The following is a 461,373-nucleotide window of genomic DNA, read 5'->3' as shown; positions in this document are numbered from 1 at the left end:
TGTATCCATTTGTGGGATCGGCATGACCACCCGTTGTGGCAATAGATTTACCCGCCGTGTAAACCCTGGGTCCTTTGATCCATTTTTTATCGATCGCATTACGCAATGAGATATTCACGCCGCTGCCACCCAGGTCACGCACGGTGGTAAATCCAGCCATCAAAGTACGTTCGGCAAACAGGACCGATTGAAATGCATAATCAGCCGGGTTGTAGGTAAACGTTTCCTGGTACCTGGTGGGGCTGGTCTCGTGCTCCACATGCACATGGCAGTCAATTAAGCCGGGCAATACGGTTCTATTCTTCAGATCAATCACTTTATCAGCACCCGAAGCTTTGGCATAACCAGCTACTACGTCTGTGATCTTGTTTCCTTCTACTATAATCGAATATTCATTCACCACCTGCCCCTTCGTAACATCTATCAATTTACCACAGTGCAGGATGGTGCGCTGCGCAGGCAGGATCAGGGGATTAAAAAGCAGTAGTAAAAGCAGTAGTTTGTTCATGTGACCGAAATTTTAATGGAAGATAAATCATTTAAAATGCAGGTGCGCCACATTTTATTATGGCGTTTGCAGAAACGGTACACCTTTAAACATTAAATAATCAGCGATAGCTTAATGATCATAGTTAGCTGCGTGAATCGGCTGCCGCAACTTCGTTTCTTGGGATCAGCAACTGCGTTTTGCCCGGGCAAACTGATATATGTAACTTTAAGTATATAAATTACCGGTTGTCCTATGTTCGGCCTATTTTCAAAGAAACCACCAGCATGCCCCATTGATACCAATACACGGCTTTGGATGGAGCAGGCTTTTGTTTGGTTGGTGCAGGAATTCGGGCAAAGTAATCTGCTTACAAAGCCGATGCTTTTTCCAACATCCGAACATTTTCCCATCGCATACGACGGCTCCAACGCTTCATTGGAACAAACCGCCCGGATCATTGCCCGCCAAATGGAAATAGATATGAAAAACATAAACCTGGAAATATACAATGAAAGCATCCAGGAAATACAGGGCAATTATGGTTTCAGCATGTGGACGATACCTGATGAAACCAGCACAGAGCAGCTGACCGCCGGATTGTATTTCGGCAAAAATGAAGCGGGTACTTTCGATGTATTTATAGAAAGGAATAATTTAAGAGATCCTGAAAAGCTGGTGGCTACTATTGCGCATGAATTTGCTCATATTAAATTACTGGGCGAAAAGCGGGTTCCTTTCAACGACGAATCCCTTACCGACCTCACTACCGTTTTATTTGGGATTGGGGTGTTCAATGCCAACTGTGCATTCCGGGAGATAAAGAACTTCATTGTGCGCGGGCACAATACACTTGGCTATCTAAAACAAAGGGAATGGGGGTACGCCCTGGCTTTATATGCTTATGTCAGGCAGGAGAAGGACCCCGACTGGATCAATTATCTCACACCTAATATCAGATCCGATTTCAAAAAAAGCACTGCCTTTATCAACGCCAATAACGATAGAATATTTAAAGAGAAATATAACCCCGGCAAACAGCCATAAAGCAAGATCCCGTCCTGGTTAAACCGGAACGGGATCACGCATGTATACAATGATTCTTTTATCAATCTTATTGATTGGGCTGAGGTGTATAACGCAGGTAAGGCTTGATAACTTTCACGCCTTTAGGGAACTTCTTGATAGCGTCATCAGTAGAAACGGCCGGAACCACGATCACATCTTCACCATGTTTCCAGTCGGCCGGAGTAGCCACACTGTAGTTGGCGGTCAGTTGCAGTGAATCAACCACGCGCAATACTTCGTAGAAGTTTCTTCCTGTAGAAGCGGGATAGGTGATCATCAGTTTTACCTTTTTGTCGGGCCCTATCACGAACAGTGAACGAACGGTAAAAGTTTCAGAAGCATTGGGATGGATCATATCGTACAACGTAGCCACGTTTCTGTCTTCATCGGCAATGATGGGGAAACCTACATTGCAATTCTGGGTCTCATTGATATCATTTACCCAGCCAATGTGTTTATCGAGCGGATCAACACTAACTGCCAGTACTTTTACATTACGTTTGGCAAATTCTTCCTGCAATAAAGCAGTTTTACCTAATTCAGTTGTACAAACGGGGGTATAATCTGCAGGATGCGAGAACAGGATGCCCCAGCCATCACCAAGGTATTCATAGAAGTCAATATCGCCGGCGGTAGTCTTAGCCTGGAAGTTAGGGGCGATGTCGCCTAATCTTAAACTCATATACTAAGTATTTTAAGGTTGATAAAATGATTGTTACCCTGCATTGCGGGGGTACGAAGATACAAATCCCTACTCATAAAGTAGACTGATACCTGATTTTTTGTTTTCCGGGTTGCAAAAAGCGGGCTGGTTGCGTATACAGCGCTAAAAATCACACTGGTTCCTTACTGGTTGCATTATTTTTTACCGGTTGCCTTGGTCAGCGATTTACTGCCAAACCGGTTCTTCACATCATCGATAGCCTTATAAAGCTCGGTCTTTTTTTCAACATTACTGAACAAATTCGTTTGCACGGCTTCATCGGTAAGTTCACTTAGCCGAACGCCCAGGAGCCTGACCGGCTGTCCCTGGCGGTACAGCTTGTGAAACAGGTCTTTAGCCTTGGGAATGAGCTCATCATCGTAAAAGGTGTAGGCAATGGTGGTTTGGCGGGAAGTAGTTTCAAAATCGGGATAGCGTATTTTTACCGCAATACAACCGGCCATTTTATTGTCCTGCCTCAGCTCATAGGCCACTTTTTCAGTCATATGAACCAGTTCGTTGAGCAGCCGGTCGGTATCCAGGATATTTTCTTCAAACGTATTTTCTGTAGATATTGATTTTGCCTCGTGATAGGGCACTACTGCACCGTGATGAATGCCATGTGCTTTATTCCAGAGATCAGCGCCATATTTTCCAAACCGGTTCTCGAGCAGCTCAATAGGCTGTGCCGCCAGGTGATCGATGGTTTCGATGCCCAGGTTGCGCAGGGCCTGGTACATATGTTCGCCCACGCCTGGTATTTTATTCACTTTTAAAGGCGCCAGGAATTCTTTTTCGCGGCCGAAAGCGATGTGCAGATAACCATTCGGCTTGGCTTCGTCGGTAGCGATCTTGGCAACCATTTTATTGCCTGCCAGCCCGAATGAAATAGGTAAACCGGTCTTGTCAATGATCTCCTGCCGCAGATCGATCGTCCATTGATAAGGGTTGAAATACTTATCCATTCCGGTTAGGTCGAGATAAAATTCATCGATGGAAGCTTTTTCGAAGAGGGGCGCTTTGGCGGCAATGATCTCGGTGACCCAGCGCGAATAACGGCTGTATTCGCCCCGGCTGCCCCCCACTACGGTGGCATGCGGGCATAACCGCATGGCTGTTTTCATGGGCATGGCGGAATGGATGCCGAATTTGCGCGCCTCATAACTGCACGCTGCCACCACACCCCGCTCGCGTCCGCCCACGATCAGTGGTTTACCCTTCAAAGAAGGATTGTTGATACATTCTACCGAAACGAAGAATGCATCCAGGTCGAAATGCGCTATGATGCGTTGGGCACTGTTCATGGTGAATGGGCAATGGTGAATGGTCAATGGGCAATGGTCAATGGGCAATCAGAAGCGAATTTACGTTAATTATCAGCAAGTGGCTAATGGCTAGTGGCCGGTAGCTGGTAGCTAATAGGGCTTCTACCCCTAACTCATAACTTTTTTATGCTTGCTGTATTTCCCCATGCCGACGCCTGCGGGCGGCATCTCTGACGGAGTCTGACACTCGTCAGAGTCGTCAGACCCGACATGCGAAGCTTCGTCGGGACTGCCGCTTTACTACTTCCTACTTCCCTTACTTTCAACCTTAACCCACAAACTGTAACTTTACAAAAACGCCGCTTGGAAGAAGGACTACAGCAACTAAAGAAACATTTATTCAGTATGCATCCGCTCAGCGAAACAGAATGGGAGGAGATGTCGGGCATCTGGCAATTACACCAGTACAAAAGAAAAACCATTCTTACTGCTGCCGGTGAAACCGAACGCCATGTGTACTTTGTTTTAAATGGCGTTCAGCGCATTTTTTATATCGATGCCACCCATGAAGCAACGCTTGTATTCACTTATCCCTACTCTTTTTCCGGCATTGCCGATTCCTTTCTTACCCAAACGCCTTCCCGGTATTTCCTGGAGACATTGACCAGCAGCACCCTGTTGCGCACAACACATACTCAGATCCAACAATTGATGAACAAATACCGGAATATCGAGAAGCTGCTCGCAAATTTTACGGCCTTTGCCCTCATGGGCGTGCTGGAACGACAGGTGGAATTACAAACATTCAGCGCCGAAGAAAAGTTTAAAACATTACTCAAACGGAGTCCACACGTGTTGCAGTTAATACCTCATAAATACCTGGCCTCTTATTTAGGCATGGATGCCACCACCTTCAGCAAACTGATGGCAAGTGTTCGCATTGAATAGGTCAATGGTGAATGGTCAATGGTGAATGGTCAATGGTGAATGGTCAATGGTGAATGGTCAATGGTGAATAGCTCGCGAAATGTAAACCTGATAACCGATCTTGCACTGCCCGAATTTATGCTTTACTTCGTTCGCCAAAGCTTAAGGAAGGCGGGTCTTCTGCCCCGGCAAACCGGTAACTGGTAACCGGTAGCGGAAAATGTTGGCGCCCACCAAGATTTTTATGTGCACGGCCTGATAGTTTTGTATTCGCAAACAAACATCTCAATGAAAAAAGTACAGGCTTCTTTCCTGCTTGAAACATTACAGGCCGACACGCGCCAGATCATGCTCAGATTGGCTTACTTAAAACAATTGCCGGTTAGCCAGCTTACACAGCAACCTGCACCCGGCCGCTGGAGTGTGGCGCAGGTACTGGAGCACCTCAATACGTATGGCCGCTACTACCTGCCGAAACTGGAACAGGCCATAACTCATTCCAAAACCAGTGCAGCTGATTTTTTTACCCATGGTTGGCTGGGCGGCTATTTTACAAAAAGCATGCTGCCAAAACCGGATGGAAGCATTCCCAATAAAATGAAAACGTTTAAGAATCATGATCCCCTGCCTACCGTAGACGCGGTTAAGGCGTTGCAGGAATTTGAACAACAGGAAGTATGGTTACTGGAATTATTGAATAAAGCCCAACGGGTAGATATAAACCGTATACGCATTCCCGTTTCCATTGCGCCATTCATTAAATTAAAAATGGGCGATGTGTTCGGGTTTATCATTGCGCATCATCAAAGGCACTTTGTGCAGATAGAAGACATAATTCGATAATTTGATAATGTGATAATTTGATAATTGAAAACCTTTTCGTTCGGTTTCGCATGGGGTTCGAAATTCTAAGAACTGCTCGATTTTTGAGCATTATCACATTATCGAATTATCACATTATCACATTAACTGTATATATCAAGCAGCCCCTCAGGCAGCTCTACATGCACCTGTTTTTTCTTTTTATCGATCTTCAGCAGGAAATCTTCATGTACCGGAATAAGCGCTTCCTTGCCCTTTAAATCGATGCGGCATAGCAGCTGGTGCGGTTGCTCAATGATCTCGAGTATTTCGCCCAGGTCGGTGCCCTGATTGATGATATGAAAACCAAGCAACATAATAGGGGCCGACTGGGAAACATATTTTTCAAACTCCTCCTGGGGCAGCCACACGCGTTTCTGCATCAGGCGGTGCGCCGCTTCCCTGGTATTGATTCCTTCAAATTTGAGGAACAATTCCTCGTCATTTTTTATGCGGGTGCCTTCCAGGAAATAAGGCAGCATTTCTTCTTTCTTTTCCTCGATAAAAATGGTTTCAAGCCCTTTTAACGAGGTTTTCTTACCCAGTGAGTGGTGCAGCACCACTTCGCCCTTTACACCAAAAGTGGCCACTATTTTTCCAATGCTGTGATAGTTCGTCATATATGCCCGGCAAAGGTAGTTGATCAATGGGCAAATTAGCAAATGTGCAAATTAGCAAATGGGCAAATGGGCAAATGAAATTCACCATAACAGCTGATTCCCGGTCGCCAGGAAGAAGTGTATAAACGAAAAAAATCCTCCCGGAGTACCGGGAGGATTTAACAAGTTGACAGCTAGCTATACTGCGTTAGGATTATTCTCCTCTGCCTTTACGCACTGGAGGTGCACCAGCTCCACCTGGTCTGCGAGGTCTTCTATCCTTGGCATTTGATTCCTGGCGTTTTTTAACCTGAACCTCGTGCTCAGCATGCCACTTCTGGAATTTCTCCATAGCGGTAGCTTCGTCGAACAGACCCAGTTTTACACCACGCAACAAATGTTTCAGGTACAATACGCCTTTGTAAGACAGAATTCTGCGCACAGTGTCAGTAGGTTGAGCGCCTTTGTGCAGCCAATCCAAGGCTTTCTGGCGATCTAACTGAATGGTTGCAGGAACTGTAAGAGGGTTGTAAGTACCTAACTTCTGGATAAACTTACCATCACGCGGAGAGCGTGCATCGGCCACTACGATGAAATAAAAAGGTCTTTTTTTAGACCCATGGCGTTGCAGTCTGATTTTAACTGGCATCTTAAATAGAAATTTAAATGCGTGAACAAATAGGGTTACTTTCCATTATAACGATTGCAAAAATAACAATCGAACTGATTTTTCCAAATTTAATAATTCAAGTGGACAATTTTTCTGTAACTGAGCGATTTATCTGCGAAAACCACTTTTTGAGACAGTAAAAACCGAAGCGCTTTTCCACCCATTTTATGCGTTGCCGGCGCGGTGATAACACTGATTATTTCCTCATTCCCATTCTTCCCATCGGCATTTTATTCATCATTTTCATCATCTGCTTCATCTGGTCGAACTGCTTCAGGAATGCATTCACTTCGTTTATGTCTTTACCGGCGCCTTTCGCAATACGCTGCTTGCGGCTCATGTTTATGAGATCCGGATCATTGCGCTCTGCGGGTGTCATGGAGTTGATCATTGCTTCAATGCCTTTGAACGCATCGTCGCTGATGTCGATGTCCTTGATGGCTTTTCCAACCCCGGGTATCATTCCCAGCAGGTCTTTGATATTACCCATCTTTTTTATCTGTTCCAGCTGCTGTTTGAAATCTTCAAAATTGAACTGGTTCTTGCGGATCTTCTTTTCGAGCTTGCGGGCCTGTTCTTCATCGAACTGTTGTTGCGCCTTTTCAACGAGGGTTGTGATATCACCCATACCCAGGATACGCTGGGCCATACGCTCGGGGTAGAACACATCGAGCGTATCCAGTTTTTCGCCACTGCTTACAAACTTGATGGGTTTTTGAACTGTGTATTTGATTGAAAGGGCAGCACCACCGCGGGTATCACCGTCTAACTTCGTTAACACCACGCCGGTGAAGTCAAGCCGATCGTTAAACGCTTTTGCAGTATTCACTGCATCCTGACCGGTCATGGAGTCAACCACAAACAGGATCTCCTGCGGATTAACAGCTGATTTTACATTCGCTACTTCGGTCATCATAGCTTCATCGATGGCCAGGCGGCCGGCGGTGTCAATGATGACCACATTCTTATTTTTGCTGCGGGCTTCCCTGATGGCGTTGGACGCGATCTGTACCGCATTCTTATTTTCCGGTTCGCTGTACACATCTATCTGGATCTGCTCGCCCAGCACTTTCAGCTGATCGATGGCCGCAGGGCGGTAAATATCGGCCGCCACCAGCATGGGCGACAGCCTGCTTCTTGTTTTCAGGAAGTTAGCCAGTTTGGCGCTGAAAGTAGTTTTACCGGAACCCTGTAACCCAGCGATGAGGATAACAGCGGGATTGCCTTTGGCGTTGAAATCGCTTTCGCTGCCGCCCATGAGGTCAACCAGCTCATCTTTCACGATCTTCACCATCAACTGGCCCGGGCTTACCGCGGTTAACACTTTTTCTCCCAGGGCTTTATCCTTTACCCGGTCGGTAAATTCCTTGGCAATTTTATAGTTTACATCGGCATCCACCAGGGCGCGGCGAATGTCTTTTACGGTAGCAGCAATATTGAGTTCGGTGATGCGGCCTTCGCCTTTTATCTGTTTTAAGGCCGACTCCAACCGGTCGGTAAGATTTTCAAACATAACTTCCTGTTTTTTGCATTCAGAATCCTGACAAGGTGTGCCACGCCTGGCCTGCCGTTGCAGACGAAACGTGGCACACCTACCAAATGCTAATAAAAGCAAAAAAGTGAATATACCGTCAAGTTATATTCACTTAATGGACTGCAAATTTACAGGAAGTAAATTTTGTTGTGTAAAGTTTCTTTTGCCGGCTATCAGTTTTTAAGGTTATACGCCCAAAAATCCCCGCAGGGCCTTGGAACGTGAATTGGTGCGCAGTTTGGTGATTGCTTTGTCCTTGATCTGGCGAACCCGTTCGCGGGTGAGATTGAATTTTTCGCCGATATCCTCCAGGCTCATGGGATGATCGACACCTAGACCAAAGAAATAGCAGATCACTTCTTTTTGCCGCTCGGTAAGCATTTTCATCGAGCGCTCAATTTCCTGCTTAAGCGACTCTTTGTGCTCGATATTGGTTTCTGCCCGTTCAGCATTGTGATTTTCCAACACATCTATCAGGGTATTGTCTTCCCCTTCAGACAGTGGTGTATCCATGCTTACGTGCCGGGCAGCAATGCCCAAAGTTGCAGATACCTCTTCCGTTTCGAGCTCCAGCAGTTCAGCCAGTTCTTCGGGCGAGGGTTCACGTTCAAACTCCTGTTCCAGTTGCGAAAAGGCTTTCTGGATCTTGTTTGTTAACCCTACTTTGTTCAATGGAAGCCTTACAATACGGGATTGTTCTGCTAATGCCTGAAGAATACTTTGGCGGATCCACCATACGGCGTAAGAAATGAATTTAAAACCACGGGTTTCATCAAAACGCTGCGCTGCTTTAATGAGACCCAAATTGCCCTCATTGATGAGGTCTGGTAATGAGAGACCTTGATTTTGATACTGCTTGGCTACGGATACAACGAACCTTAAGTTCGCTTTTGTTAGTTTGTCAAGGGCTGCCTGGTTTCCTTGCTTGATCAAACCCGCAAGCTTAACTTCTTCTTCGGGACTGATCAATTCAACTTTTCCGATCTCCTGCAAGTATTTTTCAAGGCTCTGAGATTCACGGTTCGTAATTGACTTCGTGATCTTGAGCTGCCGCATACTCATAGGTAGGTCATTTTAAAGGGTTTTTTAGGTTAAGAAACGGTCAATGGTCTAGAAAAAACGAAATACCTGTCGAATTTGTTATATGAACAAGCGTTTTGTTATTAAAAATGTGAAAAAAATCTGTTCACCTAATATAACCAATTCCCCTATTCTCCTCAAAATTATTCATAACCAACTGGTTGTCAGATATATGAAAATTTTTTGCTTATTTATTCATTTTTAGCACTTTTTACCTGATTTTGCCAAAAAAAAATTTTGGGGGTAGCATTAATTTTCTATACTTGCACCATTGGTATTTTCAAAATGATCAATAACAGGGTTAGATGAGTAAGAAACAAATATTTACGTTAGAGTATCCGGTAAGATGTTCTCCTTCCATTTTATACGAATTCCTAAGCACTCCTGCTGGTTTGCAGGAATGGTTCGCTGATAAAGTAGACGAAAGGGATAATGTTTTCAGTTTTTCCTGGAACGGTACTACAGATAAGGCAGAAGTAATGGAAAGCGAAGAAGAGAAATTTATCAGGTTTCATTGGTTGCATGCACCCAAAGATGAATATTTTGAATTCCGAATTGAGAAATCAGAAGTAACGAATCAGACCATCCTTGTGATCAAAGATTTTGCAGATAAAGGTGAAGTTAAAGACCAGAGCCAGTTGTGGGGTTACCAGGTAAAAGACCTGTTTCACCGGCTCGGTAATTAATGCCCAATGGTTGTAACTATTGTTTCGTAAAGGCCAAGAATTAATGCTTTTGATTGATTCCATTGAGGAAGTGAAATTTTAGCGGATAGCTTACAGAAATCATTAGCCAGCAGAATTTTTTCTATTCCAGAAGGATTCAACTGGGTGAGAGGCTTGTAATTGTCTTCTTCAAATTCATATCTCCATTCATCTTCACTAACACACAGGTAAAACTGCTGCGCCGTCAATACTGATAAATTAGCGATCAGCGCTTGCTGGAACTGTTGTTTATACCGTCCTTTTAAATGCAGGGTGACACTGAAAAAATGCCCCCACCAGAACATGGTGCGGATGGCAAATGTGTCCTGGCGGTTAAATAAACGCGGAAAATCCAATACCACCCAGGGTAATCCCTTATAATTCTCCCCTTTCGAGATCTTGGGCGAAGGAACCAACACATCTCCTAAACCCAAAGCCGGCAAACCTGTAAAATTACCCCGCACCTCATGGGCAATTTCCCCGAATAAAGCATAAACTTTCTCTATAATTGTATTCTTTGTTAAAAGCCATCCGGCATTTTGCACCAACGATAATTCCTCTGCTGAAAGCTGTATTTTTGCGGCACCCATAATATAAAATTACAAGAACCAGATCTCAAGAACCAAAAAAGCAGCAAATTAGAAAATCAGGAAATTGAAGTTTGAGATTTTGAATTATTATTTGGTTCTTGTGATCTGGGATCTTTTAGGCAAGCAATGATAAAAAAATTAGACATACTGGTTCTGCGATCATTTATCGGCCCTTTCATCGCAACCTTTTTCCTTACCCTGTTCGTATTGATATTACAGTTCTTCTGGCTGTGGATCGATGATTTTGTGGGTAAGGGCATCGACGCGTTCACCATGCTGCGCCTGGTCGTGTACCTGAGCGCTACCCTGGTTCCCCTGGCTCTGCCACTGGCTATCCTGTTATCCTCTATCATGACCTTTGGCAACCTGGGCGAAACCTTTGAACTGGTGGCCATTAAATCGGCCGGCATTGGCCTTTTGCGTTTTATGCTGCCCCTGGCGGTCGTGGCAGCATTCCTGTCGGGACTGGCGTTCCTTTTTAACAACTATGTTATACCGGTAGCCAACCTGCGCATGAAGACCCTTCACTACGATATTGTTAATAAGAAACCGGCCTTCGACCTGAAAGAAGGCGTATTCTATACCACCATTCCCGACTATGCCATCAAAGTTTCAAAAAAAGAGAATGATTCTATTTTACACAATGTGATCATTTATGAAGCCAGCACCGGCCCGCAGGAAAATATAATAGCGGCTGAAAAAGGCATCATGCGCCTTTCTTCTGACAAACGCTTTCTGGAATTCATCCTTTTCAATGGCTGGCGTTATGAAGAACGAGGTAACCGTTATGCCAACAACACCGATTTCATAAGACTGGGTTTTCAGGAATATAAAAAAGTACTTGACCTGAGTTCGCTAACTTTCATTCAAACGCCTGACAGCACCTACAAGGACCGCTATGAAATGTTAAGCACCCGGCAGTTAAGCAAAAATGTTGATTCCATTTCAAAAAGCCTGGCAAGGTTCAGGGATCGCGATATCCGCGACTTACAGGGCTACTTCACTTTTTCGAAATACCTCGATACCGGCTGGATCGATGTAAAAGCACCGCCTGTTAAAAAAGGCGCCCGCTTTATTGACCTGTTGCCCGACAGTTTAAAAATGTCGAAGAACGACCAGGTACTTTCAGCCGTAAAACAAACGGTAGTAGACCAGAGTATATCCTACGCCAACTCCATAAAATCAACCATTGAAGGACCGTCATGGGATTATGATGGCAAGCGCAAGGAACTGCGCATGACCATGATGACCTACCACGAAAAGATCACCATGTCAATTGCCGTGCTGGTACTGTTCCTGATTGGTGCGCCGTTAGGCTCTATTGTACGCAAAGGGGGTATTGGTACGCCGGTGGTATTTGCCGTTATCTTCTTTGTGATCTTCTTCCTGCTGAACAACTTTGGTAAAAAGTTTGTGAAAGAGGATGTGTTACAGCCCGCCGCCGGTATGTGGCTGGCCACGGCTGTACTGCTGCCGATTGGGTTTTTCCTTATTTACAAAGCCCTGCACGATTCGCAATTGTTCAATAAAGAATTTTACTTCCGTCTTTACCGGGGCATTAAGCGGCTGATAGGAAAGAAAAACAGCCTGAAGCCCCAGCCCGCGCAGCCGAGCTAGGGATTTCCTACCTTCACGCCCAAATAACGTGCATGAACGCGGGCAGGGAAAATTTAAGTGTACAAAAATGGGTAGTAACGGTAGCCGTACTGCTGTTCATCATCAAAATGGTGGCATATTGGCTAACCCGTTCCGTGGCCATTTTAACCGATGCGCTGGAAAGCACCGTAAACGTAATTGCCGGCTTTATTGGTTTGTACAGTTTGTGGGTAGCAGCCAAACCCCGCGACGAGAACCATCCGTACGGACATGGCAAGGCTGAATTCCTGAGCGCCGCCGTGGAAGGCACGCTCATTATTGTAGCTGCGCTGGTGATCATATATGAATCCATTCATCATTTTATTTATCCGCGTGCGCTGCAACAACTGGATCGCGGGATCATCCTGGTAGCCGTCACTGCCCTCATCAATTTTGTAGTAGGCTTTATCAGCATCCGTAAAGGAAAGAAAAACAATTCGCTCGCCCTGGTGGCCAGTGGTAAACACCTGCAGTCAGACACTTACTCTACCCTCGGCATCATACTTGGCCTGGTACTCATACGGCTCACCAACCTCATGTGGCTCGACGGCCTGATCGCGATCATCCTGGCATTTATTATCATGTATACCGGCTATAAGATCTTACGCCATTCCCTGGCCGGCATTATGGATGAAGCCGATAAAGAACTGCTGCAGAAAATGCTGGCCGTTTTGAATGCCAACCGCCGCAAGAACTGGATCGACCTGCACAACCTGCGTGTGATCAAATATGGCGGACAGCTACATATTGACTGTCACCTTACGGTACCCTGGTACCTGAACGTGGTGGAAGCCCATAAAGAAGTAGAAGAGCTGGGCCTGCTTATCAAGCGGGAATTCGGAACCGTATTTGAACTGTTCGTACATACCGATCCCTGCCTTGATTTTTCCTGCAGCATTTGCACCCGCGACGAATGCTCCGTTCGCAAACGCCCTTTTGAAAAGCAGATAGCATGGACCCTGGAGAATGTGTTGCAGGATAAAAAGCATAGTTTGTAGCCTGAGCGGTTGCAGGGAAAAGTTACCGGTTACCGGGCGCCAGGAGCCAGGACTTTAATGCGGATTGCCCGCCTGTACTCAACCAGCCATTAATTTGAGGCCCGGTAACTGGTACCTGGCAACTGGTAACCTGCCTTCAGCCTTTTAGCAATTGCCCACTGGTTTTCATATATTCGCTCTCTGTTCGCTATTAAACTTTTTACTCAAATAAACTCATGATTATGCAAGCCTGGAAAGATTACCAGGAAAAGAACAAGGATCGCTTCCTGGATGAATTACTGGAATTGTTACGTATTCCCTCTGTGAGCGCCAATAGCGCCCATAAGGACGATATGAGAAAATGTGCAGAAAAAGTACAGCAGCGGTTGCTGGAAGCCGGCGCCGATAAAGCCCTGTTATTAGAAACAGCCGGACACCCGGCGGTATTTGCCGAAAAGATCGTTGATCCTTCGAAGCCTACCGTACTGGTATATGGGCATTATGATGTGCAACCACCCGATCCGCTGGAACTCTGGCACAGCGGTCCGTTTGAGCCGGTGATCAAAGATGGCCGCATTTATGCCCGTGGCTCTGCCGATGATAAAGGGCAGTTCTATATGCATGTGAAAGCGTTGGAAATCTTACAAAAGACGAATACGCTTGAAAACAATATCAAGTTCCTGATAGAAGGTGAAGAAGAAGTAGGCTCGCCCAACCTGGCCGATTTTGTGGCAGCCCATAAAGACCTGCTGAAATGCGATGTGATCCTCATCAGCGACAGTTCTATGATCAGCATGGATACACCGTCCATAGATATTGGTGTGCGTGGACTGGCCTATATCCAGGTTGAGGTAACCGGCGCTAACCGCGACCTGCACAGCGGGGTGTATGGTGGTGCCGTGGCTAATCCCATTACCATGCTGGCAAAAATGATCGCCTCCTGCCACGATGAGAACAATCATATCACCATTCCGGGTTTTTATGACGATGTAGTAGCATCAACAACCGAGGAAAGACAATTAATGGCAGCAGCGCCTTTTGATGAAGCGGAATATAAAAAGGATCTGGGCGTGAAAGAACTGTGGGGCGAAAAAGGATATACCACCAATGAACGTACCGGCATTCGGCCTACGCTTGAATTGAACGGTATCTGGGGCGGTTATACCGGCGAAGGCGCCAAAACCGTATTACCTTCCAAAGCCTATGCGAAGATCTCTGCACGGCTGGTTCCCAACCAGTCATCTGAGAAAATAACAGAGATGTTATTGCAGTATTTCAGAAAAATAGCACCTGCCGGCGTTACCGTAGAAGCGGTTAACCTGCACGGCGGTGAGCCTTATATGACACCCATCGATTCTAAAGCGTACAAGGCAGCAGCACAGGCCATAGAAACAACGTTTGGAAAAAAGCCCATACCGGTACGAGGTGGAGGCAGTATCCCTATCTGTTCTATCCTGGAAAAAGAGCTGGGTGTAAAAATAGTGTTCATGGGTTTTGGGCTGGATAGCGATAACCTGCATTCGCCCAATGAAAAATTTGATCTCGTGAATTTCTATAAGGGCATTGAAACGATCCCTTATTTTCATAAGTATTTTGCTTCCTAACGGAATGGTGAATGGTCAATGGTGAATGATGAGCAGCTCGGTAGATTTGGAATTAATAATCGACTATTCGCCGGTGGAAATCATTGCTGACTGCCTGCCTTCCTTGACTGGCAATTTGTTCGCCAAACCATTGGCGGTAACGGAGTGCCGATTGACCATTGACCATTCACCATTGACCATTCACCATTGACCATTGACCTTTGCCCATTAGCCACCAATTTTTTATCTTTGAAAGGAGTGAATTAGTGAACTATGAATAGCACTGAAAAAACAGAAAAGCTCCGGCTGGATAAATACTTGTGGTCGATTCGTTTGTTTAAAACCCGCACGATGGCTGCTGCCGCCTGCGATACCGGGAAAGTTAAATGGGATGGCGTTCAGGCGAAAGCCGCCAAACAGGTGCATGTAGGCGACGAATACGAAGTAAAAACGGAAGCACGCCGCTGGCGGATAAAAGTTACCGGCCTGCTGCACAACCGGGTTGCCTATTCCGAAGCGATCAAATATTACATTGATATTACCCCCGCTGAAGAACTGGAACGCCTGCAATACCAGGCTTCGAGTTTTCATACCGGTAAACGCCTCAGTAAAATTGGCCGGCCTACCAAAAAAGACCGCCGAGACCTTGATGAATTTATGGATTAAGCCCCCGGCCTGCTAAAGGGGAAGTTCCTGATTGCGATGCGGCATACAGTAGCTTGCGGTTTGAGCTGTATTTCGCTAGCTTATCAGCAAAGTATCGCATTATCACATTGCTCTTCTATCTTTGCACCATGCGTATCGATATTATCACCGTTCTGCCCGAATTGCTCGAAAGTCCCTTTTCACATTCAATAATGAAAAGAGCCCGCGATAAAGGGTTGTTGCAGATAGAAGTACACCACTTGCGGCAATGGGCAGTAAACGAATATGGACAGGTTGATGACTACCAGTATGGCGGTGGCGCCGGCATGGTAATGATGTGTGAACCCCTGGCCAATGCAATTGAAACGTTGTCGAAAGACCGGAAATACGATGAGATCATTTTTATGACACCCGATGGCGAGCGGTTCAATCAGCCAATAGCCAATCAATTGTCGCTGAAAGAAAATATCATCATTATCTGTGGACATTACAAAGGTATCGATGAGCGCATTCGCGAGCATTTCGTTACGCGTGAAATTTCCATCGGTGATTTTGTATTAAGTGGTGGTGAACTGGCAGCAGCCATTGTCGTGGATGCCATTGGCCGGTTATTGCCCGGTGTATTGAATGATGAAACCTCTGCGCTGATGGATTCCTTCCAGGATAACCTGCTGGCACCTCCTGTTTATACGCGCCCTGCCGATTTCAGAGGCTGGAAAGTGCCTGATATTTTGTTGAGCGGCGATCCCAAGAAAGTAGATGACTGGCGCTATGAACAATCGCTGCAACGCACTAAAGACAGACGACCCGACCTGCTTGATAAACATTAAACCGCTGCCCAAAAAATGCTTTCATTGCGCACTTATGCCTTACCTGCGCCATTTGCATCGTGTTTGCATGTTGCCTTCCGCTTTGCGCCTTAACCTTGTGCCTTCAGCCTTCTGCCTTCAGCTTTACGCCTTTGCCATAAACGAAAGCGGTCTGGTCAAAAGACCAAACCGCTGCAAGTAACAGGATAGTAAACTATGCTATCAAAAAAATAAGCAGGTAAATTACCAACTGCATAATAAGAGCAAAGACGATCGTCTTTTTCATAAGGGTGGATTTACCCCTGTACAAAAGCATGCCGCGTGCCAAAGTGAATTTATTTGTATAGGAGATTTACGTACCGTAATTAACTCAACCATCACCTGCTCTGACTATCAAGCTGTTTAGAAAAACTTATTTATTAACATGTCAGCAAACCCCGACGTATCAGGACAAACTGGGAAACATGAAACGGCAAACGCAAGGTTGCAACGGGTTAGTGGCAAGTCCCGACGAAGCTTCGTCGGGACTTGCCACACCCGCCACTAGCTTCTGGCTTTATCAACTGGTCAGCCTTATTTCCCAAGCGTGATTTCGACCTTCACAGGTTTTCCGGTAAACTCCACCGTTACGTATTCATTTGTGATCTGCTGGAAGGGATCCTGTTGTTTTGCCGCTGCGCCTACGGGTTTACCATTAACCGTTGCTGGTTGACCGGCTGCGAGCGCCACCGGTAATTCAATATTGAATTTACGTTTGAACTTCTTGCCATATTGATTCGGGTTATTGGTAGTAATGTCAATGGTCACTTTATTGCCGGCAGTTACTCCTTTGAAAGTCACGAGCTCGTAGTCAGCTTTCTCCAGGGTCCGGGTGCTGACGCCATCATCATCATACCAGACATAAGTACTTGAGTTTGCAGAGGGATAATAGCGCACAGTGATGTCTTTACTGTTGTATGCTTCCGTTGATTTAATCGTATCCTTCGTAATCCACATCGGCACAAAGCTGCCTTCCTTTACAAACACCGGGATCTGTTTAATATCAGCAGGCTGCGTGATCCATTTACCACCATCTGTAACCGAATTGTTCAGCAGGCTGTACCATTTACCGGCCGGTAAGTACAACATACGGGATGTTGCTCCCTGGCTGGTAACCGGAGCAACCAGGATATTATCACCCCAGAAATACTCATCCTCTGCTCTTAAAGCACTGCTGTCGGCAAAGCTATAATAGTACAACGGACGCATCAGCGGTTTACCCAGAACGGCCTGATCATAACTCAGGGAATAGTTATAAGGCAGCAACTGGTAACGAAGTTTGATATAGTTGCGCACAATGCTCTTATGCGGTTCGTCCCAAAAGCAGGGTTCTGATGGAATACTTTTAATGCTTTTATCCAGGTCTTCGAGGGCCGTGCCATGGGGACGGAACACCGGCGTGAATGCAGCAAACTGCAGCCAGCGGGTGTATAATTCCGGATCAGCCTGTTCAGTGGCTGCCAAACCTCCGGCATCAGAATGTGTGTAGGGCAATCCGCTCAGACTCATGCCTAACAATAAAAGTGGTTGCGCTTTCAGGCCCGACCAGCTGCGCGCCACATCACCCGTTGATGGTAATACGCCGTAGCGCTGGCTGCCGGCGAAACCTGACCGGTTCAACAACACAAGGCGCTGATCACTTACATCTGATGAATATTTCTCAAAGAACATTTTACTGAAGTAGTGTGCATATACGTTATGCACTTCATCACCACCCATGGGCCGGGCAACACCATAATCTTTCAGGTTGTGCACCATTCCGGCCGGATGTTTTTCCGGTTCAGCAAGGTCGAGCCACCAGCCACTCACTCCATTGCCGATCTGTTTTTTATAATATTTCCAGATCCAATCCTGCGATTGCTTACGGAAAATGTCCACGAGACCACCGGTTCCAAAATAAAGATCCGGGATCATCATGGCGCTGCCATTGGCGCCGGTAGCCAGAAAAGGCGTTGCTTCTGCATATGTTTTAGTGTTCTGTAAAATATAAGGTTCAGTAACCAGTATCGATTTTAAATGATCCTTTGTTTTGAAGTCGGTAAGCATTTGTTTGGGATTAGGCCATTTTTGTGTGTTTACCCAATCGAGATTACCCATAGTGCCTTTAACGGCATCTCCAAACCAGAACAGGTCGAACACCAGTCCGTCCATAGGAAAATGGTCCTGCTTCATTTTGCCAACTACCTGCTTTACCTGTTCTTCACTGCGATAGCCGAACCGCGATACAAAATTACCAAACACCCAACGGGGCGGTAAAGGCTGACGGCCGGTGATGGAAGTGTAATTGGTCATGATCTCATCGAGATTTCTGCCAAATACGACATAATAAGTTAATTCGCCGCTGGTAAAACCGGCTTCCAGGGTATTCTTATCCGTTAATCCGATATCAACATATCCTTTGGAGGGATTATCAAAAAACAAGGCATAACCGGCTGAAGAAATGAAGAATGGAACAGAGAAGTTGAGGTTCTCAGCACCCAGTCCATAACCATATACCGGTGCATTGTATAAATTCACCCGGTGTCCCCGGCGGTTCATCGGCAAAGCGCGTTCACCGCCACCGAATATCTGTTCGTTCTCAAAAAGCTGAAAGCGGAAGCCCCGCGTATCACCCTGGGTGAAATATGCTGCAGATTTTACCTTCACTTCCTTACCTGTTTTATAATAAAACTTTTCGCGTTGCACTACGACGCTGGTCAGGTTCTCAAATTCTACTGTTTGGGATACTGCATTTGTTATTTTAGTAGTTACGGCAGGCGGCTTTGCTATAACGGCATCTGATACCTGTTCGTTCTTGTTGTAATCAGCCGGCTTGTAGGTTGTCCTGATAACGGTATTGTTAAATCCCTGGAAGGTCCAGGTGCCTTCTTTCGCTTTATAGATCACTTCTGTGGTCTTACCTACAAAAGGATCTTTTCCAACCGTATTGATGATGGCCTGCTGGGCCTGCAACAAACCGGTTATCAACAACAAATTAATTCCGCAGAAACTTCTTTTTAGCATTTCCATATAACTGATTAAAGCATCAAATTATAAAAACAACCGTTACTTACAAACTTATTGTTATCTGATTGCCGGTTTCCCAATACAAAAAGAATTGCCACAAACACCGGCGTTGCAGCGCAACGATGGCATTTGTGGCAACCTTATGAAGTGCTAATAAAAAGTTAAAGCTATTGTTTCGGCATCTCGAATACTTTCATATCGATTTCCTTGTTGATCTCAACCTTCTTGCTGACAACATTCAGCGTAAAACCCTGCGGCATTGACATCTCCATATTGTAAGGCGTTACAAAACCATAATCGGTTTTCTTGTAATTAGAAAAGGTAAGACTGGTCTCCATTTCGGTACCATTTAAATTACTTTTCGAAGTGCTTTTTACCAGATACCAGGTAGAAGGATCGATCCAGAATGTGCTTACAGTTGCGGTATCCTTACCCTTTGCCGTAAGTTTATAAGCTTCCTTACCATTTAAGGTTTCTTTGCCCAGCAGTTGAACCGTATAACCTTTAGCGGCATAGTTAAATAAAGGACCACCGGGATCCAGATTTGCCTGGCTCATTTTCACCTGCTCGGCAGGCATTGCTACCGGAGTAGCCTGACCCATCATCGGATTTTGGGCCCAGCCGTCTTTATCGGTCACTACCTGTATGATCTTCTGACCGCCAAAATCGACTTCATTTTTGAAGGCTTTTCCGTTTACGAGCCAGGTGATGCCGGGAGCCTGCTGCCCCATTACTTCCATATCATATTCGGTGTACATTGTTTTAATGGCTGCCACCTTGTCTTTACCACCCAGCGCCTCAATATGTTTATTGATTATTTCGTCGGCAGTTTGCGCTTTCACAGATGCTATAGACAGCAAACCGGCTGCCATTAATGCTACTCGGAGGAATCTCATTTTTCTATTTTTTATTTGGTAAAATGGTTATTAATTATCGGGCCTGTTAAATGTAAGGCTTCCTGGCCAGGGAAACTTTAAAATTAGTAGAATAACACCTTAAATTATTACAAACGGTGACATATCTTTTTTAGAATAATATTGCATCAGTATTCTCCTTAAAAAACTAATATATGAACCATACGATAACAGGGCAGTTAGTTGACATATGGCAGAAAAAAATATACCCGGCTACAATAGCTGTAGTCAATGGAAAAATAGGGTCGATCACGCCCCTGGAAAACGCATCACCCTCTTTGCCGTTTATTCTTCCAGGCTTTATCGACAGCCATGTACATATTGAAAGTTCCATGCTGGTACCACGCCAGTTTGCGCGGCTGGCGGTAGTGCATGGCACCGTGGCCACCGTCAGCGACCCGCACGAAATTGCCAATGTGTGTGGCATGAAAGGGGTTGAATATATGATCGAAAACGGCAAAAGCGTTCCCTTCAAATTCTTTTTTGGCGCCCCCAGCTGCGTACCGGCCACTGTTTTTGAAACAGCAGGCGCCACCCTCGATACAGATGATGTTGCAGCTTTATTGCAGAAGGAAGAAATACCTTATTTAAGTGAAATGATGAACTTTCCCGGCGTGTTATTCAAAGATCCGGTGGTAATGAAAAAAATACAGGCTGCACGTGCGGCCGGCAAACCCATTGACGGACATGCACCGGGATTAAGGGGTGAACAGGCCCGTGCGTATATTGAAGCCGGTGAGCCGGGGCAGGTGATCATCAGCACTGACCACGAATGTTTTACCAGTGAAGAAGCGTTGGACAAATTAAAATACGGCATGAAGATCATTATCCGGGAAGGAAGCGCTGCCCGCAATTTTGACGCCCTTATCGGTTTACTGAACGATCACCCGCAACAAATAATGTTCGGCAGTGACGATAAACACCCTGATAGCCTGGTAGCCGGCCATATCAACCAGTTATGCGCCCGGGCCGTGGAAAAAGGCATCGATGTTTTCAGCGTGCTGCAGGCTGCCTGTGTGAACCCGGTGTTGCATTACCAATTGCCCGTGGGCCTGCTGCGCACCGGCGATGCCGCTGATTTGATTCTCACCAGTGATCTGCAGCAGTTCCAGGTCTTGAAAACCTATATCAACGGCGAGCTGGTAGCAGAGAACGGAACATCACTCATAGCTTCACAAACATCTGCACTCATCAATAATTTCAACTGCCGGAAAAAAAACGTTTCCGATTTTCAACGGCCCTGGAATGGCGAAACAAACATTCCTGTTATTGAAGCGCTGGACGGGCAACTGATCACCAACAAACTGATGCTGCCACCCAAAACCATCAATGGTTATCTCGTAAGTGATCCGGACAGGGATGTATTAAAAATAGCCGTCGTGAACAGGTACACCGATGCAACGGTTGCACTGTCGTTTATTAAGAACACCGGCTTGCAACAAGGAGCAATTGCCTCTTCGGTGGCGCATGATAGTCATAATATCGTGGCTGTGGGTGTTGACGATGAAAGCCTTTGCCAGGCAGTAAACCTGGTCATAGAACAACAGGGCGGTGTAAGCTGCGTGGGTCCACAGGGCGCACAGGTGCTACCATTACCCGTTGCCGGATTGATGAGCGCTGAGGACGGTTATGTGGTAGCCCAATCTTATACCGCTATTGATACTATGGCCAAAGCGCTGGGCGCTACCCTTTCCGCTCCTTTTATGACGCTTTCCTTTATGGCCCTGCTGGTGATACCGCATTTAAAACTGAGCGACCTGGGGCTGTTCGATGGAGATGCATTCAAGCTGCTGGAGCCTGCGCCCTGAAAACAGGTTTAAACTTTTCATAGAAGAAAAGATTGAACAACAGCAACTCCAATGCATACACAAAATCCTCAACCGGAATGGTGAGCACCCTGATGCTTACATTCTCGGCATTATTGTACCACACCACCGGCTGTTCAAGGCCGGTACCGGTAAGTAAACCGTTTACAATTAAAAATGGAATCAGCAATAAAGGATAAATAGTCAAAAAACCCGGCAGCCACTTTACTTTGAATACAAACGTCAAAGCCAGCAATAAAACGGCCGTGCTGATAAAAGCTACGGCTGTATAAGCCCTGGCTATACACGCAAATCCGGCTATCAGCAACAGGCATGATAAAGCAATAACCACTATCCGCTCTATTTTAGCCGGCCAGGTGATCGTATAAAATGTATTCAAACAATGGTAAGTGAATACACAGGCAAAGGGAATGCAAATAAAGAACAGTACTTCTTCACCCGGCAGGTTAAACAGTTCATAGCCCAACGTATATTGTTCATTGAACCCCCAAACTTTCCATGAAGTGAACAACATATCCCAGGCAATAAAACATACAGAAGCAATCAGATTGCCTGTAAAAAACGCCTTGAACTGTTTATCGAACCTGATGGCGGGATAGAAAGAGAATAGGAACGGAACAATGGCGGAAAAAAGATTTATCAACAGGTAAGTAGCTTGCATATTATTGTGCCTGTACGGTCTTTTTAAAATATTTAAATGGCACCCATAACATTCCGAAACATTCTCCTTCTTCTTTATCCAGATGTTTATGGTGCACTTTATGTGCCCGGCGTATAGCCCTGAAGTAGGCATTATTGGTATTCCGGAAAAGCCTGAATCGCTGGTGGATAAAAACATCATGCACCAGGAAATAGGCAAGGCCATATAGCGTAATGCCCAGTCCAACCCAGAAAGCCCAGTTATAATTATTCTGCATACCCCAGTATAAACCGGCGATGCCCGGTAAGGCGAATACTAAAAAAAAGAAATCGTTATGCTCAAAAAAGCCCGCTGATTCCTTACGATGATGGTCTTTATGCAGGAACCAGCACAACCCATGCATAATATATTTATGGGTGAACCAGGCAACTGCTTCCATACCAACAAATGCGAGCAAAACGATGAGGATATTTACAATTACCATACTCAATTATTATTATTATGATCTTAAAAAATGTTCAACTGGTACTTCACATTCGATTTTAGCATTAACACCAGTTTCTGATAATTGGGGATACGGATGCGTTCGTGTAGGATCTTTTCAGCGGGTAACCGTTTTATTTTTTTGAAGAGCACCCAATAGTAGTAATATGCAAGGTACACGCCTTTCTTGGAACTTGCCGGCAACATCTTAATACCTTTCAATGCTTCTAAAAAATCCTCTTCAATTTCCCGCTCGATCTTTTCTTTATCTGCTTTTGAAAAATTACGCAGATTAACCGAGGGAAAATAAGTGCGGCCCAACTCGAGGTTATCAGCCTGCACATCGCGCAAAAAATTAACCTTCTGAAAAGCCGCCCCCAATCTCATAGCGTAGGGACTTAGCCTTTCGTAAGACCTGGTATCGCCGTTGGTAAAAACATATAGACACATTAAACCTACGGCTTCTGCAGAACCGAGTATATATTTTTGATAGCTGTCTTCCGTATACGTTTGATAGTAGAGGTCCATTTCCATACTGTCGAGAAAGGTATCTATCCATTTCTGATGGATACCGTACCGGTGAACCACGGCCTGGAACGCATTCAGGATAGGGTTGAGCGAAATACCATCGCGTAAGGCGGTATTCGTATCGTTTCTGAAAGCAGCCAGCAGCTCTTTCTTATTATAGCCGTGAAAGCTGTCGACAATTTCGTCGGCAAACCGCACGAAGCCATAAATGGCATAGATGGGATTCCGGATATGCCTGGCCAGAAAAAGGATACCCAGTGAAAAACTGGTGCTATACGTTTTGGTTGTATGCTTGCTGCATGCAATAGAAACCCGGTCAAACAAATATTTCATGCGTCTTTTTTGTTAGGTATTTATCTAATAATCCGGCTGCTATCCTGCCTGAAATAATGGAAGGTGGCACACCTGGTCCTGGCACGGTTAACTGACCTGCATAGAAAAGATTCTTTAGCTGCCTGTTCCGGATCTTTGGCTTCAGGATAGCCGTTTGCGATAAAGTATTGGCTAATCCGTATGCATTGCCCTTGTATGCATTGTAATCGCTTATAAAATTCTTTATACAGTAGCTTCGCTTGTACACTATATGATTGTGAATGGATTCGCCGGCAAAATCCTCGAGCCTGTTCATCATGATGGAATAATATTTTGCACGTGTGTCTTCATTGTCGGTCAGGCCGGCGGCGACGGGCATCAACAGGAAAAGATTTTCATGGCCGGGCGGTGCTACGGTGTCATCTGTTTTAGAAGGGCAACAAACGTAGAACAGAGGCCTGTCGGGCCATTGAGGGTCCCCGTAGATCTGATGGGCATGTTCATCGAGGCGCTCATCAAAGAACAAGGTATGATGTTTCAGGCGGGCCAGCCTTTTATCAATGCCCAGGTAAAAGATGAGGCAGGAAGGCGCCATCACTTTTTTATTCCAGTATTTGCCATTGTAATTCCTTTCATCGGCAGCCAGCAGCTTTTCTTCCACATGATTATAATCAGCCGCAGCAACCAGTCCGTGAAAAGGGATTGCTTTACCATTTACCTTTAACCCGGTTACCTTGTTTGAGGATGAGATGATCTTTTCAACGTTCGCATTGAAATGGAACACCACGCCATTCTTTGCTGCAACCTGTTGCATAGCGTCTATTACTTTTCCAAATCCGCCCTGCGGGTACCACGTGCCCAGTTGTAAGCCCGCGTAGTTCATCAGGCTGTACAAGGCAGGGGTTTCGGCAGGTTTGGCGCCCAGGAACAAAACGGGGAATTCCATCAATGCGATCAACCGGGGATCGGAAAAGAATTTTCTGACGTGTTTGCTAAATGGAAGGAATACATCTACCTGCATACTTTTCCAGATAAGTTTGGCCGAGAGGTATTCGGTTACAGAGAGCGCCGGTTTATATACAAGCTGCTCCATACCAAAGCGGTATTTCTGCTCTCCTTCTGCCAGGAACCTGGATAAGGCCCGGGCGCTGCCGGGTTCTATGGATTCAAAAAGATTGTGCAAATCGTTAACATTACCGGGAACTACCAGGGTCTCTTTCTTTTCGAATACGATCTCGAATGCAGGATCCAGTAACCGGAGCTGGTACAGATCGTTGACCTGGTAACCGAGGTCATTAAAAAATTTTTCGAATACAGCAGGCATCCAGTACCAGCTGGGTCCCATATCGAATATGAAACCGTTGGCTGTGTGCAACTGCCTCGCCCGGCCGCCGGCAACGGTATTTTTTTCGAAAACATGAACCTCGTGCCCGGCAGCAGATAAATAACAGGCAGCGCTCAGTCCGGCAAAGCCTGCGCCTATGATGCCAATTGTCATCAGGTATTGTTTAAACTTTAAACGACTTATTTAAACACTACTTTTCCAGCACAGCCAAAAGATCGTCCACTGCATGCAACAGGGCACAGTTCTTTGGCTTTTTCAGATCGATAGTGCGCGCTACATCACAGGCCATGTAAATGTTAAGGTGGTGGAACTGCTGACTGATCTGCGTCAGTAATTCCTGGTCGTTTTCCAGATCATTTTTTCTAACCAGGAAGAATAAAAGATTGGCTGGTTTAACCGCTTTCACGGCAGCTACAAGAGAGTTGTACGGAAGGTTAGGGCCAAGATAGTAAACTTTTTTTCCGGCTTGTCGTAACAGGTAATTGGCCAGCAGCAGGCCCAGTTCATGCAATTCATCTTCAGGCAGGAACAGCAACCAGGCGTCTTTACCGGCAGCGGCAGCGGTTGGAACGGGCAGGGCATCGGCAGCCACGAGGAACTTTTGCCTGAACAATCCGGTGATAAAATGTTCCTGGGCCGGCGCCAGCGTACTGGTAGACCACATCAGGCTGAGCCGGTTGAGCGAAGGATAAACAATATATATGTAAGCATCCTTCAGCCCATACCGCAGTAAAGCATTGGAAAACACTTTATCAAAACGGATCTCATTATATTCAAGAGCGGCCGCAACGATCTGCGATATATAGAATTCATATTCCGGATCAGTGGGCTGCACGGCGGCCTGCTTTTCGATCAACCGGTTCAGCTTTTCGTTAGACAGGGCGCAGAGCTCCGAGATCTTCATATCTGTATTTAACAGACTTACAATATTCAACAGGCGCCTTAACTGCTCTCCGCTGTAATACCGGGTGTTCCCTTCGCTGCGGCCTGGTTTCAGGGCGTTGTACCGTTGCTCCCAGATACGGATCGTGTGCGCCTTGATACCAGAGAACTGTTGCAGCTGCGAAATAGAGAACGAATCCAACTGTTTAAATTTATTACAATTTATTTAAACAAAAGCAAATGCCCAAATATAATTTCGCTGTTCACTTCCAGTTTATACTGAATGTGCTGCCCAAAGTCACATATTATAATTCCCGATAAACTAAAAATCTTTATTATCTTTAGTAGCACGTCCATTTACTTATACCTGCGCCTTACCTCTGAAGCCAAGAAGGTTTTACCGTACAGCCAATTCAGAACCAAAAAACCTTACATGATGACAACATCAACAGTAAACCCGACGCATGGCGTGGAACAATGGTTAACCAAAGCTGCAATTCCCGATTCACCCTTTACGAATTTTGTTACATCTATATACCCTCTTAGTCCGGAAGCCCAGGCATTCATAAACGAAAAAGCCTATCCCTGCCAGTTAACCAAAGGCGGATTGCTTGTTGCCGCCGGCAGCACCTGCTCCAGCATCTACCTGATCAGAAAGGGAATTCTGCGCAGTTATGTAAAAGAAGGCCTGAAAGAGATCACTACCTGGATCTCGAGAGAACAGGAACTCGTAACGAGCATCACCAGCTTTGGCTTACAGCAACCAGCCCGCGAAAATATCCAGGCTCTGGAAGATTGCGAGCTCTCGGCCCTGAACCTGGAGGACCTGCAATACCTCTATGATCATTTTCCGGAAGCGAATATCGTAGGGCGGAAAATACTGGAGACCTATTATCGCGATGCAGAAGAAAGAGCTTTCATTGCCCGCTTGATGGAAGCCACCACCAAATACAAACATTTTATAGCCACTAAAAGCGATCTGCTGAACCGGGTGCCGCTAAAATTTATAGCTTCTTACCTTGGAATGACCCTGGAAACGCTCAGCCGCATCAGAAGTAAGTTATCCCGGAATATTAACGAGATAATGTGATGATGTCATAATTTGATAATGTGATAATCGAATACCGCCATACCGGTAAATGCCGGCCCTGCGATTTTCACCGGTAAAAAATCCGGTTTTACCGACTTATACATTCTGTCTGGCGGTGGGCGCTTGTCTTACTACGCGCGCTGGGATAGCTTTGTGTAAAATTATTAATCGATGCGCGACAATACACTCAGGGAACAGCGGAAAGCCTTTAGAAAAGCTCACCGGAAAGAGTTTTTTAAAAGGCCTAATAGAAGCGGCAGCGTGCTGGCCGGACTGCTGTTACTGTGCATTGGTACCCTGCTGCTGTTAAGAGCTTTTGGGGTTCCCCTTCCCACCTGGCTATTTACCTGGCCTATGATCATCGTTGCTTTCGGTTTACTGGCCGGCGCCGGCAATGCGTTTCGCGACCCGGGTTGGGTGGTGATCTGTGGCGTAGGCACGGTGTTCTTACTGCAGATCATCTGGCCCGATACTAATATACACCTGTTCATTTGGCCGGTCGTTATCATAGCCCTGGGCCTGATCATCATCCTGGCCCCGCGCCGTCACCGCCGGTGGCATGAACACTGGAATAAATACAGGGAAATGCATGACAAGGGGCACTGGCAGCAGGACCAGGCCGGTCAGCACGAGCAACAGGCACCTCTTACAGAGCATATTCCAACCGTTGAACAGCCTGAATCAATGGTAGTACCTGCACGTCAAACGGAAAGAAAAAACGGCGATAACTGGCTCGATGTAGTAACCGTCTTTGGCAGTGTTAAAAAACTGGTGTATTCAAAAAAATTCAAAGGCGGCGACATTGTGTCCATCTTTGGCGGCGCAGAGATCAATTTATCGCAGGCAGATTTCAACGGATCGATAGTTATTGAAATGGTGCAGATATTCGGCGGCGCCAAGCTGATTGTTCCCCCACACTGGCAGATACGCTCAGATACAGTGGTTGCCGTTTTTGGCGGCATTGAAGACAAACGCCCTCCCCAAACCAATTATGATGAAGACAAAGTGGTCATCCTGAATGGCACTACTTTCTTCGGTGGCATTGAAATAAAAAGCTATTAATAATACTAGTTACACCCAACCATTAAAAAATTAGTCTATGAACTGGTTTCTGGCAAAAATAGTGTATAGGATCGTTTGTGGTGAAGGCGACCACACGGCACAGTTTGATGAGCAGTTACGACTGGTACAGGCCGCTGACGAAAACGAGGCATTCGATAAAGCAAAAGCCATTGGGGAGCAGGAACAGGAAATGTTCCTGAACCAACAACAAAAACTGGTCAGCTGGCAATTTGTGAATGTTTGTGAGCTGTATAAAATATCAGCCCTGATCGATGGCGCCGAACTGTATTCGCGCATACAGGAGACTGATGATGCCGGCGTGTATATGGACCTGGTGCATAAAAAAGCCGCTCATATTAAAGCAAGCAATACACACAAATATTTGCAGTTATTTTAACGCTGAACGCGGAACGCTGAACGCTGAACGCAAAACGCTGAACGCTGAACGCTGAATGCGGAACGCAAAACGCGGAACGCAGAACGCAGAACGCGGAACGCGGAACGCAAAACGCAGAACGCGGAACGCGGAACGCAGAACGCGGAACGCGGAACGCTAACCTTGACGCAGGTGAATTGACGATACCAATCAGAGACAAAAAAATTTTAGCGAGTGGCAGCATCTCCATTAGGTACCTTAAAAAATAAGCTTCTGTTTGCAGCAGCCTGGCTGGCCTGGTCGCTGATGCAGATCAAAATATTACATGACTGGGGATTTGCCTGGTATGTATCGGCCATGGACAGCCTGGTGAGCAATGTTTTGCTGGCATCAACTGCCATCATCGTTATCAACAACCTCCGGTATTACCGGCCCAAAAAGGGAAAGTATATTTATATTATCATTGTTTGCGCAGCCAAAGCGGGGATTTGGGGCGCTATAGTGAAATATGCCATGATCAACATTTATCCTAATGAAACCGAATACCTGCAATTCCTTGACAAATTCATGCCCATCCGGTTCGATATCGCTTTATTGATCATCCTGTGCATGGCCCTCATCAGCGAACTGTACTATACGCTAGATGAACAGAAAGACAGCGAACACCGCAAAACCGATGCAGAAAAACTGGCGCGGGAAGCAGAGCTGTACAAATTGCGGCAGCAACTGCAACCGCATTTTCTGTTTAACAGCCTCAACTCCATCAGCGCCCTGATAACCATTCAACCGGCACAGGCCCGCAAAATGATTCAGCAACTCTCTGAGTTTTTGCGGGGAACGTTAAAGAAAGAAGATAACCAGTGGATAAGCCTGGACGATGAATTACAACATTTACAGTTATACCTCGACATAGAAAAAGTGCGGTTCGGACACCGGTTGAATACGGTGATAAAAAGTGATGCAACAACAGGCAAACTGCAATTACCCAGCATGTTGTTGCAACCCCTTGTAGAAAATGCCATCAAGTTTGGCTTGTATGATACCACTGAACCCGTAACCATACAACTGGCCGCCAGACGCGAAAACAATTACCTGGTGGTTTCCATAGAAAATCCCTTCGACCCCGAGACCTCATCACCCAAACAGGGAACCGGATTTGGATTGAGTTCGGTACAGCGGCGTTTATACCTGTTGTTTGCGCGCAATGATCTGTTGGCCACGAGCCATACCAATAACCAGTTTACCACTGTTATAAAAATCCCTCAGCCTGCATAGCTGATCGCGAACTTTGTACCACATAACTGATTACATCTTATTTAAATACACCCAGATGAAAAAAGCCATTATTATAGATGATGAACCCCTTGCCCGGATGGTTGTAAAAGAATACCTGCAACAACATACTTCCATAACGGTAGTACAGGAATGCAACGATGGCTTTGAAGGCATTAAGGCAATTATGCAGCACCAGCCCGACGTGATCTTTTTGGATATTCAAATGCCCAAGATCAACGGGTTCGAAATGCTGGAGCTGGTTGAGCAACCGCCGGCCGTGATCTTTACCACCGCCTTTGATGAATATGCTATCAAAGCATTTGAAAGCCACGCAGTAGATTACCTGTTGAAACCCTTCAGCCAGGAGCGTTTTGATAAAGCCATTGAACGGCTACATGAACGTGATGCATCAATCACCGGCAGCAATACCCGCGAACTGCTGGAAACAGCCGCGCAGGGTCCGCAGCAAAATCAACGGATCGTTGTAAAGACCGGCAACAAGATCAAGATCATTCCCATCGATGATGTGCATTACCTGGAAGCGGCAGATGATTATGTAAAGATCCACACGAAAGAAGGCGCCTTTCTGAAAAACAAGACCATGGGTCATTTTGAAAAAGTGTTGAACACCCAGCAATTTGTAAGAACCCATCGCTCTTATATCGTAAATGTTCAGTTGGTTACCCGCATTGACCCATACGAAAAAGAAAATTTTCTGGCACAACTGAAGACCGGCGCGCAGGTACCTGTAAGCAAGACAGGTTACGCCAAATTAAAGACGGTATTAGGCATTTAAAGGCAAATCCCTTATAAAATGTACTTTATAGTTGAATAAGCACTAACACTTATAAACAATAACATATATCACTTAATACGTATACTTTTTTCAACGGCTACTGATTCATCTTTATCTGTTTGGGGTTTTTATAGTTCCGTGTGTCACAGGTTTAAAGAGAGAAAGAGGAACTCATTTATCATTAACCCTATTAATCATGTATCCAGTAACCGTACCTCACGGCAATAAGATTGCCATGCCATTACTTTGCGCTCTTTTCATCACTTCATTTACCAGGGCACAATGTGTTGCTTCAGGTCCCAACAGTCCGGGCGCTTCAACAAGTACTTCATTTCCGGGTAGCGACTTTTCGTTCAGTAATCCATCGAATGTTCTTGCCAATGACAACAGCCGTTCCAGCGCTTCGTCAGTTTTGAGCTTGTTTAGCGGCCAAACAGAACATTTACAAGCCACTGATTTTGGCTTCTCCATTCCCACCGCTGCTACCATCTGCGGAATAGAAGTACATGTTGCCAAAAGCGCCACCGACGTGGTGCTCAATCTTACTTCTGTAACCGACTACAATGTACAGATCATTAAGAACGGCGTGCTTACGGGCACCAACCAGGCAGACCAAAGTACATCATGGCCCGGCTCAGACACCTACACCTCTTACGGCAATACAAATGACCTTTGGGGCACCAGCTGGACGCCAAACGACATTAACAGCAGCAACTTCGGCATTTCCTTTTCGGCAGCCATCAATGGGTTATTAGGTATATTCCCTTCTGCGCGGATTGATCACATGAGCGTGACCGTTTATTATATGGATCCTACCGTATTGCCCGCGCACGCTATTCAATTTCGCGTGGCCAATGGTTCAAACCAATCGGCCTTATTGTCCTGGAAATCGAACGTAAATGACGACAACGTTACAGCCATCATTGAACGATCTGCAAATGGCAAAACATGGGAGGCCTTACCTGGTACGGCAATAAAGAACAATATTACGTCTCTGTTAACTTTCAGGGATGCCCATCCTTTACCCGGCAAATCATTGTACAGGCTGAAGATGACAACCGCATCAGGAGATATCCGTTATACAACAGTTCAACCCTTCCAACAAAGGGGTTATACAAGTGTACAATGTTATCCGAATCCGTTTAATTCCTTTATCCAGGTAGCCGGCATTACGGCCGGTGAAGAGTTAACGCTTACAGATTTGTACGGAAAGCGTTTATACCGGTCATTACCAGCTGTAAATAACACGCTCCGAATTGATGTATCTCATTTACAGCCTGGTATGTATGTTATAGGTGGGGGAAACCGTAAGATCAAGATGCTGAAAAAATAAAGATTCAACACGTGAATAACGGTTGGACATCATGACCGAATTGCCATGAAACCCGCTACCACAGCGGGTTTTAACTTTTCAATGGGCCCTTAACCATCCTAAAAAAGGCCTTTAGTTGATTTTCGGAAACCCAAAAGCCGATGTATGTTTGCATCATGAAACGCAACAAACACCAACAAACGGTGTAACTCTCGTAAAATTACGTTGCCAGCTCTTGAAATTCTACGCTTTGCCTGCCCCGCGATTGTCTCCATACAACGAATACCTAACAAAGAAGTACATATATAAACATTACAACTATGAAAGCAGTTAATTATGCTATCTCTCTTATCACATTAATCACTTTAACCGTAGGTTTTTCAACCGTAACACTGGCTAACGACGGAGGCAAAAAACAACATACGACAGAATTGAAGTTCATCGGAAACATGGAAAACCAACCTGTATTCGAACTGAACCTTACCAATACAGAAGATGATGAGTTCATTGTAACTTTCCGCGATGAAGCCGGCAATGTGCTGTACACCGATAAATTCAAAGGCGCCAATATTACCAAACGGTTTATGCTGAAAAGCGAAGATTTCGGAGATACTGCCCTGAACGTTTCAGTTAGATCTAAAAAGAACAATACTACTGAAGTATACACAATCAACAGAAGTCATACTTATGTTGAAGAAACTGTGGTAAACAAGCTGAAATAATCAACCGCGTCCAGTCATTCAACTATCAAATAGTAAGTTAGCAAAGAGCATTCCGGTTATCGGGATGCTTTTTTTGGTGTTCATCAGTAATCAACTTTATTGCCTATTAACTTTCAATTGTAAACTTTAACTGGTCTACTGTATGACTACAGCCCCGACATATAAGAAGCCGCCTGCTCCTGAACCAGTTTCTGTCCGTCCACAATAGCCTGCCGAACCCGCTGGCCGGGCTTCCTGGCAGGAATATCCATAGCCGTTGCCAATGCCTTTACATACCAATCGCTCCACACTTGCAGGATATATTGTTCTTTTGCTTTGTCACCTCCTGTTTGCACGGCTTTCTGGCTAAGTTCAAATTCTGTTCGCAGCCGTTGTAAAGCATTCCGGGTAATATCTTTGATCAGTGCTGCTGCGGTTTTGTCGTTTGCAGTAGCAAGCAGGTAAGCGGTCACCAGCGCGCTTTTGGCAACATGTTTCATTTCTGCAGGTGATACCATCTCGAGCCGGTCGGCATCGGTATGATAAAAAACATCTGTAAAATGCCACATCAGCAAACCGGGAATATTGGCGGCCAGAAAAGGCGTATGGTCACTGCCACCCTCAAACGGATTGGTACGAACTATCCAACCGGTATTGCTTGCTTCAAACAAACACCGGTTCAACAGCAGATCGTTAAAATAATGCGGGAACATTTCTGATTCCTTCAACACACTTCCACCCCATTCACTGTGTTTTTCATTACCACGGGTCCAGATAGCCGAAGGATCGGGCATTTTTTCTATAAGGAAGGTGCCGCCGGTCTTTTGAATGTCCTCGCCCACCATATCGAGGCTCAGTCCCCATTTTATGCCCCTGGCCCTGATGGAATCATCCTGGATATAACGGCGGGTAGAAACGATCTCATCGCCCCATAAAAACGTAAGCGTGCGTCGCGGCCTTATTTTTCGCTTTTTCACCAATGCGGCTGTTGTTCGGGCCATTTCGGCCAGCGCCCCTACCCCTGAAGCATTGTCATTGGCGCCCGGCTCCTGCACGTGTGCACTGAATACAAACCGTTCCGCTGGACGCGTTTTGCCGCGCACATTGGCCACCAGTGTTAATTCTTCCGAAGCATATATCCTGGTATTTACCACCACTTTTACGAAAACAGGACCTTTTGCCAGCGCCGCTTTCAGTTTTTCTTTTGCTGCATACGATAACAGGATACCCCATTTCTGATTGATTGAATCTGTATAACCGATTCCCTGGAATTGTATGGAGTTGATATACTTTGCGGGTTGATTATAAGCCGGCATTGAATAAGCCATTGCTCCTAGCGCGCCCTTCTTCATTGCATTGTTGTATACACCGCCAATGCTGCTTTCCGCCATTACAATTTTGCCTGTCAGGTCTTTCCCTTCCAGCTCTTCGGCAGACCCCCTGCCTGCATACACCAGTTCCGCCGTTACACCGGCTGCAGGTGTAGAAGCCGAATACATGGCGATCATATTGCGGTTGGTTTTGAATTGCAGCAGCGGTTCCTTTTCGCCAAGGATATACACACGGGCATCAACAGGCTCCCAGGTCAAACGCTTCATGGGTCTTTTCTCAATGCGATAGGTAAGCGTTCCCGTTGCTTCGCCATTGGTTTCTTTTTTATATCCTGCCTGTTGCAGTATTTTTTCCACATGGTAAATGCTTTCATTGAAGCCACTGTTACCGGCCAGGCGCCAGCGTTGTTCCACAAACCATACCGTGTTGTAGGCCTGTTGCTCATCGAAGGTCTTCTGCAGTTGATTAAAGTATTTTTTTTCGCGGGCAGCGGCTTGCGCCCGGGCCGGGCAATTGGCCCATAACAGCAGGAGAATAGTTAAGGATAAAGTAAGGACTCTGGTCATGATAAGGCTTTTGCATCGATAGAACCATCGATAAGCTAAATATACTTATTTCCCGCCGGAAACGGCAGACGATAATAATGGCTAACTCGCTCCCACCCTTTAGGGGTCGGGGTTATGCTTCCTGCCCTATCCACACGGCGCCGCCGATGCTGCTGCGCGAAGCGCCGGTAACCGAAGCGAGCACATTGTTCTCTTCGCGCCAGCGCAGAACGCCTATCAGCGCCATAATAAGCGCTTCTTTAAAATCAATGAGGATCTTGTCAGTCTGCTCCACTTCTACGCCGGCCGGCGTTAACACGGCCTGCAAACGTTCCATCAAAAAATGATTATGGGCACCTCCGCCGGTTGCCAGCAGTTTGACCGGTGCACCGGCATCTGCAGGCTGTGGCAGCTCCTGCAGCATATTTAAGATAGCTTGGCTGATCTGCCGGGCAATGTGTTCTACCATCGTGCGCATGGCATCGCGTGTAGAAACGCCACTGCTCTTGATCAATGGATACAAAACATCAGTGCCAAAATCATTGGCCAGCGACTTGGGGTAAGGCATGCTGTAATATTCCTGGTCATTCAGCATTGTCAATAGCCCTTCCTGCAGCTTTCCGGAAGCTGCAATTTGTCCGCCTTCGTCGAAAGGTTTGCCCGCATCGTGCGCCAGCATATTCATGACCCGGTTGGCCGGACAAACATCGAATGCGATGTATTTTTCGGGATGGTTATAAGAAATATTGGCAATTCCGCCCAGATTGAGAAAAAACGCATAGTTACCCAATAAAAATTTCTCGCCAATGGGCACAATAGGAGCGCCCTGGCCGCCGAGGGCAATATCCATGGCCCGCAGATCACTGACCACATTTATACCGGTAACGGCGGCTATAGCGGCGCCATCGCCCAACTGGCCGGTCATTTTTTTCGCCGGCACATGAAAAGTAGTATGGCCATGACAGGCGATCAGCTGCACCTGGTATTGCAGGTGGTGACGGGCAATGAAGGCGTTCACCTGTTCCCCGATATAATGGCCGTATTCGGTGTGCAAAAGATGATAATCCAATGCGTTAAGGTGAATGGCGTTCTTGAGCTTCTTCACCCATTCTTCGGAATACGGGTAGCAATCTGCCGCCTTGATTTCGTATTGCCATTTACCTGCACTTTCGTGGAATTCAACGAAAGCGATGTCCAATCCGTCGAGAGAACTTCCGCTCATTATGCCAATTGCCCGATATATCATAGCGTTTGGTAGATTTCTGGTATTAAAAAAGAATATTTAGAATAGATTTGCCCGTCAAATTTCAGCTATCGCCACCCAAAATCCAAAACTCTTATAAATGGTTATTAACCTAAGCAACGAATGTTCACTGGTTTGCGAGTGGATCAGTGAGATCCGGGACGTTCAGATCCAGCAGGACCGCATGCGTTTCAGGCGTAATCTGGAGCGGATCGGTGAAATAGCCGCTTATGAGATCAGCCGCCATTTGCCGTATGAGGAGAAAGAAGTACAAACGCCGCTGGGTATCTCACAATGTAAGGTGCTGAGGGAACAACCGGTACTGGCCACTATTCTGCGGGCGGGATTACCCTTGCACCAGGGCTTACTGAATTTTTTTGACAAGGCCGACAATGCATTCATTTCGGCGTACCGCAAGCACCAGCTCGATGGCAGCTTCGAGATCAGCCTTGATTATATTTCCTGCCCCGAGCTTGAAAACCGGGTGATGATCATCTCAGACCCCATGTTGGCAACAGGGTCATCCCTGGTAAAGACCATTCAATATTTGCGCGACGAAGGACATCCGCGCGAAATTCATGTGGTGGTCGCCATCGCCTGTACAGTAGGTATCGAATATGTGCAGCGAAGCGAACCGAATGTAAGGATCTGGTGCGGCGCCATCGATGAGGAACTGACCGCTAAAGGCTATATTGTTCCCGGATTGGGAGATGCAGGCGACCTCGCATTCGGTACCAAAGTGCAGATGTAGTCAGTGGTTTTGCACCATTTTCCCGGATTCTTTTCCTGTGATCAACGAGTTCAGTAAAAACAATCTACACTTAAGATAAATCTTTTTTTTCAGGGCAACGCTGTGCGAAAATTTAATGTCTGATTGTACCGTTTTAAATTCAGACATGTCGTTTTTTTTCGTATTTTGTTATAAGACTCGAAACCTATGCGGATGAGGAAATTTTATATTGCAATAGTCGCTTGCACCCTGTTGAAGACAGCTGCAGCGCAAGACCCCAATTTCTCACAGTTCTTCGTTTCCCCCCTTACACTTAATCCTGCTTTGACCGGTAAATTCAATGGCGATTTCCGCATAGCTGGCAATTACCGGGATCAATGGCCCGCAATCAGTAAGGCATTTGTTACCTCAACAGTATCTTTTGACGCACCCATTCTACGCAGCCGGATCTCCGAGCTGGATACGTGGGGAGTAGGGGTGCTGGCAATGACAGATAAAACAGCTAACGGTATCCTATCCACTAACTTACTATCTGTTTCCACCTCTTATCATAAAGGCATCGATGAGGACGGACTGAACTCGATAGGTGTTGGTTTCCAGGGAACCTATAATACCAAACGGCTGGATGGCACCAAACTGCATTTTGAAGATGAGCTGGATCAGTTTGGTGGCTGGACCAACCCCAGCGGCGAATCGGTAAATGATCGCCAGATCAACCTCAGCTATTTTGATCTTTCAGTAGGTGCCCTCTTTAATGGTTCTACTGACGGCTATAACAACTACTACCTCGGTGTTGCCGGTTATCACCTGAATAAACCCAAGGAATCATTTACCGGCGATATCTTTTATACCTTGAATCCCCGTTTAACCGTACACGCTGGCGGCGCCATTCCATTGGCAAACAATACCCGCACCGTGTATATAAGTTCATTATTCAGCCGGCAGGCTGGCGCTACCAATATTGTAGCAGGCGGTGCTGTTGGTTTCAACATGAACGAGGATGAAGAAAATCCTACTAATTTTTATGCAGGTGTATGGACGCGTTTCAATAACGTTAACGATGCCCTCATTCCCTACCTGGGTCTTGAGTTTGGCGGGTTCAGGCTGGGCGCTTCGTATGATGTAAATATTTCCAGCCTGAAAGCGGCTTCACAAAGCCGTGGCGGCATCGAGATATCGCTCATCTTTATCAAACGCCCGCCAGGCAATAAAGGCATCCCCTGTCCGCATTTTTAAACGCACATTTTGCGGGCCGGTTTCCACTATACTGAGGAGCCTGACCCGGTAATGCTTTATAATCCCATCAATACAGGAACGAGGTACCAGCAAAACAAGGTGATCACGATAACCGCGATCACATTCATCACAAATCCTGCTTTTACCATCTGGTTGAATTTGATATGACCACTGGCAAACACAATGGCATTGGGAGGCGTGCCCATGGGCATCATACTGGCGCAACTGGCACCCAGGCACATGGGCAATCCTAACAGGATGGGATTTATATGCATGGCGTCGGCAATACCGCCGATCACCGGGGAGAATACAATTACCTGGGCAATATTGCTCATTACTTCACTGATGAATAATGACACCAATGCAATTATAAACACCAGCATCAGGCCGCCACTACCCGAGAATCCGGCGATCCACTGCCCCAATTGTTTTATCAATCCGGCTTTTTCAAGGGCACCTGCCAGTGCAATACCACCGCCAAACAATAACAAGATACCCCATGCCATTTTAGATGTATCGGCCCAGTCGAGGATCTTCCGCCTGCCTCCTTCCTTATTGTTTTCGCCTGCCGGGCACATAAATAAAGCGAGGGCGCCTGCCATGGCGATCATGGTATCATCGAGTTTTACTATTTTGAGCTCATTGATCAGGTCTTTGGTGATCCATAACAGCGCTGTAGAAACGAAAACGATCAGCACTCTTTTTTCTGAGGTCGTGAGCGGACCCAGTTGCTGCAGTTCATGTTTGATGAGATCCCTCGTGGCACCATCACCTCCCAGCCGGGAGGGATATAACCATTTGGTCATTACAAAGTACAGGGAGAATAACAGTAAGAGGGAAAGCGGCGCACAGATCAGCATCCAGTCGGCAAACTGTACGGTATAATTGTACTTTTCTTTAATAAAACTTACAAATGCTACGTTGGGCGGCGTGCCTACGATGGTAGCGATTCCGCCGAAATTACTGGAATAAGCAATGGCCAGCATGATACAGATGGCCAGGTTATCGAGGCGGGCATTGCCTTTATGGTTGTCTTTTATTACAGATATTACGGAAGCGGCGATGGGATACATCATCATGGTAGTAGCCGTATTGCTCAGCCACATACTCAATAACCCGGTGGCCAGAATAAAACCCAGCACAATACGGTTGCCGCTGGTGCCGGTTATATTCACAATAGTAAGCGCAATGCGTTTGTGCAGGTTCCATTTTTCAATGGCCAAACCAATCATAAAGCCGCCCATAAACAAAAAGATATTTGAGTCGGCATAACCGGCTGATACTTCCTTAATGGGCATGATATTCATTAGCGGGAACAACACCAGGGGAATCAGCGCCACTACGGGCATCGGCAGGGCCTCCGATACCCACCAGGTGATCATTAAAACAGCAACAGCCAGTACCCTGGCCGCTTTATCGTCGAAGTGAAACGGATTTGCAAGAAAAAATACCAGGGACAGGATCAGGCCGGCCCCGAGGGCCAATTGATTACGAACGTTTTTACTGATGGGTTTCAATTGATCGATATTTATGGAATATTATAAAAGCTCAAGGCTAAAGGCTAAAGGCTGAAGGCTCAAGGCTAAAGGCTGAAGGCTGAAAGCTAAAGGCGCAGGGCAGCCAAAAGCTAAAGGCTGAAGCTTACACCCAGCGGTTCAAAACAAAGGTTGCGTGTCTGTTAACGGCCATCTCAACATGCGAAAACAGCCTTAAGCGTTCGATTTTAAGCGTTCCGCCTTTTTTCCGCTCACATATGGATTGTCCTTCAAAATAAAACGGTAGGGTAACCTGGCGTCTTCGCCGGCATAATCAACCCCTATACGCGGGGTGGCTATGATATCTTTTTTTGCAGGCGCAAACTCATCCGAAGCAATGTATATTTCATCTTCCAGCAAATTCCAGCCGGTGTGACCTGTATGAATACCCAACGCTTTCGATACATTGCCAGGCCCTTTGGTTAACGTATAATCGGCTTTTTTCTTGCCGGTCCTTTCCAGCATGACATTGATGCCCTGCAGCGGGTCTATTGCCCTGATCAAAACCGCGTGCGGAATGTCTTTCTGATTGGTTACCACGTTAAATAAATGATGAATGCCATAACAAAGGTATACGTACGCCATTCCGCCCGGCTGGTACATTACTTCTGTTCTGTTGGTCCTTCTGCCGCCAAAAGCATGCGAAGCCCTGTCTATGGCGCCGGCATATGCTTCGGTTTCTACGATACGGCCCGACGTTATAACCTGCCCAAATTGCGTTACCAACACTTTGCCGATCAATTCTTTTGCTATTTTCACTACATCGGCACGATTATAGAAATCCTTATCCAGTTTCTTCATCTACCCCTTTATTGACATTTTAACAACAAATAAGCATGTATTATACTCAAAATTTTGTGATTACAGATTCACTTTCCACGCCCTAATTAAAATATTTACTAAGTTTGAGCCCGCCCAACAATAGTTAGCAAAAAAATCAAATTTATAAAACTTGCTGAAAGAAATCGTTACAGCCATTCAGTCATACGCCCGGGCACACCGCTTTATAAGAGAGCACCGGCTTTGGAAATGGATCATTGTGCCGGGGATCATTTATACCTTGTTATTTCTGGCAGGCATGTATTTTTTCTGGACCTCCTCGAGCCAGGTAGTTTCCGCTTTCAATCATTGGCTGGGCATCGATCGCTGGCTGCATCAGCAACGCAGTCCCATCCTGAGTTTCCTGTTCCTGATGGGCGAAATTATGGTGCGGCTGATCATGATGTTGTTCTATTTCTCCCTGTTCAAGTATCTTTTCCTCATTATAGGTTCGCCGGTTTTTGCGTACCTGAGCGAAAAGACCGAATCCATTATGGAAGGCAAAGATTTTCCTTTTAGTTTAAAACAGCTGCTGGCCGATATTTTCCGCGGCATCAGGCTGGCTTTGCGAAACACATTGTGGCAAACGGTTTATACCGTCTCCCTGTTGATACTATCTTTTATTCCCATCGTGGGCTGGGTAGTACCGGTAACCACCCTGCTGGTGGAATGCTATTATTATGGTTTTTCAATGCTCGATTACAGCTGCGAACGCCATAAGCTGTCGCCTTCTGAAAGCATTGCGTTTATTGGTAAACATAAGGGCCTGGCCATTGGCAATGGTATGGTCTTTTATCTCATGCACCTGATCCCGTTCCTGGGCTGGGTGCTGGCGCCTGCATATGCCGTGGTAGCTGCTACTATCAGCTTGTATCATAGAGATGACAAGATTGGCATTTAATACCGGTTACTTAGTTATTAAGTCATTAGCTAGCCAGGAACTTAACAAAGGAATAAGTGAGAATAAATAATGAACTAAAAATTGACTTCCCAAAGCACGATATACTTAATTCCGGCTGTGTTGCATGAGACAGCCACGGCAACCATTCCGGCATATGTTAAGGAAGCAGTAAGCCAGTGCCAGGTATTTTTTGTGGAGAATGAACGCAGTGCCCGCCGGTATTTGAAAAGCATCTGGAAAGAAATGGTTATCGATAACTATACCTGGGTGCTGATTGATAAGACCAACAACCTTGCTACGCTTTCGGCCTTCAATAAACATTTACAGGAAAACAAGACCATTGGCATTATCAGTGAAGCCGGTTGCCCGGGCGTAGCTGATCCCGGTCAGTTATTGACAGAAGCAGCGCATGCGGCCGGCGCCACCATAAAACCACTGGTTGGTCCCAGCAGTATCTTACTGGCATTAATGGCCAGCGGTATGAACGGACAACAATTTCAGTTTGTAGGTTATTTGCCCATCGATACGACGCAGCGCACTAAAACCATCAAAGAGCTGGAAGCAGAGTCGGCCAAAAAGAATTGTACGCAGTTATTTATAGAAACGCCCTACCGTAATAACCAGTTACTGGAAACACTCATTAAAACTGGAAAGCCCACTACCCGCTTGTGCATAGCCGCAGATATTACTGGCCCCACCGAATTTATTCAAACAAAAACGCTGGCGCAGTGGAAGAACAAATTGCCCGACCTGCATAAGCGGCCTACGATATTTTGTATGCTCGCAGTTTAACCGTTCATAGTTTAAAGTTTACAGTTCAAAGTTAATCGGGAACACCGCCATTTTTCAGTAGTTCCGAATAAAAGAACTTAAAACTTTAAGATTATCTCGCATCACGCATCGTAAGAATGCTGTCAACGATATAAGTGGTATTACCCCGCCAGGGAACTACATTGTGAAATTCGCGATAGTGCAGATCGAACCATTTACCGCTGTTGGCCATCAGCTTTTCGGCAATAGCTTTGTTCACTACCGAAAACTCGAACTCATACGATTGTATGCTGCCGGCTGTGCGCGACCGGATGCCTTCCTGGATCAGTTTCCCTTCATACGTCTTGAACACATCTCCTTTCAGTACCACATAATTTAAATGGCCCGACTTCACGCCTTCGCCGAACACATAGAAATATTTCCAGTAAATCAGTATTCCTGCTCCGGTTAAAAGTAATGCAACTACTATAAAAAGTATCTTTCTCATAAAATGAAAATGCTGAAGGCTGAAGGCCTAACGCCGAAGGCTTGCCCGCACGTTGAGCCAACTGAGTATACACGGGCTGCGCGAATTTCGGAGAAATGCGTTAAGCCTTTAGCGTTAAGCTTTAGGCGTTTTAAAGTCCGTATTTATCCACAAGATAGATCAATGCGGCCATAGAAATAGCGCCCAGTTCCAGCTCCCGTTTATTTACGGCCTCAAATACATCGCTGCGGGCATGATGAATATCAAAATACCGTTGTGAGTCGGGCTGTAAGCCCGCCAGCGGTGTGCCCAACTCGCGGTTCAACGGACCAATATCCGATCCCCCACCCCCATTAGTGATCTCGGTAATACCATAAGGCACCAGTAAGGGCAGCCAACGCTGCATTTTATTCAGCAAATCGGCCGGCATTGTAACGCCAAAACCACGTGGCGTAAAACCACCGGCATCGCTTTCGAGCGCAAAAATGTGTTTCTCTTTTTTCAAACGGGCTTCTTCCGCATACTTGCTGCCACCGCGCAAGCCGTTTTCCTCGTTCGCAAATAACACGGCCCTGATGGTGCGCTTGGGTTTGTAGCCAATGGCTTTCAACACCCGTATCACCTCAATCGACTGCACACAGCCACTACCATCATCATGCGCACCTTCTGCAGGGTCCCAGGAGTCGAGGTGACCGCCAACGGTAATGATCTGTTCAGGAAATTCACTGCCCGTGATCTCACCGATGATATTATGCGCTACGGTATCGGGCAGCATTTTACCGTTCGTTCTTAAAAAAACAGTGGCCGGTTCTTTTTCGAGCAAAGCCGCCAGCCGGTCGGCATCCTGAACACCGAGGGCGGCAGCAGGAATTTTAGGGAATGAATCGTTATAACGGGTAGAACCTGTGTGCGGGTGGTTATCTGCCGCATGGGTCATGGAACGGATCAATACAGCTACTGCACCATATTTAGCTGCCTGGCTGGGACCCTGGCCGCGGTATCCGACCGCATCGCGATAGGCTTCAAAAGTTTTTATGTAGGTATCGTTAAATTTATAATTATAGAATACGATCTTTCCTTTAACCGCAGCTTTCTGCTGCTCCAGTTCTTCGAACGAATTCACGAGCACCACCGGCGCCTGAATGCCTTTGGCACCGGTTCCCAGGGAATTGCCCAGGGCCAGAACATCGAGCGGTTGATTCTTCTTGCCGGCAATCCATGCTTCATCTTTACCGCCGCGCACCCAGTGCGGCACGAGGCACGACTGGCTGATCACCCGGTCGGCGCCTGCCTGCTGCAGGGCTTTCTGTGCCCAGGCTTCCGCTTTGTACGTTTGCGGTGAACCCGTAAGCCGTGCTCCAATCTGTTTGGTAAGAACACGTAAATTTTCATAGGCCCTGCCATGCAGGAGTATTTCATTGGCTATAGCCCGGATTTTTAGTGAATCTTCGTTTCGGGCATAAGCTGAAGCGGAAATAATTGTTAACAATAGCGTAAACAATTTAATTCTCATGTGCGTTATTTTACGCTAAAATAGTCAAAATGCTTCCTTGGGGCATAATTGGCCGTTTTAAATTACCTTCACACACTTAATATATATCGCTATATGCGCATTGGAATTGTATGCTATCCTACATTTGGTGGAAGTGGCGTTCTAGCAACAGAATTGGGAAAGGCCCTGGCTGATAAAGGACATCAGGTTCATTTTATTACGTACCAGCAACCGGTAAGACTGAGTGAATTTAATGCCAACATCTTTTACCATGAGGTACGGGTGCCCACCTATCCGTTGTTCGACTATCCCCCATATGAAACGGCTTTATCGAGCACGATGGTAGATGTTATTGTCAATAATAATATCGATCTGTTACATGTACATTATGCCATTCCTCATGCGTCGGCTGCGTATATGGCTAAAAAGATCCTTGAGAAACAAGGTAAGATCATTCCGGTGATCACTACCCTGCACGGCACTGATATAACCCTGGTTGGCAAGGATAAGACCTTTGCGCCGGTGGTCACTTTTTCGATCAATGAAAGCGATGCCATTACGGCCGTTTCGCAAAATCTGCGCGACGAAACGTATCGCAATTTCAAGATCGAAAAAGAGATCAAGGTCATTCAGAACTTTGTAGATGTAAAACGCTTTCGCAAAAAGCCCATCGATGCATTTCGCCGCGTTATAGCTCCTCATAATGAAAAAGTGCTGCTGCATGCTTCCAATTTCCGTAAGCTGAAAAGGGTAAATGACGTGGTACGCGTGTTTGCAGCGCTTAACAAAAAAGTACCCAGTAAATTGTTGTTCGTAGGTGACGGACCTGAACGTCCGGCCGCAGAAAGTTTAGCGCGTGAACTGGGCATTTATGATGAAACCCGTTTTGTTGGCCGGCAGGAACAAATTGAAGAGGTACTGGCCATTTCAGACCTGTTCATGCTGCCTTCCGATTATGAAAGTTTTGGTTTGGCCGCGCTGGAAGCCATGGCTGCGGGTGTACCGGTAATTTCGAGTAATGCCGGGGGTTTGCCCGAGATCAATATTGACGGAGAAACCGGCTACCTCGCCGATGTGGGCGATGTAGACACTATGAGCCAGCGGGCTATAGAGTTATTATCTGATGAAAATAAATTACATAAATTTAAAACGAAAGCTGCTGCGCATGCCCGTTTGTACGATATAGAAACCATTGTACCGAGGTATGAAGCATTGTACAATCGTTTTCTGCAGAATATTTCAAACCGGGTGTAAGCTGAAGGCTTAAGGCTGAACGCTTGCTTTTGATAGGCGCTATGCGCCTTCAACTTTGCGATTTACTTACAGCGCTAAAAGCTTGCCCCTGGCGCGTATAGGCGCTGCGCATCCCGGGCCTTTGTATTTGCATTTGTGCCTGGTGTGTGCCTTGAGCCGTACGCCTTGTGCCTTCAGCCTGTTATTTTTTGATCAACCATTTGGCAGGGTCGATATTCTTTCTTTCCTGCATAAGAATAAATTCAAGCTCTCCATACCCATCGTCATTGGCTGCTGCCGTACCCAACACCTGGCCGCCACTCACTTTATGATTCCTGGATACATTCACCGTGGCCAGACTGCCATACACCGTGAAATATTTTCCATGCCGGACCATCACCGTCCAGGTGCCTTCCACCGGGAATACAGCCGTTACGTCACCTTCAAATATCGCTTTTACCGAAGCACCTTTTTCGGTTTCAAGGGTTATGCCCGGGTTATAAGTAATAACCTGGCCATTCGGGATGCGATTAGGCCCAAAATGTAATTTCACGAGCGCTTTTTCAACAGGCCAGGGCAATTTGCCTTTGTTCTTCTCGAAACTGCCGCTGATGCGAATGCCTTCCGGCGTATTGGCCAATACACTGTGGGTGGCTTTTTTGGTTATGGGCCTTTTGCTTCCTGCTGTTCCAGCGATTGTACCATTGGCTTTATTGTCTTCATCGCGGATTTCCCGCAGGATGAACCGCTGTATTTCGTTCCTTAATTTGATATCCGCCTTCTTTTTGGCGGCCAGTTCGCGGGTGATTTCCTTCTCGCGGCTTTTAAGGGTCTTAACCACCGCATTCTTCTCGCGTTTCTCTTCCTCCAGTTCTTCCATCTGCTTTTCCTGCTTTTGCATCACTGCATCTTTTTCCCGGCGGGCTATTTCAAGTCCGTTGATCTTTCCGCTCAGGATCTGCCGGGTCTTCTTTATGGCCTCCACCTGTTCTTCACAGTATTTATGATATGACCGGAAATAATTAACCCGCCGCAAGGCATCATTGAAATTGGGAGCAGAGAAAATAAAACTCAGGAATTCGTAATTGTTGCGCAGCTTATAGGCATATACAATATTACGTGCATATTGCGACTTCATGGTATCGAGCCGGTTCTTCAGGCTGTCAATGTCTTTTTTGGATCTGCCGATATTGCCCTCGAGGATGTCGACCTGCCTGTTGATATTTTTGATTGCCTTTTCACGCAACCGCAGTTTTTCTTTTACAAGCTCCAATTGTCTTATGCTTGCACGCGACTGCTTCTTTGAATCGCTGAGTGTAGTCTTTAATTCTTCGATCTCGCGCTGAAGCTCAAGTTGCTGCTGCTTTAGTGATTCGCTGTCTGTTTGGGCACATACGGCAATAGCCATTAACAGCGCTACAAAACACGAGATCATCAATTTTGGCATAGGGGCAGATTTTACTATTAAAAGGCAATAAACAATTGGCAATAGGCAAAGTAGGAAACGCAGCTTGCCAATTGCATATTGCCAATAGCCAATTGATTATTTTACCTTTTGCGTATCCAGGTTTCCGGATTCAGGTTCCGGTTTTCCTGCATCAGCAGAAATTCAATTTCGCCATTGCCTTCATCATTGGCGGCAGCGCGGCCCAGTACGGTACCACCGGCGATCTTCTGATCTTTCGATACGCTTACAGAGGAGAGGTTACTATATACGGTAAAGTATTTTCCATGACGAACCAGCACGCTCCAGTTGCCGTCGATATCAAATATGCGCGACACCTCGCCTTCAAATACGGCTCTTACCACTGCTCCCGGGTCTGTGGCCAGGGTTATACCGGGGTTGTTTCCACGCAATTTGGTGCCTTCAATAGAATAGGTACCAAAATGGATCTTCACATTGCCTTTTTCAACTGGCCAGGGTAATTTGCCTTTATTACTTTCGAAGCTGCCGCTGATTCGGAAACCTTCAGGTGTTGCTTCAAGTACGCTCTCGGCAGCCGGTTTTTTGGGGGCTTCTTTTTTAGGCTCCGCTTTGGCCACAGGCGCCGTAGCGGCGGGTGTGGGGGCGGGTGAAGTACCGGCAGTTGCTTTTTCTCTTTCGGCCTTTTCTGCAGCAGCTTTCCTGGCGGCTTCTGCCGCGGCGGCTTTGCGTGCATTTTCTGCCGCTTCTGCTGCTTCGCGGGCTCTTGCTTCTGCCAAGGCTTTTTCGCGTGCGATCCGGATCTCCCGGTCAATGGCAGACTTAATGGCTGACTTCAGTTTTTTATCCGCTCTTTGTTTGGCGGTCAGCTCTTTGGAGATCTCTTTTTCCCTGGCCTTGAGCTTGCTCAGGATCTCATTCTTTTCTTTTTTCTCTTCTACCAGCTCAACCTTCTGTTTTTCCTGCTTCTGCAGTACGGCATCCTTTTCTTTACGCGTATTTTCCAGGCTTGCAATTTTTTCATGCAGCACCACCTGGGTGTTCTTGATGGTAGCTGCCTGCTCTTCGCGGTAGAGGCGATAAGCGCGCAGGTACTGCACCCGGCGCAAGGCGTCGTTAAAACTCGATGCTGAGAATATGAAGTTCAGGAAATCGTAGTTACTTCGATTTTTATAAGCATATACAATGCTCTTGGCATATTGCTGCTTCAGCGTGTCCAGTTCCTGCTTATACCGTTCGATCTCATTTTTAGATTTAGAGATAGTGCCCTCGATGATATTTATCTGCTGATTGATGTTATTGATAGCCTGTTCCCGCAGGCGCAGTTTTTTCTGCACCATCGACAACTGCAATAAACCCGCTTTGGTGTTCTTTTTGGTTGTCTTCAGCGTATTGCGCAGGTCATCAATTTCCCGCTGTATTTCAGCCTGCTTTTTTTTCAGCTCCTCACTGCTGCCTGGTTGTTGTTGCGCAAAGAGGGCAACGGAAACTGCCATGGCCATAAAACAGGTAAACATCCTTTTCAGCATACTGAAAGATTTTTAAGTGTTAACAGGTTTGGGCAGGGTAATTGGGTCTGTTTTGCCGGTTTCTCCAGGGTTGAATGTACTTTTTATAACGCTTATTTACGCTTATAATTTTTCGGGATCGTGAACGGAAAACTTAAATCGACGTTAAAGTCAAATTGTTTGAATTCCATCACTATATCCAGCTTCGACTTCTCCGACACCGTAATTTTACGATAGGTTGAGAACCGAATCCCGTTTTTACTCTGATAATTGCCATACGTCAGGTAGGCGGTCCGGGCCCTGATGGCGTCCACATCGTCGAGCTTGCTGTTCTGCAGGGTGTAATCGTCTCTATTTACCGTAAGCAGGTGCTTGAACAGCACGCCTAAACTGATGAGTGAAATGGTTCGCTCATCTTTCTTATACGAATTTATATTACTATCGAGAAAAATAGGATTACCGATGATCAGATTTTGCAGGTCGGTGAAATTCATAGGCATTTTTGTTACTTCCTGCAGAGATCCTACTGACCGCATTTGTACCGTTTTGTTAAGCTTGTTGATCACTTTCACGCTATCAGGCGTAACCAGCACCCTGAATGCATCGAAGCCCAGTGCAGCATTGATGTTGATCCACATAATGCTGTCTTTCTTAATTCGTACAAAGGCGTTAAAGTCGTTCTTCTTGCCATCACTGCCTTCAAAATCTACTTTGATCTTGGCCGAGAATGTTTGAAAATCTATATGGTTCTTACCAATGTTATCCCAAACCTGTTTAATATAAAGCATGGAATCGGCACGATGATCAACTACCGGGATCACCTGAGCTGTATCTTTCTTGGCAATCGCTGTTTGAATTGTTTTTGTAGATCTGCAACTGCTGGTTGCAGCCATTACCAGGGCAATAATTCCAATGCCTGCGAAATATTTCATGTATTACGATTTACCGGTATGACCAAATCCGCCATCGTGGCGTTTGGTTACCGAAATTGATTTAACGGGTTTCCATTTTACACGTTCTACCTCGTGTACCACCATTTGAGCAATACGATCGCCTGGGTGAATGGTTTGGGGCTCCTGGGATAAATTTATCAGAATAATTTTAACCTCGCCGCGATAATCGGCATCTATGGTGCCGGGGCTGTTCAAACAGGTAAGTCCCTGTTTGATGGCCAATCCGCTGCGCGGGCGGATCTGCGCTTCGTAACCAGCAGGCAGTTCAATGAACAAACCGGTAGGCACTAAAAACCGTTCCAGGGGATTTAATACAATGGGCGCCTCCAGGAAAGCGCGTATATCCATACCGGCAGCCATTTCCGTAGCATATTCGGGCAACGGATTATTTGACTCGTTAATGATCCTGACTTTTACTTTCGACATGGCGCAAAAATAATGTGATAATGTGATAATTCGATAATGTGATAATTCCTCCATGTTCGGCTTTCCTGCTACTCTTAATCTCACGCGCCAGCACTCACAAAACCCTGTATTCCATTGTCACATTATCAAATTATCGAATTATCAAATTACTTAAGTGGGGCTAACAGAACAGTTGCGTAGGCTACAAGCCCCTCCTCTCTTCCCACAAACCCCATGGTTTCAGTGGTAGTGGCTTTTACGGATACATCCTGCCCGGTAATCTCCAGGATACCGGCAATAATAGTGCGCATCTGCTCTGAGTATTTCTTGATCTTGGGCGCTTCGAGGCAAATGGATGAATCTACATTTATTACCCGGTAGTTGCGGGCTTTGATCAATTCATAACATTTCTGTAACAGTATCTTGCTGTCAATGTCTTTGTAAGCCGGATCGGTATTGGGGAAATGCATACCGATATCGCCCAGGGCAAGAGCACCCAGCAATGCATCGCAAATTGCGTGTAACAATACATCGGCATCGCTGTGGCCCAGCGCGCCTTTATGATGGGGAATTTTAACACCGCCTATCCAAAGATCCCTGCCTTCTGTTAACTGATGAAAATCTATTCCGAAACCAATCCTCATAATTTAATAATGTGATAATATGATAATTCGATAATAAAAAAGCGCCCTGCTGTGCAGGACGCTTCAAATATATTCATTTCTACTTTTATGTGGTCTGTTTCAAATGCGCGAACGTCATTATCACATTATCACATTAGCAAATTATCAAATTATTCAACAGTTCCAATATCGTCGAGGTCGAAGATGAGGCCGAAACGCAGGGTGTTCGACAATGGGTTGCGGTTAACCCCTGAACCCGAAGGCACGAGGTAAGAGAAATTCAAACCAAACACATTGTATTTAACACCTAAACCAACGGTGAAATATTTACGGTTGCCTTTGTTCTTATCCTCATAAAAATAACCGGCGCGCACAAAGAACTGATCGTTATAAGCATATTCGGCACCCAGTGACAGCTGGAACTCTTTCATTTCTTCTTTGAAACCACCGGGCGCATCGCCAAATGAGCTGAACCAGCTGTTCACTACCGATTTGTTGCGGTAATCAGCTACCAGGCCAGAATCCACGCTTGGATCGTTTGTCCATTTTGGAGGCGTAGGCACCAGCAGTTTGTGCAGGTCGAGGCCAAATGTGATCTTATTAGCTTCATCAAAAGCTTTAGTGTAGGTAGTACCTAAGCTTAAGTTAGCAGGAATATAATCTTTCTGTGTTGCATCGTTCGTATAACCGATCTTCATACCGAGGTTGGTGAGGGTAGCGCCAAAATTCCAGCCACTGCCATCTTCGCCCACGCCTGTATAGAAGAAAGACAGGTCACCGGCTACTGCATTACCTGGTTTATAAGTAGTACCGGTTTGCGCCAGGTTACCGGCCAGGTTAGAGTGAATATAACGCAGTGCAACGCCCAGACCTATTTTATCTGATAATTTACGGGTATAACCGAAGTCGATACCGAATTCGCGCGGACGCCCGGAACCATAATCATTACCGCTTCCGTCGGTAAACTGGATATTACCCAGGCTGAAATAGCGAACAGAACCCGCGAGTGCCGCTTCCTCATCCAGTTTATAATAACCACTTAATGCCAGCAGATACACATCATTTAAGCCCAGGTCTTTTAACCAGGGCGTATATGTTAACCCTACGCTGAAGTTCTTTTGTGCAAAAGGTACTTTTGCGAGGTTCCAGAACGGAGAATTCGCATCGGCCGATGTAGCCACTCCCAAATCACCCATACCACCGGCACGGGCATCCGGAGAAATCCGTAAAAAAGGTACGGCGGTAGTTACCACATTTATGGTATCAGTTTGTGCTTTTACGGAAATTCCACCCAACAGCAGGAAGGCACCTACAGTTAGTTTTAAGATGTTTCGTTTCATTTTTTGAATTGTCTTTAAGGATCAGACCGCTCCAACGTTTTTCTCAATAGCAGTTTGGTATAATGAACTTACCCTTGCTTTTATATCAAAGCCTGTTGATGCGGAACAATAATGGTTTTGGGTAAAATTTCCTGTCGATAGATTGGCTAATATATGTTCAAAAATTGGGACTATAATATAAACAACTTTTCCAGCTTTTCCGCTGCTTTTCCGTCAGCTGTTTGTACCCTTAAGCGGTAAAGATACACACCGCGACCGATTTTATCACCATATTCATCTCTACCATTCCATTCCACGTCACTCGAACGGTTTCCGGGCGAAAATATTGTTTTTCGCAATGTTTTTACCAGCTTTCCTGTAATCGTATATACCTGAATATGTATAACTAATTCTTCCCCAGGCCTGTTATGCTCAAACCAGAAGGTCGTACGGGTGGTAAAGGGGTTAGGGTAGTTCAGTACATGATCCAGGGCAAAATGCTGGTCATTAACTACCCTGAAATCGAGTGTAGCCTCGCCCGAGTTATTGGCTACATCCCAGGCTTTTATGCTTAGGGTATGCATCCCAGGTGCCAATGCCGGCAGCTGAAAACGCACCGTTCCCTGGCGATAATTATTCAGGTCGCTTTCATAGAACTCATTCAACACATATTCATTTTTTTGATCATTGTCAAGTGTGGCTACCAGGTTGTGCCCAATGCCCGTACCGAGGATATTTATACCCGATGAATCGGCCAGTTTCAGCAGCAGTACAGGCCGTTCGTTTGTTATGCTGCCATTTACAAACTTTTCATCATTCAAATAAGCTTTTATAGCCGGCCCCTGCAAGTCGTTTACACCGTTTCCTGAACCACCAATGATCACGTTGGTCAATACCCCATTGCCATCTTTACTGCCATTGTCGGTATAGTAACTGATCTTGCCATTCCCATACTGGTAGCTGATGTCTTTCGGTACAATAAAACTGAAAGAAAAGCGGCCATTGTTCACTGTGGCCTTGCCTTTAAACAGGATATTCTTCTGTACCTGAACGGGCACCGGCAAACTGGCGGCATCATTGCCGAGGGTATTTACCGATTGCACTTTGTCAAAAATGGTGGGATATATAGTACCATTAAAATCGTTCAGGATGTTGCCGGCATTGTCCTGCACCGTTCCGCTGATGGTGTATTCCGACAAGGCTTTCAGGGTATCGGGCGTACTGCCGGTTGCCTGTCCGTTTATGGCTGTGGTCTTTACCTGGTAAGCGGGAAAGGCAAGGGTCATGGCCGGGTCGCCCAACAGTGTAAATTTACGGTTGTTGACCACATCGGTTAAAAAGTTATAAGTCACATTTTTGGCGTGGCGAACCGCTTCTCCCAGCGTACGGTAACTGCTATCGGACTTTTTTTGAAAAGCCGTTTTCAGGTAATTTTCATTCATTACCCGGTTACTGAAAGCAAATACCAGCCGGGTGGTAGTCATAAGCGCAATGGCGCCGGTCTTTTCGCGCAGCAACAGGTTTTCGCCAATGGAGCTTACCAGCGGATTGTCGTATGGCGCTACATCACAGGTGGCGGTAACAAACAAAGGCAGTTTGGCGGCATTGTTAAAACTGTTGATAATGTCCTGGTCAAGCACTACTTCTTCAGCCAGCCGGCGATAGCCGCCATGGCCGGTATAGTTCCATACCAGGGTGCCGTTATAAATTTTATTGTTGATGGCCTGGTTCACCGCCGGGTAACGGCTGCCTGCTGAATGGCTTTCCTGCGGAAATGCATCGAGGTAAATCTTATCGAGATTCTGCTGCGGTGCTGCGGCATTTACTGCCTGTGCCATGAGTTCCGCATCCTGCAGGTGCAAATTGTTATCCTCATCATCGGCCACGAACGTGCATTCATTGCGCCAGGGGCCAAGGCTTTTAACATCGTTGTAGGCGATGATCTTGTCTACTATTGCCTGGGCTTCGCGTTCGTTTTTAGCCGGAATGCGGCCAATACCGATATCCAGTAAATAGGTACCGGTTCCATTGATATCGTCATCATCGTTCAGCAGGCCAAAAAAGTCGTCGGAGGTATAGGTTGCCAGCGGATCGAGCGATACTGGGCTTTCCCAGGCCGGAACCAGGTTGGTATTGTTGCTGATGCGGGCCCTGTAATCGAAAGAAGCATCGCCAAAAAGCAACAGGTATTTGGGCGCTTTTGCAGAATCGCCTCCTGCCCGGTCGTAAAACATTTTAACGAGGTCACGCAGGGCGGCCGGATCGGGTGAACCGCCCGAAAATTCGTTGTACACCTGGTTTACGGTTACCACCAGGGTGTTCAACTTATCGCGCTGCTGGTGAAACCCGGCCAGCCGGTTTGCCTCTGCCAGCAGGCTGGGATGGGTGATGATGATGTATTGGGGTATGCTGCTTCCGTGCAAATTCTGATTGGGCACGGCACCAACTGCCCCTGGTATCAAAAAGCCGGCGGTACCGAAAGCAATGTATTCATGCAGGCGGCTGCACTCGTTGATGAACCGCCATTCGCTGCCATTCATAGAGCCCTGCATCCGAACCGGTTCCAGCGCATTGGTGACATCCCATACCTGCATACCGGCAGGCGCATTTTTAATGACGAACTGGCCTACATTGCCCGCGCCTACGCTGTTCCAGTCGCGAAAGGCCAGTTGGTTAATGCCGGTCATACTCAGATCAATGCGGGCTACTATTTCGAACCAATCGAGCCACCCCTGGCTGCCAGCGCTTCCGGGCGTATAATCGAACCGGACAGATAGCGGCGACTGACTGGTGCTGAAACCAGCCGATGACTGCGCTGCCATGGCAAATGCATCGTAAGATCCGGTCCCGGTGGCAGGCACTGCAAACTGAATAGCCTGCTGGTTGTTAACACTTACCGTAAACCTGCTGGCAGTACCGAAAGAGCGGGCCACACACGCTGCTGTGATCGTGGCCGGTTCTGCCAGCACATTGGGCATGTTCACTGTGTAGGTGCGGGTCAGCGTTTTACCGGCATTGCCGGAGAATTCTTCCCCATACCATTGCCGGCCGCTGCTAAGGAAATTCACGGTGTCCAGTTCATAGAACCAGTGTTGCGTGGCCCGGGTAATGGTGGTATTGGGCGAAGCGGTTATCCCGGCAGTGGCTAATCTTTTGCCATTTGGCCTGATGGTAAGATAGTAGTAAGCTGTGTCGCTATATATATTCCTTTGATGCCGAAAGGTTTTATTGGCTGAATCCTTCATCCAGGCATGGGCGCCCGGTGCATAGAACAACAGGTAATCCGATCCGTTCAAGCGGCCATCGCCGCCGTCTTCTACCCAAATGGCATTTTGAACCAGGTCGTCGGGTACGGTGTTGACCGGTTTTTCGGGGAGCATTTGTCCGCCGTTGCCATACAATTGTATGTTCGAAGAAGGCAGGTCTGCTGTATTTATGCCCAGGGAACTGAGAAAAGGGAGGTCAATTTTGTAGATGCCGGAAGCAGTTGTACTTATTTTATACCAATTACCCATCGCCAATACCGAATTGGCCGTATATGTACGTTGAGACAGGACCGGCATACAGGTTATGGCCAGTATGCCTGCCATCATAAGGCGGATAACAGGTTCGCTACGCATCCGTTCAAAAATAATTCATTTTAAACCATGTTAGCGGAAGGAAACTGGTACCCGGTAAAAAAATAATCCACTTCCCTGCGTGCCCGGCTCAATTATTGAATGTGGGAATACACGGTCAAAAAGCCCGGCGCGGTTTGACAATTTAACTAAGCCGAAACAGCCTGTAATACAGGTTCTTTTACTAAAAACAGGTATATTCGCCGTCCCCACGATCTTTGTGGAAAAGCAATATCAAAGCCGTACAATATTTGCATGTTAATAGCGTTTAACCAAATTGAACTAAAGGCAAAAGTCATCAAAATGAATTTGAAAAACCTATTTATCGTATTATCCTGCGCAGCCGCAGTTACTGCGTGTAAGTCCAACAAGAAGGAGAAATCTGACGTTACTGGTTGGAATTACAATGATAAAAACATGGGTGGATACCAGGTATCCCGGGAGAAAGAACAACGTACCGGTCCCGGACTGGTGTTTGTTCAGGGTGGTACCTTCACCATGGGCGCCACTGAAGAGGATGTTATGGGCGACTGGAATAACATTCCTACCCGCAAAACTGTAAACTCGTTCTACATCGACCGTACTGAGGTTGCCAATATTCACTACCGTGAATATTTGTACTGGGTAAATACGGTTTTTGATGGTGATGAATATAAAGATGTAAGATTAGGTGCATTGCCCGATACCCTGGTATGGCGCAGTGAGCTGGCTTACAACGAGCCTTTGGTTGAATACTACTTCCGCCACCCTTCCTATAATTATTACCCGGTTGTGGGTGTAACCTGGAGACAGGCACATGACTTTTGTTTATGGCGCAGTGACCGCGTAAACGAGAAAGCTTTATACGACAAAGGCTTCATCAATAAAACCGCTCTTAAAAACCTGCAGGGTCAGGGTCAGGAGTCGTTCAATACCAAAGCTTACCTGCTTGGTTTAACTACGCCTACGCCTGGCAACCAGGTTCGTTCTAAAAAGAACCCTTTAAAGAACCCGAACGGTACGCCAAGAACTACGGTAACTTTCGAAGACGGTATTTTGTTACCGAACTACCGCCTCCCGACAGAAGCTGAGTGGGAATATGCAGCGATGGGTTTGGTTGGTCAAAACCCCAACCCCAGCCGCAAAGAAGGCAAACGTGGTGAGGAGTTGATCACGAACAAACAAGTATACGCCTGGACACAGAACGTAAACGGTTTACGCGACAGCCGCCGCGGCGCATGGCAAGGTACTTTCCTGGCTAACTTCAAACGTGGTAACGGTGACAACATGGGTGTGGCCGGTGGTTTGAACGACCGCGCTGTATACACTGCACCGGTAACTTCATTCTATCCTAACTCATTCGGTTTATATAATATGTCAGGTAACGTGAGCGAGTGGACCGGCGATATTTATCGTCCGCTGACACCCACCGATGCTGATGATGTATCACCCTATCGTGGTAACCGCTATCAAAATGTTTACCGTAACAAAGACGGTGAATTTGAAAAAGACAGCCTGGGCCGCGTTAAAACAGTTAATGTAACTGACGAGGAAAGCAAAAACCGCCGTAACTATCAAAAAGGTAATGTGATCAACTACCTTGATGGTGACTCAATGATCACGGGTGTTGCCTACGGTACTACAGATGTTGCTGAAAACCTGAAAACCGGCCGTGGTTATGGTGTTAGCACCCTCATCAGCGATAAATCAAGAGTGATCAAAGGTGGTAGCTGGAATGACCGTCCTTACTGGTTGAGCCCCGGTACCCGTCGTTACCTGGAAGAAGATCAGGGAAGCTCTACTGTAGGTTTCCGTTGTGCAATGGATCGCCTGGGTAGCCCTGAAGGTAATGGCCGCAAGACCGGTATCAATTACCCCTCAAGACGCCAGAATACCAGAAAACGATAATTGGTTCTTCAAATTCTATATAAACCCCGATGGTTTCCATCGGGGTTTTTGTTTATGTTTTTTGTTTGTGGTTGCGAACCATAAACCACAAACCATAAACTCCCTGTTTGTGGGGCAAGCGTTGTCACTTAAATTTGCTATATGACGATCCAACAACTCTACGATATATATCTAAAGTATCCTTCGGTACAAACCGATACCCGGAAACTACAGGCGGGAGACATTTTTTTTGCGTTAAAAGGTCCCAACTTCAACGGCAATCAATTTGCTGCCGCTGCTCTGGCCGCAGGATCGGCTTATGCTGTTGTTGACGAGCCACCGGCCAGTGCCGACAGCCGGATCATTGTTGTAGACGATGTACTTACCACCCTGCAGCAGCTGGCAAAATATCATCGCCAGCAATTCAATATTCCCTTCATTGCCATTACCGGCAGCAATGGTAAAACCACCACCAAAGAACTGGTGCACGCCGTTCTTTCGACCAGCTACAAGACCTATACAACACAGGGTAACCTGAATAATCATATCGGCATTCCCCTTACTATTTTATCGGTTAAAAACGACGCTGAAATGGCCGTGATCGAAATGGGTGCCAATCACCTGCGTGAAATAGCCAGTTATTGCGAATACACCCTGCCTACCCATGGCATTATTACCAACTGCGGCAAAGCACACCTGGAAGGTTTTGGCAGTATTGAAGGGGTACGCAAAGGCAAAGGTGAATTATACGATTACCTGCGCGCCCATGAGGGCACCGCATTCGTAATGTGGGATTATGATTACCTGCAAACCATGAGCAAGGGCATAGCTACCATTGTTAAATATGGTACTGCAGCAGCGGCAGACATAACCGGTACCGTTCAACAAAGCGAACCGTTCCTGGCTGTGGCCATCAATAAAGGCGCAGATCTGCCGGTCATCAAAACGCAACTGGTAGGCGCTTATAATCTGCCGAATGTACTGGTAGCAGTAACTGCCGGTAAATTCTTCAAAGTGCCCGATGAAAAGATAAAAGCGGCCATTGAGCATTACACGCCGTCGAACAGCCGCTCGCAGCTGATAGAAAAGAATGGCAATAAATTCATTTTGGATGCTTACAACGCGAACCCCACCAGTATGAAAGCCGCCATTGAGAATTTTGCCGGCATTCATGCGAGCAACAAAGTACTGATGCTGGGCGGCATGGCCGAACTGGGCCAGGAAAGCCTGCAGGAGCACCAGGCCATCATCGACCTCATTAAACAACATTCATGGAAAGCGGTTGTACTGGTGGGTGGTGATTTTTTAAAACTCGAACATCCTTTCATCAAAATGGCCAATTCCGCCGAAGCTGCTGCGTGGTTCAACAGTCAACAATTCAATGATACCTATTTTTTGATCAAGGGATCCCGCAGCATGCAGATGGAAAAGGTATTAGCCCAGTAAGCAGTTGGCAATTTACATTGGCAATTTGCAGTTTGCAGTTGGCAACGCCACTCCAGTATCAATCGTCATCGGCCGTTTCACAGCTTCCCCCAATAAAATCGGCGTTAGCCCATTCACCATTCACCATTGACCATTCACCATTCAAAACGTATGTTCTAATTTCAACAGCTGCACCTGCTGCAACAATTGCTGCTGGCGGGATTCTTTTTCCTGTTGCCACGAGTTATGTAATTCCTGTAGGGCTAACTTTTCTTCTTCGTGACAATTGGCGCTATAACCCGACTGCAACAACGAAATGGCGATGCATTGATCATTAAAATCGCCCAGGCGGGAAGCCATATCGCTCAAAGCTTTTTCACTCTGCCAACCACTTACCGGGAATGGAATACCCCAATCGTTCTCGAAAATGCGAATGTTATAGATAAGGTCCTTTATTTCCTTGCGCATAGTATGCAGATCATCTTCCTGCTCTGCAGCCAGTAGTATAATATGAATGGCTGCTACTTTCTGATGGACGAATTGTATAATGGTTTCATTGCGCAGTTGACGCGGCAACTCTTTCAAAAGATTGTTCACCATTTTTTTGAAGCGCATTTCTTCAATGGCCCTAACCGTTTCCTCTTTATAAGTAAACAATTGCTGTTTCCAGCGGCTGATACAAACAGGTAATTCGGCTGCAACCGGCAAGGCATGCAGTTCTACCAAAAATAGTTGCAGGTCTCTAACTTTACCACAATGGTGATACAGGGATCGTAGTTTAGAGGGCACCTGGAGGTTGCCGGCATCTTTTTCCAATTGCAGCAGGCGTAAAAAGGCCCTAAGTCTTTTGTAGTCGACACGCAGGTCATGAATATCTTCCTGGTCAAAAGAGCCGGGCAGGCGATCACTATGCCATTCGATACGATCGGTGTGCCTGACGATCACTTCTTCCAGCGCCTGCCGTTTCATATTCTTTTTCACTAAAAGTTACAATTTTCCTGCCTGTTCTTAAAATACAAACGGGTTGGAGAACCAACCCGTTTACCAGCTCAATTTTTAAAACTTTTTATTATGAAAAAGAATCAGTAATAAAGTTACTTTTCTAAAATAAAATATGCTATGATGACAGGCATTCAAAAGAATGATTATCGTCACTGCGACAAACGAGGTGTGCCACACTTTGAAGTGTGGTACACATAACTAACAATTTTCGAGTGCCTGGCGAATATCGTTAATGATATCTTCCGCATGCTCGAGGCCAACCGAAATACGTATTAAACCAGGCGTAATGTTAACTGCCAGCCGTTCTTCCTCGGTGAGTTTGGCATGTGTGGTGCTGGCCGGGTGTGAGGCAATACTTTTGGTATCGCCCAGGTTGGCGGTGAGTGATAACATTTTTAAATTATCAAGGAACTTGCGGCCGCTCTGTAAACCGCCCGCGAGCTCAAAACAAACGATTCCACCGCCATTCTTCATTTGCTTCAACGCAATCCGGTGCTGGGGATGGCTGGCGAGGAAAGGATACTTCAGCCATTTGATCTTTGGATGTCCTTCCAGTGCTTTGGCGAGCAGTAAAGCATTATTGCCATGACGTTCCATACGCACATCCAGGGTTTCGAGGCTCTTGCTCAGCACCCAGGCGTTAAAGGCCGATAAAGCCGGACCTGTACTGCGGCAGAATAAATAAATATCGTGGATGAGGGACTTCTTACCTACAATAACGCCGCCGAGTACACGTCCCTGCCCATCGATCCATTTGGTGGCGGAATGCACTACCAGATCGGCGCCAAAATCAATGGGACGCTGATTTACCGGGGTAGCAAAACAATTGTCGACATTCAAAATAAGGTTGTGTTTTTTAGCAATGGCCGACACGGCTTCCAGGTCTACGATCTCCAGACCGGGATTGGTAGGCGTTTCAACGTAGATCATTTTGGTGTTGGGCCGAATCGCTTTTTCCCATTCCTCCGGTTTGTCGGCCGGCACGTAGGTGTATTCAATACCAAATTTGGGCAGGTATTTGGTGATCACGGTATGGGTGCTGCCAAAAATGGCATTACATGACAGCAGGTGATCACCTTTTTTCAGCAGTGCCATGAACGAAGCAAAGATGGCGCTCATGCCCGATGCGGTGGCATAACCAGCCTCAGCGCCTTCCAGGGCACACATTCTGTCGATAAACTCCTGTACGGTAGGATTGCTGAAACGGCTGTAAATATTATCATCGGTTTCATCGGCAAAAGCCGCCCGCATTTCTTCGGCATTATCGAAGCAGAAACTGCTGGTGAGGAACATGGGTGAAGAATGTTCCATTTCGTTGGTACGATCGGTATGAATGCGTATTGCTTTGGTTATGGGATGCATGAAAATGTTTATGGTTTGTTGTTTATAGTTGTAGTTACCGTACACCGGAAGCCCTTTCAGGTTACAAGTTGCAGGTTACCGGTTACTGGTTTCCAGGGGCCGGTTTTTGCCGGGGCAGCGTTCTGAACGGCGATATACGCCGTCGCTCAAGGCTGTGGCGTACAAGTGTGCGACGCAACAGGCGCCGATAGTAGCACTTAAGCCGGCTCCAAAATAATCGTTCTTTCCGACCTCTGGCTTCCGACTTCCGACCTCCGACGTCTTACTGCTGACTTCCGACTTCCGATTTCTGATTCACCCTTACTTCCCATTTCAGGTCGCCACCGGCGCGACGCAGGGTTTCGGCCACGGAGCAGTATTTATCCATCGACAGCTCGCAGGCGCGCCTGGCTTTATCGGGATCAATATTGCCGGTAAGCTCAAAAACAATGGTCACATCCTTCCAGAGCGACGGCTCTTTGCCGGCTTCCCGCTCTCCTTCTATTTTCATGCTGAAACCTTCTACGGTCTGACGTTGCTTTTTTAGTATACTTACGATATCTATACCGCTGCACCCTCCCAGTCCCATCAACAGCATTTGCATGGGGCGAACGCCGAAATTGGTTCCTCCGCCCTCCAGGCTGGTATCTATACGTACCGTATGGCCATTAGCATCTTTCGCTTCAAATCCATAGTCACCTTCGACCCTTTCCAATTCAATTTTTATCATGGTAAAGATTTTTGCAAATGTAATTCATGCAGGCATTTACTTTGCACCCTTAATTATAGCCAGGGGCCAATGAAGCAATTTGAATATAATCAACCTTTCAAACTCGAAAACGGGCAACAACTGCCTTCATTAACCATTGCATATCATACTTATGGAACGTTAAATGCCGAAAAAAACAATGTGATCTGGGTATGTCATGCACTTACTGCCAACTCCGATGCCGCCGACTGGTGGAAGGGAGTGGTGGGTACCGGCTGTGTAATTAACCCCGAAAACTACTTTATTGTTTGCGCCAACATTCTGGGTTCATGTTACGGCACCACAGGGCCATTGAGTATCAATCCCAAAACGGGAAAAGTTTGGGGGCACCAATTTCCGCTGATCACCATTCGCGATATGGTAAATGCACATATTCTGCTGCGCCGGCATTTGGGCATTCAATCCATTCACCTGTTGATGGGCGGCAGCATGGGCGGTTACCAGGCGATGGAATGGAGCCTGATGGAGCCTGCGGTGATCAAGAATCTGTTTTTGCTGGCCACTTCTCCCACCGAAAGCGCCTGGGGTATTGCGGTGCATGCCACCCAACGGCTGGCCATTGAGGCCGATTGCACCTGGCAGCAGGATACGCCCGAAGCGGGACAAAGAGGGTTGAAAGCCGCCCGGGCCATCGGCATGCTTACCTACCGCAACTACGGCATTATGGTGCAGAAACAAACTGATGCCGACGCCGAAAAACTGAACGATTACAAAGCAGCTTCCTACATCAATTACCAGGGTGATAAACTGGTGAAGCGTTTTAATGCATACAGCTACTGGCTGCTTACAAAAGCGCTGGATACCCATCATATTGGCCGCGGCCGCGGCGGTAATGCAGAAGCGGTGCTGAAAAGTATTAAACAAAGGACTTTACTGATCGGTATTTCCAGCGACATACTTTGTCCGCTCGAAGAACAACGCCATATGCAGCAACACCTGCCCGACTGCACGCTGGTAGAAATTGATTCAGCGTATGGGCATGACGGTTTTATGGTGGAGGTGACGAAGATCGGCGAGGTGCTTAAAGCATGGCTAGCCGGTTAGATGGCTGCCCGTTAAGGGCCAACCCAATTGGCGCTTGCAAGCACAACCGAAGTATCGATCTGCCGGAGGGGAATGTTCCAGTATTTGCGGAGCAAAAGCTCTTTTTCATCATGCGAAACCAGCCGGAAACCATGTTTTTTATAAAAGCTGATAGCCCAGTCCGCATCAGCCCAGGTACCTATCAAAATGGGTGTTGATACCAATGTTGACAGGTGTTGAAGCAGCTTTCCCCCGATACCATTTTTCCTTGCAGCCGTGCGAACATAGGCGTGTCGAATTAAATTAACGTCCCCCTTATCCTGGATGCCCATTACAGCAATCATTTTTCCGCCCTCGACGTAACACCAAAATTTAACACCATCGTTAACCTGAGCCTGCAATTCGTCAAGAGACATATAAGGCTCATGCCATCTATCTGCCGGAATAACTCCCTTATATGCGGACGCACCGTCATTAATGATCTCCTGAACAATCAAAAGGTCGCTGTTATTTACAGGGATTATCATTGCTTCACTCGTATTTTTTTAAAAATACAAATAAATAAGCAATCGGATCCAGCAGATACAGTTTATAAATGATCTATCGGAAGATGTGTAATAACATTCCCCTTTTCGTCTAGCGGTATGAATGTATTCCAGGATATCTCCCAAATATTTCCTTCAAGATCCTGCATTAAAAAACAATATCCACCGAATGGCGGCGCTTCGGGCTCCTTTAAAATTTTGACTCCTCTACTCTTAAACAACGCATATAACTCTTCCACCTTTTCTTTTGAATCTACCATATACGCCAAAACGAAGGACCGAAAGCCATTTCCAGCTGCCGGCACTTTTGCAAATTCTGCGAGCTCTTTGCGCCCGTACAGGCTTAATAAAAACCCATTTAATTTAAAGAAGATAATGTCTTTGTTTTCGGCAACCGGTTTCCAACCGAATTTTTCGATATAAAAATTACGCATTGCCTGCAGATCTTGTGCGCCTAGCGTAATTACACTGAGTCTTTGTTCCATCGTATGTAAATTTTTATATTTTTCCGAATGTTTACACGAACACAATCCGATCAGGGATACAAATAAAATTGTTCTGCAGATCATTTTTGCCTGCAAATTAACCCCTGTTAACAGGCCAAGCTTTGGAAAAATGCGACAACTTTATAATTGCGATGGAACAAGGCCAGCGTATTTTTTTATGTCATTGCATAAATGGGCGTGATCATAATAGCCACATTCGTAGGCTATTTCAAGCAAACTTTTTTGGAAATGGTATTTCTTTATACTTTGCAACGCAAACTCGTACCGGACAAAATTGATGAATGCCTTGGGAGTTAAACCCACCTGTTGTTTGAAATTCCGTTCCAACTGCCTTTTACTGATATAGTGGCTCCTGGCCAATGAATCAACGGTGACCAGTCCCTTCCTGTTTTTGATGCTTGTGACAATGGGCATTATAGTTTGCCGCGGTGCGCTCATTCGCAGTAGATAGAACCGGTTGAGATAATTTACAAGATCTTTTCTTATGCAGCTGATATCGGGAACCAGTTGTTTCTGGAATTCAATAGTGGTGTTTGTGAGCTCATGCAAGGAATCATAATTATAAAAATAGGCAAAGGCACCCGCTTTAAATCGAATACCTATTATACTGGTATTGCATGGATGCTTAATTTTTTTGAACCGGGTCATTGTGCCAACCAAACCGGCCGTACCGCTTTTGATCACGAGATCGCTTTCTGTATGAAGATCTTCACCCAGGTTGATGAGAATATCTACACAACCATCGGGCATTATTCTGGCAGCGGGTGTTTCAGATAGGCTCGTCACCTGCCAGTAGGCCTCGATAAAAGGAGCCAGTTGGGGATGTGGTTGAAATTGCGCGTAGTGCATTTTTCTTCTGCTAAAGTAAACTTTTTTACACTCGTTCCTTTACCATAAAATTAATGTGCCAATCACGCCAAAAAGAACCCATCTGCTCCCCTGCCCGTTACAACCAATAAATACTATCTTTGGGCAGTGAAAAAGCTGCTGACCTTTTTATTACTCATCGTTACCATAGCGGGGGCCATCATTCCCTGTTGTATGGCCGATGAATGCGATAATAAAACCAGCGCCTCGCATCAGCCGCATCCAACGGATAACGAAGAAAAAGGCAACTGCTCGCCTTTTTTTGCCTGCGGCACCTGCGCCCATGCCGTTGAGATCATTTCACGGGTAAGTATAACGCTGCCAGAATATGCGGTACGAACAACTTATTATCATTTCTATGTAGAGAAATTATCCAGTTATCATCCTTCTCTCTTCCAGCCTCCCCGCGTCGGTTAACATCGACCTATCCACACCTTTATTAATCACATACTACAGGAAGATGAAGTACCTATTGACAGGCATTATCCTGTGCTGCCTTATTGTTGCGGCACAGGCTCAATATACATTTAAGGCAACGATCAGGGGCGGTGAAGAAAAAATGCCACTCCCCGGCGCTACTATTCTTTGGAAAGAACAAAACAGATCCGTTCTGGCCGACAGCAATGGCGTGGCCCTTATTACCGGGATTACTGCCGGACGTCAAACTTTTCTTATTACGTATATCGGCTTTGAAGAAAGAACGGTTAGCTACACATTTCCGTTATCAGATACGGCTACCATTGACATTGAGCTGGAGCAACACGAAGAAGAACATGAGGAGGAAGTGGTGGTAACAGCCACGCGGATCAGCAGGACCATTGCCAACATCCCCACCCGGGTAGAAGTTATTTCAGGGGAAGAACTGGCTGAAAAAGCCAACATGAAACCCGGTGATATCAGAATGCTGTTAACGGAAAGCACCGGCATTCAAACACAGCAGACATCAGCCACATCTTTCAATGCCGGCATCCGCATCCAGGGACTTGACGGCCGGTATACACAAATGCTGCGTGATGGTTACCCGTTGTATGCAGGCTTTTCCGGCGGCCTTTCTATTTTGCAAATAGCGCCGCTCGATCTGAAACAGGTGGAAGTTATCAAAGGATCGGCCTCTACCTTATATGGTGGCGGCGCCATTGCGGGATTGGTAAACCTGGTATCAAAAACGCCCGGTGAAAAACGAGCGCTTAATTTCCTGGCTAACGGTACAAACGCCGGCGGCCTTGATGTAAGCGGCTTTTACAGTGAACGGTACGGTAAGGTTGGCCTGACATTTTTTGCATCGCGTAACAGCAATAAAGCGTATGACCCTGCAGACATTGGCCTCACTGCTATTCCCAAATATGAACGATACACGGTAAATCCTCGGTTATTCCTCTATGGAAAAAAAACAACTGCTGATGCAGGCATCACCTATATCACCGAAGACCGTACCGGGGGCAGCATGAATTATATCAGGAACGGTGAAAGCGGATTTTTTGAGAAGAACAATACAGACCGCATCATTACTCAATTCGGCGTTGCGCACAGATTGAATAACAATACCACGCTTCAATTCAAGAACAGCTACAGTCGTTTCGACCGGGTGATCACTATACCTGGTTACCAGTTCGACGCCCTGCAACAATCTTCTTTTTCTGAACTCACCTGGAACAGAAAAGGAGAAAAAGCCGACTGGGTAATTGGCGCCAATGTATTGACCGATGGCTTAAATGAAGTGGAACATAACTCTGGCCCTTCCCGGGATTATCACTACAATACATTTGGCATTTTTATACAGAATGCCTGGACTGTTTCTGATAAACTTGTCCTGGAAAGCGGTTTAAGGGGTGATTACGTAAATGAATATGGGTTTGAGTTGCTGCCAAGGGTTTCGGCTATGATCAAAGTATTGCCGAACCTTACCACCCGCATTGGCGGCGGCTTTGGCTATAAAACACCCACCATCTTTACAGAAGAAGCAGAGCGAATGCATTTTAAAGCCTTGTTACCAATTGACATCAATAGATCAAAAAATGAACGCTCCATCGGCGGTAACTGGGACATTAATTACCGTACTCACATCGGGGACCTGGGCGTTAGCTTCAATCATCTGTTCTTTTATACCCGGTTGAATAATCCACTGGTGATCACTGTGGGTGCGGGCGGCGCTTCCACTTTTGTAAACTCAACGGGCCATCTCGATACCAGGGGAATGGAAACCAACCTGCGGTTGTTATATGGCGATTTCAAATTATTCCTCGGGTATACGTATACGGATGCGAATACGCATTTTAACAACAAACTGGAATGGATGCCGTTAACTGCCCGGCACCGGCTGAACAATGTGCTGATGTACGAAAAAGATGAAAAATGGAAATTGGGACTGGAAGCGTATTATTTCAGCAGGCAACGATTGAATGATGGCAGTTTGGGTAAATCCTATTGGATAACCGGATTTATGGCGGAAAGGGTTTGGGAGAAATTTTCCATTTACATCAATTTTGAAAACTTCACAGACACGCGCCAGTCAAGGTTTGATGCTATTTATACCGGCAGTATTGATAATCCCCTCTTCAGGGATATCTATGCGCCGGTGGAGGGATTTATTATGAATGGTGGGATGAAGATCAGGTTGTAAGAAAAATAACCCCGCTGAAAGGCGGGGTTCACTATTAAGATATGTATAGATCGATTACGGTATCGGTCTAGAAATAACCGACTACTTCAACAAGCCATCAACCGTAAACGCCACATAATATAAGCCACCGATGGTTGGCCCGCCCGCATATTGAATGTAACGGTTGTTCAACAGGTTGGCGCCGCCTGCTTTGATGCTTGCATTTACTTTTGGAATGCGATAGGTTACCTGGGCATCGAGCGTATTGTATGAAGAAATAGTACCTGTTACCAGCGGGCTTTCCCACAGGAAGGCATCCTGCCATCTCCACACGATATTGAACCCAACATTTTTAAATACTTCGCGGTTACCAAATGAAAGATTGGTGGTCCATTTTGGCGTATTGAATCCTGTTACGAAAATATCGTCGGTCTTATTCGATCTCATCTGGTTGAAATTCACATTCCCCGCAATGGTATATTTTTTATAAATATTATAGGTGATGCCCAACGCAGCGCCGTAGTTGTAATAAATATTCTTTGCATTCGTATACACGCGGTAACGTTCCTGCCCCTGGCTGGCCGCATTAGCTCCACTGGCCGTAGTAGCATCGCGGTTGCGGTCGAGCATGGCGATCACTGCCGCATCGGAACCTACGGTTTCTCCCCTGGGAACATATACCTGCACCTGACCCAGGAAACCGTCGTATTGGTTGGTATAAGCGTCCACATCAATGATCACTTTATTATTCAGGAGAATACTTTTATAACCGATCTCAAATGAAGTGATCCTTTCCGGACGCGCCCTGGGCAGGTTGGCCACTACCAGCAGGTCCCGATTAGCCAACGCGGCTGCGTCGGTATTGCCTGCAGCACTTACCGCTGCATTGAAATTAATTACCGAGCTCTGGGTATAACTATTTTCAAGATAGCCCAATCCCTCATTGATATAGGATAAACTACCAACGCGTTTTACCCGCCCATTATTTACATATGATAATGCTTCAAACAGCGCGGGAAAACGGAATCCCTGCTGATAGGTAAAGCGGAAATTATGCCGTTGACTGGCCGTATATACAGCCGCCAGGCGTGGCGTAAACTTGGGATCAAACTCCGGATTGTAATCGTAGCGCAGGGAGCCAAATAATTTCAACTTCTCGTTGAAGAAGGTTTTGGTAACCTGTGCAAAGGCGCCGAACTTTTTATAATATACATTGCTGCCAAAATCATTGCTATCCGGCACTTTACCATCTACCATCACCGGCTTATTCCTTTCCTCGATCGGCCGGCCGAAATCAACGAAATTGTTGCCATCGGGAATGACCTCGTAGATACGTGCATCACCACCTACCAGCAGATCGATCACCTTCACATATTTCGACAGGTCCCATTGCCCTTCGGTATGGTACATGCGACTCTTTTGGATCAGGGCAGAACCACCAGTGGCTGGTGCATCAGGAATAGTGCCTGATCTTATATCCCAGTTGTTGATCCCGATGATGGTATTTTTCAATTGATCAAACTCAGGTGTGCCGGGCTCAACACGGCCAGCATCGGCTTTATCCCGTGCAAATTGATTGGCAGCGGCCAGGTTAGCAGAGGTTAGGCCGCCATTGAGGTTGGCATATTCTGTAAGCGCATTTTTATATTTTGTAGCCCAGGCATTGCTGGAACCGCCACTCGCGAGGTCGAGATTGTCGGCCAACGGTTTAACATTGTAGGAATTGCCGGTGTTCTCAATGGATACATAACTGCGCACTACATAATTGGTACCTTTCAATTCCAAATGATGATTCTGCACTTTTACATCATCGAGGCGGATCTTATTTCCCCGCTGAAATACGCCATCCATTTGCCCGAAACGATAGGAATACGAGAGCTCGGCATTTTCAGTAATGCGGTAATGCGCAGCAGCATCTACTTTTAAATTGCTCACTTTTGGACTTACCAGGTCAGTCTCCCAATAGCCCGTGCGCACTACCCGTAAAGTTTGATTAGGTTTGCCATCAATGGTAAGACCACTAATGGATGATGTGTTACTTCCAGCCAGCGCATCGTCGCCATACCTGTTCCAGCCGTCAAATGCTATATTATTAGCGCCATCGAGTGAAGGGAAGTTAGGGTTTGCGCTTTTGAGGTTGTTAGGGTTTTGATCGAGCCGGGTATTGGAACGCCAGTCGACGCCCTGCATATAACCCACATTCACTTTGAAAGCAAACTTATTATTAAAGGCTTTTGCATACCGGATGGCCGACTCCGTTAAAACAGCTGCGCTATGATCCCTATTATCCACATGATTTACCCCTGTTTTGTGATAAATGCTCAATCCCTGGGAATTAAACGGATTTTTAGTAAGCAGGTTAGCCATGCCGTTAATGGCATTCATACCATATAAAGCGGAGGCGGCGCCGGGTGTGATTTCAACGCTTTGGATATCCAGTTCCGTGGGACCGATCGCATTGCCCAACGGCACACCCAGGGTAGCAGCCTGCATATCTACCCCATCAACCAACTGCATAAAACGGAAATTATTAGGAATATTGAAGCCGCGGGTATTCGGCACTTTGAACGTTAAACTGGAAGTTGTCATTTGTACGCCTTTTACATTTTCGAGCGCATCGTAAAAATTAGGTGCAGGCGTTTCGCGAATGGCGCGGATATCGAGTTTTTCAATAGCCACCGGTGATTTAAGAATGTTTTCCGGAACCCGGGAAGCTGTTACCACCACTTCGTTCCCCAGTACCGTTTGGGTAACCATGGCCACCTGTAATTTGGAGCCCAGGCTTTTTACTTCCAATTCCTGTGGTTTAAATCCAACGGAAGAAAAGACCAGCGTAAATGGTAATTTTTGTTTGGTGCGTAAGATAAAGCTGCCAGCGTTGTCGGTGATCGTGCCGGTTACCGATCCTTTGATCTGCACACTTACATCGGGCAAAGGCTCGTTCTTCTCCTGGTTTATAACGGTTCCTGAGATCTCAATGAGGGCTACTGCCTGGGAAAAGGATAGCGAGCGTATCAAAAGAGCGGCGGCTACCAATACGCCGTATTTCATGCTCCTGCTCTTACTTAGCTGACTGAATAGGCCAATGTATAGCGGTACACCTGCCCAACGTGAAGGATTTGCAGTCTTCATATTCGTTCATTTAATTTTGGAATAGCCTATCGTTTTAATAGACTATATGCTTATAATAAATCCCGGCACTGTTCTTTGTCCGGGTGTTGAAAACATTTAATCTATTGTTTTAATAGACTAATAAGACATTTAAAAACCCGGCCAAGAACTACCGGGATCCAAACAAACGCAAATGTAGTCGATTAAATTAATAGACTAATTAAATATTTAAAATCCCGGTCAAATTTTTGCCGGGATATATTAAATATATTTATCAAAAGATCTTTACAATGATCCTCAGGCTCCAGAATATTACCAATAACCCCAATAAGATCAGCGATGTCTTACGGGGTAATTTTCCAGCCAGTTTTGCAGCTAATGGCGCAGCCAGCAAACCGCCTATTACTAACGCCACGATCACCTGCCAATGCTCCAGCCCCATCAATGTAAAAAATGTAAATGCGCTGGCCAATGTAACAAAGAACTCGGTAAGGCTTACGGACCCTATTACAAAGCGCGGGCTGCGGCCTTTGGTTATTAATGTAGTGGTTACTATGGGTCCCCAGCCACCGCCGCCAAATGAATCGAGGAAACCGCCTATACCGGCCAGCCAGCCGTAGTGTTTGAATTTCTTCTTTATCTTCTCGTTCTTGAATGCATTCCAAAGTATACGTAAACCCAGCAGCATGGTATAGCAGGCTACCACAGGTCTTACATAATCTGCATTCAATCCGACCTTTGTTAACTTATACAATAAATAAGCCCCCAGCACCGCACCGAGCACGCCGGGAATCACCAATGCCTTGAAGAGCTTCTTGTTTACGTTCCCAAATTTGTAGTGACTGTAACCTGAAGCGCCGCTGGCGAACATTTCTGCCGTGTGAATACTACCACTCATGGCAGCCGGGCTTACCCCTGCTGATAAGAGAATGGTAGCGCTGGTTACCCCATAACCCATTCCCAATGCACCGTCTACTACCTGCGCCAGGAAACCGGCCAGCAGCATCCAGTGGAAATTCTTATCCAGCTGTTGATACCATTTTACCGTATCGTCGGCTATGCGTTGAAAGGGCAAATAGGAGAATATAAAATGGCCTATAAGCATCAGGCCGAAGGCAACCAGAGAGTAGGTAGCAATTTTGCGCCAGCGTCTTTCCCTTTCTACATTATCTTTTTCAACAAGTATGCGGGTGAGCTCATTCAGGCGTTTTACCTTGTATTCAAAATTTCCATTGAGTTTGTTCCTTACTGCATGCAGGTTATTGATCATGTCGTCCAGTTCATTCGGTAACGCATGGTTCAATACCTCTTTGATCCGTTTGGCAGCAGTAGGCGATTTGCCATTGGTTGAAATAGCGATCTTCAGATTTCCTTTTTGCACAATTGAGCTCAGGTAAAAATCACATTGCTCGGGCGTGTCAGCTACATTTACAAGGATCTTTCTTTCCTTGGCAGCGGCACGAATGGCCTGACTTGATTCTTTTTCGTTAACCGCAATTACAACCAGGTCTTTATTTTCCAGATCGGCTTCCTGGAAAGCGCGTTCATGGAGGGTAACGTTGGGATGATGTTTCGCCAACCTGCGTACTTCATCGGAAATGCTTTTAGCAACAACAGTGACCGGAGCTGCAGGTGAATTCCCCAGCAGCGCAGATAATTTTTCCAGGCCTACTTTACCTCCGCCTACCAGTAATACTTTCAATTCTTCCAGTTTTAAAAAAACGGGAAATAAAAGATTGCCCTGGTCGGCGGAAGCGACAGCTGTTTGTTTTACCGGTATCTTTTGTTCTGTTGACATGCCCGTCAGCATTAATTTAAATCGTTACCAACTTTTCCCGAACTGCAAAATCTCCAAAGGTTTCACCCGACTGCCTGTTCCTGCTGTATTTTTCGAACAGTTCATCCAGCTCCTTTAAAATGGCAGGTTCGTCAATATTCTCTTTATACTTTTTATTTAAACGGAAACCTTCCCGATCGCCCCCCAAATGTAAGTTATAACGGCCATACGCAGTGCCAACAAAGCCGATCTCTGCTGCATACGGTCTTCCGCACCCGTTCGGGCAACCGGTCATCCGCATCGAGATCTCATCATTTTCCAAACCATGTTTTGCCAGTATAGGTTCAATTTTCGTGATGAGCGATGGCAGGTAACGTTGTGCTTCCGCCAACGCCAATGAACAGGTGTTGAAGGCTACGCAGGCAATGGCGCTTTTACGTACCGCACCTGCATTATCAGTATGTGCAATAATGCCGAAATCCTCTAATATTTTTTCTATTTCCTTCTTGTCTTTCTGGGCAATGTCACTCAGGATCAGGTTCTGGTTACAGGTGAACCGGAAATTCACTTTCCCTGTTTTTGCGACTTCCAGCATAGCCGTTTTTAATGCTACTTTTTCATCATCGGTTATGCGGCCACTTTCAACAAATACCGTGTAATACCATTTACCTTCATGGTTCTTATGCCAGCCGTAATCATCAGCCCGGCGGGTAAAGGTAAAGGGCTTAGGCTCTTCCAGCTTGAACCCACAACGTTTTTCCAGTTCTTCCCTGAAAGCCTCGATCCCCATTTTGTCGAGGGTATACTTCAACCTCGACAGCTTACGATCACTGCGGTTTCCGTAATCACGCTGAATCGTGATCACTTCCAATACCGCTTTCAATGTATTTTGTTCTCCACGCACAAAACCAAGCATTGACCCCAGCCGTGGATACGTTTGTGCGTTTCCATGGGTAGCACCCAGACCACCGCCGGCCGCCAGGTTAAAACCGATCAATTTGTCATTCTCAACAATGGCGATCAGGCCCAGATCATTGGCAAATACATCCACATCGTTGTTCGGCGGAATGGCAATGGCCACTTTGAATTTGCGGGGCAGGTACCGGTTTTGGTACAATGGATCTTTCTCTACTTCTTCTTTTTCCTTGGTATCTAGCAATGGCTTTTCATCGAGCCATATTTCATAATAGCCTTTTGATTTCGGCAAACCCATCTGGCTTATCTTATCTGCATAAGCAAAGATCTCTTCGTGGATAGGCGAAAACTTGGGGTGAGCCGCACAAATTACGTTACGGTTCACATCACCGCAAGCGGAAATAGAATCGAGGTGAATGGTATTGAAAGCCTTGATGGTTGGTTTTACATGTGATTTTAAAATACCATGCAGCTGAATCGTCTGGCGGGTAGTGATCTTTATCACCCCGGTTGAATGTTCGCCGGCAATATTATGCAAACCAACGTATTGCTCACCGGTCATAAAACCACCCGGCAACCGCAACCGGAGCATGTATGAATACAGCCACTCGAGCTTTTTGGCGCTGCGCTCTTCGCGGCGATCGCGGTCGTCCTGCTGATACATGCCATGGAATTTGATCAGCGCCTGATCGTCTTCACGCACTGCACCGGTTAACTCGTCGTGCAGGCTCTCTTTTAATGTACCGCGCAAGCCATCGCTGGCCATTTTTATTCTTTCAGTAGAAGATAGATTCTTATTATCGTTTGTACTCATCTCTAAAAGTTACAGGTTTCAAGTTGCAGGTTACAGGGCTTTAACGCTTAGCTCTCTAACCAATTTTTTTATTTTGCCAATTACAAATGCTCATTGCATCAATAAACATCTTTCAGGTAGCGGCCCTCTTCTTTCAGTTGGTTCAGATACTCAACTGCCTGGGCGCTTGTTTTGCTTCCGAAGCGTTCAATGATCTGTAACAGGGTATTTTCAACATCCACACTCATGGGTTCTTTCGCTCCGCAGATGTACACATATGCACCATTTTGTAACCACTCATAAAATGCTTTGGCGTTTTCGAGCATTTTATGCTGTACATATATTTTTGATTTCTGGTCTCTTGAGAAGGCTACGTTCACTTTGGTTAACACGCCGGTTTGCATCCAGTTCTGAATTTCTGTTTGATACAGAAAGTCGGTAGTAAAATGCTGATCGCCAAAGAACAGCCAGTTACGACCGGTAGCACCAACTGCATCGCGTTCAGCAATAAACGATCTGAAGGGAGCAATACCTGTACCGGGTCCGATCATGATCACATCTTTCTCGGGCGCCGGCAACCGGAATTGATTGTTCTTATGCACATAAAATTCCAGCGGGCTGTCAACAGGCAGATCCGCCAGGAAGTTAGAGCACAGGCCATGTTTTACTTCGCCGTTCACTTTAAAATTATCCCTTGCTACAGTTACATGCACTTCACCGCTATGCGCCTCAGGCGATGACGATATTGAATACAGCCGCGGCGTGATCGGTTCAAGAATGCCAATCACTTCTTCAAACTGCGCAGCATTATTTACCGGATATATTTTCAACAAATCCAGCAGGCTGATCTTTGTTTCAGGAATATCCTGTTTTACAATGGCAGCATACTGCTTCACCACGCGCTCGGGTAAATAAGCAATGTTCACTTTCTTCTTCAGTAACTCAAGAACGGTATGCGACTCATTGCGGTAAGACAATGTTTTCCTCGCGTCCACACCGGTTAATGCAATAATAGCATCTACAGCAGCCGGTGCATTTTCCGGAACAATTCCGATTGAATCACCGGGTTGGTATTCCAGCTCGTCTGCTACGATCTCGATATGATGAGTTGCTTTGTTAGAACCTCTGTCGTTCAGGTTTATATTGGTAATGATGTTACCAGTGTATACTTTTTTACCGGTTGGCTTTTTGGCCACTACGGCGCCAACACTGGCAGTACCATTGCTGCTGGTGGTCGTAGTTAATGAATGCAACACCTGCGAGAACCAGCCTTCGGCATCGCCCTGGTAATCTGTATCGCATTTGATCAATGGAGCAATGCGTTGCCCGCCGAGTTTTTGCAATTGCTGGTCTACATCCTCGCCGGCTTTGCAGAACAGGGGATAGGAAGTATCGCCCAGTGCAAGCACACCGAACTTAATTTGCGGCAACTTGAATCCATTCTGATGTATGTGGTCGTAAAATTTCTTGGCAGTAGCAGGTGGCTCCCCTTCGCCCTGGGTGCTGATAATGGTAAAGAAGTATTCTTCCTTGGCCAGATCATTCAGGCGATATTGATCAAGGCTAACCACTTTCGCCTGGATACCGCTTTTCTTTGCTTTGGCAGCCAGGTCGGTAGCCAGCTTTTTAGAGTTACCGGTTTCAGTACCATAAGCTATGGTAATCTTGGATACAGCAGGTTTACTTTCAGCAGGCGCAGCTACCGGTGCAGTCGCTGTTGCGGGCGCTGCAGCAGTCGCTGTTGTTGATGCCAATGACGGCTGGTCGTGGCAATTCATTAACACGCCGGCCAGGAATCCATTCATCCAAACCAGTTCTTCTTTGGTAGAAGACCTTACTAAATCCTGTAACAATTTCAGTTTATGCTCTGCTAACATGTTTATTTACTTTTTCCGCATTTTCAGTATCGGATGTTGTTGTAATCAGTTTTGCGAGGGGTTTGAAATAATGGGCTGCACTATTGCTGTTCTCGATCCATTTGAACGACTCATGCAAAGCCACTACTTTACCTATGATCACCAGCGAAGGGGAAACAAATGTTTTTCCCCGAAGCTGATCATCGTATTTATATAGATTGGTTACGTGCACGTTCTGCAATGGCGTGGTTGCCTGCTCAACTACTGCAAGCAATTTATCACTGCCAATATTATTCTTAACCAGGTTATCCACTACATGGTCAAGTGTTTCAGATGACATGTAGAACACCAGGGTATCATTTGTTTCAGCCAGTTCTTTCCAGTAATTATCTGTTACTATATCGAGCTTGTAGCTGGTTAAAAACCTAACTGACGTAGTGAACCCTCTGGCCGTTAACGGAATGCCTGCATAGGCAGCAGCACCAAGGGCCGCCGTTACGCCAGGAATAATTTCATAAGGGATGTTATGCTGAACCAGGGTTTGCAATTCGTCGAGGATGTTCGAGAACATCGTTGCGTCGCCACCCTTTAGCCGTACCACCAGCTTACCCTTCGAAGCATAGTGCACCATCAGTTCATTAATAGTGTATTGTGGCGTGCTCGAACCGCGGCTGCATTGTTTTCCTACGAAAACAATCTCGGCCGCGCTGTTCACATATTGTTGTAATATGAGGTCGCTTACCAGGCGGTCGGCCAAAACCACTTCGGCCTGCTGCAGGTAGCGCACCGTTTTAACCGTTACCAGTTCCGGATCACCGGGCCCGGCAGCAGCCAGTATTACTTTACCATATGTTGGGTTCGTTTGCATGTAACTGTTCACTATTTATATAAACCATCAATTGATAAATACCGCTCACCGGTATCATAATTGAATGTTAACACGCGGGCGCCTTTAGGGATCTCGGTTAATTTTTTCGCTACTGCCGCCAACGCTGCACCGGTTGAAATACCGGCCAGGATCCCCTCTTCTTTCGCAAGTCTTTGTGCGTATACGAAAGACTCGTCTTTACCCACCTGTACCGTTCCATCCAGCAATTTAGTATTCAGGATACTGGGAATGAAACCAGCACCCAGTCCCTGCAAAGGATGCGGACCGGGAGCCCCACCGCTGATCACGGCTGATAATTCAGGCTCCACAGCGTATACTTTCAGGTTAGGGAACTTTTCTTTCAGCACTTCTGCAACACCTGTGATATGGCCACCGGTTCCTACGCCGGTGATCAGGTAATCGATGCCATCGGGAAAACTTTCCAGAATCTCTTTGGCGGTAGTTTCGCGGTGCACTTTTACATTCGCTTCATTATCGAACTGTTGGGGCATCCAGCTATTGGGCGTTTTTTCAACCAGCTCTTTTGCTTTTTCAATGGCACCCTTCATGCCTTTCTCGCGCGGCGTTAATTCGAATGTGGCGCCGTACAACTCCATCAGCTGTCTTCTTTCCACGCTCATCGATTCTGGCATAACCAGGATGAGTTTGTAACCTTTCACAGCCGCCACCATGGCCAACCCTATACCGGTGTTACCCGATGTAGGTTCAATGATCACACTGTTTCTATTCAAAATGCCTTTTTGCTCTGCATCTTCGATCATTGATAATGCAATACGATCTTTGATGCTGTTGCCCGGATTGTTGCGCTCGAGCTTGATCCAGACCTCATGGCTATCGCCATACAGCCTGTTGATCTTTACATGCGGCGTTTGGCCGATCGTTTCAAGAATATTACCGGCTCTCATTCGCTGGTTGTTTTGGTTGGGTTTTATATTGTTTACCTGTTTTTCTTCCGTAATCATATTAATCTGTTTTGTGTTGCCAGGCGTGCGACACTTTAAAAGTGTGGTGTGGCACACCTTGTTTTAAATAACAAAATTCAGGGGTTCAGGAAACGGATTCTTGTCCCGGACCTTCACTTCACTTTTATGATACACGACCGAGAACGAGGGCACACTGTTCGTTAGCCAAACGTTACCGCCAATGATACTGTCCTTTCCAATAACCGTAGTACCACCTAAAATGGTAGCCCCCGAATAAATGGTCACATTATCTTCAATAGTCGGGTGGCGTTTTGCCACGTTATCTTTAGATACGCTTAATGCGCCCAGGGTTACCCCCTGGTATATTTTTACATTATTACCAATATCTGTGGTCTCACCTATCACTATGCCTGTGCCATGATCAATGCAAAAGGCTTCGCCAATGCGTGCGCCGGGATGAATATCAACCCCCGTTTTGCTATGCGCATATTCGGTAAACAATCTTGGCAGGATCTCAACGCCCTGCTCCCATAACTGGTGCGATAAGCGATATACGGCCGTGGCATAAAACCCGGGATAAGCTACCAGCACCTCTTCTACCGAACGGGCGGCAGGGTCAAACTGCAACAGCGCCTCTGCATCTTTTATCAATTTTGCATACAGGGCAGGAATGGCCGCAAAGAACGTTTCCGTAATGTGCACTGCTTTCTCTTCCTTATGCACCACATCGTACGCCAGGCTCGATAGATGGCTCTTCAATAAATTAAGCTCTCTTTCCAGGTCGCTTACCTGCTGGTGCTTTTTATTGGGCAAAAACAAGAAGTTAAATGCCTGATCAATGAACTGCTCTGCCAATTCCTTATCAGGAAATGACCTATCCACTTTTTTATGCTGTGTAAATAAATGCTGTATAAATTCACTCGTACTCATGCTATTCATTGTTCAAGGTTAAACAATCTTGTTACTGCTCAACTATTGAATCATACAGGCGCCTACAGTTACATGGCTTGTTTCGTCTATCAGGATCGCACCACCGTTCTCGCGCAGTTCGCTGTACGAATCGTAAGGAACCGGCGAAGCTGTTTTTATTTTTACTTTTATTACGTCGTTCAATGCTGCGGATGTAGCTTCTGTCTTTTGCAGCGTATTTACATCCAGCCTGTATTCAATTTCTTTCACCACGCTTCTTACTACCCGGCTGTTGATCTGCAGTAGATACTTGTTGCCGGTTACCAGTGGTTTATTATCCATCCAGCATAATACCACATCCAGCTCCTGGGTTGTTTTAGGCAGGTCATCGCTTTTTGCAATAACATCGCCGCGGCTGATATCAATATCATCTTCAAGGTGAAGGATGGCGCTTTGCGGTGCAAACACTTCGTCCACTTCCTTTCCGTTGTGCTCAATGGCCTTGATCGTGCTGGTTTGTCCCGAAGGCAGCACTGTGATGGCATCGCCTTTACGATAAATTCCACTGATCACCTTACCTGCATAACCACGATAGTCGTGCAGATCGTCTGTTTGCGGACGAATAACATACTGCACAGGGAAACGCGGGTTGGTGAGGTTAATATCTTTGTCTACTTCTACTGATTCCAGGAAGTGCAGTAAAGAAGCGCCTTCAAACCAGCTCATTTTTGGTGACTTTTCAACGATGTTATCACCAAACACGGCGCTGATCGGAATATAGGTAACATCTTTCAGGCCCAGCGATTTTGCCACTTCGGCATAATCGATCACAATGTTGTTATAAACATCCTGTGAGTAATCAACCAGGTCCATTTTATTAATGGCCACCACTACGTGGGGAATGTTCAATAAAGAAGTGATGATGGAGTGGCGGCGGGTTTGCTCCACTACTCCGTTACGGGCATCGATCAGGATAATGGCCAGATCGGCTGTAGAAGCACCTGTGACCATGTTGCGGGTATATTGAATATGACCAGGCGCGTCGGCAATGATGAATTTGCGTTTGGGCGTAGAAAAGTATTTGTATGCCACGTCGATCGTAATGCCCTGCTCCCTTTCGGCACGCAAGCCATCTGTTAACAAGGCCAGATCGATCTCTCCCTGCTCTTTGTTCTTACTTTGTTTCTCAATAGCAGCCAGCTGGTCGATCATAATGCTTTTGCTATCGTATAATAAACGGCCTATCAGGGTACTCTTACCATCATCTACACTGCCTGCTGTTATAAATCTTAATAAATCCATCTTAATAATTTTGAGATTTTGGGATCTTGCGATTTTGGGATTCAATTAAATCTCTAAATCCCGAAATCAGTAAATCAAAAATCAGAAATCAGAAGTATCCGTTTTTCTTTCTGTCTTCCATCGCTGCTTCCGAAACCTTGTCATCGATTCGGGTTTCACCACGTTCGCTTGTCTTGGTAGCAGTGATCTCGCTGATGATATCGTCGATGTTCGAAGCATGTGATTCCACAGCTGCGGTACAGGTCATATCGCCTACCGTACGGTAACGCACTTTTTTGCGCAACACTTTATCGGTAGGATCGAGTTTTATAAAATCGCTTACAGCTACCAGTTGTCCTTCGTGATCGATCACATCGCGTTCGTGCGAGAAATAAATGGAAGGCAGTTCTATCTTTTCACGGCGGATATAATTCCATACATCCAGTTCCGTCCAGTTACTGATCGGGAATACCCGAACGTTCTCACCTTTGGAAATTCTGCCGTTGTAGGTATTCCACAATTCGGGACGTTGCAGCTTCGGATCCCATTGACCGAATTCATCCCGTACAGAAAATATGCGTTCTTTGGCTCTTGCTTTCTCTTCATCACGGCGGGCGCCACCAATGCAGGCATCAAACTTGAACTCTTCGATGGTATCGAGCAGGGTGTACGTTTGCAAAGCATTACGGCTGGCGAACTTTCCCTTGGGTTCAGTAAGGTGTTTTGCTTTTATGGTATCTTCTACATTACGCACGATCAATTTTTCGCCAATGGTCTTTGCCAGTTCGTCGCGGTATGCCAGCGCTTCTGGGAAGTTGTGGCCGGTATCGATGTGCACCAACGGGAAGGGAAATTTACCGGGACGAAATGCTTTCAGTGCCAATTGCACGAGGGTAATGGAGTCTTTTCCACCGGAAAATAACAAAGCCGGTCTTTCGAATTGCCCTGCTACTTCGCGGAAGATATGAATAGCTTCCGATTCCAAATGATCCAAATAATCTAAACTATACTTACTCATATTTCTGTTTTCAGGAATTCAGTTAATAATTATTTATGAATATGCAGGCCACATTCCTTTTTAGCCGCATCTTCCCACCACCAGCGGCCGGCCCTGAAATCTTCGCCAGGCCGAACGGCACGTGTACAGGGTGCGCATCCAATACTTACAAAACCACGGTCGTGCAGTGGATTGTAAGGTACATTATTGTCATCGATGTATTTCTTAACCTGCTCAGTGGTCCAGTGCAGGATCGGATTGTATTTAATGATCTGATTGGTTTCGTCCCACTCAATCACGCTCAGGTCTTTTCTGTCGGGTGAATGTTCAGCGCGCAAACCGGTGATCCAGACCGCATTTCCGGCCAATGCTCTTTTCAGCGGTTCTACTTTTCGAATAAAACAGCATTGTTTGCGGTTCTCCACCGATTCATAAAATGCATTCGGTCCTTTATCGGTCACATACTCTTCCAGTAAACGATAATCGGGGTAGTACGCTGTTATATGGGTGTTATACTTTTCGTTCGTGTTGTTCCAGACAGAATAGGTTTCTGCAAATAACCGCCCCGTATCGAGAGTAAAAATATTTACAGGGAGCTGGTGGTTCAGGATCTCATGGGCAATTACCTGGTCTTCATAACTGAAGCTGGTTGAAAAAGTGACCTGGCCGGGAAATTGCTCTGTGAGCAATTTTATAAATTCGTGAATATTTAGTCTATCTGATTGGTGGGTTAAATCTGTCAAGTGTGCCTGTAATGTTGAGCTCATATGGATTATCATTCAAATTTCATTCATTCATTAATCTGGAACCTGGAAAGCAATGATGGTCAAGCGAGTAGTGCAGGTGGTTAACAACAACAGTACTTGTTGCAACAGGAGATGTACATTATTTGTATGGCGTGGGAACGAAACATAATAAGTCTACTCAATTTGTAGATCAAAGATAATACAGAAAGACGGTTCTCAAAAAATTTTTTCTACCAATCGAGTGGACTAAACGGCTATTTAACAAAAAGCCCTACAAACAATTGTTTGTTTGTGACGTTTGAACAGGCGCCATTTTTAATTGTTGATTCAGCACTTATTATTCATGCAAAATAAAGCTAATGACTGTTTGGTTAACCATTGCACCGTGCTGGGTATCAAATTCATCTGCCGGGCCGGCACCAGGCTGACAGCCCTTTTTTGTCTACCAGTACCGGTTAGGCCGCCAGGACCCCTGAAGGGCCTTTTTTGCCAGCCGGTCTGCCTGTATTGCAGGTTAAAAAGGATTGTTTATGAAGATATTAGGCCAAATTGGCTGTTTTTTTATGTAGCACGGTATTTGGTTTGTCACAAAGACTTAAATTGCCAACTCAAATAACAGAAAAGTACTATGAATCTTGGAAAAGAATTTGAAAAATACGCGGTACACCACAGAGGTATTTCAAGCAATACCCTGCACAGTTACCAACAGCACCAGGTTACCAACCTAACTCCCAATATTATTGAAGAACGTCCCATGAATATTGCAGTCATGGACGTTTACAGCCGGTTAATGATGGACCGTATTATTTTCCTGGGCTATCCGATCAATGACGAAGTGGCTAATATCGTAACTGCACAAATGTTGTTTCTCGAAAGCACCGATCGTACGCGCGACATCCAGATGTACATCAATTCTCCCGGTGGCAGCGTGTATTCCGGTTTAGGTGTGTATGATACCATGAATTACATTACGCCCGACGTTTCTACCATTTGCATAGGTATGGCTGCTTCTATGGCTGCTGTATTACTGTGTGCAGGAACAAAAGGCAAACGTACTGCCTTAAAGCACAGCCGGGTAATGATGCACCAGCCCAGTGGCGCTATTGGCGGTCAGGCCAGCGATATCGAGATCACTGTAGCCGAGATCAAAAAGATCAAAAAGAACCTGTACGACGCTATCTCTTTCCATACCGGCAAATCGGTGAAGCAGGTTGAAAAAGACTGCGACCGCGACTACTGGTTAACTTCTGAAGAAGCCAAAGAATATGGCCTCGTTGATGAAGTGTTACTGATCAATCCGCGTAAAGAGAAAAAAGACTAAGCGAACGTTTCGACTATCCGCAAAGGCCTTGTTTCGTGCTCCGTGCTAAAGCTTTGGCGCAAGCGACGGAAGCCCCAAAGGCGCAGCGGACAACAGGGATCGCTCAATATCTTTGAACAATATTGTGATTTACATTCAAATCAAATAAATTATCATGCAGATATATTCTAATCACTTGTTTCAGCCATTTCGCATGGATGATGAAGATGAACCAAAGGAAAACGGAGAAAAAGAAAAAAATCAGGAATTCGGTGTACTGGCCAAGAAAATGGAAAAGTTCTTTTTTGAAAAAAGAGCTGTGTATCTGTGGGGGGTTGTTGAAGACAAATCGGCCAGAGACATTGTAACCCGTTTGTTACTGCTCGATAACGATAAACCTGGCGAAGAGATCAAATTCTTTATCAACAGCCCGGGTGGTGTAGTTACCAGTGGTATGGTCATTTACGATACCATGCGGATGTTAAAAAGCCCCGTTAGTACCATTTGTATGGGGCTGGCTGCATCGATGGGCTCCATCTTACTGAGCGCCGGCGCAAAAGGCAAACGTTATATCTTCCCGCACGGTGAAGTGATGATACACCAACCCAGTTTGGGAGGCTATATGCAGGGGGTAAGTGCCGACCTGGAGATTCAAGCCAAACAAACCAAAAGGACCAAGGAAATGGGTGCACGCATTCTTGCAGAAAATTGCGGTAAGAAATTTGAGCAGATCATGAAAGATTTCGATCGCGATTACTGGATGGATGCTAAAGAAGCCATTGAATATGGCATTGTAGATCAGCAAGTTGAAAAGTTATAAATACAGGTTAACCTTTAAAAGTCCCAAATTCCCTGTACTAATATTCTGGAAAAGGAGTTTGGGATTTTTTATTGGGATTTGGACTTGCATTTAGATACCTTTGTAAGCGATTTTATACTAAACATGGCTAAAACAACACTACACTGTTCTTTTTGCGGACGCAGCCGCGATGAAGTAAAGATTCTTATTGCCGGGCAGGAAGGACATATTTGTGAAAATTGCGTTGAGCATGCACGCGAGATCATTGAACAGGAACTGATGATCCGCCATGAAAGTACACCGCCTTCCACTTCGTTCAAACTGAACGTTAAGAAGCCGGTGGAAGTAAAAAGATTCCTGGATGAATATGTGATCGGTCAGGATGAAGCTAAAAAAGTATTAGCAGTGGCCGTTTACAATCACTATAAACGCCTTCAGCAAAAACCGTCGGACAACGAGGTAGATATTGAAAAAAGCAATATTGTGATGGTAGGTGAAACGGGTACCGGTAAAACGCTGCTGGCGAAAACCATTGCCCGGTTACTGAATGTGCCATTCGCCATCGTAGATGCTACCGTATTTACTGAAGCCGGTTATGTGGGTGAAGACGTGGAAAGCATTTTAACACGCCTTTTACAGGTATGTAATTATGATGTAGCCGCGGCTGAAAGAGGCATCGTGTACATAGATGAAATTGATAAGATTGCCCGTAAAGGCGATAATCCATCCATCACCCGCGATGTTAGCGGTGAAGGCGTTCAACAGGGATTACTGAAGTTGCTGGAAGGTACCGATGTACTGGTTCCACCCCAGGGCGGCCGTAAACACCCTGAACAAAAGCTGATAAAGATCAATACACAAAATATTCTCTTTATTTGCGGCGGCGCTTTTGACGGTATTGATAAAGTGATTGCCCGCCGGGTAAACACCAATGCCATTGGTTTCAATGTGAACAAAGAGCTGCAGGAACACATGAAAAAGAACCTGCTGCAATACATTAATGCTACCGATCTGAAATCGTTCGGCCTCATCCCTGAGTTACTGGGCCGTTTGCCGGTGGTAACACATCTGAATCCGCTCGATAAATCGACCCTCCGTTCTATTTTAACAGAGCCCAAGAACGCATTGGTGAAACAATACCGCAAGTTGTTCGAACTGGAAGGTATTCAGCTGACCATTGACGATGATGTATTGAACTTCATGGTTGATAAGGCCGTTGAATTCAAGCTGGGCGCCCGTGGCTTACGCAGCATTTGCGAAAGCATTTTAACCGACGCCATGTTTGAATTGCCATCCAGCAAACAAACCGTTTTCCATTTAAACCTGGAATATGCGCAGAAGAATTTCGACAAGAGCAAGATGAGCCTGTTGAAGGTTGCGTAAAAAGGCGGAACACCTAACGCTTAACGCGGAACGCCTAAAGCTAAATAAAAACGGTTATGTTTCTGATTTGCATAAATAGTGAGTAATATTGAAAAACGTCAGCCACCAAACTGACGTTTTTTATTACCGTAATTGTCTTCTCAAAATATTTTGTTATGCAGGAACTAGTAAACAAATTAATGGCTGAAGGATTAACTGAGCAACAAGCTTATAAAGCCATTGAGATCATCAAGAATTTTGCAAAGGACAAATTCCCCATTTTCGGCGGCGCCATAGACAAGCTGTTCGATAAATACGGCCCGAAAGATGAAGATGATATTATGCCGTAATTCTATTATGAGTTGTCGGTCAATGCAGGCAACCTGAGTTTGTGCTTTCCTTGAGCTGCAATAAAAAACCCCGACTTACGGTCGGGGCTGTCATGACAAGCAACCTTGAGCAGTATTCAACTATTACGCTCTTAACACTTCCCTGGCAATGACAATCTTCTGAATTTCTGATGTGCCTTCGCCAATGGTGCATAATTTACTATCGCGATAATATTTTTCTACAGGAAAATCTTTTGTGTAACCATAACCGCCGAAGATCTGTACAGCTTCGGTAGCCACTTTCACTGCCACCTCGCTGGCATAATACTTCGCCATTGCAGCTTCCTTACTCATCGTTTCACCGCGCATCTTAAGATCACATGCTTGCAGGGTCAGCAGTTCCGCAGCGGCAATTTCAGTGGCCATATCGGCCAACTTAAATGAAATACCCTGAAAGCCGGCAATAGGTTGATCGAACTGGTGACGCTCTTTCGCGTATTGAATAGAGGCTTCATACGCCCCTTTGGCAATACCCAACGCCAGTGCGGCTATGGATATTCGCCCCCCATCGAGCACTTTCAGTGATTGTTTAAAGCCATCACCAAAACTACCCAGCCGGTTGGCATCGGGGATGCGGCAATTATCAAAGATCATTTCAGCAGTTTCACTGGCACGCATACCCAGTTTATTCTCCTTCTTACCTGCTTTAAAACCGGGAGTGCTTCGTTCTACTACAAATGCGGTTGCATTATTCTTTGCACGCGGTTCACCCGTGCGGGCAATGACGACGGCCACATCGGCGCTTTTGCCATGGGTGATCCAGCATTTGGTCCCATTCAGGATCCAGTGATCGCCATCTTTCACGGCTGTCGTTTTCATATTGGCAGCATCGCTTCCCGTATTCGGTTCCGTTAAGCCCCATGCTCCCAACCATTCGCCGGAAGCGAGCTTCGGCAAATACGTTTTCTTCTGCTGCTCATTGCCAAAACTTAACAAATGACCGGTACAAAGAGAATTGTGCGCCGCCAGGCTTAACCCGATGGAACCACATACCTTGGCAATTTCCTGTATAATGGCTACATACTCATAATAGGATAAGCCGGCGCCGCCGTACGTTTCAGGAACAAGTACGCCCATTAAGCCCAATTTTCCCATCTCTTTGAACACATGGATGGGGAATTCCTGTGATTCGTCCCATTCCATCACATATGGCTTTATGTGCTGCAGCGCAAAATCGCGGGTTGACTGTGCAACCTGATCAGTAAGCTCAGAGGTTTGAAAATTCATACTTAAATATACCTGAATTAACTGGCAAGATTCGTTAAAGGCTTATGCAATATAGGAGCTTTTTTTCACAATACTAACATTTGTTAGTATTTTTTTGAAAAGATTATTATTTAACAACCATACACTTATGCTGCAGTTTTTTCCTTACTCACAAAAAATCAGACCACGTTAATCCACAGCTACATAGGCTGCAATTTTCTGATACAGCTCGGGCGTAATGAGCACAATTTGTTGCAGTTCCTCAGGAGAATGAAAAGCACCATGTTGCTGACGGTATTGCACAATGGCATTGGCAATGTTCCACCGGATGTAAGGATGTTGTTTCAGGGCATGCACGTCGGCCGTGTTGATATTGATCTTTTGCAACGCTACCCGCGAACATTGTAAACGAGGTCTTATTAATTGAAAAGTAGAATCAGGCAGTCCAAACGTCTCCCCTACCTGCTGAATGGAATAAAAGCCGCCCAGCTTTTCCCTGAAATGAACAATGCGGCTGGCCAGTTTACTGCCGATACCCGGTAGGGAAATAAAAGCCATCGTGTCGGCTTCATTGATATCAATGATGGGTGCAGCTGCTTTGACATAGTTTGCCCGTGGTTCTTCTTTACCGGAATTTTCTACTGGCGGCGCGATTTGAACATAGGGCATCAATCGTTCAACGTCTGCTTTTTTTAACCCATATACCTTTTGCAGGTCAGCCGCATGTTTGAAATGGCCGCCTTTGGCTCTATACCGGAGTATCGTGTTGATGGTTCGGTCACGAATGCCCAGCTTTTTCCAGCCGGCAGCATCCAGTGTATTGGGATCAAACGGAAAAAGCGTTGCAACCACCTGGTCGTTCACCGGTTCATCATACATACGCTGATCTTTTGAAGAAAGCCGGGCCAGCTCTTTCTGCATGGTTGAACGATGTGTTCTGTGCAATGCAAGCGCTTCGGCGGTTACTTCGGTGTTTATAGACGGCGAATTAAAGAATCGCGGGAGGATGCTGCAAATGCCAATTCCGGTGAGTAGCAAATAAATGCCAATGCGTTCTTTCTTTGTGAAAGTGAAATAATCTTTCCAGTTGGTATCCATAATCAATGTTGTGCTTTGACAATGATCGATCCTGCTGCTGCTAATTATTGCCTTTCACGAAGCGGTTCTTTTATCTTTTCTACAATTTTTCACCATGTAGATAAAAAAACGCTTGGTTTTTAATACCTAAATATAAGTATTTGAATCCATAAACGTTACACATATAGTCGTAGCTGGCTCCCTTAAGCCCTTTCACCCTTATGAAGTATCATCATTTACTTGAAAAACAGGTTGAAATCCTGTCAGCCCAACACCGGTATGACCCGTCTATACAGCAATTCCTGCAACTGATCGATCAATCGTATAAAAATCTTGAAAGCGAACAAAAGCATGCAGAGCATGCTTTTCAGGCCTGTGAAAAAGAATACCAGGATATATTGCATAACCTGCAGCTTCAGAATAATATTTTCAGCCAGTCGGTGCAGCAATTGAAAGCTGCCATCTTAAAGCACGAACCGCAGGCAGCGGCCATTATTGAAAGAGAAGACAATGTGCTGATCAACATCATTTCCTATCTGGAAAAACAGATTCAGAAAACAAAAGAAACGGAAGCTGAACTCATCAGGGCGAAAGAACAGGCGGAAGATGGCGCCCGCGCCAAAAGCGATTTTCTCTCGGTGATGAGTCATGAGATCCGCACACCGTTAAACGCCATAATTGGCATTGCTCATCTCCTGTTGCAGGAACAGTTGCTTCCCAATCAGCTGGAAAATCTGAAGGCACTGAATATTTCGGCCGAAAACCTGCTTCGCCTGATCAATGACATTCTTGACTTTGCTAAAATAGAAGAAGGGAAGATCGTGCTGGCCGAAAAAAATATCAACCTGCAGGAACTTGCCATGAACATTAAAACAGCTCACCAGATACGGGCAGCCGAACGCGGCAATACGATCAATATGGTGATCGATAACGCCCTTCCGCCTTATGTGCTTGGCGATGAAGTGCGGCTTGGACAGATCTTGCATAACCTCGTTTCCAATGCCGTGAAATTTACCCGCAATGGCGTTATCACGCTACAGATCACCCTGCAGCAAATGCAGCACGATGAAGCAACTATTTTGTTCTCTGTAACCGATACCGGCGTTGGTATTGACAAAGAAAAGCAAACGCTCATCTTCGACCGGTTCACCCAGGCCAATGTTGATATTGCGCGGGAATTTGGCGGATCGGGCCTGGGACTGGCCATTGTTAAGCGGCTGGCCGCATTGCATAACAGTGATATCCACCTGAACAGCGAAGTAGGCCGTGGATCTACTTTCTTTTTTACCATAAATTTCAAAGCCGGTAAACCGGAAGCACAAGCCAGACAGGCAATCAGTGGAAAGAGTGACCTGTCGGGCATAAAAGTATTATTGGTAGAAGATGTGGAGTTCAACATCATGGTTGCGAAAAAAATGATCACCAACTGGAATGGCGCGGTAGACATTGCGGAAAATGGCGCTATTGCCGTGAATAAACTGCGGCAGGCCAGCTACGATATTGTGCTCATGGATCTGCAAATGCCGGTCATGGATGGGTATAATGCCACCCAGCACATCAGGAATTTCAATGAAGCTGTTCCCATTATTGCGTTAACTGCTTCCGCATCGGCTGACATCCTGCAGAGGACGCGCGAGTTTGGGATGACCGACTATCTTGCCAAACCATTCAAGCCGGGCGAGTTGTATGAGATGATCTCGAAGTATAGTCGTCAGCAGTTGACCAGTTAACTATTTAATAAGTTGATAGAGTTGATATAGTTCATAAAGTCAAGTGGCCAGTGCCGACGAAGCTTCGCTTGTCGGGTCTGACGACTCTGACGAGTGTCAGACTCCGTCAGATATGCCGACCGCAAGCGTCGGCATGGGGAAATACAGGGGTAGTAAATAGTCGGTGGGTTTCAATTGAAGCCCTACTAGCTACTAGCCACTTGCCGCTGGCTCGAAGATCAAACCTTAATGACTAAGCCATCATACGCCAGGTGAATCCCATCAGGCAGCTCTGCTTCCACTTCGGCATGCAGGCCCATTTGATGGCTGATATGAGTAAGGTAACATTGCTGTACCTGCAAGGCCTTGGCCACTTCAATACTTTCGCCCAGGGAGTAATGCGAAATGTGTTTTTCCTTTCGCAGGGCATTCAACACCAGCACTTCCGTGCCCTTTATTTTTTCCAGCTCATGCTCTTCAATGCGGTTGGCATCGGTAATATAGGTGAACCGGCCAAATCTGAAGCCCAGCACCGGCATTTTTAAGTGCCATACCAGGATGGGTGTTACAGGAATATCACCGGCCATAAAAGGTTCCAGTCCGATCGTGTTCAGTTGAATATCCGGAACGCCGGGGTATTTCGATTCATAAAATGCATAGGGAAATTCGCGAATGATCACTTCCTGCGTCATATCACTGGCGAACACCTGCATGGGTTGTTGCGAGAAGAAATTAAATGCCCGAACATCATCCAGCCCGGCTACATGATCTTTATGAGCATGGGTATAGATGATAGCGTCCAGATGTCTCACTTTCGACCGCAGCATCTGGTACCTGAAATCGGGACCGGAATCAACGACCAGGGTGGTGCTTTTCGATTGCACCATTATACTGGAACGAAGCCGGTTGTCTTTTTTATCGGTTGATGAACAAACAGGACATTCACAGGCGATCATGGGTACTCCGGCGCTGGTACCGGTCCCTAAAAAAGTAATGGTTAATGAAGGATAGCTCACGCGGTAAAAGTACTAAAGAAGAACGAAGTATGAAGTAGCAAGACGAAGGTTATGGTTGATTTCGGGTTATAAGGTATACAATTAATACGCTTCTTACGTATTATCTTGTACGTCCTACTTCTTGTTTTCCGCCTGCACCAATGCATGTCTTTCCAGCACCTCTTCATACGTTTTGCGTACCTCGGGCGAGAACAGGTCTGGATTCACATTGAGTTGCGGGATCAGATCGATCAGTGTACTGATACGGCCTTCGAGCTGGAGGAATTTGTTGAGTACAACTACTTTCTTTTGTTCCAAAATGCAATATCCGCTTTGAAAATTACCCCGCTCATAGCGCAGCACATATTCCGCCTCATCGAGAATCGCTTCAATCTTGTCTAATGTCGACTGTGTAAATTTCATAGTCTGGATGTAGATGACTTAAAATGTTTCGCAAAGTTACTATTCACAATTTTAGTGCTGGAAATCAAGCACACAACTTTTCCACACTAAAACGCTGAGAGTTATAGATTCCAGCCAAAAAAAGCGTTAAAAATGCCTTTTTTAGCACAAAACCCGTTTCTAATCCAATTCCAGCCTTGCCATTCCAATAACTGTTGCCCACTGGCTGCTGACACCGCTCCGCTAAAGCTTCGGGCGGGCAGGCATTGTCTTTATTTATTGGTCATTTTAATGATCGGCACTATCATCTCTTCTAAACTAACGCCGCCATGCTGAAAAGTGTTGCGATAATAGTTCACATAATAGTTGTAATTGTTGGGATAGCAGAGGTACATATCTTCCCGCGCAAAAATGTACGACGAATTCACCGTTGGCACCGGTAATCCTGCTTCTTTGGGATCACGGAAAGCCAGTACATCCTTGGGTTCATAATTGAGGTTGCGGCCATGTTTATACCGCAGGTTGGTAGTTGTTTGTTTGTCGCCAATGACCTTGGCCGGCGTTTTTACGCGTACCGTGCCGTGGTCAGTAGCCAGAATCAGATTGAGCTTTTTATCGGAAATTTTCTTCAGGGCCTGGTGCAGGGGGGAATGCTCGAACCAGCTCCTTGTCACACTGCGATAGCTGGTTTCATCACCGGCCAGCTCTTTCAGCACTTCCATTTCGGTACGGGCATGGCTGAGCATATCAACGAAGTTGTAAACAATAATGTTCAGGTCGTTCCCCAGCAGGTTATGCATATTGTTCACGAGGTCCTGCCCAGCCTGGTTGTTCAATATTTTTGTATAGGAGAATTTGATATCCTCGCGACGCAGCCGTTTCAACATAGCCCGGAAAAATTCCTCTTCATGTAAATTCTTTCCGCCCTCTTCATCATCATTTTTCCATTGTTGGGGAAAATGCTTCTCAATATCAACGGGCAGTAATCCGCTGAAGATGGCATTGCGAGCGTACTGGGTGGCGGTAGGCAGAATACTGTAAAAGCTGTCTTCTTCCAGTATGCGAAAACTTTCTGCAAAGATGGGTTGAATGGCCCGCCATTGGTCGAACCGCAGGTTATCAATCAAAATAAAAAAAGTTGGCGTTCCTTTCTCGATATGGGGCAGCACTTTAAATTTAATGAGGTTATGCGACATTACCGGTCCGTCATCGCTTTTGGGATTTACCCATCGTGCATAATTTTTTGAAACGAATTTAAAGAATTCGGTGTTGGCCTCGTTCTTTTGGGTTTGAAACACCTCCTGCATTTCGGGGCTGTCGCTTTTTTCCATTTCCAGTTCCCAATACACCAGCTTTTTGTAGATATCCATCCATTCATTGTAATCGGGATTGCTGTTCAGCGCCATGAACAAATTGCGAAACTGCTGCTGGTAAGCCGTAGTGGTCTTTTCTGCCACCAGCCGTTTGTTGTCGATGATCTTTTTAAGACTTAACAGCACCTGGTTAGGGTTCACCGGTTTTATGAGGTAATCGGTGATCTGGCTGCCAATGGCATCATCCATCAGGTTTTCCGTTTCGTTCTTGGTGATCATCACCACCGGAATCTGAGAATTGATCTCTTTTATTTTTGAAAGGGTTTCCAACCCGGTAATGCCCGGCATGGTTTCATCGAGCAATACCACATCCAGTGGGTTTTCCTTCACAAAATCCACTGCATCGAACCCATTGGTAAGTGCCGTAACTTCGTATCCCTTATTTTGTAAAAACAGTATCTGTGATTGTAAACTTTCTATTTCATCGTCGACCCAAAGTATTTTTCCTAATGGCATTTTTATGTTTTAAGTTCTAAGTTTTAAGTTCTAAGTTTTTCTCTGACCTCCGACTTCAGACTTCAGACTTCTGACTTCCGACTTCCGTCACCAAGCTAACCAAATTTAATTTATCCCGTTAGCCTTTGTACTTTTGCCCGCTGCTTTTGGCAGCAATTTTAACAAAAAAGCAGGCAGCGAATGACAAACCGCATCAGAAAGATCATCAATGACCCCGTTTACGGTTTTATTACCATTGACGATCCGCTTGTATTTCAGGTAATTTCCCATCCCTGGTACCAACGTTTGCGCCGGATTCATCAAATGGCCTTTGCGCAGCTGGTTTATCCGGGAGCAGTACATACCCGCCTGCATCACTCACTGGGTGCTTACCATCTGATGTATAATGCGCTGACTGAACTGAAAAATAAAGGAGTGGAAATTACTCCTGAAGAAGAAACGGCTGCTAAAATTGCGATCCTTTTACACGATATTGGTCACGGGCCATTCTCACATGCCCTTGAAAATGTGCTGATCAATAACACGCATCATGAAACGATCAGTATCCTGATCATGCGCGTACTCAATGAACAAATGAAGGGTCAACTGCACAAAGCCATTGACATTTTTACCAATAATTATACCAAGCCATTTCTGCACCAGCTCATCAGCGGCCAGCTCGATGTAGATCGTATGGATTACCTTACCCGCGATAGTTTTTATACCGGCGTTTCGGAAGGGGTTATCGGTTATGATCGCATTTTAAAAATGCTCACCGTGAACAACGGCGATCTGATGGTAGAGGAAAAAGGCATTTACAGCATAGAAAAATTCCTGGTAGCCCGCCGGCTGATGTACTGGCAGGTTTATTTGCATAAAACAGTATTGGGCGCCGAAAAAACTCTGGTGAAGATCATACAACGGGCCAAAGCGCTGATCGAACAGGGACAAGTAGTACAGGCGGCCTCACCCACCTTCGATTTCTTTCTGAAAAACGCTACCAGCGCTTCTTTCATCGAACAACACCTCTCGGGCTTTTGCCAGCTCGACGATTTCGATGTACTGGCCACAATTAAAAATTGGGTTTTTCATCCTGACACGGTATTGAGCACCCTCTGCCGCTGTCTGATAGAACGCCGTTTACTAAAAGTTAAATTGCAGGCGGAGCCCTTCGATCTGGATTGGATTAATTCACTGCGGAATAACATTTGCCAACAATTAAATATTGGGGAAGCCGATTGCGAGTACCTTATTTTTACCGGGGAAGCTGAAAACACTACTTATAACCCTACGGAAGAACGCATTCAAATTTTATTTAAGAATGGAACGGTAACAGATATATCAAAAGTTGACAATGCATTGATCCATCAGGCATTAGCAACCCCTGTGAAAAAATATTACATTTGTTACTACAATTGTAAACAGTTGAGTTGATCGATATGTTAACACCATTCTGTTGGCACACCCCGATCGAATTACAATAGTTTCAATATGGTGTAGCTTTGGCAAACTATTTTGATTTACATAAGAGTTTTTACATATTTGACTTTTGACCTAACGACTATTCTATGCAATTTACCGCAGCACAAATAGCTATGATTATCAATGGCAAAGTAGAGGGAAATCCTGACACTTTGGTGCATTCATTTGGAAAGATTGAGGAAGCGCAGGCCGGACAGCTCTCTTTTTTAGCCAATCCCAAATACGAAGAATACCTGTATCGTACAAAAGCTTCCCTGGTTATCGTAAATGCCTCTCAGGAATTGAAAGAACCTGTTGAAGCAACGCTCATCAGGGTAGCCGACGCTTATTCTGCTTTTGCAACCCTGCTTACAAAATACCAGGAGATGGCGACCCAGAAATTAACGGGCATTCAGGAACCTGCTTATATCAGCAAATCGGCCACAATCGGTCAACAGGTTTTTATCGGCGCTTTTGCTTATCTCGGTGAAAATGTCGTATTGGGGAACAACGTAAAGATCTTCCCGAATGTATTCCTGGGCGATAACGTTAAGATCAATGACAATACCATTGTACATCCCGGCGTAAAGATTTACCATGACTGCGTGATCGGCAGGAATGTAACCATACATGCAGGTACTGTAATAGGAAGCGATGGATTTGGTTTCGCTCCCCAGGCTGATGGCAGTTTCAAAAAAGTACCACAGATCGGGAATGTGGTGGTAGAAGATTTTGTTGAAATTGGTGCTAATGCAACCATCGACCGGGCAACCATCGGTTCTACCATTATAAAGTCAGGCGCCAAACTCGATAACCTCATTCAGGTAGCCCATAATGTTGAAGTGGGTAACAATACAGTGATCGCTGCCCAGGCTGGTGTAAGCGGCAGTACCAAGATCGGGAACAACGTTATGATCGGTGGACAGGCGGGCATTGTTGGTCATATCCAGATTGCCGATGGCAGCAAGATCAATGCGCAAAGCGGGGTAAGTAAATCGATAAAAACGCCCAATGCAGCAGTTACCGGCAGCCCGGCATTTGAATATACCAGTGCACTGCGCAGCCAGGCGGTTAGCCGCAAACTGCCCGATCTGGAGAAGAGAATTAAGGAACTGGAACAATTGGTGAAGCAATTACTTACCGAAAAAGTTTCCTAATAAAAACAATAAGTTACAGGTTACAGGATAACCTGCAACTGCCAACAACTTATAACGGGTTGACGGGGTAAACACCGTCAACCCTGTTTGTTTTAAATGCGCTCACCAATCAATGGAAACATAACCGAATTACCCGTATTGACATGAAGTAGGAAACCATTAGAAGTTGAAAAAAATAGGTTGTTCGAGTGGCACAACGCAGGAGGCCTGTCCGGCGATGATTAAAGTCATGATAATAAAGTGAATAGCCTTACGGTAATGAGCAGCGTTTGACCCTGTTTTCCGCAAAAAGCGGCAACCGTTCAGCGCAATTTCCCGCTGAATTGTAAGTACGTCATCTTCAGGGCCTTTTCGTCTTTGAGGAATCCCTATCTTTGCGCCACTCTTTATAAATAAAAGGAATGAACAATAATTTTAATCCCGATAAACAACATACCCTGCAGTCGGCTGTGAGTATTTCCGGAACCGGATTACATACTGGCGTTAATGTGGATATGACCCTGAAACCAGCCAATCCCGGTTTTGGATTTCAGTTTCAACGCATTGACCTTCCCGGACAACCGGTGATCAAAGCTGATTGTGACCTGGTTACCGATACTTCCCGTGGTACCACACTGCAGGAAGGCGACGCCAAGGTATGTACAGTGGAGCACATCCTGGCTGCGCTGGTTGGTATGGGAGTAGATAATTGCCTTATCGAACTGAACGGCCCTGAAATTCCGATTGCTGATGGTAGTTCCGCCCCATTTGTTGAGATCATTGAAGAGGCCGGGGTACTGGAACAGGATGCAGCCAAAGCCTGGTACAGCATCGATACCAATATCACCCATTACGATGAAAAGAAAAGGGTTGAAATGACAGCCCTTCCCGCTACCGATTATAAAGTAACTACCCTGATAGATTTTAACAGTCCGGTTTTGGGCACCCAACATGCAGGTCTAAAGACCATGCGTGACTTTAAAGAAGAGATTGCCCCTTGCCGCACTTTCTGCTTCCTGCACGAACTGGAGATGCTGCTCGAGCACAACCTTATCAAAGGCGGCGACATCAACAACGCCATTGTGGTGGTTGACAAACCGGTTACCCAGGAGGAAATGGACCGGCTGGCCAAAGTGTTCGGCCGCAAGAAAATTGAAGTGAAGAATGAAGGGTACCTGAACAACCTGGAACTGCGTTTTCCGAATGAACCGGCCCGTCATAAAACACTGGATGTGATAGGTGATCTGGCGCTGATCGGTTATCCCATAAAGGCGCATATCATTGCCAACCGGCCTGGCCACAGCACCAACGTTGATTTTGCCCGCAAGATCAAACAATACATAAAGAAAAATAAGCATGTAAAGGATGTTCCGGTATACGACCCTACGTTACCGCCGGTGTACAGCCTGCAGCAGATCGAAAAAACGCTGCCGCATCGCTTTCCTTTTCTGTTGGTTGATAAGATCATTGAACTTACCGATAGACATATTGTTGGTATTAAGAATGTGACGTATAACGAACCGTTCTTTGCGGGTCATTTTCCCGGCAATCCGGTAATGCCTGGCGTACTGCAGGTGGAGGCACTGGCCCAAACCGGTGGCATCCTTTGTATCAACGCTATGCCTCCCGGAGAGTACGATACCTACTTTTTGAAGATCGATAATTGTAAATTCAAGCAAAAAGTTGTTCCCGGAGATACTATGATACTGAAAATGGAGTTAATGGCTCCTATACGGCGCGGTATTTGCGAAATGCGGGGAACGGTATATGTTGGCAATAAGATTGCGACCGAAGCCGACCTCATGGCGCAGCTGGTAAAACGATAAATAATTGGTTATTATACCCAAAAAGGGTAATGAGCAATAAAATATATCAGTCCGTAGGGGTTTATTGAGCTAGTTTTGTCTATTTTAGCAGATTAATTAACATCAAACGTCAATCCATCCATAAACACAGTTTAGGTGATGATCACCAGCAAAATCCCACCGGGGATGGGATGTCTGTAACGCCTATGAATGAATATCCTGCTACAACCCTTAAGAATGTTAATAAAATGATTCATCCGCATACTTATATACATCCCAACGCCAAGCTGGCCACCAATGTAAAGGTTGATCCTTTTACGGTGATTCACCAGAACGTGGAAATCGGAGAAGGTACCTGGATTGGCAGTAATGTCACAATCATGGAAGGCGCCCGCATTGGCAAAAACTGCCGCATTTTCCCGGGAGCTGTTATTTCTGCCATGCCACAAGACCTGAAATTCGAAGGGGAAGATACGATCACTGAAATTGGTGATAATACAACCATTCGGGAGTTTGTAACCATTCACCGTGGAACCAAGGACAGGTGGAAGACCCAGGTTGGTAAAAATTGTATGATAATGGCTTACAGCCACGTTGCCCACGATTGTATCATTGGCAACAATGTGATCCTAAGTAATAACTCACAGGTAGCTGGCCACGTTATGCTGGGCGACTGGGTTATTCTGGGAGGCATGTGCGCTGTGCACCAGTTCACCAAAGTGGGGTCGCATGCCTTTGTAAGCGGTGGGTCTTTAGTTGGTAAAGATATTCCCCCTTATATTAAAGCCGGCCGTCAGCCATTGAGCTATGCCGGTGTGAATTCAGTTGGTTTGAAAAGACGCGGGTTCACCGTCGATAAGATCAACCATATTCTTGATATTTATCGGGTTATTTATAACAAAGGCTTGAACACCAGCCAGGCGCTCGAGCATCTGGAAGAAGAGTTCCCGGCAACCGACGAGCGGGATGAAATTGTAACCTTCATTCGCGAAAGCGGTCGCGGCATCATTAAACGCTATTCAAAAAATAGTGTGGATGAAGATATCGCTGATTAATGCCGGCAAACGCTTTAACCGCGACTGGATCTTCCGAAACATTTCTCAGGAGTTTATTTCAGGCACCGCCTACGCCATTACCGGTCCAAACGGCTCGGGTAAATCTACCTTGCTTCAGGTGATCGGTGGCGCTATGATGATGAGTGAGGGAAAGGTGAAGTATACGATCGACAGTCGACAATCTACTACCGGCAATCATCGGCAATTGGAGCCTCGCCATCAACAACCGGCTGCTTTTAATGAGCCGGCTAAAGAAATAGACGTAGACAAAGCTTATCAGTATATTTCTATTGCTGCTCCCTACCTTGAGCTTATTGAAGAAATGACCGCGCTTGAATTTCTGCAGTTCCATCAACAATTCAAGCCTTTTCTGCCCAATACCCGCATTAGCGATATCATCAGTACAATTGGGTTAACCGCCGCCGCCAACAAACAGATCCGCTTTTATTCAAGCGGTATGAAACAGCGGGTAAAGCTGGCACAGGCTATTTTCAGCGATGTGCCCTGTATCCTGCTCGATGAACCCTGCACCAATCTCGATACCGCCGGTATCGACCTCTATCACCAGCTAATACGTACCTACGCCAATAACCGCCTCATCATTGTAAGCTCAAACGACGAGCAGGAGTATTCTTTTTGCCAGGAGAAGCTTAGTATCACCGATTACAAGAAATGAGTGGATCGTGAATCGGCAGACGGCAGACGTGAAACGGAAACGACAGTCGACAATCGATAATCGTCAATCGTGAGTCGGCATTCCTGAATCGGGAGACGGCAGACGTCAATCGTCAAACGGCAGACGTGAAACGGCAAACGATAGTCAACAATCGATAATCGGCAATCGTGAGTCGGCAGAGGGCAGATGTGAAACGGCAATCGATAGTCAACAATCGATAATCGGCAATCGTGAGTCGGCAATCGTGAGTCGGCAGACGGCAATTGGCAATTGGCAATTCGCCTGCGCCAGGGCTACGGCGAACAAGGCGGCAATCGGGAATGAATCTCGGGCTGCACAAGGTCAGATATTGATCCCAGATTTAGCGAGCTACTCACCATTCACCATTCAGCACTCATCCTAAACTTTGAACTGAGAACTAAAAACTTTGAACTGTATTTGCGTTCAGCGTTTCTGCACATACACATGATTCCCTATGCCAAAATGGGCTTTATCTTTCGGGTAGAAATAAAAGGCCCGCCGCATGGTGGTGCCATTGTTAAACCGGAATTCAATAGAATATCCATTCAGGCTATATGAGCCGGCTTCATCTTTCTTTGAGTAGGCCGAGGTGGCAATACTGTAATCGGTATAATTGGTGCCTACGCCCACACTGGTTAAAGCAAAGCGGCCGAAAGTATTAAATAAAATATTTTTGCTGGAAACGGTTCTCACATTACCACCCATTACTGAACTACCCATGCTGGCAATATTGGTAAAGGCGCCCTCTATCTTTTCATTGCCTGCTGCCGGTCTTGCCCAGAACCAGTTCTTCTCCCATCTTTCCGATTTATTCCTGGCCGGCCAGTTAACGGAGATGGCATTGCCGCTTAATTTCCAGGTGCCCCATTTCTTGGGCTCCCGTTGTTTGGAAACGGCTACATTGAACTCATAAGGACTCGCCACCGGGTTGCTGTAAATGCTACCGTCATTCAATAATAGATAAGGCGTGTATTCGCTGATAACGGAACCGCCTACCCCATAGCTGTATTCCAGGTTAATGACAATACCTTTTATATCTGTGGCCTTCAATCCTTTTACCGGCCCCGTTACATGATCAGCACTGGCTATGGTATTCCGGGGCGCAGGCGTTTTCTCCGCAGGGGCTGGCACCACAGGCGGCACTACGGGCACGGCATTGCTTTTCGCTATATCGGTGAGGCCGTTGGATTCAAAAGCGCCTTCCTGTTTGGCCATTTTGCCAAAATGCATGGCGGCCGTTTTCATACAATTGGTATAATGTCTTATATCGGGTGAACTGAACAGTTTGGCCAGCCTGAACTGCTGGCTATTGGTGCGGTAGGCCATATATGCTACATACCATATTTTACCGTTTTTGTCACTTACCTTACCGGAATAAGAAGAGAGGGTGCTGTAACTGATATTCTTTTTGTCTTTACTTTTTGGGGCAGAAAATCCTGAGCCATGCATGTTCTTTTCAATGGAACCGGAAAACCACTCATCGAAACTCCGGCCATCAGCCCTTTCGAGCGGCATTATCTCGTAGGAGAACTCTTTATTTTCATCGCTGAAGACAGCCGTAGGTTTAAAGATGTAGCGTCCTTTATTTTCTTCCATTTTCCAACCTAACATAGGCTGAATGGAACTTTGTGCAAACGTAGCGGGAATACCCAAACCCATGATCAGGACAACAACCAGGAGCGTATTTTTCATAGTAGGCTATTTACAGGCACTGGTAAGTCAATTTTCGGGCCACAGAAACGAAAGGCGGTTGGTGTAGCCGAAAACTTTCTCACATGTTCAAAACTTTTCCATACCAAAGTTTTGAACATGTATAGGCGCCTGTAAATAATCCGGGATCTAACCTGTACCGCCCAGCGGTGGCGGATAACCCGCACTGACCGGTGCCAGAAAATGCGCTGCAGCCGTTAGAAGCGTTTAGTTGCTGGCAGAAGCAGGTGATTCAGCCGATGCTTTAGGTGCGTAGGCGGCATTGCCTATACCAAAGTGCGTGCTGCCCTGCAGGTAAAAATAGAAGATGCGGCGAATAACAGTTCCGTTATTAAAACGCAGCTCCATGGAATAATCATTGAGCGTATAAGTACCCGCTTCATTAAATTTCTTGAACTCTGAGGCAGGCACAGCTGCATTACCGTTATCACCGCCGGTTAAAGTGAACTGGCCATCTTTATTGAAGAATATATTTTTAGAGGCATAAGCATTCCCTGCACTTTTTACGCTGCCATTTTCGGTACCGGTTACGGTCATGAATGATCCTTCCAGCTTTTCTTCTCTTGCAGCGGGTGTTGCCCAGAACCAGTTCTTAAACCATTTCTCGGTTTCTTTAGTAGCCGTCCATTCAACCGTGAAAATGTTGTTCTTCAATTTCCAGGTACCCCATTTCTGCGGTTCTTTTTGTTTTGACTGTGCTACATCGAGGCTGTATGGACTCAGAACAGGATCGCCATAAATACTACCATCGTTCAAAACGAGGTAAGGCCTGTAATTGCGCACCATTTTGCCATCGGCATTGGTGGTATAATCCAGGTGAATAAGAATACCATTTATTTCCTGTGATCTAAGGCCATTTTCAACCATGTCGGCCTGCGCGGCTGAAGTCTTATTGTCCTGTTTGTTATGTGCATGCGATCCTTTTGTTTGCTTGCTTGCTACAGTTACAGAAGCATCATGCCTGGCCAGGTTGCCAATATGATCGGCAACAGGACGCATGTGGGATGCATAATATTTAACATCGGGAGAGCTGATCACGCGGGCCAGGCGGTTTTCGCCGCTGCCCAACTGATAAGCAACATATGTTACATACCAGGGTTTACCTTTTTTATCAGTAAGCTCCGTAGAAAATGAAATGATCGTTTGATTGGTGGTAATGTTTTTCTTGCCGCCTGCAGGTAAGTTAAAGCCCGACTCCTTTACATCTTTATCGATAGCGCTTTTGAACCATTCTTCAATTGTTTGCCCCTCCCCTTTTTCAACGGGCATTATTTCATACAGAAATTCCTTGGTATCACCGGATACTTTACCCGGTTTAAAGATATAACTGCCGCTCTTTTCATCCATGTCCCAGCCTGAAATAGGAGGAACCTGCGATTGGGCAATAGTAATTTTATTAACCAGGATACAGAGTACTATCAACAAATAGGGCCTTGTCTTCATAACAGGTATTTGAATCCAATTAGCAACTTTTAAGCCATAGAAAACGCGAAAAACGCTCATTTATTACGAAAATCCGCGTTTTCTTGTCAATCAAAGGCCTGCAATTGTTAATTGGGGGATATACAAAATTAATCGGAAACTCGTTAAAGTCAAATGTCTTGCGGATATATTAACGGAAATAATTAATATTTAGTGTAAAAGCGACACTTGAATATCATGATCCATTGAATGTCAACATAATGTTGCATTACAATTATAAATATTTTTAACCGCATGCAACCATCTCAGCGCTGGCTTGCAATGAGCAGATTAAGGTCGGTATATTTCAGATCGAAGCGTTGACTTAAATGAAAATTGGTGAGAGCGCCTTTAAATAAATAGATCCCACTTCTCAGGTGTACTTTATGCCATACGAGGTTCTCGAAACCACCTTCTTCACCCGCTTCCAGTAATAAAGGCATTAATACGTTACTGATAGCCTGCGAAGCAGTTCGCGCAAATCCCGACGGAATATTAGGCACGCAGTAATGAATTACCCCATATTTCATAAATATCGGTTGTTCATGACTGGTGATCTCTGACGTTTCAAAACAACCACCGCGGTCGATACTAACATCAATGATCACACTACCGGGGCGCATGTTGCTTATCATTTCCTCGGTAACGACTACCGGGGTGCGGCCGCTGGCAGAGCTCAGGGCGCCTACAGCCACTTCACAGGTCTTGAGTTGTTTGGCCAGAATGCGAGGCTCTATGACTGATGTCCACATACGCTGGCCGATATTATTCTGTAACCGCTTAAGCCGGTATACACTATTGTCAAATACTTTTACCGAAGCGCCCAATGCCAGGGCAGCACGGGCAGCAAACTCACCCACAATACCGGCGCCCAGGATAATTACCTTGGTTGGCGGAATACCCGATATACCACCCAATAGCACACCCTTCCCATGATTAGCCGAACTAAGGTATTGCGCAGCAATAAGCATAACGGCACTGCCGGCTATTTCACTCATGCTGCGTACAATGGGTAAACTATCGCTATCGTCCTTCAGGTTTTCGAATGAAATGGCGGTAATGCGCTTTTCCATCATCTTTTGAAGGAATTCCGCCTTCATGGCCGACAAATGGATGGGGGAGATAATAACCTGGTTAAACTGCAGATGAGGCAGGTCATCTTCGACCACAGGAGCGCTTTTTACCAGTATGGGGGCTTTATATACGGCCGCTTTATCATATACTATTTTAGCACCGGCCTCGCTGTAATCGCGGTCCCGAAAATGGGCAGCCTCGCCGGCATTGTGCTCGATTACTACATTATGTCCGTTGCTGACCAGTACCCCTACTGCATCGGGCGTGAGCGCAATGCGGTTTTCCTGAAAGGCGGTCTCCTTGGGAATTCCAATATGCAACTGTGCCCCTTTGGGTTTAATATCCAGAGTTTCCTGCAGTGTTTCGTAACTAAATGAAGTGCTGATAATCGGCTTTTGCTGGGACATGTAGCAAGTAAATGATTTTACCCCCATTATCGGGGCCACAATTTACAAATTAAATTGGAAGTCTGCCCTATAAGTGAGGCTTAAAGGCAGGAAGTGTGGCTTCTTAGCGAGCATGTGGTACAAGAATCAGGATGCAGAATGCAAAAAGAACCCTGAATTTTCCCTACACCCGATTTTAATCCCGATTTCCACCTCCTTACCTCTTACCTGTTTTCTCTGCCTTTAATCTACTAAAATCTTTATATTTCGGGTATCCTTGTCTACCACGTTTATCTCTACCCTGGCCGTATCGTCGGGTAAAATCGCTTCTGCACGGCCAGGCCATTCTACCAGGCAGATATCGCCTGAATATAGGCAATCCTCCACCCCTGCCCGCACCGCTTCTTCCTCATCTTTTAGCCGGTACAGGTCTATATGAAAAAGCCTGCCGCCCGGATACTGGTATTCATTAATTATAGAAAAAGTAGGACTTCCCACAGTGCTGGTAACCCCTTTCTCATCGCAAAGGGCGTGAATAAGGGTTGTTTTGCCGGCGCCCATATCGCCATAAAAGGCAATGACCTTACGCCCATCAACAAGTTCCCAAAACCGGCGCGCTGTTTGCCTGATCGTATCTAATGTAGATTGCAGTTGCATAAAGACGCAAAGATAATATCATAGGGCGGAACGACATATTTAAGTTAAAATTGCAACCCGGTGGACATATTATTCCTCTCAGGCCGGGTACATTAGCGCATTGAGCGGTAAATTTGCAAACACTCAACCCCATGGATGTACATGAAAAAAGTGAATTGGAAAGTAGACGGAATGACCTGTTCAAATTGCGCGCTGACCGTGCAGCAATACCTCACCAGCGAAGGCATGGAAAACGTAAAGGTAAACCTGATGGGGGGTGAAGTGAGTTTCGATATCAATAGCAAAAATGAACAACAGCTCCTCGAAGGCATAGAATCGCTCGGCTATACCGTCCAAACCGACGGATCACAGCCTGCCAAACAAGGCAAAAGGTTATTTACTTCGCACAAACAGCGCTTCCTGTTCTGCCTGGTATTTACGCTGCCCCTGATGCTGCATATGCTCGATAAATGGGTTCATATACATTGGCTCATGAATCCCTGGGTACAGCTGGGCCTTTGTTTACCTGTTTTTGTGGTGGGTATGGACTTTTTCGGCCGCAGTGCGATTAAAAGCATCCGCAACCGCATGCCCAACATGAATGTGCTGATAGCGATTGGCGCTACCGCCGCCTTCGTTTACAGCCTTACCGGCGCCCTGCTGAACCTGGGACCGCAATTCCTGTTTTTTGAGACCACGGCCTCCATCATAACCCTGGTATTCCTGGGTAATTTTCTCGAAGACGCTTCCATTCAATCAACGCAACGGGCATTGAACAGCCTGGCCAGATCGCAAAAAGTAATGGCCAATATGATTGCCTTTGACGAAAACCACCAGGAGATCATTTTCCCTATAGAAAACACCCATCTGCGCAGCGGTGACCTTATTTTGATTAAAAGCGGAGAACAGGTACCGGCTGATTGTAAAATATTGACCGGCGATGCAACTGTAAACGAATCCATCATTACCGGTGAAAGCCTGCCCATCACAAAAAAAGGAAAAGACAAACTTATAGGTGGGAGTATTATCATAGATGGAATCGTAAGAGCCCAGGTCACTTCCGAATCGAAAGATTCCGTACTGGCCAATATCATCAACCTCGTTAAACAGGCACAAAGCGAAAAGCCGCCCGTACAACAACTGGCCGATAAGATCAGTGCCATCTTTGTACCAGTAGTGCTGGCCATAGCCGTAATAGCCTTTATTGCGAACTATCTCCTGCTGCACGACTTTACCATGGCCTTTATGCGATGCATAGCTATCCTGGTGATTGCCTGCCCCTGCGCCATGGGATTGGCAACGCCTGCGGCTATTGCGGTTGGACTGGGCCGGGCGGCCAGGAACGGTGTTCTCTTTCGCAATGCCAAAAGCCTTGAATTATTCAGGACCATTAAACAGGTAGTGTTTGATAAAACAGGCACCCTCACGACCGGCCGGTTCGAACTGGCGAATTACGAAGTGGTTTCAGCAGTTGTGAATCCTGATGAATTCAAACATATTGCCTTCTCATTGGAAAAATATTCCAATCACCCCATCGCTCAATGTATAACAGCCAGCTGGAAACGAAAAGACGCTATCCGTTGGACAAAAGTAGAAGAGAAAAAAGGCATCGGGATGATAGCAACCACTGCTTCCGGCGACCGCTACGTTGCCGGTTCGTTTGAAACGGCGATGGCCTTAACCACCGACGATTCGCACAACGTTTATATTCTTAAGAACGATCAGTTACTGGGCTGGATAGACGTAAAAGATGAAGTACGGCCCGAAGCCATCTCCATTGTGCAATACCTGCGCCATCGCAATGTTCGCACTGTTCTCCTGAGCGGCGACCGCTTGAGCAAATGCCGCCAGTTGGCCAACTTGCTAGGCATTGATGAAGTAATAGCAGAAAAAAAGCCGGAAGAAAAACTGGCCGTTATTGAGGATCTCACCCTGCAGGGACCAACTGCCATGGTAGGGGATGGAATCAATGATGCACCGGCACTGGCAAAAGCCACCATTGGTATTTCATTGAGCGAAGCATCGCAAATCGCTGTGCAAACTGCTGATGTAGTATTGATGAACAGTGGCATCAGGAATCTGCCGCTTGCACTCGGTTTGGGCCGGCATACCTTTCTCACCATCAAACAGAATCTTTTCTGGGCGTTTATTTATAATATCGTTGCTATTCCTGTAGCTGCCTTCGGATTGTTAACACCCACCTTCGGTGCGTTGGTAATGGGGTTGAGTGATGTGGTGTTGGCGGTTAATTCTGTCCGGCTGTTTGTTAAGAAGGTAGCTTGACGTGTAAGGTGCTTAACCAACGACAACCGATTCACCAATTACAGAATGAATATCCACCACACACTGAAACAATACTGGGGCTACGATTCCTTCCGGCCACTGCAGGAAGAGATCGTAAAGTCTGTGCTGGCTGGCAAGGATACCCTCGCGCTCATGGCTACGGGTGGTGGAAAATCAATTTGCTTCCAGGTGCCGGCCATGGCGCAGGAAGGCTTATGCCTTGTGATCAGTCCCTTAATTGCTTTGATGAAAGACCAGGTAGACAACCTGCGTAAAAAAGGTATTACCGCATTTGCGATCTATTCGGGCATGGGTCGCAAAGAAGTGATCAATATTTTGAAACTTGCCACAAACAGTAATTGTAAATTTTTGTACGTTTCACCCGAACGGTTAGAAACAAAATTATTCCAGGAATTTCTGCCTGCTCTTGACATCAATCTCATTGCCGTTGATGAAGCACATTGTATCTCTCAATGGGGTTACGATTTCAGACCGCCTTACCTGCGCATTGCTGCCTTACGCGAGGAATTACCTCGCATTCCCATACTCGCGCTTACCGCCTCGGCCACACCGATCGTACAAAAGGACATTTGTGATAAACTGCAATTTAAAGATCATGCTGTATTCAGCCGCTCGTTTGAACGGCCCAACCTGTCATACAGTGTGTTCACGGTGGATTCAAAGATCAACAAGATCACAGAGATCTTACAAAAGGTGAATGGAAGCAGTCTCGTTTACTGTAAAACCCGCAAGCGCACCAAGGAGTTCAGCGATCTGCTCAACATGCATGGCATCAAGGCAGATTTTTATCATGCTGGTTTGCCACAGGAAGTCCGGATGCGCAAGCAGGCCGACTGGATCAATAATTCAGTGCGCACCATCGTTTGCACCAACGCTTTCGGCATGGGCATCGACAAACCCGATGTACGGGTAGTGATTCATGCCGACGTACCGGATTGCCTTGAAAACTATTACCAGGAAGCAGGACGCGCCGGCCGCGATGAAAAAAAATCATATGCAGTATTATTGTACGATAGTAAAGAACTGCACGAACTGCAATTGCTGCCTGATATCCGCTTTCCTTCGCTGGAAAGTATCAGGCAGGTATACGAAGCATTGATGAACTACCTGCAAATACCCGGCGGTTCAGGTGAAGGCAATTATTACAATTTCGATTTCACTGACTTTATAAAGAAGTTCCAACTGGATGTACATCTTGCCATTTATGCCATTAAAGCCCTTGAGCAGGAAGGCTGGGTGTCTTATGCAGAACAGATCTTTTTACCCGCCCGCATCCAGTTCATAACGGGTAAATCATGGCTGTACCAGTTTGAAAAAGATCACCCCAAACTGGAGCCGCTGATAAAAACACTGCTAAGAACCTACGAAGGTATTTTCGACATGCCGGTAAATATTCACGAAAAAAGCATTGCCCGGTTGCTGCGCCAGGAAGAAGCCGACATCATCCTCGATCTGAAAAGACTGCATGGCAATGGCATCATTGAATATATTCCCCGGAAGGACAGTCCCCAGTTATATGTAATGTTGAACCGGGTAAAAGCAGCTACCCTGCGTATCGATATGACCGGTTATGAAAAAAGAAAGCAACAGTTCATCGAGCGCATTCACCGGATGATAAAATATATTAGTGACGGCGCCACTTGCCGCAGTCAATATATTGCTGCTTATTTTGGTGACCAGCAAACAAATGCCTGTGGCATTTGCGATGTTTGTCTGCAACGGAAAAGCCATGGCCTTTCCAACACGGAATTCGAAAAGATTTCCCAATCAATTTTTACACTTATTAATCAGCAGCCGGTGGCCAGTGAGCTATTACCCCAACAATTGCCCGGGATAAAAAAAGAGAAGCTGTACAAGGTGCTCGACTTCTTACAAAGTGAGAACAGGATCTATGTAGATAAAGAGGGCTTGGTAAGACCTGCTTAGAATTACGACCTGCCAGGCGGGCCTTGACTTACTCAACGTTCAAGAAACCAACGTCCACCTAACAGGTCGTTCATTCCATTTGCTGATTGCAAATTGTCAATTGGTTTTCTTTGCAGGTTTAGCGCCAATCTGCGACATCATGGTATTGGGCGATTGAATATTGTGGTGTTCAATGATCTGACCTGCATCATTCAATTTGAATATGTCCACATCCTTCAATTTGTACGATTTGTTGGTAGCCTTCATTCCCATAAAATCATTTTTGAATGTGCCAGACCAATCACCCCAAACCATCACCCAGTCGCCATCAGCCACATAGGTAAGGTTTTCACCTTTGTTATCAGGAAAGGCATTCACCCATCCTTTCACCATGTTCATGATGCTGTCCTTTCCTCTGGTAGGGGGCATACTGCCATCACCATACTCCACAGCATCAGGCGCAACATCCTTAAAAGCCTGGTCTACATTTCTCGATATCATGGCTTCCATACTGGCCTGAACCACTTTTTTGTTGCGTTCTTCCTTGTTATCAGCGTTGGCAGCCATGGCAGTATCTGTACCTGCACCTTCTGCTCCTTCCCTGCCGGATTGTGTGGTATTGGTATCACAAGCGGTAAAAACAGCTGCTGTAACTGCAAGCAATAAAAACACCTTCTTCATACTTATTGTTTTAGGTTAAAAAATCAGGTTCCCGGGCATTCGAAGCGCCTGTGGTTGGGAACAGTTAACAATAGATGATAGGGTTTGATTGCTGCAAATCAGCCTTATTAAAACCAGCTGTTCGATTTTCTGCGAGACGAACTCTTGCCACCCAGGCCCAATGCTCCCAGCAAACTACGGGTTATAACATTGGCGGCAGTACGTCCTATTTGTTTGGTAACCGGGCTTTCCAACACCTTTTCCAGTGTTGACTTTTCTTCCTTCTGGGATGTTCTGGAAGCTTTGCTGGTTTTCTTTTCTTCTTCCTGTTGGGCGGAACGCTGGGCTGCTTCTTCCAGTTTGGCCGTTAATATTTCGCAAGCGCTTTCGCGATCGTCGGTTTCAGCATACTTTTTTACCAGCTTCGATTGATTCACCAGGTTATCTATTTCTGTTTCAGACAACACATCCATGCGCGAACGGGGCGGCACAAGCATGGTATGCACCAATGGAGTTGGAATACCTTTTTCGTTCAGGGCTGTAACGAGCGCCTCGCCTATCCCCAGCTGGGTCAGCAATTCATCTGTTTTATAATATTCCGTCTCGGGATAGTTCTCAGCAGCCTGTTTAATGGTCTTTCTATCAGCTGCCGTGAAAGCACGTAAGGCATGCTGTACTTTCAACCCCAACTGGCTTAATATAGCGGCCGGAACATCCTGCGGGTTCTGCGTACAAAAGAAAATACCTACGCCTTTTGACCGTATCAGTTTTATAACTGTTTCTATTTGTTGTAACAAAGCATCGGTTGCTTCCTGAAACACGAGGTGCGCTTCGTCGATGAACAGTACCAGTTTGGGTTTGTCAATATCACCGGCTTCAGGTAAGGTAGCATACAGTTCCGCCAGCATTTGCAACATGAAGGTTGAAAAGAGCTTGGGACGATTCTGCATATCTGTTACCCGCAGCACATTGATAATGCCACGGCCATCATCAGCAATACGCATGAGATCGTCAATCTCAAAAGAAGGTTCGCCAAAGAACTGATCGGCGCCCTGTTGCTGCAATTCAATTACCTTACGCAAAATAGTGCCGGTGCTGGTAGTAGCGATCTTTCCGTATGTCTGTTCTATTTCTTTCTTGCCTTCGTTGCTTATGTATTGTATTACTTTGGTAAAATCCTTCAGATCGAGCAGGGGCATTTTATGATCGTCGCAATATTTGAAGATCAATGAAACGATGCCCTCCTGGGTATTGTTGAGATCGAGGATCTTGGATAAAAGGATGGGACCGAACTCACTTACAGTAGCCCGCAGGCGAACGCCTTTTTCATTGCTCAACGTCATCAGCTCTACGGGAAAACCAGCGGGTTTATAGTCGCCGCCGATCTTCGACAGGCGTTCTTTGATATTACTATTTTCGGTGCCCGCAGCCGCTATGCCACTCAGGTCGCCTTTGATATCCATCAGTAACACCGGTACACTGGCATCGCTCAGTGCTTCTGAGATCAGTTGCAGGGTCTTGGTTTTACCGGTACCGGTTGCCCCGGCGATCAAACCATGCCGGTTCATGGTTCTCAAAGGAATGCTTATAACAGCTTCTGTTGCCACTTCTCTCGCCAATACTGCTGTACCTATGCGAAAAGATTCTCCTTTAAATGTATAATTATCGTTTATTAACTGAACAAATGCATCTTTATTAGGCATATTTGAATTTTATGGCAGAAAGATACAGGTTTACCCGGAATCGACAAGCCCTGGCCAGCCACAGATGATCTTTTTCCTGAAAGTGTGGCCCCATCGAAAATAGACGCATATAACCCTGAAAATAAAGGAATTAACAGGGACCGGTTATTTGTTTGCCGTTTACCGGGCGCCGGTTTTGTCCGGGTCTTGCTGCAGGCATGAAGAACGCTCATAAATTTTCTAACAAATAAAAAGAGCCGCCTGCCAGGCGGCAAACGACTCTTGATATTTTGTAAGTAGGTGACGCCATTTTCAGGGCCAGCTATTGAGCGTATACGGGGAAAGCATTATCTCTTTAGCATATTATCACAACTTGTCCCGCTTTGCAGGATTACCACATTGACCCTAGATGTCCTCTTCCCTTTCCAGCATCAAAATAGCACTTTGCGGAACGATGTAATACTTGTCATTTTCGTACAGCACTTCAGTAGCCCCGCTTAATAAAAAGATCGCCAGATCGCCTTCTTTAGCCTGTAACGGAACATATTTAACCTGTTCTTCGCTGCTTTTCCAGGATTCATCTTCTACCGGCAGCGGAATGGCGTAACCAGGGCCGGTTTTAATTACATAACCCTGTTGCACTTTTTCCCGTTCCCCTACGCCGGGCGGCAGGTACAAGCCGGTTTCTGTACGTTCATTTGGTTTAGCTGGGCGGATCAGTACTCTGTCACCAATGACAATAAGTTTCTTGAATTTGTTATCAGTTGTCAAACGCATATGACCATAATTAAAGATGTAAAATTAACCAATTAACTGTTCATACTGTTTATTTGCCTTTCAACCTGTTAACAGGGATTATTAACAAAAAATTACACGGTTATTGCCGGTTATAGCAAATGATTTAACTTTATTTACACTATCGAACTAAATCTACATCACAATGGAAGGAAAGAAACCCAAAATTTTATTATGCGAGGACGACCAGAACCTGGGAATGGTGTTGAAGAATTACCTGGAATTGAATGATTTTGATGTGACGCTGGAACGTGACGGTCGCCTTGGCCTCGCCGCTTTTCAACGCGAAAGATTTGATCTTTGCCTGCTGGATATAATGATGCCCCATATGGATGGGTTCACCCTGGCGGAAGAGATCCGTGATGTGGATCCCGATATCCCATTATTTTTCCTCAGCGCCAAAACCATGAAGGAAGATATCATTCAGGGTTATAAACTCGGCGCCGATGATTACATTACCAAGCCTTTTGACAGCGAGGTACTGTTGCTGAAAATAAAAGCTATTTTGAAAAGGAATGAAGAAGTGAATAAAGAACAGGAGAACAAGGAATACGACCTGGGCGATTATCACTTCAACCCCAAATTACGCGAACTGAGCCACAGCGGTAAAACACAAACATTATCGCCCAAGGAAAACGAGTTGTTGAAGATGCTCTGCGAGCATATGAACGACCTGTTACCCCGTGAGCAGGCCCTCAAAAAGATCTGGGGCAGCGATACGTATTTCAATGGCCGCAGTATGGATGTGTATATTGCCAAACTACGCAAATACCTGAAAGACGATGACAGCATTGAGATCGTGAACATTCACGGTAATGGCTTCCGCCTGGTAGTTCCGGTGGCGTAACCCTCAGAACCGTTTACAGTTTTACATCATACCGTTTTAATAAAAAAGCTGTGTATTTCAATACACAGCTTTTTCATTATCGTGAATCGTCAATCGACAATCGGCAATCAATCGACAATCGTGAATCGACAATCGTGAACAGCTCGCGAACTTTAAGATTAACAACCTATCTTGCAAACCCGAAATTTTTCAGCCTTCAGCCTTCAGCCTTCAGCCTTCAGCCTTCAGCCTTCAAACAACAAATTGGCTCCTCCGGCTCCGGGTGCTATTCTGCCCAAATGAGCATACGCTTTATGGGTTGCCTCACGGCCACGCGGTGTGCGTTTTAAAAAGCCCTCCTGAATCAAAAAAGGCTCATACACTTCTTCCAACGTGCCGGTTTCTTCACCTACGGCCGTAGCAATCGTGGTAATGCCAACGGGTCCGCCCTTGAACTTATCAACGATGGTAAGCAGGATGCGGTTATCCATTTCATCCAGTCCATGCTCATCAACATTCAATGCCTTTAAACCATGTTGCGTTATGCCCAGGTCAATAACGCCATTTCCCAATACCTGCGCAAAATCGCGCATGCGGCGCAAGAGGCCATTGGCAATACGTGGCGTGCCGCGGCTGCGCCGCGCAATTTCAGCGGCTGCATCAGACGTTATTTTTGTGCCCAGAATGCCGGCTGAACGCTGGATGATCTTCTGCAATGTATCGGCCGTATAGTATTCGAGGCGAGATTTAATTCCAAAGCGCGATAATAACGGAGCAGTCAGCAATCCGCTGCGGGTGGTAGCTCCAATTAAAGTAAAAGGGTTCAACGTTAGTTGTATGCTGCGGGCATTGGGACCGCTATCGATCATAATATCGATACGGTAATCTTCCATAGCCGCATACAGATATTCTTCTACCACCGTGCTCAGGCGGTGTATCTCATCAATAAACAACACATCCCGCGGCTCCAGGTTCGTAAGCAACCCTGCCAGGTCGCCGGGCTTTTCAATGACCGGTCCGCTCGTTTCCTTGATATTTACTCCCAGCTCATTGGCTACGATGCGGCTCAGGGTGGTTTTACCCAAGCCGGGCGGGCCATGGAACAGGATATGATCCAGGGCTTCATCACGCATTTTAGCCGCTTTGATGAATACGGTCAGGTTCTCGATGATCTGTCCCTGCCCCGAGAAATCGTTTATTTCCTGGGGCCGGATATTATTCTCAAACTCTTTATCCGCTGCACTCAGCGACTCTCTGTTGTTATTTAAATTCGGATTGGCCATCTGTTATACACCTATTTGTAAAACTACACAAATGTAAGCGAGTTAACCAGGCAAACACAAAATTCACTAACTTAATAGCAACCAACCAGCGGTTCCGAATAAAAATCATATATGATCACTTACACTTATACCATTAAAATGACCAGATTATGAAAATTGGCATTATTGGCTCCGGCGCTGTTGGCCAGAAACTGGGCACCGCCTTTTTAACGGAAGGACATGAAGTTATGCTGGGCACACGTAACCCTGGTAAAGAAGAGGTAAAGAAATGGAAGAAAGACAATCCCAAAGGGCTATGCAGTACGTTTGGCGTAACCGCCCAATTTGGCGAGATCCTGGTACTCGCTGTTGCCGGCTCGGTTGCAGAATCGGCCATCAAATTATCGGGCACTTCTCATTTCAATAACAAAGTACTTATCGATGCCACCAACCCCATAGCTGCTGCCCCACCCAAAGACGGAGTACTCTCCCTCTTTACCGACTCTAATGAATCCCTGATGGAAAAGCTGCAGCAGCTGCTGCCGGAAGCCAGAATGGTAAAAGCGTTTAACACTGTAGGTAATGCACAAATGTATAAGCCAACGGTGAAAGGCGGTCCACCAACCATGTTCATTTGCGGTAATGATGCAAATGCGAAGCGGACTGTAACGGAAATATTAACCGCTTTTGGCTGGGAAACAGCCGATATGGGCAAGGCCGTAGCAGCCCGCGCCATCGAGCCTTTATGCATCCTCTGGTGCATTCCGGGATTCAGGGAAAACCAATGGACACATGCATTTAAGCTGTTGAAAGTTTAAAGGCCAAAAGTTTATAGTTCACAGTTAAAAACATAGTGAATAAGGCTAACTTTGGGTATGAACTTCGAAATCTTTCAACAAAGCCTTACGACCAATACGCCGCCTGCCAACAGCAATGTATACCTTCAATCATTGTGGCATGATGCCAAAGGCGACTGGGAACATGCCCATACATTAATACAGGATGTGCCTGATAAATCAGCCGCCTGGATCCATGCATATCTGCACCGCAAGGAAGGTGATGTTTGGAATGCCAATTACTGGTACACAAAAGCCGGTAAACGCATGCCCGGTTATACCCTCGATCAGGAATGGGAAGAACTGGTGAAAGCTATGCTGTAGGCATACGCTTTATTCGTGAACTCTTTCAATTTTGCAGATGTAGCAACATGCCTGTGCATTGCGGGCATGAAGATAGGCTACTTCCGGTCGCTGAATAAATATACGGGTTATCAGTTCATCCACATCATCGTCGCCAACCAATTGCGTAAAGATCATCTGCTGATCATGACTGTACCCTATAAGTGATAATGGAAAACTTTTTTTATTAGCTTTTATCTCAGGCGGAAAACGATGAATGTCTGCATATGGTTCCACTTCTTCCTTATTGATAAAGACCGGACCCGGTTGGTTATAGGCATTATCAATCTCAAAGGGACTGTGGCTGATCAACAGCCTTCTGTCAATTCCTTTTTTAAATGGTTTAAGCGATACTCTGCAAGGCCCTGACCCTGTAGCCACCTGTTCAATAGCAGGATGATCAAATGCATCTTTGCCGGTTGATCTGATCTGGGCGGCATACTCCTTTGACAACGGCACAATTTTAAATTTCATATTGCTGTACATTTTGAAACACAAAATTGCCAGGATCAATTGTACACGTCAACCCGTTTATTGCTATAAATGCCGGCTTCAATGAATCATTTAAGATACCTGTTCAATTGCAGAATAAGATCGGGATCGGGACAATTGGCTAAGTATTTCTCTCTTTCTGAAAATTTACAAACGCCTGGATAATCACCTTCTTTCAATTCCATATCAAGAATGATCTGGCAGTGCAGATGCGGCGGCCAGTGTCCGTTTTCATGCAATTCCCCGAAATGGCCAATGGTTTGCCCAACAGAAATGTATTGACCCGCAGCTATTGATTGAATGTCGCGAAGACTTAAATGCCCGTACAATGTATAAAACGGGAAACCATCTAATTGATGCAGCAGAATTAACGTTGCACCATAATCGCCAAACGGCGCATTAAAAGCAAAGCTATGCACCATGCCGCCCATAAAAGCATATACAGGTGTACCGGCGAGGCCCCAGATATCGACGCCTAAATGCAGGCGGCGGGGTTCTTCACCCGCTTGTGCGCCATCAAATACGGGGCTTATGCTATAAATGGTTCTGTGTTCGGCATAACCGCCTATGCCATACCGGGAGTTGGTCGATCTCAGTTTCTGCCGGATATATTCACTGAAAACATGCTCATTGCCCAGCGTTTCAGGCGTCAGTTCTTTATTCTGCGCAGTGAAATCCATTGGTAATAAGCGATCTGTCTCCGGCACGAAATCAACTACGCGGTGAAAACTAAACTGATATTTTCGGATGATATTTTCAAAACTGGCTGGCTCCACGAAAAGGGGAATTATAATACACTAATAATCAGGCTTCTGATTCAATTAACTTTTTATCAGAAAATGCTGTATGCTAAGATACGATCATCTCCTTAATAATCAATCAGTAACAGGTGCTTTGATACAGACAAATACGTAGCAGCGCTGAACTTTTCAACACAAATTACAAAATGGCATAATTTCTGACTAAATAAATTAAAACAATGCAGGGTATGGATACGTGGATGATTATATTTTATTTAATACTGGCTGTCACGATTGTGTCCTATACCATTCTGATGAATTACAAAAAGGATCGGAATGAGTATATGGAAACCGGTGACCAGGATGATGTGAAAAAGTGACAAAAATCCATTATTCGAATACATGGGAAACCATCACTTCTTCAGTTGACATTATCTCACTGTAATTGATCTCAACATCACTGATCAATTTTTCTTCCAGCATATTCGCCATAGTTTCAAAGTACAGGATAACGTCTGCACGGAGATTTCGTTTCAGCCATCTGAAGCCGCCGGGTAAGCGGTTTAAAACTTCGCGGTCTTCGAGGTACTCAATGTTATGTATATCCGTAGGCGTAAGTCCCAGTTGCTGCAACTTCGTAAGCAATAAATTAATTGGCGCATTGGTAACTGGGCAATGTTCCTGTGCCAGCTCCGTCCACTCACCGATACCTGTATGTGCGTAGGTAACTATCTCTTCTTTCGTCAATTGAGTGGTTGCCTGTAATAAATGTCCGCAATTGCAGGCGCCATGATGTCCCCAGGCATAATAATTGCCCTTAACCAGGCCGGCGGCAGCTGTTCGCAGACCTTCGATCAACGCTGAATTTGGATGTGCCATATTGCTAATTTCCTAATAAAACAGCTAAGGAAAAAGATTAGTTCATATAAATCACAAGAACCAAATCACAAACACCAATCACAAGAACCAAATCACAAGAACCAAAAAACAAACTCGAATCCAAAAATCCCACGGGAAATGCTGGAGCAATTTGGACTTGATACCTGATATTTTTAATTTCTTTGCTTCCTAGGTCTTGTGATTTGGCATTTGGCCAGGAAATGGTTAAAAATCAGCGTGAAAGGAAATTCTAGTGGAATCGTTAAATGAAAATCGAGGCAAAATATTACCCTTTACCGGGCGTTGTACATTTTTAATAAGCTAAATTAATCGCCTTGGAGACACGTATCATCCTGCTAATGGGCCTGCTGTTTGGTGGCTTCTTTCAACTTTCAACGCAGGCTCAAACCATTACCGGTGCCTGGAAAGGCAAGATCGGTTCGGCCAATGCCGAGTTAAAACTCATTAAAAAAGGCGATAGCCTGCTGGGCACATCTTACTACTATACATCGCGTAGCAATTATATTCGTTATGCAGTTAAAGGCTATTTCGATCCCAACAACAACAGCGTAGTATGGTGGGATGACGCCATATTGGAAGACCGCCTGTCGGGTAAAATTTTTGGCGGAGATAAAGAAGCCTTATTATCAGTGGCTGATTTTAATTGCCCGGGTGAAAAGACCATGCGCCTCGATGGTGAGAGTACCAAACGCGATAACAAAAACAAAACCACCGGCACGGTGGCGCTGCAAAAAATTCCTTCCGCAGGCTTTCATGATGAATGGGATTTTGTATTAGAGAACTATATCTATGGAGCCAATGATCCTGACATCATCGACAGCATAGCCCGGCTGCATTTGGTAAGCAATGAGGTAACTGAAGAAAAAGAAACCACCCTGGAAAGCGCTATTGTAAAACCGGTTCAAAAGGACGACCGGTCCATAGCTGTTACTGCGCCTCCGATGGTTGAGAAGAAAAAACCAGCTCCGGTTCCGGCCACCACGGCAGAGCAAAAATATTCCAGCCGCGAAAAGAAACTGGCTACAGTAATTCCTATTGCCGGCGATAGCATTGAATTGCGGTTCTACGATAATGCAGTGGTAGATGGCGATTCCATTGCAGTTTTCCTGAACGACAAAATGGTATTTGAACATGTTCGGTTGAACAACAAACCCTATACGCTGAAACTATCGGTAAATGATCTGTTGGAAGATAATGAGATGGTGATGGTCGCCGAAAACCTGGGAACTATTCCGCCTAATACGTCCACGATGGTTTGTATGATCGATGGTAAACGTTTTGAAGTGCGTTTGGAAAGTACGGAGAACAGCAGTGCGCTGATCAGATTTATAAAACAAAGGAAGAAACGATAGGCTATAAATATAAGGAGCCTCCGGTATACCAGAGACTCCTAATATTTATTTTTGTGAATCATCGATCGTGACGTGCCAATTGATTAAACAACCACATTCACCATCTTGCCCTTCACATAAATGATTCTTTTGTGCGGCTTGCCTTCCATCCATTTCTTCACCACATCGTTCTCCAACACGATCTTCTCTACTTCTTCCTGCTGTGCATCCATTTGTATTTCAATGGTTGTACGTAATTTTCCATTTACCGAAACAGGATATTCCTTGCTGCTTTCTACAAGATAGATCTCATTCAGCTTTGGGAACTCAGCATCCAGGATGCAGCTGTCGTTACCCAGCAAATGCCATAACTCTTCACTGATATGGGGCGCATAAGGCGTAAGTAAGATCAGTAATTTTTCGAGTATCTCTTTTTTATGGCATTTCAATTCGATCAACTCATTTACACACACCATGAATCCGCTCACACTGGTATTAAACGAAAAACGTTCTGTATCTTCTTCAATCTTCTTGATGGTCTTGTGCAGCACTTTTAATTCAGCCGGAGTGGCTTTTCCTTCGGTCCATACTTTTCCTTTCACCTCGTCATAAAATAAACGCCACAACTTTTTCAGGAAGCGATGCACCCCTTCAATGCCTTTGGTTTCCCAGGGCTTGCTTTGCTCTACAGGGCCCAAGAACATTTCATACATGCGGAAAGTATCGGCTCCATATTTATTTACTACATCATCCGGGTTAACGGTATTATACAGGCGCTTACTCATTTTCTCTATTTCAGTTCCGCAAATGTATTTGCCATCTTCCAGAATGAATTCAGCCGTTTCATATTCAGTGCGCCACTTTTTGAACGCTGGTATATCCAGCTCTACACCATCAACAATATTAACATCTACGTGTATGGCATCGGTTGAATACTGATCTTTCAACCCGTAGGATACGAATTTATTAGCGCCATGGATCCTGTACACGAACCGGCTGCTGCCCTGGATCATTCCCTGGTTCACGAGTTTTTTATACGGCTCGTCATGGCCGATATGCCCCAGATCAAACAGGACTTTAGTCCACATACGGCTGTACAACAAATGGCCAACAGCATGTTCTGTTCCTCCAATGTACAGGTCAACCTGCCCCCAGTAATCGCTGGCTTTACGGCTGCAGAACTCGCCGTCATTTTTCGGATCCATATAGCGCAGAAAATACCAGCTGCTGCCGGCATAACCTGGCATCGTATTCGTTTCCAGGTCACGCGAGGTCCATTCGGCAATATTAGCCAGGGGTCCCTCCCCTTCCGGTCCCGGTTTATAACTATCCACATGGGGTAATTCCAGTGGCAATTCGTTTTCTGATAACGGGTAGGCAATGCCATTTTTCCAGGTTATGGGGAATGGTTCGCCCCAATAGCGTTGCCGGCTGAAAGCCGCATCCCGCATTTTATAATTCACCTTGCGAACGCCAATGCCCATTTCTTCCACTTTTTTAATTACCACTTCCATGGCATCGCGCATTACCATACCATTCAGAAAATCGGAATTCTCCAGTTTGGCATCCTTTGTTGCATTGGCTTCATTGCCGTCGTAATGGCTGCCAATGATATTGGTAATGGGAATATTGAAATGCTGTGCGAATTTATGATCCCGTTCATCGCCACAGGGAACAGCCATGATGGCGCCGGTTCCATAACCCGCCAGCACATACTCACTGATCCATACCGGGATCTCGCGGCCATTGAACGGATTCAATGCATAGGCCCCCGTAAAGACGCCGGTGATCTTTTTCTCCGCCATCCGCTCGCGCTCACTGCGGCTTTTTACGTAAGCGATATAATCTTCCACCGCCTGTTTTTGGTCAGGGGTGGTAATGGATGTTATCAGGTCATGTTCAGGGGCAATTACCATGAAGTCAACCCCGAAAATGGTATCCGGTCTTGTTGTATAAACTGTCAATTGCTCATCGCCGGGGCCTTTCAGTTTGAAACTGATCTCTGCGCCATAACTTTTTCCGATCCAATTGGTTTGCATTTCCTTCATCGACTCGCTGAAATCGATGCGGTCAAGGCCTTCCAGTAACCGGTCGGCGTATTCTGTAATGCGTAAGTACCATTGCCGTAATTTCTTTTTCACCACGGGGTAGCCGCCTCTTTCGCTTACGCCATTGATCACTTCGTCGTTCGCCAGCACCGTACCCAGTGCTTCGCACCAGTTCACTTCGCCATAACCGCAGTAGGCAAGTCGGTATTCCATCAAAATATCCTGCTGCTCTTTTTCTGAAAAAGAACCCCATTCTGCTGCAGTGAATACCCGTTTGCCGGTTTTGGCGATCTGGTATTTGTCATGCGGGATCTCATGCCCGGCATTCCCTTCCTTTTCAAAGATGCTGATCAGGCTATCGATGGGAACGGCCTTTTTTTCCTGGCGGTTGTACCAGCTATTGAACAATTGAAGGAAGATCCATTGGGTCCATTTATAGTAGGAGGGGTCGCTGGTCCGGATCTCGCGGTCCCAGTCGTAGCAGAATCCAATATTATCGAGCTGACGGCGGAACGTTTTTATGTTCTGGTCGGTGCTCACGGCCGGATGCACGCCATGATCGATGGCGTATTGTTCAGCCGGCAATCCAAAGGCATCGTACCCCATGGGGTGTAGTACGTTGAAGCCTTTCAAACGTTTGAACCGGCTGTAAATATCACTGGCGATATAGCCCAGCGGATGGCCCACGTGCAAGCCGGCTCCGCTTGGGTAAGGGAACATATCCAGTACGTAAAACTTGGGTTTCGGGGAATCATTGCTCACTTTATAGGAGCCTGACGCATTCCACTGTGCCTGCCATTTTTTTTCAATATCCCGGAAGTTGTATTCCATATCTTAATCCTTAGTTCTTAGTTTATAGTTTCAAGGTTCATGGTTCAAAGTTATCGGGCTGCCTCATTACGGATCCCTGGCCTCATCAGGGCCCTGTTGCCGCAAAACTTTTCTGCCTTTTTGCCGCTTTTTGGGGCTGCCTTCTTTTTGCCTCACTGTGCCGGTACTTTTAAACGCTGATTCCGTTCTTATTGAGAATCAAACGTTGAGGAAACGTTAAAAAGTAATTCACGCCTGAAATTTTTATGTCAATTCGATCGTTAAGAAGGATGTCAAAAATACGGATAATAACCGTTTTACCGGGATAAAACCGTTATTTTTGCCGCTCTTTTAGAGGCATTATTATCCCTTCAAAAAATAAAATTTCATGGCGCAATTCGGAAAAGCATCGGCCAAGCGTTCCAAACCATCTTACTTCATGGCCATTTTAGGGGTTACCATTGTACTCTTTTTTGTAGGTGTTTTCGGATGGCTGTTACTTAATGCCAGCCGGTATACCGAAGAGCTTAAAGAAGACATCAAGCTGCAGGTATACCTGCGCAGAAGCGCTACCCAGGCTGATGTGGATTCGCTGATGCAATACATCAAATCGCGTCCCTACACCAAAACCATTGAATTCATCGATAAAGAAACGGCCAAAAAACAGTGGATGGAAAAAGGGGAAACCGATTTCCAGGAACTGCTGGATGAAAACCCGTTGCCCGCATCCATCGACTTCAACCTGAAGAACAGTTATGTGCAGAAAGACACTATCGCCGCCATAACAGCCGACCTGGAACAACGGCAGCTGGTTGTAGAAAGTGTTAAATACCCCGCTTTCGTGGTGGAAAAAATGGGTTCGTCGGTTCGGGTCGGACTGATCGTTTTCGCAGCGCTGGCCGCCCTGTTCTGCATCTTATCGATCATACTTATCGATAATACCATCCGGTTGGCCATGTACAGCAACCGGTTTTTGATAAAAACCATGCAAATGGTGGGCGCTACCCGTGGTTTCATTGCCCGGCCGCTGAACATGCGGGCCGTATTGAACGGCGCCATTGCTGCCCTGGTAGCCATTTTTCTGATCTACGGATTGATGTTGCTGTCGGAGTATTTTCTGCCCTACCTGCGCGACCTGCGCGATAATAGCAAGGTGGCCATCCTGTTCATCTTCCTGATCGTACTGGGCATCAGCATTACCCTGTTCAGTACCTACCGCAGCGTGGTAAAATACCTGAAAATGAAACTCGACGACCTGTATTAAACGTCAAACGCTTGCCCGTCCCGAAAAACAGCTTTAAGCCTCACGCCTTTAGCTTTGAGCGTTAAAATTACCTATATTGCGCACCTAATAATTGGCCCAATGAAGGAAACAAAAAAACAAACCACTCCTGCTACCAGCCTGTTCACCAAAGACAACTATATCTGGATGATCGCAGGAATTATCCTTGTAGCCATCGGCATTATTCTGATGGCGGGTGGTAAAAGTGATGACCCCAACGTTTTCAAGGAAAATGAAGTATACAGCGTTCGTCGCATCACGATTGCCCCGATTCTGATTTTACTGGGCCTCGGCATTGAAGTGTATGCCATTTTCAAGAAGCCGAAGGCAAGTTGATAATTAATACGTTTTCAATTATAAGTTATACAAACTTATTAAAAGCGATGCCTAGTCAGTATCGCTTCTTTTATTTATATACTTTTTAATTACCGGTAAGTTACCAAGTCATTAACTTGCCCACTCGTTAACCTGCCGGCAGGCAGGCTTTTGAATTGATCAATAATCCAACTAATGAACACGTTACACGCAATTATTATAGCAATCATCGAAGGTCTTACCGAATTCCTGCCTATTTCATCAACCGGTCATATGGCTATTGCCTCCGCCATTATGGGCGCTCATGGCGATTTTGCCAAACTGTTTGAGATCGTGATCCAGTTCGGCGCCATTTTATCGGTCGTTGTACTTTACTGGCGAAAATTCTTCGACTTTAAAAAGATCTCATTTTATATAAAACTTGTCATTGCTATCATCCCTGCCCTGGTTTTTGGCGCCCTGTTCAAAAAACATATCGATGCCATGCTGGAAAAACCGATGATCATTGCTTTGATCATGCTACTGGGAGGTGTTGTGCTGCTGTTTGTTGACAAATGGTTTCAAAAGCCTGCGATCGATAAGGAAGAGCAGGTCTCCAATAAAACAGCTTTCATCATTGGCTGTTACCAGGTTTTGTCTATCCTGCTTCCAGGTTTAAGCCGGAGCGCCGCCACCATTATCGGCGGTATGCAACAAAAATTAAGCAGACGGCTGGCAGCTGAATTCTCGTTCTTTCTGGCCGTACCAACCATGATGGCGGCTACTGTCAAGAGCCTGTACGATATATATAGAGAACAGCCCGAATTGATGAACACTGATAACTTAAGCACGCTATTACTGGGCTGCGCTGTTGCTTTTGTTGTAGCCATACTGGCCATCCGCTTCTTCATTGGCTTTTTGCAGAAATATGGCTTCCGTTTATTCGGCTGGTACCGGATCATCGTTGGATTGGTATTATTGATCCTGTTCTATACCGGTGTAATTGGAAGTTAACCTTTCGTGCTTTACAGGTTTCAAATTGCAGCTTACAGGCATTCGTTGAACTTGTAACCCGTAACTTGTACCTTTATCCTATCTCCAAGACTCATAACCTTAACCAAAGCTTCTACAATGCAGATAGCTTCCAGAAAAGTAATTAACGCCTGGTGTATGTACGACTGGGCTAACTCAGCGTACAACCTGGTCATTACCTCCACCATATTTCCTGCTTATTATGAAGCCATCACTAAAAACAGGTTGCCGGATAATGAAGTGGAATTCCTGGGAAGAAAGTATGTAAATACCGCCTTATATAATTACGCCCTGGGATCGGCATTTATAATTGTTGCATTCATTTCCCCGATACTAACATCTATAGCTGATTATCGCGGCAACAAGCGCAATTTTATGCGTTTTTTCTGCACCCTCGGTGCCATCTTCTGTTCGCTGCTTTATTTCTTTGCACCACAGCCAAATGCTGACGGAACCACTACATTAAGCGCCAGAAGCCTTGACATTGGTATCTTCTGCATGGTCATTTCCTGTATTGGTTTCTGGGCCAGCCTGGTGTTCTATAATTCCTTCCTGCCCGACCTGGTGCCGCATCGCCTGCGTGACCGCATCAGTGCCCGCGGTTATACCTGGGGCTATATCGGCAGCGTTATTTTACAGATCCTATGCTTTATTGTGGTGTTCTTTCCAACATCCTTCGGGTTTAACACACTATATGAAAGAAATTATATGCCTGCCCGTGTTTCGTTTGTGCTGGTAGGTTTGTGGTGGTTCGGCTTTGCACAGATCCCTTTCCGCTACCTGCCCATCAGTACAGTTAAAGAACGGCATGAACGAAAAAATGTATTTACCAACGGTTTCCTCGAACTCAGGAAAGTGTGGAGCCAGTTGAAGCATATGCCTGTACTCAAACTGTTCCTTGTGTCGTTCTTTTGGTACAGCGCCGGCATACAAACTGTTTTCCTGGCAGCAACCCAGTTTGGGGCCAAGGAACTGCACCTGCCTACCGATAAACTCATCATCACTATTATGATCATTCAGCTGGTGGCTATTCCGGGTGCTATTTTCATCTCGAGAGCGTCTGAACGGTTTGGGAATATTCAAACCCTGATGGCTGTTGTACTCGTTTGGATAGGCGCCTGTATTGGTGCTTACTTCACTTATACGGATATACAATTTTATATTTTGGGCGCTATTGTCGGACTCGTGATGGGAGGCATACAATCGCTTAGCCGTTCCACTTACTCCAACCTGATGCCCGATACAAAAGACACAGCTTCGTTCTTTAGCTTTTATGATGTTACGGAGAAAATCGCCCTGGTGATGGGCATGTTCACATTTGCGTATATAGAAGAACGCACCATTAAGTTCGGTGGCATGCGTAATTCGGTATTGGCCCTGATGGTATTTTTTATGTTGGGCTTTGTGTGGCTCGGATTAACTATGAGGAAGGTAAAACGTTTAAACCTGAACGTGCCTCTCGGCAGGGACGCGCTTAACGCAGAACGCTAAAGGCTTAAAGCGGAAAACAAAATCCGCCAAGAACGGCATCCGGCCGAATGCTTTTTTGTACTTTACGCTTAGCTTAAGGATTAGCTCTTTAATGTATTCACGATTAATAAATCATTACATAATTATCACCATGCAATTATACTCGATAAATACAGGATACTTCCGGCTAGATGGCGGCGCCATGTTTGGCGTGGTACCCAAATCTATTTGGAATAAACTGAATCCTGCCGATGAAAACAACCTTTGCAACTGGGCTATGCGCAGTATGCTCATTCAGGAGGAGAACCGGCTGATATTGATTGATAATGGCATTGGTGATAAACAGGATGATAAATTCATGCGTCACTATTATTTGAATGGTGATGATTCGCTGAACAAGTCCCTCGCAAAATATGGCTTTCATGCTGATGATATAACTGATGTATTTCTAACCCATCTGCATTTTGATCATTGCGGTGGCAGCATCATCAGGTCGGGTGATAAGTTGGTCCCTGCCTTTAAAAATGCAACATACTGGAGCAACCTCAGGCATTGGGAGGCCGCCACGCAGCCTAATGACCGGGAAAAAGCTTCTTTCTTAAAAGAAAATATATTACCTATACAGGAAAGCGGTCAATTGAAATTTGTAGAGCCTACAGATGGCGTTGAATTTTCAGATTCCATGAAGGTACGTTTTGCTTATGGACACACGGAGGCCATGATGTTGCCGCAGATCAATTACAAAGGACATACCGTTGTATATGCAGCAGACCTGTTTCCTGCTGTAGCGCACCTGCCTATTCCGTATGTAATGGCGTACGACATGTTCCCACTCACTACACTGCAGGAGAAAAAACAATTTCTAACAGAAGCAGTGGCGAACAATTACATCTTATTTTTTGAACATGATCCTGTTAATGAATGTTGTTCGTTGCAACAAACCGATAGAGGTATCAGGCATAAAGAAGTGTTTAAGCTGGATGCGTTGTAATTAAGCTCGCCTGTATCAGGTGACTAACTGATTGATTGTTTACATCTAATATTAACTACCCTATAAATGGTTGTCAATCCTATATCATAAACATTCATGACCCGGCCTGTAAATTCAATCTATATTATTGCTGCATGTTAAATGCGTTGCTCAACGCAGTTAAAACCCAGTCTTTTACCTGCATCATTTGATTAAGAATTCATTACCTACAAATTATTTTAACACCGAAACAACCCCATCTCGCAAAAGATAACTTGGGCTGCTGTTCGGGCGGATGCATTTTTATATGAACTCATTCTAAATGTAATACCCAAACGTAGAAAAATCACTTATTGATCAGGGTTAACGTTAGTGTTTAAACAACGACAAAACAAGTCGATGTTCCCTTAAATTTCAATTTCGCTTTTGGCGCTTTTGACGCTATTGTCGTTTTGATCGAAAAACAGGTCTTACTTACACAAAACGAATATATTTTTATTTATATATTATTTTATTACAATTTTTTCAATTCTAAGATTCGTTTTGATCGGGTTTGATGAAAAAATGCATTTTTAAATTTTAAGTTTTTTTGAGATCGCTAATCATTAAAAACCGGTTTTTCTAAATTTCTACTTAGCCGATCATAGCAACCACGTATTTATTTTTTTCGGGATCATTCGAGATGCAGAAACAGACATTTTCTGATTTCGTCTTTTTACGATTGCAAAGGTTTTGAGTTTGCCCACTTAAACCGGTGCCACCAATTGAAAAGCGATCTCAGTTTCAGTACCCTTCGACTCTTTGTAATTGATTTATTGAATAAGCCCGGTGCACAGGACAGGCTTCGCCGGTTAATCAGTTTCCGGTGCAAACGGGCAAGTCCAATTTTTAATTGACTGGTTTGCAATATATTCGGGGGCCGGTCTTGGCGTAGCGGTTGAATCAGCTGCCCGGTGTAAGCGGTTATTCCGCATTTTTAAATCACTGGTTTGCAATTTAATGGCATTGAGTGGGCGGTTAGGCCGACGGGTGCAGTGTGTGGATGAGTTGCCGACAAGCCACAAAATGCGATTTTGCGCGCTAGCCAGTTGCCGAAAAATGAGGGAGCCATTATTTAAGTGATTCGGCCCGGTGTATGCCGGCGTGGATGAGTTGCCACGTCAAAGAATGTGGTTATACGGAATCGCCAATTACCAGACAAAAGGGGGTGATTCCAGTAGATTCTTAAAACGTTTTAACAAATTGCCACTTAATTACCGGATCGGTGAGACTTTGAGAATTTAAACCTGTAAATAACTAATCGAAAGGCGCATATATGCAAGCAACGGATAATGTTGATTGACTTTTAATTATTTACACGGCACCAAGGAACAACGCGAGGTTATTATCGGCTGCTTCCGGAGACTCGCAAATAGTGCAGGTAGCCCCGGTTGATCCTATCAATCTACAAGTTGCCAACCGGCAATTACCTTACAGGCTCACCAGGGAAGTGAGCGGATAGCGCAGATTGCGATAACTGATCATGTCTATCTTTACGCTGCCAACCGAAATCGGGCTTTCGATGCGCACCGGAATATGGTTTCTGTCATCACTCACCCAAACAGTCATTTTCTCACCCCCTTCAAAAATGGTCCCTTTGATCAGAAGCGGTTTGAATTTGATGGCTTTGAACTTTCCGTACTTGGTCTTGATGGTTTCCTTACCCAGGTACCGGATATACATCTCATACACCTCATTATCGAGGAACATGGAAAAATTGATCCTGTCGCCTACCTTGTATTTATTAAAATCAATATTCCGGGAATAGTAAACGGCACTCAATACATCCTGCACACATTCAGGAACTTTATATACTCCCTGGTTGGTCACGGCCGAGTTAGTGGTTTTATTGAACGTTACATTCTCATATTTTTTATAGCCACCCTCGTATACATTGCGAATAAACCGGTATGGCTGTAAGGTAGCCGTATCAATATAAGTTTCGTATTTATCCCGAACCTTGAAAAAGTTATCGTAAAAGCTATAGGTTTTACCGTCCCCTACAATATGATATACCGGTTTACCGGCCATCTTCTCCAGGGTAGTGTTAAAAGTGGCTTCGCCGGCCCCAAAATAGGCGCCCACGACCGTATAAAACACCTTCAGGGTGATCATTTCGCCATTCGAAAAAGCGGAATTACGGATATTGCAAAAGCCGTCCCCTGCTTTTAGCGGAAAATACATGATCAGAAACAGAAGGAAGACAAGTGGTCGGTTTAATTTCATGTAACGCTATCAATTAATCCATTTAATAAGGTTGACGTCCGGGCCAGTGTATTATTTTCTACTATTGAATAATTTAATGCCCAAAATTAGCAAACTCCCGATTAATGCGGGTATCACCAGGTTGATGATCCATATAGCCAGGGAGGTAGCCAGAATTCCAGTAATATTGTTATCAAAAATTTGTACCACTTCAATGCCCACCTTCCATCGAACCCCCAGATCTGTGATCACCGCAATACTCGGTACTATAGATAAAACAAGAAAAATAACACTTACAGCACCCACAACCTGGGCAGCAGTTACATGCACATCAAATACATCGAACAGCAGGTAATATTGCCCCATAAAAACGCTGTACCTCAACACAGATAAAGACAATATCCTGAATAAGATGGTTGCGTTAAGACTATCTAAAACCCGTACATAAGACACAGGCTTTCGTAATCGTGGGATCTTTTCCACCCATCTCACAAGGCCCGCCAAACGAAAATAAAACAGTGTTAAAATTACAGCGGCAACTATTGCAATATATAACACCAATTTCATCCAAAGCCCTGCAAACGTATGAAGCAATTCTGTATTCCCATAAGCCTGTAAATATAAAATTCCGCCAATTCCTGCCCACCAGGTTACCAGCAGCTGCCCCATACTGCATACAATAGTAAGTGAAATTGCCTGTATTCGCTTGCCTTCATCAAGATATAATATTCGGCCTACGTATTCGCCGATGCGGTTAGGTGTAAAAAATCCCAAGGTGGTTCCTGTAAATACCGCTTTGGCAGACTGCATAAATGAAAGGTCCTGAACCCGCCTGATCACCAGCTGCCACTTACGCGATTCCAACCCCCAGTTGACCAGCATAAGCGCCATTGCCAAAAAAACTTTCCACCATTCGGCACCTGATAATACCTGCCAGGCGTGCTGTAATGAGGTCTTCCAGTTGTTCTGCCGTAATAATTGCTGGTAAATTGACCAGGCGAGCAGGCAAAACACCAGCGGCCCAATCACGTAGTTGAGAAGAATTTTGATATTTTTGTTCGACGTCACCAAAATATGTTCACAAAGTAATCCAATCCCAACGCTCCTTGCAAACACCTTCAAAAATAATTCTTGGTATTGATCCCGGTACCTTATTCATGGGATACAGCATTATAGTGGTATCGCCGCAAAAACTAAAACTCATGGAGATGAGCACGCTAAAGCTAAGTGCACGTAAAGAACATTATGAACGGCTGCAGCTTATTCATCAAAAGGTGAGTGACCTTATTAAGCAATATAAACCCGCCAGCTTTGCCATCGAAGCACCTTTTTTTGGAAAGAACGTACAAAGTATGCTGAAACTGGGACGCGCGCAGGGCGTGGCCATTGCTGCTGCCATGAACGCCGGCGTGGAAGTTTTTGAATATTCTCCTAAAAAAATAAAGCAGTCTATTACGGGCAATGGTAATGCTGCTAAAGAACAGGTTTGGCAAATGCTGCAACGCATCCTTTCCATTCAGAATAACACAGATCTTAAATACCTCGATGCTTCAGATGCCCTGGCCGTAGCGGTTTGCCATCATTTTCAGGATAATTCGCTGCAGAAGATCACCAATAAAAAATTAAAAGGCTGGGAGGATTTTATTGCGAAAAATCCTGACAGAATAACCAACAGGCAATAGACAATTCAATACAATAATCAATACGCAATTGGTGCTTCGTAAAACCTGCTAACTTTTTAACTCAGCTACTATTTTCTCCTGCGCGGCTTTTAACTGCTCAGCGGAAAGCTTCAGTTTTCCGCGTGTAAAATTAAGATCATTTATTCCGTTAATGGGCACGAGGTGCAAATGTGCATGTGGCACTTCCAGGCCAACTACAGCCAGTCCGCACCGGTTGCACGGAAACACTTTTTCAATGGCCTTGGCTATTGGTTTCGCAAATACGAGCATGCGGGCCAGGTAGTCATCCGGCACATCAAAGAACTTATCTATCTCCAGTTTCGGTATCACCAGCACATGCCCTTCCACCAAAGGAAAAATATCAAGGAATGCAAAAAACTGTTCATCTTCTGCAATCTTATAGGCCGGTATTTCACCAGCAATGATCTTTGAAAATATTGTCATACGCCCGGTTATTTATATATAATATAAATGTAGGTAAATCGCAGCACCAGCCTTATGAAAATAGTAATGAAGTATCCGGGAATCGGGGAAACAGCACCGTTGTTAAACGGTGATCTCTTCAATTTTAAATTTGAGCAAACCGGCAGGAACCTGAACTTCCGCCACGTCGCCAACAACTTTACCAAGCAGACCCTGACCTATGGGCGAGGTCACCGAGATCTTTCCTTGTTTCAGATCAGCTTCTTTTTCAGAAACTATAGTGTAGGTAATCCTTTTCTTGTTGGCAAGATTGAGGATAGTAACTTTTGTAAGAATTGATACTTTACTGGTATCTACATTTTCTGTATCCAGTATACGAACGCTGGCAATATCGCTTTCCAGCTTCTTTATTTTAGCTTCAAGTATGCCCTGGGCTTCCTTGGCGGCATCGTACTCGGCATTTTCCTTCAAATCACCTTTTTCCCGTGCTTCTGCAATTGCCCTGGCCGCAGCCGGACGATCGACTGTGCGCATCCGAAGCAGTTCTTCTTTCATTTGCTCAAGCGTTTCCTTTGTAACGTAAAGAACACTACTCATAAAAACCTCCTTTTTTAACCAGATATAATTGGCTTCTACTATAAACAGAAAAAAAGAACAACGCCTCAGGGCTGAAGCGTTGCACTACTGTTATAAAACAAAAATAAAGTTTTTTTCAGAATCATTAAGTTCCCCGTTCGATTTTTTAACAGGAATCATGCTCTTTGTTGGCAACCATAGGCTGTTGATAATTATCAGTAGGTTGAAGCTGCCTGTAAATCTGTCTTAATCTGCCTTTAATGGGCTTACAATGGGTTTCCAATAAGCCGCTTTTAACAAACTTACACAAAGCCGGGAACTGCTCCCACGGGATTAGAATTTCATTAAAGCAAAGCATTATATGCCAAGTTTCTCTAATACAACGCTGGCCATTTTATGAAATGCTTCATGGCTGTAACCGGCGGTATGGGGTGTTATGAGCACGTTGGGCTGATGCAAAAGCCAATCGAGCTCCTTTTTTTCGGCTTCAGAATAGGTTTCCAGCTTTTCATTTTCCAATACATCCAGTCCGGCCCCCGCAATTTTGCCATTTTGCAGGGCTCTAATGATGGCGCCAGTCTCCTGTACCTTTCCGCGTGACGTATTCAGGAAAAATGGCTTACGTTCGAGAGCGTCGAAAAAGGCGTCATTGGCGTAATGAAATGTATCGTCAGTCAATGGCAGGTGCATACTTATCACGTCGGCATAGCGCGCAATCTGTTCGGGATTGGCCTCCCGTACATACCCCTTTGCAAAGTCATATTTAAATTTATCATGGGCCAGTACCGTAACATCAAAAGGCGCCAGCAACCGGGCAAAAGCGCTACCGGTATTGCCATAGCCAATGATACCTACCGTTTTACCGGTAAGCTCTATGCCGCGATTGGCATCGCGGATCCATTTGCCTTCCCTGATCTCCTGCATGCTGCTGCTCATCTTGTTCATGAGGTTCAACAACATGCCCAGGGCATGCTCGGCAACGGCATTGCGGTTGCCCTCAGGACTGCTTACACATTTAATTCCCTTGCTTTCCGCATATGCCACATCTATTAATTCCATACCACTGCCCAGCCGGCCAATCCATCTGAGCCGGGTCGCCTTGTCGAGTAACGTTTTATCGATCTTTATGCGGGTGGTAACAATCAAACCTTCTGCTTCATGAATAGTGTTTAAGAGCTCTTCATAGCTAACCGCGGGAACATATTCTACGATAAACTCTTTCTTTTGTAACTGTTCTATAAGCCAGTCGTGCACTTTGGCGGTAATAATGACTTTCTTCATCTTCCTTCTTTTCCAGTATCGGGGTAATTACAATTTATTTCATGGTAAAAGTAAGCCGGGCAAAATCATTCACCGTCAATTGTTCGGCCCTTTTGTCGAATATGGTATCTGTTAATGCTTCGGGTGTGTATAAACTTTTCACTGCATTACGTAGTGTCTTACGCCGCTGGTTAAAAGCCGTTTTCACCAATACAAAGAACTGCCGTTCACTTTTCATTTCCGGAACTGTTTGTTTGGGTGTTAACCGGATCACCGCGCTTTTAACTTTCGGGGGCGGATTGAACGCATTCTCATGCACTTCAAACAAATATTCCACCTCATAAAACGCCTGTACCAATACGCTCAGGATGCCATACACCTTATTGCCTTCCCTGGCCACCACCCGCTGTGCTACTTCCTTCTGGAACATACCGATCACGGTTTGTACACTGCCTTTCCACTCCAACACTTTAAATAGAATTTGGGAAGAAATGTTATAGGGAAAATTTCCGACGAGTGTAAAGGGCTCGCTGAATGGCTGATCAACGGTGAGAAAATCCTGGTGAATGATCTTTGATTGCAAAGCAGGGTACTGCTGCAGTAACCAGTTCACTTTCTCCTCGTCCACCTCAACGCATTTGAAGTCAATGCCAGAAAGGTCAAGTAAATATTTGGTGAGGGCACCGCCGCCCGGCCCCACTTCCAGCAGCCGCTCAAATGGATGCTCCTGTAACGCCTGTACTATTTTACGACATACATTCTCGTCCTTAAGAAAATGCTGTCCCAGCGATTTTTTTAGTGTGTACACATGGCAAAAATACGGAAATCAACAGGCAATAGACAATACTGGCAAACTGCCAGCGCTTCCCGCTCCTCTGAACCGCGCGAAATCGCTGCAGGCAGGCCCAAAAGGCCTGTTCTGCAACAGTCAATGCTTTTTGCCTGCCAGCAGGCAGGTTGCCAATTAAAAAAGAGGCAGGGTTGCATCATTCATGAATGAAAAACAACCGGACCTCTTTTGATCCGCATGAAACTTAAACCTTAGTTCAACCTTTATTCTTTTCAGCCGGTCCTCTTTGAATTAAAAGGCCGGGGCTTTTTTACTATTTTTATCGGGAATAACTGTTGTTGCACATAACGGGCATATGACCATTGTTCGCCCATAGTGCTATTCTTCATTAATGTGGTTGGCGCCGTTTGCCCCCTTTGGGGCAATGCAACGTCATCAGGTATTATTTGTGAATGGAGGATATCATCAGCCAGCTTGTTACTCGTAAGCACACCATCTACCAGCTTATTGGTTGTTAAAATATCACTCGCCAGCCTATCTGCTGAATTAGAGCCATCGGTTACCGTGCCGCGAGTAACAGTATTATCGATAACCTGCGGAGTTATACGTTGTGCATGCATGTGATCATAACACACTGTTGTGATCAACACAGCGAGTAGGGTGTTTTTCATAAATACGGATTCTTCGCAAGCTATAAACGATTGTTTGTAAAAATTATTGGTGGTGCTGCGCTAAAATAAACCCTTATCGTTTCACCTTACCTGCCTTGAATGGGATAACAACCTAATACATGCATAAATGCTCCGACTAACCGGTGGCTTGTAAAAATCCACAGCAACCTTAATAGTATCTTAATCAGCACCTTTTTTCAACAAAAGGATCATTGGGTATAAGTAATTACATATCAATCAAATAGGACATGCACAAACCGCGGCTGACTGCATCAGCCAACCGGTATATGGGCCAGCTCGTGGCGGCCGATATTGCCGGCAGCATAAAAATCACACCTTGAACATTATATCGTAAATTAGCCGCTTCAATAGTAAACTCACAATGAACGCACAACAACAAAAACCTATAATAGGCATCTCGATCGGCGATTTGAACGGTATCGGGGCTGAACTGATCATAAAGACCCTGAACGATCACCGCCTGCTCGAGCTTTGTACCCCCGTCATTTTCGCCTCCAATAAAGTGATCAATTTTTATCGCAAATCAGTACCTGATATCAATTTCAGCTATCAAAGCATTAAGGAACTGAACCGCGTTAACTTTAAACAGATCAATATTTTCAATTGCTGGGAAGAAGAAGTGGGTATAACCCCCGGACAGCTCTCTGATGTAGGTGGTAAGTATGCCATCAAATCATTGACCACTGCTGTACAGGCCTTGAAAGAAGGTAAAATTCATGGATTGGTTACAGCGCCGATCCATAAAAAGAACACCCACAGCAACGAATTCAACTACACTGGTCATACGCCTTACCTGAAACATGTTTTTGGTGTACAGGATGTTGCCATGCTGATGGTGGCGGGCAACTTCAGAGTGGGTGTATTGAGCGAACACGTTCCGGTAAGCGAAGCTGCTAAATATGTTACCCGCGACAACATTCTTTCAAAACTCAGCATCATCAACAATTCACTCATAAAAGATTTTGGCATTGATAAACCCAAAGTGGCTGTGCTGGGCCTCAATCCCCATGCCGGCGACGAAGGTTTGATTGGCCGGGAAGAAGAAGAGATCATTAAACCAGCCATTAAAGACGCACGTCATTTTATGCTGGCGATGGGACCCTATAGCGCCGATGGATTTTTTGCCCGCAGGCAATATGAAAAATTCGATGCCGTACTGGCCATGTATCACGACCAGGGATTGATACCCTTTAAATCGCTGGCTATTGGTGAAGGGGTGAACTATACTGCCGGCTTACCAGCAGTTCGCACATCGCCCGATCATGGTACCGCTTTTGATATTGCAGGAAAAAATAAAGCAGACCATTCCTCTTTTCTAACGGCTATATTCGAGTGCATCGATATCATTAACCGCCGCAGTGGTTATGTTGAAAGCCATCGCAATCCCGTGAAGAAAGTAACGCCGGCTATTCTGGCCAATGTAGAAGATGAAAAGATCGAGGAAGATAACACCAACGAATGAACTGAATTGAGCACATAAACAAAGATCCTCCTGTATGATCGGGAGGATCTTTTATTTAGATAGGACAAGTAGGCTAAGGTTTAAGAAATAGTTTGGCCTTGTAAGGCTGACCCCATGAGCCGGGGCACTATCCCACATAAGCTAAGGTTTAAGAAATAAGATGCCAGTCATTGCAACTATTTCAGCAAAAGCATAGGCCAAGGTTTATGAAATGTGTTAGCAGGCATAGCCTCCCCTTTGTAGGGGCACTCATTTCATGCGAAGCATAAGTTAAGGTTCAGCAAAAAGGTCACACATCAGAGCAAGACAACCGTAAGGTAAGGTGTAAAAAATATCGTTGTATAGCCATGCAGCTATATTATGTATATGCTGGTATGCCCGAATGCATGCCGCGATAGAAACAATATATTTAGCTAAGAATTAGTGTTGCGTTTGTCGTCTTTCCTCACCAGGTCGTTTCGTAATACAACAGCTATGGTTCCGGAAGAAAATAAATAACCGGCAGGTAAATTGGTTAATCGCAGGAATAAAGACATGTTTTCAGTTTTCGGGTGTAATCTTCACAATTAATGTGCGCATATATAACGCATGTATTGAATATATTATTTCTCTTACGGGTAATAAAGATTTGTATCTACCCATCAAAATATTGATTATCACCTAAGTGAAATTATAAAAAAGAAACCTGTCTAAATACAGCATCAATGAAATGCTGCAACATCCATGTTGTACACCATTACTAACTAACGTTACTTAAAGATCTCATTACCGATGCCTTTATTGATAATGTAGTTGGTGTAGGCTATCTGGATCTTACCCTTTTGATTGGCGGCTGCCGCATTTGTTTTTGGCTGCTGCTCGCCGGCATCGTAATCAAATGCAAGTCCTTTAGGCAGTTTATAATCTTTGGTAGCAAATAAAAAAGTAATGAAATCGGGCAGGCCGCGGCTGGTATACTTGCCGTATTGCATTTCCATTTCGTAGGTGCCGTTCTCCCGGGTAGTGATTATAGCTTTTTTCACCAGGGCATCTTTTTCATCTATATACAGGGTAGAAACTACCACGTCGCTTTTTTCATCCAATGGCAGCAACTTTACAATGGCAACCGGGGCGCCACTGGTAGTGCCTTTTCCGGCCGGAACAGCTGTATAGTTATCCCCTTCAAAAAGAGCTGCCAGATTAATATTACCACCACCCTTGGGTACAATAGAGATCCCGTCCTGCTTTTTGATCTTGAACTTATCAGGTTTCTTATAATAGATCGTCACCTTCGACTCAGGTACTTTCATGAAAGAGACGTCTGTTTTCATAACGCCTTCAGCCTGGTAGTCCTTCACGAGCGCCAGCCTATCCTTGACTTTTTTTATAAGCTCATGAGCATCCTGTGCCCGGCTTACCAATCCAGACAATAAAAACAGCATCAGTAAACAGCCGGGAACAACTGATTTCATCCTGAAGATATTCATGATGCAAATTTAACACTCGCTGTTCTGCCGGTTACATTTTTAACGAAGCCTTACAGAAAACTATCTGCCTCGCGGTAGGCTTTGATCAATGCCAGCTCGCCCTCCCGCCCTTTTTGAAAGTTTCCGTGCTCCATCCCTAAAATGCCTTTAAATCCTTTGCTATGAATATGTTTGAAAATATTCCTGTAGTTCATTTCACCGGTTCCGGGTTCTTTTCGGCCGGGATTATCGCCTATCTGCAGGTAACCTATCTCATCCCAGGATTTATTAAGGTTGTTAATGATATCGCCTTCATTGCGCTGCATATGGTACATATCGAACAACATCTTGCACGAAGGGCTGTTCACCGCTTTACAGATCATATAAGCCTGAGCGGAGTGACGCAGGAACAGGTCGGGATTGTCGCTCAACATTTCAAGCACCATTACCAGACCATGCGGTTCCAGAATGGCACTCGCTTTTCGTAAAGCGGTAATTACATTGGCTGTCTGGTAATCGTAAGGCAATGATCTGTCAAAATTCCCTGGTACCACCGTCATCCATTTGGCCCCGCAGCGTTTGGCCACTTCCACCGCTGTTTTGCAATCGTTGAGCATTTTATCGATCCATTCCTGCTTGCCGGTGGTGAGAGTGGTATTCCAGTGCCAGTTATCTGACGTTATCACGAATACGCCCATGTTCATGCCCAGCTTTTGTAATGTTTCTCCTATTTTCTTTTGTTGTTCCGCCGTACGCTTCATCATGCCATTGTCTTCAATAGACCGGAAGCCCTGATCGTAGCCAAATTTTATCTGGTCAATAATATCGTTGCCCGCATGGTTCCTGAACATACCGTCATGAAAAGCATAATTTAAATTGAAAGGCTTGTTGGCATCAGCTACTGCTGGCCGGTAGCCCGGGGTACCAGCACTTATGCGGGAAGCAGTAAATAAAGAAGCGCCGGCCAGGGCAGATTGCTGCAGAAAGGATCGTCTTTTCATATAGTGCCGTTTTTTTAAAATTATGGATAATAATAGTAAGCGATCAACTTCACCCGCTGTAAAACAAAAAATAAACAGGTGCATAATGGTTTAGGGTTCTGTCATCGCTGTACGACTTATAAGAGAGCATGGGTAAGAAACAAATAAAGGGTATTTCATATATGGAAGGTTATATCAAACTTGCATAAAGCTAAACTTATTAAGCATTTTTTCTTTGGCCGAATGAGCCAGGCAGTTGCAACCAAACGCAGGCTGATCGCGTCATTCGCAGGTGTGCGGTTTCAGTCCGGTAAAAACGTTTTCAGAACTTAATCCGGGTTTTGATGTAGTTCAAATGTTTTAATTTCTTAATTTCCACTTTCTCACCAAAAGAACAGCCTTGTGAAATCAGTATTCATAATTTCTTTTTTGTTTGCGATTGTCAGTGCCATGGCCCAATCCAGTACGTCAACCGAATTCATACCCTACGATCAAAACATACCAGGCAGCACCGTAAATTTTAATATGGTTCCTGTACAGGCTGGCAGTTTTACGATGGGTAGTCCGGCCGCTGAACCAGGCCGCAAGCCCGCAGAAGGACCTGCCAAAAAGGTCAAACTCGATGCTTTCTGGATGGGCGCCAAAGAAGTGACCTATGATGAATTTTTGTTGTTCTTCAACGATGAAAATACACCGCGTGATTCTGAAGTAGATGCAGTTACCCGCCCTACGCCGCAGTACATCGATCTCAGCTGGGGCATGGGCAAACAGGGCGGATTTCCGGTTAACAGTATGTCGCAATATACAGCTATGATGTATTGCCGCTGGTTGTATAAAAAGACCGGTATCTTTTACCGGCTGCCAACCGAAGCAGAATGGGAATACGCCTGCCGCGCCGGCAGCACCAGCGCTTATTATTTTGGCGATGATTTAAAGCAATTGAAAGAATATGCCTGGTTCGCCGATAACAGCAATAAGAAATACCAGAAAACAGGGCAGAAAAAAGCGAATGCCTGGGGCTTATATGATATGCTGGGCAACGTAAGTGAATGGACGCTGGATGAGTACCGGGAAGATTATTTTTCAGCGCTTACCGATACGGCCCATAACCCGATGGTAGCGCCTACTGTTACTTATCCCCGGGCTGTACGTGGGGGTGGGTACCTTGATAAACCTGATGCGCTGCGTTGTGCCAGCCGTGTGCCATCAGATCCTTCTTGGAATAAACGCGATCCCCAGATGCCCAAAAGCAAATGGTGGTTAACCGATGCCATGGCCGTTGGCTTCCGGGTGGTTCGTCCGCTGAAGGCGCCAACAGCTGAAGAAGCAGAGGCGTTTTATGCAAAATATTGCCATGAGTAACCTGCGTTACCGGGTCAATCTGATATAGGGTTCCTGATTTTGTTATACTAAAACTGATGCAAATGAGCACTGAACAATCTAACAACCTTGCCGCTTCGCGCCGCCGATTTGTAAAACAATCTACCTGGCTGGCCGGAGGAATACTCGCAGCCCCATTTATTACAAAAGCCAACTATTTTTCCGGAGCAGATGATACCATAAAAGTAGCACTGATCGGTTGCGGCGGCCGGGGAACCGGCGCTGCTTTGCAGGCTTTGCTGAGTAAACAAAACGTAAAGCTGGTGGCTATGGCCGATGCTTTTCGCGATAATCTCGACCGCAGCTATAAACGCTTAACCTCACCCGAAACTGCCAAAAACAACCCAGGCATAAATTTAACCGAGCGCATTGATGTTCCTGAAGAAAGAAAATTTACCGGTTTCGACGCCTACCAGAAAGCTATTCCTCTTGCAGATGTTGTGATTCTTGCAACACCGCCCGGCTTTCGTCCCATTCACTTCGAGGAGGCCATTAAACAAAACAAACACGTATTTATGGAAAAGCCGGTGGCCACCGACCCCGCCGGTGTAAAAAAGGTGCTGGATGCCGCCGAAACTGCGAAACAAAAAAAATTAAATGTAGTGGTAGGTTTGCAACGCCATTACCAGAACTCATACCGCGAATTATTCAAACGCAAAAAGCTGATTGGCGATATTACCTCGGCACAGGCCTGGTGGAATAACGATGGGGTTTGGGTACGTAAACGCCAGTATGCACAAACCGAAATGGAATACCAGATGCGCAACTGGTACTATTTTGTATGGTTATGCGGCGATCATATTTGCGAACAACATATTCATAATATTGATGTAGTGAACTGGTTCAAGGAAGGTTACCCAGTAAAAGCCCAGGGCATGGGTGGCCGCCAGGTTCGCAAGGGCAAAGACCATGGTGAAATATTCGATCATCATTATGTAGAATTCACCTATGCCGATGGTTCTGTGTTGAACAGCCAGTGCCGCCATATACCTGGAACCATGAGCAAGGTTGATGAACTGCTTATTGGCACCAAAGGAAAGATCCAGTGCGGTGAAGGCAGCATCACCGATTATAAAGGAAAAGTACTGTTCCAGTTTGATAAACAAAGTGAGAACAATCCATATCAAACCGAACATGATGAGTTGTTTGCGGCTATAGCCAAAGGTGAATTCAAATTCGCTGATGCAGAAATGGGCGCTAAAAGCACCATGACCTCCATTCTTGGCCGTATGGCCACCTACACCGGCCAGGTGGTAGAATGGGATAAAGCATTGAACTCGGGGCTGGACCTGCAACCCAAGGCATATGACTTCAATGCTATGCCGCCGGTATTACCAAATGACGAAGGGTACTACCCCGTTCCCATCCCGGGAGTAACCAAGTATGGTTTCTAAGCGGAAGGAAAAATTAATTGAGCCTGAAAGAACTACACCACCATGTATTCTTTCGGGCTTTATTTTTCTACGGCTGCTTACAATCGTTAAAAATTTTACTATCTTCCGCGTATTGGCAGCCAGCTTCGCTGCCTCCGGCCCGTTTAGTAGCAAAAATGTATTCCCAGGCTAACGTTCAACCAATCATAGTAGGCAGGCAATGGCTGCCTGTGAGATCATTCCAGCGCTGGAGCCCTTAAGATAACATATTGATTTTGCCAAAAACAGCGACCCACAGCCGGGCACCCGGGCGGGCATCCGGCCCAAAGAAAAATTAAATAATTTTAGATGAAAGGTGTTTCGCTTTTCAAGTGGTTTAAGAACGTATCCATTGCCAAAAAGTTATACTTCACGGTAGGCATCATGGCTACCCTGATAGCTATTGAATTAGGGGCGCTGGTGTTTTCCATTCATACCCTTTCCTCGGTACGGGCATATGTAAGCGGTGAAGGTCTTTGGTCAAAAGCACAGAAAGACGCCATGTACCAGTTACTGCGTTACAGCCGTACACACGACGAAGCCGATTATGAGAAATTTAAAGAATTTATGAAAGTGCCCAGGGGCGATCATAAGACCCTGGTTGAACTAAGCAAGAAGAATCCCAATATGGATACCGCCCGCCAGGGCTTTATTGAAGGCCGCAATCACAAAGATGATGTAGACGGCATGATCACCCTGTTCACCCGCTTCAATAGCATTTCATATATCAATAAAGCCATCAAGGCATGGACAGCAGCCGATCCGCTGGTGGCCGAGTTCATTCCAATTGGCGAGCAATTGCACAAAGAGATCAACTCTGGCAATCCTTCACAGGAAAATATCAACAGGATCATTCAGGCGGTAGACCCTTTAAATGCCCGCCTTACAAAACTGGAAGATGAATTTTCTTACGTGTTAGGTGAAGGATCGCGGTGGCTTGAAAACCTGGTGCTGAAATTATTATTTGCTATTGCCCTCACCGTTGAAGTAACCGGTTTAACACTGGCTATCGTGGTTAGCCGCAATATTCAAAAAGGCCTGAACGAAATTCTGCAATCGGCCAAAGCGGTTGCCAAAAATGATTTTACCCGCAAGGCACAGGCATTTTCAAAAGATGAGATCGGCATACTGGCCAATAATTTCAACACCATGGCCGAGGAACTTGCCCGCAGCATCAGCGTCATTGAGCAGGCACAACAGAAATTCAAAGGGTTGCTTGAATCGGCGCCCGATGCTATCGTGATCGTGAGTGAAAAAGGGATCATTCACCTGGTGAATAATCAATGTGAAAATATTTTCGGCTACCATAAAAATGAACTGATCGGCTGTAACGTGGAATTATTATTACCTGAACGGTTTCGTACAGGGCCGCTTGAGAACCAGAAACTGTTTTATGATAACCCCGGCGTTCGCTCCACAGGCGTAGGCCTTGAGTTGTTAGGCCGCCGGAAGAACGGCGAAGAGTTCCCGGTGGAATTAAGTATCAGTCCGCTGGAAACAGAAGAAGGCGTGCTGATAACGACCGCCATTCGCGACATTTCAGAAAAAAAGCGATTGGAGAAAGAGATCAGGGAAGCGAATATTACGCTGGAGAAAAAAGTACAACAACGTACGGCTGAATTGGAGATCAAGAACAAAGAACTGGAACAATTCGCTTATGTGGCTTCCCACGATCTGCAGGAACCCCTGCGCACCACTTCCAGCTTTGTAGAATTGCTTCGCAAACAATACCGTGGTAAGATCGATGAAAATGCCGACAAATACATCGACTATGTTATCCAGGCATCCGACAGAATGAAAACACTGATCAAAGACCTGCTTGATTATTCACGCATTGGCCGCGAAAAACAATTTGAACCGGTTGACTGTAGCGTAGCACTTGCCGAAGTACTGGCCGACCTGGCCGAAGTGATCAAAGAGAACAAGGCAGAGATCACCGCAGGTGACCTGCCGGTGGTGAACGCGTTTCGAACAGAATTAAAACTGCTGTTCCAAAACCTCATCAGTAATTCCATTAAATTTCAAAAACCGGGCATCGCCCCCCGTATTGAGATAGCTACCACCAAAGAAAACGGGCACTGGCATTTTCAATTCCGCGACAATGGCATAGGTATAGAAAAACAGTACCAGCAACGCATATTCATCATTTTTCAACGCCTGCACAACCGCTCGTTGTATGAAGGATCGGGCATTGGGCTGGCGCACTGCAAAAAAATTGTTGAGCTGCACGGCGGCACGATCTGGGTAGAGTCGGAAGCCGGCAAAGGCAGCACTTTCCATTTTACGTTGGCTGACTGAAACGAAGTCGGAAGTAGGAAGCATGAACACCTACCTCTACTTCTTACCTCGTTCACGATAGAACGTCCTTCCTTCTGAAGATCACAACGGCAGCAGTTACAAAACCAACAATATGAACCATTAGGATAACTGCCGAACGAAGTATGCCTGGCAGGTTTTGAATGCTGCCCGGCACGGCGCTATTGCCCGTGGTTGCCTGAATATCAAAAAAACCTTTCCACCCCAACATGTGTGAAGTGAACAAATAAGGTTTCATCGATAAGAACAGAGGCAGGTCCATGGTCGTGAGAATGGTACAAACGATCACAATGCTCATTGCCGCCACTATGGGACCAATTGAATTCTCGGCAAACAGCGAAAGAAAAAATGACAGGGCGGCTACCGTTGTCATGGCAATAGCGGCAAATGCAAACGCCGCCAGGTAACGCCAGAACACATCCGACTGCGGTATCTGAATGATCACCTGGCTTTGAAAGACCATGAGGTCGCCCGAGCCAAATACCAACAGGGAAAACATTAATGACAGGATGGCCATCCAGATCAATAACAACAAGGTGTAAATGGTAGCAGCCAAAAATTTACTGATCAATAAGGTGCTGCGGCTGATGGGTTTGCTGATCAACAAACGCAAGGTGCCCATATTGGCTTCACCAGCGATCATATCGCCGCCCACCAGCGCAATCAGCAAAGGCACATGAATAAGCAGGGTTTGCAGAATGAAATAACACACAAAGTAACCGTTCAGGATCTTACCTTCCACATTAAACCGTTCAATACTTTGTAACAGAAAACCAATATAGGTATAACCATCCAGGTACAGCGCAAGCTGAATCAAAATAACTATAGCAGCAATGGCAATAAATGCGATATAGGTACGGGGCCGTTTAAATATTTTGAACAGCTCAATTTGTAAAAGTGTCCACATGCCGGTTTTCGGTTGTTAATGACAGAAAATAAGATTCCAGGGAGTTTTGCGGTTGCAGCGCCATAATGTTAGCGCCGGCGCTTACCAGTTCAGCCGTTAATTCCGGAACCTGCGGTTTATTCACTTGCAGCTGTATGATATTATTATGCTGCTCCTGCAGGCAACTGCTCCAGCGGCTGTTTCGCAACCAGGTCACTACCTCCTGCGGATTGGTGACTTCCAAATGCACCATTGTGCGTGCGGGATCAACCAGTTCGGCAACAGTTCCTTCCATTATTTTTTTGCCCTTGTCAATAATGAGCATGCGGTTGGCTATCAATTCAATTTCATGCAACAGGTGCGATGATACCAGTATTGTCTTACCGAGGTGGCGGCTCAAATGTAAAATAAGATTACGGATGTCGGCTATACCCTGGGGATCCAGGCCATTCGTTGGCTCATCGAGTATAATGAGTTGCGGATCGTGTATGAGGGCAATGGCTATTCCCAGGCGTTGTTTCATCCCCTGCGAAAAGGTGCGCACTTTACTGTGCGCCCGCTCGGTAAGCCCTACCTGTTCCAACTGGTCCTTTAATTTCTTTTCGGTGACCGGCACACCGCTCATTTTTGCAAACAGGGAAAGATTTTCATAAGCCGTGAGGTATTTATACAGATCAGGCTTTTCAATAACAGCCCCGATTTGCTGCAACACCTCTTTACGATGAGCATATAAATTTTTCCCGAACAGTTCAATGGTTCCTGATGTGGGTGTTATGAGTGTGAGCAACATGCGGATGGTGGTTGATTTTCCTGCCCCGTTCTGGCCCAGGAAACCATAGATATCACCCCTGTTCACCGTGAATGAGATATCATTCACGGCTTTCACCTCGCGATATTCCTTGCTTAAATTATTAACCTGTATGATCGCAGACATATCCTATTAAAATGTACAAATTACAACCCGAAATGGTTCGGCACTGAAAATTATTCGCACAGAACGATTATTAAGATCGATTTAACCAAAATATATTTTTATGAACCGCTCCTTGCAAAAGACAAAACCGTTAGTTACATTTGTAAGGTTCCTCTACATCCTCTGATAATTCCGTAATACCGAAATTCCAAAAACCTACATAAGCCGCTGACTATTTGAATGATAGCAGAGTTCAGCATAAAAGTCGCCGGTTTAATATCTTCACGAAATCTGCCATTTTCGTATAAATACTTCCAATTCCTACGTAAGCTCCACATAATTCGTAAAACCCTCCCCAGATCGTTTTGTATCCTTTAAACAATGCTTTTGCCTTTGAATACCCTTGAGGGATCACCGCATCCATCATCGGCGTATTTATTTATTAATCGCTGAAACTTAAACAATGAAGCGCATATTTTGCCTATTGGTAGTAACCTGCCTGTTGGGCACCGCCAACCAGGCGCAGGTTACTGAAAACTTCAACTCCAGGAACGGGGTCGCCCTCTCGCAATTGAAAGGATACCTGCAAAATCATTGCTGGACATTGCCGGATCTGGACATAACCGGCGCCAACACTCAAACCAATGGCTGGCTGGTACCAAAATCAACCATTACAGCCAACCAACATACCGGTGTTTATACACCCGTCCTGGATGTGGCCGATAAGATCAAAATTTCTTTCACCTATCAATTCGACAAGGCCTTTGAAAAAGGCACCCGCAGATGGGTCAAAATTTATTTAACCGATCCCAATAACATTGTCGTAAAACAACTTGACAGCCTGAGCTGCACGCAGATCACTCCAGGTTCTTTATACAACTACGAAAGAACTTTCACGCTTTCACAACCCGGCATTTATAAAGTATATCTCAACTACCAGGGTACGGGCGGCACCAGTCGCATCGCCATAGATGAGTTTGCAGTTTCCGCACCATTACATTATGCAGATGGATGCAATACCTCACCCGTAGCTGTCAATGATCATATAACCGGACTACCCGATCATACAGCCACTGGTATGGTTACCGTGAATGACGCAGATGCCGACAGCGACCATATCAATGCATACCTGATAGCCACTTCACCGGATGGCAAGGTGGAACTTCGGGGTGACGGCAGCTTCACGTTTACGCCCAATGCTGATTTTACCGGAAATACCACCTCGTTCACTTATAAAGTGTGCGACAATGGCTATGGACGCCTATGTTCAGAAAACGCTACAGTTAAACTGATCTTCCCTGATGAACCGATAAGCCTGAATGATTTTGCGGGCCTGTACAACGACGGCGGACAGGTGCTGCTGAAATGGGCAACCGGTTATGAATTCAACAGCAACAGGTTCGAAATTGAAAGAAGCATCGATGGGCGCAAATGGCAAACTGCCGGAACAGTGAAAGCCCAGGGCAGATCAACGGAAAGAAACATCTACTCATTTTACGACGAAGTAGGCAAGAACACTGCACTTAAAAAAGACCTATATTATCGCCTGAAGCAGTATGATAACATGGGCAAAGTGGCCACGAGCAGGTTACTGGTAGTACGCGTGTTAAACACCCCTGCCGTGAAAATGGTGAGCGTTACGCCTAACCCCGCAAAAAACGATATTTCCGTTACCACCCAATTAAATGAAAGCAGCTATGTTGCATTGAAGATCTTAAACGCCAATGGGGCCATTGTGATGAACAAAACCTCAAAAGCAGATGCGGGCGCACATAACTTTATCATGGAAGGAAGCAGCAACCTGCAACCCGGCGCCTACACGCTCGACGTTACGGTAAACAGTAAAGAGCGAATGATGGTAAAGCTGATCAAGGAATAATATTGTAGTTTCACAGGTATAAACACCCCTGCCTTACAAAAGGTGGGGGTTATTTATTTTTTTACGCCCAGATAGGCCTGCAGATTCTTTACATATTCTTCAAAAGCAGCGATACCCGCTGATGTTATTTTACACATGGTTTGCGGGTAATTATCTTTGAACTGCTTTACAACTTCAATATAGCCGGCCTCTTTTAATTTATTGATCTGCACACTCAGATTGCCGGCGGTTGCATTCGTTTTTTCCCGGATAAAAGTAAACTCGGCCTCCTTCACACTAATAAGAAGTGAAACAACTGCCAACCGCAGCTGGGAATGTAATATGGGATCCAGATCTTTAAACTCCATTGCAATTGCTTTCAAACCTATTAATTAAAACAACCTGACACCTGCTAAAGGTTCGATCTTTTAAATTTCTACAGCCCCTGGGCTACCAGAAATAATGAAATTTTACCAGAAAAAAATTGTCCACGCATTTGCAAATAAACGCGTGGACGATCCCGCTTATTTGCAGGAAGCCAACGTTTTTTCAACCTGATCCCTGCCCCAGTTAGGTGCTATGGTTGATGCAGGTTTAAACGCTTCATATTTCTTCTTAGCTTCTTCGAGCAGGGGTTTCGCACTGTTGCAGCCGCCGCCAAACTGTTCAGGTGTATTGCGTAAATTCTGACCCTGCAGGTAATACGGCCTTGGATTGGTTGGATCCTGCTTTTTGGCATTGTCCAGTTCCTGCTGTATCGTTGCGCCATACTGCTGCCAGCGCTGTTGCGGATTTACCAGCATACGCAAAGTGGCGATCATCGATTTTACACAGCTTATTTCAGAGTTATTCGGCTGCAGGCCATCGGCTTTGTCCAGTAATTGTGCTGCTTTACCGGCTAAGGCGTCATTATTGCTCATATCGTTCTTCATGAACGCATAAATGACCTGGCTCAATGATGCATAGTAATACGGCAGCCATTGATTTTTTTCGGCGTCGCCAATACGTTCAAAGGCAGCCGATGCGGCCAGCATATCATCGGCGGTTTTGGCCGAATCCATTTGTGTAATGGTGGTGGTCATTGCTTTAGTGAACTTTTCGCTTTGTGCAATCCCCTGCGAAGCTATAGCAAGCGACAGCAGTACAAAGAACATTTTTGTCATGATGGTTAATTTTTATTTGTTAGCATTATAAATTACTGTTGATCACATCATCACTTCTGTCAACACCAAAGCTCAGGAAACACCCCAGGAAAAAGAATCGCCGGGCAGTGGGCAGAATAGGATCTTTTCTCAAACCATTGTAAGAATAATTATAACCAAATACCTGGTCGCTGCCTAATACATTATTGACGGAAAAGACCCATACTACAAATTTCCTGGCTTTTGTATTGCCAATGGTTGGCAGATAGTTTACGCTAATACTGAGGTTATTGTAGGCAATGGTTTTTCCCTGGTCGGCAATCTGGTACTTGCCGCTGCTGTTGTTGTACCGGATATTGTAATAAGGACGGCCAGTGGCGAATGTATAGGAACCGTTAAACTGCGTTTTCCATTTGGCGACAAACTTTTTCACTACCAGGTTGGCGGTATGGTTGGCAGCAAAATTTGGCTGAATGGCGTAAGGATAATTCAGGTAATCCCGTTTGGTATCCAGGTATGAATAAGAGATCCAGTAGTCAACTTCCTTAAAAGTTTTACGATCGCGCCAGAACAGCTCTATGCCTTTGGCATCGCCAAAGCCGCCATTACCGATGCTGTCAATCATACCGTTATTATTGTTTCCGTAGGTCTTTATCAGGTCATGGTATTTCTTGTAAAACGCTTCAATACGTAAGGTGTAATCTTTACTTATCTTTTGGTAGTTGGCAATATAATGCGTTGCTTTTGTGTATAACAGGTCGTTATAGGCATACCCACGCAGGAAATAATCCTTTTCCGGTTTTTGATAAAAAATGCCATAGGCCAGCGATGCCTGCGCTTTATTACCTACCTTATAGGCCAGTGACACGCGGGGCACCAAATTTGATTTTTCGAGTAGGGAGCTATGCTCAAAACGGCCACCGAGTTTAGCTGCCAGGTCGTTGGTCACATAAAGGTCTGCTTCAGCAAACGCAGCTTTGAAGTGATCGTCGGCGGTTGAAATATCGTTCGTTGCATATTCGTTTAAAAAAATATTTTTATCGGTAAAGTACATATACTCGCCGCCAAAGCGAATGGCGCTTAAACCATACAGTCGCCTTTCCAGCACGGTTTTAATTTGGGCAAGATCTCCATTCGTTTTCAGCTGAAAGCTTTTGGTGTCATATGGTTCAACTGATAGCATCACGGGCGCATTGTACTGGTCCTGCAGTTCGTTGCCGATCTTATCGGTATTGGTGCTATAGGAGGCGCCCATGTACAAATGCCATTTATTGGTCAGCTTTTCTTTCCACGACAAATTCCCATATATATTGAAGTTGGTAAGTCTAAAAGCATTTTTCAGATCAATGGAATCAATATCAGGCCTGCGCAAACCGAGCTTATTAAAGTTGAAGTACCCATAAAATTTCAGCATACCGGTTTTAGATGTCTTTATGCGGAAATTCACTTCGCCGTTGTGAAAGGCAGGGATCTTGAAATTGTCAGGACGTTGTTTAACAGCTGCGAAGTAGGCAATCAGGTTTACATAGCTGTAATTGACGCCCCAGCTCGCATTCTTTTTTTTCGACAACTGCTGAAAGCCGGCATTCAGTCCAACCGTTGAAATACCTACACTGGCTGAAGATTGCTCGGGCAGGTCAACCGATTCCAGAATCAGGGCCGAAGAAAGCGCCTGACCGTATAAGGCAGAATACCCGCCTGCGCTGAAAACGGTTCCTTTAAATATAAAAGGAGAAAAGCGGCCGCGTTGGGCGATGTCAGGCACACTGCTGAAAAAGAAATTGTTTACCAGGGTTCCGTCTATAAATACTTTTGTTTCCTGGGCTGTACCTCCGCGCACAAATAAACCTTCGCTCTCGCCTACCTGCTGGGCGCCTGGTAATGTTCGTATGGCGCCGGTAACATCGGCATTAGCGCTGGCAGTGGTTACAATATCAATGGGGTTTAAAACAGTGGCGCGTTTGGTATCACTTGCCTCAAAGGAACCGGCCGTGATGGTAACAGCGGTTAATTCATTGGGCTCCTGCTTTAACACGATGTCAAGCTGCATGGCAGCGCCTGAGATAGTTAGTTTTTGTTCCTGTATTTTGTAGCCGATGGAAGTCGTCAGGATTATCTGCTCGCCCTTTTCGGTTGTTTTAAAGTGATAGGCGCCTAAAGAGTCGGTAGTGGCGCCATCATAGGTATCTTTAATGGTAATACTGGCTCCCTGTATCGGGCGCCCTCTGTTGTCTTTCACTTTCCCTGAAACGACAGTTTGTGATGAACCGGCGAGGAAGGATAAGAGTAAAACCAGTAATGGCAAAAGCGGTAGCATGGTGTAGATTTGCACCCAAACGTAAACTGGTTTAATTTATAAACCAAATTACTTTTAAGAACTTTTCCACATTCGTCCAAAATCAGGAAAAACCAGCAATTTGTTTATAAGTGATTGACTGCCATACTTTTGAGTCGTTTTTCCATTTATATATAATTGGCAACAATTTATTGGGATTTGATTACTAGCCTATTTTGATAATTAATTGATACTAATATATTATCCGTAAACCACTTAAGTGGTTCCATGTAAAATATCGATGTGGCTTTTGCGTTGTACGATTGGCGAAAAAGCGCTAACTATCGCCTTTAAATGTTATATCCGTATTGAAAACTATGAAAAGGATCGGAACTCCTTTACAGGCATCTATTCTTTTAGATGCAATTAGCTGCCCGATTACCCTAGCAGGTAATTATGCACTGCAAGTACCATTACCCGCCATGGTGCAGGAAACACCTTCCTGTATAGCCAAACTGCTACCCTTTCTTACATTTTCCTTTTTCACTACTGTTTTATCGGATATGATCATCTGGTCAAAATCATTAGTGGCTGAAGTATTAGTGTTCACCTTTAAACCTTTGATAGAAAACAATAAACTGTAGACAGATCTTAAGACAATGGATACGATAACTATAGATATTAACTTAAAAACCTGTGGCCAATGCAATCAAAAGTAAAAACGTAAATACAATTTGATTATAAGGTTATAATTAAAGAAGCAGAGCGAGGCCTGTTTCATAATTAATGACTGAATTTAATTTTGAAAACTTTCATGTGTAAATCCGGAACCTATGAACTTAAAATTCTACCCAATGAGAGCGTTGCTCTTAGCCTTATTGCTATTGGGCTTTAAGGCGCGTACGCAGGCACAAGCAGTGCTGGATTTTGTTAAAACGATGGAGAATTTCTCTACGGGAGGCGATGGTACTACCGCCATGGTTGGTAACGTTTTGATATATACCATCACCGTAAGGAACCTTACTTCACAAAACTTTGTCGCATCCCGGCTATACGATAACGTACCCGCGGGTGTAAGGTATGTACCAGGCTCCACTACTTTAAATGGTGCAGCAATAGCTGACAATAGTGGTGTTATGCCTTTTGCAGGAAGCGGCCGGTACATTAATTCGCCCACGTACGGTTCGGGCATTCTGGCGCCTAATGCAACAGCCACGATCAGGTTTAGGGTGATCGTAACCGCCAATGGAGGAAGGATCTTCAACAATGCCACCATTGAAGCCACCCAGAACATGGTGGCTACCATTCAGGCTACGAATACGGTGTATACCGACATTACGGAAGACGATGCCTGTAATGTGGTTTATCAGGTGACCCCTGTTGATGGTGCCAGTAATAGTACCACGTACAGTTATTTGAGAATTGTAAATACCGATGATGGTACAGGTGGGCCTATCCTTGCCCAGGGGCCTGGTGGTTTTGGTGCTCCCCCGCAGGCTGACGCATTTACCAAAGCCAGAATTAAACGGCCTACAGATCCTCCAGGCGGAGAGAGAGTACAATTACTGAACGGTTCTGCCGCCATAGCCTATGACAGGGATAGCAACAGGATCTATTTTGTTAATAATAGCAGTGATCCCCAACCACCGCTTTGTTATTATGATCTGGACACTGATACCATTTACAGATATACAGGCTATCAATTGGAAACAAATACCAATGACGGCTGGAATATAAACCGTATGGGTAAGGGCTCTGATGGCTATTTCTACGCGCTGACCTCTAATGCCCGGGATCTTATCCGGTTCAGGATCCTACCCGGAAACATTCCGGAGATCGTGCGGCTGGGGCAATTGAACAATGCGTCGACAAACGGCAGCAGAAACGTAAGGGACGAAGCTGGTGGAGACCTCTTTGCCGATGGCTCTGGTAAATTGTACCTGATCGCCAACAGCAGTAACATGTACAAGATCAACCCCACTACCCGGGTTGCCACCTTTATGGGCCGGGTAAACCCATTCCCCGGTACTTCGCAGTCATTGGCGATAGATGCGAATGGTAATGTATACATCAATGGAGCATATCATGATGTATACAGGCTCGATCTGCAAACAATGGAGGCAACGAGGATCAATTCATCTAACACCGATGTGTATACCAGTGGTGATTACACCGCTTGTGGTTTCCCTGTACTGGCAAGCTCGATCATTGCCGACAAAACATACCGGAACATCAATGGCAGCAGCACAGTGGTTGGCGGCGACACGGTTGAATATATCATTACCGTAACCAACATCGGTAACATCAATGCGGCGGGCGTATACATGTATGATTATATTCCACCCAGCACAACCTATCTGGCCAATACCACCCGTTTAAATGGCACGTTTGTTCCTGATGTGAGTGGCACTATGCCGTTTGCAGTTTCGGGCGGAAGACTCGTTAATAGTGTGGGTGAAGACCCTGGCATTGTAAGACCAGGTGGTGTAAACGCCGCCGTGGTAACATTCCGGGTAGTTACCGAACCCAACAGACAGGTTTGTAACCAGTCAAGGATCACCCTGTATGATGCAGATGGCAACGTAATGTTTGTTAACTCAAGCGATCCCGGCAATATCGGTCAAACGCCTACCTGCTTCTATTCAGATGGTGTATTGCCTTTAACAAACCTGAAATTCAAAGGCAGTCTCAATGAGGACAAGTCTGTGTTGAACTGGACCATGAACGGCGATGAAAATGTTGCTTATTATGAAGTAGAATTCTCCAGTAATGGAACAGCGTTCGGTACTATCGGCAAAGTAGCAGGCAAGGGTAATAATCAATCGGCCAACGCCTACCAGTATACTGATGCAGAACATACTTTTGCTACCGTTAGGTACTATCGCCTGAAGGTTGTACAAAAAGGTGGCAGCTATAGCTATTCAGGTATTATCAGGTTAAATGCCAAGGAACTGGATGTTGAAGCGGTGCCGAATCCTTTCGACCGGAATATCAATGTGCAGGTGCGGTTAAAATCGGCTGAGACTGTTCGCATCCGCCTCGTAGATTTCTCCGGCAGAGAAGTGTACACAACAACCGAAAAGCTGAGTGTCGGCAGCCATTCGATCAGCATTAATCTGCCGGCTGGTCTTGTGAAAGGCATTTATGTGCTGGATGTGAAAGCTGGCAATGAACAGATCTTCCAGAAGAAAATGATCAAGAACTAATCGAGATTCCGGAAGATTGAATAATAAAAAGAGTCCGAAAGTGGCTTTCCCTGAAAGCCGCTTTCGGACTTCTTCTTTTAATACATTTTCATCTCCAACCCACCTCAGGTACGGGATACATACTAAAAAACCCTCCCGTAGAAACGGGAGGGCGTTGTTGATCGTACCCTTTAAATAAAATCTTTATATTGACCCCGGGGACGCAAGCGCACAAGCACAAGCTATCCTGGTTCGGGCAAAATGTTAATTATACAATGTAGCCTTAAAAAAGCCCTCCCGTAGAAACGGGACGGTGTTGTTGATCGTACCCTTTAAAATAAACTGTTTATCGAAGATGCAAGATCGAGGGTGCAGCCATAAGCCTTATTTTCAATTCCGCCTGCATTGGCTCAGCACCTTGATGCTTGCTACTTGTAATCCGTTTCTTGTGATTTTGACGCTAGCCCTGTTCGTCGCCAGTTATGACTTGCCTTAAGATGATTGAATTTCGGTTGAGGTATTCTGATAGGAATGGAGTGAATTTTAGAAAAAACCCTCCCGTAGAAACGGGACGGCGTTGTTGATCGTACCCTTTAAAATAAACACTTTAATCTCTTTCCTTAAGGGACAATTATCCATCAGGGTACTTTATACATACATAACACTTATTACACCATTTGAATGTGGATTGTTGCATCATGCACTACATTTCATCCCCGTTTTAAACTGCTTCAAATGCTATACTTTATTGATTTACAATCCCTCCTTATTACCCTATTTGTCAATGCCAACAACCTGCACACTACTTTAATACGTAACTCACTTACCCCTGGTTGGGTATGCGCAACCGGCTTTATAAAGCCATTAGTTGCATACCGGCAACTGCATTGTTGCATTTAGCTATATCAGAAAAAAATAAATTAGTGTTTACATTGCCGTTACTGGCAGTTATTACGGGCCCTTGCGTTACCGGTAGTTGATGAATGGCACCGGCGTTAGCAGTAAAAGAAGACAAACATGCAGATATTACAAGAATCAGCGCTACAATCAGTTCACATATAACCGAATTAACCCCACATATGTGTTTCAAAAGGTACATGCTTGGCACAGATACATTTTAAGGGACCGGAATACAGTAATTCACAGGAGAATTGGTAAAAGATCAGGTAGTTTTCACGGAACATTGGGGAAATAATAACATCAGGAGTAACAGGTACGGTTCTAAAAGGAGATTGGGTGAGATTGACCAGCTTCACTGATCAGGTACAAATATCTAAACTGAATTTTGATTGTGCAATAGTAATATTACTTTTTTGCAATTTTTTTTACACCGGGGAAAACGCGAACCTCAATGTGCTAATGTGATGATTTGCTAATGTGATAATGCCTTTTGAGCGAAGCGTTTGGCGCCTGCCTGCTGCGTCTTCGCGAAGCAAGCCGGCAGGCCGGTTTTGCGTTCGGCGTTTAGCGTTCGGCGTTTAGCGTTTTGCGTTCAGCGTTCCGCATAAAAAAAGCCACCCCGAAACCGGGATGGCTACCATATCGTTTAAGAAAGTATGTTATGCTTTGTATTGAGGTATCAGGGTGTTGGCCAGATTAACCATCTTCTTAATACCATCATCGGGTAAGTTACCTTTTTTGAATTCACCCAGTACTTCAGGCAGCTTGTTCTCCATTTCCATCAGGAAGTGCTCTTCAAACTCTTTCATTCTCTTAACAGGCACTTCACGCAGCAAACCTTGTGTACCCAGGTAAATGATCGCTACCTGTTTTTCAACAGGGAATGGTGTGTATTGAGTTTGTTTCAGGATCTCCACGTTACGGGCACCTTTATCAAGTACCAGTTTCGTAGCAGCATCCAGGTCACCACCGAATTTAGAGAAGGCTTCCATTTCACGGTACAGGGCCTGGTCGAGCTTCAGCGTACCGGCCACTTTCTTCATTGATTTGATCTGCGCATTACCACCCACGCGGCTTACGGAGATACCTACGTTGATGGCCGGGCGAATACCTGCGTTGAACAGGTTCGATTCCAGGAATATCTGGCCATCGGTGATCGAGATCACGTTTGTAGGAATGTAGGCAGATACGTCACCGGCCTGTGTTTCAATGATCGGCAAGGCAGTCAGTGAACCGCCGCCTTTAACCAGGTGCTTTATTGAGTCGGGCAAATCGTTCATGTTCTTTGCCACAGAATCATCGTTGATCACTTTCGCAGCACGCTCGAGCAAACGGCTGTGCAGGTAGAATACATCACCAGGGTAAGCCTCACGACCGGGCGGACGACGAAGCAACAATGACACTTCACGATAAGCTACGGCCTGTTTCGACAGGTCATCATAAATGATCAGGGCAGGACGTCCGGTATCACGGAAGTACTCACCAATGGCAGCTCCGGCGAATGGCGCATAGAACTGTAACGGAGCCGGATCAGAAGCCGACGCAGCTACGATGGTTGTATAAGCCATAGCGCCATTGTCTTCCAGGGTCTTCATCACACCGGCAATAGTTGATGCTTTCTGACCAATGGCAACATATATACAATAAACCGGTTTGCCGGCTGCATAAAATTCTTTCTGGTTGATGATGGTATCAACAGCGATGGCTGTTTTACCAGTCTGGCGGTCGCCGATGATCAGCTCACGTTGTCCGCGGCCGATGGGGATCATGGCGTCGATCGCTTTCAAACCTGTTTGCAGGGGTTCTTTTACCGGCTCACGATAAATAACACCAGGGGCTTTACGCTCCAGGGGCATTTCGAATCTATCGCCGGCGATGGGCCCTTTTCCATCTATGGGTTCACCCAATGTATTTACCACGCGGCCCAGCATGCCTTCGCCTACGTTAATAGAAGCGATCTTGCCGGTACGGCGTACTTTAGCGCCTTCTTTAATATCACCGCTTTCACCCATCAATACCACACCCACATTATCCTCTTCGAGGTTAAGGGCAATTGCACGTACACCATTCTCAAACTCAACCAGTTCACCAGAACGTACGTTATTCAAACCGTACACGCGGGCGATACCGTCACCCACCTGCAGTACAGTACCCACTTCCTCCAGGTCGGCAGCTGCGTTAAAGTTGCTCAATTGCTGACGCAATATCGCAGATATCTCATCGGGTTTAATCTCTACCATATATAACCGTTTATAGTTTTTTATTAGTTAGTGGCTAGTGGTGAGCAGCAGTAGGAACAGCCCTACTCGCTACCTGTTATTTACTACTAGCGAATTTTATAAATAAAGTCATTATTCATGAATTGCGATTTGATCTTGTTCAGATCATACGCAATGCTGGCATCTACCAGCTGATCGCCTATTTCCAGTACAAAACCACCAATGATATCTTCATCAACCGTTGCTTTCAGGTCGATATTATTCATGCTGGTCTGTTTTTGCACCTGACCAATGATCTGCTTTTTCACATCCTCGGTAATAGGAACAGCGGTGGTAAGCTTAACGGTATGAATACCTTTTTGCTGTTTATACTGATCGATAAAAGAAACAATGATCTCGGGCAGGTTCGATTCACGGCCTTTATTGATCAATAAGCGGTTAAAACCGGCAGTGAGTTCGCTGATCTTGCCTTTGGTAACCGCTTCAACAATAGCTCCTTTTTTATCGGCTTTTACAACCGGGCTCCGCAGCAGCACTAAAAAGTCGCGACTTTCCTTGCAAAGCGATTGCAAAAACAGCATATCGTTATACACTGATTCTACCTGGTTCTTTTCGTTTGCCAGGTCGATCAAACTTTTTGCATAGCGTGCCGCTAAACGTGGATTGGGCATAAACTTAATGTGATAATTTGCTAATGTGGCAATTTGATAATGACCCTAATATCTGGTCTCCTAACAATCAGCACATTTCGCTATTATTATAACTGTTTTTATACTCACCTGTGAAACTCGTAATGTGCCAAACGAAAGATGATTCATTATAACATTATCGAATTATCACATTATCTAATTGAGTTTTACTTCTTCAGCCAGTTGCTTGATGTACTTTTCCTGCTGAGATTTATCAGTCAGCTCACGACGCAACACTTTCTCTGCTACCTCAATTACCAGCGTACCAACCTGATTCTTAACATCAGTTAAAGCAGCCATCTTTTGCTGTTGAATAGCCGCATTGGCATCAGCAATGATCTTATTGGCTTCAACCTTTGCCTGCTCCTTGGCTTCTGCAATGATCCTGTCCTTTGTGTCACGAGCCTCTTTCAGCAATTGCGCTCTTTCTTCACGGGCTTTGGCAAGCAATGCTTCATTCTCACTTTTCAATTGCGCCATTTCAGCTTTTACCCTTTCAGCTGTAGCCAGTGAATCGGCAATACCGGTTTCACGCTCTTTCAGTGATTTCAAAATCGGCTTCCAGGCAAATTTTCTCAGGATGATCAGCAGGATCAAAAATGCGATAAAGTTCCACACCAATAAGCCTAAATCCGGGGTAAGTAATTCCATTTTAAATTAATATTTATGGTATTGTATTGCTTTTTCAGAGAAAAATACTGCATTCGCCGCCCTTTGCATTGAATGCAGTACTGTTTTTACGTGCGCACCTACTAGCGGAATACAGCCAGCAGACCGGCAACAGCAGCCAGAAGGGCAACACCTTCTACGAGGGCCGCAGCCAGGATCATGGTAGCACGAATGTCGTTGGTAGCTTCTGGTTGACGGGCAATAGATTCAACAGCGCCTTTACCAATTTGACCGATACCGATACCGGCACCAATCGCAGCAAGGCTAGCGCCAATTGCACCATAACCGGGCTGAACTTCCAACAGAATAGTCATCAAATTCATGATACTTGTGTTTATAATTAAAAAAGCCGTTAGTTTAAATTACTGCCGGTTCATCGTGACCATGTGCATCATGATGTTCATGTCCGCCCTCAAATGCCTGCCCGATAAATACCGCTGTTAAATTGGCGAAAATATACGCCTGTAAGAAAGCCACCAGGATCTCAATCACATAGATAAATACGGCCAGCAGAATGAAGAAAGGCGAAGTTCCCCAACCCAGCGCTGTGTTCATGGCGCCGAAAATGAATATCAAACAAATGAACGCTAATATGATTACGTGCCCCGAGATCATATTCGCAAAAAGACGAATGATCAGGGCAAAGGGTTTGGTGAAAATACCCAGAATTTCAACCGGGATCAAAATGGGCTTTACACCACCGGGTACAGGCGGATTAAAAATATGCGCCCAGAAATGTTTGTTCGTGCTGAAAAGGATCACCACAAAAGAGATCAAACCCAGCATGGCGGTAAAGGAAATATTACCGGTAACGTTCGCTGATCCCGGGATCAGACCGATCAGGTTATTAATAAGTATAAAGAAGAATACGGTCAGCAGCAAAGGCATGTACCTTTCGTACTTGTGACCGAGGTTAGCTTTACCTACATCGTCTCTTACAAAGGTGATGATGGGCTCAATCGCATTTTGAAAACCTTTGGGTGCACTCGTTTGCCCAATGCCTTTTTTGTATTTTTTCGCAATGCTGGTCATCAACAATACCAGTAATATAACTGATATCAGCATTTGTGTAGCATTACGCGTTAATGAGAAATCATACACTTTAGTAGTTAGGCTGGGTACACCATTCGCATCCAAAGCATAGATCTTATCATTTTTAAAAAGCGGCTTACCCTGTGCATCTTTCATCTCCGCCACCTCTTTGTGTTCCTTCAGATATTCTTCGGTGATCAACACATATCCTTCATGTGGTTTCTTGCCATGATGAAAAGCAGAAGACATAAAGGCAGAAAGACCTTTTTCCGGAGAATATAATATAACTGGTAAAGGAATAGAGACCGGATGATGGCCAATATTCATAAAATGATACTCGTGACCATCAGAAACGTGTTCTATAATGAGTTTGGCAGGATTTAAAGTTTCTTTTTCTTCTTTGCCACCATGAGCTTCATTTACGGGTTCATCCCCGTGATGTTGGGCAACCAGTAAAAGAGGAGAAATTACTAAACTCAGGCTGAAAACCGCTACCAATAAGGATTTGACGCTTCTGACCAGCATACCTGTTTTTAAATTTTGCGCAAAGATAAGCAGGCGCAAGTCAAAAACGAACGGATAATCAAAGTATTTATTCTATAGTATTCTGCACAGCCTTCAACGTCATATTAATATTTAACATATGTATTGATTTTGGCCATTTAACCGACTAAATCCAGGCAAAAAACAGTATTCTTTACTTATTTGCTTTTATTAAAAGTCATCTGCTCAGGCATTTCCATCGGCGCCAGCCGATTTGTTCAACCGACTTTCGCATGAAAATTAATTACATATATCATGTTAACCCAAAAGATTAGTGAGTTACGCCGTAAATAGTGGAAAAAATCAACTTTAGGGCACCGTGACGTGCTTTTCAAACTGCATCTGATGCAATTTGTAATAAAAACCCTGGTGGGCGATCAGTTCCTCATGGGTGCCCATTTCTTTTATTTCCCCTTTATCCAGCACAATGATCTTGCTGGCCTTGCGAATGGTAGATAAACGGTGAGCGATCACAATCGAAGTGCGGCCCGCAATGAGCTTATCGATGGCCTTTTGTATAAGCAGCTCACTTTCAGTATCTACTGAAGAAGTTGCTTCGTCTAGTATTAATATAGAAGGATTGTACAGCAGGGCCCGGATGAAAGACAACAGCTGGCGCTGCCCCAATGACAGGCTGCCCCCTCTTTCCATCACATTGTAATCGTAACCGCCCGGCAGCTGCATGATGAAATCATGCATATCGATCATTTTGGCAGCCGCAATTACCTGCTCTTTTGTTATAGCCGGGTTGCGTAACGTGATATTATCCATCACCGATCCTGAAAACAGGAACACATCCTGTAACACCACGCCTACACTTTTGCGCAGGGCGTCCAGCCTGTACTCTTCAATTTTTACATCATCTATTTTAATTGCGCCATGTTGTATATGATATAACCGGTTCAACAGACTGATAATAGAGGTTTTACCGCTACCTGTATGCCCTACTATGGCTATAGTATCGCCGGGATTTACAGTGAAAGTAAGATCTTTCAACACATAGCGATCGCCTACATAGGCAAAGGAAACATTTTCAAAAGTGATCTTCCCTTTTACGAGGTCTGGTGCATAACTGCCTTCCGTTTTTATTACATCCTCATTATCCAGCACCTTGAACACCCGGTCGCTGGCCACCATTCCCATTTGCAATACATTGAACTTATCGGCAATTACCCGCAGCGGCCTGAACAGCAGGTTCAAACACAGGAAAAACGAGAACATTTTACCGATCAGCGCACGGCCTTCTTCCTCGGGTAAATTCATGGCATGGGTGGCTGCCCACCATACCATTAAACCGGTGCCCACTGCCAGCACAATTTCCACTACCGGAAAAAATACCGAATAAGCGAAGATGGCATTGATATTGGCGTTCCGGTGCTCTTTATTAATGGTCCTGAACTTGTTGAACTCTTTATCCTCTGCAGCAAAGGCCTGCACAATGGCCATACCGGTAATATGCTCCTGCACAAACGCATTCAGATGCGCCACGGCATTTCGCACCCTGATGAAAGATTTATTTACGCTTTCCTTAAATAACCAGGTAGCTACCAATAAGATGGGAAATGAAGCCAGACTGATAAGCGTGAGCCGCCAGTCTACTGCAAACATAAAGACCAGCACAGCAATGATCGATAACAGATCGGCAATAATGGGGATCAATCCATCGGAAAAGATATCATTGATGGCTTCAATATCGTTGATGGTGCGCGTGGTTAACGTTCCTATGGGTGTGGTATCAAACTGCGATAGATTTAATCTGAGTATTTTGCGGTATACATTCACCCGCAGGTCCTTAACTACCGTCTGCCCTAACCAGGCCGTTAAATAGGAGAAATAAAACCGGAAGGCAGTTTCCAGCAATAAGAGCCCGATCTGAATGACGGTGATCCAGATGATCACTTCTTCCATGGAAATCTTTACAGCAGCATCACCGGTAACACCCTGGTGTACATAATCATTGATCGTAACCTGAATAAGCCAGGGACGTATGGGAGAAACAACGGCCAGCAGGATAGCCATTATAACCGAAAGGATGAATTTCGTTTTATAGGGCCTGGCGTACTGAAATACCCGCTTCAGTAAACTCAAATCAAATATGATCTTCCCCGTACTTTTTCCTGCCATAACGAGTTTGCAAAAATAGGCAATATTAGTTTGTGGTTTGCTGTTTGTGGTTTGTTGTTATCACAAACCACAAACTAATTATTCTCCCATCGCTTTACGATAAGCTTTAATAAAAATAGCGCCGAGGTTCTTATATGGAGGAATATAATCGTCGAACTTTTCCTTGGCATCACCGGTAGCAAACTTCTTTGTCTTTAATTCACGCCACATACTTATCCAGTCAATATTCTTACCCACTAATAACCGGTCATTGATCGCCTGAATGATCGGTTCATTAACGGTCTTCGTTCCTACCTGTTTTGAAGAAATGATATGTGCATCGGGACATGCCGTCAACACTTCGTTCAGGTTATTATAACCACCGCACGAACCCAGCACTACTATGCGCGCACTGGCCGGCAATTTACGCAGGGTGGTTTGCAGGTGATAGCTATGGCCGCGATGCACCACAACAGAGGGCGTTAAATTGCGCTCCTGCAGATATTCGATCAGTTTATTCTGCGCTTTATCATCTGGATCATCTTCACCATACAATGGCTTGTTGGCAAAGATCACCACCGGTTTGCCTTTGGTTGAAGTGATGGTCACCCATTCAGGCCTTCTTTCATCAATACGCCATCCGGGCCTGCCCCGGAACATGGCCATGAAATTGATATAGGAGTTTTGACCGTCTTTATCGTCATCGCCATAAAAGAAAACCTGCTGTACAACCCGGCCGCTATCGTCGGTCAGGTTATTGTAGTCTTTACCATAAATGGAAGGAATGCCCAGTAAGGCGCTGAGGTCAACTTTTTTCGTAGTATCCGCCGATTCAAACAAAATGCGCAACAGGTTATAAATGACCTGACCTCTTTTGTTATTCTCCTGTACATTTTTCGTATAGCTAACGTTCACTTCATTGAGGATAAAAGCAGCCAGCTCTTTGTTTTTATCCATGATGCTGCTGTAAGAATCGGCTACGTCTACCGCATCCTCCAGATCATTGGTCTTACGGGGTTTCTCCAATCCTATTACAAATGCTTTCATCATGGTCTCTGCATTCTGCTTGTCCATTCTGTTCAGAAAATCATCCAGCTCGTTATAACCGGCGGCCATTTTAATGAACTTCCTGAAATAATCGCCATGTACGCTCATGATCAGACTGTCGCTCCGCGGGTTGGCCATCCGTTGAAAAATACGCGGATATACACCATTTACATAACTGGATGTATAAATTTCGTCTTCACCCAATACTGCCAGATAATATAATTCCTGCGCTGTTAAACCATCGAGGCGGCGAAAACGAACGTTGGGATTGGCCACGCTGTGCAAGGCATTTATTTCGCGGATAAAATATTCTCTTGCCTTACGCGACATCATCTCCGTGAGGGCCTGCATCTGGTTGGCCGTATCATTGTAGGGAGGCAATGAACGCTGTACGTATTCTATCCTGGTCTTTACCAGCAGTTTGAAATAGCTGAGGTCGTTTCCCTTGACACTGTCAATAGCTTCCAGGGTTATTTTATTGCGCATCAGGTTGTCGAGGAAAGGAAAATACAACTGACCGCTTTTACTGGTGGCAATGCGCGCCACCAATTGCACCGCCGAATCACTGTGATGCCTGATGCGGCTTCCGAGCGCATTATTAGCCTGTGCGTAATCGTACACCCGCCCAACATCGTAGCTAAGGGCAACTTTTATCAAGCTATCGGCAAAATAGGCGTTGGGATTCTTGACAAGTTCAGGCATTATCTGATCCGGATGCATGGTCAGGTACTTACGCATCAGCATAATGCGCGCACCGGCCATACCCGGGTTATCATTTAAATACTTACTCAACGCATCAACGAGGATCTTTGCCACTCCATAATGATTGGCATCTATGACAGGAGCGAAACTTTTGCGCTGCTTGTCCAGCGACATGCACTCGTCAAATGCCTTGATGAGGGCCGGCGCCAGGGAAGCAGGAAAATCCCGGCGATTTACATTGGCCAGATAACCCTGCAGCAGAAAGTCAATGCTGCGCAGGTATTTGATCTTGCTATTACTGTTCAGGGTAGAATCCAGTTCAATCTGGTTCTGCAGTTCATCCACACCACGGGTCAGCGCATCCATTACATGGAGGCTGATGGTGGTATCGGCTGAGATCTTACCCTGGTTATTTAACTGATTGATCTTTTTTTGCTGCTTATCGATATTGCCGTGCCATAACTCACGTTCCATGGGCACTTTTATAGAATAAGAAGTCTGCGCAAGGCCCGTTTGCCAGGCCAGTAGACAGATAACAATGAAATGTATATGTATCCTCATAATATGCTGCACATCTGTATGGAATAGAGCAAAAATATGACCAAAGGGTTGTATAAGACAGTTTGAATTTCCCACCTTTAATGACCGCGATGAAATCCGCCATTTTGTCCTTACCCTGTACAAATGGGTTAGAATGGTCTGAAACTGCTGCCTGCCAGGTCCCCATAGCCGGCCGGGTTGACCCGGGACTCTATTATAAAACTTTAATTACAGGCGTAAGGTAGTCAGAAATCTGACATCTGAGGTCTGAAATCCGAAGTCGGAAGCCTGAAATCTGAAGTCGGAAGTCTGAAGTCCGATGTCTGAAGTCTGAAATCGGAAGATCGTCTGACCTCTGACCTCCGACCTCCAGTTCCCACCTCGAGCCTCCGACCTCCGAATTCTGACCTCCGACTTCCGACCTCGAGCCTTTGACCTCTGACCTCCGGCTTCCGAACTTCGGGCCTCCGACGCTCCGACTTCCGACCTCCGACGTCCGACCTCCCGGCCTCCGTTTTTTGGCTCAAACCTTGTTTCCTCCACCAATCTCCAAAACTGCAGTTGCAAACCGTTGTGCTCAGAGCTTTTAGCAAGCTTGCACCGGATGTTCTTTCCCCTTTTCAACCTTATCAAACTGTGAACATATTTCCCCGCCAACCTGTTAATCATTTAGTTAACAGGGTCGATATATTAAGAAATTGTGAACTCAATATTATCATTTACAGGAAAGCCCCAATTCAAGTAGGTTTGCCAAAATTTTTGTTAATGAATGCTAAAGGCAAGATCCTGATTGCAGACGACGAGCCTGATATAGTGGAAATTATCCGGTATAATCTTACTAAAGAGGGATACGAGATAGTAACAGCTAATAATGGGGATGATGCCATTCAAAAAGCGAAGTTGAGTCAGCCCGACCTGATCATCCTCGATATCATGATGCCCCGCAAAAACGGGGTTGAAGTATGCGAAATTTTACGCGCCCAGCCGGCCTTCAAAGATACGGTCATTGTTTTCCTCACCGCCCTCAGCGATGAAAGCTCCCATGTAAAGGGCCTTGAAACGGGCGCTGATGATTATATCAGCAAACCCGTTAGCCCCAAGATCCTTGTTAGCCGCATTCATGCCATCTTCCGCCGCATCAACAAAGAACCGGAAGAAAAGGTGATCAAGATCGACAACCTGGAAATTGACCCGGTTAAATTTGAAGCGAAGGTCGACAGCAAAGCGGTCGTATTAGCAAAAAAAGAATTCGAACTGCTTTACCTGCTGGCCTCAAAACCCGGACGTGTTTTCCTGCGCAATGAGATCCTCAATCAAATTTGGGGTAATGATGTAATTGTGGGCGACCGCACTATCGATGTACATATTAGAAAGATCCGTCAAAAGCTCGGTATCGATTGTATCACCACCGTTAAAGGAGTAGGCTACAAATTCACCATGTGACAATGTGATAATGGGATAATGTGATAACTAGCAAATTTGCTAATTTCACTTATATTGGTCTTTCATTATCGCATTAGCTGGTTAGCTAATTATCACATTGGTTTTTTATGTCTTCAGCAAAGAACCTTACACCCCGGCAGTTAGCTGCATTCACAGCAGGCATCTTAGCTATTCCCATAGCCATTGGCATTCTCATTCTCACCCTTAACTGGCAGATAGGCCTGGCCTCGCTCATTGTGATCTTTGCCGGTGGTTACTGGTTGATCCTGGTTACCATGGAAAGGTTTATCTATCGCAAGATCAAACTGATCTATAAGCTCATTTATCAAACCAAGGCCACCAAAAAAGAAGAGATGTATTTCAAGTACATCCTGCCGCAAAAAAGCATCGATGAAGTGCGGGCCGATGTGGAAGAATGGGGCGAGCGCCGCATGCGCGAAATTGAGTTGTTACGCCAGAATGAAGCCTACCGCAAAGAGTTCCTACAAAACCTGGCCCATGAGTTCAAGACCCCCATATTCGCCATCCAGGGTTATGTAGATACCCTGCTCGGGGGCGCCATGGAAGAAGAAGCCATTCGCAAAAGATTTCTGGAGAATACGGCGAAAAATGTGGACCGCCTGGTGAACCTCATGAACGACCTGGATGAAATTTCCCGGCTCGAAAGGGGCGAACAATTACTCGCAAAGCAAAACTTCATTATCCAGGACCTCATTCGGGAAATTTACGATTCGCTCTCCATTAAAACCCAGGCAAAGAACATTCGCACACTTATCAAAAAAGGCTGCGAAGCGCCGATCACCGTATTCGCCGACAAAGAAAAGATCAAACAGGTTTTGATCAACCTCGTTGAAAACGCCACCAAATATGGCAAACACAACGGCCATATTACAGCCAGCATATACGACACCGACGATCAGCATGTGCTGGTTGAGATCAGCGACGATGGCATTGGAATCGAAGAAGAACACCTCCCCCGCATATTTGAACGCTTCTACCGAACCGACACAGCCCGCAGCCGCGATAAGGGCGGAACCGGTCTGGGCCTCGCCATCTGCAAACACATTATTGAAGCACACGGTCAAAGCATTCATGTACGCAGTACCCCCGATGTAGGCACTACTATCGGGTTTACAGTGGAATCGAAGAGGGACTGATTTCCCTCTGACCACTCGCACTTCCTACTTGCCTTTATTAACACTCCCAACTGTCAACCTGTTAATTGTAAACTTACCCGTTAATAAATAGAATTCTTTAATTGCCGCGATTTCACCTTCGCCGGGGCGCTCATTCTCCCATTCCCGCCGTTTCTTTGTGCAAATCCTAATATCCCTGACTATGAAAAACCTGAAGAAGACGGTTACCCTATCCGTTTTTATATTCATGGCCTATTTCGGGCAGGCCCAATGCAGCAACGCTGTTACTACGCTATCCTATGATACTACGGTGAATGCCCTGGGCAACTCCCTTTATACATTCACCTTCCCCAAATTTAACCCTGCGCTGGGAACATTGACTGACGTGAAGATCAAAACCAAGGTTACCCTGGTGTATAATTTCAGTCTGGAAAACGGCGAATCTAATCCGGTGACCAACTACCGGGTGCGGGTTTTCCGGGATGATGAGGTCAGCAGTACGTCTTTGTTATCACCTTTAACAAATTCTTACCAGAAACAATACGGATATTACTCCCTCGCTGGCTCAGATGGTAATCCGGGTACCGGACCCGATTATACTTCACAGGGCCCTTTATACGTTATGAATCAACAAAACATAGCGTATACTGTTTATAATACGGCTGATTTTATGGGAACAGGCAATGTTATGTTCGATTATACAACATCCACCTATTCCGCAGCCCAGGGCAGTATCAACAATATACTGGATGGTTCTGCAGAAGATGCAGTGAATTTTGAGATCACATATACGTATTGCCCCCAGATAATTCTGGCAGCAGACATCATCTCATTTTCAGCAAACAGGCTGGGTGAGTCTGCAATTGACATTAAATGGATCACTAAAAACGAAAAAAACAACCACAATTATGAATTACAGAAAAGTAGTGATGGGAAATTTTTTGGAAGCGTTGCTCGGTTTACTACAACGACCGGTTCGCAAACCGGCTCCTATAGTTATTCGTACCAGGTTCAACCAACAGATCACAGCAAAACCCTTTTATTCAGGATCAAGCAAATAGAAGCTGACGGCACAACGAAATATTCACCCGTTCAGGCGGTGCGGCTAGCAGCTAATGCCAACGAACAGACCAGAATATATCCTAACCCTGCCAAAGGCGCCACCAGTGTTCTTTTTCACAATACAAAGCGAGGCAACTGGGAAGTGAGTGTTTATACGGTAAGCGGACAATTATTAAAGCGCTATCTTTTTAACAATGCCCTCACCGGTAAGATCAATACCGGTAATGAATTTGGAAAAGGTATCTATATGATAAGGGCAGTTAACAAGGGCTCGTCAGAGAAATTTGTTCAACAGCTCATCATTCAATAACGAATAGCAAATACTCAATAATGAATGTTGAGGTAGGTCAGGGTACAACCGGCTTACTTCAACATTTTTTTTAGCGATCATTCAATGGACCTTTCTCTTCAAATTTCCGGTTAAAATATACCAGCGAAAAAAGGGTAGTAACCGCACCGATCCCTGAAAATATCACCACAGCAGTTGGATAAAATTCCGTCCAGGTCAATTGTAGACCAGCCAGCTCCTTCGTTAACATCACCGACATACTGCCCAGGTATCCCCACGCATCGGCGATGTAAATAAGGAAACCTACATTGCCTGCTATTTTGAACGTCGCGATCAGTCTTTCGAAATAGATACAGTTAAAAGGGATATACCCCATATACAACCCAAGGCCGGCCAGTTGCATCCACAGGGCGCCGGGAATAGCGCCTGTTAAAAAAAGCGCTGATGAAATACCGGCGGTTAAAAAGCCGGCCACGATCACCCAGTGGATCAAACGGAACGCCTTAATATTCTTCCGGATGATGACCAGCAGGCTCATTACCACCAACACCACAACAGAAGTGATGGTCTCCGTTTTGGTAAAGATGGCCGGCCGTTGGCCATAGCCCAACTCGTTCCACATATTCGCCATAAAATTGTCGCGTATGTCGCGCATGATGCTCAGGAACAAATAAGTGATCACCACGGCCACCACTCCACCACCAAAAAGCCGTAAAAAGTTTTTCCGGTCGTGCCGGGTCATCGGAAGCCTAATGCTTCTTTCCTGGATATCGTCGGCATCTGGCTGCGGCACTCTTTCTAACAGGAACATAAAAACGATGAGCGGTAAGGCAAACACCAACCCGGTGGCAAAGCCAAGCCATTGTTCGGGCACCTGCCAGCTGTCGCGTAACCAAACGGCAACCGACCGGCTGAAACCACCGGCAAATACAAAGCTGATGGCCATGGCAGCTCCTATAAAATCCGTAGCCCGGCGGCCTTCGGCATAACTGAAAATGATTCCCCACATGAACCCCAGCATAAAGCCATTGCCGAATAAGAACAGCATACCCCAGGGGGCCGGCGACAGAGCAAAGAGCAGCAAACAAAGCCATGCAATGCCAATGAGCACAGCACTGGTTTTCCAACGGCCCAACCGTTTCAATTCAGCAATGAATTTGATCCCGTAGAATTTGCTGGCCATATAGCCCAGTCCCTGGCTGATGATCAATAGGGTTTGATACTTGATGCCCCAGAAGGATTGTCCGTCGAAAGTGGCTACGGTAAACGCTTTGCGATAGGCAAAAATGCACGCGTACGTTAAAAATGCTACGGTAGCTGCGTATAAAGCTACGGTTAGCTGCCTTGTTGAAAAGCGGGCGGCAACGGGCGTTTTTGTTGACAAAACGGAGCAGTTTTAAGTAAATGTGATGAACACGATTCTATTGTAAAATAAGTAAATAAAGGCAATGACGGCCAGGTTGCGGGAATATGCCGGTACAAAAAGCGCCCACTTTACGGTAGCGCTAAAAAAAAGGGCGAAACTTAAAAAAGCTCCGCCGGTCAACATTAAGAAACTGCTACGATTGTTATTTATGTATAACACACAGCAATAAAACGGCCTCTAAGATACAGCCGTTATATTACCGCATTCTTACGACAGTGTGAACAAATGGTTACGCCTGAACCTGACTCGTATTGCGTTCAGCGTTTTGCGTTCAGCGTTCAGCGTTCAGCGTTTTGCGTTCAGCGTTCAGCGTTCAGCGTTTTGCGTTTTGCGTTTTGCGTTTTGCGTTTTGCGTTTTGCGTTCAGCGTTTTGCGTTCAGCCTTCAGCGTTTTGCGTTCAGCGTTTTGCGTTTTTGCGTTTTGCGTTCAGCGTAACAATTCCTTTACATAAGCCTAACGGCGGCTTAATAATGCTATAACAATGCGGTCATATATATATGGGAATTTTGATAAACCCAAACTCAATGGAAAAACGAGCAGTAGATGTAGTTGTTATATCCGATGTACACCTGGGTACATACGGATGCCGTGCAAAGGAGCTGGTTGCATACCTCAAAAGTATTCTGCCCAATATTCTTATCCTTAACGGTGACATCATTGATGGGTGGCAATTCTCTAAACGTTATTTCCCATCTTCCCATATGGCGGTAATCAAAGAAGTGTTGAACCTGATCATGAAGGGTACACGCGTTTTTTATATTACCGGTAATCACGATGAATTACTCCGCCGCTACAGCGATTTCCAGCTTAGTCATTTAACCCTCACCGATAAGCTGGTGCTTGAAATAGACAATAAAATGCACTGGATATTCCATGGTGATGTATTTGACAATACCACGAGGGGTGGCGCCAGGATACTGGCCAAACTGGGCAGCAATGGTTATGGCGCCCTGATCCTCTTTAACCGGCTCGTAAACTTTGTACTGAAAGCTTTCGGCCGTGAAAAGCTGTCGATCTCGAAAAAGGTAATGGCCGGCGTAAACAAAATGGCCAAGATCGATGACTTTGAGCACATCGCAGCCGAACTGGCCATTGAAAAGAAATACGATTATGTGATCTGCGGACATATTCACCAGCCACAGAAAAGAGTGATAGAAACCGAAAAAGGTAAGGTCACCTACCTCAACTCAGGCGACTGGGTGGAACATTTAACCGCCCTGGAATACCGGCAGAATGAATGGAGAATATTTGAATATAACGAAAAGGATTTCCCACAAACGGCAATAGACATCCCGGCAAAGGTAAATGTGCTTACAGACGAGATCAGTTTTTATATTAATTCATTAGCAATATAAAATCTCCGGCCATCGATAGCGTACGCTGAAGTTTAACAGAAGTAGCAGCGCAGACCCGATGAGAAGGAACCATACAACATGAAGATATTTTACGCCATTCAGGCTACCGGCAATGGACATATAAGCCGTGCCATGGAATTGTTGCCTTATTTACAAAAATATGGCACCGTTGACATTTTTTTGAGCGGAGCCAACAGTACATTACCCCTGAATGCCCCCATCAAATACCGCAGCAAAGGGCTGAGCCTTTTTTATACCTGCGACGGCAGGCTCGATTACTGGAAGATCGTTCGCCGCGTTGCTCCTTTACGGGTAATGAAAGAAGTGCGCGACCTGCCGGTTGAGAAATATGACCTGGTGATCAACGATTTTGAATGCATTACCTCTTTAGCCTGCGCGCGTAAAAAAGTGCCTTCGGTAAACTTCGGCCACCAGGCCAGCTTTGTATCTGACAAAACACCGCGGCCCGACAAGCCCAGCAAAGCCGGCGAATGGATTCTGCAGAACTACGCCCGTGCCACCAATTACATCGGCCTGCATTTTGAAAGCTATGACAACTTTATCTTCTCCCCGGTTATTAAAGAAGAGATCTTAAAAGCCGAGGTGAGCAATAAAGGCCATATAACCGTTTACCTCCCCTCCTACTGCGATAAAGAATTAATAGCGCTTTTAAAGCCTTTTAAAGACCACCGCTTCGAGGTGTTCTCCCGCCAGGCCGTAAAACCGTATACCATCGATCATATGACCTTCTACCCGGTTGATGCAAAGGATTTCAACCGCAGCCTGATCAGCTGTTTTGGCATTGTATGCGGTGCCGGTTTCGAAACGCCTGCCGAGGCGCTGTACCTGAAAAAGAAAATGATCGCTATCCCCATTCAGGGCCAATACGAACAACAATGTAATGCGGCTGCGCTTAAAAAAATAGGCATCACCACCCTCGATAAACTGGATGATGATTTCACCGACACCTTCAATAACTGGGTGAATGATCCGCTAACGCCCACGGTGCAATACCGGTATTCCACAGAAGCCATCATAAACATATTGATGTATCGCTGCACCAATCTCAAATCACAACTGGACATACCGTATCCCGATCTGATCTTTAATTAGCCAACATTCGTTCTTCCGTTTCCCGTGCCACCGCTTCCAATAAGGGTGGCACTTTTTGTATTTATACAGGTTCGGCAACAAAAAAGCCGTCACGATAGAAATCGAACGGCGTCAGTCACATGAGAGAAAATAAAACTCTCACTTTATAGAGAATCTTAGTATTTTATAATGAGATTATTTTAAGCAGGATATTCTGGTAATCGCTTTCTTGGGAGGATAAGATGCTTAAAGATACTTCCGGCAACTTAAAGATTCATAATTTTTTATAGAATTTTACGTTTTTCTTACAATTTTCCAAAAAATACCCAATTACATTTAATTATTTCTATCATACGCACTAATCCATTTGCAAACATTCATTCACTATTTTTATAACATATCTTTTTTTGAAAAGCCGCCCGTTCCGAAACAGCGGAACGGAACGGCTGCAATAACTGCATCTGTTAAGTACATGAACGGTATTGAAAAATGGAATCACCGCAAGGTACAAGAACACTATTAGCGGGCCGTTACAGCAGTGTTACCAAAAGGTAAAACCCAAATCACAAATCGCAAAAGCCAGACAAGAACCAAATAACAAAGGTCAAATTACAAGCAGTCAACATTGCTTCAGGCTGGTGATTTAGTTGGATTTTTTGGGTCTTGAGATTCCGGTTCTTAAAATTTTGCTTCCTGTGATTTCGGTTCCTGAGATTTAATATGATGTAATTGTTAAGTTTTCGTATATTAATGGTGGAAAATGATACTGTGAAAAGGTACGCTACCATATTGATCCTGCTGATATCCTTAGTTGTTCGTCCAACAACCGGACTTGGCCAGGCCATTCAATTTGATTTTTGCGGCGAAATGATCAGTTTTGATTTTGAGAAGAACATCGTTCCCAATGCACCCGACCTGTCAACAGCAGCCGCCATTATCAGCTTCTACAAGCGACTCGATAGTGAAGATTACGATCCCATAATAAATGCCCTGCTGGCATATAAAAACAAATTCAAACCCGACGACTGGCTATATTACCAGCTCATCCGCAAATCGGCACAACAAATAAGTCCGAAGGAGAACGATTATCACCGGTATACTTTGTACAAATGGTATTTTTTATCGCGGTCCGGTTACGATGCCCTGCTGGCCACCTCAGGCAATTACCTGTTGTTCTATATCCGCTGTGATGAGAATATTTATAATATTCCCACCCGGGAGGTCAATGACAAACAATATGTTTGTTTGAATTACCACGACTACGGCAATAATATCGACTTTCTGAAGAACAGATTTGCAGTGATCGATCTGCCTGTTCGCGGGGCTCAAAACAATTTTTCTTACAGGATCACCCACCTGCCCGAATTCAGGGCGACTGACTATAAAGAAAAGGACCTCCGCTATAATTATAATGACTTTGAGTACTCTTTTAAAATCAAGCTCAATACACAAATTCAAACACTGTTCACGAATTACCCGGTGGTTGATTATGCCCTGTATCTGAATATTCCGCTGAGTAAGGAAACCTATTATAGCCTCATCCCTTTATTGAAGAAACAAGTAAAGCGGATGAATGTTAAAAACGGGGTTGATTACCTGTTGCGGTTTACCCGTTATGCGTTCCTGTTTGAACCTGATACTGAAATTTACGGCGGGGAAAAAAGATTGTCACCCGAACAAACGCTGTTATACGACCAAAGCGACTGTGAAGATCGCGTAGCCTTGTTCTATTGCCTGGTAAAAGAGATCTATGATCTGCCAATGATCGTGCTGTCGTACCCGAAGCATGTAACAATAGCGGTGCAGTTCGACAAACCGTACGGCAAACCGATCATCTATAACGGGCAAAAATATTCTATCTGCGAGCCTAGTCCGCAAAGAACTGATCTCCGGATCGGACAGCTGCTCCCTGAATTATCCCGCGAATCGTACCAGATCACTTACGTGTACAATCCCCGGCAAAAATAATGCTGCTGCTGGCCATTATGGCTTTACCTGCGCCTTTAACATTGCCCGGGCTGAATCATTCATATTGGTGAAAAATGTTTCCCCATTTATAACATAGGCAAAATACCGGCAGGTATCTGCAGTAGCCGCATAAATTGTTTTATACACCTCTCCATTCCTGAAGAAAAACAGTTTAAAGTCATTACCACAAACGCCATGCGTTACGGGCATTACTTCTACATTACGGCGGATCTGCTCAATAAAATGTGTATCGGTGATCAACGAACGCGAATAGATCTTTAGGTTGGCGGGGTCTGCAAAATGTAACAGTTCGATACTATCGGTTTTGGAAAGGTCAATACGCGGGGGTGGCGCAGTATGCGTAGTATCAGCAGCAGCTGGCTTTTTTTCGCCATCAGCGCCTGCATTACAGGCAACCAGGGCGATCAGGACAACAGAAAAAAATGTCAGGTATGCGCTTCGCATAGTAAATAATTAGGGTTGAAAAATACAAAAACCCGCTCTTTTGAACGGGTTTTTGTACAAACAAAAGAGTTCTTTATTAGTAATTATTTGTTTTGGGCGAGAAGCTTGTCCAGCCGGTTAACCAGTTGGTTGTACCAACAGCACCTCTGAATGTAACAGTTTCAAAGAATGAATCCATGTCGGTAAAGCTTGCGCCGGTAAGAGCAGGTGAACCTGTTTCAGGCGTTAGATCAGGATTGGCAATGGTGAACGGACTTTTCAGTTTGATATCAGCAGGGTTGGTATAAGTAACAGAACCTTCTGATTCAGCTTTGGCCTGCACGGCAGCACTTGTCATAACACCTGCTGAAGTGCTCAGGTAAGGATTTGCAACAGCGTGTACCAGGTTATTTTTAAATGCAGAAAGATTGTCTTTATAAGCGGTTACGGTTGCATCAGATTCTACTACAAAACCGCCCTGGTTATAACCCATGATGATGGAGTTACGCAAAGAAAAACGGGTAGCTCTTCTAAAGCGGTTGCCATATTTATGACGTACGTTGGTAGAAGCGTTGTTAGGTCCAACAAAAGTGAAATTCGACAGGTTCGGACGGGTGAAAGGCTCCAGCAGTCCGCTGTTACCGTCGTTATCGCACTCAATACCATTGTTGTCATCGCCGTTATCCACTGTATTAGGATCTTTGATCACTACACCGTACTGGATCTTTCCGGTAAAGCCGAAGTCAAAGTCAAAATCATCATCAGAGCAGGCGTAAGAGATCAGGCGTTTTCCGTTTACAGTACCGCCAAAGAACTCATAACCATCGTCGTTTCCATAAGAAACCTGGATGTTCTCCAGGGTAGTTCCGCTACCTACACCACCCAGCGTTAAGCCGTTGATCTCACTACCGGGGAAGGCAGCAATACCGGCAAATTCAATTCTAACATATTTTAAGGAACCGGAATTATCGGCATCATTAGAACCACCGTAAGGACGGTCGAGACCTCCTTCAATTACCGGTGTAGCAGTACGGTTGGTTTTTGCTTTACCCAACAGCACAATACCACCCCAGTCGCCAGGAGCGCGTTGGCCGGCAGGTTTTTCAGAAGTGAATACGATTGGTTTTTCGGCAGTACCATTCGCGATCAGTTTACCACCTCTTTCAACGCATAAAGCGGCTTTAACTGAATCATCACCTACAATTACAGTACCAGGCTCAATAGTGAGGGTAATACCGTCCGGTACATATACATATCCTTTTAATGTCCACTTTTTGTCAGCGGTCAACGTTCTGTTTTCGGTTAGGGTTCCCTGAAGCGTAGTGTTTGGAGGAGGTGTTCCACCGTCTTCATCATCATCGTCAGACTTTGAGCATCCTGTAGCAACCAGAAGAGCGGCTACTGCAAACATGGTCAGGAATTTTTTGTGCATCATAAAAATTATTTCGTGTTTAATTTGTGCAAAAGTCAGCCCCCTGCATTAAGGGAATATTAACTATCAGTTAAGCCAATATTATGTTTGGCAATTAAAAGTTATACGAAAAGCTCACACCAATGCTTGAACCAAAACGGCTGCTGGCCCATACACGGTCTTCGCTGGCTTTGTAAGAACGTTTTGAAATTTTATCGGTATCAATCCTGTAGTTCTGGTAAAAGATAGATTTCTGATTCAACAGGTCCGCTATATTCAGTTTGATCTCGCCCTTGTTGCGCAGCACCTTTTGGCTCAACTGAATATCGATAACCGTTCTGCCATTCTCATAAATATCGGGTAAGCCTTTGGGATCGTTACCTACCGCTTCAATACGATGACCAATTCTGTTCACCAACAAACTGGCAGAAGTACGTCCAGCACCGGCATATGTTAAACCGGCATTGATCACATAGGGTGATTGTCCCTGCATAGGCCTGTCCTTATCAGCAACGGCTACATCCAGACCATCAACGTTTACGTTTGATTTAATGATGGCAGCATTGGCAAACACAAACAGGTCTTCAAGCCATTCCTGTTTTCCTAAAAAGCTTAACCGCTTTTTGATCTCGGCTTCTATACCATAGTTCAACGCATACTTTGCATTGTAGTATTCAAACACCAGGTTCAGCGGATTGGAACCGGGGTCAACCCGTAACTCAATCGGTTTGTTGAAATGTTTAACAAACACTGAACCCGAGATCACTTCACCGTTCGAAGGATATGTTTCAAAGCGCAGATCTACATTGGTGTTCTGGCTTCTTTCGAGTTTGGTATTACCTCTCACCTGTACGTTGCGTACGAAATCATAGAATGAGAAGTTGGCAATTTCCCTGAACTCAGGACGGCTTACCGTACGGCTGGCCGAAAAACGCAGGTTCGTGCGGGGCGTTATTGAATAGGTAAGGTTCGCAGAAGGCAGGATGTCGAGGTAGTTCTTATCAGCCTTCACTTTCATGCCTGAGAAATCAGATGTATTTACTGTAAATCCAAAATTCTCAACACGAACACCCCATACCAGGCGGAACTTATCGTTCAGTCGGTTATCGAACATAACATAACCGGCATTCAACAATGAGTTCGCATCGTATTTATCAGTGGTATTGGTAATTTCCTCCAGGGCAAGTCCTTCAGTATTCATATTGGCATCCTGGAAAATATATTTAACCGGCATGGTTAAATAACCTTCGTTGAAGTTGGTTCCAGGTGCTCTGTTGTACCGGAAAATGCGGGCATTGAACTCGCGGAATTTGTATTGTGTCAACAAGCCGAATTTAACGGTGCTTGCATCGTCGCCAAACAAACGGAATGGTGTGGAATAGTTAACATTGGCGCCTGTTGCATGTTCTTCGAGGTTGGCAAAGAAACGATAGGTATCTCTCAACACCACTTCATAAGGAACATCTGCTTTATTGGCATTGGATGAATCTTTAATAAAAGGCGCGAATTTATAATCAGGATTGTCACGCAGGGTCAATGCATAGTTCAGGTTCCAGGTAAGCTTTGATTTGTTCTTCATCGAATGCTCACCTTCCAGCTGGGTGCTGTATAATGTTTTTACAACAGTTTCACCCCCCTGGGCATAGATCGATGCAAAACCACTGTAGTATTGAATACCGTTCCTGATCATATTTGAGTTTTCAAATAAACGGTTGAACAGGTTCTTGAAAGCGATCTTGGTGTTTCCTTTTTTATAGGAAAGGTTCAATAACGCGCCCAGGCTCGTAGAGAATTTATACGTAGAATCAGTGTAATTATAAGCAGCACCGCTCACTTGTGAGAACTGGTTGTCGAATTCCTGTCTGGAACCTTCTACCATCGATTGGCTATTGCGGTAAGTAAGCGAAAGAATTGAACCCAGTACGCCTGAGTTCTTCAGGTCGAACCGTTTGCCCCAGCTCAGTTGATAGCTTTGGTTGGGTAATGCATTGGCATTATAGCGGTCGCCGTACGTATTCTTCATTAATTTTGAATACTCAGCGCGTTGTTCAAAAGTAGAACCCTGAAATCTTCCTCTTGAAGGAAAATTATCGGGCAATTTGCGGCTGCCGTCATCAAAACCGAGATAATCGGTGGCGGCTACATAACCGGGGTTGAAATCTTTAAAAGTAGAGATCGTATTATAACTGGCGCCTGCACCCAGCGTTAGAAAATTGCGGCTGGGAACATCCTTTGTTGATACCTGTACAACACCACCTGCAAAATCACCTGGCAGATCGGGATTGGCAGTCTTATAGATCATGATATTATCTATCAGGTTCGAAGGAATGATATCGAACGAGAAGGCTCTTCTATCAGGCTCCGTGCTGGGCAGCATGGCATTATTAATAGTAGCCACATTGTATCTGTCGATCAAACCACGCACTATCACAAACTTATTGTCCTGGATAGATGTACCGCTTACCCTTTTTAATACTTCCCCGGTATTTTTATCGGGTGATCTTTTAATGGATTCGGCAGAAATACCATCAGAAATGCTGGCATTGTTCTTCTGCATGTTCAACAGGGCGAAATCGGATTCCCGCCTTGCCGATACGCTAACTACCACCGCTTTCAGCTCTTTACTGGCAGCCTGCATCACAATGTTCAGCTCCTGCAAACCATTTGCTTCAACCGCTACATCAGTAACCGTTTTATTATTATAACCAACAGAAGTTAATGTAAGGGTATATTTACCAGGATTCAGTTTTATTAAGAAACGCCCCTCCACATCGGTTGCAACACCACCGGTTGCATTGTTATCGATCTTAATGGATACTCCATTAAGCGGCTCATTCTTTTCATTCACAACTTTACCGGCAATCTTACCGGTTTGGGCATACGTAAATGTTACAGTGAGCAGACTAATAATTGTAAGAACAAGAATTTTACGCACAAATAGTGGGTTTATTTGCCGCAAAAGTATCCAGGAGGTGTTATCGCTATGTTACTCCTGTGTTAAGGAATTATTAACTGACCCGCATCAGGGGCCTTCTGAAGGCCTTAATGTTAAGCAAACGTTACGCGAATGTTTCGGCAACGTTACGCGAATATTAATTCGCTGAAATTCAACCAACTTTAAAAAAACTGGCACAATAATGATGGCAATGTGGTTGTAAGAGACTGGTTAAGTGGCTCTTAAAACTTGAATTGAAGCCTGGCCGTAAAAATATTATCCTTTTTATCGCCCGTATAACCGGCTAAGGAAGTGGATTCATTGGTGATAAAGTCATACCATAACATCAGGCGTACATTTTCATTCACTATATAATTGTAGCCGACAGTTACGGTAGAATATTTAATATCGGTTGCATTCAAATTATTGCCGCTCTCACCAATTTCCCGGCCTTTCACTTCAATGTTCGGATCGTACCAATCGTATTTAATACCAACCTGGTGTTGTTTGGTAAAATTCTGCAGGAAATAAATAAACGCGCCATCGAATTGACGAACATAATAAGGCTCATCCAACAAAGCAGTAGGTGTTTCACTGGTACCGGCGGAAGCAGTCTGGGTACCCCTCCAGTACTCAAGCCGCAGTTCGGTAGCAAGTCCGTCTTTAGGTTTCCACTTTAACTGCATATCGGCCCCATAATACTGGCGGGGAGCTTTGCGGCCAAGGTTGTCATCAGATGAATCTACAAGAAAGTGTTTACCATTGTGGCCATTGGCTATTTCATACGTATATTTTGTATTTTGAAACAGTCCACCATTTAAATAAGAAAGACCGCCAGAGATAAAGAAATCTTTGCTTAGCGGGTAAGGCCGCCAGGCGGCGCGGGCGATAAAATCTTTGTAAGAATCATATTCACTGGTGGCCGTTAAACCCTGGCCATTGAAAACGCCCGCGTCTACTTTCAGGTTGCGCAACGGATGATCCTTGCGGCGGGGCTCAAAGGAGATCATGGCACCCAGGTCGCGTTCATTTCTCATTAATATCTGTGACATCCGGCCACGTTCGGGCGTTTCGCGGTCGCCGGAGCTCAGGTTCACTTCGTAACCAAAGGGCCGGGCAAACATCCCGGTAGTAAGATTAAGCACATGCCACTTGTTTTCAAATACACGCCCCCAGAAATCACGGATAACCACGCCTCGTTCCGTACCATCAAACTGGAACGCAAAATAGAGTGAGATCTCTTCATTACTATTCATTCGCACATAATCCAACCGCACGCGGCCGCGCCGAAGCATGAACCGGCTGTTGGCTTTCGGCGCAAAGTCGCCCCCATTCCAGCTGTCGGCGCCTTTTTGTTGCGCAACCTGGAACTGGGGTTGCAGATAACCCGTAAAATATATTCTATCGAATTTCTTATACATCTGTAAAATACCTCTCCCCACATTGGTAGTGGTGTCGATCATTTGGGTTAAGAACTGAGCTTGCAACACACACGAACTTCCAAGGAAAAAAAGCAGAATGAAAAGCTTACGTAAACCAGAAAACAACTTTAAACGTGGAAGAGACATTATACCGGTTTTTTGGGGAGGCAATATTAAGCAATTATTATATTATGATTATTTCTTCAAAACCAGGGCCACCGGCATACGGTAAATCAGCAAATACTGGTATAATATTTTTATTAAGAAAAGCAGAAATAAAGCGCACTTACATCAGCGGCCATAGTCATTAGGGAATCAATTGATTATTTAGCATTTGGTAATCAACCCATTAAACAATTCGAGCAGCATTTCGCGCCCAATATTATCTTTGTGTTAAGTAATTATTACCGAGGCGCCCTTTTTTTTATCCTATAGTATTAGTTCTATTTTTGCGACAAATTTTTAGGTAAATGGGCTTAAACTCAATAATGAAGATTTTCATGCCGAAGGATAGGATATTCTACTCCTTATTTGAACAGGTTGCCCAAACTGTGGCTAAAATGGGTAAGGTGATGAAGGAAGTAGTTACAGAACCGGACTTCGACAAAAGGGCTGCTTTGATTGCCCAAATTGAGGACCTGGAGCATGTAAATGACGATTACACCCATAAGATCTTTACTGAGCTCGGCAGAAATTTCATTACACCCTTCGACCGTGAAGACATTCACTACCTGGCCAGCGCCCTGGATGATATTGCAGACTATATTTTCGCTTCTGCCAAAAAGATCAATTTCTACAAAGTAAATCCCAACGATCAGGGCATTCAAAAAATGGCCGATCTCATTGATCAGGGTTGCGAGCAAATTAAAAATGCCGTACTGCAGCTGCGCGATATGCGCGATATGCGCCAGATTACCGATGCCCTGGTAAAAGTAAACAGCATTGAGAACCAGGCAGATGATATTTTCGATCTAAGCATTGACCGGTTGTTCGAAACCGAACCCGATGCCAAAGAGGTTATCAAAAAGCGGGAAATTTATCAGGTAATGGAAATAGTAACCGATAAATGCGAAGATGCCGGTAATGTGATCGAATCTATCATTATTAAATACGCGTAACTGACAGGACCTGTTTATTACCTAACCGCGCTGCAATGTTTACATTAATAGTTATTATCATCATACTCGGACTGGCTTTCGATTTGATCAATGGTTTTCATGACGCTGCCAACTCCATAGCTACCGTTGTTTCCACCAAAGTGCTCACCCCTTTTCAGGCGGTTGTATGGGCAGCCGTTTTCAATTTTGCAGCCTTCTGGATCTTCGATCTTAAAGTAGCCAACACCGTTGCCAAAACCGTACACAGCGACTCCATTAATTTATATGTGATCTTTGCGGGCCTCATAGCCGCTATCGCCTGGAACCTGCTTACCTGGTGGTTTGGCATTCCTTCCAGCTCATCGCATACCCTCATTGGTGGTTTTGCAGGCGCTGCGGTGGCACACGCCGGCAGCTTCGATGTTATTAACCAGAAAGTAATTTTTGATACCGTCAAATTTATTGTCCTGGCGCCCTTTATTGGTATGTTCATCGCATTTTTGATCACGGTGCTCATCGTGAACCTCTGCCGGAAGGCCAATCCTTATCATGCAGATAAATGGTTCCGGCGGTTGCAGTTGGTATCCTCTGCCGCCTTCAGCCTCGGGCACGGGGGTAGCGATTCGCAAAAAGTGATCGGTATTATCACCGCATCCATGGTCGTATTTGGCGCCTGGTGTGTAAAAAATGGTGTACCAATACCTGACTGGGCACTGATAATAGAAAAAGTAGATGCGAACGGCAAAACCAGTTATGGACATGTGCCGCAATGGATCCCCATCACCTGCTATGTTTGTATTGCCCTTGGTACCATGATGGGTGGCTGGCGTATCGTAAAGACCATGGGTACCAAGATCACCAAGGTAACTCCGCTTGAAGGCGTAGCCGCAGAAACAGCCGGCGCTGTAACCTTATATGGCGTTTCACAGGGACTGGGTATTCCGGTAAGTACAACGCACACGATTGCAGGTTCCATTATGGGTGTGGGTATGACCAAACGCTTATCTGCAGTGCGCTGGGGCATCTCCATCAACCTGCTGTGGGCATGGATCCTTACCATTCCGGTTAGTGGCTTATTTGCCGCCCTGGTTTATTTTGTTCTGAAATTCATCAATCCTGCTGCGCATTAATATACCGAAATACGAAGCAGGAAGTATGAAATAGAAACAACCCGAATTCATACTTCCTGCTTCATATATCAACATTCCTCTTCCGCTGCCGTCGTTCCTCGTACTTCTTACCTCCTGTTTTCCCTGTTGCCAACTGAACAGGATTGCCATACGAAAACATCCGGTTCAAGCCCCTGCTTTCTACATTGGTTTTGATATTCCAACCGTTTCTTATTACTTTGGCATGATTTAACGCACCCATATAAACTTAGTAAATAATTGATGACATGAAAGGGATCATATTAGCCGGAGGTTCCGGAACTCGATTGCACCCAATAACTTACGCTATCAGTAAACAGATCATGCCTATCTATGACAAACCCATGATCTATTATCCGCTGTCTACATTAATGCTTGCCGGCATCCGGGATATTCTCATTATTTCCACTCCCCATGATCTTCCCCAGTTTAAAAGATTATTGAACGACGGTTCACAACTTGGTTTACGCTTTACCTATGCCGAGCAGGCGGTTCCCAATGGCCTGGCCCAGGCATTCGTAATTGGCGCCGATTTCATTGGAAATGACAGTGTGGCGCTTGTGCTTGGTGATAATATCTTCTATGGCGTAGGCCTGGGCGAACAACTTTCCAAAAACAATGATCCGGATGGTGGTATAGTATATGCTTATCATGTCAGCGATCCCGAACGATATGGTGTAGTTGAATTTGACAAGAACAACAAGGTTATTTCCATAGAAGAGAAACCCGCCGATCCAAAGAGCAGTTATGCTGTGCCCGGACTGTATTTTTATGATAATGACGTGGTAGCCATTGCCCGGGACCTGAAACCCAGCCCCCGCGGCGAATATGAAATTACAGACGTAAATAAAGAATATCTTCGCAGGGGAAAATTAAAAGTTTCCATTCTCGACCGGGGTACCGCCTGGTTAGATACGGGCACTTTCGATTCCCTGATGCAGGCCTCTCAATTCGTACAGGTAATTGAACAACGGCAAGGCATAAAAATAGCTTGTATAGAAGAGATCGCTTACCGGAAAGGCTTTATTACAAAAGAACAGCTGATCACCATAGCTCAACCCCTGTTGAAAAGCGGATACGGACAATATCTTATGAATGTGCTGAAAGACCAATAAACAACAGGCAATAGACAACAGGCAGTCAACAATCAATAGACAAAAAATTAATTGCCCATTGCCAATTGCCAATTGATTTTTACACGTTCACGATCTAAAATAAAACGATACAATGAGCAAAATTCTGGTTACAGGCGGATGTGGTTATATTGGATCCCATACCATAGTTGACCTGATAGAAAATGGCTTTGAAGTTGTTTCAGTAGATGATAATTCCCGGTCAACTCCTCGCATTTTAGAAGGTATTGAAAAAATTACCGGTAAAAAAGTAAAGAACTATAAGGTAGATCTATGCGATTTTGATGATACCTATGCGATCTTTCAGGAAAATACCGACATCACAGGTATTATCCATTTTGCAGCTTATAAAGCAGTAGGCGAATCGGTTGAACAGCCATTGATGTATTTTGAGAACAACATGTTTTCACTGATCAACCTGTTGAAATGTGTGGCAGAATTCAATATTCCGCATTTTGTTTTCTCTTCCTCCTGTACAGTGTATGGCAATCCCGATAAAATACCTGTAACAGAAGCCACACCGCCGAAACCGGCGGAATCGCCATATGGGTATACCAAACAAATGGGCGAACAGATCATCAATGAATTTTCGAAAGCCAATCCAACCAAATGTATCCTGTTGCGCTATTTTAATCCGGTAGGCGCCCATCCGTCCATCCTGATCGGTGAGCTGCCTATAGGCAAACCGGCCAACCTGGTACCTGTGATTACGCAAACAGCCATTGGCAAAATACCGGTAATGCAGGTGCATGGCAATGATTATCCCACACGCGACGGCTCCTGCATTCGCGATTATATCCACGTAAGCGATATTGCCCATGCCCATACGCTTGCCATCAAATATCTGCAGGAAGGAAAAAGCACCCAACGCTGCGAAGTGTTTAACCTCGGTAGCGGCAATGGTGTATCGGTGCTGGAAGCCATCAAGGCTTTTGAAAAAGTGAGCAATGTAAAACTCAACTATGTCATAGGCCCGCGCCGCCCCGGTGATGTTATTGCCATCTATGCCAATAATGACCATGCCCGCCAGGCCCTGGGGTGGGACTGCAAATATTCGCTGGAAGATATGATGACCACCGCCTGGAAATGGGAACAGCGACTGAAAGCAGATGCCAATTTTTACCAAAGCAAACCGGCTGATCTGAATTGATAAGGCTGGTGAATACAGGCTCAATGAACGATGGTGTGATTCATTGAGCCATTTGCGTTTTTTTACCTTACTTTGCACCACCAAATTTTTAACATGCTGAAAGAAATACAGGTAACCGGACAAAAAGATACCCGCAGTGGTTTTGGCGATGGTATTGTGGAAGCAGCCCGTAAGAATCCGAATGTAGTAGCCCTAACAGCCGACCTGGCTGGTTCTATGAAACTGAACCAGTTCATGAAGGAGTTTCCCGAGCGTTACGTTCAGGTAGGTATTGCCGAGGCCAATATGATGGGTATTGCAGCCGGTTTAACGATTGGAGGAAAAATTCCTTACACGACCACCTTTGCCAACTTCTCTACCGGCCGCGTATATGACCAGATCCGTCAGTCAATTGCCTACTCTGGCAAAAATGTGAAGATCTGTGCTTCCCACGCCGGTTTAACCCTGGGTGAAGATGGTGCTACCCACCAGATACTGGAAGATATTGGCTTAATGAAAATGCTGCCCGGAATGACAGTGATCGTACCATGCGATTACAACCAAACCAAAGCAGCTACCATTGCCGTAGCAGAATATGTAGGTCCCGTTTACCTGCGTTTTGGCCGCCCGTCCTGGCCTATTTTCACAGCAGCCGATCAAAAATTTGAAATAGGTAAAGCCCAGTTCTTCAGCGAAGGAAAAGACGTTTCTATTTTCGCCTGCGGCCACATGGTATGGAAGGCGATTGAAGCCGGTCGCATCCTGGAAGATAAAGGGCTGAGCGTTGAAGTGGTGAACATTCACACTATTAAACCACTCGATACCGAAGCGATCCTGAGATCCATCCGTAAGACGCGCTGTGCGGTTACTGTGGAAGAACATAATATCATCGGCGGATTAGGCGATGCCATTGCACAAACAGCTGCCAAAAGCTTCCCCATTCCCATTGAGTACATTGGCACCAATGATACGTTTGGTGAAAGCGGCACGCCTACCCAGTTGCTGAAAAAATATGGTCTCGATACACAGAACATCGTAGAAGCAGCACATAAAGTAATTGCCAGAAAAGGCTAGTCTGTTGTGAATGGTCAATGGTGAATGGTGAATATGGTTCATCATTCACCATTGTTTTTTTATGTTACCTTGCATTTTCCAAAATACACCCTTTCGCCTTTCGCGTTCAGCGTTCCACAAACAACCTGCTCTTCGATTTGATGAAACTCAATTCGTCATTATCAAAATATTTGATCACATATTGTGGCCTGTTTGTGTTTGCTTTTATTCCTTTCTTTCCCCTGATATATTGAGGGACCAGCACGATGGCTGCCAGTACCGGACCGGTTAAAGCAAAACAGAGTACCGGTTTATAACCCCAGATTGAAATAGCAAAAGTGGAAAGAAACGCAGCCACAAGCAGGTACAGCAATATACCCGGCACCCAGGAGATCAAAAAGAACATGAGGAGAACACGGATATTATTTACATAAATATTCACCCGTTTATTGGATCTCTGCACAAAGTCAGACGTTTTAATATGATTACAATAGCCCTGAATACGGTCGGCAGCCACCCCTTTTTCTTTTAAATAGGTTTCAAAAGAAAAGATCTTTCCATGCTCACTTTCGCTCTGTAAGCCGCCTCCTTTACTCAGGATCTGATTTACAAATTGCTGGTAAGCAGCTTCCGCTTCCTTGTTCAAAGAAGTGTTATTATCAAACACAGTTTGTACAGATCGAGGGGTTTCCATTATAAAAATTTTCAGGATGGGAAATTGGGCGACGAATACGGAATACCGGTTATTTTTTAAAGCCGGAGCTGATCATGCTTTTGACGAGGAAAAAGTAGATGCATGCTACAAAAGCAATACCTCCCCCTATGATAAAACGCAGTACATTTATCCAGCTCCATAACGAATAGCCAAACAATGAACATAGTGTGGCGGTAAGCACGAAAAGAATTACCGAGGCGCCTGCAAGCCCCAGGATCAGGATCCTCAACAGGGAAAAACTACTGTTTTTTTTCTCACTCATAAGGTTTGGATGTTTCAGGTACAGCCAGCTATAAATTCTTCATTGCAATGCTAGTAATTAAGGGCCGTATTTCAAATAGCCGGGGCGCTTTAACGCCCTTTTTGCAGTTTTCTGCCACATACATAATTCTGTTTTAATGTATCGCATAAAACAGTGATTTATACGTGATCACTAATATATTTGTTGGAAGTTTAAACTATAACCGTTGAACGGGTTCCAATATTTATTCACAGAAAAAGCTAACCTATGGCGGTGACCATGCAAGACAGCGAATTGCTGACGCAATTTCGCGATCCGGCCACTAAAGAAAAGGCCTATACGGCTATTATCCGAAAATACCAGGAAAGACTATACTGGCATATCCGCCGTATGGTAGTGGAACACGAAGATGCGAACGATGTATTACAGAATGTTTTTATAAGGGTCTGGAACGGACTGGAAAACTTCCGCGAAGACTCCCAGTTATACACCTGGCTGTACCGCATCGCTACCAACGAATGCCTCACGTACCTGGAACAACAGAAAAAAAAGAGCTCCGTTTCGCTCGGTGATGTGGAAAGCGGACTCGAAAACAAGATCAAGGCCGATAAACATTTTGATCCGAATAAACTCGAGTGGAAACTGCAATTGGCTATTCAACAATTGCCTGAAAAGCAGCGCGTTGTGTTTACCCTGCGGTACTATGACGAAATGCCCTACGAAGAAATGAGCCAGGTGCTGGAAACTTCTGAAGGAGCGCTGAAAGCCTCTTATCACCATGCGGTCAAAAAAATTGAGGATTACATCCTGAATCATTAAACTTTAATTAACAAATTAAGTCTCAGTTGGTGCAAAATGGAAAACAGGAACATCATATTGAAAGAATTGAGGGAGATCAGTCCGGCTGTTGCTGACATTACCCCCCAGGCGCCCTACGTTGTGCCTGCCGGGTATTTTGAAGGGCTGGCTGACAGGCTTTTGCAACTGGCCAAGGCTGCCAGTACCCCTGTTTTGCCACAAACAACCAATCCTTACCAGGTTCCGCAAGGATATTTTGAAGGGTTTGCAAACACTATGCTGCAGCTGGTAAAAGAAGAAGAAACAGCTCTTTCACCCGCTTTACAACAGGCTAACAGCAATCCCTACCGGGTTCCGCAAGGATATTTTGCAGGGTTTGCAAACACTATGTTGCAGCTGGTAAAAGAAGAAGCAGCAGCTCTTTCACCCGCTTTACAACAGGCTAACAGCAATCCCTACCAGGTTCCGCAAGGATATTTTGAAGGGTTTGCAAGCACTATGCTGCAGCGCGTAAGGGAAGCAGCTCTTCCCGTTGAAACAACCGATGCTGATAACGCAAGCGATGAACTGGAAGTATTATCGCCCCTGTTGAGTCAGATAGGTAAACAAATGCCTTTCAGCACCCCGGCCGGTTATTTCGACGAGCTGGGAGAAAATGCAGTAGCAGGTGCACAGGCCATTGAATTTGTGAACGGCGAATTGGAGAACCTGTCGCCCCTGATGAAAGGCTTAAACAGAATACAGGTATATGAAGCACCGGCAGGTTATTTTGAACAATTGCCTGGCCAGGTATTAAAAGCGGTTAAAGCACAGCAGCCAGCCAAAGTTGTTTCCATGCGCTTTACCCGCCGTGTATTACGGTATGCCGCAGCCGCAGTAATGGCTGGTTTGATCATTACTGCAGGTTGGTTGTACCTGGGCAATGGTAATAAAACAACAGATAAAGCAGCCCCCGCTGTGGCTGCCCAACTCGATAATATCAGCGATGAAATGCTGGAGAAGTACCTCGAGAACCAAACCCCTGCTCCGTCAGAAACAGTAATAGCGGCTACAACCGCTGCAGATGAAATTGATGCGAGTGATATGAAAGACATGCTGGCCGATGTAACAGACGAAGACCTGCAGCAGTATCTCGAAAAATACAGCACTGTAAAAGACATTCAAACGAACTAAACCATGAAAAAATTTTTACTCATAATAGGTATAGTGATAGGCGCATCTTTTTCATCCTTTGCACAGGATGAAAAAGAGAGAGGCAACGGGAGCCGAATCGAGGCGTTGAAGATCGCGTATCTCACTAAAAAATTAAACCTGAGCACGGATGAGGCGCAACGGTTCTGGCCCATCTATAACGAGTATATGAACGAGATCAGGAAAACAAGAATAGATGCTCGTGCGAACAAGGAAGCAGAAATTCCTACTGAAGAAAAACTCTTGAATATTCGTAAGAAGTACAATGGGGAATTCAATAAGGCCCTGTCTTCTGAAAAAGTAAATACATTTTTCAAGGCCGAAAAAGAATTCGGAACTGTGTTGCAAAAGGAGCTGATGGAACGCCGGATGCAACGCATCGAGAACCGGAAAGCTTTAAGGCCCTAAGGCATTAAACTAGGTGTTTTTCATAGGTTAGCAATGGCCGGCTCTTTCCAGGGCAGGCCTCTTTTTTTTAATTGGCAATAGACAATGGGCATTAAGCAAAGCGCCTTTGCCACTTGCTTATTGCTTATTTATTTAAAACTCCCACGTAGGATTTTGTACATCATGATAGAACAGGAACTTCCATTTTTCCTGCTCGCCTTTCTCCCACCATTCCTGCCGAAGCTCCATACATTTCTTGCCATCATAATCATATTTGGCAATAAAGCGGCTGCGCATTTGTTGTAACTGTGGCGCATCATCGCCGCCAAAGAAAACGGTTTCACCGCCGTCAACGATCCAGTACACCTGGTGAAATTTACTGTGCGCTCCCGTGACCTCATATTTAATGTACCCGTCAATGACCCCGTTGCCATCGAGCCATTCTACCTGTGGGGCATTCTTTAAGCAATCCAGTTCTTCGGGTATATAAGAGGGAAATCCTTTCTCATACACGTACTCCATTTCTTTTTTCTGGATGTAATACCGGGCCTGTGGAAAGCTGAGCGTTCGTTCTGGGCCTGATCCTATAGCCACTCCGCCGGCATGATCTTTATGCAAATGCGTCATCAATACTTTGGTGATCTCACCGGGATTGATGCCATTATCCATTAAATTCTGGTGTAATTGTAAGCGGCCATGTTCATTGGTAAATCCCAGTCCGGTATCGAGCAACAGAACATCTTCTGAAGTAACAACAACAAAGGGTTGAATTTCTACCAGCAGGCTGCCCACCGGCCGTTGCTGCAGATCATCGGTACCTGTATCGAAAGGAACAAATTGTTTCGTTTTATCTATCGTGAACGTGCCTTCACTCAGGGGAATAACTTTCATGTTCTTGCTTGTTTAAAAACATATATGGCTCGCTTCCATTTCAATTAGCACATTAGCTGATTAGCACATTAGCCAATTATCTTAACACCATTTGCCTGTCTGCATCCAGCCGGACCAGAATGAACAGCATCGTAGAGAATGAGATCAGCGAGGTACCGCCATAACTTATGAACGGCAACGGAATACCGATCACCGGGGCCAGACCAATGGTCATACAAATGTTGATAGCAATATGGAAAAAGAAAACAGAGGCTACGCCATATGCATAACACCTGCTGAACACACTTCGTTGCCTTTCCGCAATATTCACTATCCGCAGCAGTAAAAAGATATAGATACCCAGCACGGCCACGCAGCCTATAAAGCCAAAGCCTTCGCCGATGGTACAAAAAATAAAATCGGTACGCTGCTCTGGAACAAAATCAAAGCGGGTTTGTGTCCCCTTCAAAAAACCACGTCCGGCAAAGCCGCCACTACCAATAGCGATCTTGCTTTGCCGTACGTTATAGTCGGTATCTTTTTTCACAGTCACCGGCTCATCGCCTTCTACGGTATTCAGTTTGGCGTACGGGTTCTCGCGGCCTATCAGCGAGAAGACGCGTTCAACCTGGTGCTTCTGCAACACTTTTGTAAATATAAAGGGCACGGCAAACCGCTGTACGCCTACGCAGCATGCCCATACCACCGCAACGATGATCACCAGTTCACGGCGCTGCCTGGTGAACCTCCAGCCAAAATAAATGGTAAGAATAGCGATGGCAGTTAATATAACGGCCAGCACGTTCTTATCTAACAACAAAGTGGCTACCACCAATACGGCCAGTGAAAAACCAACGATCAGGTACCCGGCAGGTAACCCTTCGCGGAACATCACCAGGAAGAAAGCCAGGAACACCAGGGCCAACCCGGTTTCTTTCTGTGCAACGGTGATCAATGCCGGCAGCATGAGAATGCCAGCCGCCATAAGGTGCGAGCTGGTTTTGGTAAAATCCGTTTCTACCCGCGACAGGTATTTCGCCAGCGCCAGGCACACAAACAACTTCATCAGTTCGGCTGGTTGCAAATTGAAACCGCCTAACTTGATGATGGATTCTGTACCCTTTACATTGGTATGAAAAGGAAATACCAGCAGCAATAGCAGTATACCGAACGCATACCAGATATTGGCCGTGGCCGTAAAGAATTTACTATCGGTGAGCAGAATAAATAAACCAAGTAATAAGGATGCTGCAAAAAAGATCAACTGCTTGCTATAATCTGTTTTGAAGTTCAGAAAACTGCGCAGCACGTCATCTCCTTCGCGATAAGTTACAGAGAATATACTCAGCAACCCGATCGCAACCAGGAGCAAATACAGCCAGATCAGGGTTGTATCAACCCCTTTTGAGATGGTAGGATTACGCTGGTTGTTCATGGATTACTTTTATCGGTCGTTGATCGTTTTGCATATAAATTCTAATTGATCTTCTGTTCTTACCTATTTCAAAACGGAAGCAGCAGGTAACGGAGCCGTTCTTTTTACCCCATTATGAGTAGGTAAATACTTCCTGATATAAGCGCTGTCCTTGGTAAGGTTAAACCATTTCCACGCCCTGGTAGAATCTGTTATAAATTGTACCCGTGGCAGATAGTCAGGCATAACGTTGGCCTCTGAGATCCGTTTCACTTCTGCCATCCGTTCCGTTCTTATGGAATCGGTAAGGTATTTCTCCATTATCAGTGACGCAATTGGTGCTGCCCAGGTAGCACCATACCCTGCGTTCTCTACTACCACTGCCACGCAGATCTTGGGATCTTCGCGGGGTGCAAAGCACACGAACATAGAGTTATCTTTCAACTGGATCACTTTGCCGTCGAGCCCCCGTTTGTTTTCGGCGGTACCTGTTTTTGCGCAAATATTAATACCCGGTATCTTGGCCACACGGGCGGTACCATGGTCAACCACGTCCTGCATACCCTGTTGCACAATGTCATAAACATCGTCGGGAATATGCGTTAAGACCTCATGCTTTTGCCGGTATTTTCTCAGCACCGTATCCTTCTCTGTTTCGTTTTCGATATTCTTGACAAAATGCGGAATATAGTAATACCCTCTGTTGGCAACTATAGCCATGGCGTTTGCCATCTGCAAGGGAGTAACGGTTAACTTATCCTGGCCAATACCCAGGGTGACCATCGTACAGGAGTTCCAGGAGCGACGATATTCTTTATCGTATTGGGTTGTATCGGGCACGTTACCGCCATCCTCACTGGGCAGGTCGATACCAATTTTATGCCCCATACCAAACGCATGCATATATTGTGTCCACTTTACTAATCCCGTGCGGGCACTGTGGTATGCGGGGTTATCTACTGTTTTCCTGAAAATATCGGAAAAGAAAGAGTTACATGAATGGGCTATTGATAAGCGCAGGTTCGACGAGTGGCCCGACCAATGTTCAAGACAACCCACTTTACGGGCACAGCCGTAGTAAGCACCTGTACACCCGATACCGCTTGCCGGTGTGATCACCCCTTCATCCAATGCGATCAATGCACCTATTGGTTTATAGGTTGAACCCGGCGGATACTGTCCTTTAATGGCCCGGTTCAATAACGGCGCCGAAACATCCAGCACCATTTTGGTATAGTTCTTTTGCTTATCGGGACCCGTTAACGAGTTGGGATCGAAATTGGGGCCTGAAGCCATGGCAAGAATGCCCCCGGTCTTGGGGTCGAGCGCTACCACGGAGCCTACTTTACCACTGATCAGTTTTTCAGCCAGCTCCTGCAGTTCAATATCAATATAAGTATGCAGGTTACGGCCACGAACAGCAGGGGTATCGAAGCGGCCTTTTTCGTAATTACCCACCAGGCGGTTCTTGTTGTCTTTCAACAGGAACTCCACCCCGCGCTGGCCCATCAGCACTCTTTCATAATAAGCCTCCAGACCGTTACGGCCAACATAGTCGCCCATATGGTAAAAGCCCCCCGAGCGTTTGATGATGTTGGAATCAGCCTCGCCAATATAGCCCATAATATGGGCTGCCGAATTGTAAGGATAGATCCGTACCGGACGTTCCACCAGGGCGAAACCCGGGAACTTCCAGATGTTCTCATCCAGGCGGGCCTGTAATTGCGGTTCTAACAGGTCTTCGAATATGGAAGGCCGATAAGGCCCGTTCTTTATACGTGCCTCCAGAATACGTTTTTTGAATTCCGCAGTGTCGATACCGAGTATTTCACATAAACCGAATGTATCCGTTTTCCGCGCCTCGTTGGGTACTACCACCAGGTCATACATGATGGTATTATTTAATATGGGCCGGTTCTTACGGTCATAAATGATTCCGCGGTCAGGATATTTTACCTTGGCAAACACCGCGTTATCCATAGCCAGTTGTTTGTACTTGCCCTGAATGACCTGAAGGTTGAATAACTGAACTATAATAACGAGGAAGAGTCCAAGGAATATCAGGCGAATTATATTACTTCTTGACTGATTAAATACAGACATAGGACTTAAAGTACATTACAGCACTAATTACCAAAGAAAAAATGAATAATTTATTGTAGACGAAGTTAAATCTTTTTTGCGCCGCGGGGCGGCAGGCCTAGGCTGTATTCGTCCGGAATTTCTCTTTCCGGAAGAACAGCAGTTCGGTAATAAGTATTAACATCAAACTGATGCCAGATGTTGCCAGCACTTTTCCTAAAAAGAACAGGAATGATCCAAATTGCAGCCATTCAAGCAATACGAGATAGGTGTGATGCAGCAGGGTTAACACAAGCACATATACAGCATAAGGGGCCCATCCCATACTTACCGGGGATGGAGATCGATAGTTCTGCTCGGCGCCTTCCTGGGGTATAAGAATATTTACGACAAAGGCCCGCAGGTAAGCGATGAGGGTGCAGGCCGCAGCATGCAAACCGGGCGTTTGGGTGAAATAATCCAAGGTAAGGCCAAATAAAAAGCTTACGAGCATCAGGCTCATTCTACCCATGCTGAAGGGCAGCCAGAGTACATACAGGTAATAAATATACGGTACTACAAACTCGTGCAGGGGTCGAATCTGGAACAGTACATAATACTGTACCAGAATAAACAATACATACCGGATCATATTTCGTACCAGGTCACTCATTGGTTTATTTTATTGGTTTCTTCTTCCAGCTTGGCCTGCTCGTCTTTCATCAGATTTTCAACAACCATTACATACTGCACATTAAAGAAGTTGGTAGCCGGTTTTAACCGTAATGTATAAAAGCTGCTCGTTTTATCGTCAATTATATCCATTACAGTGCCAACAAGTATGCCCTGCGGAAAACGGTAAGAAGCATATTGACTGGTAACCACTGAATCGCCTTTTGCCACCTGGGCGCTTTTAGGAATGTTCTTGAGGGTTACATATAACGGACTGTTTCCATCCCAAAACACCTGCCCGGTCTCCCCGGTTTTTTTAAGACTGGCGTAAACTTTCGACTGGCGATGTAACAGACTCATTACCACGGCATAATTGCTGCTGGTATTGATCACTACACCTACTACCCCCGATGGGCTGATGACCCCCATATTCCGATGAATGCCCTGTTTTTCGCCCCTGTTGATGGTAAGGGTGTTATTGGGCAGGCTAACGGTGTTGTTAACCACCCGGGCGCTGCGGTACAGGTATTTGCGATAATGCCCCAGCGTATCATATGGGATGGTGTCCTGTACTAATTTTTGCGTTGTATCGGGGCGTTCAAAGTTGGTAAGCAGCCTGTTACGTAATTCCTCGTTTTCCTTGGCGAGGGCGTCGTTGGTCTTTTTCAGGTGAAAGTAATAGGTAATGTTGTTATATCTGCCACCTATGCTGCCCGTTAATTCATTGGCTACGCCTGAAAAAACAGCTTCATGGAACTTGTTATAGTGAAAAAGGATGTACAGGGCCGCAATCTGCAGCACCACGAAGAATACAAAATTGAAGTACCTCCTGATGAAGAGAAAAATATTACGCACCTGCAGAAAATTTTGAATTCAAAATCCGGTCTGGTTATCTATACAGGATTTTACAATATAGAAAGAAAATACAACCAACTACCGCATTACAAATGGATAGCGGTCATAGTTCTTCAGTGCCAGGCCGGTACCGCGTACAACACTTTTTAACGGATCGTCAGCCACGTGCACAGGTAATTTGATTTTTTGGCTTAAGCGTTTATCCAGTCCGCGCAGCAGGGCTCCGCCGCCGGTAAGGTATAAACCGCGCCTGTAAATATCAGCAGCCAACTCGGGCGGGGTCATTTCAAGCGCTTTCAGGATCGCTTCTTCGATCTTAAAGATGCTTTTATCGAGCGCTTCGGCTATTTCCTGGTAGCTAACCATGATCTGCTTGGGGATACCGGTTACCAGGTCACGACCGTTTACAGGGATATCATCGGGTGGGTTATCCAGGTCTTTCATGGCCGCACCAATGTTTATTTTTATCTGCTCGGCAGTACGTTCACCGATCAGCAAGCTATGATAGCGGCGCAGGGCTTCCATAATGTCGGCGGTAAATTCATCACCGGCGATACGGATACTCTGATCACAAACGATCCCGGCCAGGGCGATCACGGTGATTCCCGTTGTACCGCCACCGATGTCAATGATCATGTTACCAACCGGCTCTTCTACGTCGATGCCAATACCAAGGGCTGCTGCCATGGGCTCGTGCAACAGGTAAACCTCTTTGGCGCCGGCTTGCTCGGCACTATCGCGTACCGCTCTTTTTTCAACCTCTGTAATGCTGGAAGGGATACAGATCATCATCCGCCAGCTTGGGGGGAACAAAGGCTTCTTGGGATAGATCATTTTGATCATTTCCCGGATCATTAATTCAGCCGCGTTAAAATCGGCGATCACTCCGTCCTTCAGGGGGCGCACCGTGCGGATGCTCTCATGGGTCTTTTCATGCATCATCAAAGCCCGTTTCCCTACCGCCAGAACCGTTTTGGGGTTATTACGGTCCAGCGCAACAATACTCGGTTCATTCACCACTACTTCGTCATTATGTATGATTAGGGTATTGGCAGTGCCCAGATCGATGGCAATCTCCTGGGTGAAAAAGTTGAATAAGCCCATTTAGAAGGTCAGATTTTGGATTGAATATAATGCATGCAAAATTGAAGCAAATAATTCGAATTAACAAAGCACAACCTTTACAGGATCAAGTATTTTTTTTCTGGTACAAAATTCGCTTATCGTTGCTACTATTATCCGCTACAGTTCTGGCGCGGAAGGCTGTGTATTGCTATTCTGAATTATATCTTATCCTGCATTTTTGTACCTCGTTGTACCGCACAAACACGCGGGAAAAGTTATGAAACTAACGTTATACCGAAACGTTAATTGTTGGCTATACTTTAAATAGTTTACAACCTGCTTTTTCATACTGGTTGATCATATCATTTTCCCGGAAAACCACCTTAAGTTACCGACCACTTTTTTACTAACTTACTTATTTCCGCCGTATAATTTACATGCTGTCGCCATGCGTATTATTACCCGAACCGTGTGGATTTTGTCATTGGTAAGCTGCTTCGCAGATATTGCCAGTGAAATGCTGTATCCCGTGATACCACTGTATTTGCAGCAGATCGGCTTCAGCGTGGTATGGATCGGATTGCTGGAAGGTGTGGCCGGCTTTACTGCCGGCATCAGCAAAGGTTACTTCGGGAAACTTAGCGATGAAAAAGGCCTGCGCCTGCCGTTTGTGAAAACCGGTTATTTCTTCAGCGCCCTCTCCAAGCCAATGATGGCTGTGCCAATAACTATCGGCTCCATCAAATTGTGGATATTTTTCGCGCGCACCCTCGACCGCCTGGGCAAAGGCATACGTACAGCAGCCCGCGATGCGCTTTTATCAAAAGAAGCAACCCGCGAAACCAAGGCCAGGATCTTTGGCTTTCATCGTGGCCTTGATACGTTCGGCGCGGTACTGGGACCTGCTTTTGCCCTTGCCTGGCTGTATTATCATCCGGGCAGTTACACGAACATTTTTTACCTGGCTTTTATTCCCGGATCGATCTCGGTTTTACTCATCTTTTTATTGCGCGAAAAGAAACAGCCCGTCAGCACCATGGCCGCCGGCCATTTCTTTTCCTATTTCTCTTACTGGAAAATAGCCACGCAGGGATATAAGCGATTGGTGGCTGCGCTTACCCTGTTTGCGATCGCCAACAGCTCTGATGTTTTCCTGCTCTTAAAAGCCAGAGAGATCAGTAAAAACGACAACACCGCCATCTTTGCCTATATCCTCTACAACGTAGTGTATGCTGCCAGCGCCTACCCTATGGGTATACTGGCCGATAAACTGGGTAAGAAAAAAGTATTCCTGGCCGGAATCGCCCTGTTTGCCTTAGTGTATGGCGGGTTTGCATTTATTGATTCCACACCCATGGTGTATATGTTGTTTGTATTGTACGGCCTGTATGCAGCCGCCACTGAGGGTATTGCCAAAGCATGGATCTCAAATATAGCCCATGATCAAAATACCGCCACCGCCATCGGGTTTTACACTTCTATGGAAAGCGTGAGCAGCCTGCTCGCCAGCTTTATGGCTGGGGCCTTATGGAGTATTGTTGGAAGTGGGTTCGTGTTCTTCTTTTCGGCCTTCTTAACCCTTGTTGTTATATCATTTATGGGGAGGATTCGGGAGAAATGAGTTACAGGTTTCAAGTTACAGGTTACAAGGATCCCTGAAACTTGTAACCTGTAACCTGGAACGCGCTTCTATCCCACAAATCCCAGTCGCTTTTCCATTTCCGGACTAAGCACCGGCAATTTTTTTCTTTCGATCAGGAAACTGGTCAGGCGGGCTATTTCAGCGAAAATATAATGTTTGTCAAGGGCTCCTTTCAGATAATCGCGGCCGGTGCTGCCACCGGTGCCTATACGGGTGCCTATCATACGATGTACCATGTTCATGTGCCGGTATCGCCAGGTACTCAATTGTTCGTCTATTTCCAGCAAGGCATTCAGCAGCTGAAATGGCAACTGCAGAATAGGATATCCCCGGTATAACATAATAAACAGCGCTGCGCGGCTCGCCCGGGGCGATAGATGCCGCTCGGCCGCTCCCTGGCCGCCCTGGGGGGAGTGGGATTCATCTGAAAACACCAGATCAAAGTATTGCACATTGGTTTGCTCGGCTTCTGCAAGTCCGCCAGAGTAGATATTACGGTAATCGGTCCAGAAAGGTGACCGGCCGCCTTCCCACTCCTCCAACGCCGGAACGGTTGTAACCGCTTTGAAATTCCGCCAGTTATCTGTTTCCTCAAAGAAAGGCATCCGTTCAAGCCAGGCATTGAGCAGTTCGATGAATGACTTTTCGCTTTCCACTTTACGGATGACATCGATCTGTTCCTGCCGCAACTGGGATATATAATACTCCTGGCCATGGCGATGCTGGTATTTCAGGCCCAGCTTTGCTTCAACCAGTTTGAACTGCCAGCTCTGGAAACCCGATGCCGGGCGCAACATATCCCTGAAATCGAGGAAATCCATAGGCGTCATGGTTTCCATGATATCGATCTGATGCACCGCTACCTTCAAAATGGTTACCATGCGGTTTAACCGATGCACCACCGTTTGCAGTTCGGGCGAATTATCGTTGACGGGGTTTTGCATGATGCCCGCCACCGAGTCAATTTCATAAAGCAATTGCTTAAACCACAGTTCGTATGCCTGATGAATGATAATGAACAACATTTCATCATGGGCATGTTGCTGCAGCAGATCGCTTTCTAATGTTTGTGCATTGAGTATTTTCTCTAATTGCAGATAATCACTGTAGTGTACTTGTTTTTGCATCAAAACAATTTTTAGGCATTCCTACTGACGCTTAACGCTGAACGCTAAATACACCTTATTTCCGGGTCTTGCGTTCCGCGTTCGGCGTTGAGCGTTCTGCGTTTTATTCAAATTCAAACCCGATATCCTGGCGGAAATACATGCCCTCGAATGACAGCTGGTGCAGCACTTCCTTTGATTTAACCACGGCTGAGCTAACTGTGTTACCATAAGAAGTTACCGCCAGTACGCGGCCGCCACTGGTAACAACCTTGCCATCTTTTTCGGCAGTGCCTGCATGAAAGATCAGGCTGTCGGCTGGCAGTGGTTTATTCAAACCTTCAATAACAAATCCTTTTTCATAGTTGCCGGGATAACCGCCACTCACGGCCATTACGGTACAGGCATACCGTTTTTCCTGTTCGATCTTGCTATTTTTAAGTGTACCGTTGCCGGCGGCAGTGAACAGTTCCACCAGGTCGTTTTTCAGGCGGGGCATTACGACTTCGGTCTCCGGGTCGCCCATGCGGCAATTATATTCAATAACATACGGTTCTTCGCCCACCTTAATAAGGCCGAAGAATATGAACCCGGTGTAATCAATGCCTTCTTTCTCCAACCCGCGAACCGTAGGTTTTATTACCCGCTCTTCTACTTTTTGCATAAAGGCGGCATCGGCAAACGGAACGGGACTTACCGCGCCCATACCGCCGGTGTTCAGTCCGGTATCGCCCATGCCGATCCGTTTATAATCCTTAGCTTCGGGCAGTATCACATAATCGCTGCCATTGGTAAGCACAAACACACTGAGTTCGATCCCATTTAAAAACTCCTCTACCACCACTTTCCTGCTGGCTTCACCAAACTTGCTGTGTTGCAGCATCAGTTCGTATTCGGCAACCGCTTCAATATGCGACTGGCAAATGAGCACCCCTTTGCCGGCAGCCAAACCATCGGCCTTTAATACAATAGGTAATGCATGTTGCTGCAAATACGGTATACCTTCTTCATAGTTCCTTTCATCAAACTCGCGGTAGGCGGCGGTTGGAATGCCATGCCGCATCATGAATTTTTTAGCAAAGGCCTTGCTGCCTTCGAGTTGGGCGCCATATTGCGAAGGACCGATCACCAGCACTTTGCGGCCCAGCTGTTCGTCTTTCTTAAAGAAATCGGTTACGCCTTTCACCAGTGGTTCCTCGGGCCCTACCACCAATAAGGTAATTTCCTTGTCCAGTACAAATTGTTTGATAGCACCAAAATCGGTGATCGATAAATTTACATTGGTACCATACTGCGACGTTCCGGCGTTACCCGGCGCAATAAACAGCTGATCACATTGTTTGCTTTGTGCAAGCTTCCAGGCCAGAGCATGTTCACGGCCACCAGAACCTAAGAGTAAAATATTCATGATTAATAAGTGAAGTAGTTTTGCCGCGGCGAATTTCGGTATTCAGGGGGGATTAATGAATTTTAATTCTATACGTACAAAATAAACCGGATGTATCGGGCTGCTTTACCTCCTGGTTACCTCTTGTTTACCTCGCCATTTCACAATATATTGATTTGCAATAGCGCATAAATTATGGCTTTACCTCCTGGTTACCTTTTCTTTACCCCTGTCTTAGGTATTCTTCGGGTATTCTTTACCTCCTCTTCTCCTTTTCATTACCTCCGGGTTACTTTTTCATCTCCCCTGGTTCTGGTTGCCTGTTGGTTAGGGTAATATTGCCTTTACCTTTTCATCTCCTTTTGGTAACCTAAGGGGTAAAGGAAAGGTAAACCTAACCAAACCCTGACCAAACCACAACCAAACCACAACCTAACGGAAGTACAGCTGCGCAGATCCAAAGAAATTGGGCAATAAAAGCTCTTAAGAAAATGCTAAAATTGGCTAAACCACCGAACATTCTCTTTTTAGCCATATAAAATTAATCGCTATTTTGGGCCGTTAAATACTGCTCACGATTGCTTGATTAAAAACAAAAATTACATGTTTGTATGGCTCAGACTGCTACAATTAACCCCGATGTAATCGCTAACGAAGTAAATGTGCCTTCAAAAGGGCATCCCAAAGGCTTGGGCGTTTTATTTGCCACCGAAATGTGGGAACGGTTCAACTTCTACGGGATGCGAACCGTACTGGCGCTGTTTCTGTCCCAGGCCCTTTTGATGGGAGAGGAAAGCGCTTCCATTATTTATGGTGGCTATCTGGGCCTCTGTTACCTCACCCCTATGCTGGGCGGTTATATTTCCGACAAATACCTGGGCAACCGGAACTGTATCTTATTAGGTGGTGCTATTCTGGCTATCGGTCAGCTCGTGCTTTTTGCCAGCGCCAGTGTCTTTGGGTCGAACCTCGAAACAGCAAAGACCCTCATGTGGACCTCCCTGGGTTTACAGATCTTCGGGAACGGTTTCTTTAAACCGAACATCTCTTCCATGGTGGGTCAGCTGTACCCAAAACATGAAAAAAGCAAACTAGATTCAGCGTTCACTATCTTTTATATGGGTATCAACCTCGGCGCGATCCTCGGCCAGTTTATTTGTCCGCTGGTGGGCGACGTGGTGCATACCGTTAAACAATCTGATGGCACCGCAAAGGTGATCCGTGACCTTACTGCCTTCAAATGGGGATTCCTGGCGGCCAGTATTGCCATGATGCTGGGCACCATCATCTTCTTCTTTCTGAAAAATAAATACGTAGTTACGCCAACGGGTGAACCTATTGGCGCCAGACCCGACAAAAACGCTGTTCATGAAGGTGAAGCCTCCCAGGCCAAATTCAGCACTACGTCGGTAGTATTGCTTTTCGGCTTACTGGTGATCTTCTATTTTTCTATTCAATACTTATCATGGGATAGCATAAAGTATCCGCTGGTGAGCACGGAAGGTGGTTCAACCATCGGCGCTTATTTCAAGGCGCTCGGCCTGTCGCCTATTAAAACTTATGTATATCCTTTTATATACGCAGCCGGGTTAAGTCTGGCCATCTTTATCTTAACCGATAAATCGCTTACCAGGGTTGAAACCCAACGGATATTGGTACTATACGTGGTTGCATTCTTTGTGATCTTCTTTTGGTCGGCTTTTGAACAGAGCGGCTCCTCGCTTACCTTCATTGCCGACAAACAAACCGACACGCGTATTTTTGGCTGGGCAATGCCGCCAAGTATGGTACAAATCTTCAACGGCTTGTTTGTGGTGTTATTCGCCATCCCTTTCAGCATCATGTGGCTGAAACTACAGCGCAGAGGGCTGGAACCAATTTCTACGGTCAAACAGTCCATTGGTCTTTTACTGATCGGATTGGGTTATTTTATTATCGCCACCCAGGTGAAGGGACTACAAACTTCTGACAAGATCGGCATCATCTGGCTGATCATTTTATACCTGCTGCATACCTGGGGTGAATTGTGTTTATCACCCATTGGTTTATCGCTGGTTGCCAAACTGGCGCCCAAACGTTTTGGTTCTTTATTGATGGGTGTTTGGTTCCTGGGCAACGCGGCCGGTTATGCATTGACCGGAACGCTGGGCGCCCTGTTACCACCGACTGGCGACAAATACGAAACAGCTGCTGAAAAAGGCATCAATTTACAGGGCATTCTCGATAAAACCATTCAGCCTACCAGTGAACAACTGGCATTTTTGGCTGAGAAAAAGATCCCGGTTACTTACCCTACTTTTGCCGGGTTTACCATTCATAACCTGTATGAATTCTTCATGGTATTTGTAATTCTTTGCGGTGCGGCCGCCGCCCTGTTATATGCGTTAACGCCGTTGCTGAAGAAGATGATGCATGGGGTTAGGTAAAGTTGACTAGTTGATAAGTTGACTGGTTGATAAGGGAATCACAAGCTTAAAAGCCTGCGACTGTTCGCATACTTTAAAAAATTTAAATAGTTGATAAATACGAAAAGTCATCCGGATGATCCGGATGACTTTTCTATAAGTAAGTATTTCTAATTATCGGGACTTTGCCATTGTGCGTGAGTTTTGAAATTGCCAACTGGTTAACTCACCAACTGCGCATTGCGCCCTAGTTCATTTTAAACGGAACGATCATTTCGAATACCGGAATATTTACATCAAACGAAGTTTTATTCAGCAGGTTCTCCATCAGGTAGGTGCCATGCATTTTACCCATTTCGCTGCGCAGGTTGCAACCACTTACATATTGATAACGTTCGCCAGGTTGCAGCGTGGGTTGAACACCTACCACGCCTTCTCCTTCCACCTCGCGGTTGGTGCCATTGCTGTCGATGATATACCAGTGACGGCGATGCAGTTTAACCGGAAAGTTATTGTGGTTTTCAATAGTTATCCGATAGGCAAACATATATTCTCCCGATACAGGGTTGGAATAATCGGGCTGGTAAAACGTTTCGACACTTATTTCAATGCCTTCGGAAATCTTTGAAACCATTACGCTATCAGTTTGGAATTTAAAGATAGTCAAAAATAAAAGCCAGCCATAGCAATTATTCACGTTTTAATATGAATTGTGGGGTTTATAGCTAATTTTGCCCCGGATTTATTCACATCGGCCAGAAATTAATATCATAATATGGAACTTTTGCGATAACCAATTCATTATTAACATGTAATAATTTCATGGTTATTGCGACCAGTTAGCATGGCTTTAATTGTAAAAACAAAAACTAAATACACATGAAAATTGCAGTGGCTAAAGGCGACGGCATAGGACCCGAGATCATGAGTGCCGTTTTAAAAATTTTTGATGCCAATAAAGTGCCCCTTGAATACGAAATGGTAGATATGGGCAAATGGGTATTCGATAAAGGTTTTTCTAATGGTATGACGCCCGAAGCCCAGCAAACCATTGAGCGGCTCGGTATATTGTTCAAAGGCCCCATGGAAACGCCTAAAGGCAAGGGTGTTAAAAGCGTAAACGTTACTGCCCGCAAAACCTGGAATACCTACGCCAACAAACGCGTTTTTCAAACCCTGCACGGTGTTGATACGGTTTTCTCAAAAGCAGGCATTCCCATCGACATTACAGTAGTTCGTGAAAATATTGAAGATACATACGGTGGCATTGAACATATGCTTACACACGACGTGGCATTGAGCCGCCGCTTCATTACCCGCCCGGGTAGTTTACAGGTGATCAGGTATGCATTTGAAATGGCCCGCCAGAAGAATGCCCGCCGCATAACCTGTGGTCATAAGGCAAACATCATGAAAATTACCGATGGACTGTTCCTGGAATGTTTTTATGAAGTAGCGAAAGAATATCCTGAATTAAAAGCAGATGATATCATCGTTGATGACCTGTGTATGAAACTGGTTACCCGCCCCGATACCTTTGATGTGGTGGTGTTGACCAACCTGCAGGGCGACATCGTATCTGACCTCTGTGCGGGCCTGGTAGGCGGATTGGGATTTGCGCCCAGCGCCAACATCGGCGATCACATTTGTATTTTCGAAGCGGTGCATGGTACGGCGCCAGATATCGCCGGTAAAAACATTGCCAACCCGACCGCATTGTTATTAAGTGGCTTTGCTATGCTTCGTCACCTGGGCCTTACAGAAAATGCAGCTGTGATCGAAAATGCACTGCTGTATACGCTAGAGCAGGGCATACACACCGGTGATTTCGGCGATAAAACCAAGCCAAGCCTTAATACCACCCAGTTTGCCGATGCCATCATCAGCAACTTTGGTAAAACGCCTGAGCTGAACGCCAAGGAATTATTAGCCAATAAACCGGGCACGCCTACACCTTTGAAGCTTGAAAGGAATACCATGCTGGAGTCGAAAGAAATTGAGAATGAAAAGATCATCGGTGTTGATATGTTCATTGAAAGTAATGAGCAGCCAGACGCTATTGCTAAAAAATGCCAGCGTCATGCGGGCGTGAAATTCAACCTCATTAACATCAGCAACCGGGGTACCCAGGTATGGCCTACCGGATCTGTTTACACGAACCTGGTGAACCAATACAATGTGCGTTTCGAAAGCATTGATAATTATCCGCTGAACCAGCAGGATGTAATAGGCCTGTATGTTAGTTTAAGTGGTGACTTCAAGATCGCTTCTCTTGAATTACTGAACATGTGGGGTGATAAGAAATCGTATAGTTCTGCGGCCGGACAGTAATCAATAGGCAACAGGCAATAGACAATACACAACAGACAAAGGACAACAGGCAATTGACAATAAGCAAAAGGATCGCGACATTAGAAATGTGGCGATCCTTTTGCATTATATAAAGCCTATAAAAAAACTTAACTTAAAATATTATAATCATCCATAGAAAAAACAGGAGTACCATACCTGAGACAGAGAGCAATAATGATCTTTGTGCACTTTGCTTTTTATTTATATTATCTTCTTTATTACTGACTCTTAGCAATTTTAAGGAGATCACCATATACATTACCAAAAAGCCGAATAACACAAGCATGATCAGCGTGAAGATCACGCCTAAATAAAAAAGAAAAATCTCGAACATGTGTAGGGATTAGGGTTTACGATATTGTCAATTGTCCATTGCTTATTGCCTATTGACTCAGCCCGCTTTCTTACTATTCTTATATCCATTCTTCAACAACCACTGCATTACTTTCTCGCGCTGATCGCCCTGGATGATTATTTCCCCATCCTTGGCCGAACCGCCGGTGCCGCAATAATTCTTCAGCTTTTTGCCCAGGTCTTCCAGGTCATCAGTGGTACCAATAAAACCGGTGATCAATGTAACTGCTTTACCAGCGCGTTGTTTGGTATCTAACCATACCCGCAATTTCTGGTGCTCGGGCGCCAGGGTTTGCACAGCGTTCTGCTCTTCTTCAAATTTGAAATTCGGATCGGTACTGTATACGAAACCCCGGTTATCAGATTTATTCTTTTTGCTCATCGCTTCATTACTTTTTTGAGTTGGTCAGTGGTCAGTGGTCAATGGTCAATGGTCAATGGTGAATGGTGAATGGTCAATGGTGAATAGCTCAAAATTTGAAGTTAATAACTGAGGCGCTGCACAATTATCATATCGATCGCCTTCGCAATTGCCATTAAACAATCACAGCCTTAAGACTTAGATCCAAGCTCGCCGCCTGGTGAATAAGCGCCCCAACACTTACATAATCTACGCCGGTGGCGGCAAAATCGGTAATATTATCCAGCGTAATGCCGCCGCTGGCTTCTGTTTCAAACCGATTGTTTATTATTTTCAAAGCCTGTGAAAGCATCTCCGGCGTAAAGTTATCCAGCATAATGCGGTCTACCTTACCAAACGCTACTACTTTCTTTACATCATCGAGGCTGCGGGTTTCCACTTCAATTTTCAGCCCGGGCTTAACCTCCTTTACATAGGTATAAGCTCTTTCAATGGCCTTCTCCAACCCGCCGCAATAATCGATGTGGTTATCTTTCAGCATGATCATATCGTACAACCCCATGCGGTGGTTATGGCCGCCGCCGATGCGTACAGCTTCTTTTTCGAGTAAACGAAAACCGGGCGTTGTTTTACGGGTATCCAGCAAACGGGTGGCATATCCTTTTAGCCGGTCGGTATAAGAACGGGTAAGGGTGGCAATACCGCTCATCCGCTGCATACAGTTCAACACCAGCCGTTCGCATTGCAGTATGGTATGAATGGAAGCGATCACTTCAAAAGCGTTTTCACCTGCTTCCATATAATCGCCGTCTTTTTTAAAAGCGATAAAACGGGCGGAAGGCTCCTTGTATCTGAAAATAGCATCAGCCACCTGCATACCGGCTATGGTGCCTGACTGCTTGATCTTTAACACAGCTTTACCTTTTGCATCTGCAGGAATAACTGACAGGGTTGAATGATCGCCATCGCCGATATCTTCCTGCAAGGCAGATTCAATTAAATGATGGAGCTGTTCATTGAATGTAAGCATACCACAAAGGTAATCAATTGGCAATGCCCGACCGCCTGAAAGTCGTTCGGGCGCGGCAATACGCAATGGGCAAAAAATCACTTAGGCACCAGGTTTACCCGGTACCTCACACATAAGACGTTTTTCCCTGGCCTGTTGCTGATTGCCAATGGTCTGATGCCTGTTGATCCTACTCCATGATCTCAAATCCGAGCTCCTGAACAACCTGCTGGTCGCCCTTTTGCTTCATAAAGAATTTTGTGCGGAAGTTGCCATTTTTGGTTTGCAGTAAACCGATGCAGAACTGGGAACCATTTTGCTCCCCTTTATGTTTCACTACGAAGTTCTTTACAGTGTTGTTGGCAAAAAAGTCTTTTAAGATCATTTCAGCCTGGCTTTTGCTGTAATTGTCGCTTTTACCCGGCAGAGAAAGATCCACCCGGTTATCAAAATACTTAGATAATTGGGTGGCGTTGCCGGTTTTCATAGCAGCTACTACGTCGTCAATAGAATAAAGGGGTGAAAATGACACCAGGACCAGCGAAATGGCTGCTATCGCAAATCCCAGATACTTTTTCATAAATGTGCAATTTTTACTTTTCACCGCTAAATTCGCTAAAAATATGCCAAAGTAAGAATGCTGCCAAAAATTAGTACTACCGCAGCATTGCATTACCTTTGCAGCTTTCTGTAACAAACCAAACACAATCACTACGTTATATGCAAACTAATAAGACCATATTGGTCATCATGGACGGTTGGGGCCTCGGAAAGGTTAAATCTTCAGATGCTATTCAAAACGCCAATACTCCTTTTGTAAGCTCTCTTTACGCAAAATATCCTAACACAACCTTAACTACCTGCGGCGAATTGGTAGGGCTACCCGATGGCCAAATGGGCAACAGCGAAGTAGGCCACCTGAACCTGGGCGCAGGCCGCATTGTGTACCAGGAATTACAACGGATCAATGTAGCTGTACGCGATGGTTCTTTCTTCAAAAATGAAGTGTTGTTAAATGCCATCCGCTACAGCAAAGACAATAAAAAACCTTTGCACCTGATTGGACTGGTGAGCGATGGGGGCGTGCACTCACATACCAATCACCTGAAAGCACTGGTAACTTTATGCGCCAAAGAAGGCGTACAGGATGTGTTCATCCATGCTTTTACCGATGGCCGCGATACGGATCCCAAAAGCGGCCTGGGTTATGTGACCGACTTACAACGACACCTCAACGAAACCACCGGTAAAATTGCTTCTGTAAGCGGCCGCTATTATGCCATGGACCGCGATAAACGTTGGGAACGCGTAAAGCTTGCCTATGATGCATTGGTGAATGGGATCGGCGAAAAAGCTACCGATGCCCTGAAAGCTATTGAACAATCGTATGCGGCTAACGTTACCGATGAATTTATAAAGCCAACTATTATTTCTGGCGCCGATCAAAAACCGCTGGCTACCATCCAGGAGGGCGATGCAGTCATTTGCTTTAATTTCCGTACCGACCGCTGCCGCGAGATCACCCAGGTGCTTTCGCAAACCGATATGCCCGATTTCGGCATGAAAAAATTGTCGCTGAACTATACGACCATGACCGAATACGACAAGACGTTCAAAAACGTAGGAGTGGTTTTTGAGAACGACAACCTGAACAATACGCTTGGTGAGATCCTGGCCAATAATGGCAAGAAACAAATACGTATAGCCGAAACCGAGAAGTACCCCCACGTATCTTTCTTTTTCAGCGGGGGTCGCGAAACCCCGTTTGACGGGGAACGCCGCTTATTGATCCCTTCCCCGAAAGTAGCTACCTACGATCTGAAACCAGAGATGAGCGCCGTTGAAGTAACCGATGCTATTGTTCCGGAAATTGAAAAAGAAACCGCTGAATTCATTTGCCTGAACTTCGCCAATGCCGATATGGTGGGCCATACCGGTGTTTTCTCTGCTGCTATCAAAGCCGTTGAAACAGTTGACAAATGCGTTGAGCGGGTTGTTACTGCTGCGCTCGAACATGGCTATACGATCTTCCTGACTGCCGATCATGGTAACGCTGATTACCTCATCAATGAAGACGGTACACCCAATACAGCACATACCATGAACCTTGTGCCATTGTTCATCATAGATAAAAACTTTAAAGGAACCATAAAACCCGGCAAGCTGGGTGATATTGCACCAACCATCCTTTCCATGATGGGGCTGCCCATTCCTCCTGAAATGACGGGCGAAGTCTTGATTTAAAGACAGGCGCTGTTATCCGAGCCTGCTTTAATTTCAGGTTTATATGGTTATAACAAAGCAAAGTAAGAGGCAGGAAGCAAGAAGTATGATGTTTTGTAAAATGATTATAAACGTTTGATTTAAACAAGAAATGGGGAGAAGAAAGTCAGATCTTTTTACTCCCTATTTCTTACACCCGGGATTGTATTTCCTACTTCATACTTCCTTCGTACTTCCTACTTCATGTTTCACCCCCTCAGCATCCCCAACCGGCTCCGTCTGCGGTATAAAAGACCTTTCATCCTTATCATAATCATAGGCCCAGCGATGCACTTCCGGGATCTCCCCTTCCCAGTTGCCATGGGGTGGTAATATTGGTGTAGTCCATTCCAGGGTATTGGCCTGCCACGGGTTCATGGTGCCTACCCTTCTTCCCTTGAATATGGAATAAAAGAAGTTGAATACAAAAAGCAGCTGAATGGCAAAAACAATTATTGATGCAATGGTGATAAACTTATTTACGCCGTCAAAATGATTGAATGAATTCCATTGGCTATAGTCGAAGTAACGCCGTGGCACACCTGCAAGCCCTAAATAATGCATGGGCCAGAAGATGCAATAGGCGCCCACCAGTGTTATCCAAAAGTGAATATAAGATAATGTTGCGTTCATATGCCGGCCAAACATTTTCGGGAACCAGTGATAGATCCCGGCAAACATGCCGAACATGGCTGCCACACCCATTACCAGGTGAAAATGCGCAATAACGAAGTAGGTATCATGTACATGTATATCAATCGTTGAATTCCCAAGCCAGATGCCGGTAAGACCACCGGAAATAAACATGCTTACAAACCCGATGGCAAACAACATGGCCGGGGTAAAGCGAATATTTCCCCGCCATAATGTAGCCAGCCAGTTAAAGACCTTTATAGCAGATGGAATAGCGATAAGCAGGGTCAGCAGCACGAACACAGAACCCAGGAAAGGATTCATTCCCGACACGAACATGTGATGCGCCCATACCAGGAACGATAATATGGCAATGGCAAACAGGGAGCCTACCATTGCTGAATAGCCAAAGATCGGTTTCCGCGCATTGACGCTGATCACTTCCGATGCAATACCCATGGCTGGTAGTATCACAATATACACTTCCGGATGCCCCAGGAACCAGAACAGGTGCTGGTATAAGATGGCGTTGCCCCCTTCATTTGGTAAAGCCTGTCCGGTATTGGCTATAAAGATCTCATTCAGGTAAAAGCTGGTGCCCATATGCCGGTCGAAAAGTAAGAGGATAAAAGCCGATAATAGAACGGGGAATGCCAACAGGCCTAAAACAGCAGTAAAGAACAATGACCACACCGTTAATGGCAGGCGGATCATCGTCATGCCTTTGGTACGCAGGTTCAAAATAGTGGAAATATAATTAATGCCGCCAAGCAAAGTACTTACAACAAATAAGCCGAGCGAGATAAGCCAATAGTCCATTCCCTGGCGTGAACCGGGCTGTGCATCGCCGAGGGCGCTCAGGGGTGGATAGGCGGTCCAGCCACCGCTGGCCGGACCCGTTTGCAAAAACAGCGAGCTCAGCATCACTACGCTGGCTGCAAAAAAGAACCAGTAAGACAGCATGTTCAATAAAGGCGACGCCATATCGCGGGCGCCGCATTGCAGCGGAATAAGCAGGTTGGCAAAGGTGCCGCTCAGGCCGGCCGTCAATACAAAAAAGATCATGATGGTACCGTGCATGGTTACCAGGGCGTAATAGAACTCTGCACTGATCGTGCCACCGGCGGCCCAGTGGCCAAACAGCGTTTCTAATATAGGATATTGTTCGCCGGAAAATGCAAGCTGTATCCGGAACAGGACCGAAAAGGCGGCCCCGATAATAGCCCATATCATGCCAGTGATCAAAAATTGCCGTGCTATCATTTTATGGTCCTGGCTGAAAATGTATTTAGTCCAGAACGATTGTGCATGCTCAGCGTGCCCGTGTCCATTGTGAACGTCTATCAATGCGGCCTCGCCTGTATGCCGCTCTACCTCATGTGCCATAATTCAAGTTTATTTAGTAGAATATTTTTCTCGAAAAGAGCTACCGTGAAATCTTATATTCTTGAGGGAAAAACCAGTTTCCAGATGTATGTGGCACGATTAGTAAAACCGGTATCTGGTAAGCAGCAAAACTTACGCCACTGAACTATAACTCAAACAAACAACCGAATCAAACTAACGATGGTTTCAACTTTATTATCAAATACGGGAAGCACTCCTGTGTTCAAACCGAAGCTCCCGTATAGGCTGACTTAAGTTAAGTGTCGGGTTATGCCCTGTGGCCGGAAAAGGACCGGCAGACCCGCTTTATGTATAATCGAATGAAATTCATAACGAATCAGGCGGTAAACAATGTAAAAGTGCGTTCCGGCGGGCATTGGGGAGGTTAAAGTTCTTATCGAAAGGCAGTAATTTTTTATAAATAGCGCAGCAATTACATCAAAATTTTGTCTAAATTACAGGGCAACCAAACGGTTAATATGACCGACGACGCCATTTTACAAGGCTGTTTACGTAACGACACAACTGCCCAGCGGGAACTGTACCACCGGTATAGTCCCAAGATGTTGTCTGTTTGTTACAGGTTCGCCCACCACCGGGAAGATGCTGAAGATATGTTACAGGAAGGATTTATCAAGGTGTTTTCGCAGATACACACCTTCCAGAACAAAGGAGCATTTGAGGGTTGGATACGGCGGATCATAGTTCATACCTGTATCAACCATCTCAAAAAGAACAAGAAGTTCAACGAAAGCGTCGATATCATTCATGCAACCAGCATCCAGGTGCGCGAAGAATCAGTGCCGTCGATAGTGCAGGCAAAACAGGTGGTAGAATGCATTCGCATCCTGCCAATAGGGTACCGTACCGTACTTAACCTGTATGCTATCGAAGGTTATTCGCATAAGGAAATTGCCGAAATGCTGGATATCGAAGAAAGTACCAGCCGTTCGCAATATACCCGGGCCAAACAAATGCTTGAAGACATACTGGTGAAGAAGAAAATTATCATGCGGCCCAAAGAAAAGATCAATTGGTTAGGTGTAGCAGCAGGGAGATAAACCAAAACATCATACCGAACTGATACTATACAACCCTATGAAAAACATCCCGTACAAACACAAATGATATGGAGCGAGGTTTTTACAACGAGGATATTGAAGAACTGCTGAAAGAAAAAGCTGACCAGTATAAAATGTATCCTTCTGACAAGGTGTGGAAAGGTATACACCGTTCGCTGCACCCCAACAGAAAGTGGTATTGGTTTAGTTTAATTCTTTTCCTGTCTGCCGTTGGCTATTATACCTTCATTGAATTTATCACACCATCAACAGCCGACCGGGCTATTACTGGCAACAACGCTTCCACTCCTGCGAATGCAACAACTGAAACAGCTGAATCAACACCGAAAGCTGTTATCGTACCATTTGGCAATCCGAAACAGAGCGCTACAGACAACAACAATACGAATCAACGGAACTTTGTGCTCAACCCTGATCGCAGCGAGGCCGCAGTGATCAATATGGAACGGCCGGAGATCGCCGCTGTTACCGCTGCCCCGGATGTGGCCAGTCATCATCCCGTTGCCTACAATAACCAGGCAATGGTCTACAACCTGCATGACTGGCAGGCTAAAAAATTATCGGAACCCGAAGCCACTGCTGAACAATACGAAGGCAGCCAGGAGCCAACCGTTGCGCCGTCCGCTGCCCAGGTGCCTGCCCCTGCCTCTTTAGCGGGCGCCAGCGCTATTGATGCATCGAAGCTGGAAGCCAATACACAGGACGCCCGGGAAGATAACAAGCGCGTAAACTGGCTGGCACATAATGCCGTTTATGAACTGGCCGTACCTAAAACAAGGCGGCATAGCTGGCAGCTGACCTTTTCACCCACTATGAACTACCGTACATTAAAAGGACGTAACTATCCTTCTGATGTTAAAACGCTGCCACTCGCTCCCATCATAACCGGTGATCCCGAAAAACTGGTGAACCATAAACCAGCCCTTGGCTTTGAAGTGGGTTCAAACATACTGTATACCGTGAACAAGACCTTTACGCTGAAGGCAGGATTGCAGTTCAACTACATCCGTTACGATATTCAGGCGTATAGCTCTTATGCATATGAACCGGCTACGTTTGCCCTCAACTCTAATTATGGCATTGTTACCGGGCAACTGACGTCCTACACCCGCTACCGCAATTTTGGGGGAGATGCCGTGGAGAATTTGCACAACCAGTACTTCCAGTTGTCGGCTCCAATAGGGCTTGAAGTAAACCTGCTGGGGAATGATAAGATTCAGGTGGGCATTGGCGGAACCATTCAGCCTACTTATTTGCTGAACCGGAACACCTATCTCATAACCGCCGATTACAAATACGCCACCGAACCAAGCCTGGTAAGAAGATGGAACATAAATACCAGCACCGAAGCATTCATCTCTTATAAGACCGGCGACCTGAAATGGCAGGTAGGTCCGCAAGTACGATACCAATTATTATCGAGTTATATCAAGGAATACCCTATCCGCGAGCACCTGTTTGAATACGGTATCAAGATAGGCGTAACCAAAACTATCCGCTAGGCTTCGAAGTGTATTACTTCAACAAAGTGGGTCGCTGTCAAAGGTGACCCACTTTGCATTCTTCAACTTTAGGATCTCTCATTTTGCCATTTTGAGATCGCAAGATTTTGAGATTTCGAGATTTAAAAATTCAGACATTTGGCAATCTATTGGGCGGCTGAACATAAGAAAATCTCAAAATCTCAAAATCTCAAAATCTCAAAATCTCGAAATCAGAAATCAGAAATCGGGAATCGTACTTTTCGCTATCATTCGCCCACAATATCGGAATTCAATAATTTTACTTGATGAAGCTATATTTAATGTTTCCGGCCCTTTTTATGCTGGCCGTAGCCTGTAAACAAAGCCCCAAACCAGCCGAAGGCACCGAGCAATTGATGGAGGACACCCTGGCCAACAGCCAGTACTTACCGGTGGCCGATTTCATTCAGATGGATATTGCCCGGGTAGATTCTTTTTCAGGGGGTATTTTGCGTAAAGTGAGTATCGGGGGTAAAAAAGATTCAACCTATATCCGGTTACCGGAATTTCATAAGCTGGCCAGCCAGTTCCTGATCCCGGAACTGGATTCCGCTTCGTTCCAGGAACATTTCAAAGAACATTCCCTGATGGATGAAACCACCCAGATGCTGAATTTCATCTATTCGCCCAAACAGCCTGCCGGCAGTTTACAGAATGTAATGGTGTACCTGAAGCCCAGCCTGACCACCGACAAAGTGAACCGCATTTATATGGAAAGGGAATTTAACAGCGGCGATACGGCCATTTCTCAAAAACTGACCTGGAAAATGCAGGCATACTACTATATTGTGACCATCCGGCAACCAAAGGACGGGCCGGCTGTTACTTCTATGGAAAAAGTGATCTGGGATCCGCAGTACTTTGGGGAGTAGGCAGTGAGCAGTTGGCAATTGGCGGGTCGAACAGCTAACCGGAAACTGCTAACTTGAATGGTGGTATGTAACAGCTAATGAGGTTGCCAGAACAGTAGTAGACTTTATGACATCACAGGAATTTCAACTTATTGCACCTACTTTACCGGTTGAGCCCGGTATCTACAAATATTTCGATTCGGGGGACACGCTGCTGTACGTAGGCAAGGCGAAGAACCTCCGCAAGCGGGTGAGCTCGTACTTTACCAAAACGTTCACCTCTTACAAGACACATGAGCTGGTTCAGCGTATAAAGCGTATAGAGTTCACTATTGTGCCAAGTGAACAAGATGCCTTTTTGCTGGAGAATTCGCTTATAAAACAGTTTCAGCCGCGTTTTAACATCAATCTGAAAGATGATAAAACCTATCCCTATATTGTTATCAAGAAAGAGAATTTCCCCCGCGTATTCCTCACCCGCCGCAAGATCAACGACGGCTCCGAATACCTGGGCCCTTTTACCTCGGTAGCCAAAGTGCGTGAGCTGCTCGATTTTGTGAAGGCCAATATTCAGCTGCGTACCTGCAAGCTGAACCTTACGCCCGGCAATATTGCCAAAGGCAAATTCAAAGTGTGCCTTGAATATCACCTGGGCAATTGCAAAGGCCCCTGTGAAAGCCTGCAAACCGAAGAGAACTATGCCGAGGGATTGCAGCAATTGCGCAATATCCTGAAAGGCAACCTGGGTCCGGTTATACAACATTTTAAAAAAGAAATGCGCGAGGCCGCCGAGAACCTGGCTTTTGAAAAAGCGGAGATACTGCGCAAAAAGATCGAACACCTGGAACAATACCAGGCCCGGTCGGTGATCGTAAGCAGGCATCTTGGCAATGCCGATGTGTTTTCCATTCTGCGCGATGGCGATACCGCCTATGTCACTTACCTGATGATGCAGAATGGCACCATCGTTCAAACCCATACTTCACAATGGGAAACCCACCTGGATGAGCCCATTGAAGAAATATTGTCATTCGCGATTGCGCAATTGCGTACGACATTCAACAGCCTGTCGCCCGAGATCATTGTTCCTTTTGATATTGAATATGATGAACCGGAGATCATAGTCACCGTACCTAAGGCCGGTGATAAAAAGAAGCTGCTCGATATGGCAGCCATGAACGTGAATTATTTCAAGGAAGAGATCCGGCAACGGAAAATGCTGAAGCTCGATGGCAAGGATGATTCAATAAAACATAAAGTGCTGGAGCAATTGCAGCGCGATCTGCAGCTGCCGGCTGTTCCGCTGCATATTGAATGTTTCGATAACTCCAACTTCCAGGGCAGCTACCCGGTATCGGCCATGGTCTGCTTTAAGGAAGGTGTGCCCAGCAAAAAAGATTACCGGCACTTCAATGTAAAAACCGTGGAGGGCATCAATGATTTTGCTACCATGAAAGAAGTGGTTACCCGGCGTTATAAACGGTTGCAACTGGAGCAGCAGCCTTTTCCCCAACTGGTGATCATCGATGGTGGTAAAGGACAGCTCGGCGCCGCACTGGAAGGCATAAACGAACTTGGGTTACAGGGACAAATGACGGTTGTTGGTCTTGCAAAGAATGAAGAGGAAATCTTTTTCCCCGGCGACAAAGAATCGGTAAAGCTGCCGTACAACAGCGATAGCCTGAAACTGATCCGTTCTATTCGCGATGAGGTGCACCGGTTTGGTATTACTTTTCACCGCAAAAAACGCAGCCAGGGCACTTTTAAAAATGAGCTGGAACAGATCAAGGGCATCGGCAAGAATACCGCTGAACAACTGCTGAAGGAGTTCAAGTCGGTAAAACGGGTAAAGGAGCTAAGTCTCGAAGAATTATCGGCCGCTGTTGGCACCGCTAAAGCTACATTGATAAAGAATTACTTCAATACGCAGAACGCTTAACGCAAATACAGTTTAAAGTTTACAGTTCTCAGTTCACAGTTTAATGCTGAAGGCTTAACGCAAATACAGTTCAAAGTTTAAAGTTCTCAGTTCATAGTTTAATGCTGAAGGCTTAACGCAAATACAGTTCAAAGTTTAAAGTTTTCAGTTCATAGTTTAATGCTGAAGGCTTAACGCCGAACGCTTAACGCAAATACAGTTCAAAGTTTACAGTTCACAGCTCAAAGTTTATAATTCTCAGTTAACAGTTTAATGCTCTCGCAAAGCCCTGCGCCTTTGGCCTTTGGCCTTTAGCCTTGCGCCTTTAGCTGCGTTGGGGATGGTTCAACGGCTTGTGCAACCGTTTCTTACGAAAATATTACAGGTGAATGATCATGGTGAGTGGGTAGCTTCGGTTATACGCCCTGGCAAGCAGGTATAAAAAGAAAAAGGGGCCCGGATAGACATCCAGCCCCGTTTTTAAAATCCAATATCCTATGAAAAACCATTGTAAAAATAGTGAATCGTCGTCACAAAACAATACCTACATGTGGGTATTTTTAAAAAAATTATTGATATAATGTTTATACAGCGACTTCTTTTTAAAAGTGTATTACAGCCGTTTAAAACAAGAAACTAAAAAGGGTATCGTAAAAATACGATACCCTTTTCGTTATAGTTATATACTATTTTCTAGTATGACCAAAGGTCCTGCTCGTAGTTGAAGATCCGCTCTTTCATGTTTTCGCCTTCTAACAGGGCGAGGATAGGATCTTTCACGTACGATTTGATGAATTCATCGTTGGGGTTGTTAACCGTAGATTTGATAATACGGCTCGCAAACATGCGGCTTTCGAACAATTCTTCCCAACTCATACGGGCGCCAAAGTTTTTACCATTGTACACCTCGTGTTTAGCAAAGATCGGTCTCAGATCGGGATAGTATACCCAGAAGATAGGCGTTACATCGCGGAAAGAGCCATCACTTTCATTCATAATGGTCTTAAGCGGGGCGATTCCAAGAATACGCACCTGCATACGCGAAGATTCTTTATCGAATACCCAGTCTTCCTTGATCCAGAATCTTTCTATTTTATCAGGATTGAATTCATCCACGATGGTGGTATCACGCATCAAACCTTTAGAACCGTCGGGGTCGTTCCTTAAGTCAGGAACAGAGATCACTTTGGGAACACCTACCAGGCCTTTAACGATCTCGCTGAAAGGCAAAGGAGTGGTAAACCGGTCATCTTCAGGAGAGAAAGCAGTGATGCTATCGTTTTTAATAGCGTTCAGCAGAATGTAAATGAACCGTTGGTTACCCAGGTCGCCTTCAGCTTTATAAACGAAAGGCAGGTTCATTTTTTCATGTACATCTATTTCACGCCATACACGTTGCATATACACGGCATCATCTTCCCGTATGTGTTCGTATGCTAAAGGAATCCGGTCTTTCACCAGGTTACGCTCGATGGCGTTGTCATTACGCAGCGATTTTTTGATCGGCGGAATGTCCAACTTGGCCTCAACGGGCGTAGGTTTTACGGTATCTACCGGCGGAGGAGCAACTGCGGCAGTAGGTTGGTTCCTGCTGCGATTGGCAGTACTTTTCTTGGCGGTAGTCCGCTTTGTGGCTTTCCGGACAGGTTTCTTAGCCTGAGCATCCACTGCTTCTGCAGTAAAGGTCAGCGCAACCAGCAACAAACACAATTTTATGATACGGTTCTTCATTTGTTCCCTGTTTTTATAATGTTTTTACTTAAGGCTGAATTGCATGCCCGGGATCTCGCGTTTACGGCCATCAGGTCCTACAACCGTGAGGGCGTCGATGAAAATCCTTGTACCAGGACCAGACCTTTGAACCAGGCTGGCAGCCTGACCACTCCAGCGGTTGCCTTCGTTTACGGCTTCTGTGTACAATTGAACAGGACCACCTACAGCACCTAATCTGTAGCTTACTACTTTAAATGGTGCTTCGAAATCACTGTCTTCCAGTTTAGCAATTACAGCGCCAATTGCTTTAAATTCAGCTGAAGAAATACTTCCGCCTTTTTTAGAACCAACGAAACCAGTTGGCGGAGGCAGGTATTTTAAGCGCATGGGGAACTCGAAGTTCTTACCATTTGCATTTACTACAATTTTCGACATGCCGGGTCTGCTGGGCTTTGCAATGTAGCGGTCGCCACCAACTTTAGAGATAGAACCATCGGCAAAACTTACCCTTGTTTTTTCGGCACCTACGCTACCACCAGAGATGGTCAGCGGGTTATCAACACCAATATACAGTACGTTCATTTTCTCGAGGAACACAGAAGCTCCTGAAGGAACACCTACGGTATATTTAACTACTTTGTTTACTTTTTCAACGGTACCATCGGGTTTGTTGAACTCGATAGCAACATTTACTGAATGCTCACCGGTTCCGCTGGCAGTTGTCTTATACAAAGCAGTTCCTTCTGCCGTTAATGGCATTGACTGGCCATTGATAGAGATCCGTGGTTTAGCAGCTTCGCTGAAGGCGCCAACACCGGCAGTGATCTCGATGTTATCGCCAGGCATCGCGTATGATGTGTTAGCTTGGGCAATAGCCTGGAATTTGTTGTAAACTATTTTTACTTCACCGATTTTTGAGTGTAAATAGTCAACGATCTGGGCTTCAGAGTTCTTAACGTCGTTCTGGAACTTGCTCAGGATCGTTAAAGCGGCAATAGCAGGCGTCATGTGGAAATAGCTTTGCGTCCAGCCATTTACATCATTGCCGTATTTATTACCAGTCTTAGACTTGGGCACATTCAGATCGATCGGCAGTGACTTCTGATAGAAAGAAACCTTTTCATCATTACCTAACAGGCCGATCAGTTGTTTTTTGTAATCAGCCAGTTTGCCATATAATTCCTTGCCTTTACCTTTTTGGTCCATGAGGCGGGTAGCAGCGTCCAGGTTATCAGCATTGATCTCCTTTACGCCATGGCTTTCATGGGTACCGGCTTCTTTTTCCATTTCTGCTTTCAGCTGTTCAATATAATTGTACAGGTCGGCAGATAATTTTTTTGCTTCCTCGGCCTTAGGCGCCCAGGCTTCAGCCTGTGCAGCGGTTTGAGGATCTTTTAATTTAGCGGCAAACGACTCGTAAGTCAGTTTGTTCTTATCACTAATTAAATCGTTCGATTTTGCAATACTACTATTTACAGTTACGAAGGCGTTGAGGATCTCTGATGATACGTTCAGTGCCAGCAGGGCTGTCAGCACCAAGTACATCATATTGATCATCTTCTGCCTAGGCTCTTTAGGTAAAGCCATGGGTTAGGTTTTTCTAGTTTAAACAATTTGTTTCACTAATTCTGATTGTATTCACGGGTAACAGGATATGGACTACCGCCTGATTAACGACCCTGCATGGCAGTGAGCATGTTACCATAGATGGTATTCAGGTGGCTCAGGTTACCTGCCAGTTTAGAGATCTGTTCGTGCGCTTTCTTAGCATCGTCTACGCTACCTTGCATGGTTTGAGAAGCCTGCACCAGGTTGCCGTAGAAGCTGTTCATCGCTTTCAGGTGGTTGTTTGTATCCTGTAATTCCAGTTCGTAAATAGCGTTCAGAGAACCTAAGTTTTTGGTCAGAACCTGTACTTGCTCGTGGAACTGTTTAGTGCTGTCAGCAGCTGAATTAAAGCTGGAAACTGTAGAAGCAGCGCCCTGGTAAACGTTTTTCATTTGATCCAAAGCCTGTGTAACTTCTTTAGTTTTTGCAGTATAGTCGCTGGTAGTTTTAACTACATCAGAAACATCAGCTATATTATTAACAGTAGAACCTAATTTTTTGAATCCTTCGCTCAAACGGCTCAGGTTAGCAGGTGTAATGTCAGCTTCCTGGAACATTTCATCCATTTTAGCAACAGCGGGATTGCCTGAGGAGGAGGCGCCACCGGCTAATTTTGGTAATGCTTCAGCGATAGCATGCATTTCAGATCCGGGAGGGGGTAAGAATGCATATACAACGAAAATTACTGCTTCCGTAATAAGACCTGCCGTTAAGAAGAAATCAGCGAGGGGCTGGTGCGTAATTTTTTGCCAGGCACCGAAGATCACGACAGCAGCACCCATACATACGATTACGTTTACCAGTCTTTCAGTAGATTTAGAAACTCCAGCCATAACTTTAATTTTTAATTTTTAGAAAACGGGTTTTCAATAGGGTTGAGAGAATAAAATACCAGTTTGATTTTGTTGTCAAATCAATCTCCAATAAAACGGATTAGCCGTTAAAAAATTTTACGCTTAAATAATTTTTAACGTTTCTTCTGCATAGCCGGTAAATCAATTACACAGCGGAAGCCGATGTAAGACTTAGCCGTATCCATGTATTCATAACTACGGGTGCTCGTTTGAAGGAAGAAGCCTACATCTTTCCAGCTGCCACCACGGATCACCTTACGTTTCATACGGGGAGGTGCATCATCATGGGCATCGAAACGAATGTCAGGGTTCATATCGTGTTGGAAGTTGTAAGAACCTTCGTAGAACAGAGAAGAGGTCCACTCTGATACGTTACCCGACATGCAATACAAACCAAAATCGTTTGGCCAGTAAGCATCGGCGCGGGCAGTATAGAAAGCGCCATCTTCAGGGTAGTTACCACGGCCAGGTTTGAAGTTGGCCAGTAAACAACCTTTTCTGTTTCTCAGATAATAGTTACCCCAGGGGAACATTGATTGAGAACGGCCGCCACGGGCTGCATATTCCCACTCAGCTTCTGTTGGTAAACGGAAATCTGACTCGGTAGGTTTCTTTTTTGATTCCAGGAAAGAATTCAGGTAGTGAGTTCTCCATTCGCAGAAGGCACTGGCCTGTTTCCAGTTCACACCTACTACTGGGTAGTTGCCGAAGGCCGGGTGAACGAAATACCGTTTGGTCATGGGCTCGTTATAAGAATAACTGAAGTCACGGATCCAAACCAGGGTATCAGGATAAATAGGCACATTCTTCTTTACGATGAACTGAGAGCGGGGCCGGCCAGCATTTTCTCTTTTGGAAGCTTCTTTCAGCTCAAATATTTCTGAATGGTATATTAACTTGGAAGGATCGATCTCTTTTTTGCCGAAAACGCGGTTCTCAGGCGACAGGATCAACTGGTCGATCTTCTCGATAGTTGACTTATCGTCCCATTTAATGGTTTTGGCCTTTTTCCAGTCAATCTGGAAAGTGCCATCTACTTCTTTACCATATTGAAGCAGTGTGGCGCCGATAGAGTCGCGTACCCAATTCACAAACTGACGATACTCGTTGTTTGTGATCTCGGTAGCGTCCATCCAGAAGCCATTAATGGATATTTGCTTGTTACGGGCAGTATAAGCATAGTTTACATCCTCATCACTGGGCCCCATGTGGAAGGTGCCTGGTGGAACGTACACCATGCCCGGAGGCCTGGTCATGCTGTATTTAGCCGCCGCTGACACGCCATGTAACTGGCCATCATTGGGCACGCCTTTCGAGGATTTGCCTATTTTGCCACAACCGGTAGCGATCATGGCCACCAGTGCTGTTAAGGCGGATAGGTTCTTCATTTTCATAATATTAAAGGGTATTGGGCAAAAATAATGTTTTACCGACTTCATCACAAGAATAGAATTTATTTTTTAAAACTGCAATTACGTGATATAAGCTTTCATGTAAACGATACCGGAAATTGGATTATTGTATCGCCAAATTCTTAAATTTTTACACATTTCCCAGAAGACGGATCAGGTCATTCACATTATTTACAGGCGCGCTACACTGGTAGTTTTTACATAAGTAAATCTGCGTATCAGGGGATGCTGGTTTATTCGTTAGTAAGGGGAAATCATCATTTGCGGCCGGGGCAGACTGAACCACTCGGAACGGGATAAAATTCCGCAAAAGCGCGCGTCTTACGGCTTCTACTTCTTTTCCAACAATGGCTATTTCTGCAATTCCCCCTACATTAGAAAGTATCATGGTCGCCCATACGCCAAATGAACCCGGATAGCGGTGTACAGCCTGTTGCAGCCCTGCACACATTTTTATGGCCCTTTCTTTCCAAACGGTTATGTCAAATACAACGCCTATATACTGCAAATTAAAAGCCATTATTGCATTTCCGGAGGGAATTGCGCCATCGTACACTTCTTTTTTACGCACAATTACATCCTGCTGAGCCTTGTTTGTATAGAAGAAAAAGCCGGTATCATCCTCGCTGAACTGCTCTATTACCCATTCTGTTAGTGATTTTGCCTTATACAGATAGTCTGTGTTCCCCGTAATTTCCTGCAAATGGATCAGCGCCTGAATTAGGTACGCATAATCGTCTAAAAAGGCTGGGTATCTTGCAATTTCTTTTTTATATGTGTGAAAAAAATCCAGCCCATTCCGGGAAAACCTGTCCCATAAAAAATCCATATTCTCCCGCGCTACCTGTAGATATTGCGGGTCGCCAAAGGCGCTGTACGCTTTGCTGAAGGCGGTGTTCATGAGCGCATTCCATCCCAGCAGGATCTTATCATCCAGCAGGGGCCGCACGCGGCCCGCGCGGCGCTGCAACAGCTTTTCGCGGCAGCGCTGCAGCAACTCCTGCAGCTGCTCTTCGTCTATATTCTGATCCCTGGCGAACGCATCCAGCGGTTTACGGATGTTCAGAATATTCGTATGCTCCCAGTTGCCGTCCTCCGTTACATCGTAAAATGAACAGAAAAGCGCGGCATCCTGCTGCAAGACCTCTTCCACTTCGGCTTTTGACCAAACATAGAACCTGCCTTCTACCCCCTCACTGTCGGCATCGAGGGCTGAATAAAACCCGGCCTCCCCCCGCCCCTTTCCACCAGTGGGGACAGGCTCTCCGTTGAAGGCGGAGTTTTTAGCGTATAATTCCCTTTGTACAAAAGCCAGCGTTTGCTCCATCGCCTGTTTGTACAACGGCTTTTGGGTCAACTGCCATGCATCACAGAGCACAGAAACCAGGAGGGCATTATCATATAACATTTTTTCAAAGTGCGGCACCAGCCATTCCCGGTCGGTTGAATACCGGGCAAAGCCACCGCCCAGGTGATCGTATAACCCACCCTGTATCATTTTATCGAGGCTCAGGCAGGCCTGTTGTAACGCCTGCTCGTTTTTAGTGAGGTGATAGTAGCACAGCAGGTACCCAATTGTGAAAGTTTGTGGAAATTTAGGGGCATTACCGAATCCTCCCTCCTGTTTATCGGCCGTGCTCATGATGTTGTTGAACATGGTATCGGCTTTCTCCCTCGAAAACAGGCTGGCCGGATCAAGATCACCTTCCACCGCCTGCTGCCCGAACGCATTGCTCTGATTGATATAGCCGGTTAAATTGGTGGCCTGGGCATCGATCTCGTTCCGTTTCTCGGTCCAGGCGCCGGCAACGCCTAACAGCACATCTTTCCAGGAAGGCCGGTTGTAGATGGCCCGGGGTGGGAAATAAGTACCGCCGTAGAAGGGACGGCCGTCGGGCGTGAGAAAAATGTTCAGTGGCCAGCCGCCGCTGCCGGTCATGGCCTGTACGGCGTCCATATATATATGGTCAAGATCGGGCCGCTCTTCCCGGTCGATCTTGATATTCACAAAATGCTCGTTCATGAGGGCAGCTGTTTCCTCATCTTCAAAACTCTCTTTTTCCATGACATGGCACCAGTGGCAGGCTGCATAGCCAATGCTTACCAGCAAAGGTTTGTCCTCTGTTTTGGCTTTATTGATCGCTTCATCGCCCCAGGGGAACCAGTCGACCGGGTTATGCGCATGCTGTAACAGGTAGGGACTTGTTTCCTGCGCCAGCTTATTGGTATGTTTTGCCATGTTATAAAGGTAGAAGGTTTCACTTTACGCCGAACGCTTAATGCAAAACGCTTAACGCTTAATTCTGAACGCTTGCCGTCAGCTCAGTTGTAGGGCGGGGAATAAATGCAAATAATAAGCCGCGTGGAAAGGCAATGAGACAAAAAGGTAACAAGGCAAAGAGGCACAAAGGCAAAGATTTGCCGCGCATGGGCTTTGCCCCCTGCTGACTGCTGATTGCCGAACGCGGACTGCCGCCTCGTGGTCTGCCGATTGACGACTCACGATAGCTCGCTACGCGTAGCCGATTGCCGATTGACGATTGACGACTCACGATTGCTCACTGCCGCGTAGCGGTTTGCGGATTGCCGATTGCGGATTGCCGACTCACGACAAACCGGGCCATCCAAGAAAGCAAATCAGCCAAATCTGGTATAAACTTTACTTTTTCTTGGTATAAGCTGCCAGGTACTGTTCCAGGGCTGCCACCATAGATGGCGCCTGTGGTTGCGGCGCTTTAATGTCGAGGGTTAAACCAGCCTCCTCCACCGCGCGGGAAGTATTGCTTCCGAAAGCGCCGATGCGGGTGCCGTTCTGTTGATAAGAAGGAAGATTGTCGAACAGGCTTTTCACACCGCTGGGGGTGAAAAAGCAAATAATATCGTATTCGGTCTTTGTGAGCAGGTCCTTTACATCATTGCTGATGGTCCGGTACATAAAAGGAGTTGCAAATTCGCAATTATTGGCCTTGAGCCAGCTTACGATCTCATTATCCTGCTGGTTCTCAGAACATGGATACAGGAACTTTTCGTTCTCCTTGTGTTTGTTGATCACATCAAACATGCTCTTGTTGGTGCCATCGGCGCCATAAAAAACCTTGCGTTTGCGATACAGGATAAATTTTTGCAGGTACAGGGCAACGGCTTCCGTAATACAGAAGTACTTCGTGTCCTGCGAAATGCTGATCTTCATTTCCTCGCAAATGCGGAAGAAATGGTCAATAGCGTTGCGGCTGGTAAAAACAACGGCTGTGTAATTTGCTATTTCTATCTTTTGCTTGCGGAATTCTTTGGCGGGAATACCCTCCAGGCGTATGAATGGATGGAAATCCAATTCAACACTGTACTTTCTGGCAAGTTCAAAGTACGGTGATTTATCGGTTTCCGGCCTGGGTTGAGTAATCAGGATTTTTTTAATGGTTTGAGTAGCCATTGCTGCTACATTTTTAGCCCCGTTTTTAACCATAATAGCTACGTATGGATTTGCAAAGTTAATAACTTCTTTCCACAAAAATCAATAACACCTTGTAAATCAATAAAAGGGGTGCTATTTCGAAGGCGCAAAGGTAAATAAAAAAATGGAATCTTGAGAGTTTAATCTCATTTCTTACTGGCCTATACGCTATTATAAACCGATAAATAAATAATATCACGATAAAGCAGTAAGTTAAAGTAATTAGAACCGTTAAAAAAGCGCCCTTGGCGAAGGCCATAAACAGCAGCGCAGGCAATAAATAGATGCCCATCATCTTGTTTACAAGGAAAACAATAAAGATATACGTATCGGTGGCCAGCCTGATATTGAACATCCAGCCGATCATCTTCAGGATGATGAACTTGCCCATATAGATTGCCGTAAGCAGCAAACAGCAATAGAACAGCAATAACCACCGGTTCATACCGGGCACTATATTATAATAGTCCGCCACAAAACTCAGGAACAGCCCAGCAGAAATAATGAATAATATATTAAGTAAAAGTGATGGCAGCGGCGATTGAAGCACCTGGTCGCGGATCTGTTGCTGCCGCATGGTAACCCTGAAAAATAAGGTATTCAGGTTATCGAGGTACTTCATGAAGGCAATTCGAATAAAGCCAAAGTAGAACAACAAGGCGCACAGAAAGTAAAACATACTTTCGTCATGACTTTCTTTTTTCAACTGTTCCGTGATCTTTACCGCACGGCCGTAAAAATTGAAATAAGGATGGTTGCGTAAAGCGTTTTGAAATCCTTCCAGTGTGGGCTTCGGCTCGGGCAGCGGCGGTCCTTTCAAAACGGAAGCAACGGGTATAACCGAATCGGGTCGCGATTGAACGGGTTGTCTTACCGGCCTGGCGCTATCGATGGAATCGGGTTTCGGTGCAACCGCAATTGTCGTATCGGTTACGATTTTGGCGGCAGTATCTTTTTTAATGCCGGGCGTGTCGCGCTTTTTGATAACCGTATCACGATGTTCCCGAACATGAGGAATAGTATCCTTTCCGCCTTGCGCAAGCGATGACACTATCAGTAAGCAACAGCAAAAAAGGAGTAGTATCAGTTTCTTCACAGGGAACATTTGGGTTTGCAAAAATATTGTAGTGCCGGCATTGACTGAAAAGAATTTAATGGCTTAAAAATAATTAACGTACCCGATATGGATCTTTGATTGCCGCATATTGAATTTGGCATCATCCCGCTTTCCCACCGCATACGACAAATTAAAAATACCGGCCTTCGTCTCGAACGCCATTCCAAACCCCGTACCCCAGTAATAATTACTCGACCGCGCATAAACGGAAGCGTTTTTCGACCAGCCGCCATCGATAAAATAAGACAAATATGAATTACGCCCCACCAGGTAGCGGTACTCCAGCGTGCCTATTGCGTATTGAGATGCAAAAATGCTTTCTTCATCAAAACCACGCAATAATTTATATCCACCAATTTGAAATAATTCGTTCCGGAATATGGCCGGACTTTGAAACCAGCCTCCGTTGACGGCCGTTTTCAGGGTGGAAACCCGCGTTAATTTGAAATAATGTGCCAGCGAACCTTTCAGCCGGAACTGATAGCTGTTCAATTGCACCGTATCGTACAGGCTGTTGAAATCGAAATCAGGGTCCCTTTCGTCTTTTAATCCCACAATGACCGTATTCTTTTTGATCTTTTTAGAACCAGCGGTTATGGTCAGCTGCCATTCGTTGCCGGTACGCGGGTTGAAACGGTAATCGGTATTGAACCACTCATAATTCACACCCAGGTTCACCGAACGGATGTCTGCCTGTTCAGGCAGGGTGTGGGAACTCTTTATAAACAGGGTGTCTACCGTTAATACGTTGGTTTGAAAACTTTGAATGAACACACTGCCGCCCTGGCTCGATGAAATGGAATACTGCGCTCCCGCCATCATATTTATGTTAACGAACGACGAATCCTTTTTGAATAAGTTGAAACTGGCATTCACGCCAAAGGGCGAACCGAACAGATAAGGCTGCTGGAAGGACAGATCGAGCCGGGGTGATTTTACCTGGATCTGTTGCCAGTTAATACCAATGCTTTCTCCATTCCCAAGGGAGTTACGCAGATTGATATTCGCCTCCCCCGTTACCTGCAGTTTATTGTTTTCAGTCTGGGTGCTTTGCGGCAACAGGCCAACCAGTACATTGATCTGGCTGCTGCGTTTGGGCGCCAGGTAAACGTTCAGGATGGAGCCTGTTCCCAGCAGGGTTACATCCCAGGGCTGCAACTCCTGCACATAAGCCAGATCGTTGAGCTTTTTGCTCACGGTCTGCAATCGTTCCTTCTTATAAAAGCTGCCGTTCATGATGCCCAGGTAGCGTTGCAGAAAGCTGGTGGAGATCCTGGCCGTTCCCATATTACGGATGCTGTCTATCTTATACAGCGGGCCTTTGTCGATGCGAAGGCGGGCTTCCAGCTGCTGGTTAATCATGGTAATACTGTCGATGTTGATCCTGGCAAACGGATAACCATTGTTCTCCAGGTAATCGAGCAGTTTCTGCTGGGCGGACTGCACCTGGTCAAAACTTATGGCCTGGTTATTCTTTCCGCCCGGATGCCAGTTGATGGCATCGAGTAATTTTCTGCCGGCTGAATCGACCTGCAATTTCGCAAATTGAAACGGCTCGCCCACATATAAGTAACAGCTGGCGTTCACAGAATCATAATATACCGAGTCTACCGAAGCGGCCGGATACCCTTTTGTTTGCAGCAGGGAAGGCAGTTTGCTGACATACTCCTCCGCCAGCCCTTTATTCCTGAAATCGGCCTGTAAACGCAGCGTAGCATACAGGAAAATAGAATCTTTATCAATCCCGTTTATTTGCAGGCGATATTGCGCCTGCAGCAAAAAAGGGCAGATCAGCCATGTAAGGGTCAATAGGCCAGAGACGACAGGCAGGCTGCGCCGCATTTTCCGCCAGCGTCGAAGCCCGCACACCTCAATAAGCAATGCAAACCGGCTGCAACACGGAGAAGCGTCAAAATACTTGTAACATGACACTATCTTTGCCATACTGACCCCATACAATTAATTAAACTGTAATATTCGATAAAAAATACGGAATACGATGGCAGGCATTTATTTACATATCCCTTTTTGCAGGCAGGCCTGTCATTACTGTAATTTTCACTTCTCCACCTCATTGCGGTTAAAGAACGAATTTGTAGAGGCTTTATTGAAAGAGATCAGCCTGCAGCGCAATTATCTGCCCGCCGGCTCCGGGCCCGTGAACACCATCTATTTTGGCGGCGGAACCCCTTCCCTGCTTACGATTGAAGAACTTACGAGCATTCTGCAAAGCCTGCGGCAGCATTTTCAAATTGCCGCCGATGCCGAGATCACCCTGGAAGCCAATCCCGATGATCTTTCCGAACAAAAGCTTGTTGACTGGAAACAGACCGGCATTAACCGGTTAAGTATAGGCGTACAATCCTTCTTTGAAGAGGACCTGCAATGGATGAACCGGGCGCATACTGCGCAACAGGCAACAGACAATTTGCAATTGGCAAAGAAATACTTTGATAATATTACGATTGACCTCATTTACGGCACGCCCACCCTGCCCGATGACAAATGGCATAGCAATGTGCAACAGGCCATTGCCCTGGGCATTCCCCATATTTCCTGTTATGCGCTTACTGTAGAACCCGGAACCGCCCTGGACTCCATGATCACCAAACGTAAGATAGCAGATGTAAGTACCGAGGACCAGGCGCGGCAATTTCTGCTCCTGATGGATTGGATGCAGGCGGCCGGCTATGAACATTATGAGATCTCGAACTTTGCCCTGCCCGGCCAGCGCAGCCGTCATAACAGTTCCTACTGGCAGGGTGCTGCCTACCTGGGATTAGGCCCATCCGCCCATTCATTCAATGGCGAATCCCGGCAATGGAACATCGCCAACAATGCCTTGTATATCAAATCTATTAAAGAAGATAAAGTGCCATTTGAAGTGGAAATGCTTACCGATACCCAACGGTTAAACGAATATATTATGACCTCCCTGCGCACCGTGGAAGGGTTGAACCTTGAGTACGTCACCAACCGGTTTGGCGAAACAGCTGCCGGTAAATTAAAACAGGAAGCCAGGCAGTTCCTTGATTCGGGTAAAATGCAATTGAATAATAACTATTTCCAACTTACCAAAGAAGGGAAACTGTTTGCAGATGGCATTGCGGCCTGGCTGTTTAACGCCCCCTGATCCGCAATGACCGCCCAACGGTGACAGTCGTCAATGATTGCTCCGGGTCTTCTTTTTGCGAAGTCATAGGCATAAAAAATGCGCTCCAACGGAACGCATTAGTGATAATCAATGCTTTATAAAGATTTTTAAACCGAATGATGGTCTTTCTTCAGGTATTTGATCACCTCATTGATGGCCACAATGCCTCCTAATACCAACAGGGCAGTAACTCCATATATTCCTAATGAGAAAGGCATAAAAGCAAATGTGATGATTTGATAATGTAATGATTTGATAATGGAAAACAACCGTATTCCAATAACATGATCTTATTCGTCGTAAAAAACCGAAAATTATTACAACTGGCTCCAGTTATTTATTAGACCAATGTTTGCTCTACAAGATTAAAGCCTTTGCGGGGTTTAACATTTTCCCAAAGAATGCGGTAAATGGTTTCGGCTATCGGCATTTCTGCCCCGATTTGTTTATTAACCAGGTAAATACATTTACTGGCATTATAGCCCTCAGCCACCATGTTCATTTCCAACTGCGTAGCTTTTACCGAATAGCCTTTACCGATCATGTTTCCAAACGTACGGTTACGGCTATGCAATGAATAACAGGTTACCAGCAGATCGCCCAGGTAAACGGACGCAGCATAGTTTTGCGTTTGGCGGTGTGTTATGGGGTCTTCGCCTTCATGTACTCCCACTTCAATATGTTTAATGCCGATCTTTTTCAAAAAGCCGGCCATTTCATCGGCGCAATTGGCGATCAGCACACTGAGGAAATTATCACCGTATTCGAGGCCATGCGCTATACCCGCGCCCAACGCGTAAATGTTCTTCAACACAGCCGCATACTGCACGCCATACACATCACTGTTAACGATGGTATTGAGGTATTCGGTACTGAAGCAGGCAGCAATTTTCTCTGCCATTACTACATCTATGCCCGAAAATGTGAGGTAAGATAATTTTTCGGAAGCCACTTCCTCGGCGTGGCAGGGTCCCATTACAGTAAAATAATCGGATAAAGGCAGGCTGAATTTTTCTTTCAGGTAATCGTTCAGCAATAAGTTGTTGTCGGGCAAAATACCTTTTACAGCAGAGATCACTTTTTTGCCTTCAAATGCATTTGCAGGCAGGCCTTTCAGTGAAGCAGTTACATAGGCCGATGGAACCGCGATGAGGATGCAGTCACTCGCTGCAATGGTGGCAGCAATATCGGTAAACAGGTTCAACAGATTGGTATCAAAATAAACCGAACTTAAATAGCCGGGATTATGATGCCGGTGTTGCAGGTGATTTACAATTTCTTCAGATCGTACACACCAGTTTATGGTTCTTTTATTGTCTGTACAGATTTTTGCCAATGCCGTAGCCCAGCTGCCACTACCAATAATTCCCAGTTGCATGTAATTCTTTGTTTGCCCAAAAATAGGAATAAAGGCAAAGAGGCATAAAAAAAGTATGAAGCAGGAAAATGCCTGAATTACTTTTTAACTTCGAATAACTTATCCTTCGGCACTACTTTTACTTTTGTACCTTCTTTTAATGTTTTGCTGATAATATTATAGGGCGCTACTACAATTTCATCGCCTGCCTTCAGCCCTTCGGTAATTTCAATGTAGTTGATGTCCTGGATACCGGTTTTCACAACTGCTTTTTTTACGGTGCCGTCTGGTTTCAAAACGAATACTACTTCATCGAGATCAGTAGCAGTTGATTTGCTCTCATCCTCCGTATTGTTGCCGTTGTTTTTATCCTTGTCTTTATTTTCACCGACAACATTATCAGTTCCTTTTTCCCGGGTGCTAACAGCATTGATAGCCGCAGCCAGAACATTTGCTTTTGTTCTGGTTTGAATATCGGCACTGGCATTCATCCCGGGGCGGAAAGGGAAACGCCTGGGCCGTTCAGGATCGATGAGATCTTTATAAGAATCGCGCAGCAACCTGATATGCACTTTATAATTTGTTACATCGTTTGATGTGGAAGCAGCCGCTGCGCTGCTGGCCGTGGTATTACTGCTGGCGATCTGGGTAACAATGCCTTTAAATTTCCGGTTATTATAGGCATCTACTTCTACCAGGGCAGAATCGCCCATTTTTACTTTTGGAATATCATTCTCGCCCACTTCTACCTGTACTTCAATAATGCTCATATCGGCAATACGCATCATTTCGGTACCCGCCATCATGGAGTTACCCACTACCCTTTCACCGGCTTTAACATTCAATAAAGACACCACTCCACTCATAGGTGATAACACGGCCGTTCGGCTAAGGTCTTTGTTCGCTCTTTCGAGACTGGCCCTGGAACTGGCGATGCCGGCTTCGCCGCTTCGAATGCTCTGCAAAGCCGCGTTATAATTGGCCTGTGCCGTTTGTAAAGCGTTTTGCGCCTGTTCAAATTCTGCATCGGAAATTATCTTATCAGCCTTCAACTGCTTTTGCCGTTCAAAAGTTCTTTTTGCCAGTTGCAGCGCAGACTCAAGACTTTCCAGCTGTGCTTTGCTGTTATCAACCAACGCCTGCTGACGGCTTACTTCCGCCGCAGCCTGGTTACGCTGGGTAGAATAAATATCTGCATAGATCTTTGCCAGGACCTGTCCCCTGCGAACACTATCCCCTTCCTTTACCTGCAGGTCTACAATTTCACCTGAAATATCAGGACTGACCTTAACTTCTATTTCAGGATACACTTTGCCACTGGCATTTACGGTTTCGGTTATATTGCGGAGCTGCACCTTTTCTGTGGCCACTTTCAAACCTTCCTCCTTCCCTATTACACCGGCGCTCTTAAGGCCCACCAGCATGATCACCAATGCCCCAAGCCCAAGAATGACCCACAATAATTTTTTCTTCTTCATAATGAATGGTTGTCGCGGTTTAGAATCTCATGAACTATTATAAAGTGTGCCACACTTAGTTTACAATGCCAGCGATAAGTGCGGCACACCTTACCCTGACGAGAATGTTATAATTTAATGCCCTGCCCTTTATAAAACTCCAGCACCTTCATTTTGAAAACATAATCAAACTGGGCGGAAGCCATATCAAATTTAGCACGGGTTAAATTGGCCTGACTGATAATAAGATCAAATGTACTGAGTAAGCCCAGCTCGTTCCTTTTTTTTGCTACATCGTATGATCTTTGGGTAACATCCAGGGTCAGTTTGGTTGCATTGAATTTTTCCAGTGCAGCGGTCGCGCTATAATAGGCTTTATAAATATCGTTCTTTAAGGTTTGGTCGGCCAGTGACCTGGTGAGCTCTGCATTTTTAATATCGAGTTTCGACCGTTGATAATTAAAGCGGGCAGCTCCACCGCTTATGATGGGCACTGAAATACTAAGCCCCAGGCTTTGGCGGAAGTTGTTATTCATTTGAACGCCCCAGCCATCCCAGCGTTCACCAAATGTTTTTTTACCCTGGGTTACCTGAATATCGGGAGTAAGCACGGGATACTCTGCTCCTGATAAACGCACCACATCGCCATTGGGTGTAAAGCCTTTTAAGTTAAAGCCGGTTACTTTTCTATCAGCGCTAGAAAAGTTGGTACCGAGTGATCCGCCCACTGAAATAGTGGGGTACATGGCGGCACGGCTGGCCCGCAAGGCAGCTTCCAGCGATCGCAATCGTAATTGAATGGCCTTTTGCGCAGGCTGGTTCTGCATGGCGATCTGGAAAACCGTTTCAGGTTGCAATTGTAAAATAGGCTCTACGGGTATCTCTTCAACCGGAGGTGTAGCAATGTCGAATAATTTACCGGCATCTATATTCAGCACCTGTTTTAACTGCAGCAGGTTTTGATCGGCCGTAGCCCTTGCCGAGATATAATTGGCACTGTCGGTAGCATACTGTCCCTCAAGTGTAAGCGCATCGAGTTCCGGTGAAGCACCGGCAGCTACTCTTTTACGTGCTACCTCCAGTTGTTCCTTGGTTTGCTGCATTTGCACGCTGGAGATCTTAATTTGTTGCCGCGCCAGCAATACCTGTAAATAGTAAGTAGCAACGTTCAGGGCTACATCATTTTTGATCTTCTCCACATCCATTCTGGCTGCATCGGTATTCAAACTGGCAGAGATGATATTATTCTTGATGCGATGCCAGTTAAATACAGTGACACCTGCGCTTAAATTATATCCCTGGTATAATAACTGGTTACTGGTAAACTGGTTAGTGGTAGGGTCAATTGACCGGCCCCATTGCAAGCCGGTATTGGTGCTGAAATCGGCGCTGGGGTATTTCGACCAGCGGGATTGCTTTTCCCCTATTTCAGCCACTTCGGCCTGAACCATTGTTTGCTGAACCGAGATGTTGTTGGCCAGTGCATATTCAACACAACGCCGCAGATCCCAGTCATCCTGCGCCAATACACCCAATGAAAGGCAGCCTGTGAAAAGAGGAATTAATAATAAGACCTTACTATTTTTCATCTGAAAATATTATTTGTTCTTTAGCCAGATGCCGGCACCCGACACAGCCCGGATCAGACGGCACTACCATCCCGATCGCGGGACAGGTGTTTTATCTTCCAAAAGTAATTGTAATGACAGGCGAATAAGCTTGTTTTTGATAAACGGTCAGTTAAAATAATGAATAAACACATGTTACAAAAAGGGAAAAACAGCAATTACCGGATGCTGAGGAATTGATCGTCAGCATACGGTTTTAACGCCATATCTTTTTATAGATATGCGGGCTCCCATGTCATTATTCACTTTTATGCTACCGGCTTTTGGCAAAAGCCTGCTCAAAATCGGCGATCAGGTAATCCGGGTCTTCCAGTCCGACATAAAACCGGATCATCTTATGCACCCGGTTACCGGCATCGAAATGCTCCGGTTTTATGGAAGCGCATCGCGGAATGGCCAGGCTTTCATGACCACCCCAGCTTACAGCCATAAGTATGTGTCGCAAAGATTCGCAGAAGGTTACAATCTGTTGCATTTTTTCTGCCTTCATTACGATGGTGAACAGGCCACAGGCGCCGGCCATTTGTTCACGGGCCAGCTCATATTGGGGAAATGAGGGATCAAAAGGGAAGATCACTTCTTCTACCTGGGGGTGTTTTTTCAGGTAGTCAACCACTTTAGCCGTAGTGCCGGAAATGCGTTCGAGCCGAACGGGCAGCGTACGCAGACCGCGGATCAGCAGCCAGGCATTAAAAGGAGTAATGCCATTTCCCATATTTAACAGCTCATTGTCGAAGATCTTTTTCATCATCTGGCGGGTGCCGGTTAATACGCCTGCTACCACATCGCTATGCCCGCCTATATATTTGGTGGCCGATTGCAATACCATATCAATACCCATGACCACCGGCTTTTGGTACAGGGGTGTGCAATAGCTGTTATCACAAATTGTTATAATATCTTCAGCCCGGGCCAGGTCGGCAACAGCCCGCAGATCCTGCAAGGCGAAATCCCAGCTATTGGGCGATTCGAGGTAAATGATCCTGGTATTGGGAAGGATGGCCCTTTCGAAATTTTCAATGTGGGTACCATCTACATACGTAGTGGAAATGCCAAACCGGGGCAGGATATTATCGAACATTCTTTGTGCCCAGGTATATGGATTGCGCACCGATACAATATGGTCACCTGATTGCACATTCGAAAATACAGAAGCGAAAATAGCGGAGGCGCCGCTGTTGAATACCAAGCAGTCTTCGGCTTCATCCAAAGCAGCCAGCTTCTGGCGCAGGATATCAACGGTTGGATTTAAACCGCGGCTATACAGATAGGTACTGAACTCGTCCTCGAACACCTTACGCAGATCTTCCACCTTCTTAAAGGCAAAATTGCTGGTTTGCATAATGGGCGGAGAGATAGCGCGGAAATACTGCTCCCGGTCTTCACCTAATTCATTTAATATGTACGAAAGATCGTTCATTTGATCAGTTTGGTTGAGGAGATTTCTTGAATATGCGTAATACAAAATAGAGTACAAAGAATACAGCGAATACCAAAGCGCTTACCCACGCCGCCTTTGGTGTATTGATCGCAATACTGGTGCCTACAAACAGGTACGATGCTATAAAGATCAGAGGCAGCAACGGGTACAACTTCATGCGATAACTATCTTTTATATCCTCCCCGACGGCCCTTTTACGCAAAATAAAAATGGTGCCGGCTGAGGTGGCCATACCAATGGAATCTAAAAATATAGTGTGATCGAGGATCTCATCAAATGTTTTACCATAAAACAGGGTGATGAGGCACAACGTCGTAAATGCACTGAGTGACACGACAATGACATTTCTTCTTGCGCTCACTTTCTTAAAGATTGCCGGTAGTACGCCCTCATCGCTCATTGCATACATAACACGCGGGTTACTCATCAACAATACATTTACATAGGCCAGCACAGACAGGAACAACAGTACCGATAGAATGGTGAAACCTTTATCGCCAAACAATTTACCGGCAAGAATAGCAGCAATAGATTGTGCTTCTTTCAAATTCCCGAAGCCTATTACCTTATAATAGGTGTAATTAATTGTAATATACAGCAACATTATTATAGCAATGCCAAAAAATATCCCTTTTGGCAAAATTTTTGACGGATTTTGAACTTCTCCGCCAAAATTTATCGTTTGTTGGTAGCCGCCATACGTAAAACTCACGGCTACCAGGCAGGCGCCGAAGGCTTTCAGGGTGTTCATGAGGCCGGGCGCTTCCAAACTGGCTGGGGTAACCGCAGTTGCATAATCGCCGGTAAACAAGGCACTGATGAGAAAAACAACCACCCCGATCTTGATGACCGTAAGCACATTCTGGGTACGGGCGCTCATTTTAAGGCCCATCAGGTTCACGCTGTAAAAAAGGATCACTGCTATGGTGGAAATAAGGAGCTTGATGGAATTGATATTGGTACTTCCTTTAAACAATACATTGGCCAGGTACTCTGACCCTATCAAAGCCACCCCGGCCAGGGAAGCGGCATTCGATACAAGGATGATGCAATTAATGGCAAAAGCAATGGAAGGGTGATAGCAATAGGAAAAGATCTTGTAATAGCCCCCTGTGACCGGGTACCTGGAACCAATTTCAGCATAGGTCAATGCTCCGCATAAAGCTACCAGCCCGCCGGTGATCCAGGCAATAAAGAACATGTCTGCCGAGCCCGCCTGACGGGCTACATTTACCGGGGTACGAAATATGCCCATGCCTATTACCAGGCTGACGACGATCATGGTGAGATCGAATAAATTTAACCGGGACGACTTCATTAATGAAAGTTAATAATATTTGCATTTACCTTTAGGGTTAATTCACGCATAGAGAATGAAAACTTCGCTCCTTATCTTTTTAGCAGCTTTAGCAAGTGTATCGCTGCGAGCGCAGCATGATCAGCCACAAGACACCGTCCGCACCTTGCAGGAGGTGGTGGTGAAGGCCTATGAACAAAACCGCCAGTTAAAAGAAGTATCAGCCGCCGTTAATGTTATCAATACAGCCCAGCTGGGGCGATATAACAATACCAGTTTCTTACCTGCCCTCAATGCCACGCCAGGCGTGCATATGGAAGAAAGATCACCCGGAAGCTACCGGTTAAATATACGCGGCAGTACCCTGCGGTCGCCCTTTGGCGTTCGGAATGTAAAAGTATACTGGAACGGTATCCCCTTCACCGATCCGGGCGGCAACACCTACCTGAACCAGCTCAGTTATTTCAACGTAAATTCCATAGAAGTGCTCAAGGGACCGGCCAGTAGTTTATATGGTGCAGGTACCGGTGGAGCGGTGCTGATCAACAGCCAGGCAAACAACGAACCGGCTGGCATAAACCTGCATTATTCAACAGGCAGCTATAATTTACAAAACATCAATGCCCAGGTCACACTGGGTGACAGCGATCATACTAACACATTTGGTTATGCCCGCTTATCCAGTGATGGGTACCGCGATCAAACGCGCATGCGGCGCGATGTGGCTACCTGGGAAACGCGGTATAAGGTCAGCGCGAAACAAGAACTGGCAGCTTCCGTATTATATGGCGATCTGTATTACCAAACACCGGGCGGATTAACAGCCGCTCAATTCAGGGAGAATCCGAAATCAGCACGGCCTGCTGCAGGCGCTTTTCCAAGCGCCCGGGATGCCAACGCAGCCATTTACCAAAAAACATTTCTGGCGGGTTTTACCCACCAGTACCGGTTTACTGAGCACCTTCAGAACACATCAGTCGTTTATGGCGCTTTTTCCAACATAAAGAATCCTGCCATTCGCAACTATGAAAGAAGAAGTGAACCCCATTTTGGCGGCCGTACCATGTTTACATGGAACCGGCAGTGGCGACAGACCAGCCTACAGATCTCCTTTGGCGGTGAAGGACAACGAGGATTCTTTAACACCAAAACATTCGGTAATGTGGGCGGGCAACCCGATACCGTGCAAACCGATGATGATATAGACAACTATATTTATTCGGGCTTTGTACAGGGTGATCTGCAGTTACCCGGCGATTGGTCGGTGAGTGCGGGGGTCAGCATCAACAAAACATCCATCACCATTACCCGGCTGACCGGCCCTGAGACAGGTAAACTGACAGCCAGCTTCAATAGTGAATGGGCGCCGCGTTTCGCCGTTTCCAAAAAGATCATACCCGGTTTGAATATGTATGCCAGTGTATCGCGTGGTTTTTCTCCCCCGGGATCGGCTGAAATATTGCCTTCTACCAGCATCATCAATACGAGTCTGCAGGCTGAGCATGGTGTAAATTATGAAGCGGGTGTTAAAAGCAGCTGGTTACAACAACGCCTATACGTAGAAGTGAATGCATTTTATTACCAGTTACGAAATGCTATTGTACAGCGCCGCGATGCCAGCGGCGCCGATTATTTTGCCAATGCCGGCAGCACCCGGCAACGGGGTATTGAATCGCAGGCCAGCTACCAGCTGTTGCCCAACAGTAACCGGTTTGTTGGCACTGCGCGGCTTTGGGCCAGTCATACCTGGCATCATTTCCGGTATCAGGATTACAAGGTGATCACGAACGAATATTCCGGGAATAAACTGCCTGGGGTTCCTGTGCACTCAGTGGCTGCCGGTTTGGATATTGCTACCAGGCCGGGCTGGTATATTAACCTTACCTGGTTTTACAGCGATCCTATTGCCCTGAATGATGCCAATACCGATATGGCAACTTCTTATAACCTAGCCGGTGGCCGCACAGGCTGGCGCATGCCGTTAAGCAAAATGACCATGCTGGATCTTTTTGCGGGTGTCGACAACGTGTTTGACGTTACCTATAGCCTGGGAAATGATATCAATGCGGCCGGCGGCCGGTATTACAATGCGGCGCCGGGTGTTAATTACTTTGGCGGGCTTTCCTTTCAATACAGGTTTTAATGTATCAATAGATTGATTAACAGTTAACAGCCGGCACAAGCTTCTTTCCACACCGCTGCTGAAAAAATTATATTGACAGAACAGGAACAGCACCTATTTTTGCCGCGTAATTGGTTTCCCGATGGTACGTACCGTCGGGAATGAAAAGGGAAACCGGTGAGAATCCGGTGCTATCCCCGTAGCTGTAAGTTCTTTCGTAAATCGTCGATCATGGATCCCCGCTCTATCGGGGGCAGGCAGTCAATGAATTGTTTATTGTCGACTGTCGATTGCCGGCTTACGAATGCTGCGTACCCACGCCACTGTCCCGCATGAAGCGGATGGGAAGGCATCCAGCATAGAACGAGCCAGAAGACCTGCCAGTTGCCATTTTTACATCAACGAGCTTTCGGGTGAAAAGCCGGGATGAAATCAGTCTTTCCTCACAAGACCATTTCATTTCTGTTTGTATTTCATTATTCCGAAGGTTCATAGTTAATCAAAACAAAACTATGACCATGTTAAAAAGGTTACTCACGTTTTCCATTCTAGGCCTTGGTTACCAGGCGTTCGCCCAGGATTCAGTCAGCACAAAGCAACTGGGAGAAGTTATTGTCACAGCCAACAAACTGGCGCAAAAGCAATCTACAACCGGCAAGGTGATCACAGTTATCACTAAAGAGCAGCTTGAAAAAAGCAGCGGACGAACCGTAGGACAACTGTTAAATGAGCAGGCAGGTGTTTCGGTAAATGGTTCATTAAACAATATAGGCACGAATCAAAGTGTGTACGTACGGGGGGCGGCAACGGGCAGGATCCTCATACTGTTAGATGGGATTCCGGTATACGACCCATCCCTTTCAGGCAATGAATTTGACCTGAACCTGCTGTCGATACATGATGTTGAACGTATTGAAATAGCCCGCGGTGCACAATCTACCATGTATGGCAGCGATGCCGTCGCGGGCGTTATCAATATTATAACTGTTAAACAGGACGTAAGCAAGCCAATAAATGTAAAGGCAACACTCAGCGGCGGCAGTTATAATACTTTCAGGGGAAACATACAGTTATATGGAAAAGCCGGAAAGGTTTCCTATAGTGCGAAGTATAGCAAATTAACTTCCGACGGATTTTCAACAGCCTATGACAGTAGTCATAACAACGGGTTTGATAAAGATGGTTTTAATTCAGATGTTGCCAGCGCTTCCATGCAATTCCAGGCAACGGCCAATTTGTTGTTCAAAGGATATATTCAATACAGCCGCAACAAAACAGACATCGACGATGGAGCATTTGTTGATGAGAAAGATTATACACTTACGAATAAAAATGTGTTTACCGGTGCGGGATTCAATTATCGCAAGAACAATGTAAACATTACCGGCAACTATGCGTACAATGATTTTACGCGTAATCAATTAAATGATAGTACTGATGTGCCCGGGTTCACCACTTTTGCCAATTTTGATTTTTATGGCCGGTCACACTTTATTGAAGCCTATGCCAATATCAGCCTTGGCAGCGGCTTTACCTGGTTGCAGGGAGCAGATTACCGGTTCAGCAGCATGAACAGCCAATCGCTTTCCATCAGCCCGTACGGCGCATACCCCGAAAATTTCAATGATACATCGCACAGCCAGGCGTCGTTATACTCATCTTTATTTTATAACGGCCGCGATGAAAAACTGAATATTGAACTGGGCGGCCGCATGAATGTGCATTCAAAGTATGGCAGCAATTATACGTACACCTTCAATCCGTCCTACAATTTCACCAAACAGTTCAGGGTATTCGGAAGTTTTGCTACCGCCTTCAAAGCGCCTACGCTGTACCAGCTGTATTCATCTTATGGCTTGTCGACCCTGGAACCGGAACGTTCGACCACCTTCGAAGCAGGCGCTCAATTTTCCAGGAACAATAGCAGTGTTCGAATTGTATACTTTGACCGCCATATTAAAGATGGTATTGACTTCGATTATATCAATTATAAGTATTTTAATTCGGCGAAGCAAAATGTGCAGGGCATGGAGCTGGAAGCCAGCATCAAACCGGTAAATGCCTTGACCATAATGCTGAATTATACGTATCTCGATCCGAAAGAACAGATCCAGAGCCGGGAAACATTTAAAGATACAGCCTACCACTATTTGCTGAGAAGACCAAAACATAACCTGAATATAACCGCAGGTTACCAGTTCAATAATGGCTTGTACATAAGTGCCAATGGAAAATATGTAAGCAAACGTTATGATGTGGGTGGCTACCAAATGCCTGATCTTATATTGGATGGTTATTTTTTACTGGGCGCCTATGCAGAATACAAATTTCCTAAACACTTAAAAGTATTTGCAGACGCCCGCAATATCACCGATAAACAATTTTTCGACATAAGGGGATATAATTCCATGCCGTTCCTGTTAACGGCCGGTTTTATTTTCAATTGGTAAATAATGCCTGAGCGATCCGCAGCCGGCGGGTCGCTCAGGTTCCATAACAGGAATCAGCTTTAAAGCTCCGCATCCTTACGATTTAAACACAAACCATTGCACCAATCAACACTGGCGTATGTGTAAACATGAGCAAAAAACCTGTCCGCGCTGCCAGGCGCCCTTTGAATGTAAAGTGGGTGATGTAATGCATTGCCAGTGTTATGGCATTAATCTCACTTCAGAGGAAAGATCATTTACTGAAGAACGTTATACCGATTGCCTTTGCCGCAATTGCCTGCTCGAATTAAAACAACGGTATACATTATTTAAAGAGAAATATTTCACTAATGGTACAAGATGAAGGGCCTCAGGCCGCCTCCGCACAACGCGATGCGTTTAAGCCCGGTTTGATATTTATAACCGGCGGCGCCCGCAGTGGCAAGAGCCGCTATGCGCAGGAACTGGCGCTGCAGTTAAGCAATGATCCGGTTTACCTGGCTACTGCCCGGCATTGGGACGAAGATTTTAAAAAACGAATCCAACGACACCAGGCCGAAAGGGATGAACGGTGGACAAGCATTGAGGAAGAAAAAAACATCAGCAGGCTGTCATTATCAGGAAAGGTGGTGGTCATGGACTGCGTTACATTATGGATCACCAATTTTTTTACTGATACCAGGTATGATGTTGATGCCAGTTTAACATTATGCAAAGCGGAAATAGATCAGCTGGATACTGCCAACAATACCTTTATCATTATCAGCAATGAATTGGGCATGGGCATGCATGCAGATACTGCGACCGGCAGAAAATTTACCGATCTGCAAGGCTGGATGAATCAGTATATTGCACAGAAGGCCGATAAAGTTATTTTTATGGTGAGTGGGATACCTGTTACAATTAAAACGCCCAACCCGTAAGGGAGCAACAGGATCGTTGTTAAAAGACAATAAATAGTATGATGAAAAAAACACACGATCAGGCTGATACATTAAACGATCAATTCAACCGCTTTAGGGGGCCGGGGGGCGCGGCTGCGCGGGCATATATGAACTGGAGCGGAGGAAAAGATTCGTCGATTTGTTTACATTATATGCAGCAGGACAAACGCTACCAGGTCGATTGCCTGTTGACGAGTGTGAATGCAGCGCATGACCGCATATCCATGCACGGTGTCAGGCGTTCTTTGCTGGAAGCGCAGGCGGCATCTATCGGGTTGCCTTTACAAACCATTGAGCTGCCAGAGCAGCCAGGTATGCAGGAATACGAACAGGCAATGTTAAATAAAGTGACCGCTTTAAAAAAAGATGGCTACAGCCATGCGGTGTTCGGCGATATTTTTCTGGAAGACCTGAAACGGTACCGGGAGGAAAAACTGGCCGAGGTTAATATGCAGGCTGTGTTCCCATTATGGAAAATTTCTACTACCCGGCTGATGAATGAGTTTCTGCAGCTGGGTTTTAAAGCCATCATTGTTTGTGTGAACACAAAATTCCTGGATAAAAGTTTTTGTGGCCGCCTGATCGATGAATCATTGGTGCGTGATCTGCCGGCGCATATAGACGTATGTGGTGAAAACGGAGAATACCATTCTTTTGTGTTTGATGGTCCCATTTTTAAAACACCGATACCATTTACTAAAGGCGAAATGGTATATCGCACTTACCAGGCACCGCAAACCACATCCGATACCTGCAACCCGATGAATGAGGCATCATCCTATGGGTTCTATTTTTGTGACTTGTTACCTTAGATACAAATGTTCAAGTTCCAATCGTCAATCGAGAATCGTCAGTCGTCAATCGTGAATCTTTAACGCCAATTTTACCTACTTTCATTTACATCACATTTAATATGACAGCGACCAATACATTAACCTTACGACAAAAGATACAACATGCCATAGACAATAAAACCAAACCGCTGGGTGCGTTGGGCCGGCTGGAAGACATTGCCCTGCAGGTGGGTCTTATTCAGCGAACAACAAAACCGGTGATCCAACAGCCGCACATCGTTGTATTTGCGGGTGATCATGGCATTGCGAAAACCGGTTTGGTGAACGCATATCCACAGGAAGTGACTGCCCAGATGGTGTTGAACTTTGTGCATGGTGGGGCAGCGATCAACGTATTCTGCCGCCAACACCAATTGACGTTGAAAGTAGTGGATGCAGGCGTAAACTTTGATTTCACGGCCGTTGATCTTATTCAGGCCAAGATCGGCTATGGAACAAAGAATTACCTTGAAGAAGCAGCCATGACAATGACAGAAGCCAGGCAGGCGATTGAAAAAGGCAGAACCATTGTGCAGCAGGTGGCGGCAGCTGGTTGTAATTGCATAGGTTTCGGCGAGATGGGGATTGGCAATACTTCTTCAGCCACGCTGATCATGAGCGCCATTACCGGATTACCGGTTGTTGAATTCACGGGCCGGGGCGCCGGATTGAACAATGAGCAATTGCAAAATAAGATCGACACCTTGCAACAGGTATATGAAAAACATGCATTACATGCGTTAAATGAACAGCCCATGGAGTTGTTGTCGCGGGTAGGCGGATTTGAGATCGCCATGATGACGGGCGCTTACCTGGAAGCCGTTCAACAACGGATGATCGTAGTAGTGGATGGCTTTATCACCACGGCAGCGCTGCTGATTGCCAATGCCATCTTTTTGTCAGAAAAACAAGAAACTACTGTTCCCGGTTGGACTACATTAACGGATCATTGTATTTTTGCCCATACCAGTCACGAAGCAGGACATGAAAAGATCTTAAGACATCTGGGCGTTGTGCCCTTGTTGAACCTGTCGATGCGGCTCGGCGAAGGAACAGGCGCAGCATTGGCTATGCCGATGATACAATCTGCGGTCAACTTCCTGAATGAAATGGCAAGCTTCGAGAGTGCGGGAGTAAGTAACGCAGAACGCGAAACACAGAACGCATAACGCGGAACGCAGAAAGCTAAATGCAGAACGCATAACCTTTCGGCAGGCAGGCAGGCGCTGAACGCCGTGTTCGGCATTAAACAGCAACCATGAAAAAAGAGCTACGGATATTTTTTACCGCCATGATGTTCCTGACGCGGTTACCTGTACCGCGGTTTACCGATCATTCCCCTGATTACCTGGAACGTTCGGTAAAGTATTTTCCGTTGGTTGGCTGGATCGTCGCCGCCATCAGTGGCATCACTTTCCTGGTGTTCAATAAGTACATCGGGGAAGACATTGCGATCGCAGCATCTATCATTGCCGGCATCTTGACAACCGGTGCATTTCATGAAGATGGATTTGCAGATGTATGTGACGCATTCGGCGGGGGCTGGACAAAAGAAAAGATCCTGCTGATCATGAAAGACAGCCGGCTTGGTTCATATGGTGTCATTGGCATGATGGCTATCCTGTTCTGTAAATTCCTGTTATTAAAAGAGCTGCCCAAATTCACGCCTGATCTGCAGACGCCCTCCCTGAACCTATTTTACAATTACCGTTATTTTTTACTGACGCTGCTCGCTGCCCATTCTTTAAGCCGGTTCATGCCTGTACTGGTTATGCGCTTTTATGATTATGTGACTGATCCCGATGGCAGTAAATCGAAGCCCATAGCCACCCGTAAACCAGGTTTGCCGGCGATGGCGGTATCAGCTATTACAGCTTTGGCACCGTTTGTTTTTATGAGCTGGCATTTTTTGCTGGCGATTATACCAGTAGTATATGCGACGTTCAGTCTCGCCAAATACTTTAAAAAATGGATCGGTGGATATACGGGCGATTGCCTCGGGGCGATCCAGCAGGTGAGTGAGCTTTGTTTTTACTTAGGTATGATCATTATCTGGCGGTATATTATATAGGTTTCACTTTTCAGGTTCGAGGAATATGCAAAGGGAAATTCCCGGTACTCATTCGGTCTGTTAACTTCTAAACTATTAACTTGCCGCCATGTCAATTTACCTTATACGACATACCACACCACTGATTGAAAGGGGTCTTTGTTATGGGCAACTGGATATAGACGTAACAGCTTCTTTTAAAACGGAGGCTGAGCAGATACAGCAGGTGCTGCCGGCCGGGATCGAGCAGGTTTATAGCAGTCCGCTCATCCGTTGCCACAAGCTCGCCAGCTATTTATTTCCCAACAGCACGATTCAGTTAGAACCTGACCTGATGGAGCTGGCTTGTGGGGAATGGGAAGGGATACATTGGGATGCCATTCCGGCCGAGGTGATCGATCCGTGGATGAAGGATTTTGTAAATGTTTGTATCCCGGGCGGGGAAAGCTATTTACAGATGCATAGCAGAGTTACGCAATGTTTTTCCAGGATCATCGAAGGGCCCAAGCCGGTGGCGATCGTGACGCATGGCGGCGTAATCAGGAGTATTCTGGCGCATATTACGCAAACGCCGCTCGCAGATTCCTTTGGCGTTTTTAAGATCAGTTATGGTTGTGTTATGCAGCTGGAGGCCACGGCGACCGGGTTGAAATTTGAAACCTTACATCAGGTGACTACCGAAAAGGAGCAGCATAAGCCGAGTAACTTCAAAAAGTAGGTCATTTCGTAGGCAGATTTGGGCAAAAAGCGCTTTTCGGGCTTATTTTTTCGTTAATATCGCATTAATTATCAGGGCTGAGGAGATTTGGCAATTTTAATGTAAATTTGCCGCCCGCTTCCCCAAGCCGGAAGCCGGCCTGGTAAGTTCTTAGTAATATGGTCTCGTAGTACAATGGATAGTACGCAAGTCTCCGGAACTTGATATCCCAGTTCGATTCTGGGCGAGACCACTCTCACATGTTCATTTTGAAGTAACGAAAGTTTAGAAGCCCCGTGTAAAGAGATTTATTCGGGGTTTTTGTTTTTTGAGTGTGATGAACAGCTCTTGTAATCACCAGTCTTTTTCAATAATAAATAGTTAGTTCAACTTCAAGTTTTGCGGGTTCAAAAAAAAGAATTGTTCATGCAATTGGTAGTATGCTCAATTAACAGGACCAGATGGTTCATGCAATGGGGAACACCACCAGAAAAATATCAGAATTGTTTGGGCTTCTTTTTCTGGCTTGCCAGTGTTGCAATTTCGTCTATCCGCTTTTGCCGCGTCTCGGGGCGTTTCGCAAGCACAAGCCATTGCAGCATCCCTTTTCTTGCAGACTTGCTTAAACTTTGAAAATAGTCTTTTGAACCTTGCTTTTTTTTGAACGCCTGCTCCAGATCTTTGGGTATTTTCAGCTCTTCAACGATGTCTAAAATCGTCCATGAACCATTTTTCTTTGCCATTTCAATACTTTGGAGCCCTGCTTCAGTCATAAGTCCGTTATCAATCAGGCGTTGAACTTTTTCTTTATTGATCTTCGACCAGGTGCTTCTGGCTTTTCGCCTGCTGAAAAACTGGTGTGATGTTTCTTCATCTATCCTGATCTTCTTACTGTCTATCCAACCGAAGCAAAGGGCAACATCTACTGCATCGCTCCAGGTGATTGATTTCCTTTTTGAGCTTTTGGTATAAAAAACAAGCCATACAGATTGTTTTGAAAGATGGTTCTTCTCTAACCATTTTCGCCAGTCTGCAACGCTTTTAGGATAGAATACTTCTACTTCTTGCATCTCATTTTTATTTAATGCATAAAATTTATAAACGGCACAGCCAACTGTCCTGGTTACAAATTTAAAATCGGCTTATGACAGCCTTATGTCAGGAGCACGGAAATAATTAGTAGTAATAATCTACCGGGTGGTTAACCCGCTGGTTCTACGGTCAGGTTATGAATGAAGTTGGCGCTTTATTATATGTAACAGGTGTTAATTACGGTGAAGTAGCTGAATATTCAATTAAAAAAAATTGCAGGGTAAGATACCCTGCAATCTTAAAGCGCCATGTTAACTTTTATGCTGAAATAATATCTTTCAAGTACAGGTTAACTACAATCCGCTTTAATGTCTTAATTAAGTGCTTCCGGCGTTTCGGCTGCTTCTGCGGCACCTTCTTCAGCAAACAAATTTTCACCTGCTGATTCTTTCGCCGGCTTGGCAGCTTTCTTGCTCGATTTGTCGAGGATCTTTTCCAGGGCACTGATAGCTTCCTGAACAGGTTTCAATTTACCCATCAGTTCCGCTTCCTCTTCTTTCAATTTTTTTAATGCATCTGTAACCGGATTTTCCTTTGCAATGGTTTCTTTGGCCATAAGATTGATTTTGTTTTTTATTGAAAAGACGTTCTGAATTACCTGCCTGTAAATTTCTGGAAACGGGTCGCTAAAATACATTCTAATTTGATATCGTCATACACCAAAGCCCTACTATTTTGCCAATTTTTTTAGCATATTCCTTTTAAAAATCGAGATCATTTGTTTCTTATTCACATTTTGAATTGACCACAAATTCAAATTAATGGAAATTAATATGTTATAATAAACGACTTCCAGATGTTATCAAACAGCACAATAAAAAATAAAGCCCCGCCAATGGCGGGGCCTGATCTCCCATAATATCAACTGCGTTTTCTTACAATCTATCGGCGAAATACTTCATCGCCTGTTGCATAAATTGCGCAAACTCTGGCTGGGGTTTTCCCTCTATCATCGTATATCTTTCATCGGCTACATACAGGTCACCCAATCCTGCATACGCGGCGGCCTGGTTGTCGGTTATACCGGCCGTTCCCCAGAATTCCCGGATCAGCTCGTAATGCACCGCTATTTCTTTTTGAACCAGCTCACTGGTCGGATCTTCATGGCGAAGTGATAAAAGCGTCTGCCAATTGAGGCTTGCTGCCTGTTTAAGCGCTTTGTATTCCTGTTTGGTCTTTTTCAGCAAATGATCTCTTGCGCGATCCACCGCATCTCCCCAATGTTCTTTTGCCAGCTGGCGCCAGTTCTCAACGGTTTCAGGAGGAAGGCCTTCGTATAGTTCTTCGGGTCGTAGCATAACATTGCTTTTTAGTTGATCAATTGTTTTGTCGATCGTAATCAATAAGGTGGTTATGCGCTGTTGCTTTTGTTGTAAAGCGGCTTTATGGTTTTGCAAAGCTTTTACCGGATCAAATTCGGGATCATCGAGAATATCAGCAATTTCCTTGAGCGGCAGATCCAGCTCCTTGTAAAAAAGGATCTGCTGCAATCTCAATAATTCTGCCCGCCCGTATAACCGGTAATTCTTTTCTGTGCGCACAGATGGCTTTAACAAACCGATCTGGTCATAAAGGTGAAGTGTCCGGACACTCACCCCGGCCAGCGCTGCCAGCTTTTTAACCGAGTACTGTTCCACTGCTTATTGATTGTTGAAAACAAATGTAGGGTATGACGTAAGGTAAGGGTCAAATATATTTTCAACTTTTTTCTGCACCCTGAAAAAATTTCACCAGTTGAAATGTCCAACCCAACGATCGTGTTGCCTAACCGGCCGGTTTTATGTTGGCGCGGCATGCAGACAGGAATATCTTTACTGTCGATTTTCATGGCTGCTCAGTCACATGAGCAATTGGCCCCCCGGCTGTCGGGTGGGCCAACTTATATATATGATGTGTTTCAAAATTACCTAAAGTAAGTACCTGTCTCTTCAATCAATGACTCCATCAATTGTTTGGCTTTTCTATGCTTCAATACAGGCGCAATTTGTCCGCCCCAGAACAACACCATGTCCCATTTCTGCTGTTCGAGCGCTGCTATTCTCAATGATGACATGAATGTAGTTTGTAACGGGAATGGTAAGAACTGGTTTTCTTTACCAGTCAACTCTCTTGCAATTCTGCTGGTAATACCCCGGCCCAGTCTGCCCGTAAAAGCTCTTGACAGGGTCGTATATTTTGCTTCGGGAGAGAACAGCATCTGCCGGTGTATGGGCAATGCGTTTGATTCGTCTGTAGCGAGAAAAGCGGTTCCGATCTGTGCGGCATCAGCGCCCAGCGTTAATGCTGCTGCCACACCACGGCCGTTGGCAATACCGCCTGCTGCAATGATGGGCGTTTTTACTTTCTCTTTTATCAACTGCACCAACACAAAAGTTCCGGTAGTAGATGTTTCTGCCGATGTGAGAAATGATGGCCGGTGGCCACCAGCTTCAAAGCCGGAAGCTATGATCATATCAACACCGGTTTGCTCAAGGGCGATTGCTTCATCGAGGGTAGTTGCAGCACCTATCGTTTTGGTACCCACCTTACGGAACTGTTCCAGCACATCCGATGGCAGCGTACCAAACATAAAACTGAACACCCTGGGGCGTATATCCAGTATAACCTGCAACTGGTTTTGAAAGCGGGACGCAAATGGCGGCGGCTTCTCAGGCAATGGAATACCCGCCTCATCAAAATAAGGTTTGAATATGCGGCTTACCTGCGCATACTGCTCATCGGTTACAGTTCCACCCGGTGCATCTGTATCCGATACCCACAGGTTTAGATTGTAAGGCTTATTGGTAGCCGCTGCAATTTGTTTATTAAGCTCATAGATCTCCTGTGCACTTAGGGTATAAGCACCGTAACCGCCCAATCCACCTGCATTCGAGACCGTGGCCACCAATTCAACCGAGGAAAGCCCACCTCCAAAGGGGCCCTGTAATATCGGATATTCAATGCCTAACAGTTCTGTTGCTTTTGTGTTGTACCACATGGTGTTTGGTTTATTTGTTTACGTCGCTGATCAATTTATTTACGATGAGCCATCTACTATCGATCTTGTGAAAAGATAAAAACTCGTGGTAGTTGAACTCATACATTTGTACGGCCACCTCGGCCATGGCAATTGAATTCACCACTTTAATGTTCAGGATCTCTCCGTTGAATGGCTTTCCGGAATCCCTGGGGCTTTGCCGGTGTTGAACACCGTCCAGGTAAACGGCCAGTGTTTTCGCATAGGGTCGCCCTTTCACATCGCCAAAAAGCAAGGTACCTGAATGATATACCTGGAGTAACTTATTCAAATCGCCTTCATAGATACCTTTGAGGTAATGTTCTTTCAGCACATAGGCGATGGCTGCTGAATCAGTCTGTGGCATTTGCTGCGTTTGCATATTGTTTCCGTTTTGTGCTTTGTTGTCCTGCAGGGCGCAAGACAACAAAGCTATTAATAACATATTTATCATACCGGTTCAAATGATGACCGGGCGCCAATCCTCTTTTGCCCGATTTACGAAGGGGCTCTAATTATAATAATAGTTTGCTTTTTCATTATGTTATTTTTTGTTTGCCGTTATACCTTGCTCACGTAATACCGACACCTGTTCCCCTGCGTATCCCCAGTTATCGGTATCTACTTCCTCTATTGAAATATGGGTAAGATGTGGGTCCTTGTTCAGTACGTTGGTGAGCACATCGGTTACCTCTTTAATGATCTGTCGTTTTTGTTCACGGGTGACGCCTTCACGCGTCAATTCAATTTTTACGAATGGCATAAAATGTCTTTAAGATGAACTAAATTAAGCAGCTATAGCAGTGATGTTTACCTTCAGGTCAAAATCATTGTAAATGAGCGTATCGCCCAGATTGCTAAAGAAGTTGCCGGAGCGGAATCTGATGCCGTATTTGGTACGGTCTATCACTATTTTACCCGAAGCGGTCAAGGTATCCCCTTTAATTTCCACACGCGCATCGAAAGCGATAGGATGTGTAATGCCCTTAATGGTCAGGTTACCTTCAACCCGGTTATTGTTCACTGTGGTTATTTCGAAGCTGGCTTCGGGATACTGATCAATAGAAAAGAAGTCGTCTGAAGCCAGGTGGCCGGCAAACTGGGCATTGGTAGCCGGATCCGTTACATCCAGAATTTTAATGGAAGTAGTGTCAATTATGAATTGTCCAGCGGCTAATTTACCATCCTTCACAGAAAGTGTACCCTTTTTTAGGGCGATGGTTCCAAAGTGGGAGCCGGTAACTTTCCGGCCTGTCCAATCGATATTGCTTTGAGCAACGGCGATGTTGAAGTTTTGATCTTTCATTTCTTTGCGTTTAGTTTACAACACAAAGATGAGCTGGAATGCGCGGGTGATCGCGTGATGTACATCACTATTGGTAATTTGTGATGTAGATCACATTTCAGGAGTTATACAGGCGGCTGAGGGTTTCCCGGGAAACACCCAGGTAAGCAGCTATTAATTGTTTGGGAACAATATTATAAAGTTCCGGGTACTGGGCCATCAGTTCTTCATACCGGTGCTTAACATCGTTATTCATCATACTCAACAATCTTTTTTGCGACGCCACATATCCTTTATTTGTGCGCCACCGAAAGAAGTGTTCTACCTGGTGCACCTCGCGGCATATCTCTTCCCGATCGGCATTGCTAAGGCGAAGCACCTCGGCATCTGTTACACAATCGACGCCAACTGTAGCTTTTGCCCCACTGTACAATGCATTAAAATCAGAAGCCCACCAGGTTGGCATGGCAAACTGAAGGATGTACATTTTTATATCATCGTTTATATAAAAGGTTTTAAGGCAACCACTCACTACAAAATATTCATGATTCACCTTATCACCTGCAGTAATAATGGTTTGTCCTTTTTTAAAGGATTGTAATTCGAAACGGTCAAAAAAATTGTCAAACTCCTCATCAGTCAGTGCAGCAATCTTCGCTACATGTTCTTTCAGGATCTGTTTTGGGTCCATGACTGTTCTTTTCAGTGAATACAAAGAAAGTGATTTCTTCCAAATACTCCATTCAACGGTGTCATGGCTTTTCGCACACCTTCTTATTTGATCATTATATCTTTCTTAACAACATTCCCGCTTGTTACATTCGGTTCGTCCGGCTGGTTACCGCCCACCGCTATTTGTATTTTTCCATGCAAAGGTAAGCGCTGTCCATTGGCATCAACATACGTCAGGTCTTCAGGTGTTAAAGTAAAATTAACCAGTTTGCTCTCTGCAGGCTTCAATGTTATCCGGTTGAAACCTTTTAATGATTTCAGTGGTGTGACCAACGAAGTATTCCGGTTCACCAGGTACAATTGCACGACTTCGTCGCCCGCTTTCTTTCCGGTATTTGTAACGCGTACCGAAACTTTAATAGCTTTTCCACTTTCAGCAGCGGCTGGCGCTGTTAACTGATCATAACGGAATGTTGTATAACTCAGTCCATACCCAAAACCATACAATGGTTTGCCGGTAAAATACCGGTAGGTCCTGTTCTTCATCGAGTAATCTTCAAATGCCGGCAGGTCATTATCGCCTTTGTAAAAGGTAACCGGTAACCGGCCTGATGGATTATAATCTCCGAACAATACATCTGCCAGGGCCGTGCCCGCCGACTGGCCGCCATACCAGGCATTTACAATTGCAGGAATATTCTCCGATTCCCAGGGCGTAGCGATAGCACTGCCTGTCATCATAACAAAAACAACGGGTTTGCCGGTAGCCTGTAATGCCTTCATTAATTCCGTTTGCACAGCAGGCAGCAGAATGGTGGTTCTATCGCCACCGCGGAAACCCGGATCACTTACTTTCATTTCTTCGCCTTCTAATTGCGGTGAAATGCCGCCGGCAACAATGAATACATCTGCATCGCTCGTCCTTTTTACCAATACATTAAAATCTGTTACGGAAGGCTGGCCCGTATTCATTTTCATAGTTGCCTTGCCTTCTCCCTGCCAGTATTCCACTACCAGGCGATACACGGAATCTTTGCGAGTGGTAAGTGTGTATGAAGCAATATCCCGCGGCTTTCTTGTCCACGAGTTAAAGATCGTTTTGTCATTGATGATAAACCTGAATCCATCGTCGGCTTCAAATTCGAAGGTGATGGTACCATCAGCTGTTGCTTTATAATCGGTTATATAGCGGGCAGAAAAACTGTATGCTTTTAAATTTTCAACCACTGCTTCGCCTTCCTGCCAGTTATGGTCTATACGTTGTTCAAATAAGGTGGCAACCGGTTCTCCGCTCAGCTCCCTGTTGTTGTAATAGGTTGCTTTGAACCCCTGTTTCCCTTCTATGGAGCAAGCATTGCTTATATCTGTATATTCAAGAATGTTTTTGTTAGTATAATTGATCGCTTTTTCATACACCACCTGCGTGGTGGAGCCGGCTTTCTCTTTTATTCCCTGTAACAGGGTCACCAGCTTAGAAGGTGTTCCATTATAGTTACCCAGGGGGGAAATTACATTGTTGGCATTTGGTCCAAGCACAACAATTTTCTGCAGTCCCTTTTTCAGCGGCAGGGTATTGTTCTGATTCTTCAGCAAAACGATCGATTCATGCGCCATATCGAGGGCATGTTTTGCATGGGCGGCTGCTTCCAGGGTGCTTTCCGGCGTTTGTGCATATTTCACCATCGATACGGGATCGAACATACCGAGCCGGAACCGGATCATGAACAGCCGTTTTACTGAAACCTCAATTTGCTGTTCTGTTATCTTTTTGTCCTTTACGGCCTGCACGAGTGCTTTGTAGGCATCTGTGCCGCAATCGAGGTCAGTTCCATGCAATACTGCATCAGCAGAAGCGGAGGCGGCATCAGGATGCGTTTTATGGTTTTTAAAGAAATCGTCAATGGCCCAGCAGTCGGACGTCACATAACCGGAAAAGCTCCATTGATTGCGTAGAATATCGGTCATCAACAGATCGCTGGCGCAACAGGGCTGTTTGCGAAAGGCGTTATAGGCGCACATGACGCCGGCTACTTTGGAATCAACTACCAGTTTCTTAAAAGCCGGCAAATAGGTATCCCAGAGATCATAGGCACTCACATCTGCATTGAACACATGGCGTTCGGGTTCAGGACCGCTGTGCACGGCATAGTGTTTTGCGCAGGCTGCTGCTTTCAGGTATTTAGGATCATTGCCCTGCAGGCCACGCACGAATGCATCGCCCAGCATAGCGGTGAGGTAAGGATCTTCGCCATATGTCTCCTGTCCGCGGCCCCAGCGCGGATCACGGAAGATATTGATGTTCGGTGTCCAGTAGGTAAGCCCGAGGTAGCGGGCATTTGTTTTTCCGGCAGCTACTGCTTTATTAAAGATCACCCTGCCTTCCATAGCCGAAAAATCAGCCATTTTAAAAAGCGCCGCCGTATCGAATGTGGCCGCCATGGCAATGGCCTGTGGATACACTGTTACATTGTAGGGCGTTCTTGCAACGCCATGCAATGTTTCATTCCACCAGTCATAGGCAGGAATGCCTAACCGCGGAATAGCGGGTGACGCATTGAGCATTTGCGATACTTTTTCTTCGAGGGTCATTCTGCCCACCAGGTCATTGACCCGTTCTTCGAAGGAAAGATCAACGTTTTGGAAAGGGAATTTCCAGTTCTGTGCCTGCACACAGGGAGTGATCAGCAGGCAAACCAACACCAAAGGACAAAGAAGATATTGTCTGATTTTCATATGCAAGCGGCTTTATGGCAACCGCAAAATAACTTTTTATGCGCATAACTGCCTGCTCAAAAAAGGTATACAAATTGGGCAAAAAGGTGTAAAAATGTTCAACCCAAGCCAATTTTCCCAACAGGACGTTTATTTTATTAAGACAACTGTTCCCTTTTCAATTACCGGCTTCGCGCCTTCCAGCTCAAAGCTACAGGACCAAACATACACCCCGGCATTCGGCAGATTGGTATTTACCCTTCCATCCCATCCTTGTGCAGGATTTGAGGTATTAAAAACCATCTGACCATACCGGTTGAATACACGAAACTGGTACTTTTTTATTTTTCCGTAAATAACCGGTTTCAGGATATCATTTTTGCCATTGTTATCGGGCGTAAAAGCGTTGGGCATATAGATGCCCCTGGGCGGACAGGTTTTGGTAAGTAAATTCAATGAGTCGCGAACCGTACAACCGTTCATATCTTTTGCCTGCAACCAGTAAAGTCCTGGTTGATTAATTGTGATAGATGGATTTGTAGAGTGATCGCTCCATAAAAACGACAAACATTCTTTTATGGGTTTCAGTTGCAGATTTTCATAGGAGCAAATAATTGTATCAACGGGCAAAATATGATTATCGGGAGCAAAAAGCGAAACCAGGACAGTGTCGGAAAACGAACGTCCACATTTATCTTCCGCCGTAACATAATACTTTCCGGGAGCAGATACGGTCAATTGCGGCTGCGTGGATTTATCCTGCCATACATAATTATTATAGGTAGCCGTTGCCCTGAGGGTCGTATTTCCATCCGGACAAATAAAAACCTGTGGCTCCAGGTCGAGGGGAACAGGTGCAGTATATTCTATTCTAATGATATTACTCGCATTCCGATCGGGCAAATCGCATACACCCGTTGACATCATGATACATTGCACATGATCATTTTCCTGCAAAACAGCCGGCTGGTATGTATTCGAATTGGCGCTAACATCCACACCATTTAGTTTCCATTGGTATTTAGGGTTGAGCAGCTGATTGGGATTCGTTGCAGTAAATGTTACCTGTTCGCCGGGACATATGCTGGTAGCAGTGGCAGTTATCTCAATAGCTGCTTTTTTTCCCAACTCAACTGTAAAAGGAAGACTAACATCAGGACAACATTTGTAATGTGCAATTACGGTATAATTCCCAGGCACATTGGGCGTAAACACGGGACTTATTTTATAGGTAAATTTCTGCACACGGTGATTTTCGCTATCAGCTATATACATGATGTTATTTTCCGAAATAAAAATACCTATTGGGAAATACAACCGGTTAACTCCAAATCCATATCCCTCACGTCCAATCACAGGTATTTCATTAACACCCATATTTTTTATAACAACACCAAGGGCATAGTCAAGCGTATACACATCTCCCTTACAATCCACACTGACGTCCAAAGGAAATCCGCTTGTGAAAGATACTACTGCAACAGTGGTGCCTGTTGAAGCGCCAGGCCCCCATTTTTGTACACGTTTATTATTGGTATCACATATGTAAATATTACCTGCCGCATCTACATAGATTCCAGATGGCCCATCCAGGTTGGCAGGTCCTGTGCCTGCACTGAAATTACCAGCGACAACCACACCGTTTGGTGACCCAGGTGCATATTTTCTTATGACATTATTAAGTTGATCCGAAACGTAAAGACTACCACCAGCATCAATAAATAGATCGGTAGGAGCGCGCAATTCTCCATTAGCGCCTGCTACCGTGACTCCCTGAGTAGCCCCCGGCGCAAACTTTTGCACCCTGTTGTTGTTTTGATCTGCCACATAAATATTTCCCTGCGCGTCGAGACACACGCTGGTTGGCCTATCAAATTGATCAGGTGCATTTCCTGCGCCATTGCCGCCGGCAACAGTGGTGCCGGAAGAAGCGCCTGGCAACCATTTTTGTACCCGGTTATTATCAGTATCAGGAATATAAATAACGCCGGCCGCATCTACATAAATTCTGTCAGGATGACTCAACTGATCAGCTCGGGCGCCTTGCCTGTTGCCTCCGGCGACTGTAGTGCCCGTATCATTAAGGATCGCTTTCTGTCCGGCCACTTTATTCCCGGCATATATCCAGGTTATCGAATCAGGAACAATAGTACTATTTAACCGTAATTGACTACCGACACATGAACTTCCTGACAAGGAAATTTGATTGGTATTACATTGTGCGTGGGAAAATAATGAAATACATATACAGGTTGCCACGAGCAACAAGATTGAAAGGGGCTTTAGGAGCATTTTTGGTTCACCAATTAAAGTGAACAAATGTAATCAAACGCAATTGTGGATCAAAGCGATTGCAGTAACACCAAACACCATAGGCTATACGATTGCACGCTGATTGTCAAAATCAACACGAATATTGGGAAAATCAACTCACTTATCGACCAAAGTAATTTTTCAAAATTTTAATCGAATAGTTCAAATAGCTTACCCGGCGTCAATGCCGAAGCCTGATCATACGCTATTTGGCATTTCCCAAATTCAATTAAAGCCATTTCTAAATCATTGTGAACTGATTTTCAAAAGCCCGGAATTTTTAGTCAAAAATATTTGTCTGCCTAAAGTTTTAGGCATAATATTGCCTAAGACTTTAGGCAAAAACAAGATCATGAAAAAGTTAACCGCTGCTGAAGAGCAGATCATGCAAACACTCTGGAGCCTCGGTGAGGGTGGATTTATGAAAGATATCCTGGAACACCTCGCCGATACAAAGCCTCATTATAATACTGTGGGCACTTTATTAAAAATACTGGTGGAGAAAAAGTTTGTGGGTATTAAGAATCCCAATCGCAACAATTTCTATTTTCCGCTGATCTCAAAAGAAGAATATTCTGCCAGTGGTATCAAAGCCATTACCGAAAATTATTTCCAGGGCTCATATACTAAAGTTGTGTCGTTCCTGGTAGATAAAAAAGAAATGTCGATCGAAGACCTCGAATTCTTATTGAAACAACTTAAAAAGAAAGGCCATGAATAGCCAAACGATCTTGCTGTATGTATTGAAATCTTTTTTCATCTCGGGCATCTTCCTCGGCTATTACTGGATAGCCTTACGAAATAAAAGCTTCAATTATTATAACCGGTTTTACCTGTTGTTGAGCATCGCCTGTAGTATAGTCATGCCCTTCTTTAATTTCAACTGGTTTGCCATTGACCAACAAGACCTGCCCGTATCCATCGAATCGCTCAACTTTATTTCAATCCAGACGGCAGATACACATGCAAAAACCGTTTCCTGGCAGGACATTGCCTTTTATACAGCCGGCAGTATAAGCCTTTTCCTGCTTGTAATGTTCCTGTTTAATATCATAAAAGTATATCAGCTGAAAAGGCGATCAGTGATCGTTAAAATGAACAAGGTTGATTTCATTTATACCAATCTCGATCACGCGCCTTTCTCTTTTTTGAGTAATCTTTTCTGGAAGGAATCCATTTCGCTCGACGAAGAGTTCGGCCGGAAGATCTTCAAACATGAGATCACGCATATTGAGCAGAAGCATACCCTCGATATTCTTTTTTGCCAGCTCATCAATGCCATTTTCTGGATGAACCCATTCAACTGGCTCATTCAAAAAGAGCTGAAGGCCATTCATGAATTCATAGCCGATAAAGAAGCCGTTGGTAACAATGATGTAGAAGAGTTTGCGAAGCTGCTGTTACAGGCACATTACGGGAAACATTTCCTGAACCCAACTCATGCTTTCTATTATTCATCTATTAAACGCAGATTATTTATGTTAACAAGAACAAACAAAACGCGGTTCAGCCATGTGCGTAAATTGCTGGTATTTCCGGTTAGCCTGCTTGCAGTAGTTTCTTTGTCGGTTTCTACCATTGAAAGCAAAGCCACTACTATTCTTGCGCCGATCGTTCACGAAGCACCTATCACGCTTTTTACGCCAAAAACGATTACACTTATTCCCGCAACAGCAAAGAAGCAACCGGTAAAACGTGTACAAAAGAACGACACCACACCTGCGCCAAAAGCGAAAGATCAGGTCCCGGAATCAAACACCGGTTTAGCTATCAAAAGTAAACATCCGATTGCTGTTTTAGCAAACAGATTTTACATTGCCGTTGAACCAAAAGACAGTACAAAAGCTGCATTTCCAGAAAATATCCTGTATTATATCAACAATTTACCCGCCTCTGTGGAGCATGTAAAAAATCTGAAACCTGAAGAGATCAAATCAATTAGTGTTTGGAAAGATAAGGAGGCCGTTAAAAAATTCGGGGCAGCCGGCGAAAACGGTGTTATAGAAATATTTACCAAGGTAACTCCATAACGAAGTAATTTAAAAATGAAAATGGGTCCGGCGGCAACCGGCCCCATTTGTTTTTGTGTTCTTCCAGAATTAGCAATGTCCGGGGGTACGGATCAGGGTTAACTTATTTTATGTACATATAAGTTGTCATAATAAATGTAACCATCAGTGCTCGATTGCCAGTAGGTTTGGCTTCCTCCTCGGAATGTATGGAAGCTCACCTGCCTGATCAGGCGTTTTGAATCATTGGTAGTCCACCGGATAGCACGGTCAAGCACCACTGTTCCATCAATAACAATTTGCACATGGCCATCTGTATTACTTCCGGTATTGCTCTTGATGTACATATGCACATGATACGTTTGGCCCTTGTTCAGGCTACCGCTTGAAGGATAGGATTTTCCAAATGTATCGCCAAACTCTCCAGGCTGGTCTCTATAATAAACATAGGGTTGAAAGAAAACACGGCCGGCATCTGTCTGATACCACATTAACCGCAAGCTGCCACCATTACCATCCCAGCCCGGATCGCCACCCGTATTACCATCTCCTACCAGGAAGCCAAAGCCTATTTTGCCACCGCGGCTAAAATCGAACTGACTGTGGAATCTTACATCATAATCCAGTTCATAGGCGCTGCCATCGGAAACATCGATATTACCAATAACACCGCCGGCGCCTGATAAAGCATTCTTCAATAATTTAATACGGCAGGTTCCACCGGAGATCCAGGTACGGGTATCATTCCAGCCACTGATGTTGCCAAAATCCGCCGCAGCGGCTGAACTGGTGTATACACCATCGGCGTAGTTGTTCCAGTTCACCGAAAAAGTACTGAGGATCGCTTCGGTATTTACCGTTGAATTGGCTGATTGCTCTTGTTGGTCGTTGGCTTCAATGCCCGCTTTTTTACAACCGGTCACCAGCAACCCAGCTGTTAAGGCCAAAAGACCTGCTTTGAGTAGGTTTTGCATTTTTTTCAATTTTTAAATTTGACAAAAGCGTTTATATCATAAATAATGTTCTTATGATCAGCCGGCGTTAAACCGGTAGTTAATACCTTTTGTCCCTTGCGCATACACGCTTGGGTGAACACTTCCGTTATGGCGAAAGTTTTTTACCTATTTGCTGCGGCTGAAATAAAAAATAGCAATTGTGTTTACCGGCTACTGTGGTAACAGGTGGAGTTACACTGTCTGTTTGGGCTGATGAAAAAGGGAGTATATACAGGCATGACAGGTTAACCAAAGACAATCGTTTTTGACGCATATGGCAGCAGTTTGGTTAGTTATGCCAGCAAAAATGCGAAGAAAACGGAGTGTTGTCCAAAATACGGGGTACGTCAAAACTGCTACAACCGAAAATTTATTTAATGACTATCAGCCAGTTGCAACTAAACCGAAAAAAACAGCCACGCACAACCGGTTTTTCGGCTCGGCTCAGGACTCCTTCGCCGCTATCCGGTGATGGACATTAAATAATCATATAAACTGGTTTCGTTACTCGTTAATCCCAGTTTTTTGCGCAGGCGGTAACGCCCGGTTTCCACTCCTCGAATGGAAATGCTCATCAGGTGTGCGATCTCTTTAGTGGTTAAATTCAGTCGCAGGTAAGCCGCCAGTTTTAATTCTGTAGGCGTGAGGTCGGGCCATTGCTCTTTTAGTTTCTTTATAAAATTGGAGTGCACCTGGTCAAAATGCTCGGTGAATTGTTCCCATTCCCGGGTAACATCCAGTTCGCTGTCGATCAGGCGAATGATCTTTTGCAATTCTTTTGATCCGGCCTTTAATTCTTCATTGTTCTTAAAACCGTTCAGATCGTCTTTTATCTTTGAAAAGATCTCCATTTTTCGAACGAGGTTCATTGCCGTGGAAGCCAGTTGGGAATTTTTATATTCAATATCCGCCTGCAGCTTTTCATTCTTTAACTGGATGATCTCTTTTTCCCGTTTACCCATTTGCAGTTCGTGCAATATCTGCAATTGCTTTTGTTCTTCTGCATACCGTTGCTGTTGTTGCAACAGCTTCAACGCTTCCTGTTTCCGGTATTTCCATTGCTGCCGTTTGTAGAACAGGAACAGCAAGGCAAATAATATAATTCCGTATAAGATATAGGCCCACCAGCTGCGGTACCAGGGTGGTAGAATTGTGAACGAAAAGCTGGCTACCGGCGATTCATTATCAATATTGTTCCTGCTTTTAACGCGAAAGACATATTTCCCCGGTGGCAGGTTCGTGTATTCCTTTTCTGTTTTGCGGCTCCAATCACTCCACTCTGTGTCAAAGCCTTCCAGGAAATAACTATAGGCGGTGTTATGCTGCTGTCCATAAATCATTGCACTGCATTCAAAATGCAGGGAATTGGAAGCATAGGCAATGGGTGGTGTGGAAGGCTGGATTGCCGTACCGCGATAGCCGCCGAAGATGAGGTCTTCCTTTTTCGCAGCCACCTGTACCAGTCTGATAAGTGTGGTTAAAGGATGCCTGCTTTTTTTGTATTGTGCATAATTGAGGTGAAAGAATCCTTTCTCAGCAGCTATCAACACGTTATTGCTGTCGATTATATTGATGTGCTCAAAGCCATTGCTCGTGATCCTGTCTTCCAGCTCAGGGATATAAACGATGCGGTAACCATCGTTTATCTTTTCGGCCACTCCTACTCTTTTGCGGCTGCAAAACCAGATATTGCCTGCCTGGTCATCTTTAAGATAATCTATGGGTATATCGCCAAACAGCTTTTTAAAATAGACCGAAGGTTTAAAATCATTGATGGCATCATCAAATTCAAACACGCCATTATCGGTGGTCAACACCATCCGGCCGGCGATGCGATAAAGGTGGTTATGGTTTAAGGAGAGGATCTTCTTTTTGTCAATATAATTCGTTACAACCGGTTGGTTCATTTGGTTGAACGACACCATATATAATCCCTTATACGGATGGATGGCCCAGATAATATTCTTATTCTTTACCACAAAACGCGCCGATTCAAACCGCACCGCCACATTATGGTTGGTGATGCGGCTACCCGTGTAATTATAAAAATTGAGGCCGTCATACGTCCCCGCCATGATCACTGAACTGCGTACACTATCGTATAATGGAATAAAGATCCAGAAACCACTTTTGCTGTCGAAAACCGTCGCTTTATTATCACTGATGAGAAAAGCACCCAGGCTATGCCCCATGAATAAGTCGCCATTTACCTTCGATAAATTCCATACCTGCCCTTTTGAATTTTCAACCAGGGAAAAAGAGCTTTTTGCATAACTGATGTCGGCGCCGGTATTGGGCAGATCGGTTTTATACAACCCGGTGGCCAGCCCCAGGTATAATTTGTTATTGTGAATAATGGAAGTATAACCCGTACTGTGGTCGCCCTGTTCTGGAAAAATATTTTTGATCGCATTGTTATAGGTGATTAGGTCGATGCCATTATCCAGGCCCAGCCAAAGGTTCCGGTCCTTATCTATGAAAAGGCTGTGTACATTGTTATTTTGAATGCCCTCGTTTTTAGTAAGCCGCTGAATGAATTTTCCCTGCCGGTCAATGATGACAACACCGCCGAGGTTGGTATTCAATGCGATCTTGTCGGGCGATAAAAGGCAGGCGCCAAAAACGTTATTCGCAGCAATATCTTTTATATCAGGCGTTACAAAGGGCGAAATAACATCGCCTTTCAGGATAAATAATCCATGCGATATCGAGGTGAGCAACAGGCTGTCGTTACCAAGATCGGTCACTGATCTTATTTGAATACCTGCAGGAAGCGTTCCCGTTCTTATGCGTGGTAACCATTGTCCATTTTTATAATACACGAGGCCGTTATCATATTCATAGGCCAGCAGCTCTTTCCTGGCATACCCCAGGAACCGCCAGTGCATACTATTGTAAGCTTTTATAGTGCCATTAAAGTATTCGAATATCTTTCTGTAGGCGTGAAAGAATATGCGGTCCTGTACTATCTGGATCGTCCATACGTCAGCAAAATCATTATCTGCTTTTAACTGTTTGCTTAATGAAGTATAAACCAGCTCACCCTGTTGATCAGGATAGAAATAACCAAACTCCTGCTGACCGCCTACATATACTCTGTCATCTTTATCTATGGCCAGGGAGCGGACTATAGTGGCATTGGGCATCCGGTAGGTACGCCAGAAAGTGCCGTCAAAAGTTAACAGCCCATTATTATTAGCGAAATACATAATGCCGCGGCTGTCCTGTGCTATCTTCCAGTTCTGCTGGCCGGCATTGTAATCCTGCCTGAAATAATTTGTAATATTCGGAATACCGATCGTATTCTGGGCATATGCGATCTGCCCAAGGCACAGTATTGTCCATAACACCAGCAATTTTCTCATCTTGAAGGCAGGCCTTTTAGTAATAAAAATAATAAGTTTAATGCAACGGGCAATCTGGTTTAGCTGCCAGTAATAATTTAGGATCCGAAAAAACAATAATGCCCTATATTTCATTATTTATTTGAAATATAGTTCCATGCGCTTCCTAAAGATCATATTCAGAATTATAACTCTGGTGTTGTTGATGCTACTGGCTTTCGGCATCTGGTGGGTGTGGCGGGCGCTTCCCATAATCAGCGGTTTTGGCGCCAAGAACATGGCCTCGGCCGTTTACCTGCAACATCGTGATCCGGCCAGTGTATTACGCGAAGAACTGGCCTTTTTCCCGGTCTCATTAGGCAGATTTACGGTCAGCAAAGAAGACTCATCGGTTACAGGTTCTGTATGGGGGCTTGCCAAACGAAAAGCTATATACAGAGCTGGTGTCGGCTGCACCTTGGTGAATGATCTTACAGAAACAGCTATCAGGCAACAGCGATTTGATTTACCGGCTCTTCCCGCCCTTAACCGGGACACTATTTCCTGGCCTTATGGCGACAAGATCGCAGACAGCGTGCCAGCCGGTGTAGATACAGCCGCCCTGCGTCGGGCCATGGATCATGTTATGCAGGCAACCACCAAAAAAGGGAAACCGGGTTTAACGCGGGCTTTCCTGGTTGTATATGATGGAAAAATCATTGGCGAGCAGTATGCCCCGGGTTTTAACAAGAATTCCGTAATGATCGGCTGGTCAATGAGTAAGAGCTTAACCGCTGCCGTTATAGGCGTGCTTACCAAAGCAGGGAAGTTAGATCCTGAAGCACCAGCCCCGGTGCCTGAATGGAAGAATACCCCCAAGGAAAAGATCACCCTGAAACAATTGTTACAACAAACTTCCGGACTGGATTTTACGGAAGATTATGGGTCTCCGAGCGAGGCCACTGATATGTTGTTCAAACGGGGCGACATGGGCGCTTTTACCGCCATGCTGCCTTTGAAATTTCAACCAGGGACTATTTTCAATTATTCCAGCGGCAACGCCAATATTCTCAGTCGCATCATCCGCCACACAGTGGGCGACTCGGCGTATGCTGCATTCCCCTACCAGGCCTTGTTCCATAAAATAAATATGTATTCACTGTTGCTGGAACCCGATGCTTCCGGCACTTATATCGGGTCCTCCTACAGTTATGCCACCGCCCGGGATTTCGCCCGTTTTGGCTTACTATATTACAACCATGGAAAATGGAACGGGGAACAGCTGTTACCGGAAAACTGGGTAAAAGAAACGGTTACACCGGCGGCTGCCAATAAACAACAACGCTATGGCTATCAATTCTGGCTCAATGGCGCCCATGATAAAGATCCGGGTAAACGCTGGTTTCCGGATGCACCGGCCGATATGTTCTTTGCTGACGGTTTTGGCGGACAGAACATTTTCATCATCCCTTCGAAAAAACTGATCGTCGTTCGGCTGGGTGTAAATAATATTAATGAAAATCAGTATCTGAAGGAGGTGATCCGGGCCGTCCCATAATTGTTTGAATTTTGCAAGTTTTTGTTTGAATCGTATAAACAGCCGGCCGAAGCACCGTCGTAATTTTACAAGGAAAGGCTGTTCTTCCGCCTTTGTAATCATTACATTTATTTAAATTTACTATATGGCAAAGACTGAAACGCTGGAAGATTTTTACCGCCATAAAATGAACTGGCTGCCGGAAAATCTTAAAAAAGATATCGGCCATTTCAATGTATTTAAAGTAGAGGATTGTGTAGGCCCGGGTAAAACCCCGGTTGCCTATACGAGGCGCGATTATTATAAGATCTCCCTGATGCAGGGTTCTTACATATATCATTATGCCGACAAAAGCATTGAAGTATCGGGTTCAACGCTCATTTTTTTCAACCCCAATGTGCCTTATACTTTTGAGCCGTTAACAGATAATGCCAGGGGATATTTTTGCATTTTCAGGGAAGAGTTTTTTACGGAACGCATTCGCGGTGGTATTAAAGACCTGCCCATGTTCATTCCGGGAAACAAACCCAGTTATTCACTCAATAAAACGCAGGACGCTTTTGTTGGCCAGATCTTCGAAAAAATGGTTGATGAAATAAAGTCGGACTATGTATACAAGTACGATCTCATTCGCAACTATATTATGGAGATGATCCATTATGCATTGAAAATGCAGCCAACCGAAACCCTGTATCAGCATTCAGATGCCAATGCGCGCATTACCGCTGTATTTACTGAACTGCTCGAGCGGCAGTTTCCCATTGAATCACCCACGCAGCGTTTCACCCTGCGTTCGGCCCGTGATTTTGCAGAAAAACTGGCTGTACACGTGAATCATCTTAACCGTGCGATACGCATCACTACTGGTAAAACAACTACTGAACATATTTTTGACCGGCTCATCAGCGAGGCAAAAGTATTGTTGAAGCACACGAACTGGAATATTTCGGAGATCGGTTATTGCCTGGGCTTTGAAGAACCGGCCCACTTCAATCATTTTTTCAAGAAACAAACAAACATGACGCCTAGTGCTTTTAGAAATTAGATTTCTTTCTTTTGAGGAATAAATAATTTTGAAGCAGGTGACGTGGTAATAGGAACAGGAAGTAAGAAGAAGGAATTACGAGGTAAGAAAACTCCAATTTTCTTACCTCGTAATTTTTTTTTACACCTATTCTTCGTACCTCTTACCTGTCACCTGTCTCGCCTGCCTGTTTTCTTTCTTACTTTACACCCCAGAATTCATACTTCTTAGGTCTTACTTCACGCGTTTCTTACATACCCCTCCGTTACTGTAAAAAACAAACAATCTAACTATCACGCACATTGTTTGAATTATACAATTATCTGTTTGAAAGCCGTAACAATAGAGGCGCATAGCCGGTATATCTTTGTGTCATCAGTTCATGAACGATATAAAACCTTACAAAATCAAAACAATTAAAAAGAATCAAAATGAAAAATAAGATCTGGTTCATTACAGGCGCATCCAAAGGTTTGGGCCTCGCACTGGTAAAACAATTATTACAGCAAGGCTACCGCGTAGCTGCAACTTCACGCAACCTGCAAGACCTGACAAAAGCAGTAGGTAACAAGAGCGACGCATTCCTGCCTCTAGCTGTTGATCTCAAAAATGAAAAAAGTGTTGAGAAAGGCATTCACGAGACCATTGCACATTTTGGCGCGATTGACGTTGTAGTGAATAATGCCGGTTATGGTTTAACTGGCAGTCTCGAAGAATTATCTGATGAAGAAGTAAGGCAGAATTTCGACATCAATGTATTTGGTGTATTGAACGTAATACGTAAAGTGTTGCCTTATATGCGCAAACAGAAAAGCGGCCATTTCTTTAACATCGCTTCCATTGGCGGCTTCACCGGATCGTTCCCAGGCTTTGGCAGTTACATTTCCACCAAGTTTGCCATGCATGGATTCTCTGAATCACTGGCAGCTGAAGTAAAACCGTTTGGAATTACTGTTTCTATTGTATCTCCCGGCTACTTCAGAACAGATTTCCTGGACGCTTCTTCGCTTGCGGTTCCAAAAAATGAGATCGCTGATTACAAACTGGTTCGCGAAGCACAACATGCGCATCAAAACGATATCAATCATAACCAGCCCGGTGATCCGGTTAAGGCGGCGGCGGTAATGATTGAAGTTGCCGAACAAAAACAACCACCGTTACATGTTTTCCTGGGCAGGGATGCGTATCAACTTGCGGAAGCCAAGATCAAAGCCGTTCAGCACGATATGGCTGCGATAAAAGAACTGGCCACCTCCACTGATCATGATCAATAGTAATGTTATCACATAAGAAAAGGCAGTCTCTTAATTGAAGGCTGCCTTTTTCCGTTTAACTAAGCTTGCAATACAAAGTTTACTGTTCGGCAGGAACACAGCACTTATTACAACAGTTGATGTGTGTCTTTCAAAATGCCCATTACAAAAATGCTTTGCGTGTGGCTGATCCCTTTGATCATGCTTAATTTATGCAAGTAAAAATCATGGTAGCTCTCCATGTCTTTTGAAACAATTTTCAGCATAAAATCAAACTGGCCGGAAATATTATAACATTCCAGCACTTCCGGAAAATCGGTCACGGCATCAATAAAAACTTTTGCCACTTTACGGTTGTGCTCTTTCAAGGAGATATAACATATTACCATGATGCCCTTATGCACTTTACGGTGGTCGATCAGGGTGGCATATTGTTTAATTACCCCATTCGCCTCCATGCGTTTTATGCGTTCATGTACCGGTGTTGCGCTCAAGTGAATACTGGCCGCTATTTCCCGCACCGTAAGTTTTGCATTTTGTTGCAGCAGCCGGAGAATGGCAAAATCCTTTTCATCGAGCGTGATGGTGTTGGCCGCTTGTTCTTTTTTCGTTTGCATTGGCATAAGAAAATCATTTACTTGTTCTGTTGCACGTGGCGAAATTACTCATTTGTTCTAAATTAATAATTCTTAACCGTACAAGTAAACATATAAATAGTTTTGCATAGAACAAAGCAGGCTCCGATGCGAAGAAAACAGATCATACTTATTGTAGCCTCAACAGCTATATTTTTTGAAGCGCTGGATATTGCCATCCTCAACCTGGCCATCCCCTTAATGCAGCAGCAATTTCAGCTTGATGCAGAGACCATTCAGTGGGTGCAAACGGTTTATGTGCTTTTCTATGGTGGCTTCCTCGTCATTGGGGGAAAGTTATGCGATACCCTTGGCCGGAAAAATATATTTATGGCAGGCGCCTGTCTTTTCTTGTTTACTTCTTTAGGCGCCGGCCTGTCGGGAAATTTTGTTTTGCTCACTTCGTTCAGGGCGTTGCAGGGACTGGCTGCGGCAATGGTAATGCCCTCCGCATTGTCGATCATTACCAATACATTTACAGACCCGGCAGAACGTAACCGGTCAATCAGCATCTTCAGTTCATTTGCCGCCATTGGTTCGGGTTGCGGTCTGGCGCTGGGCGGCATTGTGGCTACTTATTTAGGCTGGCAATGGATCTTTTTTATTAATGTGCCTGTAATAGCAGTGGCGCTGGTGCTGGCTTACCGGTATATCGACAAAGATGTAACTGACAAACATCAACAGTTTCCCGATATCATCTCCAGCATGCTGCTTACGTTGATGATCGTACTAATCTCCTATGTTGTGCACAATTTGCCCGGCTTTTCAAAAAACTACAGTTCTTTATTTTTATGTACAGCAACGATCGCGGCAGCCTGGTATTTATTCATGCGCCGCGAACGTTCCCGTAAACAACCATTGATCGACTTTACTATTTTTAAAAGTACCGGCACGCTTACAGGTAACGTGATCACGATCTTACTAGGCGCTTTCTTTTTAAGTTACCTGTTCCTGCTGTCACTGGTGTTACAGCACAATATGCATTTTACCGCAGCGCGTGCCGGCTTGCTGTTGTTTCCTTTCAGTATATGTTCATTCCTCGTATCGCGTTATGTGGTGCCTGCTCTTTTTAAAAAAATGACGGTGCTGCAAACCGGCATCCTGGGCATGTGCCTGATGCTTTCCGGCGCGCTGTTGTTAATGGCAGCCCTTTTATTTGATCATAACTTACTCCTGATCCTATTATCAATTGCCTGTGTTACGGGCAGTGGCATGTCGGTTTGTTATCCCAGTTTAACGGCCCTGGCCATTCGCGACATTCCCGACGCTCAGCAAGGTGTAGCAGCAGGTATCTGCACCACTTCGTATTTTATTGGCGCCGGCCTTGGCCTCTCGCTGCTCGCATTGGGGATGCAGTTATTAACGGCATCAGATACCGTAGATCATATCCCTGTATTACTGGTGGGTTGTTTTGCGTTACCCGGTGTGATCTGGTTGTTATGGGTTAGAAAGAGAATACCATCAGGCGCCCTGAAGGCGGAGCACGGAAAATAATCGATTCAAAAGACAAATTCTAGCAAGGATTTTGCATATATGAGAGCGCCGTCCTGTCAGCGACAGGTTGCGCCCCTCAAAAATCACTAATATGAAAAAGATCTGTTTATCTGTTGCTTTCCTTTGCCTGGTTTCTGTGTCCATGGCACAGTTAAAAGGAAGCGTTTCGTGCCCCCCTTTTGAAGTAGACATCCTCGATGGAAAAGTGAATGGTTTTAAAGCGAATACGATTGCCGGCCAGATAAAAAGCAAATGGCCCTGTTTCACCAGCACCACTACCGATAGCGCCAAATGCGGCGAAGGCGTCTTTTACAAAGACAAAGGCATTTCGTTCTATACCGGTAGAGATTATGTGGAAATTACGGAAGGTTTTAAGGGAAAACTCAGCGTACCATTACTCGGAGCAGCCCGCGGTAGCTTATTTAAAACTTTGGGCAATCCGAAATTAAAAGATGCCTCGTGGGACGCTTACCAAACTTCCTATGGCGCGCTGGTTTTACATTTCAATAAAGCAAATAAAGTGCGGTTGATACAGTTCAGCACCAATGGAACGGAAACCCTCAGACTCTGCGAGTAAATCGATTCTTCAGTAACTACGTTTTATAAGAAAATAAAGTAAAATGTATGTATGAAATTTAGAGATTTTGAGATTCACCGGAAAATCAAACCTGAGCAAATCTCAAGATCTCTAAATCTCAAAACCAGAAATTGCTATTTCAAACACTCAGTACCCTCAGGAATTGCTGTTTATAATTCCGGCCAATAGGCAATGAAATAGTTTGCACATTCACTTCTTCGTTGTTATAGCTTACGATCTTATCGACCGATACGATATACGATTTATGGATACGCACGAATTTGTTCTCCGGTAATTTCTCTTCCATATAACCAATGCGTTGATACGTGATCACACTGCGGCCGGGCGTTACAATTTTTACATAGTCTTTAATGCTTTCAATATAGATGATCTCGTTCAGAAAGATCTTCACCAGTTCCTTATTCACTTTAAAGTACATATACGCCTTCTCAAACGCTTCTTCTTTATTTTCGACGGCCGCCGGTTGTTTTAGTACATTGTACTGATGATATTTTGAAATGGATTTGAGGAAGCGCTCAAACGATACCGGCTTCACCAGGTAATCCAGTACATCGAGCTCGAAGCCTTCTACCGCAAACTCTCGGTAAGCGGTTGTCAGAATGATCCGCGGCCGTTCCTGCAGGGATTTAATTAATTCCAACCCGTTCATTCGCGGCATCTGGATGTCGAGGAAAAGTATATTGACCGGATATTTCTGAATAAAAGCGAATGCCTCCAGGGCATTGCCACACTGGCCGGTGATCTCCAGGTCATCCATTTTTTCTATATAAGATGCCAACAGCTCCCTGGCAGGAGGTTCATCATCTACTATGAGACACTGTATTTTCACGTCAGCATTTTTTAATTTTAAGGATCGTCAGGAACGACTGGCCTTCACTCATACATTTGAATTCATGCCGGTCAGGATAAATTATTTCAAGTCGCTTTTTTACATTCTCCATACCTATGCCTTTGTAAACAGCATGTCCGTTCAATGCATCAGACACCCGGCTGTTCTCTATTTTTACGGTCAACCAGTTGTCTTTTACCGACAGATCCACCCTGATCCAGCTGTTGCCCACATCATTACTAACACCGTGTTTAAAACTGTTCTCAACCAAAGGCAAGATCAACAACGGCGGAATGGTGAACTGATCAACTGAATCGAAGCAGTTAACGGAAACATCCAGCCGCTCACCATACCTTATCTTTTCCAGCTCTATATAATTGTGAATGTATTCCAGTTCCTTACTCACGGGTATAAATTCCTGCCGGCTATCATATAACATATAACTTAACAAAGACGATAACCGGTATATGAGATCAGATGTTCGCGGACTGTTTTTCAGCGACAGCGAATAAATGTTATTCAGGGTATTAAAAATAAAATGTGGTTGTACCTGGTTCTTCAACAATTCCAGCTGCGCTACCGCTTTATCGCGCTGCAGTTCCTGGGCCAGCCGCTGCTGTTCGTACCAGGCCCGCAGAAAATAGAACATCGTATACAGCGCTACGATAAGATAAATATTAACTCCTTCAATAAGGAGCTTTGGCGGAAACAGGAAAGGCTGGTTCCAATGGCTATTGTAATAAGTAGGGTACGTATAATAATAATTGAAGGCGCGCCGTGCAACGGTAAAAAGTATGACACTTACAAGAAACCAGATGCGGAAACCGGTCAGTCTTTTCTTTAACAGGTATTTCTTAATAAGAACCTCGATGGTGAACCAGGTTGCCAGCGCGGCAATGGGAACTATTACGCAGGCATTTATAAAATAGCGGTAATATTCGTTAGAGATAGTAGCCTGCCCTATCCACTCGTACAAAAAGTAAAGCAGCCAAAACAAAACACTTAGCCTTACATTGCTCTTGTTGTAGTTCATACCCCCGGAATTCACTTCTAAATTACCTTATAATCAACAAACTACATTGAATTCTTAGACAAACGACCGATTGGCACCACAAACGGCGGCAGCACCCGGTTTCCGGTTGGCGGCCGGCAGTTGGCCAGCCGCTCACTACCCGTTCCTGTTTGCCGGGGAAAGCATTGCAGATAAACCATTTATACAGAGCAGAAAATAAAAAACCACCCTGTTGCGCAGGATGGTTTCAATATCAGTATTCAAATAGTTCTTTAAACAAGTGCGTCGAACAGCACTTCCACCGGATGCAATGCATGTCGGCCTGTACCATCCTTTACCTGGTGACGGCAACTGGTGCCGGGGGCAGCAATGATCACCTCTTCCGGCTGTTTACGAACGGCGGGGAACAAGACCAGCTCCCCAATCTTCATCGACAGGTCATAATGCTCTTTTTCAAAACCGAATGACCCGGCCATTCCGCAACAGCCAGACGGTATGGTTTCCACGGTATAATTCACCGGCAATGTCATCACCTTTGCCGAATAGCTGGTAGATGACAATGATTTTTGCTGGCAATGGCCATGTAACTGTATCACTTTTTTCTCCGTGGTGAACTGCTCCTTGCGAATGGCGCCTTTCTCTATTTCACGGGTTAAAAATTCTTCGATTGTAAATACATGTTTGCTCAATTCTCTTGCAGCATCGAGGTGCTCATCGGTAGCCAGGTCAATGTATTCATCGCGGAAAGTGAGAATTGCCGATGGTTCAATACCAATGAGCGGCGTTTCTTCCGATATAAGCGGATATAAAAGTCCAATATTCTTATTGACGATCTCTTTTGCTTTACGCAACAGTCCTTTCGATAACCAGGTCCTTCCGCTTTCCAAATGTTGCGGAATAACTACATCATAACCCAGCTTCTCTAATAATTGAATGGCTTTGATGCCAATCTCGGTGTCATTATAATTGGTAAACTCATCACAGAAGAGATACACTTTTCTGGCGCCTTTACCATTGGTCGATCTGGCGGCTTTGGCGTTCTTCTTATACCAGCTTAGCAAGGTTGATTTGTACATCGTGGGCATGGAACGGTCAACCGCAAAACCTGAAAACCTTTTTATCAGTTTGCCAATAACCGGATTGGTAACGGCAAAATTGTACAGGCCCGGAGCAATAGCGCCCAGCTTGGACGATCTGGCGAAGCCCGCAATTAATTTGGCGCGGAAAGGCACGCCATTGGCATCGTAATAATGTTGCAGGAACTCTGCTTTCAGCTTGGCCACATCCACATTCGACGGGCATTCTGATTTACAGCCTTTACAGCTCAGGCACAGGTCCATCACCTCATAGATCTCTTCATGATCGAACCGGTTCACTTTATCGGAACGGGTTAGGAATTCACGCAGCACATTGGCCCTTGCCCGCGTAGTATCCTTTTCATTGCGGGTAGCCATAAAGGAAGGACACATGGTACCACCCGACAAATGCGTTTTTCGGCAGTCACCCGAGCCGTTACATTGCTCGGCATGTTGCAATACATCCTGGTTATGATACCGGAATATCGTATTGAAGGTTGGCGTTTTTTGACCCGGCGTATACCGCAAAAAGCTGTTCATGGATGGGGTATCCACGATCTTGTTGGGATTGAAAATATTTTTCGGGTCCCACGTATATTTGATCTGCTTTAATAACTGGTAGTTCTTTTCACCCACCATTTGCGGAATGAATTCGCCGCGTAACCGGCCATCGCCGTGCTCACCGCTCAATGAACCGTTGTATTTTTTAACGAGGGTTGCAATTTCTTCTGCAATGGTGCGGAACAGTTTATTGCCTTCTTCCGTCTTGAGGTTAATGATCGGTCTTAAATGTATCTCACCCGATCCGGCATGCGCATAGTGCACTGAGTACAGGCCGTATTTCCTGAGGATCTCATTAAAATCGCGGATATAAGCCGGCAGGTCGTTTACGTCAACGGCGGTATCTTCAATAACCGGCACTGCTTTTTCATCGCCCGGCAAATTGCCCAGCAATCCCAAACCGGCTTTACGTAATGTCCATATTTTTTTAGTATCGGTGCCAAAGAGCAATGGGAAATGATAACCCAAACCGGCAGCCCGCATTTCGGCTTCCACCTTACCGGCGATCTCGATGACCTCTTCGCGGGTATTCCGGCCAAACTCCACTACGAGGATCGCGCCGGGGTCACCCTGCACAAAAAAGCGGTTCTTGCTTTGCTCGATATTATCCTTTGTGCATTCAAGAATATAGTGATCGATCAGTTCACTGGCGCTGGGGCTGTATTTCATTGCGATCAAATTAGCGCGCAACGATTCATCAATTGTGTTGAAATGCACGCACAACAAGCCCGTTTCTTTAGGCGGCAGCGGCACTACATTCAGTTTTATTTCTGTAATGAAGGCCAGGGTTCCTTCGGAACCGGCGATCAGACTGCAGAAATTGAAATCTGGGCCACCTGCAGTGAATGGCGCCATTTCCAGCAACATATCCACCGCATAGCCGGTGTTCCTTCTTTCAACACTTTGTTTGGGAAACTCTTTCCTGATCTCCACCTGGTTCTCATAGTTGCTCAACAGGCTGCGCACCGTTTTATAAATAGTTGCTTCCAGGGTATTGCCTTCACATTTTTTGTGAAATTCATCAATACTCATGGCAGAAAATACAGCTTCGGAACCATCGCTCAGCAATGCCTTCACTTCCAGCAAATGTTCGCGCGTGCTGCGGTACACAACCGAATTGGACCCGCAGGAGTTATTACCCACCATACCGCCGATCATCGCCCGGTTGGCAGTAGAGGTCTCCGGACCAAAATACAGTCCGTGCGGCTTCAGGAACATGTTCAACTCATCGCGGATAACGCCCGGTTGAACGCGCACCCATTTTTCAGCGGTATTTAGTTCCAGTATTTGCGTAAAATGTTTGGAAACGTCCACTACGATACCGTTACCAACTACCTGTCCGGCCAGCGAAGTGCCTGCTGTTCGCGGTATCAGTGACGTTTTATGCGTGTGCGCAAATGTGATGAGTTTCTTTATATCATCTACATTTTTGGGTATGGCTACAGCCAGGGGCATTTCGCGATAGGCTGAGGCATCAGTAGCATACAGAACCCGCATTGTTTTGTCGAAATACAAGTCTCCTTCCAGGTCCTTAGCCAACTGCTGTAAAGAATTGTTCATGAATCTTCTCCTTTGATTGGGGCCGCGCCAGCGGCGGGCAAATTTACTTGCTTTACGGGTGGTTTGGTGCAACCGGGCAAAATATTAGATATTTTTCAAAAATTATCTCCTTGGTGTTCAACAGATTAAGAAAAAATCCAAGCTGTGTCTGCTAAAATTTTTCATCAAAATGCAGGAAAAGCTGCTTTATGAAGCTGAACATCCGCAACGAGGCCAGGCTACGTAACCCTGTCTTCACCCGCACCACTCCCTCCATAAAAACGCCAACCAGGGCATTTTGGTTTGACGGATCTTCATGGCGGCGGCCTGCCTTCAAATGTCATGATGCAACAATCTGCTTTTTTTCCTTGTCAGCTGGAAACACAGCCATGTAACCTTATATAACAACCGAAACCGGCTATTAAGACCGCTTAATTTTTAAAAAACACTAATATGATGTTGGTAAAAATTAATTTTTTCTAAAACCCGGTCTTACATACACGACATTGCCTAACTTGTAAACCCAATAACCACAGGCGTCTACAAAGGGAAAAAAGGGAGCTGGGATTACAGAATGTTTCAGTCACAACCAAACTGCTAATGGTAAAACACACGATCCTTTTAGTATTCTTTGCGGCTTTGCTGATGTCGGTGAAGGCCCAAAATAACCTGACTGCTTCAGCGGCTTCACCTGTCATTGTAAATGCCGGCGATGTTTACAACCCGTTTATTGAAAGACAATCGCGCCTGTATAACGGCATAGAACACCTGGGTTATTCCATCAGAATAAAAGGCCATGCTTATTTTCTGCAAAAAGAGCTGGCAAGAGGTACCATTGTATACGATGAGCTTGTATTTACCAATGTGCCCATGTTATATGACCTTTTTAAAGGCCAGGTGGTTGTTAACCACTTCAATGGTTTTTCCAAGGTTGCACTGATCTCTGCCAAGGTAAAAGAATTCACCATCCACAACCATCACTTTATTCGGCTGGATAGTTCGACCGGATCTCCATTGATCACCGGGTTTTATGATGAAGTGTATACCGGCCGGTCGAAAGTACTGGTCAAAAGAGAAAAATTCATCGAAGAAACGATCAAAGATGAACTGGAGCGGGAATTCATCAGCCTGGATATGATCTTCATTCAGCAAGGCGACACGTACTATCACATTAGAAATAAAAAAGGGCTTTTAGCCGTCCTGAAAGATAAAGCCCCTGCAGTAAAACAGTACCTCCGCAAAAACAGGATCAAATACCGAAAAGGTCCTGAAAATGCAATTGTAAAAGCTACTGCTTATTATGATTCGTTAAACAAGTAACATGAGAAAACTGCCGCTGCTTATAGTATCTAACCTCATCTTATTACTGGTTTGTGTTTCCCTGCAGGCCCAGCCAGGCGCCAAAAGCGTACGCCTTGAACTGAAAGATGCACCCATCGATAGCCTGGTTGCCGAGCTGGAATCACAAACCGGCTATCATTTCTATTACGATCCCGTACAATTCGACAGCCTGCGCATCAGTGTCTCGGCTTCCAATGTATCGCTCAGGAAAGTGCTGGAACTGGTATTTGCCAATTCGGAGTATCATTTCGCCATACCCGAAAAACAGGCTTATGTATTGCTCACCAAAGGAGCTACTATAAAAACAACATTGCCCCCGGGCTTCTTTTCCGGTTCAACGGCCGATAGCACCCAGGGGCCACTGGCTGCCTATGGCGATAAAAAGAAAACCCGCATAGATGCTTCCATAGAAAATAAATTATTTGAGATCGGGCCGCGGAATAGTAATCCAGGTGCTGGTTCGGTAGCCCTGGCTGGTTATGTGCGGAATGTCAAGACCGGCGAACCGGTTGCAGGCGCCATCATTACCCTGGCCAATGCTGCAACGAGCGTGGCTACAGATCAATATGGTTATTACTCTATCACCCTGCCAAAAGGCAGGCACCTGCTTACCATCCAGGGCATCGGTATGAAAGATACCCGGCGCCAGGTAATGGTGTATGCAACCGGCAATTTTGATATCGACATGGATGAGCGCGTTACTTCCCTGAAAGAAGTGATCGTCTCTGCGCAAAAACTGGCCAATGTGCGCAACGTTCAACTGGGCACCAACCGCTTAACCATCAAAGCCATTAAACAGGTGCCTACTGCTTTTGGCGAAGCCGACATCCTCAAAGCCGTGCTTATGCTGCCAGGCGTGAAAACAGTTGGCGAAGCAAGCACCGGTTTTAATGTACGGGGCGGTTCTGCCGACCAAAACCTGATCCTCTTCAACGATGCTACCATTTACAACCCAACGCATTTTTTTGGTTTCTTCTCTGCCTTCAACCCCGAAGTGGTAAAAGAAGTGGAACTGTACAAAAGCAGTGTACCCGCCAAATATGGTGGACGGCTTTCCTCGGTGCTCGACATCAGCAGCCGAGAAGGCAACAAGAAAAATTTTGCAGGCGTAGCCGGTATTGGTTTGCTTACCAGCCGCATCACCCTGGAAGGACCGATCAAAAAAGATAAGACCTCTTTTATCTTCGGAGCACGAGGCACCTATGCCAATTGGTTGCTGCAATTCTTACCAGATGAATATGAGCACAGCCGGGCTGCTTTTTATGATCTGAACCTGAACATCAGCCACCAGTTCAATAAAAAGAACAACCTGTACATAACTGCTTACATGAGCAAAGACCGGTTCAATTTGAACAGCGATACTACTTATAGTTACAGCAACCGCAACCTCTCCGTTAAATGGAAACATACCTTCTCCAATAAACTCACGATGGTGCTGACAGGTGGTTATGATCATTATGATTATAGCATCGGCAGCGACAAGGACAGCCTGTTTGCGTACAAAATGAAATTCGACATCAACCAGTTCAATTTTAAATCAGATTTCAACTGGTACATCAATGCCAATCATACGGTTGATTTTGGTGTTAGCAGTATCCGCTATCTGTTGCATCCCGGCACTTACGAACCCAACGGTAAACAATCCCTGATTGTAAAGGACGATATGGAAGCAGAACATGCATTGGAAAGCGCTGCCTACATCAGTGAAAAATGGAATATCACCGATGCATTGTCGCTGCAGGCGGGCCTTCGCTATTCCATTTATAATGTCATGGGCCCCAAGATCGTAAACGAATATGCACCCGGCATGCCCATTACGGAAGATAACCTGCTGCAAACAAAAACCTATGACAGGAACAAGTTCATTCATACCTATCATGGACCTGAATACAGGCTGGCGGTCCGTTACAGCCTTAATCAAAGCCTGTCGTTAAAAGCCGGGTATAATTCATTGCGGCAATATATTCATATGTTATCGAACACCACGGCTATATCGCCCACTGACATCTGGAAACTCAGCGATCCCAACATAAAACCACAGACCGGTGACCAGCTTTCCTTTGGCATATACAAAAATTTCAAATCAAATACTATTGAAACTTCCGCCGAAGTATATTATAAGAAAATAAAGAATTACCTGGATTTCAAAAGCGGTGCCCAGCTGTTATTGAACCATCATATTGAAACCGATGTGATGAGCACGAGAGGAAAAGCCTATGGAGTTGAATTACTGGTAAGAAAACAAAACGGCAAATTAAACGGCTGGATCAGTTATACCTGGTCGAGGATCTTGCTACGGATGAATGATTCCACCGCCGGGGAGGTGATCAATAATGGCGATTATTATCCTGCCAGTTACGACAAACCGCATGACATTACGTTGGTGGGCAATTACCGGTTCAGCCACCGCTTTAGTGTTTCGATGAATGTTACCTATAGTACCGGCCGGCCTATTACATTGCCTATCGGGCGTATCTTTTATGCCAACTCCTGGCGCGCCCTGTATGCCGACCGAAATGCGTATCGCATTCCTGACTATTTCCGCACTGATCTGGCAATGAATATCGAGGGCAACCATAAAGTGCATCAAAAAACACATAACTCCTGGACGATCGGCATATACAATCTTACGGGCAGAAGAAACCCCTACTCTGTTTATTATGTGTCGGAAAACGGCGCTATCAACGGATACAAACTGTCGATCTTCGGAAATGCGATACCCTACGTAAACTTTAATATCAGGTTTTAAACCATAATACATGAGAAAGATTGTATACTGTTGTTTACTGCTCGTGCTGCTGTGCTGCAAAGACAGGTATGAACCTCCGGTAAAAGCGCCGGAAAGCGGCTACCTGGTCATTGAAGGCTATATAAGCGCAGATGGACCTGCTGAAATACGGCTTACCCGTTCCATTCCATTAGACGATACGGCCAGGCTCATCAATGAAACCCTGGCTAAAGTAGAGTTGCAGGGACGCGATAACAGTACTTTTAACCTTACTGAAAATGGCCAGGGAATATACAGATACAACCGGCAAACGCTTAACCCGGCCCAGCAATACCGGTTATACATTAAAACAAGGGCAGGAAAAGAATATGCATCGGAATATGTGAAGGTAAAGATCGCTCCGCTGATCGATAAAGTAGACTGGATTAGAGACAATGCAGGCGGCCTTCAGATCTCCATAGCCACCCACGACCCTAACAATAGTACCTGGTATTATCGCTGGACAACAGAAGAAACCTGGGAATATCATTCTTCCTATTATACCAGCCTTGATTTTAAAAGAGACTCTGTTACAAAAGAGATCATAGGTATTCAGTGGCGTTACCCCGATATGTCGACTGAAAGACGATGGTATATCTGCTGGTCGAACCAAAACGCTACTAACCTTATTCTGGGCTCCTCTGCCAAACTGAGCATTGACAGTATACATAAGCCATTAGTGTACATACCAGTAAATGATATAAAACTGAGTGTATTGTACAGTTTGAACGTAAAACAATATGCACTCAGCAAGGAAGAATATGAATTCCTGGAGAAGATGAGGAAAAATTCAGAAGAGACCGGCAATATTTTCGGTCGCCAGCCGGCCGACCTTAAAGGAAATATACGTTGTTTAAGTGATCCCAAAGAACCAGTGATCGGGTTTATCGGCATTGCCAACCGCCAGGAAAAAAGAATTTGGATACACCGCAGCGAAGTACCCGACTGGCGCTATATTCTCTCTTGCGAAACCCATATTGTACCTGTTGATTCCGCAGCATATTATTCCATGTACATGCCTGTTTCGCCCTACGAATACGATGCAACGGGTATAGTAAAATACCTGGCCGTTTCCCCCAACTGCGTGGATTGCAGACTACGCGGCGGCGTTATAGCTAAACCGTCCTTCTGGCCATAATAAAACCATTTGCCTGTTATAACAGCTTTGTTTACATGAAAAATGTCAAGTATTTAAATAGAGTAACTCAATTGATGCTGGCTATTTCTTTATTAGTTATAAAGCGATCCAGTGCCCAGGATGTTTTTGCTGCCATACCCGAACGGTTCAAGCAGTATAACAGCCGGTACCAGACCGAAAAACTGTATGTGCATACAGACAGGAATTTTTACCTGGCCGGCGAGTTGATGTGGTTCAAGGTCTATAACGTTGATGGTTCGCAACATAAACCCGCTGACCTAAGCAAGATCGCTTATGTTGAAATTCTTGACCGGGACAATAAACCGGTGATGCAAGCCAAAATTGGGCTCAGCAAAGGGAAAGGGAACGGTTCATTCTTTTTACCGGTGTCTATTAATTCAGGAAATTATAAAGTGCGTGCTTATACCAACTGGATGAAGAACTTTCCGGCCAGTCTGTATTTTGAAAAACCGGTCACTATTGTAAATACCTTAAAAACGTTAACTACGCCGGCTGCTGATACAACCATCGGTTATCATGCAGCTTTCTTTCCTGAAGGCGGTAACCTCGTAAAAGATATTACCAGTAAAGTCGCCTTTCAGCTGACTGACAGGTACGGGAAAGGCGTTGATTGTAAAGGCATCATTTTGTCGGCCAACAATGATACGCTGCTTTCCTTTCAATCGCTCAAATTCGGCATGGGGCATTTTATGTATACCCCCACCAGCAGCCGGGCCGACAGAGCTTTGATCACCCTGCCTGATGGCCGCACGATTAACGAATATTTACCGGCTGCTAACGATCAGGGGTATGTCATGCAGGTACATGAAGCAGGCGCCGATAACATTACAATAACCGTTACCAGCAAAAATATACCTGAGCAATCTGTATTTCTGTTTGTACATAGCAGACAGGTTATGCAGGTGGCTGAAAAAAGATCACCCGTTAACGGAGTAACCAGTTTCTCGATCGATAGATCAAAACTGGCGGAAGGCATTTCAACCTTTACTGTTTTTAATGGACAACAGCAGCCCGTATGTGAACGCCTGTACTTCAGGCAGCCGCGACAGGAGCTATTGATCACAGCCACCGGCAAAGGCGCTAAATATGGAACCCGCAAACGGGTAGGGCTTGACATTGGCACACAACTGTCCAAAACACAGGCCGGCACGCCCGCCAACCTGTCCCTGGCTGTTTACAGGGTCGATTCACTGCAAAGCATCAATCCTAACTCCATCTTCAGTTATTTGTGGCTCACCTCTGAATTAAAGGGACCCATCGAATCACCGGGCTATTATTTCACGACTGATGCACCTGAAGTAAAAGAAGCGGCCGACAATCTGATGCTTGTGCATGGCTGGAGAAAATTCAACTGGGAGCCTATACTCGCTGACAGCCGTGCGGCTTTTGAATATGCGCCGGAGTTTGATGGGCATATTATCAGTTGCCAGCTGAAGTATCCCGCAGGCGCTGATCCTACCGATTTGAGCGCCTGGTTATCTATACCGGGTGTTCCATTACAATTCTATAATGCCAAAATAGATAGTTCAGGTAAAACATACTTTGATGTAAGGGATTATTACGGGCAGAATGAGATCATTATACAAACGGATGCCGTTGACAGTTCTTACCGCGTTGATGTATTGAATCCTTTTTCGGAAAAATACAGTGACGTGCGGCTGCCGCCCTTCTCATTACCAGCTGCGAGGCAATATATGCTCAATGAACAAAGCATCGGCATGCAGGTGGTTAACACCTATGATGCTAATAAACTCAGTCACTTTGCCATGCCCGATATTGATACGATGCCTTTTTATGGCAAACCGTTCAAGGTATACAAACTCGATGATTATGTACGCTTTACTACTATGGAAGAAGTGTTACGGGAATATGTACCTGAAGTTGCTGTACGCCGCTATGGCGGACAGCTGCATTTGAAAGTATTTGATTTTGACGCCCATGATTTTTACCCAACCGATCCATTGATCTTACTGGATGGTGTTAAAGTTGACAATACGATCCTGATGGGTTACGATCCATTAAAAGTAAAAAGGCTGGAAGTGATCACGAACAAATACATTAAAGGAGAATTCATGTATCATGGCATTGTGAACTTCAACACCTATCATGGCGACATGCAGGAACTGAAGCTCGATGCCAAAGCGGTGATCCTGGACTATGAAGGGCTGCAGTTAAAACGTGAGTTCTATTCACCAGTATATAAAACCGATCAACAGGCTTCTAGTCGTTTACCCGATTTCAGAAATCTTTTATACTGGTCGCCCGATATACAAACAGGTGCTGATGGTAAGGCAGCTGTGGAATTTTATACCTCTGATATAAAAGGAACCTATGTGGCGGTTTTACAGGGCATAGATGATGCAGGTTATGCTGGCAGTTACTTTATGACATTTGATGTTGCCGATAAATAATCACCAGGCACATAAAGTATAGGGTACGGATCGGTACATAAGAGGCGAAGGAATCCCCCAAACCTAAACATACATCTAAAAGTTAGCCATATGAAACCGTCTTTAGTGTTATCGTTTTTTGAAACTAAAAACATAATAAAGCGCGCCAAAAAATCTTTTATATATCCGTTCTTTGATTGATGACAAAGGCAGCTTCTACAAGCGCTTCCATTTTTTCGTAAAAATAAATATGATCATTCCGTTGCTGGCCTTCCTGGGAAATACTGCGGCTGCTGCTTACAATTTCAACCATCCAGTTCCATAACGTTTGCCGTACTTCCTGTAAATGATAACTCTCAAAAAATGTTTCGATTGCCAGCCGGGGATTCTTTATTTCTTCTTCACTTAGCCGAAGTGGTTGATTATGCCAATCAGGGTGATGATTAAGAGACCGCATAACATTATGAGTTATAAAGGTGAAGGAAAATCATTTAATTGTGTAAGCTGGCATACAAACAGCCATACTCACTAAGGCAATCCCCTGATAATGCTTAAACGAAGATAAATAATTTTTTAATATGATGTACTATACCCCAGCCGAAAAATTAAAAAAAAATTTCATCTTAACCCTCTAATTCTACCACCATTGGCTGCTAACCACCAGATATTAAAAACCTTTGGCGCAAATTTGCGCCATTTCAGGAACGAAAAAGGCTTGAGTCAACGCGACTTGTATGCGCTTTGTAATATTGACAATGCCGAAATAAGCAGAATGGAGAACGGCGAGGTGAATGTTACACTTAATACGCTGGCTCAGTTGGCTGAAGCTTTGGATATTCCTGCTTTTATGCTCTTAAAACAGTAATAGCCTGCATGGCACGAGCAAATAAAAATCCCCCTGCTATGCAGGGGGACCAGGTAATTTAACACCTGTGAAGGATGTTTGCACTGGCTTTTCATAGATATTGACGTATGATAACCTTTTCTTTCAGGTCCTGTAACATTGCTGTTTCGTTCATAAGATACCGTTTTAAAAACGGGGCCCTGTTTCGAGGCTACTGGATCCTTCTGATCCAAAAATACCTTTCATATCAGCAGCAGCATAATGCGGCTATCAGTCAATTTAAAAAATGATTAATATGTTTACAGGCTATTAAGGGTTTCCTGTAATTGTAAGAGTAATAGCTTGTGCGGTTGTGGTATAAGGTTATACCGCTTTTTTCATCAGATTTTCAACAGCCCATTGCTGCACTTTTGGAAATGCAATATTGAACCAGGCTGTATATTTTTGGGGATGAGATAAGAGGGTAGCCTGTATTTCGTCGAGGCTTTTATAACAGTAGTCCTTTACTTCCATGGGGTCGGGCGACATTCGGCCTTCATACATACCTACAAACACATGATCAAATTCATGCTCTGTTAAGCCGTGCTCGAATTCGGCCAGGTACACAAAATCAAAAATCTTTTCCAGGATCGTAGAAAATCCCATTTCCTCGTATAACCGGCGTGTGGCTGCCTCCAGGGTATCTTCACCCGGCGTTGGATGGCTGCAGCAGGTATTGGTCCATAAGCCTGCGCTATGGTACTTGCCCATAGCCCGTTGCTGCAACAGCATTTCACCTTTACTGTTAAAGATAAAAACGCTGAAAGCACGGTGTAAAACGGCTTTACGATGTGCCTCCATTTTTTCCATTACTCCAACAGGCTCATCCTTTTCATTCACCAATATGACGTCAGTTACTTTGCTCATAGTACAAAGTTGCTAAATAATCATGGTGTTACCATGACTGCCATTCAAAATGTGTCATTAAACAGGCTAACCGAAAACAGCCAGCTATATCAAACCTATTGAATAAATGAATTCAAGGCTTAAAGGGAGGTATAAGGAAAATACAACTTAAGGCAACAATTCATTTCTGGTACAGAGTATTCCCTGTCTGCTTCCAACTAAAAAAGGGCGGTTTAATGCCGCTCGATCTGCGTCTTCAACAGCTTACGGGCAAAGTGAATACGGCTTTTTATGGTACCCAAAGGTTCCCCGAGCATATCGGCAATTTCATGGTATTTAAAACCGTCGAAATACAACAGGAAGGGGTTTCTGAAGATCTGCGGCAGATTATGAATGGCCTCCTGGATATCCTTCAACCGCAAATTTGATTCAGCATTATTAGCAACTACGCTCTGGGTCTGGTTAATCAGAAAATCATTAGGAGTACTATCGAAGATAGTATTCTGTTTAACTTTTCTCCGGTAATTGTTAATAAAGATATTGCGCATGATAGTATATAGCCACGCCTTGATATTTGTGCCTACACTATACTTGTCCTTGTTGGCCAATGCACGAAACAGCGTTTCCTGAAACAGGTCTTTCGCAGCCTCAGAGTCTCTCGTCAACGTTATTGCAAACGGCTTTAAAAACTCCGCATTGTTCACCAGCATTTGATTGAATTCCACCGTCGACATAAAAAAGTTGTTTAAATAATTACACTGCAAATTTAAACACAATTCACTTAAGGGAAAAATCCGGGCGCTTAATAATTCTATAAAATATTAAACCAGCCCGCCTCCGAAAAGGCTTTTAGCGCCTCTGCCGCCACCACCCGATTGGCGAAAACTGGCGTCAGACGCAGGGTAAGACACTACACCATCGATCGTCCCCTATTCGAATGACGATTAATAGGCAGAAATATTTGTTAAGAAAATCAAAATTTGGCCAGGAGGGATATATTAAAAAAAGTCTAAAGTGCTGCTATAAATTCCAGCACTTCAGCCAGAGACCGTTTCAGGAGAACACCAGCCGGCAGTTTTTTTGGGTTGCAGTTGGTTAACTGGCCCGAAACAATGATCTGCACCTTGGGCGCATGCTGCCTCATCTGGTTGAGGAATCTTTCGAAGTTAAAATTTCCGGCGATGCAGGTAAGGTGGGTATAAAGATAATCGGGTTGCTTACAGCCGGTTATAAAATTAAGGTCGTGAAATGGTACATTCGCGCCCAGGTAAATGACCTGTACGCCCCTGCTTTTCAGGAGGTAATAGGTGTACAGCAGGCCCAGTTCATGGTATTCGCCCTCAGGTAAGAAAAGGATCACTTTTTTATTGACCGTAACATGTGACACCACGCTTTCGATACCTACGATCAGCTTTTGCCTGATAATATTGGTAACCACATGTTCCTGACACGGATGAATATGGCTGGCCTGCCATAAAATGCCAATTTTATCGAGAAACGGAAAAATGAGGAAACTGATGGCTTTATCGATCCCTTTTGCCATAATGTAATTATCCAGCACATCTTCAAACTTCTCCAGGTCAAGGTCGATCATATATTGCAACAGGTCGTTCACCAGCCGTTCCTGCTGGGCCTGCGCATGAGAAAGCGACACAATTTTCTCCCGTACTTCCTGGGAGCTCATCTTGTCTATATGGGAAATTTTATACCCGTATTTATTGAGAAGGGCAATATTCAATACTATTTTCAACTCTTCATTCGTGTAATAGCGGATATTAGTTGAAGTACGTTGCGGGCGCAGAAAAGAATAGCGTTGTTCCCATATCCGAATCGTATGGGCTTTGATACCAGAAAGATTTTCCAGGTCCTTTATGGTAAACGCATTCATATACAGTTAACTACAAAGTGCAATGTCAAATTGTTTAAACATTCCCAAAGAATGCTTAAACCAAAGTACGACTTTTTTGGAGACGCAATTTAAGGAAAGGATTTACAGGCGATTACGTGAGATCAAGAGGTTGGTTACAGCGATTGAAAAACAGCTTCTTATAACATAGGATTCAACAGTAGTCCGCTATCGAGAAGGGATTGTACCGGCTCCATGATCTTGTTGCCGGCCGACTGAAGTGTATTGAGGTGGCGAAAATGATGACAATCTGTACCTAACAGATTTACATAACGTTTATTCATGAGGTAGTGGGCCAGTTGCAGGGAGGCTTTTCCATAATAGCCGGCGAGCGACAAAATGTTCAATTGAAAGTAGCAACCTGCATCTTTCAACTCATCATAATACCTTTTATCGCTCATAAAATACAAATACCGTTCAGGATGCGCCAGCACAGGCTGGTACCCTTTCATTTGCATCGTGAACAGCTTATCTTTAAAATTCAGTGGCGTAGTTACAAAGGAGAATTCAACCAATACCCAGTTCTCATGCAGGGTAAGTAAAGGTTTATCGTTTTCCAGTAATTCATCAAAATGTTCATCCAGGAAGTACTCGGCCGCTGGTTTTAGGGGAACAGCTGCATTGTTTTGCTGCATGGCCAGCTGCAATTCCTGATGCGCAGCACCAATTGTATTTGCGTCATTCTTATACATATCCCACAGAATATGTGGGGTGGTAATAAATTTCCGGTACCCCAGTTCCTGCAAACCGGCGATCAGCTGCAGCGACGTCTCTGCATCTGGCGATCCGTCATCGATGCCAGGTAATAAATGCGAATGCATATCGGTACCTAACGCACTCAGATCAACGGGAACCTTTTTCTTTTTCTTAAAAATGGAGAACATGTGGCTGCTGATTAATATGATACCGGAAATATAAACTATGCCCCAGCAACATACTGTTGCGAAAACTCTTCATATACTTTTTCTATTCCTTCACGTAAACCTATCCTTGCTTTCCAGCCAAGCTTATGCAATTTTTGAACATCCATCAATTTGCGTGGCGTTCCATCGGGTTTCGACAGGTCATGCTCAATATTGCCGGTATAACCTACCACTTCTTTAACTAATAAAGCAAGTTCTTTGATCATTATATCCTCCCCTGTTCCAACATTCACCAGCCCTGCTTCGTCATATTGTTGCATTAGAAAAAAGCAGGCATCGGCCAGGTCATCGGCATGCAGGAACTCACGCCGCGGCGTACCAGTACCCCACATCACAACCGCCGGTTCATTTTTCAGTTTTGCTTCATGGAACTTCCTGATAAGCGCCGGCAAAACATGGGAAGTTTCCAGGCTGTAATTGTCATTGGGACCATACAGGTTGGTAGGCATTACAGAAATGAAATTACAACCATACTGCGCACGATACGCATCGCACATCTTTATGCCGGCGATTTTAGCAATTGCATATGGTTCGTTCGTTGGCTCCAGTTCGCCGGTGAGCAGGTATTCCTCTTTCAGCGGTTGGGGCGCCAGTTTTGGGTAGATACAAGAGGAGCCGAGGAACATGAGCTTTTTAACACCATTCAACCAGGAGGTATGAACGATATTGGACTGCATCATTATGTTATCATATATAAATTCACCCCGGTATACATTATTAGCCAGAATGCCGCCTACTTTAGCAGCTGCCAAAAAAACATAGTCCGGCTTTTCCTGGCTCATGAATTCATTTACCGCCTGCTGATTGCGCAGGTCCAGCTCAGCCGATGTGCGCAACAATAAATTATTAAAACCTTCCCGTTGCAATTTGCGAACAAGGGCCGAGCCCACCATGCCCCGGTGGCCGGCTACGTATATTTTATCTGTTTTATTCACGCTGGCTCTGAATGTAGTTTATAATAACGTATAATAAGTTTCTTTGTTTGAACTATTCAAACTGGTTACGCACATAATAACCGGATTGCTGCAGTAATCGTTCTTTTTTAAACAGCTCCACATCATTGGCCACCATTTCCTTAACCAGTGCGGGCAGATCATATTTTGGTTTCCAGCCCAGTTGGTTTTGTGCCTTTGAAGGATCACCGATCAACAGATCTACTTCGGTAGGCCGGTAATATTTCTTATCTACAGCAATTACTTCCTTACCGATCTCGAGCCTGAAGTCTGCGTTTCTGCAGGCTTTCACTATGCCAACTTCATTGTCATTTTTTCCTTTGAATTCTATTTCAACGCCAACTTCGGCAAAGGCCATGCGTACAAAATCCCGAACTGGAGTGGTTACTCCAGTAGCAATAACATAATCTTCCGGTTTTTCCTGTTGTAATATCAACCACATGGCTTCCACATAATCTTTTGCATGACCCCAGTCACGTTGTGCATCGAGGTTACCCAGGTAAATTTTGTCTTGTAAGCCCAGGGCGATCTTAGCTACACCACGGGTGATCTTACGGGTTACAAACGTTTCACCGCGTAAAGGAGATTCGTGATTGAATAAGATGCCATTTACGGCATACATATTATAGGCTTCGCGGTAATTCACCGTGATCCAGTAAGCATATAACTTGGCAACTGCATACGGAGATCGGGGATAGAACGGTGTTCTTTCAGATTGTGGTACTTCCTGTACCAAACCATACAGTTCGGAGGTAGAAGCCTGGTATACTTTCGTTTTTTGAGTTAAGCCTAACAAACGAACAGCTTCCAGGATGCGCAGTGTACCTATTCCGTCGGCATTGGCTGTATACTCAGGTGTTTCGAAACTCACATGTACATGGCTCATAGCCGCGAGGTTATAAATTTCGTCGGGCTGTGTTTCCTGAATAATGCGGATAAGGTTGGTTGAATCGGTCAGGTCGCCATAATGTAATTTAAATTTTACATTATTCTCATGAGGATCCTGGTATAAATGGTCAATTCGTTCTGTATTAAATAGAGAACTTCTGCGTTTGATACCATGAACAATGTATCCTTTTTTTAGTAACAGGTCGGTTAAGTATGCGCCATCCTGTCCGGTTACACCTGTAACCAATGCTACTTTTGCCATATGCTAGTTGGGTTAAATTGTAAAACTTTTCTTATTGGCTTTAACCAAATAGTAAAAAAAAATGGTTTAAGATCGTTCAGCTTCCAGGCCATTAGATCTTCTTTATTGGCCCTTAGCCTGTTTTTTAAGGATGCGTTGCTCATACCCCCTGCGCGCATTTTAACCAGCACTTCGGGAATATACTGTACGCGGGCATTGTACTTCAGCAACACTCTCAACATTAACTCATAATCCGCTGCAGAACGTAAGGTTGTATTAAACAGTCCGCATTTTTCATAGATCTGCCGCCGCACAAAAAAGGTTGGATGGGGTGGCATCCAACCATAATACAAATATCTCTTCTTATAACTACCCGCTTTCCACGTTCGGGTAATTACGTCTAAATTATTAGATTTTACATACTGCAGGTCACCATATACAGCCTCCACGTAAGGATCTTCAAAAGCTGCCGCTACTTTTGCAAGGATAGTTGACCCCGTATAAAAATCGTCTGAATTTAAAATACCAATTATGTCACCAGTTGCCAGCTGCACCCCTTTATTCATGGCATCATAAATGCCATTATCTTTTTCTGAGATCACTTTGGAAACGTGCTTATACTCTCCCACAATTTTCAATGTGTCATCTTTCGAAGATCCATCTACTATGATGTGTTCAATAAATGGATATTGTTGCGCTGCAACACATGCCAAAGTATCCTTTATTGTATTCGCGCTATTATAAGTAGCCGTAATTATTGAGATCTTCATTCAGTTTCACTTATTACCCTCTGACGAACCGCTATAGCTGGGTTGCCCTGATATATTGTGTACGGCTCCAGATTTTTTGTAGCCACTGACAAAGCACTTAAAACAGCATGTGTTTTACAATGTATACCGGGACAAACCATCGACTGGGCCCCTATCCAAACTCCATCTTCCAATTCAATGCCCTTGACCATCAGATCAAAAGTTTTCTTCGAGTAGTTATGATTTCCGGTTAATAACATGGCGCCTTGTGAAATGCAAACATGTTTACCAATTTTGACGTCGGCAAGATTATCAATCCATACTTTCTCGCCAATCCAGGTATAATCACCGATCGATAACTTCCACGGATATTTAATGTTTATTGCCGGTTTCAAAACTACGCCTTTGCCAATTTTGGCGCCAAATAATTGCAACCAAAATTTTTTAATTCGTGAACCGGCAATGAGGGGATTAATAAAAAATACAATATTAATAAAATACCACAAGATCTGCTTTATTTTACCCGCCCCTATCTCGCGTTTATACCAATCGTTGTTATATAGTGAATGATCTACTGATGACATATTAATTTAAAATAATCATTTGATCACATTTACGCTATTTGCCATATTCAATTTCGAGAAAAGGGCGATCTGTGAATTCGTAATAGCCTCCAGGGAGAAACGTTCTTTAATAAATTGCCTGGCCCTGGAACCGGTTTCAGCAATTTTTTGCGCGTCCCACTGGCTGGTTGCTTCCAGTGCTGCCTGGATACTATTTAGATCGGTGTTGACCTTTACACCAAGCTGCTGTGAAAAAACCTCAGGTAAATTACACCCCTCCGTAATAATAGGCACAAGGCCGAAACTCATGGCTTCCAGTAATGAAGTAGGCAGGCCTTCACTGAAAGAAGGAAGCACATAAAAAGTAGATCGTTTAAATAGTTGATCTTTCTTTTCATCGTAAATACTGCCAATATACTTCATGTTAGAGGACTGAAGTAATAGGGTGTTCAGCTTGTCCAATTCGCCTTCGTCCGGACCTGCTATTACAAATTCAACCTCAGGTTTATTATTCAATCCGGATTGTAACCAGGCCGTAGCCAGCGCAACCAAATTCTTTTTATGGTGCAGGCGGGACAAAAAAAGGTACCGCAGCGGTTTGCGTCTTCCCTGAAAATCGGGAGGTGCATCATCATAGCGAACACCGTTGGGAATAAACTGGATCAATGAGGGCTTAAAGAATTGCCGTAAGTTAACACTTTCAGGCATTGACACCGCTTTAATACAATCGGCGTGGTTAGCCAGTCTTTTTTCGATCAAATGCAGATATAATGCTTTCTTTATTCTTTTTTGTTGTAAAGGCCAGGGCTCAAGCATTCCATGCGGCACATAGATCCATTTGAAACCTTGCTTTTTCAGGCCAGCTCCCCAGCGGGTGGCGTAACTCCATGCACCATGGGTCACAATAATATCCTCTTCCGGGTCCAATTTTCGATTGGCCATTTCCTGTTTCAACCCGGTTAAAGACAATGAAGTGAGCGGAACATTGACCACATCAGGTATTGCATTGAATGGCTTTTCAGGATACCACAATTCAGTAATTATGTTCTTATTCGCCAGCAAGCACGCATTGGCCGTTACAGCGTGCCAAATGCCATAGTTGATCTGCTCGACAGAATCGACAATGTTAATGACTCGCATGTTCTACCTTTCTTTTAGAAATGTAACGAAGTACCCAGATCGGTACAAGCATATAAACTGCCTGATCTACAATTTGTGGCAGATAACCTCTTGATATCCACTGAAATGTCAAAAGCGGAATTATAATATAAGCTGCAAGTGCCAATCTATCAGAGAACCGGATAGTATCGCCAAAACGACGTAACAATAATCCCCAGAAAAAGTGGCCAAAAATGATCCCAAGCCATCCAAACGCCATATAAAAGGCTGAAACACTTAAAGTAGCTTCTCCACTTTTTGATGCCCACCAGGCATCATAGGCCTTCACTGTAGTAACAAGTTGAGGCGGTGGATAGAACTTATCCTTATCTGGCATTATTGTACGGGGAATCATACGAATAAAAACATAACCGAACATGGTAAGCCCATAATCATGTTTTGCTTCCTTATATGGACTGTCGTACAATTTATATACTGCCATGTCGGGAAGCGCTCCACGAGTTTGATAAAAAAACAGCTCATAATTAAATTCAAATGGGTTGTACAATAAATCGTCATATGAGCGCAAGATCAGTCGATGCCTGTTTACGGTAGAAAACATAACACCATAGAAGAATATAACTGCTAAGCCAATACCTATTACTATTTTTTTTGCGTCTATTTTTGATTTATATAAGAAAACAAACAGAATACCAAACAGAGTTAACATGATCCGGTATCTGAATCCCAATAATGAAAAAAGAAAAAAAGATGCAAGAATCCAAAATATTAACCTTTTCCACGGTACATCGTATAAATAAGCCAGGATAATAATGCAGATCAATGAATCGGTAAAGTTCTGCAAATAATAGCTGGCCCCACCTGCTCCCATGCCCAATATTGCATCTCCCATAAACACCTGTCCAATATTAGCACCTCCAAGAGCGAGATTCACCAGAACTATACCATAACATACGTAAAACATTATGTTAATTACAAAAACGGGATTCTCAATCTCCCGCGTTGCAGGACTATTCCATTTTTTATTAGTGTTACTCCCTTTGATCCAATAACCAATTATGAATGAAAGGACCGCCACACTATTGAAGAAAAAGCCGAGACCGTAGTAATTAGAAATGTCAGTTCCAATAATTACAGTTTTGTTATTGCTATAAAAGAAAAAGGGGCTTATCAGAACATAAATAATATAAACGATAAGCGTCCAGATGTAAGGGAGATGCCGCCCCCAGCCTCCTCTGGCAAAGCCGATCCTGATACCTACGAAAAAAATAACTGCAAGTATAGCTGCCAGTTGCACTACGTTTTTATTCAGCAACTCAACAAATGTCATACTGTGTTCCGGCTATTGTAGTTAAAAGAGTTTTTTACTGTAAACGTCAACTGATTGCATATTGCATTAAAACGAAATGAGCAGTTGATGGACCCAAAAGGATATTGGAACTATAAAGTATAACAAAAGTCCCCTGGTGCAATCAATGCCGGCTCATATTCATAGCCTTTTTGATCAAGTTGTTGGTTGGCTCATCATTAAACCAGGCGCGAAACAACAAAATATTACCTTCATTTAGACAATTTATCAGGTTTCTTAAATCATCCTTTTCACTTCCCTTTAATCCGTCTGCAACATTTAATACCCAAAAAGCCTGCGGATAAATTGATTTAACATCTTCTTTGACTAAAACAGCACCTGATCGCATTTCCTCGTACGGTGCTGTATAGCCATAATATAATGCGCTTTCATGTTCGGGGATCAACAAAACATCAGGGAACTTTTCGCTCACTTTTTTAAAAACGGTATAATCCATTGGCAGTCCCGTTTGCGGATCTACGTTTGAATCAACATAAAATATCGTACAACCCCATCGTTTCCGCGCATAATTAATCTTCCTTATCAGGTTAGCAGCAGGATCTTTTACAATAACATGATCAATCCATCCGCCCTTAAAAATCACTGAGTCGGGTCGTAAACAGAGACCTGTTTTAAATCCTGCTTTCCTGAAAACTGCGAAATACTCATCAGCCAGCGACTCTATTTCAGGGGCCATTTTACCAACGAGGTCAGGCGAGCCAATATAGGATAAAGGATGTGGAAACTCCTGCCCTTCAATATCCCATGTAATCATTCCCTGGGCATCCATTTTTTTCAAATAACCCACACTCCTGTTGGCATATTCCATTAACCACTTCCTCAATTCCTTTATTCCCTCCCCTTTTGTTAAAGAGATGTTCTTTAAAGGGGTCACTGTCCAGTTGCGTGGATTCTGGCTGTTCTTATTACCGTTATAGGAGGCCAGGAATAATGAGCCTATAGGACGTCGGTCGGGCCATTTAATTTTAAAAGGATGTGCTTTCTGATAGCTACTGAAGGTTTTTGATGCAATGTTTTTCAGTTGCACACCTGGTTTACAAAATTTTAAAGCAATAGTAAAACTGTATGTTTTTCCAGGTGATAACCGTATTTCTGATTGTGGATCAAAATCCTGCATACCCACGTAAGGATGACTCCCTGTCCAAAGCCTGTAAAGGGTGCCGTTGGTATTATTCTCTTCCAGCAATCCTACATATACCTTTTTGGATACATCCTGGTTCTCAACAACTAGCTTATAGGTATCCATATCTGCGGTAATTACAGCAGGTGCTTTTATATTATTTGCATAATAGGGGTAGGATTGCAAAAAATTCTTAGGCCTTTGGCCAAAATTCAATGCAAGGGGACAAATACTTACACCACTAAACACATCGGCTGAAGAATTCGTTAACGAGATGTCCAGGTATAAAGTATCCTGAACCTGGCGATATCGTGTTGTTAAGCCCACGCCATTAAAATAGCAAGAAAACTGTTTCTTCTCATTATCCCATCGATTGCCACCTGCTATAGACCATTGGACTTTACTGGTGCCATTTTTTTGTATGAACTTCGAACTTTCAACATTCAATGGCCTTCCTATATTATTATCCAAATTAATTAACACGTTATTATTGTATCGTAATTGAACAACACCCCAGGGTTCTCTGTAAGAGACCTGTAATCCCTGACCAGTTGTTTTACAACATAAGAAAATCAACAATAGAAAATACCAATACTTCTTGAGATAGTTTAATGCCATTCGTTCCTTAATCATTTAAAAGCTGTTACTATGAGTTGAAATCTGCCACTGCCAAGTAAAATGGGTTATTGGGTACTCCTGTAAATGTCAAACACTTTTTTTGCGTTATAATCAGATGATAGTTCCTGCTTCAAACTCGCGCTATTGCTTATTATTCTTTCCCTGCTTTGTTTATCTTTTACCAGCTTTTGCATAGCTGCTGAAAAACCAGGAATATCATCTGCTTCTACTAAAATAGCAGAATACTGATCAATCAGTTTATCTGTTGCGGCGCCCACCGATTTACTGCAAATGATTGCAGTTTCCGAAGCCACCGCTTCGTTAATAACTAAACCCCAACCGTCGTACCGGCTTGCAAAAACAAATATATCTGCCAGGCTAAACCAATAAGGAATCATGTGTTTTTCCTGGAATCCTAAAAAATGTATTCTATGATCATTATTACACAATGCTTTAAGATCATCCTTTTGTTCACCATCACCCATGATCAGCAGGCATACATTTAATGAATCAGGCAACTGTAAAAAAGCCCTGATTATTGTATCCATACCTTTTCGATGAATTAAAGAACCCGAGGTTAGCAACACAGTTCCGCTCCCGGGTTTATATTGCTGTACCAGCTTTTCAAAAATAGCTTGTTGCAGGTTTTCTTTAGCAAACAACCGGCTGTTAATATTGTACGGAATATTATGGATATCTTTTTTATAGCCATATTTCCGGTAACCATCTACTGCCTGTTTACCAATAGCCAGTAAAAAATGCGTATACCGCATAACAGGAAACAGCATTATCTTTTTAATCAAAAACAAAAAAGGGCTTTTAACGGGAAACACCGGTTCTGACCAAAAAGATACTTTCTTCTTTTTCCTATAACTGATATATAAAGCCAGTATAACATTGGGCGACCAATACGTGCCATTCACCAGAACATAATCCGCATCATCTTTCCGCAAAAGGGAAATGATCTTACGGCTAAAATGAAAGGATGGAACTCTTTTTTGCATCCATATAGCAAACCGGCTGTTCTTTAAAACAACGACTGAGTATCCCTTTCCGGTAGTGGAAAGCTGCCATTGCCTATCTGCCTCCCTGACGGTAAAATAAATAACCCGAAGTTCAAAACATTCTTTCAACGCCTCGATAAAATCCAACTGATAAGGCGTTGGCATATTGGTATAAAAAGAAAGAACAGGTTTGCGTTCCAATAGTAATAATTTTAAACGGGCAACTATTAATGCCTGAATTCTTTAACGAATTCAGCTACTTTTTCTCTATGTACGTCCCAGGTATATTGCAACGCCGTTTGCCTGGCTTCATAGCGCATTTGCTGAAACGTAGCATTATCCATATTCCGAAAGCTGGTTATAGCCTGGGCAATAGCATCGCTGTTCCTGACAGGAATCAAATAACCATTAATTCCATCTTTAATCACCTCGGTGGCGTTTGTATGTGGCGTGGTGATCACTGGCAGGCCTGCACCCATTGCTTCAACAGTTACTAATCCAAAACCTTCCAGCACACTGGGAAAAACCAGCACATCGTAATTTCCATATAGTTTAAACAATTCATGCTGGCTAATTCCTGATTTATAATTGTAAAAACTTTTATATGACTGAAAGGCTTTACCGCTGCCGTGTATATTGCCAATAATATGCAATTCCACATCTTTTCTGTTGAATTGCTTCATAGCCTCCATCAGATATTTAATCCCTTTACGTTGGGTTATCCTTCCGGCATACAGTAACCGCAAAGGCCGGTTGGTAATAGATTCACTTTCTTTTGAAAAGTGAATGGATGTTGCGTCAAAACCGAGGGGAATTACAGTTATCTTTTCAGCTTCAACGCCTTCCTGCACTAAGGTTTTCTTTAAAAATGAAGAAATAGCAATTACTTTTTTTGCAATTAGCGGTTCTTCGATCAACCGCTCTTCATAGTATGCAGGAAAAGATACGAAGTCGATGCTGTCTGCCCACTCGGGGTGCAGGCGCGACTCTTCCTGCAGTAGTCGCTTTGCAAAAGGAACATGAGCGATAGTCATTTCGCATATGCTTTTCCGGTCTAACTGGTTAGCAACCTGCAGGCATTTATGGCAACTTCCCTGAAATCCCCAGAAAACATCAAAAGAATGCTTTGAAAGCTTACTCGCCAGGTCTCTGTCGAATGATATGTCGCGTTTATAAACTAATTCATTTACTCCCTGTGTGTTACCTTTTAGTTTTCTAAAGAATTGCTCTTTAATTTCATATTTCCATGCAGCTTTCACATGTTGTCCGCCCAGACCCTTTAAAAATCTACGCGACAAAAATGACCAGCCAAAATTCTGTATCAAATTCTGGAAACCGATATTGGTTATATAACTGCTTGTATAAAACTTTTTCAGGTATCCAAGGTCATAAAGCGCTTTAGCTACATAATAAGAATGCTGTTTACCTGAATGAGAAACAATGATCTGTTTTTGCTCCAAGTTGATTTTTTTAAGACAAACTGTTCTTTAACTTTTTTCCGATAGTCAGTCACCGTAAGAACAAGACCATTTAAGACACATTCATGTTAGCTGCTTTTAAAAAGGCAGTCACATTGCGCTCCCATCCTGCATACGAGGAATAACCTTTCCAGTCGGGATCTATTGTATTAGACATCAGGCTGTTCATACCCTTAATTATTGCATCTCTTGAATCAGGCGCAACAGCTTCACCAAGCCGGAATTTGCGTACAACCTGTAATAACGGACTTTCAGCAGAAGAAGCCAGAACAGGTTTTTTTGCTGCTGCAGCCAGATTAAGTACACCACTTTGTGAGAAAAAAGTAGAAGAGTAAGTTAATGAAACGAAATCGCAACCGTAAAAATAGTCCGGCACCTGTTCATCTGCTATAAAATCTGAAAAAAAATAACACCGATCTATGACGCCAAGCTCTTTTGCAAGGTTCTTATAAAATTCAACCGGACGATCAACCTGAGACTGTGTGCTGCCTGCAATAACAAGAAAAGCCTGCTTTACATACTTTAAAGATTGAATTAAAAGATCAATGTTTTTATTATCACGGATGAATCCAAAGCAAAGAAAAACGAACTGATCACTTGTAACGCCCCAATCTTTGCGAATGCGCTCGTATGAGCGTTTGGGTGGCAATAAATCGTATATACCTACCGGCACCTCAATTATTTGTATATGAGCGGGCAAGTTGGCTTCAGGTGGAGGAGGAGAATGCACCAGGCCAACATGAATAAACGAGTAACCACATTTTACAGACCACTGATGCCACCAGGCCGGGCCTACCTGGTAATTCCTTACCGGATCATGCAAATTGGCGACGCAAATTGAGTTACTGACACGCATAGCTTTTCGGATAGCCCAAGCCCATAGCGGAGCAAAATATTCACGATATGAATCCAGTAACACAACTTTCGGGCGGTTGCGCAGTATTTGTATAGATAGCGTTAAGTAATTCATTAAAAATGCCCACACAAATAAGAGCTTCCTGATAAACGAAGGCATCTGCGCTGAAGGCGAGCTCTCATATAAAATGCGTTTTACCGGAAAAGGTATTGGGCGATCGCCAAGAAACCGTGGCGGAACCAAACATACAACACTGTGACCTAACTGACAACAACTTTTTGCCTGATAATATACATGCTCCGCAAGACCTCCATTACTAACCGGACAAAAGATAATAATCAGTGGTTTTTTAACGGTATCCATAATAATTAAGCTATGCCAGAAGCAACTGCCGTAATGTTTACGCAGGCATCATCAGGTGAATAATTTCCATAAATCTTATAGTTATAAGCCTGCAAAAGGTCTATGATACTTTGCCCTCGTTCAGAAAAATAATGAATTTCCAGGCTAATCAAAAGAGGGCGGGAATCATTGGCAAGCACCACAGGAAGCACTTCATATTCCGCTCCTTCTATATCCAGTTTCAACCAGCATCCTGCTGGCACCTCAGGTTTGCAACATTCCATGGGATAAGGCGATGGCTCTCGACTTACCTTACCAGCATACGACAATGATGGATGATAATAAAGCGTTTCTTCTTCTGACCAGAGTGCCTTCCCTATTACTTTCGCTTTAATTCCATTAAACTGTAAATTTTTATTCAGCTGTACCAGATTTTCTTTATCTGGTTCATAACAGATAACTGGCAGTTCAGGAAAATAAGAATGACTTATTAAGGAGAACATGCCAATATTCGCGCCGCCATCGACAATAGCTGTTGGTCTTGAGGGAAGCGTTGTAGGCAGCTGATATTCGCCCTGTACCATTTCACCGGCAATCAGGTAATCAGCTATATTCCCTTTCCTCATATGAAACGTAACCACTTTCTTTTGGATTTTGATTCGCAGTGGAATTTGACCTCCTACTGCAAAACGTGAGATAGCTCTGATGCAAGCTGCTCTTAACCCACGCCGATAATCGCCCATGCGCATCAAAGCAGAGCAAAGAAAAGCCGTATAAATATTTTTCAGGCCAACGCCATGTCGAAAGGCATTGGATAATGATTGCATGGAAGATTTAATTGCACTCATGGGTATACTAATGGGTTTCCACTCCCTGTTTTAGATAGTAAAGAGATTAAATAAGAAAAGGATCAAAGTTAAGCTGATACTGAAGGTTCTTATTGCGCTCGCCTACCTTTCGGGCAGGCGAACCAGCTACAATGGAATATGGCTCAACATTCTTTGTTACTACTGCACCGGCCGCAATTACAGCTCCTTCGCCTATAGTAACGCCGGGCAGAATTATTGCCCGATAGGCGATCCATACATGGTCTCCTATTATTACCGTACCTCCCTGGTCAGCAAAACTGGTAGATTGTGGATCATGACCTAAAGTAAGAATGGAAGCTTCCGGACCTATAGATACGTCATTACCTATTCTGATTTCATAATGTCGCCCATCAAAAAGACATCCAAAATTGATAACATTACGATCCCCTAAAAAAACCTTGCGTCCATTAAGAAATCTGCAACCCAATTGTACAGAGGAGCCGCCTAACCTTCCAAGATAAAAGCTCAAAAAACGTTTTCTCAGAAACCGTGAAGGAAAACGCCCTATCCAATTGTTATATGCATAAGAAAGTACTGAGCCGGCAAAAAGACGAAGATTCATACGTTTTAAATAAGTTTTTAAATAGAATACTTCGTTATTCCCATACCCTTTTAAGGTAAAATATGGATGAGTTCTTTTCCATTGCAATATTTCGCCTTTGCAAGGCCTTAGTTTGCAATGCCAGCCTTTCCTGAATACATAACTTGATCTTATCAGCAAGATCCTTTGCATCGCCATCACGGACTGTAACACCAGCTCCGAATTCCTTCATAGCCCATTCCAGCCACGTATTTTCGGTTACTATCATGGGAATACCTGCACACGCAGCTTCAACTGCAACACCTGAAAGCCTGTTGAAGTAAACTTTTCGGCGATAAGGCAAAACAACAAAATGGGCGCTTTGCAAATATGACCGGTATTCCTCTTCATTTAGCACCCGTTCTATTAATGTTACCTGTGCTGCATTTCGCAATTCATCTTTTATTGGTACAGGCTGTCCATTATAGTCGATCGTTGGGGTTGCCCATTGAATGACAAATCGTGCTTCTAAATCAGGGTTATTCTTTAACAGCTGTATTATAGCTTCCTGTAAAAGATCAATGCCTTTATCTATAAAAGATACTCCGAGGATCACAAACGTAGGGATGTCTGATTTACTGGCAGAAGTGCTCAGCGGGTTGGCAGCTTGCAGTCCTGCAACCGGGCTTGGGAAAACCCGGAATGGTACACCGGAAAGCGTCTGATATTCATTACAGGTTATATGGCTATCCCCTGCAAGGATCACCTTACCGGCTGCCACTTGTTTTCTAAACCCGCGCAACACAAATTTTATCAGATTGGCTGTTCTTTTAAAATGAAAACGGGTATATGATTCATCATAGATCGCCTCACTTGTTAACTGAAAAAGTACAAGCCGCCCGAAGTCACGGCCAAGGCGCTCTCCGCAAAGTTTACGCCATGCCATCAAATTATGAATTCGCACGGCAGGGAGCAAAATGCAATCTACAGGGCCGGTTTTACGAAGCAATTTTCTCGTTTCACGCCACACCCTGAAGTTGTGAGCAAATACTGAAAAATATCGTCGCCACGCCTGCTTATGATCATAAATACCCGACCAGTTATTGCGGCTATAAGTTGGAATGGCATTGAACTCTGCCTGAATGTTCTTATCTACATGCAGGTTACTGGCTACCAATACTTCAGCACCAGCTTCCAGATGAATAGCGCGTATTGCTTTTATCCAGCTATAAAAATGACCCTTGTAATCTAAAAGCCCCTCCTCACAAATCAGCAACCGCTTCCCTTTTAAAGAAATGGAATCCTGTTGAGAGCTCTCCCGTAATGAGTCCGTCTCCATCGGCATCTGCTTTCCCTCCCTCCGGTTTAATTTTCAATAATGTGAACACGCGGATGCGGAACAATGAACTTTCCACCGGCTTTTAAATAGCTTGCATATTTCTGGCGGAAGAAATCCAAAAAGTTCCATGACAATAAAAGATAATAATCGGGTTGTACCATTACAGAACTTTCTTCCACTATTGGAATATGTGTGCCTGGAGTGAGTTTTCCGATTTTAAACTGGTTCACTTCCGTTGCCAATTCTACAAGGTCGGGACCAATGTTACAATAATTCAATAAAGTGCTTCCTTTCAAAGGAGCGCCCAATGCATATACTTTCTTGCGCTGCTTTTTAAGTACACGTAACAGGTTTACAAGATCATCGCGGTTTGCTTCTACCTGTTTTGTAAAGTTGATATAGGTGTCCATCCTGTTCAAGCCAAACTTTTCCTCTGCCTTAATGGCTTCCGCAACAGTGGGCGAAGTTGGATGTATACAGTTCTCCAAACCTACGCCCAAAACAAACGAACCGCCATGAACATCATAATAGTCTACATCCAATAAGCGCATGCCATGTTGTTCAAAAGCCCGCTTCAAAGGAGTAATAGCATGCATCATGGTGTGCTCGTGATAAAAATGATCGAACTCAAATTTCTCGAGCACATCTTTCATATAAACGCATTGTGTAAGGAACACCGTTTTTTCAGTCATTACGCTGCGCAAGCCTTTTATAAAATCATGCAGATCGGGCACATGATAGAATACCGCCGTAGCAGTAATAAGATCCGGTTGTATATTTAAATGCTTAATTGCTTCTGCTGTCTTACTGTTCCAGAAAGTTTCGCAAACTGTAATGCCGTTTGCCCGGCACAGCTTTCCGGTTTTACTGCCGGGGTCAACACCCAGCACACGCATCCCTTTTTCACGGAAGATACTTAGCAGAGTGCCATCATTGGCGCCAATGTCAATTACCAACGAATTTTTTTCAATGCCATACCTGAACACCGTGCGTTCAACCATGGTTTTAAAATGGGAAACCACAGGCATGTTCACACCTGTGATGTATGGATGGTTTGAAAACATAAACTCCATGGAGGGGAACTCCTCGAGTTGCACTTGCCAGCAATCAGTACATACCAGCATGGCAAAAGGAAATTTTAATTCTCGGTCTTTTTCAGATTCTGCGGGAAAATGATTACCGTTAGGTTGATCCCCCAAATCAATGAACCGTTTCAATGATGCAGAACCGCAGTTCATGCATTTGGTATTCTTCATATTTTCTTTATTTGCTTTTATTTATTTTCCACCATTCACAGGTTTCCTTTAATCTTTCCTGAAAGTTCTTTTCAGGATGCCAGTTACATTCTTTTTGTAATCTTGTTATATCAGCTATCACAACGTCGATTTTCTCATTTGCGGTATCAGGTCCATCAAAAGTCACAAGGTCACTGCAATCGTACTGATACGCTATCTGAGAGATCACATCTCGTATTGAAACAGGATTACCACTGGCAATATTGACCGGCCCAACGGCTTCGCTTAACAAAGCATGCACTAACGCAGATCCTACATCATCAACGAATAAAAAGTCACGTCGGGACAACCCGGCATCAAAACTAATGTGTTCGCCACGCAACAATCGCAAACATGTTTTAGGTATCAATCTGCGCGGATCCTCGCCGGGCCCGAATGGATTGAATAGGCGGGTCCAAATCCATGATATCGATTCCTGCTCAAAATAGCGCTTTAAAGCCCAATAGAGTCCTAATTTACTGCCGCCATATAATCCCAACGGGATCAGTGGCGTGGTAAATTCATTTAAAGGTTCTGAGCCTGCCCAGTCATATTCGGCGCTTGTACCAAGAACCAGGCAACGCTTTCCTCCATATTTAATAAAGTGTTGTGCAATATTGATACTGGCCGATAACCAGGTAAGGTTTGTATGATCTTTCCAATAAGTACCATGCTCGGCACACCAGGCAAGATGAAGTAGGTGGGACGGACAGATATTGGCAATTAACGTCTCTGCTTCTTCCTTGTTCAAAATGTCAGCCTTATGCCAGGTAACATTTCCAACAGCTTCCGGCTGACGCCTGTTATATACGGCGTGTATTTCAATGCCATCACGTTTTGATAAAGCGTTTACAGTCGCCTTACCAACAAACCCACTGGCCCCTGTTACAAGTATTCGCATCATAGCTTTAGATCAGGCGCGTTTCGGTCGCGGTCAGAAAGTATAGGTTCCTGAATGGGCCAATTAATTCCTACCGCCGGGTCGTTCCATCGCAGGGTGCCTGCAGCCTCAGGTTTATAAATACCTTCAATCAGATATCCAATGGTTGTATTGTCCTGCAATGTTACAAACCCATGTGCACAACCGGCAGGTATATAAATGGATTTGCCACAGCCTGCCGGTAATTCAACTGCCTCCCAGGAAAGGTAAGTAGGTGAACCAGGACGAAGATCAACCATAACATCATATACAGCGCCGCTGATACAGCTCACCAGTTTGGCCTGCCCGTGTGGTTGTATCTGATAGTGCATTCCGCGTAATGTGCCCCTTAAGGTATTATATGAATGGTGTGAACTGACGGGCTTAAAGGAAATGCCAGCTTTTTCAATCTCGTCAAGTTCCCAAAATACTTCAAATGCTCCACGCACATCTCGAAATACCCGGTCGATAAATAAACCGCTGCCTTCAATCTTTAATGGTAAAAAATCCATATTGAACGTTATATCTGCTTTCCATTTTAACGGCCCGAAACATATTGGTAGCCCATTTCAGTAACTAACTTTGTGTAAGCCTCGCCTGAAGTACGTGCACCAAATGCAACATGATTGTCCGGAGAACCCTTCATTTTACGACGTATCTTTTTATAAAGAATCCAGGCTTTGATCAAAGTCTTATTAGTTTGCGATAAAAGCTGAATATATGGATGGTTTGAAGGTAGTCCCTTCAAATTTCTTTTTGCGCAAAAATCAAGATGTTGTTGTACAGATGCTGCCAGCGCAATTCTTGTGGCAGACTTTATACCTTTCAGATGGTCCTGCAACTGATCGCCGGTAATTGTTAAAAAATTAGTCCAATCGTCGGCCCGATGCTTTTCACTGGTACCGGATGCAGTTATTTTATGCAGATCGTGCTCTCGATAAAAAACAATGCAGCCTGGCGTATGTACCGGTTGTGCACCCGCCAGCAGAATACGTACAAAATATTCACTGTCTTCTGATGGCATGAGGTCAGTGCGGTATATGCCGGCTTTATCAAGAATAGACCTTCTGAATAAACAGTTTTGAAAAACAAGTGACCATCCGGCTAAGAACCATTCCAGCATGGGCCTGGTTGCCGGTACGGGGTCTGCCTGTAAAACTGCGTCGGTAAACTGAATCGTTTTGTTTTTAATCAGGCAATGTACCCACGGACTGTAGGCAAAATCAGCTCCTGTCTTATTCAGCGCATTGAATTGAATTTCCAGCTTATTGCGACTTGCCAGATCATCACTATCCATAAATTGAATGAACTGCCCTTTCGCTGCTTTCAAACCTGCATTTCGTGCAGCGCCCGGTCCCTGGTTAGTCTGACGGATCAACTTCACTTTGTCGCCAAATGAAGCAACCACCTCTACAGAATTATCTGTAGAGCCATCGTCTACCACAATAATTTCATCCGGCGGTAACGATTGACTGAGCATATTCTCGATGGTTTCCCCTACGATCGTTGCCCGGTTATAAGAAGGAATGATAACAGATATTGCTGCCATGTACTGGTCTTAAATAATTAATCGGTTACGCTGTTTTGTGTTCAGCCATAACCTTTTTACCCTTGCGAATACCTCTTAGTATCACATATTTCGCCAAAGGCTTTGGTGCGTAAGCTATAATGAGCCAGAAAAGTACAGCTACATATTTTGTTTTGCCAGCCGCTTTTTGAATTTCCTTGGACCGCCACCAGTTGTTATGCAGTTCCTTTACGGAAAGGCGCCTGGCAGGCTTCTTATCAGAAAAACGGTCTGCAATCATTAACATTTCTATATTTCGTCGGCTATACGGATATTTAAATACCTTATCACCAGAATATTTAATAAATAGTTCTTCCGTCAGTTGTGCTGTTGTAAGAATATTATTTGCCTGATTGTATAGCCACGTCGAATCAAGTCGAAATCCATGAAAGCGATTGTTCGCATGTATCCTGTAAAAACCAAGCGGTTCTGTTACAGCTGTTACTTTTCCAGGCATGGCTGCATAACTACACAAATAAAGGTCAGCGCATAAGCGATATTCCTCCTCAGGCATCGGCATACATTGATCAAGCACCCATCTGGGGAATATGTTACCGCTGGTAGGAGGCCAGCTGTAACCGCCGTTTTCTGCTATTTCAGTTATTACATGTCCGTCAGACAGCGCATTTGAGGGCACTTTATAACCCAACATCTTTCCGGCTTCATCAACTGCATGCAATGAGCTATGAATTTTGGCAATTTTATCCCGCATGTGTAAAGAAGCCCTTTCAACTGCGTCTTCTTTAAGCCAGTCGTCTGCATCTACAAACCATATCCAATCGCCGGATGAAGCTTGAAAACCTGCATTGAATGCAGATGCCTGGCCTCCATTGGCCTTAGGAACTACAATAACCTGTTCTTTATACTGATTTATTACAGAAAGCGAATTGTCTGTTGAGCCATCATCCACAACAATTACTTCATGCACCGGAACAGTTTGCTGCAAAGCACTTTCAATGGCCTGTTTCACAAAACAACCGTAATTATAATTGTTGATTATAATACTAATCCTGTATTTAGGATGCATAATTGATTAATAAAATACAATCACATGAACCAGCGCCATATTACCGACTATACCAAATGAGCCGGAATAAACCAGTCATGTATCTAGTATTTTGCTTGTAAGATGGGGCCTTTAGTTAGCAGATGCGTTACCCGTTTTGGTAAGCTTCTTATTCCATAGTTATAGTAGAACCCTGAATAATCCCAATAATAAAACAGTCTTTTAGACAATGGCACCTGTTTAATATTCTTTAAAAAAACCTGGTGCCACTCTTTATGAAAATGCTTAAAATCCCCCTGCAGACCTGACTTCGAATTGCCATGAAAACGATAATAAGATAAAACTTCAGGGATGTATGTAAATGTATAGCCGGCACGCGCAATTCGTAACCACAAATCATAATCCATTGCCAGATTATACTGCTCATTTAGTGAACCTATAGTGTCAAAAACCTGCTTTTTGATAAATACAGAAGGTTGGGGTGGATTACAATCCCGGTCACAACTCCAGTACTTTAGTAATCTGTCTAATGTACAGTTGCCTCCGTAGTGATTCCGGTAATTGCGTTCTTCATTGCCCTCATAAAAAAAAACCGCATCGCCATGCAAAACGTCAAAGGGCTGCTTATTCCATGCTTTCGCTACTAATTCCAGTGTGCCAGCTTCATACCAGTCGTCGCTGTTTAACCAGGCGACGATATCCCCGGTTGCCCTTTTAAGTCCCTTATTTAAGGCATCACTTTGACCTTTATCTGACTCACTTACCCAATAAGCTAAATGTTTTTCGTATTTTTTTATAATTGCAGGACTATCATCCTTACTGCCCCCATCTATAATAATATATTCAAGATTCGGATAATTCTGCTGAATTACAGATAAAATAGTTTTTTCAAGATATTGGGCCTGGTTATAGGAAGGTGTGATAACGGTGATCCTGGGATACATAAATTCAATCAATTATTGATCAGGCTGACGGAAAGCCTGTTTTTTAATTTTTTCGGCAACATTTTTATTATAGTTAGTGGAATCTTCTTAAGCCATGACTTCCGGCTCCACTCCTCTTTTTTTATCTTCAAAATGTGTTCCTCTCGTTCAATGACATATGCACATGGAATCTTGGAAAAGAATTGATACCCTGCTTCTTCTAATTCTTTATCATATTCTTTGTACAAGGAATGAAGATCTGGCCTGTCTTTCAGTTGAAAACGATTGTAATAATGAAGAGGTAACTCATTTGAATGTAACCTGAAAGAACTGAAATGAAAAAACCTTAATTCATCTTTATCGTTTACAATATGCTTATTTCCTTTCTGTTGCAGATACCGTTCATGCAAATTCCATGGGGCCATATTATATCCCCGGTGCTGCAACACATAAACTTTATCAAAGAAAATCGGAACTAGATTTATATATAACTGATCCACAAATATGCCTTCGTCAACACGAGAATATCCCTGTTCATACGTACGTTCTTTCCACCAGTTCAAAAAACGTAGGGTTTCATCAGTTTTTACCACGGCAATAAAGCCAAGATTGTAAATGCCATAATTTAAAAAATTGTTCTCACCGGGTTGCTTTCCATCTAGCGGAATAGGTGTATAAATGTGTGGCGTAAGTACAATATTGTTACTCTCAAGCGCGATCTCCATTTCATTTAACCGGCCATACACTTTGATATCCGGATCAAAATATACTGCTTTGCAAAATCCGCGTTCCATGAACAGGTATTCGATAACCCGTGGTTTGACGCAGGTGTTCAATTCAATAATATTGTATTTATGAACAAGTGTATGTAAGCCAGGCTCCAATAAGTTCAGCGGCAATACTTCAAAGGGCATGGCATCATAATCTACCTTTTTATCTTTTACATCAACAAGAAAGATCAAAAATTGATGTTCGGGATAATGCGTCTTTAATGAATTTCCCAGTAGTAGTGCCTGGGCCAGGTAATTATTGGAACAAATAGTAAAAAAAACCATCCCCTTATCGTTCTTTTTGAAGTTTTAAAATGATCGAAAAAAATAAAAGTCTTATTCTGACTCCTAAACTTAATGGGACATTCTTCTGAAAGATCATCCTTCTAAAATAAGTCCTGAATTGTACAAACTCATTAAAGTAAAGTGTATTCTTAAAGTAGGCAGCAATATTGTAAATCCTGTCTTTTGAAAAAATCGTGTCTTCAGTTACACTGCTTTTTCCTCCGCCATAATAATGTGCAACAATTATGTTGAGATAAGCGAATTTATACCTGGAAAAGCAACGTAAATTAAAATCCCAGTCAGCACATATTTTATACCGATCGTTATAAAGTCCAATTTCCTTGAACACCTTCCGCTGATAAAAAATAGCCTGATGACATATGTTTTGTGAAAGTAGTTTTCTCAAATTAAATTCTCCTGCATAAATCTCGTTATGCCTGGCCCATCCAGTATCACCGTCGAGCTTTACATTACCGTAAATTACAGCACTATCGGTTTCTTTCGCTTTCTGAAATACCTGAGATAAAGTATCGTTTGAAAATAACGCATCATCGCTTCCAAGAAAGTATAACCAGTCGCCTTTAGACAACCTGATTCCTTTATTCATGGCATCATAAGTTCCTTTATCCTGCTCAGAGATAAATCGGATGCGGCTATCTTTTATCTGATATTCTTTAAGGATCTGTAGGGTGCCGTCATTCGAGATCCCATCAATTACCAATACTTCAAATTCAGCAAAGGTTTGCATCAAAACGCTATCGAGCGCTTCACGAACCGTAGCTGCTGAATTAAATGTTGGAATAATTATACTGAAAAAGGGCGTCTTAAGCACGTAGATTATGCGGTTAAAATCATTTTGTTATGGTCTAAGCTCAATCGACCTTTTGTCTTACAAAAACAGCGTCAGCCTGAAGTATTTTATTATCCGTTGGAGCTGTTAGCTGATCAATACTTCCGACATATTCATAGCCCCGCTGAATAAAGTAGTTATAAATTTCACCAAAAAGCGGTTGGCCGTTATATAATGGGTAAAAGCTGGTTTCAATTATACAAACATCCGCCTGTTCCATAATCTTCGGCCCCCCATTTAATACATGCATTTCATAACCCTGAACATCTACTTTAACTAAAAGCGGCCTGGCAAGATCACCTTTAAATACTTCATCAAAAATCCGAATAGAAACTTTTTCAGGCTCCGCTTTTACTGCGTATTGAAAATTAGATTTATGCAGTTCCAACATTTCCAGCAATGATGAAGAGGGTGAATACTCATTTCTATAAATATTCTTTTCTTCATTTGTATCTCCCAGCCCGAAATTGTAAATCTTTATTTTGGAACTGTCTTGAAAATTATACTTCAATTTATTGAAGTCTTCCTGCAACGGCTCAAAACAATGAATTTCAGCGTCGGGAAAAACTATTGATATTTTTCGTGTAAACTGGCCTTCGTTTGCACCAACATCAATAATTGTTTTAAAATTATACTTCTTTAACCATTCAAATTTTCTGGCTTCAGAAAAATAATCGATCTCATCATTTCCGTGTAACTTTTCAGGCTGCTTAGAATTTCTATTAAATCTAACTATGTCAACGCCAAAGAAATTAACAAATCCTTTTATGATCTTTTTCATACTATATAGTAGATCAAATTAATCTAAATGTTTTACGTACAGTTCCGTCAGGCTAATTGCGTTATCCGGCGTGCTAATGACTCTTTTGAAAAGATGATAATGCTCGCCAGCACAATTAATAACTTCAATTTGCGGGTTACTTTTATCAAATGCAACAAAAAACGAATTTTTTGTTTTTTTGTAAACCTGGGCATTCCACACAATTCGTTATAAACTCTCCAAATTCTTTGAAAAATTATCTCTTTATCTTTTATACTGTTTTCAGAATGGTTATAATGCTTTAATAGCATTTTACCATGCGACTGCCAAACCTTATGCATTTTTTCATCAGTCCAATTAGTTCTTCCAACAGAAGTGGCCAAAAACCGGTAGCTTGAAAAAATGCGATTTAACCCTAAAATATTAAACCTGCGCGCAAGTGCCAGTTGCCAATCCCAATCTTCAGAAATGATCTCCTTATCAAACGTATAATTAATTGCTTTGAAATGCTCTAATGAAATGGTAGCTGCCTGGATAAAAAAATAGAAATCACGCACTACCTCCTGAAAAATATTACCCGAAGGAGGTAAAAAATCAGCGCCACGATAATGCTTAAACATGGAAGGTATGAGCACATTACCATCTTTATCTATCATTTGGGTATCTCCATATACCATTGCATATGAGCTATCCAATTCCTCAAATGCCTGTACCTGCTTTAGCAATTTATCATCCGTCCAAAGATCATCTGATATCATTACCAGGTATTTGCCGGTAGCCGCTGCCATTATATCCATTAACCCCGCATGTACACCCTTATTAACCGGCCTTTTGATAAACAGGCATGGATAATTGTTCTGTTTGATCCAATCTTCAATTAACTGCGCCGAATTGTCGCTTGAACAATCGTCAATGATAATATGCTGTATGTTCGGGTATTGTTGGCGTTTAACACATTCTAAAGCTTCAACGACATATTTTCCCGTATTGTAAGAAAGGGTTCCAACTGTAACAAGAGGCCATGGTTTTAGATCCATACTACGAATCAATAACTATTAACGATCTCAATGACTTGTTCAACCTCCATGTTAGTTATCACTGGAGATATTGGCAATGAAATAATATTCCTATGTATTTTTTCCGATAAAGGAAATGATTTACCTATCCAATAATTTTGATATGCTTTTTGCTTGTGCGGCGGAATCGGATAATGTATTACAGTTTGTACATTATTTTTTGTAAGATAATCCTGAAAAGCATCCCGGTTTTCTGTTCGTACTGTAAATAAATGCCAGACATGTTGGTCCGGATCATTAACCGTGGGTAAAACCACTTTCGGATTCGTTATTTCTTTTAAATAACGGGCAGCAATTTGTTGGCGTACTTTGTTGTCATCATCAAGCATAGACAGTTTTTCCAGCAAAAAAGCAGCTTGCAGCTCATCAAGCCGGCTATTCACACCCTGAAATAAGTTTTCATACTTTTTATGTGAACCGTAATTGCGTAATGCTTTTATAGTATTGGCCAAGGCATCATCATTGGTAGTTATTGCACCACCATCGCCTAAAGCCCCCAGGTTTTTACCAGGATAAAAACTAAACCCGCTTGCATTCCCTAAACTACCAGATCGTTTGCCCTTATAGATTGCCCCATGAGATTGAGCCGAATCTTCAACTACCAATAAATTATGCTGTTGCGCAATGCTATTGATAGCATCCATCTCACACAGCTGCCCATACAGGTGCACTGGTAATATAGCTTTTGTTTTACTGGTAATGCTCTTTTCTATTAAAAGCGGATCGATAAGGCAGGTAGTTTCTTCAGGCTCCACAAGTACTGGTACTAGACCTGCCTTTGAGATTGCCAGTATCGAGGCAATATAAGTATTTGCCGGAACCAATATTTCATCCCCGGCTTTAATAAGGCCCAATTCCTTATAGGCTTCGAAAATAAGGATCAATGCGTCCAAACCATTAGCCACTCCAATGCAATGTCTGGTTCCGCAATATAAAGCAAACGCTTTTTCGAATTCTTCTACTTTGCTACCGAGAATAAACCAGCCTTTTTCCAATATATCACGAAGGTTTGACTCAAATGCCTGTTGATGCCTGAGATTAACTTTCTTTAAATCAAGAAAAGGTATCATTTTATTATTCATTTATCAATTCTGCAACACCAAAGCCTGTTTCCCCATTATTATTTCCGTTGTAAAACATATACGTTTTGCCTTGTGCGCTAATTACAGCAGGATAACAGATCATTTCGGCATCCCAACCGGAAGAAGATACATCTATCCCTATCTCGTTGTCTTTCCTGGTCCACAATCTTCCATCTTCCGATTCCGCAAATCCGATCCGATACGACCTCGAGCTTCTTCTTATTGAATAATATAACTGATATATGTTGTCCGCCTTTTTATAAATAAAGGGTCTTCCAAAACCGAATTCATCTTTTTCCAGTTTAAATACGGGTTCACTTTCAACATTCCACTTCTTTCCATCTTCCGACTCGCCGTATTTTAACTGATAAACGGGCATGAACTTATTTTTATGCACCTCTCCTTCCACATGCTTCCATCCCATGCCGGCAACATACCACATCTTAAATTTCCCGTCTTCATAAATGACAGTTGGTGCAGATCGCAAGTCCAACTCGGTGTCTGTTCTTTCAAGAACCGGTACTGATGAATAACGTTTAAAAAGATGGTGATCATCACCGATAGCTAAACCGCTGAGGATAGAATATGGAGTTCGGCTATGGCGTTGGTAGCCTGCGTAATAAAGATATATGTTGTCATTGTACTCAATTACTGACGATACATTAACACCACAATCATCAAAAGCACCGGGCTGACCGATGTCAATTATAAACTCGTGAGGATTATTAACGATTTCAGTGGGATTATTGGCATCTACATCCACATAAGTAATCCTTCCATACCTTTCTGCACATGTGGTAGCGAAATATACTCTGATTATTCCCTGGTCCTTAAGATAAAAAGGAGTTGGAAGGATTGCATAGAGCTGATTCCACCAAAGATTCTTTTCCGGGGCATAAACCAAGCCTAGTTTTTTCCACTTCATAATTTAGCAATTCCAAATCTTTCATAAGTAGATTTCTCGTCAGCATAATTTGGAGTGCCTTTCATAAGAGCTCCATCTTTTACAGGTCGCACTATATGAACCGCGGAACCAATAAGGCAATCATTTCCAATGGAAAGGTTATTGCCCATGGTCGAATTTACGCCCATAAAATTGGCATTGCCGATAGTGCAGAATCCAGAAACAACTACATGCGAGGAAATAAAATTATGAGAACCGATTACGGAATGATGACCAATATGGTTACCGCTCCAGAAAACATTATCATTTCCAATTTTCACAAACGGCTGTATGGTATTATCTTCAAAAATGAAACAATTATCACCTATTTCCACATTCCTCCATACAAAACTCCTGCTACTTATATAACTGGCAAGCGTATAACCTTTTTGCTTTGATTCATTATAAAACTGTATCCTGTTCCTGTTCATATTATTATAAACAAGGGCTATATGCATGGCATGCTCGGTAGGTGGATATTTGTGTTCTACCTCTTCGAAGGCAACTACCGGCAGATCAAACAATGTTTCTTTTTTCAAAAACTCTCTGCTCACTGTAAATGCCACTACTTCATATTCGGAATCATAGGTAAAATACTCATACGCTATTTCAGCAAACGCACTATCGCCAAACAAGATTAGTTTCTTTGTTTTATTCATATTTTTTAGATTTTTTGAATCAGCAGGTCTTCGCGCCGGTTATACATTGGCAAAGTGTCAGGTTGTGGCAATAAGTAAGCTTCAAATCCAAATCCCCTATAACGCTGAATAATACCCATTAGCACGCCATCATCGATATGAGTGGGTTCAGGTTGCAGATGTTTAACTTCCGGTAAAGTATCAGTGTTGGTAAACGCTTTGTGATAAGCTATCCCGGTTTCAGTTGAAAAGAAACGTTTCCGTTTTGATATGTTAGGAATATCTCCAATCAATAATTTGCCGCCAGGTTTTAACAAGGATACCGCTACATCAAGAAACTTAAAGATGCAGGTATTATAAAATACGTAATGAAAAATGCTGTATCCTATGATATATTTCACCTTATTCTGATACTCGTTTACCAAAGCCGGAACATCGTCTGGGAAATATCCCGGGTATTTTTCAATATATTTTTCAGAAGGAAGATGATCTAACATTTCCTGAGAGTCAACCAGTAAAGCCTTTAAATTCGCTTTCTGACAAAGATTCAATATCATAAATGGCAACTCACTGCAGCCTGGACCAATATCTAATAATATGCCTTGCTCATTATCCTTATCCGGTTCAATATTCAGCTTATGCACAATATCTAAAAATATAGCGTCTTCCTTGTCTTTTCTATAACTATCGGGAAAACCTATTTTTTGATATTTTGATAACGAATCTTCCGTGGCCAGCTTTTTAAAATCTTCAAACGATAAATTTTTAAACCGCTCAAAATCGGACTGTTGACTCATACATTTATTTTAAAATCAGGTGCATAGTTTCTCTTAACGTATTGCGCCCGCCGAACCCTTCTTTAAACCTGAAAAGGCCGCCATTAATCGTTCGCCCTCCATCCGTATTGGATGTTCCCAGATTTAAAAATGTATATCCGTGGTTACAACCCCATTGTATAATTTCATCTATAACGGCATTTAATGGCCTGAACTCCTGGTATAATTCATCAGATGCAATATATTGGGCGTGCAATACCATGTTATTGGTTACAAAAACAATAATACCAGCTATGAGATTCGAATCTTTAAAAGCTGCAAACAGTTTTATTTTGTCATGACCAACTTTATTGAGCAATACAACAAAGTCGTTATAAGAATGAGTAGGTTTTGTGTTATGCTTTTTTAAGAGATTTTGTTCCAGCACAGTCCAATAAGATTTAAAATCCTCACTTAATTGAACTGAAACATTCTGGCGGCTTTTTTTTACGCTGCGCTTTGTTGAATCGTCATACAAAGATTGAACCTGCTCATAACCACCCAAACGAACAGCCGTTTCGAGTTCTCGCGATTTAATAGTAAAACCATGATACCACAAAGCATAATCTATTTCGTCGCAAAGCTTCCGGTGAAAAATACGAAAGGGGTTACGAATAATGATTTCCTGCACTCCCTGTGCTCTTGCTTCTGTTACAAGCTTGTCTACCATTTCCACAGCCTCCTCCATCCCTATCTCTTCATTGATTACAAACCCTCCGTATGTCGAACGCATATGCGAATGCAATATCCGTTTACCTTCTCTTTCATAAAGAGAACAGGGAATTACCGCAGCTACTTTGTTTTTCTTGAAAAAAAGGAAGGAACAGTCATCCTGCTTATTCAAAGGATTATGATCAAAGAACTGTCTACTGTGTAAAAACGTTCCATTGATAGAATTTTCAACCAGTTCGTTCCAGGCTGGCGCATGCTCATCACTATATCGTGTTATTACAAGCTTCATTCTTAAAAATATTATACTCTCTAATGTAATCGGATTCTTCGAACCATTCAGATGCAAGACAAAGCAACACTGCATTATGTGAGAACTGTATTTCGCGCCAGGTATACGGCGGCAGGTACAATCCAACATGGGGTTGATCAAGAACAAACACATGTTTTTTTCCGTCCTGGCACTCTACCGTAAATCGAATATTGCCACTGACTGCAAATATGATCTGTCGCAACTTTTTATGCGCGTGATATCCCCTTTTTACATTTTGAGGTGTATAATAGGTCCAGTAGACTCGTTTAATTTCAAAAGGTATATCCTTTTGTATTTCAGATATGGTAATGTAGCCAATAGACGGATCCCCTATTGATTTTAAAGATACGAGGTGAGGCTCCTGTTCAAAACGCAGTTCATCCATGAAAGCAGGTTGTTAGTTAAATATTTGTTGTACAGACCATTCAAATTTTGGATGTATAATACCAGGATATTTATGAAAGCTGGCGCCCTGCCGGCTTAAACCATCCTCAATATCTAAACTTAAAATGTTATCATATTTAAATGCAACATACCGCTGATTTATGCCGAACGTAATGTTGAAATAATAACGCGTAGTATTTAACAGGTTTTTCGGTATTTGGAACTGTACTTTGAATGTGCCCTGGTTCACTTTGTCCCCATTTCCTACGAGCGTGCCCACATGGCATACATGAGCTGCTTCCGCATCAAAAATATCCCAGGTCACATCGAGGTCTACATTTTTCATTTTATTTTCGAATTGCAGCTCTACTATTATATCTTCATTAGATTTAATAGGATCTGTTGTCGTTTTTCCTTTAGCATAAGCTGCAATTTTTCTAATACTGATCTTGTCATTACCGGGAGCATCTTCGTTTGTCCAGGAAGATTCACGGATTGATGTGATACCGGAATTCAGATATTCTTCTACTATATTAGCCACATCGCCATTTAATTGCAACTGACCGTTTTTTAACAGTATGCCATGACTGCATAACTGTTTAATTGCAGCCATGTTATGACTTACAAACAAAACGGTACGTCCGTCTTTATTACTCACATCTTTCATTTTCCCAAGGCATTTTTTCTGAAATTCAGAATCTCCTACTGCCAGCACTTCGTCAACAATAAGAATTTCCGACTCCAGGTGGGCTGCTACACCAAATGCCAGCCGAACATACATTCCGGATGAATATCTTTTTACCGGGGTATCAATATACCTTTCAACACCGGCAAAATCAACAATCTCATCAAACTTTCTTTTTATTTCCTGCTTGCGCATACCCAATATCGCTCCATTCAGAAAAATGTTCTCTCTGCCTGTAAGCTCAGGATGAAAGCCGGTGCCTACTTCGAGCAAACTGGCAATACGGCCTTTTATTTTTACAACGCCTGTAGTGGGTGTAGTTACACGGCTCAGGATCTTTAACAAAGTGCTTTTGCCAGCACCATTTCGGCCAATGATACCCACGGCTGATCCCCGCTCTATCTCAAAATTGATGTCTTTCAGGCTCCAAACAATATTGCTGTTACCACCTTTGGTTCGCTCATTAACTTCTCCGATCTTCAAAAAAGGATCCTCCTTTCCCCGCAATAACGCCCACCACCGTTCAATGTCTCTTGATAAGGTTCCGGTTGAAAATTCGCCCAGTTGATATGCTTTGGATAGTTTCTCTATTTTGATTGCTTTTTCCATGCTTACATTGCTATCTAGACAGTATCGACAAAGTTTTTCTCTGTTTTATTGAAAATTATTAATCCTGCTAAAACCACTATTATAGAAAAGCAAACACTATAATAGAAATAACCCGGATAAAAATGACCGGTACCCAAAAAACCATAGCGAAAAGCCTCAATTAAACCACTTAACGGGTTCAAAGCTATAATTTCTTTAAATTGTTGTGGAGCAGCAGACAATGGGTAAATAACAGGAGTGGCGTACATGGCCAGCTGAATGCCAAAAGTTATTAGAAAAGCAAGATCCCGATATTTAGTCGTAAGGGCGGTAACTATCAAGCCAAACCCTAACCCTTGCAACGCCAGCAGCAATACAATTACCGGGAAAAGCAGTAAGTATTCATTGGGATGCACGTTTTCGCCTTTGATAATATACCATACCATTACGAGTATGAAAAGTAACAATTGTACGCCAAACTTAACGAGATTAGACATGACGATGCTCAACGGCATAATAAGCCTTGGGAAATATACTTTCCCAAAAATATTGGCATTATCCCTGAAAACAGTGCTTGTCTTTGTAAGACATTCCGCAAAATAATTCCATGCCACTGTGCCTGTGAGGTAAAACAAGGGGGCAGGAGCGTCCTCTGTACTTATACCCGCCAACCTCGAAAATATTAACGTATAAATGATCGTTGTGAAGATCGGTTGTATAAAAAACCATAAAGGCCCAAAAATCGTTTGCTTATAAAACGATATGAAATCGCGCCGAACCAACAATATTAAAAGATCCCTGTAATTCCATACATCTTTCAGGTGAAGATTAAAGATGTTGGTATGTGGCTTTATTTCCAGGTCCCAGTGCTGCTTCTCCTTATGCCCGTTCTCTTTAATATTAATCTGCTTTGTGGTCAATTCCATCTGTTTTGTAAAGCTTTAAAAAATGCGCTGCATCCTTTCCTAATAATTCAATTTACTACTCGATCTCCTTTATCCTTTTGAAGACCGAAACATTCTGTTAAAGAATTTTTTTACCTTACCCGACCCATTACTACTCTGTTCATAATACCCATTACTATGTCCGTAGCCATATCCATATCCATAACCTCCATAATTACCATAACTGTAATAGTGCGACGAGGTTTTGATATCATTTACCAATAAGCCAATCCTGGGCAGTTTGTTATTACGGTACAATTCGTCGATAAAATGCACCTGCTTTTTCAGTGTATAACCCATACGCACGATGTATAACGTACTGTCAGCATATTGGCTGAGCGTAAAGGCATCGCTCACAAGACCTACCGGAGCTGTATCAACAATGACTACATCAAACGTCTGTTTTACATATTTAAACAATTCCACTATCTTTTCATTCAAAAGAATTTCGGATGGATTAGGTGGAATTGGTCCACAAGGAATCACATACAAGTTATCAATTCCAGGCACAGGCTGAGGCAGCGATTCTACAGGAATGTCGGATACAAGAAAATTGCTGATACCTTTGCTGCGCGACAATTCCAGATTCTTGGTAATTTTCGGTTTCCGGATATCCATTTCAAGTACAACTGTTTTTTTACCCGCGAGCGCCATTACAGCACCTGTATTCACACTGATAAACGATTTGCCTTCGCCACTGAACGTACTAGTTACCAATATTACCGGATGGCTGTTATTACCTACCATGTACTGAATATTGGAACGTATCATCCGGAATTGTTCAGTTACAACATCCCTTTTATTATTACGAACCAATAAAGCAGCCTTATCATCCGAATGACCTATCTCGCCAAAAATGGGGGCATCCGTGATTTTTGTGATATCCGGGCGGCCGCTTATTTTATCATTCAATAACTCCCTGATGTAAATGAAGCCGACAGGGATCAGCAATCCCAGAAAAACAGCTAACATTTTTACATTCTTGGGATTTGGTAACACTGGCGTATTACTTCCTATTGCTGCATCTACTACCTGTGAATTGGAAACAGTAGCCGCCAGCGAAATAGCGGTTTCTTCCCGCTTCTGTAAAAGGTACAAATAAAGGTTCTGTTTAATTCCCTGTTGCCTGGTGATCTCCAATAATTCCTTTTCTTTAATTGGAACAGTGCCAATTCGGGAATTATATAGCTGATTTTTTTGCCTTAAGGCATTAATTTTTAATTCTCCTGTCGCTTTTAGATTTTTCAGATTTTCGGCTATATCGGCCCTGAGTTTTTCCAGCTGTCCTTCCGCCAATTTAACTGAAGGGTTTTGGGCTGTAGTGGTTTTTAGCAATGATTCCCGCTTCAGTTGTAACTCATTATACTGCTCAAGCGAGGTCTGCAAGGTCACATCCTCGATTCCCAGAGCAGGAACAACCACAAACTGGTTCTTTTGATTTGTCAGATACTCCTGCAGGTAACCGATGATATGCTGTTGAACTTCAAGTTCAGAAAGATCTTTTTCTGTTTCAGATTCTTTATTAAGATACAATTCAGATTGGGCGTCGAGGTTTACAACCTGGTTGCGTCGTTTATACTGTTGCAGATCCTTTTCAACATCTCCCAATTCGCGGGTGATGAGGTTCAACCGCTCATTTACAAATGAAACTGTGCGGGCGGCAGTTTGATTTTTATCCTCGATATTTTGCTTACTGTACTCTTCCATCAACTGGTTTAATATATCTTTTGCCAGTAGCGGATGACTGCTCAAATAAGTTAACGATAAAATATTGGATTGATCTTTAATAGCCGCAACGCCTAACCCGCCCAATACATCAAAGGCTGCACTTTCCAGCGGCTGCCAGCTAATAATGTGCTCTTTATATTGAAGGTCCTTAAAAAGACTATCATTTTTTACAATTATAAAAGTACCTGCCCCCTGTTGAAAAGGCTGGCCAAACCGGTACTTCTTTTCAGCTGCATTGGCGAAGTGGAATTCCTGATCGTTTAAGATATTAATATTGAAACTAACTGGTGTTAACGAATCTGCGAGGTGTACAATTTGAAGAGAAACAGGCCCCGCGGGATAATTCAATGTAGTTTTAATATTACCCTTTACATAATATTTTTTTTGCAGGCCAAGTGAAGCAGCAACTCTTTTTGCCAATGTTAGAGATTTAAGAATCTCTATCTCATTAGTTACATTACCACGGCCACCTGTAAAATAAACCTCATCAAAATCCTTATCGGACGCACCAGATGATTTATCTGTTTTTATAAGCATCGTTGCCCGTGCGCTATACAAGGGTGTTGAATAACGTATATACACATATGCCACTATGAGCGCAATGCCCACAGAAATAATCAATAATGGCAGGTAGCGCACATAGCGCATCAAAAAATCCTTTACCGATATTTTTACACTTTGGTTTTCCGGTGTGTTCATTGCAGGTGTTTAATAATGAAAGTTACCTTTGAACTTTTTTAAAATTCCGTACTTACTCCCTGAAGACATTATATACAAGAGCAGCGACAGACACAATGCTGGCTATTGCAGACAGGATAGTAAGGTTGCGAACTAGCTGCTGTTCTGTTCCTGTTTGTTTCCTTTTGTTTGCCTGAACCATAACCACATCATTCTGTTGCAGGTTAAAATAGGGCGACTGAAATATTTTGGGGTCTTTCAAATTAATATAACCAAACTCTCTTTTCCCTTCTTTTTCCCGTATCACAAGGATATTGTCTCTCCTTCCATACAAAGTAAGATCTCCTGCCAACCCAATCAGTTCAAGAATGGTAAGCTTTTCTTCGGGAATGGAATAGGGACCCGGTTTGTTCACTTCGCCCAGCACATTTACATGGAAATTCAGGAATCGTATATCCGTATATGGATTTGTGAGATACACTTTCAACTTTGCATCCATTGTATCCATAAGCTGCTTTTTGGTTAATCCTTCTACATGCAGCTCACCTAACGTTTGAAAGCGGATATTACCTTGCTGGTCAACCAGGTACCCGGGAACACCGCCGCCGGTTTTTGTAACCTGCTGGTTAAAGATGGCCGTTGCTTCCGGATTGTCACTATACACATAAATGCTTAACAGATCTCCTTTCTGAATGGCTATCTCTTTAGCGGGCACTTCCAGGTTAGGCGGAATATTAAGGTTTCCATCGAGGTACTTCAGCTCTTCCCTGGCTTTTTTAGTACTCGTGCATGAACCCATGAACAATACAACTACTATGAAAATACAAGCCTGTATGAAACGTGATACGGGCAGTTGCAACATATTGATAGAGTATTAATGACTGGTTATTAAAATTCCTTACGAGCAAGAACAGAAAACTTTACAAACGCCGAAGCAACCTCGCAGGGTTACCGGCATAAATACCTTTTTCTTGTATATCTTTTGTCACCACCGCTCCGGCCCCGATCACAACTCCATCACAAATCGAAACCGGTAACAGCGTAGCATTGGATCCTATTGAAACCCCATTCCCTATAATAGTCTTCTTCCACGCATTCCTGTCTCCCGCAGGTCCTCCACCCGAAAACACATCATTAATAAACATCACTCCATGACCAATAAAACAGTCTTCGCCAATGGTTACTCCGTCACAAATAAAACTGTGCGATTGCACCCGGGTACGGTTCCCGACAATTGCATTGGATTGTATTTCAACAAAAGGTCCAATAAAGCAATTGTCGCCTATGCTGCAGTCATACAGGTTAACCGGTTGCACCACTTTCACATCTTTCCCGAAAACAACATCCCTTATTTGCGATGTCAATAAAGTAGGTTGGTTCATATATGAACAGCAGTGCTGTAAATTTTTTCAATTATGGAAACCGTTTTTAGCCCATCCCATGCGCTGGTAGTCATGGATCCGTTGTTATGCAGCACATCCAGAAGATTATCATACACCTTATCGTGATTACTCATAGAACCCTGGTATGTACCATATTGATTGGCAATATTACCTACCGGTAAGTTTTCTATTTTATAATCCTGGATATGCTGATACTCCAGTTCATTTAAATATTGACCGCCAATCTTCACCGTGCCTTTCTCGCCGAAAATGGTCAGTGAGCCTTCCATATTTTTCCCGTAGCTGTTCACCGTATAATTGATCGTGCCCATGGCACCATTGGCAAATTGCAACAGCACGGCCCCGGTATCTTCAAACTCGATGATCCCCTGGTGCGCATAATTGTGCATCATCGACCGCACCTGAATTATATCGCCCAACATCCAATACAAGAGATCAATAAAATGACTGAATTGCGTGAAAAGCGTTCCGCCATCCATTTTCAAACTGCCTTTCCAGGAGTTGGCATAATAATCTGCACCACGATTCCAGAAACAATTCAGCTGTACACTATAAATCTTTCCAAGCCTTCCTTCATCCAAGACTCTTTTCACAGCTTCCACCGGTGGGTTATACCGGTTCTGTTTTATAATGAACAAACGTTTACCGGCTTTGTCTGCAGCTTTGATCATAGATTCACAATCCGCAACGCGTAAGGCCATTGGCTTTTCACATAACACATGCGATCCCGCCTCTAACGCCTTTATACTATGTTCTGCATGCAACCCGTTTGGCGAACAAACTGAGACTACATCTAATCCGGCCTCCCTTTTCAACAGTTCTTCTATCGTGTAATACGCAGTTGCATCATATTGCCGTGCCAGCTCATCGGCCCTTTCCTTTACTACGTCACAAACTGCCGCGAGTACCCCTCTGTTGGTAATATGTGCAGCATGTCGTTGAGCAATTCTTCCACAACCTATAATGGCAAACCGTATTTTCTTCATACAATTGAATTCCTAACGCATCGCTTATTTGTCAAGAACTACAATTTTTGATTTATCAATATAGGCTGAAAGAACAAATCCTATACTTTCTATAACGACTTCAACTTTTTTGTGCAGTACTTTTTTTATGGTGCCTTCCTTACCCATTAATATGCCGCCCTGCACCATTACTTTATTTCCGGCTTTGATGTCTAAAGAACGCACCTCTACATCATGATGGTCATTCAGAAATTTCTTGATCGTCAGGATTTCTTTTTCCTTAATGATTGCCGGTTTGCCCAACCAGTAAATGAAGTTCACCACCCCGTTCGTCATACGAACAGGCGTTTTTTCTTCTTCATTCACCTTCACAAATACATAGGATTTAAACAGGGGCTCATCAATCAGCTTAATGCGATCGCTCCATTTGCGATGCACTTTGTTGAGCGGGCAATAACTTTCAATTCCTTTTTCTTCCAATAGCTTATGCACCTTCTTTTCCCAGCGGGGCCGGGTATAAACAGCAAACCATTTTTTAGATGTTGCAGGCATAAAATATTAAAAGACCAGGTTTAACAAAACGACATTTCAACTGTAATATTCACAAGAACCCTGAAAAATTTCCGGTTAAAACCGGGCATAGCTTCGCCTCGTCAGTCCCAGCACTTTTTCTGTAACTGATTGACTAAAAACTACTTAAGCCAAGTTCGCTTACCAAAGGGCACAAAAATAAAAGGGCATAAGTGAGCCACTTCAATGAAGTACTCCTTATACCCTTCCACTATTGAATATATTTAGTGTAACAATTAGCTCGTCCACAGGAATTCTTTCCATGTTTTTATTCTAAAGCATGGAAGTTTTAACCATTCGGTACTTCCATTGGCAAAAGCCTGTAAATGCTACCTGAACGGGTGCAAATATAGGTGTTTTTTAATGTGTATAAACATGTGCATAAAATCTTAAACTCTTATTTTTCAATTAAAAATGCCCTTTTCTCAGTCCCAACCATTTATCAATAATCGAAAAAACACATTAAAGAGGGGAATCCTATATTTTTACCGTACTCGCCAGCAAATGCCGCAAGGTAAATAATCATTTCAATAAACAGCTTTTCGCACGCCGCAAAACCAGGTATTATTTATTAACCTAATAAATCGATTCTAGCCGCCCTGCATCCATCCAATCAGCCCGGTATGCAAAGGGACTTCTTCATTGGTATCAAAAGCTTGTTTACAGGCTTGTTTACCTGTATTTTGATGCCAAAAACGCCCGCGAATTATCAAATATTGTAATTGTGTAAAAGCTATCGCCTGTTCGTAAAAAGCCGCAAACCCGTTACAGCTACTGAATTGCCGGCTTTGCTTGCTGGCTGTTGTTTACTGTTTACAGGTTCCTTATCTTTCCTCTTAAATGTAATTCCTTGCAAAAACGCTTCTATTCCCTTGATGTTTTCCGGGGCGCTACGGTTGCTTTTATGATCCTGGTAAATAACCCCGGAAGCTGGTCGAACCTGTATGCACCGTTGGCCCATGCACCATGGCATGGCTGCACGCCTACCGACCTGGTTTTTCCTTTCTTCTTATTTGCTGTCGGCAATGCCCTGGCTTTCGTTATGCCCCGGCTCGAAGCGGCGGGAACGGCCGCCTTTCTTAAAAAAGTGATCACCCGCTCCCTGCTTATCTTCCTCATTGGTTTTTTTCTGAACTGGTCGCCTTTCGTGCGCTGGAACAATGAGCAGCTTGTTTTCAAAGCCTGGGAATATGCAGATGCAAACAATAATATTATCGGCATCCGTATCATGGGAGTGTTGCAACGTATTGCCCTGAGTTATTTATTCGCCTCGCTGATCATCTATTTCTTTAAAATAAGAGGCGCTTTTGTCGCTGCCTTTGTATTGTTACTCGCTTACTGGATGCTGTGTTTATTTTTAGGCAACCCCGCCGATCCTTACAGCCTGAACGGATACTTCGGCGTGCAGGTGGATAAAGACATCCTGGGTGCCCCCCACATGTATCATGGTGAAGGAGTAGCATTCGATCCTGAAGGAATCACCAGTACCATCACTTCCATTGTGCAGGTGATCTTTGGCTATTTCGTAGGCTATTATATTCAACAGAAGGGAAAGAATTTCGATATGCTTTCTCATTTATTCGTAGCCGGCTGCTTATTGATCTTTACCGGTTATGCCTGGGATATGGTTTTTCCGATCAACAAGAAAATATGGACAAGCTCCTACGTGTTGCATACGACCGGGCTGGCCATACTGGTCCTTTCATTATGTATCTTCCTGATCGAATTTAAAGAAGCGAAAGGTGCCTGGAGCCGCTTTTTTGATGTGTTTGGCAAAAATGCCCTGTTCATATTTTTCCTCAGCGGATTTTTACCCCGGGTCATTGCCCTGTTTCGCTGGGTTGATCATATTGATGAAGAAGGCAAAAAAGTATATACCAGTGCACTGCCCTGGTTCTACCAACATATTTGCAAACCCATTTCTCCCAACCTGAAAAACGGTTCCTTACTCTACGCCATTTGTATGATTGCCTTTTACTGGATGATCGTGTACTTTATGGACAAGAAGAAGATCTATATCAAAGTGTAGTATAACAATATTCTATAGAACTATTTTCCTTAGCAACCTGAACACCAGGCAAACCGCCATGAACAGCGCAGACAGGATCACTATGGAAAACTTTGTGGTGGCCATATCATAAGCCAGCAAGACCGACCAGCGCGTAGCTGTTCCCTGCAGACTTTTCAGCATGGCAATATTCTCAATAACATCACAAATACCAGCAACTATTAACAGATAGGTAAAGAATTTACCGGTACGCATCAATATTTCATGACCGCTTAACCGGCCGAAATAAACACAGGCAACCGATAAACCTGAAGTATATAAGAGTATAAACAGAAAATCAATATAAATGCCAATGATGGCATGCTTCAGTTTGCCGTGGGTTTCCCATTCCTGAATAACCCTTTCTGCAACGGAAAGCTCCTTGGCAAGCTCAAACCGAACGATTTCATCCGTCGCCAAAGGCTGCATATACCATTTAGAGGCGATTATAAAAAAGCAATTAATGGCCAACAATACCCAAAACCAGCGTTGTAAATTGGTGGGAGTTGCAAACGAAAGTTGTTTCATTGCTGCATGTGTTTTGTTCACAGGCAATACTGCATTTGGTAAGAACTGCCTGTTTGAAATAGCAGGGCAGGATTCAGGAGAGGACCAGGTTTACTTACGATTAAACCTGCGTAAACAATCAACCCGTTTGATCTTTAATTTACTGTGATTTGCTATCTTACTAAAGTAATACATTTCAGGGAATTGAAAAAAACCTGATTTTCGGCATGAAAAAGTTGTTGCAACGTTTGTTAAAGAGACCTGTTACCTGGCTGGCTGAACGGTTTTCAGCCTCGCCGCGAAAAGATAAGATCTTTGCCTCTTTAACAGCGCTTCTACAAAACATTAGGAATAAAAAAAGCTGTGGCATTATCATTCCGTTCGACCTTTCCAGCGGCAAATTCGTTATTCTTTCCGATGAACATAAAGGAGCCGGTGATCTGGCAGATGATTTCAAACTGGCGGAAAAGAATTACCTGAATGCCCTTGACTATTATTACAACAACGGATTCCATCTCATCAACCTTGGGGACTGTGAAGAGTTATGGGAGAACAAACCTGAGACTGTGATGGAAAAGAACAAAGCGGGCTTTCAGGCTGAGTTACGCTTTTTACAACAGCACCGTTATTACCGCATATTCGGCAACCACGACCTGCAATGGAAATTTGACATACCGCGCAACCGTTATCTGAAACCAGTATTTGGCGATCAGCTGGCGGTGTATGAGGGATTGTTACTTACAACTACCTATAATAACCGGACGTATTCAATTCTATGTACACATGGCCACCAGGGCGATCAGCGGAGCGATGGCAATGCTTTCAGCACCTGGTTCGTTGCTGCCATCTGGACGCCATTGCAACGCTTTCTTGAGATCAGCATTAATTCAACATCCGACTCTTTTGAGCTGGTTGATAAACACAACATCATGATGTATGAATGGAGCGCCACCCAAAAAGACCTGCTGTTCATTTCCGGCCACACGCATAAACCGGTTTTTGCTTCACTCGACCATATAGAAAGGCTGAACAAACAACTGGAAAAAGCCAGAAAGCTGGATGATAAAGCGGCAGTTGAAAGTATAACGGCGGAGCTGGAAAAAAGAAAGGTCGAATATGCCGGCAAGCAATTTCATAAAACGATGGTGATCCCTTCCTACTTCAATAGCGGATGCTGTTGTTTTGCCGACGGCGATATTACAGGAATAGAAATTGAGGGGGATAGTATCAGGCTGGTAAAATGGGAAGAAGAAAACGGGCAATCTCGCCGGATCATTTTGGAGCAAAGCCCGCTTTCCTATGTGTTCGAAAAAATATCAACTACTTAATGGTTATAAAATGACAATGCCGTCCCGTTTTAACAGGGACGGACATCTATCATTATTCACCGTCCAATTGGTTCTTTACTTTCCATTTCTTTGGTTCAGTTCCATCCATTTTTACAATTTTGGGCGAGAACTTACCTACGATATCAACCAGCGCCGACTGGCTTTTCATCACTACTTCAATATCCTTGTAAGCGTGCGGCGCTTCATCGAGGCCGCCACCCAGCAATTTTACGCCCGAACGCTGCAGCTGCTCTTTCAATTCTTTATGCGTAATCGAATTCAATGCTTTGGTTCGGCTCATTTTTCTTCCTGCGCCATGTGATGCGGAAGAAACAGAAGCTGGCTGTCCCTTTCCTTTTACAATAAAGCCAGGAGCGGTCATTGATCCGGGAATGATCCCCAATACATCTTTTCCGGCGGGCGTTGCGCCTTTACGATGAACGATCAGTTCCTTTACTTTTCCATCATTATCCACCATCATTTCCTTCCATGCAAAATTGTGGTGATTTTCAACCATAGTGATAGGACTTTCGCCTATCGCTTTTGCAATTTTATTATGAATAACATGATGGCAGGCAGATGCATAATCACCAGCCAGGTTCATGGCCATCCAGTATTCTATCCCTTCCGGTTCATCTAATTGCAGCCAGGCCAGGTTGGCGGCATCACCGGGTAACCGTCTTTTTTCTCTTGCGATCCTGGTATAGTGATTCGCGATATTCGCGCCCAATGCTCTTGACCCGGAATGCGTTAACAATCCGATGTACAACCCTGCATCGATACCCAGTATAACATCTTTCTCTGTTACTTCAACCAATCCGAATTCAGCGAAATGGTTTCCTGATCCGCTCGAACCTAATTGTTTCCAGGCTCTTGTTTGCAGTCCTTTCAGCAAAGGCAGCTCATCAAATTCTTTCCGTTCCATCACTTCATGATCGGCAGCGTCTTCAAAAACAGCGCCGCTTCCAAAAAGGGTTGCTTCATTGAGCTCGCGTGTAAAGAAATGTTCCCGCCGCACCAATTCTTTTGGATTGATGGGAAAAACACTCAAACACATCCGGCAACCAATATCTACGCCTACACCATAAGGTATTACCGCATTTTCTGTCGCCAGTACGCCCCCAATCGGTAATCCGTAGCCGGCATGTGCATCGGGCATTAATGCCCCCGCCACGCTAATAGGCAAACGGGCTGCCTGTTTCATTTGATGCATAGCCCCTTCTTCAATAAATTCACCTCCGAATATATTGAATGGGATCCCTGTATCATTCAAAGCAATTTCTTCTCCGGGTTCTGCTGATTTTTTAGGTATCAGTTGTTGGGCTATCAGGCCCAGCACTGCATCATTTTCATACTCCACAGGAGCACTTAAGATCTTTTTCAATAACTCCATCACATCCTCCTTTTTCTCATGCTTATAGTTCTTTTCCATTACGTTCATAGCAATGCTTATCACCGGTCCTTCGGGATAACCTATTGCCCGCAACTCTTTTCCTGTTATTTTTAATTTCGCCATAGTTTGTTTTATTAGCTCACGCCGAGATTAAACTCAATTTCAACACGCTCCATTTGTGTTATATGCCGTTTGGCGTGTTGAATTAAAAAGTAGATGAAATGATAAACGTCCATCTTACCCAAATTATTTACGCTCATCATAGTTTTATGCAACACGCCTTCACCTTGCTGTAATGTTAACAGTAACCCATAGCATTGCTTCAATTGTCGTTCCAGCTCGTGCCGGATCTCGGCAACCGGCATTCTGCCGCGGGGCTCCATGTGACCCCGCCGGCTCCATGCAAACGATCTCTGCTGGCCTATCACCTTTAATCTTTCCCAGTCAAGGTCATAGTCGATCAACATGCCTGAAAAATCTTCTTTCTTTGATCTTTCCAATGCTTTTCTGGTTCCCTTACTGATCAACATTAACAAATAATGGTTCGTTAACGAAATATGTTCCAGTATTTTATGAATGCTCCATCCCTTATTGTCCGGCGCATATTGTAATAGCTCATTATCGATGTTAAACCATTTGAATAATTCATCAAAGGTTTGGTTCAACTCTGTTTCAATTCTATTGATCACTTCTGTCATCATACGTTATAGCTTTACGGTTTCTTATTACAGCTTAAGCGAATGGAAATAAAAGCAGCCCCGCCAACCGGGGACTGCTTTACTTCTCAAGGCTATACAACTGATGATCCATCGTACACTTCTATGTACAGTTTATATTTCGGCGCTTATCAAAGCCTGGTCATTTCTGGGACACAAGGATCTGCTTCAGCTGATCAATCAGTACACCGTTGCCATTCACACTGATATTACTGATCTTGTCAGCGATCTTTTCAACATATTCCATTTCCTTCAATTTCCACAGCATCGCATTTTCTTCCATCAGCCTGGCAGTATTCAACAGGCTGCGGGTGCTGGCTGTTTCTTCACGCCGCATGATGATGTTGGCCTGGGCTTTCTTTTCGGCTATCAACACCTGGTTCATGATCTCCTTCACATCGCCGGGCAGAATAATATCACGAATACCAAAACCACTCACTTCCACACCCAGTGCTTCTGTGCTTGCCTTTACAGCTTCCAGAATAAAGGGCGTAATACTTTCTTTCTTCTCCAACAGTTCATCAAATGGCAGTGTACCCACATACTCCCGCAGGGCGAGCTGAAACACCATGTACAGCTGGTAACTGAAGTCCTTGTTCTGCAACATGGCCTTTTCAATATCGGTTACCCTGTACTGTGCCCAGGCATTGATCCGCAGCGCGGCCTTATCTTTGGTCAGGATTTCCTGACCGTTGATCTCCGCCTATAATTATTTTAAACGTATCCAAAGACCGGGATCCCCGGATAAGCATTTCATTGAACCACTTTATTGGCACAGGATGAGCTGGCAAAAGCATAGGGTTTCGCTTTGAACTCGAATCCCATTCCCATGATATAACCCATGGCTTCCTTCAACGCATCATTACTTTTAAAGTTGTGGTTGGTATTGATGTCGGCATGCACCTCCATGTCTACATTATAAATAGTAAACAGGCCACATAACGCGTACGCTATCTCAATACTTTTCGAAACCTCCATCAGCATACGTTGTTTAATGTTCATCTTTAGCTGGCTGGTTTCGTTGTGGATGTACATGAAACCACCTTTCCCTTTACGGATGAACACAATTACCGTTGCAAATTCTGTTTCTTTTCCCTTAACCTGGCTATCGGTACCAATACACACTTTCAGTGTATGCCCCATCTCTTTTTCACGAACCAGTACGGTCCTTACTTCATCTTCAATGGGTCTTTTGATCTTAGTACCATCCAGCCGCCTCCAACGATGCTGCTCCATGACTTACCTCCATTCTGTGTATTTTAGTTTTCAATCAAATTGCGTCTGAAACCAATCACTTCTACCCTGCCCCCCGGCTGTTCTTTTTCATGTGGGTTAGCTATGTCTGCAATGGTCATTGGTGTATTTACTTTGGTTTTAAATCCAAGATGTTCACTTAACCGTTGCGCTTTAGCCACACTTAATTTTCCAAACTCATATTTTGCTATCAACCTTCCTTTTCGCATCAGGGCGCTATCTACCAGCGTGAGCGAATTATTGAAGGTGCATATGAGTTGTACATTCAGAAAATCAGCCAGTAAACCGTCAGAGATATTCAGCAGGTTCGATACCGCTGAACCGGAATTATGTTTGCGATCCATGATTATATTCTCTGCATCTTCAATAATCACCACCGTATTGGGATTATCAATGAGCAATTCAATAAACTCAGGGTTCATCAGGTTGCCTGCTACTGTAGGCGAAAGGAACAAAACCCGTTTCTTTATCTTTCCTATCAGGTAGCGCAGATAGGTTGTTTTTCCGGTACCTGGCAACCCGTGCAGCAACACAATTCCTTTATCATTCTTCTTATTGAGCCGTTGCCTGATGATCTCATCCGTTTCTTTAAAGTCGTCTTCATAGAAAAGATCCAGGTCAAGTTTTGTCCGTTTGATCTCCATTGGCTTTAACTCAAGCCCGTCGCTGCTTTGTGCGATCAAATTGATCTCAAGCGGCTGACGTCTTTGCCGTTCTTTGTATTGGGCAGCTAATTCAGTTATAGCTGTCACCAACTCAGGGCATAAGCCATCATGCAGAATATCACAATAATTCGTTGTGATCTCAATCAGGCAATTCTCTTCAAAAACAATTACCGTTCTACCGAACTGATATTGCCGGTCTTTTCTTTTATACCAGCGAAACTTATGTATGTTCTTAATCCGCACTTCGTACTTTACCTTTAACGCGTTGAACAGTTTTTCGCCGTCGATCTGACCTATGTAACTCAAACTTGGCAACCGGTTATAATAGTACAGGTATAATATTTTCACATCCAGAAAGCGGTCATCAAATACATTATTGGCATTGATGGCCTTCTGCGTAAATAAATTGTCCATATTTTTCCTTAAATAGTTAATAAATGCATGATTCCTGTAACAAGAAAGATTCACTAACTATTTCATTACACGAGTACGCATAACCGTTTATTTAGTAGTCTGTATGAGGCTCGAACTCATCCACCTGGTTCGAAAGACCAATAGTCAGGTTTAATGGTCAATGAATGTTTTTTGGAAAAGCATCCGCTACGCCTTTGCGGCTCAGCGAAGCGAAGCCTGCCGGCGGACGCTTATTTCCCTCCTTTTTGAACTCGTATCTTTAATCACTTTTATCTGATCTGAAATGCTGCCGGGTGCCGTGCTTCTATTGGATCTTCCTGCTTTTGCCTGTTCTTTCTGTTCGCTTTCACTTTGTTGTCGAATAAAGCAGCAATGAACCTGATCACAAATACACTCATTAATAATTTCATCATCTACCTTCCTTTTTCTTCATTGTTGAAGTTTATGTTATTAAGCAGCCGGGCACTGCGATAGAATAAAAAAGCCCGGTCGTTTTTGTCGACCGGGCCATTTATTCGATGCCTGTTTATTACAGTTTCGTTTAAACACAACCTGGTCGTATTCGTATATGCTTCTCTTTTCTGCTGCCGTCAAAACACACAACTCCTTTCGCGTTCGCACACGTATTCCACTGTAGCCTTGAACTATCTAACTTCATTCGTCGTATGTTCTGCATCGGTATCGGCATCAATTCTTTTATACTTATTTAAATGTTGTTAGTAAAAATGGGCATGACACCACTGGTCTGTTAATTTTTTTAAACAGCGGCCAAATAAAAAACCCCGCAATTCCTTGCGGGGCCTGTGTTATATTGAATTCGTTTATTCAACTTATTCTTCAGCGTAACACGCCCCGCAAACAGTAAAGTCACCAATCGGACTCCAACCGTATTGTGCCTCTATGTTTAAATGTTTGCGATTCATGTTTGTTGATTTGTTTATGCAAAGGTGTTAATATTTTTTCAATTACACCAAATAATTTGGAAAGTTTTTTTAAAAATATTTTTTCACGCGCTGATTGCGTGCACCTGTTTTCGGTTATACATCAGGATTAATTGAAGACAATGATGCGGTAGTCAATGCGGCTTTTCTCTGGCAAAGGCTTATATGTTGCCCGGTTTATACAAATTGTTCTTTATGGCATAGATGATAATACCGGCGGTATTTTTCACTTCCATTTTCTCCATGATCTTTAACCGCAATCCTTCCACGGTACGTACACTCAGAAAGATCTTTTCGGCAATTTGTTTGCTGGTGAGCCCATTACATATATCGGCAATGATATCGATCTCCCGTTCATTGAACTCGGGCTTCTGTTTTTGCTTATAGGGGTTGAACTTACTTTTGGCTACCATCTGGGCCAGCTTGTTCGAAGTGTGTCGGCAATAATAGGGTTGTTGCTGGTATACCGACTTGATGGCTTCTATGATCTCATTCTTGTCTGCATTTTTCAACAGGTAGCCGCGGGCCCCGGCTTCCAGCATATCGATGATCAGATCTTCCTCATCGAACATGGTCAATGCGATTATACCTACGTGGGGGTAGTTTTCGGTAAGATGCCGGGTGGCGGCAGCCCCGTCCATAACAGGCATCTTTACGTCACTGATCACAATATCAGGCTCCTGTGATATTACCTGTTCTATCAATTCTTTTCCATTGGCTGCTTCAGCCACCAATAGAATATCCTGTTGCTTCTGCAACATTGCCCGTAATCCGTCGCGAAAAATCTCATGATCGTCGGCAATAGCAACCTTTATATTGCCCAATGTTTTCATATAAACACCTGGTTCTGGTCAAAGTGGAATTTCAATCGTATAGGTGGTGCCTTTTCCCGGCTCAGACTGACAGGTAAGCTCACCCCCCATTACCTCGGTCCTGCTCTGCAAGTTACGAAGTCCGAGGCCCGGATTGTCTTTTACTTTGGCAAAATAATCAAAACCTTTCCCATTATCGGCCGTCATCAGCAAAAGACGGTTGCCCTCTGTTACCATTTTAATAATCAACAGGGAGGCCTGGGCGTGTTTTATGGTATTGTGAAGAATTTCCTGTATGATGCGGTAAATGTTGATCTCCTTATGCTGGTTCAGGTGGATGTCCTGCTCACATATAAACCTTATTTCTAATCCATAGGTATCGCGGTTATTCTCAATAAATTCGGTAATGGCCTTTTGAAGCCCTTTGCGCACCAGCGTATTGGGCATGAGGTTATTCGAGATCTCGCGCAATTTCCGAATGATGCTATCGAGATGAGTGCTCGATTTGCGGATCATTTCCTCATCGTCAGGGTCGGTAGTATTGAGGCTGTTGATCTGAAGTTTAACGGCAGACAGGAGGGGACCCAGTTCATCATGCAGATCAGACGCTATACGCCGGCGCTCTTTCTCCAATGTATCAATTTCAGCCTGTATCTTTTCCTTGTGCAGTTTCAGGCTGCGGCGCTGATAGCGTATAATGGTTATAATAAAATAAAGTAAGGTTATACCCACTACACCTACTACTATCAAAAGAGACTGGTAAAGTTCTTTTTCCTGGGTATCCATATAACTGCTACTGCATACAAAAGATTAACCAATAAATTTGAATATACATTTATAGCCTGTAATCCGCGTCTGAATTCCCTGCTGGTATTGTGCATGAATAATGAGATGCCGGTCGATGACCATACTACAAAGAACGAATAAAAAATTATAACGCCTAAACAAATCCAGAATTTCGGGTTCTTATAAATACTGGAGCGCTCATGAACCACCATTTTGTTGAATGTACTTACACTGAAGAAGATCAGCGCAAATGAATATACGATGAAAAAATACAAATTATCCTTCACAAAGCCTGTAAATATCACATTGGTTACAACCCATATTATAAAGAATATACCGGCGATCGTAATGAAGGTCGACTTCTTCCTGTTAAACAGCCCCCAGTTGTGAAACAGCCATGTAAAGAAGAAGAAATCCAGATAGGAAAAAGTATTCAGCAAGACAGTGAACAACTTGGGGTGCCCGGTTTCCATCAGGATCCGGTGTATTATCTCAATAACCAAAGCTGCAATAGCATCAAAAATGAAGGGATAGTAAGACGGATCTATCCTTCGAAATCTTACTATCCCGATTATTACAGCAATACCGATGCTTAAACTTAAAATAAATCGTACGGTAGTAGCATCCATTGTTTGACAAAAAAATCTCAGTCATTTAATTTCGAAAACCATTCCACTATGGCTCCAGGCCATCACAGGGCGGGTTACACTGGCCATATTCCAAACCGCCATTCTCACCACCAGCCTGTGCTGCAAGGGCGCCTTTTTTATCTCTAATGTATACGTTATTACCTGCTGAATCAACACCTACTATCATTATTCGCAATGCTTTTTTCTTTTCAGGACCGGGTTTAATTCCATAATAGAACTTGAGCCCTACCACCTTCGGGTTTTGAAAGAATTCAACGATGGAAGCTTTGTTGAATGTTTCGCTATCCGGTATGAACAGGTCAGGAAACGATCTTTTAAGGCTGTCGCGGGTATTTCTGAAATCCTTCTCATAAATGTCGATGCTCATCACCGGAATAAAATGATTTTTTCTGCCCAGCGCAGACGTGTCTTCCGGAACGCTGATGCATACCAGGTCTTTTCCTGGTTCTTCATTTTTACAGGAACCGATGAACATGGCGCATGCAAAGAACAACAGTACATAAGGGTTAATGAATAGAGCGTTTTTAAGGTTGGTTGCCATAAATAAAATTTTGGTTAAACGGGTGGCTAAAGGTATTCGTTAATGCCTGTGCCAAAATCCGTAGAACTACTTAATTTAACTATGGCTACTACCTGTATATTTTGGTACTTTAACGCTTGCCTGTCAAGGCAATAAATAGCAACTTTGGCTCAACGATCACCCCTCCAGGTAACAGTAGAGAAACCAGTCACGATAGAGAAGCATTCGGCCCAATTGACCATTTATAACTTTTAATTCTAATGTCATGAGACAGCAACACTCCTTCAAAAGCAATTCTAATCATGCGTCCGATAAGGACATTGCCCCCGAATCTTTTCAAATGATAATGGCCGATTCAGTGGAAGTAATGGAATATTATTACAGAGGAAAAATTCAGGAACTGGAACAGTCCCTTGCTCAACTTAATCTACTGGAGAATGCGCGCGAAATTGCAAGCCTTTGCAAAAACATTGTGCGCACCAAAGAAGTACTGCAAAACATTATTACCAATAAAAGGACGCAGGCTTCTATTAATCCTTAATCAAATAACCTGCCCTGAACACCTGGACGTCTGAAGCTGGAGGTATCCACATCCAGCTCTTCCGTGTTCATGCCATATAGTTTACCGTATTTGCGATATTGCTGTGCTATGATCTCAGCAATATCGCCTTCGCCACGCATACGTACGCCCCATCGAGAATCATTCACCTGGCCATTATGGCTTTGCTCTATCATGTGCCATACTTTATCGGCCCGGTCGGGAAAATTTTTATAGAGCCAGTCGTGGAATAATAACTTAACAGAACCGTTCAGCCTGACGAAAGTATATGCAGTAGATCTGGCTCCGTGCTCTTTGGCCGCTTTCATGATCCTTTGCATCTCATGCTCATTGAGGCCGGGTATCATGGGACCCATCATCACACCCACGGGGATACCTTCCTGGCTCAATTCCTGGATCAGCTTCAATCGCTGCATTGCCGTAGTGGTTCGTGGCTCCATTACCCGTCGCAGATCTTCATTCAATGAGGTGATGGTGACCAGTACGGAAACCAGTTTCTTTCTGGCCATTTCTTTTAAAACGTCTAGATCCCGCACCATGCCGCCATTTTTACTGATAATACCTACCGGCTGGTTAAATTCCCTGCACACTTCCAGTAAAGACCTGGTCAACCGGTATTTTTGTTCGGCCGGCTGATAACAGTCGGTATTTCCGCTTAAACTGATAGGAACACATTCCCATTTGGGATTCATCAGGAATTTACGCAGCAACTGCGATGCATTGGTCTTTACAATGATCTTTCTTTCAAAATCAAGACCTGCACTATAACCCCAATACTCATGGGTATTGCGGGCATAACAATATATGCAGCCATGCTCACAGCCTGTATAGGGGTTCATGCTATACCACATGCCTACATCTGGACTGGTTACTTTATTCACCAAGGTTTTGGCTTCCTGTTCAATGTATTGAGTGGGTTCCTGCTTTTCCGACCAGTCATCGATACCCTCCACATGCTCCTGCACATGCTGGTCTTTCAAAAAACGATTCCTGGTATTCAGCTGGGCGCCGCGGCCTTTTTTGTATTGTTCATTTTCCTGCATCTTTCGCGGCGCAATCCGGTAGCTGTCCTGTTTTATCTCTTTCATTGCTGTATTTTAACTTTTACCCATATTCACACTCACTTCACGGGTGATGTTCGCTTCAAATGCCCGTACGACGCTCCTGCCCGCCAATGCGGGTCAGGAGGTGGTCATTTTTTTGAAAGACTGAAACAACACCACTTCAAGCATGGACTATACAAATAACTCCCCTTGTTTTGTCGTAACGGGTAAATTCATAAAATCAAAACGTTTTGCTATTTGCCATGATCTGTCGCCCAACCGGCGTTTCAGCAATAACATATTATCGGCGATAAAAGAACCGGTAAACTGGCGGTGTGAATATTCAAGCCAGCCTTTTTCATATTGCCAGGGTAATAGCTTGCGGCCGATCACTACATAAGGCTCATCAATAAAATGCGGCTTGTGCTCATTATCCAGTTTCATAAGCCGTTGATCGGCGCGGATTTCTCGAACCAGGTTATTAACAGGGACCTTGGTGGTAACATTAATGAAAAGGGTATGCGAAGGAAAACTTCCGTAATCTTTTAATGATACCTTAAATGGCTGAAATCCCATGCCTATCACGTTCAGCCGGTTTATGATCCGCTCTTCCATCATTTCAAGTTGCGTAAACCGTACCAGCGCAATATGCGGCTTACTGATCAGGGCAGCCGTATTTTTATACTTTTCACTAAATTCAGTTCTCACTTTAGCGATCTTGTTCCTCAATTCTTCATGCGGATTCAATATCAACATGTATTCGTTGATCCTGCAACCGGGTATAGACTGAATATTGATTTTCATAACTTAATTTTTGGATTGAATAATGATCAGGCCACTTCGCTGTAGGATTTATGGTTAGCTGGTAAAAAGCGGAACACAGTTATAGTTTTGCTGGTAGCATACGGATGGTCACGGCCTAATAACACCAGTTCAGTTGCCATGAAGCGGGCCCTGAATGTTTTGCGGGAATACACGGGCATTGCCTGCTGATAAACCGGCTCAGGCAGTTCATTGGCCAGGACTATATTCGGGATACGCTCAAAGCTATTCGCTGCCATGGCCTGTACATGACCGTCGAGCGTTTTCAATTGGGTGGCCAGTTGCTGTAACGCCTGCGGATGCTGAATACGCAGGTATATGCTGTGTTGCGGAAAGCCGCTATAATTATTAAGTGTTATGTCAAAACTGCTAAACTGACTGCAGATCCGCTGGATCCAGCGGATCAATGTTTCCTCCATACCTTCTCCTGCATAAAAACCCGCCACCTTTATATACGGAAAGGAGTTTGCCGTTTCTACACCATAATTCGTCAGGAACCGCTGTTTCTCCGCCATAATCTTTTCGTACACAGGAGCATCGGGATAAATGACCAACCGGTACTCGCGGTGACTGCTGCTATTCCAGTCAAAAGGCGTGTTTTTAGCTAACCTGGTATTCATAAAACATTTTTTATTGGATCATAAATTTAGTATAAATTTACTAAATAATTTAGTACATCAAAAATTAAATTATATGGAGGGGGAATATTTTAATGAAACATCGTACCGGGGAACCAAAAAGTTCTCGCAACAGGATGTTAAAACCGCCGATGCTACGGGCTTTGGCGCTGCGGCTGATGATTATATGGAACGGGGCATTGATCTGAATGAACAATTGATCCACAATAAACCGGCTACATTCTTCATGCGGATCCGCGGCGATGCCATGACGGGCGCGGGTATCTATGATGGTGATACCATAATAGTAGACCGCAGCTTGAAAGCTGAAAGCGGTAAGGTGGTAGTTGCATCACTCAATGGGGAAATGCTGATCCGGCGGCTCGAAAAAACTTTCAACAAAGTGAGACTACTCGCCGAATCGCCAAAACATGCAACCATTGAAGTAGATGCATCCTGTGATTCCCTGGGTATCTGGGGTGTTGTTACCTACAGCATTCATTCCTTGTAAAAACTTCGCTGTTATTCAAGCATAAACTGATTAAACCATTCCATTAAGCCATCCTATTGTTATTGAGCCCCGGCGTCCCGGGCAGGACAGTCGGGGCTCCAAATCCGAAACGCATTTCTATGGTACTTTAAGAATTGGAAAAAACACTTGTTATGAAAGCAATTGTTGATTGCAACAGTTTCTACTGCTCCTGTGAACGGCTGTTCAGGCCCGATCTGCAGCATAAACCAGTAGTGGTTTTAAGCAATAACGATGGTTGTATCGTTTCCAGAAGCGACGAGGCGAAAGCTGCCGGCGTGGGTATGGCCGTACCTTATTTTGAGGCCAAACCGCTGATCCAGCAACATAACATTTCCGCTTTTTCTTCCAACTACAATTTATATGGCGATATGAGCTGGCGGGTAATGGAAACCCTCCGGCATTTGCTGGGCGATGCCAGTAAAGTAGAAGTGTATTCTGTTGACGAAGCTTTTATAGACCTCGGCCATGTGCCTTTGGAAGCTCTTTATGATACAGCCATGAACATCCGTAAAACCGTTGAACAATGGACCGGCATATCCGTATCTATCGGCGTGGCGCCTACAAAAACACTGGCCAAACTGGCCAATTACCTGGCCAAGAAAAACAAAGAGGCCACCCGGTGTGTAAAAGTGCTGGCTACCCGGGAAGAACAGGTGATCGCCATGAAACAGACCAGGGTTAACAATGTATGGGGTGTTGGCTGGGCGTATGAAAAAAAACTGATCGATCTCGGCATTACCAGCGCATGGGAATTAAGCGCCATGCCCGAAGAATGGGCCTATACCAACCTGGGCGGAATTGTTGGCGCCCGGTTGATCAGGGAATTGAATGGCCTGCCATCGCGGGAAATGGAAAAGCCGCTCGTTAATAAAAAGATGATCGCCACCACCCGCATGTTCGGTCAACCGGTTACCGATCTCAATGATATTAAAGAAGCGATCGCCACCTATACTTCTAGGGCAGCCGAAAAGCTGCGCCGGCAACATAGCGCTGCTAAAGTGATCAGTGTATTCATTGTTCCGCGCGAACAGAACTATGAAGTAAGCTTCAGGCGGGGCGCTACTGTTAGCTCACATGTTACCCTGCCGGCGGCTACCAGCAGTACACCGGAGTTAATTAAACCGGCGGTGCAACTGGTTGAATCTTTATATGAACAGGGAAAAGTGTATAAAAAGGCGGGCGTTATGCTGGCCGGACTCGAGCCCGACGCTTCTATCCAGGGAAATCTGTTTACGCCCGGCCCGCAGAAATACCAACGCCTCCTGATGGATATGATGGATAATATCAATTTTAGTATGCGCGATGACGTGTTGAAGTTTGCGGCTTCCGGATTAGCCCGTAACTGGAAAATGCGCCAGGAGTTACGCAGCAAGCGATATACCACCCGTTGGGAAGAATTGTACGAAGTAAGCTGAATCAACAGACAACAGGCTCGAGGTGGCCGCACTTTGAAAGTTTGGCACACCTTAATCAAAAAAAGTTATCTGCGACCCGGCTGCCTGGCCTTCTGCCGCAATAAAATGCGGTTGCGGTAACTGTAAGCCACAAGCGGCATTCAGCTTATCGGTTAAGTAAGTGATCAGTTCCGGTGAATACAGCTCATCGTCCATATGCACAAAAAAATAGAGTTCCTGCAAACCCTGTTCTATCCAGGTTACGATGCGGGCTATCCATGCATCCAGCCGCGGATGGTCGGTGGGGTGCAGGCTGTTGGCCACAAAACGAACGAATGCTTTGGGAATGGTGAGGTGCATATGTGCACAATCCCTTCTGCCAGCCGTATCGGTTATAACAGCGCCTGTTTTGAGCAGATACAACGTATTGAATAACTCCTTGCGCACAGCGTCCTGTGCAAACCAGTCAGGATGACGCAGCTCCAGAAAAAAGGTTACCTCTTTCGGCAATGATCTTAAAAAACTGAACAGCTCTTCTTTACGGTTCGGTCCAAATGAATCACTCAACTGCATGAACACCGGCCCTAAATGTTCTTTGAACGCTTTTATTCCACGCAAAAATTCCGTGAGCATGCCTTCCTTACCCCGCAGGCCGCCCTGGTGGGTAACTCCCTGGAACAGCTTGGGACAGAATATAAAATCACGGCCATTGGCTTTATCAGCCCATTTGGCAATGGCGGATTCATCGTATATTTTATAATGCGTGGCATTCAACTCAATGCCATTGAAATGCTGTACATAATTGGCCAGAAAATCTTTTTCCCGGGCCTTCGCGGGATAAATTTTTCCGATCCACCCTGGTACCCCCCATAGCGGGCAGCCAATATGAATTTTTACCGGGTCTTTTTTAATCCCGCCTAATACCTTTTGATTGCCTGGAGGCTCGGGCGGCAAAGCAAAATCTACTGTATTTAGTTCACTTTCAGGCAGTTTTCCAAACTTCATATTCAGTTAAGTTAACGAGTTAACCAGTTTACAAGTTAACGAGTTGAGAGCATTTTTTGCCTGGTCAACCTGTGAACTAATCAACTTTTCAACTTTTTGCTTCATCTTTAAAATATAACTATCCGCTGGTCGTCTCACCCAGGTATAATACATGAAGGAGACGCTGACGATAGCACCCGGCATGACGGCAGACAGGAAACGCAATATTACGCAGGTCATTACCGACTATAGCAAACGCCTCATGGGCTTTATCCGCAAACGGGTAAATAATGAGGCCGATGCAGAAGACATCTTGCAGGATGTGTTTTACCAGTTTATTGGTAACACGCAGCCTATTGAGCAAATGACTGCCTGGCTGTTTACAGTAGCCAGGAATAAGATCATCGACCGGCAACGAAAAAAACGTCCCGAGGCGCTGGAAGACCTGTTTGGTGAAGAAGAAGGCGAGGAAAGCGGACTTAACTGGAGTGAATTTTTGTTCGATGCCAGCGACAACCCGGAAAAAGACTACCTGCGAAATCTTTTCTGGGAGGAATTGAACAATGCGCTGAATGAATTACCAGCAGAACAAAAGCAGGTTTTTATATTGAATGAACTGGAAGGAGTACCATTTAAGGAAATTGCCGAACAAACCGGCGAAACGGTGAATACGCTGCTGAGCCGCAAACGCTACGCAGTTTTACACCTGCGCAGCCGGCTGAGTGCGTTGAAAGAAGAATTATTAAATTATTAAACAACGTGTAACATGAAACGAAGATTCTGGTTTGGCAAAGCTGTTATGATCCTGGTATTCTGTACAGCTTTTGTCATGTTGTTCAGCTTTATAATAATGAGCATCTGGAATGCCATATTACCCGAAGTACTGGGTGTAAAAACCATTACCTTCTGGCAGGCATTGGGAATACTGGTATTATCAAAAATATTGTTCAGTGGTTTTGGTGGCTTTCACCATAAGAAAGAGCAGTTCAAAAACCGCTTCCGGCAAAATATGATGGAAAAATGGGAGCACATGACGCCTGAAGAAAAACAAAAGTTCAAAAACGAATGGAAGAGCCGTTGCGGCGGCTGGGGCCGGTTTTATGACAGAAGCTCAGCTACTGAACAACCGGATGAGAATAAGTAAACCTATACGTTATGGAAGTGCTTGTTTTTAAAACCAATCTTCGATTTAAAAAGCAGATCACCGCTGTAACACCACATATCAATAACCTGCGGGGAATTGCAAAGTGGAATGTTGACCTGGATGATAGAGACAGGATCCTCCGTATTGAATCCAATGAATTGAGTCCACGTTCCGTGGAAGCGACCCTGCAGCGGGCGGGTTATTTTTGTGAGGAACTGCAATAATTCCTTTTAAAATTCCCGGTTATAGCTTACAATCGTAGTAACTTCATAAGAATACGCTAAACGCTAAATGACGAACGCTTGACGCAAATAGTGTATTTGTGCGTTCCGCATTAGGGTGCGCGTTTGTTTAAATAGCTGCTTATGAAATTACTATCATTGATCTGCATGCTGTTGTCCTTTCATGGCTTCGCCCAGCGTCCCAATGTCTTATATATCATGAGCGATGATCATGATGCGCAGGCAATAAGCGCTTATGATAAAAGCCTGCTGCAAACGCCTTCACTGGATCGGATAGCGCAGGAAGGTATCCGGTTTACCCGCTGTTTTGTGGGTAACTCTATTTGCAGTCCGGCCCGGGCTACCTTACTAACCGGACAGCATTCCCATAAAAACGGGGTAAGAGATAATTATACGCGGTTCGACAGCAGCCAGTTGACCATGCCCAAGATCTTACAACAGGCCGGTTATGAAACGGCAGTGATCGGTAAATGGCATTTGCACTCTTACCCTGCTGGTTTCGATTACTGGAAAATATTACCTGGTCAGGGTCTTTATTTTGATCCACGCTTTATTAATATGCAGGGCGATACCATTACCCTGAATGGTTATGCGACGGATGTAACCACCAATGAGGCCATAACGTGGCTCAGGCAACGCAATAACAGCAAGCCATTTGTATTATTGTTACACTACAAAGCGCCTCACCGCAATTTCAACCCATCCTTGAAATTTTTGGAGCAATACCATAAGAAAACATTTCCCGAGCCTGCTACTTTGTATACTGATACCGCCGGTCGCGGCAGCGCCTGGCATATTCAAACCATGAGTATCCTGCGTAATATGAAATTATGCAGCGACCTCAAAGTTGATCCGGCTTATTTACAGGGCGATGCAGACAATCAGCCTGACGAGGGAGAAATTGCCTACTACCACGCTATGATGAACCGGATACCCGAACCCGACCGCAGCCGGATCAAGACCATCTATGCCGAACGGGGCAAACAATTACAACAGTTGCGCCCGCGGGGCAATGAGTTGTTAAAACTGAAATACCAATGGTATATGCAGGACTACCTCGCCTGTGTGGCTTCCATTGATGAGAATGTGGGCAGGCTGCTGAATTACCTCGATGGATCGGGCCTCACGAAGAACACCGCTGTTATATACACCAGTGACCAGGGATTTTACCTGGGCGAAAACGGTTGGTTCGACAAACGGTTCATGTACGATGTAAGTATGCAAACCCCACTCCTGATGCGCTGGCCCCAACAGATCAGGCCGGCCACTACCAGTACTATGCTGGCGCAGAATATTGATTTTGCACCTACCATCCTGCATATAACAGGAACGCCGATCCCGGCAGCGATGCAGGGCAAAAGCCTGGTACCGGTGATCACCGGTAAAAAACCCGATCTCAAACGCCCTTATCTATATTATCATTATTACGAATATCCGCAGGATCATACCGTATTACCGCACCTGGGCATAAGAGGCGACCGGTATAAACTGATCTATTTTTATACAGTAAACGAATGGGAATTGTACGACCTGCATACAGACCCCCGGGAACAAAAGAACCTGATCCGTTCTGCCAAACACCAGTCGCTGGTGAACCGGTTAAAAAAAGAATTGCAAAAATTACGGGATGAGTACGATGATCATGAACCGGCCGGTGAATTAAATTAATTATTGATACCTGCGCGACAGGTCATATAAGATCTTTCTATCATCGTTGGTTAAAGACCGTATCAGCAGCGTATCCTGCGGAACAAAATGCAATTTAAAGGAGCGGATGGCCGCCAGGGTATCGGTAACATTATAACCAATGATGCGCAATGCCTGGGTCGCATTAAAGTATTCCGGTACTACTACTGCTGTGGTATCGTACCATAACCCAAAACCACGTTGTGCCAGTGTATACCAGGGAAAATAAGCGCTCGGGTCTACTTTCCTGCCGGGTGCTATATCTGCATGACCAATAAAATTGGCCGTTGGAATGGAATAGCTTTTCTTCAATGTATCCAACAACTTTATCAAACTCGTGATCTGTGATTCGGGGAATGGTTCGCTTCCATTATTATCCAGTTCGATACCAATGCTGCTGCTGTTGATATCAGAAAAGTTGCCCCACCTGCTTACACCCGCCTGCCAGGCGCGCAGGTAATCGTTCAGCATATGATGTATGGTGCCATCTTTACATATAACATAATGTGCGCTTACCTTTGTACGTTGCAGTGTAAACGTTTTCAGCGTCTGCTCACAGGAGTTCTGGGCCGTATGGTGGATGATCACAAAATTCGGCCGGCGCAGATCGAAGTTGGTAGTAGCTGCCACATATGCCGGCATGATGGCTGAATCAAGATAGAGTCTGTTGGGAAAGGGCCGCAGGTTTTTGGCATATTGTTTTGCCTGCTTCTTATATAGCTTATTGGTTTTGGCGTAGGGATTATGCGCACAACTGAATACGAATGCTGAAATTGTTAGTGCAAATAACAATGAACCTGCAAATACACGCATAGTGAACGGTTTTATTTACAATGCCTGCAAAGTAGGGAAGAATTGATAAGCAAAAAAAATCCTCCCCGGTGTGGGAAGGATTTTCTTATTATTGAAGCTACACTTATTTCGGACTTCCACCGCCTATTCCACCACCCTGACCATCGGCTGCACGTTTGTTTTCTTCTTCCAGGCTGGTCTTGCGTTGACGGGCCGCTTTCACCTGACTGTTACCAAAGCGGTAAGTGAAGTTCAGTTTCAACTGGCGGCTTTCAAAATTACCGCTGGCCAATGTATGCTGACCGGCAAAATCGCTCGTTCCTCTCCATTTCAGGGTTCTGAAAAGATCGCTTACAGATGCTTTAACTGTTCCATTGCCCTTTAACACAGTTTTTGATATTCCACCATCTATACTCCAGATCTTACTGCTCTTGATCGTTCCCTGCCAGATGGAGGGAGAAGAATAAAAACCGCTCATTTCACCCGTCCAGCCTTTGCCCAAGCGGAAGGTTTGTTGTGCAAAGAAGGTAAAGGCATACACATCGAGGTCAACTTTACGGTCAACGCCCAGATCAGCCTTGTAATGTGAATAGTAAGCATTCAGGTTACCAAAGATGCTATACCATTTATACTGGAACGGATAGCTGATATTCAGGCTCACGATATCCTGCGTTGCCAGGTTTTTCTGGGTGACGAAAGATTTTGATTTTTCAGTCACATCAACCAGTTGCGAGAAGATATCTTTTACATGGCTATAGTTCAAGGTAGTATTCAAGCGGTATTTATAGGTATGGGTGATACCAAAGCTATTGGTGTACTGCGGCCTTAGTTCGGTATTTCCTTTTTGGTAAGTATACTCATCGAGCTTGAATTCAAAAGGATTCAGGTTTTGGTAGTTAGGCCTGTCGATACGCCGGCTGAACGTAAAGCTGAACTGGTTCATCGGGTTTTTATTGAACGTAATGGCTGCACTTGGAAACACATTCGTATAATCGCGGGTAAACGTTGAATCGTATTCAACATACTCAGTCCCATTCCAGGCAAACCCCTGGGAACGGCCGGTGGCATGCGTATGCTCAACCCGCACACCAGCCTGGATCATAAACCCTTTGAACTGCCTGTTGTAATTGATATACCCTGCATTGATGTTCTCCTTATAAAGGAAGTTATTACTACGCGAAGTATCCAGTGTTTCGTTCCTTAAAATAATATCATCTACATCGTACCGGTCAAAATCATTGCTGCTTTCAACAAAAGATATTTTACCGCCCAGGCCCAAACGTCCTTTTTTGAAATTCTGTTCATAATCCACTTTAGCGCTGTATATATCTATATCTGTTGGCGCATACATGTGATATATCCGGTTGTAGGTAGGGTTATCATTCGGATCAGAGTAGAAGTTAGGCTGAAACTGATCGCTTTTATTGCGGTAAGCGCCATAGTCTGCATCTATATTCAGCTCATGACCGGAAGAATCGGCATACCGGTAATTCAGGTTGCCATTAATGTTATTCTTAATATTCTTATTTGTATTATCGGCCACCAGGATCCTGTCGAGCTGTTTCGTTGGCATATAAGAGATATCGGTACGGCTATAGTTATTAAGGTCCATGTCAGAGAAAGAACCGTTGGCCATAATGCCTATTGTACTTCTCTTATTAATGAAATAATCCATACCTGCCTTGAAATTGTGGCTCCTGTTGTCGATATTCAACTTTGACCTTTGATCGAACAACGTATCCAGAACCTCACGGCGTAAATTGATATTGTTCTCATTGGTATTGTCACTATAGCTGTAATTACCAAACAGGTTAACATTCTTATTGCGGTGGTTCAATGAAATGCCGCCGTTGTATTTTGGTGTAATACCCTGGTTGTAACCCGCATTTACCGAGCCATTGGTTCCAAACGACTTATTCTTTTTCAGCCTGATATTGATGATCCCGGCATTACCGGCTGCTTCGTATTTGGCTGAAGGGTTGGTTATGATCTCGATGGCTTCAACGGATGAAGACTGCAGTGTTTTGAGATAATCCGACAGGTCTTTTCCGGTCAGCGGTGTCGGGCGCCCGTCTATATATACCTGAACTCCGCTTTTACCGCTTAACGTAAGGTTATCGTCTTTATCAACTACTACGCCGGGTGCTTTGCGCAACAGTTCCAGGGCATCCTGGCCTACTGAATTAATAGTTCCTTCTACATTTAAAATGGTTTTATCGGCCTTCACTTCAACCATGGGTTTGCGGGCGGCTACAACCACTTCTTTCAGCTGACCGGCAGCTTTGGTGAGCGCCACATCCGGTGCTGTAACATCAGCAGTGCCACTTACATCAAACGCTCTTGAATTTTTTGCAATATGACCAGTGTAGGATACAGCTACAAAATAAGTTCCCGCAGTAATTCCGGTAAATGAATATTGACCTGCTGTATTCGTAGCAGCCAGTTTCACCAATGCTGAGTCTTTTATTTTCTTAAGTGCTACAGTTGCTCCCGATAAGGCCTTTCCCTGATCATCTTTAACATTACCTGTAACCTGTTGTGCTTTGGTCATAGCTGCACAAAACAACATAGGCAATGCTAACAAAATCAACTTTTTCATGAATAAAATATTTGCAGTTTAGTCGGCAAAAGTATTTGTGTGTTACAGTATGTTGCTACCGTCTACACAAACGGTAAATAATTACTATTAACGGTTGCGTTATAACATAGCAACGTTATAATTTGTTGTTGTAATATTTTTCTATTTATCAGGTAGAATAATAAATGTTTCATCATTAAAGCAAAAAATCGTTTATCCCTCCCATTACTTACAATTGTTTGTTTGCATCACTGATCTTTACATGAGCATGTTTGTTGCAGAGTCTTCTTCATTATATGTTTATTTTATCTCCTGCATTTCACCACCCCGAAAGTTTGGTTTCACATGCATAAATCCGCAGTTCACACACATGGATGCATAACATAAAAGACTACCTGTTAGTTTTGAGTATCGTTAGTTCGAACACCACAGCTTGTTCATTAACAGAGCGCAGGAGATCAGGGATAACAGATCCCATTGCCAGGGAGCCCCGGTAGCATAATATCCTTGTTGGTTGCAGGCGATTGCCAGCAGGCCTTGTGATCGTCGTTGTAACCAGATGAAAACCCAAACCGGAAAAAAGATGAGGCCCCTCTGATCCACAGGCATAGAAAAATAAGTATGGCAAGGAGTGACCGGGCTGGTCACTCCCCTGCGCTTGTCCCCAAGCCCCTTTTTGCCTTTATGCCTTTTTATTTACTAACTTTGTTAGCATTATGAAACGCTCAGGCACTGCTGATCTCCCTTTGCACTATGGCGCCGTTCCGCCATGGCTGGCTGAACGTATGGCCAAACTCGGCCTGGCCATCACGGAGGTAGTGCTCATGGAATACGGAAAAGCCGACTGGATCAGGCGAATGAGCGACCCCTGGTGGTTCCAAAGCCTCGGCGCTGTAATGGGTATGGACTGGCATTCTTCAGGCATTACCACTTCAGTATTAGGTGCATTAAAGAAGGCCATCAATCCGCATGCAAAAGAACTGGGTATTTATATCTGTGGCGGAAAAGGCAAACATTCCCGCCAGGTGCCCAATGAGTTAATGGCCATTGGTGAACAGACCGGCCTCGATGCGCGGCAACTGGTTCACGCCAGCAAGCTGAGCGCCAAAGTCGATAACACCGCCATCCAGGATGGTTTTCAATTATACCTGCATAACTTTATTGTGAGTAATGAAGGACAATGGGCAGTGATACAACAGGGGATGAATGACAACACCGGCACGGCGCGGCGTTATCACTGGCACTCCCAGCAGTTGCAGTCATTCGTCAATGAACCGCACACGGCCATCTGTGGTTTGCAATCATCCAGTATTCTCAACCTGGTCGATAAAGAAGCAGCGCCTGCCCGTTCAGGCATATTGACCTTATCCAAAGAATCGCCCAACGAACTCTTATCAGAAATACAACAACTTGTACTACCAGCCCACCACGATGTGCGCGCGAAGGATGTTGACCTGAAAAGACTGGGCGCCATGTTGTGGTTAACGCATGAAAAAAGTCCGGCTGATTTTGAAGAATTATTATTGCTGGAAGGTATGGGGCCCCGCACGCTGCAATCACTGGCGCTGGTAAGCGAAGTCGTTCATGGAACGAATACCCGGTTCAAAGACCCGGCCCGGTTTGCGTTTGCACATGGTGGTAAGGACGGACATCCGTTCCCTGTTCCCACCAAAGTATACGATGAAACCATTCATACATTACACACTGCTGTACAGAAAGCGAAGATCGGCCAAAGCGATAAACTGCAGGCTATAAAGAAATTGACGGAACTGGCGCAAAAAGCAGAAGAGAATTTCATCCCCAACGATAATTTCGAGCAGCTCATTGAAAAGGAACGTAACGAGTCATGGCGTTATGGCGGCAGAACGGTAATGGGCAAAGCACAACCACCAACGAGAAAGGCGTCGAAGGGTGTGCAGTTGAGGTTGTTTTAAGAGCACTCTACCTTTACGCTTTATTCCCCCTTGGCCTTCCCTTATTTGAGTTGCCCTGCGGTTTACCATGATTATAATACCTTCTTTTTCCACCGCCATTATTTTTTTGGCGAAGCTGCGGTTTATACTCAGGTGTGCTGCCGAACTCCTCCGGCACCGCCGCCTTTTCTACTTCCTTGCCGATCAGTTTTTCAATGATGGCGAATTTATTCTGTTCCGCCTGGCTTACGAGGGTGAAGGCCATACCGTCTGCTTCGGCCCTGGCCGTACGGCCGATGCGGTGTACATAATCTTCTGCATCGCGTGGCACGTCGTAATTAATGACCAGGTCGATGGTATCGATGTCGATACCACGGCTCAAGATATCGGTTGCCACCAGTATGGGTATACGTCCGCTGGTAAATCCATTCAAAACGTCTTCCCGTTGCGCCTGTTCAAGGTCGCTGTGTATTTCGGCGATCTGAAAACGGGCCCGTTGCAATTCACGCACCAATGATTTTACACTTTGCTTGCGGCTGCAAAAGACAAGGGCGCTTTTGAACGGAACATTTTTGAGGATATCCTTTAACAGCGGTAGTTTTTGCGGTTCATACACTATAAAGGCTTTCTGCACGATCTTTTCCGGCGGCTTTGAAATGGCAATATTGATCTCAGCCGGATTGGTGAGGATCTTCCTTGCCAGTTGCCTGATCTTTTCGGGCATGGTAGCCGAAAACAACAAGGTTTGCCGTTTGGCAGGCAGGGCTGCTATGATCTTATTGATATCATCTGAAAAGCCCATATCGAGCATACGGTCGGCTTCATCCAGCACCAGGAACTGTAATTGTTTAAATTGTACATATCCCATGTTCAGGTGGGCGATCATGCGGCCGGGTGTGCAAATAACAATGTCGGTACCGGTTTGCAGCGCCTTTTTCTCGGCCACAAAATTACTTCCATCATTTCCGCCGTACACGGCAATTGAACTGAGATTGGTAAAGTACGCAAGTCCTTCCAGGTGTTGGGCAATTTGTATCGCCAACTCACGGGTAGGCACAATCACCAGCGCACCCACCTGCCCTTCAATGCGGTGGCTGAGCAGGCGATGGATAAGGGGCAGCAGAAAAGCGGCCGTTTTTCCGGTACCGGTTTGTGCAGAGGCTATAATATCTTTTCCAGCCAGGATGGGTGGTATTACCTGCTCCTGTACCGGAGTAGCATTCTCGTAATTGGAGGCTTCTATGCCTTCTAATAGATCAGGGTGAAAACCGAATTCTGTAAAGCGCAAGATGAAATGGTATTTAGGTGTTTGCGGAGCATGGTCCAGCAGATAAAATTATATAATGGCAAATATAATGGAATTTGGACATGTAAATCAATAATGTACACCCAGCCCTCCCGGGCACACCCTTTGCCATATTAACAATAAAACATTTATATGGAAAAAAGAGTCTTAGGGATGGTCCTTGCACTGCTTGGTATTGTGGGACTTATACTGGCGGGCGTTAACTTTATGAACGGTGGCGCCAATACACATAACATTAAGCAAATCATTCTATATGGTGTTTTAGGCGCTATTTTTTTCTTTGCCGGTATTGGTCTTATCCGCAATACCCGCGACAAGGCAACATAACAGATTGTGGAATTGGGTACACAGCTACCACTTCTTTTTCTACTGTTAAACATTCTGTAATAAATAGTCGATCAGTATGCCTGAAGGGCCCAGCATTGTCATTCTCAAAGAAGCCGTACAGTCTTTTGTAGGGAAAAAGATCCTGTCTGCAACCGGCAATAGTAAAATCGATAAAGAAGCCCTCGTAAACCAGAAAGTAACCGACTTCAAAAGCTGGGGCAAACATTTCCTGATCTGTTTGCCTAAGAAAACCCTGCGCGTGCACTTTCTCCTTTTTGGTTCTTACAGCATTAACGAAGAAACGAAAAAAGTACCCCGGCTTCACCTGCACTTTAGTAACGGCGACCTGTACCTGTATGCCTGTGCCATCAGGGAACTGGATGCAGACCCTGAGGAAGTATATGACTGGAGCGGTGACGTGCTCAATGAAAGCTGGGATGAAAAAAAAGCAAAAAAGAAATTAAAAGCCCAACCTGATCAACTGGTCGTAGATGCCTTACTCGATCAAAACATTTTTGCAGGCGTTGGCAACATTATTAAAAATGAAGTATTGTTCCGGATCCGCGTTCATCCTGAGAACGCCGTTGGCGCCCTTCCGCCGCGCAAGCTTACCGAACTGATCAGGGAAGCCTGTAATTACAGTTACGACTTCCTGGAATGGAAAAAAGCATTTGTGCTGAAAAAGCATTGGCTCATCCATACCAAAAAGACCTGTCCGCGATGTAATATTCCCGCCATTAAAAAGACCCTGGGCAAAACCAACCGGCGCACCTTCTATTGTGAGAATTGCCAGGTGCTTTATGGCAAACCAGTCAAACCTGCAAAGAAGAAAACCAGGAAGAAGTGCCAGAAAGTATAACCTCCTGAACGTTCTGCCTGGCTTTCTGCGCTGAACAATAACTAGATTATATTCCGATACTTACATGTTTCTGCGGTACTGTCCACCTACTTCAAACAAGGCATGGGTTATTTGCCCCAGGGAACAATACTTAACGGTTTCCATCAACTCCTCAAAAATATTTCCATTGTTGATGGCCACTTTCTTTAACCGGTTCAACATCTCCGCCGACCTGCTTTCATTCCGTTTCCAGAATGCGTGCAGGTTCTGGATCTGTTGTTCTTTTTCTTCCGTAGTACTGCGAATTACTTCGCCTGGCAAAACGGTGGGACTTCCTTTCTTATTCAGGAAAGCATTCACCCCTATGATGGGTAATTCACCACTGTGCTTGAGGCTTTCGTAATATAAACTTTCTTCCTGGATCTTGTTACGTTGATACATCCGCTCCATGGCGCCGAGCACTCCGCCGCGCTCTGTAATACGGTCGAACTCTGCCAGCACGGCTTCTTCCACCAGGTCGGTCAATTCTTCAATTAAAAATGAGCCCTGGATAAAATTTTCCGTTTTGGCGCTGCCCAGTTCACGGTTGATGATCAGCTGTATGGCCATAGCGCGACGAACACTTTCTTCTGTCGGTGTTGTTATGGCTTCATCGTAGGCATTTGTATGCAAACTGTTACAGTTGTCGTAAATAGCGTATAAGGCCTGCAGGGTGGTTCTGATGTCATTGAAATCAATTTCCTGTGCATGTAAGCTGCGCCCTGAAGTTTGAATATGATATTTCAGTTTCTGGCTGCGGTCATTGCCTTTGTATTTGTACTTCATGGCCTTTGACCAGATGCGCCGCGCCACGCGGCCAATCACGCTGTACTCTGCATCCATGCCATTGCTGAAGAAGAATGAAAGGTTCGGTGCAAACTCATCAATATGCATGCCCCTGCTCAGGTAATATTCCACATACGTAAAGCCATTCGCCAGCGTAAATGCCAGCTGGGTAATGGGGTTGGCGCCAGCTTCGGCAATATGATAGCCGCTGATGCTCACACTGTAAAAGTTGCGAACCTTCTGTTGTATAAAATATTCCTGCACATCGCCCATCAATTTGAGGGCGAATTCGGTGCTGAAGATACAGGTATTCTGCGCCTGGTCTTCTTTCAGGATATCTGCCTGCACCGTACCACGCACCTGGGACAGGGCTTCTGCCTTAATTTTCTCGTAGATCCCTGCCGGTAATACTTCTTCACCCGATACACCTAATAACTTCAAACCCAATCCATCATTGCCATCGGGCAGCCGCTCGGGTGCAGCCGGATTATAATAGGCAGGCCTGGGTAAATGTTTAAATTTGGCTGCTATTTTATCATTCACCATTGACCATACACCATTCGCTTCGATCCATTTTTCGCATTGCTGATCAATAGCTGCATTCATAAAGAACGCCAGTATAATGGGGGCCGGACCATTAATGGTCATGCTCACAGAAGTCTTGGGATCGCAGAGGTCAAAGCCGCTGTATAATTTTTTTGCATCATCCACCGTTGCAACGCTTACACCGCTGTTTCCCACCTTGCCATAAATATCAGGCCGGTGAGCGGGGTCTTCACCATACAGGGTTACACTGTCGAAGGCAGTAGACAATCGCCGCGCAGGCTGATCGAGCGATACATAGTGAAAGCGTTTATTGGTGCGTTCCGGACCGCCTTCACCGGCAAACATCCTTGTTGGGTCTTCGCCTTCGCGCTTTAACGGGAAAACGCCTGCCGTAAAGGGATATTCGCCGGGAAGGTTTTCCTGCAACTGCCATCTTAAAATATCGCCCCAGTCGTTGTATTTAGGCAATACCACCCTGGGTATCCGGGTGCCACTAAGTGATCGCGTGCTCATAGGTTGTTTGAACACCTTATCGCGCACCTGGTATTCAAAGAAGTCGGCTTTGTATTTAGCAGACAATGCAGGCCACTGTTCAATGAGTTTTCTGCATTCGGGATGTAATTTCTCCCGCAGGTTCTTTTCGATGGCGATCAATTCATCAAGGGCCGCTGCTGATAAAGAACATCCCGCCTTCACGGTACCGTGCACCTGGTACAGCTGCGAAGCTAGGGCGCATTGTTCCTGCACCCATGAATCATACACCCGGTTGTTCTCTGCGATCTCTGACAGGTAGCGCACGCGTTTGGGTGGAATGATCTGCGATTTGGTAGTGGTATCATTAAGATGGGCATGCACTTCCACCTTTCCGAATTCAACACCTGTTTTTGTTTTGATGGTGACCATCAGTTTTTCAAACAGCTCATTGATACCGGTGTCATTGAATTGGGCGGCAATGGTACCGATCACGGGCAGTTCATCATCTTTGGCCGTCCATAAGCCATGGCTGCGTTTAAACTGCTTCCTGACATCATGCAAGGCATCCAGCGCACCACTTTTATCGAATTTGTTTATAGCGATCACATCGGCATAGTCGAGCATGTTGATCTTTTCGAGCTGTGAGGCAGCGCCGTATTCTGGCGTCATCACATACAGGCTCACATCGCAATAGTCGAGGATGCTAACATCGCTTTGTCCGACCCCCGCCGATTCCAGGATGATCAGGTCGAATGCAGCTTCTTTACATACATCGATCGCGTCCTGCACATGTTCACTTAATGCCACATCGCTGTCACGGGTAGCCAGTGAGCGCATATATGCCCGGGGCGAGTGAATGCTGTTCATGCGAATGCGGTCGCCCAGCAAAGCGCCACCTGTTTTCTTTTTGGAAGGATCAACAGAGATAACAGCAATGGTCTTTTCGGGAAATGCATTGAGGTAGCGCCGTACGATCTCATCGGTAACAGATGATTTTCCGGCGCCGCCGGTGCCGGTAATGCCTAATACGGGAAGGCCGGCTTTGGAACTGGCAGCCGGTTTTGCGCCCTTGCCATTCACATTATTTTCCGCATTGGAAATAGCGCGGGAGATCTTTCTGATATCTTTCCACTCACCCAGTTTTAATCCATTTTTAAAATGGGTGGGGTCGCCATTGACAGAAAAATCACATTGCTGTATCACCTCCTCAATCATCCCTTCCAAACCCAGTCGCCGGCCATCGTCGGGACTATAAATACGGGTGATACCATAATTATGCAGCTCATTGATCTCCTGGGGCAGAATGGTGCCGCCGCCACCGCCGAATATCTTAATATGCCCACAACCGTTCTCATCCAGCAGGTCTTTCATGTATTTAAAGAATTCAACATGCCCTCCCTGGTAGCTGGTAACGGCAATGCCCTGGGCATCTTCTTCAATGGCACATTCAACGATCTCCGCTACTGACCGGTTATGACCCAAATGAATGATCTCGGCCCCTTTCGATTGTAGAATGCGCCGCATAATATTAATAGCTGCATCATGACCATCAAACAGGGAAGCAGCCGTAACTATCCTTACTTTATTAACTGGCGTATAACTCATATTTACAAGCATTTCAAAATCGGCCCTAAAGTTAGGTCAAAAAAGCTAATGCCCGTTAGCATTATGCTGTACTTCCCATCAACCAGCCTTTTCCTGCATAAAACAGATAACGAAATGCAAAAGTTCCGGGAACGATTCCGGAATTTTTCGTTTGGTTTGCAGTGAAAATGAAATAGTTTCGGCCAACAAAAAATTATACTGGTAAAATGAAGCTTATACGTTTTGGAAAATCAGGACAGGAAAAGCCTGGTATTGAATTACCCGATGGAAAAAGAATTGACACCAGCGCTTTTGGCGAAGACTATACCGAGCAATTTTTTACAAATGATGGTATAACCCGTTTAGCCGCGTGGTTGAAAACAAACCAGTCAACTTGTCCGGCAGTAGATCCTGGTGAACGTTTGGGTGCTCCTTTGGCCCGTCCTTCAAAGATCGTTTGCATTGGCTTAAACTATATTGACCACGCCAAAGAAAGTAACATGGCCGTGCCTACCGAGCCGGTGGTGTTCTTTAAGTCCACTACGGCGATATGCGGCCCCAACGATCAGCTGGTGATCCCTAAGAACAGTACCAAAACCGATTGGGAAGTGGAGCTGGCCGTGGTGATCGGTAAAAAAGCTTCTTATGTAGAAGAAAAAGATGCCAATGATTACATTGCTGGTTATATGCTGCACAACGATTACAGCGAACGTGCTTTTCAGTTGGAGCGTAATGGCCAGTGGGTGAAAGGTAAAAGCTGCGATACGTTTGCACCGCTGGGTCCGTGGCTGGTAACCAAAGATGAGATTGCCGATATCAACAACGTACGGCTGTGGCTGAATGTGAACGGTAAAAAGATGCAGGACGGCAATTCAGGCAACCTTATATATAAAATTCCTTTCCTCATATCGTACCTCAGCCAGTTCATGACCCTGCTCCCGGGCGATATTATCAGCACCGGTACACCTGCCGGCGTTGGATTGGGCCAAAAACCTGAACCTGTGTATTTAAAGCCAGGGGATATTGTTGAGTTGGGTATCGATGGTTTAGGCTCCAGCAAACAGGTAGCTGTAGCATATAAATAGTTTATTGTTTATAGTTTATGGTTTGTGGTTCTTTAAATTCTTAGTCCCTTACAAATTGCAGCAGACTGAATTCTTTCGAATCGTTTTACCAATTAATGAGGTCGAAAAACATACAGCCAGCCCGAAATGGAACAACCATAAACCATAAACCAAAAACCAGAAACATGAAAAGGTATTGTCTTGCCCTGGATCTCAAAGATGATCCAGCATTAATTGCAGAATACGAGCGCCATCATAATGAAGTCTGGCCCGAGATCGTAGAAAGCATTCGATCGTCTGGCATTCATGTGCTGGATATCTATCGCACGGGCAACCGGCTGTTCATGATCATTGAGGCCAATGACCAGTTCTCTTTTGCAGAAAAAGCAAAGGCCGATGCCGCCAATCCTAAAGTACAGGAATGGGAAACGCTGATGTGGAAATTCCAGCAGGCACTTCCCTGGGCCAAACCAGGTGAAAAATGGGTATTGATGGAAAAGATCTTTAGCCTCCCCCAAACCCCCTCCTCCGGAGGGGGAGCCTAGCCACACCCTAATTAATGGGGAGCTTCAAAAATTGATAACACTATATGCCTTGCGTATATGAAAATGATAAAAAATTATTTTGATGATGCCGACTCTTCCCCATCCGGGGGAGGCCGGGAGGGGGGCGCTGTGATCGACTCACACGTTCACTTCTGGAAATACGACAGGAAAACCTACGACTGGATAGATAAATCCATGAAGACCTTACAGCAGGATTATCTGCCCGAACACCTGTCGATGGTTGTTAAAAGAAATAATATTGACGGCGTAGTAGCAGTACAGGCTACGCAAACAGAAATGGAAACCCATTTCCTGGTTGAACTGGCCAAAACGCATCCGATTATCAAAGGCGTCGTTGGCTGGATCGACCTGCAGGCCGATAACATCCGGGAACGCCTGCAATATTTTTCACAGTATCCCATCATCAAAGGCTATCGCCATGTGGTACAGGGCGAGCCCCTCGATTTTCTGGCCAGGCCAAATTTCCGCCGGGGCGTTGCCGCTTTACAGGCATACAACTACCGGTACGATATTCTCATCTTCCATCACCAGCTGCAACCGGCCATTGATTTTGTGCGGGCATTCCCCGATCAACCATTTGTGATCGATCATTGCGCCAAACCCGACATCCGTCACAAGAACATCGATGAATGGAAAAGGCAGATGAATGAAATAGCCCGGTTCCCGAATGTGTGCTGCAAACTGTCGGGCCTGTTCACAGAAGCGAACTGGAAAGAATGGAGTGCGGCTGATTTTTATCCGTACCTCGATGTAGTGTTTGAAGCATTTGGCCCGAACCGGTTATTATTCGGCAGCGACTGGCCGGTAATGTTGCTCAGCGGCATTTATATACAATGGAAAAGTTTGCTGGAGAAATACATGGAGAACTTTTCACCGGAAGACAGGGAAAAAGTATTTGGCATCAATGCCGTTCAATTCTATAATTTATAACTAACATGGATTTACATCTTACCAACAAAGTATTTATTGTAACCGGAGGTGCCAAAGGGATTGGTGCTGCCATCAGCAGTGCCATCGCTGCTGAAGGTGGTATTGTAGTAATTGCAGGAAGAAAGGCCGAGGACAACCAGGCCAGGGTAGATGAAATTATAAAAGCAAAAGGAAAAGCTGCTCATATTGCAGTAGAGCTGGCAGAAGCCGCTGCCTGTAAAGAAGTAATCGATTTTACGATGAAAGAATTCGGTCGCATCGACGGCCTCATCAATAATGCAGGCGTGAATGACGGCGTTGGTTTGGAAAGCGGTTCACCAGAAAAATTCTTTCAGTCGCTGCAAAAGAACCTGAGCCATTTTTATAACCTGGCGCATTATGCATTGCCCCACCTGAAAGTAACAAAGGGCAATATTATCAATATTGGCTCCAAGGTAGCCGATACCGGCCAGGGCAACACATCGGGTTATGCCGCTTCAAAAGGCGCTATCAATGCATTGACCCGCGAATGGGCGGTTGAATTATTGCCTTACTCCATCCGGGTAAATACCGTGATCCCTGCCGAAGTATGGACGCCGCTGTACGAGAACTGGATCAATACGCTGCCTAACCCCAAAGAAAAGCTGGCGCAGATCGTTTCCAAAATACCGTTCGAAAAACGATTCACTACTTCTGAAGAGATCGCCGACATGACGGTATTCCTGCTCAGCGACCGCTCGAGCCATACTACCGGACAGATCATTTACGTTGATGGTGGCTACACGCACCTTGACCGGTCACTGACCTGATAGATCATCAGCCCCTGAACCTTCAGTTGGGGGCTCACCATATATTCTAAACCAAACAATCATAAATTTCCGATTGCATGGCCCTACCATCATCATCCAGTAGTTCCTCCCTGAAAACAGAACAGGTTAAGGGATATTTGTTCCCTTTTATTCTTGTCACCAGCCTGTTTTTCTTTTGGGGCTTCGTGCACAACCTCGACCCGGTACTGATACCGCATTTGAGAAAAGCATTTACCTTAAACTTTTTGCAATCATCCCTGGTTGACTTTTCCGTATTCATTGCTTATTTCGTTATGGCCCTGCCTGCAGGGTTCATTATGCGCAAGTATGGATATAAATCAGGAATAATATTGGGCCTGCTGTTGTTTGGACTTGGCTCCCTGTTATTTATACCGGCAGCCAATACACGGGCATATATCCTGTTCCTGGGCGCTTTGTTTATTATAGCCAGTGGATTGACTTTCCTGGAAACCGCTGCCAACCCATACGCAGCCTTGCTGGGACCCAAAGAATCATCTACCCAACGGTTAAACCTGGCGCAGTCATTCAACGGATTGGCAGTGGTGCTGGCGCCAATAATCGGCGGCAAATTCATTTTATCGGGTACCAACTTAACCGATGCACAAAAAGCGGCTATGACGCCAGAGGCGCTCGATGCCTATCTGGCCGGCGAAGCAGCTACCGTAAAAGGCCCTTATTTGATCTTAGGTCTCATCATACTGGCAGTGGCATTGATCTTTGCATTTACAAAGCTGCCCGAAATAAAAGAGGAAGCAGAAGGCGGTAAACAATCCAGTTTTGCCAATGCTTTCCGTCATAAACACCTTATATGGGCGGTGGTAGCGCAGTTCTTTTACGTAGGCGCACAGGTTTGTGTTACCAGTTTCTTTATCAATATAGCAGTAAAGGCTGCCCATATCGATGAAAAAATGGCTGCCAACTACCTGGGCCTCGGTTATGGCATCGCCTTCATGGTGGGCCGGTTTGCAGGCACTTTCTTTATGAAATACATCAGCCCAAATAAACTGCTGGCCATTTATTCCCTTATCAACATTGTATTATCTGCTATCGCTATTGTAAGCACTGGCATGATAACCGTATATGCATTGATCGGCGTCGGGTTCTTTATGTCGATCATGTTCCCAACGATCTTCTCACTGGGTATCCAGGGCCTGGGCGTCGACACCAAAATCGGTTCAAGCCTTATCATCATGTCTATCGTAGGCGGTGCATTAATACCACTTGCCATGGGCGGTATTGCCGATATGACCCATAACATTCAAAACGGGTATATCATTCCATTGATCTGTTTCATCGTTATATTCTACTTTGGCTGGAAGGGGTATAAAATAAAGCAGGCATAAAAAGGTACAAATAACATTAAAAACTATAAATCATAACGGCCACTCCCATAAGGTTTGGCCGTTAATATGTAACTTGCAACTTATGTTTCGACTCGATAACAAAACAGCCATCATCACCGGTGGCGGAAGCGGTATAGGAAAAGCCATTGCCACCGTATTTGCCAAACAAGGCGCTGCTGTAAATATCCTGGATATGGACGAACAGGGCGCTACCAACGTAGTAAAAGAAATTACAGCAGCAGGCGGTAAAGCGCAATTCTTCAAATGCGATGTATCAAAGCAGGCCGACGTGAAACAGATCGTTGACGGCATTGCAGCCAAAGGTTCCATTGACATCCTTATCAATAACGCCGGTATAGCACATATCGGCACGGCAGAAACAACAGCCGAAACCGACTTCGACCGGCTGGTGAATGTGAATGTAAAAGGTGTTTATAACTGTTTGCATGCAGTACTGCCGCACATGAAACAAAATGGCGGCTCTGTTATCAATATGGCTTCCATCGCCTCACTGGTGGGTATACCCGACAGGTTCGCATACTCTATGACAAAAGGCGCCGTAGTGGGCATGACATTGTCCGTTGCCAAGGATTACCTGAAATACAATATCCGCTGCAACTGTATTTCTCCGGCCCGGGTGCATACCCCGTTTGTGGACGGTTTCCTGGCAAAGAACTATCCGGGCAAAGAAGCCGAGATGTTCGATAAACTGTCCAAAACGCAGCCGATCGGCCGCATGGGCAAACCCGAAGAGATCGGCTACCTGGCTTTGTACCTCTGCTCGAACGAAGCCTCCTTTATTACCGGCTGCGATTATCCAATTGATGGCGGCTTTACCAGGCTGAACAACTAAGCAATAGTTTATCAATATTTTGTTATGCGTTCCGATCGGAGCGCATTTTTTTTATGATCAGGCCAGCCAGATTGTTTACCTCTTCTTTACCTCCTGGTTACCCCATTGCTTCACAAGGGGCTGATTTTCAACAGCAGTAAAATAATTTCTTTACCCCCTGGTTACCTCTTCTTTACCTCCTGCTCAGGTATTCTTTAGCTTTTCTTTACCTCCGCTTAACCCCCGGTTCTCCTTTTCATTACCCGCGGTTACCTGTTCTTTTGCTCTTCCTTTGGTTGTCTTTATGTTAGAATGATATTTCCTTTACCGATTCATTTCCTTTTTGTTACCTAAGGGGTAAAGAAAAGGTAAACCTAACCAAACCACAACCAAACGACAACCAAACCACAACCTGGCGGAAGTATAGTACGTAAAACCAAACTTCCAAAGGCCCTTTTATTTAATACCGGCTTTTTGATTACAAAGCCACTGTAAGCGTGCACTTCTTTTTACAGGCGCCAACGGCATTTATAACCAAAACCAGCTAATTTATTTTGATCAACAGCATTTTCATAGTCCGAATTGTCTTATTTTGTGGTAACTCAAAGCTATTGCACCACGGATGAAACGAGCTGCTGCCATATTGCTGCTTCTCATCTTTCTGTTTAACTGGTTTGGATATCGGTTGCTCTCCGATTATCTGCAACACCGGGCCGATACCCATCTGGAAGCCCAACTCGATCGGCAGCAATACAATGAAGCCAGTCTCCTGGAAATTCGCATTCCGCTCAACATGCCTTACCAGAACATTACTTCTGATTTCGAACGGTACGATGGCGAAATTGAATTCAACGGTATTCACTACAAATATGTAAAACGCAAAGTCGAAAAAGGTGAACTGGTACTGCTCTGTTTACCTAATGAGAACAGAATGCGGCTGCAGAGCGCCCGTGATGAATTCTTTAAGCTGGTGAACGACCTGCAACAACATGATCCTAATCAATCAACACCGTCAGTTGCTATCAAAAACCCGGTAACCGAATACTGGGAACAACAAAATAACTGGCAACTGGAAGCACTGGGACTGCAACAACACCCGTTTACCGGCTATGCCATGATTATGCCTTCATCTCCCCTCATAACTACGCCCGCACAGCCACCCGAGTGTTAATAAGTAGCTATTGGTTATTATGGAAGCGTTATAGCTAACCATCCATCAATTTGATTTCTTATTAATCGAAGCAATCTCATGCGTGTTTTATTGTTTGCCATTATAGTGGCAGGAGTTACCTCCTGTGCACAACGTGCTGCCGATTACGAGCAGGTACTTCATGATCCTGTTCTGTATAGCAAGATTACCGGTAAGCTCACCGACGTTATTACCTACGATATTTTTACGCCGCCTGTAGCCAGTCGCATTTATGCCTATGCCCACCTGGCCGCATTTGAAGTAATTGCCCATGGCGATAGCAGTTATACTTCACTGAACGGGCAGTTAAAAGGGTTTGACTATCCGCCGCCACCAACGGCCGGTAAAAAGATCGACTTCCCGTACGCCGCCCTCATGGCATTTATGGAAGTGGGTAGAACCCTCACCTTTTCAAAAGACCAGACCGATAAAATCGTGGACTCGCTTCAACTGATGGCAAAGCAGCATGGCATGCCTGCGGATAGAATGCAACACTCCGAAGATTATGGCGTGGCTGTTGCCAAAGCCGTACTGGCCTGGAGTAAAAAAGACAATTATGCTCAAACCCGTTCTGCCGCCAAATACACAGTGCCTAATGAAGATGGCAAATGGATCCCCACACCCCCGGGTTATTTCCAGGCGGTAGAACCACAGTGGCGCACCATCCGCACCATTGCACTCGACAGCTGCAACCAATATCCTCCGCCCCCACCCTGTGCTTTCGGCAAAGACGCCAGTTGCGAATTTTATAAAATGGCCAAACAGGTGCAGGACACGGTCATGAACTTAACCGAAGAACAAAAAGCGATCGCCAGTTTCTGGGATTGCAATGGTTTTAAGCTGAATGTGGTGGGCCATACCATGTATGCGACCAAAGCCATGACCCCCGGCGGTCACTGGATGGGCATTACAGGCATCATCAGCCAGAATAAGAAGGCCGATTTCAATAAAACAGTATACACGTATGCAACCGTATCCTTTGCCGTTATGGATGCTTTTATTGCGTGCTGGGATGCCAAGTATACATTTAACCTGGTTCGCCCTGAAACAGTGATCAACAATTACATCGATCCCAACTGGAAACCCTATTTACAAACGCCCCCTTTTCCTGAATATACCAGCGGCCACTCGATCATTTCTACCGCCGCAGCCACTGTTCTCGAGCACATTTATGGCAAACAAACCCCTTTCAGGGATAGTACTGAACGCGCCTGGGGTTTTACCGACCGGAATTTTGACTCGCCCAGGCATGCCGCCGATGAAGCGGGCATGAGCCGCTTTTATGGAGGCATTCACTATCGCCCTTCCATATTTGTAGCCCGTGACCAGGGGGAGAAAGTGGGCAATTGCATTCTGTCGAAGCTGCACATGCGCAAAGAACAACTGGCCAGTAAATAAGTATTGTTAACAACAGGTGTCACACATTCTCACACGCTGAAAGCAGGGTGACACAAGTAAGACCAAAACAACTCATTATGAAAAAGATCCTTTTCGCTTCTGCGCTATATCTGCTGTTCGCCAACCAGGCACAATCACAAGGTTGTGTGGCCATCAGAAGCACCGGTGGCTTCTGCACCCGCGACCAGGCTGCCAGCCACGACGCCTCCAAATGGATGTTGTCTGTAAGCAACCGCTACTTTAAATCGTTCCGTCATTTTGTAGGCACCGAAGAACAAAAGCACCGCACCGAACAAGGCACTGAAGTGATCAATTATTCCTACACATTAAACCTTACGCTTACCCGCAACCTGAACAAATACTGGTCGCTTGCGCTGGATGTACCCATTATTTCCAATGTCCGTTCATCCATGTATGAGCACGGCGGCAATAACGGCGGAGAAGGCGCCCGGCACTACACCCGTTCATTCGGCATCGGCGACATCCGCATTTCAGCCTATCGCTGGCTCCTCGATCCAACGCTTATGCCTAAAGGAAATATTCAGGTTGGCCTGGGACTAAAGCTGCCCACCGGTGATTACCGGTACCAGGATTTCTTCGTTAAAAATGATACTACAAGAGTGTTGGGACCCGTTGACCAGTCGATACAGCTGGGTGATGGCGGTACCGGCTTCACTACCGAAATAAATGCTTTCTACAATTTCACCCGGCAATTCGGCGTGTATGGTAACTTTTTTTATCTCTTCAACCCGCGTGAACAAAACGGGGTATCCACTGCCCGTGGGGGAACGCCTTCTGCCGATGCCATTAAATACGGCACCAGCGTCATGAGCGTGCCTGATCAGTTTATGATCCGCGCAGGCGCCAGTTTTACGGTTGACCAACTTACCATTTCTGCCGGGGTTCGCGAAGAATGCCAGCCATCAGAAGACCTGATCGGTGGCAGTAAAGGCTTCCGCCGGCCCGGTTATATCATTTCTATAGAACCAGGCCTTAATTACCAGTTTAAAAAAGCCACTCTCTATGCCTATGCTCCATTTGCGGTTAAACGCAACCGTACGCAAAGTGTTGCCGATAAATTAAGAACCAGGGCAACGGGGGTGTATGCCCAGGGCGATGCGGCTTTTGCCGATTACCTGGTGAATATTGGCTGCTCATTCAGATTTTAAATATTCATAAAGTGCGCAACACCTTCCGCGCTTCGTTTCTGATGTGTTGCACACTTAACTAATCAACTGTTTATGTCAAAATCCCGGAAGGCCTGTTTACAATACTGCCTGTCGCTGTTTGCGCTGCTGGCAGCGCTATTGCCTGCTTCGGCCCAAACAGAGATCGACGGCATTATGATGACGAAAAATAATTTCTGCGTAGGACCCATGTATGGCTATAGCAGCTGGAAAAACTATTGGGAAGGAACGCGTAAACGCGAAAACCTGAACCTTGGCAGGATCTCCACGCAAATGTTCAGTATAATGGGTAACTACGGCGTTAGTAATAAACTGAATATCCTCTTTGCTGTTCCATACGTGAAAACAAAAGCCTCGGCAGGTACATTGCATGGTGTTGAAGGCATTCAGGATGGTTCACTTTGGGTAAAATGGATGCCCATCGAAAGAAATATCGGCAAAGGCAATCTCACTGCATACGGTATTGCCGGTGTATCGGCGCCGCTCAGCAATTACGTGGCAGACTATCTGCCCCTGTCATTAGGACTTCGCAGTAAATCCCTGTCATTGCGGATCATGGGCGATTACCAGTGGGGAAAGGTCTTTGTCACGGCATCCGGCACCTACATTTTCAGAGACAATATCAAAATTGACCGGGATGCCTACTACACTACCGAAATGCATTATACCAATAAAGTGTCCATGCCCGACGCCTTATCGTTCAACCTGCGTACGGGATATCGATATAATAACCTGATCGCCGAGGCCGTGCTCGACAACTGGACCACCCTGGGCGGTTTCGACATCACCCGCAACAACATGCCCTTTCCCAGTAACAGGATGAACGCCACCAGGCTTGGTGTGAACATGAAATATGAACTACAGGCGCCACGCGGCCTCTCTGTCATCGCCGCCGGAAATTATGTGATAGCCGGCCGCAATGTAGGACAAGCCACTACCATAAACGGCGGACTGTTTTACATCATCAATTTTAATCGTAAGCAACAGGCAGCTGCATCGCCTGAAAAATCACAACCATGAAGAGGATATTATACATATTGATTCCGCTGCTGATTACTATTGCTGTTGTCATTCCTTTTGCCTGTTCAAAGAACGAAGCAGGCCGCACGGATGATCTGCCTGCGCTGCAACCAGACAAAAGCGATCTGGATGCCGGCAGCTGGAGACCTGTCTTGCTCACATCTGCCAATGAAATTCCCGTAGCAACACCCGTAGCCACTACTACACCGGAATACATTGCCCAGTTAAATGAGATCAAAAGCTGGCAGGCATCCCTGACCGATAATGAAAAGCATCTTGTAAAATACTGGAGCGCCGGCGCCATACTGCGCTGGAATGAAATATTACGCGAGCTGGTGGCCAAACACAATCTGCCGCCTTACCAGAACGACGACGGCAGTTATCCTGTCCCTAATGCCAATAACCCGCTCGCTTACCCGCAATTTCCGTTTGCCAATCCGCCCTATGCAGCACGTGCGTATGCCTATGTGAGCGCAGCGCAATACGATGCGCTGGTAGCTGCGCACTACTATAAAAAATTGTTCAACCGGCCGGCGCCTTATAAAGTAGATGCCGCCATCAATACATTAGTACCGCAAACAGACCTTCCATCCTATCCTTCAGAAGATGCAGTTGTCGTAGGCGCTGCTGTGGAAATGCTGAAGCTGTTATTCCCCGGCGACCAGGACTTCATTCAGCAAAAAGCCGAAGAACATAAACGGGCGCGGATCATTGGCGGTGCCAATGTGCGCAGCGATATAGAGGCCGGTGAAGCACTGGGTAAAGCCGTAGCGCAAAAGTTTGTTGCGCGTGCCCGCACCGACCGCGCAGGTGCGGCCGGCGGCACGCAGGTTGACTGGACGAAACTGGAAACCGATTGCATAGCCCGGGGCGAAATACCCTGGTACAGCCTGGAACTGCCCAGGCGCCCGCCCATGCTGCCCATGTACGGAAAAGTAAAGGCCTTTCTGTTTGATTCCTTAACGGCCATATCATTGCGCCCGGGTCCGCCACCGTTAACCGGCAGCGCTAAAATGAAAGAGGAAACCGATGAAATACTACAGCTGGTCAATGATGATTCCCGGGAAAATTACCGAATTGTGCACTTCTGGGCCGATGGCGTAGGTACTTCTACCCCTGCAGGCCACTGGAACGCCATCGCTGCAGAAGATTTTATTAAACAGCATTACAGCGAAGTGCGCTGGGCCCGCAATATGGCCTTGTTGAATATGGCGTTAATGGATGCAGCTATCATTTGCTGGGACGCCAAATTCCATTACTTCAACCCACGCCCATCGCAAATGAATCCTAAAATTAAAACACTGACCGGTGTGCCTAATTTCCCAGCCTACATTTCAGGTCACTCTACATTCAGCGGGGCCGCTGCCACGGTGCTGTCGCATCTTGTTCCGGAGCGGTCAGCAGCCTACGATGCCATGGCAAGGGAAGCTTCCCTGTCGAGGATGCTTGCTGGCATACATTACCGTTCAGATTGTGAAATGGGACTGGAGTGTGGCAGAAATGTTGGCAATTATGCCGTTCAACGGGCTAAGACCGATGGCGCCGGTAACTAATACACGAACGAAACAATAATACGACCAATCTTTTTTCGAGAACATAAATAGAAGTAGAACACCGTCCCGATTCTTCCGGACGGTTTTTTATTTATTACATTTGATTCTGGAATAACCCCTGGTAATTAAATGTAGTAAGGATGAAAAAAATGTTCCTGTGTTTGCTGGTTAGCTTTCAGCTCGTATATACGATTGCCCAACCGCCAGCAACACCTGATAAAATTTATGGCGATTTATTCCGAGATGTGCAGTTAAGTAAAGTGTTCCCTGATGGAAAGACCTTTGTTGACTGTGTACCCAAAAGGAATCCAAAGAACATTGTGGCCGATTATCATCAACAGAAGGGCACGGCCAAATTCGATCTGAAACAATTCGTACAGGAGAATTTCGAAATGCCGCCCCCGCCGCCCCAGTTCAATTATATTCAACAGGAAAAAGATGTTACCAAACACATCAAAAACCTGTGGAGCGTATTACGGCGTGAGCCCGATACCGTTGTAATAGGAAGCTCATTACTGGCATTGCCCAACCCTTATATTGTTCCCGGCGGCCGCTTCCGTGAAATATACTACTGGGATTCTTATTTCACCATGCTGGGCCTGATGGCCAGCGGCGAGGGAGAAATGATCGAGAACATGGTAAAGAACTTTGCCTGGATGATCGATATCTACGGGCACATTCCCAACGGTAACAGATCGTACTATGTCAGCCGGTCGCAACCGCCTTTCTTTGCTTTAATGGTTGAATTGCTGGCCGAAATAAAAAGCGATTCGGTGTATCTAACGTATATGCCCGCCCTCGAAAAGGAATATGAGTTCTGGATGAATGGCGCCGCTACCTTAAAAACGGGCCAGGCCACCAAACGGGTTGTTAAGGTCAATGACAGCACGGTGCTGAACCGCTACTGGGACGATTACCCGTTTCCCCGCCAGGAAAGTTATAAGGAAGACGTAGAAACGGCCCAACGGTCGGGCAGGAATAAACAGGTTATGTACATCAACCTGCGCGCAGCTGCAGAGAGTGGTATCGACTTCAGCAGCCGCTGGTTCAGGGATAAGAAAAAACTGGCCACTATCCAGGTTACCGATATGGTACCTGTTGACCTGAACAGCTTATTATATGCGCTGGAAAATATACTGGCAAAAGCCAAATTCATGGCGCATGATGCCAAGGCTGCTGCCGACTATACCCGCAAAGCTGAAAGAAGAAGAGCGGCTATTGATAAATACTGCTGGAACAAAAAGCTGAAATATTATACCGATTATAATTTCAGGAACCGCAATACGTCTGAAGTGGTTACACCGGCAGGCATGTATCCCTTTTGTTTATTTACCACCAACCTCGATTATATGAGCTTGCTGGCACGGCAGGCGGCCGAACAGGTAAGAACGAAGCTGCTGCAGCCAGGTGGCGTTACCGCATCGCCGTTCAACACCGGTGAGCAATGGGATGCGCCCAATGGTTGGGCGCCGCTGGAATGGATGACCATTTGGGGACTCGATCGCTGCGGCCAACGCGAGCTGGCCCGCGATATTGCTGAACGCTGGATAAAACTGAATGTGGATGTGTATAAAAGGACCGGCAAGCTCATGGAAAAATACAATGTAGTTGACCTGAACCTCGAAGCCGGTGGCGGCGAGTATCCCGGCCAGGATGGTTTCGGCTGGACGAACGGGGTGCTGCTGGCGCTCATTAATAAATACGGAGCACCAAAATAATCGGATGCCATTCCCTGTATTTCATTATCACATTATCACATTAGCTAATTATCACATTAGCTTATTACTTTTGTGCAAATTTTTAACATGGTTAAATGGATCTCCGGAAGTTTGCTGATCACCGTTGCCCTCGCTGCGTGCTCACCCAATAATGTTACCGTAGACAACAGTATTAAAAAATATTTCGACCAAAATAAAGTCACCGGCTGTTTTGGCCTGTTCGATAACGGCCAGGGAAGATTCACCATTTACAACCTGCCCCGGTTCAGCGACAGTGCCTACACCCCTGCTTCTACCTTTAAGATCGTAAACTCCCTGATCGGACTGGAAGAAGGTGTTGTAAACGATACCAATACCGTGATAAAATGGGACAGTGTCGTTCGCAGTCGCACTGAATGCAATCGCGACATGACCATGTGGGATGCCTTTCGCATTTCCTGTCCGCCATGGTACCAGCAACTGGCCCGGCGTATTGGTCAGCCCAAAATGCAACACTGGCTCGATACCCTTGGCTATGCCCGCAAACGCGACACCTTCAAAATAACAAACAACCTCGATACATTCTGGCTCGACAACAGCGCCAAAGTAACTGCCGATGAACAGCTAGGCCTGGTAAAGAAATTGTACTTCGATCAGCTGCCTTTTCAGAAAAGAACCCAACGTACCGTACGCAGCATGATGCTGTGGGAAAACAATTCCAACTACCGGCTCAGTTATAAAACCGGCTGGAACACGACCGACAAAGGCAATCAGCTCGGCTGGCTCATTGGCTGGATCGAAGAAAATAAACACCCTTACTTTTTTGTGCTGCAGGTAGAATCGCCCGACAAAAACGTCGATTTTGCATCCATCCGGATAAACATGCTGAAAGCGATCCTGAAGGATTATGGCTTTTTTGAGGGAAAAAAATAACCATCGATTAGCTAATGTGATAATTTGCTAATGTGCTAATGCACCTGTTTCGGGCAGGCCGATTAATGGCTTAATGCCTGAAATGTCATAATAAATAATCGGTCCAGGCCCGCCTGCTTACACTATGGCGGGCTTTGTCTTTTACGATACCTTGAATTTGTCATTAATACGATGTATTTTAACGAACAATTATGCGCGTTAATACTTAAATTTAGCCGGATACGATTTTGGTTTAAATTTTGCATTCATTGAAAACCTGATTGGCACATTAGCTAATTAGCAAATTATCACATTGAATTTTCGTTTTCAACACATAGAATACCTCATCGCCCTGGCCACTATTCCGCTGCTGGTTGTTTTGTATTTACAACTCATGCAATGGAAAAAGAATACCATTAAAAAGATCGGGGATCAGCGGCTGGTAGAAGCCCTGATCGCCAATTATTCGCCCACAAATTTTTTACTGAAATTCCTGTTCTTTGCCCTGGCGCTGGCGGCCATTATAGCAGCATCTGCGAACCTGCAAAAGCCCGGCGAAATGGATAATGTGCAACGCAAAGGCGTAGATGTAGTGATAGCCATGGATGTAAGTAAAAGTATGCTTGCCGAAGATATAACACCCAACCGCCTCGAAAGGGCCCGGCAGCTCGTGTACAAGTTAATGGACCAGCTACCGAACGACCGGGTAGGACTGGTATTATTCGCAGGAAGGGCTTATCTGCAAATGCCCCTTACAACAGACCATGGCGCTGCCCGCATGTATATTCAGCAGGCAGGTCCGGAGGTAGTACCCACCCAGGGCACCGTTATTTCAGAAGCATTACGCGCCGGTAATTCGGCATTCAATAGCAAGGAAAGAAAATTTAAATCAATAGTATTGATCACCGATGGTGAAGACCACGATCCGCAGGCTGTTCCCCTGGCAAAACAACTGGCCGAAGACGGTGTTATGATCAATACGATTGGTATTGGCTCGGCACAGGGCGCGCCTATTATGGACCCTGCCACCAATGAATACAAAAAAGATGAAACCGGCAATACGGTAATTTCAAAATTGAATGAACAGGTATTGCAACAACTGGCCGGCGCTACCAAAGGCGTGTATGTCAAGATGAATGATGTAGACGCTACTGTGAATGCCATTACCAAACAGCTGAGCACGATTGAATCAACATCACTGGATGATAACGCATTCAGGGATTACAAAAGCTATTTTCAATGGTTTCTGGCCATTGCCTTTGCACTCCTGCTGATAGAATTCTTTTTACCTGAACGGAAATTAAAAGCAGCTTGAAAAAATCAGTTCACATATCGCTGATGTCTTTGTTCTTCGTACTGCCTGTATTACTACAGGCACAGGAGGAGAACGGTGCTATCCGTGAAGGCAATAAACTGTATAAAGAAGGCAAATACGACAAGGCCCTGCCTGCCTACCAGAAAGCAGTAGCACAGAATCCCAAGAGCGCCACAGCCCGCTATAACCTCGCCAACGCGCGTTACCGTACCGGCAATTTGGCTGATGCTGAAAAGTCGTATGATGAATTGCTCGACAACACCACTGATAACAGCTATAAAGTAAAAGGCTATTATAACAAGGGCGTAACCTTCAGCAAGCAGAAAAAACTGCTGGAAAGCATCGAGGCCTACAAGACTGCTTTGAAGATCGATCCTACCGATGACGATACCCGGTTCAATCTGCAAAAAGCATTGTCAGAACTGAGGAAACAAAACCAGTCGCAGGATCAGAAACAACAGCAACAGCAAAAACAGCAACAAAAACAAAGGCCGCAGAACAAACTCGATAAGAGAAAGATCGAACAATACCTGAAATCGCTTGAACAAAAAGAACAGGAAGTTCAGCGAAAAATACAACAAAACCGCTCCCGCTCGGTATCGCAACCTGAAAAAGATTGGTAAAATACCCCCAGCCTGCTAAAGGGGGAGATGTTAAGGATCCACTGCAAGTGATCGGGCTTGCTTTAAGCAGCGGCGAAACATCGGGATTTCAGTTTAATTACCTGTCTACCACCCTTCTCTGCCTCCAGGCAGGCAGGTTAAGCCTTCAGCATTAAGCCTTCAGCCTTTAGCCTTCAGCATTAAGCTTTTCTAAACGAGCCGGTATTTATTTGCCGTTTTACGTTTGCCGTTTCACGATTTCGTAATTTTGCAAACCTTTCAGTTTGCATACATTATGCAGGCTAAAATCTAAAACCTGAATTAATAAAATGCAGCTTTACTGCGACTCATTAACTGAATATAAACGACTGGCAACCCGTGAAGTACGAATTGGGGATCTGCTGTTGGGAAACTTCAACCCTATCCGCGTACAAACGATGACCACGACCGATACTATGGATACCATCGGTACGGTTGAACAAAGTATCCGTTGTATTGAAGCCGGGGCCGAACTGGTTCGCATTACGGCGCCCAGTAAAAAAGAAGCTGAAAATTTACTGAATATAAAGAATGAGCTGCACCGCAGAGGTTATAAGACCCCGCTGATAGCAGATATTCATTTTACGCCCAATGCTGCCGAGATCGCAGCCCGCATCATTGAAAAAGTGCGCGTGAACCCGGGCAATTACGTTGATAAAAAGAAGTTTGAACAGATCGATTACACGGATGTGGAATATGCCGAAGAAATTGACCGCATCCGGGAACGTTTTACGCCTCTCGTGAAGATCTGTAAAGAATATGGTACCGCCATGCGCATAGGCACCAATCACGGTTCGCTCAGCGATCGCATCATGAGCCGCTATGGCGATACACCGATGGGCATGGTAGAAAGCGCCATGGAATTCCTGCGTATTGCACGTGATGAAAGTTATCACAATATCGTATTGAGCATGAAAGCCAGCAATCCGCAGGTAATGGTACAGGCATACCGCTTGCTGGTAAACGTAATGATGGATGAATTTGGCGAATGTTATCCCCTGCACCTGGGTGTAACAGAAGCCGGCGATGGCGAAGATGGTAGAATAAAATCAGCCATTGGTATCGGATCTTTACTGGAAGATGGCCTTGGCGATACCATTCGCGTATCGTTGACCGAAGACCCGGAATTTGAAATTCCGGTTTGCCGTGACCTGGTGAAGCGATATAAAAACCGGCAATCGGCCATTAACAATAAGCCATTGACTATACCTGCAATCACTAAAGTGCCCTACTCGCCTTTTGAATATACCAGGCGAAATACAAATACTGTATCAAACATCGGCGGCAAGCAGGTGCCGGTTGTAGTGGCCGACTTTATGAAAGCAGCTGCCATTCGTCATGAAGACCTGCAGGCCATTGGTTACACCTATAACACCGAAACAGATAAATTCACTATTGCCGACGCAGCCGCTGATTATTTATACACCGGCAAAAAGATACTCGACTTTGCGTTACCTGGCACCCTGAAGGTGATCTGCGATTATGCAAGCTGGTTAACTGCGCCGGATAAGGAAAAATATTATCCATTATTTCAATCTACTGAATACCTGCAACTGACCGATCATTCGGGCATGCTGAACTTCGTGGCAGCCGATGTAAACGAACCGGCATGCCAGGAATTGTTACAGAAGATTCGCACCGATAGCACCGTTGTGTTGTGTTTGTATTCTACAAACCCCCATGCGATGCCATCGGTACGGCGCTATATCATTGAACTGATGAACCAGGGTATACACTGCCCGGTAATACTGGCTGTGGAGAGCCATGATACGACCATCGATGAACAGCTGATCCATTTCTCCACCGATAGCGGCGCGCTGCTGCTCGATGGGATGGGCGATGGCATCTGGCTGATGAATGAACCCGAAAAGATCATGAACCAGAAAGTGAGTGGCCGTACCTACCTGGAAACAAAGAACAATCACCAGTTCATCAACAACACCTCTTTTTCTATTCTACAGGCTACCCGTACGCGTATTTCCAAAACAGAATATATTTCGTGCCCGTCGTGCGGACGAACCCTGTTCGACCTGCAGGAGACCACCGCGAAGATCCGTTCGGTGACCCATCACCTGAAAGGTGTGAAGATCGCCATCATGGGTTGTATTGTGAATGGACCGGGCGAAATGGCCGATGCCGATTTTGGCTATGTGGGCAGCGGTGTGGGCAAGATCACCTTGTATAAAGGAAAAGAAATTGTGAAACGCAATGTCGACAGCGCCATTGCTGTGGAAGAATTGATTAATTTGTTGAAGGAAAACAACGCCTGGGTAGAAAAGCCAATGTGATAATGGAAAACAGCCGATTGACGTTTGACGATTCACGATTGACGAAGGAAAATTCCTAATATAGCCAGGCATACAAAATAACATTAGTCTTGAACAGAATCGATAGACTGCACGCCATTCTTACCCATCTGCAAAGTAAAAAAAGAGTTACTGCGCAGGAGGTGGCCGATCGTTTTAACATCAGCTTACGTACGGTGTACCGCGATGTTAAAGCATTGGAAGAAAGCGGCGTGCCGGTCATCGGCGAAGCGGGCAGCGGTTATACCATAATGGAAGGTTACCGCCTGCCGCCAGTCATGTTCACCCAGGAAGAAGCCTCTGCCCTGCTGCTCGGCGCCAAACTCACCGAACACCTGTCAGACGAATCGATTAAAAAGCATTTTAATGCCGCACTGTATAAGATCAAAGCGGTGCTCCGCAGTTCCGATAAGGAACATATGGACCAGTTGAATGATAATATTGCGGTTATGTCGCGCCTGCCGGCAGATGATTCTGCAGGCCGCTACCTCATGGATCTGCAAAAAGCACTGGGTGATAAAAGAGAGATCCGCATCCGGTATCAGTCCGGCAAGGATGCAGTGACCGAGCGGAATATTGAACCCATTGGATTATGCCACTACGGACAGGCCTGGCACCTCATCGGCTGGTGCAAGCTGCGTAACAACTACCGCGACTTCAGGGTAAGCCGCATAAAACAACTGCAAATTCTCGATAATACATTTGAACCAGATACCCATCCTTCTTTAAAGGAATACATGGAAAGTATGATCAACAGTTCCGAGCTACAGGAAGTGGTCATACGGTTCGATAAAACCGCCGCCCGTTACCTGGGCAATCAGAAATATTATTATGGGTATGTACGGGAAGAAGTAACAGAAGAATATGTACGGATGTTCTTTTTAACAGCCCATATGGAATACCTGGGCCGCTGGCTGTTGATGTATACCCATTATGTCACTATTGAATCGCCCGAAGCGCTGTGCACTGTCATGAAAGACCTCACTGAGGAAGCCCGTCTGCATTATCTTCCTGTAAATGCCTAACGTTTAACGCCGGCTCGCGGCTTCCAAAAATTTTTTCACTTTTTTCTGCCTCCTGCTGACATACTGTTGTCACACCCTGCCTGTTACTTTGGTCTTATAATCTTCATTTTAAATTATAAGCAGATGATACGCACCATTCATGATTTTCTCGACCGTTGGAAAGAAGAGACCGAAGCCACGCTGAAAATATTCAGCAGCCTTACCGATGAATCCCTGCAGGTTGCCATTCCCGGTGGGCGTACGCTGGGCCGGCTCGCCAATCATATTACTGAAACGGTTACCGAACTGCCCAGCAAACTTGGTTTGCCGATCAGGGAAGTACATGCTGATTATAACACTGTAGAAGAGCTGGTAACACATTATAAAAAATACGCTGATCAACTGGTAGGTGTCATTATCAGCAATTGGGACGACAGCGATCTGAGCAATGAAAACAATCTTTACGGCGATCCCTGGAAGAACGGGTTTTCCCTTTGGGTATTACTGGTACATCAGTCCCACCACCGTGCCCAGATGACTGTTCTGATGCGTATGGCCGGCCTCAAAGTGCCCGGCATCTATGGGCCCACGAAAGAAGAATGGGAAGCATGGGGAGAGGTGCCATTACCGTGAGGGTTTCGGGATTTGGGGATTTCGGGATTTCGGGATTTATGGGAAAATTCAATATTTTAAAAATCTCAAATCCCAAAATCTCAAAATCAGAAATTGCCTTCATACTCCCTGCTTCTTACTTTATCCCCCTGGAATCCCGTTTCATAAATTTTCTGTCCTGAACATTCCGTGTCAATCGTTACTATTCAGGTACAGCGTGGTTATTCATTCACTTTAAAAGTAATTTGTATGCACATAAAAACTTTTCCGCCTTTAAGGGTTTTAAGCAGTGTACATCAAACTACCATTTCTCAACTTCATGAGTTTGGTCCGGTTATGGCAGAATTATATGCAGTGGCTGGCCGTAAAAGTTTTATCAATGGCCCGCTGCACTGGATCTATTATGGAATGGATGGAAATCCCGATACGGTATTCACCCTGGAGATCGCAATTCCTATCAGAAAGGTGATCCAATCAACAAGGTTCGAGGTGAGGGAACTCGGCTTTTTTAAAGCCATTACATTTCCGCATGAAGGCCCCTGGGAACAATTGCCCGGCAGTCATGCACAGATCATGGAACGGCTGAACGAACATAAGATCCCGGTATCCAATGAATGCCGGGAAGTATTTCTGAATATTAACTTTGCGGAGCCCGAAAAAAATATGACAGAAATTCAAATAGGAGTATTGCCAGGAAAAACACCCAACAGACCGGCACAAAAGAAGCGTTTGGTACCCGTTTACATCTAAAGCTTAACGCAAGACGCAGCATGCTCAACGCAAATAAAACTATTGCGTTGAACATGCTGCATTAAGTCATTTGTATTTTGTTTTCCATTACCACATTAGCTAATTATCACATTATTTTTACGCCATCCTCAACCTGCGTCACATACACTTCAGGCGTTTTTTTGAATAATCCATTAAAAGCCGATCGTATCTTGTTGGTAAATGTCTCTACCGCATCTGCCTGCACAATATTGATGGTACAACCGCCAAAACCGCCACCCATCATCCGGGCGCCGGCCACACCGGTAATATGCTGGGCACATTCCACCAGGAAATCGAGCTCGGTACAGCTAACCGAATATTTTTTGCTCAATCCCTCATGCGTTGCAAACATCATTTTACCAAAAGTGGCCAGGTCATTTTTTGAAAGCGCCTCACAACCGGTAAGCAATCTTTCTTTTTCATAAACCACATAAGAACAACGGTCAAACACCACGGGCGGTAATTCCTGCTGATGTTGCAGCAATTGCGCCGGTTCCACATCCCGCAGGGAATTGATGCCGGGGTAATGCTTTTTCAAAATGGCAATACCTTCTTCACATTGCCTGCGGCGCACATTGTATTCGCTGCCGGCCAGTGAGTGGCTTACCATGCTGTTGACCAACACGATCTTGTAGCCCGGAAAATCAAACGGAATATATTCATACTCCAGGCTGCGGCAATCGAGCTTCATTACATGACCCTTTTTGCCATGCAGGCTCGCGAACTGATCCATGATACCACATTGCAGACCAACAAACGTATGTTCGGTTTTCTGACCAATAAAAGCCAGGTCCATCCGGCTCAGTCCAAGCTGGAATAATTCATTCAGGGCAAAACCAAATCCTGAGCATAAGGCTGCGGAGGAGCTCATGCCGGCGCCAACAGGGATATCGCCATCGATCATCACATCAACGCCGCTGATCTTTTTTCCGCCCTGTTGAATATGATAAGTTACGCCCAGCAAATAATTCATCCAGCCCTTGTGCGGCTCAGTAACATCTATAGAAAATGAATATGATTCGTTGAACTGATTGGCGAAAACATTAATGGTGTTGGTATTGTTGGGAGCAATGGCCACATAGATCCTTTTATCTACGGCCCCTGGTAAAACAAAACCATTATTATAATCGGTATGCTCACCAATAAGATTGACCCTTCCCGGCGCACCAACGATTATGGGTTCTTTATTAAAACGTTCACGGAAAGCCTGTTGCAGTTTTTTGATCATGCTACTATCGTTAGATGAATTAATTTTAAAAAATTTTCTTTGTACCTAAATTGAAACTATGAGCTTTAGTGTTTCCCGCAGCACCCGGAACGGGTTATCATTTGTCAGGCTGCAAGATAATGCAACAAATACAATCATCACCATTCTCCCTGAATACGGGGCGCTATTACACGCATTTGAGATCCCGGTGAATGGGGAACACCTGAATATCATTGACAATTATGCTACCCGGGAACAACTGGAACAAGAGCTGGCTATTTCCTATAAAGGCAGCAAATTATCGCCATTCGTTTGCCGGCTGCACAATGGGAAATATACGTTCGACGAGGAGGATTTCGAATTTCCTGAAAAGTTTCACGATGGTCATTCCATTCACGGATTATTGTACAACAGACCTTTTAAGATCACCAATGAGTTTGCCGACGAAATGCAGGCGAACGTTACGCTGCGGTACCACTTCCGGCGCGAAAATCCGGGTTACCCCTATGAGTATATGTGCGAAGTGCGGTACACCCTGTTGCCCCGGCAGATCCTGCAGGTAGAAACCACCATCCTGAACATGGATATGTTATCCATTCCCCTGGCAGATGGATGGCATCCTTATTTTCAACTGGGCGGAAGTATTAACGATTACGAGTTCCAGATAAGCGCCGACACCATGGTAGAATTTGACGAAAAACTCATTCCTACCGGAAAACTGGTTCCTGATATTCGCTTTTTAGAAGGCGACCGCATCGGCGACCGGCTTATCGATAACTGTTTTGTGGTGAAGCCAATAGCGCAACGCCCTTGTGCGGTACTGCTCAACCCAGCCAATAACGCTTATATTGCCATATTTACGAACAATCATTATCCCTATTTACAGGTGTACACACCGCTGCACCGGAAAAGTATTGCCATCGAGAATCTCAGCGGCGCACCCGATTGCTTTAACAATGAAATCGGCCTGCTTATACTGGAGCCAAGCCGTTCACAAACTTTTACGGTTTGGTATCAGGCCGGAGTGGCTGAAAACGATTAACTTGCCTAAAATAACCCGTAATGAAGAAGTATTTTAAATATGTCCTGACTGTAGCGATCAGTATTTTTTTTATCAGCTGTTATGAAGTAAATGAAGAAATTGAGATCAAGGCCGATGGCAGTGGCACCTATGTTACCAAAATGGATATGGGCCAGCTGATTGAAATGATGCAAACCTTTGCCGGCGAAGAAGAATTGAAAAAAGACGGGCTTGACAGGGTCCTTGACACCACCATTCTTTTTAAATCGATACTCGATTCAGCCAAAGATGTTACTGCAGAACAAAAAGCATTGTTGAAAGATGCGAAAATGAAAATGCAAATGAATATCAAGGAAAAGATATTCAAAATGGACATGAATTTTCCCTATAAAGACCTGAACAGCCTGCAGCAGTTAATGGCAGGTAAAGCCGGCAGCGGTGCAGGCATGAGCAACGCGCTGAAAAACATGTTCGGCAAAAAAGAAGGGGAAGCAGATCAGGCTGCACCTAAAAGTCCTGACATGAGCGATATTGCCAGCATTTATGACGTTACCATCAAAAATGGCTTTATTGAAAAAAAGGTGAATGCAGAAAAATTCAAAGAGTTTAAAGAACGTCCCGAAATGGCGCAGTTGAAACAGGTGACCAGCTCAGGAATGGAGATCTTGTATACCACCACCATTAAATTACCACGTGCCGCAAAAAAGACCGATAACCCCATCATCAAATTATCGGATGATAAAAAGACAGTGACTATGAAGTACAACCTGCTCGAGTTACTGGAAACACCTGAGAAATTCGCTTACACAATACAATATTAGGAAGCGGCATAACACTGAATTAATAAGCATTTTTAACCAGGTTTGAGGTTTCGGAACCCAATAATATGCAAACTGATTTTCTCGTTATCGGCTCCGGTATTGCCGGATTAACTTTCGCACTCAAGGCTGCTCAACGTTTTCCAGATAAAAAAGTACTGGTCATCACCAAAACGCAGGCTGATGAAACCAATACAAAATATGCGCAGGGCGGAATTGCCGGTGTAATTGATTTTGAAAAAGACAGCTTCGATAAACATATTGAAGATACGCTGATCGCCGGCGACGGCCTGTGCAATAAACAGGTAGTTGAAATTGTGGTGAAAGAAGGCGTTGACCGCATCCAGGAATTGATTGAGTGGGGCGCCCGCTTCGACAAAGAATCTGATGGCGATTACAAGCTTGGTAAGGAAGGCGGCCACAGTGAATTCCGCATTTTACATCACAAGGATATTACCGGAAAGGAAATGGAAAGGGCCCTGCTGGAAGCAGCCCAAAGCTATGCGAATATCGAGATCGTAAAACACTGTTTTGTGGTTGACCTGTTAACGCAGCACCACCTCGGCTACCTGGTTACAAAATCAACACCGCACATCGAGTGCTATGGCGTGTATGTACTGAACCGGGAGAACAATAAGATAGAAAAGATCCTGTCGAAAATAACGGTGCTGGCCAGTGGCGGTAACGGTCAGGTATATCGATCCACCACCAACCCCAATATTGCTACCGGCGATGGCATTGCGATGGTATACCGTGCGAAAGGTCGTATCGAGAACATGGAATTCATCCAGTTTCACCCTACGGCCTTGTACGAACCGGGTGTACGCGGACAATCATTCCTTATCTCTGAAGCTGTACGCGGCGATGGCGGCATCCTGCGCAACAAGAACGGCGAAGCCTTTATGGAACGGTACGATCCGCGTAAGGACCTCGCGCCCCGTGATATTGTTGCCCGCGCTATAGACAGTGAAATGAAGATCACCGGTACCGAACATGTGTACCTCGACGTTACCCACATACCTACCGATAAATTCATTGAGCATTTTCCCAACATTTATGAGAAATGCCGGTCGATCGGAATTGACGTGGCCACCCAGTACATACCGGTGGCGCCAGCCGCACACTATAGCTGCGGCGGTATCAAGACCGATGAATGGGGACGCACTTCTATAAAACATTTATATGCTGCCGGTGAATGCGCCAGTACCGGTTTGCATGGCGCCAACCGCCTGGCGAGCAATTCCCTGCTGGAAGCGATGGTATTTGCACATCGATGCTTTATCGACGCAGCAGAAAAAATAAAATCCCCGTCTCCCATCGGGGGAGGCTCGGAGGGAGTTGCTGAACTCGTTCCCGACTGGAAAGCTACCGGCACTACGCAGCCGAAAGAAATGATCCTTATTACCCAAAGCCTGAAAGAACTGCAACAGGTGATGAGCGATTATGTTGGTATCGTGCGTACCAACATCCGGTTGGAAAGGGCGGCCAAACGCCTGGATCTGTTATGGGAAGAAACAGAAGCCCTGTATCAAACCACTGCCGTATCGCCTCAGCTCTGTGAGCTGCGCAATATGATCACCGTTGGCTACCTGATCGTCAAATGCGCCCAGTTCCGCAAAGAAAGCCGTGGACTGCATTTCAACACCGACTACCCATACAAGAGCACGCTGGTGCAGAACATAGTTTTATAAAAACGAGTGCGGGTAGTTGAGGCCATGTAAAATGAGTACCGTTAATGATGAACAATTCACAAAACAATATTACTAATATCTCCTCCCCCACTGGTGGAGGCAGGGAGGGCGCCCGGGAGATGCAGGGCATGATCTTCGCCGCCGGTTTAGGCACCCGCTTCAAACCCTGGACCGACAAACATCCCAAGGCCCTGGCCATGGTAAACGGCAAGAGTTTATTGCAACGCAATATTGAATTCCTGCAGCAATATGGTATTTCTGATATCGTGGTGAATGTGCATCATTTTGCCGACCAGATCATTGCCGCCCTCGAAAAGAACCAGGGCTGGGGCAGCAACATTACCATCAGTGATGAAACCGATATGCTGCTCGAAACAGGCGGCGGCATTAAAAAAGCAGAACCGCTTTTTACAGCAGATACCATTGTAGTGATCAATGTTGACATCCTGACCGACCTTGATCTGGGTAAGCTCATTGCCTTTCATCAGCAACAGCAGCCCTTATCAACCATTGCCATAACCGATCGCATCACCTCCCGGTATTTCCTGTTCGACGAAAACAATACCCTCTGCGGCTGGCGCAATACCAAAACAGGCGAAGAACGGATTGCCCGCTCCGCCACCACATACATTCCCAAAGCATTCAGTGGCATTCACCTCATCAGTAAGAAATTATTATCGCTCGTTCAACGCCAGGGCAAATTCTCCATCGTAGATACCTACCTGGAACTGGCCCCCAGCCATATCATTAAAGGCTTCGACCATAGCGGCTCCCGGTTTATCGATGTGGGCAAACCCGATTCGGTAGCTGAAGCCGAATTGTTGTTCAGCAAATAAACATAACAACGGTGGGCATTGCGAGTGCCTGACACCACGCTCGATTGGGGAAAATTTAACTGCGTTTTTTTGCATCCCGGCATGAGTTTATTACGTTATTTTTACTGACCTAATAACACTATGCAATCAATAATCGACGGTATCAACAAGCTCTATACGGAATGGAGCGGCTCAGCCTGTGAAAGAATAGAAATCCTGCCTCAATCCGGGTCAGACAGACGCTATTTTCGCATCCATGACAAAAAAGGAACCTGTATCGCCACCCATGGCCATAACGTTCCTGAGAACGAAACCTTTATTTATTTTTCCCAACACTTTTATAACCAGCAGCTTCCCGTTCCTGAGATCTATGCATTGGGCGATGATAAGACGATCTACCTGCAGGAGGACCTGGGCGATGTGTCGTTATTGAACCGCCTGGAAGCAGAAGGCTTTACCGATGGTATATATAACTTGTTTAAAAGCAGTCTGCACCAGCTGGCTTTATTGCAGATCAAAGGCCATGTAGGGCTCGATTATACCCGCTGCCTTACCAACCAGGAATTTGGCAAACAGGCTATCATGGCCGACCTCCTGTATTTCAAATATTATTTCCTCGATGCGTTGCGTAAACCTTACGACAAGCAAAAGCTGATCGACGATTTTGAGGCATTGAGCACCTATCTCACGCATACTGAGTATAAATACTTCATGTTCCGCGACTTCCAAAGCCGCAACATCCTCGTATCGCCCGATAACACGGTGCATTTTATCGATTACCAGGGCGGCATGCAGGGCGCGCCCCAATACGATGTGGCCAGTATGATCTGGCAGGCACGCGCCAACCTGCCCGACGACTGGAAGGAAAGACTGCTTGACGATTATATTGATTCTTTTGAACAGATCGTCACCGAACAGGTTAACCGCGACCTGTTTAAAAGCCAGTATAACGGCTATGTGCTCATACGGTTATTGCAGGTGTTGGGGGCTTACGGCTTCCGGGGACTGTTCGAGCGCAAGGCGCAGTTCCTCACCAGCATTCCGCAAGCGCTGAAGAACCTGCGCGCCTTTATCAGCGACCATAACCTGGGCATAGCTGTTCCTGAATTCAACAAGGTGTTACAGGTTTGTGTAAGTGATGAGATCATTGAACGCTTCACGCCATTGACCGCCGATGACGAAACGCCGTTGACCGTAAAAGTGCAAAGCTTTTCTTTTAAAAAAGGCATTCCTCCCGATCCTTCGGGCAACGGGGGCGGCTACGTATTCGACTGCCGGGGTATTTTAAATCCCGGGCGCCTGGATCATTTTAAATCCCAGACCGGCCGAGACAAAGGCGTAAAGGATTTCCTGGAGCAGCAGACCCGCATGACGGAATTTTTGAACAGCGTATTCGACATCGTAGATATCACCGTAGAAGATTATATCCGCCGTGGCTTCGAAAGCCTGAGCGTAAGCTTTGGCTGCACCGGCGGCCAGCACCGCAGCGTGTATGCAGCCGATGCCCTGGCCCGCCACCTGCGTAACAAATTCAAAGTGAAGGTAGAGCTCAAACATGTAGAGCAGGAATCAAAGAACTGGATAAATCAATAGACAATGGGCAATGGGCAAAAGCAAGAGGCAATAGACAAAAGGCAAAAAGCAATAGGCAATAAACAAAAGGCAAGGAAAGCAAAAGGCCCAAAAGGCAGAAAGGCAATAGCGCCGGGTGAAAATATCGGGTGGGGTAAGTTTTGTTATTAATTTCAAAATTCGCGAGCCACTCACGACTGACGATTCACGATTGCCGACTGATGATTGACGATTGACGACTGACGATTGCCGATTCACCATTCACCATTGACCATTGACTATTTGACTATTCACCATTGACCGTGCTAACTGGCAACTTAGCGCTATCTTTGCAGCCCATGTATTATATTGTTTACGGTTTATTGTACCTCGTTTCGTTACTGCCGCTACGTGTATTGTATATTTTATCCGATGGCTTTTATCTATTGGTTTACCGCCTGTTGGGCTATCGCCGTAAAGTGGTGCTCAATAACCTGCAGCTGGTATTCCCTGAAAAAAGCCTGGCCGAACGTAAAAAGATCGCCTCCAGGTTCTACCATAATTTTATCGACTCCATCATCGAAAGCCTGAAAATGGTTTCCGCCAGCGATACCTATATTCAAAAACGGGTAAGCGGCAATTGGGAAGTGTTAAATGATCTGTATAAAACCGGCCGCAGTTGCCAGATCCATTTAGGCCATACCTTTAACTGGGAATGGGCCAACCTCGCAGGCGCCAAAGAAATGCATTATACCTTCCTGGGGGTTTATATGCCTATTAAGAATAAAATATTCGACCGGTTATTCAGAAAACTTCGATCAAAATCAGGTTCGGTATTACTGCCCGCCACCGATATGCGTCATGCTATGATTCCCTGGCGCAACCGGCAATATTGCATCGGACTGGTAGCCGATCAGGCGCCTGCCAACCCCGAGAAAAGCTTCTGGCTGAACTTTTTCGGCAAACCAACGCCCTTTGTTACCGGTCCCGAGACCGGCGCCCGCGCGGGGAATATCCCCGTTGTATTTGCCAATATTGAAAAACCGCGCCGGGGATATTACAAGGTAGTATTTACGCTGGCGGAAATGGAACCCGGTTCACTTGAACGCGGCGAACTTACCCTGCGTTATGCACGTTACCTCGAAAATGTGATCAAACAACAACCCGATATGTGGTTGTGGAGCCACCGCCGCTGGAAACGGGAATGGAAAGAAGAATACAGAAAACATTGGGTAGGTGAACAGTAACGCGCCTACTTCCTCATTCCCATACACTCCTGAAGATTATACCTGCATCCGTTGCCCATTATTACGGCAACAGGCCTGTCAGGCATGGCAAATAGTGTTCTCACATTCATGTTTACAGCACAGCCTGCCGCCATTTGGCAGGAACCGAACGACCACGCTCTTAATCCTGATCAATTTCTTGCCTGGGGACATAGCAATAACCATAACGGACAAGGGTAAATGAACTATTTTAGATTGCAGGATATAATTGAAAATCCTAATTTTGAATAAGGGCCGGAAAAGCAGAACCGGACCCAATTAGTCGGTGCACAAATCAACCTTACCAGTATCCCCCGAATAGGAACTACAGTGTTTTCTACCCTACCCTTTTCCTCACCATAAACCCTTAACCATTATGCTAAAGACTAATGCCAGCGTGGCGATTGTAGATGACCACATTCTGCTACGCAACGGACTTGCAAATCTTCTCCGGGGGCTTGAAACCTATGCCATTCTATTTGAAGCCAGTAGTGGAAGAGATCTAATCAAACAATTACAACCCAGGTATTTGCCCGATGCTGTACTGAACGAGATCAAACGGCCTGAGCTCGATGGGTATGAAACAGCCCTTTGGTTGAAACGTACTTACCCCGGCATCAAGATCCTGGCTCTTTCCATGTATGACAACGAGAGCTCCATCATCCGGATGATGAAGAACGGCGCCAAGGGTTATGTGTTGAAAGACATTGACCCCACAGCATTTCGCCGCACACTTGATTACCTCATGCGCAAAGGATATTTTTATTCTGAACTTATCACTGGCAAGCTCATTCGTGCCGTTAGCCAGTTAGCTGAGCCAGGTGATCCCATGAAATGCCTCGTTCCGTTGAATGTACGGGAGATAGAATTCCTGAAACTGGTTTGCACTGAAATGACTTATAAGGAAATAGCGGAGAAAATGTTCCTCAGCGCCCGCACGATAGATGGCTACCGGGATGCCCTGTTTGAAAAATTGAATGTAAAAAGCCGCGTGGGCCTTGTTTTATTTGCTATCAAGAATAACATTGTGAACGTGTAATAAGCAGTAATAAGTGACTGGTAGCTGTGAAAGACAAAAACCTATAAGGTTTTAGTTAATGCTAAGCCTTATAGGTTTGTCCATTGTTTTGCTGCATTGAAGATGCGGAAGGCCGATCATATACAGGATAACTGCACTAAAGGACCCTACCCGCCACTAGCTACTTATCACCAGCTAGTTCAACACACTGCTATCTTTCACGACCTCAATACCCTGCTGCACCCTGATGGCATTAAAGCCACCCAATACATTGCGCAGGTTATGAATGCCCTGCCGTTTCATTAAGGAGGCTGCGATCACGCTTCGATAGCCGCTGCCGCAATACAGGTATAAATTCTGGTGCTCTTCGATATTGGCCATGGAACCGGGATCGGTCATTTCATTCAAAGGGATGTTCACAGCGCCGCGCACATGCCCATCGGCAAACTCTGCTTCACGCCGAACGTCAACCGCTACGAGGTGATCGTCATAAGGCAGATCCATCGCCAGTTCATCTACTTCAACGTCAATGATCAGGTCGATCTCTTCACCGGCCTGCTGCCAGGCTTCTACCCCGCCAGACAGGTAACCATGGATCTGGGAAAAACCTACCCGCGCCAACCGGATCACACTTTCTTTTTCTTCTCCTGCTTCCGTTACCAGGATGATGGGTTTATCAAACGGTAATAAACTACCGGCCCATTCAGCGAAACGTCCTTCCAGACCAATGCTTATAGAACCCGGCACAAACTGTTTGGTGAAATCGCCGGCTTTACGGGTATCGAGAATGATGGTATCATCCTGCTGCATCCATTGTTTGAAATCAGCTACACTCAACGGTGCGAGGGCAGTTTCCATTATCTTTTCGAGGCTGTCGTAGCCTTCTTTATTGATCCTTGCATTTATTGGAAAATAAGTAGGCGCTGCCGGCAGATCGGCTGTAACGGCCTTTATAAACTCCTCGCGGGTCTGTGGCTGCAGTGCATAGTTGTTTTGCTTTTCCTGGCCGATAGTGCTGCTGGTAGCCGGTCCGAGATTCTTACCGCAATTACTGCCAGGGCCATGGGCAGGGTATACAATAACGTCATCGGGCAGGCCAGCTATTTTATTGTTCAACGAATCGAACAACAGGCTGGCCAGTTCTTCCTTGCCCAGATCGCCGCTGCTGAGATCGGGCCTGCCTACTTCACCCACAAACAAGGTATCGCCGGTAAACACAGCATGTGGTTTACCTGTTTCATCGCGCAGCAGGTAGCAGGTGCTTTCAATCGTATGCCCAGGCGTATGTATTACTTCAATAGTGGCTTTGCCTAATGGAAAGCTTTCACCGTCTTTGGCCAGGTGAATGGGAAACCGGGTTTCGGTATTTGGTCCGTAAACGATGGGGGCGCCGGTAGCTTTTTGCAGGTCGAGGTGACCGCTTACAAAATCGGCGTGAAAATGGGTTTCGAAGATATATTTGATGGCTGCATTCCGTTCGCTCGCAAGCTGTAGGTATCCGTCAATATCCCTGAGGGGGTCCACGATAGCCGCAACTCCGTCACTTTCAATATAATAAGCTGCTTCGCTCAAGCAGCTGGTGTACAATTGCTTAATAAACATGTAGTCTGAATTTCAGGCAAAAGTACACCATAACAAGTTAACCCGTAGCTGGTATGGCTACAGGTTAACTGTTTAAACAAATTTGTGTCGTCTCCGTCTTATCAGATGTTGAGGTCGTCCACGCATTTCATAATATGAGCTACCCGTGAACTGTTGACAGAATAGTAAATAAATTTACCATCCCGGTCAGTTTTCACGATGCCTGCTCTACGTAAAATAGCGAGGTGTTGGGATGCAACGGACTGTTCCAACCGCAGACGTACATAGATCTCCGTCACGGTAAGACGCTTGTTCTCATCGATCAGTTTGACGATCTGTTGACGCAGCTTGTGGTTCAAGGCACGAAGTATCATCGCTGCCTTTTTCAGGTTCAGGAAGTCAACTTTTACCGATTCACCATCCCCACCATCTGCATTTAAGACCATGGAGTAATTGGTTGTTACGTTCATGTGCACATCAGAGCTTTTAAGATATTTAATAGGATAACGCTAAAGATCAAATTTACAAGAAAATTGATATGCTAGGGATGAAAGGAGGATAAAAGTTTCATTTGGTCATTTTTTGATATAAGTGTAAAATTCTTTTAGATAAACGGGCTCAGCATACGCCAAGTTGGCAAAATTCCGGCTTAAATGCAAGCTGGACGCCAATTTAGCAAGTGATTTAGCAATATCTGGATTTTCATCAATAAATAGAACGTTAGGATACCTGCTTACATTTTTCCATTTATTACTGCCATTTCCAAAGCATATCAACGAACGATCATTTAATTCATCGCCAAAGGATAATTCGTCAAGTATCATTGCTTTAGGCGCTATGATCTCCTGTAATGCCTCATCATAAACAGCAGTGAATACTTCCATACGACGCGCATCGATCATTGGGCAAAAACACAGTGGCCCGGGCATATGTGCAGCTTTACTACCCAGTTGAGTGATGGCGGCGTGTGCCATTACCTGTAATGTATTAATTGTTATGAGTGGTATTTGTAAAGCAAAGCACAAACCTTTGGCCGTTGCCATGCCTACGCGTAAACCGGTATACGAGCCCGGACCGGCCGTTACAGCAACGGCCTGCAGCTGCTGCATGGTAACGCCCTGCTTCAGTAATAAAGCGTTTATAGCCGTTTGTATCCAGCCTGCATGATCCTTCTGATTATCATTTACAAGCACATTTATAACTTCACCATCTTTCGATAAACATACACTGGCCTGATCAGTGGCTGTGTCAATACATAAAATCATGATTCTCGTCGCTATATTGTTTTGTTCCTGGTTTTGTGTTTTTGATCCTAATGGCGGCAAACGTAAAACGACAAACGCTGTAGTCTCATACCTCGCCATCGTTCTCATATCATTTACTATCTCGAGCCTTAACTGACCAACTTATCAACTTCCATAACTTGTCAATTGATCAACCTGCCACCTTCCTGCTGCCCGCTTCCTGAACAAGCAATGCCGCTGGTTTATAACGGTCATCAACACGGCTTAATTCAGTTAACAGTTCAGCAATGCGTGACAATCCTATTTTTTCGCTCCACTCAAACGGGCCATACGGATAACTGGTACCGAGTTTCATGGCAATATCGATCTCTTCGCGGGTGCTTACCTTACTTTCCAGTGTATAATATGCTTCATTGATAATGGCAGCCAGTACCCGTGCGGTGATCATACCCGGAATATCGGGCGCCAGGATATATTTCCATTGCAGCTGATCAAAAATTTCCTTTATGGTCGCTTCGGTCACTGTGGCTGGCATCGCTATCTCAGTTACCGGCCGCTGCAGCATACCCGGCCAGGCATTGATGCGAACCACATCAGCACCGATACTTTTTGTTGACCAGCTGACGGCATTCACGAGTACCGGTTTGGGCTGCAGCCTTTTCAAATGCTGCGTTCTTTCGGCATCCATTTCAAACAGCAGGTCCATATATACATCGGCTTCCACCACAGTCAGGGACCGCATGGAATCGACCCATACCACGTTTACTGACTCCGGCAATTTCCGGGTTAGTATTTCCTGTTTTAATACGTCATCGGCTAAAATGGCCACTGTCATGGGCTTCTGAATTTATCCGCAAAGAAAACCTATTATCGTGAATGGTGAATGGGCAAAGGGGAATAACCGTTGCCTTTTTGCCTTTCCTTGTCTATTGTCTATTGCTTATTGTCAATTGCCTATTGCCTATTGATTTATCTTTGGCGCATGCAAAAAACCATAATCACTACCAATCAGGCGCCAGCACCTATTGGCCCTTATAGCCAGGCAGTACAGGCCGGCAATCTGTTATTTATTTCCGGACAGGTTCCCATCAACCCTGCTACAGGCACGGTGGAGGCCACGGATGTTGCCGGTGAAACCGAGCAGGTTATGAAAAATCTGAACGCAGTATTGACCCAGGCCGGCTATGATTTCAGTCATGTAGTTAAAACCACCATTTTCCTAAGCGATATGTCGCTCTTCAACGCCGTTAACGAAGTGTATGGAAAATACTTTACGGGCAATTACCCGGCCCGCGAAACCGTTGCGGTAAAAGGACTGCCCCGAAATGTGAATGTTGAAATAAGTATGATCGCTGCGAAATAACCGTTTTGCCCCCAGATATACAAATGAGTCAAAGGGGGGAAGCAACCCGTTTGACTCATTTGATATGAGTTTATTTCAATCCATTTACAGGTACAACGATACGATCAGCTTAGGTAATCCAACGGCCACGCCAACGCCATATAACAGGTCGAGCCAGCAAAAATGACCCACTGCACCCAGGTGAATTAACCCCACTACCGGGAAGCCTATCAATTCACGAACAGATTGGTGTCGTTTTCTTTTAATGCCTGCCGGACCCGAGAGCCCCCCAAATAAAAAATCCGGGACGCTTTTTACCAGGCATCCCCGGACCTGTATTTTCACTCGTTACTTATTAACCGGTTAACTTGTAACCGGCTTTAGCACCCCCAGCTCCTTCCCTATCCTGGCAAAGGCAGCAATGGCTTTATCAAGATGGTGCTGTTCATGGGCAGCGCTCAATTGCACCCTGATGCGGGCCTGTCCCTTGGCTACCACAGGATAAAAGAAGCCGATAACATAAATGCCCTCATCCAGCAGGCGGGCAGCAAAGTTCTGGGCTACAACCGCATCATACAGCATGATGGGCACTATGGGGTGATCACCCGGCTTGATGTCAAAACCGGCTTCGGTCATTTTATTGCGGAAATAGCGGGTATTATATTCGAGCTTATCGCGCAGTTCGGTGGTTTCGCTCAACAGGTCGAGCACCGCAATAGAAGCGCCTACAATGCCGGGCGCCAGGGTATTTGAGAACAAATAGGGCCGCGACCGCTGGCGTAACATATCAATCACTTCTTTACGGCCGCTGGTAAAACCACCAGAAGCACCACCGAGGGCCTTGCCCAGGGTTCCGGTAATGATATCTATCTTACCCATTACCCCGCGGTATTCATGCGTTCCGCGCCCTGTCTTACCTAAAAAGCCGCTGGAATGGCTTTCATCGATCATGATAGCGGCATCGTATTTTTCAGCCAGCGCAACAATGGCATCCAGCTGGGCAATGGTGCCATCCATACTGAATGAACCGTCTGTAACGATAATGCGGCTGCGGGCCGATTGAGACTCTTTCAGTTTCTCCTCCAGGTCGGCCATATTATTATGCTTATAACGGAACCGCTGGGCCTTACATAAACGCACCCCATCGATAATGGAGGCATGGTTCAACTCATCGGAAATAATAGCATCCTGTTCATTATACAAAGGTTCAAACACCCCGCCATTGGCGTCAAAAGCAGCTACATACAGGATCGTGTCTTCAGTACCCAAAAAGGCAGAGATCTTTTCTTCCAGTTCTTTATGAATATCCTGGGTACCGCAAATGAAGCGTACACTGCTCATGCCGTAGCCCCGGAAGTCGACATATTTTTTGGCAGCTTCAATTACTTTAGGATGCGATGAAAGGCCCAGGTAATTATTGGCGCAGAAATTAAGTACCTTTTTGCCATTCACCGTGATCTCGGCGCCCTGCGGCGATTCGATGATCCGCTCTATTTTATATAAACCGGCAGCTTTGATCTCAGCCAGCTCAGTGGCCAGGCGTTTTACTAGTTTTTCGTTCATGGAGCATGTAGTTTTTTGTATTGGCACAAATGTAATAATAGTCAATGTGATGTGATAATGATAATGTTTTTAACCGCTTCATCCGGTGATTTTCCCCGCCCGTCCGTATTTTTTTCAGCCCATTACCACTCCCTGTTTAAACAGCAAGAGCATAACCTGTTCAGATCGTATTACTTAATTTTCGCATTTGCTAAAAATCAAATACGACCACCTGTCAATTCTAACTTTTTATTTAAAAAACTGTAACAAATTCCCAATAACTTCGTCTTATAATACAAAACGATACGTTATGTGGAAGAAAAACTTTATCCGTTCAACCCTAATACTATTGGTGGCTTTGGCTGGTATATTCGTTTTCGCCACAACCCATACTTCAAAGAAGCCGGTTAACCGCGACTGTTTGCCTTCAACCAAAGAATGCTGTAACAGTAACAACAATCAGTTCCAGAGCGATTTCATTATCTGGGAATCCCTCAGCCGGGCAATAGCGGCAAACGCCCAATTCTAACATTATGACAAACAAAATTTCTCTATAAAGAGGTCATTTCATGGCCTCTTTTTATTTTTATTGAAATTCATTGTAACATTTTTGCCCGTGGTTCGTACCACTACCGTACAAACAGTATAACAGACAGGTTCTGCTTATGACCGAAAAAGAATATAATCAATGCGTAGCTGAGTATGCGGACAACGTGTACCGGTTCATCCTTAAAAACCTTCGTCATGAAGAGGATGCCCGGGATGTTGTTCAGGCGGCATTTGAAAAAATGTGGCGGAACAGATCGGATGTAGAAAATGCCAAATGCAAAAGTTACCTGTTCACGGTTGCTTATAACCAAATGATAGACCATCTGCGTAAAGCCAAACGGGTTCATTTACGCGATGAATTCAAAGAGGAAGCACAGGTGTATGATAAACCGGTGTACAACACCCGTAAGGTCCTGGAAGAAGCATTGAGCCGGTTAAACGAAACGCAACGCGCGCTGGTCTTGCTGAAGGATTATGAAGGATATTCCTATGAAGAGATCGGACAAATTACCGGCCTCAATGAAAGCCAGGTAAAAGTGTATCTTCACCGGGCACGAATTCAATTAAAGAACTATCTGGTAAAACCTGAAAATGTCATTTAACTGTTATTATATCAGAACAGATGATTTTGCGGCCTATGGCGGCGGCCAGGGAGAAGTTATCACCCGTGATAACTATGAGAGCTGGTTTGTGATGTATGTAGATGATGAATTGAGTGCAGCTGATCGCCAGGCGGTAGATTACTTCGTGCAACAAAACCCCGATCTTGAAGAAGAGCTGGTCATGTTGCAACAGTCGGTCTTACGGTCAGATGAACATATCGTCTTCGACCAGAAAGAAATGCTGTTCAGGCATTCGGCCGCCCAGGGATTCGTGAATGAGGCGAATTGTGAAGAATTCTTTGTGCTGTATGGCGATGATGAGTTAACAAATGAAGAAAAAGACCTTGTAGAACAGTTCGTATACAAACATCCGCAGTACCAGGCAGAATTTGAATTGATACAACAGGTGAAGCTGGTGCCCGATAAAACGCTCAGTTTCCCCGATAAAACCTATTTATACCGGTCAGAAGAAGAGGATTCAAAAGTAGTGGCCATTCCCTGGTGGCGGATCTCCGCAGCAGCCATTGCCTTCCTGATCATTGGCAGCCTGGCCTGGTACATTTCTATCAAGAACAACGGCGTTGAAATTGCTGGCAGGGAAAAGGAAACAAAACCATCGGGGCATGTAACTACGCCGCTTAAAGGGAATCTACAACAGGATACAAATTCGGATGCAACGCCGAATGCTTTGAATAACAACCCCGTTGAAGTTGAAAAAGAAGTTGATCCTGCTGCCATGGCCAATAAGCGCCCGGAAGAACATATAGCCATACCAAAGCCGGTCGTAAAAAAAATTACGGAGCGCAGTAACATTCAGCAACCATCATACGTAAAACAGGAAAGCACACAGCAACCGGTGAAGGATCCTGAAAATATCGATATCGCCTTAAAGGCAAAACCGGTTGATGTAGCTGTTGACAACACGGATGAGCAGCCGGTAATCAAAAGCACAGTTATTAAAAGAACGATCAGTGAACCATTAGCAGTTAATTCCCTTTCTGAAAAAGCTGTTGAAGAAACTGATCAGTCACCAACGTATGTTTTGAATACGTCGATAAATAAAACACCGCTGCGCGGTTTCTTCCGAAAAGTATCACGGGTAGTTGACAAGGTTACCAACCCCGATGATGATGGCAGAGGCGGCATACGCATTGCCAACCTTGAAATAGCAGTAAAATAATACCAGTAAATAGTTAAAAAAACCAAGATGAAACAGGTAATTATACTCCTGATAGGGATTAGTATGTCCTTGACCGGCCTGGCCCAAACCGATTCCACGAAAACGGAAAGCGATACCATTCGCGTAGGCGGCATGATCATCATCAAAAAACGCGATCGCGATAAAAACAACGACAATGAAACGAAAACGAACCACCGCAAAAAACCTTCCCGTTTAAGCACCAACTGGTGGATCGTTGATATCGGTTTCGCCAATTATAATGATCAAACCGATTATAAAAGTGCCGAAATGCAAAACGCCGTTGATGGTTTTGCCCCGGGACTCGATAAAGATGATTTTAAATTACGAACCGGCAAATCAGTGAACGTGAACATCTGGGCATTCATGCAAAAGCTGAATGTAATAAAAGGGGTCGTGAACCTTAAATACGGATTGGGTATTGAGCTGAATAACTACCGCTTTCGCGAACCGATCCTTTTCTCGACCAATCCAACGCGGGTAACCTATGACCTTTCGCGCAGTTATGAGAAAAATAAACTGGCCGCCGATTATGTCACCGTTCCCCTGATGCTGAACTTTAATTTTACGCCACACCGCAAAAGAGGATTTGGCCTGAGTGTGGGCGCCAGTGGTGGTTACCTGTATTCGAGCCGCCAGAAAACCATTACCAACACAGATGGCAAGCATAAAGAACGTGATGACTTTGATCTACGTCCGTGGAAACTCTCCTACATTGGGGAACTGAACCTGGGCCCGGTAAAATTATACGGATCATACGCCGCCAAAAGTATGTTTGAAAGAGGCCCCGATCAACGACCTTATAATCTCGGATTACGCTTAAGCAACTGGTAGCAGTATTGAGTATACATAGCCATGAATGTAAACCGGTAGTAAAAGCTACCGGTTTATTTATTTTGTGATTGTTTAACGCTTATATACGATCAACTGATTTTCAATGGCATTTTTTTTGCGATCTCATCTGTGAGCAAAAAATTGTTAAAGCCAATTCCCCAAAAAAATAATTCAGGGCCGGCAACGTTTTCCTTTGTGGACTATTCCATTATCCACATTGGAAGATCAATACAATTTTTGTTCATAATTTTAAACCCATTAATCACTTGCTTGGTCTTTACGCTTAAAACCAGGTTTACTTATGAAATTGAAGTGGCTCTTTGCAGGCCTTATAATCTTTTCTGTAACAGGATTGGCGGCCTTTAAAACCATCGAACGTAGGGTAGTTAAGAAGAATTTATTCCGAACGAAGCCTGTAGGCGATGTGTATGTAGTTGTAGATAAATCTGATTATGAACTGCAGGTATTTGATGCAGAAGGATGGTATGCTACTTATCCCGTTGTATTTGGCAGCAAGGACCTCTCTGATAAACTTATGGAAGGGGATCGCCGCACCCCGGAAGGCAGCTTCAGGATCATCTACAAGAAACCTCACCACAAATGGCATAAAATGCTGATGCTCGACTTTCCCACCCAGGAAAGCTGGAGCAAATTCAAGGAACGTAAAGCAAAAGGTTTAATACCAAGAAACGCCAAAATCGGTGGCGGCATTGCTATCCACGGCACCTGGCCTAATGATAACCTGGTGGTTGATGATTATACCAACTGGACCAACGGCTGTGTATCAGTAAAAAATGAAGACCTCGATGAGCTGGATGAACTTTTACCGGTTGGTTCCCGGGTCATCATTAAACGTTGAACCACTTCACCGATATCTATTTCACATTTGCCGGTATAAGGTGACAATAAGTGAAACCGGCAAAGGAATTTTACGTATCCTAAGATAGTACTATTACTGACTTCTGCTGTATTTTTCAGACCGCAGCAACGTTCAGGCATCTTTAATTGTCTTGTTAATATTTATTAACAGGCATTCACCAACCTGTTTACAATTTGAAGCGTATATTGCATGAACATAAATCCCGCTTTTTGTGGGAGCTTCCCGCATGTCGGGATTCAAACTTGTGAGACAAAACAATCCATACAAGTACATTGGCTTCAGAAAACGGTCAATGTATCCGTCTCTATGAAGACCCCACAATCTCCAGCCAGTGGGGTTTTCTCTTTTAATCTCAAACATATTGCTACTATAAAAGAACAACCGTGCCACGGTCCCGAAACGCCTGTCTGCCTGTACAGACAATCTAAAGGAACATGGCACGGTTAACGCTTTTAAGTATAGCTTACCAGGTCTTGTTAATAGCCGGCGTTCTGATAAAGATTGAAATTCTTATCCATTATATACTGCGGCAACGGCAACCGGCTGTGATGCTCTCTGAATCCATTAGTGAACAAAACATCCATCGCTGCACTCCATTTCACCAGTTTGGCAAAACGTTGTCCTTCCCGGTACATTTCATTCTTCCATGTCAGGCGCACGGTATCCATGGCCTCGCTATTATTCGCAAACGTTACTGCCGACCCTCCGCGGCGGGTACGCAACAGGTTTATATTGGTAGCATCAGGCTGGCCCAGATATACCCGCGCCTCTGCATTTATCAGCAATACTTCCGCATAGCGGGCTACCGGGTTAAAATTCCTAACACCATCTTCAGTAAAAAAAGTATTGTAAACCGAGGCGATACCCGTTTTCATATTCCAGATGATCTCTGCATTATCAGCATTCACAAAAATTTCGTTTGCAGGCACCAGTGAATAAGTGGCGGCTGCGATCAGCTCATCAGTCAATTGTTTTGCCCTGCCAAAATCACCCTGCGCCATAGCAATACGCGCCAGTAACAGTTTGCAGGCATTGCCATTAATTCGGAAATGATCGGCGCCTGTGAACCTGTTCGGCAAAATACCCATCACTTCAGTAAGATCATTCTTAATGAACTGCCAGGTTTCGGTCAATGCCGTACGCGGCAGGTTCTGATCGGTAATGGTTGTTTGTAAAGGCAATGCTCCATAGTAGGTGGCCAACTCGAAATAAACAAAGGCGCGTAATCCTTTTGCCTGGGCAATCAGGTTATTCGCCTCAGCCGCAGGCAGGTTCAGCGCGGGTACATGTAAGATGAGTCTGTTCAGGTTACTGATATAACCATAACCAGATTGCCATAAGCTGGTTGTATAAGTGTTGGTGGGATAGATAAGAAAATTATCGAGGCTGCAAAAACTGCTCATTGTGCTGCACTCGGCATCATCACTCAACATGCCATCCATTAAAGTTTGCAGTTGATGCCAGTTACCTATCTGGGTATACAAATTGTCAAGGAATTGTTGGGCATTGGCCTTGTCGGTGAAAGGCGCTGCCAGGTGATTCAATGTATAACCTATCAAAGACGTAACCTGAACAGTGCTGTTGCTGGTGACCACCACTTCAAATGGAATAGCGGTTCTGTCATCTCCGCTGATGATGCCATCACCGTTGGTATCCTGGAAAATGAAATCGCCCGGGGCCGTATTAGGTATATGAGGCAGGCTGCTTACCTGAGCAGCGTTTTGAAAAATACCTAACGGTTTGAAAGCAACCGGCGATCCATTAATAAAAGCAGGTTCGCAATAGTTATACTTATCATCTTTTTTCACGATCAGGTAATAGGTACCGGCCGTTAACCCGTTAAAAGTTATTTTACCGCCCGCATTTGTTTTACCGGTAAAAACAGGTTGATCGTTGATGTAAGCATCGCGGCTAAAGTAGAGGGCAACATCGGCATCCGCCACTGTTTTGCCCAGGGTATCAGTAGCTGACCACAGGGTTCCATCCCTTACGGTGATCTCTGCAGCGCCAGGCTTTTTACAAAGCACATCAGAAATAGTATAAATGATGTGTTTACCGCTATCTACATTATTACTTGCTATTTCAATACCATTGATCATTACCTTATCGCCATCGATGGTAACCACCAGTTGTTTTCCGCTCAAAGTAGTGAGCTTTTTACCTTGCGTAAGATCAACCAGTTTAATAATGCCTTTAACTATATGATCTTTTATTTCGGTTTCTGTCAAACCATTAGCCGCAACGCGGGCATTGGGATCATATTTCGTTATCGCCCCATTGGTGGGCGCAAATACAGTCAGGCCGTTACTCACTTCAGCGTCGGTAAAGGGAACTTCCTTTAAAGAAGCACCAAATACATTGAGGCTGCCTGACTGAGATAAATAATCCTGTAATGCCTTCACCTCGGCATTAACCGGTGGAGCTTCGTCTCCGTTCTTATCTTTTTTTGAACAGGCCAACGCCAGCGTGAGTATAGCGCATAACGCAAGGAGCTGATTTCTTAGCATAGGTTCGAATTATTATGATTGGTTTTTGATTGTATGTGTATATGTGCTGATGGAATGCGGAAATAAGTGGAGGGTCTTGGTGTGTGGCAAAAGTATAACATGGGTTCAGCACCTGCAATACTGTAAAAGGGTATTTTATCCTGAATTAGTCACAGATCAGGATAAACAGAAAAAGATTTTGGCTGAAAAAATAATAAGCTCATCCCAACGCAGGCGGGATGAGCTTATTAAATATTATAAAATATTATAACCGGTTACAGTCTTCCTTTGGCAATTTCATCAACAACGCCCGGATCGAGCAAGGTAGTGGTATCACCCAGTTTATCGAGCTCACCTTCCGCGATCTTTCGTAAGATCCTGCGCATGATCTTGCCGCTTCGGGTTTTTGGCAGGCCACTGACGAATTGAATTTTATCGGGTTTGGCGATTGCGCCAATGATGCGTGAAACCGTTTGGGTGATATCCTGACGGGCCAGCGCTTCATCGCCATGCGCTCCCTGGTAGATCACAAATGCATAAATACCCTGCCCTTTGATGTCGTGCGGATATCCTACTACAGCACTTTCCACCACACCTGCATGCATATTGATGGCATTCTCCACTTCAGCTGTACCAATGCGGTGGCCGCTTACATTCAATACGTCATCAACCCGGCCGGTTATACGATAATCACCCACTTCGTCGCGCAGGCAACCATCACCGGTAAAGTATAAATTCTCGTACGTAGCAAAATAGTTCAGGCGGCAACGTTCATGATCGCCGTAAGTAGTGCGCAGCATGCCCGGCCAGGGAAATTTGATGCACAGGTTACCACTTACCGAATTACCGGTTATTTCTTTGCCATTCTCATCTACCAGGATCGGTTGAATGCCCGGTAGAGGCAGGGTGGCATGAGCCGGCTTGGCCGGCGTTACACCCGCTAAATTGGAAATGAGGATACCACCTGTTTCAGTTTGCCACCAGGTATCTACAATCGGACATTTTTTCTTTCCGATATGTTCATCGTACCAATGCCATGCTTCTTCATTGATGGGCTCTCCCACCGTTCCCAGTACTTTCAATGAGTCGAGGCTGTGACCTTTCACAGGATCGAGGCCAAAACCCATCAGCGACCGGATGGCTGTTGGCGCAGTATACAATACATTGACCTTGTATTTATCTACGATATCCCAGAACCGGCCTGCATTGGGCCAGGTAGGAATGCCTTCAAACATCAGGGAGGTGGCGCCGGCACTTAACGGACCATATACAATATAACTGTGACCGGTTATCCAGCCAATATCAGCTGTACAAAAATGCACATCGCCCGGCTGATACTGGAACACGTTCACAAAACTATAATTGGTATACACCATATAGCCGCCGCAGGTATGCACCACCCCTTTGGGTTTACCTGTTGAGCCGGAAGTGTATAAGATAAAGAGCATGTCCTCTGCATCCATTTCTTCTGCTGTACAATCAGGATTACCCTGGGTTTCAACGATCCTGATCTCATCTTCCCACCACACATCGCGGCCCTTGATCATAGATACCGGCGTGCGCGTTCTGGTCAATACGATCACCCGTTTTACAAACGGGCATTGTACAAGAGCATCATCGATCACAGATTTCAGCGGTATTTCTTTATTACCCCTGAAAGCGCCGTCGCAGGTAATTACAAACCCGGCTTTCGCATCCTGCAGCCGGTCAGCAATACTTTGCGCGCTAAAACCGCCAAAGACGACGGAATGTATAGCACCGATCCGGGCACAGGCGAGCACGGCAATAGCCAGTTCGGGTACCATACCCATATATATACAAACGCGGTCGCCTTTTTTTACGCCGTTGTTCTTAAGAACGTTGGCAAACTGGCAAACCTTGGCGTGCAGATCGCGATACGTTAAAACGCGGTGATGTTCTTCAGGATCGTTCGACTCCCATATAATGGCAGGCGTATTGCCTAATTTTTCCAGGTGACGATCGAGGCAGTTCTCAGTAATGTTCAGTTTGCCACCGGCAAACCATTTAATTGTTGGCGTTTTAAAATCCCACTCAAGTACTTTATCCCATTTTTTTCTCCAATGAAAGGTAGAGGCTACAGCGTCCCAGAACGCTTCCGGCTCATTAACGCTTTTTTCGTACGCGGCTTTGTATTGGTCTGCTGATTTTATCTGGTAAGGATATGACATAACAATCAGTTTAAATCCCTTTTAAATTTTGGGCCGTTAAAATACGAATAAAAAGGCACAAGGTGCAAGTACCAGGGCATAAGATGATAAACTTTGTGCACTAAACCTCATGTGCCTTATATCTTGTATTGTGAGCCTTGAGCCTTGTGCTTAATCACGCATTCGTTTGCGCAATCAATACCTGATCCTGAAACTTGTGTCTTGCGTCTTGAAAGTTGTGCCTTATATTTATAGCTTAAACAACGAGAAAACCGCTTCCCATATATGACGAAAGCTTCGAGCTCCAAAACTATCTGGCAGGTCATTGCTGCCTCTTCAGTAGGAACCTTAATTGAATGGTACGATTTTTACATTTTCGGTAGCCTGGCCACTGTTATCGCAAGCCAGTTCTTTCCAAAGACAAATCCCACAGCCGCACTGCTTTCAACATTGGCCACCTTCGCAGCAGGCTTTATTGTTCGCCCCTTTGGTGCATTGGTATTTGGCCGTTTAGGCGACCTGATCGGTAGGAAATATACTTTTCTGCTGACACTGATCCTCATGGGTGGTTCTACATTCGCCATTGGCCTTGTACCAGGGTATGCCACCATTGGCTTTGCGGCACCGCTGCTGGTATTGTTGCTTCGCCTGCTGCAGGGGCTTGCCCTCGGCGGCGAATATGGCGGTGCAGCTACTTATGTTGCAGAGCATGCACCGGCCAACAAACGCGGTTACTATACCAGCTGGATCCAAACCACCGCTACGCTGGGCTTATTTCTTTCGTTGGGTGTGATCCTGATCACCCGGCATTACCTGGCGGCAGACCTCAACACTTCCATTCAACGCTTTAACGACTGGGGATGGCGCATTCCTTTCTGGGTATCCATACTGCTGGTAGGCGTATCGATATACATTCGTTTACGGATGAACGAATCGCCGCTGTTCGCCAAATTAAAAACAGAAGGCAGGGTGTCGACCAACCCGCTTAAAGAAAGTTTTGGCAATAAAACGAATCTGAAAATGGTGCTGCTGGCGCTGTTCGGCGCGACCATGGGCCAGGGAGTAGTGTGGTACACCGGGCAGTTCTATGCGCAGTCTTTCCTCGAGAATGTTTGCAATATTGATTTCGATCAGTCGCGTACCATTCTTATCTGGGGCATTTTACTGGCTACTCCATTCTTTGTGGTCTTCGGCGGGTGGAGTGATAAAATAGGCCGTAAATGGATCATGCTGGTGGGTATGCTGCTGGCTATTTGTACCTATCAGCCCATTTTCAAACAATTCGTGGCATTAACCGAGCCAACCGGAAGAACCGAACTGGCGAGTCATAGAAAATTACTGGAAGAGAAAACGATCGTTAGCGAAAAGAACCCGGCCGATTCTATTCGCCTGGTAACTTCCGAAGTGCATTACAGCGACGGTGCTGTATTTAAAGAAATAAAAGCAGATACCCTTTTTGCCAATACGGCCCTGGCCGGGGCGGCCCATAGTTCCATCAAGTATAAGGACAAAAAACTGGATACCGGCAGTTACCGCAAACTGGTGGCGCTGATATTCGTATTGATACTATATGTGACGATGGTATATGGCCCCATCGCCGCCTTCCTGGTGGAGCTTTTCCCGACCCGCATCCGGTACACCTCCATGTCGCTTCCATACCATATCGGCAACGGTGTGTTCGGGGGATTGACCCCTTTTATCGCCACGCTGCTCACCACTATTTATGTGACTGACAAATTATCAGGATTGTGGTATACCATTATTGTGGCTGCCGTATGTTTATTTATCGGCGCTATTTACATTTCTAACCGCATCGATCCCGATGTTAACGATTAAATAATATTAAAAAGAACAACATGAATCAGTTAAAAAGATGGCTGGGAATTGTGTGGATCATCCTTGGCCCGGTTACTATATATTACCTCATAAAAACGGCTGCTGAAGAAATAGCTAAAAAACCTGTTTTAGATACTAAAATTCAATGGGCTGTATTTATCATCATATTTATCCCCATCGCCATTGGCCTGGTTATTTTCGGCTATTATGCGCTTAAGGGCGAATATGATCACCTGCCGGAAAACTCTAAAGAAATTTAAAGGAAATTAATAGTCAACAATATTTGATCCTGCTTGTAAAACATTTCGTCCGGGCGTTTTTTTATATAGTTTGCGTGTAGATATATAAGCGGTTTTGATTATTGGTTTTAATTGCCTAATTTTTGTGGCCTTTACTGGCAATTGTTAATAAAATTTAACGTTTGTCACCTGAAGCCTGAAACCTTATTTTTGCATCGTTACTCATAATCATGGATAAAGCAATACAAAAAGAATATACTGTATCTGTTGCGAAAAAGATCGTGGCCATTGCCATGATGCTTTTGCTGCTCTGGATCACCGGTATAAACTTTTTGTATATGTCGAAAGAGATGAGTAAAGTACCCATTACCTGTATTAATGGAGGTTGTGACGAAGAGACCGAGGGAGGGTGCAATACTAATCCTGCCGGTCCTGATGAAAAGTCGCCCGATGCGCCCTTAACTTTCTCAGAAGAATATTTGCATCCATATCACACTCCGGTAAATCCGGACTGGATCAACTGGCTATACGAACATAAAGTTCACGAAGCTGAAAAACTCTGCATTTATCATCCGGAATCCTTTTCACCTCCTCCGGAAGCCTGACATTTTCCCCATTCTGATCAGTCATTTTTATTCTTCCTGCCATGCGGGAATACGATTGCTTTGTTGATATGAAATGTACATCTGGCTAAAAAAGCATTTGTTTCCAGGTGCATCCTTGAATTCAACCGGGTATCTTATTGTCAAACCGGGCAAGCCATGTGCTTCTCATAAAAACGTTTTTAATATGGTTAAAAAAGTAAAACAATACGCAGGCGCGTTAGGAAAAGATTTGCCTTCGTCGATAGTAGTATTTCTGGTAGCGCTCCCCCTCTGTTTGGGTATAGCATTGGCATCGGGGGCTCCGTTGTTCTCTGGCATTATTGCCGGTATGGTGGGCGGTATTGTTATCGGTTCTCTAAGTGGATCGCAATTAAGTGTGAGCGGACCAGCAGCCGGTTTAACAGCTATTGTAATTGTAGCCATTGGTAAACTGCAGGTGTTCGAAGCATTCCTGCTGGCCGTTGTGCTGGGCGGCGTATTCCAGATCATTTTAGGTATAATTAAAGCCGGTATTCTCGGTGATTATATTCCTTCCAGTGTAATTAAAGGGATGCTGGCAGCCATTGGGTTGATCCTGATCCTGAAACAATTTCCCCACCTGGTGGGTTACGATGCTGATTACGTAGGTGATGAAAGCTTTCAGCAGGCCGATGGCGGCAACACCTTCAGCAGTTTGTTTGGCGCTTTTAGTCATTTGATACCAGCCGCTCTCATCATTGGCGTCGTTTCGCTGGTGATCATGGTTGTTTGGGAAAAATATGTTGCTCCCAAAGCCAGGATCCTGCAACTTATGCCCGCTCCGTTGATCGTGGTAGTGGTAGCAGTTATCATCAATGAAACCTTAAGGTCTTCAGCCCCCGATATGGTGATCAAAGACTCCCACCTGGTGAAAATTCCGGTGGCTGATTCTGTACAGGGATTCCTGTCGTTCTTTACATTCCCTGATTTCAGCCATATAACGAATCCGGTGGTGTGGACTACAGCATTAACCCTTGCCATTGTAGCCAGTCTGGAAACCTTATTGAATATTGAAGCGGCTGATGACCTGGATCCTTATCAACGCGTTACTCCTACCAACCGCGAATTAATGGCCCAGGGCGCTGGTAATATGGTGTCAGGTTTTATTGGCGGTTTACCACTTACCTCAGTGGTGGTGCGTACATCGGCCAATATCAATGCCGGGGCAAAAACCAAAATGTCTACCATTTTCCATGGTTTTTTCCTGCTGGGTTCTGTAGCCTTTATCCCATCCCTGCTCAACCTTATACCGTTGTCGGCACTGGCTGCCATCCTGATCTATACAGGTTTCAAGCTGGCTAAGCCTTCGCTGTTCATAAGCTTTTATAAAAAAGGCTGGGATGTGTTCTTACCCTTTGCCATTACCATAGCAGCTATCCTGCTCACCGACCTGCTGAAAGGTATTTTAGTAGGCTGCGTGGTAGGTATGTTCTTTGTTATTCGCAGTAACTTTAAATCGGCCGTTCTGGTGGTAAATGACGCCAACAGGTATTTGTTCCGTTTACGTAAGGATGTATCCTTTTTAAATAAACCCATCATTAAGAACAGGCTCGAAAAAGTACCTGAAAATTCCTCAGTGCTCATCGATGCAACCAGGGCCGATTTCATTGACAGGGACATCATCGAGGTTATTGAAGACTTCTTAAAACACGCCCCGTTGAAAGGCATTTCGGTAGAATTAAGAAAAAGTAATCACAAGGATCAGGGTTTTGCAGCCAACGGTACTAACATTGTAGCGCATGCGAAACCGGTGATTGCAGAAAAAGAAATGGCCGAAGTGTAATACAGACGCCGGTGCCATCGCGGGCCGATCGCGAAAACCGACCCCATTAAAAAAAGGTTGTTTAATTTTATTAAGTCTAAAAGATCGATCATGCAATCATACGAAAAGTTATTATTGGAGAATAAAGCCTGGGCATCAGAGAAGGTCAGCGAAGACCCTGAGTATTTCAAGCGGTTAGCCGACATTCAAACACCTGAGTTTTTATGGATCGGTTGTAGCGACAGCCGCGTACCGGCCAATGAAATTACAGGTACACAACCAGGCGAGATCTTTGTTCATCGCAATGTTGCCAATATGGTGGTGAACACCGATGTGAATTTGCTGAGCGTGCTCGACTATGCCGTAAATCACCTGAAAATAAAACACGTGATCGTTTGCGGCCATTACGGTTGTGGCGGCGTTAAAGCAGCTACCACCCAGAGCGATTTCAAACCAGTGCTGAACATGTGGCTGCGGAATATCAAGGATGTATACCGCCTGCACCGCGAAGAACTGGACTCCATTAAAGATACCGAAAAACGTACCGACAGACTTGTAGAACTGAATGTTCGGGAGCAGGTAAATAACCTGGCCAAAACATCCATCATTCAACGTGCCTGGAAACAAAATAACCAGCCAGACCTGCACGGTTGGGTGTACGGGTTAAAAGACGGCATTATTAAACCGGTATTTGAAATGAAGGCCGGCACTCATATTGATCCGTTGTATGAGTTCGACAATTTATTATGATCGTACTCATCTTTAATTACGATAACGCAGAAGTCCTTCCAACCCGGGAGGGCTTTTGTTTTATACGATCTTCTTCATTTGCTGACCTTGCAATGCGCCGGGCATAGCCACATCCTGGTGCACCGGCTTTTTTACCAACCGCAAAAGCACCATGAGCACAAAAATGCCGATCGCCGATAACACCGCCGGCATAAAACCCAACAACGGCACTGCTACTGCCGTATAGATCATCAATGCAATATGGTAGGGATTCCTGCTACCGATCACTTCCCTGATCTCCTTTCTTTTTATCATGCCATTCGCTACGTAAAACAGTATACCGCCTATACATGCCATGGGTACCTGCTCGAGGTAAGTGGCTAAAAACGCCGCCATTAATAATTTGAAAGCAAATTTGGCAATACCCGCCAAAGGCGACACCGCCCCCACTTTAATATTTACGGCCGTTCTTGCCAATGCACCTGTATGCGGAAATCCATTGAATAAGGGTGTTACAATATTTACCATGCCCTGGCCCCATAACTCTTTATTGGGGTTGAATGGTATGCCCTTGTTATTGGCCAGCCTGTCGGCCATGCGGGAACATAATAAACTCTCAATAGCTGCCACAATAAAGACGGCCAGCACATAATACACCAGGTCGAATATGACCTGTGCCGTTATAGCCGGCAGCTGCGGTGTGGTGAACACTAAAAAATCAGTAGGTATGGCCCCGTATTTATCTTTGATGAGGATAAGACCATTGTCCTTCCATAAAGTGCCGCCCATCAGCCAGCCAATGCCCAAAGCGATCAGCGGCGCCGGAACAAAAGCCGAGAACTTTATTAACGTTTTACATATTGCAAACGTAAACGCCGCCAGCGCAAAAGCATACCAGTTGGCAGTGGGCATATGGGCAATCGTTCTTTCGACCTGCTGCAACAGGCCATATCCCATTCTTTCTTTAAACCCGAATATTTCGCCCAGCTGTGAAAATGCAATTACAATGGAAATACCAATAGTAAAACCAACGACAATCGAATGCGGCACCAACGCCACTATACGGCCAAATTTTACAACGCCGCAGATCATCAGTAAAGCGCCTGCCAGAATGGATACCAGCACCAGGAAACTGTGATTATACGTAGCCATTAGCCCGCCAATAACCGGAATAAAAGCAGCTGTAGGACCATATACCTGGTATTTGGAGCCGCCAAACAAAGCCCCCAACAAACCGGCTACCGCTCCCCCAACGATACCCTGTTCGGGCCGAAGGCCTGAAGCCATGGCAAACCCCATAGCCAGCGGAATGGCAACCATGGCCACGATCAGTCCTGCCGTGAGGTCTTTAACGATGTTCAGTTTTTTGTTTCCTTTTACCAGGTCTTCATATCGACCGTCAAACGGGTTCAAATAAAAAGCGATCCGGCTGAATACACCAGCAGTATTTGGAGCTTCCTGTTTATATACATGGGATGTAAGGTTTGTGGATGGTGAAATGCCCGGGCGGCTGAAACTACGTAAGGGCGGAGATGGAAACGCTTTCTCAGACGTCATGGACTGGCGCCACTCCCAATTATAATGCTTCATAATAACAGTAATTTATTATTGCAGTGAAACAATTGATGAAGAAAAAACAGCGTATGTTCACTTACAATTCGGGAGGCTGGTCAATAAGCGCGCAATGTCCTTTGAGGCAAAGGCCCGATTTATGAAAGTATTTTATCTGGCTGGATATGAAATTTAACAGGAAAGGACAATCGTAGCTATGGGGATGTTTATCAAATTTGTTTTTCTTGAACTCTTTCTCCGATTTGTTGTCTTCTTCCGATTCAGGTTCTTCACACACCATAAAAGTGGCCACCTCAGTTAGATCAGATAACTGAATCAGATTACTGTAACCAGCAAAGAGCAGTAACGCAGCTATGACTAATAAATATCGCATTTGAGTAAGTATTACTCAATACGGATTCAATGAAGCCCTTTATCATGCTCTTTTTAAATATAAACAAGAAAGCTCAATGCGTAACCCATTGTGTAAGAAATAACCTGTAATTAGTTCAACAGCTTATACATGCGAAAAACGTAAATTACATACGGAAAGGACTTCAGCCCATCCGCATATAACAAATTATTCATGTCGACGCTGCCAGTAAAAAATACGATTGCATCCTGCCTGCATGCCTTGCTCTTCATTTACCTGCTGGCCTGCCAGCAACCAGCCGCTAAAAACACCCATGTAGTAGCCAACGCATCACCGGCTGACAGCAGCTGGATGATGCTGCCTTTTGTAAAGATCGATTCAGTAAATCCCGTCCTTGAACCCGGCACGGGAACATTTATTTGTCCTGTACGCAAACAGCCTGTCAGGTGGGAAGAAAAAGATGTGTTCAATCCGGCCGCCATTGTAAAAGACGGGAAAGTCTTCCTGCTGTACCGGGCAGAGGATCTTATTGGAAAACATGCCGGCACTTCACGTATCGGATTGGCCGAAAGCACCGACGGATTGCATTTCACGCGGTTTGCCCGGCCGGTTCTTTTTCCGGCCCCGGATGAACAGAAAAAATATGAATGGGAAGGTGGTTGTGAAGATCCACGGGTCGTGCAGGACAGCAGCGGTACATATATTATGACCTACACCGCGTACGATGGAAAAACAGCCCGTCTTATGGTTGCTTCTTCAAAAGATCTGAAGCAATGGACCAAACACGGACCTGCATTTGCGAAAGCGTTTAATGGCAAATACCTCAATATTTGGTCAAAGTCGGGCGCCATTGTTTCAAAATATGAAAACGGAAATATCATTGCATGCAAGATCAATGGTAAATACTGGATGTACTGGGGCGATGTAAATATTTGGGCGGCAACATCCGACGATCTCATTAACTGGGCGCCCGTATTATCTGCTCCGGGTGAAAAACCGGCCATTACCCTGCGCCATTATGCCAAAGACATACCCGAAATAAAAACCGTGTTCGGCCCAAGGCCCAAAAAATTTGATAGCGACCTGGTAGAACCCGGTCCGCCGGCGATGCTGACAGACAAAGGCATCCTGCTGTTATACAACAGCAGGAACATTCCAGCCATTGGCGACAGCAGCTTACCGGAAGGCACGTATACAGCATCACAGATCCTGATGAATAAAAATGATCCTACGCAGGTTTTACAACGAATGGATAACTGGTTCATTCAACCTGAGAAATCATACGAAGTAACAGGGCAGGTAAACAGGGTTTGTTTTATTGAAGGCCTGGTATTCTTCAAAAACAAATGGCTGTTGTATTATGGCACGGCCGACTCCAAAATAGCCGTTTGCCGATTAGCCAATTAGCTAATGTGCGTTATATTTGTATCCATCTGGTTCCAATACCGGGTTTAGCACATTAATTATGTCAATTGAAGTAAAAAATCTCACCAAAATATATGGTGAGCAAAAAGCGATCGATAACATAACCTTTACCGTAAACAAAGGCGAGATCGTTGGCTTTTTGGGCCCCAATGGCGCCGGTAAATCCACTACTATGAAGATCATCACTGGCTATCTGCAGCCAGATGAAGGCGAAGCCGTTGTATCGGGTATCCCGGTAAAACAACAACCGCTCAACGCCAAAGCCACCATAGGTTATTTGCCTGAAGCCAATCCCCTGTATTACGATCAGTACGTACGTGAATACCTCGATTTTGTGGCTGACGTGCACAAACTGCCCGCCAAAACTAAAAAAGAGCGTATTGAAGCCGTGATCCAGACCGTGGGGTTGAGCCTGGAAAGTAAAAAGAAGATCGGCCAGCTGTCGAAAGGTTACAAACAGCGTGTAGGACTGGCAGCTGCCCTCATACACGACCCCGGAGTTTTGATCCTGGATGAACCTACTACCGGTTTAGATCCCAACCAGATCATCGAGATACGGGAAGTGATAAAAACGCTGGGGCAGAATAAAACGGTGCTCTTTTCTTCGCACATCTTACAGGAAGTAGAAGCCATTTGCGACCGCGTGATCATTATTAACCGCGGCAGGCTGGTGGCCAATGATAAATTAAGCAACCTGCGCCAGCAGGTCGACAGCAATAACCTGCTGCGGGTAACTTTTAAAGAACCACTGGAGGCCGCCTGGCTCGAAAGATTGAGTAGCGTACAATCTGCCAACAAGATCAGCACACACGAATGGGAACTGGTTTGCCGTGACGCCACCGAAGCCAAACGGCAGTTGCTGGAGCTGGCTTTGCAGCACAATCTCAATATCGTTTCATTGCAATCGGGCGGACAAAGCCTGGAGGATGTATTCCGAAGTTTAACAGGTAAAAATTTTGATTAACAGGCATTTTATGTAACTGTTGTTACTGTTCGAACCGGTTTCGCCTACTCCACTAAAAATAAGGCTGCGATAAGAATATTCTAACGCAAACTTTGTTTCTTTGCACGTCCTTCGAGCCTTCGACCGCCAACAAGTGGAAACAGGTTCTGCTCAGGAACTTAACTGAAAAACCGAGCATTTAAATTCAAAAAACTAATACCAATCATGAGTTACATTGCAGACATTCATGCACGCCAGATCTTAGACAGTCGCGGCAATCCCACTGTGGAAGTAGATGTAGTTACCGATAACGGATTCTTGGGAAGAGCAGCCGTTCCCAGCGGCGCTTCTACCGGTAAACACGAAGCGGTTGAGCTGCGCGACGGTGATAAAAAGACCTACATGGGAAAAGGCGTTTTACAGGCAGTAAAAAATGTAAACGAAGTGATCGCCGACCAACTGATTGGTATTGAAGTAGTAAAACAAGCGTACATCGACGATCTGCTGATCAAGATCGACGGCACCGAAAACAAAGCCAAACTGGGCGCCAATGCTACCCTGGCTGTATCTATGGCCGTAGCCAAAGCCGCTGCTGAAGAAAGCAACCTGCCTTTGTACCGCTACCTGGGCGGCGTGAATGCCACGGTATTACCCATGCCCCTGATGAACATCCTGAACGGTGGCGTACATGCCGATAACAAAATTGATTTCCAGGAATTTATGATAGTTCCCATTGGTGCTCCTTCTTTCAGTGAAGGCTTGCGCTGGGGCGTTGAAATATTCCACCATCTGAAATCCATTCTGAAAAAGAAAGGCTACAGCACCAACGTAGGTGATGAAGGTGGTTATGCGCCTGATATCCAAAGCAATGAAGAAGCTATTGAAACCGTATTGCAGGCCATCGAAGCTGCCGGTTACAAAGCAGGCGAACAAATTGGCATTGCCATGGATGCCGCCAGCACCGAAATGTTCGACGAAGCGAAGAAAACATACAAATTCTATAAGAGCTCAGGCAAAACCATCAGCAGCGATGAAATGGTAGCCTATTGGGCAGACTGGGTGAAGAAATACCCCATCGTTTCTATCGAAGATGGGATGGCCGAAGACGATTGGGATGGCTGGAAAAAGCTGACCGAATCAGTTGGCAGCAAATGCCAGCTCGTAGGCGACGACCTGTTCGTAACCAACGTAAAACGCCTGCAGGATGGTATCAACAAAGGAATCGGGAACAGCATCCTTATTAAGGTGAACCAGATCGGAACCGTGACCGAGACCATCAATGCCGTTCAACTGGCCCAAACCAATGGCTACACCTCTATCATGAGCCACCGCAGCGGTGAAACCGAAGATACGACCATCGCTGACCTGGCGGTAGCCCTGAACTGCGGACAGATCAAGACCGGTTCTGCCAGCCGTACCGACCGTTTGGCAAAGTACAACCAGTTGATCCGTATCGAAGAAATGCTGGGCGCAAACGCTGTTTATCCTAAAGGAAGAATTAAATTTGGTAAATAAGATGTAGTTGCAGGTTGCAGGTTACAAGTTACAGGGGATCATAGCGTTCCTCTTAGCTTGTAACCTGAGGATCTGTAACCTGTAATGGGTGCCGGATCCTGAACCTTGTAACTTGAAACCTGTAACTTGAAACTCTTCAAAAACATACCCTCCTGGCTTAAGAACAAGTACTTCCTCACCCTGCTGGTGTTTTCAGTATGGTTGTTGTTCTTCGACGACCGTGATATAATCACTACCCACTTCAAGCACCGCCAGGAACTCAGGCAGTTGGAGCATAGCCGGGATTACTACCTGCAGCAGATCGATACCACCAAAAAAGAGCTGGACGATCTGAAGCAGAATGCCGAAATGCTCGAAAAATATGCCCGCGAAAAGTACTGGATGAAGAAGGACAATGAAGATTTGTTCATATTACCTGAATAAGTTGTTTTGGCGCCTGCTATTGTATCATTCACCGGCTTTTTTTATCTTTCCACCGAATTAGCTCTCTCCCATCCAATTTCCTGCACAATAAGAGAAACCTAATATCGTTTTATTACACGGACGGACTCCGAAATTGACTCTTTCGGAAATTTAAAGGACATAAATGGTTTGCCTATGACTATTCTCTTTACACCGGAGGACCTTTTACGCTATTTGTACAAAGAAACCTCGCCGGCAATGAATGCCGCTATTGAAGCCGCATTGGAGGAAGACTGGACGCTTCGCGAAAAATTAGAAGTATTAAAAGCCTCTGCCCGTAACCTGGATAAGATCGTAGAATCTCCCAGAACAGAAGTTATTATGAACGTTTTGCAATACGCCCGTGAATCGGCAATTGCAACTGCTTAAAGCTTCCGGCAGAGCCCGTGGCCGCAATAATGTAATAATCATTGGGCTACATTAATCCACTCCCTTAATTTCGCAGTCATTCTAAGTGAAAGAATGACCAGAAAACAACGTTACCAGTTTGTAATTGACTACTTTTTGCATCATGCACCCGATGCGGAAACCGAATTGCTGTACGATAATCCCTACCAGCTGTTGGTGGCAGTGATCCTTTCGGCTCAATGCACCGATAAGCGGGTAAATATGACTACACCGGCTATTTTTGAAAAATATCCGGACGCGGACAGTTTGTCAAAAGCCAGTTTTGACGAACTGTTCCCGTTAATAAAGAGCATCTCATACCCCAACAACAAAACAAAACACCTGATAGGGATGGCCAAAATGCTGCAGGAGCAGTTTAATGGCCAGGTTCCCCTCACGGTTGAAGAGCTTGTTACCCTGCCCGGCGTGGGCAGAAAAACAGCTAATGTCATTACCTCGGTAGTCGACCAGCAACCCAATATGGCCGTTGATACCCATGTCTTCCGCGTATCGGCCCGCATTGGTTTAACCATCGGCGCCAAAACCCCGCTGGCCACCGAAAAACAACTCATTCAACACATTCCGCGCGAATTGATCCATATTGCCCATCACTGGCTCATTCTGCATGGCCGCTATGTTTGTGTAGCCCGAAATCCTAAATGCGACATTTGCGGCATTAAACCAGCCTGTAAATACTTTGCTAAGCTTAAAGGTAAAGCGGGTTGAGTTGAGCAGTTAGCAGCCTATGATAATCGACAGGCGCTACTGTAGACGTTTTTCTACACTCTTCCAAGAAGCCTATTGATATGCAATTACCAGCCGCCCATGGCACCAGATTTTGACATATAAGCCATGAGCCATCGGATTTTTTATGCTTTACAGATACATAGTATGCATTATATGCTTGTTCATTATTGTTTTCCTATGCCGCTGCACATCGTCAGCCGATAACAGTCCTGCGTATAGAAGTCCTGATGGTTACAATCTGAACAAACCTTTCTTATTGAAATTACCTGTAGAGCTCGATGAAATTTCAGGCGTGGCCTTTTATTCAAAGGATACCAGCGTTTTTGCCATTGGCGACGAATTCGGCTGGTTGTATAAAATACCATTGACCGTTGGAAAACCGATACGTAAATGGAAGTTCTCGAGCGAAGGAGATTATGAAGACCTGGTAATGGTTGATAAAGTGTTTTATGTGTTGCAAAGCAATGGCAATATCACTGCCTTTACTTTCGATGACCATAACAAGATCCTTACCCAGCAACAGAACTTCCCTGCTTCGGGTAACGAATTTGAGATCCTGTACTACAACCCGAAAATATTTAAGCTCGTTATGCTTTGCAAGGACTGTGAAACAGATAAGAAGAAAGCCCTCACCGCCTTCTATTTTAACCTGCTTCATAAACAGTTCGACGACTCATCTTCCATTAACGTAACGGCCATCGCCAACATGATTGGAGAAGAAAAGATAAAGTTTAAACCCTCTGCCGCAGCTATACACCCGATCACCAATGAACTGTACATTGTATCGTCAGTAAACAAACTGCTGGTGATAACCGATCAAAAAGGAAATGTAAAACAAACCTTTGTCCTTGATCCCGCTTTATTCAAACAACCGGAAGGAATTACTTTTACCCCGGAAGGAGATATGATCATCTCCAATGAAGCGGCTGACCGCGGTGTAGCGAACCTCTTATTTTATAAATATAACAAGAAAGTGAAACCATGAAGTATTTGTTTGCCCTTTATATGGTATTTGCTGGTCATGCATTATTTGCTCAAACAGATGATTCAGTTACTGCACGGATTATTTTGATTGGAGATGGTGGCGCATTGGTCAACGGCAAACACCCGGTTGCTTCTGCCGTGAGAAACCACCTGCGACCCGATAAAAAGACCACCATTGTATACCTGGGCGACAATTTATACCGGCATGGACTGCCCGACGAAGGAGCTGTAGACTATGTATTGTCAAGAACAGTGCTCGATTCGCAAATGGCGGTAGCCGCCAATACCGATGCACAGGTATACATGATACCAGGCAACCACGACTGGTCGAATGGTGGAGCCGATGGCTGGGAAAGCCTGTTACGGCAGGAAGCCTATGTAAACCTAATGAAAGAGAACCGCGTTTCATTTGTTCCCAGTGAAGGTTGCCCTGGACCGGTAGAAGTGCCCATCACCAAAGATGTGGTCATGATCGTATTCGATAGCCAGTGGTTCTTACATCATCACGACAAACCCGGCATTGAGTGGGATTGTGAGTGTAAAACAGAAAGCGAATTCAAGATCCAGCTGTCGGAGCTACTCAGCAAGAACCGGAACAAACTCATCATCATGGCCTGCCATCATCCTTTTATGAGCAATGGTATCCATGGTGGCTACTTTGGCATTAAACAACATATCTTTCCCTTCACCGACCTGCGCAAGAAACTGTATATACCCCTGCCTGTAATAGGATCTATTTATCCCATCAGCAGAAGCGTATTCGGCAGTCCGCAGGATATCAGCTATCCCGCCTACACCAATATGGTGAATACCATCCGGGCAGAAACAAAACTATATCCCAATGTCATTTATGCGGCCGGCCATGATCATAGCCTGCAATTGCTCAGGGATAGCAGCCATTATTATATTGTCAGTGGATCAGGTTGCCAGACCAGCAGGGTAGAAAACAGCAAGAACTCCCTGTTCACAGCAGCAGAACTGGGTTTCGCCGTACTGGAAGTATCAACAAACAAAAATGTACGAGCCAAATTCTATACGGTGAATGTTGATTCGGCCATTGCCCGCGAAACCTTTTCAAAGAACATAATCGATTTCTCCAAAATTCCCGAACTGGCAAAAGACACGGCTAAGGTGAAGATCCCGCCGTATACAGACTATCATGCAGCGCCGGCCAGCGATCAGTACAAAGACGCCTCCAGCTTGAAGCGGTTGATCCTCGGCAACAATTACCGCAAAGTATGGTCAACACCGGTGAAACTGAAAGTTTTCCGCCTCAAAGAAGAACACGGCGGCTTCACCATAAAAAGCATGGGCGGCGGTAAACAAACCAAATCATTGACGCTCGAAGACAAGGACGGTAAGAACTGGACGTTACGAACCATCGATAAAGATCCGGAACTCGCCTTGCCCGAAAACCTGCGCAATACCATGGCTTCTGAAATTGTTCAGGACATGATCTCGGCTGCGCATCCGTATGCACCCTTATCCGTTGCATCACTGGCCAATTCACTTAAAATTGCGCATCCTACACCAACCTTCTACCTGGTGCCTGATGACCTCGACTTTGGCCCCTACCGCACCCTGTTTGCCAATAAAGTTTGTATGCTCGAGCAAAAAGACGCTTCCTGGGATGAAACCGATACCAAGAGCTCCATCACCGTATTCAATGAATTGATCGAAGACAACGACAAACGCGTATTACAAAAAGAAGTATTAAAAGCACGCCTGCTCGACATCCTTACTGCCGACTGGGACCGCCACATGGATCAATGGAAATGGGGCATCAGGGATACCGGCCGTGGCAAATTATATTATCCAATTCCCAAAGACCGCGACCAGGCCTTCTTTAAAGCAGATGGCCTGCTGATAACTTATATTTCGCGCAAACGCCTGCCATTCCTGAAAGGATTGAAATACAAAATTCCCGATGTGAACCATTTATCAGTGGTTGCAAAAGATTTTGACCGCCTGTTCCTGAACGATCTCGACAGAAAAGAATGGGATTCCATAACCACCGTTTTCCGGAGGCAACTGCCCGATACCGCCATTGTAAATGCGGTTAAACAAATGCCGCCGGAGATCTATGCCATCAATGGGCAGAAAACCATCGACAAGCTCATCAGCCGGCGCAACGTGCTGGAAAAAGCATCCTTGAAATATTATGACTTCCTGGCCAAGCAGGTAACCGTACTCGGTAGTAACAAGACCGAATTGTTTAAAGTGTACAACCAGGGCGATAGTGTTCGTGTACAGGTATTGACCCATGAAGGAAAGGATTCGGGATTTGTAATGTATGATCGCGTGTTCGATCCTGAACGAACAAAAGAGATCAGGTTATTTGGCTTCCGGGGCAACGACAAATTCGACATATCGGCCAACAGCCCCAACAAGTCATTCCTTCGAATCATTGGCGGCAAAGGCGATGACACCTTCCATATAAATGGCAATATCAAAAACTATGTGTACGACCTCAGCAAGGAAAAGAATTTCCTTACAAAAGGCAAAAATACGAAGCCGCGTTTCAGCACCGATACCAAGGTGAACGACTATGATTTTGATGAATATAAATTCAACATCTTCCACTTCCCCCGCATAAACATAGGCTGGAATGCCGACGACGGATTTATGTTCGGCTTTGGCCTGTGGTACCGGCGTTATGGGTGGCGTAAAAACCCGTATTCTTCTGAACAGCGGTTCTCAGCACTGTTCGCTGCCGCCCAACGCGCCTATCAATTCCGGTATCGCGGTTTGTTTGTTGACGTATTCCCTAAATATGACCTCGTGATCAATGCAGAAATGAAGGACCCTGCACTGAACAATTTCTTTGGCTTTGGGAATGAGACCAAGATCAACGAAGATTCAACCATCCGGTATTACCGCGCCCGGTTCAAAAATATAGAAGCAGATCTGCTGTTCAGAAAAAAGATCGCAGGTGTATTAAGTGTATTTGCCGGCCCCTCTTATTACCGCTACTGGAACAAACCGGTTAACAACAAAGACTATATCCTGGGTAAACCATCATTGATAGGCCTGGACTCCAATGCTGTTTACTCGGTTAAGTCTTACGCAGGCGGTAAAGCAGGCGTATGGATAAATAACCTGAACGATGAGTTGTTCCCAACGCGTGGTATCAGCTGGTTAACAACTTTCACCCATTTGCAGGGCCTCACCGATAACAGCCATCCGTTGACAAAACTGGAATCAGACATGCAGGTGTATGCCAGCATGAGCTTTCCGGCAAGATGGGTAACAGTATTACGGGTTGGCGCCGGTCGCATCTTCAGCGACAGCCTTGAATATTTTCAGGCTTTAACCCTGGGGGCGAATAATTATTTGCGGGGGTTCAGAAAGAATCGTTTTTCAGGACATGGCCTGGCATATGCCAGTCTTGAATTCAGAGTAAAACTTTTCGAAAGTAAATCATATGTTTTTCCGGGCCAGGTTGGGTTGGTTGCCTTTAATGATGTTGGCCGCGTTTGGTTAAAAGGGGAAAACAGCCGCAAATGGCATTATGCCTATGGCGGAGGCTTTTACTATGTACCTTATAATATGGTGCTCGTATCTGCCACCGTTGCCTTATCACGTGAAGAAAGCCTCGTGAATTTTACGATAGGCACAAAATTGAACTTAACATTTTAATTCTGTTGGTATGTCAACCTACAATGCCCTTATAATTGATGCAGAGAGTTATGTAAAAGAATTGTTTAAACAACACCATAATACGAACCTGGTCTTTCACAACCTCGACCATACGCAAAAAGTAGTGGAGCGGGTATACGAAATTTCGGCACATTATAAAATACCCGACAAAGAACTGCTTGAACTGTCATTGGCCGCCTGGTTCCATGATACCGGTCATTTGATGACCGACCCGGCAGATCATGAGGAAAAAAGCGTGGCCCTGATGGAAGCATTCATGCGTAATAAAACAGATGATGAAGAGCTGATCAACAAAATAGCCGCCCTGATCCGCATGACCCGCTTTCCGCCGGCACCGCAAACATTACAGGAAATGATCATCTGCGATGCAGACACCTATCATTTCGGCCTGCCGGATTTCAAGCAGACCAATAAAGCCATGAAGAAAGAACTGATCCTGCGGAATATGAACACCATGGTGCTCGACTGGGAAAAGAACAGCCTTGAGCTGCTTGAAAGGCATCAGTTCTACACCACTTACTGTATTGGCTTATTGCAAAAAGGGAAAGAAAAGAACATAAAAAAACTGAATAAAAAAATAAACAAGGTTGAAGGTTTGAATGTGAGTGAAACCCTGCTGATACCAGGCGAAGAAGAAGATGAAGCTGCCATAAAACGTAAGAACTCACTCGTATCAAGAGGTATACAAACCATGTTGCGGTTAACATCAGAAAATCATGTTGAGCTCAGTAATATGGCCGACGGGAAAGCCAGTATCCTCATCAGTGTTAACGCCATTATCATTTCGGTAATACTTTCCGTATTGATCCGCCGCATAGAAGTGGATACACATTTAACCTTGCCTACCTTCATTTTCCTGGCTTCTTCGCTGGCCACTATCATTATTGCCATCATGGCTACGCGCCCTAAAGTATCGCAGGGTAATTTCAGCCGCGAAGATATTCTTAACAAATCCACCAACCTGCTGTTCTTCGGCAACTTTTATAAAACCAAGGTGAACGAATACCAGTGGGCCATGAACACCATGATGCGCGATCCGGATTATTTGTACAGTTCATTAATAATGGACATTCATCAATTGGGCGTTGTGCTGGCCCGTAAATACAAACTCATCAGGCTTGCATACACCGTATTTATGATAGGCCTGTTTATTTCGGTCATCGCATTTATGATCGCTATCCTGGTACATCAACCGCAGCAACCCGTAATTAATTCGAACGTATCGCCGTACAGCTAAAGAATATGAGTGCATTGGCAAATATAAACGTCAGACAGGGCTTCATCAGCAAATACCGCACAAAGCAGGTATTGGTGATCGCCCTGTTATGGACACTCATTGATACGGGGGTATATTTGTTTAGATTCTTTGATGATTACATCGACAATGCAGAACTTCCCTACGCCATGCAGGCGTGGGTAGTAATGATACTAAGGTTCGTCCTGATCTTCTTTATCTGCCTGGCCATGGCCTGGCTGCTCATCTACCAGTTAAAGCACTTTATCAGGAACCTTCCCTTATGGCTAAGCCTGCTGTTAAAAAGTATTATCCTGGTCATAGCGGCCTTCCTGCTTAATTTTATCTTACACTTCACCTATATCTGGTTAATTGAGAAAAAGACGCTGACGCCCGAGCTTGGCATCTCCTACTACAGGATCTTTCAAACCTCGTTGTTCGTTAGTCAAATGTTCCGCTGGCTGATCGTTTTTCTGATCACCATTCTGCTGATTGAAGTCAATGAAAAATATTCACCAGGCGTCTTTTTCGACATCCTCGCCGGCCGGTACATAACGCCCAAAATAGAAAAGCGTACCGTTATGTTCATCGACCTGGTTGATTCAACAGCTATAGCAGAGCAGCTGGGTCATAAAAAATACTTCCGGTTCATTCGCGACTTCATATACTTCATCTCCGTCGCCTTACTGGAGAACGACGGTCAGATATACCAGTATGTAGGCGACGAAGTTGTGGTGTCGTGGATCGTAAAGAAGCCAAACGCCAACCGGAAATGTTTGCAGGCATTGCTGGATTGCAAAAGAATGTTACAACGGAACAAGAACTACTTCAGAAAACAATATGGCATAGTGCCCGAATTCAGGGCAGGTATTCATACCGGCGAAATAACCATTGGCGAAATAGGTGTTATAAAAAAAGACCTGGCTATGAGTGGCGATACCATGAATACCGCTGCCAGGCTGCGTTCCGCTACCAGTGAGCTGAACCAGACAGTGATCATATCGAAAGACTTTGCTGCACAAACCAATTTAAAGAATTGGGAACCTATCAGCCTGGGCCTGGTTGACCTTAAAGGCAAGGAATCAGCCATGGAATTATATGCATTGAAATTATAAAAAGCTCCCGCTAACGCCTGTTGCTGATTTTCCCCATCGTAAATCAGGACCTGCCATTTTTACATCGCATAAAAATTGCTTATAATATTATAAATACTATTATATGAACCAGATAAAATATTTACTAGCGATCGCTGGCAGTGTGGTTTTGGTTATTGCAGGTTGCCACGAGATCAATCATCAAAGCGTTATCGCGTTCAATAATGTGGCAGAAGAGGGGCCGGCCGTGGATACGGTGCCAAAAAAAGGCGATACCAGCTGGCGCAGATCTGACACATCCATGCGCAGGACAGATACCAGTTGGCGCAGATCTGATACCTCCATGCGCAGATCAGATACCAGCTGGCGCAGATCTGATACCTCCATGCGCAGGACAGATACCAGCTGGCGTAGAAGATCAGATACAGCCATGGGCAGATCGGATGCTGCTGCCTATAACAGGTACATTGACCTCAGAACAGGGCAGCCCGTTGAATTATATTATGATGCAAAGACAAGAAGGACCTATTCTGCCACAACCAATGAACCCATTGACTTCTATGTAAACTCAACTACAGGCGATACTGTATATGGACGTGGCAGGTATATAGTAAATAATTATATAATGAGAGGTGCAGATGGTATGTATAAGCTGGATGAAAGCAGGATCAGGATCAGCAAAGACGAAATAAAGATCAAGGACGGCACTAAGAAATTCAAGATGGAAGAGGGCAAAATGAAAATGAAGGATGATAAACAAAAGGCCAGGTCAGTAAGAGATACAACAACAAGGATGAGAACAAATGATACCATGAGAAATCAGTAACCGCGCTTCTCAAATAATTGAGACCTGAACGTTAAACGCAAATACACAAACGGTATTGCCAATTGAGACAGCAGCGCCAATCATGTTTTGTTTACATATAGCGATCCCTTCCAAATAACATGGAAGGGATCTTCATTTAATGAACAGTTAATCCCTTACGATAGGCTGTTGTCGTTTTTCCCCATTATTAATATGCGTACAGCCATTTTTCTGTGGCGCACAATTATTGCTTATAGTGTTGTAAATCCTAGTATGAAAAAGTTGAAACAATTATTGGCAATTACGGGCAGTGCGTTGATCATTGCAAGCTGCCAGGACGCCGACAATCAGAGTGATGTTACTGAAGATACATTGGCAACACAAGAATCAGTTGATACTACACACAAACCAAATACGCAATACGTTGACCTGAAAACAGGACAACCAGTTGATCTATATTACAATCCCCGGAAAAAGAGAACCTATTCAGAAAGCACCAACGAACCTGTTGACCTGTACGTGAACGTTGCAACCGGTGATACCATTTACGGTCAGGGCAGGTATGTTGTGAACGGTTACATTGTCAAAACAGAAGATGGCACATATAAACTGGACAACAAGAAGATCAAGATCGATGGAGATGAGATCAAAATCAAGGAAGGAGATAAGAAGTTTAAAATGGAAGATGGCGAAATGAAGATCAAGGATGGAGATGTAAAAGCGAAAGCAGATGAAGATGGAACTAAGCTGAAGACAGAGGATATGAAGATGAAAAAAGAATAACCACCCTATTCTTCCGCTATGCGGGCAGTGCCAATCTGGTTTTGTTTATATAAAACAGGAGTGCCACAATTTTTAAATGTGGCACTCTTTATTTTTTTATTAAGACATTTATATCAATTCACCCGGCCCAGCATTTCCTGCAACTTCATTACCAGTTCAGTTTTGGTAATGGGCACACCCATGATCTTGTTATACCCTTTCGCATCAACGAAATACTGATCGCGGATGATCTTTATCAGCTGGCCGTTATTGATCTCCGGTATCAACACCTGGTCAAAGTTCTTCAGTATAGTGCCCAGGTTCTTTGGGAAGGGACGCACATAACGTAAATGAGCATGGCTCACTGCATATCCCTGTTGCTGCAGTTCGGCCACCGCACTCTTAATAGCACCATAGGTACTACCCCAGCCAAGCACCAGGATCTTGCCGGTTTCAGGACCACTGTCCAACGTTTGCTCAGGAATATAATCAGCGATCTTGTCAACCTTTTCCTGTCTGATCTTCACCATCAGCTGGTGGTTCTCGGGATCATAACTTACGTTACCGGTATTGTTTTGTTTTTCCAAACCACCAATGCGGTGTTCAAGTCCTGGTATACCGGGAATAGCCCAGGGACGTACCAGTTTTTCATCGCGCAGGTATGGTTGGAATTTTTCTTCCCCATGGCCCAATTCAGTTTTGAACTTTACCACGATCGGCGGCAGGTCATCACTTTTTGGAAAACGCCACGGTTCGGCGCCATTGGCAATATAACCATCGCTCAGGAAGATAACCGGCGTCATATGCTGTACGGCAATACGCACGGCTTCATACACTGCACTGAAGCAATCACTGGGCGTACTGGCCGAAACGATCGGCATGGGACATTCGCCATTACGGCCATAGTAAGCCTGTAACAGATCGCTTTGTTCTGTTTTGGTAGGCAAACCCGTGGAAGGTCCGCCGCGTTGAATATCGCAGATCACCAGCGGTATTTCGAGCATCACGGCAAGCCCCATGGCTTCGCCCTTCAATGCCATGCCCGGACCGGAAGTAGTGGTAACACCCAGGGCGCCACCATAGGCAGCACCAATTGCCGAGGCTATACCGGCAATTTCATCTTCGGCCTGAAAGGTTTTTACGCCAAAGCCTTTATGCCTGCTCAGCTCATGCAGAATATCTGAAGCCGGTGTAATGGGATAAGAACCCAGGAATAAAGGCAATCCGCTTTTTTGCGAAGCCGCTATCAAACCGTAGGCTACTGCCTGGTTACCCATTATGGAACGGTATTCACCGGATTCCATGCGGGCTTTATCAACTTTATAGCGGGTGGTGAACGTTTCTGTAGTATCACCGAAATTGTAACCGGCCTGTAAGGCTTTCACATTGCTATCGAGGATCTCGGCTTTCTTTCCAAATTTGTCTTTCAGGAACTGGATGGTATTCTCCATATCGCGGTTATACATCCAGTACAGGAAGCCAAGCACGAACATATTCTTGGCGCGGTCTTTTTCCTTCGTGCCCATGGTGATATCTTTCAGGGCCTCGCGGGTCATTTTGGTTACATCCATTTTAATGACCTCATAGTTCTCGAGGCTGCCGTCTTCCAGCGGATTCACACCATCGGGGTAATTGGCCAACCGCAGGTTCTTGGCATCAAAACCATCGGTATTGGCTATTATTTTACCGCCCTTTTTCAGGGCTTTCAGGTTCGACTTTAAAGCGGCGGCGTTCATAGCTACCAACACATCACATTCATCACCCGGCGTAAATACCCGGTCGCTCGAAAAGCGCAATTGGTAACCACTTACACCAGGCAGGGTACCCTGGGGGGCACGTATTTCGGCCGGAAAATCAGGGAAAGTGGCAAGGTCAATGCCCAGCAATGCAGTATTGTTAGTAAACTGAGTGCCGGTTAACTGCATCCCGTCTCCGGAATCACCGGCAAATTTGATCACTACATCCTGCAGGACCTGTTCTTTACGAATCATTGGACTGTTGTTCTAGTTAATTTGCAAAATTAGTATAAGTTAAGACAGAATGTTGACTTAATTGCTCCTGCTGAACTGGGATACGAACATTGTGTACCTGCGAATGCCGGCCCGACGGAGGTTTGGCCGGCATTTACGATAAGCGGAAAATGATGTAGCTGTTTGATTTTCTGAGCTTTCCATGATTGACTGCGTTGGAAAGCATTGTCATTCCGGGGCTTTTCCACATTCATGTTTTACCAGGCGCATCTATAACATTAACTTTTCAAGTAACCAGCCTTCAGCCCTGTGCCTTCAGCTTTAAGCCTTCAGCCTTCAGCTTTTTTTTGCAGCACCACCCGTACTGTGACCACCAATTGCCCGGTATGCCGCATGGTGTGTTCTGCCGCATGAAAAAGCAAACCAAGCACCGTGGAAGGCAATTGCTGGCGGCCTACGCCTCGTGGTTCCGTTAAAGTAGATTCATCAATAGCTTTCAGTGCTTCTATGGAAGCGGTGATCTGCGCATCGAGGGTGTTCAGGAGAGCGGCTACGGTATTATCTGCTGAAGTTTCAGTTTCTGCTTTGAGGTACTGGAGTTGTTGGGCAGTCAATGCCCGGCCGCCGGCATAGGTAAACAACCGGTCAAGGACGCCCGCGATATGCTTTAAATGAAAACCGGGCGAAGCCACCCCTGCCGGACGTTGCCATAACAGCGCATCCGGAAAATCCTTCATCAATTCATGGATCTCTTCCTGCGCCTGCAATAATGCATGGGCTACCGGTTGTACCAATGCAGGGATTCCGGCCAATGGCCCGCGCAGCCATACTTCTGGTAACATAGTTTGAGATTTTAAAATTTTTGGATTTCGGGATTTTGGGATTTATCGAAATTTCAAAGCAGCACAAATCTCAAAACCTGCCTGCCCGCAGGCAGGTATCTAAATCTCGAAATCAGAAATTGTATTAGTAAGGTTTCAGCGCCTGGTATATCGCTTCATGAACCTTAGGCCGTATACTCATGCGCAGGAATTTGTTTACGTCCGGACTGTTCACCCGGTTACTCAGGAAAACAAATATCAGGTTATTCTTTGGGTCAACCCAGAAACAGGTTCCCGTAAAACCGGTATGACCAAAAGTTAACGGTGACGCAGAAGCGCAGGGATATGGTTCTGTCCGTTTCGCATTGTCCCTTTCAGGTTTATCAAAACCCAGTCCCCGGCGGCTGATGGCACTATGGTACTGATTAAAGTATTCTACAGTGGAACGGCTAAAGAAGTTTTGTCCGTTCAATACGCCGCCATTCAATAACATCTGCGCCAGCACCGCCACTTCATAGGCATTGCTGAACAACCCGGCATGACCGGCCACACCACCGAACATGGCAGCACCAGGATCGTGCACATAGCCATGGATCAGTTGATTCCGGAACTCTTTTTCTCTTTCCGTAGGCGCAATATACTCGAGCGGAAAACGGAAAGCCGGATTAAAACCGGTAGCAGCAAGATCCAGCTTATCGTAAAATGTTTTCTTTACATACTGATCCAGCGGCATATGGGTAACGGCTTCCACTATCTTACCCAGAAAAATATAATCGTTATCACTATAGATATATTTTCCATGCGGCCCCAGCTCACTTTTCAGGATGCGGGTCATCATTGTATCTTCCCAATTATTACGGATGTATAAATTCGCAGCTACGGGAACGGAGAAGTCTTCCTGCGGCGATGTCCTATACAACGTAGACAATGGCATATTGCCGTTCGTATTATCCAGCGTTTCGCGGTAAAAAGGAATGAACGCTTTCAACCCCGCCTGATGTAATAAAATATCCCATAACTTCAACCCCGCTTTATTAGTACCACGTACCACAGGCAGGTAATCACCCAGTGTTTTCTGCAGTTCCAGTTTGCCTTCATCGTATAATTTCATTACCGACAAAGTAGTGGCCATGATCTTGGTTACCGATGCCAGGTCGTACATCGTTTCAGGATAAACCGGCTCGGTACTGTCGTACGTTAGATAACCGAACGCTTTTTCATAAGCGATCTTTCCATCTTTGGCTACGAGCACCACGGCGCCCGGAATGGCCTTTTGCCTGATAGCATCATTTACGATGGAATCAATAGCAGTATTCAATTTGGCAGCATCAAAACCAAGCTGGGTGGGCGCTACAGCCGGCAGCAGTCTTTTGGCAATAATGCCGGCGCCATATTGATACGAAGGACAAACCGTTACCGGTAATTTACCACTTGCCAGAAAACGGCCATGCAGCAGATCTGAAGCGGTAGCCTGGGTAATGTCATCATCTTCATAAGCGGCTATCAGCACCGGTGAGTTGCAAAAATTCTTGATGGAATATGGATTGCCAAATACAAAGGTGATCGTTTTTTGCTGCGCCTGAATGCCGTTTATCAATGCTACCGCCGCATTGCTGATGCCGAAATTTTTGGCCGGATAACGCGACATCTTGTGAACACCAATGACCACAACGTCATATTTTTTTTTCAATTGTTCCAGCAGCGGCGCTACTTCAGTACTGTCTTTTTTATAATCAAAATAGAACACGCCCGCATTGTAATCCCTGCGCATCTGTTCAGCAAAAACATTATCCTGCGTTAAACCAACGCCCACATAGGCAATACTCCGTCCTTTGAAGAGCGGGAAAATAGCTGGTTCTTCATTGCGTAACAGGGTAAGCGCATTTTTGGCAATGGCACGGCGTATGGTGGCTACTTTGCTGTTGAGATCGGCCACCAGATTGGCCGTATCTACCGGCAGCCAGTTAGCCAGGCCATACTGGTATTTGGCATATAACACTTTTCTTACCCTTTCATTGATATCGCGCCAGCTGAGCTTTCCCTTTCTGATAGCCCGGCGTGTTTTCTTAATGCTGCCGGGAATATCGCCAGGCAAACACAACATGTCGTTACCTGCTATCAGCGCTTCGCGTGAAGCTTCGCCATCAGGGAAATATTTGGCCACGCCTTTCATTTCCAGGGCATCGGTAAACGTGAGACCGTTATAATTGAGCTCCTTGCGCAGCAGTTGCGTAACACTGTTATAGGAAATGGACGTGGGCTTATTCGCCGTATTATCAATAACAGGTACTGATAAATGGGCTACCATTACACTGCCCACACCGGCCCTGAACAGCTGGTTAAAAGGATACAGTTCCAGCGAATCGAGTTGGTTCCTCGTTTTGTTGATGACCGGCAGATCATGGTGTGAATCAACATCCACATCGCCATGACCGGGGAAATGTTTGGCACAGGCCATTACACCCACATCCTGCATACCTTTCATGTACGCAATTCCATATTCGGCCACCTTGTATTTATCTTCCCCGAATGACCGGTCGTTGATCACGGGGTTGTTCGGATTATTATTTACATCCACCACGGGTGCATAATTCACCTGAATGCCTATGCGTTTACATTGCTCACCAACAGCCCGGCCATATTCATAGATCAATGACTGATCCTGCACGGCGCCCATCATCATTTGCCGCGGAAGCCCCTGTACGCTGTCCATTCGCATACCAACGCCGTTCTCGGCATCGATGGTCACCAGCAAAGGGGTTTTGGCAATCGCCTGCAGATGGTTGAGGACGGTGGCCTGCCTGATGGGACCACCCTGAAAAAGACAAAGCCCGCCAATATTGTATTTGTGAATGGCTTCGGCTACCTCTTTTTCGTAAAATTTGATCTTACCGCCAGCTTCGATCGACGACACCCGTACGATCATCAACTGGGCTATTTTCTGGGCTTTCGATAAAGAATTGAAAACACTGTCGACCCAACGATCGGCGGCAGGGTTACCGGATGATCGCTGTGCTACAACCTGGACATTAACCAAACCGATCAATAAAACAAAACCAAAGGTTCTTAACGTATTCCTCATTTACAAGATGTGATTTTAATAAGGCAGAATGAACATCAAATTTACTGTTAATAAGGGGTTTGAACCATTAAAATTCTTCTAATGTTGCATGCGTTTTTGTGCTGGTGAAAGCCTCAAAACCGTCGTATTTACTGTACTTTATAGTAAATGTTCATTCACTCAAATAATCTTACATTTGCCAACTCAAAATCAGGAGTAGCTTTTGGCGGATATCATTCAATTATTACCCGACAACATTGCCAATCAGATCGCGGCCGGAGAAGTTATCCAGCGGCCCGCCAGCGCCGTAAAGGAGTTGCTGGAAAATGCGGTTGATGCCGGCGCCACTGAAATAAAATTGATCATCCAGGATGCTGGTAAGTCACTGGTACAGGTAATTGATAACGGTAAAGGCATGAGTGAAACGGATGCCCGCATGAGTTTTGAGCGCCATGCTACTTCCAAGATCCGCAACATCGACGACCTCTTCCACATTCGCACCATGGGTTTCAGGGGCGAAGCCCTGGCATCCATAGCCGCTGTTGCCCAGGTAGAATTAAAAACCAAACGCGCTGAAGACGAAACAGGCACCTGCATCGAAATAGAGAACAGCACGGTGAAAAAGCAGGAGCCCGTGGCCGCCGCCAATGGCACCAGCATAGCCATGAAGAACCTGTTCTTCAATGTGCCCGCCCGCCGTAATTTCTTAAAAAGCAATGCCGCAGAAATGCGGCATATTGTGGATGAGTTCATCCGTGTGGCCCTGTCGTTCCCCGGTATCTTTTTTTCGCTCACCAGCGGCGGTCAACAGGTCTTTCACCTCGAAAAAGGCAGCCTTAAACAACGCATAGTACAGGTACTGGGCCAGCATTATAATGCGCGGCTGGTAACCGTACAGGAAAAGACCGACTACCTGAACATTTACGGGTTCGTAGGCAAACCCGATACCGCCAAAAAAACCAGGGGTGACCAGTATTTTTTCGTGAACAACCGGTTCATTCGCAGCGCCTATCTGAATCATGCAGTAATGAGCGCCTTCAAGGAAATGATCCCGGCCGACAGCTTCCCGCTGTATGTCCTGTTCATTGACCTCGACCCCACGCAGGTTGATATCAATGTGCATCCTACCAAACAGGAGATCAAATTTGAAGATGAAAAGATCGTGTATGCCTTTGTTCAGGCGGCAGTAAAACATGCCCTGGCGCAATTCAGTATAACACCCACTTTGGAGTTTGATCTTGATCCGGATATCCAGAAACTGGATGCCGTAAATAAACCATTTACCGAAGACAAGCAGGAAGCCGCCCGCTCTTCAGACCTCTATAAAAACTTTTCGCAAAAAGGCCAGGCACATTTTATTCAACCCACCGATAAAACGGAACTGAAGCACTGGAAAGACTTTTTTGAACCAGGCAATGACCAATCGGCAGTCGGCAACCGGCAATCGGCAATGGAAAACTCGTCCCAGGGCTTTGCCGGTAACAATGGCCAGCGAGAAGAAAAGTTTGAGTCTCTGATCGATCAATTAAAAAAGAAAGCGGATGTATCTGAGGGCTTTTCCGCACTCGCCACCCGCCATTTACCACTCACCATAGACGACAATGCGCTTCTTTTCCAGCTGCATGGCACCTGGATAGTGGCGCCCACCTCAAAAGGTTTTATGCTCATTCATCAGCAACTGGCGCATGAGCGTATTTTATACGAACGTTTTGCCGCGGCAGCTAATGGTAAAAACATTGCTGCCCAGCGCAGTCTGTTCCCGGTTACATTGCAGTTGTCGGCTTCAGATGCGGTATTGCTGCAGGAATTGACCGCCGACCTGAACCAGTTGGGATATCTTATTGAACCATTTGGCGCCAATGCTTTTGTAATACAGGGCACCCCCGCCGATGTTTCGGCAGGTAATGAAAAACTGGCTATAGAAAGTATACTGGAACAGTTCAAACATTTCAGCAGCGACCTTAAATTCTCCCGCCGGGAGAAGCTGATCCGCTCGCTGGCCTGGCAACAGGCCATCAAGCCGAATACACTGCTGACCCTGGATGAAATGCGCGGCCTCACTACCGACCTCTTCAAATGCGCACAGCCCAATGTTACGGCAGGAGGCAATCCAACCTATATCGAATTCAAAAAAGATTACCTGGAGCAATTATTTAAGCGATAATGCAGATTGTCCTTTAGACAGTTTCCGCTTTTGATCTTCCCAGATGTTATACCGCAGGTAGAACTGAAGGCTTTTATTCTTATCGAAGGTATAGGGAGAAGAAGGCGTTACCTGAAAGCTCACATAATTATTGAAGGCCTGGCTATACTGCAAGCCTACTGTAAACCGGCTCCAGTAGTAGCTCATATCGAGTAATAACCGCACTTCATTGCCGTTCAACTTGCTGGAAAGCCAGTCATTCTTAAAACGGGCAAAATGATTTTCGATCACATATTCCTGTGGCGGTCCTATCGGGCTAAACCGCTTTTCAACCTTCTGATGATTGGCTACCCCGCTTAACAGCGATGAGAATTGTAACCCGGTTCCCATGTAAAAATTCCTGAGCGGACTATGATAAACTGTAAGCGGCAGATTAAAATAATACAGCTTACGCGCATGAATGGAGGTGGTCTGTTCTATGAGATTCGGTCCTGCCTGGATCATTTTCTGATCCTGGAACAAAAGCAGCGGTTTTATGAACTGAGGTGCCGAAAACTGGAATCCAGCCTGCACATATGTCTTTCTATTGAAATGATATTGAAAATGCGGTGATGGAATATAATCAGAAATCGTATTCACGCCGGCATTCCTGTTATATGCCAGCGCGGTTTGATCGCCTACCGGAAATCCCAACGGTAATGATAACCCTATGGCAAATGTCTTGTCCTCATGCACATGTGGCGACCGGCTCGATTTGCGGTGGCCCGATCTGTTTTTAGCCGCCAGTTCAGGGAACAGGTCAGCCCGGGTATAATAAGTGAATTCGCGGGTAAGTACGCCGGAAGGCGATAGTACGGTGGCACCCGTGTAATTAATGTCATAAGTGACCGGCGATTCCTGTAAGCCCGAACCGGTGGATGACCGGGAAGGAAAAGACAATTGCGGCGTATACGCATTCCGGTTGCCTCGCGCATCGCTGCCCGGCCTGTTTGAGCTGGATAGATCGCCGGTTCGCTTTTGTACGGGCGTTTTGCCTTTTTTATTGATAACCTTATTACTGCTTGTATTAGCTGCTACCGCATTATCTTCCGGTGCTGCCGGTTGATGGGCATCCCCCTTAAAATTTACGGTACTACGGTTATTGGTTCTACGATCATTAGCAGTTCTTCTATCGTTATTATTGCTTGTTTCAGGAGTGTAGATTTTATTTCGATCAGGGGCAATTTTGTTGTTATTATTCGTTGGTTTCTCTGCCAGGTCGGGGCCGTTATCATTCGCTGGTAACAACCGGCTGTTAATGTCATCAGTTCCGCTACTTCGGGCTTTTTCAGCCACGGTTGCCGGAACATTTTTACCGGTAGTATTGGTAACAGCCGCATCGTTTTGCGACGGAGTGGCCGATGGCATAGCGGGATTGTTACCGGCGCCGGCTGGTTCACGGCTGTTGTCAGCGGCAGCACCATTGCCGTCCCTATCGGTATTGGATGCATACGCTGCACCGGGCAGGTTTTTCGGGGTGGTTGAACCTGTTGAATTGTTAGCGGTTGCCGAACCATCGGGTTGGCCACTATTTTTTTCGGTTAACGCAACGGAAGGTGCTTTTTTGTTGTTAACGGTTTTAATAGTACCGGCAACCCCTTCGCTGCGTTGTTCCCTGGTAAGCAGTTGTTTGCCGCCAAAAAATGTTCCCACCACTACGGCCACAAACAGGGAGCCGGCGATCCACCAGCGGTATGACCCACCGGAACCGCCTCCACCTCGTGGCATATTTTTGTCGAGCAGCGCCTTCATTTGCTGCCAGTTTTTGTCGGGGTCGTCAGGTGGCGGAAGCTGCACCAGTTTCTCCGCTAAGTGTTTTTCGTATGGATGTTTAAAGTTCATCTCACTTACACTTGCAACGTTTGTAATAGTTTTTGCAATTGTTTACGGGCCTCGCTCAGGTGCCATTTGCTGGTACCTTCACTAATGCCCAATAGGTTAGCTATTTCCCGGTGATTATATCCTTCTACTACATACAGGTTGAACACCGTTTGCGTAGCCGGTGATAATTTCTGTACCAGTAATAAAACTTCATGGGAAGACATTCGTTGTATTGCATCAGCATCAATGGCTGGTTCATCTACTTTTTCCAGTTCAATATGCGTATGGAATTTGCTGCGCTGCCGAATGAAATCTATGGCTGAATTGATGATGATGGTTCTCACCCAGGTATACAATGACGCCTTGCCCGTGTCATAAGTATGGATGTTTTTGAAGACCTTCAAAAAGCCGTTATGCAATACTTCGATCGCATCTTCCTGGTTACGGGTGTATCGCAGGCAAATAGATGCCATAGGTCCATAAAACTTCTTATACAAGCGTTCCTGGGCCTTGCGGTTGTTATTGATACAACCGGTTATGAGTTCTATATCAGTAGCATTGGTGGACAATCAAGCCTGATATTTGGTGTTCTGAAGCCGTACTTTTTTAAACCTGGGTTGTTCTTTGAATGCTTATTTTCTCTTTAGTTTAATGGCCAATTGCCAGTTGCTAGTAATAATACGGGGTATGATAGCGCTACGGTTGGGGAAAGAAAAGAGAAAATTTAAAAACATTGTTAATACCGGTTCCGGATGCCGTTCAGGAATGCCTCAACCTGCCGGCGGATGGTTCCTGCGTTACCCGTGTGATTGTTGATCAGGACCGAGAAGATCAGCAGCTTGTTCTTTTTCGTATAGATATATCCGCTCAATGCAACAACGCCCGACAAGGTACCGGTCTTGGCAAATATATAATTACTATCTTGTTTGTACAAATTACTCAAAGTACCCTTGCCGCCGGTAGGCAGTATCGCCTGCAGCCTTTTCATGCCGAATTCCTGCTGCATTTTTTGTAACAGCACCACGAAGTCATTGGGCGTAAACAGGTTATAACGGCTTAACCCACTACCATCGGCCCAGCGGGGCGTTTGTGGCAGATCACTGAGATCGGTTTTCAGAAGGGTATCTATGATCTTCCGGTTATTCATTTCACCCAGCTTTACCTGGCTCACCATCAACAGCGATTGTTCTGCAAAGAAATTATCGCTGCGGTACATCATGGGTTGCAACAGGGAGTCGGTAGGATGCGAATTGATCTTATTCAATTGTGCAGGCAGGCTCTTCAGGTCAGGCAGATAGTTGATCTGTTTCCGGATCGTGTCGGGCAGCAGCTCGATGGCTGATTGTACACCATGCGTAACAAACGGTACATCCTGTTCTTTTTTCTTTTCCTTGCCTTCAGTGATCATAAACACGTTCTCGTCACGGTTACGCTGTACAAAAAAAGCTTTTCGGCTAACCCCCGCGTTGAAGCGAACCTTCCAGTTTATTTCAGGAAGGGAATAAATAAACGGCGTAGCGGGTTGATCGGGCAGTGCACCACCGGCCGCATCGTCACTCATCTCCTGCACCCAGTGAATGATATTCCCATACACTGGCAAAGGACTGCGCTCAACCATGTAATTATCGTTATAGTCGTTCCATGACCAGCCGGCCCCCAGGGCATTGTCTTTCCAGTTGACATCTGTTAAGTAAACCGATTTATTTGTCTTTTGCAGAAAATCGATGACCGGGTTCTTTTTGAAATCGGGATGCAGCAGCGTGGGATCGCCGGTGCCAACCAGGTATACCGCCGTATCGTTTTCCCAGTACTGAATGCCGGGTAAGCTGTCGCCCAGGTATTTCATGGCTGCATAACAGCTGAAGAGTTTCGTATTCGAAGCGGGTACAAAATACTTTTTCGCGTTATGGGTATACAGATATTTGTTGCTGGAAGGATCGAACAGGCTGATGCCTACATGTGCGTGTTGAATAGTGGAATCAAGGAACAGCCGGGTGTTGGCTGCTTTTCCGATCTGGCGCTGGGTTGAACAGGAAGCAAAAACAAGCAGCAGGCCGCCAACTGCCAACCGCAGGCCCTTTACAGGAATAGTATTTATAAGGGAACGGAAAGGGAATCTTTTGCTTTTGCTCATGCTGAAATATAAACATTTTAATTAGCAAATGGGCAAATTTGAAAATGTGTAAATTATCTCTTTACCATCGGAACTGTATTCCATTATCATGTTATCACATGGGTTTCTCCTTGCCCCGCACCCATAAATCTCCTTGATTATCGGAACTGTATTCCATTATCACATTATCAAATTATCATATTATCACATTAGTATTATTCCCGTTCCTGCGCCCGTAACCACCTTTCCGGAATTTCATTACTGCTGGCCAGCAGGTAATCTTTGTAAGAACAGGCAATGTATTTCTTGTCGGGCAATTGCATCCACCAGCGGCCGGTCTTTTTACTTTGTAAAAAAACCGTTTCTATTTCAGCAAATGCCATGTGAAATTCATTGAAGGCGTCTTTTTCTTCGAGGCGGGCTTCCCGCAGGCTGCGGTTATATCCATCAACCAGGTACCACAGCATATGGCTGATCTGTTTGGCCGTAAGATCGTCTTTATCCCGGTCGGGCGCATAGCCGTAAATGCCGACGGTATTGATGGTAGGGCTCAGTCCGGCATATTGCATCAGAACACAGGCTTCCTCACCGGTAAGCCCGTTAGGCGTAATCAGGTTGGAAGGCGCAAAGGCATGCGCGATCGCCGAAATATCGAAGCTGAAAAGTTGCGAATTGCGGATCACCGGTTCCATTTCCTCGATATTCTCTTTCACATGCCCTACCCTGAAACAGTCGAACCGCAATTTATCCATCGTTTCCAGCATGTGCGGATGTACATAATAGCTCTGGAAACCGATATGATTATAATGTTTAATAAAATTCGGTTCGCCGGTAAGCATTTCCATCAAAAAGTTCTCCGACCGGTTCCTCGATTCCATACTGAGGTCAATCAGCGAATCCACACAGGTAGCTTCAATGATCTGGTGTTTGCTTGTATAGGAATGATATTGCGCCAGCGTAAGGTCGTGGGAGCCACCCAGCACAACAACAGTTTTGCCGATAGCGGTCAGTTCGGCCAGCACCGTCTTCAGTGCCGCATAGGTGTCGTTCAAAGCTGCGCCGGGAATGATATTGCCGATATCAACCAGGTTAACATCCGAATGCCACTGGTATAAGGCATAGAACTGCCGGCGGATGGCATCGGGCGCCGAAATTCGGCCCGGCAGCAGCTGGTAATTTCCCCGCACTTCATTACATCCCACCAGTACAATGTCTGCCGACTGCAGGTCGGGCAATTCCTCATCTTCATAAACCACGATCCTTTTTCCGATCTGCCCGTCCTTGTAGCCCTCATCTTCGGCTAACATGTACCGGTTAACGGGCTGCAAAAAATCTGCGATATATAATGAGTCCGACATACGGTGCAAGATAAAAGAATAAGAAACAAGGTTGTAACAGAAAAACAGGAAAAGCTGAACAGATAGAGCGGTGACGAACAGTTGTTACAGGTTACAGGTCGCAGGTTACAAGGGAAAACGGCAAGTCGATAACCAGCAAACAGCCCCGGAACATGTAACCTGGAACCTGCAACCTCTAAAAGGGTAGAACTTTGACCTGTAGACTTTGAATGCAGAACTATTATCTTTGCGCCATGGATGAACTGTTACAACAAATAGCGGCCTATAAGCAGGAAATTGAGAATCAGCCGGCTAACGGCGCTGATGCGCTGGAGGCTTATCGTATAAAATTCCTGGGAACAAAGGGCATCGTCAAGAACCTGTTCACTGAAATGAGGAATGTGCCGGCCGATAAAAAGAAAGAATTCGGTTTGATCCTGAATGAATTCAAACAGCTTGCCGAAGCCAAATACGACAATTGGAAACAGCAGCTCGAAGGGTCGGGCGGCGCTGCAGCAGCTGCTATTGATGTAACCCTGCCCGGCGACCCCTTACCGCTGGGTACCCGCCATCCCATCAACCTGTTCCTGAACCATGTGATCAGCATTTTCAACCGCCTGGGCTTTTCGGTAGCGGAAGGTCCTGAAATTGAAGACGACTGGCACAACTTTACGGCATTGAACCTTCCTGAGCATCACCCCGCGCGTGATATGCAGGATACTTTTTATATTCAGCAGAATCCCGACTGGCTGTTGCGCACCCACACCAGCAACACCCAGATCAGGGCTATGGAGAAAGAGCAGTTACCGATCCGCATTATATGCCCTGGTCGTGTTTACCGGAACGAAACCATCAGCGCCCGCAGCCATTGCTTCTTTCACCAGATCGAAGGGTTGTATATCGATGAGAACGTATCTTTTGCCGACCTGAAGCAAACCCTGTATTTCTTTGTGCAGGAAATGTATGGCAAGGATGTAAAAGTACGCTTCCGCCCCTCCTATTTCCCGTTCACCGAACCCAGCGCCGAAATGGACATCAGTTGCCAGTTGTGCGGCGGCGAAGGTTGTGCCGTGTGCAAACGTACCGGCTGGCTCGAAATATTAGGTTGCGGCATGGTGCACCCGAAAGTGCTGGAGAACTGTAATATCGACCCTGAAAAATATTCCGGCTTTGCGTTCGGTATGGGTATTGAACGGCCCGCCCTGCTCAAATACGGCATCAATGACATCAGGTTGTTCAGTGAGAACGACGTGCGATTCCTGCGACAATTTACCAGCGCAATATAAACCAACAGGCAATAAGCAACAGGCGATAGACAAGTGTACCTGCCTACAGGTGAACCTGCAATGGTTCCTGTATTATTTGCCAATTGCACATTGCCATTGCCAATTAATCAATATGGTAGAAACTATTTGCATATGCGGTGCAGGCACTATGGGCAGCAGCATTGCCCAGGCAGCAGCCCAGCATCACTTTCACGTTATATTATACGATGTAAGTAAAGGCATGCTTGATAAAGCCAGAGTGGCTATTGATAGCAACGTGCAAACCCTGGTGCAGAAGAACAAGATCACTGCACAGGCAGGCACCGAGATCCTCGATCGCATTCAATTCGTTTCAGATATCAATGACTGCCTGGCCGACCTGGTTATTGAAGCCATTGTTGAAAAGCCCGAAGTAAAAGTGAGCCTGTTCAATCAGCTGGCCCAGGTAAACCACTCGGAAGCGGTTTTTGCAACCAATACCTCCTCTTTATCGGTCACCGCAATTGCCAAACAGGTAAGAAATCCTGAACGGGTGGCCGGCATGCACTTTTTTAACCCCGCTACCATCATGAAACTGGTTGAAGTGGTAGCCACGCCTATGACCAATCAGCAAACCATTGATACCATTGTTGAAACCGCCCGGCGAATGGACAAAACCACGGTCCACTGCCAGGACGCACCGGGCTTTATTGTAAATCATGTAGCACGGCCTTATTACCTCGAAGCGCTGCGGCTTGCAGAACAGGGAGTAACCGATTTTCAAACCATCGATACCCTCCTGGAAGCATCCGGTTTTAAGATGGGGCCCTTCCGCCTGATGGACCTTATTGGCAATGATATCAATTACGCCGTCAGCTGCCAGGTGTACGATGCCCTGGACAAACCCGCCCGCCTGCAGCCGTCCCCAATTCAGCACGAAAGAGTAGAAAAAGGGGAACTCGGCCGCAAAACCGGCAAAGGTTATTACGAATATTAATTCATAGTACATTTTAGCACAGGCAATACTTGTTTATACGCACCCGTTTTGTGAGAGAAAGGTTATCTTCGTGCCCTGTTAATTATAACACTTGTTACCCAAAATACTCGTTACAGGCGGTTCCGGCTTTATAGGCGCATACATCATAAAAGAACTGGTGGAAAAAGGCTATGCTGTGCGGGCAATCCGGCACAGTAAAGGAACTCCTTTTTTTATTCCTGCTCATATCAATGATAAAGTGGAATGGGTGCCCGGCGATATACTCGACGTAGTATCGCTGGATGAAGCCATGAAAGGCATAGATGCGGTTATACATGCCGCAGCCAAAGTTTCGTTTAACGACAGTGAAAGAAGGACGATCTACAAGCTGAATATAGAAGGCACTGCAAATGTGGTGAACATGGCGCTAGAAAATAATGTCCGGCGTTTTGTGCACATCAGCTCGGTGGCCGCCATCGGCCGTACCCTTACCGGCGAAACCATAACAGAAGAAAAGAAATGGCAGCCCGGAAAATGGCACACGACCTATGCCATCAGTAAACACCACGCCGAACTGGAAGTGTGGCGCGGTGCAGCAGAGGGGCTGGATATGGTGATTGTAAATCCTAGCACGGTACTCGGCTATGGCGATTGGAACATGTCGAGCTGTGCCATCTTCAAAAGTGTTTACAAAGAATTTCCCTGGTTCACCAAAGGCATCAATGGATTTGTTGCAGTGACCGATGTGGCCAGAGCCACTGTATTGCTGATGGAAAGCAACCATTCGCAGGAAAGGTTTATTGTTAACGGTGACAACTGGACGTTTCAACAACTATTCAACACCATTGCCGACGGCTTTGGCAAGCAGCATCCGCATAAAGAAGCAAGCCGGATGATGGGCAGCTTTGCCTGGCGTTGGGAAAAATTAAAATCCATGTTATCGGGTAAAAAACCATTACTTACCCGTGAAAGCGCCCGCGTAGCCCAAAGTATTACCTACTTCGATAACAGCAAGATCCTCAAAGCCCTCCCCGGATTCTCCTTCACTCCCCTCGAAAAAGCCATTCAGAAAGACTGCCAGCAATACCTGGCCAATCTGCAACCACTATAACTGGCAAAAAACTTGTTATACATGCCATGGGCAGTTAAGATGTTAAAGAAATTTAACCCGGAACAAAGTATTGAATGAAACCCTTTTAATACTTTCATTGCCGGCAAAACGTTTTAATGAGGGCTAACCGCTTGCATATAATGAATTATAGCTATTTATGCAGCCGGCTTAGCAAAAACAACATAAGGATCAACGTAAAAGTCCGGCTAAAAACAATATCGCATGTAATGAGCCATAGCAAATTCCATGCGATACAACAATATAAAATATCGCATGAAAAATTTAATCGTCCTGTTGTTAACCGTAACCTGTTATTCCCTTTCAATAGCACAGGAAAGATCATTTTCCGTATTCGGCAAAGTGATCGACGCCCAATCGAAACAACCATTGCCCGGCGCTTCCGCCTATTGTCAGAATACCACCCAGGGAACTGTTTCCAACAACCAGGGCTTGTTTTACATGCGCCTGCCTAACGGTGGGTACGACCTGATAGTAACCTATACCGGTTTTGAAAAGAAAGTGATCCGCATTTCAGATAACCAGGCAACTGCCGACACGCTGCTGATAGAACTGGCCAAGGCGGATCAGTCATTATCAGAAGTAGCCGTGGTGGCCAGCACCGCAGACCCGGACGGACTGGCGAAATACGGCAAGTTCTTCAACCAGAATTTTATTGGTAATACCGGTTTTGCCAGCCAGTGCTCGATCCAAAACCCCGAAGTATTACGTTTCTTCTATAGCAAAAAAAGAAATCGTTTAAAGATCACCGCCCGTGAAGACCTCATCATTAACAATTATTCCCTTGGCTATAAGATAAGGTACCAGCTCGATTCTTTCACCTACGACTACAGCACCAACATTACCCAATACACCGGCTCGCCGTTGTTTCAGGAAATGGACAGCACCGAAGAAGTAAAAGCACAATGGCAAAAGAACAGGGCGCGCACTTACCTGGGCTCCCGCCTGCATTTTATGCGAGCGTTTTACGACAGTACCCTTACCGACGAAGGATTTATTGTGGAAAAACTGAACCCCGATTCACAGAATGTAAAAGGTACGTTTATAACGGACCTGTATAACGAGCAGGAGTATCTGGCGGACAGTGGTAATGTGGAAATAGGCTGGACGGGGCAGTACCGGATCAGTTATGAAAGGGTTCGCCCCGACAAACAATTCCTGGAAGAATACAAACTACCACCCACCACCCGCTTTCAGATAACGGTACTGGACGTAGCCAATGGTTTTGTTATTGAAGAGAACGGTTATTTCTATGAACAATATGATGTCATCAATACCGGATACTGGGCCTGGAAAAAACTCGCCGAGCTGCTTCCTTACGATTACATATATGAGTAACCGGTACTTCACATACGCTCTTTAATAAAACCTTTGCATTTTAAAATACCCGCCTAATAGCTTTTTTTATACCTTCAACGGAATTCCGATAGCCGCTAACTGAATCCGGCTATCGGAAAACCATTCGCTTATGGGGACCCTTGCCATCATAGTAGTTATACTCGCTATGATCATCAAACGTTTTAACGCATGCCTGTTGCTTCTTACCGGTTTAATAACTGTTTGTACTTCTTTTGCCCAGGAAAATAATTTCATTCATTACGATGTAAAGGACGGGCTGGCGGGTTCGACCGTGTATGACCTTTGCCAGGACAAGGACGGATTCATCTGGTTTGCTACCGAAGCCGGTATCAGCCGCTTTGATGGTACCAATTTCAAAAACTTTACCACCAGCGATGGCTTGCCGGAAACAGAAATATTAAGACTGTTTGCCGACTCAAAGGGAAGGATTTGGATGGCGCCCTTTAAGAACAGTATCTGCTATTATTATAATGGCAGGATCCACAACCAGGAAAACGATACGGTGCTTAAAAAGATCCACCTCACATCTGTAGTTTTCGCATTTTATGAAAGCGCCGATCATTATATCGGATTCCTTTCAGATAAAGGAGTGACTATCCTTTCACCCGCCAATGACGTAAAAGTGTATAGGAACAGCGCGGATAAGAATCAAACCGTGTTCAGACCCAACCCCAAAGGCCGGGGTTTTCAATTGAATGTAGATGATGACTGTTTCATTATCAGCGATGGAAACATAACGAAAGTACCCTGTACGTCCGCCGCCAAAGATGTGGTATGGGCGCCCAACCTGCTGAAAGCCCGCAAATCGTTGAACCCAACCAGCGAAAACTATACCGCGGCAGTTGATAATTTGTTGTTTACAAATACCTGGAGCGGTACATGGATGGTAGACACCACCACCTTCGATCACTTTGAAGAACATTTCCTGAAAGGTAAAAAGATCAGCCATTCACTCATAGATGGTGAAAAGAATATCTGGTTCGCTACCCTGGGCGAAGGCGTTTATAAACTGGCCTCCCGGGAATTTAAAACCTATTGTTTTAGAGAGAATGGCAACTCGGAGATCTTTTCGCTCACCCAAATTAAGGATAAGTTGTATGCCGGCGCCGCTTTCGGCAGGGTATACACAAAACAGGGCGCCGTCATTGATACCCTGAATGTAAATGCTGAATTTGAACGATTGACCGTTAATGCCAATTCGATCAACCGGGTAACATGCCTGAAACCGATAGAAAACGGCAACCTGTTGATTGGCTCCGACGGACTTTTAATCAAAAAAACGCCGGCAAGGAATATCAGCTGCTTTCGCACCTATGCCTTAAAATCAATTGATGCGCTGGACAACGGTTTACTGTTGGTGGGCACAGCCAGAAGGACCGTGCTCGTTGATCCGGCTGAATTGCAGGTACGGGATACCATCTGGGATCAGCGTACCACCAGTGTTTGCTATCATGATAACGAATACTACGTGGGAACAATAAACGGATTATACACCATTAGCAAAGACAAACAGGTTCGTTACCTGGGCGATCAGTTTCCCGAACTACGGCAACGCATCAGTTATTTTGCCCCGTCGGCCGATGGGCGGCTCTGGATCGCTACGTATGGGGCCGGTATCGTTTGTATGAAAGACCGCCGGCTGATCAATCGAATAACTACCCGCGAAGGCCTTTCAAGTGATATCTGCAGGACCCTGTTCCTTAATAACCATTTTTTGTGGGCGGGTACCGATAAAGGACTTAATAAAATAAATATCAGTCAAACCCCCTATCCCGTAACCACCTACAGCACTTCCGACGGGTTGCCTACAGACATTATCAATGCGGTACATGTTGATGGCAATACCATTTATGTAGGCTCACCGGCAGGACTTACTTATTTTGACGAAACCAAAGTAGCCAATCATTCAAAATGTAACTTGCGGTTACTCAGTGTTACGGTAGGTAATAAACCACAGCCATTGCAGGATAGTTACAGCCTGCGTTATCTCGAGAACAGTTTAAAGATCTCGTATGCAGGCATTTCCTTTAAATCAGGCGGCGGTATCTGGTACCGCTACCGGCTGAAGGGTTTGACCGATACCTGGGATTCCACCGTTCAAACCGTGCTGGAATATCCATCCATTCCACCCGGTAATTACGAATTTGAACTGATTGCCATAAACAAGAAAGGCATCATCAGTAACCCGGTAAACATCGCTTTTGTTATAGAAGCGCCTTTCTGGCAAACGCTGCCCTTCCAGGTATTGATCATTGCACTGGCGATCTTCATTACCTGGATCCTGGTGTCCTGGCGCTTCCGCCTGCTTCATAAGGAAGAACAGGAAAGAACATCCCTGCAACAAAAACTGAATGAACTGGAACAAATGGCTTTGCGGGCGCAAATGAACCCGCATTTTATTTTTAACTGCCTCAACAGTATTCAAAATTTTATAATAACAAACGACCTTGAATCATCGAACTGGTACCTTACAGAATTTGCCCACCTGATCAGGCAAACGCTCGATAATTCGGAAAAGGGCACCATCTCCCTTACTAACGAAATAAAATACCTGAAAAGATACCTCGAGCTCGAAATGATGCGCTTTGGGCATTCATTCAGTTATACCATTGACATCGACGCGGAAATAGAACCCGATATGGCCCATATTCCCACCATGATCTTACAACCGTACATCGAGAACAGCATCCGGCACGGCATCCGGTATAAAGAGAACGGCGGTGGCCGTATAGATATAAAATTTCAGAAAAGCAATGAGGGATTCGTATGTATTATCGAGGATAATGGCATCGGACGTAAAAAAGCCCATGCGTATAAATCACAAATGCATGTTGAGTACCAATCGAAAGGCATGTCGCTGACCGCCGAAAGAATAAACATTTTAAATCGTCAGTTAATTGAACCCATAACCATTGAAATAAACGATTTGACCAATGAAAAAGACCAGGCCACAGGCACAAGAGTTACTATCCGGTTTCCCCATCCCATTACTTTAAAACCTGTGAAAAAATGATACGCACCATCATTATCGACGATGAGCCCAATAACATTGAAGCGCTCAAACAGCTTTTACAGAAATACTGTCCGCTTATAGAACTGGCCGGTGTAGCTGAAAATATCCGAACGGGGCAGGCGCTTATCCTGAATACACAACCCGACCTGGTATTCCTCGACATTGAAATGCCGTTCGGTAATGCTTTTGAATTGCTGAATAACCTGTCGCCGGTGAACTTTGAGATCATTTTTGTTACAGCGTTCGATAATTACGCCATCAATGCCATAAAATATTCCGCCCTGGACTACTTATTAAAACCGGTTAATATAAAAGAGCTGCAGGCGGCTGTACAAAAAGCAGTTGAGCGTATTAAGACCAAAAATATTACCAGTAAAATTGATGCGTTGTTATTTAACCTGTCGGTAAGTAAACCTGTTTTACAAAAAGTGGCGCTGCCAACCCTCGATGGGCTGGTTTTTGTAAACATCAATGAGCTGGTGTGGCTCGAGGCAAGAGGCAGTTATACGTTTGTGTATATGCAGGATCAGCAAAAAATAATGGTGTCACGTACATTAAAAGAATTTGAAGACATATTACCCTTTGAAAACTTTAGCCGGGTGCATCAATCTTATATCATCAACCACTCTTTCATCAAAAAATATAACCGAGGTCGCGGCGGAACCATTGAGATGGAAGATGGAACCACCATAGAAGTATCTATGCGTAAAAAGGATGAGTTTCTTTCCAAATTCAAATAGGAGTAAGCGATTTCTGATTTCGGGATTTCGGGATCTCGGGATTTCGGGATCTCGAGATTTTGGAATTTTGGATTTTGCGATCCGGGGATTTTGAGATTTATCGGAGTGTTCGAATTTGAACAATCGCAAATCTCAAAATCCTGAAATCAGAAATCATTATTTAATGGCTTTTATTTTTTCCCAGATCTCCGGTATTCGTTTCACCCAAACCAGTTCTCTTCTTTTAACGCTTGCATCTTCAGCCGGCGTTCCAAAATAAACTTTACCGCCTTCCAGGGAAGAAGGCACCCCGCTTTGGGCAAGTAGTACCGCATTATCGCCGATAGTAAGTGTTTTTGAAACCCCTACCTGTCCCCACAAAATAACTCCGTTACCAAGCGTTGTAGCGCCCGCTATGCCAACCTGTGCAGCCAGCAAACAGTTTGTACCTAAAACAGTATCATGGCCAATGTGAACCATATTATCGAGTTTGCTGCCACGGCCAATGCGTGTATCATGCGATACCCCGCGATCGATGGTGCAACCTGCCCCGATCTCCACATCATTTTCAATTACTACGCGGCCACAACTCTCCATTTTCTTATACCACACCTCGCGGTCCTTTTTGGAATTATAGTAGAAAGCGTCGGACCCGATCACTGTTCCGGATTGTATGATGACGTTATCGCCTATAATACAATAATCTAAAATGGTAACATTGGGGCCAATGAAACAGTTCTTGCCGATACTTACTTCATGGCCGATATAAACGTTAGGCGCTATATATGTTCCTTCGCCAATCACAGCCGAATCGCTCACCGGTTTATCGGCGGGCCTGAAAGGGCGGAAGTGACGCACAATGGTTTGATATGCATCGAACGGTTTATCAACGATCAGCAATGCTTTTCCTTCCGGACAATCTGTTTTTTGGTTAATGATGATAAAAGTGGCTGCCGATTGCAAACACTTGTCGTAATATTTGGGATGATCTGCAAATACGAGGTCACCGGGTTCTACTTTATGGATCTCATTTATACCTGTAGCTATTCCTTCTGTATTGCCTGTAAGCTCAGCGCCTATCAAATTGGCTATCCATTTTACCGAAACGGGAGCAGGAAATTTCATATCCTATGAATTTTCGCAAAAGTAACGCACGTTACGCACACCCGCCGGGTAATTATTGCCATCAGTTTCATGTTTTCTGATATATTAACTGGCCCAGGCAAGCATAAGCATCGTGATTTTTCTATGACCGATCCGTTTATTACTCATCCGGCATCAACTTACCTGCTTCAACAAGCCGTTATCTTATTGAATGAAAGCCATCACCGGCATTATTTATCCTTTTCACCGATCTTTTTGCCAAAAAATGAAAGACTGTTACCGGCTTAATGAATGGATTTTTTTACTGCGCTGTTTGAATAGTTCTGTTGTTTATAAAAGTTGCAAATAACAACGTGTTATATTATCTCTTACAGATCGTATAGCTTACAAGCCGCTGCCAGCGCATGTTTCAGCAAGTGAAAAAATAGTGAGCAGTCTTGTAGATAGCATGAAAGAGTTATAAATTTGTGTTCAGCATTGCACTTAACGATGAATTACGGCTTCGCTTTTCCCCATTACATAAAAAAAATGTGAATAAAATTTATTAGAAAATTTTTTTAGATAGAAAAAATTATTTTTAATATTGTGGAGGGAAATTTATTTCCCGGTACTTACTAACCCATCCACATAATGAATCTCCCGGCTCACCGGGAGATTTTCTTTTGTATGCATCACTATTTTATAATCTACAAACCATACCAGGTACTATCGCAGTTCACTTCTGAAGAAGGAAAACAAACATTGAAAGCATTCTTTAATGTACCAACTGATGTATATCCTGTTGGCAGGTTAGATCATGACAGTGAAGGATTACTCTTGCTCACCAATGATGCCTCACTCAATCACCGGCTGTTGAATCCAACTTTTGCCCATGAGCGGGAATACTGGGTACAGGTAGATGGTGAGATACATGAAAAATCATTGCAGCAATTGCGAACAGGGGTATCAATAACCATTAACGGTAAAAAATATCGCACCAGGCCATGTAAAGCAACGCGTTTTGCTAACACACCGGCCGTTCCGGATCGTCATCCACCCATTCGATTTCGTAAAGACATTCCAACCAGCTGGATAAAACTGGTATTAACGGAAGGAAAGAACCGGCAGGTAAGAAAAATGACTGCTCAAACCGGGTTCCCTACCCTGCGTTTGATCCGTTACCGCATTGGTAACATTACGTTGGAAGGTTTATTACCAGGCGATATGCGGGAAATGAATAAAAACGACATCTATACCCGCTTATTTGGGTAAAGCGAAAGCCGCGCCTTGAGCCTTCAGCCTTTAGCCTTTTGCCTTTTGCCTTCAGCTTTGCGCCTTCAGCCTTTAGCTTGAGCCTTTTGCCTTCAGCCCTTGCGCCTTGATTCTTGTGCCTTGTGCCTTTATTTCATTACCTTGCTAAAAAAAGGTACGTTATGTTGAAATCAATGACCGGCTTTGGAAGAAGTGAACAAACCGTGGGAGATAAGACCTTCCTGGTTGACATTAAATCACTGAATGGAAAACAGTTTGAACTATCATTAAAAATTCCGGCTTTTTTAAAGCCATTCGAATTCGATATACGAACGTTATTATCTAAAAAGTTGGGAAGGGGAACCATTGATTGTACCATCAGCCTTAAGGAAAGTGGCGCCGCAAAACCGGTAAGCATCAATACCGACCTGGCAAAAGCCTATTATCAGCCCATCGCCGAGTTATCGCAGGCCCTGAACCTCGATCCCTCACATATCTTAAGCACCCTCATTAAATTACCAGAGGTGATCACCCCTACCGGCGAAACCCTCAGTGATGAAGAATGGGAGATGTTCAAGAAAGTTATTGAAGCGGCTATCGATAACCTCACCACTCACCGGCTGGAAGAGGGAAAGATCATGGAAGGCGACCTCCTGTTGCGCATAAGCAATATTCAAAAACAACAGGAGATCATTGCTACCCTGGAACCGTTACGCAAGCAAAAGATCAGGGAAGGATTGACCAAGGTGCTGGAAGAAAATGTGGGAAAAGAAAACTACGATCCCAACCGACTCGAACAGGAATTGATTTACTACATCGAAAAAATTGACCTCAGCGAAGAACAGGTGCGGTTGAAGACCCACTGCGAATACTTCAAGAACATCCTGAACGAGCCTGAAGAAGGAAAAGGTAAAAAATTATCATTTGTGTTGCAGGAAATAGGCCGTGAGATCAATACCACCGGCGCCAAAGCCTACGACTCCTCCATCCAGAAATGTGTGGTACTAATGAAAGATGAGCTGGAAAAAGCAAAAGAACAAGTGCTGAATGTTTTGTAAATCACGGAACGATTAAGCGCAATTGATGCATTAAGCGATAAAACGGCAGGAAACCGGTTACCGGTTACCAGTTACCGGGTAACCGGCCACCGGTAACCGGTAACACCAGACAACAAACCATAAATTGTTTCGTTCCTATCTTTGTACAAAATAGCATTCCCTTGAACAGAAGTATCCTTAATTATATCTCCTGCTTCCTTATACTTATTTCGTACCTCGTTCTACCGGGTTGTGGTACTGTAGATGTTTTTGAAAAGAACGTCACCATTCCCGGACAATCCTGGAACAGTAGCTTTAAACCCGAAATAGCATTCAATATAGAACCCAAAGACACCACATCCCGGTTCAATATTTTTATTGTCATCCGGCATACCGATGCGTATCGTTACAAGAATATCTGGATCAATGTTCATACCGAAAGCCCCAAAGGAGTTATCAATAACCAGCCGCTTAACCTGCAACTGGCAACCGACGAAAAAGGCTGGCTGGCCAGTGGTATGGATGATATTTTTGAACACCGGATCCTTATTACCCCGCCAAATTCTCCCGAACGGCTAAGCGCAGGCATCTATCGCTTCAAGCTGGAAAACATCATGCGGGAAGACCCCTTGAAAAACGTCATGAATGTAGGCATCCGCCTGGAAAAAGCATTATAGGCATTCATTATGTTGGCTCATGGACATATTTACTAAAAAGCGACTCGCCATTGCCAGTGTTGTTTACTGGCTGTTGCTGGCTTACATAGTAGTAGCGCTGGTATGGTGGTTCATTGCCCTCGAAAATCAGAACCACCGCATGGCCGATTATAAATTCAGCGAGCTGAAACTCGACGACCCTGCCTTTCAGTCGAAATACCAGGCCATTGCCGATGAAATGCGCATCAAAGACGTTCAATACATCGGCGAAGGCGCTACCTTCCTGGTCGTAATATTAATTGCTTCCATATTTGTTTACCAGGCCGTACGGCGACAGATCCGATTGCAATCGCAGCAGGAAAACTTCATGATGGCCATAACGCACGAATTGAAAACACCCATCGCAGTGGCCAAGCTTAACCTCGAAACCCTTTTGAAATATTCCCTGTCAGACGATAAGAAACTGAAAATGCTGCAGGCCACCCTGCAGGAAACCAACCGGCTGAACACCCTGGTAAGCAACATCCTCGTTTCTTCACAACTTGAAGGCGGCCGTTACCGCATGGCAAAAGAAGAGCTCGAACTGAGCGATCTCGTAAAAACGACCGTCAGCGAATTCAGGAACCGGTTTCCCGAACGGCATTGGCAATGTGAGATAGATTCTGAAATAGATATTAACGGTGACCCCTTACTGTTACAGATACTGGTGAACAACCTGATAGAAAACGCCATTAAATACGCCCCTAAAGAAAGTCCCATCACCATAAAGCTGCTGCAAAAGGGCAAGACCATCAATTTTCAGGTGATCGATGAAGGGCCCGGCATACCCGACAATGAAAAGAGACAGATATTCGAAAAATTCTACCGCATAGGCAACGAAACTACGCGCACCGCCAAAGGCACCGGCCTGGGACTGTACCTTTGTAAAAAGATTGTAGAAGATCACGATGGACACATCAGGGTGACCGATAATTTACCAAGAGGCAGTAATTTTATGGTAAGTTTTACCGTAAAACATACCCATGAGCAATAAACCATCGATATTACTGGTTGAAGACGAAGAAAACCTGCACGAAGCACTCAAGCTGAACCTTGAACTGGAAGGGTATGAAATAACGTCCGCCTTTACCGGCAGTGAAGCCCTGCACAAAATACAAAGCGAATACTTTGATCTCATCATACTCGACGTGATGCTGCCCGATGTTGACGGCATCAGCATAACCGAAACCATCCGCGTTCAAAACAACCAGGTGCCCATTCTCATCCTCAGCGCCAAAAACACCAGCTCCGACAGGGTACTGGGTTTAAAAAAAGGTGCCGATGATTATCTTACCAAACCCTTCAATCTTGAAGAGTTGTTACTGCGGGTGCAGAAACTGATTGAAAAGAATAAAAAGATGCAGGACAAGGATACGGTGGGCGACACCTATCAGTTTGGCGGGCACACCATTGATTTCAATGCCCAGGAAGCAGTCACCAAAGAAGGCCAACGCATTCAGCTCAGTAAAAAAGAAGCTATGCTGCTGAAGCTGTTATTCGAGAACAAGAATGATGTAGTGCCCCGGGAAAAAATATTACAAACAGTATGGGGTTACAATGTGTATCCTACTACCCGCACCATCGACAACTTCATATTGAACTTTCGAAAATATTTCGAACACGACAGTCGTAATCCCCGTTATTTTCACTCGGTGCGTGGCGTAGGCTATAAATACACAGAATAACAGTTGTTTACAACTACCAATTCAGCTGCACTGACAGGTTTTAACAGTTTTTGGGTAGGTTTTTTTACAGGCGCCATTGCATTTGTGACATTTTACTGCCATATTTGAAACCGTCAATACGGCTATGCCATGAACAAACCCCTCATTAAAGACCTGCAGGAGCTGGTAGCTGCAAATATCATTACGTCAGATACTGCTTCCCGGATCACCGACTATTACCAGGCAAGAAGAGATTCCACCACCAACAAGTTCAACATTGTGCTGGGGATCCTGGGCGCCATACTGGTTGGCTCAGGTATTATCCTGTTGGTAGCGCATAACTGGGATCAACTGCACCGCATAACCAAAACAATGCTGGCCTTTTTGCCGCTGGCAATTGCCCACGCAATTTGTATATACGCCCTGATACGCAAAAAAGAAAGCAGGGTCTGGCAGGAAGGCAGCGCTTCTTTTTTATTTTGTACAATACCTGCTACCATTGCCATGGTGAGCCAGGTGTATAATATCGAGGGAAGCCTGAGCGGTTTTCTGCTCACCTGGCTATTACTAACCATCCCGCTGGTTTATCTCCATGCCTCTTCCATCGTTTCCCTACTCATCATCGCTATCTCAACCTGGTACGCCGCCGAAAGCGGATACAATCAATTGTTCTCATCCAGGATCACGCATTACCCGTATATGTATGGGATTATTCTATTGTGCCTGCTTCCCTGGTACTATAAACTGGCAGCCGCGAACAAAAACAGCAATTTCTATCATTTGCATAACTGGTTTCTAACACTGTCATTATGCATTACGCTGGGTGCTTATTCAGGGTCAAATGATGATATGAACTGGATATTTGCCGGCTATATGTCTTTGTTTGGACTCTATTATGTGCTGGGCAACACGCGCTATTTCCGTGACAATAAATTAATGGCCAATCCCTTTCGTACGCTGGGCATACTTGGTATACTGGTAATACTCATCACCTGGAGCTTTACGTATTTATGGGCTGATCTGTCGCGTAGCGGTTACAGCCGCTTCGCCGGTTCGCCATTATCCTTTGCCACTATTCTCATGCTTATAACAAGTGCATGGTTAATGATCCGCAACGCCCCGGAAACAGGCGAAAAGTTTGATCCCACTACCTACAGCGCCTGTTTTTTTTGCATCCTCGCCCTTTTATTACCCGAAAGCGCACAGACCGGTGCATTCCTGGTAAACGGCTGGATCATCCTTATATCGGTATTCTTTATACGAAAGGGCAGTTTGCAAAACCACCTGGGAATACTAAACTTCGGATTGGTCATACTTGCCCTGCTGGCCATATTCCGTTTCTTCGACACCAGCATACCTTTTATCTGGCGTGGAATATTTTTTGTGGCCGCAGGCGTTGGTTTCTTCGCCGCTAATTACCTGTTGCTCAAAAAAAGAAGAACACTCACCGAAAACACCCATGTATGAACTGGAGCCTGAAAATATTACTACCGGTTTTTATAATTGTTGCACTTGCCCAATGGCTGGTGCCTGCTCAAATGATCTGGGAGCGGGAAGTAATACTGAAAAAAGGAAAAATTTACCGGTTTCTGACGGCACCCGTAGACCCAAACAATCCATTTATCGGGAAGTACATTACCCTGAATATTAAAGAAGGGGCAGCCAGAGTAGATCGCACATTCCCGACAAAACACGACCAACCTGTTTATGTGCTGTTAACTGTAGATAACGCCGGTTTTGCCAAAATAAAAAGTGTTTCCTTAATAGAACCATCAAAAGAAGAAGCATATGTAAAAGCAAAGGTGAACTGGATCCTGAATACTGATCATGAAGAGCCGTTGGCAAACATCGATTATCCGTTCGATGAATATTATATGGAAGAGCATAAAGCGCCAAAAGCGGAGCTTGCCTACCAGCAGGCAACCAGGGATTCAACTTCAAGAACTTATGTGCAGGTAAAGATCTATAAAGGAAACGCGGTGATTGAAGATGTATTTATAAATGATAAACCCCTAACTTCTTATTTCAAGTAGTTGCAGTAATACGCCTTCCGTTTTACCCATCAGGCTTTCCATACTGCTCACCGACTGTCCCGGTGTATACAATGCCCATTCACATTCGTCGAGGATTGCCGAAAAGTGGCGGATGGTTTCAGCCGGCACCTGTTTCTCCCTCAGTAATTGCGTAATATGGTACTTGTTCAACCGCGATGGCAATACCTGCCAGTTAGTAGCCACCACCTTCCAGAGCGCGTCCTGCACTTCACGATAAAAGGCCTGTTGCTGATGGTTTTGCAAAGCCTGTCGGGCCCCGGTCAGTAATTCAGAAATTATCTTTTCAGGCGATGGTGCTTCCTCGACAGGAGCCGGCGGCGTTGCTTTGGCAATGGCTTTCTTCTTTGCCTTTCGCAAGGAAATAACCTGGTAGGTTATGCTCGCTATAATAACCAGCACAACGCCTGCAAACCAGAAGTAATGAGGCTTAATGGATGAAATTTGATGAGAGGGCGCCACCAGGCCGGTATCTGCTCTTTGCAGTCCCGGTAAAACATGCAGCGTAATCGAATCGCTGGTTGCGGTCTTATATTTATTGTCAGCCGGATCATAATACGGCAGGTGAACAGCAGGAATGATGTAATCGCCGGTGTCAGGCGCCGCAAATGAATATTCAAACGTTTTGGAACCGCTTAATGGGAAAACATATTTATTGACGTTTTCCTTTACGGCCGGTTCTGCAGTATCTACTCCTTTCGGCCATTTAATGGCAGGCGGCGTAAGCAACGACAGGTTACCACTACCGCTGATAACTACCTGTATTTTTACCAGGTCACCCTGGTGAATGGGAGCATCGGGAACATTCACTGTGAGGGTGAACTGTCCAACGGCGCCGCCAAAATCAGCCGGTTGATTGGCCGTAGGTAATGGTTTTACGGTTATGGTCTTCGGTTCTGTACGTAAAATAGTACGGTGATTGATGGCGGAAGGGAATAGCGGCCGGGTGTTGCGGTTAAACAGCGATCCGTCTCTTTTACCAGCCGGGTCATCTGTTTTTATAAAGTGAACAACACTTTCTATTTCAGCCGGGTCAAGGGTATACACACCTTCCTGCAAAGGGAACAACTGCACTTTACGCACCAGGTTGGTATAATAGGAACGGCCGTTCAGCCTTTCAATGTCTGGCCGGCCATCATAGGCATCAACCATTTCCATTACACTGAACCCGGTTAGTGAAGGCCGTTTCACTACCTGCGAATTGGCATTCAACCGCGAATATGCTTTATAAACCACCATTAATGGTTCACCAACATAACAGGTGGTTTTGCTGGTCTCAACCCGCAGGAACAGATTCTTTTCTATTTTATCTTTTATATCATCGCCCGGATACAAAACAGATTCTTCTTCCGTATCAATATCATCAGGATCGATATTATGCATACCGGGAACGCCCGGTTTAACGGCGATCTTCACAGCGTTGGAATGCATTGGCTTCCCATCGATTATAGCGGTAGCACCAGGAATAGTGAATTTTCCTTTGCGGGTCGACAACAACACAATTATTTTTGAATAAGTGTAGAGCCCCTGGCCATAACGCGCTGAATTGTAATCAAAAACGTCGGCCACTTCAAAATCCTTGAACCGCGGCACCTTGAACTGACGGATGTTGCTTGCTCCCTCGACAATATACTGCACCTGGAAGGTTTGGCGAACGGAAATGGTAGACTCGCTGAGTAGCGTATAAAATTTTACCTGCGCCTTTAATGGCCCGGTAACCAGGCAGCCAAACAGCCCCCATAAAATGATATGTAGAAATTTCCTGATGCTTGCGCTTTTTGGATCAGCAATGATTATGACAGTAACAAATATAAATTTTGCCGGTTTAGGGTGGTCAGCATCCGGACGTTAAAGGAGCGTTAAACCAACAGGCAATGGATAATAGGCAATACGCAAGGTTAAATGGCAACAGAAAGGAATAAACTCATTGCCTTAATATATAACAGGGAATGTCAATTACAAATCGCTAGTTGCCAATTGTCTGTATATTTTCCTCCTGTTACGGTTTGTCTATTGCCTTTTGTTTGTTGCCTTTGGTCTATTGCCCTTTGTCTACTGACTAAAGATCGCCCAGTTGCGGCCGCAATATGATCTCTTCCACACAGGCCTGGGGCGACAACTGTGCAGCCATATACACCATTTTCGCAATATCATTGGCTTCCATTATACGTTTTGCACTTACACCACTGCCTTCCCAGGAATCAGTGTAGGCAGCGCCGGGATAAACCGCCGTGACCTTAATACCAAACGGCTTCATTTCTTCCCGAAGATTGGTTGAAAAACCCGCCAGAGCATATTTGCTGATGCTGTAAGCACCACCATTTGGATAAGCCTTCAACGAAGCAATGGAGCACATGTTAAAGATGTGACCGCTTTTTTGTGCGATCATCCGATCGATCACCGAACGGGTTACATGATAGGCGCTGTAGAGGTTTACTGCCATCATGTGCTCCAGGGTACCATCGGGCTCATTGTATACACTTCCCGGGTCGAATAAACCAGCATTATTTACCAGCACGTCTACAGGCAGATCGAGGCTTAGTATCCATTTGCCAAAATCCTGCGCCTGCTCTTTTATGGAAAGATCAAATGCTTTCGCTTTGACCCTGATCGCAGGGTATTGGGTCATAAATTCCTGCACAGCATTATACAAAGCCACTTCGTTACGGGAAGTGAGCACCAGGTCATGGCCATTCTGTGCAAATAGATGAGCAATAGCTTTGCCTAATCCTCTTGATGCACCGGTGATTATAACATTCATAATTGCTAAATTAATTAAAAACAGGTCAGGGCAAAACACGATACTTAGTAACTTGCGTCATGAAGTACCAGCATATCTTTTTTGACCTCGATCATACCTTGTGGGATTTCGAAACCAATAGCCGCCAAACCCTGGAAGATCTGTATCTCTCCTATAATTTAGCATCGAAAGGCGTTCATAGTTTTGAATTGTTCTACCAGGGCTATTTTTTGCACAATGAAAAACTGTGGGACCGGTTCAGAAAAGGATTTATCAAAATAGACGACCTGCGCTGGAAGCGAATGTGGCTGACGCTGCTCGATTTTAAGATAGGCGATCAAAACCTTGCCATGGATATGGCCAAACGTTTCCTAGACCTTTTACCTACGCGTAAGACGCTGTTCCCGCATACGGTTGAAATACTAACCTACCTCACGAATAAAGGATACAAGCTGCACCTGATCACCAACGGTTTTGAACAAGTACAGCATTTCAAATTAAAAAATGCCGGTATCGACAGCTATTTCGGCGAAGTGATCACTTCGGAAGGAAGTACGTTCATAAAACCCAACAAGGAAATATTTCAATATGCATTTGAAAAAACAAATGCATTACCCGAAACAAGTATTATGATCGGTGATAATATAGAAGCAGACATCCAGGGAGCCATTAATGCGGGCATTGATCAGGTGTATATGAATCATTTGAACATTGCCCCTTCCATACAACCTACTTATACCGTGTATTCATTGAAAGAATTGCAGAATATATTTTAAAAACAAAGTGTGCCACGCTTAAAAACTGTGGCACACTTCACTTATTTTGAGTTTTGACAATTCGCTTCTTATAACGAGCCCAGTACGGTTACACCACCTTTCACCACCTCATTTAACTTTACATTGATCTTCGAATTGAGGGGTAATAACAGATCTACCCGGCTACCGAATTTAATAAAACCCAGTTCACCGCATTGCTCCACTTTTTGCCCCACGCTCAGGTAGTTTACAATACGTTTGGCCAATGCACCGGCAATTTGTTTTACTAAGATTTCTCCCTTTGGATGACGGATCACCACAGAGTGACGCTCATTTTCGGTTGATGATTTCGGATGCCAGGCTACCAGGTATTTACCTTTGTGATATTGATTATATACTACTTCACCGGTAATGGGGTTACGGTTTTGGTGCACGTTGGCCGGACTCATGAATATAGACACCTGCAATCTTTTATCCTTGAAATACTCTTCGTCATACACTTCTTCAATAACCACTACCTTGCCATCGGCCGGCGCAATGATCAGGTTGCTGCCCAGCATCAGCTTGCGGCGGGGAACCCGGAAAAAAGAGATCATAAACAACAATAAACCCAACGTAACGATAAAGATCAGCCAGCTAACCCAGCTCAGGTAAGGGCTGATGAAAGAAAATGATGCCAGGTTAATAACAGCAAACAATATCGCGCTGATCAATATACTCCTGTAGCCTTCTCTATGAATGGTCATTTAAAAATTTTAAGGGGTTAAAATTACAAAATAGTATCGCATCAAGGTATTTCTTTATTTGGCCGCAGCGGCAACGCCAAATTTATTCCACTGTTTATTGGCAAACTCCAGGAAGGCATCCGGCGCATCAGCAAACTTTTTTTCCACTTCTTTATCGCCGCCCAGTTTTTGCGATCCTTTCACTACAGTGGTAGTTCCCTGTATGAGGTACAGGTCCTTGCCTTCATAAAAAACCACCTTTTTTTCATCGGGACCCGGTTCGGACTTACAGCCTTTAGCCAGTGCAAAGCCTACCTCGGCAATATCATCGCTATCAAGATCGGTAATGGTTAAAGAATTACTAAAAAAATTGCACCGTACATCCCAGGCGCATTCATTCACCACTTCACTGATCTTCCATACTTCCTTAAACGAATCGCCTGTTTTAATAAAATGATACGCATACAATCGTGCGCCCCGGGTAGCATCGTACACACTCGACCAGTATACGCCCGTTTGGGTAAGGATGACAATATTCTCCCCCCGTTTATCTTTCCATCGTTTGCCCTCCTTGATATGGCCTTTGTATAATTTCTTGCTGATCATGCCGGCATGAAAATCCAGCAGGGGTACCGGTTTTTCATCGGGCGAGGCGGTACAGCTTAATAATGTAGTTAACAGGATAATGATCAGTAGTTGGTGTTTCATTTGAGTGCCAGTTGAATATATAACCAAACAAATGGGATTGCTAACAGTAATGAATCAAACCGGTCTAAAAATCCGCCATGCCCCGGCATGATATGCCCACTGTCCTTTACATTGGCCATCCGTTTCAATTTACTTTCAGCCAGATCACCTGCCGTACCCACCACAGCAGCAATAGCGGCAATGGCGATCCAGTGTATAACAAAATAGCCATTGGCCGGCGGAATAAAGTACCCCAGTAACGCAATCACTACAACGCATAGTATGGCACCACCAACAGTTCCTTCCCAGGTTTTCTTGGGAGAAATGGAAGAAAACGGCGTTTTTCCTATCAATGACCCTACAATATAGGCCATGGTATCGTTGATCCAGATAGAGAAAATAAGGCCACATGGGATCACTTTCCCCCAGTTGTCGAGCGACAACAAAATATTTTCTTTATCCGGCGGGATGAACGAGGTTCGCAGGTCCATCATTAAACCCCAGGATAAAGAGATATACAGCAGGCCTATGGCAGAATAACCAATGTTCTTCGGTTTTATTTCCCGCGCAAATAACAATTCAATGATGGGTAAAATGAAAATGAACAACAAACCCAGGAACCAGCCGATCTCATGCAAGGGTATTCCGAATAGTTGAAACCGGTCATTGGTGAAATACAACATGATGCACCAGCCTGCCAATTTCACGCCATATTTGTGAAAAGGCGTAATTGTCGTATAGTCAGGATCAATTAATCCCACCAGTTTCTGGAATTCTGTCCAGCAACCAAAATGAATAATGCTGAATAGTATAAAAAAGCTCCAGTGGTTCCATAGTAAGCCAACAAGCATCACTACAACAAATACCACCGCAGTAAGCGACCTGGTCTTTAATGTTTTTACATTGAGCGCCATAGGCGAAAGCAAATAGTTTTTAAGCCGTGAACTGATTGGTAGGCGTCAGCTCATCAGTATTGTACTCTTTGGAATAGGTAACCGTAGATTGTTTGTTAAAATACCAAAGGATGGCCCAAACGACAATGCCACTTGCAATAGCAGCCAGCACTGGTGTTTCCGGATTTTTATCAATATACTTCGGGGCATAGGAGGCCGCGATCACCTGTACGGCATTATTAACGAAATGGGCGATCATGCTTGTATAAATACTTCCGCTATACCAGTAAAAGGCGCCCAGCACTATACCCAGGAACATCCTTGGCAGGAATCCCATGAACTGCAGGTGAAGCGATGAAAATAATATGGCTGTTATAATAATTCCAACCCAGGCATTGCGGCTGGCATGGATAAGAATCCGCTGCAGCGCGCCCCTGAAACATAGTTCTTCCCCAATGGCCGGCAATAAGGCAATGATAAAAACATTCACTACGATATCAAGCGTATTATTAACCTTCAGAAAAGCAGCCATTTGCTGGGCAGCCTGCTGCTCCATTTTAGTCAGTGCTTCAGGTAAAGGGATCGCTTCATTCAGCTTGCCCAACCAGAATACAAATGGCATGGCCAGTAAAATGCCTACGACGGCCAATATGTACATATTCGCTTTCTCAGCCCGCCTGAAACCCAAAAAATAACCATAATTCCCTGTAAATGTAATTCTTGCGTATAAGTAAGCGGGTAGTATGAACAGCAGGATCGAAGAAAGTGCCTGCACCCACTTGGTAACGCTCATGATATGAGGGTCCTTCCAGTTAACCGTATCGAGCGAGGTGATGCTGATGCCATTGGTCGTGTATATGACCAGTGATAATACCCCGATCAAAAGATACGCCGAACAAAAAAGCCCCACGAATATCCCTAATTGTGACAGGGGTGATTTTATACGTAAATGACCTCTCATAGGCTGGTATAAACAAAGATTAGTGTGTAAATTTGCTGCCGCGCAAATCCTTGTAAAAGTTGCAAGATAAGGATAAATGATGCGCAACGCATTGGTTAAGATAGCGTATTATCAACGTTGTGTTTTAGTTTTAAATTATAAATCAGTCTGGTATAACAGACACCGAATTAACATAATTGATCATGGTTCAAATTGCTAACATATTGCTCCCTGATTTCCCACTGCTTCTGGCACCAATGGAGGATGTTAGCGACCCGCCATTCCGTTTCGTTTGTAAACAGAATGGGGCCGATCTGATGTACAGCGAATTCATTTCCAGCGAAGGATTGATCCGCGATGCTATCAAAAGCAAACAAAAGCTCGACTTTAACGAATTTGAACGTCCCTTTGGTATTCAGATCTTTGGTGGCGACGAAGAAGCTATGGCCCTGAGTGCCAGGATCGTAGATACCGTTCAACCCGATCTGGTGGATATTAATTTCGGCTGCCCCGTAAAAAAAGTGGTTAGCAAGGGCGCCGGTGCTGCCGTTCTCAAAGATGTTGATGCCATGGTGCGGTTAACGGCCGCTGTGGTGAAATCAACTTCGCTGCCGGTTACGGTAAAAACCCGCCTCGGCTGGGACGATAACAGCAAGAACATCCAGGAAGTGGCTGAGCGCCTGCAGGATGTAGGTATTAAAGCCCTCACGATTCATGGCCGCACCCGTGCGCAGTTGTACAAAGGAGAAGCCGATTGGACCCTCATTGCTGCGGTAAAGAACAATCCCCGCATTAAGATACCCATATTTGGGAATGGCGATATCGATTCCCCGCAAAAAGCGCTGGAATATAAGAACCGCTATGGTGTAGATGGTGTTATGATCGGTCGAGCCGCGATCGGTTATCCCTGGATCTTCCGGGAGATCAAACATTATTTACAAACGGGCACCATGTTGCCACTCCCTACTGTAGAAGAACGCGTGGAAGTTTGCCGTACCCATGCCCATAAATCGGTTGAATGGAAAGGTGAGGTGCTGGGCATTCTTGAAATGCGCCGCCATTATGCCAATTACCTGAAAGGACTATCCCACGTTAAAGAATACCGTACCCGGCTGGTAACTGTGAAAACCTTACAGGAAGTTGATGAGATCCTGAACGAGGTGAAAGAGAAATTTACCGGCATCACATTGGAAAGACAGGTTATACCATTGTCGGAAGACCAGTTACCTGCCTGCGCCTGTTAAGCAACGGTCTATTTAATTCAGCATATATGCTACACGTTTTCATGTCCTGTGTTAAAAAATTAACCATGGCAGCCATTATCTGTTTGGCAATAGTTGCGGGAACTATTGCATTGACCGGCTGCCCGGCCGAGGGGGAGAACAGGAAAAAGAAAACAGCTACTACCAACGCGCTTATCAATATTGACAGCAGCAGTCTCATCAATCACCTCGCTTATTTATCTTCTGCCGACATGGCCGGCCGGGAAACAGGAACACCCGGCAACCAGCTGGCGCGTGAATACATTGTAAAGATCTTTGACTCGCTTCAGCTAGGCAAGGCCGGTGATTCCTACCTGCAAACCTTTCCAATAGGTAATGACAGCAGTAACCAGGGAACCAATATTATAGGGGTTATAAAAGGAGATCAGTATAAAAACAATTATATAGTCATTACAGCGCATTATGATCACCTGGGTACCCGTAGTGGCGATATTTATTACGGCGCAGATGATAATGCATCGGGTACCGCTGCCCTGCTGGCCATGGCCCGCTATTTCAAAGAACATCCACCAAAACACTCGATACTTTTCGTGGCATTCGATGCAGAAGAAAAAGGATTACTTGGTTCAAAATATTTTGTTTCCCATGCGCCCATCCCGTTATCGGCTATAATTGCAAATGTGAATATGGATATGGTAAGCCGCAACGACAGCAACGAGATCTACGCTTCCGGCACCAAACATTATCCCTTTTTAAAAAAGTATGTTGATAGTGTTCAGGTATACACCCCTGTGCATATTCTATTTGGCCATGATGGTGAAAAAACCGGTATCCATGACTGGACGAACCAGTCGGACCATTTTCCGTTTCATCAAAATCAAATTCCCTACTTGTATTTTGGCGTGGAAGACCATGCCGATTACCATCGCCCGGGCGATACTTTCGACAAAGTGAATAAAAGCTTTTATTACCAGGTGTGCACGATGATCACCGCGGTGGCATCGTTGTTAGATCGTGCTGACATGTTGCAACAAACAGGTACAGGGCAATAGGCAGTGGAAAATATTATAATCACTGCCTACTGACCATTGCCTTACTTCTGCTGACTGCTATTGCCTATTGCTTATTGCCTTTATAACTTCCTCACTCAGCGGTGAAATGGACGGATCGAAATAATGCGTTAAGATCCCCTGTTCATTGACGAGGTATTTTGAAAAATTCCAGGTAGGCGGCTGTTCATTCCATCCATTCTTCGATTTAGTGGTAAGCCACCGGAAAATATTGTTCTGTTCATTCGATTGTACCACCACACTTTTTTTAGCCAATGGAAATGTAACACCAAAATTGACTTTGCAGAACTGAGCGATATCCGCATCGCTGCCTTTTTCCTGCTCTTTAAAATCATTGGCGGGAAAAGCAATCACTTCCAGCTGGTTTTTGTACTGTTGATACAATTTTTGCAGATCTTCATATTGATTCGTATAGCCGCAATCACTGGCCGTATTTACCAATAACAGTTTCTTGCCCTGATAGGTTTTTAGCGGGAGATTGCTGCCATTATTCAGTGAAACGCTGAGTTCATAAATTGACTCAGCAGGAGGCACATTTTTAATGTTGGTTACAATTTTCATATTCTTGCCCGTCAATTTTGTAAATGCTATCAATAATGGATACACAAGTTTTAATATTCTTTGTTTGCCAGTCATATACTTTTCATTGTTACTATATCGGAACGAGCCTGTAACACATTCGCAAAAATAGTGCGCCTATTTTATGATCCATTTAAATAGTTTCAATCGACCTTTAAATGGCGGATACTTGATAGCCGGATCGAACCAGGTAGGTGTTTTCATCACTGCCTTCACATTGCTGAACAGATCGAAACTGAATTTGCCATGATACTTTCCTATTCCGCTGTTGCCACGCCCGCCAAAAGGCAGATGATGATTGGTAAAATGCCAGCTTGAATTATTTACACACCCCCCGCCAAAAGCAATTGCCTGCAACCATTCCTGTTCCTTTTTTGCATTGGAAGTATAGATATAAAACGATAACGGATCACGATTGTTTTCAATAATGGCTTTTGCTTCTTCAAAAGAAGTAAAAGAGAGTACGGGTAATAACGGGCCAAAAATTTCCTCTTTCATTAGTGGAGTATCGGTTGGAACATTTTCAAGAATGGTAGGCTCGATGTATAACTGGCTGATATCATGACGCCCGCCAAACACAATGGTTCCCTGGCTTAAATAAGCCGTAAGCCGCCTGAACTGCCGCTCATTGATGATTTTTCCATAATTGTAGCAGCTAGCCGGGTCATTGGTATAAAAAGAACCGATCGCATCTTTCAATGCAGCAACCAGTTCATCTTTGCGGGAAGCATGCACCAGGATATAATCGGGGGCAATGCACATTTGGCCCGCATTGGAAAATTTAGTGACTGCAATCCGGCGGGCAGCCACCGGGATATTGGCATCGCTTTCTACCACGCAGGGACTTTTACCCCCCAGTTCCAGCGTCACCGGCGTCAATTGCGCCGCCGCCAGTTGATAAATGCTTCTGCCAACCTGGGTGCTGCCAGTATAAAACACATGATTGAACCGGAAGCTGTTCATCATTGCCGGCACTACCTGGGCGCCATCGCCTTCAACATATACAATGTATTCATCTGCATATGTTTCTTTGATAATGGTGGCCATTATTTCGGCAGTGGCAGGCGCCAGCTCAGATGGTTTCAATACTACACAGTTGCCCGCAGCTATGGCCCCTACCAATGGCGTAAAAAGCAACTGGAACGGATAATTCCAGGGACTGATTATCAATACAACCCCCAACGGCTCCCGCAACATATAACTGGATGAAGGCAGGTTAACGAGATTGGTGTTCACCTTCTCAGCCTGCATCCATTTGCCCAGCTTACGCAATGCCCTGTTCAACTCGGCCATTACCACCCCCAATTCGGTAACCCAGCTTTCTTCGGCACTCTTTTTCAGGTCGCTGTATAAAGCAGCATATAAAGCTTGTTCATACTTTATTATGGCTGCTTTCAGCAATTGCAATTGCTGTTTACGGAAGAGAAGCGTACGGGTAGCCCCGCTTTCATAAAAAGCCCGCAAGCCCTGCAATTTTTGGGGGAGCATCTCCAGGTTCATATATGTTAACAATTACAAATAATTATGAATGACAAATACCAAATTACAAATCATGAATAACTAATACATCTCAAACAATAAAACGCTTGCAACGAACAGAAACAACAAAACCCAATTGCTGCAGTGATTGAAAGCATTTAAAATGTACACCCAATTTCCCTGTTCCAATTTATAATGGTTTTAGGAAATGACCCAAATCACAAACTTCAAACCGCAGGGAATAAGTTACAAAAAAATAGCACACGCTGGCTGTTGTATCTTAGCCCCGGATCTAATGCCCATTAACATTTGAACCGGTGTTGAATTTTGTGATTTGAATGCCGATAGCTTTCGTGATTGTAACCGGTTCAGGGCCGGGGACCAGGGCTTATTTCGAGCGGCAATGGTTGCGCCTGCGGCCGCGCTTGTTGTAAGATCATATAACACGCTTCTATGAGCGTTTCCATCTTTTCATAAAAATACAAATGATTGCTTCGTTCAAGAGGCTCACTGGATATGCTGCCAGAGCTTGTTAACACCTCTACGGTCCAGTTCCATAACATTTCGCGGGTATCATTTAAATGATAACATTCAAAAAAATCTTTGAGCACCAATAACGGATCCTTCATTTCTTCTTCTGTTAAACGCAGCGGTTGATTACACCACTGCAATTGGTGGTTACAGGTTCGCATAAATAAAATTTAATACTGATAAATAAATTTTACACACATGCATAGTGAACGGATCTTAATGTAAAACATCGCAAATAGTTATTAGCATACACCCTTGCCGTTTTAGGAAAAAACGTATCATACAAGTAGAAAACTGATAACCGCCTGAAAAAATGAATTATACTCATTATGAGCAGCTTCAGTTAAACTACATGATGATGCGGTTGCAGGACTTGCGCAACCGGTG

The 461,373-nt window shown here is 45.0% G+C and carries 398 protein-coding genes, 1 tRNA gene and 1 riboswitch (1 of these 400 only partly in view); of the genes, 179 read left to right on the top strand and 220 right to left on the bottom strand.

Annotation, left to right across the window (positions count from 1 at the left end; all coding sequences use genetic code 11):
- On the bottom strand, positions 1-508 hold the start of the coding sequence (locus JUB15_RS08320) for a metal-dependent hydrolase family protein (RefSeq protein ID WP_207511992.1). 764 nt of this gene lie to the left of the window's left edge; only the first 508 of its 1,272 coding nucleotides appear in the window; its start codon is at positions 506-508; its stop codon lies off the left edge, out of view.
- A gap of 234 nt (positions 509-742) precedes the next feature.
- Here JUB15_RS08320 and JUB15_RS08315 point away from each other — a divergent pair, with 234 nt between their 5' ends.
- Positions 743-1,534: a hypothetical protein gene (locus JUB15_RS08315; RefSeq protein WP_207511991.1), complete on the top strand. Its 792-nt coding sequence runs from the start codon at positions 743-745 to the stop codon at positions 1,532-1,534.
- Between the two features lie 67 nt (positions 1,535-1,601).
- Here the strand turns inward: JUB15_RS08315 and JUB15_RS08310 are convergent, their stop codons facing one another.
- A complete protein-coding gene (locus JUB15_RS08310) occupies positions 1,602-2,237 on the bottom strand; it encodes a peroxiredoxin (protein WP_205508811.1) in 636 nt (211 codons plus the stop codon).
- Positions 2,238-2,413: 176 nt separating this feature from the next.
- Positions 2,414-3,610, bottom strand: coding sequence for a DNA polymerase IV (gene dinB / locus JUB15_RS08305; RefSeq protein ID WP_369411510.1), 1,197 nt, complete (start codon positions 3,608-3,610; stop codon positions 2,414-2,416).
- Positions 3,611-3,886: 276 nt separating this feature from the next.
- Between dinB and JUB15_RS08300 the strand changes: the two genes are divergently transcribed.
- Both JUB15_RS08300 and JUB15_RS08295 read left to right on the top strand, forming a co-directional pair.
- Positions 3,887-4,471, top strand: a complete 585-nt coding sequence (locus tag JUB15_RS08300; RefSeq protein WP_207511990.1) for a Crp/Fnr family transcriptional regulator — start codon at positions 3,887-3,889, stop codon at positions 4,469-4,471.
- A gap of 267 nt (positions 4,472-4,738) precedes the next feature.
- On the top strand, positions 4,739-5,293 hold the full coding sequence (locus tag JUB15_RS08295) for a DinB family protein (protein ID WP_207511989.1): 555 nt from the start codon (positions 4,739-4,741) through the stop codon (positions 5,291-5,293).
- A gap of 122 nt (positions 5,294-5,415) precedes the next feature.
- Here the strand turns inward: JUB15_RS08295 and rimM are convergent, their stop codons facing one another.
- From rimM to JUB15_RS08275, 4 genes are all read right to left on the bottom strand, one after another.
- Positions 5,416-5,931, bottom strand: a complete 516-nt coding sequence (rimM, locus tag JUB15_RS08290; protein WP_242696244.1) for a ribosome maturation factor RimM — start codon at positions 5,929-5,931, stop codon at positions 5,416-5,418.
- Positions 5,932-6,124: 193 nt separating this feature from the next.
- Positions 6,125-6,559 (bottom strand): 30S ribosomal protein S16, encoded by a 435-nt coding sequence (gene rpsP, locus JUB15_RS28705; RefSeq protein WP_205508806.1) that lies wholly within the window; start codon positions 6,557-6,559, stop codon positions 6,125-6,127.
- Between the two features lie 217 nt (positions 6,560-6,776).
- Positions 6,777-8,093 carry a signal recognition particle protein gene (gene ffh / locus JUB15_RS08280; protein WP_207511987.1) on the bottom strand — a complete coding sequence of 439 codons (1,317 nt, stop codon included), beginning with the start codon at positions 8,091-8,093 and terminating at the stop codon, positions 6,777-6,779.
- A gap of 207 nt (positions 8,094-8,300) precedes the next feature.
- The gene (locus JUB15_RS08275; protein ID WP_207511986.1) at positions 8,301-9,176 is read right to left on the bottom strand and encodes a sigma-70 family RNA polymerase sigma factor; all 876 of its coding nucleotides are present in this window, start codon (positions 9,174-9,176) and stop codon (positions 8,301-8,303) included.
- Between the two features lie 323 nt (positions 9,177-9,499).
- On the opposite strand from JUB15_RS08275, the gene JUB15_RS08270 reads away from it, so the two are divergent.
- Positions 9,500-9,880: an START-like domain-containing protein gene (locus tag JUB15_RS08270; RefSeq protein WP_205508804.1), complete on the top strand. Its 381-nt coding sequence runs from the start codon at positions 9,500-9,502 to the stop codon at positions 9,878-9,880.
- Here JUB15_RS08270 and JUB15_RS08265 read toward each other — a convergent pair.
- Entirely contained in the window at positions 9,877-10,488 is a 612-nt protein-coding gene (locus tag JUB15_RS08265) for a hypothetical protein (RefSeq protein WP_207511985.1), read from the bottom strand. The genes JUB15_RS08270 and JUB15_RS08265 overlap by 4 nt on opposite strands.
- A gap of 126 nt (positions 10,489-10,614) precedes the next feature.
- On the opposite strand from JUB15_RS08265, the gene JUB15_RS08260 reads away from it, so the two are divergent.
- From JUB15_RS08260 to trmD, 5 genes are all read left to right on the top strand, one after another.
- Positions 10,615-12,105, top strand: coding sequence for an LptF/LptG family permease (locus JUB15_RS08260; protein WP_207511984.1), 1,491 nt, complete (start codon positions 10,615-10,617; stop codon positions 12,103-12,105).
- 32 nt (positions 12,106-12,137) lie between these two features.
- A complete protein-coding gene (locus JUB15_RS08255) occupies positions 12,138-13,121 on the top strand; it encodes a cation diffusion facilitator family transporter (RefSeq protein ID WP_207511983.1) in 984 nt (327 codons plus the stop codon).
- Between the two features lie 221 nt (positions 13,122-13,342).
- Positions 13,343-14,704 carry a dipeptidase gene (locus JUB15_RS08250; RefSeq protein WP_207511982.1) on the top strand — a complete coding sequence of 454 codons (1,362 nt, stop codon included), beginning with the start codon at positions 13,343-13,345 and terminating at the stop codon, positions 14,702-14,704.
- A 252-nt stretch (positions 14,705-14,956) separates the two neighbouring features.
- On the top strand, positions 14,957-15,349 hold the full coding sequence (locus JUB15_RS08245) for an RNA-binding S4 domain-containing protein (protein WP_207511981.1): 393 nt from the start codon (positions 14,957-14,959) through the stop codon (positions 15,347-15,349).
- Positions 15,350-15,477: 128 nt separating this feature from the next.
- On the top strand, positions 15,478-16,158 hold the full coding sequence (gene trmD / locus JUB15_RS08240) for a tRNA (guanosine(37)-N1)-methyltransferase TrmD (protein WP_207511980.1): 681 nt from the start codon (positions 15,478-15,480) through the stop codon (positions 16,156-16,158).
- 552 nt (positions 16,159-16,710) lie between these two features.
- Here trmD and JUB15_RS08235 read toward each other — a convergent pair.
- Both JUB15_RS08235 and JUB15_RS08230 read right to left on the bottom strand, forming a co-directional pair.
- Positions 16,711-19,185 (bottom strand): TIM-barrel domain-containing protein, encoded by a 2,475-nt coding sequence (locus JUB15_RS08235; protein ID WP_207511979.1) that lies wholly within the window; start codon positions 19,183-19,185, stop codon positions 16,711-16,713.
- A gap of 164 nt (positions 19,186-19,349) precedes the next feature.
- Positions 19,350-20,078, bottom strand: a complete 729-nt coding sequence (locus JUB15_RS08230; protein WP_207511978.1) for an outer membrane lipoprotein-sorting protein — start codon at positions 20,076-20,078, stop codon at positions 19,350-19,352.
- A 173-nt stretch (positions 20,079-20,251) separates the two neighbouring features.
- On the opposite strand from JUB15_RS08230, the gene ade reads away from it, so the two are divergent.
- Positions 20,252-21,904: an adenine deaminase gene (ade, locus tag JUB15_RS08225; RefSeq protein WP_207511977.1), complete on the top strand. Its 1,653-nt coding sequence runs from the start codon at positions 20,252-20,254 to the stop codon at positions 21,902-21,904.
- Here ade and JUB15_RS08220 read toward each other — a convergent pair.
- The 5 genes from JUB15_RS08220 to JUB15_RS08200 are packed head-to-tail and all read right to left on the bottom strand — an operon-like array spanning position 21,879 to position 26,314.
- Positions 21,879-22,583 (bottom strand): lycopene cyclase domain-containing protein, encoded by a 705-nt coding sequence (locus tag JUB15_RS08220; RefSeq protein WP_207511976.1) that lies wholly within the window; start codon positions 22,581-22,583, stop codon positions 21,879-21,881. The two genes, ade and JUB15_RS08220, sit on opposite strands and share 26 nt — an antisense overlap.
- 1 nt (position 22,584) lies before the next feature.
- Complete coding sequence (locus JUB15_RS08215) at positions 22,585-23,046, bottom strand: sterol desaturase family protein (protein WP_207511975.1); 462 nt, start codon at positions 23,044-23,046, stop codon at positions 22,585-22,587.
- A gap of 23 nt (positions 23,047-23,069) precedes the next feature.
- Positions 23,070-23,906 carry a phytoene/squalene synthase family protein gene (locus JUB15_RS08210; RefSeq protein WP_207511974.1) on the bottom strand — a complete coding sequence of 279 codons (837 nt, stop codon included), beginning with the start codon at positions 23,904-23,906 and terminating at the stop codon, positions 23,070-23,072.
- Positions 23,890-25,383 (bottom strand): bifunctional phytoene desaturase/3,4-desaturase, encoded by a 1,494-nt coding sequence (gene crtID, locus JUB15_RS08205; RefSeq protein ID WP_242696243.1) that lies wholly within the window; start codon positions 25,381-25,383, stop codon positions 23,890-23,892. Before crtID ends, JUB15_RS08210 begins: the two co-directional genes overlap by 17 nt.
- Before the next feature lie 37 nt (positions 25,384-25,420).
- The gene (locus JUB15_RS08200) at positions 25,421-26,314 is read right to left on the bottom strand and encodes a MerR family transcriptional regulator (RefSeq protein ID WP_207511973.1); all 894 of its coding nucleotides are present in this window, start codon (positions 26,312-26,314) and stop codon (positions 25,421-25,423) included.
- Between the two features lie 231 nt (positions 26,315-26,545).
- Between JUB15_RS08200 and JUB15_RS08195 the strand changes: the two genes are divergently transcribed.
- From JUB15_RS08195 to JUB15_RS08165, 7 genes are all read left to right on the top strand, one after another.
- Entirely contained in the window at positions 26,546-27,202 is a 657-nt protein-coding gene (locus tag JUB15_RS08195) for a Crp/Fnr family transcriptional regulator (RefSeq protein WP_207511972.1), read from the top strand.
- A gap of 171 nt (positions 27,203-27,373) precedes the next feature.
- Positions 27,374-28,264, top strand: coding sequence for a LiaF transmembrane domain-containing protein (locus JUB15_RS08190; RefSeq protein WP_207511971.1), 891 nt, complete (start codon positions 27,374-27,376; stop codon positions 28,262-28,264).
- 37 nt (positions 28,265-28,301) lie between these two features.
- Positions 28,302-28,661, top strand: coding sequence for a DUF4288 domain-containing protein (locus tag JUB15_RS08185; RefSeq protein ID WP_207511970.1), 360 nt, complete (start codon positions 28,302-28,304; stop codon positions 28,659-28,661).
- A 213-nt stretch (positions 28,662-28,874) separates the two neighbouring features.
- Positions 28,875-29,915, top strand: coding sequence for a sensor histidine kinase (locus JUB15_RS08180; RefSeq protein ID WP_207511969.1), 1,041 nt, complete (start codon positions 28,875-28,877; stop codon positions 29,913-29,915).
- A 55-nt stretch (positions 29,916-29,970) separates the two neighbouring features.
- Entirely contained in the window at positions 29,971-30,711 is a 741-nt protein-coding gene (locus JUB15_RS08175; RefSeq protein WP_207511968.1) for a LytR/AlgR family response regulator transcription factor, read from the top strand.
- A gap of 196 nt (positions 30,712-30,907) precedes the next feature.
- Complete coding sequence (locus tag JUB15_RS08170) at positions 30,908-32,044, top strand: T9SS type A sorting domain-containing protein (protein WP_207511967.1); 1,137 nt, start codon at positions 30,908-30,910, stop codon at positions 32,042-32,044.
- A 299-nt stretch (positions 32,045-32,343) separates the two neighbouring features.
- Positions 32,344-32,745 carry a hypothetical protein gene (locus tag JUB15_RS08165; protein ID WP_207511966.1) on the top strand — a complete coding sequence of 134 codons (402 nt, stop codon included), beginning with the start codon at positions 32,344-32,346 and terminating at the stop codon, positions 32,743-32,745.
- A 146-nt stretch (positions 32,746-32,891) separates the two neighbouring features.
- Here JUB15_RS08165 and JUB15_RS08160 read toward each other — a convergent pair whose 3' ends face one another.
- Positions 32,892-34,622 (bottom strand): M28 family peptidase, encoded by a 1,731-nt coding sequence (locus tag JUB15_RS08160; protein ID WP_207511965.1) that lies wholly within the window; start codon positions 34,620-34,622, stop codon positions 32,892-32,894.
- A gap of 112 nt (positions 34,623-34,734) precedes the next feature.
- Positions 34,735-35,823: an anhydro-N-acetylmuramic acid kinase gene (locus tag JUB15_RS08155; protein ID WP_242696242.1), complete on the bottom strand. Its 1,089-nt coding sequence runs from the start codon at positions 35,821-35,823 to the stop codon at positions 34,735-34,737.
- 121 nt (positions 35,824-35,944) lie between these two features.
- Here JUB15_RS08155 and upp point away from each other — a divergent pair, with 121 nt between their 5' ends.
- Complete coding sequence (gene upp / locus JUB15_RS08150; RefSeq protein WP_207511963.1) at positions 35,945-36,595, top strand: uracil phosphoribosyltransferase; 651 nt, start codon at positions 35,945-35,947, stop codon at positions 36,593-36,595.
- 192 nt (positions 36,596-36,787) lie between these two features.
- A complete protein-coding gene (locus JUB15_RS08145; protein WP_242696241.1) occupies positions 36,788-37,810 on the top strand; it encodes a PorP/SprF family type IX secretion system membrane protein in 1,023 nt (340 codons plus the stop codon).
- Between the two features lie 56 nt (positions 37,811-37,866).
- Here JUB15_RS08145 and JUB15_RS08140 read toward each other — a convergent pair whose 3' ends face one another.
- Together JUB15_RS08140 and JUB15_RS08135 are read right to left on the bottom strand one after the other, a co-directional pair.
- Positions 37,867-39,327, bottom strand: a complete 1,461-nt coding sequence (locus JUB15_RS08140) for an SLC13 family permease (RefSeq protein WP_207511961.1) — start codon at positions 39,325-39,327, stop codon at positions 37,867-37,869.
- Positions 39,328-39,519: 192 nt separating this feature from the next.
- Complete coding sequence (locus tag JUB15_RS08135; RefSeq protein ID WP_207511960.1) at positions 39,520-40,146, bottom strand: DNA-3-methyladenine glycosylase; 627 nt, start codon at positions 40,144-40,146, stop codon at positions 39,520-39,522.
- A 151-nt stretch (positions 40,147-40,297) separates the two neighbouring features.
- On the opposite strand from JUB15_RS08135, the gene JUB15_RS08130 reads away from it, so the two are divergent.
- Both JUB15_RS08130 and JUB15_RS08125 read left to right on the top strand, forming a co-directional pair.
- Entirely contained in the window at positions 40,298-41,065 is a 768-nt protein-coding gene (locus JUB15_RS08130) for an EI24 domain-containing protein (RefSeq protein WP_207511959.1), read from the top strand.
- Between the two features lie 117 nt (positions 41,066-41,182).
- Positions 41,183-41,857, top strand: coding sequence for an SAM-dependent methyltransferase (locus tag JUB15_RS08125; protein ID WP_369411509.1), 675 nt, complete (start codon positions 41,183-41,185; stop codon positions 41,855-41,857).
- Positions 41,858-41,948: 91 nt separating this feature from the next.
- On the opposite strand, the gene JUB15_RS08120 is transcribed toward JUB15_RS08125, so the two are convergent.
- Positions 41,949-42,323: a hypothetical protein gene (locus JUB15_RS08120; RefSeq protein ID WP_207511957.1), complete on the bottom strand. Its 375-nt coding sequence runs from the start codon at positions 42,321-42,323 to the stop codon at positions 41,949-41,951.
- 130 nt (positions 42,324-42,453) lie between these two features.
- The gene (locus JUB15_RS08115; RefSeq protein WP_207511956.1) at positions 42,454-43,815 is read right to left on the bottom strand and encodes a M28 family peptidase; all 1,362 of its coding nucleotides are present in this window, start codon (positions 43,813-43,815) and stop codon (positions 42,454-42,456) included.
- A gap of 93 nt (positions 43,816-43,908) precedes the next feature.
- On the opposite strand from JUB15_RS08115, the gene bshA reads away from it, so the two are divergent.
- Positions 43,909-45,048 (top strand): N-acetyl-alpha-D-glucosaminyl L-malate synthase BshA, encoded by a 1,140-nt coding sequence (gene bshA / locus JUB15_RS08110; RefSeq protein ID WP_207511955.1) that lies wholly within the window; start codon positions 43,909-43,911, stop codon positions 45,046-45,048.
- A 181-nt stretch (positions 45,049-45,229) separates the two neighbouring features.
- Here the strand turns inward: bshA and JUB15_RS08105 are convergent, their stop codons facing one another.
- The 7 genes from JUB15_RS08105 to porU all read right to left on the bottom strand — a co-directional run bounded on the left by JUB15_RS08105 (position 45,230) and on the right by porU (position 54,878).
- The gene (locus JUB15_RS08105) at positions 45,230-46,474 is read right to left on the bottom strand and encodes a murein hydrolase activator EnvC family protein (RefSeq protein ID WP_207511954.1); all 1,245 of its coding nucleotides are present in this window, start codon (positions 46,472-46,474) and stop codon (positions 45,230-45,232) included.
- Positions 46,475-46,575: 101 nt separating this feature from the next.
- A complete protein-coding gene (locus JUB15_RS08100) occupies positions 46,576-47,979 on the bottom strand; it encodes a murein hydrolase activator EnvC family protein (protein WP_207511953.1) in 1,404 nt (467 codons plus the stop codon).
- A gap of 92 nt (positions 47,980-48,071) precedes the next feature.
- Complete coding sequence (lolB1, locus tag JUB15_RS08095) at positions 48,072-48,890, bottom strand: lipoprotein insertase outer membrane protein LolB1 (protein WP_207511952.1); 819 nt, start codon at positions 48,888-48,890, stop codon at positions 48,072-48,074.
- Positions 48,891-48,893: 3 nt separating this feature from the next.
- The gene (gene dut / locus JUB15_RS08090; RefSeq protein ID WP_207511951.1) at positions 48,894-49,337 is read right to left on the bottom strand and encodes a dUTP diphosphatase; all 444 of its coding nucleotides are present in this window, start codon (positions 49,335-49,337) and stop codon (positions 48,894-48,896) included.
- Positions 49,338-49,483: 146 nt separating this feature from the next.
- Entirely contained in the window at positions 49,484-49,960 is a 477-nt protein-coding gene (gene ispF / locus JUB15_RS08085) for a 2-C-methyl-D-erythritol 2,4-cyclodiphosphate synthase (protein ID WP_242696240.1), read from the bottom strand.
- Between the two features lie 149 nt (positions 49,961-50,109).
- Entirely contained in the window at positions 50,110-51,279 is a 1,170-nt protein-coding gene (porV, locus tag JUB15_RS08080; protein WP_207511950.1) for a type IX secretion system outer membrane channel protein PorV, read from the bottom strand.
- Between the two features lie 170 nt (positions 51,280-51,449).
- Entirely contained in the window at positions 51,450-54,878 is a 3,429-nt protein-coding gene (gene porU / locus JUB15_RS08075; protein ID WP_207511949.1) for a type IX secretion system sortase PorU, read from the bottom strand.
- Positions 54,879-55,178: 300 nt separating this feature from the next.
- On the opposite strand from porU, the gene JUB15_RS08070 reads away from it, so the two are divergent.
- The gene (locus JUB15_RS08070; protein WP_207511948.1) at positions 55,179-56,762 is read left to right on the top strand and encodes an SUMF1/EgtB/PvdO family nonheme iron enzyme; all 1,584 of its coding nucleotides are present in this window, start codon (positions 55,179-55,181) and stop codon (positions 56,760-56,762) included.
- A 141-nt stretch (positions 56,763-56,903) separates the two neighbouring features.
- Positions 56,904-58,187 carry a UDP-N-acetylmuramoyl-tripeptide--D-alanyl-D-alanine ligase gene (locus JUB15_RS08065; protein WP_207511947.1) on the top strand — a complete coding sequence of 428 codons (1,284 nt, stop codon included), beginning with the start codon at positions 56,904-56,906 and terminating at the stop codon, positions 58,185-58,187.
- A 141-nt stretch (positions 58,188-58,328) separates the two neighbouring features.
- Here JUB15_RS08065 and JUB15_RS08060 read toward each other — a convergent pair whose 3' ends face one another.
- From JUB15_RS08060 to JUB15_RS08050, 3 genes are all read right to left on the bottom strand, one after another.
- Positions 58,329-59,147, bottom strand: coding sequence for a CHAD domain-containing protein (locus JUB15_RS08060; protein ID WP_207511946.1), 819 nt, complete (start codon positions 59,145-59,147; stop codon positions 58,329-58,331).
- 219 nt (positions 59,148-59,366) lie between these two features.
- Positions 59,367-60,530: an O-succinylhomoserine sulfhydrylase gene (locus JUB15_RS08055; RefSeq protein WP_207511945.1), complete on the bottom strand. Its 1,164-nt coding sequence runs from the start codon at positions 60,528-60,530 to the stop codon at positions 59,367-59,369.
- Positions 60,531-60,792: 262 nt separating this feature from the next.
- The gene (locus JUB15_RS08050; RefSeq protein WP_207511944.1) at positions 60,793-61,239 is read right to left on the bottom strand and encodes an OsmC family protein; all 447 of its coding nucleotides are present in this window, start codon (positions 61,237-61,239) and stop codon (positions 60,793-60,795) included.
- A 69-nt stretch (positions 61,240-61,308) separates the two neighbouring features.
- Here JUB15_RS08050 and metX point away from each other — a divergent pair, with 69 nt between their 5' ends.
- Entirely contained in the window at positions 61,309-62,322 is a 1,014-nt protein-coding gene (gene metX, locus JUB15_RS08045; protein ID WP_207511943.1) for a homoserine O-acetyltransferase MetX, read from the top strand.
- Between the two features lie 11 nt (positions 62,323-62,333).
- On the opposite strand, the gene JUB15_RS08040 is transcribed toward metX, so the two are convergent.
- The 3 genes from JUB15_RS08040 to JUB15_RS08030 all read right to left on the bottom strand — a co-directional run bounded on the left by JUB15_RS08040 (position 62,334) and on the right by JUB15_RS08030 (position 64,201).
- Positions 62,334-62,798 (bottom strand): GNAT family N-acetyltransferase, encoded by a 465-nt coding sequence (locus tag JUB15_RS08040; RefSeq protein WP_242696239.1) that lies wholly within the window; start codon positions 62,796-62,798, stop codon positions 62,334-62,336.
- A 92-nt stretch (positions 62,799-62,890) separates the two neighbouring features.
- Complete coding sequence (locus tag JUB15_RS08035) at positions 62,891-63,331, bottom strand: VOC family protein (RefSeq protein ID WP_207511941.1); 441 nt, start codon at positions 63,329-63,331, stop codon at positions 62,891-62,893.
- Between the two features lie 141 nt (positions 63,332-63,472).
- The gene (locus JUB15_RS08030; protein ID WP_207511940.1) at positions 63,473-64,201 is read right to left on the bottom strand and encodes a helix-turn-helix transcriptional regulator; all 729 of its coding nucleotides are present in this window, start codon (positions 64,199-64,201) and stop codon (positions 63,473-63,475) included.
- 126 nt (positions 64,202-64,327) lie between these two features.
- On the opposite strand from JUB15_RS08030, the gene JUB15_RS08025 reads away from it, so the two are divergent.
- Entirely contained in the window at positions 64,328-64,636 is a 309-nt protein-coding gene (locus tag JUB15_RS08025; protein ID WP_207511939.1) for a hypothetical protein, read from the top strand.
- Between the two features lie 43 nt (positions 64,637-64,679).
- Positions 64,680-66,839, top strand: coding sequence for a TonB-dependent receptor (locus JUB15_RS08020; RefSeq protein WP_207511938.1), 2,160 nt, complete (start codon positions 64,680-64,682; stop codon positions 66,837-66,839).
- Positions 66,840-66,920: 81 nt separating this feature from the next.
- Here the strand turns inward: JUB15_RS08020 and JUB15_RS08015 are convergent, their stop codons facing one another.
- From JUB15_RS08015 to JUB15_RS07970, 10 genes are all read right to left on the bottom strand, one after another.
- A complete protein-coding gene (locus tag JUB15_RS08015; protein WP_242696238.1) occupies positions 66,921-69,950 on the bottom strand; it encodes a TonB-dependent receptor in 3,030 nt (1,009 codons plus the stop codon).
- A 253-nt stretch (positions 69,951-70,203) separates the two neighbouring features.
- Entirely contained in the window at positions 70,204-71,727 is a 1,524-nt protein-coding gene (locus JUB15_RS08010) for a TSUP family transporter (protein WP_207511937.1), read from the bottom strand.
- A 16-nt stretch (positions 71,728-71,743) separates the two neighbouring features.
- The gene (locus tag JUB15_RS08005; protein WP_207511936.1) at positions 71,744-73,435 is read right to left on the bottom strand and encodes an NADPH-dependent assimilatory sulfite reductase hemoprotein subunit; all 1,692 of its coding nucleotides are present in this window, start codon (positions 73,433-73,435) and stop codon (positions 71,744-71,746) included.
- Positions 73,436-73,533: 98 nt separating this feature from the next.
- A complete protein-coding gene (locus JUB15_RS08000) occupies positions 73,534-75,291 on the bottom strand; it encodes a diflavin oxidoreductase (RefSeq protein WP_207511935.1) in 1,758 nt (585 codons plus the stop codon).
- Positions 75,275-76,138 (bottom strand): uroporphyrinogen-III C-methyltransferase, encoded by an 864-nt coding sequence (gene cobA / locus JUB15_RS07995; RefSeq protein WP_207511934.1) that lies wholly within the window; start codon positions 76,136-76,138, stop codon positions 75,275-75,277. The genes JUB15_RS08000 and cobA overlap by 17 nt, the downstream gene beginning before the upstream one ends.
- Positions 76,139-76,149: 11 nt before the next feature.
- A complete protein-coding gene (gene cysK / locus JUB15_RS07990) occupies positions 76,150-77,121 on the bottom strand; it encodes a cysteine synthase A (protein ID WP_207511933.1) in 972 nt (323 codons plus the stop codon).
- A gap of 63 nt (positions 77,122-77,184) precedes the next feature.
- Positions 77,185-78,021, bottom strand: a complete 837-nt coding sequence (epsC, locus tag JUB15_RS07985) for a serine O-acetyltransferase EpsC (RefSeq protein WP_369411507.1) — start codon at positions 78,019-78,021, stop codon at positions 77,185-77,187.
- Between the two features lie 33 nt (positions 78,022-78,054).
- Positions 78,055-79,293 carry a sulfate adenylyltransferase subunit 1 gene (locus JUB15_RS07980; protein WP_207511932.1) on the bottom strand — a complete coding sequence of 413 codons (1,239 nt, stop codon included), beginning with the start codon at positions 79,291-79,293 and terminating at the stop codon, positions 78,055-78,057.
- 88 nt (positions 79,294-79,381) lie between these two features.
- Complete coding sequence (gene cysD, locus JUB15_RS07975) at positions 79,382-80,290, bottom strand: sulfate adenylyltransferase subunit CysD (RefSeq protein WP_207511931.1); 909 nt, start codon at positions 80,288-80,290, stop codon at positions 79,382-79,384.
- A 29-nt stretch (positions 80,291-80,319) separates the two neighbouring features.
- The gene (locus tag JUB15_RS07970; RefSeq protein ID WP_207511930.1) at positions 80,320-81,036 is read right to left on the bottom strand and encodes a phosphoadenylyl-sulfate reductase; all 717 of its coding nucleotides are present in this window, start codon (positions 81,034-81,036) and stop codon (positions 80,320-80,322) included.
- A gap of 607 nt (positions 81,037-81,643) precedes the next feature.
- Here JUB15_RS07970 and JUB15_RS07965 point away from each other — a divergent pair.
- The 4 genes from JUB15_RS07965 to JUB15_RS07950 all read left to right on the top strand — a co-directional run bounded on the left by JUB15_RS07965 (position 81,644) and on the right by JUB15_RS07950 (position 84,826).
- Complete coding sequence (locus JUB15_RS07965) at positions 81,644-82,336, top strand: ClpP family protease (protein ID WP_207511929.1); 693 nt, start codon at positions 81,644-81,646, stop codon at positions 82,334-82,336.
- Between the two features lie 154 nt (positions 82,337-82,490).
- Positions 82,491-83,135 carry a ClpP family protease gene (locus JUB15_RS07960; RefSeq protein ID WP_207511928.1) on the top strand — a complete coding sequence of 215 codons (645 nt, stop codon included), beginning with the start codon at positions 82,491-82,493 and terminating at the stop codon, positions 83,133-83,135.
- A 123-nt stretch (positions 83,136-83,258) separates the two neighbouring features.
- Positions 83,259-84,497 (top strand): ATP-dependent Clp protease ATP-binding subunit ClpX, encoded by a 1,239-nt coding sequence (gene clpX / locus JUB15_RS07955; protein ID WP_207511927.1) that lies wholly within the window; start codon positions 83,259-83,261, stop codon positions 84,495-84,497.
- A 155-nt stretch (positions 84,498-84,652) separates the two neighbouring features.
- On the top strand, positions 84,653-84,826 hold the full coding sequence (locus tag JUB15_RS07950; protein WP_207511926.1) for a hypothetical protein: 174 nt from the start codon (positions 84,653-84,655) through the stop codon (positions 84,824-84,826).
- A 123-nt stretch (positions 84,827-84,949) separates the two neighbouring features.
- Here JUB15_RS07950 and JUB15_RS07945 read toward each other — a convergent pair whose 3' ends face one another.
- Together JUB15_RS07945 and JUB15_RS07940 are read right to left on the bottom strand one after the other, a co-directional pair.
- Positions 84,950-86,092 carry an acyl-CoA dehydrogenase gene (locus tag JUB15_RS07945; RefSeq protein ID WP_207511925.1) on the bottom strand — a complete coding sequence of 381 codons (1,143 nt, stop codon included), beginning with the start codon at positions 86,090-86,092 and terminating at the stop codon, positions 84,950-84,952.
- 168 nt (positions 86,093-86,260) lie between these two features.
- The gene (locus JUB15_RS07940) at positions 86,261-87,169 is read right to left on the bottom strand and encodes a ComEA family DNA-binding protein (RefSeq protein ID WP_207511924.1); all 909 of its coding nucleotides are present in this window, start codon (positions 87,167-87,169) and stop codon (positions 86,261-86,263) included.
- 200 nt (positions 87,170-87,369) lie between these two features.
- Between JUB15_RS07940 and JUB15_RS07935 the strand changes: the two genes are divergently transcribed.
- Positions 87,370-88,878, top strand: coding sequence for an ATP-binding protein (locus JUB15_RS07935; protein WP_207511923.1), 1,509 nt, complete (start codon positions 87,370-87,372; stop codon positions 88,876-88,878).
- Between the two features lie 218 nt (positions 88,879-89,096).
- On the opposite strand, the gene JUB15_RS07930 is transcribed toward JUB15_RS07935, so the two are convergent.
- The 3 genes from JUB15_RS07930 to porX all read right to left on the bottom strand — a co-directional run bounded on the left by JUB15_RS07930 (position 89,097) and on the right by porX (position 92,083).
- A complete protein-coding gene (locus JUB15_RS07930; protein ID WP_207511922.1) occupies positions 89,097-89,873 on the bottom strand; it encodes an MBL fold metallo-hydrolase in 777 nt (258 codons plus the stop codon).
- A gap of 114 nt (positions 89,874-89,987) precedes the next feature.
- Complete coding sequence (locus JUB15_RS07925) at positions 89,988-90,275, bottom strand: hypothetical protein (RefSeq protein ID WP_207511921.1); 288 nt, start codon at positions 90,273-90,275, stop codon at positions 89,988-89,990.
- A gap of 251 nt (positions 90,276-90,526) precedes the next feature.
- A complete protein-coding gene (porX, locus tag JUB15_RS07920; RefSeq protein WP_207511920.1) occupies positions 90,527-92,083 on the bottom strand; it encodes a T9SS response regulator signal transducer PorX in 1,557 nt (518 codons plus the stop codon).
- Positions 92,084-92,263: 180 nt separating this feature from the next.
- Here porX and JUB15_RS07915 point away from each other — a divergent pair, with 180 nt between their 5' ends.
- The 5 genes from JUB15_RS07915 (at position 92,264) to JUB15_RS07895 (ending at position 98,195) form a co-directional block, all read left to right on the top strand.
- The gene (locus tag JUB15_RS07915; protein WP_207511919.1) at positions 92,264-93,496 is read left to right on the top strand and encodes an HD domain-containing protein; all 1,233 of its coding nucleotides are present in this window, start codon (positions 92,264-92,266) and stop codon (positions 93,494-93,496) included.
- A 134-nt stretch (positions 93,497-93,630) separates the two neighbouring features.
- Positions 93,631-94,680: a UDP-3-O-(3-hydroxymyristoyl)glucosamine N-acyltransferase gene (gene lpxD, locus JUB15_RS07910; RefSeq protein WP_207511918.1), complete on the top strand. Its 1,050-nt coding sequence runs from the start codon at positions 93,631-93,633 to the stop codon at positions 94,678-94,680.
- Positions 94,681-95,081: 401 nt separating this feature from the next.
- A complete protein-coding gene (locus tag JUB15_RS07905) occupies positions 95,082-96,485 on the top strand; it encodes a bifunctional UDP-3-O-[3-hydroxymyristoyl] N-acetylglucosamine deacetylase/3-hydroxyacyl-ACP dehydratase (RefSeq protein ID WP_207511917.1) in 1,404 nt (467 codons plus the stop codon).
- A gap of 170 nt (positions 96,486-96,655) precedes the next feature.
- On the top strand, positions 96,656-97,519 hold the full coding sequence (gene lpxA, locus JUB15_RS07900) for an acyl-ACP--UDP-N-acetylglucosamine O-acyltransferase (RefSeq protein WP_240347788.1): 864 nt from the start codon (positions 96,656-96,658) through the stop codon (positions 97,517-97,519).
- The gene (locus JUB15_RS07895) at positions 97,500-98,195 is read left to right on the top strand and encodes an ABC transporter ATP-binding protein (protein WP_207511916.1); all 696 of its coding nucleotides are present in this window, start codon (positions 97,500-97,502) and stop codon (positions 98,193-98,195) included. The genes lpxA and JUB15_RS07895 overlap by 20 nt, the downstream gene beginning before the upstream one ends.
- A gap of 444 nt (positions 98,196-98,639) precedes the next feature.
- Here JUB15_RS07895 and JUB15_RS07890 read toward each other — a convergent pair whose 3' ends face one another.
- The 4 genes from JUB15_RS07890 to tsaE form a co-directional block, all read right to left on the bottom strand.
- On the bottom strand, positions 98,640-99,908 hold the full coding sequence (locus tag JUB15_RS07890; protein ID WP_207511915.1) for a hypothetical protein: 1,269 nt from the start codon (positions 99,906-99,908) through the stop codon (positions 98,640-98,642).
- A 225-nt stretch (positions 99,909-100,133) separates the two neighbouring features.
- Positions 100,134-101,369: a hypothetical protein gene (locus JUB15_RS07885; protein WP_207511914.1), complete on the bottom strand. Its 1,236-nt coding sequence runs from the start codon at positions 101,367-101,369 to the stop codon at positions 100,134-100,136.
- Between the two features lie 284 nt (positions 101,370-101,653).
- Positions 101,654-102,868, bottom strand: coding sequence for an alanine dehydrogenase (locus tag JUB15_RS07880; protein WP_207511913.1), 1,215 nt, complete (start codon positions 102,866-102,868; stop codon positions 101,654-101,656).
- Positions 102,869-103,090: 222 nt separating this feature from the next.
- Entirely contained in the window at positions 103,091-103,504 is a 414-nt protein-coding gene (tsaE, locus tag JUB15_RS07875; RefSeq protein WP_207511912.1) for a tRNA (adenosine(37)-N6)-threonylcarbamoyltransferase complex ATPase subunit type 1 TsaE, read from the bottom strand.
- Between the two features lie 141 nt (positions 103,505-103,645).
- Here tsaE and JUB15_RS07870 point away from each other — a divergent pair, with 141 nt between their 5' ends.
- Together JUB15_RS07870 and JUB15_RS07865 are read left to right on the top strand one after the other, a co-directional pair.
- Entirely contained in the window at positions 103,646-105,766 is a 2,121-nt protein-coding gene (locus JUB15_RS07870; protein WP_207511911.1) for a heavy metal translocating P-type ATPase, read from the top strand.
- Positions 105,767-105,811: 45 nt separating this feature from the next.
- A complete protein-coding gene (locus JUB15_RS07865) occupies positions 105,812-107,713 on the top strand; it encodes a RecQ family ATP-dependent DNA helicase (RefSeq protein ID WP_207511910.1) in 1,902 nt (633 codons plus the stop codon).
- Between the two features lie 96 nt (positions 107,714-107,809).
- Here the strand turns inward: JUB15_RS07865 and JUB15_RS07860 are convergent, their stop codons facing one another.
- The 3 genes from JUB15_RS07860 to JUB15_RS07850 all read right to left on the bottom strand — a co-directional run bounded on the left by JUB15_RS07860 (position 107,810) and on the right by JUB15_RS07850 (position 110,811).
- Positions 107,810-108,373, bottom strand: coding sequence for an ester cyclase (locus tag JUB15_RS07860; protein WP_207511909.1), 564 nt, complete (start codon positions 108,371-108,373; stop codon positions 107,810-107,812).
- 107 nt (positions 108,374-108,480) lie between these two features.
- Complete coding sequence (locus tag JUB15_RS07855; protein ID WP_207511908.1) at positions 108,481-110,055, bottom strand: helicase HerA-like domain-containing protein; 1,575 nt, start codon at positions 110,053-110,055, stop codon at positions 108,481-108,483.
- Between the two features lie 384 nt (positions 110,056-110,439).
- The gene (locus JUB15_RS07850; RefSeq protein WP_207511907.1) at positions 110,440-110,811 is read right to left on the bottom strand and encodes a co-chaperone GroES; all 372 of its coding nucleotides are present in this window, start codon (positions 110,809-110,811) and stop codon (positions 110,440-110,442) included.
- A 163-nt stretch (positions 110,812-110,974) separates the two neighbouring features.
- Between JUB15_RS07850 and JUB15_RS07845 the strand changes: the two genes are divergently transcribed.
- On the top strand, positions 110,975-111,676 hold the full coding sequence (locus JUB15_RS07845; RefSeq protein ID WP_014223080.1) for a response regulator transcription factor: 702 nt from the start codon (positions 110,975-110,977) through the stop codon (positions 111,674-111,676).
- Between the two features lie 224 nt (positions 111,677-111,900).
- On the opposite strand, the gene ruvB is transcribed toward JUB15_RS07845, so the two are convergent.
- Positions 111,901-112,938, bottom strand: coding sequence for a Holliday junction branch migration DNA helicase RuvB (gene ruvB / locus JUB15_RS07840; RefSeq protein ID WP_207511906.1), 1,038 nt, complete (start codon positions 112,936-112,938; stop codon positions 111,901-111,903).
- A 149-nt stretch (positions 112,939-113,087) separates the two neighbouring features.
- Here ruvB and JUB15_RS07835 point away from each other — a divergent pair, with 149 nt between their 5' ends.
- Both JUB15_RS07835 and JUB15_RS07830 read left to right on the top strand, forming a co-directional pair.
- Positions 113,088-113,735 carry an NADPH-dependent F420 reductase gene (locus JUB15_RS07835; RefSeq protein WP_207511905.1) on the top strand — a complete coding sequence of 216 codons (648 nt, stop codon included), beginning with the start codon at positions 113,088-113,090 and terminating at the stop codon, positions 113,733-113,735.
- Positions 113,736-113,792: 57 nt separating this feature from the next.
- Positions 113,793-114,077: a hypothetical protein gene (locus tag JUB15_RS07830; RefSeq protein WP_207511904.1), complete on the top strand. Its 285-nt coding sequence runs from the start codon at positions 113,793-113,795 to the stop codon at positions 114,075-114,077.
- 9 nt (positions 114,078-114,086) lie between these two features.
- On the opposite strand, the gene JUB15_RS07825 is transcribed toward JUB15_RS07830, so the two are convergent.
- Positions 114,087-114,569, bottom strand: a complete 483-nt coding sequence (locus JUB15_RS07825) for a DUF1203 domain-containing protein (RefSeq protein WP_207511903.1) — start codon at positions 114,567-114,569, stop codon at positions 114,087-114,089.
- A gap of 86 nt (positions 114,570-114,655) precedes the next feature.
- Positions 114,656-115,363 carry a peptidoglycan DD-metalloendopeptidase family protein gene (locus JUB15_RS28590; RefSeq protein WP_207511902.1) on the bottom strand — a complete coding sequence of 236 codons (708 nt, stop codon included), beginning with the start codon at positions 115,361-115,363 and terminating at the stop codon, positions 114,656-114,658.
- Positions 115,364-115,575: 212 nt separating this feature from the next.
- Between JUB15_RS28590 and JUB15_RS28585 the strand changes: the two genes are divergently transcribed.
- Positions 115,576-115,707 (top strand): hypothetical protein, encoded by a 132-nt coding sequence (locus JUB15_RS28585; RefSeq protein WP_255539604.1) that lies wholly within the window; start codon positions 115,576-115,578, stop codon positions 115,705-115,707.
- 10 nt (positions 115,708-115,717) lie between these two features.
- Here the strand turns inward: JUB15_RS28585 and JUB15_RS07815 are convergent, their stop codons facing one another.
- Positions 115,718-116,206, bottom strand: a complete 489-nt coding sequence (locus JUB15_RS07815; protein ID WP_207511901.1) for a hypothetical protein — start codon at positions 116,204-116,206, stop codon at positions 115,718-115,720.
- Positions 116,207-116,541: 335 nt separating this feature from the next.
- Between JUB15_RS07815 and JUB15_RS07810 the strand changes: the two genes are divergently transcribed.
- Positions 116,542-117,579 carry a hypothetical protein gene (locus JUB15_RS07810; RefSeq protein WP_207511900.1) on the top strand — a complete coding sequence of 346 codons (1,038 nt, stop codon included), beginning with the start codon at positions 116,542-116,544 and terminating at the stop codon, positions 117,577-117,579.
- Between the two features lie 83 nt (positions 117,580-117,662).
- Here JUB15_RS07810 and leuS read toward each other — a convergent pair whose 3' ends face one another.
- A complete protein-coding gene (gene leuS / locus JUB15_RS07805; RefSeq protein ID WP_207511899.1) occupies positions 117,663-120,437 on the bottom strand; it encodes a leucine--tRNA ligase in 2,775 nt (924 codons plus the stop codon).
- Positions 120,438-120,804: 367 nt separating this feature from the next.
- Between leuS and JUB15_RS07800 the strand changes: the two genes are divergently transcribed.
- From JUB15_RS07800 to JUB15_RS07780, 5 genes are all read left to right on the top strand, one after another.
- Complete coding sequence (locus JUB15_RS07800) at positions 120,805-121,680, top strand: cell division protein FtsX (RefSeq protein ID WP_207511898.1); 876 nt, start codon at positions 120,805-120,807, stop codon at positions 121,678-121,680.
- Positions 121,681-121,779: 99 nt separating this feature from the next.
- Positions 121,780-122,034 carry a DUF3098 domain-containing protein gene (locus JUB15_RS07795; RefSeq protein ID WP_207511897.1) on the top strand — a complete coding sequence of 85 codons (255 nt, stop codon included), beginning with the start codon at positions 121,780-121,782 and terminating at the stop codon, positions 122,032-122,034.
- Between the two features lie 174 nt (positions 122,035-122,208).
- Positions 122,209-123,006 (top strand): undecaprenyl-diphosphate phosphatase, encoded by a 798-nt coding sequence (locus JUB15_RS07790; RefSeq protein ID WP_207511896.1) that lies wholly within the window; start codon positions 122,209-122,211, stop codon positions 123,004-123,006.
- A gap of 117 nt (positions 123,007-123,123) precedes the next feature.
- Positions 123,124-124,515, top strand: coding sequence for an MFS transporter (locus JUB15_RS07785; RefSeq protein ID WP_207511895.1), 1,392 nt, complete (start codon positions 123,124-123,126; stop codon positions 124,513-124,515).
- 130 nt (positions 124,516-124,645) lie between these two features.
- Positions 124,646-125,485 carry an MBL fold metallo-hydrolase gene (locus tag JUB15_RS07780; RefSeq protein WP_207511894.1) on the top strand — a complete coding sequence of 280 codons (840 nt, stop codon included), beginning with the start codon at positions 124,646-124,648 and terminating at the stop codon, positions 125,483-125,485.
- Positions 125,486-126,934: 1,449 nt separating this feature from the next.
- Here JUB15_RS07780 and JUB15_RS07775 read toward each other — a convergent pair.
- Together JUB15_RS07775 and JUB15_RS07770 are read right to left on the bottom strand one after the other, a co-directional pair.
- Entirely contained in the window at positions 126,935-127,729 is a 795-nt protein-coding gene (locus tag JUB15_RS07775; protein ID WP_207511893.1) for a DUF3108 domain-containing protein, read from the bottom strand.
- Positions 127,730-127,780: 51 nt separating this feature from the next.
- Positions 127,781-128,737 (bottom strand): lysylphosphatidylglycerol synthase domain-containing protein, encoded by a 957-nt coding sequence (locus JUB15_RS07770; protein WP_207511892.1) that lies wholly within the window; start codon positions 128,735-128,737, stop codon positions 127,781-127,783.
- Between the two features lie 77 nt (positions 128,738-128,814).
- Between JUB15_RS07770 and ruvC the strand changes: the two genes are divergently transcribed.
- Positions 128,815-129,390 (top strand): crossover junction endodeoxyribonuclease RuvC, encoded by a 576-nt coding sequence (ruvC, locus tag JUB15_RS07765; RefSeq protein ID WP_207511891.1) that lies wholly within the window; start codon positions 128,815-128,817, stop codon positions 129,388-129,390.
- 48 nt (positions 129,391-129,438) lie between these two features.
- On the opposite strand, the gene JUB15_RS07760 is transcribed toward ruvC, so the two are convergent.
- From JUB15_RS07760 to JUB15_RS07740, 5 genes are all read right to left on the bottom strand, one after another.
- The gene (locus JUB15_RS07760) at positions 129,439-129,834 is read right to left on the bottom strand and encodes an HIT family protein (protein WP_207511890.1); all 396 of its coding nucleotides are present in this window, start codon (positions 129,832-129,834) and stop codon (positions 129,439-129,441) included.
- A 102-nt stretch (positions 129,835-129,936) separates the two neighbouring features.
- A complete protein-coding gene (greA, locus tag JUB15_RS07755; RefSeq protein ID WP_207511889.1) occupies positions 129,937-130,410 on the bottom strand; it encodes a transcription elongation factor GreA in 474 nt (157 codons plus the stop codon).
- A gap of 336 nt (positions 130,411-130,746) precedes the next feature.
- Positions 130,747-131,670: an NAD(P)-dependent oxidoreductase gene (locus JUB15_RS07750; protein WP_207511888.1), complete on the bottom strand. Its 924-nt coding sequence runs from the start codon at positions 131,668-131,670 to the stop codon at positions 130,747-130,749.
- A gap of 34 nt (positions 131,671-131,704) precedes the next feature.
- Positions 131,705-132,457 (bottom strand): 16S rRNA (adenine(1518)-N(6)/adenine(1519)-N(6))-dimethyltransferase RsmA, encoded by a 753-nt coding sequence (rsmA, locus tag JUB15_RS07745; RefSeq protein WP_207511887.1) that lies wholly within the window; start codon positions 132,455-132,457, stop codon positions 131,705-131,707.
- 254 nt (positions 132,458-132,711) lie between these two features.
- The gene (locus tag JUB15_RS07740; protein ID WP_207511886.1) at positions 132,712-133,110 is read right to left on the bottom strand and encodes a hypothetical protein; all 399 of its coding nucleotides are present in this window, start codon (positions 133,108-133,110) and stop codon (positions 132,712-132,714) included.
- 382 nt (positions 133,111-133,492) lie between these two features.
- Here JUB15_RS07740 and pdxA point away from each other — a divergent pair, with 382 nt between their 5' ends.
- Entirely contained in the window at positions 133,493-134,593 is a 1,101-nt protein-coding gene (pdxA, locus tag JUB15_RS07735; protein WP_207511885.1) for a 4-hydroxythreonine-4-phosphate dehydrogenase PdxA, read from the top strand.
- Positions 134,594-135,006: 413 nt separating this feature from the next.
- Here pdxA and JUB15_RS28580 read toward each other — a convergent pair whose 3' ends face one another.
- The 3 genes from JUB15_RS28580 to JUB15_RS07725 form a co-directional block, all read right to left on the bottom strand.
- A complete protein-coding gene (locus tag JUB15_RS28580) occupies positions 135,007-135,129 on the bottom strand; it encodes a hypothetical protein (protein ID WP_255539603.1) in 123 nt (40 codons plus the stop codon).
- A gap of 213 nt (positions 135,130-135,342) precedes the next feature.
- Positions 135,343-136,059, bottom strand: coding sequence for a hypothetical protein (locus JUB15_RS07730; protein ID WP_207511884.1), 717 nt, complete (start codon positions 136,057-136,059; stop codon positions 135,343-135,345).
- 50 nt (positions 136,060-136,109) lie between these two features.
- The gene (locus tag JUB15_RS07725; RefSeq protein ID WP_207511883.1) at positions 136,110-137,039 is read right to left on the bottom strand and encodes a hydroxypyruvate isomerase family protein; all 930 of its coding nucleotides are present in this window, start codon (positions 137,037-137,039) and stop codon (positions 136,110-136,112) included.
- 408 nt (positions 137,040-137,447) lie between these two features.
- On the opposite strand from JUB15_RS07725, the gene JUB15_RS07720 reads away from it, so the two are divergent.
- From JUB15_RS07720 to JUB15_RS07710, 3 genes are all read left to right on the top strand, one after another.
- Positions 137,448-138,380, top strand: coding sequence for a formylglycine-generating enzyme family protein (locus tag JUB15_RS07720; RefSeq protein ID WP_242696235.1), 933 nt, complete (start codon positions 137,448-137,450; stop codon positions 138,378-138,380).
- Between the two features lie 62 nt (positions 138,381-138,442).
- Positions 138,443-139,792 carry a Gfo/Idh/MocA family protein gene (locus JUB15_RS07715; protein ID WP_207511881.1) on the top strand — a complete coding sequence of 450 codons (1,350 nt, stop codon included), beginning with the start codon at positions 138,443-138,445 and terminating at the stop codon, positions 139,790-139,792.
- Positions 139,793-140,119: 327 nt separating this feature from the next.
- The gene (locus JUB15_RS07710) at positions 140,120-142,108 is read left to right on the top strand and encodes an ATP-binding protein (RefSeq protein ID WP_207511880.1); all 1,989 of its coding nucleotides are present in this window, start codon (positions 140,120-140,122) and stop codon (positions 142,106-142,108) included.
- 52 nt (positions 142,109-142,160) lie between these two features.
- On the opposite strand, the gene JUB15_RS07705 is transcribed toward JUB15_RS07710, so the two are convergent.
- Together JUB15_RS07705 and JUB15_RS07700 are read right to left on the bottom strand one after the other, a co-directional pair.
- Positions 142,161-143,033, bottom strand: coding sequence for an ABC transporter permease (locus JUB15_RS07705; protein WP_207511879.1), 873 nt, complete (start codon positions 143,031-143,033; stop codon positions 142,161-142,163).
- Positions 143,011-143,946, bottom strand: coding sequence for an ABC transporter ATP-binding protein (locus JUB15_RS07700; protein WP_207511878.1), 936 nt, complete (start codon positions 143,944-143,946; stop codon positions 143,011-143,013). The genes JUB15_RS07705 and JUB15_RS07700 overlap by 23 nt, the downstream gene beginning before the upstream one ends.
- 442 nt (positions 143,947-144,388) lie before the next feature.
- On the opposite strand from JUB15_RS07700, the gene JUB15_RS07695 reads away from it, so the two are divergent.
- Complete coding sequence (locus JUB15_RS07695) at positions 144,389-145,804, top strand: Ig-like domain-containing protein (RefSeq protein ID WP_207511877.1); 1,416 nt, start codon at positions 144,389-144,391, stop codon at positions 145,802-145,804.
- Between the two features lie 53 nt (positions 145,805-145,857).
- Here JUB15_RS07695 and JUB15_RS07690 read toward each other — a convergent pair whose 3' ends face one another.
- The 3 genes from JUB15_RS07690 to JUB15_RS07680 all read right to left on the bottom strand — a co-directional run bounded on the left by JUB15_RS07690 (position 145,858) and on the right by JUB15_RS07680 (position 149,242).
- Complete coding sequence (locus JUB15_RS07690) at positions 145,858-146,166, bottom strand: winged helix-turn-helix domain-containing protein (protein WP_242696234.1); 309 nt, start codon at positions 146,164-146,166, stop codon at positions 145,858-145,860.
- A 141-nt stretch (positions 146,167-146,307) separates the two neighbouring features.
- A complete protein-coding gene (locus tag JUB15_RS07685) occupies positions 146,308-146,946 on the bottom strand; it encodes a hypothetical protein (protein WP_207511876.1) in 639 nt (212 codons plus the stop codon).
- A 25-nt stretch (positions 146,947-146,971) separates the two neighbouring features.
- Positions 146,972-149,242, bottom strand: a complete 2,271-nt coding sequence (locus tag JUB15_RS07680) for a TonB-dependent receptor (protein ID WP_207511875.1) — start codon at positions 149,240-149,242, stop codon at positions 146,972-146,974.
- A gap of 335 nt (positions 149,243-149,577) precedes the next feature.
- On the opposite strand from JUB15_RS07680, the gene JUB15_RS07675 reads away from it, so the two are divergent.
- Positions 149,578-149,844 (top strand): hypothetical protein, encoded by a 267-nt coding sequence (locus JUB15_RS07675; protein ID WP_207511874.1) that lies wholly within the window; start codon positions 149,578-149,580, stop codon positions 149,842-149,844.
- 210 nt (positions 149,845-150,054) lie between these two features.
- Positions 150,055-152,406, top strand: a complete 2,352-nt coding sequence (locus tag JUB15_RS07670; protein ID WP_207511873.1) for a T9SS type A sorting domain-containing protein — start codon at positions 150,055-150,057, stop codon at positions 152,404-152,406.
- Positions 152,407-153,944: 1,538 nt separating this feature from the next.
- On the opposite strand, the gene atpA is transcribed toward JUB15_RS07670, so the two are convergent.
- The 7 genes from atpA to JUB15_RS07635 all read right to left on the bottom strand — a co-directional run bounded on the left by atpA (position 153,945) and on the right by JUB15_RS07635 (position 162,850).
- Positions 153,945-155,525 (bottom strand): F0F1 ATP synthase subunit alpha, encoded by a 1,581-nt coding sequence (gene atpA, locus JUB15_RS07665; RefSeq protein ID WP_207511872.1) that lies wholly within the window; start codon positions 155,523-155,525, stop codon positions 153,945-153,947.
- 86 nt (positions 155,526-155,611) lie between these two features.
- Positions 155,612-156,175: an ATP synthase F1 subunit delta gene (gene atpH, locus JUB15_RS07660; RefSeq protein ID WP_207511871.1), complete on the bottom strand. Its 564-nt coding sequence runs from the start codon at positions 156,173-156,175 to the stop codon at positions 155,612-155,614.
- Between the two features lie 174 nt (positions 156,176-156,349).
- Positions 156,350-156,844, bottom strand: coding sequence for a F0F1 ATP synthase subunit B (gene atpF, locus JUB15_RS07655; RefSeq protein WP_207511870.1), 495 nt, complete (start codon positions 156,842-156,844; stop codon positions 156,350-156,352).
- 101 nt (positions 156,845-156,945) lie between these two features.
- Positions 156,946-157,185, bottom strand: a complete 240-nt coding sequence (gene atpE / locus JUB15_RS07650; RefSeq protein WP_014223036.1) for an ATP synthase F0 subunit C — start codon at positions 157,183-157,185, stop codon at positions 156,946-156,948.
- A gap of 34 nt (positions 157,186-157,219) precedes the next feature.
- Entirely contained in the window at positions 157,220-158,419 is a 1,200-nt protein-coding gene (gene atpB, locus JUB15_RS07645) for a F0F1 ATP synthase subunit A (RefSeq protein WP_207511869.1), read from the bottom strand.
- 327 nt (positions 158,420-158,746) lie between these two features.
- Positions 158,747-160,561 carry an ABC transporter ATP-binding protein gene (locus tag JUB15_RS07640; RefSeq protein ID WP_207511868.1) on the bottom strand — a complete coding sequence of 605 codons (1,815 nt, stop codon included), beginning with the start codon at positions 160,559-160,561 and terminating at the stop codon, positions 158,747-158,749.
- Between the two features lie 78 nt (positions 160,562-160,639).
- On the bottom strand, positions 160,640-162,850 hold the full coding sequence (locus JUB15_RS07635) for a hypothetical protein (protein ID WP_207511867.1): 2,211 nt from the start codon (positions 162,848-162,850) through the stop codon (positions 160,640-160,642).
- 744 nt (positions 162,851-163,594) lie between these two features.
- Between JUB15_RS07635 and JUB15_RS07630 the strand changes: the two genes are divergently transcribed.
- The 3 genes from JUB15_RS07630 (at position 163,595) to JUB15_RS07620 (ending at position 166,780) form a co-directional block, all read left to right on the top strand.
- Positions 163,595-164,272 carry a response regulator gene (locus JUB15_RS07630; RefSeq protein WP_136575902.1) on the top strand — a complete coding sequence of 226 codons (678 nt, stop codon included), beginning with the start codon at positions 163,595-163,597 and terminating at the stop codon, positions 164,270-164,272.
- A gap of 107 nt (positions 164,273-164,379) precedes the next feature.
- On the top strand, positions 164,380-165,429 hold the full coding sequence (locus JUB15_RS07625) for a sensor histidine kinase (protein WP_207511866.1): 1,050 nt from the start codon (positions 164,380-164,382) through the stop codon (positions 165,427-165,429).
- 181 nt (positions 165,430-165,610) lie between these two features.
- Positions 165,611-166,780, top strand: a complete 1,170-nt coding sequence (locus tag JUB15_RS07620; protein WP_207511865.1) for a choice-of-anchor E domain-containing protein — start codon at positions 165,611-165,613, stop codon at positions 166,778-166,780.
- A 70-nt stretch (positions 166,781-166,850) separates the two neighbouring features.
- Here JUB15_RS07620 and JUB15_RS07615 read toward each other — a convergent pair whose 3' ends face one another.
- Positions 166,851-168,143: a DUF5690 family protein gene (locus JUB15_RS07615; protein ID WP_207511864.1), complete on the bottom strand. Its 1,293-nt coding sequence runs from the start codon at positions 168,141-168,143 to the stop codon at positions 166,851-166,853.
- Positions 168,144-168,709: 566 nt separating this feature from the next.
- Between JUB15_RS07615 and JUB15_RS07610 the strand changes: the two genes are divergently transcribed.
- The 3 genes from JUB15_RS07610 to JUB15_RS07600 all read left to right on the top strand — a co-directional run bounded on the left by JUB15_RS07610 (position 168,710) and on the right by JUB15_RS07600 (position 172,600).
- Positions 168,710-169,540 carry a UDP-2,3-diacylglucosamine diphosphatase gene (locus tag JUB15_RS07610; RefSeq protein WP_207511863.1) on the top strand — a complete coding sequence of 277 codons (831 nt, stop codon included), beginning with the start codon at positions 168,710-168,712 and terminating at the stop codon, positions 169,538-169,540.
- 78 nt (positions 169,541-169,618) lie between these two features.
- A complete protein-coding gene (locus JUB15_RS07605; RefSeq protein ID WP_207511862.1) occupies positions 169,619-170,653 on the top strand; it encodes a glycosyltransferase family protein in 1,035 nt (344 codons plus the stop codon).
- 747 nt (positions 170,654-171,400) lie between these two features.
- Positions 171,401-172,600 (top strand): hypothetical protein, encoded by a 1,200-nt coding sequence (locus JUB15_RS07600; RefSeq protein ID WP_207511861.1) that lies wholly within the window; start codon positions 171,401-171,403, stop codon positions 172,598-172,600.
- A gap of 15 nt (positions 172,601-172,615) precedes the next feature.
- On the opposite strand, the gene JUB15_RS07595 is transcribed toward JUB15_RS07600, so the two are convergent.
- From JUB15_RS07595 to JUB15_RS07580, 4 genes are all read right to left on the bottom strand, one after another.
- Positions 172,616-173,065 carry a hypothetical protein gene (locus JUB15_RS07595; protein WP_207511860.1) on the bottom strand — a complete coding sequence of 150 codons (450 nt, stop codon included), beginning with the start codon at positions 173,063-173,065 and terminating at the stop codon, positions 172,616-172,618.
- 76 nt (positions 173,066-173,141) lie between these two features.
- Positions 173,142-174,479 carry a beta-helix domain-containing protein gene (locus tag JUB15_RS07590; RefSeq protein WP_207511859.1) on the bottom strand — a complete coding sequence of 446 codons (1,338 nt, stop codon included), beginning with the start codon at positions 174,477-174,479 and terminating at the stop codon, positions 173,142-173,144.
- 91 nt (positions 174,480-174,570) lie between these two features.
- Entirely contained in the window at positions 174,571-177,390 is a 2,820-nt protein-coding gene (locus JUB15_RS07585; protein WP_207511858.1) for a TonB-dependent receptor, read from the bottom strand.
- Between the two features lie 242 nt (positions 177,391-177,632).
- Positions 177,633-178,853, bottom strand: coding sequence for a putative porin (locus tag JUB15_RS07580; RefSeq protein ID WP_242696232.1), 1,221 nt, complete (start codon positions 178,851-178,853; stop codon positions 177,633-177,635).
- Between the two features lie 446 nt (positions 178,854-179,299).
- Between JUB15_RS07580 and JUB15_RS07575 the strand changes: the two genes are divergently transcribed.
- From JUB15_RS07575 to JUB15_RS07555, 5 genes are all read left to right on the top strand, one after another.
- Positions 179,300-179,929 (top strand): DUF47 domain-containing protein, encoded by a 630-nt coding sequence (locus JUB15_RS07575; RefSeq protein ID WP_240347787.1) that lies wholly within the window; start codon positions 179,300-179,302, stop codon positions 179,927-179,929.
- 35 nt (positions 179,930-179,964) lie between these two features.
- The gene (locus JUB15_RS07570) at positions 179,965-181,038 is read left to right on the top strand and encodes an inorganic phosphate transporter (RefSeq protein ID WP_207511856.1); all 1,074 of its coding nucleotides are present in this window, start codon (positions 179,965-179,967) and stop codon (positions 181,036-181,038) included.
- A gap of 266 nt (positions 181,039-181,304) precedes the next feature.
- Positions 181,305-182,171, top strand: a complete 867-nt coding sequence (gene rfbA, locus JUB15_RS07565; protein WP_207511855.1) for a glucose-1-phosphate thymidylyltransferase RfbA — start codon at positions 181,305-181,307, stop codon at positions 182,169-182,171.
- A gap of 112 nt (positions 182,172-182,283) precedes the next feature.
- On the top strand, positions 182,284-183,339 hold the full coding sequence (gene galE / locus JUB15_RS07560) for a UDP-glucose 4-epimerase GalE (RefSeq protein ID WP_207511854.1): 1,056 nt from the start codon (positions 182,284-182,286) through the stop codon (positions 183,337-183,339).
- Between the two features lie 93 nt (positions 183,340-183,432).
- A complete protein-coding gene (locus tag JUB15_RS07555; RefSeq protein WP_207511853.1) occupies positions 183,433-184,392 on the top strand; it encodes a transketolase family protein in 960 nt (319 codons plus the stop codon).
- A 106-nt stretch (positions 184,393-184,498) separates the two neighbouring features.
- On the opposite strand, the gene JUB15_RS07550 is transcribed toward JUB15_RS07555, so the two are convergent.
- Positions 184,499-185,065 carry a hypothetical protein gene (locus tag JUB15_RS07550; protein ID WP_207511852.1) on the bottom strand — a complete coding sequence of 189 codons (567 nt, stop codon included), beginning with the start codon at positions 185,063-185,065 and terminating at the stop codon, positions 184,499-184,501.
- A 49-nt stretch (positions 185,066-185,114) separates the two neighbouring features.
- Positions 185,115-185,348 (bottom strand): hypothetical protein, encoded by a 234-nt coding sequence (locus JUB15_RS07545; protein WP_207511851.1) that lies wholly within the window; start codon positions 185,346-185,348, stop codon positions 185,115-185,117.
- A 246-nt stretch (positions 185,349-185,594) separates the two neighbouring features.
- On the opposite strand from JUB15_RS07545, the gene JUB15_RS07540 reads away from it, so the two are divergent.
- From JUB15_RS07540 to JUB15_RS07530, 3 genes are read left to right on the top strand one after another with little or no spacing between them, the layout of a single operon-like run.
- A complete protein-coding gene (locus JUB15_RS07540; RefSeq protein ID WP_207511850.1) occupies positions 185,595-186,146 on the top strand; it encodes an RNA polymerase sigma factor in 552 nt (183 codons plus the stop codon).
- A 36-nt stretch (positions 186,147-186,182) separates the two neighbouring features.
- Positions 186,183-187,298 carry a hypothetical protein gene (locus tag JUB15_RS07535; RefSeq protein WP_207511849.1) on the top strand — a complete coding sequence of 372 codons (1,116 nt, stop codon included), beginning with the start codon at positions 186,183-186,185 and terminating at the stop codon, positions 187,296-187,298.
- Between the two features lie 3 nt (positions 187,299-187,301).
- The gene (locus tag JUB15_RS07530) at positions 187,302-187,724 is read left to right on the top strand and encodes a hypothetical protein (protein WP_207511848.1); all 423 of its coding nucleotides are present in this window, start codon (positions 187,302-187,304) and stop codon (positions 187,722-187,724) included.
- 132 nt (positions 187,725-187,856) lie between these two features.
- Here JUB15_RS07530 and JUB15_RS07525 read toward each other — a convergent pair whose 3' ends face one another.
- The 6 genes from JUB15_RS07525 to JUB15_RS07500 form a co-directional block, all read right to left on the bottom strand.
- A complete protein-coding gene (locus tag JUB15_RS07525) occupies positions 187,857-188,594 on the bottom strand; it encodes an MBL fold metallo-hydrolase (RefSeq protein WP_207511847.1) in 738 nt (245 codons plus the stop codon).
- 76 nt (positions 188,595-188,670) lie between these two features.
- Entirely contained in the window at positions 188,671-190,008 is a 1,338-nt protein-coding gene (rodA, locus tag JUB15_RS07520) for a rod shape-determining protein RodA (RefSeq protein ID WP_207511846.1), read from the bottom strand.
- A 63-nt stretch (positions 190,009-190,071) separates the two neighbouring features.
- Positions 190,072-192,090 carry a penicillin-binding protein 2 gene (gene mrdA / locus JUB15_RS07515; protein WP_207511845.1) on the bottom strand — a complete coding sequence of 673 codons (2,019 nt, stop codon included), beginning with the start codon at positions 192,088-192,090 and terminating at the stop codon, positions 190,072-190,074.
- A 97-nt stretch (positions 192,091-192,187) separates the two neighbouring features.
- Positions 192,188-192,721, bottom strand: coding sequence for a rod shape-determining protein MreD (locus tag JUB15_RS07510; RefSeq protein ID WP_207511844.1), 534 nt, complete (start codon positions 192,719-192,721; stop codon positions 192,188-192,190).
- Positions 192,718-193,575 (bottom strand): rod shape-determining protein MreC, encoded by an 858-nt coding sequence (gene mreC / locus JUB15_RS07505; protein ID WP_207511843.1) that lies wholly within the window; start codon positions 193,573-193,575, stop codon positions 192,718-192,720. The genes JUB15_RS07510 and mreC overlap by 4 nt, the downstream gene beginning before the upstream one ends.
- Positions 193,576-193,653: 78 nt before the next feature.
- Positions 193,654-194,679, bottom strand: a complete 1,026-nt coding sequence (locus JUB15_RS07500) for a rod shape-determining protein (RefSeq protein WP_014223005.1) — start codon at positions 194,677-194,679, stop codon at positions 193,654-193,656.
- A 409-nt stretch (positions 194,680-195,088) separates the two neighbouring features.
- Between JUB15_RS07500 and JUB15_RS07495 the strand changes: the two genes are divergently transcribed.
- A complete protein-coding gene (locus tag JUB15_RS07495; RefSeq protein WP_207511842.1) occupies positions 195,089-196,261 on the top strand; it encodes an MFS transporter in 1,173 nt (390 codons plus the stop codon).
- Positions 196,262-196,329: 68 nt separating this feature from the next.
- Here the strand turns inward: JUB15_RS07495 and JUB15_RS07490 are convergent, their stop codons facing one another.
- The gene (locus JUB15_RS07490) at positions 196,330-197,409 is read right to left on the bottom strand and encodes a tryptophan 2,3-dioxygenase family protein (RefSeq protein WP_207511841.1); all 1,080 of its coding nucleotides are present in this window, start codon (positions 197,407-197,409) and stop codon (positions 196,330-196,332) included.
- 103 nt (positions 197,410-197,512) lie between these two features.
- Positions 197,513-198,796 (bottom strand): phosphoribosylamine--glycine ligase, encoded by a 1,284-nt coding sequence (purD, locus tag JUB15_RS07485; protein WP_207511840.1) that lies wholly within the window; start codon positions 198,794-198,796, stop codon positions 197,513-197,515.
- A gap of 590 nt (positions 198,797-199,386) precedes the next feature.
- On the opposite strand from purD, the gene JUB15_RS07480 reads away from it, so the two are divergent.
- Positions 199,387-201,201: a peptide MFS transporter gene (locus JUB15_RS07480; RefSeq protein WP_207511839.1), complete on the top strand. Its 1,815-nt coding sequence runs from the start codon at positions 199,387-199,389 to the stop codon at positions 201,199-201,201.
- Positions 201,202-201,427: 226 nt separating this feature from the next.
- Here the strand turns inward: JUB15_RS07480 and apaG are convergent, their stop codons facing one another.
- Positions 201,428-201,814 (bottom strand): Co2+/Mg2+ efflux facilitator ApaG/CorD, encoded by a 387-nt coding sequence (gene apaG, locus JUB15_RS07475; RefSeq protein WP_081170573.1) that lies wholly within the window; start codon positions 201,812-201,814, stop codon positions 201,428-201,430.
- Positions 201,815-202,059: 245 nt separating this feature from the next.
- Between apaG and JUB15_RS07470 the strand changes: the two genes are divergently transcribed.
- The gene (locus JUB15_RS07470; protein ID WP_207511838.1) at positions 202,060-203,511 is read left to right on the top strand and encodes an NADP-dependent isocitrate dehydrogenase; all 1,452 of its coding nucleotides are present in this window, start codon (positions 202,060-202,062) and stop codon (positions 203,509-203,511) included.
- 412 nt (positions 203,512-203,923) lie between these two features.
- On the opposite strand, the gene JUB15_RS07465 is transcribed toward JUB15_RS07470, so the two are convergent.
- The 3 genes from JUB15_RS07465 to JUB15_RS07455 form a co-directional block, all read right to left on the bottom strand.
- Positions 203,924-204,268 (bottom strand): translation initiation factor, encoded by a 345-nt coding sequence (locus JUB15_RS07465; protein WP_207511837.1) that lies wholly within the window; start codon positions 204,266-204,268, stop codon positions 203,924-203,926.
- Positions 204,269-204,422: 154 nt separating this feature from the next.
- Positions 204,423-205,277, bottom strand: a complete 855-nt coding sequence (gene nadC / locus JUB15_RS07460) for a carboxylating nicotinate-nucleotide diphosphorylase (RefSeq protein WP_207511836.1) — start codon at positions 205,275-205,277, stop codon at positions 204,423-204,425.
- A 169-nt stretch (positions 205,278-205,446) separates the two neighbouring features.
- A complete protein-coding gene (locus tag JUB15_RS07455; RefSeq protein ID WP_207511835.1) occupies positions 205,447-205,836 on the bottom strand; it encodes a DUF4783 domain-containing protein in 390 nt (129 codons plus the stop codon).
- Positions 205,837-205,976: 140 nt separating this feature from the next.
- Between JUB15_RS07455 and gpmI the strand changes: the two genes are divergently transcribed.
- A complete protein-coding gene (gene gpmI / locus JUB15_RS07450) occupies positions 205,977-207,500 on the top strand; it encodes a 2,3-bisphosphoglycerate-independent phosphoglycerate mutase (RefSeq protein WP_207511834.1) in 1,524 nt (507 codons plus the stop codon).
- A 195-nt stretch (positions 207,501-207,695) separates the two neighbouring features.
- Here the strand turns inward: gpmI and JUB15_RS07445 are convergent, their stop codons facing one another.
- Positions 207,696-209,537 carry a cytochrome c oxidase subunit I gene (locus JUB15_RS07445; RefSeq protein ID WP_207511833.1) on the bottom strand — a complete coding sequence of 614 codons (1,842 nt, stop codon included), beginning with the start codon at positions 209,535-209,537 and terminating at the stop codon, positions 207,696-207,698.
- Positions 209,538-209,983: 446 nt separating this feature from the next.
- Here JUB15_RS07445 and JUB15_RS07440 point away from each other — a divergent pair, with 446 nt between their 5' ends.
- The 4 genes from JUB15_RS07440 (at position 209,984) to uvrC (ending at position 214,932) form a co-directional block, all read left to right on the top strand.
- Positions 209,984-210,598, top strand: a complete 615-nt coding sequence (locus JUB15_RS07440; protein ID WP_242696231.1) for an RNA polymerase sigma factor — start codon at positions 209,984-209,986, stop codon at positions 210,596-210,598.
- A 68-nt stretch (positions 210,599-210,666) separates the two neighbouring features.
- The gene (locus JUB15_RS07435) at positions 210,667-212,121 is read left to right on the top strand and encodes a hypothetical protein (RefSeq protein ID WP_207511832.1); all 1,455 of its coding nucleotides are present in this window, start codon (positions 210,667-210,669) and stop codon (positions 212,119-212,121) included.
- A gap of 287 nt (positions 212,122-212,408) precedes the next feature.
- On the top strand, positions 212,409-213,014 hold the full coding sequence (locus JUB15_RS07430) for a hypothetical protein (protein ID WP_207511831.1): 606 nt from the start codon (positions 212,409-212,411) through the stop codon (positions 213,012-213,014).
- 106 nt (positions 213,015-213,120) lie between these two features.
- Positions 213,121-214,932: an excinuclease ABC subunit UvrC gene (gene uvrC / locus JUB15_RS07425; RefSeq protein WP_207511830.1), complete on the top strand. Its 1,812-nt coding sequence runs from the start codon at positions 213,121-213,123 to the stop codon at positions 214,930-214,932.
- A 672-nt stretch (positions 214,933-215,604) separates the two neighbouring features.
- Here uvrC and porN read toward each other — a convergent pair.
- The 8 genes from porN to JUB15_RS07385 form a co-directional block, all read right to left on the bottom strand.
- On the bottom strand, positions 215,605-216,642 hold the full coding sequence (gene porN / locus JUB15_RS07420) for a type IX secretion system ring subunit PorN/GldN (protein ID WP_207511829.1): 1,038 nt from the start codon (positions 216,640-216,642) through the stop codon (positions 215,605-215,607).
- Between the two features lie 24 nt (positions 216,643-216,666).
- Complete coding sequence (gene porM / locus JUB15_RS07415) at positions 216,667-218,211, bottom strand: type IX secretion system motor protein PorM/GldM (RefSeq protein ID WP_207511828.1); 1,545 nt, start codon at positions 218,209-218,211, stop codon at positions 216,667-216,669.
- Between the two features lie 83 nt (positions 218,212-218,294).
- Positions 218,295-219,065, bottom strand: a complete 771-nt coding sequence (gene porL, locus JUB15_RS07410) for a type IX secretion system motor protein PorL/GldL (protein ID WP_207511827.1) — start codon at positions 219,063-219,065, stop codon at positions 218,295-218,297.
- A gap of 134 nt (positions 219,066-219,199) precedes the next feature.
- Entirely contained in the window at positions 219,200-220,474 is a 1,275-nt protein-coding gene (porK, locus tag JUB15_RS07405) for a T9SS ring complex lipoprotein PorK/GldK (RefSeq protein WP_242696230.1), read from the bottom strand.
- Between the two features lie 154 nt (positions 220,475-220,628).
- Positions 220,629-222,737: a thioredoxin domain-containing protein gene (locus JUB15_RS07400; protein WP_207511825.1), complete on the bottom strand. Its 2,109-nt coding sequence runs from the start codon at positions 222,735-222,737 to the stop codon at positions 220,629-220,631.
- A gap of 420 nt (positions 222,738-223,157) precedes the next feature.
- On the bottom strand, positions 223,158-223,961 hold the full coding sequence (locus JUB15_RS07395) for a uroporphyrinogen-III synthase (RefSeq protein ID WP_207511824.1): 804 nt from the start codon (positions 223,959-223,961) through the stop codon (positions 223,158-223,160).
- A 25-nt stretch (positions 223,962-223,986) separates the two neighbouring features.
- Positions 223,987-225,045 carry a DUF4271 domain-containing protein gene (locus JUB15_RS07390; protein ID WP_207511823.1) on the bottom strand — a complete coding sequence of 353 codons (1,059 nt, stop codon included), beginning with the start codon at positions 225,043-225,045 and terminating at the stop codon, positions 223,987-223,989.
- Positions 225,046-225,108: 63 nt separating this feature from the next.
- Positions 225,109-227,010 carry a BamA/TamA family outer membrane protein gene (locus tag JUB15_RS07385; RefSeq protein ID WP_207511822.1) on the bottom strand — a complete coding sequence of 634 codons (1,902 nt, stop codon included), beginning with the start codon at positions 227,008-227,010 and terminating at the stop codon, positions 225,109-225,111.
- Between the two features lie 55 nt (positions 227,011-227,065).
- Between JUB15_RS07385 and hemW the strand changes: the two genes are divergently transcribed.
- Positions 227,066-228,199 carry a radical SAM family heme chaperone HemW gene (gene hemW / locus JUB15_RS07380; RefSeq protein ID WP_207511821.1) on the top strand — a complete coding sequence of 378 codons (1,134 nt, stop codon included), beginning with the start codon at positions 227,066-227,068 and terminating at the stop codon, positions 228,197-228,199.
- Between the two features lie 361 nt (positions 228,200-228,560).
- Here hemW and JUB15_RS07375 read toward each other — a convergent pair whose 3' ends face one another.
- The 5 genes from JUB15_RS07375 to JUB15_RS07355 all read right to left on the bottom strand — a co-directional run bounded on the left by JUB15_RS07375 (position 228,561) and on the right by JUB15_RS07355 (position 235,421).
- Entirely contained in the window at positions 228,561-229,598 is a 1,038-nt protein-coding gene (locus tag JUB15_RS07375) for an NAD(P)H-dependent glycerol-3-phosphate dehydrogenase (RefSeq protein ID WP_207511820.1), read from the bottom strand.
- Between the two features lie 77 nt (positions 229,599-229,675).
- On the bottom strand, positions 229,676-231,055 hold the full coding sequence (locus JUB15_RS07370; protein ID WP_207511818.1) for an efflux RND transporter periplasmic adaptor subunit: 1,380 nt from the start codon (positions 231,053-231,055) through the stop codon (positions 229,676-229,678).
- Positions 231,056-231,162: 107 nt separating this feature from the next.
- Positions 231,163-232,623 carry a TolC family protein gene (locus tag JUB15_RS07365; RefSeq protein WP_207511816.1) on the bottom strand — a complete coding sequence of 487 codons (1,461 nt, stop codon included), beginning with the start codon at positions 232,621-232,623 and terminating at the stop codon, positions 231,163-231,165.
- A 292-nt stretch (positions 232,624-232,915) separates the two neighbouring features.
- Positions 232,916-234,082, bottom strand: a complete 1,167-nt coding sequence (locus JUB15_RS07360) for a trans-sulfuration enzyme family protein (protein ID WP_207511815.1) — start codon at positions 234,080-234,082, stop codon at positions 232,916-232,918.
- A 4-nt stretch (positions 234,083-234,086) separates the two neighbouring features.
- Positions 234,087-235,421 (bottom strand): APC family permease, encoded by a 1,335-nt coding sequence (locus tag JUB15_RS07355; RefSeq protein ID WP_207511813.1) that lies wholly within the window; start codon positions 235,419-235,421, stop codon positions 234,087-234,089.
- A gap of 55 nt (positions 235,422-235,476) precedes the next feature.
- Here JUB15_RS07355 and JUB15_RS07350 point away from each other — a divergent pair, with 55 nt between their 5' ends.
- The 9 genes from JUB15_RS07350 (at position 235,477) to JUB15_RS07310 (ending at position 244,728) form a co-directional block, all read left to right on the top strand.
- A complete protein-coding gene (locus JUB15_RS07350; protein ID WP_207511811.1) occupies positions 235,477-237,543 on the top strand; it encodes a TonB-dependent receptor family protein in 2,067 nt (688 codons plus the stop codon).
- A 94-nt stretch (positions 237,544-237,637) separates the two neighbouring features.
- A riboswitch (cobalamin riboswitch) is annotated at positions 237,638-237,921 on the top strand.
- A gap of 119 nt (positions 237,922-238,040) precedes the next feature.
- Complete coding sequence (locus JUB15_RS07345) at positions 238,041-239,972, top strand: TonB-dependent receptor plug domain-containing protein (protein WP_207511809.1); 1,932 nt, start codon at positions 238,041-238,043, stop codon at positions 239,970-239,972.
- Between the two features lie 118 nt (positions 239,973-240,090).
- Complete coding sequence (locus tag JUB15_RS07340) at positions 240,091-240,315, top strand: cysteine-rich CWC family protein (protein ID WP_207511807.1); 225 nt, start codon at positions 240,091-240,093, stop codon at positions 240,313-240,315.
- On the top strand, positions 240,302-240,874 hold the full coding sequence (locus JUB15_RS07335; RefSeq protein WP_207511805.1) for a bifunctional adenosylcobinamide kinase/adenosylcobinamide-phosphate guanylyltransferase: 573 nt from the start codon (positions 240,302-240,304) through the stop codon (positions 240,872-240,874). Before JUB15_RS07340 ends, JUB15_RS07335 begins: the two co-directional genes overlap by 14 nt.
- 38 nt (positions 240,875-240,912) lie before the next feature.
- Complete coding sequence (locus tag JUB15_RS07330) at positions 240,913-241,707, top strand: Dph6-related ATP pyrophosphatase (RefSeq protein WP_242696229.1); 795 nt, start codon at positions 240,913-240,915, stop codon at positions 241,705-241,707.
- Between the two features lie 101 nt (positions 241,708-241,808).
- Complete coding sequence (gene cobT, locus JUB15_RS07325; protein ID WP_207511804.1) at positions 241,809-242,897, top strand: nicotinate-nucleotide--dimethylbenzimidazole phosphoribosyltransferase; 1,089 nt, start codon at positions 241,809-241,811, stop codon at positions 242,895-242,897.
- 89 nt (positions 242,898-242,986) lie between these two features.
- Complete coding sequence (locus JUB15_RS07320; protein ID WP_207511802.1) at positions 242,987-243,799, top strand: adenosylcobinamide-GDP ribazoletransferase; 813 nt, start codon at positions 242,987-242,989, stop codon at positions 243,797-243,799.
- An 88-nt stretch (positions 243,800-243,887) separates the two neighbouring features.
- On the top strand, positions 243,888-244,496 hold the full coding sequence (gene cobC / locus JUB15_RS07315) for an alpha-ribazole phosphatase (protein WP_207511800.1): 609 nt from the start codon (positions 243,888-243,890) through the stop codon (positions 244,494-244,496).
- A gap of 160 nt (positions 244,497-244,656) precedes the next feature.
- Positions 244,657-244,728 (top strand) — tRNA-Arg (locus tag JUB15_RS07310).
- Between the two features lie 244 nt (positions 244,729-244,972).
- Here the strand turns inward: JUB15_RS07310 and JUB15_RS07305 are convergent.
- The 10 genes from JUB15_RS07305 to JUB15_RS07260 form a co-directional block, all read right to left on the bottom strand.
- Complete coding sequence (locus tag JUB15_RS07305) at positions 244,973-245,545, bottom strand: YdeI/OmpD-associated family protein (protein ID WP_207511798.1); 573 nt, start codon at positions 245,543-245,545, stop codon at positions 244,973-244,975.
- 335 nt (positions 245,546-245,880) lie between these two features.
- Positions 245,881-246,123 (bottom strand): hypothetical protein, encoded by a 243-nt coding sequence (locus JUB15_RS07300; protein ID WP_207511796.1) that lies wholly within the window; start codon positions 246,121-246,123, stop codon positions 245,881-245,883.
- Between the two features lie 319 nt (positions 246,124-246,442).
- A complete protein-coding gene (locus JUB15_RS28760; RefSeq protein ID WP_207511794.1) occupies positions 246,443-247,204 on the bottom strand; it encodes a MerR family transcriptional regulator in 762 nt (253 codons plus the stop codon).
- A gap of 266 nt (positions 247,205-247,470) precedes the next feature.
- Complete coding sequence (locus tag JUB15_RS07290; RefSeq protein ID WP_207511792.1) at positions 247,471-248,544, bottom strand: NAD(P)H-dependent flavin oxidoreductase; 1,074 nt, start codon at positions 248,542-248,544, stop codon at positions 247,471-247,473.
- A 10-nt stretch (positions 248,545-248,554) separates the two neighbouring features.
- Complete coding sequence (locus JUB15_RS07285) at positions 248,555-248,944, bottom strand: nuclear transport factor 2 family protein (RefSeq protein WP_242696228.1); 390 nt, start codon at positions 248,942-248,944, stop codon at positions 248,555-248,557.
- A 162-nt stretch (positions 248,945-249,106) separates the two neighbouring features.
- Positions 249,107-249,325: a tautomerase family protein gene (locus JUB15_RS07280; protein ID WP_207511789.1), complete on the bottom strand. Its 219-nt coding sequence runs from the start codon at positions 249,323-249,325 to the stop codon at positions 249,107-249,109.
- A gap of 24 nt (positions 249,326-249,349) precedes the next feature.
- The gene (locus JUB15_RS07275; RefSeq protein WP_207511787.1) at positions 249,350-249,868 is read right to left on the bottom strand and encodes a YceI family protein; all 519 of its coding nucleotides are present in this window, start codon (positions 249,866-249,868) and stop codon (positions 249,350-249,352) included.
- 97 nt (positions 249,869-249,965) lie between these two features.
- Positions 249,966-250,538 carry a Crp/Fnr family transcriptional regulator gene (locus JUB15_RS07270; protein WP_207511785.1) on the bottom strand — a complete coding sequence of 191 codons (573 nt, stop codon included), beginning with the start codon at positions 250,536-250,538 and terminating at the stop codon, positions 249,966-249,968.
- Positions 250,539-250,621: 83 nt separating this feature from the next.
- Positions 250,622-253,252, bottom strand: a complete 2,631-nt coding sequence (locus tag JUB15_RS07265; RefSeq protein ID WP_207511783.1) for a glycoside hydrolase family 3 C-terminal domain-containing protein — start codon at positions 253,250-253,252, stop codon at positions 250,622-250,624.
- Positions 253,253-253,381: 129 nt separating this feature from the next.
- Complete coding sequence (locus JUB15_RS07260) at positions 253,382-255,427, bottom strand: T9SS type B sorting domain-containing protein (RefSeq protein WP_207511781.1); 2,046 nt, start codon at positions 255,425-255,427, stop codon at positions 253,382-253,384.
- A gap of 469 nt (positions 255,428-255,896) precedes the next feature.
- On the opposite strand from JUB15_RS07260, the gene JUB15_RS07255 reads away from it, so the two are divergent.
- Both JUB15_RS07255 and JUB15_RS07250 read left to right on the top strand, forming a co-directional pair.
- Complete coding sequence (locus JUB15_RS07255) at positions 255,897-256,265, top strand: BlaI/MecI/CopY family transcriptional regulator (protein ID WP_207511779.1); 369 nt, start codon at positions 255,897-255,899, stop codon at positions 256,263-256,265.
- Positions 256,258-257,574 (top strand): M56 family metallopeptidase, encoded by a 1,317-nt coding sequence (locus JUB15_RS07250; RefSeq protein WP_207511777.1) that lies wholly within the window; start codon positions 256,258-256,260, stop codon positions 257,572-257,574. Before JUB15_RS07255 ends, JUB15_RS07250 begins: the two co-directional genes overlap by 8 nt.
- Before the next feature lie 98 nt (positions 257,575-257,672).
- On the opposite strand, the gene JUB15_RS07245 is transcribed toward JUB15_RS07250, so the two are convergent.
- Together JUB15_RS07245 and JUB15_RS07240 are read right to left on the bottom strand one after the other, a co-directional pair.
- Positions 257,673-258,527, bottom strand: coding sequence for a polysaccharide lyase (locus JUB15_RS07245; RefSeq protein ID WP_207511775.1), 855 nt, complete (start codon positions 258,525-258,527; stop codon positions 257,673-257,675).
- Positions 258,528-259,009: 482 nt separating this feature from the next.
- A complete protein-coding gene (locus JUB15_RS07240; RefSeq protein WP_207511773.1) occupies positions 259,010-261,913 on the bottom strand; it encodes a helix-turn-helix and ligand-binding sensor domain-containing protein in 2,904 nt (967 codons plus the stop codon).
- Between the two features lie 136 nt (positions 261,914-262,049).
- Between JUB15_RS07240 and JUB15_RS07235 the strand changes: the two genes are divergently transcribed.
- The 3 genes from JUB15_RS07235 to JUB15_RS07225 all read left to right on the top strand — a co-directional run bounded on the left by JUB15_RS07235 (position 262,050) and on the right by JUB15_RS07225 (position 265,706).
- Entirely contained in the window at positions 262,050-263,429 is a 1,380-nt protein-coding gene (locus JUB15_RS07235) for a serine hydrolase domain-containing protein (RefSeq protein WP_207511772.1), read from the top strand.
- A 124-nt stretch (positions 263,430-263,553) separates the two neighbouring features.
- Positions 263,554-264,453, top strand: coding sequence for a helix-turn-helix domain-containing protein (locus JUB15_RS07230; protein WP_207511770.1), 900 nt, complete (start codon positions 263,554-263,556; stop codon positions 264,451-264,453).
- A gap of 410 nt (positions 264,454-264,863) precedes the next feature.
- On the top strand, positions 264,864-265,706 hold the full coding sequence (locus JUB15_RS07225) for an oxidoreductase (RefSeq protein WP_207511768.1): 843 nt from the start codon (positions 264,864-264,866) through the stop codon (positions 265,704-265,706).
- 107 nt (positions 265,707-265,813) lie between these two features.
- Here JUB15_RS07225 and JUB15_RS07220 read toward each other — a convergent pair whose 3' ends face one another.
- Entirely contained in the window at positions 265,814-266,302 is a 489-nt protein-coding gene (locus tag JUB15_RS07220; protein WP_242696227.1) for an Lrp/AsnC family transcriptional regulator, read from the bottom strand.
- A gap of 126 nt (positions 266,303-266,428) precedes the next feature.
- Between JUB15_RS07220 and JUB15_RS07215 the strand changes: the two genes are divergently transcribed.
- The gene (locus JUB15_RS07215) at positions 266,429-267,814 is read left to right on the top strand and encodes an MFS transporter (protein WP_207511765.1); all 1,386 of its coding nucleotides are present in this window, start codon (positions 266,429-266,431) and stop codon (positions 267,812-267,814) included.
- Between the two features lie 91 nt (positions 267,815-267,905).
- Positions 267,906-268,391, top strand: a complete 486-nt coding sequence (locus JUB15_RS07210; protein WP_207511763.1) for a hypothetical protein — start codon at positions 267,906-267,908, stop codon at positions 268,389-268,391.
- Between the two features lie 139 nt (positions 268,392-268,530).
- On the opposite strand, the gene JUB15_RS28755 is transcribed toward JUB15_RS07210, so the two are convergent.
- From JUB15_RS28755 to JUB15_RS07195, 3 genes are all read right to left on the bottom strand, one after another.
- Positions 268,531-269,241, bottom strand: a complete 711-nt coding sequence (locus tag JUB15_RS28755) for a LytR/AlgR family response regulator transcription factor (RefSeq protein ID WP_207511761.1) — start codon at positions 269,239-269,241, stop codon at positions 268,531-268,533.
- A gap of 1 nt (position 269,242) precedes the next feature.
- Complete coding sequence (locus tag JUB15_RS07200) at positions 269,243-270,274, bottom strand: sensor histidine kinase (RefSeq protein WP_207511759.1); 1,032 nt, start codon at positions 270,272-270,274, stop codon at positions 269,243-269,245.
- Positions 270,275-270,525: 251 nt separating this feature from the next.
- Positions 270,526-273,450, bottom strand: a complete 2,925-nt coding sequence (locus tag JUB15_RS07195) for an FAD-binding and (Fe-S)-binding domain-containing protein (RefSeq protein ID WP_207511757.1) — start codon at positions 273,448-273,450, stop codon at positions 270,526-270,528.
- Between the two features lie 579 nt (positions 273,451-274,029).
- Here JUB15_RS07195 and JUB15_RS07190 point away from each other — a divergent pair.
- From JUB15_RS07190 to JUB15_RS07175, 4 genes are read left to right on the top strand one after another with little or no spacing between them, the layout of a single operon-like run.
- Complete coding sequence (locus JUB15_RS07190) at positions 274,030-274,749, top strand: hypothetical protein (protein ID WP_207511755.1); 720 nt, start codon at positions 274,030-274,032, stop codon at positions 274,747-274,749.
- 1 nt (position 274,750) lies between these two features.
- Positions 274,751-277,519 carry a TonB-dependent receptor gene (locus JUB15_RS07185; protein ID WP_207511753.1) on the top strand — a complete coding sequence of 923 codons (2,769 nt, stop codon included), beginning with the start codon at positions 274,751-274,753 and terminating at the stop codon, positions 277,517-277,519.
- 10 nt (positions 277,520-277,529) lie between these two features.
- Positions 277,530-278,675 (top strand): DUF4249 domain-containing protein, encoded by a 1,146-nt coding sequence (locus JUB15_RS07180; protein ID WP_207511751.1) that lies wholly within the window; start codon positions 277,530-277,532, stop codon positions 278,673-278,675.
- 35 nt (positions 278,676-278,710) lie between these two features.
- Positions 278,711-281,107 (top strand): hypothetical protein, encoded by a 2,397-nt coding sequence (locus JUB15_RS07175; RefSeq protein ID WP_207511749.1) that lies wholly within the window; start codon positions 278,711-278,713, stop codon positions 281,105-281,107.
- Positions 281,108-281,264: 157 nt separating this feature from the next.
- Here the strand turns inward: JUB15_RS07175 and JUB15_RS07170 are convergent, their stop codons facing one another.
- Complete coding sequence (locus JUB15_RS07170; protein ID WP_207511747.1) at positions 281,265-281,543, bottom strand: hypothetical protein; 279 nt, start codon at positions 281,541-281,543, stop codon at positions 281,265-281,267.
- 189 nt (positions 281,544-281,732) lie between these two features.
- Here JUB15_RS07170 and JUB15_RS07165 point away from each other — a divergent pair, with 189 nt between their 5' ends.
- Positions 281,733-281,951 carry a helix-turn-helix domain-containing protein gene (locus JUB15_RS07165; protein WP_207511745.1) on the top strand — a complete coding sequence of 73 codons (219 nt, stop codon included), beginning with the start codon at positions 281,733-281,735 and terminating at the stop codon, positions 281,949-281,951.
- A 342-nt stretch (positions 281,952-282,293) separates the two neighbouring features.
- Here the strand turns inward: JUB15_RS07165 and idi are convergent, their stop codons facing one another.
- From idi to JUB15_RS06965, 40 genes are all read right to left on the bottom strand, one after another.
- Entirely contained in the window at positions 282,294-282,836 is a 543-nt protein-coding gene (idi, locus tag JUB15_RS07160) for an isopentenyl-diphosphate Delta-isomerase (RefSeq protein ID WP_207511743.1), read from the bottom strand.
- A gap of 212 nt (positions 282,837-283,048) precedes the next feature.
- A complete protein-coding gene (locus tag JUB15_RS07155) occupies positions 283,049-283,549 on the bottom strand; it encodes an RNA polymerase sigma factor (RefSeq protein WP_081144569.1) in 501 nt (166 codons plus the stop codon).
- Between the two features lie 275 nt (positions 283,550-283,824).
- Positions 283,825-284,703: a MerR family transcriptional regulator gene (locus JUB15_RS07150; RefSeq protein WP_207511741.1), complete on the bottom strand. Its 879-nt coding sequence runs from the start codon at positions 284,701-284,703 to the stop codon at positions 283,825-283,827.
- A gap of 158 nt (positions 284,704-284,861) precedes the next feature.
- On the bottom strand, positions 284,862-285,605 hold the full coding sequence (locus JUB15_RS07145) for a tyrosine-protein phosphatase (protein ID WP_207511739.1): 744 nt from the start codon (positions 285,603-285,605) through the stop codon (positions 284,862-284,864).
- Between the two features lie 35 nt (positions 285,606-285,640).
- Positions 285,641-286,579, bottom strand: coding sequence for a GDP-L-fucose synthase (fcl, locus tag JUB15_RS07140; protein ID WP_207511737.1), 939 nt, complete (start codon positions 286,577-286,579; stop codon positions 285,641-285,643).
- Positions 286,580-286,631: 52 nt separating this feature from the next.
- Positions 286,632-287,747: a GDP-mannose 4,6-dehydratase gene (gmd, locus tag JUB15_RS07135; protein ID WP_207511735.1), complete on the bottom strand. Its 1,116-nt coding sequence runs from the start codon at positions 287,745-287,747 to the stop codon at positions 286,632-286,634.
- Positions 287,735-288,496, bottom strand: coding sequence for a glycosyltransferase family 2 protein (locus JUB15_RS07130; protein WP_207511734.1), 762 nt, complete (start codon positions 288,494-288,496; stop codon positions 287,735-287,737). The genes gmd and JUB15_RS07130 overlap by 13 nt, the downstream gene beginning before the upstream one ends.
- Positions 288,493-289,059, bottom strand: coding sequence for a WcaF family extracellular polysaccharide biosynthesis acetyltransferase (locus JUB15_RS07125; protein WP_207511732.1), 567 nt, complete (start codon positions 289,057-289,059; stop codon positions 288,493-288,495). Before JUB15_RS07125 ends, JUB15_RS07130 begins: the two co-directional genes overlap by 4 nt.
- Before the next feature lie 15 nt (positions 289,060-289,074).
- On the bottom strand, positions 289,075-290,178 hold the full coding sequence (locus tag JUB15_RS07120; protein ID WP_207511730.1) for a glycosyltransferase: 1,104 nt from the start codon (positions 290,176-290,178) through the stop codon (positions 289,075-289,077).
- Entirely contained in the window at positions 290,165-291,487 is a 1,323-nt protein-coding gene (locus tag JUB15_RS07115; RefSeq protein ID WP_207511728.1) for an O-antigen polymerase, read from the bottom strand. The genes JUB15_RS07120 and JUB15_RS07115 overlap by 14 nt, the downstream gene beginning before the upstream one ends.
- A 142-nt stretch (positions 291,488-291,629) precedes the next feature.
- The gene (locus JUB15_RS07110) at positions 291,630-293,279 is read right to left on the bottom strand and encodes a hypothetical protein (RefSeq protein ID WP_207511726.1); all 1,650 of its coding nucleotides are present in this window, start codon (positions 293,277-293,279) and stop codon (positions 291,630-291,632) included.
- A gap of 50 nt (positions 293,280-293,329) precedes the next feature.
- Positions 293,330-294,469: a glycosyltransferase family 4 protein gene (locus tag JUB15_RS07105; protein ID WP_207511724.1), complete on the bottom strand. Its 1,140-nt coding sequence runs from the start codon at positions 294,467-294,469 to the stop codon at positions 293,330-293,332.
- Positions 294,470-294,495: 26 nt separating this feature from the next.
- Positions 294,496-295,728 carry a glycosyltransferase gene (locus JUB15_RS07100; protein ID WP_207511723.1) on the bottom strand — a complete coding sequence of 411 codons (1,233 nt, stop codon included), beginning with the start codon at positions 295,726-295,728 and terminating at the stop codon, positions 294,496-294,498.
- A gap of 70 nt (positions 295,729-295,798) precedes the next feature.
- Positions 295,799-296,965 (bottom strand): glycosyltransferase family 4 protein, encoded by a 1,167-nt coding sequence (locus tag JUB15_RS07095; RefSeq protein WP_207511721.1) that lies wholly within the window; start codon positions 296,963-296,965, stop codon positions 295,799-295,801.
- Between the two features lie 5 nt (positions 296,966-296,970).
- Complete coding sequence (locus JUB15_RS07090; protein ID WP_207511719.1) at positions 296,971-297,792, bottom strand: FkbM family methyltransferase; 822 nt, start codon at positions 297,790-297,792, stop codon at positions 296,971-296,973.
- 46 nt (positions 297,793-297,838) lie between these two features.
- Positions 297,839-298,375, bottom strand: a complete 537-nt coding sequence (locus JUB15_RS28700; protein ID WP_207511717.1) for an acyltransferase — start codon at positions 298,373-298,375, stop codon at positions 297,839-297,841.
- Positions 298,376-298,409: 34 nt separating this feature from the next.
- On the bottom strand, positions 298,410-299,672 hold the full coding sequence (locus JUB15_RS07080) for a glycosyltransferase (protein WP_207511715.1): 1,263 nt from the start codon (positions 299,670-299,672) through the stop codon (positions 298,410-298,412).
- A gap of 26 nt (positions 299,673-299,698) precedes the next feature.
- Complete coding sequence (locus tag JUB15_RS07075) at positions 299,699-300,928, bottom strand: class I SAM-dependent methyltransferase (RefSeq protein ID WP_207511713.1); 1,230 nt, start codon at positions 300,926-300,928, stop codon at positions 299,699-299,701.
- A gap of 7 nt (positions 300,929-300,935) precedes the next feature.
- Positions 300,936-301,850 carry an NAD-dependent epimerase/dehydratase family protein gene (locus tag JUB15_RS07070; protein ID WP_207511711.1) on the bottom strand — a complete coding sequence of 305 codons (915 nt, stop codon included), beginning with the start codon at positions 301,848-301,850 and terminating at the stop codon, positions 300,936-300,938.
- Entirely contained in the window at positions 301,847-302,377 is a 531-nt protein-coding gene (rfbC, locus tag JUB15_RS07065; protein WP_207511709.1) for a dTDP-4-dehydrorhamnose 3,5-epimerase, read from the bottom strand. The genes JUB15_RS07070 and rfbC overlap by 4 nt, the downstream gene beginning before the upstream one ends.
- A 26-nt stretch (positions 302,378-302,403) precedes the next feature.
- Complete coding sequence (locus tag JUB15_RS07060; protein ID WP_207511707.1) at positions 302,404-303,414, bottom strand: glycosyltransferase family 2 protein; 1,011 nt, start codon at positions 303,412-303,414, stop codon at positions 302,404-302,406.
- A gap of 25 nt (positions 303,415-303,439) precedes the next feature.
- Positions 303,440-304,459, bottom strand: a complete 1,020-nt coding sequence (locus tag JUB15_RS07055; RefSeq protein WP_242696226.1) for a glycosyltransferase family 2 protein — start codon at positions 304,457-304,459, stop codon at positions 303,440-303,442.
- An 83-nt stretch (positions 304,460-304,542) separates the two neighbouring features.
- A complete protein-coding gene (locus tag JUB15_RS07050) occupies positions 304,543-305,382 on the bottom strand; it encodes a glycosyltransferase family 2 protein (protein ID WP_207511702.1) in 840 nt (279 codons plus the stop codon).
- A gap of 8 nt (positions 305,383-305,390) precedes the next feature.
- Positions 305,391-306,416: a hypothetical protein gene (locus JUB15_RS07045; protein WP_207511699.1), complete on the bottom strand. Its 1,026-nt coding sequence runs from the start codon at positions 306,414-306,416 to the stop codon at positions 305,391-305,393.
- Between the two features lie 4 nt (positions 306,417-306,420).
- Positions 306,421-307,248 (bottom strand): glycosyltransferase family 2 protein, encoded by an 828-nt coding sequence (locus JUB15_RS07040; RefSeq protein WP_207511696.1) that lies wholly within the window; start codon positions 307,246-307,248, stop codon positions 306,421-306,423.
- A 40-nt stretch (positions 307,249-307,288) separates the two neighbouring features.
- Positions 307,289-308,047, bottom strand: a complete 759-nt coding sequence (locus JUB15_RS07035) for an FkbM family methyltransferase (RefSeq protein ID WP_207511694.1) — start codon at positions 308,045-308,047, stop codon at positions 307,289-307,291.
- Between the two features lie 47 nt (positions 308,048-308,094).
- A complete protein-coding gene (locus JUB15_RS07030; RefSeq protein ID WP_207511691.1) occupies positions 308,095-309,063 on the bottom strand; it encodes a glycosyltransferase family 2 protein in 969 nt (322 codons plus the stop codon).
- A gap of 8 nt (positions 309,064-309,071) precedes the next feature.
- Positions 309,072-310,172, bottom strand: coding sequence for a DegT/DnrJ/EryC1/StrS family aminotransferase (locus JUB15_RS07025; RefSeq protein WP_207511689.1), 1,101 nt, complete (start codon positions 310,170-310,172; stop codon positions 309,072-309,074).
- A 4-nt stretch (positions 310,173-310,176) separates the two neighbouring features.
- On the bottom strand, positions 310,177-311,109 hold the full coding sequence (locus JUB15_RS07020; RefSeq protein ID WP_207511687.1) for a glycoside hydrolase family 32 protein: 933 nt from the start codon (positions 311,107-311,109) through the stop codon (positions 310,177-310,179).
- A complete protein-coding gene (locus JUB15_RS07015; RefSeq protein ID WP_207511685.1) occupies positions 311,106-311,786 on the bottom strand; it encodes an acetyltransferase in 681 nt (226 codons plus the stop codon). The genes JUB15_RS07020 and JUB15_RS07015 overlap by 4 nt, the downstream gene beginning before the upstream one ends.
- A gap of 5 nt (positions 311,787-311,791) precedes the next feature.
- Complete coding sequence (locus JUB15_RS07010) at positions 311,792-312,562, bottom strand: class I SAM-dependent methyltransferase (protein WP_207511684.1); 771 nt, start codon at positions 312,560-312,562, stop codon at positions 311,792-311,794.
- A gap of 4 nt (positions 312,563-312,566) precedes the next feature.
- Positions 312,567-313,541 carry a GNAT family N-acetyltransferase gene (locus tag JUB15_RS07005; RefSeq protein WP_207511682.1) on the bottom strand — a complete coding sequence of 325 codons (975 nt, stop codon included), beginning with the start codon at positions 313,539-313,541 and terminating at the stop codon, positions 312,567-312,569.
- Positions 313,516-313,947, bottom strand: a complete 432-nt coding sequence (locus JUB15_RS07000) for a sugar 3,4-ketoisomerase (RefSeq protein WP_207511679.1) — start codon at positions 313,945-313,947, stop codon at positions 313,516-313,518. The genes JUB15_RS07005 and JUB15_RS07000 overlap by 26 nt, the downstream gene beginning before the upstream one ends.
- Positions 313,948-313,959: 12 nt before the next feature.
- Positions 313,960-315,240, bottom strand: coding sequence for an ABC transporter ATP-binding protein (locus JUB15_RS06995; protein ID WP_207511677.1), 1,281 nt, complete (start codon positions 315,238-315,240; stop codon positions 313,960-313,962).
- 14 nt (positions 315,241-315,254) lie between these two features.
- Positions 315,255-316,145, bottom strand: a complete 891-nt coding sequence (locus JUB15_RS06990) for an ABC transporter permease (RefSeq protein WP_242696225.1) — start codon at positions 316,143-316,145, stop codon at positions 315,255-315,257.
- A 69-nt stretch (positions 316,146-316,214) separates the two neighbouring features.
- The gene (locus JUB15_RS06985) at positions 316,215-318,590 is read right to left on the bottom strand and encodes a GumC family protein (RefSeq protein ID WP_207511672.1); all 2,376 of its coding nucleotides are present in this window, start codon (positions 318,588-318,590) and stop codon (positions 316,215-316,217) included.
- A gap of 52 nt (positions 318,591-318,642) precedes the next feature.
- Positions 318,643-319,431, bottom strand: coding sequence for a polysaccharide biosynthesis/export family protein (locus JUB15_RS06980; RefSeq protein WP_207511670.1), 789 nt, complete (start codon positions 319,429-319,431; stop codon positions 318,643-318,645).
- A 58-nt stretch (positions 319,432-319,489) separates the two neighbouring features.
- A complete protein-coding gene (locus JUB15_RS28695) occupies positions 319,490-319,933 on the bottom strand; it encodes an acyltransferase (protein ID WP_305068185.1) in 444 nt (147 codons plus the stop codon).
- Positions 319,934-319,947: 14 nt separating this feature from the next.
- Positions 319,948-320,958 carry a Gfo/Idh/MocA family protein gene (locus tag JUB15_RS06970; RefSeq protein WP_207511666.1) on the bottom strand — a complete coding sequence of 337 codons (1,011 nt, stop codon included), beginning with the start codon at positions 320,956-320,958 and terminating at the stop codon, positions 319,948-319,950.
- Positions 320,959-320,982: 24 nt separating this feature from the next.
- Complete coding sequence (locus tag JUB15_RS06965) at positions 320,983-321,489, bottom strand: UpxY family transcription antiterminator (protein ID WP_207511664.1); 507 nt, start codon at positions 321,487-321,489, stop codon at positions 320,983-320,985.
- An 868-nt stretch (positions 321,490-322,357) separates the two neighbouring features.
- Between JUB15_RS06965 and JUB15_RS06960 the strand changes: the two genes are divergently transcribed.
- Positions 322,358-323,536, top strand: coding sequence for an acyltransferase family protein (locus JUB15_RS06960; RefSeq protein ID WP_207511662.1), 1,179 nt, complete (start codon positions 322,358-322,360; stop codon positions 323,534-323,536).
- Between the two features lie 12 nt (positions 323,537-323,548).
- Here the strand turns inward: JUB15_RS06960 and JUB15_RS06955 are convergent, their stop codons facing one another.
- Positions 323,549-324,082 (bottom strand): hypothetical protein, encoded by a 534-nt coding sequence (locus JUB15_RS06955; RefSeq protein WP_207511660.1) that lies wholly within the window; start codon positions 324,080-324,082, stop codon positions 323,549-323,551.
- Between the two features lie 206 nt (positions 324,083-324,288).
- Between JUB15_RS06955 and JUB15_RS06950 the strand changes: the two genes are divergently transcribed.
- Positions 324,289-325,389 carry a metallophosphoesterase gene (locus JUB15_RS06950; RefSeq protein WP_207511658.1) on the top strand — a complete coding sequence of 367 codons (1,101 nt, stop codon included), beginning with the start codon at positions 324,289-324,291 and terminating at the stop codon, positions 325,387-325,389.
- Positions 325,390-325,441: 52 nt separating this feature from the next.
- Here JUB15_RS06950 and JUB15_RS06945 read toward each other — a convergent pair whose 3' ends face one another.
- The 10 genes from JUB15_RS06945 to JUB15_RS06900 form a co-directional block, all read right to left on the bottom strand.
- The gene (locus tag JUB15_RS06945) at positions 325,442-326,905 is read right to left on the bottom strand and encodes an RtcB family protein (RefSeq protein WP_207511656.1); all 1,464 of its coding nucleotides are present in this window, start codon (positions 326,903-326,905) and stop codon (positions 325,442-325,444) included.
- Between the two features lie 11 nt (positions 326,906-326,916).
- Positions 326,917-327,483, bottom strand: coding sequence for a DinB family protein (locus tag JUB15_RS06940; protein WP_207511654.1), 567 nt, complete (start codon positions 327,481-327,483; stop codon positions 326,917-326,919).
- 157 nt (positions 327,484-327,640) lie between these two features.
- Positions 327,641-328,195, bottom strand: coding sequence for a slipin family protein (locus tag JUB15_RS06935; protein ID WP_369411516.1), 555 nt, complete (start codon positions 328,193-328,195; stop codon positions 327,641-327,643).
- A gap of 56 nt (positions 328,196-328,251) precedes the next feature.
- Complete coding sequence (locus tag JUB15_RS06930; protein WP_207511652.1) at positions 328,252-328,734, bottom strand: ribonuclease H-like YkuK family protein; 483 nt, start codon at positions 328,732-328,734, stop codon at positions 328,252-328,254.
- A 23-nt stretch (positions 328,735-328,757) separates the two neighbouring features.
- Positions 328,758-329,831, bottom strand: coding sequence for an AAA family ATPase (locus JUB15_RS06925; RefSeq protein WP_207511650.1), 1,074 nt, complete (start codon positions 329,829-329,831; stop codon positions 328,758-328,760).
- Positions 329,832-330,100: 269 nt separating this feature from the next.
- Positions 330,101-330,244: a hypothetical protein gene (locus tag JUB15_RS06920; RefSeq protein WP_207511648.1), complete on the bottom strand. Its 144-nt coding sequence runs from the start codon at positions 330,242-330,244 to the stop codon at positions 330,101-330,103.
- Positions 330,245-330,933: 689 nt separating this feature from the next.
- Positions 330,934-331,605, bottom strand: a complete 672-nt coding sequence (locus JUB15_RS06915; RefSeq protein WP_207511647.1) for a response regulator transcription factor — start codon at positions 331,603-331,605, stop codon at positions 330,934-330,936.
- An 18-nt stretch (positions 331,606-331,623) separates the two neighbouring features.
- Entirely contained in the window at positions 331,624-332,370 is a 747-nt protein-coding gene (locus JUB15_RS06910) for a sensor histidine kinase (protein ID WP_207511645.1), read from the bottom strand.
- Complete coding sequence (locus JUB15_RS06905) at positions 332,331-332,999, bottom strand: hypothetical protein (RefSeq protein ID WP_207511643.1); 669 nt, start codon at positions 332,997-332,999, stop codon at positions 332,331-332,333. The genes JUB15_RS06910 and JUB15_RS06905 overlap by 40 nt, the downstream gene beginning before the upstream one ends.
- A 46-nt stretch (positions 333,000-333,045) precedes the next feature.
- The gene (locus JUB15_RS06900; RefSeq protein WP_207511641.1) at positions 333,046-333,561 is read right to left on the bottom strand and encodes a hypothetical protein; all 516 of its coding nucleotides are present in this window, start codon (positions 333,559-333,561) and stop codon (positions 333,046-333,048) included.
- 244 nt (positions 333,562-333,805) lie between these two features.
- Between JUB15_RS06900 and JUB15_RS06895 the strand changes: the two genes are divergently transcribed.
- Positions 333,806-334,081 carry a hypothetical protein gene (locus JUB15_RS06895; RefSeq protein WP_207511639.1) on the top strand — a complete coding sequence of 92 codons (276 nt, stop codon included), beginning with the start codon at positions 333,806-333,808 and terminating at the stop codon, positions 334,079-334,081.
- On the opposite strand, the gene JUB15_RS06890 is transcribed toward JUB15_RS06895, so the two are convergent.
- From JUB15_RS06890 to JUB15_RS06880, 3 genes are all read right to left on the bottom strand, one after another.
- Positions 334,078-335,187 (bottom strand): PA0069 family radical SAM protein, encoded by a 1,110-nt coding sequence (locus JUB15_RS06890; RefSeq protein WP_242696224.1) that lies wholly within the window; start codon positions 335,185-335,187, stop codon positions 334,078-334,080. The two genes, JUB15_RS06895 and JUB15_RS06890, sit on opposite strands and share 4 nt — an antisense overlap.
- Positions 335,188-335,334: 147 nt before the next feature.
- Positions 335,335-335,946, bottom strand: coding sequence for a 2'-5' RNA ligase family protein (locus tag JUB15_RS06885; RefSeq protein WP_207511637.1), 612 nt, complete (start codon positions 335,944-335,946; stop codon positions 335,335-335,337).
- Between the two features lie 26 nt (positions 335,947-335,972).
- A complete protein-coding gene (locus tag JUB15_RS06880; protein ID WP_207511635.1) occupies positions 335,973-336,584 on the bottom strand; it encodes a 2'-5' RNA ligase family protein in 612 nt (203 codons plus the stop codon).
- A gap of 73 nt (positions 336,585-336,657) precedes the next feature.
- Between JUB15_RS06880 and JUB15_RS06875 the strand changes: the two genes are divergently transcribed.
- Both JUB15_RS06875 and JUB15_RS06870 read left to right on the top strand, forming a co-directional pair.
- Positions 336,658-337,092 (top strand): LexA family protein, encoded by a 435-nt coding sequence (locus JUB15_RS06875; RefSeq protein WP_207511633.1) that lies wholly within the window; start codon positions 336,658-336,660, stop codon positions 337,090-337,092.
- Positions 337,093-337,244: 152 nt separating this feature from the next.
- Positions 337,245-338,528 (top strand): Y-family DNA polymerase, encoded by a 1,284-nt coding sequence (locus JUB15_RS06870; RefSeq protein ID WP_207511631.1) that lies wholly within the window; start codon positions 337,245-337,247, stop codon positions 338,526-338,528.
- 51 nt (positions 338,529-338,579) lie between these two features.
- On the opposite strand, the gene JUB15_RS06865 is transcribed toward JUB15_RS06870, so the two are convergent.
- Entirely contained in the window at positions 338,580-339,512 is a 933-nt protein-coding gene (locus tag JUB15_RS06865; RefSeq protein ID WP_207511629.1) for a DUF72 domain-containing protein, read from the bottom strand.
- Positions 339,513-339,663: 151 nt separating this feature from the next.
- Between JUB15_RS06865 and JUB15_RS06860 the strand changes: the two genes are divergently transcribed.
- From JUB15_RS06860 to JUB15_RS06845, 4 genes are all read left to right on the top strand, one after another.
- Positions 339,664-340,245 carry an RNA polymerase sigma factor gene (locus JUB15_RS06860; protein WP_207511627.1) on the top strand — a complete coding sequence of 194 codons (582 nt, stop codon included), beginning with the start codon at positions 339,664-339,666 and terminating at the stop codon, positions 340,243-340,245.
- A gap of 12 nt (positions 340,246-340,257) precedes the next feature.
- On the top strand, positions 340,258-340,635 hold the full coding sequence (locus JUB15_RS06855; protein ID WP_207511626.1) for a hypothetical protein: 378 nt from the start codon (positions 340,258-340,260) through the stop codon (positions 340,633-340,635).
- An 11-nt stretch (positions 340,636-340,646) separates the two neighbouring features.
- Positions 340,647-340,859, top strand: a complete 213-nt coding sequence (locus JUB15_RS06850; RefSeq protein ID WP_207511624.1) for a hypothetical protein — start codon at positions 340,647-340,649, stop codon at positions 340,857-340,859.
- A 141-nt stretch (positions 340,860-341,000) separates the two neighbouring features.
- On the top strand, positions 341,001-342,545 hold the full coding sequence (locus tag JUB15_RS06845; RefSeq protein ID WP_207511622.1) for a sulfatase family protein: 1,545 nt from the start codon (positions 341,001-341,003) through the stop codon (positions 342,543-342,545).
- Here the strand turns inward: JUB15_RS06845 and JUB15_RS06840 are convergent, their stop codons facing one another.
- Both JUB15_RS06840 and JUB15_RS06835 read right to left on the bottom strand, forming a co-directional pair.
- On the bottom strand, positions 342,546-343,376 hold the full coding sequence (locus JUB15_RS06840) for an N-acetylmuramoyl-L-alanine amidase (protein ID WP_207511620.1): 831 nt from the start codon (positions 343,374-343,376) through the stop codon (positions 342,546-342,548).
- A 103-nt stretch (positions 343,377-343,479) separates the two neighbouring features.
- On the bottom strand, positions 343,480-345,954 hold the full coding sequence (locus tag JUB15_RS06835; RefSeq protein WP_207511618.1) for an outer membrane beta-barrel protein: 2,475 nt from the start codon (positions 345,952-345,954) through the stop codon (positions 343,480-343,482).
- Between the two features lie 695 nt (positions 345,955-346,649).
- Here JUB15_RS06835 and JUB15_RS06830 point away from each other — a divergent pair.
- A complete protein-coding gene (locus JUB15_RS06830) occupies positions 346,650-347,867 on the top strand; it encodes a DUF763 domain-containing protein (RefSeq protein ID WP_207511616.1) in 1,218 nt (405 codons plus the stop codon).
- Between the two features lie 13 nt (positions 347,868-347,880).
- Here the strand turns inward: JUB15_RS06830 and JUB15_RS06825 are convergent, their stop codons facing one another.
- On the bottom strand, positions 347,881-349,134 hold the full coding sequence (locus tag JUB15_RS06825; RefSeq protein ID WP_207511614.1) for a DEAD/DEAH box helicase: 1,254 nt from the start codon (positions 349,132-349,134) through the stop codon (positions 347,881-347,883).
- A 150-nt stretch (positions 349,135-349,284) separates the two neighbouring features.
- Here JUB15_RS06825 and JUB15_RS06820 point away from each other — a divergent pair, with 150 nt between their 5' ends.
- A complete protein-coding gene (locus JUB15_RS06820; RefSeq protein ID WP_205508520.1) occupies positions 349,285-349,479 on the top strand; it encodes a hypothetical protein in 195 nt (64 codons plus the stop codon).
- Between the two features lie 76 nt (positions 349,480-349,555).
- Positions 349,556-350,338 carry a DNA-formamidopyrimidine glycosylase family protein gene (locus JUB15_RS06815; RefSeq protein WP_207511612.1) on the top strand — a complete coding sequence of 261 codons (783 nt, stop codon included), beginning with the start codon at positions 349,556-349,558 and terminating at the stop codon, positions 350,336-350,338.
- A gap of 60 nt (positions 350,339-350,398) precedes the next feature.
- Here JUB15_RS06815 and JUB15_RS06810 read toward each other — a convergent pair whose 3' ends face one another.
- The gene (locus tag JUB15_RS06810) at positions 350,399-353,767 is read right to left on the bottom strand and encodes a methylmalonyl-CoA mutase family protein (protein ID WP_242696223.1); all 3,369 of its coding nucleotides are present in this window, start codon (positions 353,765-353,767) and stop codon (positions 350,399-350,401) included.
- Between the two features lie 206 nt (positions 353,768-353,973).
- On the opposite strand from JUB15_RS06810, the gene JUB15_RS06805 reads away from it, so the two are divergent.
- The 19 genes from JUB15_RS06805 (at position 353,974) to JUB15_RS06715 (ending at position 374,874) form a co-directional block, all read left to right on the top strand.
- The gene (locus JUB15_RS06805) at positions 353,974-354,831 is read left to right on the top strand and encodes a fumarylacetoacetate hydrolase family protein (protein WP_207511609.1); all 858 of its coding nucleotides are present in this window, start codon (positions 353,974-353,976) and stop codon (positions 354,829-354,831) included.
- A 164-nt stretch (positions 354,832-354,995) separates the two neighbouring features.
- Positions 354,996-355,355, top strand: a complete 360-nt coding sequence (locus JUB15_RS06800) for an L-rhamnose mutarotase (RefSeq protein WP_207511607.1) — start codon at positions 354,996-354,998, stop codon at positions 355,353-355,355.
- Positions 355,356-355,412: 57 nt separating this feature from the next.
- Positions 355,413-356,306: an amidohydrolase family protein gene (locus JUB15_RS06795; protein ID WP_207511605.1), complete on the top strand. Its 894-nt coding sequence runs from the start codon at positions 355,413-355,415 to the stop codon at positions 356,304-356,306.
- A 5-nt stretch (positions 356,307-356,311) separates the two neighbouring features.
- Positions 356,312-357,094 carry an L-fucose dehydrogenase gene (locus JUB15_RS06790; RefSeq protein WP_207511603.1) on the top strand — a complete coding sequence of 261 codons (783 nt, stop codon included), beginning with the start codon at positions 356,312-356,314 and terminating at the stop codon, positions 357,092-357,094.
- Between the two features lie 77 nt (positions 357,095-357,171).
- Positions 357,172-358,458: an L-fucose:H+ symporter permease gene (fucP, locus tag JUB15_RS06785; protein WP_207511601.1), complete on the top strand. Its 1,287-nt coding sequence runs from the start codon at positions 357,172-357,174 to the stop codon at positions 358,456-358,458.
- Between the two features lie 82 nt (positions 358,459-358,540).
- Positions 358,541-359,311 (top strand): SDR family NAD(P)-dependent oxidoreductase, encoded by a 771-nt coding sequence (locus tag JUB15_RS06780; RefSeq protein WP_207511599.1) that lies wholly within the window; start codon positions 358,541-358,543, stop codon positions 359,309-359,311.
- A gap of 601 nt (positions 359,312-359,912) precedes the next feature.
- Entirely contained in the window at positions 359,913-360,461 is a 549-nt protein-coding gene (locus JUB15_RS06775; RefSeq protein ID WP_207511597.1) for a hypothetical protein, read from the top strand.
- A gap of 78 nt (positions 360,462-360,539) precedes the next feature.
- A complete protein-coding gene (locus JUB15_RS06770; protein WP_207511595.1) occupies positions 360,540-361,877 on the top strand; it encodes a vanadium-dependent haloperoxidase in 1,338 nt (445 codons plus the stop codon).
- A 77-nt stretch (positions 361,878-361,954) separates the two neighbouring features.
- A complete protein-coding gene (locus tag JUB15_RS06765) occupies positions 361,955-363,046 on the top strand; it encodes a hypothetical protein (protein WP_207511593.1) in 1,092 nt (363 codons plus the stop codon).
- A 72-nt stretch (positions 363,047-363,118) separates the two neighbouring features.
- Entirely contained in the window at positions 363,119-364,084 is a 966-nt protein-coding gene (locus JUB15_RS06760; protein ID WP_207511591.1) for a hypothetical protein, read from the top strand.
- Positions 364,081-365,637, top strand: coding sequence for a vanadium-dependent haloperoxidase (locus JUB15_RS06755; RefSeq protein ID WP_207511589.1), 1,557 nt, complete (start codon positions 364,081-364,083; stop codon positions 365,635-365,637). The genes JUB15_RS06760 and JUB15_RS06755 overlap by 4 nt, the downstream gene beginning before the upstream one ends.
- A gap of 140 nt (positions 365,638-365,777) precedes the next feature.
- Positions 365,778-367,355, top strand: coding sequence for an alpha,alpha-trehalase TreF (gene treF, locus JUB15_RS06750; RefSeq protein WP_207511588.1), 1,578 nt, complete (start codon positions 365,778-365,780; stop codon positions 367,353-367,355).
- 87 nt (positions 367,356-367,442) lie between these two features.
- Positions 367,443-368,267, top strand: coding sequence for a penicillin-binding transpeptidase domain-containing protein (locus JUB15_RS06745; protein WP_207511586.1), 825 nt, complete (start codon positions 367,443-367,445; stop codon positions 368,265-368,267).
- A gap of 292 nt (positions 368,268-368,559) precedes the next feature.
- A complete protein-coding gene (locus JUB15_RS06740) occupies positions 368,560-369,561 on the top strand; it encodes a VWA domain-containing protein (RefSeq protein WP_207511584.1) in 1,002 nt (333 codons plus the stop codon).
- On the top strand, positions 369,558-370,184 hold the full coding sequence (locus JUB15_RS06735) for a tetratricopeptide repeat protein (protein ID WP_207511582.1): 627 nt from the start codon (positions 369,558-369,560) through the stop codon (positions 370,182-370,184). Before JUB15_RS06740 ends, JUB15_RS06735 begins: the two co-directional genes overlap by 4 nt.
- A gap of 308 nt (positions 370,185-370,492) precedes the next feature.
- Positions 370,493-372,490 carry a (E)-4-hydroxy-3-methylbut-2-enyl-diphosphate synthase gene (ispG, locus tag JUB15_RS06730; RefSeq protein WP_207511580.1) on the top strand — a complete coding sequence of 666 codons (1,998 nt, stop codon included), beginning with the start codon at positions 370,493-370,495 and terminating at the stop codon, positions 372,488-372,490.
- An 89-nt stretch (positions 372,491-372,579) separates the two neighbouring features.
- Complete coding sequence (locus JUB15_RS06725) at positions 372,580-373,533, top strand: helix-turn-helix transcriptional regulator (protein WP_207511578.1); 954 nt, start codon at positions 372,580-372,582, stop codon at positions 373,531-373,533.
- Positions 373,534-373,656: 123 nt separating this feature from the next.
- Positions 373,657-374,145 (top strand): DinB family protein, encoded by a 489-nt coding sequence (locus JUB15_RS06720; protein ID WP_207511576.1) that lies wholly within the window; start codon positions 373,657-373,659, stop codon positions 374,143-374,145.
- A 228-nt stretch (positions 374,146-374,373) separates the two neighbouring features.
- Positions 374,374-374,874 (top strand): GyrI-like domain-containing protein, encoded by a 501-nt coding sequence (locus JUB15_RS06715; RefSeq protein WP_207511574.1) that lies wholly within the window; start codon positions 374,374-374,376, stop codon positions 374,872-374,874.
- A gap of 106 nt (positions 374,875-374,980) precedes the next feature.
- Here the strand turns inward: JUB15_RS06715 and galK are convergent, their stop codons facing one another.
- Positions 374,981-376,123, bottom strand: coding sequence for a galactokinase (galK, locus tag JUB15_RS06710; protein ID WP_207511572.1), 1,143 nt, complete (start codon positions 376,121-376,123; stop codon positions 374,981-374,983).
- Positions 376,124-376,181: 58 nt separating this feature from the next.
- Between galK and JUB15_RS06705 the strand changes: the two genes are divergently transcribed.
- The 7 genes from JUB15_RS06705 (at position 376,182) to JUB15_RS06675 (ending at position 384,302) form a co-directional block, all read left to right on the top strand.
- Positions 376,182-377,144: an aldose 1-epimerase gene (locus JUB15_RS06705; protein ID WP_207511570.1), complete on the top strand. Its 963-nt coding sequence runs from the start codon at positions 376,182-376,184 to the stop codon at positions 377,142-377,144.
- Positions 377,145-377,164: 20 nt separating this feature from the next.
- Positions 377,165-377,944, top strand: a complete 780-nt coding sequence (locus JUB15_RS06700; RefSeq protein ID WP_207511568.1) for a hypothetical protein — start codon at positions 377,165-377,167, stop codon at positions 377,942-377,944.
- A gap of 65 nt (positions 377,945-378,009) precedes the next feature.
- A complete protein-coding gene (nadB, locus tag JUB15_RS06695; protein WP_207511566.1) occupies positions 378,010-379,632 on the top strand; it encodes an L-aspartate oxidase in 1,623 nt (540 codons plus the stop codon).
- A 44-nt stretch (positions 379,633-379,676) separates the two neighbouring features.
- A complete protein-coding gene (locus JUB15_RS06690) occupies positions 379,677-380,468 on the top strand; it encodes a nucleotidyltransferase family protein (RefSeq protein ID WP_242696222.1) in 792 nt (263 codons plus the stop codon).
- Positions 380,469-380,588: 120 nt separating this feature from the next.
- Entirely contained in the window at positions 380,589-382,040 is a 1,452-nt protein-coding gene (locus JUB15_RS06685) for a RapZ C-terminal domain-containing protein (RefSeq protein ID WP_207511564.1), read from the top strand.
- Positions 382,041-382,357: 317 nt separating this feature from the next.
- A complete protein-coding gene (locus tag JUB15_RS06680; protein ID WP_207511562.1) occupies positions 382,358-383,245 on the top strand; it encodes a lysophospholipid acyltransferase family protein in 888 nt (295 codons plus the stop codon).
- Between the two features lie 394 nt (positions 383,246-383,639).
- Positions 383,640-384,302, top strand: coding sequence for a response regulator transcription factor (locus JUB15_RS06675; RefSeq protein WP_207511560.1), 663 nt, complete (start codon positions 383,640-383,642; stop codon positions 384,300-384,302).
- Between the two features lie 174 nt (positions 384,303-384,476).
- On the opposite strand, the gene JUB15_RS06670 is transcribed toward JUB15_RS06675, so the two are convergent.
- The 4 genes from JUB15_RS06670 to JUB15_RS06655 all read right to left on the bottom strand — a co-directional run bounded on the left by JUB15_RS06670 (position 384,477) and on the right by JUB15_RS06655 (position 387,941).
- Complete coding sequence (locus JUB15_RS06670) at positions 384,477-385,883, bottom strand: MBL fold metallo-hydrolase (protein ID WP_207511558.1); 1,407 nt, start codon at positions 385,881-385,883, stop codon at positions 384,477-384,479.
- A 101-nt stretch (positions 385,884-385,984) separates the two neighbouring features.
- Positions 385,985-386,332, bottom strand: a complete 348-nt coding sequence (locus tag JUB15_RS06665) for an ArsR/SmtB family transcription factor (RefSeq protein ID WP_014222809.1) — start codon at positions 386,330-386,332, stop codon at positions 385,985-385,987.
- 105 nt (positions 386,333-386,437) lie between these two features.
- Entirely contained in the window at positions 386,438-387,127 is a 690-nt protein-coding gene (gene tsaB, locus JUB15_RS06660) for a tRNA (adenosine(37)-N6)-threonylcarbamoyltransferase complex dimerization subunit type 1 TsaB (protein ID WP_207511556.1), read from the bottom strand.
- Positions 387,128-387,296: 169 nt separating this feature from the next.
- A complete protein-coding gene (locus JUB15_RS06655; protein ID WP_207511554.1) occupies positions 387,297-387,941 on the bottom strand; it encodes a 3-hydroxyacyl-CoA dehydrogenase family protein in 645 nt (214 codons plus the stop codon).
- A gap of 147 nt (positions 387,942-388,088) precedes the next feature.
- Here JUB15_RS06655 and JUB15_RS06650 point away from each other — a divergent pair, with 147 nt between their 5' ends.
- The gene (locus JUB15_RS06650; protein ID WP_207511553.1) at positions 388,089-388,469 is read left to right on the top strand and encodes a RidA family protein; all 381 of its coding nucleotides are present in this window, start codon (positions 388,089-388,091) and stop codon (positions 388,467-388,469) included.
- A gap of 84 nt (positions 388,470-388,553) precedes the next feature.
- On the opposite strand, the gene JUB15_RS06645 is transcribed toward JUB15_RS06650, so the two are convergent.
- Together JUB15_RS06645 and kbl are read right to left on the bottom strand one after the other, a co-directional pair.
- Positions 388,554-388,793, bottom strand: coding sequence for a hypothetical protein (locus JUB15_RS06645; RefSeq protein ID WP_207511551.1), 240 nt, complete (start codon positions 388,791-388,793; stop codon positions 388,554-388,556).
- A gap of 18 nt (positions 388,794-388,811) precedes the next feature.
- Positions 388,812-390,011, bottom strand: a complete 1,200-nt coding sequence (gene kbl / locus JUB15_RS06640; RefSeq protein ID WP_207511549.1) for a glycine C-acetyltransferase — start codon at positions 390,009-390,011, stop codon at positions 388,812-388,814.
- A gap of 289 nt (positions 390,012-390,300) precedes the next feature.
- Here kbl and JUB15_RS06635 point away from each other — a divergent pair, with 289 nt between their 5' ends.
- The 5 genes from JUB15_RS06635 (at position 390,301) to JUB15_RS06615 (ending at position 394,032) form a co-directional block, all read left to right on the top strand.
- On the top strand, positions 390,301-390,519 hold the full coding sequence (locus JUB15_RS06635) for a hypothetical protein (protein WP_207511547.1): 219 nt from the start codon (positions 390,301-390,303) through the stop codon (positions 390,517-390,519).
- 136 nt (positions 390,520-390,655) lie between these two features.
- Positions 390,656-391,141 (top strand): RNA polymerase sigma factor, encoded by a 486-nt coding sequence (locus JUB15_RS06630; protein ID WP_207511545.1) that lies wholly within the window; start codon positions 390,656-390,658, stop codon positions 391,139-391,141.
- Positions 391,131-392,321 carry an anti-sigma factor gene (locus tag JUB15_RS06625; protein ID WP_207511544.1) on the top strand — a complete coding sequence of 397 codons (1,191 nt, stop codon included), beginning with the start codon at positions 391,131-391,133 and terminating at the stop codon, positions 392,319-392,321. Before JUB15_RS06630 ends, JUB15_RS06625 begins: the two co-directional genes overlap by 11 nt.
- Positions 392,322-392,348: 27 nt before the next feature.
- Positions 392,349-393,173: an outer membrane beta-barrel protein gene (locus JUB15_RS06620; protein WP_207511542.1), complete on the top strand. Its 825-nt coding sequence runs from the start codon at positions 392,349-392,351 to the stop codon at positions 393,171-393,173.
- A gap of 301 nt (positions 393,174-393,474) precedes the next feature.
- Entirely contained in the window at positions 393,475-394,032 is a 558-nt protein-coding gene (locus tag JUB15_RS06615; protein ID WP_207511540.1) for a L,D-transpeptidase family protein, read from the top strand.
- Between the two features lie 497 nt (positions 394,033-394,529).
- Here JUB15_RS06615 and JUB15_RS06610 read toward each other — a convergent pair whose 3' ends face one another.
- Together JUB15_RS06610 and acs are read right to left on the bottom strand one after the other, a co-directional pair.
- Positions 394,530-396,560 (bottom strand): fasciclin domain-containing protein, encoded by a 2,031-nt coding sequence (locus JUB15_RS06610; protein WP_207511539.1) that lies wholly within the window; start codon positions 396,558-396,560, stop codon positions 394,530-394,532.
- A gap of 254 nt (positions 396,561-396,814) precedes the next feature.
- Positions 396,815-398,728, bottom strand: a complete 1,914-nt coding sequence (gene acs / locus JUB15_RS06605; protein ID WP_207511538.1) for an acetate--CoA ligase — start codon at positions 398,726-398,728, stop codon at positions 396,815-396,817.
- Between the two features lie 264 nt (positions 398,729-398,992).
- Here acs and JUB15_RS06600 point away from each other — a divergent pair, with 264 nt between their 5' ends.
- From JUB15_RS06600 to JUB15_RS06580, 5 genes are all read left to right on the top strand, one after another.
- Positions 398,993-400,543, top strand: a complete 1,551-nt coding sequence (locus JUB15_RS06600) for an MFS transporter (protein WP_207511537.1) — start codon at positions 398,993-398,995, stop codon at positions 400,541-400,543.
- 20 nt (positions 400,544-400,563) lie between these two features.
- Positions 400,564-400,803, top strand: a complete 240-nt coding sequence (locus JUB15_RS06595) for a DUF6814 family protein (RefSeq protein WP_207511536.1) — start codon at positions 400,564-400,566, stop codon at positions 400,801-400,803.
- 209 nt (positions 400,804-401,012) lie between these two features.
- The gene (locus JUB15_RS06590; protein ID WP_207511535.1) at positions 401,013-401,387 is read left to right on the top strand and encodes a hypothetical protein; all 375 of its coding nucleotides are present in this window, start codon (positions 401,013-401,015) and stop codon (positions 401,385-401,387) included.
- A gap of 184 nt (positions 401,388-401,571) precedes the next feature.
- Positions 401,572-403,188 carry a SulP family inorganic anion transporter gene (locus tag JUB15_RS06585; RefSeq protein WP_207511534.1) on the top strand — a complete coding sequence of 539 codons (1,617 nt, stop codon included), beginning with the start codon at positions 401,572-401,574 and terminating at the stop codon, positions 403,186-403,188.
- A 90-nt stretch (positions 403,189-403,278) separates the two neighbouring features.
- Positions 403,279-403,917 (top strand): carbonic anhydrase, encoded by a 639-nt coding sequence (locus tag JUB15_RS06580; RefSeq protein WP_207511533.1) that lies wholly within the window; start codon positions 403,279-403,281, stop codon positions 403,915-403,917.
- A 60-nt stretch (positions 403,918-403,977) separates the two neighbouring features.
- On the opposite strand, the gene JUB15_RS06575 is transcribed toward JUB15_RS06580, so the two are convergent.
- Positions 403,978-405,486 carry a SulP family inorganic anion transporter gene (locus JUB15_RS06575; protein WP_207511532.1) on the bottom strand — a complete coding sequence of 503 codons (1,509 nt, stop codon included), beginning with the start codon at positions 405,484-405,486 and terminating at the stop codon, positions 403,978-403,980.
- A 61-nt stretch (positions 405,487-405,547) separates the two neighbouring features.
- Positions 405,548-405,841: a hypothetical protein gene (locus tag JUB15_RS06570; RefSeq protein ID WP_207511531.1), complete on the bottom strand. Its 294-nt coding sequence runs from the start codon at positions 405,839-405,841 to the stop codon at positions 405,548-405,550.
- A 192-nt stretch (positions 405,842-406,033) separates the two neighbouring features.
- Between JUB15_RS06570 and JUB15_RS06565 the strand changes: the two genes are divergently transcribed.
- The 12 genes from JUB15_RS06565 to JUB15_RS06510 all read left to right on the top strand — a co-directional run bounded on the left by JUB15_RS06565 (position 406,034) and on the right by JUB15_RS06510 (position 419,859).
- Complete coding sequence (locus JUB15_RS06565; protein WP_207511530.1) at positions 406,034-407,227, top strand: glycoside hydrolase family 130 protein; 1,194 nt, start codon at positions 406,034-406,036, stop codon at positions 407,225-407,227.
- Positions 407,228-407,285: 58 nt separating this feature from the next.
- A complete protein-coding gene (gene gldA / locus JUB15_RS06560; RefSeq protein WP_207511529.1) occupies positions 407,286-408,209 on the top strand; it encodes a gliding motility-associated ABC transporter ATP-binding subunit GldA in 924 nt (307 codons plus the stop codon).
- 204 nt (positions 408,210-408,413) lie between these two features.
- Positions 408,414-409,703, top strand: a complete 1,290-nt coding sequence (gene eno / locus JUB15_RS06555; protein ID WP_207511528.1) for a phosphopyruvate hydratase — start codon at positions 408,414-408,416, stop codon at positions 409,701-409,703.
- A gap of 126 nt (positions 409,704-409,829) precedes the next feature.
- Positions 409,830-410,126 (top strand): FtsB family cell division protein, encoded by a 297-nt coding sequence (locus JUB15_RS06550; protein WP_207511527.1) that lies wholly within the window; start codon positions 409,830-409,832, stop codon positions 410,124-410,126.
- 174 nt (positions 410,127-410,300) lie between these two features.
- Positions 410,301-410,534 carry a hypothetical protein gene (locus JUB15_RS06545; RefSeq protein ID WP_205508460.1) on the top strand — a complete coding sequence of 78 codons (234 nt, stop codon included), beginning with the start codon at positions 410,301-410,303 and terminating at the stop codon, positions 410,532-410,534.
- A 93-nt stretch (positions 410,535-410,627) separates the two neighbouring features.
- Positions 410,628-411,278 carry an endonuclease III gene (gene nth, locus JUB15_RS06540; protein ID WP_207511526.1) on the top strand — a complete coding sequence of 217 codons (651 nt, stop codon included), beginning with the start codon at positions 410,628-410,630 and terminating at the stop codon, positions 411,276-411,278.
- Positions 411,279-411,555: 277 nt separating this feature from the next.
- Positions 411,556-412,284 (top strand): SdiA-regulated domain-containing protein, encoded by a 729-nt coding sequence (locus JUB15_RS06535; RefSeq protein ID WP_207511525.1) that lies wholly within the window; start codon positions 411,556-411,558, stop codon positions 412,282-412,284.
- Complete coding sequence (locus tag JUB15_RS06530) at positions 412,281-415,922, top strand: BamA/TamA family outer membrane protein (RefSeq protein WP_207511524.1); 3,642 nt, start codon at positions 412,281-412,283, stop codon at positions 415,920-415,922. Before JUB15_RS06535 ends, JUB15_RS06530 begins: the two co-directional genes overlap by 4 nt.
- Positions 415,923-415,932: 10 nt before the next feature.
- Positions 415,933-417,180, top strand: coding sequence for a Pycsar system effector family protein (locus tag JUB15_RS06525; RefSeq protein ID WP_207511523.1), 1,248 nt, complete (start codon positions 415,933-415,935; stop codon positions 417,178-417,180).
- Between the two features lie 5 nt (positions 417,181-417,185).
- Entirely contained in the window at positions 417,186-418,292 is a 1,107-nt protein-coding gene (locus JUB15_RS06520; protein ID WP_207511522.1) for an adenylate/guanylate cyclase domain-containing protein, read from the top strand.
- 103 nt (positions 418,293-418,395) lie between these two features.
- On the top strand, positions 418,396-419,097 hold the full coding sequence (locus JUB15_RS06515) for a hypothetical protein (protein WP_207511521.1): 702 nt from the start codon (positions 418,396-418,398) through the stop codon (positions 419,095-419,097).
- 252 nt (positions 419,098-419,349) lie between these two features.
- Positions 419,350-419,859 (top strand): hypothetical protein, encoded by a 510-nt coding sequence (locus tag JUB15_RS06510; protein ID WP_207511520.1) that lies wholly within the window; start codon positions 419,350-419,352, stop codon positions 419,857-419,859.
- Positions 419,860-419,972: 113 nt separating this feature from the next.
- Here JUB15_RS06510 and JUB15_RS06505 read toward each other — a convergent pair whose 3' ends face one another.
- The 3 genes from JUB15_RS06505 to JUB15_RS06495 form a co-directional block, all read right to left on the bottom strand.
- Positions 419,973-421,829 carry a 2-oxoacid:acceptor oxidoreductase subunit alpha gene (locus JUB15_RS06505; RefSeq protein ID WP_207511519.1) on the bottom strand — a complete coding sequence of 619 codons (1,857 nt, stop codon included), beginning with the start codon at positions 421,827-421,829 and terminating at the stop codon, positions 419,973-419,975.
- A gap of 308 nt (positions 421,830-422,137) precedes the next feature.
- The gene (locus tag JUB15_RS06500; RefSeq protein ID WP_207511518.1) at positions 422,138-422,650 is read right to left on the bottom strand and encodes a DinB family protein; all 513 of its coding nucleotides are present in this window, start codon (positions 422,648-422,650) and stop codon (positions 422,138-422,140) included.
- 124 nt (positions 422,651-422,774) lie between these two features.
- Complete coding sequence (locus tag JUB15_RS06495) at positions 422,775-425,711, bottom strand: serine hydrolase domain-containing protein (RefSeq protein ID WP_207511517.1); 2,937 nt, start codon at positions 425,709-425,711, stop codon at positions 422,775-422,777.
- Between the two features lie 202 nt (positions 425,712-425,913).
- On the opposite strand from JUB15_RS06495, the gene mutL reads away from it, so the two are divergent.
- Positions 425,914-427,854 (top strand): DNA mismatch repair endonuclease MutL, encoded by a 1,941-nt coding sequence (gene mutL / locus JUB15_RS06490; protein ID WP_207511516.1) that lies wholly within the window; start codon positions 425,914-425,916, stop codon positions 427,852-427,854.
- Here mutL and JUB15_RS06485 read toward each other — a convergent pair.
- The 4 genes from JUB15_RS06485 to JUB15_RS06470 form a co-directional block, all read right to left on the bottom strand.
- Positions 427,840-429,714, bottom strand: a complete 1,875-nt coding sequence (locus tag JUB15_RS06485; RefSeq protein WP_207511515.1) for an outer membrane beta-barrel protein — start codon at positions 429,712-429,714, stop codon at positions 427,840-427,842. The genes mutL and JUB15_RS06485 overlap by 15 nt on opposite strands.
- Positions 429,715-429,719: 5 nt before the next feature.
- Positions 429,720-430,262 (bottom strand): RNA polymerase sigma factor, encoded by a 543-nt coding sequence (locus tag JUB15_RS06480; protein ID WP_207511514.1) that lies wholly within the window; start codon positions 430,260-430,262, stop codon positions 429,720-429,722.
- 167 nt (positions 430,263-430,429) lie between these two features.
- Positions 430,430-431,827 (bottom strand): D-alanyl-D-alanine carboxypeptidase/D-alanyl-D-alanine endopeptidase, encoded by a 1,398-nt coding sequence (dacB, locus tag JUB15_RS06475; protein ID WP_207511513.1) that lies wholly within the window; start codon positions 431,825-431,827, stop codon positions 430,430-430,432.
- A 194-nt stretch (positions 431,828-432,021) separates the two neighbouring features.
- Positions 432,022-433,164 (bottom strand): formimidoylglutamase, encoded by a 1,143-nt coding sequence (locus JUB15_RS06470; protein ID WP_207511512.1) that lies wholly within the window; start codon positions 433,162-433,164, stop codon positions 432,022-432,024.
- Positions 433,165-433,397: 233 nt separating this feature from the next.
- Here JUB15_RS06470 and pheS point away from each other — a divergent pair, with 233 nt between their 5' ends.
- The 6 genes from pheS to JUB15_RS06440 all read left to right on the top strand — a co-directional run bounded on the left by pheS (position 433,398) and on the right by JUB15_RS06440 (position 441,604).
- Positions 433,398-434,429, top strand: coding sequence for a phenylalanine--tRNA ligase subunit alpha (pheS, locus tag JUB15_RS06465; RefSeq protein WP_207511511.1), 1,032 nt, complete (start codon positions 433,398-433,400; stop codon positions 434,427-434,429).
- Between the two features lie 112 nt (positions 434,430-434,541).
- On the top strand, positions 434,542-435,384 hold the full coding sequence (locus JUB15_RS06460; protein WP_242696221.1) for a 3-hydroxyacyl-CoA dehydrogenase NAD-binding domain-containing protein: 843 nt from the start codon (positions 434,542-434,544) through the stop codon (positions 435,382-435,384).
- 91 nt (positions 435,385-435,475) lie between these two features.
- Entirely contained in the window at positions 435,476-436,474 is a 999-nt protein-coding gene (locus JUB15_RS06455; protein ID WP_207511510.1) for an SDR family NAD(P)-dependent oxidoreductase, read from the top strand.
- Between the two features lie 273 nt (positions 436,475-436,747).
- Positions 436,748-437,830, top strand: coding sequence for a carboxypeptidase-like regulatory domain-containing protein (locus tag JUB15_RS06450; protein WP_207511509.1), 1,083 nt, complete (start codon positions 436,748-436,750; stop codon positions 437,828-437,830).
- 130 nt (positions 437,831-437,960) lie between these two features.
- A complete protein-coding gene (locus JUB15_RS06445; protein ID WP_207511508.1) occupies positions 437,961-440,864 on the top strand; it encodes a sensor histidine kinase in 2,904 nt (967 codons plus the stop codon).
- Entirely contained in the window at positions 440,861-441,604 is a 744-nt protein-coding gene (locus JUB15_RS06440; protein WP_207511507.1) for a LytR/AlgR family response regulator transcription factor, read from the top strand. The genes JUB15_RS06445 and JUB15_RS06440 overlap by 4 nt, the downstream gene beginning before the upstream one ends.
- A gap of 156 nt (positions 441,605-441,760) precedes the next feature.
- Here JUB15_RS06440 and JUB15_RS06435 read toward each other — a convergent pair whose 3' ends face one another.
- Positions 441,761-442,708, bottom strand: a complete 948-nt coding sequence (locus tag JUB15_RS06435) for a UDP-3-O-(3-hydroxymyristoyl)glucosamine N-acyltransferase (RefSeq protein WP_207511506.1) — start codon at positions 442,706-442,708, stop codon at positions 441,761-441,763.
- Positions 442,709-443,317: 609 nt separating this feature from the next.
- Between JUB15_RS06435 and JUB15_RS06430 the strand changes: the two genes are divergently transcribed.
- The 7 genes from JUB15_RS06430 to JUB15_RS06400 all read left to right on the top strand — a co-directional run bounded on the left by JUB15_RS06430 (position 443,318) and on the right by JUB15_RS06400 (position 449,346).
- Entirely contained in the window at positions 443,318-443,938 is a 621-nt protein-coding gene (locus tag JUB15_RS06430; RefSeq protein WP_242696220.1) for a pseudouridine synthase, read from the top strand.
- 161 nt (positions 443,939-444,099) lie between these two features.
- On the top strand, positions 444,100-444,975 hold the full coding sequence (locus JUB15_RS06425; RefSeq protein ID WP_207511505.1) for a YicC/YloC family endoribonuclease: 876 nt from the start codon (positions 444,100-444,102) through the stop codon (positions 444,973-444,975).
- Between the two features lie 161 nt (positions 444,976-445,136).
- Positions 445,137-445,631, top strand: coding sequence for a gliding motility lipoprotein GldH (locus JUB15_RS06420; RefSeq protein ID WP_207511504.1), 495 nt, complete (start codon positions 445,137-445,139; stop codon positions 445,629-445,631).
- Between the two features lie 19 nt (positions 445,632-445,650).
- A complete protein-coding gene (locus tag JUB15_RS06415; RefSeq protein WP_207511503.1) occupies positions 445,651-446,643 on the top strand; it encodes a sensor histidine kinase in 993 nt (330 codons plus the stop codon).
- On the top strand, positions 446,633-447,334 hold the full coding sequence (locus JUB15_RS06410; protein ID WP_207511502.1) for a response regulator transcription factor: 702 nt from the start codon (positions 446,633-446,635) through the stop codon (positions 447,332-447,334). Before JUB15_RS06415 ends, JUB15_RS06410 begins: the two co-directional genes overlap by 11 nt.
- A gap of 129 nt (positions 447,335-447,463) precedes the next feature.
- The gene (locus JUB15_RS06405) at positions 447,464-448,780 is read left to right on the top strand and encodes a DUF2157 domain-containing protein (protein ID WP_207511501.1); all 1,317 of its coding nucleotides are present in this window, start codon (positions 447,464-447,466) and stop codon (positions 448,778-448,780) included.
- Positions 448,777-449,346, top strand: coding sequence for a GDYXXLXY domain-containing protein (locus JUB15_RS06400; RefSeq protein WP_207511500.1), 570 nt, complete (start codon positions 448,777-448,779; stop codon positions 449,344-449,346). The genes JUB15_RS06405 and JUB15_RS06400 overlap by 4 nt, the downstream gene beginning before the upstream one ends.
- Here JUB15_RS06400 and JUB15_RS06395 read toward each other — a convergent pair.
- Together JUB15_RS06395 and JUB15_RS06390 are read right to left on the bottom strand one after the other, a co-directional pair.
- On the bottom strand, positions 449,326-451,026 hold the full coding sequence (locus tag JUB15_RS06395; RefSeq protein WP_369411515.1) for a BatD family protein: 1,701 nt from the start codon (positions 451,024-451,026) through the stop codon (positions 449,326-449,328). The genes JUB15_RS06400 and JUB15_RS06395 overlap by 21 nt on opposite strands.
- A 397-nt stretch (positions 451,027-451,423) precedes the next feature.
- The gene (locus tag JUB15_RS06390; protein WP_207511499.1) at positions 451,424-452,125 is read right to left on the bottom strand and encodes an SDR family oxidoreductase; all 702 of its coding nucleotides are present in this window, start codon (positions 452,123-452,125) and stop codon (positions 451,424-451,426) included.
- 59 nt (positions 452,126-452,184) lie between these two features.
- Between JUB15_RS06390 and JUB15_RS06385 the strand changes: the two genes are divergently transcribed.
- Positions 452,185-452,880 carry a YjjG family noncanonical pyrimidine nucleotidase gene (locus tag JUB15_RS06385; RefSeq protein WP_207511498.1) on the top strand — a complete coding sequence of 232 codons (696 nt, stop codon included), beginning with the start codon at positions 452,185-452,187 and terminating at the stop codon, positions 452,878-452,880.
- A gap of 68 nt (positions 452,881-452,948) precedes the next feature.
- On the opposite strand, the gene JUB15_RS06380 is transcribed toward JUB15_RS06385, so the two are convergent.
- From JUB15_RS06380 to JUB15_RS06365, 4 genes are read right to left on the bottom strand one after another with little or no spacing between them, the layout of a single operon-like run.
- The gene (locus tag JUB15_RS06380) at positions 452,949-453,605 is read right to left on the bottom strand and encodes a phosphatidylserine decarboxylase family protein (protein ID WP_207511497.1); all 657 of its coding nucleotides are present in this window, start codon (positions 453,603-453,605) and stop codon (positions 452,949-452,951) included.
- A gap of 54 nt (positions 453,606-453,659) precedes the next feature.
- Entirely contained in the window at positions 453,660-454,292 is a 633-nt protein-coding gene (locus tag JUB15_RS06375; RefSeq protein WP_207511496.1) for a M949_RS01915 family surface polysaccharide biosynthesis protein, read from the bottom strand.
- Positions 454,289-455,185 carry a phosphatidate cytidylyltransferase gene (locus tag JUB15_RS06370; RefSeq protein ID WP_207511495.1) on the bottom strand — a complete coding sequence of 299 codons (897 nt, stop codon included), beginning with the start codon at positions 455,183-455,185 and terminating at the stop codon, positions 454,289-454,291. The genes JUB15_RS06375 and JUB15_RS06370 overlap by 4 nt, the downstream gene beginning before the upstream one ends.
- Before the next feature lie 19 nt (positions 455,186-455,204).
- The gene (locus tag JUB15_RS06365) at positions 455,205-456,125 is read right to left on the bottom strand and encodes a CPBP family intramembrane glutamic endopeptidase (RefSeq protein WP_207511494.1); all 921 of its coding nucleotides are present in this window, start codon (positions 456,123-456,125) and stop codon (positions 455,205-455,207) included.
- Between the two features lie 182 nt (positions 456,126-456,307).
- On the opposite strand from JUB15_RS06365, the gene dusB reads away from it, so the two are divergent.
- Positions 456,308-457,348, top strand: a complete 1,041-nt coding sequence (dusB, locus tag JUB15_RS06360) for a tRNA dihydrouridine synthase DusB (RefSeq protein ID WP_207511493.1) — start codon at positions 456,308-456,310, stop codon at positions 457,346-457,348.
- Positions 457,349-457,413: 65 nt separating this feature from the next.
- Complete coding sequence (locus tag JUB15_RS06355) at positions 457,414-458,379, top strand: M28 family peptidase (RefSeq protein WP_207511492.1); 966 nt, start codon at positions 457,414-457,416, stop codon at positions 458,377-458,379.
- 57 nt (positions 458,380-458,436) lie between these two features.
- Here the strand turns inward: JUB15_RS06355 and JUB15_RS06350 are convergent, their stop codons facing one another.
- From JUB15_RS06350 to JUB15_RS06340, 3 genes are all read right to left on the bottom strand, one after another.
- Positions 458,437-458,958, bottom strand: a complete 522-nt coding sequence (locus JUB15_RS06350) for a glutathione peroxidase (RefSeq protein ID WP_242696219.1) — start codon at positions 458,956-458,958, stop codon at positions 458,437-458,439.
- A 135-nt stretch (positions 458,959-459,093) separates the two neighbouring features.
- Positions 459,094-460,476, bottom strand: a complete 1,383-nt coding sequence (locus tag JUB15_RS06345) for an aldehyde dehydrogenase (protein ID WP_207511490.1) — start codon at positions 460,474-460,476, stop codon at positions 459,094-459,096.
- Between the two features lie 347 nt (positions 460,477-460,823).
- Entirely contained in the window at positions 460,824-461,147 is a 324-nt protein-coding gene (locus JUB15_RS06340) for a hypothetical protein (RefSeq protein ID WP_207511489.1), read from the bottom strand.
- Positions 461,148-461,373: the final 226 nt, after the last annotated feature.

Source organism: Longitalea luteola (assembly GCF_017356035.1).
Lineage (GTDB): Bacteria > Bacteroidota > Bacteroidia > Chitinophagales > Chitinophagaceae > Niastella > Niastella luteola.
Note: the sequence above shows the minus strand (reverse complement) of the source record. Positions and strands in the feature narration are given on the sequence as shown.

What these genes read in the sequence shown, in the direction of transcription:
- upp (WP_207511963.1), top strand. Translation starts at nt 35,945, where the DNA reads ATGGTTATTAACCTAAGCAACGAATGTTCACTGGTTTGCGAGTGGATC.
- rodA (WP_207511846.1), bottom strand. Translation starts at nt 190,008, where the DNA reads ATGAACAACCAGCGTAATCCTACCATCTCAAAAGGGGTTGATACAACC.
- JUB15_RS07020 (WP_207511687.1), bottom strand. Translation starts at nt 311,109, where the DNA reads ATGAAGTGGAAAAAACTAGGCTTGGTTTATGCCCCGGAAAAGAATCTT.
- treF (WP_207511588.1), top strand. Translation starts at nt 365,778, where the DNA reads ATGAAAAAAATGTTCCTGTGTTTGCTGGTTAGCTTTCAGCTCGTATAT.
- JUB15_RS08155 (WP_242696242.1), bottom strand. Translation starts at nt 35,823, where the DNA reads ATGAGCGGAAGTTCTCTCGACGGATTGGACATCGCTTTCGTTGAATTC.
- JUB15_RS07290 (WP_207511792.1), bottom strand. Translation starts at nt 248,544, where the DNA reads ATGTGGTACAACACAAAAGCAACAGAACTGTTAGGCATTGAATATCCG.
- JUB15_RS06940 (WP_207511654.1), bottom strand. Translation starts at nt 327,483, where the DNA reads ATGATGACAGAAGTGATCAATAGAATTGAAACAGAGTTGAACCAAACC.
- JUB15_RS06925 (WP_207511650.1), bottom strand. Translation starts at nt 329,831, where the DNA reads ATGGACAATTTATTTACGCAGAAGGCCATCAATGCCAATAATGTATTT.
- JUB15_RS07865 (WP_207511910.1), top strand. Translation starts at nt 105,812, where the DNA reads ATGAATATCCACCACACACTGAAACAATACTGGGGCTACGATTCCTTC.
- JUB15_RS07180 (WP_207511751.1), top strand. Translation starts at nt 277,530, where the DNA reads ATGAGAAAGATTGTATACTGTTGTTTACTGCTCGTGCTGCTGTGCTGC.
- JUB15_RS08010 (WP_207511937.1), bottom strand. Translation starts at nt 71,727, where the DNA reads ATGTCAACAGAACAAAAGATACCGGTAAAACAAACAGCTGTCGCTTCC.
- JUB15_RS06795 (WP_207511605.1), top strand. Translation starts at nt 355,413, where the DNA reads ATGAAAATGATAAAAAATTATTTTGATGATGCCGACTCTTCCCCATCC.
- JUB15_RS06705 (WP_207511570.1), top strand. Translation starts at nt 376,182, where the DNA reads ATGAGCTTTAGTGTTTCCCGCAGCACCCGGAACGGGTTATCATTTGTC.
- JUB15_RS08000 (WP_207511935.1), bottom strand. Translation starts at nt 75,291, where the DNA reads ATGTTAGCAGAGCATAAACTGAAATTGTTACAGGATTTAGTAAGGTCT.
- JUB15_RS06990 (WP_242696225.1), bottom strand. Translation starts at nt 316,145, where the DNA reads ATGGAATTGACCACAAAGCAGATTAATATTAAAGAGAACGGGCATAAG.
- JUB15_RS06980 (WP_207511670.1), bottom strand. Translation starts at nt 319,431, where the DNA reads ATGTTGCAACTGCCCGTATCACGTTTCATACAGGCTTGTATTTTCATA.
- hemW (WP_207511821.1), top strand. Translation starts at nt 227,066, where the DNA reads ATGGCAGGCATTTATTTACATATCCCTTTTTGCAGGCAGGCCTGTCAT.
- JUB15_RS07595 (WP_207511860.1), bottom strand. Translation starts at nt 173,065, where the DNA reads ATGCGAAGCGCATACCTGACATTTTTTTCTGTTGTCCTGATCGCCCTG.
- JUB15_RS07275 (WP_207511787.1), bottom strand. Translation starts at nt 249,868, where the DNA reads ATGAAAGATCAAAACTTCAACATCGCCGTTGCTCAAAGCAATATCGAT.
- JUB15_RS06810 (WP_242696223.1), bottom strand. Translation starts at nt 353,767, where the DNA reads ATGAGTTATACGCCAGTTAATAAAGTAAGGATAGTTACGGCTGCTTCC.
- JUB15_RS06875 (WP_207511633.1), top strand. Translation starts at nt 336,658, where the DNA reads ATGGAGGGGGAATATTTTAATGAAACATCGTACCGGGGAACCAAAAAG.
- JUB15_RS06530 (WP_207511524.1), top strand. Translation starts at nt 412,281, where the DNA reads ATGAAGTATTTGTTTGCCCTTTATATGGTATTTGCTGGTCATGCATTA.
- JUB15_RS07775 (WP_207511893.1), bottom strand. Translation starts at nt 127,729, where the DNA reads ATGAAATTAAACCGACCACTTGTCTTCCTTCTGTTTCTGATCATGTAT.
- JUB15_RS06755 (WP_207511589.1), top strand. Translation starts at nt 364,081, where the DNA reads ATGAAGAGGATATTATACATATTGATTCCGCTGCTGATTACTATTGCT.
- JUB15_RS07200 (WP_207511759.1), bottom strand. Translation starts at nt 270,274, where the DNA reads ATGAACTACAACAAGAGCAATGTAAGGCTAAGTGTTTTGTTTTGGCTG.
- JUB15_RS07000 (WP_207511679.1), bottom strand. Translation starts at nt 313,947, where the DNA reads ATGGATGAACTGCGTTTTGAACAGGAGCCTCACCTCGTATCTTTAAAA.
- atpF (WP_207511870.1), bottom strand. Translation starts at nt 156,844, where the DNA reads ATGGAATTACTTACCCCGGATTTAGGCTTATTGGTGTGGAACTTTATC.
- dut (WP_207511951.1), bottom strand. Translation starts at nt 49,337, where the DNA reads ATGTCGAAAGTAAAAGTCAGGATCATTAACGAGTCAAATAATCCGTTG.
- lolB1 (WP_207511952.1), bottom strand. Translation starts at nt 48,890, where the DNA reads ATGAAATATTTCGCAGGCATTGGAATTATTGCCCTGGTAATGGCTGCA.
- JUB15_RS07715 (WP_207511881.1), top strand. Translation starts at nt 138,443, where the DNA reads ATGAGCACTGAACAATCTAACAACCTTGCCGCTTCGCGCCGCCGATTT.
- JUB15_RS06985 (WP_207511672.1), bottom strand. Translation starts at nt 318,590, where the DNA reads ATGAACACACCGGAAAACCAAAGTGTAAAAATATCGGTAAAGGATTTT.
- JUB15_RS06945 (WP_207511656.1), bottom strand. Translation starts at nt 326,905, where the DNA reads ATGGCGAAATTAAAAATAACAGGAAAAGAGTTGCGGGCAATAGGTTAT.
- rpsP (WP_205508806.1), bottom strand. Translation starts at nt 6,559, where the DNA reads ATGCCAGTTAAAATCAGACTGCAACGCCATGGGTCTAAAAAAAGACCT.
- JUB15_RS06580 (WP_207511533.1), top strand. Translation starts at nt 403,279, where the DNA reads ATGCAATCATACGAAAAGTTATTATTGGAGAATAAAGCCTGGGCATCA.
- JUB15_RS07540 (WP_207511850.1), top strand. Translation starts at nt 185,595, where the DNA reads ATGGCGGTGACCATGCAAGACAGCGAATTGCTGACGCAATTTCGCGAT.
- idi (WP_207511743.1), bottom strand. Translation starts at nt 282,836, where the DNA reads ATGAGCAAAGTAACTGACGTCATATTGGTGAATGAAAAGGATGAGCCT.
- JUB15_RS06630 (WP_207511545.1), top strand. Translation starts at nt 390,656, where the DNA reads ATGACCGAAAAAGAATATAATCAATGCGTAGCTGAGTATGCGGACAAC.
- JUB15_RS08115 (WP_207511956.1), bottom strand. Translation starts at nt 43,815, where the DNA reads ATGAGAATTAAATTGTTTACGCTATTGTTAACAATTATTTCCGCTTCA.
- JUB15_RS07095 (WP_207511721.1), bottom strand. Translation starts at nt 296,965, where the DNA reads ATGGATACCGTTAAAAAACCACTGATTATTATCTTTTGTCCGGTTAGT.
- JUB15_RS06805 (WP_207511609.1), top strand. Translation starts at nt 353,974, where the DNA reads ATGAAGCTTATACGTTTTGGAAAATCAGGACAGGAAAAGCCTGGTATT.
- JUB15_RS07795 (WP_207511897.1), top strand. Translation starts at nt 121,780, where the DNA reads ATGAAGGAAACAAAAAAACAAACCACTCCTGCTACCAGCCTGTTCACC.
- JUB15_RS07855 (WP_207511908.1), bottom strand. Translation starts at nt 110,055, where the DNA reads ATGCCTAATAAAGATGCATTTGTTCAGTTAATAAACGATAATTATACA.
- JUB15_RS07750 (WP_207511888.1), bottom strand. Translation starts at nt 131,670, where the DNA reads ATGAAGAAAGTCATTATTACCGCCAAAGTGCACGACTGGCTTATAGAA.
- JUB15_RS07730 (WP_207511884.1), bottom strand. Translation starts at nt 136,059, where the DNA reads ATGAATATCTTCAGGATGAAATCAGTTGTTCCCGGCTGTTTACTGATG.
- JUB15_RS07550 (WP_207511852.1), bottom strand. Translation starts at nt 185,065, where the DNA reads ATGGAAACCCCTCGATCTGTACAAACTGTGTTTGATAATAACACTTCT.
- JUB15_RS06915 (WP_207511647.1), bottom strand. Translation starts at nt 331,605, where the DNA reads ATGAAAACATTGGGCAATATAAAGGTTGCTATTGCCGACGATCATGAG.
- JUB15_RS06620 (WP_207511542.1), top strand. Translation starts at nt 392,349, where the DNA reads ATGAAACAGGTAATTATACTCCTGATAGGGATTAGTATGTCCTTGACC.
- cobC (WP_207511800.1), top strand. Translation starts at nt 243,888, where the DNA reads ATGTCAATTTACCTTATACGACATACCACACCACTGATTGAAAGGGGT.
- JUB15_RS08020 (WP_207511938.1), top strand. Translation starts at nt 64,680, where the DNA reads ATGAAGTACCTATTGACAGGCATTATCCTGTGCTGCCTTATTGTTGCG.
- JUB15_RS06380 (WP_207511497.1), bottom strand. Translation starts at nt 453,605, where the DNA reads ATGACCATTCATAGAGAAGGCTACAGGAGTATATTGATCAGCGCGATA.
- eno (WP_207511528.1), top strand. Translation starts at nt 408,414, where the DNA reads ATGAGTTACATTGCAGACATTCATGCACGCCAGATCTTAGACAGTCGC.
- JUB15_RS07330 (WP_242696229.1), top strand. Translation starts at nt 240,913, where the DNA reads ATGATGAAAAAAACACACGATCAGGCTGATACATTAAACGATCAATTC.
- metX (WP_207511943.1), top strand. Translation starts at nt 61,309, where the DNA reads ATGAAGCAATTTGAATATAATCAACCTTTCAAACTCGAAAACGGGCAA.
- JUB15_RS07090 (WP_207511719.1), bottom strand. Translation starts at nt 297,792, where the DNA reads ATGAGTGCAATTAAATCTTCCATGCAATCATTATCCAATGCCTTTCGA.
- JUB15_RS08195 (WP_207511972.1), top strand. Translation starts at nt 26,546, where the DNA reads ATGATGACAACATCAACAGTAAACCCGACGCATGGCGTGGAACAATGG.
- JUB15_RS08035 (WP_207511941.1), bottom strand. Translation starts at nt 63,331, where the DNA reads ATGGAACAAAGACTCAGTGTAATTACGCTAGGCGCACAAGATCTGCAG.
- JUB15_RS08100 (WP_207511953.1), bottom strand. Translation starts at nt 47,979, where the DNA reads ATGCTGAAAAGGATGTTTACCTGTTTTATGGCCATGGCAGTTTCCGTT.
- JUB15_RS06345 (WP_207511490.1), bottom strand. Translation starts at nt 460,476, where the DNA reads ATGAACCTGGAGATGCTCCCCCAAAAATTGCAGGGCTTGCGGGCTTTT.
- JUB15_RS08210 (WP_207511974.1), bottom strand. Translation starts at nt 23,906, where the DNA reads ATGAAATATTTGTTTGACCGGGTTTCTATTGCATGCAGCAAGCATACA.
- JUB15_RS08170 (WP_207511967.1), top strand. Translation starts at nt 30,908, where the DNA reads ATGTATCCAGTAACCGTACCTCACGGCAATAAGATTGCCATGCCATTA.
- atpB (WP_207511869.1), bottom strand. Translation starts at nt 158,419, where the DNA reads ATGCTGGTCAGAAGCGTCAAATCCTTATTGGTAGCGGTTTTCAGCCTG.
- porV (WP_207511950.1), bottom strand. Translation starts at nt 51,279, where the DNA reads ATGAAACGAAACATCTTAAAACTAACTGTAGGTGCCTTCCTGCTGTTG.
- JUB15_RS06400 (WP_207511500.1), top strand. Translation starts at nt 448,777, where the DNA reads ATGAACTGGAGCCTGAAAATATTACTACCGGTTTTTATAATTGTTGCA.
- JUB15_RS07945 (WP_207511925.1), bottom strand. Translation starts at nt 86,092, where the DNA reads ATGAATTTTCAAACCTCTGAGCTTACTGATCAGGTTGCACAGTCAACC.
- JUB15_RS07870 (WP_207511911.1), top strand. Translation starts at nt 103,646, where the DNA reads ATGAAAAAAGTGAATTGGAAAGTAGACGGAATGACCTGTTCAAATTGC.
- JUB15_RS06675 (WP_207511560.1), top strand. Translation starts at nt 383,640, where the DNA reads ATGCTAAAGACTAATGCCAGCGTGGCGATTGTAGATGACCACATTCTG.
- JUB15_RS07455 (WP_207511835.1), bottom strand. Translation starts at nt 205,836, where the DNA reads ATGAAAAAGTATCTGGGATTTGCGATAGCAGCCATTTCGCTGGTCCTG.
- JUB15_RS07370 (WP_207511818.1), bottom strand. Translation starts at nt 231,055, where the DNA reads ATGAAGAAGAAAAAATTATTGTGGGTCATTCTTGGGCTTGGGGCATTG.
- JUB15_RS08105 (WP_207511954.1), bottom strand. Translation starts at nt 46,474, where the DNA reads ATGCCAAAATTGATGATCTCGTGTTTTGTAGCGCTGTTAATGGCTATT.
- ffh (WP_207511987.1), bottom strand. Translation starts at nt 8,093, where the DNA reads ATGTTTGAAAATCTTACCGACCGGTTGGAGTCGGCCTTAAAACAGATA.
- JUB15_RS07925 (WP_207511921.1), bottom strand. Translation starts at nt 90,275, where the DNA reads ATGAAATTTACACAGTCGACATTAGACAAGATTGAAGCGATTCTCGAT.
- JUB15_RS07965 (WP_207511929.1), top strand. Translation starts at nt 81,644, where the DNA reads ATGAATCTTGGAAAAGAATTTGAAAAATACGCGGTACACCACAGAGGT.
- porM (WP_207511828.1), bottom strand. Translation starts at nt 218,211, where the DNA reads ATGGCTTTACCTAAAGAGCCTAGGCAGAAGATGATCAATATGATGTAC.
- JUB15_RS06700 (WP_207511568.1), top strand. Translation starts at nt 377,165, where the DNA reads ATGAAGAAGTATTTTAAATATGTCCTGACTGTAGCGATCAGTATTTTT.
- JUB15_RS07190 (WP_207511755.1), top strand. Translation starts at nt 274,030, where the DNA reads ATGGTAAAACACACGATCCTTTTAGTATTCTTTGCGGCTTTGCTGATG.
- JUB15_RS06575 (WP_207511532.1), bottom strand. Translation starts at nt 405,486, where the DNA reads ATGAAGCATTATAATTGGGAGTGGCGCCAGTCCATGACGTCTGAGAAA.
- JUB15_RS07185 (WP_207511753.1), top strand. Translation starts at nt 274,751, where the DNA reads ATGAGAAAACTGCCGCTGCTTATAGTATCTAACCTCATCTTATTACTG.
- JUB15_RS07345 (WP_207511809.1), top strand. Translation starts at nt 238,041, where the DNA reads ATGTTAAAAAGGTTACTCACGTTTTCCATTCTAGGCCTTGGTTACCAG.
- JUB15_RS07280 (WP_207511789.1), bottom strand. Translation starts at nt 249,325, where the DNA reads ATGCCATTCGTAAAAATTGAATTGACGCGTGAAGGCGTCACCCGTGAA.
- JUB15_RS06405 (WP_207511501.1), top strand. Translation starts at nt 447,464, where the DNA reads ATGAACAAACCCCTCATTAAAGACCTGCAGGAGCTGGTAGCTGCAAAT.
- galK (WP_207511572.1), bottom strand. Translation starts at nt 376,123, where the DNA reads ATGATCAAAAAACTGCAACAGGCTTTCCGTGAACGTTTTAATAAAGAA.
- JUB15_RS06595 (WP_207511536.1), top strand. Translation starts at nt 400,564, where the DNA reads ATGAATCAGTTAAAAAGATGGCTGGGAATTGTGTGGATCATCCTTGGC.
- JUB15_RS07030 (WP_207511691.1), bottom strand. Translation starts at nt 309,063, where the DNA reads ATGGATCTAAAACCATGGCCTCTTGTTACAGTTGGAACCCTTTCTTAC.
- JUB15_RS07225 (WP_207511768.1), top strand. Translation starts at nt 264,864, where the DNA reads ATGAAAAATAAGATCTGGTTCATTACAGGCGCATCCAAAGGTTTGGGC.
- JUB15_RS08190 (WP_207511971.1), top strand. Translation starts at nt 27,374, where the DNA reads ATGCGCGACAATACACTCAGGGAACAGCGGAAAGCCTTTAGAAAAGCT.
- JUB15_RS06590 (WP_207511535.1), top strand. Translation starts at nt 401,013, where the DNA reads ATGGATAAAGCAATACAAAAAGAATATACTGTATCTGTTGCGAAAAAG.
- JUB15_RS07255 (WP_207511779.1), top strand. Translation starts at nt 255,897, where the DNA reads ATGAAAAAGTTAACCGCTGCTGAAGAGCAGATCATGCAAACACTCTGG.
- JUB15_RS07980 (WP_207511932.1), bottom strand. Translation starts at nt 79,293, where the DNA reads ATGGATTTATTAAGATTTATAACAGCAGGCAGTGTAGATGATGGTAAG.
- JUB15_RS07195 (WP_207511757.1), bottom strand. Translation starts at nt 273,450, where the DNA reads ATGAACAATTCTTTACAGCAGTTGGCTAAGGACCTGGAAGGAGACTTG.
- pdxA (WP_207511885.1), top strand. Translation starts at nt 133,493, where the DNA reads ATGAACGCACAACAACAAAAACCTATAATAGGCATCTCGATCGGCGAT.
- JUB15_RS07150 (WP_207511741.1), bottom strand. Translation starts at nt 284,703, where the DNA reads ATGAATGCGTTTACCATAAAGGACCTGGAAAATCTTTCTGGTATCAAA.
- JUB15_RS06350 (WP_242696219.1), bottom strand. Translation starts at nt 458,958, where the DNA reads ATGAAAATTGTAACCAACATTAAAAATGTGCCTCCTGCTGAGTCAATT.
- JUB15_RS07270 (WP_207511785.1), bottom strand. Translation starts at nt 250,538, where the DNA reads ATGGACCCAAAACAGATCCTGAAAGAACATGTAGCGAAGATTGCTGCA.
- JUB15_RS06370 (WP_207511495.1), bottom strand. Translation starts at nt 455,185, where the DNA reads ATGGCGCTCAATGTAAAAACATTAAAGACCAGGTCGCTTACTGCGGTG.
- JUB15_RS07835 (WP_207511905.1), top strand. Translation starts at nt 113,088, where the DNA reads ATGAAAATTGGCATTATTGGCTCCGGCGCTGTTGGCCAGAAACTGGGC.
- JUB15_RS06830 (WP_207511616.1), top strand. Translation starts at nt 346,650, where the DNA reads ATGAAACGCTCAGGCACTGCTGATCTCCCTTTGCACTATGGCGCCGTT.
- JUB15_RS06565 (WP_207511530.1), top strand. Translation starts at nt 406,034, where the DNA reads ATGTCGACGCTGCCAGTAAAAAATACGATTGCATCCTGCCTGCATGCC.
- porK (WP_242696230.1), bottom strand. Translation starts at nt 220,474, where the DNA reads ATGAAGAACCTATCCGCCTTAACAGCACTGGTGGCCATGATCGCTACC.
- JUB15_RS07005 (WP_207511682.1), bottom strand. Translation starts at nt 313,541, where the DNA reads ATGAAGCTTGTAATAACACGATATAGTGATGAGCATGCGCCAGCCTGG.
- JUB15_RS07075 (WP_207511713.1), bottom strand. Translation starts at nt 300,928, where the DNA reads ATGAAGAATACCAAATGCATGAACTGCGGTTCTGCATCATTGAAACGG.
- JUB15_RS07800 (WP_207511898.1), top strand. Translation starts at nt 120,805, where the DNA reads ATGGCGCAATTCGGAAAAGCATCGGCCAAGCGTTCCAAACCATCTTAC.
- JUB15_RS06995 (WP_207511677.1), bottom strand. Translation starts at nt 315,240, where the DNA reads ATGGAAAAAGCAATCAAAATAGAGAAACTATCCAAAGCATATCAACTG.
- JUB15_RS07175 (WP_207511749.1), top strand. Translation starts at nt 278,711, where the DNA reads ATGAAAAATGTCAAGTATTTAAATAGAGTAACTCAATTGATGCTGGCT.
- JUB15_RS07215 (WP_207511765.1), top strand. Translation starts at nt 266,429, where the DNA reads ATGCGAAGAAAACAGATCATACTTATTGTAGCCTCAACAGCTATATTT.
- porU (WP_207511949.1), bottom strand. Translation starts at nt 54,878, where the DNA reads ATGCGTAGCGAACCTGTTATCCGCCTTATGATGGCAGGCATACTGGCC.
- JUB15_RS07010 (WP_207511684.1), bottom strand. Translation starts at nt 312,562, where the DNA reads ATGAGTCAACAGTCCGATTTTGAGCGGTTTAAAAATTTATCGTTTGAA.
- JUB15_RS06885 (WP_207511637.1), bottom strand. Translation starts at nt 335,946, where the DNA reads ATGAAAATCAATATTCAGTCTATACCCGGTTGCAGGATCAACGAATAC.
- JUB15_RS08185 (WP_207511970.1), top strand. Translation starts at nt 28,302, where the DNA reads ATGAACTGGTTTCTGGCAAAAATAGTGTATAGGATCGTTTGTGGTGAA.
- pheS (WP_207511511.1), top strand. Translation starts at nt 433,398, where the DNA reads ATGGATGAACTGTTACAACAAATAGCGGCCTATAAGCAGGAAATTGAG.
- JUB15_RS07300 (WP_207511796.1), bottom strand. Translation starts at nt 246,123, where the DNA reads ATGGCCAAAGAAACCATTGCAAAGGAAAATCCGGTTACAGATGCATTA.
- JUB15_RS28700 (WP_207511717.1), bottom strand. Translation starts at nt 298,375, where the DNA reads ATGAATCTTCGTCTTTTTGCCGGCTCAGTACTTTCTTATGCATATAAC.
- JUB15_RS06720 (WP_207511576.1), top strand. Translation starts at nt 373,657, where the DNA reads ATGATACGCACCATTCATGATTTTCTCGACCGTTGGAAAGAAGAGACC.
- JUB15_RS06950 (WP_207511658.1), top strand. Translation starts at nt 324,289, where the DNA reads ATGAAAAAGTTGTTGCAACGTTTGTTAAAGAGACCTGTTACCTGGCTG.
- JUB15_RS07610 (WP_207511863.1), top strand. Translation starts at nt 168,710, where the DNA reads ATGGAAAAACGAGCAGTAGATGTAGTTGTTATATCCGATGTACACCTG.
- JUB15_RS07115 (WP_207511728.1), bottom strand. Translation starts at nt 291,487, where the DNA reads ATGACATTTGTTGAGTTGCTGAATAAAAACGTAGTGCAACTGGCAGCT.
- JUB15_RS08295 (WP_207511989.1), top strand. Translation starts at nt 4,739, where the DNA reads ATGAAAAAAGTACAGGCTTCTTTCCTGCTTGAAACATTACAGGCCGAC.
- JUB15_RS06850 (WP_207511624.1), top strand. Translation starts at nt 340,647, where the DNA reads ATGGAAGTGCTTGTTTTTAAAACCAATCTTCGATTTAAAAAGCAGATC.
- JUB15_RS06470 (WP_207511512.1), bottom strand. Translation starts at nt 433,164, where the DNA reads ATGTCGGACTCATTATATATCGCAGATTTTTTGCAGCCCGTTAACCGG.
- JUB15_RS07365 (WP_207511816.1), bottom strand. Translation starts at nt 232,623, where the DNA reads ATGAAAAATAGTAAGGTCTTATTATTAATTCCTCTTTTCACAGGCTGC.
- JUB15_RS07120 (WP_207511730.1), bottom strand. Translation starts at nt 290,178, where the DNA reads ATGCGAGTCATTAACATTGTCGATTCTGTCGAGCAGATCAACTATGGC.
- JUB15_RS08050 (WP_207511944.1), bottom strand. Translation starts at nt 61,239, where the DNA reads ATGATAAAAATTGAATTGGAAAGGGTCGAAGGTGACTATGGATTTGAA.
- JUB15_RS06770 (WP_207511595.1), top strand. Translation starts at nt 360,540, where the DNA reads ATGCGTGTTTTATTGTTTGCCATTATAGTGGCAGGAGTTACCTCCTGT.
- JUB15_RS07785 (WP_207511895.1), top strand. Translation starts at nt 123,124, where the DNA reads ATGCAGATAGCTTCCAGAAAAGTAATTAACGCCTGGTGTATGTACGAC.
- JUB15_RS07535 (WP_207511849.1), top strand. Translation starts at nt 186,183, where the DNA reads ATGGAAAACAGGAACATCATATTGAAAGAATTGAGGGAGATCAGTCCG.
- JUB15_RS08275 (WP_207511986.1), bottom strand. Translation starts at nt 9,176, where the DNA reads ATGAGTATGCGGCAGCTCAAGATCACGAAGTCAATTACGAACCGTGAA.
- JUB15_RS08120 (WP_207511957.1), bottom strand. Translation starts at nt 42,323, where the DNA reads ATGAGAAAGATACTTTTTATAGTAGTTGCATTACTTTTAACCGGAGCA.
- JUB15_RS06610 (WP_207511539.1), bottom strand. Translation starts at nt 396,560, where the DNA reads ATGCTAAGAAATCAGCTCCTTGCGTTATGCGCTATACTCACGCTGGCG.
- JUB15_RS07220 (WP_242696227.1), bottom strand. Translation starts at nt 266,302, where the DNA reads ATGCAAACGAAAAAAGAACAAGCGGCCAACACCATCACGCTCGATGAA.
- JUB15_RS08235 (WP_207511979.1), bottom strand. Translation starts at nt 19,185, where the DNA reads ATGGAAATGCTAAAAAGAAGTTTCTGCGGAATTAATTTGTTGTTGATA.
- JUB15_RS06775 (WP_207511597.1), top strand. Translation starts at nt 359,913, where the DNA reads ATGAAACGAGCTGCTGCCATATTGCTGCTTCTCATCTTTCTGTTTAAC.
- JUB15_RS07170 (WP_207511747.1), bottom strand. Translation starts at nt 281,543, where the DNA reads ATGCGGTCTCTTAATCATCACCCTGATTGGCATAATCAACCACTTCGG.
- JUB15_RS07580 (WP_242696232.1), bottom strand. Translation starts at nt 178,853, where the DNA reads ATGATCGACACCACTACCAATGTGGGGAGAGGTATTTTACAGATGTAT.
- JUB15_RS06375 (WP_207511496.1), bottom strand. Translation starts at nt 454,292, where the DNA reads ATGAAACACCAACTACTGATCATTATCCTGTTAACTACATTATTAAGC.
- greA (WP_207511889.1), bottom strand. Translation starts at nt 130,410, where the DNA reads ATGAGTAGTGTTCTTTACGTTACAAAGGAAACGCTTGAGCAAATGAAA.
- JUB15_RS07935 (WP_207511923.1), top strand. Translation starts at nt 87,370, where the DNA reads ATGAAGTATCATCATTTACTTGAAAAACAGGTTGAAATCCTGTCAGCC.
- JUB15_RS07940 (WP_207511924.1), bottom strand. Translation starts at nt 87,169, where the DNA reads ATGGATACCAACTGGAAAGATTATTTCACTTTCACAAAGAAAGAACGC.
- JUB15_RS07525 (WP_207511847.1), bottom strand. Translation starts at nt 188,594, where the DNA reads ATGAAAGTTATTCCCCTGAGTGAAGGCACGTTCACGATAGATAAAACG.
- dusB (WP_207511493.1), top strand. Translation starts at nt 456,308, where the DNA reads ATGGTTCAAATTGCTAACATATTGCTCCCTGATTTCCCACTGCTTCTG.
- JUB15_RS06690 (WP_242696222.1), top strand. Translation starts at nt 379,677, where the DNA reads ATGATGAACAATTCACAAAACAATATTACTAATATCTCCTCCCCCACT.
- JUB15_RS07970 (WP_207511930.1), bottom strand. Translation starts at nt 81,036, where the DNA reads ATGAGCTCAACATTACAGGCACACTTGACAGATTTAACCCACCAATCA.
- JUB15_RS07110 (WP_207511726.1), bottom strand. Translation starts at nt 293,279, where the DNA reads ATGATTAAGGAACGAATGGCATTAAACTATCTCAAGAAGTATTGGTAT.
- JUB15_RS06600 (WP_207511537.1), top strand. Translation starts at nt 398,993, where the DNA reads ATGACGAAAGCTTCGAGCTCCAAAACTATCTGGCAGGTCATTGCTGCC.
- JUB15_RS07250 (WP_207511777.1), top strand. Translation starts at nt 256,258, where the DNA reads ATGAATAGCCAAACGATCTTGCTGTATGTATTGAAATCTTTTTTCATC.
- lpxA (WP_240347788.1), top strand. Translation starts at nt 96,656, where the DNA reads ATGTCTGTAACGCCTATGAATGAATATCCTGCTACAACCCTTAAGAAT.
- JUB15_RS08270 (WP_205508804.1), top strand. Translation starts at nt 9,500, where the DNA reads ATGAGTAAGAAACAAATATTTACGTTAGAGTATCCGGTAAGATGTTCT.
- JUB15_RS06780 (WP_207511599.1), top strand. Translation starts at nt 358,541, where the DNA reads ATGTTTCGACTCGATAACAAAACAGCCATCATCACCGGTGGCGGAAGC.
- JUB15_RS07880 (WP_207511913.1), bottom strand. Translation starts at nt 102,868, where the DNA reads ATGTCCCAGCAAAAGCCGATTATCAGCACTTCATTTAGTTACGAAACA.
- JUB15_RS06445 (WP_207511508.1), top strand. Translation starts at nt 437,961, where the DNA reads ATGGGGACCCTTGCCATCATAGTAGTTATACTCGCTATGATCATCAAA.
- JUB15_RS07490 (WP_207511841.1), bottom strand. Translation starts at nt 197,409, where the DNA reads ATGCAAAAACAAGTACACTACAGTGATTATCTGCAATTAGAGAAAATA.
- JUB15_RS07695 (WP_207511877.1), top strand. Translation starts at nt 144,389, where the DNA reads ATGAAGCGCATATTTTGCCTATTGGTAGTAACCTGCCTGTTGGGCACC.
- JUB15_RS07340 (WP_207511807.1), top strand. Translation starts at nt 240,091, where the DNA reads ATGTGTAAACATGAGCAAAAAACCTGTCCGCGCTGCCAGGCGCCCTTT.
- JUB15_RS06840 (WP_207511620.1), bottom strand. Translation starts at nt 343,376, where the DNA reads ATGCGTGTATTTGCAGGTTCATTGTTATTTGCACTAACAATTTCAGCA.
- JUB15_RS07790 (WP_207511896.1), top strand. Translation starts at nt 122,209, where the DNA reads ATGAACACGTTACACGCAATTATTATAGCAATCATCGAAGGTCTTACC.
- JUB15_RS07470 (WP_207511838.1), top strand. Translation starts at nt 202,060, where the DNA reads ATGAAAATTGCAGTGGCTAAAGGCGACGGCATAGGACCCGAGATCATG.
- JUB15_RS07725 (WP_207511883.1), bottom strand. Translation starts at nt 137,039, where the DNA reads ATGAAAAGACGATCCTTTCTGCAGCAATCTGCCCTGGCCGGCGCTTCT.
- JUB15_RS06440 (WP_207511507.1), top strand. Translation starts at nt 440,861, where the DNA reads ATGATACGCACCATCATTATCGACGATGAGCCCAATAACATTGAAGCG.
- JUB15_RS07155 (WP_081144569.1), bottom strand. Translation starts at nt 283,549, where the DNA reads ATGTCGACGGTGGAATTCAATCAAATGCTGGTGAACAATGCGGAGTTT.
- JUB15_RS06435 (WP_207511506.1), bottom strand. Translation starts at nt 442,708, where the DNA reads ATGAAATTTCCTGCTCCCGTTTCGGTAAAATGGATAGCCAATTTGATA.
- leuS (WP_207511899.1), bottom strand. Translation starts at nt 120,437, where the DNA reads ATGGAATACAACTTCCGGGATATTGAAAAAAAATGGCAGGCACAGTGG.
- porN (WP_207511829.1), bottom strand. Translation starts at nt 216,642, where the DNA reads ATGAAGAACCGTATCATAAAATTGTGTTTGTTGCTGGTTGCGCTGACC.
- JUB15_RS07235 (WP_207511772.1), top strand. Translation starts at nt 262,050, where the DNA reads ATGCGCTTCCTAAAGATCATATTCAGAATTATAACTCTGGTGTTGTTG.
- JUB15_RS07670 (WP_207511873.1), top strand. Translation starts at nt 150,055, where the DNA reads ATGAGAGCGTTGCTCTTAGCCTTATTGCTATTGGGCTTTAAGGCGCGT.
- JUB15_RS07530 (WP_207511848.1), top strand. Translation starts at nt 187,302, where the DNA reads ATGAAAAAATTTTTACTCATAATAGGTATAGTGATAGGCGCATCTTTT.
- JUB15_RS07240 (WP_207511773.1), bottom strand. Translation starts at nt 261,913, where the DNA reads ATGAGAAAATTGCTGGTGTTATGGACAATACTGTGCCTTGGGCAGATC.
- cobT (WP_207511804.1), top strand. Translation starts at nt 241,809, where the DNA reads ATGACAGCGACCAATACATTAACCTTACGACAAAAGATACAACATGCC.
- JUB15_RS07350 (WP_207511811.1), top strand. Translation starts at nt 235,477, where the DNA reads ATGAAAACTTCGCTCCTTATCTTTTTAGCAGCTTTAGCAAGTGTATCG.
- JUB15_RS07825 (WP_207511903.1), bottom strand. Translation starts at nt 114,569, where the DNA reads ATGAAATTTAAAATTGTGCCGTTGTCAAAGGAGTATGCCGCCCAGATC.
- JUB15_RS07045 (WP_207511699.1), bottom strand. Translation starts at nt 306,416, where the DNA reads ATGGTTTTTTTTACTATTTGTTCCAATAATTACCTGGCCCAGGCACTA.
- JUB15_RS07905 (WP_207511917.1), top strand. Translation starts at nt 95,082, where the DNA reads ATGAACAATAATTTTAATCCCGATAAACAACATACCCTGCAGTCGGCT.
- JUB15_RS06715 (WP_207511574.1), top strand. Translation starts at nt 374,374, where the DNA reads ATGCACATAAAAACTTTTCCGCCTTTAAGGGTTTTAAGCAGTGTACAT.
- rimM (WP_242696244.1), bottom strand. Translation starts at nt 5,931, where the DNA reads ATGACGAACTATCACAGCATTGGAAAAATAGTGGCCACTTTTGGTGTA.
- JUB15_RS07860 (WP_207511909.1), bottom strand. Translation starts at nt 108,373, where the DNA reads ATGAAGAAGGTGTTTTTATTGCTTGCAGTTACAGCAGCTGTTTTTACC.
- dacB (WP_207511513.1), bottom strand. Translation starts at nt 431,827, where the DNA reads ATGAGCAAAAGCAAAAGATTCCCTTTCCGTTCCCTTATAAATACTATT.
- JUB15_RS08215 (WP_207511975.1), bottom strand. Translation starts at nt 23,046, where the DNA reads ATGGTAATTGTAAATATCCTCATCGTTTTGCTCGCATTTGTTGGTATG.
- JUB15_RS06855 (WP_207511626.1), top strand. Translation starts at nt 340,258, where the DNA reads ATGAAACGAAGATTCTGGTTTGGCAAAGCTGTTATGATCCTGGTATTC.
- nth (WP_207511526.1), top strand. Translation starts at nt 410,628, where the DNA reads ATGACCAGAAAACAACGTTACCAGTTTGTAATTGACTACTTTTTGCAT.
- JUB15_RS06545 (WP_205508460.1), top strand. Translation starts at nt 410,301, where the DNA reads ATGACTATTCTCTTTACACCGGAGGACCTTTTACGCTATTTGTACAAA.
- JUB15_RS06635 (WP_207511547.1), top strand. Translation starts at nt 390,301, where the DNA reads ATGTGGAAGAAAAACTTTATCCGTTCAACCCTAATACTATTGGTGGCT.
- JUB15_RS06510 (WP_207511520.1), top strand. Translation starts at nt 419,350, where the DNA reads ATGAAAAAGTTGAAACAATTATTGGCAATTACGGGCAGTGCGTTGATC.
- purD (WP_207511840.1), bottom strand. Translation starts at nt 198,796, where the DNA reads ATGAATATTTTACTCTTAGGTTCTGGTGGCCGTGAACATGCTCTGGCC.
- JUB15_RS06450 (WP_207511509.1), top strand. Translation starts at nt 436,748, where the DNA reads ATGAAAAATTTAATCGTCCTGTTGTTAACCGTAACCTGTTATTCCCTT.
- JUB15_RS07080 (WP_207511715.1), bottom strand. Translation starts at nt 299,672, where the DNA reads ATGGAGACGGACTCATTACGGGAGAGCTCTCAACAGGATTCCATTTCT.
- JUB15_RS08245 (WP_207511981.1), top strand. Translation starts at nt 14,957, where the DNA reads ATGAATAGCACTGAAAAAACAGAAAAGCTCCGGCTGGATAAATACTTG.
- JUB15_RS07605 (WP_207511862.1), top strand. Translation starts at nt 169,619, where the DNA reads ATGAAGATATTTTACGCCATTCAGGCTACCGGCAATGGACATATAAGC.
- JUB15_RS07375 (WP_207511820.1), bottom strand. Translation starts at nt 229,598, where the DNA reads ATGCAACTGGGAATTATTGGTAGTGGCAGCTGGGCTACGGCATTGGCA.
- JUB15_RS07500 (WP_014223005.1), bottom strand. Translation starts at nt 194,679, where the DNA reads ATGGGCTTATTCAACTTTTTCACCCAGGAGATTGCCATCGATCTGGGC.
- JUB15_RS06520 (WP_207511522.1), top strand. Translation starts at nt 417,186, where the DNA reads ATGAGTGCATTGGCAAATATAAACGTCAGACAGGGCTTCATCAGCAAA.
- uvrC (WP_207511830.1), top strand. Translation starts at nt 213,121, where the DNA reads ATGACATCACAGGAATTTCAACTTATTGCACCTACTTTACCGGTTGAG.
- ade (WP_207511977.1), top strand. Translation starts at nt 20,252, where the DNA reads ATGAACCATACGATAACAGGGCAGTTAGTTGACATATGGCAGAAAAAA.
- JUB15_RS06815 (WP_207511612.1), top strand. Translation starts at nt 349,556, where the DNA reads ATGCCTGAAGGGCCCAGCATTGTCATTCTCAAAGAAGCCGTACAGTCT.
- JUB15_RS07710 (WP_207511880.1), top strand. Translation starts at nt 140,120, where the DNA reads ATGAAAGGTGTTTCGCTTTTCAAGTGGTTTAAGAACGTATCCATTGCC.
- JUB15_RS07885 (WP_207511914.1), bottom strand. Translation starts at nt 101,369, where the DNA reads ATGAAGACAAGGCCCTATTTGTTGATAGTACTCTGTATCCTGGTTAAT.
- JUB15_RS07545 (WP_207511851.1), bottom strand. Translation starts at nt 185,348, where the DNA reads ATGAGTGAGAAAAAAAACAGTAGTTTTTCCCTGTTGAGGATCCTGATC.
- JUB15_RS07685 (WP_207511876.1), bottom strand. Translation starts at nt 146,946, where the DNA reads ATGACAAAAATGTTCTTTGTACTGCTGTCGCTTGCTATAGCTTCGCAG.
- JUB15_RS07780 (WP_207511894.1), top strand. Translation starts at nt 124,646, where the DNA reads ATGCAATTATACTCGATAAATACAGGATACTTCCGGCTAGATGGCGGC.
- JUB15_RS07265 (WP_207511783.1), bottom strand. Translation starts at nt 253,252, where the DNA reads ATGAAAATCAGACAATATCTTCTTTGTCCTTTGGTGTTGGTTTGCCTG.
- JUB15_RS07590 (WP_207511859.1), bottom strand. Translation starts at nt 174,479, where the DNA reads ATGATGCACAAAAAATTCCTGACCATGTTTGCAGTAGCCGCTCTTCTG.
- JUB15_RS07815 (WP_207511901.1), bottom strand. Translation starts at nt 116,206, where the DNA reads ATGGCACATCCAAATTCAGCGTTGATCGAAGGTCTGCGAACAGCTGCC.
- JUB15_RS06905 (WP_207511643.1), bottom strand. Translation starts at nt 332,999, where the DNA reads ATGGATGCTACTACCGTACGATTTATTTTAAGTTTAAGCATCGGTATT.
- JUB15_RS07495 (WP_207511842.1), top strand. Translation starts at nt 195,089, where the DNA reads ATGCGTATTATTACCCGAACCGTGTGGATTTTGTCATTGGTAAGCTGC.
- JUB15_RS06970 (WP_207511666.1), bottom strand. Translation starts at nt 320,958, where the DNA reads ATGAAGAAAATACGGTTTGCCATTATAGGTTGTGGAAGAATTGCTCAA.
- cobA (WP_207511934.1), bottom strand. Translation starts at nt 76,138, where the DNA reads ATGCAAACGAACCCAACATATGGTAAAGTAATACTGGCTGCTGCCGGG.
- JUB15_RS06920 (WP_207511648.1), bottom strand. Translation starts at nt 330,244, where the DNA reads ATGATGAAATTATTAATGAGTGTATTTGTGATCAGGTTCATTGCTGCT.
- rfbA (WP_207511855.1), top strand. Translation starts at nt 181,305, where the DNA reads ATGAAAGGGATCATATTAGCCGGAGGTTCCGGAACTCGATTGCACCCA.
- JUB15_RS07555 (WP_207511853.1), top strand. Translation starts at nt 183,433, where the DNA reads ATGCTGAAAGAAATACAGGTAACCGGACAAAAAGATACCCGCAGTGGT.
- JUB15_RS06485 (WP_207511515.1), bottom strand. Translation starts at nt 429,714, where the DNA reads ATGAACTTTAAACATCCATACGAAAAACACTTAGCGGAGAAACTGGTG.
- gmd (WP_207511735.1), bottom strand. Translation starts at nt 287,747, where the DNA reads ATGGCAAAAGTAGCATTGGTTACAGGTGTAACCGGACAGGATGGCGCA.
- JUB15_RS06745 (WP_207511586.1), top strand. Translation starts at nt 367,443, where the DNA reads ATGGTTAAATGGATCTCCGGAAGTTTGCTGATCACCGTTGCCCTCGCT.
- JUB15_RS06870 (WP_207511631.1), top strand. Translation starts at nt 337,245, where the DNA reads ATGAAAGCAATTGTTGATTGCAACAGTTTCTACTGCTCCTGTGAACGG.
- JUB15_RS07705 (WP_207511879.1), bottom strand. Translation starts at nt 143,033, where the DNA reads ATGTGGACACTTTTACAAATTGAGCTGTTCAAAATATTTAAACGGCCC.
- JUB15_RS07480 (WP_207511839.1), top strand. Translation starts at nt 199,387, where the DNA reads ATGGCTCAGACTGCTACAATTAACCCCGATGTAATCGCTAACGAAGTA.
- gpmI (WP_207511834.1), top strand. Translation starts at nt 205,977, where the DNA reads ATGCAAACTAATAAGACCATATTGGTCATCATGGACGGTTGGGGCCTC.
- JUB15_RS08315 (WP_207511991.1), top strand. Translation starts at nt 743, where the DNA reads ATGTTCGGCCTATTTTCAAAGAAACCACCAGCATGCCCCATTGATACC.
- JUB15_RS07960 (WP_207511928.1), top strand. Translation starts at nt 82,491, where the DNA reads ATGCAGATATATTCTAATCACTTGTTTCAGCCATTTCGCATGGATGAT.
- fucP (WP_207511601.1), top strand. Translation starts at nt 357,172, where the DNA reads ATGGCCCTACCATCATCATCCAGTAGTTCCTCCCTGAAAACAGAACAG.
- JUB15_RS07145 (WP_207511739.1), bottom strand. Translation starts at nt 285,605, where the DNA reads ATGTTCTCCATTTTTAAGAAAAAGAAAAAGGTTCCCGTTGATCTGAGT.
- JUB15_RS07760 (WP_207511890.1), bottom strand. Translation starts at nt 129,834, where the DNA reads ATGACAATATTTTCAAAGATCATTGCTGGTGAAATACCGGCCTATAAG.
- acs (WP_207511538.1), bottom strand. Translation starts at nt 398,728, where the DNA reads ATGTCATATCCTTACCAGATAAAATCAGCAGACCAATACAAAGCCGCG.
- JUB15_RS07035 (WP_207511694.1), bottom strand. Translation starts at nt 308,047, where the DNA reads ATGAAAAAGATCATAAAAGGATTTGTTAATTTCTTTGGCGTTGACATA.
- JUB15_RS06385 (WP_207511498.1), top strand. Translation starts at nt 452,185, where the DNA reads ATGAAGTACCAGCATATCTTTTTTGACCTCGATCATACCTTGTGGGAT.
- JUB15_RS06430 (WP_242696220.1), top strand. Translation starts at nt 443,318, where the DNA reads ATGAATCTCCCGGCTCACCGGGAGATTTTCTTTTGTATGCATCACTAT.
- JUB15_RS08260 (WP_207511984.1), top strand. Translation starts at nt 10,615, where the DNA reads ATGATAAAAAAATTAGACATACTGGTTCTGCGATCATTTATCGGCCCT.
- JUB15_RS07060 (WP_207511707.1), bottom strand. Translation starts at nt 303,414, where the DNA reads ATGGCAGCAATATCTGTTATCATTCCTTCTTATAACCGGGCAACGATC.
- JUB15_RS06525 (WP_207511523.1), top strand. Translation starts at nt 415,933, where the DNA reads ATGTCAACCTACAATGCCCTTATAATTGATGCAGAGAGTTATGTAAAA.
- JUB15_RS08165 (WP_207511966.1), top strand. Translation starts at nt 32,344, where the DNA reads ATGAAAGCAGTTAATTATGCTATCTCTCTTATCACATTAATCACTTTA.
- galE (WP_207511854.1), top strand. Translation starts at nt 182,284, where the DNA reads ATGAGCAAAATTCTGGTTACAGGCGGATGTGGTTATATTGGATCCCAT.
- JUB15_RS08160 (WP_207511965.1), bottom strand. Translation starts at nt 34,622, where the DNA reads ATGACCAGAGTCCTTACTTTATCCTTAACTATTCTCCTGCTGTTATGG.
- mrdA (WP_207511845.1), bottom strand. Translation starts at nt 192,090, where the DNA reads ATGTCTGTATTTAATCAGTCAAGAAGTAATATAATTCGCCTGATATTC.
- JUB15_RS08145 (WP_242696241.1), top strand. Translation starts at nt 36,788, where the DNA reads ATGAGGAAATTTTATATTGCAATAGTCGCTTGCACCCTGTTGAAGACA.
- JUB15_RS06505 (WP_207511519.1), bottom strand. Translation starts at nt 421,829, where the DNA reads ATGATTCGTAAAGAACAGGTCCTGCAGGATGTAGTGATCAAATTTGCC.
- atpE (WP_014223036.1), bottom strand. Translation starts at nt 157,185, where the DNA reads ATGAATTTGATGACTATTCTGTTGGAAGTTCAGCCCGGTTATGGTGCA.
- JUB15_RS08310 (WP_205508811.1), bottom strand. Translation starts at nt 2,237, where the DNA reads ATGAGTTTAAGATTAGGCGACATCGCCCCTAACTTCCAGGCTAAGACT.
- JUB15_RS08030 (WP_207511940.1), bottom strand. Translation starts at nt 64,201, where the DNA reads ATGCACTACGCGCAATTTCAACCACATCCCCAACTGGCTCCTTTTATC.
- JUB15_RS07335 (WP_207511805.1), top strand. Translation starts at nt 240,302, where the DNA reads ATGGTACAAGATGAAGGGCCTCAGGCCGCCTCCGCACAACGCGATGCG.
- JUB15_RS07320 (WP_207511802.1), top strand. Translation starts at nt 242,987, where the DNA reads ATGAAAAAAGAGCTACGGATATTTTTTACCGCCATGATGTTCCTGACG.
- crtID (WP_242696243.1), bottom strand. Translation starts at nt 25,383, where the DNA reads ATGACAATTGGCATCATAGGCGCAGGCTTTGCCGGACTGAGCGCTGCC.
- JUB15_RS07675 (WP_207511874.1), top strand. Translation starts at nt 149,578, where the DNA reads ATGAAAAGGATCGGAACTCCTTTACAGGCATCTATTCTTTTAGATGCA.
- JUB15_RS08015 (WP_242696238.1), bottom strand. Translation starts at nt 69,950, where the DNA reads ATGAAGACTGCAAATCCTTCACGTTGGGCAGGTGTACCGCTATACATT.
- JUB15_RS06390 (WP_207511499.1), bottom strand. Translation starts at nt 452,125, where the DNA reads ATGAATGTTATAATCACCGGTGCATCAAGAGGATTAGGCAAAGCTATT.
- JUB15_RS07130 (WP_207511734.1), bottom strand. Translation starts at nt 288,496, where the DNA reads ATGAAGATCTCAATAATTACGGCTACTTATAATAGCGCGAATACAATA.
- cysK (WP_207511933.1), bottom strand. Translation starts at nt 77,121, where the DNA reads ATGATTACGGAAGAAAAACAGGTAAACAATATAAAACCCAACCAAAAC.
- gldA (WP_207511529.1), top strand. Translation starts at nt 407,286, where the DNA reads ATGTCAATTGAAGTAAAAAATCTCACCAAAATATATGGTGAGCAAAAA.
- JUB15_RS06670 (WP_207511558.1), bottom strand. Translation starts at nt 385,883, where the DNA reads ATGTTTATTAAGCAATTGTACACCAGCTGCTTGAGCGAAGCAGCTTAT.
- JUB15_RS07395 (WP_207511824.1), bottom strand. Translation starts at nt 223,961, where the DNA reads ATGGTTAAAAACGGGGCTAAAAATGTAGCAGCAATGGCTACTCAAACC.
- JUB15_RS08070 (WP_207511948.1), top strand. Translation starts at nt 55,179, where the DNA reads ATGAATTTGAAAAACCTATTTATCGTATTATCCTGCGCAGCCGCAGTT.
- JUB15_RS06680 (WP_207511562.1), top strand. Translation starts at nt 382,358, where the DNA reads ATGTATTATATTGTTTACGGTTTATTGTACCTCGTTTCGTTACTGCCG.
- JUB15_RS07830 (WP_207511904.1), top strand. Translation starts at nt 113,793, where the DNA reads ATGAACTTCGAAATCTTTCAACAAAGCCTTACGACCAATACGCCGCCT.
- JUB15_RS07625 (WP_207511866.1), top strand. Translation starts at nt 164,380, where the DNA reads ATGTCTTCAGCAAAGAACCTTACACCCCGGCAGTTAGCTGCATTCACA.
- JUB15_RS07850 (WP_207511907.1), bottom strand. Translation starts at nt 110,811, where the DNA reads ATGCGTTTGACAACTGATAACAAATTCAAGAAACTTATTGTCATTGGT.
- JUB15_RS07740 (WP_207511886.1), bottom strand. Translation starts at nt 133,110, where the DNA reads ATGAAAAACACCCTACTCGCTGTGTTGATCACAACAGTGTGTTATGAT.
- porL (WP_207511827.1), bottom strand. Translation starts at nt 219,065, where the DNA reads ATGGCTGGAGTTTCTAAATCTACTGAAAGACTGGTAAACGTAATCGTA.
- JUB15_RS07430 (WP_207511831.1), top strand. Translation starts at nt 212,409, where the DNA reads ATGAAGCTATATTTAATGTTTCCGGCCCTTTTTATGCTGGCCGTAGCC.
- JUB15_RS08175 (WP_207511968.1), top strand. Translation starts at nt 29,971, where the DNA reads ATGAAAAAAGCCATTATTATAGATGATGAACCCCTTGCCCGGATGGTT.
- JUB15_RS06495 (WP_207511517.1), bottom strand. Translation starts at nt 425,711, where the DNA reads ATGAGGAATACGTTAAGAACCTTTGGTTTTGTTTTATTGATCGGTTTG.
- epsC (WP_369411507.1), bottom strand. Translation starts at nt 78,021, where the DNA reads ATGAATAGCATGAGTACGAGTGAATTTATACAGCATTTATTTACACAG.
- JUB15_RS28585 (WP_255539604.1), top strand. Translation starts at nt 115,576, where the DNA reads ATGGATACGTGGATGATTATATTTTATTTAATACTGGCTGTCACGATT.
- JUB15_RS07210 (WP_207511763.1), top strand. Translation starts at nt 267,906, where the DNA reads ATGAAAAAGATCTGTTTATCTGTTGCTTTCCTTTGCCTGGTTTCTGTG.
- JUB15_RS06955 (WP_207511660.1), bottom strand. Translation starts at nt 324,082, where the DNA reads ATGAAACAACTTTCGTTTGCAACTCCCACCAATTTACAACGCTGGTTT.
- porX (WP_207511920.1), bottom strand. Translation starts at nt 92,083, where the DNA reads ATGCCATTAGGAAAAATACTTTGGGTCGACGATGAAATAGAAAGTTTA.
- JUB15_RS06460 (WP_242696221.1), top strand. Translation starts at nt 434,542, where the DNA reads ATGGTAGAAACTATTTGCATATGCGGTGCAGGCACTATGGGCAGCAGC.
- JUB15_RS08230 (WP_207511978.1), bottom strand. Translation starts at nt 20,078, where the DNA reads ATGAGATTCCTCCGAGTAGCATTAATGGCAGCCGGTTTGCTGTCTATA.
- JUB15_RS07025 (WP_207511689.1), bottom strand. Translation starts at nt 310,172, where the DNA reads ATGATACCTTTTCTTGATTTAAAGAAAGTTAATCTCAGGCATCAACAG.
- JUB15_RS06820 (WP_205508520.1), top strand. Translation starts at nt 349,285, where the DNA reads ATGGAAAAAAGAGTCTTAGGGATGGTCCTTGCACTGCTTGGTATTGTG.
- JUB15_RS06930 (WP_207511652.1), bottom strand. Translation starts at nt 328,734, where the DNA reads ATGGAGCAGCATCGTTGGAGGCGGCTGGATGGTACTAAGATCAAAAGA.
- bshA (WP_207511955.1), top strand. Translation starts at nt 43,909, where the DNA reads ATGCGCATTGGAATTGTATGCTATCCTACATTTGGTGGAAGTGGCGTT.
- ruvB (WP_207511906.1), bottom strand. Translation starts at nt 112,938, where the DNA reads ATGGCCAATCCGAATTTAAATAACAACAGAGAGTCGCTGAGTGCAGCG.
- JUB15_RS07640 (WP_207511868.1), bottom strand. Translation starts at nt 160,561, where the DNA reads ATGGCAGGAAAAAGTACGGGGAAGATCATATTTGATTTGAGTTTACTG.
- JUB15_RS07360 (WP_207511815.1), bottom strand. Translation starts at nt 234,082, where the DNA reads ATGAACGATCTTTCGTACATATTAAATGAATTAGGTGAAGACCGGGAG.
- JUB15_RS06425 (WP_207511505.1), top strand. Translation starts at nt 444,100, where the DNA reads ATGTTGAAATCAATGACCGGCTTTGGAAGAAGTGAACAAACCGTGGGA.
- kbl (WP_207511549.1), bottom strand. Translation starts at nt 390,011, where the DNA reads ATGAACGAAAAACTAGTAAAACGCCTGGCCACTGAGCTGGCTGAGATC.
- cysD (WP_207511931.1), bottom strand. Translation starts at nt 80,290, where the DNA reads ATGAGTAAGTATAGTTTAGATTATTTGGATCATTTGGAATCGGAAGCT.
- JUB15_RS08065 (WP_207511947.1), top strand. Translation starts at nt 56,904, where the DNA reads ATGACGATCCAACAACTCTACGATATATATCTAAAGTATCCTTCGGTA.
- atpH (WP_207511871.1), bottom strand. Translation starts at nt 156,175, where the DNA reads ATGCCCAATCCACGTTTAGCGGCACGCTATGCAAAAAGTTTGATCGAC.
- JUB15_RS06340 (WP_207511489.1), bottom strand. Translation starts at nt 461,147, where the DNA reads ATGCGAACCTGTAACCACCAATTGCAGTGGTGTAATCAACCGCTGCGT.
- JUB15_RS06910 (WP_207511645.1), bottom strand. Translation starts at nt 332,370, where the DNA reads ATGGATACCCAGGAAAAAGAACTTTACCAGTCTCTTTTGATAGTAGTA.
- JUB15_RS07620 (WP_207511865.1), top strand. Translation starts at nt 165,611, where the DNA reads ATGAAAAACCTGAAGAAGACGGTTACCCTATCCGTTTTTATATTCATG.
- trmD (WP_207511980.1), top strand. Translation starts at nt 15,478, where the DNA reads ATGCGTATCGATATTATCACCGTTCTGCCCGAATTGCTCGAAAGTCCC.
- JUB15_RS06570 (WP_207511531.1), bottom strand. Translation starts at nt 405,841, where the DNA reads ATGCGATATTTATTAGTCATAGCTGCGTTACTGCTCTTTGCTGGTTAC.
- JUB15_RS08220 (WP_207511976.1), bottom strand. Translation starts at nt 22,583, where the DNA reads ATGCAAGCTACTTACCTGTTGATAAATCTTTTTTCCGCCATTGTTCCG.
- JUB15_RS07445 (WP_207511833.1), bottom strand. Translation starts at nt 209,537, where the DNA reads ATGGCACATGAGGTAGAGCGGCATACAGGCGAGGCCGCATTGATAGAC.
- JUB15_RS07070 (WP_207511711.1), bottom strand. Translation starts at nt 301,850, where the DNA reads ATGATGCGAATACTTGTAACAGGGGCCAGTGGGTTTGTTGGTAAGGCG.
- JUB15_RS06410 (WP_207511502.1), top strand. Translation starts at nt 446,633, where the DNA reads ATGAGCAATAAACCATCGATATTACTGGTTGAAGACGAAGAAAACCTG.
- JUB15_RS06685 (WP_207511564.1), top strand. Translation starts at nt 380,589, where the DNA reads ATGCAATCAATAATCGACGGTATCAACAAGCTCTATACGGAATGGAGC.
- JUB15_RS07570 (WP_207511856.1), top strand. Translation starts at nt 179,965, where the DNA reads ATGTTTACATTAATAGTTATTATCATCATACTCGGACTGGCTTTCGAT.
- JUB15_RS06500 (WP_207511518.1), bottom strand. Translation starts at nt 422,650, where the DNA reads ATGTTACCAGAAGTATGGCTGCGCGGGCCATTGGCCGGAATCCCTGCA.
- JUB15_RS06890 (WP_242696224.1), bottom strand. Translation starts at nt 335,187, where the DNA reads ATGAAAGAGATAAAACAGGACAGCTACCGGATTGCGCCGCGAAAGATG.
- JUB15_RS07895 (WP_207511916.1), top strand. Translation starts at nt 97,500, where the DNA reads ATGAAGATATCGCTGATTAATGCCGGCAAACGCTTTAACCGCGACTGG.
- JUB15_RS07630 (WP_136575902.1), top strand. Translation starts at nt 163,595, where the DNA reads ATGAATGCTAAAGGCAAGATCCTGATTGCAGACGACGAGCCTGATATA.
- JUB15_RS07400 (WP_207511825.1), bottom strand. Translation starts at nt 222,737, where the DNA reads ATGGCAAAACATACCAATAAGCTGGCGCAGGAAACAAGTCCCTACCTG.
- JUB15_RS06515 (WP_207511521.1), top strand. Translation starts at nt 418,396, where the DNA reads ATGAACCAGATAAAATATTTACTAGCGATCGCTGGCAGTGTGGTTTTG.
- JUB15_RS06760 (WP_207511591.1), top strand. Translation starts at nt 363,119, where the DNA reads ATGTCAAAATCCCGGAAGGCCTGTTTACAATACTGCCTGTCGCTGTTT.
- JUB15_RS07305 (WP_207511798.1), bottom strand. Translation starts at nt 245,545, where the DNA reads ATGCAAGAAGTAGAAGTATTCTATCCTAAAAGCGTTGCAGACTGGCGA.
- JUB15_RS08255 (WP_207511983.1), top strand. Translation starts at nt 12,138, where the DNA reads ATGAACGCGGGCAGGGAAAATTTAAGTGTACAAAAATGGGTAGTAACG.
- JUB15_RS08135 (WP_207511960.1), bottom strand. Translation starts at nt 40,146, where the DNA reads ATGAAGAAACTGGATAAGGATTTCTATAATCGTGCCGATGTAGTGAAA.
- JUB15_RS06615 (WP_207511540.1), top strand. Translation starts at nt 393,475, where the DNA reads ATGAAATTGAAGTGGCTCTTTGCAGGCCTTATAATCTTTTCTGTAACA.
- JUB15_RS07700 (WP_207511878.1), bottom strand. Translation starts at nt 143,946, where the DNA reads ATGTCTGCGATCATACAGGTTAATAATTTAAGCAAGGAATATCGCGAG.
- JUB15_RS07230 (WP_207511770.1), top strand. Translation starts at nt 263,554, where the DNA reads ATGGCAAAGACTGAAACGCTGGAAGATTTTTACCGCCATAAAATGAAC.
- JUB15_RS07050 (WP_207511702.1), bottom strand. Translation starts at nt 305,382, where the DNA reads ATGTATCCCAGGATCACCGTTATCACACCTTCCTATAACCAGGCCCAA.
- JUB15_RS06585 (WP_207511534.1), top strand. Translation starts at nt 401,572, where the DNA reads ATGGTTAAAAAAGTAAAACAATACGCAGGCGCGTTAGGAAAAGATTTG.
- JUB15_RS06845 (WP_207511622.1), top strand. Translation starts at nt 341,001, where the DNA reads ATGAAATTACTATCATTGATCTGCATGCTGTTGTCCTTTCATGGCTTC.
- clpX (WP_207511927.1), top strand. Translation starts at nt 83,259, where the DNA reads ATGGCTAAAACAACACTACACTGTTCTTTTTGCGGACGCAGCCGCGAT.
- JUB15_RS06415 (WP_207511503.1), top strand. Translation starts at nt 445,651, where the DNA reads ATGGACATATTTACTAAAAAGCGACTCGCCATTGCCAGTGTTGTTTAC.
- JUB15_RS08250 (WP_207511982.1), top strand. Translation starts at nt 13,343, where the DNA reads ATGCAAGCCTGGAAAGATTACCAGGAAAAGAACAAGGATCGCTTCCTG.
- JUB15_RS06355 (WP_207511492.1), top strand. Translation starts at nt 457,414, where the DNA reads ATGGCAGCCATTATCTGTTTGGCAATAGTTGCGGGAACTATTGCATTG.
- JUB15_RS07890 (WP_207511915.1), bottom strand. Translation starts at nt 99,908, where the DNA reads ATGAAAAATACGCTCCTGGTTGTTGTCCTGATCATGGGTTTGGGTATT.
- JUB15_RS07950 (WP_207511926.1), top strand. Translation starts at nt 84,653, where the DNA reads ATGCAGGAACTAGTAAACAAATTAATGGCTGAAGGATTAACTGAGCAA.
- JUB15_RS06625 (WP_207511544.1), top strand. Translation starts at nt 391,131, where the DNA reads ATGTCATTTAACTGTTATTATATCAGAACAGATGATTTTGCGGCCTAT.
- JUB15_RS06790 (WP_207511603.1), top strand. Translation starts at nt 356,312, where the DNA reads ATGGATTTACATCTTACCAACAAAGTATTTATTGTAACCGGAGGTGCC.
- JUB15_RS07245 (WP_207511775.1), bottom strand. Translation starts at nt 258,527, where the DNA reads ATGCAAAACCTACTCAAAGCAGGTCTTTTGGCCTTAACAGCTGGGTTG.
- JUB15_RS06880 (WP_207511635.1), bottom strand. Translation starts at nt 336,584, where the DNA reads ATGAATACCAGGTTAGCTAAAAACACGCCTTTTGACTGGAATAGCAGC.
- JUB15_RS08005 (WP_207511936.1), bottom strand. Translation starts at nt 73,435, where the DNA reads ATGAGTACAAACGATAATAAGAATCTATCTTCTACTGAAAGAATAAAA.
- JUB15_RS07465 (WP_207511837.1), bottom strand. Translation starts at nt 204,268, where the DNA reads ATGAGCAAAAAGAATAAATCTGATAACCGGGGTTTCGTATACAGTACC.
- JUB15_RS07635 (WP_207511867.1), bottom strand. Translation starts at nt 162,850, where the DNA reads ATGAGGATACATATACATTTCATTGTTATCTGTCTACTGGCCTGGCAA.
- JUB15_RS07575 (WP_240347787.1), top strand. Translation starts at nt 179,300, where the DNA reads ATGAAGATTTTCATGCCGAAGGATAGGATATTCTACTCCTTATTTGAA.
- JUB15_RS06765 (WP_207511593.1), top strand. Translation starts at nt 361,955, where the DNA reads ATGAAAAAGATCCTTTTCGCTTCTGCGCTATATCTGCTGTTCGCCAAC.
- JUB15_RS06650 (WP_207511553.1), top strand. Translation starts at nt 388,089, where the DNA reads ATGCAAAAAACCATAATCACTACCAATCAGGCGCCAGCACCTATTGGC.
- JUB15_RS06365 (WP_207511494.1), bottom strand. Translation starts at nt 456,125, where the DNA reads ATGAGAGGTCATTTACGTATAAAATCACCCCTGTCACAATTAGGGATA.
- JUB15_RS06900 (WP_207511641.1), bottom strand. Translation starts at nt 333,561, where the DNA reads ATGGCAACCAACCTTAAAAACGCTCTATTCATTAACCCTTATGTACTG.
- apaG (WP_081170573.1), bottom strand. Translation starts at nt 201,814, where the DNA reads ATGGTTTCAAAGATTTCCGAAGGCATTGAAATAAGTGTCGAAACGTTT.
- JUB15_RS07385 (WP_207511822.1), bottom strand. Translation starts at nt 227,010, where the DNA reads ATGGCAAAGATAGTGTCATGTTACAAGTATTTTGACGCTTCTCCGTGT.
- JUB15_RS07845 (WP_014223080.1), top strand. Translation starts at nt 110,975, where the DNA reads ATGGAAGGAAAGAAACCCAAAATTTTATTATGCGAGGACGACCAGAAC.
- ispF (WP_242696240.1), bottom strand. Translation starts at nt 49,960, where the DNA reads ATGAGGATTGGTTTCGGAATAGATTTTCATCAGTTAACAGAAGGCAGG.
- JUB15_RS06895 (WP_207511639.1), top strand. Translation starts at nt 333,806, where the DNA reads ATGAGACAGCAACACTCCTTCAAAAGCAATTCTAATCATGCGTCCGAT.
- JUB15_RS06665 (WP_014222809.1), bottom strand. Translation starts at nt 386,332, where the DNA reads ATGAACGTAACAACCAATTACTCCATGGTCTTAAATGCAGATGGTGGG.
- JUB15_RS07510 (WP_207511844.1), bottom strand. Translation starts at nt 192,721, where the DNA reads ATGAGTGACCTGGTACGAAATATGATCCGGTATGTATTGTTTATTCTG.
- JUB15_RS06800 (WP_207511607.1), top strand. Translation starts at nt 354,996, where the DNA reads ATGAAAAGGTATTGTCTTGCCCTGGATCTCAAAGATGATCCAGCATTA.
- JUB15_RS06835 (WP_207511618.1), bottom strand. Translation starts at nt 345,954, where the DNA reads ATGAAAAAGTTGATTTTGTTAGCATTGCCTATGTTGTTTTGTGCAGCT.
- nadB (WP_207511566.1), top strand. Translation starts at nt 378,010, where the DNA reads ATGCAAACTGATTTTCTCGTTATCGGCTCCGGTATTGCCGGATTAACT.
- JUB15_RS07285 (WP_242696228.1), bottom strand. Translation starts at nt 248,944, where the DNA reads ATGCAAACGCAGCAAATGCCACAGACTGATTCAGCAGCCATCGCCTAT.
- JUB15_RS07015 (WP_207511685.1), bottom strand. Translation starts at nt 311,786, where the DNA reads ATGAATAAAACAAAGAAACTAATCTTGTTTGGCGATAGTGCGTTTGCT.
- JUB15_RS07680 (WP_207511875.1), bottom strand. Translation starts at nt 149,242, where the DNA reads ATGCTACCGCTTTTGCCATTACTGGTTTTACTCTTATCCTTCCTCGCC.
- JUB15_RS06860 (WP_207511627.1), top strand. Translation starts at nt 339,664, where the DNA reads ATGAAGGAGACGCTGACGATAGCACCCGGCATGACGGCAGACAGGAAA.
- JUB15_RS07355 (WP_207511813.1), bottom strand. Translation starts at nt 235,421, where the DNA reads ATGAAGTCGTCCCGGTTAAATTTATTCGATCTCACCATGATCGTCGTC.
- ispG (WP_207511580.1), top strand. Translation starts at nt 370,493, where the DNA reads ATGCAGCTTTACTGCGACTCATTAACTGAATATAAACGACTGGCAACC.
- JUB15_RS07915 (WP_207511919.1), top strand. Translation starts at nt 92,264, where the DNA reads ATGACAAACCGCATCAGAAAGATCATCAATGACCCCGTTTACGGTTTT.
- JUB15_RS06965 (WP_207511664.1), bottom strand. Translation starts at nt 321,489, where the DNA reads ATGCCTGCAACATCTAAAAAATGGTTTGCTGTTTATACCCGGCCCCGC.
- lpxD (WP_207511918.1), top strand. Translation starts at nt 93,631, where the DNA reads ATGCAATTTACCGCAGCACAAATAGCTATGATTATCAATGGCAAAGTA.
- atpA (WP_207511872.1), bottom strand. Translation starts at nt 155,525, where the DNA reads ATGGTAGAGATTAAACCCGATGAGATATCTGCGATATTGCGTCAGCAA.
- JUB15_RS06865 (WP_207511629.1), bottom strand. Translation starts at nt 339,512, where the DNA reads ATGAAGTTTGGAAAACTGCCTGAAAGTGAACTAAATACAGTAGATTTT.
- JUB15_RS08055 (WP_207511945.1), bottom strand. Translation starts at nt 60,530, where the DNA reads ATGCATCCCATAACCAAAGCAATACGCATTCATACCGATCGTACCAAC.
- rfbC (WP_207511709.1), bottom strand. Translation starts at nt 302,377, where the DNA reads ATGGATTTTTTACCATTAAAGATTGAAGGCAGCGGTTTATTTATCGAC.
- nadC (WP_207511836.1), bottom strand. Translation starts at nt 205,277, where the DNA reads ATGCTTACATTCAATGAACAGCTCCATCATTTAATTGAATCTGCCTTG.
- JUB15_RS06655 (WP_207511554.1), bottom strand. Translation starts at nt 387,941, where the DNA reads ATGACAGTGGCCATTTTAGCCGATGACGTATTAAAACAGGAAATACTA.
- JUB15_RS08265 (WP_207511985.1), bottom strand. Translation starts at nt 10,488, where the DNA reads ATGGGTGCCGCAAAAATACAGCTTTCAGCAGAGGAATTATCGTTGGTG.
- JUB15_RS07055 (WP_242696226.1), bottom strand. Translation starts at nt 304,459, where the DNA reads ATGCATCCTAAATACAGGATTAGTATTATAATCAACAATTATAATTAC.
- tsaE (WP_207511912.1), bottom strand. Translation starts at nt 103,504, where the DNA reads ATGCAACTGCAATCTACATTAGATACGATCAGGCAAACAGCGCGCCGG.
- JUB15_RS07125 (WP_207511732.1), bottom strand. Translation starts at nt 289,059, where the DNA reads ATGTCATCAGTAGATCATTCACTATATAACAACGATTGGTATAAACGC.
- tsaB (WP_207511556.1), bottom strand. Translation starts at nt 387,127, where the DNA reads ATGATTTTATGTATTGACACAGCCACTGATCAGGCCAGTGTATGTTTA.
- JUB15_RS07435 (WP_207511832.1), top strand. Translation starts at nt 210,667, where the DNA reads ATGGAGCGAGGTTTTTACAACGAGGATATTGAAGAACTGCTGAAAGAA.
- JUB15_RS28580 (WP_255539603.1), bottom strand. Translation starts at nt 135,129, where the DNA reads ATGTCTTTATTCCTGCGATTAACCAATTTACCTGCCGGTTATTTATTT.